General features: G+C 63.1%; 420 protein-coding genes, 4 tRNA genes, 3 pseudogenes and 1 riboswitch (2 of these 428 running past the window's edge). Of the genes and pseudogenes, 262 read left to right on the top strand and 165 right to left on the bottom strand.

Annotation, left to right across the window (positions count from 1 at the left end; translation table 11 throughout):
• From PP4_RS22320 to PP4_RS22230, 19 genes are all read left to right on the top strand, one after another.
• Positions 1-336, top strand: the 3' end of a protein-coding gene (locus PP4_RS22320) for an IscS subfamily cysteine desulfurase (protein WP_016501400.1). It extends 879 nt beyond the left edge of the window; the window shows 336 of its 1215 coding nt (coding positions 880-1215); the start codon falls outside the window, past its left edge; it ends in the stop codon at positions 334-336.
• A 46-nt stretch (positions 337-382) separates the two neighbouring features.
• Complete coding sequence (gene iscU / locus PP4_RS22315) at positions 383-769, top strand: Fe-S cluster assembly scaffold IscU (RefSeq protein ID WP_003248539.1); 387 nt, start codon at positions 383-385, stop codon at positions 767-769.
• Positions 770-801: 32 nt separating this feature from the next.
• Complete coding sequence (iscA, locus tag PP4_RS22310) at positions 802-1125, top strand: iron-sulfur cluster assembly protein IscA (protein ID WP_016501399.1); 324 nt, start codon at positions 802-804, stop codon at positions 1123-1125.
• Positions 1126-1133: 8 nt separating this feature from the next.
• Positions 1134-1655 (top strand): co-chaperone HscB, encoded by a 522-nt coding sequence (gene hscB / locus PP4_RS22305; RefSeq protein ID WP_016501398.1) that lies wholly within the window; start codon positions 1134-1136, stop codon positions 1653-1655.
• 42 nt (positions 1656-1697) lie between these two features.
• On the top strand, positions 1698-3560 hold the full coding sequence (gene hscA, locus PP4_RS22300; RefSeq protein ID WP_016501397.1) for a Fe-S protein assembly chaperone HscA: 1863 nt from the start codon (positions 1698-1700) through the stop codon (positions 3558-3560).
• A 3-nt stretch (positions 3561-3563) separates the two neighbouring features.
• Positions 3564-3905: an ISC system 2Fe-2S type ferredoxin gene (fdx, locus tag PP4_RS22295; protein ID WP_016501396.1), complete on the top strand. Its 342-nt coding sequence runs from the start codon at positions 3564-3566 to the stop codon at positions 3903-3905.
• 10 nt (positions 3906-3915) lie between these two features.
• Positions 3916-4116, top strand: coding sequence for a Fe-S cluster assembly protein IscX (gene iscX / locus PP4_RS22290; RefSeq protein ID WP_003248529.1), 201 nt, complete (start codon positions 3916-3918; stop codon positions 4114-4116).
• 88 nt (positions 4117-4204) lie between these two features.
• Complete coding sequence (gene ndk, locus PP4_RS22285) at positions 4205-4630, top strand: nucleoside-diphosphate kinase (protein ID WP_008092560.1); 426 nt, start codon at positions 4205-4207, stop codon at positions 4628-4630.
• A 28-nt stretch (positions 4631-4658) separates the two neighbouring features.
• A complete protein-coding gene (gene rlmN, locus PP4_RS22280) occupies positions 4659-5804 on the top strand; it encodes a 23S rRNA (adenine(2503)-C(2))-methyltransferase RlmN (RefSeq protein ID WP_016484976.1) in 1146 nt (381 codons plus the stop codon).
• Positions 5805-5818: 14 nt separating this feature from the next.
• Positions 5819-6580, top strand: coding sequence for a type IV pilus biogenesis/stability protein PilW (gene pilW, locus PP4_RS22275; RefSeq protein WP_016501395.1), 762 nt, complete (start codon positions 5819-5821; stop codon positions 6578-6580).
• Complete coding sequence (locus PP4_RS22270; protein ID WP_016501394.1) at positions 6577-7602, top strand: RodZ domain-containing protein; 1026 nt, start codon at positions 6577-6579, stop codon at positions 7600-7602. The genes pilW and PP4_RS22270 overlap by 4 nt, the downstream gene beginning before the upstream one ends.
• Before the next feature lie 3 nt (positions 7603-7605).
• The gene (gene ispG / locus PP4_RS22265) at positions 7606-8715 is read left to right on the top strand and encodes a flavodoxin-dependent (E)-4-hydroxy-3-methylbut-2-enyl-diphosphate synthase (protein WP_016501393.1); all 1110 of its coding nucleotides are present in this window, start codon (positions 7606-7608) and stop codon (positions 8713-8715) included.
• 25 nt (positions 8716-8740) lie between these two features.
• On the top strand, positions 8741-10030 hold the full coding sequence (gene hisS / locus PP4_RS22260) for a histidine--tRNA ligase (RefSeq protein ID WP_016501392.1): 1290 nt from the start codon (positions 8741-8743) through the stop codon (positions 10028-10030).
• A 39-nt stretch (positions 10031-10069) separates the two neighbouring features.
• On the top strand, positions 10070-10711 hold the full coding sequence (locus PP4_RS22255; RefSeq protein WP_016501391.1) for a tetratricopeptide repeat protein: 642 nt from the start codon (positions 10070-10072) through the stop codon (positions 10709-10711).
• Positions 10712-11854 (top strand): outer membrane protein assembly factor BamB, encoded by a 1143-nt coding sequence (bamB, locus tag PP4_RS22250; RefSeq protein ID WP_003248513.1) that lies wholly within the window; start codon positions 10712-10714, stop codon positions 11852-11854.
• Between the two features lie 116 nt (positions 11855-11970).
• Positions 11971-13434, top strand: a complete 1464-nt coding sequence (gene der / locus PP4_RS22245) for a ribosome biogenesis GTPase Der (protein ID WP_016501390.1) — start codon at positions 11971-11973, stop codon at positions 13432-13434.
• Between the two features lie 305 nt (positions 13435-13739).
• Positions 13740-14591, top strand: coding sequence for an RHS repeat-associated core domain-containing protein (locus PP4_RS27530; RefSeq protein ID WP_016501389.1), 852 nt, complete (start codon positions 13740-13742; stop codon positions 14589-14591).
• A gap of 238 nt (positions 14592-14829) precedes the next feature.
• A complete protein-coding gene (locus PP4_RS22235) occupies positions 14830-15978 on the top strand; it encodes a pyridoxal phosphate-dependent aminotransferase (protein ID WP_016501388.1) in 1149 nt (382 codons plus the stop codon).
• The gene (locus PP4_RS22230) at positions 15966-16757 is read left to right on the top strand and encodes an amidohydrolase (protein WP_016501387.1); all 792 of its coding nucleotides are present in this window, start codon (positions 15966-15968) and stop codon (positions 16755-16757) included. The genes PP4_RS22235 and PP4_RS22230 overlap by 13 nt, the downstream gene beginning before the upstream one ends.
• 129 nt (positions 16758-16886) lie before the next feature.
• On the opposite strand, the gene PP4_RS22225 is transcribed toward PP4_RS22230, so the two are convergent.
• On the bottom strand, positions 16887-19442 hold the full coding sequence (locus PP4_RS22225) for a PepSY domain-containing protein (RefSeq protein ID WP_016501386.1): 2556 nt from the start codon (positions 19440-19442) through the stop codon (positions 16887-16889).
• 253 nt (positions 19443-19695) lie between these two features.
• Positions 19696-21987, bottom strand: coding sequence for a TonB-dependent receptor (locus PP4_RS22220; RefSeq protein WP_016501385.1), 2292 nt, complete (start codon positions 21985-21987; stop codon positions 19696-19698).
• Between the two features lie 221 nt (positions 21988-22208).
• Here PP4_RS22220 and PP4_RS22215 point away from each other — a divergent pair, with 221 nt between their 5' ends.
• The 3 genes from PP4_RS22215 (at position 22209) to PP4_RS22205 (ending at position 25283) form a co-directional block, all read left to right on the top strand.
• On the top strand, positions 22209-22889 hold the full coding sequence (locus tag PP4_RS22215) for a Fe2+-dependent dioxygenase (RefSeq protein ID WP_016501384.1): 681 nt from the start codon (positions 22209-22211) through the stop codon (positions 22887-22889).
• Between the two features lie 3 nt (positions 22890-22892).
• Positions 22893-23642: a tetratricopeptide repeat protein gene (locus PP4_RS22210; RefSeq protein ID WP_016501383.1), complete on the top strand. Its 750-nt coding sequence runs from the start codon at positions 22893-22895 to the stop codon at positions 23640-23642.
• 222 nt (positions 23643-23864) lie between these two features.
• Positions 23865-25283: an IS1182 family transposase gene (locus tag PP4_RS22205; RefSeq protein WP_016498256.1), complete on the top strand. Its 1419-nt coding sequence runs from the start codon at positions 23865-23867 to the stop codon at positions 25281-25283.
• Positions 25284-25387: 104 nt separating this feature from the next.
• Here the strand turns inward: PP4_RS22205 and PP4_RS22200 are convergent, their stop codons facing one another.
• Positions 25388-26551 (bottom strand): type III PLP-dependent enzyme, encoded by a 1164-nt coding sequence (locus PP4_RS22200; RefSeq protein WP_016501382.1) that lies wholly within the window; start codon positions 26549-26551, stop codon positions 25388-25390.
• A gap of 494 nt (positions 26552-27045) precedes the next feature.
• Here PP4_RS22200 and PP4_RS22195 point away from each other — a divergent pair, with 494 nt between their 5' ends.
• The 3 genes from PP4_RS22195 to PP4_RS22185 all read left to right on the top strand — a co-directional run bounded on the left by PP4_RS22195 (position 27046) and on the right by PP4_RS22185 (position 31064).
• Positions 27046-27543, top strand: coding sequence for a sigma-70 family RNA polymerase sigma factor (locus PP4_RS22195; protein ID WP_016501381.1), 498 nt, complete (start codon positions 27046-27048; stop codon positions 27541-27543).
• A 20-nt stretch (positions 27544-27563) separates the two neighbouring features.
• Positions 27564-28526 carry a FecR family protein gene (locus PP4_RS22190; protein WP_041167862.1) on the top strand — a complete coding sequence of 321 codons (963 nt, stop codon included), beginning with the start codon at positions 27564-27566 and terminating at the stop codon, positions 28524-28526.
• 108 nt (positions 28527-28634) lie between these two features.
• Positions 28635-31064 (top strand): TonB-dependent siderophore receptor, encoded by a 2430-nt coding sequence (locus tag PP4_RS22185; protein WP_016501379.1) that lies wholly within the window; start codon positions 28635-28637, stop codon positions 31062-31064.
• 136 nt (positions 31065-31200) lie between these two features.
• Here PP4_RS22185 and PP4_RS22180 read toward each other — a convergent pair whose 3' ends face one another.
• From PP4_RS22180 to PP4_RS22165, 4 genes are read right to left on the bottom strand one after another with little or no spacing between them, the layout of a single operon-like run.
• Positions 31201-32358, bottom strand: a complete 1158-nt coding sequence (locus PP4_RS22180) for an osmoprotectant ABC transporter ATP-binding protein OsmV (RefSeq protein ID WP_016501378.1) — start codon at positions 32356-32358, stop codon at positions 31201-31203.
• Entirely contained in the window at positions 32355-33008 is a 654-nt protein-coding gene (locus PP4_RS22175) for an ABC transporter permease (protein ID WP_016501377.1), read from the bottom strand. The genes PP4_RS22180 and PP4_RS22175 overlap by 4 nt, the downstream gene beginning before the upstream one ends.
• Positions 33005-33919: a glycine betaine ABC transporter substrate-binding protein gene (locus PP4_RS22170; protein WP_016501376.1), complete on the bottom strand. Its 915-nt coding sequence runs from the start codon at positions 33917-33919 to the stop codon at positions 33005-33007. The genes PP4_RS22175 and PP4_RS22170 overlap by 4 nt, the downstream gene beginning before the upstream one ends.
• 13 nt (positions 33920-33932) lie before the next feature.
• Positions 33933-34646: an ABC transporter permease gene (locus PP4_RS22165; protein ID WP_016501375.1), complete on the bottom strand. Its 714-nt coding sequence runs from the start codon at positions 34644-34646 to the stop codon at positions 33933-33935.
• A 448-nt stretch (positions 34647-35094) separates the two neighbouring features.
• Between PP4_RS22165 and PP4_RS22160 the strand changes: the two genes are divergently transcribed.
• From PP4_RS22160 to PP4_RS22150, 3 genes are all read left to right on the top strand, one after another.
• The gene (locus tag PP4_RS22160; protein WP_016501374.1) at positions 35095-35394 is read left to right on the top strand and encodes a type II toxin-antitoxin system RelE/ParE family toxin; all 300 of its coding nucleotides are present in this window, start codon (positions 35095-35097) and stop codon (positions 35392-35394) included.
• Positions 35395-35724: an XRE family transcriptional regulator gene (locus PP4_RS22155; protein WP_016501373.1), complete on the top strand. Its 330-nt coding sequence runs from the start codon at positions 35395-35397 to the stop codon at positions 35722-35724.
• 91 nt (positions 35725-35815) lie between these two features.
• A complete protein-coding gene (locus PP4_RS22150) occupies positions 35816-37399 on the top strand; it encodes a peptide chain release factor 3 (RefSeq protein WP_016501372.1) in 1584 nt (527 codons plus the stop codon).
• A gap of 116 nt (positions 37400-37515) precedes the next feature.
• On the opposite strand, the gene PP4_RS22145 is transcribed toward PP4_RS22150, so the two are convergent.
• From PP4_RS22145 to PP4_RS22130, 4 genes are all read right to left on the bottom strand, one after another.
• A complete protein-coding gene (locus PP4_RS22145) occupies positions 37516-38595 on the bottom strand; it encodes a polyamine ABC transporter substrate-binding protein (RefSeq protein ID WP_016501371.1) in 1080 nt (359 codons plus the stop codon).
• 52 nt (positions 38596-38647) lie between these two features.
• Positions 38648-38989: a cupin domain-containing protein gene (locus PP4_RS22140; RefSeq protein ID WP_016501370.1), complete on the bottom strand. Its 342-nt coding sequence runs from the start codon at positions 38987-38989 to the stop codon at positions 38648-38650.
• A gap of 33 nt (positions 38990-39022) precedes the next feature.
• On the bottom strand, positions 39023-40429 hold the full coding sequence (locus PP4_RS22135) for an NAD(P)/FAD-dependent oxidoreductase (protein WP_041167861.1): 1407 nt from the start codon (positions 40427-40429) through the stop codon (positions 39023-39025).
• Positions 40430-40493: 64 nt separating this feature from the next.
• The gene (locus tag PP4_RS22130) at positions 40494-41294 is read right to left on the bottom strand and encodes an AraC family transcriptional regulator (RefSeq protein ID WP_016501368.1); all 801 of its coding nucleotides are present in this window, start codon (positions 41292-41294) and stop codon (positions 40494-40496) included.
• Positions 41295-41505: 211 nt separating this feature from the next.
• On the opposite strand from PP4_RS22130, the gene PP4_RS22125 reads away from it, so the two are divergent.
• Positions 41506-42405, top strand: a complete 900-nt coding sequence (locus tag PP4_RS22125; protein WP_016501367.1) for a hypothetical protein — start codon at positions 41506-41508, stop codon at positions 42403-42405.
• Positions 42406-42628: 223 nt separating this feature from the next.
• On the opposite strand, the gene PP4_RS22120 is transcribed toward PP4_RS22125, so the two are convergent.
• The 9 genes from PP4_RS22120 to PP4_RS22080 all read right to left on the bottom strand — a co-directional run bounded on the left by PP4_RS22120 (position 42629) and on the right by PP4_RS22080 (position 54343).
• The gene (locus tag PP4_RS22120) at positions 42629-43597 is read right to left on the bottom strand and encodes a peptide ABC transporter ATP-binding protein (protein WP_016501366.1); all 969 of its coding nucleotides are present in this window, start codon (positions 43595-43597) and stop codon (positions 42629-42631) included.
• Positions 43597-44565 (bottom strand): ABC transporter ATP-binding protein, encoded by a 969-nt coding sequence (locus PP4_RS22115; RefSeq protein WP_016501365.1) that lies wholly within the window; start codon positions 44563-44565, stop codon positions 43597-43599. The genes PP4_RS22120 and PP4_RS22115 overlap by 1 nt, the downstream gene beginning before the upstream one ends.
• A gap of 10 nt (positions 44566-44575) precedes the next feature.
• Complete coding sequence (locus PP4_RS22110; RefSeq protein WP_016501364.1) at positions 44576-45502, bottom strand: ABC transporter permease subunit; 927 nt, start codon at positions 45500-45502, stop codon at positions 44576-44578.
• Between the two features lie 10 nt (positions 45503-45512).
• Positions 45513-46523 (bottom strand): ABC transporter permease subunit, encoded by a 1011-nt coding sequence (locus tag PP4_RS22105; protein WP_016485006.1) that lies wholly within the window; start codon positions 46521-46523, stop codon positions 45513-45515.
• Between the two features lie 91 nt (positions 46524-46614).
• Positions 46615-48225, bottom strand: a complete 1611-nt coding sequence (locus tag PP4_RS22100) for an ABC transporter substrate-binding protein (RefSeq protein ID WP_016501363.1) — start codon at positions 48223-48225, stop codon at positions 46615-46617.
• Between the two features lie 79 nt (positions 48226-48304).
• Positions 48305-49684, bottom strand: coding sequence for an OprD family porin (locus PP4_RS22095; RefSeq protein WP_016501362.1), 1380 nt, complete (start codon positions 49682-49684; stop codon positions 48305-48307).
• Between the two features lie 228 nt (positions 49685-49912).
• Positions 49913-51505 (bottom strand): ABC transporter substrate-binding protein, encoded by a 1593-nt coding sequence (locus PP4_RS22090; RefSeq protein ID WP_016501361.1) that lies wholly within the window; start codon positions 51503-51505, stop codon positions 49913-49915.
• Positions 51506-51647: 142 nt separating this feature from the next.
• Positions 51648-53273: an ABC transporter substrate-binding protein gene (locus PP4_RS22085; RefSeq protein WP_016501360.1), complete on the bottom strand. Its 1626-nt coding sequence runs from the start codon at positions 53271-53273 to the stop codon at positions 51648-51650.
• Between the two features lie 353 nt (positions 53274-53626).
• On the bottom strand, positions 53627-54343 hold the full coding sequence (locus tag PP4_RS22080; RefSeq protein WP_016501359.1) for an SIMPL domain-containing protein: 717 nt from the start codon (positions 54341-54343) through the stop codon (positions 53627-53629).
• A 201-nt stretch (positions 54344-54544) separates the two neighbouring features.
• Here PP4_RS22080 and PP4_RS22075 point away from each other — a divergent pair, with 201 nt between their 5' ends.
• The 4 genes from PP4_RS22075 to PP4_RS22060 all read left to right on the top strand — a co-directional run bounded on the left by PP4_RS22075 (position 54545) and on the right by PP4_RS22060 (position 58932).
• Complete coding sequence (locus PP4_RS22075; RefSeq protein ID WP_016501358.1) at positions 54545-55801, top strand: ATP-binding protein; 1257 nt, start codon at positions 54545-54547, stop codon at positions 55799-55801.
• Positions 55801-56361 carry a response regulator transcription factor gene (locus tag PP4_RS22070; RefSeq protein ID WP_003255244.1) on the top strand — a complete coding sequence of 187 codons (561 nt, stop codon included), beginning with the start codon at positions 55801-55803 and terminating at the stop codon, positions 56359-56361. Before PP4_RS22075 ends, PP4_RS22070 begins: the two co-directional genes overlap by 1 nt.
• A gap of 214 nt (positions 56362-56575) precedes the next feature.
• Positions 56576-57517 carry an AEC family transporter gene (locus tag PP4_RS22065; protein ID WP_016501357.1) on the top strand — a complete coding sequence of 314 codons (942 nt, stop codon included), beginning with the start codon at positions 56576-56578 and terminating at the stop codon, positions 57515-57517.
• 56 nt (positions 57518-57573) lie between these two features.
• Positions 57574-58932, top strand: coding sequence for an amino acid permease (locus tag PP4_RS22060; RefSeq protein WP_016501356.1), 1359 nt, complete (start codon positions 57574-57576; stop codon positions 58930-58932).
• Positions 58933-59027: 95 nt separating this feature from the next.
• Here the strand turns inward: PP4_RS22060 and PP4_RS22055 are convergent, their stop codons facing one another.
• From PP4_RS22055 to gatC, 5 genes are all read right to left on the bottom strand, one after another.
• Positions 59028-60071 (bottom strand): calcium/sodium antiporter, encoded by a 1044-nt coding sequence (locus tag PP4_RS22055; RefSeq protein WP_016501355.1) that lies wholly within the window; start codon positions 60069-60071, stop codon positions 59028-59030.
• Positions 60072-60131: 60 nt separating this feature from the next.
• Positions 60132-60506, bottom strand: a complete 375-nt coding sequence (locus PP4_RS22050) for a septal ring lytic transglycosylase RlpA family protein (protein ID WP_016501354.1) — start codon at positions 60504-60506, stop codon at positions 60132-60134.
• Between the two features lie 135 nt (positions 60507-60641).
• Positions 60642-62087: an Asp-tRNA(Asn)/Glu-tRNA(Gln) amidotransferase subunit GatB gene (gene gatB, locus PP4_RS22045; RefSeq protein ID WP_016501353.1), complete on the bottom strand. Its 1446-nt coding sequence runs from the start codon at positions 62085-62087 to the stop codon at positions 60642-60644.
• A gap of 11 nt (positions 62088-62098) precedes the next feature.
• The gene (gene gatA, locus PP4_RS22040) at positions 62099-63550 is read right to left on the bottom strand and encodes an Asp-tRNA(Asn)/Glu-tRNA(Gln) amidotransferase subunit GatA (protein WP_016501352.1); all 1452 of its coding nucleotides are present in this window, start codon (positions 63548-63550) and stop codon (positions 62099-62101) included.
• A 15-nt stretch (positions 63551-63565) separates the two neighbouring features.
• The gene (gene gatC / locus PP4_RS22035; protein ID WP_003255165.1) at positions 63566-63853 is read right to left on the bottom strand and encodes an Asp-tRNA(Asn)/Glu-tRNA(Gln) amidotransferase subunit GatC; all 288 of its coding nucleotides are present in this window, start codon (positions 63851-63853) and stop codon (positions 63566-63568) included.
• A 205-nt stretch (positions 63854-64058) separates the two neighbouring features.
• Between gatC and mreB the strand changes: the two genes are divergently transcribed.
• From mreB to tldD, 8 genes are all read left to right on the top strand, one after another.
• Positions 64059-65096 (top strand): rod shape-determining protein MreB, encoded by a 1038-nt coding sequence (mreB, locus tag PP4_RS22030; protein WP_003255163.1) that lies wholly within the window; start codon positions 64059-64061, stop codon positions 65094-65096.
• 196 nt (positions 65097-65292) lie between these two features.
• Positions 65293-66327: a rod shape-determining protein MreC gene (gene mreC / locus PP4_RS22025; RefSeq protein ID WP_218178501.1), complete on the top strand. Its 1035-nt coding sequence runs from the start codon at positions 65293-65295 to the stop codon at positions 66325-66327.
• Positions 66327-66815: a rod shape-determining protein MreD gene (mreD, locus tag PP4_RS22020; RefSeq protein WP_016485021.1), complete on the top strand. Its 489-nt coding sequence runs from the start codon at positions 66327-66329 to the stop codon at positions 66813-66815. Before mreC ends, mreD begins: the two co-directional genes overlap by 1 nt.
• A gap of 33 nt (positions 66816-66848) precedes the next feature.
• Positions 66849-67460, top strand: a complete 612-nt coding sequence (locus tag PP4_RS22015; protein WP_016501350.1) for a Maf family protein — start codon at positions 66849-66851, stop codon at positions 67458-67460.
• 54 nt (positions 67461-67514) lie between these two features.
• Positions 67515-68972, top strand: a complete 1458-nt coding sequence (rng, locus tag PP4_RS22010) for a ribonuclease G (RefSeq protein ID WP_016501349.1) — start codon at positions 67515-67517, stop codon at positions 68970-68972.
• Between the two features lie 82 nt (positions 68973-69054).
• Positions 69055-72876: a YhdP family protein gene (locus tag PP4_RS22005; RefSeq protein WP_016501348.1), complete on the top strand. Its 3822-nt coding sequence runs from the start codon at positions 69055-69057 to the stop codon at positions 72874-72876.
• A gap of 8 nt (positions 72877-72884) precedes the next feature.
• Positions 72885-73736 (top strand): carbon-nitrogen hydrolase family protein, encoded by an 852-nt coding sequence (locus PP4_RS22000; RefSeq protein ID WP_016501347.1) that lies wholly within the window; start codon positions 72885-72887, stop codon positions 73734-73736.
• 2 nt (positions 73737-73738) lie between these two features.
• Positions 73739-75178 carry a metalloprotease TldD gene (tldD, locus tag PP4_RS21995; RefSeq protein ID WP_016501346.1) on the top strand — a complete coding sequence of 480 codons (1440 nt, stop codon included), beginning with the start codon at positions 73739-73741 and terminating at the stop codon, positions 75176-75178.
• A gap of 138 nt (positions 75179-75316) precedes the next feature.
• On the opposite strand, the gene yjgA is transcribed toward tldD, so the two are convergent.
• The gene (gene yjgA, locus PP4_RS21990) at positions 75317-75835 is read right to left on the bottom strand and encodes a ribosome biogenesis factor YjgA (protein ID WP_016501345.1); all 519 of its coding nucleotides are present in this window, start codon (positions 75833-75835) and stop codon (positions 75317-75319) included.
• Positions 75836-75944: 109 nt separating this feature from the next.
• Here yjgA and pmbA point away from each other — a divergent pair, with 109 nt between their 5' ends.
• The 6 genes from pmbA to PP4_RS21960 all read left to right on the top strand — a co-directional run bounded on the left by pmbA (position 75945) and on the right by PP4_RS21960 (position 81197).
• Positions 75945-77291 (top strand): metalloprotease PmbA, encoded by a 1347-nt coding sequence (gene pmbA, locus PP4_RS21985; protein WP_016501344.1) that lies wholly within the window; start codon positions 75945-75947, stop codon positions 77289-77291.
• Positions 77292-77418: 127 nt separating this feature from the next.
• Positions 77419-77820, top strand: a complete 402-nt coding sequence (locus PP4_RS21980) for a hypothetical protein (protein WP_016501343.1) — start codon at positions 77419-77421, stop codon at positions 77818-77820.
• On the top strand, positions 77813-79189 hold the full coding sequence (locus tag PP4_RS21975; protein WP_016501342.1) for a class II fumarate hydratase: 1377 nt from the start codon (positions 77813-77815) through the stop codon (positions 79187-79189). The genes PP4_RS21980 and PP4_RS21975 overlap by 8 nt, the downstream gene beginning before the upstream one ends.
• A 28-nt stretch (positions 79190-79217) precedes the next feature.
• The gene (locus tag PP4_RS21970) at positions 79218-79679 is read left to right on the top strand and encodes a hypothetical protein (RefSeq protein ID WP_016501341.1); all 462 of its coding nucleotides are present in this window, start codon (positions 79218-79220) and stop codon (positions 79677-79679) included.
• 1 nt (position 79680) lies between these two features.
• Positions 79681-80292, top strand: coding sequence for a superoxide dismutase (locus PP4_RS21965; RefSeq protein ID WP_016501340.1), 612 nt, complete (start codon positions 79681-79683; stop codon positions 80290-80292).
• An 11-nt stretch (positions 80293-80303) separates the two neighbouring features.
• The gene (locus PP4_RS21960) at positions 80304-81197 is read left to right on the top strand and encodes a ZIP family metal transporter (protein WP_016501339.1); all 894 of its coding nucleotides are present in this window, start codon (positions 80304-80306) and stop codon (positions 81195-81197) included.
• Positions 81198-81355: 158 nt separating this feature from the next.
• On the opposite strand, the gene PP4_RS21955 is transcribed toward PP4_RS21960, so the two are convergent.
• The 10 genes from PP4_RS21955 to PP4_RS21910 all read right to left on the bottom strand — a co-directional run bounded on the left by PP4_RS21955 (position 81356) and on the right by PP4_RS21910 (position 88367).
• Positions 81356-81628 carry an HPr family phosphocarrier protein gene (locus PP4_RS21955; RefSeq protein ID WP_003255140.1) on the bottom strand — a complete coding sequence of 91 codons (273 nt, stop codon included), beginning with the start codon at positions 81626-81628 and terminating at the stop codon, positions 81356-81358.
• A 19-nt stretch (positions 81629-81647) separates the two neighbouring features.
• A complete protein-coding gene (gene rapZ, locus PP4_RS21950; protein WP_016501338.1) occupies positions 81648-82502 on the bottom strand; it encodes an RNase adapter RapZ in 855 nt (284 codons plus the stop codon).
• Between the two features lie 2 nt (positions 82503-82504).
• Positions 82505-82969, bottom strand: coding sequence for a PTS IIA-like nitrogen regulatory protein PtsN (gene ptsN, locus PP4_RS21945; protein WP_016501337.1), 465 nt, complete (start codon positions 82967-82969; stop codon positions 82505-82507).
• A 12-nt stretch (positions 82970-82981) separates the two neighbouring features.
• A complete protein-coding gene (hpf, locus tag PP4_RS21940) occupies positions 82982-83290 on the bottom strand; it encodes a ribosome hibernation-promoting factor, HPF/YfiA family (RefSeq protein ID WP_016501336.1) in 309 nt (102 codons plus the stop codon).
• Positions 83291-83369: 79 nt separating this feature from the next.
• The gene (locus PP4_RS21935; RefSeq protein WP_041167860.1) at positions 83370-84863 is read right to left on the bottom strand and encodes an RNA polymerase factor sigma-54; all 1494 of its coding nucleotides are present in this window, start codon (positions 84861-84863) and stop codon (positions 83370-83372) included.
• 175 nt (positions 84864-85038) lie between these two features.
• Positions 85039-85764, bottom strand: a complete 726-nt coding sequence (gene lptB, locus PP4_RS21930; protein WP_016501334.1) for an LPS export ABC transporter ATP-binding protein — start codon at positions 85762-85764, stop codon at positions 85039-85041.
• The gene (gene lptA / locus PP4_RS21925; RefSeq protein WP_016501333.1) at positions 85765-86289 is read right to left on the bottom strand and encodes a lipopolysaccharide transport periplasmic protein LptA; all 525 of its coding nucleotides are present in this window, start codon (positions 86287-86289) and stop codon (positions 85765-85767) included.
• Entirely contained in the window at positions 86276-86848 is a 573-nt protein-coding gene (gene lptC / locus PP4_RS21920) for an LPS export ABC transporter periplasmic protein LptC (RefSeq protein WP_016501332.1), read from the bottom strand. The genes lptA and lptC overlap by 14 nt, the downstream gene beginning before the upstream one ends.
• 8 nt (positions 86849-86856) lie before the next feature.
• A complete protein-coding gene (locus tag PP4_RS21915) occupies positions 86857-87381 on the bottom strand; it encodes a KdsC family phosphatase (protein WP_016501331.1) in 525 nt (174 codons plus the stop codon).
• A gap of 11 nt (positions 87382-87392) precedes the next feature.
• Complete coding sequence (locus tag PP4_RS21910) at positions 87393-88367, bottom strand: KpsF/GutQ family sugar-phosphate isomerase (protein ID WP_016501330.1); 975 nt, start codon at positions 88365-88367, stop codon at positions 87393-87395.
• A gap of 248 nt (positions 88368-88615) precedes the next feature.
• Between PP4_RS21910 and PP4_RS21905 the strand changes: the two genes are divergently transcribed.
• From PP4_RS21905 to hisC, 10 genes are all read left to right on the top strand, one after another.
• Positions 88616-89425, top strand: a complete 810-nt coding sequence (locus PP4_RS21905; protein ID WP_016501329.1) for an ATP-binding cassette domain-containing protein — start codon at positions 88616-88618, stop codon at positions 89423-89425.
• Positions 89425-90222, top strand: coding sequence for a lipid asymmetry maintenance ABC transporter permease subunit MlaE (mlaE, locus tag PP4_RS21900; RefSeq protein ID WP_016501328.1), 798 nt, complete (start codon positions 89425-89427; stop codon positions 90220-90222). The genes PP4_RS21905 and mlaE overlap by 1 nt, the downstream gene beginning before the upstream one ends.
• Positions 90222-90707, top strand: coding sequence for an outer membrane lipid asymmetry maintenance protein MlaD (gene mlaD, locus PP4_RS21895; protein ID WP_016501327.1), 486 nt, complete (start codon positions 90222-90224; stop codon positions 90705-90707). Before mlaE ends, mlaD begins: the two co-directional genes overlap by 1 nt.
• A gap of 9 nt (positions 90708-90716) precedes the next feature.
• Complete coding sequence (locus tag PP4_RS21890; RefSeq protein WP_016501326.1) at positions 90717-91364, top strand: MlaC/ttg2D family ABC transporter substrate-binding protein; 648 nt, start codon at positions 90717-90719, stop codon at positions 91362-91364.
• Positions 91361-91663 (top strand): STAS domain-containing protein, encoded by a 303-nt coding sequence (locus PP4_RS21885; RefSeq protein WP_016501325.1) that lies wholly within the window; start codon positions 91361-91363, stop codon positions 91661-91663. Before PP4_RS21890 ends, PP4_RS21885 begins: the two co-directional genes overlap by 4 nt.
• A gap of 118 nt (positions 91664-91781) precedes the next feature.
• On the top strand, positions 91782-92021 hold the full coding sequence (locus PP4_RS21880) for a BolA family protein (RefSeq protein WP_016501324.1): 240 nt from the start codon (positions 91782-91784) through the stop codon (positions 92019-92021).
• A gap of 23 nt (positions 92022-92044) precedes the next feature.
• The gene (gene murA, locus PP4_RS21875; RefSeq protein ID WP_016501323.1) at positions 92045-93310 is read left to right on the top strand and encodes a UDP-N-acetylglucosamine 1-carboxyvinyltransferase; all 1266 of its coding nucleotides are present in this window, start codon (positions 92045-92047) and stop codon (positions 93308-93310) included.
• Positions 93311-93401: 91 nt separating this feature from the next.
• The gene (hisG, locus tag PP4_RS21870) at positions 93402-94037 is read left to right on the top strand and encodes an ATP phosphoribosyltransferase (RefSeq protein ID WP_016501322.1); all 636 of its coding nucleotides are present in this window, start codon (positions 93402-93404) and stop codon (positions 94035-94037) included.
• Positions 94038-94163: 126 nt separating this feature from the next.
• Positions 94164-95489: a histidinol dehydrogenase gene (hisD, locus tag PP4_RS21865; RefSeq protein WP_016501321.1), complete on the top strand. Its 1326-nt coding sequence runs from the start codon at positions 94164-94166 to the stop codon at positions 95487-95489.
• Positions 95490-95491: 2 nt separating this feature from the next.
• Positions 95492-96538, top strand: coding sequence for a histidinol-phosphate transaminase (hisC, locus tag PP4_RS21860; RefSeq protein ID WP_016501320.1), 1047 nt, complete (start codon positions 95492-95494; stop codon positions 96536-96538).
• Positions 96539-96577: 39 nt separating this feature from the next.
• Here the strand turns inward: hisC and PP4_RS21855 are convergent, their stop codons facing one another.
• Entirely contained in the window at positions 96578-97762 is a 1185-nt protein-coding gene (locus PP4_RS21855) for an alkaline phosphatase family protein (RefSeq protein WP_016501319.1), read from the bottom strand.
• 139 nt (positions 97763-97901) lie between these two features.
• Here PP4_RS21855 and PP4_RS21850 point away from each other — a divergent pair, with 139 nt between their 5' ends.
• The 4 genes from PP4_RS21850 to PP4_RS21835 all read left to right on the top strand — a co-directional run bounded on the left by PP4_RS21850 (position 97902) and on the right by PP4_RS21835 (position 100708).
• A complete protein-coding gene (locus PP4_RS21850) occupies positions 97902-98552 on the top strand; it encodes a FadR/GntR family transcriptional regulator (protein ID WP_016501318.1) in 651 nt (216 codons plus the stop codon).
• Positions 98553-98565: 13 nt separating this feature from the next.
• Positions 98566-99846, top strand: coding sequence for a CynX/NimT family MFS transporter (locus tag PP4_RS21845; protein WP_016501317.1), 1281 nt, complete (start codon positions 98566-98568; stop codon positions 99844-99846).
• Positions 99847-99909: 63 nt separating this feature from the next.
• On the top strand, positions 99910-100386 hold the full coding sequence (locus PP4_RS21840) for a nuclear transport factor 2 family protein (protein ID WP_016501316.1): 477 nt from the start codon (positions 99910-99912) through the stop codon (positions 100384-100386).
• On the top strand, positions 100379-100708 hold the full coding sequence (locus PP4_RS21835) for a GIY-YIG nuclease family protein (RefSeq protein WP_016501315.1): 330 nt from the start codon (positions 100379-100381) through the stop codon (positions 100706-100708). The genes PP4_RS21840 and PP4_RS21835 overlap by 8 nt, the downstream gene beginning before the upstream one ends.
• Here the strand turns inward: PP4_RS21835 and yejK are convergent.
• Entirely contained in the window at positions 100668-101675 is a 1008-nt protein-coding gene (yejK, locus tag PP4_RS21830; RefSeq protein WP_016501314.1) for a nucleoid-associated protein YejK, read from the bottom strand. The two genes, PP4_RS21835 and yejK, sit on opposite strands and share 41 nt — an antisense overlap.
• Positions 101676-102045: 370 nt before the next feature.
• On the opposite strand from yejK, the gene PP4_RS21825 reads away from it, so the two are divergent.
• Complete coding sequence (locus PP4_RS21825; RefSeq protein ID WP_003255106.1) at positions 102046-102327, top strand: HU family DNA-binding protein; 282 nt, start codon at positions 102046-102048, stop codon at positions 102325-102327.
• Positions 102328-102378: 51 nt separating this feature from the next.
• Here the strand turns inward: PP4_RS21825 and rlmF are convergent, their stop codons facing one another.
• The 5 genes from rlmF to PP4_RS21800 all read right to left on the bottom strand — a co-directional run bounded on the left by rlmF (position 102379) and on the right by PP4_RS21800 (position 108881).
• Positions 102379-103332, bottom strand: coding sequence for a 23S rRNA (adenine(1618)-N(6))-methyltransferase RlmF (gene rlmF / locus PP4_RS21820; protein ID WP_016501313.1), 954 nt, complete (start codon positions 103330-103332; stop codon positions 102379-102381).
• 173 nt (positions 103333-103505) lie between these two features.
• Positions 103506-106352 carry a valine--tRNA ligase gene (locus PP4_RS21815; RefSeq protein ID WP_016501312.1) on the bottom strand — a complete coding sequence of 949 codons (2847 nt, stop codon included), beginning with the start codon at positions 106350-106352 and terminating at the stop codon, positions 103506-103508.
• A gap of 185 nt (positions 106353-106537) precedes the next feature.
• On the bottom strand, positions 106538-106903 hold the full coding sequence (locus tag PP4_RS21810) for a hypothetical protein (protein ID WP_016501311.1): 366 nt from the start codon (positions 106901-106903) through the stop codon (positions 106538-106540).
• A 5-nt stretch (positions 106904-106908) separates the two neighbouring features.
• Positions 106909-107337 carry a DNA polymerase III subunit chi gene (locus PP4_RS21805; protein ID WP_016501310.1) on the bottom strand — a complete coding sequence of 143 codons (429 nt, stop codon included), beginning with the start codon at positions 107335-107337 and terminating at the stop codon, positions 106909-106911.
• A 50-nt stretch (positions 107338-107387) separates the two neighbouring features.
• Positions 107388-108881 (bottom strand): leucyl aminopeptidase, encoded by a 1494-nt coding sequence (locus PP4_RS21800; protein WP_016501309.1) that lies wholly within the window; start codon positions 108879-108881, stop codon positions 107388-107390.
• A 301-nt stretch (positions 108882-109182) separates the two neighbouring features.
• Here PP4_RS21800 and lptF point away from each other — a divergent pair, with 301 nt between their 5' ends.
• Both lptF and lptG read left to right on the top strand, forming a co-directional pair.
• Positions 109183-110298 (top strand): LPS export ABC transporter permease LptF, encoded by a 1116-nt coding sequence (gene lptF, locus PP4_RS21795; protein WP_016501308.1) that lies wholly within the window; start codon positions 109183-109185, stop codon positions 110296-110298.
• A complete protein-coding gene (lptG, locus tag PP4_RS21790; protein ID WP_016501307.1) occupies positions 110291-111352 on the top strand; it encodes an LPS export ABC transporter permease LptG in 1062 nt (353 codons plus the stop codon). Before lptF ends, lptG begins: the two co-directional genes overlap by 8 nt.
• 181 nt (positions 111353-111533) lie before the next feature.
• Here the strand turns inward: lptG and PP4_RS21785 are convergent, their stop codons facing one another.
• The 13 genes from PP4_RS21785 to arcD (PP4_RS21725) all read right to left on the bottom strand — a co-directional run bounded on the left by PP4_RS21785 (position 111534) and on the right by arcD (PP4_RS21725) (position 127209).
• Entirely contained in the window at positions 111534-112022 is a 489-nt protein-coding gene (locus PP4_RS21785; protein ID WP_016501306.1) for an RDD family protein, read from the bottom strand.
• Between the two features lie 94 nt (positions 112023-112116).
• Entirely contained in the window at positions 112117-112329 is a 213-nt protein-coding gene (locus PP4_RS21780) for a cold-shock protein (protein WP_016501305.1), read from the bottom strand.
• A 357-nt stretch (positions 112330-112686) separates the two neighbouring features.
• On the bottom strand, positions 112687-113808 hold the full coding sequence (gene gcvT / locus PP4_RS21775) for a glycine cleavage system aminomethyltransferase GcvT (RefSeq protein WP_016501304.1): 1122 nt from the start codon (positions 113806-113808) through the stop codon (positions 112687-112689).
• Positions 113809-113835: 27 nt separating this feature from the next.
• Entirely contained in the window at positions 113836-115212 is a 1377-nt protein-coding gene (locus PP4_RS21770; RefSeq protein WP_016501303.1) for an L-serine ammonia-lyase, read from the bottom strand.
• A gap of 154 nt (positions 115213-115366) precedes the next feature.
• Positions 115367-118222 (bottom strand): aminomethyl-transferring glycine dehydrogenase, encoded by a 2856-nt coding sequence (gcvP, locus tag PP4_RS21765; RefSeq protein ID WP_016501302.1) that lies wholly within the window; start codon positions 118220-118222, stop codon positions 115367-115369.
• An 11-nt stretch (positions 118223-118233) separates the two neighbouring features.
• The gene (gene gcvH / locus PP4_RS21760; protein ID WP_016501301.1) at positions 118234-118617 is read right to left on the bottom strand and encodes a glycine cleavage system protein GcvH; all 384 of its coding nucleotides are present in this window, start codon (positions 118615-118617) and stop codon (positions 118234-118236) included.
• 278 nt (positions 118618-118895) lie between these two features.
• The gene (gene gltS / locus PP4_RS21755) at positions 118896-120101 is read right to left on the bottom strand and encodes a sodium/glutamate symporter (protein WP_016501300.1); all 1206 of its coding nucleotides are present in this window, start codon (positions 120099-120101) and stop codon (positions 118896-118898) included.
• A gap of 127 nt (positions 120102-120228) precedes the next feature.
• The gene (locus tag PP4_RS21750) at positions 120229-121737 is read right to left on the bottom strand and encodes a sigma-54-dependent transcriptional regulator (RefSeq protein WP_016501299.1); all 1509 of its coding nucleotides are present in this window, start codon (positions 121735-121737) and stop codon (positions 120229-120231) included.
• Between the two features lie 170 nt (positions 121738-121907).
• Positions 121908-122276, bottom strand: coding sequence for a DUF5064 family protein (locus tag PP4_RS21745; protein WP_016501298.1), 369 nt, complete (start codon positions 122274-122276; stop codon positions 121908-121910).
• Between the two features lie 56 nt (positions 122277-122332).
• Positions 122333-123262, bottom strand: coding sequence for a carbamate kinase (gene arcC, locus PP4_RS21740; protein ID WP_016501297.1), 930 nt, complete (start codon positions 123260-123262; stop codon positions 122333-122335).
• Between the two features lie 143 nt (positions 123263-123405).
• Positions 123406-124416 carry an ornithine carbamoyltransferase gene (locus PP4_RS21735; protein WP_016501296.1) on the bottom strand — a complete coding sequence of 337 codons (1011 nt, stop codon included), beginning with the start codon at positions 124414-124416 and terminating at the stop codon, positions 123406-123408.
• Between the two features lie 69 nt (positions 124417-124485).
• Positions 124486-125748: an arginine deiminase gene (arcA, locus tag PP4_RS21730; RefSeq protein WP_016501295.1), complete on the bottom strand. Its 1263-nt coding sequence runs from the start codon at positions 125746-125748 to the stop codon at positions 124486-124488.
• A 33-nt stretch (positions 125749-125781) separates the two neighbouring features.
• Positions 125782-127209, bottom strand: a complete 1428-nt coding sequence (gene arcD, locus PP4_RS21725) for an arginine-ornithine antiporter (RefSeq protein ID WP_016501294.1) — start codon at positions 127207-127209, stop codon at positions 125782-125784.
• A 436-nt stretch (positions 127210-127645) separates the two neighbouring features.
• Between arcD (PP4_RS21725) and arcD (PP4_RS21720) the strand changes: the two genes are divergently transcribed.
• Entirely contained in the window at positions 127646-129073 is a 1428-nt protein-coding gene (arcD, locus tag PP4_RS21720) for an arginine-ornithine antiporter (protein ID WP_016501293.1), read from the top strand.
• On the opposite strand, the gene PP4_RS21715 is transcribed toward arcD (PP4_RS21720), so the two are convergent.
• The 6 genes from PP4_RS21715 to gap form a co-directional block, all read right to left on the bottom strand.
• Positions 129053-129466, bottom strand: a complete 414-nt coding sequence (locus tag PP4_RS21715) for a YbaN family protein (RefSeq protein WP_016501292.1) — start codon at positions 129464-129466, stop codon at positions 129053-129055. The two genes, arcD (PP4_RS21720) and PP4_RS21715, sit on opposite strands and share 21 nt — an antisense overlap.
• A 54-nt stretch (positions 129467-129520) precedes the next feature.
• Positions 129521-130114, bottom strand: a complete 594-nt coding sequence (locus PP4_RS21710) for a biliverdin-producing heme oxygenase (RefSeq protein ID WP_016501291.1) — start codon at positions 130112-130114, stop codon at positions 129521-129523.
• A gap of 201 nt (positions 130115-130315) precedes the next feature.
• Entirely contained in the window at positions 130316-132904 is a 2589-nt protein-coding gene (locus PP4_RS21705) for a TonB-dependent receptor (RefSeq protein ID WP_016501290.1), read from the bottom strand.
• A gap of 126 nt (positions 132905-133030) precedes the next feature.
• The gene (locus tag PP4_RS21700) at positions 133031-133993 is read right to left on the bottom strand and encodes a FecR family protein (RefSeq protein ID WP_016501289.1); all 963 of its coding nucleotides are present in this window, start codon (positions 133991-133993) and stop codon (positions 133031-133033) included.
• 88 nt (positions 133994-134081) lie between these two features.
• Entirely contained in the window at positions 134082-134594 is a 513-nt protein-coding gene (locus PP4_RS21695; protein WP_016501288.1) for an RNA polymerase sigma factor, read from the bottom strand.
• Between the two features lie 247 nt (positions 134595-134841).
• Positions 134842-135843 carry a type I glyceraldehyde-3-phosphate dehydrogenase gene (gene gap / locus PP4_RS21690; RefSeq protein ID WP_016501287.1) on the bottom strand — a complete coding sequence of 334 codons (1002 nt, stop codon included), beginning with the start codon at positions 135841-135843 and terminating at the stop codon, positions 134842-134844.
• Positions 135844-136107: 264 nt separating this feature from the next.
• Between gap and edd the strand changes: the two genes are divergently transcribed.
• The 10 genes from edd (at position 136108) to PP4_RS21640 (ending at position 148022) form a co-directional block, all read left to right on the top strand.
• Positions 136108-137934: a phosphogluconate dehydratase gene (gene edd / locus PP4_RS21685; RefSeq protein WP_016501286.1), complete on the top strand. Its 1827-nt coding sequence runs from the start codon at positions 136108-136110 to the stop codon at positions 137932-137934.
• The gene (locus tag PP4_RS21680; protein WP_016501285.1) at positions 137931-138893 is read left to right on the top strand and encodes a glucokinase; all 963 of its coding nucleotides are present in this window, start codon (positions 137931-137933) and stop codon (positions 138891-138893) included. Before edd ends, PP4_RS21680 begins: the two co-directional genes overlap by 4 nt.
• 129 nt (positions 138894-139022) lie before the next feature.
• Entirely contained in the window at positions 139023-139748 is a 726-nt protein-coding gene (gene gltR, locus PP4_RS21675; RefSeq protein ID WP_016501284.1) for a two-component system response regulator GltR, read from the top strand.
• Positions 139729-141183: an ATP-binding protein gene (locus PP4_RS21670; protein ID WP_016501283.1), complete on the top strand. Its 1455-nt coding sequence runs from the start codon at positions 139729-139731 to the stop codon at positions 141181-141183. The genes gltR and PP4_RS21670 overlap by 20 nt, the downstream gene beginning before the upstream one ends.
• A 145-nt stretch (positions 141184-141328) precedes the next feature.
• Positions 141329-142615 (top strand): ABC transporter substrate-binding protein, encoded by a 1287-nt coding sequence (locus tag PP4_RS21665; RefSeq protein WP_016501282.1) that lies wholly within the window; start codon positions 141329-141331, stop codon positions 142613-142615.
• Positions 142616-142760: 145 nt separating this feature from the next.
• Positions 142761-143669 (top strand): carbohydrate ABC transporter permease, encoded by a 909-nt coding sequence (locus PP4_RS21660; RefSeq protein WP_003255050.1) that lies wholly within the window; start codon positions 142761-142763, stop codon positions 143667-143669.
• Positions 143662-144507 (top strand): carbohydrate ABC transporter permease, encoded by an 846-nt coding sequence (locus tag PP4_RS21655; protein ID WP_016501281.1) that lies wholly within the window; start codon positions 143662-143664, stop codon positions 144505-144507. The genes PP4_RS21660 and PP4_RS21655 overlap by 8 nt, the downstream gene beginning before the upstream one ends.
• 3 nt (positions 144508-144510) lie before the next feature.
• Positions 144511-145665, top strand: a complete 1155-nt coding sequence (locus tag PP4_RS21650; protein WP_016501280.1) for an ABC transporter ATP-binding protein — start codon at positions 144511-144513, stop codon at positions 145663-145665.
• Between the two features lie 41 nt (positions 145666-145706).
• Positions 145707-147050: a carbohydrate porin gene (locus PP4_RS21645; protein WP_016501279.1), complete on the top strand. Its 1344-nt coding sequence runs from the start codon at positions 145707-145709 to the stop codon at positions 147048-147050.
• A gap of 117 nt (positions 147051-147167) precedes the next feature.
• Positions 147168-148022 carry a D-hexose-6-phosphate mutarotase gene (locus PP4_RS21640; protein ID WP_016501278.1) on the top strand — a complete coding sequence of 285 codons (855 nt, stop codon included), beginning with the start codon at positions 147168-147170 and terminating at the stop codon, positions 148020-148022.
• Here the strand turns inward: PP4_RS21640 and hexR are convergent.
• Positions 148015-148878 carry a DNA-binding transcriptional regulator HexR gene (gene hexR, locus PP4_RS21635; protein ID WP_169725179.1) on the bottom strand — a complete coding sequence of 288 codons (864 nt, stop codon included), beginning with the start codon at positions 148876-148878 and terminating at the stop codon, positions 148015-148017. The genes PP4_RS21640 and hexR overlap by 8 nt on opposite strands.
• A gap of 211 nt (positions 148879-149089) precedes the next feature.
• Between hexR and zwf the strand changes: the two genes are divergently transcribed.
• From zwf to PP4_RS21615, 4 genes are all read left to right on the top strand, one after another.
• Positions 149090-150559 (top strand): glucose-6-phosphate dehydrogenase, encoded by a 1470-nt coding sequence (gene zwf / locus PP4_RS21630; RefSeq protein ID WP_016501277.1) that lies wholly within the window; start codon positions 149090-149092, stop codon positions 150557-150559.
• A complete protein-coding gene (gene pgl / locus PP4_RS21625) occupies positions 150546-151259 on the top strand; it encodes a 6-phosphogluconolactonase (protein WP_016501276.1) in 714 nt (237 codons plus the stop codon). The genes zwf and pgl overlap by 14 nt, the downstream gene beginning before the upstream one ends.
• A 17-nt stretch (positions 151260-151276) precedes the next feature.
• Positions 151277-151957, top strand: coding sequence for a bifunctional 4-hydroxy-2-oxoglutarate aldolase/2-dehydro-3-deoxy-phosphogluconate aldolase (locus tag PP4_RS21620; RefSeq protein ID WP_016501275.1), 681 nt, complete (start codon positions 151277-151279; stop codon positions 151955-151957).
• A 160-nt stretch (positions 151958-152117) separates the two neighbouring features.
• Complete coding sequence (locus PP4_RS21615; protein WP_016501274.1) at positions 152118-152855, top strand: monalysin family beta-barrel pore-forming toxin; 738 nt, start codon at positions 152118-152120, stop codon at positions 152853-152855.
• 210 nt (positions 152856-153065) lie between these two features.
• On the opposite strand, the gene leuA is transcribed toward PP4_RS21615, so the two are convergent.
• The 4 genes from leuA to PP4_RS21595 all read right to left on the bottom strand — a co-directional run bounded on the left by leuA (position 153066) and on the right by PP4_RS21595 (position 158448).
• A complete protein-coding gene (gene leuA / locus PP4_RS21610) occupies positions 153066-154739 on the bottom strand; it encodes a 2-isopropylmalate synthase (RefSeq protein ID WP_016501273.1) in 1674 nt (557 codons plus the stop codon).
• 414 nt (positions 154740-155153) lie between these two features.
• Positions 155154-155981: a M23 family metallopeptidase gene (locus PP4_RS21605; RefSeq protein WP_016501272.1), complete on the bottom strand. Its 828-nt coding sequence runs from the start codon at positions 155979-155981 to the stop codon at positions 155154-155156.
• 3 nt (positions 155982-155984) lie between these two features.
• Positions 155985-157364 carry an exodeoxyribonuclease VII large subunit gene (gene xseA, locus PP4_RS21600; protein WP_016501271.1) on the bottom strand — a complete coding sequence of 460 codons (1380 nt, stop codon included), beginning with the start codon at positions 157362-157364 and terminating at the stop codon, positions 155985-155987.
• Between the two features lie 205 nt (positions 157365-157569).
• Positions 157570-158448, bottom strand: coding sequence for a LysR substrate-binding domain-containing protein (locus tag PP4_RS21595; protein ID WP_016501270.1), 879 nt, complete (start codon positions 158446-158448; stop codon positions 157570-157572).
• Between the two features lie 97 nt (positions 158449-158545).
• Between PP4_RS21595 and PP4_RS21590 the strand changes: the two genes are divergently transcribed.
• The 4 genes from PP4_RS21590 (at position 158546) to guaA (ending at position 163118) form a co-directional block, all read left to right on the top strand.
• Positions 158546-159301: a sulfite exporter TauE/SafE family protein gene (locus PP4_RS21590; protein WP_016501269.1), complete on the top strand. Its 756-nt coding sequence runs from the start codon at positions 158546-158548 to the stop codon at positions 159299-159301.
• Positions 159302-159348: 47 nt separating this feature from the next.
• Positions 159349-159906, top strand: a complete 558-nt coding sequence (locus PP4_RS21585; protein ID WP_016501268.1) for a hypothetical protein — start codon at positions 159349-159351, stop codon at positions 159904-159906.
• A gap of 86 nt (positions 159907-159992) precedes the next feature.
• Positions 159993-161462: an IMP dehydrogenase gene (gene guaB / locus PP4_RS21580; RefSeq protein ID WP_016501267.1), complete on the top strand. Its 1470-nt coding sequence runs from the start codon at positions 159993-159995 to the stop codon at positions 161460-161462.
• A 78-nt stretch (positions 161463-161540) separates the two neighbouring features.
• Positions 161541-163118, top strand: a complete 1578-nt coding sequence (guaA, locus tag PP4_RS21575; RefSeq protein WP_016501266.1) for a glutamine-hydrolyzing GMP synthase — start codon at positions 161541-161543, stop codon at positions 163116-163118.
• Positions 163119-163173: 55 nt separating this feature from the next.
• On the opposite strand, the gene PP4_RS21570 is transcribed toward guaA, so the two are convergent.
• Entirely contained in the window at positions 163174-166131 is a 2958-nt protein-coding gene (locus PP4_RS21570; protein WP_016501265.1) for a membrane-targeted effector domain-containing toxin, read from the bottom strand.
• 199 nt (positions 166132-166330) lie between these two features.
• Between PP4_RS21570 and PP4_RS21565 the strand changes: the two genes are divergently transcribed.
• Both PP4_RS21565 and tadA read left to right on the top strand, forming a co-directional pair.
• Positions 166331-167713, top strand: a complete 1383-nt coding sequence (locus tag PP4_RS21565) for a multicopper oxidase family protein (protein WP_016501264.1) — start codon at positions 166331-166333, stop codon at positions 167711-167713.
• Positions 167713-168192, top strand: a complete 480-nt coding sequence (tadA, locus tag PP4_RS21560) for a tRNA adenosine(34) deaminase TadA (protein WP_016501263.1) — start codon at positions 167713-167715, stop codon at positions 168190-168192. The genes PP4_RS21565 and tadA overlap by 1 nt, the downstream gene beginning before the upstream one ends.
• A 110-nt stretch (positions 168193-168302) precedes the next feature.
• Here tadA and mltF read toward each other — a convergent pair whose 3' ends face one another.
• Entirely contained in the window at positions 168303-169760 is a 1458-nt protein-coding gene (gene mltF / locus PP4_RS21555) for a membrane-bound lytic murein transglycosylase MltF (protein WP_041167859.1), read from the bottom strand.
• A 274-nt stretch (positions 169761-170034) separates the two neighbouring features.
• On the opposite strand from mltF, the gene purL reads away from it, so the two are divergent.
• Both purL and PP4_RS21545 read left to right on the top strand, forming a co-directional pair.
• A complete protein-coding gene (gene purL / locus PP4_RS21550) occupies positions 170035-173934 on the top strand; it encodes a phosphoribosylformylglycinamidine synthase (protein WP_016501261.1) in 3900 nt (1299 codons plus the stop codon).
• Positions 173935-173937: 3 nt separating this feature from the next.
• On the top strand, positions 173938-174249 hold the full coding sequence (locus PP4_RS21545; RefSeq protein WP_016501260.1) for a hypothetical protein: 312 nt from the start codon (positions 173938-173940) through the stop codon (positions 174247-174249).
• A 105-nt stretch (positions 174250-174354) separates the two neighbouring features.
• Here the strand turns inward: PP4_RS21545 and tatC are convergent, their stop codons facing one another.
• From tatC to tatA, 3 genes are read right to left on the bottom strand one after another with little or no spacing between them, the layout of a single operon-like run.
• The gene (gene tatC / locus PP4_RS21540) at positions 174355-175113 is read right to left on the bottom strand and encodes a twin-arginine translocase subunit TatC (protein ID WP_016501259.1); all 759 of its coding nucleotides are present in this window, start codon (positions 175111-175113) and stop codon (positions 174355-174357) included.
• Positions 175110-175400 carry a Sec-independent protein translocase protein TatB gene (tatB, locus tag PP4_RS21535; protein ID WP_016501258.1) on the bottom strand — a complete coding sequence of 97 codons (291 nt, stop codon included), beginning with the start codon at positions 175398-175400 and terminating at the stop codon, positions 175110-175112. The genes tatC and tatB overlap by 4 nt, the downstream gene beginning before the upstream one ends.
• Entirely contained in the window at positions 175400-175633 is a 234-nt protein-coding gene (gene tatA / locus PP4_RS21530; RefSeq protein ID WP_016501257.1) for a twin-arginine translocase TatA/TatE family subunit, read from the bottom strand. The genes tatB and tatA overlap by 1 nt, the downstream gene beginning before the upstream one ends.
• Positions 175634-175778: 145 nt before the next feature.
• Here tatA and gspK point away from each other — a divergent pair, with 145 nt between their 5' ends.
• Entirely contained in the window at positions 175779-176744 is a 966-nt protein-coding gene (gene gspK, locus PP4_RS21525) for a type II secretion system minor pseudopilin GspK (protein WP_016501256.1), read from the top strand.
• Between the two features lie 188 nt (positions 176745-176932).
• Here the strand turns inward: gspK and PP4_RS21520 are convergent, their stop codons facing one another.
• Positions 176933-179008: a PhoX family protein gene (locus PP4_RS21520; RefSeq protein WP_016501255.1), complete on the bottom strand. Its 2076-nt coding sequence runs from the start codon at positions 179006-179008 to the stop codon at positions 176933-176935.
• Positions 179009-179232: 224 nt separating this feature from the next.
• Here PP4_RS21520 and PP4_RS21515 point away from each other — a divergent pair, with 224 nt between their 5' ends.
• From PP4_RS21515 to gspN, 12 genes are all read left to right on the top strand, one after another.
• Positions 179233-180873, top strand: coding sequence for a bifunctional UDP-sugar hydrolase/5'-nucleotidase (locus PP4_RS21515; protein WP_016501254.1), 1641 nt, complete (start codon positions 179233-179235; stop codon positions 180871-180873).
• On the top strand, positions 180870-181295 hold the full coding sequence (locus tag PP4_RS21510) for a type II secretion system protein XcpP (RefSeq protein ID WP_016501253.1): 426 nt from the start codon (positions 180870-180872) through the stop codon (positions 181293-181295). The genes PP4_RS21515 and PP4_RS21510 overlap by 4 nt, the downstream gene beginning before the upstream one ends.
• Before the next feature lie 3 nt (positions 181296-181298).
• Positions 181299-183065: a type II secretion system secretin GspD gene (gspD, locus tag PP4_RS21505; protein ID WP_016501252.1), complete on the top strand. Its 1767-nt coding sequence runs from the start codon at positions 181299-181301 to the stop codon at positions 183063-183065.
• Positions 183065-184513 (top strand): GspE/PulE family protein, encoded by a 1449-nt coding sequence (locus PP4_RS21500; protein WP_016501251.1) that lies wholly within the window; start codon positions 183065-183067, stop codon positions 184511-184513. The genes gspD and PP4_RS21500 overlap by 1 nt, the downstream gene beginning before the upstream one ends.
• Before the next feature lie 3 nt (positions 184514-184516).
• Positions 184517-185719, top strand: a complete 1203-nt coding sequence (gene gspF, locus PP4_RS21495; protein ID WP_016501250.1) for a type II secretion system inner membrane protein GspF — start codon at positions 184517-184519, stop codon at positions 185717-185719.
• 17 nt (positions 185720-185736) lie between these two features.
• Positions 185737-186171: a type II secretion system major pseudopilin GspG gene (gene gspG / locus PP4_RS21490; protein ID WP_016501249.1), complete on the top strand. Its 435-nt coding sequence runs from the start codon at positions 185737-185739 to the stop codon at positions 186169-186171.
• A 2-nt stretch (positions 186172-186173) separates the two neighbouring features.
• A complete protein-coding gene (gene gspH / locus PP4_RS21485) occupies positions 186174-186611 on the top strand; it encodes a type II secretion system minor pseudopilin GspH (protein WP_016501248.1) in 438 nt (145 codons plus the stop codon).
• Positions 186608-186976 carry a type II secretion system protein GspI gene (locus PP4_RS21480; RefSeq protein ID WP_016501247.1) on the top strand — a complete coding sequence of 123 codons (369 nt, stop codon included), beginning with the start codon at positions 186608-186610 and terminating at the stop codon, positions 186974-186976. Before gspH ends, PP4_RS21480 begins: the two co-directional genes overlap by 4 nt.
• 74 nt (positions 186977-187050) lie before the next feature.
• Positions 187051-187722, top strand: a complete 672-nt coding sequence (locus PP4_RS21475) for a prepilin-type N-terminal cleavage/methylation domain-containing protein (protein WP_080642812.1) — start codon at positions 187051-187053, stop codon at positions 187720-187722.
• A complete protein-coding gene (gspL, locus tag PP4_RS21470) occupies positions 187719-188795 on the top strand; it encodes a type II secretion system protein GspL (protein WP_041168118.1) in 1077 nt (358 codons plus the stop codon). The genes PP4_RS21475 and gspL overlap by 4 nt, the downstream gene beginning before the upstream one ends.
• Positions 188792-189178 (top strand): type II secretion system protein GspM, encoded by a 387-nt coding sequence (gene gspM / locus PP4_RS21465; RefSeq protein ID WP_016501244.1) that lies wholly within the window; start codon positions 188792-188794, stop codon positions 189176-189178. Before gspL ends, gspM begins: the two co-directional genes overlap by 4 nt.
• Complete coding sequence (gene gspN, locus PP4_RS21460) at positions 189175-189834, top strand: type II secretion system protein N (protein ID WP_016501243.1); 660 nt, start codon at positions 189175-189177, stop codon at positions 189832-189834. Before gspM ends, gspN begins: the two co-directional genes overlap by 4 nt.
• A gap of 42 nt (positions 189835-189876) precedes the next feature.
• On the opposite strand, the gene PP4_RS21455 is transcribed toward gspN, so the two are convergent.
• Positions 189877-190431 carry a L,D-transpeptidase family protein gene (locus PP4_RS21455; protein WP_016501242.1) on the bottom strand — a complete coding sequence of 185 codons (555 nt, stop codon included), beginning with the start codon at positions 190429-190431 and terminating at the stop codon, positions 189877-189879.
• 25 nt (positions 190432-190456) lie between these two features.
• On the bottom strand, positions 190457-191014 hold the full coding sequence (locus PP4_RS21450) for an NUDIX hydrolase (RefSeq protein WP_016501241.1): 558 nt from the start codon (positions 191012-191014) through the stop codon (positions 190457-190459).
• Positions 191015-191138: 124 nt separating this feature from the next.
• Between PP4_RS21450 and PP4_RS21445 the strand changes: the two genes are divergently transcribed.
• The 5 genes from PP4_RS21445 to purT all read left to right on the top strand — a co-directional run bounded on the left by PP4_RS21445 (position 191139) and on the right by purT (position 194284).
• A complete protein-coding gene (locus tag PP4_RS21445) occupies positions 191139-191738 on the top strand; it encodes a CoA pyrophosphatase (protein ID WP_016501240.1) in 600 nt (199 codons plus the stop codon).
• Positions 191739-191782: 44 nt separating this feature from the next.
• Positions 191783-192307 (top strand): gamma carbonic anhydrase family protein, encoded by a 525-nt coding sequence (locus PP4_RS21440; protein WP_016501239.1) that lies wholly within the window; start codon positions 191783-191785, stop codon positions 192305-192307.
• The gene (locus PP4_RS21435) at positions 192297-192494 is read left to right on the top strand and encodes a DUF1289 domain-containing protein (RefSeq protein WP_016501238.1); all 198 of its coding nucleotides are present in this window, start codon (positions 192297-192299) and stop codon (positions 192492-192494) included. The genes PP4_RS21440 and PP4_RS21435 overlap by 11 nt, the downstream gene beginning before the upstream one ends.
• A gap of 64 nt (positions 192495-192558) precedes the next feature.
• Entirely contained in the window at positions 192559-193026 is a 468-nt protein-coding gene (locus PP4_RS21430) for a VUT family protein (RefSeq protein ID WP_010952556.1), read from the top strand.
• Positions 193027-193102: 76 nt separating this feature from the next.
• Positions 193103-194284, top strand: a complete 1182-nt coding sequence (gene purT, locus PP4_RS21425; RefSeq protein ID WP_016501237.1) for a formate-dependent phosphoribosylglycinamide formyltransferase — start codon at positions 193103-193105, stop codon at positions 194282-194284.
• Between the two features lie 38 nt (positions 194285-194322).
• Here the strand turns inward: purT and PP4_RS21420 are convergent, their stop codons facing one another.
• From PP4_RS21420 to PP4_RS21410, 3 genes are all read right to left on the bottom strand, one after another.
• Entirely contained in the window at positions 194323-195621 is a 1299-nt protein-coding gene (locus PP4_RS21420) for an MFS transporter (RefSeq protein ID WP_016501236.1), read from the bottom strand.
• A gap of 273 nt (positions 195622-195894) precedes the next feature.
• On the bottom strand, positions 195895-197100 hold the full coding sequence (locus PP4_RS21415; RefSeq protein ID WP_016501235.1) for a transporter associated domain-containing protein: 1206 nt from the start codon (positions 197098-197100) through the stop codon (positions 195895-195897).
• 9 nt (positions 197101-197109) lie between these two features.
• Complete coding sequence (locus PP4_RS21410; RefSeq protein WP_016501234.1) at positions 197110-197919, bottom strand: cytochrome C assembly family protein; 810 nt, start codon at positions 197917-197919, stop codon at positions 197110-197112.
• A 313-nt stretch (positions 197920-198232) separates the two neighbouring features.
• On the opposite strand from PP4_RS21410, the gene ffh reads away from it, so the two are divergent.
• From ffh to PP4_RS21380, 6 genes are all read left to right on the top strand, one after another.
• Complete coding sequence (ffh, locus tag PP4_RS21405; RefSeq protein WP_016501233.1) at positions 198233-199609, top strand: signal recognition particle protein; 1377 nt, start codon at positions 198233-198235, stop codon at positions 199607-199609.
• 235 nt (positions 199610-199844) lie between these two features.
• Positions 199845-200096 carry a 30S ribosomal protein S16 gene (rpsP, locus tag PP4_RS21400; RefSeq protein ID WP_016501232.1) on the top strand — a complete coding sequence of 84 codons (252 nt, stop codon included), beginning with the start codon at positions 199845-199847 and terminating at the stop codon, positions 200094-200096.
• Between the two features lie 5 nt (positions 200097-200101).
• Positions 200102-200638 carry a ribosome maturation factor RimM gene (gene rimM / locus PP4_RS21395; protein WP_016501231.1) on the top strand — a complete coding sequence of 179 codons (537 nt, stop codon included), beginning with the start codon at positions 200102-200104 and terminating at the stop codon, positions 200636-200638.
• Positions 200639-200641: 3 nt separating this feature from the next.
• Positions 200642-201394, top strand: coding sequence for a tRNA (guanosine(37)-N1)-methyltransferase TrmD (gene trmD / locus PP4_RS21390; protein ID WP_016501230.1), 753 nt, complete (start codon positions 200642-200644; stop codon positions 201392-201394).
• Between the two features lie 43 nt (positions 201395-201437).
• Positions 201438-201788 (top strand): 50S ribosomal protein L19, encoded by a 351-nt coding sequence (rplS, locus tag PP4_RS21385; RefSeq protein WP_003252148.1) that lies wholly within the window; start codon positions 201438-201440, stop codon positions 201786-201788.
• A gap of 93 nt (positions 201789-201881) precedes the next feature.
• Complete coding sequence (locus PP4_RS21380; protein ID WP_016501229.1) at positions 201882-202289, top strand: acyl-CoA thioesterase; 408 nt, start codon at positions 201882-201884, stop codon at positions 202287-202289.
• Positions 202290-202292: 3 nt separating this feature from the next.
• Here the strand turns inward: PP4_RS21380 and PP4_RS21375 are convergent, their stop codons facing one another.
• A complete protein-coding gene (locus PP4_RS21375; RefSeq protein ID WP_016501228.1) occupies positions 202293-204098 on the bottom strand; it encodes a cation:proton antiporter in 1806 nt (601 codons plus the stop codon).
• Between the two features lie 68 nt (positions 204099-204166).
• On the opposite strand from PP4_RS21375, the gene xerD reads away from it, so the two are divergent.
• From xerD to PP4_RS21345, 6 genes are all read left to right on the top strand, one after another.
• On the top strand, positions 204167-205063 hold the full coding sequence (xerD, locus tag PP4_RS21370) for a site-specific tyrosine recombinase XerD (RefSeq protein WP_016501227.1): 897 nt from the start codon (positions 204167-204169) through the stop codon (positions 205061-205063).
• 153 nt (positions 205064-205216) lie between these two features.
• Positions 205217-205960 (top strand): thioredoxin fold domain-containing protein, encoded by a 744-nt coding sequence (locus PP4_RS21365; protein WP_016501226.1) that lies wholly within the window; start codon positions 205217-205219, stop codon positions 205958-205960.
• An 83-nt stretch (positions 205961-206043) separates the two neighbouring features.
• Positions 206044-207348, top strand: coding sequence for a homoserine dehydrogenase (locus tag PP4_RS21360; protein WP_016501225.1), 1305 nt, complete (start codon positions 206044-206046; stop codon positions 207346-207348).
• Between the two features lie 61 nt (positions 207349-207409).
• Positions 207410-208819, top strand: a complete 1410-nt coding sequence (thrC, locus tag PP4_RS21355; protein WP_016501224.1) for a threonine synthase — start codon at positions 207410-207412, stop codon at positions 208817-208819.
• 129 nt (positions 208820-208948) lie between these two features.
• Positions 208949-209368 carry an ANTAR domain-containing protein gene (locus tag PP4_RS21350; protein WP_016501223.1) on the top strand — a complete coding sequence of 140 codons (420 nt, stop codon included), beginning with the start codon at positions 208949-208951 and terminating at the stop codon, positions 209366-209368.
• A 78-nt stretch (positions 209369-209446) separates the two neighbouring features.
• The gene (locus PP4_RS21345; RefSeq protein ID WP_016501222.1) at positions 209447-209728 is read left to right on the top strand and encodes a DUF3509 domain-containing protein; all 282 of its coding nucleotides are present in this window, start codon (positions 209447-209449) and stop codon (positions 209726-209728) included.
• A gap of 265 nt (positions 209729-209993) precedes the next feature.
• Here the strand turns inward: PP4_RS21345 and PP4_RS21335 are convergent, their stop codons facing one another.
• Positions 209994-210869, bottom strand: a complete 876-nt coding sequence (locus PP4_RS21335; protein WP_016501220.1) for a TIGR02285 family protein — start codon at positions 210867-210869, stop codon at positions 209994-209996.
• A 21-nt stretch (positions 210870-210890) separates the two neighbouring features.
• Positions 210891-212090, bottom strand: coding sequence for a CaiB/BaiF CoA transferase family protein (locus tag PP4_RS21330; RefSeq protein WP_016501219.1), 1200 nt, complete (start codon positions 212088-212090; stop codon positions 210891-210893).
• A 131-nt stretch (positions 212091-212221) separates the two neighbouring features.
• Here PP4_RS21330 and PP4_RS21325 point away from each other — a divergent pair, with 131 nt between their 5' ends.
• The 3 genes from PP4_RS21325 (at position 212222) to PP4_RS21315 (ending at position 215832) form a co-directional block, all read left to right on the top strand.
• The gene (locus PP4_RS21325; RefSeq protein ID WP_016485154.1) at positions 212222-212764 is read left to right on the top strand and encodes a YaeQ family protein; all 543 of its coding nucleotides are present in this window, start codon (positions 212222-212224) and stop codon (positions 212762-212764) included.
• Between the two features lie 8 nt (positions 212765-212772).
• Entirely contained in the window at positions 212773-214482 is a 1710-nt protein-coding gene (gene recJ, locus PP4_RS21320; RefSeq protein WP_016501218.1) for a single-stranded-DNA-specific exonuclease RecJ, read from the top strand.
• Positions 214483-214725: 243 nt separating this feature from the next.
• A complete protein-coding gene (locus PP4_RS21315) occupies positions 214726-215832 on the top strand; it encodes an NADH:flavin oxidoreductase/NADH oxidase (protein ID WP_016501217.1) in 1107 nt (368 codons plus the stop codon).
• Between the two features lie 64 nt (positions 215833-215896).
• Here PP4_RS21315 and PP4_RS21310 read toward each other — a convergent pair whose 3' ends face one another.
• The 5 genes from PP4_RS21310 to ydcS form a co-directional block, all read right to left on the bottom strand.
• Positions 215897-217321, bottom strand: a complete 1425-nt coding sequence (locus tag PP4_RS21310) for a gamma-aminobutyraldehyde dehydrogenase (RefSeq protein ID WP_041167856.1) — start codon at positions 217319-217321, stop codon at positions 215897-215899.
• Between the two features lie 17 nt (positions 217322-217338).
• Positions 217339-218145, bottom strand: coding sequence for an ABC transporter permease (locus PP4_RS21305; RefSeq protein WP_016501215.1), 807 nt, complete (start codon positions 218143-218145; stop codon positions 217339-217341).
• Positions 218135-219046 carry an ABC transporter permease gene (locus PP4_RS21300; RefSeq protein ID WP_016501214.1) on the bottom strand — a complete coding sequence of 304 codons (912 nt, stop codon included), beginning with the start codon at positions 219044-219046 and terminating at the stop codon, positions 218135-218137. The genes PP4_RS21305 and PP4_RS21300 overlap by 11 nt, the downstream gene beginning before the upstream one ends.
• Position 219047: 1 nt before the next feature.
• Entirely contained in the window at positions 219048-220079 is a 1032-nt protein-coding gene (locus PP4_RS21295; RefSeq protein ID WP_016501213.1) for an ABC transporter ATP-binding protein, read from the bottom strand.
• Between the two features lie 147 nt (positions 220080-220226).
• Positions 220227-221378 (bottom strand): putative ABC transporter substrate-binding protein YdcS, encoded by a 1152-nt coding sequence (gene ydcS, locus PP4_RS21290; RefSeq protein WP_016501212.1) that lies wholly within the window; start codon positions 221376-221378, stop codon positions 220227-220229.
• A gap of 216 nt (positions 221379-221594) precedes the next feature.
• On the opposite strand from ydcS, the gene PP4_RS21285 reads away from it, so the two are divergent.
• The 15 genes from PP4_RS21285 (at position 221595) to PP4_RS21215 (ending at position 237945) form a co-directional block, all read left to right on the top strand.
• Positions 221595-222278 (top strand): tellurite resistance TerB family protein, encoded by a 684-nt coding sequence (locus tag PP4_RS21285; RefSeq protein WP_016501211.1) that lies wholly within the window; start codon positions 221595-221597, stop codon positions 222276-222278.
• A gap of 247 nt (positions 222279-222525) precedes the next feature.
• A complete protein-coding gene (locus PP4_RS21280; RefSeq protein WP_016501210.1) occupies positions 222526-224148 on the top strand; it encodes a methyl-accepting chemotaxis protein in 1623 nt (540 codons plus the stop codon).
• A gap of 5 nt (positions 224149-224153) precedes the next feature.
• A complete protein-coding gene (locus PP4_RS21275; RefSeq protein ID WP_016501209.1) occupies positions 224154-224660 on the top strand; it encodes a chemotaxis protein CheW in 507 nt (168 codons plus the stop codon).
• Positions 224657-225931 carry a CheR family methyltransferase gene (locus PP4_RS21270; protein ID WP_016501208.1) on the top strand — a complete coding sequence of 425 codons (1275 nt, stop codon included), beginning with the start codon at positions 224657-224659 and terminating at the stop codon, positions 225929-225931. Before PP4_RS21275 ends, PP4_RS21270 begins: the two co-directional genes overlap by 4 nt.
• Positions 225928-226593: a chemotaxis protein CheW gene (locus tag PP4_RS21265; RefSeq protein WP_016501207.1), complete on the top strand. Its 666-nt coding sequence runs from the start codon at positions 225928-225930 to the stop codon at positions 226591-226593. Before PP4_RS21270 ends, PP4_RS21265 begins: the two co-directional genes overlap by 4 nt.
• Positions 226590-228887: a hybrid sensor histidine kinase/response regulator gene (locus tag PP4_RS21260; protein ID WP_016501206.1), complete on the top strand. Its 2298-nt coding sequence runs from the start codon at positions 226590-226592 to the stop codon at positions 228885-228887. The genes PP4_RS21265 and PP4_RS21260 overlap by 4 nt, the downstream gene beginning before the upstream one ends.
• Positions 228884-229897 (top strand): Wsp signal transduction system protein-glutamate methylesterase WspF, encoded by a 1014-nt coding sequence (gene wspF / locus PP4_RS21255; protein WP_016501205.1) that lies wholly within the window; start codon positions 228884-228886, stop codon positions 229895-229897. The genes PP4_RS21260 and wspF overlap by 4 nt, the downstream gene beginning before the upstream one ends.
• A gap of 51 nt (positions 229898-229948) precedes the next feature.
• Positions 229949-230953 carry a Wsp signal transduction system regulator diguanylate cyclase WspR gene (gene wspR / locus PP4_RS21250; protein WP_016501204.1) on the top strand — a complete coding sequence of 335 codons (1005 nt, stop codon included), beginning with the start codon at positions 229949-229951 and terminating at the stop codon, positions 230951-230953.
• A 179-nt stretch (positions 230954-231132) separates the two neighbouring features.
• A protein-coding gene (gene prfB / locus PP4_RS29075) for a peptide chain release factor 2 (RefSeq protein ID WP_114942480.1) occupies positions 231133-232228 on the top strand; the annotation gives its coding sequence in 2 pieces (ribosomal slippage) (positions 231133-231204 and positions 231206-232228; 1095 coding nt in all).
• Between the two features lie 71 nt (positions 232229-232299).
• Positions 232300-233802, top strand: coding sequence for a lysine--tRNA ligase (gene lysS / locus PP4_RS21240; protein WP_016501201.1), 1503 nt, complete (start codon positions 232300-232302; stop codon positions 233800-233802).
• A gap of 210 nt (positions 233803-234012) precedes the next feature.
• On the top strand, positions 234013-234717 hold the full coding sequence (locus tag PP4_RS21235) for a TetR/AcrR family transcriptional regulator (protein WP_041167855.1): 705 nt from the start codon (positions 234013-234015) through the stop codon (positions 234715-234717).
• Positions 234718-234746: 29 nt separating this feature from the next.
• Positions 234747-235295, top strand: a complete 549-nt coding sequence (locus PP4_RS21230; protein WP_016485172.1) for a hypothetical protein — start codon at positions 234747-234749, stop codon at positions 235293-235295.
• Between the two features lie 154 nt (positions 235296-235449).
• Complete coding sequence (locus PP4_RS21225) at positions 235450-236727, top strand: flavohemoglobin expression-modulating QEGLA motif protein (protein ID WP_016501199.1); 1278 nt, start codon at positions 235450-235452, stop codon at positions 236725-236727.
• Complete coding sequence (locus PP4_RS21220) at positions 236699-237622, top strand: alpha/beta hydrolase (RefSeq protein ID WP_041167854.1); 924 nt, start codon at positions 236699-236701, stop codon at positions 237620-237622. Before PP4_RS21225 ends, PP4_RS21220 begins: the two co-directional genes overlap by 29 nt.
• Entirely contained in the window at positions 237619-237945 is a 327-nt protein-coding gene (locus PP4_RS21215) for a hypothetical protein (protein ID WP_016501197.1), read from the top strand. Before PP4_RS21220 ends, PP4_RS21215 begins: the two co-directional genes overlap by 4 nt.
• Positions 237946-238120: 175 nt before the next feature.
• Here the strand turns inward: PP4_RS21215 and PP4_RS21210 are convergent, their stop codons facing one another.
• The 3 genes from PP4_RS21210 to PP4_RS21200 form a co-directional block, all read right to left on the bottom strand.
• On the bottom strand, positions 238121-238912 hold the full coding sequence (locus PP4_RS21210) for an OmpA family protein (RefSeq protein WP_016501196.1): 792 nt from the start codon (positions 238910-238912) through the stop codon (positions 238121-238123).
• A 50-nt stretch (positions 238913-238962) separates the two neighbouring features.
• Positions 238963-239376 carry a DUF4398 domain-containing protein gene (locus PP4_RS21205; RefSeq protein WP_014592166.1) on the bottom strand — a complete coding sequence of 138 codons (414 nt, stop codon included), beginning with the start codon at positions 239374-239376 and terminating at the stop codon, positions 238963-238965.
• 276 nt (positions 239377-239652) lie between these two features.
• Complete coding sequence (locus PP4_RS21200) at positions 239653-239997, bottom strand: hypothetical protein (protein ID WP_016501195.1); 345 nt, start codon at positions 239995-239997, stop codon at positions 239653-239655.
• Between the two features lie 261 nt (positions 239998-240258).
• Between PP4_RS21200 and ppc the strand changes: the two genes are divergently transcribed.
• The 7 genes from ppc to PP4_RS21165 all read left to right on the top strand — a co-directional run bounded on the left by ppc (position 240259) and on the right by PP4_RS21165 (position 247504).
• On the top strand, positions 240259-242886 hold the full coding sequence (gene ppc, locus PP4_RS21195) for a phosphoenolpyruvate carboxylase (RefSeq protein ID WP_016501193.1): 2628 nt from the start codon (positions 240259-240261) through the stop codon (positions 242884-242886).
• A 257-nt stretch (positions 242887-243143) separates the two neighbouring features.
• A complete protein-coding gene (adk, locus tag PP4_RS21190) occupies positions 243144-243794 on the top strand; it encodes an adenylate kinase (RefSeq protein ID WP_016501192.1) in 651 nt (216 codons plus the stop codon).
• Between the two features lie 192 nt (positions 243795-243986).
• Complete coding sequence (tsaB, locus tag PP4_RS21185; protein WP_016501191.1) at positions 243987-244661, top strand: tRNA (adenosine(37)-N6)-threonylcarbamoyltransferase complex dimerization subunit type 1 TsaB; 675 nt, start codon at positions 243987-243989, stop codon at positions 244659-244661.
• Between the two features lie 131 nt (positions 244662-244792).
• Entirely contained in the window at positions 244793-245083 is a 291-nt protein-coding gene (locus PP4_RS21180; protein WP_016501190.1) for a hypothetical protein, read from the top strand.
• 3 nt (positions 245084-245086) lie between these two features.
• On the top strand, positions 245087-245956 hold the full coding sequence (locus tag PP4_RS21175; RefSeq protein WP_016501189.1) for a DUF72 domain-containing protein: 870 nt from the start codon (positions 245087-245089) through the stop codon (positions 245954-245956).
• Positions 245957-245984: 28 nt separating this feature from the next.
• Positions 245985-246815 carry an isocitrate lyase/PEP mutase family protein gene (locus tag PP4_RS21170; protein ID WP_016485183.1) on the top strand — a complete coding sequence of 277 codons (831 nt, stop codon included), beginning with the start codon at positions 245985-245987 and terminating at the stop codon, positions 246813-246815.
• Entirely contained in the window at positions 246815-247504 is a 690-nt protein-coding gene (locus tag PP4_RS21165) for an extensin-like domain-containing protein (protein ID WP_041167853.1), read from the top strand. The genes PP4_RS21170 and PP4_RS21165 overlap by 1 nt, the downstream gene beginning before the upstream one ends.
• Before the next feature lie 2 nt (positions 247505-247506).
• Here the strand turns inward: PP4_RS21165 and PP4_RS21160 are convergent, their stop codons facing one another.
• Entirely contained in the window at positions 247507-248127 is a 621-nt protein-coding gene (locus PP4_RS21160) for a hypothetical protein (RefSeq protein WP_016501187.1), read from the bottom strand.
• A 103-nt stretch (positions 248128-248230) separates the two neighbouring features.
• On the opposite strand from PP4_RS21160, the gene PP4_RS21155 reads away from it, so the two are divergent.
• Positions 248231-249007, top strand: a complete 777-nt coding sequence (locus tag PP4_RS21155; RefSeq protein ID WP_016501186.1) for a class I SAM-dependent methyltransferase — start codon at positions 248231-248233, stop codon at positions 249005-249007.
• A gap of 129 nt (positions 249008-249136) precedes the next feature.
• Here PP4_RS21155 and PP4_RS21150 read toward each other — a convergent pair whose 3' ends face one another.
• On the bottom strand, positions 249137-249778 hold the full coding sequence (locus PP4_RS21150; RefSeq protein WP_041167852.1) for a TetR/AcrR family transcriptional regulator: 642 nt from the start codon (positions 249776-249778) through the stop codon (positions 249137-249139).
• Between the two features lie 547 nt (positions 249779-250325).
• On the opposite strand from PP4_RS21150, the gene PP4_RS21145 reads away from it, so the two are divergent.
• Both PP4_RS21145 and PP4_RS21140 read left to right on the top strand, forming a co-directional pair.
• Positions 250326-251426, top strand: coding sequence for an efflux RND transporter periplasmic adaptor subunit (locus tag PP4_RS21145; RefSeq protein ID WP_016501184.1), 1101 nt, complete (start codon positions 250326-250328; stop codon positions 251424-251426).
• A 6-nt stretch (positions 251427-251432) separates the two neighbouring features.
• A complete protein-coding gene (locus PP4_RS21140) occupies positions 251433-254498 on the top strand; it encodes an efflux RND transporter permease subunit (RefSeq protein WP_016501183.1) in 3066 nt (1021 codons plus the stop codon).
• Positions 254499-254632: 134 nt separating this feature from the next.
• Here the strand turns inward: PP4_RS21140 and PP4_RS21135 are convergent, their stop codons facing one another.
• The 3 genes from PP4_RS21135 to plsB all read right to left on the bottom strand — a co-directional run bounded on the left by PP4_RS21135 (position 254633) and on the right by plsB (position 258318).
• Positions 254633-255322: a DUF4197 domain-containing protein gene (locus PP4_RS21135; protein WP_016501182.1), complete on the bottom strand. Its 690-nt coding sequence runs from the start codon at positions 255320-255322 to the stop codon at positions 254633-254635.
• A 33-nt stretch (positions 255323-255355) separates the two neighbouring features.
• On the bottom strand, positions 255356-255754 hold the full coding sequence (locus PP4_RS21130; RefSeq protein WP_016501181.1) for a YbaY family lipoprotein: 399 nt from the start codon (positions 255752-255754) through the stop codon (positions 255356-255358).
• 77 nt (positions 255755-255831) lie between these two features.
• Positions 255832-258318 carry a glycerol-3-phosphate 1-O-acyltransferase PlsB gene (gene plsB / locus PP4_RS21125; protein ID WP_016501180.1) on the bottom strand — a complete coding sequence of 829 codons (2487 nt, stop codon included), beginning with the start codon at positions 258316-258318 and terminating at the stop codon, positions 255832-255834.
• 232 nt (positions 258319-258550) lie between these two features.
• Here plsB and PP4_RS21120 point away from each other — a divergent pair, with 232 nt between their 5' ends.
• Positions 258551-258760 carry a cold-shock protein gene (locus PP4_RS21120; protein WP_016501179.1) on the top strand — a complete coding sequence of 70 codons (210 nt, stop codon included), beginning with the start codon at positions 258551-258553 and terminating at the stop codon, positions 258758-258760.
• A 90-nt stretch (positions 258761-258850) separates the two neighbouring features.
• Here PP4_RS21120 and PP4_RS21115 read toward each other — a convergent pair whose 3' ends face one another.
• From PP4_RS21115 to PP4_RS21100, 4 genes are all read right to left on the bottom strand, one after another.
• A complete protein-coding gene (locus PP4_RS21115) occupies positions 258851-259228 on the bottom strand; it encodes a hypothetical protein (RefSeq protein ID WP_016501178.1) in 378 nt (125 codons plus the stop codon).
• 17 nt (positions 259229-259245) lie between these two features.
• Positions 259246-260058, bottom strand: a complete 813-nt coding sequence (locus tag PP4_RS21110; RefSeq protein ID WP_016501177.1) for a putative RNA methyltransferase — start codon at positions 260056-260058, stop codon at positions 259246-259248.
• On the bottom strand, positions 260058-261209 hold the full coding sequence (dapE, locus tag PP4_RS21105) for a succinyl-diaminopimelate desuccinylase (RefSeq protein ID WP_016501176.1): 1152 nt from the start codon (positions 261207-261209) through the stop codon (positions 260058-260060). Before dapE ends, PP4_RS21110 begins: the two co-directional genes overlap by 1 nt.
• 200 nt (positions 261210-261409) lie before the next feature.
• A complete protein-coding gene (locus tag PP4_RS21100; RefSeq protein ID WP_016501175.1) occupies positions 261410-264001 on the bottom strand; it encodes a glycosyltransferase in 2592 nt (863 codons plus the stop codon).
• A gap of 119 nt (positions 264002-264120) precedes the next feature.
• Here PP4_RS21100 and tcdA point away from each other — a divergent pair, with 119 nt between their 5' ends.
• Positions 264121-264930 carry a tRNA cyclic N6-threonylcarbamoyladenosine(37) synthase TcdA gene (tcdA, locus tag PP4_RS21095; RefSeq protein ID WP_162471774.1) on the top strand — a complete coding sequence of 270 codons (810 nt, stop codon included), beginning with the start codon at positions 264121-264123 and terminating at the stop codon, positions 264928-264930.
• Positions 264931-265039: 109 nt separating this feature from the next.
• Here tcdA and PP4_RS21090 read toward each other — a convergent pair whose 3' ends face one another.
• From PP4_RS21090 to PP4_RS28240, 6 genes are all read right to left on the bottom strand, one after another.
• Positions 265040-265450, bottom strand: coding sequence for a SufE family protein (locus PP4_RS21090; RefSeq protein WP_016501173.1), 411 nt, complete (start codon positions 265448-265450; stop codon positions 265040-265042).
• Positions 265447-266652 carry a cysteine desulfurase gene (locus PP4_RS21085; protein WP_016501172.1) on the bottom strand — a complete coding sequence of 402 codons (1206 nt, stop codon included), beginning with the start codon at positions 266650-266652 and terminating at the stop codon, positions 265447-265449. The genes PP4_RS21090 and PP4_RS21085 overlap by 4 nt, the downstream gene beginning before the upstream one ends.
• 77 nt (positions 266653-266729) lie before the next feature.
• A complete protein-coding gene (gene dapD, locus PP4_RS21080) occupies positions 266730-267764 on the bottom strand; it encodes a 2,3,4,5-tetrahydropyridine-2,6-dicarboxylate N-succinyltransferase (protein ID WP_016485200.1) in 1035 nt (344 codons plus the stop codon).
• Positions 267765-267795: 31 nt separating this feature from the next.
• A complete protein-coding gene (locus tag PP4_RS21075; RefSeq protein WP_003252272.1) occupies positions 267796-268143 on the bottom strand; it encodes an ArsC family reductase in 348 nt (115 codons plus the stop codon).
• Positions 268144-268267: 124 nt separating this feature from the next.
• On the bottom strand, positions 268268-268567 hold the full coding sequence (gene graA / locus PP4_RS21070) for a type II toxin-antitoxin system antitoxin GraA (protein WP_003252274.1): 300 nt from the start codon (positions 268565-268567) through the stop codon (positions 268268-268270).
• A gap of 8 nt (positions 268568-268575) precedes the next feature.
• The gene (locus PP4_RS28240) at positions 268576-268854 is read right to left on the bottom strand and encodes a type II toxin-antitoxin system RelE/ParE family toxin (protein WP_080642811.1); all 279 of its coding nucleotides are present in this window, start codon (positions 268852-268854) and stop codon (positions 268576-268578) included.
• A 252-nt stretch (positions 268855-269106) separates the two neighbouring features.
• On the opposite strand from PP4_RS28240, the gene PP4_RS21065 reads away from it, so the two are divergent.
• Positions 269107-270753 carry a Na+/H+ antiporter gene (locus PP4_RS21065; protein WP_016501171.1) on the top strand — a complete coding sequence of 549 codons (1647 nt, stop codon included), beginning with the start codon at positions 269107-269109 and terminating at the stop codon, positions 270751-270753.
• Positions 270754-270894: 141 nt separating this feature from the next.
• Here PP4_RS21065 and dapC read toward each other — a convergent pair whose 3' ends face one another.
• From dapC to map (PP4_RS21050), 3 genes are read right to left on the bottom strand one after another with little or no spacing between them, the layout of a single operon-like run.
• Positions 270895-272091, bottom strand: coding sequence for a succinyldiaminopimelate transaminase (gene dapC / locus PP4_RS21060; RefSeq protein WP_016501170.1), 1197 nt, complete (start codon positions 272089-272091; stop codon positions 270895-270897).
• A gap of 30 nt (positions 272092-272121) precedes the next feature.
• The gene (locus tag PP4_RS21055; protein WP_016501169.1) at positions 272122-274824 is read right to left on the bottom strand and encodes a [protein-PII] uridylyltransferase; all 2703 of its coding nucleotides are present in this window, start codon (positions 274822-274824) and stop codon (positions 272122-272124) included.
• Positions 274825-274865: 41 nt separating this feature from the next.
• Positions 274866-275648: a type I methionyl aminopeptidase gene (map, locus tag PP4_RS21050; RefSeq protein WP_016501168.1), complete on the bottom strand. Its 783-nt coding sequence runs from the start codon at positions 275646-275648 to the stop codon at positions 274866-274868.
• Positions 275649-275993: 345 nt separating this feature from the next.
• On the opposite strand from map (PP4_RS21050), the gene rpsB reads away from it, so the two are divergent.
• From rpsB to ispD, 23 genes are all read left to right on the top strand, one after another.
• Entirely contained in the window at positions 275994-276731 is a 738-nt protein-coding gene (gene rpsB, locus PP4_RS21045) for a 30S ribosomal protein S2 (protein WP_016501167.1), read from the top strand.
• A 185-nt stretch (positions 276732-276916) separates the two neighbouring features.
• On the top strand, positions 276917-277780 hold the full coding sequence (tsf, locus tag PP4_RS21040; RefSeq protein WP_016501166.1) for a translation elongation factor Ts: 864 nt from the start codon (positions 276917-276919) through the stop codon (positions 277778-277780).
• 179 nt (positions 277781-277959) lie between these two features.
• Positions 277960-278703, top strand: coding sequence for a UMP kinase (gene pyrH / locus PP4_RS21035; protein ID WP_009686950.1), 744 nt, complete (start codon positions 277960-277962; stop codon positions 278701-278703).
• Positions 278700-279257 carry a ribosome recycling factor gene (gene frr / locus PP4_RS21030; RefSeq protein WP_016501165.1) on the top strand — a complete coding sequence of 186 codons (558 nt, stop codon included), beginning with the start codon at positions 278700-278702 and terminating at the stop codon, positions 279255-279257. The genes pyrH and frr overlap by 4 nt, the downstream gene beginning before the upstream one ends.
• Positions 279258-279272: 15 nt before the next feature.
• The gene (gene uppS / locus PP4_RS21025; RefSeq protein WP_016485210.1) at positions 279273-280028 is read left to right on the top strand and encodes a polyprenyl diphosphate synthase; all 756 of its coding nucleotides are present in this window, start codon (positions 279273-279275) and stop codon (positions 280026-280028) included.
• Positions 280028-280843: a phosphatidate cytidylyltransferase gene (locus PP4_RS21020; protein WP_016501164.1), complete on the top strand. Its 816-nt coding sequence runs from the start codon at positions 280028-280030 to the stop codon at positions 280841-280843. Before uppS ends, PP4_RS21020 begins: the two co-directional genes overlap by 1 nt.
• Positions 280840-282030, top strand: a complete 1191-nt coding sequence (ispC, locus tag PP4_RS21015; protein WP_016501163.1) for a 1-deoxy-D-xylulose-5-phosphate reductoisomerase — start codon at positions 280840-280842, stop codon at positions 282028-282030. Before PP4_RS21020 ends, ispC begins: the two co-directional genes overlap by 4 nt.
• A 70-nt stretch (positions 282031-282100) precedes the next feature.
• On the top strand, positions 282101-283453 hold the full coding sequence (gene rseP, locus PP4_RS21010; protein WP_016501162.1) for an RIP metalloprotease RseP: 1353 nt from the start codon (positions 282101-282103) through the stop codon (positions 283451-283453).
• Positions 283454-283526: 73 nt separating this feature from the next.
• The gene (gene bamA / locus PP4_RS21005) at positions 283527-285890 is read left to right on the top strand and encodes an outer membrane protein assembly factor BamA (RefSeq protein WP_016501161.1); all 2364 of its coding nucleotides are present in this window, start codon (positions 283527-283529) and stop codon (positions 285888-285890) included.
• A 44-nt stretch (positions 285891-285934) separates the two neighbouring features.
• A complete protein-coding gene (locus PP4_RS21000) occupies positions 285935-286438 on the top strand; it encodes an OmpH family outer membrane protein (RefSeq protein ID WP_012270843.1) in 504 nt (167 codons plus the stop codon).
• A gap of 1 nt (position 286439) precedes the next feature.
• The gene (gene lpxD / locus PP4_RS20995; RefSeq protein WP_041167851.1) at positions 286440-287495 is read left to right on the top strand and encodes a UDP-3-O-(3-hydroxymyristoyl)glucosamine N-acyltransferase; all 1056 of its coding nucleotides are present in this window, start codon (positions 286440-286442) and stop codon (positions 287493-287495) included.
• A 114-nt stretch (positions 287496-287609) separates the two neighbouring features.
• Entirely contained in the window at positions 287610-288050 is a 441-nt protein-coding gene (gene fabZ, locus PP4_RS20990; protein ID WP_008094893.1) for a 3-hydroxyacyl-ACP dehydratase FabZ, read from the top strand.
• Entirely contained in the window at positions 288047-288823 is a 777-nt protein-coding gene (lpxA, locus tag PP4_RS20985; RefSeq protein ID WP_016501159.1) for an acyl-ACP--UDP-N-acetylglucosamine O-acyltransferase, read from the top strand. Before fabZ ends, lpxA begins: the two co-directional genes overlap by 4 nt.
• A 1-nt stretch (position 288824) precedes the next feature.
• On the top strand, positions 288825-289952 hold the full coding sequence (gene lpxB / locus PP4_RS20980) for a lipid-A-disaccharide synthase (RefSeq protein ID WP_041167850.1): 1128 nt from the start codon (positions 288825-288827) through the stop codon (positions 289950-289952).
• Position 289953: 1 nt separating this feature from the next.
• Positions 289954-290577 (top strand): ribonuclease HII, encoded by a 624-nt coding sequence (gene rnhB, locus PP4_RS20975; protein ID WP_016501157.1) that lies wholly within the window; start codon positions 289954-289956, stop codon positions 290575-290577.
• 210 nt (positions 290578-290787) lie between these two features.
• Positions 290788-294312 (top strand): DNA polymerase III subunit alpha, encoded by a 3525-nt coding sequence (gene dnaE / locus PP4_RS20970; protein WP_016501156.1) that lies wholly within the window; start codon positions 290788-290790, stop codon positions 294310-294312.
• A 107-nt stretch (positions 294313-294419) separates the two neighbouring features.
• Positions 294420-295367 (top strand): acetyl-CoA carboxylase carboxyl transferase subunit alpha, encoded by a 948-nt coding sequence (gene accA / locus PP4_RS20965; protein WP_016501155.1) that lies wholly within the window; start codon positions 294420-294422, stop codon positions 295365-295367.
• Between the two features lie 134 nt (positions 295368-295501).
• Positions 295502-296785 carry a tRNA lysidine(34) synthetase TilS gene (tilS, locus tag PP4_RS20960; RefSeq protein ID WP_016501154.1) on the top strand — a complete coding sequence of 428 codons (1284 nt, stop codon included), beginning with the start codon at positions 295502-295504 and terminating at the stop codon, positions 296783-296785.
• A gap of 269 nt (positions 296786-297054) precedes the next feature.
• Positions 297055-298683, top strand: coding sequence for a CTP synthase (locus PP4_RS20955; protein ID WP_016501153.1), 1629 nt, complete (start codon positions 297055-297057; stop codon positions 298681-298683).
• 3 nt (positions 298684-298686) lie between these two features.
• Positions 298687-299532 (top strand): 3-deoxy-8-phosphooctulonate synthase, encoded by an 846-nt coding sequence (gene kdsA, locus PP4_RS20950; RefSeq protein WP_016501152.1) that lies wholly within the window; start codon positions 298687-298689, stop codon positions 299530-299532.
• A gap of 154 nt (positions 299533-299686) precedes the next feature.
• Positions 299687-300976, top strand: a complete 1290-nt coding sequence (gene eno, locus PP4_RS20945) for a phosphopyruvate hydratase (protein ID WP_016501151.1) — start codon at positions 299687-299689, stop codon at positions 300974-300976.
• 167 nt (positions 300977-301143) lie between these two features.
• Positions 301144-301425 (top strand): cell division protein FtsB, encoded by a 282-nt coding sequence (gene ftsB / locus PP4_RS20940; protein ID WP_004375443.1) that lies wholly within the window; start codon positions 301144-301146, stop codon positions 301423-301425.
• Positions 301422-302129 (top strand): 2-C-methyl-D-erythritol 4-phosphate cytidylyltransferase, encoded by a 708-nt coding sequence (gene ispD / locus PP4_RS20935; protein WP_016501150.1) that lies wholly within the window; start codon positions 301422-301424, stop codon positions 302127-302129. Before ftsB ends, ispD begins: the two co-directional genes overlap by 4 nt.
• Positions 302130-302199: 70 nt before the next feature.
• On the opposite strand, the gene PP4_RS20930 is transcribed toward ispD, so the two are convergent.
• Complete coding sequence (locus tag PP4_RS20930) at positions 302200-303096, bottom strand: LysR substrate-binding domain-containing protein (RefSeq protein ID WP_016501149.1); 897 nt, start codon at positions 303094-303096, stop codon at positions 302200-302202.
• 107 nt (positions 303097-303203) lie between these two features.
• Between PP4_RS20930 and PP4_RS20925 the strand changes: the two genes are divergently transcribed.
• The 9 genes from PP4_RS20925 (at position 303204) to PP4_RS20885 (ending at position 312502) form a co-directional block, all read left to right on the top strand.
• Entirely contained in the window at positions 303204-304316 is a 1113-nt protein-coding gene (locus tag PP4_RS20925) for an S-(hydroxymethyl)glutathione dehydrogenase/class III alcohol dehydrogenase (RefSeq protein WP_016501148.1), read from the top strand.
• A gap of 10 nt (positions 304317-304326) precedes the next feature.
• Positions 304327-305181 carry an S-formylglutathione hydrolase gene (gene fghA / locus PP4_RS20920; RefSeq protein ID WP_016501147.1) on the top strand — a complete coding sequence of 285 codons (855 nt, stop codon included), beginning with the start codon at positions 304327-304329 and terminating at the stop codon, positions 305179-305181.
• A 166-nt stretch (positions 305182-305347) separates the two neighbouring features.
• Positions 305348-305821 carry a 2-C-methyl-D-erythritol 2,4-cyclodiphosphate synthase gene (ispF, locus tag PP4_RS20915; RefSeq protein WP_016501146.1) on the top strand — a complete coding sequence of 158 codons (474 nt, stop codon included), beginning with the start codon at positions 305348-305350 and terminating at the stop codon, positions 305819-305821.
• The gene (gene truD / locus PP4_RS20910; RefSeq protein WP_016501145.1) at positions 305818-306876 is read left to right on the top strand and encodes a tRNA pseudouridine(13) synthase TruD; all 1059 of its coding nucleotides are present in this window, start codon (positions 305818-305820) and stop codon (positions 306874-306876) included. The genes ispF and truD overlap by 4 nt, the downstream gene beginning before the upstream one ends.
• Complete coding sequence (gene surE, locus PP4_RS20905; RefSeq protein WP_016501144.1) at positions 306864-307613, top strand: 5'/3'-nucleotidase SurE; 750 nt, start codon at positions 306864-306866, stop codon at positions 307611-307613. The genes truD and surE overlap by 13 nt, the downstream gene beginning before the upstream one ends.
• Positions 307614-307648: 35 nt before the next feature.
• Positions 307649-308287: a protein-L-isoaspartate(D-aspartate) O-methyltransferase gene (locus PP4_RS20900; RefSeq protein ID WP_015269209.1), complete on the top strand. Its 639-nt coding sequence runs from the start codon at positions 307649-307651 to the stop codon at positions 308285-308287.
• Positions 308288-308526: 239 nt separating this feature from the next.
• Entirely contained in the window at positions 308527-309384 is an 858-nt protein-coding gene (locus tag PP4_RS20895; RefSeq protein WP_016501143.1) for a peptidoglycan DD-metalloendopeptidase family protein, read from the top strand.
• 108 nt (positions 309385-309492) lie between these two features.
• Positions 309493-310500 carry an RNA polymerase sigma factor RpoS gene (gene rpoS, locus PP4_RS20890; RefSeq protein WP_009686059.1) on the top strand — a complete coding sequence of 336 codons (1008 nt, stop codon included), beginning with the start codon at positions 309493-309495 and terminating at the stop codon, positions 310498-310500.
• A gap of 583 nt (positions 310501-311083) precedes the next feature.
• Complete coding sequence (locus tag PP4_RS20885; protein WP_016498256.1) at positions 311084-312502, top strand: IS1182 family transposase; 1419 nt, start codon at positions 311084-311086, stop codon at positions 312500-312502.
• Between the two features lie 115 nt (positions 312503-312617).
• Here the strand turns inward: PP4_RS20885 and fdxA are convergent, their stop codons facing one another.
• A complete protein-coding gene (gene fdxA, locus PP4_RS20880) occupies positions 312618-312941 on the bottom strand; it encodes a ferredoxin FdxA (RefSeq protein WP_012270863.1) in 324 nt (107 codons plus the stop codon).
• A gap of 140 nt (positions 312942-313081) precedes the next feature.
• Positions 313082-315655, bottom strand: coding sequence for a DNA mismatch repair protein MutS (mutS, locus tag PP4_RS20875; protein ID WP_016501142.1), 2574 nt, complete (start codon positions 315653-315655; stop codon positions 313082-313084).
• 187 nt (positions 315656-315842) lie between these two features.
• On the opposite strand from mutS, the gene PP4_RS20870 reads away from it, so the two are divergent.
• The 4 genes from PP4_RS20870 to recX all read left to right on the top strand — a co-directional run bounded on the left by PP4_RS20870 (position 315843) and on the right by recX (position 319109).
• Positions 315843-316910, top strand: coding sequence for a hypothetical protein (locus PP4_RS20870; RefSeq protein ID WP_016501141.1), 1068 nt, complete (start codon positions 315843-315845; stop codon positions 316908-316910).
• Between the two features lie 54 nt (positions 316911-316964).
• Positions 316965-317447, top strand: a complete 483-nt coding sequence (locus tag PP4_RS20865; protein WP_016501140.1) for a CinA family protein — start codon at positions 316965-316967, stop codon at positions 317445-317447.
• Between the two features lie 103 nt (positions 317448-317550).
• Positions 317551-318618: a recombinase RecA gene (gene recA / locus PP4_RS20860; RefSeq protein WP_016501139.1), complete on the top strand. Its 1068-nt coding sequence runs from the start codon at positions 317551-317553 to the stop codon at positions 318616-318618.
• Positions 318619-318638: 20 nt separating this feature from the next.
• Positions 318639-319109, top strand: a complete 471-nt coding sequence (gene recX / locus PP4_RS20855) for a recombination regulator RecX (RefSeq protein ID WP_016501138.1) — start codon at positions 318639-318641, stop codon at positions 319107-319109.
• A 134-nt stretch (positions 319110-319243) separates the two neighbouring features.
• Here recX and PP4_RS20850 read toward each other — a convergent pair whose 3' ends face one another.
• Positions 319244-320362 carry an LOG family protein gene (locus PP4_RS20850; protein ID WP_016501137.1) on the bottom strand — a complete coding sequence of 373 codons (1119 nt, stop codon included), beginning with the start codon at positions 320360-320362 and terminating at the stop codon, positions 319244-319246.
• A gap of 160 nt (positions 320363-320522) precedes the next feature.
• Here PP4_RS20850 and PP4_RS20845 point away from each other — a divergent pair, with 160 nt between their 5' ends.
• Positions 320523-320732, top strand: coding sequence for a hypothetical protein (locus tag PP4_RS20845; RefSeq protein WP_016501136.1), 210 nt, complete (start codon positions 320523-320525; stop codon positions 320730-320732).
• A 15-nt stretch (positions 320733-320747) separates the two neighbouring features.
• On the opposite strand, the gene PP4_RS20840 is transcribed toward PP4_RS20845, so the two are convergent.
• The gene (locus PP4_RS20840) at positions 320748-321167 is read right to left on the bottom strand and encodes a quorum-sensing-regulated virulence factor family protein (RefSeq protein ID WP_016501135.1); all 420 of its coding nucleotides are present in this window, start codon (positions 321165-321167) and stop codon (positions 320748-320750) included.
• Positions 321168-321385: 218 nt separating this feature from the next.
• On the opposite strand from PP4_RS20840, the gene PP4_RS20835 reads away from it, so the two are divergent.
• The 3 genes and pseudogenes from PP4_RS20835 (at position 321386) to PP4_RS20825 (ending at position 323361) form a co-directional block, all read left to right on the top strand.
• The gene (locus tag PP4_RS20835) at positions 321386-322096 is read left to right on the top strand and encodes a tRNA-uridine aminocarboxypropyltransferase (RefSeq protein ID WP_016501134.1); all 711 of its coding nucleotides are present in this window, start codon (positions 321386-321388) and stop codon (positions 322094-322096) included.
• A 176-nt stretch (positions 322097-322272) separates the two neighbouring features.
• Positions 322273-322922 (top strand): annotated as a pseudogene (erdR, locus tag PP4_RS20830) (response regulator transcription factor ErdR).
• Positions 322923-322995: 73 nt separating this feature from the next.
• Positions 322996-323361, top strand: coding sequence for a diacylglycerol kinase (locus PP4_RS20825; RefSeq protein ID WP_010952700.1), 366 nt, complete (start codon positions 322996-322998; stop codon positions 323359-323361).
• Here PP4_RS20825 and finR read toward each other — a convergent pair.
• Entirely contained in the window at positions 323358-324284 is a 927-nt protein-coding gene (gene finR, locus PP4_RS20820) for a LysR family transcriptional regulator FinR (protein WP_016501131.1), read from the bottom strand. The two genes, PP4_RS20825 and finR, sit on opposite strands and share 4 nt — an antisense overlap.
• A 118-nt stretch (positions 324285-324402) precedes the next feature.
• Here finR and fpr point away from each other — a divergent pair, with 118 nt between their 5' ends.
• Entirely contained in the window at positions 324403-325182 is a 780-nt protein-coding gene (gene fpr / locus PP4_RS20815) for a ferredoxin-NADP reductase (RefSeq protein WP_016501130.1), read from the top strand.
• 171 nt (positions 325183-325353) lie between these two features.
• On the opposite strand, the gene PP4_RS20810 is transcribed toward fpr, so the two are convergent.
• Complete coding sequence (locus tag PP4_RS20810; protein WP_016501129.1) at positions 325354-325848, bottom strand: SprT family zinc-dependent metalloprotease; 495 nt, start codon at positions 325846-325848, stop codon at positions 325354-325356.
• Between the two features lie 131 nt (positions 325849-325979).
• Complete coding sequence (locus PP4_RS20805) at positions 325980-326579, bottom strand: Yip1 family protein (RefSeq protein WP_016501128.1); 600 nt, start codon at positions 326577-326579, stop codon at positions 325980-325982.
• Between the two features lie 262 nt (positions 326580-326841).
• Between PP4_RS20805 and ttcA the strand changes: the two genes are divergently transcribed.
• Positions 326842-327666, top strand: a complete 825-nt coding sequence (gene ttcA / locus PP4_RS20800) for a tRNA 2-thiocytidine(32) synthetase TtcA (protein WP_016501127.1) — start codon at positions 326842-326844, stop codon at positions 327664-327666.
• Positions 327667-327670: 4 nt separating this feature from the next.
• Positions 327671-328342, top strand: coding sequence for a DNA-3-methyladenine glycosylase I (locus PP4_RS20795; protein WP_016501126.1), 672 nt, complete (start codon positions 327671-327673; stop codon positions 328340-328342).
• A gap of 102 nt (positions 328343-328444) precedes the next feature.
• Here PP4_RS20795 and PP4_RS20790 read toward each other — a convergent pair whose 3' ends face one another.
• Genes PP4_RS20790 through arsC form a run of 3 tightly spaced genes read right to left on the bottom strand, consistent with a single transcriptional unit; the run spans position 328445 to position 329806 of the window.
• Positions 328445-328858: a DUF2069 domain-containing protein gene (locus PP4_RS20790; RefSeq protein ID WP_016501125.1), complete on the bottom strand. Its 414-nt coding sequence runs from the start codon at positions 328856-328858 to the stop codon at positions 328445-328447.
• Complete coding sequence (gene wrbA, locus PP4_RS20785; protein ID WP_016501124.1) at positions 328851-329456, bottom strand: NAD(P)H:quinone oxidoreductase; 606 nt, start codon at positions 329454-329456, stop codon at positions 328851-328853. Before wrbA ends, PP4_RS20790 begins: the two co-directional genes overlap by 8 nt.
• Positions 329453-329806 carry an arsenate reductase (glutaredoxin) gene (gene arsC / locus PP4_RS20780; RefSeq protein ID WP_016501123.1) on the bottom strand — a complete coding sequence of 118 codons (354 nt, stop codon included), beginning with the start codon at positions 329804-329806 and terminating at the stop codon, positions 329453-329455. Before arsC ends, wrbA begins: the two co-directional genes overlap by 4 nt.
• An 85-nt stretch (positions 329807-329891) precedes the next feature.
• Between arsC and PP4_RS20775 the strand changes: the two genes are divergently transcribed.
• Positions 329892-330356: a TlpA disulfide reductase family protein gene (locus PP4_RS20775; RefSeq protein WP_016501122.1), complete on the top strand. Its 465-nt coding sequence runs from the start codon at positions 329892-329894 to the stop codon at positions 330354-330356.
• Positions 330357-330481: 125 nt separating this feature from the next.
• On the opposite strand, the gene PP4_RS20770 is transcribed toward PP4_RS20775, so the two are convergent.
• From PP4_RS20770 to PP4_RS20755, 4 genes are read right to left on the bottom strand one after another with little or no spacing between them, the layout of a single operon-like run.
• Positions 330482-330886, bottom strand: a complete 405-nt coding sequence (locus PP4_RS20770) for an META domain-containing protein (RefSeq protein ID WP_041167849.1) — start codon at positions 330884-330886, stop codon at positions 330482-330484.
• The gene (locus PP4_RS20765) at positions 330883-331320 is read right to left on the bottom strand and encodes a hypothetical protein (protein ID WP_016501120.1); all 438 of its coding nucleotides are present in this window, start codon (positions 331318-331320) and stop codon (positions 330883-330885) included. The genes PP4_RS20770 and PP4_RS20765 overlap by 4 nt, the downstream gene beginning before the upstream one ends.
• Before the next feature lie 31 nt (positions 331321-331351).
• Positions 331352-332341: a 2-hydroxyacid dehydrogenase gene (locus tag PP4_RS20760; protein WP_016501119.1), complete on the bottom strand. Its 990-nt coding sequence runs from the start codon at positions 332339-332341 to the stop codon at positions 331352-331354.
• A 13-nt stretch (positions 332342-332354) separates the two neighbouring features.
• Positions 332355-335138: a response regulator gene (locus PP4_RS20755; RefSeq protein ID WP_016501118.1), complete on the bottom strand. Its 2784-nt coding sequence runs from the start codon at positions 335136-335138 to the stop codon at positions 332355-332357.
• Between the two features lie 193 nt (positions 335139-335331).
• On the opposite strand from PP4_RS20755, the gene PP4_RS20750 reads away from it, so the two are divergent.
• From PP4_RS20750 to PP4_RS20720, 7 genes are all read left to right on the top strand, one after another.
• A complete protein-coding gene (locus PP4_RS20750) occupies positions 335332-336051 on the top strand; it encodes a response regulator transcription factor (protein WP_016501117.1) in 720 nt (239 codons plus the stop codon).
• A 3-nt stretch (positions 336052-336054) separates the two neighbouring features.
• Positions 336055-337446 (top strand): sensor histidine kinase, encoded by a 1392-nt coding sequence (locus PP4_RS20745; protein WP_016501116.1) that lies wholly within the window; start codon positions 336055-336057, stop codon positions 337444-337446.
• Positions 337447-337605: 159 nt separating this feature from the next.
• A complete protein-coding gene (gene cysM / locus PP4_RS20740) occupies positions 337606-338505 on the top strand; it encodes a cysteine synthase CysM (protein WP_041167848.1) in 900 nt (299 codons plus the stop codon).
• Complete coding sequence (rlmD, locus tag PP4_RS20735; RefSeq protein ID WP_016501114.1) at positions 338506-339864, top strand: 23S rRNA (uracil(1939)-C(5))-methyltransferase RlmD; 1359 nt, start codon at positions 338506-338508, stop codon at positions 339862-339864.
• 96 nt (positions 339865-339960) lie between these two features.
• Entirely contained in the window at positions 339961-342201 is a 2241-nt protein-coding gene (gene relA / locus PP4_RS20730; protein WP_016501113.1) for a GTP diphosphokinase, read from the top strand.
• Between the two features lie 124 nt (positions 342202-342325).
• A complete protein-coding gene (mazG, locus tag PP4_RS20725; protein ID WP_016501112.1) occupies positions 342326-343159 on the top strand; it encodes a nucleoside triphosphate pyrophosphohydrolase in 834 nt (277 codons plus the stop codon).
• A gap of 26 nt (positions 343160-343185) precedes the next feature.
• Complete coding sequence (locus tag PP4_RS20720) at positions 343186-343725, top strand: DUF2058 domain-containing protein (RefSeq protein WP_016501111.1); 540 nt, start codon at positions 343186-343188, stop codon at positions 343723-343725.
• A 45-nt stretch (positions 343726-343770) separates the two neighbouring features.
• On the opposite strand, the gene PP4_RS20715 is transcribed toward PP4_RS20720, so the two are convergent.
• The 4 genes from PP4_RS20715 to purM form a co-directional block, all read right to left on the bottom strand.
• Complete coding sequence (locus tag PP4_RS20715; RefSeq protein ID WP_016501110.1) at positions 343771-343953, bottom strand: hypothetical protein; 183 nt, start codon at positions 343951-343953, stop codon at positions 343771-343773.
• A 233-nt stretch (positions 343954-344186) separates the two neighbouring features.
• A complete protein-coding gene (locus tag PP4_RS20710) occupies positions 344187-344897 on the bottom strand; it encodes a DUF3108 domain-containing protein (protein WP_016501109.1) in 711 nt (236 codons plus the stop codon).
• A gap of 8 nt (positions 344898-344905) precedes the next feature.
• The gene (gene purN / locus PP4_RS20705; RefSeq protein ID WP_016501108.1) at positions 344906-345559 is read right to left on the bottom strand and encodes a phosphoribosylglycinamide formyltransferase; all 654 of its coding nucleotides are present in this window, start codon (positions 345557-345559) and stop codon (positions 344906-344908) included.
• On the bottom strand, positions 345559-346617 hold the full coding sequence (gene purM / locus PP4_RS20700; protein WP_016485267.1) for a phosphoribosylformylglycinamidine cyclo-ligase: 1059 nt from the start codon (positions 346615-346617) through the stop codon (positions 345559-345561). Before purM ends, purN begins: the two co-directional genes overlap by 1 nt.
• 255 nt (positions 346618-346872) lie before the next feature.
• Here purM and PP4_RS20695 point away from each other — a divergent pair, with 255 nt between their 5' ends.
• From PP4_RS20695 to PP4_RS20675, 5 genes are all read left to right on the top strand, one after another.
• The gene (locus PP4_RS20695; RefSeq protein ID WP_016501107.1) at positions 346873-347940 is read left to right on the top strand and encodes a DUF2066 domain-containing protein; all 1068 of its coding nucleotides are present in this window, start codon (positions 346873-346875) and stop codon (positions 347938-347940) included.
• A gap of 12 nt (positions 347941-347952) precedes the next feature.
• A complete protein-coding gene (locus tag PP4_RS20690; RefSeq protein WP_016501106.1) occupies positions 347953-349026 on the top strand; it encodes an AI-2E family transporter in 1074 nt (357 codons plus the stop codon).
• Positions 349027-349278: 252 nt separating this feature from the next.
• Complete coding sequence (hda, locus tag PP4_RS20685) at positions 349279-349986, top strand: DnaA regulatory inactivator Hda (protein ID WP_016485270.1); 708 nt, start codon at positions 349279-349281, stop codon at positions 349984-349986.
• Between the two features lie 126 nt (positions 349987-350112).
• Entirely contained in the window at positions 350113-350754 is a 642-nt protein-coding gene (locus tag PP4_RS20680; protein WP_041167847.1) for a C40 family peptidase, read from the top strand.
• A gap of 139 nt (positions 350755-350893) precedes the next feature.
• Positions 350894-351427 (top strand): C40 family peptidase, encoded by a 534-nt coding sequence (locus PP4_RS20675; RefSeq protein WP_016501104.1) that lies wholly within the window; start codon positions 350894-350896, stop codon positions 351425-351427.
• 56 nt (positions 351428-351483) lie between these two features.
• On the opposite strand, the gene PP4_RS20670 is transcribed toward PP4_RS20675, so the two are convergent.
• Positions 351484-352791, bottom strand: coding sequence for a PQQ-dependent sugar dehydrogenase (locus PP4_RS20670; RefSeq protein WP_016501103.1), 1308 nt, complete (start codon positions 352789-352791; stop codon positions 351484-351486).
• A 695-nt stretch (positions 352792-353486) separates the two neighbouring features.
• Here PP4_RS20670 and PP4_RS29045 point away from each other — a divergent pair.
• From PP4_RS29045 to PP4_RS29300, 16 genes are all read left to right on the top strand, one after another.
• The gene (locus PP4_RS29045; protein ID WP_041167846.1) at positions 353487-353681 is read left to right on the top strand and encodes a hypothetical protein; all 195 of its coding nucleotides are present in this window, start codon (positions 353487-353489) and stop codon (positions 353679-353681) included.
• A 21-nt stretch (positions 353682-353702) separates the two neighbouring features.
• A riboswitch (cobalamin riboswitch) is annotated at positions 353703-353923 on the top strand.
• 121 nt (positions 353924-354044) lie between these two features.
• Positions 354045-354656 (top strand): cob(I)yrinic acid a,c-diamide adenosyltransferase, encoded by a 612-nt coding sequence (gene cobO, locus PP4_RS20660; RefSeq protein ID WP_041167845.1) that lies wholly within the window; start codon positions 354045-354047, stop codon positions 354654-354656.
• Positions 354653-355948, top strand: a complete 1296-nt coding sequence (locus tag PP4_RS20655; protein ID WP_016501101.1) for a cobyrinate a,c-diamide synthase — start codon at positions 354653-354655, stop codon at positions 355946-355948. Before cobO ends, PP4_RS20655 begins: the two co-directional genes overlap by 4 nt.
• Complete coding sequence (gene bluB, locus PP4_RS20650; RefSeq protein WP_016501100.1) at positions 355945-356595, top strand: 5,6-dimethylbenzimidazole synthase; 651 nt, start codon at positions 355945-355947, stop codon at positions 356593-356595. The genes PP4_RS20655 and bluB overlap by 4 nt, the downstream gene beginning before the upstream one ends.
• Entirely contained in the window at positions 356592-357500 is a 909-nt protein-coding gene (gene cbiB / locus PP4_RS20645; protein WP_016501099.1) for an adenosylcobinamide-phosphate synthase CbiB, read from the top strand. The genes bluB and cbiB overlap by 4 nt, the downstream gene beginning before the upstream one ends.
• A complete protein-coding gene (gene cobD, locus PP4_RS20640) occupies positions 357493-358485 on the top strand; it encodes a threonine-phosphate decarboxylase CobD (protein WP_016501098.1) in 993 nt (330 codons plus the stop codon). Before cbiB ends, cobD begins: the two co-directional genes overlap by 8 nt.
• Positions 358482-359936 (top strand): cobyric acid synthase, encoded by a 1455-nt coding sequence (locus PP4_RS20635; protein WP_016501097.1) that lies wholly within the window; start codon positions 358482-358484, stop codon positions 359934-359936. The genes cobD and PP4_RS20635 overlap by 4 nt, the downstream gene beginning before the upstream one ends.
• A 1-nt stretch (position 359937) precedes the next feature.
• Positions 359938-360459, top strand: a complete 522-nt coding sequence (gene cobU, locus PP4_RS20630) for a bifunctional adenosylcobinamide kinase/adenosylcobinamide-phosphate guanylyltransferase (protein ID WP_016501096.1) — start codon at positions 359938-359940, stop codon at positions 360457-360459.
• Positions 360456-361511 carry a nicotinate-nucleotide--dimethylbenzimidazole phosphoribosyltransferase gene (gene cobT / locus PP4_RS20625; RefSeq protein WP_016501095.1) on the top strand — a complete coding sequence of 352 codons (1056 nt, stop codon included), beginning with the start codon at positions 360456-360458 and terminating at the stop codon, positions 361509-361511. Before cobU ends, cobT begins: the two co-directional genes overlap by 4 nt.
• The gene (cobC, locus tag PP4_RS20620) at positions 361508-362074 is read left to right on the top strand and encodes an alpha-ribazole phosphatase family protein (protein WP_016501094.1); all 567 of its coding nucleotides are present in this window, start codon (positions 361508-361510) and stop codon (positions 362072-362074) included. The genes cobT and cobC overlap by 4 nt, the downstream gene beginning before the upstream one ends.
• A gap of 1 nt (position 362075) precedes the next feature.
• Positions 362076-362798: an adenosylcobinamide-GDP ribazoletransferase gene (locus PP4_RS20615; protein WP_016501093.1), complete on the top strand. Its 723-nt coding sequence runs from the start codon at positions 362076-362078 to the stop codon at positions 362796-362798.
• 260 nt (positions 362799-363058) lie between these two features.
• Positions 363059-363463, top strand: coding sequence for a MarR family winged helix-turn-helix transcriptional regulator (locus PP4_RS20610; protein WP_016501092.1), 405 nt, complete (start codon positions 363059-363061; stop codon positions 363461-363463).
• Positions 363464-363527: 64 nt separating this feature from the next.
• Positions 363528-364730: an MFS transporter gene (locus tag PP4_RS20605; RefSeq protein WP_016501091.1), complete on the top strand. Its 1203-nt coding sequence runs from the start codon at positions 363528-363530 to the stop codon at positions 364728-364730.
• Positions 364727-364849: a hypothetical protein gene (locus PP4_RS29695; RefSeq protein ID WP_016501090.1), complete on the top strand. Its 123-nt coding sequence runs from the start codon at positions 364727-364729 to the stop codon at positions 364847-364849. Before PP4_RS20605 ends, PP4_RS29695 begins: the two co-directional genes overlap by 4 nt.
• Before the next feature lie 46 nt (positions 364850-364895).
• A complete protein-coding gene (locus PP4_RS20600) occupies positions 364896-365447 on the top strand; it encodes a glutathione peroxidase (protein WP_016501089.1) in 552 nt (183 codons plus the stop codon).
• A 1345-nt stretch (positions 365448-366792) separates the two neighbouring features.
• A complete protein-coding gene (locus PP4_RS29300) occupies positions 366793-367023 on the top strand; it encodes a hypothetical protein (protein ID WP_016501087.1) in 231 nt (76 codons plus the stop codon).
• On the opposite strand, the gene PP4_RS20585 is transcribed toward PP4_RS29300, so the two are convergent.
• Complete coding sequence (locus tag PP4_RS20585) at positions 367004-367264, bottom strand: DUF2798 domain-containing protein (protein ID WP_016485290.1); 261 nt, start codon at positions 367262-367264, stop codon at positions 367004-367006. The two genes, PP4_RS29300 and PP4_RS20585, sit on opposite strands and share 20 nt — an antisense overlap.
• A 115-nt stretch (positions 367265-367379) precedes the next feature.
• Here PP4_RS20585 and PP4_RS20580 point away from each other — a divergent pair, with 115 nt between their 5' ends.
• The gene (locus PP4_RS20580; protein WP_016501086.1) at positions 367380-368309 is read left to right on the top strand and encodes a LysR family transcriptional regulator; all 930 of its coding nucleotides are present in this window, start codon (positions 367380-367382) and stop codon (positions 368307-368309) included.
• A gap of 42 nt (positions 368310-368351) precedes the next feature.
• On the opposite strand, the gene PP4_RS20575 is transcribed toward PP4_RS20580, so the two are convergent.
• The 3 genes from PP4_RS20575 to PP4_RS20565 all read right to left on the bottom strand — a co-directional run bounded on the left by PP4_RS20575 (position 368352) and on the right by PP4_RS20565 (position 370721).
• The gene (locus PP4_RS20575) at positions 368352-369617 is read right to left on the bottom strand and encodes an OmpP1/FadL family transporter (protein ID WP_016501085.1); all 1266 of its coding nucleotides are present in this window, start codon (positions 369615-369617) and stop codon (positions 368352-368354) included.
• A 147-nt stretch (positions 369618-369764) separates the two neighbouring features.
• A complete protein-coding gene (locus tag PP4_RS20570; protein ID WP_016501084.1) occupies positions 369765-370247 on the bottom strand; it encodes a hypothetical protein in 483 nt (160 codons plus the stop codon).
• Positions 370248-370496: 249 nt separating this feature from the next.
• On the bottom strand, positions 370497-370721 hold the full coding sequence (locus tag PP4_RS20565; RefSeq protein WP_016501083.1) for a hypothetical protein: 225 nt from the start codon (positions 370719-370721) through the stop codon (positions 370497-370499).
• Between the two features lie 945 nt (positions 370722-371666).
• On the opposite strand from PP4_RS20565, the pseudogene PP4_RS20560 reads away from it, so the two are divergent.
• Together PP4_RS20560 and rmuC are read left to right on the top strand one after the other, a co-directional pair.
• Positions 371667-372005: pseudogene (locus PP4_RS20560) on the top strand (sel1 repeat family protein); the annotation flags it as partial.
• A gap of 180 nt (positions 372006-372185) precedes the next feature.
• A complete protein-coding gene (gene rmuC / locus PP4_RS20555) occupies positions 372186-373556 on the top strand; it encodes a DNA recombination protein RmuC (RefSeq protein WP_162471786.1) in 1371 nt (456 codons plus the stop codon).
• Here rmuC and PP4_RS20550 read toward each other — a convergent pair.
• Both PP4_RS20550 and PP4_RS20545 read right to left on the bottom strand, forming a co-directional pair.
• A complete protein-coding gene (locus PP4_RS20550; RefSeq protein ID WP_016501080.1) occupies positions 373528-377007 on the bottom strand; it encodes a hybrid sensor histidine kinase/response regulator in 3480 nt (1159 codons plus the stop codon). The two genes, rmuC and PP4_RS20550, sit on opposite strands and share 29 nt — an antisense overlap.
• Before the next feature lie 125 nt (positions 377008-377132).
• The gene (locus tag PP4_RS20545) at positions 377133-378311 is read right to left on the bottom strand and encodes an MFS transporter (RefSeq protein WP_016501079.1); all 1179 of its coding nucleotides are present in this window, start codon (positions 378309-378311) and stop codon (positions 377133-377135) included.
• Between the two features lie 184 nt (positions 378312-378495).
• On the opposite strand from PP4_RS20545, the gene PP4_RS20540 reads away from it, so the two are divergent.
• Positions 378496-380373, top strand: coding sequence for an MFS transporter (locus PP4_RS20540; RefSeq protein WP_016501078.1), 1878 nt, complete (start codon positions 378496-378498; stop codon positions 380371-380373).
• 9 nt (positions 380374-380382) lie between these two features.
• Here the strand turns inward: PP4_RS20540 and sugE are convergent, their stop codons facing one another.
• From sugE to rdgC, 3 genes are all read right to left on the bottom strand, one after another.
• On the bottom strand, positions 380383-380700 hold the full coding sequence (gene sugE, locus PP4_RS20535) for a quaternary ammonium compound efflux SMR transporter SugE (protein WP_016501077.1): 318 nt from the start codon (positions 380698-380700) through the stop codon (positions 380383-380385).
• 172 nt (positions 380701-380872) lie between these two features.
• The gene (locus PP4_RS20530) at positions 380873-381838 is read right to left on the bottom strand and encodes a bile acid:sodium symporter family protein (protein WP_016501076.1); all 966 of its coding nucleotides are present in this window, start codon (positions 381836-381838) and stop codon (positions 380873-380875) included.
• A 184-nt stretch (positions 381839-382022) separates the two neighbouring features.
• On the bottom strand, positions 382023-382943 hold the full coding sequence (gene rdgC / locus PP4_RS20525) for a recombination-associated protein RdgC (RefSeq protein WP_016501075.1): 921 nt from the start codon (positions 382941-382943) through the stop codon (positions 382023-382025).
• Positions 382944-383158: 215 nt separating this feature from the next.
• Here rdgC and PP4_RS20520 point away from each other — a divergent pair.
• The 4 genes from PP4_RS20520 to PP4_RS20505 all read left to right on the top strand — a co-directional run bounded on the left by PP4_RS20520 (position 383159) and on the right by PP4_RS20505 (position 383659).
• A tRNA-Val gene (locus PP4_RS20520) sits at positions 383159-383234 on the top strand.
• A 13-nt stretch (positions 383235-383247) separates the two neighbouring features.
• Positions 383248-383324: transfer RNA gene (locus PP4_RS20515), tRNA-Asp, on the top strand.
• A gap of 169 nt (positions 383325-383493) precedes the next feature.
• Positions 383494-383569: transfer RNA gene (locus tag PP4_RS20510), tRNA-Val, on the top strand.
• Between the two features lie 13 nt (positions 383570-383582).
• Positions 383583-383659 (top strand) — tRNA-Asp (locus PP4_RS20505).
• A gap of 140 nt (positions 383660-383799) precedes the next feature.
• Here the strand turns inward: PP4_RS20505 and PP4_RS20500 are convergent.
• Together PP4_RS20500 and map (PP4_RS20495) are read right to left on the bottom strand one after the other, a co-directional pair.
• On the bottom strand, positions 383800-385218 hold the full coding sequence (locus tag PP4_RS20500; protein WP_016498256.1) for an IS1182 family transposase: 1419 nt from the start codon (positions 385216-385218) through the stop codon (positions 383800-383802).
• A 116-nt stretch (positions 385219-385334) separates the two neighbouring features.
• Positions 385335-386126, bottom strand: coding sequence for a type I methionyl aminopeptidase (gene map / locus PP4_RS20495; protein ID WP_229610057.1), 792 nt, complete (start codon positions 386124-386126; stop codon positions 385335-385337).
• A 296-nt stretch (positions 386127-386422) separates the two neighbouring features.
• Here map (PP4_RS20495) and PP4_RS20490 point away from each other — a divergent pair, with 296 nt between their 5' ends.
• From PP4_RS20490 to nirD, 4 genes are all read left to right on the top strand, one after another.
• Complete coding sequence (locus PP4_RS20490; protein WP_016501073.1) at positions 386423-387376, top strand: IS110 family RNA-guided transposase; 954 nt, start codon at positions 386423-386425, stop codon at positions 387374-387376.
• A gap of 240 nt (positions 387377-387616) precedes the next feature.
• Positions 387617-391642, top strand: a complete 4026-nt coding sequence (locus PP4_RS20485) for a bifunctional nitrate reductase/sulfite reductase flavoprotein subunit alpha (protein WP_016501072.1) — start codon at positions 387617-387619, stop codon at positions 391640-391642.
• A 304-nt stretch (positions 391643-391946) separates the two neighbouring features.
• A complete protein-coding gene (gene nirB / locus PP4_RS20480; protein WP_016501071.1) occupies positions 391947-394499 on the top strand; it encodes a nitrite reductase large subunit NirB in 2553 nt (850 codons plus the stop codon).
• Positions 394499-394861 carry a nitrite reductase small subunit NirD gene (gene nirD, locus PP4_RS20475; protein ID WP_016501070.1) on the top strand — a complete coding sequence of 121 codons (363 nt, stop codon included), beginning with the start codon at positions 394499-394501 and terminating at the stop codon, positions 394859-394861. The genes nirB and nirD overlap by 1 nt, the downstream gene beginning before the upstream one ends.
• A 47-nt stretch (positions 394862-394908) precedes the next feature.
• Here nirD and PP4_RS29035 read toward each other — a convergent pair.
• Positions 394909-394992, bottom strand: a pseudogene (locus PP4_RS29035) (NAD(P)-dependent oxidoreductase); the annotation flags it as partial.
• Positions 394993-395011: 19 nt separating this feature from the next.
• On the bottom strand, positions 395012-396346 hold the full coding sequence (locus PP4_RS20470; protein WP_016501069.1) for a hypothetical protein: 1335 nt from the start codon (positions 396344-396346) through the stop codon (positions 395012-395014).
• A gap of 177 nt (positions 396347-396523) precedes the next feature.
• On the opposite strand from PP4_RS20470, the gene pcaQ reads away from it, so the two are divergent.
• From pcaQ to PP4_RS20445, 5 genes are all read left to right on the top strand, one after another.
• Entirely contained in the window at positions 396524-397456 is a 933-nt protein-coding gene (gene pcaQ, locus PP4_RS20465; RefSeq protein ID WP_016501068.1) for a pca operon transcription factor PcaQ, read from the top strand.
• A 228-nt stretch (positions 397457-397684) separates the two neighbouring features.
• On the top strand, positions 397685-398449 hold the full coding sequence (locus tag PP4_RS20460) for an FKBP-type peptidyl-prolyl cis-trans isomerase (RefSeq protein WP_016501067.1): 765 nt from the start codon (positions 397685-397687) through the stop codon (positions 398447-398449).
• A gap of 288 nt (positions 398450-398737) precedes the next feature.
• Complete coding sequence (locus PP4_RS20455; RefSeq protein ID WP_016501066.1) at positions 398738-399178, top strand: YkvA family protein; 441 nt, start codon at positions 398738-398740, stop codon at positions 399176-399178.
• A 110-nt stretch (positions 399179-399288) separates the two neighbouring features.
• Entirely contained in the window at positions 399289-399627 is a 339-nt protein-coding gene (locus PP4_RS20450) for a helix-turn-helix domain-containing protein (RefSeq protein ID WP_016501065.1), read from the top strand.
• On the top strand, positions 399624-399992 hold the full coding sequence (locus PP4_RS20445; RefSeq protein ID WP_016501064.1) for a hypothetical protein: 369 nt from the start codon (positions 399624-399626) through the stop codon (positions 399990-399992). Before PP4_RS20450 ends, PP4_RS20445 begins: the two co-directional genes overlap by 4 nt.
• 44 nt (positions 399993-400036) lie before the next feature.
• Here PP4_RS20445 and PP4_RS20440 read toward each other — a convergent pair whose 3' ends face one another.
• Together PP4_RS20440 and PP4_RS20435 are read right to left on the bottom strand one after the other, a co-directional pair.
• Entirely contained in the window at positions 400037-401005 is a 969-nt protein-coding gene (locus PP4_RS20440) for an EAL domain-containing protein (RefSeq protein ID WP_016501063.1), read from the bottom strand.
• Positions 401006-401123: 118 nt separating this feature from the next.
• The gene (locus PP4_RS20435; RefSeq protein WP_165605159.1) at positions 401124-403205 is read right to left on the bottom strand and encodes a carboxy terminal-processing peptidase; all 2082 of its coding nucleotides are present in this window, start codon (positions 403203-403205) and stop codon (positions 401124-401126) included.
• Positions 403206-403345: 140 nt separating this feature from the next.
• Between PP4_RS20435 and PP4_RS20430 the strand changes: the two genes are divergently transcribed.
• Positions 403346-404308 (top strand): NAD(P)H-quinone oxidoreductase, encoded by a 963-nt coding sequence (locus tag PP4_RS20430; protein WP_016501061.1) that lies wholly within the window; start codon positions 403346-403348, stop codon positions 404306-404308.
• A 120-nt stretch (positions 404309-404428) separates the two neighbouring features.
• Here the strand turns inward: PP4_RS20430 and PP4_RS20425 are convergent, their stop codons facing one another.
• The 6 genes from PP4_RS20425 to PP4_RS20400 form a co-directional block, all read right to left on the bottom strand.
• The gene (locus PP4_RS20425; RefSeq protein ID WP_016501060.1) at positions 404429-405082 is read right to left on the bottom strand and encodes an HAD family hydrolase; all 654 of its coding nucleotides are present in this window, start codon (positions 405080-405082) and stop codon (positions 404429-404431) included.
• 14 nt (positions 405083-405096) lie between these two features.
• On the bottom strand, positions 405097-406086 hold the full coding sequence (locus tag PP4_RS20420) for an ABC transporter ATP-binding protein (protein ID WP_016501059.1): 990 nt from the start codon (positions 406084-406086) through the stop codon (positions 405097-405099).
• Between the two features lies 1 nt (position 406087).
• A complete protein-coding gene (locus PP4_RS20415) occupies positions 406088-406882 on the bottom strand; it encodes an ABC transporter permease (RefSeq protein ID WP_016501058.1) in 795 nt (264 codons plus the stop codon).
• On the bottom strand, positions 406872-407723 hold the full coding sequence (locus PP4_RS20410; protein ID WP_016501057.1) for an ABC transporter permease: 852 nt from the start codon (positions 407721-407723) through the stop codon (positions 406872-406874). The genes PP4_RS20415 and PP4_RS20410 overlap by 11 nt, the downstream gene beginning before the upstream one ends.
• Positions 407720-408526, bottom strand: coding sequence for an alkaline phosphatase family protein (locus PP4_RS20405; protein WP_016501056.1), 807 nt, complete (start codon positions 408524-408526; stop codon positions 407720-407722). The genes PP4_RS20410 and PP4_RS20405 overlap by 4 nt, the downstream gene beginning before the upstream one ends.
• Before the next feature lie 129 nt (positions 408527-408655).
• The gene (locus tag PP4_RS20400) at positions 408656-409714 is read right to left on the bottom strand and encodes an ABC transporter substrate-binding protein (RefSeq protein WP_016501055.1); all 1059 of its coding nucleotides are present in this window, start codon (positions 409712-409714) and stop codon (positions 408656-408658) included.
• Positions 409715-410042: 328 nt separating this feature from the next.
• Here PP4_RS20400 and PP4_RS20395 point away from each other — a divergent pair, with 328 nt between their 5' ends.
• On the top strand, positions 410043-410756 hold the full coding sequence (locus PP4_RS20395) for a UTRA domain-containing protein (RefSeq protein WP_016501054.1): 714 nt from the start codon (positions 410043-410045) through the stop codon (positions 410754-410756).
• Between the two features lie 117 nt (positions 410757-410873).
• Here PP4_RS20395 and PP4_RS20390 read toward each other — a convergent pair whose 3' ends face one another.
• From PP4_RS20390 to minC, 7 genes are all read right to left on the bottom strand, one after another.
• On the bottom strand, positions 410874-413027 hold the full coding sequence (locus tag PP4_RS20390; protein ID WP_016501053.1) for a mechanosensitive ion channel family protein: 2154 nt from the start codon (positions 413025-413027) through the stop codon (positions 410874-410876).
• Between the two features lie 44 nt (positions 413028-413071).
• Positions 413072-413239, bottom strand: a complete 168-nt coding sequence (locus tag PP4_RS29400; RefSeq protein ID WP_016501052.1) for a hypothetical protein — start codon at positions 413237-413239, stop codon at positions 413072-413074.
• Between the two features lie 188 nt (positions 413240-413427).
• Positions 413428-414717 (bottom strand): M18 family aminopeptidase, encoded by a 1290-nt coding sequence (locus tag PP4_RS20385; protein WP_016501051.1) that lies wholly within the window; start codon positions 414715-414717, stop codon positions 413428-413430.
• A 169-nt stretch (positions 414718-414886) separates the two neighbouring features.
• Entirely contained in the window at positions 414887-415522 is a 636-nt protein-coding gene (locus PP4_RS20380; RefSeq protein WP_016501050.1) for an RluA family pseudouridine synthase, read from the bottom strand.
• A 151-nt stretch (positions 415523-415673) separates the two neighbouring features.
• Positions 415674-415928, bottom strand: a complete 255-nt coding sequence (gene minE / locus PP4_RS20375) for a cell division topological specificity factor MinE (protein WP_003252572.1) — start codon at positions 415926-415928, stop codon at positions 415674-415676.
• 3 nt (positions 415929-415931) lie between these two features.
• Positions 415932-416744: a septum site-determining protein MinD gene (minD, locus tag PP4_RS20370; RefSeq protein WP_016501049.1), complete on the bottom strand. Its 813-nt coding sequence runs from the start codon at positions 416742-416744 to the stop codon at positions 415932-415934.
• Between the two features lie 101 nt (positions 416745-416845).
• Positions 416846-417607, bottom strand: coding sequence for a septum site-determining protein MinC (gene minC, locus PP4_RS20365; RefSeq protein WP_016501048.1), 762 nt, complete (start codon positions 417605-417607; stop codon positions 416846-416848).
• A gap of 111 nt (positions 417608-417718) precedes the next feature.
• On the opposite strand from minC, the gene PP4_RS20360 reads away from it, so the two are divergent.
• The gene (locus PP4_RS20360) at positions 417719-418654 is read left to right on the top strand and encodes a lipid A biosynthesis lauroyl acyltransferase (RefSeq protein WP_016501047.1); all 936 of its coding nucleotides are present in this window, start codon (positions 417719-417721) and stop codon (positions 418652-418654) included.
• Positions 418655-418797: 143 nt separating this feature from the next.
• Positions 418798-419946, top strand: a complete 1149-nt coding sequence (locus PP4_RS20355) for a patatin-like phospholipase family protein (protein ID WP_016501046.1) — start codon at positions 418798-418800, stop codon at positions 419944-419946.
• A gap of 114 nt (positions 419947-420060) precedes the next feature.
• Here the strand turns inward: PP4_RS20355 and PP4_RS20350 are convergent, their stop codons facing one another.
• Together PP4_RS20350 and PP4_RS20345 are read right to left on the bottom strand one after the other, a co-directional pair.
• Positions 420061-420888, bottom strand: coding sequence for an MlaA family lipoprotein (locus PP4_RS20350; RefSeq protein WP_016501045.1), 828 nt, complete (start codon positions 420886-420888; stop codon positions 420061-420063).
• Positions 420881-422179: a serine/threonine protein kinase gene (locus PP4_RS20345; protein ID WP_041167839.1), complete on the bottom strand. Its 1299-nt coding sequence runs from the start codon at positions 422177-422179 to the stop codon at positions 420881-420883. Before PP4_RS20345 ends, PP4_RS20350 begins: the two co-directional genes overlap by 8 nt.
• Positions 422180-422369: 190 nt before the next feature.
• Here PP4_RS20345 and PP4_RS20340 point away from each other — a divergent pair, with 190 nt between their 5' ends.
• A complete protein-coding gene (locus tag PP4_RS20340) occupies positions 422370-422738 on the top strand; it encodes a hypothetical protein (RefSeq protein ID WP_016501043.1) in 369 nt (122 codons plus the stop codon).
• A gap of 126 nt (positions 422739-422864) precedes the next feature.
• Here the strand turns inward: PP4_RS20340 and PP4_RS20335 are convergent, their stop codons facing one another.
• A complete protein-coding gene (locus PP4_RS20335) occupies positions 422865-424430 on the bottom strand; it encodes a glycoside hydrolase family 17 protein (protein WP_041167838.1) in 1566 nt (521 codons plus the stop codon).
• Positions 424431-424627: 197 nt separating this feature from the next.
• Here PP4_RS20335 and PP4_RS20330 point away from each other — a divergent pair, with 197 nt between their 5' ends.
• From PP4_RS20330 to PP4_RS20285, 10 genes are all read left to right on the top strand, one after another.
• Positions 424628-425488 (top strand): glycine betaine ABC transporter substrate-binding protein, encoded by an 861-nt coding sequence (locus tag PP4_RS20330; RefSeq protein WP_016501041.1) that lies wholly within the window; start codon positions 424628-424630, stop codon positions 425486-425488.
• 241 nt (positions 425489-425729) lie between these two features.
• Entirely contained in the window at positions 425730-426041 is a 312-nt protein-coding gene (locus PP4_RS20325) for a DUF485 domain-containing protein (RefSeq protein WP_016501040.1), read from the top strand.
• Positions 426038-427702 (top strand): cation acetate symporter, encoded by a 1665-nt coding sequence (locus PP4_RS20320; RefSeq protein ID WP_016485333.1) that lies wholly within the window; start codon positions 426038-426040, stop codon positions 427700-427702. The genes PP4_RS20325 and PP4_RS20320 overlap by 4 nt, the downstream gene beginning before the upstream one ends.
• A gap of 221 nt (positions 427703-427923) precedes the next feature.
• A complete protein-coding gene (locus PP4_RS20315) occupies positions 427924-428403 on the top strand; it encodes a CS1 type fimbrial major subunit (protein ID WP_016501039.1) in 480 nt (159 codons plus the stop codon).
• Between the two features lie 91 nt (positions 428404-428494).
• Positions 428495-431005, top strand: coding sequence for a CS1-pili formation C-terminal domain-containing protein (locus tag PP4_RS20310; RefSeq protein ID WP_016501038.1), 2511 nt, complete (start codon positions 428495-428497; stop codon positions 431003-431005).
• A 116-nt stretch (positions 431006-431121) separates the two neighbouring features.
• Positions 431122-431856 carry a fimbrial biogenesis chaperone gene (locus tag PP4_RS20305; RefSeq protein WP_016501037.1) on the top strand — a complete coding sequence of 245 codons (735 nt, stop codon included), beginning with the start codon at positions 431122-431124 and terminating at the stop codon, positions 431854-431856.
• Complete coding sequence (locus tag PP4_RS20300) at positions 431853-433049, top strand: hypothetical protein (protein ID WP_016501036.1); 1197 nt, start codon at positions 431853-431855, stop codon at positions 433047-433049. Before PP4_RS20305 ends, PP4_RS20300 begins: the two co-directional genes overlap by 4 nt.
• Positions 433050-433078: 29 nt before the next feature.
• Positions 433079-433705, top strand: a complete 627-nt coding sequence (locus tag PP4_RS20295; RefSeq protein WP_016501035.1) for a response regulator transcription factor — start codon at positions 433079-433081, stop codon at positions 433703-433705.
• A gap of 9 nt (positions 433706-433714) precedes the next feature.
• Positions 433715-436984 carry a transporter substrate-binding domain-containing protein gene (locus tag PP4_RS20290; RefSeq protein ID WP_016501034.1) on the top strand — a complete coding sequence of 1090 codons (3270 nt, stop codon included), beginning with the start codon at positions 433715-433717 and terminating at the stop codon, positions 436982-436984.
• Between the two features lie 41 nt (positions 436985-437025).
• Entirely contained in the window at positions 437026-437835 is an 810-nt protein-coding gene (locus PP4_RS20285) for an SDR family oxidoreductase (RefSeq protein ID WP_016501033.1), read from the top strand.
• Between the two features lie 153 nt (positions 437836-437988).
• On the opposite strand, the gene PP4_RS27610 is transcribed toward PP4_RS20285, so the two are convergent.
• Positions 437989-438141 (bottom strand): DUF3309 family protein, encoded by a 153-nt coding sequence (locus PP4_RS27610; protein ID WP_003252624.1) that lies wholly within the window; start codon positions 438139-438141, stop codon positions 437989-437991.
• A 290-nt stretch (positions 438142-438431) separates the two neighbouring features.
• Between PP4_RS27610 and csrA the strand changes: the two genes are divergently transcribed.
• Positions 438432-438611, top strand: coding sequence for a carbon storage regulator CsrA (gene csrA / locus PP4_RS20275; RefSeq protein ID WP_016501032.1), 180 nt, complete (start codon positions 438432-438434; stop codon positions 438609-438611).
• 52 nt (positions 438612-438663) lie between these two features.
• On the opposite strand, the gene PP4_RS20270 is transcribed toward csrA, so the two are convergent.
• The 5 genes from PP4_RS20270 to mnmC form a co-directional block, all read right to left on the bottom strand.
• Positions 438664-438891, bottom strand: coding sequence for a YheU family protein (locus PP4_RS20270; RefSeq protein ID WP_016501031.1), 228 nt, complete (start codon positions 438889-438891; stop codon positions 438664-438666).
• Positions 438892-438975: 84 nt separating this feature from the next.
• Positions 438976-440160 carry an osmoprotectant NAGGN system M42 family peptidase gene (locus tag PP4_RS20265; RefSeq protein WP_003252630.1) on the bottom strand — a complete coding sequence of 395 codons (1185 nt, stop codon included), beginning with the start codon at positions 440158-440160 and terminating at the stop codon, positions 438976-438978.
• Between the two features lie 124 nt (positions 440161-440284).
• The gene (ngg, locus tag PP4_RS20260; RefSeq protein WP_016501030.1) at positions 440285-442030 is read right to left on the bottom strand and encodes an N-acetylglutaminylglutamine synthetase; all 1746 of its coding nucleotides are present in this window, start codon (positions 442028-442030) and stop codon (positions 440285-440287) included.
• Between the two features lie 3 nt (positions 442031-442033).
• Complete coding sequence (locus PP4_RS20255) at positions 442034-443821, bottom strand: N-acetylglutaminylglutamine amidotransferase (RefSeq protein ID WP_016501029.1); 1788 nt, start codon at positions 443819-443821, stop codon at positions 442034-442036.
• 228 nt (positions 443822-444049) lie between these two features.
• Positions 444050-446014, bottom strand: a complete 1965-nt coding sequence (gene mnmC, locus PP4_RS20250; protein ID WP_016501028.1) for a bifunctional tRNA (5-methylaminomethyl-2-thiouridine)(34)-methyltransferase MnmD/FAD-dependent 5-carboxymethylaminomethyl-2-thiouridine(34) oxidoreductase MnmC — start codon at positions 446012-446014, stop codon at positions 444050-444052.
• A 136-nt stretch (positions 446015-446150) separates the two neighbouring features.
• Here mnmC and pap point away from each other — a divergent pair, with 136 nt between their 5' ends.
• Together pap and PP4_RS20240 are read left to right on the top strand one after the other, a co-directional pair.
• Positions 446151-447644 carry a polyphosphate:AMP phosphotransferase gene (gene pap / locus PP4_RS20245; protein WP_016501027.1) on the top strand — a complete coding sequence of 498 codons (1494 nt, stop codon included), beginning with the start codon at positions 446151-446153 and terminating at the stop codon, positions 447642-447644.
• A 252-nt stretch (positions 447645-447896) separates the two neighbouring features.
• A complete protein-coding gene (locus PP4_RS20240) occupies positions 447897-448859 on the top strand; it encodes a DMT family transporter (RefSeq protein ID WP_016501026.1) in 963 nt (320 codons plus the stop codon).
• 177 nt (positions 448860-449036) lie between these two features.
• On the opposite strand, the gene PP4_RS20235 is transcribed toward PP4_RS20240, so the two are convergent.
• On the bottom strand, positions 449037-450431 hold the full coding sequence (locus PP4_RS20235) for a class II fumarate hydratase (RefSeq protein ID WP_016501025.1): 1395 nt from the start codon (positions 450429-450431) through the stop codon (positions 449037-449039).
• A gap of 154 nt (positions 450432-450585) precedes the next feature.
• Here PP4_RS20235 and PP4_RS20230 point away from each other — a divergent pair, with 154 nt between their 5' ends.
• The 7 genes from PP4_RS20230 to PP4_RS20200 form a co-directional block, all read left to right on the top strand.
• Complete coding sequence (locus tag PP4_RS20230; protein WP_016485344.1) at positions 450586-451110, top strand: DUF2059 domain-containing protein; 525 nt, start codon at positions 450586-450588, stop codon at positions 451108-451110.
• 10 nt (positions 451111-451120) lie between these two features.
• A complete protein-coding gene (locus PP4_RS20225) occupies positions 451121-451417 on the top strand; it encodes a BolA family protein (RefSeq protein ID WP_016501024.1) in 297 nt (98 codons plus the stop codon).
• A 220-nt stretch (positions 451418-451637) separates the two neighbouring features.
• Entirely contained in the window at positions 451638-452570 is a 933-nt protein-coding gene (trhO, locus tag PP4_RS20220) for an oxygen-dependent tRNA uridine(34) hydroxylase TrhO (protein ID WP_016501023.1), read from the top strand.
• A gap of 3 nt (positions 452571-452573) precedes the next feature.
• Positions 452574-453206, top strand: a complete 633-nt coding sequence (locus PP4_RS20215; RefSeq protein ID WP_016501022.1) for a DsbA family protein — start codon at positions 452574-452576, stop codon at positions 453204-453206.
• Positions 453199-455031 carry an ABC transporter ATP-binding protein gene (locus PP4_RS20210; protein WP_016501021.1) on the top strand — a complete coding sequence of 611 codons (1833 nt, stop codon included), beginning with the start codon at positions 453199-453201 and terminating at the stop codon, positions 455029-455031. Before PP4_RS20215 ends, PP4_RS20210 begins: the two co-directional genes overlap by 8 nt.
• Positions 455032-455228: 197 nt before the next feature.
• On the top strand, positions 455229-457685 hold the full coding sequence (locus tag PP4_RS20205) for an EAL domain-containing protein (protein ID WP_041167837.1): 2457 nt from the start codon (positions 455229-455231) through the stop codon (positions 457683-457685).
• Between the two features lie 30 nt (positions 457686-457715).
• Positions 457716-457908, top strand: the 5' portion of a protein-coding gene (locus PP4_RS20200) for a TenA family transcriptional regulator (RefSeq protein ID WP_016501019.1). 593 nt of this gene lie beyond the right edge of the window; 193 of the gene's 786 nt are visible here — the first part of the coding sequence; it begins with the start codon at positions 457716-457718; its stop codon lies beyond the right edge, outside the window.

The following is a 457908-nucleotide window of genomic DNA, read 5'->3' as shown; positions in this document are numbered from 1 at the left end:
ACCGCTCGCGTGCCGCACAACCTGAACCTGAGCTTCAACTACGTCGAAGGCGAGTCGCTGCTGATGTCGCTGAAAGACATCGCCGTATCGTCCGGTTCGGCCTGCACCTCCGCTTCGCTCGAGCCGTCGTACGTACTGCGCGCTCTGGGCCGTAACGACGAGCTGGCGCACAGCTCGATCCGCTTCTCCTTCGGCCGCTTCACCACCGAAGAAGAAGTCGACTACGCCGCGCAGAAAGTCTGCGAGGCCGTTAACAAACTGCGTGAGCTGTCGCCGCTGTGGGACATGTACAAAGACGGCGTTGACATCTCCAAGATCGAGTGGGCCGCCCACTAAGCAGTCGCCGGCAAGAGCGGCTCCCTGATGAGGAAGGAATTGCACCATGGCATACAGTGAAAAGGTCATCGACCACTACGAAAACCCACGCAACGTCGGCAAGATGAATGCCGAGGACCCGGATGTCGGTACCGGCATGGTCGGTGCTCCAGCGTGCGGTGACGTGATGCGCCTGCAGATCAAGGTCAACGAGCAGGGCGTCATTGAAGACGCCAAGTTCAAGACCTACGGCTGCGGTTCGGCCATCGCTTCCAGCTCCCTCGCCACCGAGTGGATGAAGGGCAAGACCCTGGACGAAGCCGAAACCATCAAGAACACCCAGCTGGCGGAAGAACTGGCGTTGCCGCCAGTGAAGATCCACTGCTCGGTACTCGCCGAGGATGCCATCAAGGCAGCCGTTCGCGATTACAAGCAGAAAAAAGGCTTGATCTAAGTCGCCTGCAAGGTAAGAGGTAAGGAGTTCTGATGGCTATCAGCATGACAGAAGCCGCCGCCAACCACGTGCGGCGTTCCCTCCAAGGGCGCGGCAAGGGCGAAGGCATTCGCCTGGCCGTGCGCACCACCGGCTGCTCGGGCCTGGCCTACGTGCTGGAGTTCGTCGACGAAGTGGCGGGCGAAGACCAGGTGTTCGAGAACCACGGCGTGAAGGTCATCATCGACCCTAAAAGCCTGGTGTACCTCGACGGCACCGAACTGGACTTCGTCAAGGAAGGGTTGAACGAAGGCTTCAAGTTCAACAACCCCAACGTGCGCGGTGAGTGTGGCTGCGGCGAAAGCTTCAACGTCTGAGGCTGGCTGTGGGTACTCCTTGTCATTACGCTCTGTTTGATCTCCAGCCGTGCTTTCGGCTGGACCTCGACAAGCTGGCCACTCGCTACCGCGAGCTGGCCCGCGAGGTCCATCCTGACCGCTTTGCCGACGCTTCCGAGCGTGAGCAGCGGGTAGCGCTGGAGAAGTCCGCGGCCCTCAACGACGCCTACCAGACCCTGCGCAGTGCGCCGCGCCGTGCCCGCTATCTGCTGGCCATCGGTGGCCACGAAGTGCCCCAGGAGGTCACGGTCCACGACCCCGACTTCCTGCTGCAGCAAATGCAGTGGCGCGAAGAGCTTGAAGAGCTGCAGGACGAAGCCGACCTCGATGGTGTTGCCGTGTTCAAGAAGCGCCTCAAAGGTGCCCAGGACACGCTGAACGAGGATTTCGCCGCCTGCTGGGATGTGCCTGCCGAGCGCGACAAGGCCGAGCGCCTGATGCGCCGCATGCAGTTCCTCGACAAGCTCGCCCAAGAAGTGCGCCAACTGGAAGAGCGCCTCGACGATTAACCCGGCGTTGCCCGTGATGACGCCTAAGGTATTCAGATAAGCATGGCCCTACTGCAGATCGCCGAACCCGGTCAAAGCCCTCAGCCGCACCAGCGCCGCCTGGCGGTGGGTATCGACCTGGGTACCACCAATTCTCTGGTCGCTGCCGTACGCAGCGGTCGCAGCGAACCCCTGCCCGATGTGCAGGGTAATGTCATTCTGCCCTCTGCGGTACGCTACCTGGCTGACCACACTGAAGTCGGCCAGGCTGCGCGCGACGCGGCCGCCAGTGACCCGCTGAACACCGTGTTGTCGGTCAAGCGCCTTATGGGGCGCGGCCTGGCCGACGTCAAGCAATTGGGTGAGCAGCTGCCGTACCGCTTCATTGGCGGTGAATCGCACATGCCGTTCATCGACACCGTCCAGGGGCCGAAGAGCCCGGTGGAAGTGTCCGCTGACATCCTCAAGGTGCTGCGTGAGCGTGCCGAAGCGACCCTGGGCGGTGACCTGGTGGGCGCGGTGATCACCGTGCCGGCTTATTTCGACGACGCTCAGCGCCAAGCGACCAAGGATGCGGCCAAGCTGGCCGGCCTGAACGTGCTGCGCTTGCTCAACGAGCCAACTGCCGCTGCCGTTGCCTACGGCCTGGACCAGAATGCCGAAGGCCTGGTGGCCATCTATGACCTGGGTGGCGGTACTTTCGATATTTCGATCCTGCGCCTGACTGCTGGTGTGTTCGAAGTGCTGGCCACCGGCGGTGATACCGCTTTGGGTGGTGACGACTTCGACCACGCCATTGCTGGCTGGATAATCGAGCAGGCCGGCCTGTCCTCCGACCTCGACCCGGGTACCCAGCGCCAGCTGTTGCAGGCTGCCTGCGCCGCCAAGGAAGCCCTGACCGACGCTGACGTGGTCAGCATCAGTCACGGTGCCTGGCAGGGCGAGCTCAGTCGGGCCGCCTTCGATGCCATGATCGAGCCGCTGATCGCCCGCAGCCTCAAGGCCTGCCGCCGCGCCGTGCGCGACAGCGGTGTCGAGCTTGAGGAGGTAGGTGCGGTGGTCATGGTCGGTGGTTCGACCCGCGTACCGCGTGTGCGTGAGGCTGTCGGTACACTGTTTGGCCGCACGCCGCTGACCTCGATCGACCCTGATCAGGTGGTCGCCATCGGTGCCGCCATCCAGGCCGATACCCTGGCCGGGAACCGCCGCGAAGGCGGTGAACTGCTGCTGCTTGACGTCATCCCGCTGTCCCTGGGCCTTGAGACCATGGGTGGGCTGATGGAAAAAGTGATCCCGCGCAACACCACCATTCCGGTGGCGCGTGCCCAGGAGTTCACTACGTATAAAGATGGCCAGTCGGCCATGATGATCCACGTGCTGCAGGGCGAGCGCGAGCTGATCAGCGACTGCCGCTCGTTGGCGCGCTTCGAGCTGCGCGGCATTCCGGCGATGGTTGCCGGGGCGGCAAAAATTCGCGTCACCTTCCAGGTGGATGCCGACGGCCTGCTCAGCGTTGCCGCCCGGGAACTGGGTTCGGGTGTGGAAGCCAGCATCCAGGTCAAGCCGTCCTACGGCCTGACCGACGGCGAAATCGCCCGCATGCTCAAGGACTCCTTCGAACACGCAGGTTCCGACAAGCAGGCCCGCCAGTTGCGTGAGCACCAGGTGGACGGCGAGCGCTTGCTCGAAGCGGTACAGGGCGCCCTGGACGCCGACGGTGAGCGCCTGCTTAGCAGCGACGAGCGCGACGCCATTGCATTCCAGATGCAAGAACTACGTGATTTGCTGGCCGGCACCGATGGCGCAGCCATCGAGCAACAGACCAAGCGTCTGTCGCAGGTGACCGACGCATTTGCCGCCCGTCGCCTTGATTCGACGGTCAAAGCCGCACTGGCCGGGCGCAACCTGAATGAGATCGAGGAGTAACCGATGCCGCTGGTGACATTCCTGCCGCATGAGAAGTTCTGCCCAGAAGGGCTGACCGTGGAGGTCGAGCCCGGGACCAACATCCTGGAGCTGGCCCACGACCATCACATCGAGATGGAAAGCGCCTGCGGCGGCGTCAAGGCCTGCACCACTTGCCACTGCATCGTGCGCAAGGGCTTCGATTCGCTCGAAGAAGCCGACGAGCTGGAAGAGGACATGCTGGACAAGGCATGGGGGCTGGAGGCGCAGTCGCGCCTTGGTTGCCAGGTGGTCGTGGGCGATACCGACCTGACTATCGAGATCCCCAAGTATTCGCTCAACCACGCTGCCGAAGCGCCGCACTGAGGTCCTGTACATGAGTCTGAAATGGGTTGATGTACTTGAGATCGCCATCCAGCTTGCAGAAAGCAAGCCTGAGGTCGATCCTCGTTATGTGAATTTCGTGGACCTGCACCGCTGGGTGCTGGCATTGCCAGAGTTCAGCGACGATCCGTCACGCGGCGGTGAGAAAGTGCTTGAGGCAATCCAGGCCGCCTGGATCGACGAAGCCGACTAAGCGTCATGTGCAGGTTAGGCAATCCCCTGAAACCCGCGTATAATTCGCGGGTTTAATTTTTCGTAACACTCATATTCTGGAGTTTTCCATGGCTGTTCAACGTACTTTCTCGATCATCAAGCCTGACGCAGTTGCCAAAAACGTCATCGGCAAGATCACCACTCGCTTTGAAGAAGCCGGCCTGAAAATCGTTGCCTCGAAAATCAAGCAACTGTCCAAAGCCGAAGCCGAAGGCTTCTACGCTGAGCACAGCGCTCGCGGCTTCTTCGGTGACCTGGTTGCCTTCATGACTTCCGGCCCGGTTGTTGTTCAGGTTCTGGAAGGCGAAAACGCCATCGCTCTGAACCGCGAGCTGATGGGCGCTACCAACCCTAAAGAAGCAGCTGCCGGCACCATCCGTGCTGACTTCGCCGAGTCGATCGACGCCAACGCCGTTCACGGTTCGGACTCCGAAGCTGCTGCTGCTCGCGAAATCGCTTACTTCTTCGCTGCTACCGAGGTAACCACTCGCTAAGCGAAAGCTTACGGGTGAGGGTGAATCCATGACGACATCTACTGGCAAAATCAACCTGTTGGGTCTGACCCAGCCGGAAATGGAACAATTCTTCGACTCAATCGGGGAGAAGCGCTTCCGTGCCGGCCAGGTGATGAAATGGATTCACCATTTTGGCGTGTCCGACTTTGCGGCCATGACCAACGTAGGCAAGGCCTTGCGCGAAAAGCTCGAGGCCGTTGCCGAGATTCGCCCACCGGAAGTGGTCAGTGAAGACATTTCCGCCGACGGCACCCGTAAGTGGGTGATCCGCGTTGCCTCCGGCAGCTGCGTCGAGACCGTCTACATTCCTACCGACGACCGCGGCACCCTGTGCGTATCGTCGCAAGCCGGCTGTGCCCTGGATTGCAGCTTCTGCTCCACCGGCAAGCAAGGCTTCAACAGCAACCTCACCGCCGCTGAAGTCATCGGCCAGGTGTGGCTTGCCAACAAATCCTTCGGGACCGTTCCTGCCAAAGTCGACCGCGCGATTACCAACGTGGTCATGATGGGCATGGGCGAGCCCTTGCTGAACTTCGACAACGTCATCGCTGCCATGAAAATCATGATGGATGACTTGGGCTATGGCATTTCCAAGCGTCGCGTCACCTTGTCCACCTCGGGCGTGGTGCCGATGATCGACGAACTGGCCAAGCACATCGACGTGTCGCTGGCCCTGTCGCTGCACGCACCGAACGACGAACTGCGCAACAAGCTGGTACCGATCAACAAGAAGTACCCGCTCAAAGTGCTGCTGGAGTCGTGCATGGGCTACATGTCCACCCTGGGTGGCAAGCGTGTGCTCACCGTCGAGTACACCCTGCTCAAGGACGTCAACGACCAGCCTGAGCATGCCGCGCAAATGATCGAGTTGCTGCGCGATGTGCCGTGCAAGATCAACCTGATCCCGTTCAACCCATTCCCGCATTCGGGCTACGAGCGGCCGAGCAACAACGCCATTCGTCGCTTCCAGGACCTTCTGCACCACGGTGGTTTCAACGTTACCACCCGTACCACCCGTGGTGAGGACATCGATGCCGCCTGTGGCCAGCTGGTCGGCCAGGTCAACGACCGCACCCGTCGCAGCGAGCGCTACATCGCCGTACGCCAGCTTTCTGCGGACGTCGAGCTGCAAGACAGCGCCGCCAGCCACTGACCGGGACTTAGCCCATGAGCCTGCGCGCTGCGCTGTCGATCCTTGCGCTTTTGCTGCTGGCCGGCTGCGTGTCGGGCGGCGCGGGCGACCCCCTGGCCAACCGCCAGGGCAGGGCGGATGCGGGGCGTGCTTATGTGCAGCTTGGCCTGGGTTATTTGCAACAGGGTTTGACCGAGCAGGCCAAGGCGCCGCTGGGCAAGGCCCTGGCCCTGGACAGCCGTGATGCCGACGCACATGCCGCCCTGGCGCTGGTGTTCCAGGCCGAGGGTGAGCCGACACTGGCGGAGGCGCACTTTCGCAAAGCCTTGCAGGCCCGCACGGGCGACACGCGAATTCGCAACAATTACGGCAGTTTCCTTTATGCTCAGGGGCGATTTGCCGAGGCCGAGCAGATGTTTCGCCTGGCCAGTAGCGATACCCTGTATCCTGAGCGCTCACGCGTGTACGAGAACCTGGGCCTGACCGCCCTCAAGCTCGATAGCCGCGAGGCGGCGCACGCGTATCTGCTCAAAGCGTTGCAACTCAACCAGCGGCAACCGAAAGCGTTGCTGGAAATGGCTGAGTTGTCCTACGAAAACAGGCATTATGTGCCGGCCCGGGACTACTACGATCGTTTCAGCCAGTTGAGCGACCACGATGCCCGTAGCCTGCTGCTGGGTAGCCGCCTTGCCAGGGTGTTCGACGAGCAGGGCACATTGGCCGAGCTGGGCCAGCAATTACAACGACTTTATCCCGGTACGCCGGAATATCAGCAATACCTGTCGGAGCAACGATGAACGCCGCGCATCCCGAAGTAGCAGTAGCGCCTGGCCAGAACCCCGGTGAGCTTTTGCGCCTGGCCCGTGAGAAACGGGACTGGTCTCAAGCCGAGGTGGCCCGCAAGCTCAACCTCACTGTCAGTTCGTTGAACCATGTGGAAACCGGCGCCTTCGACAAGCTGCCCGGGCATACCTTCGCCCGTGGCTATATCCGCGCCTATGCCAAGTTGATGGACCTTGACCAGGCCACCCTGGTAGAAGCCTTCGACCGCTACACCGGTACCCACGCCAAAGGCAGCGATGTGCACTCGCTGGGGCGCATCGAAGAGCCGGTACGCCTGTCGCACAACATCCTGCGCGGCGTCAGCCTGTTGTTGCTGGTGGCCGTGGTCGGCGGTGGCTTCGTCTGGTGGCAGGACCAGGGCAGCCTGCGTGGCAAGGACCTGGCCAAGATGGCCCTGGAGCACGTCGAAGTCGAAAGCGCCGACGGCACCACTCAGATTCACCCGCTTGACGAGCCTGAAGATCAGGCTGTTACCGCTGGCCAGCAGCCTGAGAGTGCGCCGCTGGCACTGGAGCAGGGCACTGCCGAACAGCCTGCCGCTACCGCCGAACAGGCCCCGGCAAGCCCGGCACCCACGGCTGCTGCACCCGCACCCGCCCAGCAGGTGCCTGCGCAGCCCGCAGCCAGCGTAGCGCCTGCTCCGGTCGCACCGGCCACCCCTGCACCGGCCGCCGTTGCGCCAGCAGCACCTGCAGCCGCCGTGGCCGCTGCCGAGCCCGCCGCAGTACCGGCAGGCAGCGCCAAGGTCGCCATCCAGTTCACCGCCGATTGCTGGACCCAGGTCTCCGATGGCAACGGCAAGGTGCTGTTCAGCGCCGTCAAGCGCAAGGGGGACAACCTCGAGCTGACCGGCAAGCCGCCGTTCGCGGTGCGCCTGGGCTTTGCCCGTGGCGCCCAGGTCAGCTACAACGGCCAGGCCGTCGATGTTGCCCCGTTCACCAGTGGCGAGACTGCTCGCCTGAAGTTGGGACAGTAAGTCATGCACGGCGAATCTCCGATCAAACGTCGCGAATCCCGCAAAATCTGGGTCGGCAATGTGCCGGTAGGTGGTGATGCACCTATCGCGGTGCAGAGCATGACCAACACCGACACCAACGATGTCGCCGCCACCGTGGCGCAAATCCAGCGCCTGGTCGATGCCGGCGTGGACATCGTGCGGGTTTCGGTGCCGGACATGGACGCGGCCGAGGCGTTTGGCAAGATCAAGCAACTGGTCAGCGTGCCGCTGGTCGCCGACATCCACTTCGACTACAAGATCGCCCTGCGCGTGGCCGAACTGGGCGTCGATTGCCTGCGTATCAACCCGGGTAACATCGGCCGCGAAGACCGTGTACGCGCCGTGGTTGATGCTGCCCGCGACCGTGGCATACCGATCCGCATCGGCGTCAACGCCGGGTCCCTGGAAAAGGACCTGCAGAAGAAGTACGGCGAACCGACCCCGGCGGCGCTGGTGGAGTCGGCCCTGCGCCACGTCGAGCACCTCGACCGCCTGGACTTCCAGGACTTCAAGGTCAGCGTCAAGGCATCCGATGTGTTCATGGCCGTCGAAGCCTACCGGCTGCTGGCCAAGCAGATCGTGCAGCCGCTGCACCTGGGCATCACCGAAGCGGGTGGCCTGCGTTCAGGGACGGTGAAATCCGCCGTCGGCCTCGGTATGCTGCTGGCCGAGGGCATTGGCGATACCATCCGTATCTCGCTTGCGGCCGACCCGGTCGAAGAAGTGAAAGTCGGCTACGACATCCTCAAGTCGCTGCACCTGCGTTCGCGTGGCATCAACTTCATCGCCTGCCCGAGCTGCTCGCGGCAGAACTTCGATGTGGTCAAGACCATGAACGAGCTGGAAGGGCGCCTGGAAGACCTGCTGGTGCCGCTGGACGTGGCGGTGATCGGTTGTGTGGTCAACGGCCCGGGTGAAGCCAAGGAAGCCCATGTAGGCTTGACCGGCGGCACGCCGAACCTGATCTACATCGACGGCAAGCCGGCGCAGAAACTGACCAATGACAACCTGGTCGATGAGCTGGAAAGGCTCATCCGTCAGAAAGCGGCCGAAAAGGTCGAAGCCGACGCGGCGCTGATCGCCCGTGGCTGACACACAGAATTCGTAAGGACTTTTCGTGAGCAAATCGCTGCAAGCCATCCGTGGCATGAACGACATCCTGCCAGAACAGTCGCCACTGTGGCGCTACTTCGAAGGCACCGTGGCCGGTCTGCTGGATACCTACGGGTACAGCCAGATCCGTACGCCGATCGTCGAGTTCACCGAGCTGTTCAAGCGCTCGATCGGTGAAGTGACCGACATCGTCGAAAAAGAGATGTACACCTTCGAGGACCGCAACGGCGATTCGCTGACCCTGCGCCCCGAAGGCACCGCCGCGTGCGTACGTGCCGTGCTGGAGCATGGCATCACCGGCAACGGCCAGGTGCAGAAACTGTGGTACATCGGCCAGATGTTCCGCCACGAGCGCCCGCAGAAGGGCCGCTACCGCCAGTTCCACCAGATTGGCGTGGAAGTGTTCAACCTGGATGGCCCGGACATCGATGCCGAGCTGATCATGCTGACCTGGCGCCTGTGGGGCCTGCTGGGCATCCAGGATGCGGTCAAGCTGGAGCTCAACAGCCTGGGTACCAGCGAAGCCCGTGCGCGCTACCGTGATGCGCTGGTCGAGTTCCTCTCGGCGCGCCTCGAGCAACTGGACGAAGACAGCCAGCGCCGCCTGAAGAGCAACCCGCTGCGCATCCTCGACAGCAAGGACCAGAACACCCAGGCGGTGCTGGTGGGGGCGCCCAAGCTGGAAGATTACCTGGACGAAGCCTCGCGCGTGCACTTCGAGGGCCTCAAGGCCCGCCTGGACGCCGCCGGCATTCCGTTCGTGATCAATACCAAGCTGGTGCGTGGCCTGGACTACTACAGCAAGACCGTATTCGAGTGGGTCACCGACAAGCTCGGTTCCCAGGGCACCGTGTGCGCCGGTGGCCGCTACGACGGCCTGGTCGAGCAGATGGGCGGCAAGCCGACCACGGGCGTCGGTTTCGCCATGGGTATCGAGCGCCTGATCCTGCTGCTGGAAACCCTGGGCCAGGTGCCGGAGTCCATCAACCGCCAGATCGACGTCTACCTGTGCGCCTTTGGCGAGCAGGCCGAGCTGGCTGGCCTGCGCCTGTCCGAAACCCTGCGCGACCGCTTGCCGGGCCTGCGCCTGGCGGTGAACGCGGGCGGTGGCAGCTTCAAGAGCCAGTTCAAGAAAGCCGACAAGAGCGGGGCGCTGTTCGCCCTGATCCTCGGTGACGAGGAACTGGCCAGGCAAGAAATCGGCTTCAAGCCCCTGCGTGGCCAGGGCGAACAACAGAACATTGCCTGGGATGCTCTGGCAGAGCACCTGGAAACCGCGATCGCGCAAGCGTAACGCGGTTCAACAAGCGAATAGGCGAAAAGGAGTATTGGGGTGTCGAGTACCGATGATGATGACCTGGCAGGGGTCAAGGACTGGTGGAACCGCAACGGCAAGCCGCTGCTGACTGGCGCATTGCTGGCAGGCGTGGTGGTGTTGGGCTGGAATACCTGGCACAAGTACCAGAACAACCAGTCGCAAGGTGCCTCGCAGCTGTATCAGGCGTTGCTTGAAACCAGCCTGACGCCGACTGGCCAGCCAGACGCCACCAAGGTCGCGGAACTGGCCGGCAAGCTCAAGAGCGAGTTTGGCGGTACCGCCTATGCCCAGTACGGCAGCCTGTTCGTGGCCAAGGTCGCGGTCGAGAGCGGCAAGCTCGACGACGCCGCTGCCGAGCTCAAAGGCGTGCTGGACAAGCCGGCCGACGTGACCCTGGGCGAGATTTCGCGCCAGCGTCTGGCCCGCGTGCTGGCCGCCCAGAACAAGGCCGAGGATGCCCTCAAGCTGCTCGACGGCGACGCCGACAAGGCCTTCCTGGCCAGTCGTGAAGAGTTGAAGGGTGACCTGCTGGTACAGCTGGGTCGCGCCGACGACGCGCACAGCGCTTACGAAAAAGCCAAGGCTGCGTTGTCCGATGAGGCGGCGGTCGGTGGCCTGCAATTGAAGCTGGATGACCTGGCTAAAGGGGACGCGTAAGTGATCGGTTGGAAACATGCAGCAGTGCTGACCCTGGCCGTACTGGCCGCCGGTTGCAGCAGCAACAGCAAGAAGGAACTGCCCCCGGCCGAGCTGACCAAGTTCACCGAGGAAGTGGTGCTGAAGAAGCAGTGGAGCCGTTCGATCGGTGACGGCCAGGGTGAGACCTACAACACCCTGGTACCGGCCATCGAAAACGACCGTATCTACGCCTCCGACGTCAATGGCGAAGTCTTCGCCCTCGACCGCATCACCGGTGACGTGGTGTGGAAGAAGGACCTGGAGCTGCAGGTTTCCGGCGCTGTCGGCGTGGGCTACGGCCTGGTCATGCTCGGCACCCTCAAGGGCGAAGTCATTGCCCTGGACTCCAGCACCGGTGAAGAGCGTTGGCGCTCGCGCGTGACCAGCGAAGTGCTGGCCCCGCCTGCCAACAACGGTGATGTGGTGGTGGTGCAGACCCAGGACGATCGCCTGATCGGCCTGGATGCCGCCACTGGCGACCGCCGCTGGATCTACGAGAACTCCCCGGCCGTACTGACCCTGCGTGGTACCGGTGCTCCGATCGCCACCAATCGCCTGGCCGTCGCCGGCCTGTCCACCGGCAAGGTGGTCGCGGTGGACATCAACAACGGTGTGCCGGTGTGGGAAAGCCGCGTGGCCATCCCGAAGGGCCGTTCCGAGCTGGACCGTGTGGTTGATATCGACGGCGGCTTGCTGCTGTCTGGTGGTACCCTGTACGTCAGCACCTACCAGGGCCGTGTAGCGGGCCTGGACCTGGAAAGCGGCCGCGAGCTGTGGCAGCGCGATGCTTCCAGCTATGTGGGCGTCGCCCAGGGCTTCGGTAACGTCTACGTCAGCGAAGCTTCGGGTACCGTGGAAGGCGTGGATGAGCGCTCTTCCAGCGCCCTGTGGAGCAACGACAGCATGGCTCGCCGCCAGCTGACCGCCCCTGAAGTGTTCAGCAGCTACGTGGCTGTGGGTGACTTTGAGGGTTACCTGCACCTGCTGAGCCAGGTGGATGGCCGCTTCGTCGGCCGTGAACGTATCGATAGCGATGGCCTGCGCGCCCGCCCACTTGTGGTCGGCGACACCATCTATGTCTTTGGCAACAGCGGTAAGCTCGAGGCACTGACCATCCGCTGAAGCTATGCTTGAAGCCTTGGCGGGCTTCAAGCCGCGGCGTAGGACACGCCGCCCAAACTCCGGCCGCTGCCTTGCAGCGGCCTTTGCATTTTCAAGAATTCGAGAGTGGAGAGCCGATGGTTCCCGTAATTGCCCTGGTGGGCCGCCCGAACGTCGGCAAATCCACCATGTTCAACCGCCTGACCAAAACCCGCGATGCCATCGTGGGTGACCTGTCGGGCCTGACCCGTGACCGCCAGTATGGTGATGCCAGCTGGCAGGGTCGTTCCTTCATCCTGATCGACACCGGCGGTATTACCGGTGACGAAGTGGGCATGGACGAAAAAATGGCCGAGCAGTCGCTCATGGCCATCGAAGAAGCCGACTATGTGCTGTTTCTGGTCGATGCCCGCGCCGGCATGACCGCCGCTGACCAGATGATTGCCGAGCACCTGCGCAAGCGCAACAAGTCGGCGATTCTGGTCGCCAACAAGATCGACAACATCGACCCCGATGTTGCCCGCGCCGAGTTCTCGCCGATGGGCATGGGCAACGCCATTCCGGTGGCGGGCTCCCAGGGCCGTGGTATCAGCGCCCTGATGGAAGCCGTGCTCGGCCACCTGCCACGTGATGCCGAGGAAGAAGCCCTCGACCAGAACGTCGCCGAAGGCGAGGAGGCCGTGCGCATTCCTGGCCCAAGCGAGAAGGATGGCATCAAGATCGCCATCATCGGCCGCCCGAACGTCGGCAAGTCGACCCTGGTCAACCGCATGCTCGGCGAAGAGCGTGTGGTGGTCTACGACGAGCCGGGTACTACCCGAGACAGTATCTACATCCCGTTCGAGCGTGATGGTGACAAGTACACCTTCATCGACACCGCCGGCGTGCGCAAGCGCGGCAAGATCCACGAGGAAGTCGAGAAGTTCTCGGTGGTCAAGACGCTGCAGGCGATCAAGGACGCCAACGTCGTCATCTTCGTCATGGACGCCCGTGAAGGGGTGGTCGACCACGACCTGAACCTGCTGGGCTTCGCCCTCGAAGCCGGCCGCGCCATCGTCATCGCGCTGAACAAGTGGGATGGCATGGAGCCGGGTGAGCGCGCCTACGTGAAGACCGAGCTGGAGCGCCGGCTGTTCTTCGTCGACTTCGCCGACATCCACTTCATCTCCGCCTTGCACGGCACCGGCGTGGGCAACCTGTACAAGTCGGTGCAGGCCGCATTCACCTCGGCTGTGACCCGCTGGCCAACCAGCCGCCTGACGCAGATCCTCGAAGATGCTGTCAGCGAGCACCAGCCACCGCTGGTCAACGGCCGTCGCATCAAGCTGCGCTATGCCCACCTTGGTGGTGCCAACCCGCCGCTGATCGTGATCCACGGCAACCAGACCGAGAGCATTCCCAAGTCGTACTCGCGTTACCTGGAAAACACCTACCGCCGGGTGCTGAAGCTGGTCGGTACGCCGATCCGCATCGAGTACAAGGGCGGTGAGAACCCGTTCGAGGGCAAGAAAAACACCCTTACCGACCGCCAGGTCAACAAGAAGCGCCGCTTGATGTCGCACCACAAGAAGGCCGAGAAGAAGCGCCGCGACAAGCGCTGATTCCGCGTCAGCTTCTTCGCGGGCTGCCCGCTCCCACAGGTCCTCCACAGATTTTGAATATTGTGCAGCACCTGTGGTGGCACCCGCGAAGAGGCCTTTGATCCAAAGCAATCCCTCTATTGTTTCAACCTTGTTTCTGACTGCTTGATCCGCTATGCACTGGCTCTGTCCTGTAGCGGATGTGTTTGATAGGTGCGTCAGTCCTCTCGGTTGCCTCGTCGACCTGTCATTTCTACCAGTTTTCATTTTCCGAAGGACGTGGGAAATTTCCTCGGAAACCACTCTGTTTCTGCGGGGTAATGAACATGGAAGCAAAATTCTTTTATAAAGAAAGTACATTGATCAGTGTTGTGGCGGGTGAGCGTGCGTCGCGCTATGTACGCACGAAAGACGTGATCATGTGCGAGCTTGCTAATAATATTGCGCCGGCATCACTGCTCGCCTGCGAGCTTAGCGGCACCGTAAACGTGGCTGCAAGCTTTAATAAGTGGATGAAGTTTGTATACGCACCTTACGGTCGCAGGTCTAATAATTTCTCCGAGGCCTCTCAGTTAGGTTTCAATGGTGAATACTTGCATCCGGGGATCGCGATGTATTTGCCAGGAAATGGTTATCGTGCCTACAATCCTGCCACGATGCGGTTCCTTTCGCCTGATAGCATTTCACCTTTTCAGGTTGTCAATGCTTATGGCTACTGCGGGAATGATCCGATTAACAAGGCAGATCCTAGTGGCCATTTCCCCGTTTTAGCGCAGGGTCATGCTATTAAGCTGAAAGCGAGGATTAAGCTTTTAAAAGCTAGTAGCATGGAAATGCAACTAAATTTAGATTCTGTAAAGAATCTTGGCCATACGGCCCGGCTGAAGGATGCAGAGGCTATAGCGTCGCTTGCCAAGCAAGGGATTCAAAAAGCCTATGTGGAGGCGAGTCCTGCCTTCAATTGGCTGTCCGGAAAGCTTCAAAACCCGAAATACGCAGGTGGCGGAAAGTTGATTAAAGAGACTTTGCTAGAATTTCATGCGGCCTATAGAAGGACTCAAGAACGAGTTGATGTGGCGGTCGAATCCAAAATAGGCGACTGGGCTAAAAATGAAGCGGAGCTCAATATTGAGGTTGAAAAGGCCATGTTGACTGTAAGGGGGGCACCTAATCTCTGAACATGGTGAATTCTGCGCAGGCCATGAATTGTGCAAGGGCGCCGGTATATAAGCTGTGAGGTTGATGGAATTTGTTAGCCGTTGGCCACAATGAACTCGGCAAGGGCCCCTGCTCTGCGTAGATTAAACTTTTTGGCCCAGCACAACGCCACCATCGCTTCAACCTTTTTCCTGACTGCTCGATCCGCTATGCTCGGACTCCACCCCGTGCCGGATACACCCCAGGAAAGAGGGCTCCATGATCCGCAGCAAACTGCCGAATGTCGGCACGACCATCTTCACCACCATGTCCCAGCTCGCCGTGCAGACCGGCGCGCTCAACCTGTCCCAGGGTTTCCCTGATTTCAACGGCCCGCAGGCCCTGCTCGATGCAGTGGGCCGGCATGTGGCTGCCGGGCACAACCAGTATTCGCCAATGACCGGCCTGCCGGCCTTGCGCCAGCAAGTGGCGGCGAAGGTGGCGCGGCTGTATGGCGCACAGGTGGATGCCGACCAGGAAGTGACCATCACCCCCGGTGCCACCGAGGCGATCTTCTGTGCCATCCAGGCGGTGGTCCATGCCGGTGACGAAGTGATTGTCTTCGACCCGTGCTACGACAGCTACGAGCCGTCCGTGGAACTGGCCGGTGGCCGCTGTGTGCATGTGCAACTGAGCGACGGCGACTTCCGTATCGACTGGCAGAAGTTCAGTGATGCCCTGAGCCCGCGCACCCGCATGGTCATCCTCAATTCGCCGCATAACCCCAGTGGCGCACTGATCACTCGCGAAGACCTTGAGCAGTTGGCAACGCTGATTGCCGACCGCGATATCTACCTGGTCAGCGATGAGGTCTACGAGCATCTGGTTTACGACGGCGTTCGCCACGCCAGCGTGTTGGCCCACGAGCAGTTGTATCAACGCGCCTTTGTGGTCAGTTCGTTCGGCAAGACCTACCACGTTACCGGCTGGAAGACCGGCTACGTGATCGCGCCCCCGGCGCTGAGCGCAGAGCTGCGCAAGGTGCACCAGTACGTCAACTTCTGTGGCGTGACGCCATTGCAATGCGCCCTGGCTGATTTCATGGCCGAGCACCCTGAGCATATCGATGAGCTGCCGGCCTTCTACCAGGCCAAGCGCGATCTGTTCTGCGGCTTGCTGGAAGGCTCACGCTTCGACTTTACCCGCACGGCAGGCACTTATTTCCAGTTGGTGGACTACTCGCAGATCCGCCCGGACCTGAACGATGTCGACATGTCGCTATGGCTCACCCGTGAGCACGGTGTGGCGACCATCCCGGTATCGGTGTTCTACCAGCAACCCATCCCCGAGCAACGCCTGGTACGCCTGTGCTTTGCCAAACGTGAGGAGACGCTGCGTCAGGCAGCGGAACGACTATGCGCGATCTGAGCACACTGCCCAACCTGAAAGTCGCCCTGGTGCAAACCACCCTGGCCTGGCACGACCGCGAGGCCAACTATGCACACTTCGAGGTGTTGCTGGAGCAGGTAGGGGAGGTGGACCTGGTAATCCTGCCAGAGATGTTCACCACCGGTTTTTCGATGGATTCCGAAAGCCTGGCCGAACCGGAGAATGGCCCGACCTACAAATGGCTGAAGGCCCAGGCGAAGAAGTACAACGCGGTGATCACCGGCAGCGTGATCATCCAGGCCGCCGATGGCAGCCACCGCAACCGCCTGCTATGGGCGCGGCCGGACGGCGAGATATTGCACTACGACAAGCGCCACCTGTTCCGCATGGCCGGTGAGCACAAGCACTACACCCCCGGTGAACGCCAGGTGCAGTTCGAGCTCAAGGGTTGGCGAATTCGCCCGCTGATTTGCTACGACCTGCGGTTCCCGGTGTGGAGCCGTGACGCCCAGGACACCGACCTGCTGCTTTACACCGCCAACTGGCCGGCTGCACGCCGCCAGCACTGGAACCGTCTGCTACCGGCGCGGGGCATCGAGAACCTGTGCTATGTGGCAGCGGTGAACCGGGTGGGCACGGACGGCAAGGGCTTTGCCTATTCGGGCGACAGCCAGGTGCTGGACTTCCAGGGCGAGAGCCTGCTCGGTGCAGGCGAGGCAGACGGGGTGTTTACCGCCGTGTTGAGCGCTGCGGAACTGGCGGCGTACCGGGCCAAGTTCCCGGCCAACCTGGATGCCGATACCTTCGATTTACACTGACAGCCTGTACCGGCCCTATCGCCGGCAAGCCAGCTCCCACAGGTAACCCACTGCCCTCGGGCCCGGTGCTGTACCTGTGGGAGCTGGCTTGCCGGCGATAGGGCCAGCACCGGCTACATCAATAGATGATCAGTACACATCCCGCCGATACCGCCCATCCTCGATCAACTGCTGCACAGCGGCTTCACCAAGCATGCCGTTGAGCGCCGCATCCACCCCCGCAGCCATCCCTTGCAGGCTGCCGCAGACATACACACAGGCGCCATCCGCCACCCAGCGCTTGAATTCCTCGGCTTGCTGCAGCAACACATCCTGCACATACACTTTCTCGGCCTGATCCCGCGAGAACGCCAGGTCCAGGCGTGCCAGGTCGCCGCTCTGCAGCCAGCCTTGAAGCTCGTCACCACACAGCAGGTCATGCGCCCGGTTACGCTCGCCAAACAGCAGCCAGTTGCGCTGTTCGCCAGCATTCACCCGTGCGCGGATCAGGCTGCGCAGGCCGGCCAGGCCGGTGCCGTTACCGATCAGGATCATCGGGGCTGCGGTCTCCGGCAGGTGGAAGCCGCTGTTGCGCCGCAGGCGCAAGCTCAGCGTGCCGTTCAGTGGCAGGTATTCGGTGAGCCACCCGGAGCCCAGGCCCAGGTTCCCATCGCTATGGCGCTCCTTGCGCACGATCAGCTCCAGCGCGCCATCACTGGCGATGGAGGCGATGGAGTATTCGCGGCTGCCGATTGGCACCAGAGCGTCGACCAGCGCCTGCGGCTGCAAGCCGATCAGGTGATCACGGCGCGCCGGCAACTGGCGGCCAGCGAGGGCTTGGGCAAGTGTTTCCCCCAGGCCATTCACCTGTACCCGGGCGCTGGCGTCCAGCGCCATGCCCTTGAGGAACGCGTCGATCCGTGGCTGCCCATTGAGCGGCAGTATCTCCACCAGGTCGCCGGCTTCCCAACTGGCAGGCTCTTCAGCCAGCAGGCCAAGCAAGTACACCGGCTGGCCCTGGCTGCCCGGGTTGAGCAGTTCGCGACGCACCAGTGACCAGTTGCCAAAGCTTGGCGGCTGCCAGGCGGCCACTGGCTGGGCGCCGGTCAGTTGCGCCAGCTCCTGCTGCCACTGCTGCAGGGCGGCCTGGTCGGCGTTGTCCACTTCCACCGGGCTGAACGCGCTGCTGGCACCGCGTTCTCCCAGCCACGCCTGCAGGCGACGGGCGAAGCCACAGAAGTGCGGGTACTGGCGGTCGCCGAGGGCGAGCAGGGCATAGTTGAGGTTGTTCAGGGGCCAAGGCTGGCCGAGCACCTTGCGCTCGAAACCGCGGGCGCTGTCGGGTGCTTCGCCGTCGCCGAAAGTACTGACCACGAACAACGCGCGGCGGGCCTGGCGCAGGTCGTCTTCACGCAGTTCGGCCAGTGCGCGTACCTGCACCGGCAGGCCGGCTGCCTGCAACTGGCCGGCACTTTGCCAGGCCAGTTGTTCGGCAAAGCCGCTTTGGCTGGCAAAGCCGATCAACCAGCTGTCGCCGCTGCCGTCGCCGGTGGCGACGTTGCCACGGGCTGCGCGGACCTGGCGCTTCTTGCGACGGCGGTCGAGGTACAGCAGCCAGCCCGTGACGAAAAACAGTGGCATGGTCAAGCTGGCGATGGTGACGATGATGCGCCCCGGCAGGCCGAAGTATTCGCCCACGTGCAGGGCGTAGACGCTCTGCAGCAGCTGGGCCTTGAAGGATTTTTCGGAGTAGCGGTCGTGTCTTTTCACCTGGCCGGTGGCCGGGTCCAGTTCCAGGGTGTTGAAGGCGCGCGGGTGATCGGCGTTGTCCAGCAGGTAGAACAGGTTGGCCGGCTGGCCGCCAACCGGTGGCAGGCGCAGGTTGTAGGCGGCAAGGCCTGGCCCTGCTGCGTCTTTGAGGTTGGCCCAGATGGCGTCGTAGTCGACCACCAGCGGCGGGGCGTTCTTGTCGACTTTCTGCGGCCCGTGGCGGCCACGGCCTTCGCCGCGTTTTTGTTGCTGGCCGGCTGCCGGCGCGTCGGCCAGCAGCTTGTTCAGGCCTTCGCGGTACCACTCATAGGACCAGAACAGGCCGGTCAGGGCGAACAGAAGATAGAACAGCAGGCACCAGGTACCGGCCACGGCGTGCAGGTCCCAGTTGAAGGCGCGGCCTTTCTTGGCCCAGTCGAAAGTAAGCCAGGTGCGCCAGTCCAGCGCCTTGCGCGGCCAGCGCAGGTACAGGCCGGACAGGCAGAAGAACACCAGCATCAGGGTGCAGGCGCCGGTGATCTGCCGGCCAGTGTCGCCAATGGCCAGGAAGCGGTGCAGGTTGAGCATGAGGTTGAAGAAGCCTTGCCCGGCCACTTCGCCTTTGAGTTCGCCCGTATAGGGGTCCGCATAGCGCAGCTCGCCACGGCGCTCGCCCGGTGCCGGCATGAAGAAGATGCGTGCGGCGTTGCCTTCACGTACGTCTACCCACAGCATCGATACCTTGTCGTGTTGCTGGGCCTCGACCCGTTGCACCAGCTCGGCCGGCGGCAGTACGCCTTCGGCGCGCACTTCTACCTTGAGCACATCGGCATTGAACGCGCGCAGCAGTTCTTCCTGGAACGAGTACAGGGCCCCGGTGATGCCCATCAAGGCCAGCACCAGGCCAGCGGTGATGCCAAAGAACCAGTGCAATTGGAACAGCGTCTTCTTCACCACATCGATCACCTTGTGTTGCTGCCGCAGACTGCGCGGCGTGCATTATGCCTTGATACGCAAAAGCCCCGCTCAATGAACGGGGCGGGGGTGGGCTTCTTTTGGTGGAAGCTTGTACCGGCCTCTTCGCGGGCTTGCCCGCTCCCACAGGTACACCACAGGGTTTGAAGGTTGTGGTGGACTTGTGGGAGCGGGCAAGCCCGCGAAGAGGCCGCCACAGGAGCAGCCCTTCTAGCGGATCAACCCAATCCCGACATCAGAAGTGGACGCTGGTGGTCAACAGTGCAGTCCGCCCGGCCGCCTGGTTGGCGAAGTGGGTGGAGAAGGCCTTGTCGTAGTACACCTCGTTGGTCAGGTTCTGCACGTTCAGCTGCAGGTCGACGTTCTTGGTCAGCTTGTAGGCGGCCATGGCGTCGTAGCGCACGTAGCTGTCGACCATGGTGGTGTTGGCCACGCTGCCGTACACGTCATCCACGTAGAACGCACCGCCACCGACGGTCAGCTTTGGCGTGATCGAGTAGGTCGTCCACAGGCTGGCGCTGTTGTTTGGGGTGTTTGGCAACTGGTTGCCATCGTTGGCCTTGCCCAGCGGGCCGCCGTCGATCTGGCGAGCCTGCATGTAGGTGTAGCCGGCAAACACCTGCCACTTGTCGGTGATCTTGCCGCTGGCCGACAGTTCGATGCCTTGTACGCGGGTTTCGCCGACGTTTTCGTAGGTGGTGGTGTCCACCTGGACGCGGGCGTTTTCCTTCTCTGTGCGGAACAGCGCAGCGGTCAGCGACAGGCGCTGGTCGAGCAGGTCCCACTTGGTGCCGATCTCGTAGTTGGTGGTTTCCTCTGGCTCCATGTCACTGGCCAACAGGTTGCCGTTACGGTCCGGGGTGCCACCCAGCGGGTTGCCTTCTGTACCTTCGCCGAGCATCGAGCCTGGTGGCGTTGCAGAAGTGGCGTAGGAAACGTAGATACTGCCGTTTTCGGCCGGTTTCCACACCAGGCCCAGCTGGCCGGTCACGAACTCGCTGACATCCTTGCCTTTGGCGGTGGTGGTGCCAGCGGCGTTGTAGGTCTTGTAGTCGGTGTCGAAGTGGTCGTAGCGCAGGCCCATGTTGACCAGCCACTCGGGGGTAAGCTCCAGAGTGTCGAACACGTAGATCGCCCGGGTCTTGCTGTTGGTGGTGGTGCCGGCGTAGTTGCGCGAGATGGTACCGTTCCACGGGTCATCCGGGTTCGGGTTGCTCAGTGAGGTGCAGTTGTAGCCACTGGTGGCGCCGATCATACCGGGGGTGCAGTTGCTGTTGGCGGCGCCGCCAGGCACGGTGTCGGTGTCGACGGTGTAGGACGAACGGTCGCTCTCTTCGCGGCTGAGCTCGATACCGGTGGAGAAGCTGTTTTTCATACCACCGACGTAGAACTCGCCGAACAGGTCGGTCTGGTTGGTGGTGGTGGCGGTGTTGCCGACACGGGTGTTTGCACGGCGCCAGACGCTGCCGTTGTTGACGTTGCCCTTGCTGTCGTCAGGCTGGGTCAGGATGTAGTCCTGCATGCTGTTGCCGTGACGCAGGGTGTTCTTGATGGTCAACGAGTCGGTCAGGTCGTGCTCGATCGCGAAGGTGGCGATGTCTACACGGCTCTTGCGGAAGTCACGGCCGGTCAGGCCATAGAAGTTGTCGCTGTCGCCGCCGTCATTCGGCTTGCTCGGGTGTGCCGAGGTGCGCCCGCCGCTGCCGTTGGTCGGGATGGTGTACGGGATGCCCGAATCCGGCAGGTCGTCACTTTCCAGGTGGTAGTAGTCGAGGTTGACGCGGGTCGGTGTGCCCAGGCCGAAGGCCAGCGACGGCGCGATCCCCCAACGGTCGTAGTTGACCTTGTCGCGGCCGGCAACGTTGCTTTCGTGGGTCATCAGGTTCAGACGGCCGGCAACGGTGTCGCTGAACTGGTAGTTGCCATCGAAGGTGTAGCGCTGGGTCTGGTCACTGCCCCAGGTCCAGGCGCCGTCCAGCGAGTTGCCCAGGTGCGCACGCTTGCTCACCAGGTTGATGGTACCGCCGGCAGCACCACGGCCACCGATGGCCGAGTTCGGGCCCTTGGCCACTTCTACCGACTCGATGGCGAAGATTTCGCGGGTTTGCGCGCCAGTGTCACGCACGCCGTCCAGGTAAGTATCGCCTTGGGCGTCGAAGCCGCGGATGAACGGGCGGTCGCCTTGCGGGTTGCCCCCTTCGCCGGCGCCGAAGGTGATTCCTGGCACGGTGCGCAGGGCGTCCTGCAGGGTCAGGGCGTTGGTGTCCTTGATCACCTGCTGCGGGATGACGGTGACCGAGCGCGGGGTGTCTACCAGCGGCGCGGTGTACTTCTGCGAGGCGGCCTTCTCGACTTTGTAATCGGTGCTGGCCTGTTCAGCCTTGCCGTTGACGCTGGTAGCGTCGAGGGTGATCGCGCTATTGGCGGCCGGGTCGGCGGCATACACCGATGTGGCGCTAAGCGCGACGCCGATGGCGGATACGATCAGGCGTGGCGAACTCACTGCAGATGGTACGTACTGGCGCATTGCTAAGGACCTTCCCCAAGGTGTTGAGGCGGCGGATCTTAATGTAAGCAATTGTGACTAACAATTGAGAGTCGTTACCATTCGTGAAGAATTTACAATCTTTACATTTGGCCTTTACGGTTTCATCAAGCTGAAACGTCTTAAGCGGCGAAAAGGCTTGTGCAGCGCAAAAGGGAATCAATATCATTGGCGCCTTTACATTTCCTAACGGTGCTGCCGCCATGCTGCTTCACATCCCAGGCCTGTTTGACGCTGACGAGCTGGCCCGTATCCGCGAGGCGCTGGAGCAGGCCGACTGGGCTGATGGCAAGGTGACTGCCGGATATCAGTCGGCCAAGGCCAAACACAACCTGCAGTTGCCGGAAGGGCACCCGTTGGCCAAGGAGATCGGCACTGCGCTGATCGACCGCCTGTGGAAAACCCCGCGCTTCATGTCTGCGGCCCTGCCGCACAAGGTGTTCCCGCCGTTGATCAACTGCTACCGCGAGGGTGGCAATTTCGGCTTTCACATCGATAACGCCTTGCGTCAGCCCAAGGGCAGTCCGGAGCGGGTGCGTACCGACCTGTCATCGACGTTGTTCCTCAGCGACCCGGACAGCTACGACGGCGGTGAACTGGTGATTCAGGACACCTATGGTGAGCGGCAGGTGAAGCTGGCGGCCGGGGACCTGGTGCTGTACCCCGGTACCAGCCTGCACAAGGTCAACCCGGTGACCCGAGGCCAGCGTTACGCCGCGTTCTTCTGGACCCAGAGCCTGGTGCGCGAGGACAGCCAGCGGGCGCTGCTGTTCGAGATGGACGATGCCATCCAGCAACTGACTGCCGATGTACCCGAGCACCCCTCGTTGCTGCAGCTGACCGGCACCTACCACAACCTGCTACGCCGCTGGGCCGAGGTCTGAACCGTGTCCTATCAGTTGCGACGTGAGGAAGTGGTGGATGTGGCTGGCTTGCAGTCCATGCTGGAGGAGAGCCCCGGCAAAGCTGCCCAGGCAATCCTGGCAGCGGCTGGGCAGGGCGCGGTCGAGGCGCAGTTGCTGCTGGGGCAGATCCTGCTGGATGGGCGCGGTATCGAAGAAGATGCCACCGTGGCCCGGCGTTGGTTCGGCATCGCCGCACAGGGCGGCAGTGCCATGGCGCATAACATGCTCGGGCGTTGCCTGGAGCATGGTTGGGGGGGGGAGCCGAGCCTGGAGCAGGCAGCCATTCATTATGCGCGTGCGGCTGACGCCGGGCTGGACTGGGGCCTTTACAATCTGGGCAACCTGCTGGCCACCGGGCGCGGGGTGCCGGCCAACCAGGCACAGGCACTGATGTGCTACGAGAAGGCTGCGCAGCTGGGGCACGCCAAGTCGATGAACCTGTATGGGCGTTACCTGGAGCAGGGCATTGCCACGGCGCCCAGCCCGGCGCGGGCGGTGCGCTGGTATCGGCGCTCGGCCGAGGCGGGGGATTTCCGTGGGATGTTCAGCCTGGGGCTGGTGCTGGTCGAGCGCGGGCAGCTGGCCGAAGCAGGGCAATGGCTGGAGCAGGCGCGGGTTGAGGGGAACATGAATTTCCTGCGTGCTGCGTTGGTAACCTTGCAGGGTGCAGGGCCGGTGTTGATGGCCTTTGCGGCGCGGTATGCCGAAGAGATCGAACGGCGCGGGGATTGAAGTTGCCTGTGCTGGCCTCTTCGCGCGCTTGCCGGCTCCCACAGGTACTGCGCTGGGCCTGAAGGAAGCACCGCACCTGTGGGAGCGGGCAAGCCCGCGAAGGGGCCGGTACAGCGGGGCACACATGAAAACGGGGCCTTGCCAGACTGTGTGAAAACCTAGCATTCTGCCCGGCCCTTTAAGAGAATGCTCCGTATCGGAAGATACGGAGCATTTTTCGTTATGGCCTACATACAAGGAGAGTCTCGCAGCCAGACCAGTCTGTTCCCGGTCTCGCTGGAGGAGCTGATCCCGGAAGATCACCTCGTACGGGTCATTGACCTGTATGTCGCCAGGCTCGACCTGGGCCAGCTCGGCTTCGAAAAAGCGCAATCCAAGGCCATAGGGCGCCCCGCCTACGACCCCGCCGATCAGCTCAAGCTCTACCTCTATGGCTATTTTCAGCGCATCCGTTCCTCGCGGCGTTTGGAAGCCGAGTGCCAGCGCAACATCGAGGTGATGTGGCTGATCAACCGGCTCAAACCTGACTTCAAGACCATCGCTGACTTTCGCAAGAACAACAAAGCCGCTTTCGTTGCGACGTGCCGGGCGTTTGTACAGTTCTGCCGAACCGCCGGTTTGATTGCTGGTGACTTGGTTGCCATCGACGGCAGCAAGTTTCAGGCGGTCGCTTCCCCCCGGCGCCATTTGAACCTGAGTCAACTCAAGCGTCAGGATGAGAAACTGGACAAGCGGATCGCCCAATATCTGGCTGATCTGGATGCCGCTGACAAGTCTGAGGGCGAGCAAGTGGTCGATCGCACTGCGATCAAAGCGGCCTTGGCGAAGCTTGAGGCCAAGCAGCAAGACAACCGCACTTGCCAGGCCTTGATGAAATCAATGGGGCTGGAGCAATTCAACACGCACGAAAGCGATGCCCGCATGATGCGCACTCCCAAAGGAGCGCGGGTTGCCTATAACGTGCAGACCGCCGTTGACGCAGAACACTGCCTGATTTTGCATCACGAGGTGACGCAAGAGGGCGATGATCGCAAGCAGCTTGAACCCATGGCTAAAGCGGCCAAGGCTGAGCTGAAACAGAAAGCGCTGACCGTTACAGCTGATATGGGTTACTCGAATGGCCAGCAGTTCCAGGCATGTGAGGAAGCCTCCATTACCGCGTACGTTCCGCCAAACCGAACCTCGAACCCAGGCGGTGAGGCATTATTCGAGCGCAAGGACTTTACCTACGACGCCGAACAGGATCGGTACCAGTGCCCGGCAGGGCAGTGGCTAACGCTGAAGCAGCGTCACAAGGGCGACCGGATCTACCAGGCGGCGATCAGTGATTGCGCCGGGTGCACGCTGAAATCCCAATGCACGACGGCCAAGCGCCGCTATGTCTCGCGCCACGCTCAAGAGGAAGCCTTTGAGCGTATGGCGCAGCGGATGCAGATGCATCCAGAGATGATGGAACGGCGCAGATCCATCGTGGAGCACCCGTTTGGCAATCTCAAACAATGGCTGTTTGGCAACGGGCGCTTCCTGCTGCGACAACTCGCAGGCACAAGAGCTGAAATGGCTCTCGCTGTGACCGCTTACAACCTCAAGCGGGCGATTAGTGTCCTGGGTGCCAAGCAAATCATGCAACTGATGGGCTGAAGGGCCTTTTTCAGCACAAAAACAAACGCCCCGAACAAGTCGGGGCGTTTGGTATAGGGCCTACCAGTGCGTTTTCACACAGTCTGTTGCGGCCCCGTTTTGCGTTACAGGTAGTAAGCCTTCAGCGGCGGGAAGCCGTTGAATTCGACTGCGCTGTAGCTGGTGGTGTAGGCACCGGTCGACAGCCAGTACAGGCGGTCACCGATGGCCAGGTTCAGCGGCAGGCCGTACTTGTAGTTTTCGTACATGATGTCGGCGCTGTCGCAGGTCGGGCCGGCGATGACGACTTCTTCGGTTTCGCCTTTCTTCTCGGTCCAGATCGGGAACTTGATGGCTTCGTCCATGGTTTCGATCAGGCCGGAGAATTTGCCCACGTCGGTGTAGATCCAGCGCTCGACGGCAGTGCGCGACTTGCGCGCCACCAGCACCACTTCGCTGACCAGGATGCCGGCGTTGGCAATCAGCGAACGGCCTGGCTCCAGGATGATTTCCGGCAGCTCGTCACCGAAGTCTTCCTTGAGGAAGCGGATGATTTCTTCGGCGTAGGTTTCCAGGCTGTTGGTACGGGTGATGTAGTTGGCCGGGAAGCCGCCACCCATGTTGATCAGCTTCAGCTCGATGCCGTCTTCTTCCTTCAGGCGCTCGAAGATCACCTTGACCTTGGCGATGGCGGCGTCCCACACGCTGATGTCGCGCTGCTGCGAGCCCACGTGGAAAGAGATGCCGTAAGGCACCAGGCCCAGGTCACGGGCGAGGATCAGCAGGTCCATGGCCATGTCGGTCTGGCAGCCGAATTTACGCGACAGCGGCCAGTCGGCAGTGGTGGAGCCCTCAGTCAGGATACGCACATACACTTTCGAACCCGGTGCGGCCTTGGCGATGTTGCGCAGGTCGGCTTCCGAGTCGGTGGCGAACAGGCGCACGCCCTTCTCGTAGAAGTAGCGGATGTCCTTGGACTTCTTGATGGTGTTGCCGTAGCTGATGCGGTCGGCGCTGACACCGCGGTCCATCACCTTGTCCAGTTCGTAGATCGAGGCGATGTCGAAGCTCGAACCTTTCTCTTTCAGCAGGTCGATGATTTCGACGGCAGGGTTGGCCTTGACCGCGTAGTAGACCTTGGCGAATTCGAAACCGGCGCGCAGGTCGTCATAGGCCTGGCTGATCATCTGGGTATCGATGAGTACGAACGGGGTTTCCTGCTTGTCGGCGAACGCCTTCATTTTCTGGAAGGTGTCACGCGCGAAATAGTCTTCGACCTGGATCGACATGCTCAGGGACTCCATGGGCAAACAAAAAGAATAAGTGGCTGCAAACTGAACGTCCTCCGTATCCCCACTTTGGTTCGCCTACTCAGTACTTGAGCCGGATGGATCGTTTCCAGCATGGACGTTCGGCGCGCACTTTAGGGCGTGAAGAATGCAGAATCAACAGGCAATCCGGGCGTGATCGGCGTGGATCGACGACCAGCCATTTGAATAACCGACTCGTGTGACCGGCTGATGTTCCCCGCGATGTTTCAAGCGTTAAATATTGTGGAATAGACCGTGTTGGCCCCTTTGTGGGTAAACCCGCTCCTATAGGCTTTTCGCAATTCTCGGGTTGGCGGGGTCACCCGGTAAGGGGCCAGAGGTGTTCATATTTATGGCCACATTTTCCTGGTACCCACGTACAGGAAATGGCCCATAAATTTTTTGTTACCGACTGGCGGATTTGCTGGTTTTGATGAGAAACATTACTATTCGCACCCTTATCCGCCTCCCTGATGACCCAGACCGTGTCCGGACACAAAGGCTTCCTCGACCATTACCATGAGCTGATCGGCACCTGGACGCGCAAACTGCGCAATCGCCAGCAGGCTGAAGACCTCACCCACGATGCCTTTGTCCGGGTACTGGAAAACCCGCGCGACCAGGTCGAGCAGCCCCGCGCCTACCTGCACCAGACCGCACGTAACATTGCCGTGGATGGCTTGCGCCGCGAAGACCGCCGCCAGGCCCTGGCGCTGGAAGCGTTAGACGAAGGCACTGGCGGCAGCGATGACCCGGAGGCCTACGTGCATGCGCTGGAATTGGCCGACAGCGTCGAGCGGGCGCTGGCCGAGTTGCCGCTCAACTGCCGGCAGGTGTTCATCTGGCAGAAGCTCGAAGGCCTGACCCAGGCCGAGATCGCCGAGCGGATGGGGTTGAGCAAGAACATGGTCGAAAAGTATATGATCCGCACGCTCCGGCATTTGCGTGAGCACCTGGATGTGTCGGCATGATGAGTCAGGAGACCTTTTCGATGAAACAGCACGGTTCCGATACCGTCCGCGAGCAGGCGGCCGTATGGTTTGCCCGCGTGCAGGATGCGCCTCGGGATGCCGGGCTGCAGAAACAGTTGCGCGCCTGGTTGGCCAGCGACGAGCGCCACCGGGAGGAGTACCAGCACCTGTGCCGCGTGTGGCAGGCCGCCGACTTCATTCCACGCCAGCGCCTTGAAGCGTTGTGCCAGCCGGACCCGGTGCAGCAACTGCCGCGTCGGCGTTTCGTGCGTCACGCCCTGGCTGCCAGTGTCGCGGTATTGGCCTTGGGCCTGGGTTGGGGCGGCTGGCACCACCAGCAACTGAATCACCAGGGTAGCTTGCAGACCGCCTTCAATGAACGCCGCCAGGTCGAACTGCCGGATGGCTCCTTGCTGGATCTCAATGGCAGCACACAGCTGCAGGTCGACTTCAGCGCCGGCCAGCGGCATATCCGCCTGAGTGCCGGCGAGGTGATGTTCAACGTCGCCCACGACAGTGCCCGGCCGTTTGTGGTCGACACCGCCCAGGGCAGCGTGACGGTAACCGGTACCCGCTTTGACGTGCGCCAGGACCCTGCCAGCACCCGGGTGGCGGTGGAGCAGGGTTCGGTGCGTGTGCAGGGCAAGGGCGACGCGCTGGCGCAGCTTACGGCCGGCCAGGGTTCGCATATAGATGCACATGGCGGGGTGGCCGCCCCCTACGCCGTCAATACCGCTGCCGTTACCGCCTGGCGCCAGGGCAAGCTGGTGTTCGACAACGCCACCCTCGCCGAGGTGGTGGCCGAAGCCTCGCGCTATCGTAGCCAACCCCTGCGGGTCGCCCCCGGTAAAGTCGCCCAGATGCGCCTTTCGAGCACCTTCAGCACCGACGACACCGACGCACTGTTGCGGGCCTTGCCGAGCATCCTGCCGGTGGCCATCAAGGCCCATGAAGACGGCTCTCGCGAAATAATTGCGAAATAGATTCAGGTTTTTTCTCGCTCGTTCGTCTTCCTCGCCAGCTGCAACTGCCAAGCATTTCCATTTGCACGCGGTTGGCGTTTATTCCGCATTCCAGGATGTTTCGACGACGTGAACAACAACAAACCCTTCCCACGCTTCCGCGCCCTGGCGCTGGCCCTGGCGGTCAGCGCCGTGACCGTCAACAGCCAGGCTGCTGAGGCGGGCAACACCATCCAGATCCAGGCCCAACCGCTGGCTTCGGCGCTGAATCAGCTGGGTCAGCAAACCAACCTGCAGCTGTTCTTCAGCCCCGAGCTGGTGGCCGGCAAACAGGCCCCGGCGGTGTCCGGCAACCTGGCGCCGGTGCAGGCGCTGCAGCAGTTGCTGCAAGGCAGCGGGCTGACCTTCGAGATGTCCCAGGACACCGTCGTGGTAAAGCCGCTGCCGACTACCCTCGACCTGGGCAGCGGCAGCCTGGAGCTGGCGCCCACCGACATCAAGGTGGTCGGTGACTGGTTGGGCGATGCCCAGCAGAGCGTGGTGCAGAACCACCCCGGGGCGCGCACCGTGGTGCGTCGCGAGGCGATGGTGGAGAAGGGCGCGATGAACGTGCGCGACGTACTGCGCGGCATCCCGGGAGTGCAGGTGCAGGACTCCAACGGCACCGGCGGTAGCGACCTGTCGCTGAACGTGGGCGTGCGCGGCCTGACCTCGCGCCTGTCGCCGCGCTCCACCGTATTGATCGACGGCATCCCGGCCGCCTTCGCGCCCTATGGCCAGCCACAGCTGTCGATGGCGCCGATCTCCTCGGGCAACCTCGACAGCATCGACGTGGTGCGTGGGGCCGGCTCGGTACGCTATGGCCCGCAGAACGTGGGAGGGGTGATCAACTTCGTCACCCGGGCGATTCCGGAAAAGGCTTCGGCGGAACTGTCCACCACCCTGGAAACCTCCCGGCAGGGCGGCTGGAAGCACACCGAGTCGGCCTTCGTCGGCGGCACGGCTGACAACGGCATGGGCGTGGCGCTGCTGTACACCGGGGTGAACGGCAACGGTTACCGTGAAAGCAACAATGGCAACGACATCGACGACGTCATCCTCAAGACCCACTGGGCGCCCACCGATGTCGATGAGTTCTGGCTCAACTTCCATTACTACGATGGCCGTGCCGACATGCCCGGCGGCCTGACCCAGGCCCAGTACGACAGCAACCCGTACCAGTCGCTGCGCGACTATGACTACTTCGCCGGTCGGCGCAAGGATGTGTCGTTCAAGTGGCAGCGCCAGCTTGACGATGCCACCCAGTTCGAAGTGCTGACCTACTACACCGACAGCTTCCGCGGCAGCGCCATCGCCTCGCGTGACATGAAGACCCTGTCATCGTACCCGCGCAACTATCACACCTTCGCCATCGAGCCACGGGTGTCGCGCATCTTCTTTGCCGGCCCGACTACCCAGGAAGTCAGCGTGGGTTATCGCTACCTGAAGGAAGCGATGCGCGAACAGTCGACCCGCCTGGCGCTGATCGACAACGTGCCGACCGTGACGCCGACCTCTGACGGCCACGTGTTCCAGGACCGCAGCGGCGGTACCGAGGCCAGCGCCTACTACATCGACGACAAGATCGATGTGGGCAACTGGACCATCACCCCGGGCGTGCGCTTCGAGCACATCAATACCGACTGGCGCGACCGCCCGGTGCTGGATGCCAACAACCGCCCGGTGGCGGAAAAGAAGCGCAGCATCACCAGCAACGAGCCGCTGCCGGCGCTGAGCGTGATGTACCACATCTCCGACGCATGGAAAGTGTTCGCCAACTACGAAACCTCGTTCGGCAGCCTGCAGTACTTCCAGCTGGGCCAGGGCGGTACCGGCAACAGCACGGCCAATGGCCTGGAGCCGGAAAAGGCCAAGACCTACGAAATAGGCACGCGCTATGACGATGGTGGCTTTGCCGGCGAGCTGACGGCGTTCTACATCGACTTCGATGACGAGCTGCAGTACATCAGCAACGATGTGGGCTGGACCAACCTCGGGGCGACCAAGCACCAGGGTATCGAGGCGTCGGTGCGCTACGACCTGGCCGGGCTGGACCCGCGCCTGGAAGGGCTTTCGGTGAGCGGTGGGTACACCTTTACCCGCGCCACATATGAAGGTGAGATCCCGGGTTTCAAGGGCCGTGACTTGCCGTTCTATTCACGTCAGGTGGCCACCGCCGGCGTGCGTTACGCGGTCAACCGCTGGACCTGGAACCTGGACGCCTACGCCCAATCCAAACAGCGCGCGCCGGGGACCGGGATCAACGCCGATGGCACCTTCAACGGCGACTACATCACCGAGCCAAGTGCGGATGGGCAGTATGGCGATATTCCGGGTTATGTGACCTGGCATGCCCGTGGCGGGTATGAATTCGGGCCCGAGATGTCCAACCTGAAGCTGGCGGCGGGGGTGAAGAACCTGTTCGACAAGCAGTACTTCACCCGCTCCAGCGACAACAACGCCGGCCTCTACGTGGGTGAGCCGCGGACCTTTTATGTGCAGGCCAGCGTAGGGTTCTGACTGGAGATTGCCGGGGCCGCTTTGCGGCCCATCGACGGCAAGCCAGCTCCCACAGGTACAGCGCATGTCTTGAGGTTCTCGCTGTACCTGTGGGAGCTGGCTTGCCGGCGATGGGGTGCGAAGCGCCCCTGGCTTTCTAGGACACCACCGCTTCGGCTGGCGAGACGATGCTGGTCTTGGCCCCGCGCGATCTGCCCGAACTCAGGTACGCCGCAATCGACTCCTGCGTCACCTCGCCCAAAAACACCTGCTCGGCGTCCAGCACCGGCAACCACGCCCGGTTGAACTCGTACATGCGCGACAGCAGGATGCGCAAATGCTCATCGTGCGAGGCCGTGGCATTGAACGGCCGCAGGAAGTCGCCACACGTCCCTTGCTGGCGGTGCATGTCACGTCGGCGTACATAGCCCAGTGCCTTGTTCTGTGCATCGGTCACCACCACGTAGCGGCGGTCGTGCTCATCCAGCAGCTCCAGTGCATCGCTCACGGGCGTCTCCGGGCTCACCGACGGCGCGTTGTCCGCTGCATCCTCGGCACGCACCAGCAGCAGGCGCTTGAGCGTGCTGTCCTGGCCAACGAAGTTGCTGACAAAGTCATCCGCCGGGTGCGCCAGCAGCGTGTCCGGGTGGTCCAGCTGCAACAGTTTGCCGGCACGGAAGATGGCAATCTTGTCGCCCAGCTTGATCGCTTCGTCGATGTCGTGGCTGACCATGATCACGGTCTTGTTCAGCGCCCGCTGCATCTCGAAGAACTCGTTCTGGATCATCTCGCGGTTGATCGGGTCGACTGCGCCGAATGGCTCGTCCATCAGCAATACCGGCGCGTCGGCCGCCAAGGCACGGATCACGCCGATGCGCTGCTGCTGGCCACCGGACAGCTCGCGCGGGTAGCGCTGCAGGTACTGCTTGGGTTCGAGCTTGATCATATGCATCAGCTCGCGAGCACGCTCGTGGCACTTTTGCTTGTCCCAGCCGAGCAGGCGCGGGACCACGGTGATGTTTTCTTCGATGGTCATGTTGGGGAACAGGCCGATCTGCTGGATCACATAGCCGATATGGCGGCGCAGGGTGACTTCGTCCAGCCCGGTGGTGTCCTCGCCATTGATGAACACCTGGCCCGACGTAGGCGTGATCAGCCGGTTGATCATTTTCAGCGTGGTGCTCTTGCCGCAGCCCGAGGGGCCGAGGAACACGCAGATTTCCCCTTCGTTGACAGTGAGGCTTACCGCGTCGACGGCTTTGACGTCCTTGCCGTTGACGTTGAAGGTTTTGCTGAGGTTCTTCAGTTCGATCATGGGCGCAGTCCTTCTGGAGTCAGGGCACGTTGCAGGGTTTGCAGCAGCAGGTCGGCAATGATGGCCAGCAAGCTGACCAGTACGGCACCGACCAGCAGCATCGACATGTCGCTGCGGCTGATGGAGGTAAGAATGAGCACGCCCAGGCCGCCGGCGCCGATGGTGGCGGCAATGGTCATGACGCCGATGTTCATGACCACGGCAGTGCGCACACCGGCGAGGATCACCGGCACGGCGATGGGCAGCTCGACCATGCGCAGGCGCTGGCCGAAGGTCATGCCGATGCCGCGCGCAGCTTCACGGATACCGGGCTCTACGTTGGTCAGGGCCAGGTAGGTGTTGCGCAGGATCGGCAGCAGCGAATAGAGGAACACCGCGGTGATCGCTGGCAATGGCCCCAGCCCCTGGCCGAACTTGGAATAGAACGGCAGCAGCAGGCCGAACAGGGCAATCGACGGGATGGTCAGCAGCACCGTGGCGCTGGCCTGCAGCGGCCCGGCAACGGCCGGGAAGCGGGTCATCAGGATGCCCAGCGGCACGCCGACGAGAATGGCCAGGCTCACCGCAACGCCCACCAGCATGATGTGCTGCCAGGTCAGTTGCAGCACCTGGGCCCAGTCCAGGTGGCTGAAGGTATCGATCAGGTTCATGGCTGGCCCTCGCTGTTCAGTGGGTGCTCGCGCAGGAAGGTGGCGGCCACGGCAGTCGGGTTCTGGTGCTCGACGTCGACCTTGGCGTTGAGCTGGCGCATGGTTTCGTCATCCAGCTGCTCGGCCAGTGGCTTGAGCAGTGCGGCCAGTTGCGGGTTGGCGTCGAGCACGGCTTTGCGCACCACGGGCGCTGCGGTGTAATCGGGGAAGTAGTGCTTGTCGTCTTCCAGCAGCTTGAGGTTGAACGCACTCAGGCGGCCGTCGGTGGTGTACACCAGCCCGGCGAATACCTGGTTGTTGCGCATGGCGGTGTACACCAGGCCACCGTCCATCTGGCGGATGTTGCGCCGGTCCAGCGGCAGGCCGTACATCTCGCGCAGGCCAACGAGGCCGTCGGGGCGGTTGGCGAACTCGGTGTCCAGCGCCACCAGGTGGTTGCGCTGGCTTTCGTCACGCAGTACCTGGTTGAGGTCACTGATGGTGTTGACCTGCGGGTAGGCCTCGGCCACTTGCTTGGGCAGGCCCAGCGCGTAGGTGTTACTGAACTTCGACGGGGTCAGCCAGATCAGGTCCTTCTTTGCATCCAGCTCCTTGACCCTGGCGAAGGTGGCTTCGGCACTGGGCATGCGCTCGTCGATGTGGTTGTACGACACCAGCGAAACCCCGGTGTATTCCCACATCAGGTCGAGCTGGCCGGTCTCCTGGGCCTGGCGCGCGATGTTGCTGCCAAGGCCGCTGGTGACACGCACGTCAAAGCCATTGGCGCGCAGGTATTGCGCAGTGATTTCGGCGAGCACGGTCTGCTCGGTGAACACCCGGGCGCCGATGCGCACCAGCGGTTTTTCCACTGCCTGGGCAAATCCTGCGAACAGCAGGGCCGCGCCCAGCAGCAAGGCGATTCTCTTGTTCATACGTTCCCTATCCTTATTGGGCCAGGCCACGTTCCAGCCAGCGCTTGCTGGAGAAACTCACCGCCGCGTCCAGCACCAGTGCCAGCAGTGCGGTGCAGGCGGCACCCAGCAGTAGCTGTGGCTGGTTGTTCAGGGCGATGCCGGGGAAGATCAGGCTGCCCAGGCTGTTGGCGCCGATCAGGAAGGCCAGCGGTGCGGTGCCCACGTTCAACGCCAGGGCCACGCGTACACCACCGACGATGATCGGCACGGCATTCGGTAGCTCCACCTGCCAGAGTTGCTGGCGCGGGGTCATGCCGATGCCGGTGGCGGCTTCCTTGAGCGAGGCGGGGACATTTTTCAGGCCCTCGTAGGTGTTGCGCACGATGGGCAGGAGGGAGGCGAGGAACAGCGCGAAGATCGCAGGCCCGGCGCCGATGCCCAGGATACTGAGCGCGATGGCCAGAACGGCCAAGGGAGGGATGGTGTTGCCAACGTTGAAAAACTGCATGAAGCGCTCTGCCTTGTCGACCCGGTGCGGTCGACTGAGGGCAATGCCAGCCGGGATGCCCACGGCCAACGCCGCCGCCATCGAAGCCAGCACCAGAACCAGGTGCGCTTGCAGGTAGAACCCAAGATCGTCGCGGTAACGCGCGATCGTGTCGATGCCGATCCAGTGGACCAGCAGGGCCAGGATGACGAGCACGGTGGCGCATCCCAACAGCCCTTTTCCGTAGCGTTTAGCCACAGGCGGACTCCTTGTGTTGTCGGCGAGCACACTTCTTTTTTGCCGGCCAGTCCTGGCGGCGGTTGGTGTGTTCGCGAGTAGCAGCGTGACGCACGCCGAAGGCTGCGATCAGGCCATGAGCCGAACCCCGTCGGGCCCGAAAATGCTGATGAAACCAGTCCCCAACCGAAGCGGGTTGCAGGGGAATGGACGTCTCCGTGGGCGCAAAGGTTCCCATCTGAGGCGGCATTTGGCCAGCGTTAATCACTGGCAACAAAGAAAACTCGCACGAAAAAACAGCGCTTTTTTTACGTGAAGGCGTTGAATTACCTGCTATCGAGCCATTTGTCCCGCCAAGCAACATCTCCTTTGAAATTCTCTCTGTATCTCCTTGAGGGGATATTCATTCAGAGGTATGTTTGTTGTGTGGTCCATAGGGATGTGCCCGGAATTTACAGTGGAGTTCGGAATGCTCGAAATGGAGGTCCAGGATGAACTGTTGGCTCAGCTACAGCTGCTGGCCTGCTGCGGCCCGGCTCTGGGTCGACCGCGTGTGGATACCTTGAAGGGCTCAAGGCATTCGAACATGAAAGAGTTGCGATTCAGCGTCGGGAATGGCGTGTGGCGCATAGCGTTCGCTTTTGACCCCTCTCGCTTTGCGGTGCTGTTGGTTGCCGGAGACAAGGCAGGAATCAGTGAACGTAGATTTTACCGGAGCCTGATCGAGCGTGCCGACGCACGTTTCGGACGGCACCTTTCCAGAGGTTGAATGATGAAAACACTCGATGAGGTTATGAACGCGCTGTCGCCTGAGCGCAGGGCGAGAGTAGAAGCACGCGGCCTTGAACTGATTCATGAAGAAATGACCTTGCAAGCCTTGCGCAGGCAGTTGCAAATCACCCAGGACGAGTTGGCGCAGCGCCTCGATATCCGTCAGGGCAATGTTTCGAAAGTGGAGAAGAGAAGTGACATGTTGATATCCACCCTTCGTAGCTATGTTGAGGCCTTGGGTGGAACATTGGAGCTCGTTGCACATGTGCCCGGCCGGGCCCCTGTCACGCTTCAAGGTTTTTGTGATGATCAGGCTCAACGTGCGTGATTGACCAACGGACGGGGATCAGATTTTGGTCCCAGCCCAACTTCAGGTATGATATCGCCCCTTTTTGAATCCCCCAGTCAGGCGATTTCCCATGACCAACCAGGCCGCCGAAGTCGCGAAGCGCCGCACTTTCGCAATCATTTCCCACCCCGACGCCGGTAAGACCACCATCACCGAGAAGCTGCTGCTGATGGGCAAGGCCATTGCCGTCGCCGGTACCGTGAAGTCGCGCAAGTCCGACCGCCACGCCACCTCCGACTGGATGGAAATGGAGAAGCAGCGCGGCATCTCCATCACCACCTCGGTGATGCAGTTCCCGTACCGCGAGCACATGATCAACCTGCTCGACACCCCCGGCCACGAGGACTTCTCGGAAGACACCTACCGCACCCTGACCGCGGTGGACTCGGCGCTGATGGTGCTCGACGGCGGTAAAGGTGTAGAGCCGCGTACCATCGCCCTGATGGACGTGTGCCGCCTGCGCGATACGCCAATCGTCAGCTTCATCAACAAACTCGACCGTGACATCCGCGACCCGATCGAACTGCTCGACGAGATCGAGGCCGTTCTGAAGATCAAGGCTGCGCCGATCACCTGGCCGATTGGCTGCTACCGTGACTTCAAGGGTGTGTACCACCTGCAAGGTGACTACATCATCGTCTACACCCCGGGCCACGGCCATGAGCGTACCGAGGTGAAGATCATCGAGAAGCTCGACTCCGATGAAGCCCGCGCGCACCTGGGTGACGAATATGATCGCTTCCTCGAACAGCTTGAGCTGGTACAGGGTGCATGCCACGAGTTCGATCAGGACGAGTTCATCAATGGCCAACTGACCCCGGTGTTCTTCGGTACGGCGCTGGGCAACTTCGGTGTCGACCATGTGCTCGATGCCGTTGTCGACTGGGCGCCGCGCCCGCTGGCCCGTGTCGCCCACGAGCGTACCGTGGAGCCGGTGGAAGAGAAGTTCACAGGCTTCGTGTTCAAGATCCAGGCGAACATGGACCCGAAACACCGCGACCGTATCGCCTTCATGCGCATCTGCTCGGGCAAGTACGAGAAGGGCATGAAGATGCGCCACGTGCGTACCGGCAAGGACTTGCGCATCGGTGACGCGCTGACCTTCTTCTCCTCCGAGCGCGAGCAACTGGACGAGGCATTTGCCGGCGACATCATCGGCCTGCACAACCACGGCACCATCCAGATTGGCGACACCTTCACCGAAGGTGAGGCGCTGGGCTTCACGGGTATTCCGCACTTCGCCCCGGAGCTGTTCCGCCGGGTGCGCCTGAAGGACCCGCTCAAGTCCAAGCAGCTGCGCCAGGGCCTGCAGCAGCTGGCCGAAGAGGGTGCAACCCAGGTGTTCTTCCCGGAGCGCAGCAACGACATCATCCTCGGTGCGGTCGGTGTGCTGCAGTTCGATGTGGTCGCCAGCCGCCTGAAGGAAGAGTACAAGGTCGAATGCGCCTACGAGCCGATCACCGTGTGGTCGGCGCGCTGGATCAGCTGCGATGACAAGAAGAAACTCGAGGAATTCCAGACCAAGGCCATGGAGAACCTGGCCATCGACGGTGGCGGGCACCTGACCTACCTGGCGCCGACCCGCGTCAACCTGGCACTGATGGAAGAGCGCTGGCCGGATGTGAAATTCCGCGCGACCCGCGAACATCACTGATTTCCAGTGCCGGCTGCTGACCCTGTGGGAGCGGGTTCACCCGCGAATGCGATGTTGAATTTACCGACGCATTCGCGGGTGAACCCGCTCCCACAGGGACCGCACTACGGCCGGGCTCAGTTCCCGGCTTTGATACTGGTCCAGATCCGGGTGCGAATGCGGTCGATCTTCGCCGGCATCGCTTCCAGCGCATACAATTTACCCATCATGTCTTCGCTCGGGTAAATCATCGTATTGCCCTTCATGGCCGGCTCCACAAGCCCGTCCGCCTTGAGGTTACCGTTGGCGTACTGCACATGGTTGCTGATGTTGGCCATCACCTCTGGCTGCAGCAGGTAGTTCATGTAGGCATACCCGGCTTTTTCGTCCGGTGCATCGGCCGGCATGGCCACCATGTCAAACCACATGGGCGCGCCTTCCTTGGGTATCGAATAGCCCACCTTCACCCCGTTCTTCGCTTCTTCGGCACGGTTTTTCGCTTGCAGCACATCCCCCGAGAAGCCCACCACCACACAGATATCGCCATTGGCCAGGTCGCCGGTGTACTTCGATGAATGGAAGTAGCTGATGTAAGGCCGCACCTGCATCAACAGCGCCTTGGCCTTGTCGTAGTCCGCCGGGTTCTGGCTGTGGTGCGGCAGGCCCAGGTAGTGCAGGGCAATCGGCAGCAGTTCGGGGCCGTTGTCCAGCACGGCGACGCCACAGCTTTTCAGCTTGCTCATGTACTCGGGCTTGAAGATCAGGTCCCACGAGTCCACCGGCGCGTTGTCGCCGAGCACCGCCTTGACCTTGTCGATGTTGTAGCCGATGCCGGTACTGCCCCACAGGTACGGGAAGCCGTACTGGTTGCCCGGGTCGTTCACCTCCAGCGCCTTGAGCAGCACCGGGTTGAGGTTTTGCCAGTTGGGCAGCTGCGACTTGTCCAGCTTCTTCAGGGCCTTGCCCTGGATCTGCCGGGCCATGAAGTGGTTGGAAGGGAACACTACATCGTAGCCGGAGTTGCCGGTCATCAGCTTGCCGTCGAGGGTTTCGTTGCTGTCGTACACGTCGTAGGTGGGCACGATGCCGCTGGCTTGCTGGAAGTTCTTCAGCGTGTCGGGGGCGACGTAGCTGGACCAGTTGTAGATTTTCACCGTTTCGGCGGCGCCGGCCACACTGGCGGCCAGCATCAGAGGGGCGAGAAGGAGTGTGCGCATGTCGGGTTTACCTTGCTTTGTCTGTTGTTATCGAAGGCAGGCGATCAGCGGATCAGAAGATGAGTACGTAGGTCTTGCGCACGGTCTCCTGGATGTCCCAGGTGCCGGTGCTGTTGGCCGGTAGCATCAATGCGTCTCCGGCTTCTATGACCAGGGGCTCGCCACCGTCGGGGGTGAAGGTGCAGCGGCCCTTGATGAAATGGCAGAACTCCTGTTGCACGATCTGCCGCCGCCAGCGCCCCGGGGTGCACTCCCAGATGCCGGTTTCGACGCCATCACTGCGTTCCACGCAGGTGACAGATGTCACCGCCACGGGTTCGCCAAGCGGCACCGCGACCGGGTTGGAGCTGTCGAGCACAGCGCTGTCGGTGTTCTTGAACTGGGTAATGCTCATGACCGGTGGATCCTGTGCAGTTGATAAGGGAAGTCAGTGCATGAAGCCTTCCATGAAGTCCGCAAGCGAGCTTGCCAGGCGCCGCCTCCACGGCGCGCTGGCGGGGTTGGCGAGGGTCCGGTCCTCGTGGACGAAGCTCTGGATGATCGCGTTGTAGCCCAGCCAGCGGCAGGGCTCTGGCGGCCAGCTGGCCAGACTCGATACCGGGCGGTTGTCCAGTACCCAAGGTTGCGCAGTCAGTTCGTTGTGCTGGTTAAGGATTAGCGCCGCCAGGGTGCGCCCGCCCAGGTTGGTGGCGCCAACGCCTTCGCCACCGTAACCACCGGCCAAGGCTATGCCGCGCTGGCGGTCGCAGAGCATGTGCGGGTGGAAGCGCCGGGCCATGCCCAGGTTGCCGCCCCAGGAGTGGGTGATGCGCACATGCTTGAGCTGCGGGAACAGCTCGCTGAACAGGTAGCGGCGCAGTTCGATTTCGTGCTCTTGGAGGTTGAAGTTTTCGCGCAGGCGGCCACCGAAGCGGTAACCACCGCGTGCGCCGAATACCAGACGGTTGTCGGCGGTGCGCTGGCCATAGGTGACCTGGCGGCTGCTCTCGCTGAAGGCCTGACCCTGGCTCAGGCCGATCTGCTCCCAGGTCGATTCCGGCAGCGGTTCGGTGGCTATCAGCAAACTCTGTACCGGCAACTGGTGCTTGCCCAGCGGCGGCAGGCTGGCGGCGTAGCCTTCGACGGCCGGCACCATCCACTGGCAGCGAATCCGCGCCAGCGGGGTGCGCACGTCGCCGGGTTGCCAGTCGATGGCCGGGGTATTTTCGTAGATTGGCACCCCCAGCGCTTCCACGGCCCGCGCCAGGCCACGCACCAGCTTGGCCGGCTGGATGGTCGCGGTGTGCGGGCTGTAGATGGCACCAAATGCATTACTGACCCGCAGCTGGTTTTCCAGTTGCTCGGGGCGTAGCCAGCGGTAGTCGTCCTCGGTCATGCCTTGGCGATACAAGTCATCGAGGTAGGCACGCAGGCTGCGTTCTTGCTCCGGGTAGCGCGCGGCGCAGTACAGCACGCCGCCCTTGCGGTAGTCGCAGTCGATGCCTTCGCGTTGCAACACACCCTGCACTTCATCGGGAATGCCGTGCAGCAGGTCGATGCTGGCGCGGCGCTGTTGTGGCGACAGGGTGGCGAGCAGGCGGTCTTCGCCCAGCAGGTTGCCCATCAGCCAGCCGCCATTGCGCCCGGACGCGCCGAAGCCGGCGATGTTGGCGTCGATCACGGCGATGCTCAGTTGTGGCGCCTGGCGCTTGAGGTAGTAGGCGGTCCACAGGCCGGTGTAGCCGGCACCGATGATGCACACATCCACTGCCAGGTCTTCGCGCAGGGCCGGGCGGGCGCACAATGGCTCTTCGAGCTGGTCCATCCACAGGCTGAGCGTGCGCAGGGGTTGCATCGGGTTCGGCTCCACATCGGTCAAGGTCTGTGGGCGATCCTAGTGCTGTCAGCCAGTGGCTGTCTTACGTGCGTGCACGCAGAGAAATTTGCTTGAGGTAGGCCTTGGGCGTGAGCCCGGTGTGTTCGCGGAAGCACTTGTAGAACGCCGACAGCGAGTTGAAACCGGCGCTGAACGCCAGCTCGTCGATCGTCGCCTCGACGCTGTCGTCGTCGAGGCTGGCCATCAGGTGCTGCAGGCGGGCCTGGTTGACGTAGCGGTAGAAGCTTTGCCCGAGCACCTGGTTCAGCAGGTAGGAAATCTGGTTGCGGCTGTAGCCGCTGGCGTCGGCCACCTGCTGCAGGTCCAGCTCCGGGTCCAGGTAGGGGCGCTGGCGCTGGAAGTAGTGCTCCAGGTCCTGGGCCATGGTCGACAGCTGCCGCGGCGACAGGCCCAGGCGACTGGTGGCCGGGCGCGGGCCGCTGCGGCCATGCCCGCTGCCGTTCTGGCGAACCAGCGTGGCGTATTCGTTGACCCGCCAGATCAGCCCGTCCTTGACGGTGATCGCCTCGCTGGACTGGAACGCCACCAAGCCGTCACCGCCCTGGACGGTGACCTGGTACTGGATGAACGCGGTGCAGCCATCGACGCGGATGCGGTCGCTGTGAACGATATCTTCGCCGGCTTCATGGGGCAGGCAGGCGCGCACGTAGTCGCGCAACTCAACGTAGCCAAGCACGCGGTTCTGGAAGAAGTCGTGGTACTGGATGTCGGGGTGGTAAAGCGCAATGACGCCGTCGAGGTCGCGATGCTTCCAGCACAGGTGGTAGCGCAGCACCGTGTCGGCGGTAATCGGGGTCTGGGCGGGGCCATCGGGGAGCGTCATGGGTGAATGATGCCTCGCCGCAAAGCTTGCTACAAGAATGCAGAACACCTGATGCACAGCGCCAAGTCGCGCAATTTGCACGATTCTGAACGAACCGCTATTTCTAACTCATTGTTTTATAAGGGTGTAATTTTTTGTCTCAAATGGCACAGCCGCTGCAATGGTTACTGCGCGAATGGACTTGTCGCTAACCACTTAAGGCGAAAACATCATGATCACCCCTGCCGACTATCCCGCTGTCGATTCACAAAGCCGCTCAGGTGTTTCCTGGGCTGCGATTTTCGCTGGCGCCGCTACCGCAGCTGCCTTGTCCCTGATCCTGGTGGTCCTTGGTGCAGGGCTGGGCTTCGCAGCCACGTCCCCTTGGGCAGACGAGGGGGCCAGTGCCAAGGCCCTGGGCATTTCCACCATCGTATGGCTGCTGCTGACGCAGATCATCGCTTCGGGCCTGGGCGGCTACATTGCCGGTCGGTTGCGGGTGAAATGGGCCAACTTGCATGGCGATGAAGTGTATTTCCGCGATACCGCGCATGGCTTCCTGTCCTGGGCTGTAGCCACCCTGGTTACGGCCATGCTGGTGCTGGGCGCTGCGGGCAACCTGGTGGGCGCTGGTGCCAGCGCGGCTTCGCAGGCGGCCACAGTATCGGCGGCTGCCGGTGGTGCGGCGGCGTCCGGTGACAACAACGATTCGATGGGCTATTTCGTCGATAGCCTGTTCCGTGGCGATGGCCCTGCACCCGTGAGCGAAGATGCAGCAAACGGCGTGGCCGCCCGCATCCTGGCCAAAGGCGTTGCCAGCGATGGTGCGCTGCCTGCCGAGGACCGCACGTACCTGGCGCAACTGGTGGCCCAGCGCACCCGTCTGACCCAAGCCGAGGCCGAAGCCCGTGTCGATCAGGTGATGGCCCAGGTGCAACAGCTGAAAGTGCAGGCCAAGCAAGCTGCTGATACCGCCGCCAAAGTAGCTGCCTGGACAGCATTGTGGACCTTCGTCGCGCTGCTGTGTGGCGCCTTCTTTGCCAGCCTTGCAGCGCTCTACGGTGGTCGCCGTCGTGACCAGGTGCAGTGGCTGGAAGGCGAATACGTCGCACATCGCACCATTCAACGTTAAGCAAGGAGAACTGACATGCGCTCGATACTGCTCTGGATGCTTGGGGTACCGATCCCGGTGATCATCCTCATCGCCATTTTCATGCATTGACCGAGAGGGCCGCTTTGCGGCCCTTTCGCAGCACAAGGCTGCTCCTGCAGACGACCGCGATATCCCCTGTTATCGCGATCTCTTGCAGGAGCAGCCTTGTGCTGCGAATGGGGCGCAAAGCGCCCCCGGTCATCTACAGGAACTGCTCGGCATAGTGGCAAGCCACCTGCCGGCTACTCACCTGCCGTAACGCCGGCACCTCCTTGGCACACCGCTCAGTCGCGTACGGGCAACGCTTGTGAAACGCGCACCCATCCGGTGGATTCAGCGGGTTGGGCAGCTCCCCGACAATGCGGATCTTCGGCTTCAGCGGGTCGGGATGAATGGCTGGCGTCGCCGACAGCAGCGCCTGGGTGTAGGGATGCAGCGGTTTCTCGTAGATATCATCCTTGGCCCCCATTTCCACCGGGCGCCCCAGGTACATCACCAGCACGTGATCGGCCACATGTCGCACCACCGCCAGGTTGTGCGAGATGAACACGTAGGCGGTGTCGAATTCCTTCTGCAAGTCCATGAACAGGTTTAGCACCTGTGCCTGGATCGACACGTCCAGCGCCGAGGTCGGCTCGTCCGCCACCAGCACTTTTGGCTGCAGCATCATCGCCCGTGCCAGGGCAATGCGCTGGCGCTGGCCCCCGGAGAACATGTGCGGGTAGCGCTGGTAATGCTCGGGGCGCAGGCCCACCTGCTCCATCATTTTTTGTACCTTCTCGCGCCGCTCGGCCTTGTTCAGCGAGGTATTGATCACCAGCGGTTCAGCCAGCTGGTCGCCAATCTTCTGCCGTGGGTTAAGCGAGGCGTAAGGGCTCTGGAACACCATTTGCACATCGCGGCGCAGTTGCTTGCGCTGCGCCTTGCTGGCGCCTGTCACCTCGGTACCGGCGATTTGCAGCGAACCGGACGACGGTTCTTCGATGAGGGTCAGGGCTCGGGCCAGGGTCGACTTGCCGCAGCCGGACTCGCCGACCACCGCCAGGGTCTTGCCGGCTTCCAGTTCGAACGACACGCCATTCAGTGCGCGGACCAGGGCGTGGCCTTTGAACAGCCCGCGGGAGACTTCGTAATGCCGAGTGAGGTCCCGGGCAGATAGAACGACGGCCATCACGCCACCTCCTGGTTCAGCGGATAGAAGCAACGCACCAGGCTGTGGGCCTGAGGATCGAGAGGCGGGCGCTGGCGCCGGCAGTTGTCCTGCACGTAGGGGCAGCGCGGCGACAACAGGCAGCCGACCGGGCGGTCGTAGCGGCCGGGGACAATGCCGGGCAGGGTGGCCAGGCGCTCGGCGCCGATGCTGTGCTCGGGGATCGCCGCCAGCAAGGCTTCGCTGTAAGGGTGGGCGGGCACGTCGAACAGCGTCGGCACCTGGCCCACTTCGACGGCTTCGCCTGCGTACATCACGCATACCCGCCTTGCCGTTTCGGCGACCACGGCAAGGTCGTGGGTGATCAGGATAAGCGCCATGTTGCGCTCCTTCTGCAGGTTGACCAGCAGCTCCATGATCTGCGCCTGGATGGTCACGTCCAGCGCGGTGGTCGGCTCGTCTGCGATCAGCAGCTTGGGCTCGCCGGCAATGGCCATGGCAATCGCCACGCGCTGGCTCATGCCGCCAGACAACTGGTGCGGGTAGGCGTCCAGGCGGCTTTCGGCTGCCGGGATCTCGACCTTTTTCAACAGCTCAAGGGCACGCTGGCGCGCGGCTTTGCCCTTGAGGCCCAGGTGCTGGCGCAGCACTTCTTCGATCTGGTAGCCCACGGTATAGCTGGGGTTGAGCGCGGTCATCGGGTCCTGGAAGACCATGGCGATGTCCTTGCCCACTACCTTGCGCCGCTGGCGGCCGCTGAGCTTGAGCATGTCGGTGCCGTCGAAGCTGAGGGTGTCGGCGGTGATGCGCCCGGGGGCGTCGATCAGGCCCATCAAGGCCATCATGGTCACGGATTTGCCCGAGCCGGATTCGCCGACGATGGCCAGGATTTCGCCGGCGTCCACCGACAGGTCCAGGCCATCGACCACGGGTACCGCATTGGCATCGCCGAAGCGCACATTCAGGTTTTTGATCTGCAACAGTGACATGGCGTTCTCCTCAGGCGGCGTTCTTGAGTTTCGGGTCCAGCGCATCGCGCAGGCCGTCGCCCATCAGGTTGATTGCCAGCACACTGAGCAGAATGGTCAGGCCGGGCAGGCTCACCACCCACCAGGCACGCTCGATGTAGTCACGGGCCGAAGCCAGCATGGTGCCCCACTCCGGGGTCGGCGGTTGCACGCCCAGGCCGAGGAAGCCCAGGGCGGCAGCGTCGAGGATCGCCGAGGAGAAGCTGAGGGTGGCCTGCACGATCAGCGGTGCCATGCAGTTGGGCAGCACGGTGACGAACATCAGCCGTGGCAGCCCGGCGCCGGCCAGGCGTGCGGCGGTGACGTAGTCGCGGTTCAGTTCGACCATCACCGCAGCCCGGGTAAGGCGCACGTAGGAGGGCAGGGAGACGATGGCGATGGCGATCACCGTATTGATCAGGCCTGGGCCGAGGATGGCGACGATGGCCACGGCCAGCAGCAGGGAGGGCAGGGCCAGCATCACGTCCATCAGGCGCATGATCGACGGGCCGAGGATTTGCGGGAAGAAGCCGGCCAGCAGGCCCAGCAGGATGCCCGGGATCAGCGACATCACCACCGACGACAGGCCGATCAGCAGCGACAGCCGCGCCCCCTGGATCAAGCGCGATAGCAGGTCGCGGCCCAGTTCGTCGGTGCCGAGGATGAACTGCCAGGTCCCGCCTTCGAGCCATACCGGCGGGGTCAGCAGGAAGTCGCGGTACTGCTCGCTCGGGTCATGGGGGGCAACCCATGGCGCGAACAGTGCGCAGAACACCACCAGGCACATGAAGGCCAGGCCCATCACTGCGCCTTTGTTGCGCGCAAAGGCTTGCCAGAATTCTTTGTACGGCGAGGGGTAGAGCAGGCTCTGGTCCACCGGGCTGGCCGGCGACACGGATTTTGCAATCGGGCTAGTCATGGCAAAGGCCTCAGCGCTGATGACGGATGCGTGGGTTGGCCAGGCCGTAGAGGATGTCCACGACGAAGTTGACCAGGATCACCAGGCAGGCAATCAACAGGATGCCGTTCTGGACCACGGGGTAGTCACGGGCACCGATGGCTTCGATCAGCCACTTGCCGATGCCCGGCCAGGAAAAGATGGTTTCGGTCAGCACCGCACCGGCCAGTAGTGTGCCGACCTGCAGGCCGAACACCGTGAGCACCGGAATCAGGGCGTTGCGCAGGCCATGCACGAACACCACCCGGGCGGGCGAAAGGCCCTTGGCGCGAGCGGTGCGGATGTAGTCTTCGCGTAGCACTTCAAGCATCGACGAACGGGTCATGCGGGCGATTACCGCCAGCGGGATGGTGCCGAGCACGATGGCTGGCAGTATCAGGTGCATCACCGCGTCCTTGAACGCGCCTTCTTCGTCGCTGAGCAGGGTATCGATGAGCATGAAGCCGGTCTTCGGCTCGATGTCGTAAAGCAGGTCGATACGCCCGGACACCGGGGTCCAGCCCAGGCTTACCGAGAAGAACATGATCAGGATCAGGCCCCACCAGAAGATCGGCATCGAGTAGCCGGCCAGGGATATGCCCATGACCCCGTGGTCGAACAGTGAACCGCGCTTGAGCGCGGCGATCACCCCGGCCAGCAGGCCGACGATGCCGGCGAACAGCAGGGCGGCGAAGGCCAGTTCGAGGGTGGCCGGGAACAGCGTGAGGAATTCGGTCCACACGCTTTCGCGGGTGCGCAGCGATTCCCCGAGGTCACCCTGGGCGAGCTTGCCGACGTAGTCCAGGTACTGGACCGGCAGCGGCTTGTTAAGGCCCAGGCGCTCCATGGCCTGGGCGTGCATTTCGGGGTCGACCCTGCGCTCGCCCATCATCACTTCCACCGGGTCCCCGGGGATCAGGCGTATGAGCGCAAAGGTGAGCAAGGTGATGCCGAAAAAGGTCGGTATCAACAGGCCAAGGCGCCGGGCAATAAAACTCAACATTGTCGGGGTTACCTCATCAGGCCGTGGGGCGATCAGCCCGCTACGGCAGTGCCGCCGGTTCCCGTATGGGTTGCCGGCGGTCGTTGTTGTTCTACTTCACCTTGGTGGTGGCGAAGTTATTGTTGGTCAGAGGGCTGATCACGTAGCCCTCCACGTTGTCACGCATGGCGGTGAACATCTTTGGATGGGCCATGCTGATCCAGGGTTGGTCGTCATCGTACACCTTCAATGCCTCGCTATAGAGCCTTGCAAGCTCCTCGTTGTCGACCACCTCGCGGGCGCGGGTGATCAGTTCCTGGAATTTCGAGTTGCACCAGCGGGCGTAGTTCTCGCCGGTCTTGGCCGCGTCGCAGCTAAGCAGTGGGGTGAGGAAGTTGTCTGGATCGCCGTTGTCGCCCGCCCAGCCGGTGGACACCATGTCGGCTTCGCCCTTCTTGGCGCGGCGCAGCATTTCGGCCCACTCCATCACGCGGATATCCAGCTTCAGGCCGATCTGTTTCAGGTCGGCCTGAAGCATTTCGGCAGATAAGCGAGGGTTGGGGTTGGTCATACCGCCGCCGTTGCGGGTGAATAGCGTCATCACCGTGCCGTCCGGCACGCCAGCTTCCTTGAGCAGGGCGCGTGCTTTTGCGAGGTCACGGGGCGGGTTCTGGTTGGCAGCGTTGTAGCCAGGCATGGTCGGCGGGTAAGGGTTCACACCCACCAGCGCGTTGCCATTGCCAAACAGCTGGTCAACATGGGTCTGGCGGTCGAAAGCCATATTGATGGCTTTGCGCACGCGTACATCGCTGAGGTATTTGTGCTCGGTATTCATGGCGATGTAGCCGGTGACCAGAGCTTCGATTTCGGCGACCTTGAGCTTCGGGTCGGTCTTGATCGATGGCACGTCATCCGGCTTGGGATACAGGGCGACCTGGCATTCATTGGCGCGCAGCTTTTGCAGGCGCACGTTGCTGTCGGTGGTAATGGCGAACACCAGGGCGTCGGCCGGCGGTTTGCCGCGGAAGTAGTCCGGGTTGGGTTTGAAGCGCACCTGCGCGTCCTTGTTGTAGCGCTGGAAAATGAACGCGCCGGTGCCGATCGGCTTGCTGTTCAGCTCAGCGGTTTTACCCGCCTTGAGCAACTGGTCGCCGTACTCGGCGGAGTAGATCGAGGTGAAACCCATGGCCATGTCATGCAGGAAGGGCGCTTCCGGGCGGGCAAGGGTGATCACCACGGTGCGCTCGTCGGCCTTCTTCACCGACTTGAGCAGCTCTTTGAAGGCCATGCTTTCAAAATACGGGTAACCGACACTGGTCTTGTCGTGCCACGGATGGTTCGGGTCCAGCTGGCGGTTGAGGCTCCACAACACGTCGTCGGCGTTGAAGTCGCGGGTTGGCTTGAAGTAGTCGGTGGTGTGGAACTTCACCCCTTGGCGCAGGTGAAAGGTGTAGGTCAGGCCGTCTGGCGAGATATCCCAGCGCTCGGCCAGGGCTGGCTGGATGTCAGTGGTGCCGGGCTTGAAGTCGACCAGGCGGTTGAAGAGCGTCTCGGCCGAAGCATCAAAGGTGACGGCGGTGGTGTACTGGACAACGTCGAACCCTTCCGGGCTGGCCTCGGTACACACCACCAGCGGTTTGGCTGCCAGCTGCGTGGCGCCGCCGAGCACCAGAGCGGCCAGGGCCAAGCGTAGTGGTAGCGATTTGATGAAAGCTCTCTGCATGGGTTGAAGACTCCCTGCTTTTGCATTGATTCCAGCGTAGCCGCCACGGCCCGTCACGAAGGGGCCGTGGCGCCAGCGGTCAAAGAATGTTGAATGGAATGGTGGTGACCACGCGGAACTCGTCCAGGCTGCCGTCACCCTGGGCCTTGCTGGCGCGGTGGGTGGTGTAGGTGGCGCGGACGCTGGTGTCTTTCAGCGGCCCGCTCTGCACCGCGTAGCTGGTGCCGATGCCCCACTCGTAGTGGGTTTCGCCGTTCAGGCCATTCACGTCGTAGGCGGTGCCGCGGTAGTGGGTGCCGTCGATGCCCCAGCCGCGGGCGTTGTACAGGTTGAACTTCAGGCCGGGCACGCCGTAGGGCGCCATGTTCAGTACGTAGGAGATCTTCAGCGATTTTTCGTTGGGGCCGTTGAAGTCCGACAGCAGCGAGTTGGCCAGGTAGATGCCGTTGGTTTCGTGCAGGTAGTCGAAGTACTCGTTGCCGTTCACCTGCTGCCAGGAGGCACCGAGGGTGTGCGCCTGGTGGGTAAGGTCGAGCGACAGGCTGTAGGTGTCGTTGTCGATCTTGCCCATTTTCTGGCTGCCGGCATCCACGGTCTTGTAGTAGTTCAGGCCGGTGCTCAGGCTGAGCACTGCGCTGTCGCCGAGCACGTGGTTGGCGCCGAAGTAGTACTGGTTCCAGAAGTCGTCGACCTGGGTGGCGTACAGGCTGGTGCTCAGGCTCCTGAACGGCTGGTAGTTGATGCCGGCGGTGCTGGCGCGGTCGGTTTCCACGCCCGTGGCGCTGTATTCGCTGCGGAACTTGCTCAGGCTCTGTTCGGTACGTGGCGACACGCGGTCGAAGGTGCCCAGGTCGAAGCTCAGGTTGTCGAACTCGGCGCTGTGCAGGAACGCGCCCTGGAAGCTCGATGGCAAGGCGCGGTTGCCGATGTAGGCGATCATCGGCGTGTCTACCGACTGGCGACCGAGGGTAAGGGTGGTGTTGGACACACGCGCCTTGATATTGCCCAGGCCCAGCTTGCTCCACTGGCCGATGGGATCGCCATCGCTGTGGGTAAGGGTGCGGTTGTTGGGGCCGGCGACGGCCTGGCGGTTCTGTTGCAGGGCAATGGCATTGTAGGCTGCGGCCTCGACGGCGATGCCCACGGTGCCTTGGGTGAAACCGGAGCTGTAGTTGAGGATGGTGCCTTGCAGCCAGTTTTCCCGGCTGTGGGTGGGGTGGCGGGTGCCGTCGCTCTTGTAGTAGCGCCACAGCGGCGCGCGTGCGGCGCGTTCACGGGCGTACCAGTTGCGGGTGGTGCCGGACAGGCTCTGGCCGTCGATGAAGCCGCTGGCTTGCGCCTGCTCGCTGCTGGCTTTGAGGGTGAGCGGGATGAAGGCCTGGCTTTGCGGATCGGCCTGGGCCACGGTGGAAAAGGCACTGATGGATAAGGCCAGTGCGGTCAGGGTGAATACTCTCAAGGTTGAAGCTCCCATTTTTTCTAGTCATTGCCGGCCTTGTGGGCCGGATGGTTGTTGCGGTGTTGCCAGGGTTGCCCGGGGTCGCCGGGCTAAATCGGGGGCGTTGGGCTACCTGTACCGGCCTTTTCGCGGGTAAACCCGCTCCCACAGGGACCTGTGCAGGCCCTGGCTGATGGGGGTACTTGTGGGAGCGGGTTTACCCGCGAAGAGGCCCTTGAAGGCTAAAAGTCAGTCAACACGCACGCCGGAGAAATCATTGCGCCCAAACGGGCTGACCTTGAACCCGGAAACCTTGACGCTGAGCGGCTGGTTCACGGTGGAGTGCGCCACCGGGGTAATCGGCACCTGCTGCTTGAGCCGCTGCTGGGCCTGCTGGTACAGGGCGCTGCGCTGCGCCTGGTCGGTGACCTGCTTGGCCTGCTTGACCAGGCTGTCGTACTGCGGGTCGCACCACAGCGAGTAGTTGTTGCTGCCGATGGCATCGCAGCTGTAGAGGGTGCCCAGCCAGTTGTCCGGGTCGCCGTTGTCGCCGGTCCAGCCAATCAAAGCGATGTCGTGTTCGCCGCTTTTCATGCGCTTGAGGTACTCGCCCCATTCGTAACTGACGATGCGCACCTTGAAACCAAGCTTGTTCCAGTCGGCCTGGAGCATTTCGGCCATCAGCTTGGCGTTGGGGTTGTACGGGCGTTGCACCGGCATGGCCCACAGGGTGACTTCGGTGCCCGGTTTGACGCCCGCCTGCAGAAGCAGCTGCCTGGCCTTTTCCGGGTCGTAGGGTGCGTCCTTGAGGCTTTCGTCATAGGACCACTGGGTGGGTGGCATGGCGTTGACCGCCAGTTGGCCGGAGTCCTGATAAACCGCCTGCAGGATGGCTTTCTTGTTCACAGCCATATCCATCGCCTGGCGCACCTCCAGCCGGTCAAAGGGTGGGTGCTGGGTGTTGTAGGCGATGTAGCCGAGGTTGAAGCCCGGTTGCTGCAGCACCTGCAGCGAACGGTCGGCCTTGAGCGCCGGCAGGTCGGCGGGGCGTGGGTGCAGGGTGACCTGGCATTCGTTGCGGCGCAGCTTCTGGATGCGTACCGAGGGGTCGATGTTGATCGAGAACACCAGGTTGTCGATCTTCACTTCATCCGGTGCCCAGTAATCCTTGTTGCCCTTGTAGCGGATCTGCGAATCCTTCTGGTAACGCTGGAACACGAACGGCCCGGTGCCAATGGGCTGCTGGTTGATGTCGCTCGGCCTTGCGCTGGCCATCAGGTGTTCGGCGTATTCGGCGGAGAGGATGGAAGCGAAGCTCATGGCCAGGTTCTGGATGAACGCGGCATCGACCGTGTTCAGGGTGAATACCACGGTGAGTGGGTCGATTTTCTCGACGTGGGCGATGTTCTTGTCCAGGCCCATGCTGATGAAGTAAGGGAACTCGGTGGGGTAGGCCTGGCGGAACGGGTGGCCCTTGTCGAGCATGCGGTTGAAAGTGAACAGCACGTCGTCGGCATTGAAGTCACGGCCAGGTTTGAAGGCCTTGTTGCTGTGGAACTTCACCCCTTCACGCAGGTGGAAGGTGTAGCGCAAGCCATCGTCGGAGACTTCCCAGCGGGTCGCCAGGGCAGGGTGCACGGCAGTACCGCCGCGCTCGAACTCGACCAGGCGGTTGTAGATCGGTTCGGCGGCGTCGTTGTCGGTGGCGCTGGTGTACTGTGCGGTGTCGAAACCGGCTGGGCTACCTTCAGAGCAGAACACCAGGTTGTTGGCCAGCAGGACCGGGGATTGGCTGACCAGGCCCAGGGCCAGCAGCGCGGAAAGGCGGGTAACGTGGCGCATGGCAAATCCTTTTTCATCTGTTCGCGCCGCCTCCGGGTACGAATGGCGGCAACAGTTCGCCGACCCCGCAGCGTATGGCCGCAGGACGACATGAAGAGGTGGGGGGGAGGGCACCCGCGATTCAGCGGGTGCCTCAGTCAGCCTATTTGTCCACGCTGACGCCATAGAAGGAGTTCAGCGCAAACGGGCTGATCTTGAAGTCCTTCACTTTGGCGCTCATGGGCTGGTACACGGTGGAGTGGGCGATCGGGGTGATCGGCACCTGCTCCTTGAGGATGTGCTGCGCCTTTTGGTACAGCTCGGTGCGCTTGGCCTGGTCGGCGGTGGCCTTGGCCTGCTTGATCAGGTCGTCGTAGGGCTTGTAGCACCACTTGGAGAAGTTGTTGCCGTCGACGGCATCGCAGCCGTAGAGCGTGCCCAGCCAGTTGTCCGGGTCACCGTTGTCGCCGCTCCAGCCAATCAGCATGGCGCCCTGTTCGCCACCCTTGGAGCGTTTGATGTACTCGCCCCATTCATAGCTGACGATCTTTGCCTTGATGCCGATCCTGGCCCAGTCGGATTGCAGCATTTCGGCCATCAGCTTGGCGTTGGGGTTGTACGGCCTTTGTACGGGCATGGCCCACAGGGTGATCTCGGTGCCTTCCTTGATGCCGGCTTCCTTCAGCAGTTGTTTGGCTTTTTCGGGGTCGAAGGCGGCGTCCTTGATGCTGTCGTCATAGGACCATTGCGTTGGCGGCATGCCATTGACTGCCAACTGGCCGGCACCCTGGTAGACCGACTCGATGATCTTCTTCTTGTCCACGGCCATGTCCAGCGCTTGGCGCACTTTCAGCTGGGCCATGGGGTTGGGCTCATTGCTGCCCTTGATCTTGTCCATCACGTTGTAGGCGATATAGCCGAGGTTGAACCCGGCTTGCTGCGGCATTTGCAGATTCTTGTCGGCCTTTAGCGGCTCGATGTCGGCCGGGCGCGGGAACAGGGTGACCTGGCACTCGTTCTTCTTCAGCTTCTGCATGCGCACCGAGGCATCGGTGGTGATGGCGAAGATCAGGTTATCGATCTTCACGTCATCGGGCTTCCAGTAGTCCTTGTTGCCCTTGAAGCGGATCTGCGCGTCCTTCTGGTACTTGCTGAACACGAACGGGCCGGTGCCGATCGGTTTCTGGTTGATGTCGGCAGCCTTGCCATTCTTGAGCAACTGGTCGGCGTATTCGGCCGACTGGATGGAAGCAAAGCTCATGGCCAGATTCTGGATGAACGCTGCGTCGACTTCGTTGAGGGTGAACTTCACCGTCTGCTCGTCGAGTTTCTCCACCTTGGCGATGTTCTTGTCCATGCCCATGTCGGTGAAGTACGGGAACTCGGTGGGGTAGGCCTTACGGAACGGGTTGTCCTTGTCGAGCATGCGGTTGAAGGTGAACAGCACGTCGTCGGCGTTGAAGGGGCGGCTGGGCTTGAAGTAGTCGGTGGTATGGAACTTGACCCCTTCGCGCAGGTGGAAGGTGTAGGTCTTGCCGTCGTCGGACACTTCCCATTTGGTCGCCAGGCCCGGGATGACCGCAGTGCCGCCCCGTTCAAACTGGGTCAGGCGGTTGAACACGGTCTCTGCCGAGGCGTCGAAGTCGGTCCCGGTGGTGTACTGCCCCGGATCGAAACCGGCCGGGCTGCCTTCGGAGCAGAACACCAGGTTGGACGCGGCCAGGGCCGACGGTGCACCGGTGAGTAAGCCTGCGCCAAGCAGGAACGGAATGACTGCGTGTTTGAGCATGGTGGCCTCATTGTTGTCATTTTTTGGATGAGGTGGCCTCGTGAGCCGACCTGAGGATACTTATGCAGGGGGTGTTCCCAATGCAACAGGTAGAAGGATAGTTGGCGCCGGAAAAGTGGTACGACCGTACATGGATGTCGCATCGGTATAACTTTCGACGAAGTTAAACGTTTGCGCAGGCAAAATGATGGCATTTTGCGGGATATTTCGAGGCGGGGGTATGTGTAGGATGCACCTGGGTGGTGCGTAGGAAACGTCTGAAAAGCAGATTCAAGCGGCAGGCTTCAAGCAACAAGACAAAGCAGACCGGGTTCACCGTCAACTTGAAACTTGCCGCTTGAAGCTTGTGGCTGTCAGGGCATCTGCACTTCGATCAGGCCATCGGCATTCATGCTCACTTCGCTGGTACCCGCCTCAATGTCCGGCGCTGGCGCGGCTTCATCAGCCCCCATGGCTTTCATTGCCATCGGCGCACTGCGCAGGTACGGGCGCGGGTAACCGCTGCTGTTGAGGTTCAGGTTGACCACTTTATAGCCCTTGCCGCCCAGCGCTTCGGTGGCCAGTTGCGCGCGTGCCTTGAAGGCATCGACCGCGTCCTTGAGCAGTGCATCCTCGCTTGCCTTGCGCGTGGCCGGGGCGATGGAGAAGTCCATGCCGCCCATTTTCAGCTCTTGCAGCAGGTCGGCGGTAAGCTGGGACAAGGCCGGGAAGTTGTCGCTTTCCAGGCGCAGCTCGGCACGCTCGCGCCAGCCGGTAATCTTCTGGCCCTTGCTGTCATACACCGGGTAGCTGTTGCGGCTGCCCTGGCTGATCTTCACGTCCTTGACCTGGCGCGACTGCTGCACGGCCTTGTTCATGGTTTCGGTGATCTGCTTGGCGAGCTTGCCCGGGTCGGTGTTCTGCGCTTCGCTGTACAGGGTCACGACCATCAGGTCGCGCGGCACTTCCTTGCTCACTTCGGCACGCAGCGATACCTGGTTGTAACGTGGCTCATCGGCAGCCAGCGCCGGCAGGCTGGCGAGCAAGCCGCAAGACAGGATCAGGGCGGCGCCGCGACGTGGGATTTGCATGTGGTACTCCTTGGCAATAAAAGGCGTGGGGTCTGGTCATCCATTCCACGCATGGCCCATCAGACCGGCAACAGTGTAGTGGGTTCAAAAGTGCCATCATCAACCTGTGACAAAGTGTGGCGCTTTGCCGCATCGCTGCAGTGAGGCGCCCGGCTTCGGTATACTCCAGCCGATTTTCTGGAGCACTCATCAGGAGAGCTCATGCTCGCTGCCGTACAACCGCTGTCCGCTACCCGCCAGAACCTGTGGCGCCTGACCGTCATTCGGGTCCTGGTCCTGGCTGCCCAGGCCGGCTCCGTGGGCGTCGCCTACTGGACCGAATTGCTGCCGTTGCCCTGGCTGTCGCTGGCTGGCACCTTGGCGTTGTCCTCGCTGCTGTGTGCCTTTACGGCGCTGCGCTTGCGCCTGTCGCTGCCAGTCACCGAAATGGAGTACGCCCTGCAGCTGGCCTGCGACCTGCTGATCCACAGTGCCTTGCTGTACTACTCCGGCGGCTCGACCAACCCGTTCGTGTCGTATTACCTGGTACCGCTGGCGATTGCCGCGGTGACCTTGCCGTGGCTGTATTCGCTGATTCTTTCGGGTATCGCCCTGACCGCCTACAGCCTGCTGCTGGTGCAGTTCTACCCGCTTGAAGGCCTGCCCATGGCGCGGGACAAGATGCAGGTCTACGGCATGTGGCTGAGCATTGCCCTGGCTGCGGCGGTGATTACCTTCTTTGCCGCGCGCATGGCCGAAGAGCTGCGCCGCCAGGAGCAGCTGCGCTCCGAACGGCGTGAAGAAAGCCTGCGTGACGAGCAATTGCTGGCCGTGGCCACCCAGGCCGCCGGTGCCGCCCATGAGCTGGGCACGCCGCTGGCGACCATGAGCGTGCTGATCAACGAAATGCGCCAGGACCATACCGACCCGCTGCTGCAGGAAGACCTTCAGATCCTCCAGGACCAGGTAAAGCTGTGCAAAGAGACCTTGCAACAGCTGGTGCGCGCTGCCGAAGCCAACCGCCGCCTGGCGATCGTGGAGCAGGATGTGACGGCGTGGCTGGACGAGGCGCTGAACCGTTGGCACCTGATGCGCCCCGAAGCCAGCTACCGCTTCCAGCGCCTGCGCGATGGCAAGGTGCCGCGGCTGACACCACCGCCAGACCTGACCCAGGCGTTGCTGAACCTGTTGAACAATGCCGCCGATGCCTGCCCCGATGACCTGGAGGTGCACCTGGACTGGGATGCCCAGGACATCGTCATCAGCATCCGCGACCATGGCCCTGGCGTGCCGCCGGCCATTGCCGAAGCCATCGGCAAACCCTTCATTACCACCAAAGGCAAAGGCTTCGGCCTGGGCCTGTTCTTGAGCAAGGCCAGCGTGACCCGTGCGGGCGGTTCGGTAAAACTCTATAGTCATGAACAGGGTGGCACCCTGACCGAATTGCGCCTGCCCTATGGCAAGCGAGGAGATGAATGATGAGCGAAGAAAACCAGGTCGAAAGCGAAGAGCTGCCGCACCTGCTGTTGGTGGATGACGATGCCACCTTCACCCGGGTCATGGCTCGGGCAATGAGCCGTCGCGGTTTCCGCGTGAGCACCGCCAGTTCTGCCGAAGAAGGGCTGATCCTGGCGCAGCAGGACTTGCCGGACTACGCCACGCTGGACCTGAAGATGGACGGTGATTCCGGCCTCGTGCTGCTGCCCAAGCTGCTGGAGCTGGACCCGGAAATGCGCGTGGTGATCCTGACCGGCTACTCGAGCATTGCCACTGCGGTGGAAGCGGTCAAGCGCGGCGCCTGCAACTACCTGTGCAAGCCGGCCGACGCCGATGATGTGCTGGCAGCGCTGCTGTCGGAGCACACCGACCTGGATACCCTTGTGCCGGAAAACCCCATGTCGGTCGACCGCCTGCAGTGGGAACACATCCAGCGCGTGCTGAACGAGCACGAGGGCAACATTTCGGCCACCGCACGGGCGCTGGGCATGCACCGGCGGACCTTGCAGCGCAAGCTGCAGAAGCGCCCGGTCCGGCGCTGATCCCTTTCGCCTGTACCGGCCTCATCGCCGGCAAGCCAGCTCCCACAGGCACCCCGCAGGTTCCGGTATAGATGCAATACCTGTGGGAGCTGGCTTGCCGGCGATAGGGCAGCACTGTCGGAAACGTCTCTTTATCGCACCTGATCCCCGCAACTAGCGGCCGTTGGCGTATCATTAGCCACCTAACGGCAACCCTCTCCAGGATCGCTTGCGCATGCTCGCCCTTCTCATCCAGACGCTGAACATCACGGCACCTGTCTTCGCCATGCTGTTCATGGGCGTGCTGCTCAAGCGCATCCACCTGATCGACGACAATTTCAACCGTGTCGCCTCGCAGTTGGTGTTCAACGTCTGCATGCCGGCGCTGCTGTTCCTCGGTATCTACCACGCCGACCTGGCAGCAGCGGTAAAGCCTGGCGTCATCCTCTACTTCATCGCCGCCACCCTGGTTGGCTTCGCCGTCGCCTGGGGCATGGCCATCTGGCGCAGCCCGCTGGCCGACCGGGGCATCTATACCCAGGGCGCGTTCCGTGGCAACAACGGCGTGATCGGCCTGGCCCTGGCTGCCAGCCTGTACGGCGACTACGGTATTTCGCTGGGGGCGGTGCTCGCCGGCCTGGTCATCCTCATGTACAACTCGCTGTCGGCCGTAGTGCTGGCGGTGTACAGCCCGGACCTGAAGTCCGACCCGTGGAGCATCTGCAAGAGCATCTTCAGCAACCCGCTGATCATCAGTGTGCTGGTCGCGACACCCATGGCTTACGGCCAGGTGCCGCTACCCAACTGGCTGCTGACTTCGGGGGATTACCTGGCGCAGATGACCCTGCCGTTGGCCTTGATGTGTATTGGCGGCACCCTGTCGCTGACGGCATTGCGCGACAGCGGCAGGCTGGCCATCGACGCCAGCCTGGTGAAGATGGTCTGGCTACCGCTGGCCGGCACCCTCGGCGCCTGGCTGTGTGGCTTTCGCGGGGCCGAACTGGGCATCCTGTTCCTGTACATCGGCAGCCCTACCGCAGCAGCCAGTTACGTCATGGCGCGAGCAGCCAACGGCAACCATGAGCTGGCTGCGTCGATCATCGTCATTACTACGCTAATGGCGGCAATCACCACCAATATCGGCATTTTCATCTTGCAGTGGGGCGGATGGATCTAGATCCTTGACTGCAAACAACACAAAAGACACAGCCTCACTGAGCTAAAGGACACTTCATGCAAGACCAGAGCACGCCCGAGCTACAGCGCGGGCTGAAGAATCGCCATATCCAGCTGATCGCGCTGGGCGGGGCCATCGGTACCGGCTTGTTCCTGGGCATCGCCCAGACCATTCAGCTGGCCGGCCCCTCCGTGTTGCTGGGGTATGCCATCGCGGGCCTGATGGCCTTCCTGATCATGCGCCAGTTGGGCGAAATGGTGGTGGAAGAGCCGGTAGCCGGTAGCTTCAGCCACTTTGCCCACCAGTACTGGAGCGAGTTTGCAGGCTTCGTGTCGGGATGGAACTATTGGGTGGTGTATGTGCTGGTGGGCATGGCCGAGTTGACGGCTGTGGGTATCTACGTGCAGTACTGGTGGCCTGATTTCCCCACCTGGGCCACGGCGGCGATCTTCTTCGTGGTGATCAACCTGATCAACCTGACCCAGGTGAAGGTCTACGGCGAAATGGAATTCTGGTTCGCCCTGATCAAGGTAGTGGCCATCGTCAGCATGATCGGCTTCGGCGCGTGGTTGCTGAGCAGTGGCCATGGCGGCCCGGATGCCAGCGTGGCCAACCTGTGGCAATACGGCGGCTTCTTCCCTAACGGTGTCAGCGGCCTGGTGATGGCGCTGGCGGTGATCATGTTCTCGTTCGGTGGCCTGGAGCTGGTGGGTATCACCGCTGCCGAGGCCGACAACCCGCGCGAAAGCATCCCCAAGGCCACCAACCAAGTGGTGTATCGCATCCTGATCTTCTACATCGGTGCCCTGGCGGTGCTGCTGTCGCTGTACCCGTGGCAGAAGGTGGTGCAGGGCGGTAGCCCGTTCGTGATGATCTTCCACGAACTGGACAGCGACCTGGTGGCCACCATTCTCAATATCGTGGTGCTGACGGCCGCGCTGTCGGTCTACAACAGCTGCGTATACGCCAACAGCCGCATGCTGTTTGGTCTGGCCAGTCAGGGCGATGCACCGCGCCAGTTGCTGAAAGTCAGCCGCAGCGGTGTGCCGCTGACTGCGCTGGGCGTGTCGGCCTTCGCTACCGGGCTGTGCGTGGTGATCAACTACCTGATGCCGGGTGAGGCCTTTGGCTTGCTGATGGCCCTGGCGGTGTCGGCGCTGGTGATCAACTGGGCGAGCATCAGCATTACCCACCTGAAGTTCCGCAAAGCCAAGCTGGCGGCCGGGATTACCCCGTTCTACAAGAGCCTGGGGCACCCGCTGACCAACTACCTGTGCCTGGCGTTCATTGTGCTGATTCTGGTGGTGATGTACCTGACCCCGCCGATTCGCATCTCGGTGATGCTGATCCCGGCATGGATAGCCGTGCTGTGGGTGGCCTTCAAGCTGAAGAAGGCTCGGCAGGTTCGCCGTTAGATTTGTATCGCCTGTGAGATCGAGCGCCGCCCGCGCGGCGCTCGATCTAAAGGGCGACACAAGGCTTAAGGCATGCGCCAGATGACATGGCCCGATCAATGCTGCCGGCGCCAGGCGCGCACGGTGGTATACAGCAGCACCACGGCGAGCACAGGCAGCACATAGAACAGCATCAACCGCTCCAGGCGCCCGGCCAGCGGCATGCCCATTGTGAATGCCGCCACGTGCAGCCCGTACGCCAGGTACAGGCAGAGGAACACCAGGCCTTCGGCGCGGGTGATCCGGTAACCGGAATAGAACACCGGCAGGCTCAGCACGGCAACCCCGAGCATTACTGGCAGGTCGAACGCCAGGGCGTTGGGCGAGATCGACAGCGGCTCAGGGGTGATCAGCGCGGTCAGGCCCAGCACGGCCAGCAGGTTGAACAGGTTGCTGCCAATGACCGTGCCCACGGCAATTTCCCGTTCACCGCGCAGGGCAGCGATCAATGCGGCGGCGAGCTCTGGCAGGGATGTGCAGATGGCGACGACGGTCAGGCCGATGATGCGCTCGGACAGCCCCAGGTCGGTGGCAACCTCCACGGCGGCCTCCAGCAGCAGGTGCCCCGCCAGGCTCAGCAGGGCAAGGCCGGCCAACACCAGCAGCAGCGTGCCTGACCAGAAGCGCCTGGCGCTGGATTTGGCCGTGTCCGGCGCGGGGTAGGTGCGTGCGTAGTGGCGCGACTGGTGCCAGAGCATTACCAGGTAGCCGACCAGGCCAAGCAGCAGCAGCCCCCCTTCAACCCGGCCCAGGTAACCGTTGGCGCACAGGGCATAGACCAGGCCGCTGGCGACGATCATCAGCGGAATGTCCAGGCGCACCAGCTGGCGCGATACGCGCAAGGGGATGATCAGCGCGGCCAGGCCGAGAATGACCAGTACGTTGAATATGTTGCTGCCGATCACGCTGCCGACCGCCACATCCGGCGCGCCCTGGTAGGCGGCCTGCAGGCTGACGGTGAGTTGTGGCGCGGTACTGCCGAAAGCCACCAGGCTCAGGCCGATGATCAACGGGCGAACATGAAGGCGTTGTGCCAGGCGCAGCGCTGCGCGCACCAGCAATTCGGCGCCGCCGACCAGCAGCAGCAGGGCAACGCCCAATTGCAGCAGGCTGAAGGTGTGAAGGGTGGCCAGGTCGAAAATGGTCGGACTCCTGTCGCGTCAGTCGCTAAGCCCTTGTACTCGCACGCGCGCTGTTCCGCTACGGAGCATGCCGATTTTTTCTGCTGCGGCGCGAGACAGGTCGATCAGGCGGCCGCGTGTGTGCGGGCCACGGTCGTTGATGCGCACCACCACACTGCGCTGGTTGGCCGTGTTGGTGACCAGTACGCGAGTGCCGAACGGCAGGCTGCGATGGGCGGCGGTAAGGCCGTGCTGGTTGAACGGTTCGCCGCTGGCGGTGCGTTTACCGTGGTGGCGCGAGCCGTAATAGGAAGCGGTGCCCGTCTGGTCGTAACCGCGCGGGTCGATGTCGTGGCTGGCGCAGCCGGCCAGCAGGGAGAAGAGGGCGAGAGTACCCAGGGATCTTTTCAGCAAGTGAGATGCGCTCCAGTGCGGCCATTCGCGGGCTTGCCCGCTCCCACAGGCATATCACCGCCTGTGAGAGCGGTGCAGTACTGTGGGAGCGGGCAAGCCCGCGAACGAGGGCAGAGCCCTCGCAGCATATTCAGGTCAGCCTTCGAGCTTGGCCTTGAGCAATTGGTTCACCTGCCCCGGGTTGGCCTTGCCTTTGGAAGCTTTCATCGCCTGGCCGACAAAGAAGCCGAACATCTTGCCACGCTTGGCCTCGTCGGCGGCGCGGTACTGTTCGACCTGCTCGGCGTTGGCCGCCAGCATTTCGTCGAGCATCTTGTCGATCGCACCGGTGTCGGTAACCTGCTTCAGGCCTTTGCTTTCGATGATGCTGTCGGCATCGCCTTCGCCGGCGGCCATGGCCTCGAACACGGTCTTGGCGATCTTGCCGCTGATGGTGTTGTCGCGGATGCGCAGCAGCATGCCACCCAGGTGCGCGGCGCTGACCGGTGCCTGGTCGATCTCGATGCCCAGCTTGTTAAGCAGGCTGCCCAGCTCGACCATGACCCAGTTGGCCGCCAGCTTGGCGTCGCCACCGATTTTCACCACTTCCTCGAAGTAGTCCGCCTGTTCGCGGCTGGATGCCAACACGTTGGCGTCGTAGGCCGACAGGCCGTACTGGCTCTGGAAGCGTTCGACCTTCTGCGGCGGCAGCTCCGGCAGGCCGGCGCGGATGGTTTCGAGGAAGCTGTCCTCGATCACCACCGGCAGCAGGTCCGGGTCGGGGAAGTAACGGTAGTCGTTGGCTTCTTCCTTGCTGCGCATGGAGCGGGTTTCGTCTTTGTTCGGGTCGTACAGGCGGGTTTCCTGCACGACCTTGCCGCCGTCTTCGATCAGGTCGATCTGGCGCTGGATTTCGCTGTTGATCGCGCGCTCGATGAAGCGGAACGAGTTGACGTTCTTGATCTCGCAGCGGGTGCCGAACTCGACCTGGCCTTTCGGGCGAATCGACACGTTGCAGTCGCAGCGTAGCGAGCCTTCGGCCATGTTGCCGTCGCAGATGCCCAGGTAGCGCACCAGCGCGTGGATCGCCTTGACGTAAGCCACGGCTTCCTTGGCACTGCGCATGTCAGGCTCGGAGACGATTTCCAGCAGCGGGGTACCGGCACGGTTGAGGTCGATGCCGGTGGAGCCGCTGAAGTCTTCGTGCAGGCTTTTGCCTGCGTCTTCTTCCAGGTGCGCGCGGGTTACCCCGATGCGCTTGATGGTGCCGTCTTCCAGGGCGATATCCAGGTGGCCCTTGCCGACGATCGGCAGGTCCATCTGGCTGATCTGGTAGCCCTTGGGCAGGTCCGGGTAGAAGTAGTTCTTGCGCGCGAACACGTTGCGCTTGCCGATTTCGGCATCGATGGCCAGGCCGAACATGCATGCCATGCGCACGGCTTCCTGGTTCAGCACCGGCAGTACGCCGGGCATCCCCAGGTCAACCAGGCTGGCCTGGGTGTTCGGCTCGGAACCGAAGGTGGTGGCGCTGCCGGAGAAGATCTTCGACTGGGTGGCGAGCTGGGTGTGGATTTCCAGCCCGATCACAACTTCCCATTGCATGTGTGAACTCCTCAGAAGCCGTTGGGGGCACGGGTGTGCCAGTCGGTCACTTGCTGGTAGCGGTGCGCGACGTTGAGCAGGCGGCCTTCCTGGAAGTACGGTGCCAGCAGCTGCACACCGACCGGCAGGCCGTCGACGAAGCCGGCCGGCATCGACAGGCCCGGCAGGCCCGCCAGGTTGGCGGTGATGGTGTAGACGTCTTCCAGGTAGGCGGCGACCGGGTCGCTGCTCTTGGCGCCAAGCTTCCAGGCCGGGTTCGGCGTGGTAGGGCCGAGGATCAGGTCGACATCGTTGAAGGCGGCCATGAAGTCGTTCTTGATCAGGCGGCGGATCTGCTGCGCCTTCACGTAGTACGCGTCGTAGTAGCCGGCCGACAGGGCGTAGGTGCCGACCATGATCCGGCGCTGCACTTCAACGCCGAAGCCTTCGCCACGGGAACGCTTGTACAGGTCGGTGAGGTCTTTCGGGTCCTCGCAGCGGTAGCCGAAGCGCACGCCGTCGAAGCGCGACAGGTTGGAAGAGGCTTCAGCCGGGGCGATCACGTAGTAGGCCGGGATGGCGTGCTGCATGTTCGGCAGGCTGATTTCCTTGACCACTGCGCCGAGCTTTTCCAGCTCTTTGACACTGGCCTGAACCAGGTCGGCGATACGCGGGTCGAGGCCTGCACCGAAGTACTCTTTCGGCAGGCCGATCCGCAGGCCCTGCAGCGAACCATTGAGGTTGGCGCTGTAGTCCGGCACCGGCTCTTCGATGCTGGTGGAATCCTTGGCGTCGAAACCGGCCATGCCTTGCAGCAGCAGGGCGCAGTCCTCGGCAGTGCGGGCCAGCGGGCCGCCCTGGTCGAGGCTGGAGGCGTAGGCGATCATGCCCCAGCGCGAAACACGACCGTACGTCGGTTTGAGGCCGGTGAGGTTGGTCAGTGCCGCCGGCTGGCGGATCGAACCGCCGGTGTCGGTGCCAGTGGTGGCCGGCAGCAGGCGCGCGGCCACGGCAGCGGCCGAACCGCCCGACGAACCGCCTGGGACGTGTTCGAGGTTCCACGGGTTCTTCACCGCGCCGTAGTGGCTGGATTCGTTGGCCGAACCCATGGCGAACTCGTCCATGTTGGTCTTGCCCAGGGTGACCATGCCGGCTTCAGCCAGCTTGGCGACCACGGTGGCGTCGTACGGCGCCTTGAAGTTGTCGAGCATCTTCGAGCCGCAACTGGTGCGTACGCCGTTGGTGCAGAACAGGTCCTTGTGGGCGATGGGGGCACCCAGCAGCGCGCCGGTTTCGCCTGCGGCGCGACGGGCGTCGGCGGCACGCGCCTGGCCCAGGGCCAGGTCTTCGGTGACGCTGATGAAGCTGTTGATTTGCGGGTCGAGTTGCTTGATGCGCGCCAACAGGGCGCCGGTCAGCTCTTCGGAGGAAAACGACTTGTCGGCGAGTCCGCGGGCGATCTCGGCCAGGGTCAATTGATGCATGGCAGGCTCTATCCCTTACTCGATGACTTTGGGAACCAGGTACAGACCGCTTTCGGTCGACGGCGCGATAGCCTGGTAGGCGTCGCGCTGGTTGCTTTCGGTGACCTGGTCGGGGCGCAGGCGCTGGCTGGCCTCCAGCGGGTGGGCCAGGGGCTCGATGCCAGTGGTATCGACCGCTTGCATCTGGTCGACCAGCCCGAGGATGCTGTTCAGGGCATCGGTAATGCGTGGCAGTTCGCCATCATTCAGCCCCAGACGGGCCAGATGGGCGATCTTTTCCACGTCGCAGCGTTCAAGCGCCATGAAGATCTCCAAGGGAAACAAAGAACGGAATTTGGGTCCGCGATGAGGAACATGTCAGCTTTCTGGCGGTCCAACGGCCGCGATCATCGGCTGGCATGCTCGGAAAAACAGCCAATTTAACATATTGGCTCCTTGCCCAAAATCCCTGCCATTGTTAGAGTTTGCCGCACTTTTTTACCCACGCTTTCCCCAGGGTCACTTTCCCATGTTCAAGAAACTGCGTGGCATGTTTTCCAGCGATCTCTCCATCGACCTGGGTACTGCCAACACCCTTATTTACGTGCGTGAGCGCGGTATCGTCCTGAATGAGCCCTCGGTTGTTGCCATCCGTACCCATGGCAATCAGAAAAGCGTCGTCGCCGTCGGTACCGAAGCCAAACGCATGCTGGGCCGTACGCCTGGCAACATTGCTGCCATTCGTCCGATGAAGGACGGCGTTATCGCCGACTTCAGCGTTTGCGAAAAAATGTTGCAATATTTTATCAACAAGGTTCACGAGAACAGCTTCCTGCAGCCAAGCCCGCGCGTGCTGATCTGCGTGCCGTGCAAGTCGACCCAGGTAGAGCGCCGCGCCATTCGCGAGTCGGCCCTGGGTGCCGGTGCCCGTGAAGTGTTCCTGATCGAAGAGCCAATGGCAGCTGCCATCGGTGCTGGCTTGCCGGTTGAAGAGGCTCGCGGTTCGATGGTCGTCGATATCGGTGGTGGTACCACTGAAATCGCACTGATTTCCCTGAACGGCGTGGTCTATGCCGAATCCGTACGTGTTGGCGGCGACCGCTTCGATGAAGCCATCGTCACCTACGTGCGCCGCAACTACGGCAGCCTGATCGGCGAGTCCACCGCCGAGCGCATCAAGCAGGAAATCGGTACCGCTTACCCGGGCGGCGAAGTGCGCGAAGTCGATGTGCGTGGCCGCAACCTGGCCGAAGGCGTACCGCGTGCCTTCACCCTGAACTCCAACGAAGTGCTCGAAGCGCTGCAGGAATCGCTGGCGACCATCGTCCAGGCCGTGAAGAGCGCCCTGGAGCAATCGCCGCCCGAGCTGGCTTCGGACATCGCCGAGCGTGGCCTGGTGCTGACCGGTGGTGGCGCGCTGCTGCGTGACCTCGACAAGCTGCTGGCCCAGGAAACCGGCCTGCCGGTGATCGTCGCCGAGGACCCGCTGACCTGTGTCGCCCGTGGCGGCGGTCGCGCCCTGGAGATGATGGACAAGCACGCGATGGACCTGCTCTCCAGCGAGTGATCCCACTCGCTGTTCACGAGCGCCCGGTTTACAGGTAGCACGCACAGTGCTACCTGTATGTGCTGGGCTGGCGCCCGTCAAGGGCGCCGTATCCGTCAACCCGCAACCAGGCTGGTGCGTTGTTCCATGTCCAATGACCTCCTGAGTCGTCCACGAGGAACGGCCCATTAAACCACTTTTCTCCAAGGGCCCTTCGCTGGGCGTTCGCCTGCTCGTTCTGGTGGTGATGTCGGTCGCGTTGATGGTTGTCGACGCGCGCTTTGACGTGCTCAAGCCCGTGCGCAGCCAGATGGGCATGGTGCTGATGGAGTCGTACTGGATCACCGACCTGCCGCAACGTGCGTGGCAAGGCGTGGCCGGCCAGTTCGGCAGCCGCACTGAACTGATCGCCGAAAACGAAAAGCTCAAGACCGAAGCCCTGCTGCTGCAGGGGCGTCTGCAGAAACTGGCAGCCCTGACCGAGCAGAACGTGCGTCTGCGCGAGTTGCTGAACTCTTCGGCGCTGGTCAACGAAAAGGTCGAAGTGGCCGAGCTGATCGGTGTCGACCCCAACCCGTTCACCCACCGCATCCTGATCAACAAGGGCGAGCGTGATGGTGTGTTCCTTGGTCAGCCGGTGCTCGATGCGCGCGGTCTGATGGGCCAGGTGGTCGAGCTGATGCCCTACACCTCACGGGTACTGTTGCTGACCGATACCACCCATAGCATTCCGGTGCAGGTCAACCGCAACGGCCTGCGCGCCATTGCCAGTGGCACCGGCAACCCGGAGCGCCTTGAACTGCGTCACGTGGCCGATACCGCCGACGTCAAGGAAGGCGACCTGCTGGTCAGCTCCGGCATGGGCCAGCGCTTCCCGGCTGGCTACCCGGTGGCGACGGTCAACGAGGTGATCCACGATTCCGGGCAGCCGTTCGCCATCGTACGCGCCATTCCCACCGCCGCGCTCAATCGCAGCCGTTACATGCTGCTGGTGTTCAGCGACCGGCGTACCCCGGAGCAGCGCGCCACTGATGCGGCCATCGCCCAGGAAGAGGCTGACCGCAAGGGCACCTCGGTCCCCGGTCAACCGGCGGGTACGGGCGAGCAGGGCACACCTGCCAGCACCACGCCTGTAACCCCAGCCACACCCGCAGCGCCGACAGCCCCGGCCGCACAGCCTGCAGCCCCGGCGGCTAACCCTGCCACGCCTGCCGCAGCGCCTGCCGCACCCGCTCACACCCGGAGACAATGATGGCTGCTTCGCGCCGCAACAACGGCTGGGTCATCTGGCTGACTTTCGCCATCGGCCTGCTGCTCAGCGTCTCGCCCATGCCGCAGTTCATGGAAGTGTTCCGGCCCATGTGGCTGGCTTTGCTGGTGTCGTTCTGGACCCTGGCGGTGCCGGGCAAGGTCGGCATGACCACGGCGTTCGTGCTGGGTCTGGCCGAGGACGTGTTGTACGGCACCCTTCTGGGCCAGAACGCGTTGATCCTCACCCTCATTACCTTCCTGGTGTTATCCCTGCAGCAGCGCTTGCGCATGTTCCCCATGTGGCAGCAGAGCCTGGTGATCCTGGTCATTTTCGGCATCGCCCAGCTCATCCAGCTATGGCTCAGCGCCCTGACCGGCAACCGGCTGCCTACCCTGGCGCTGGTCTGGTCGGCGGTCATCAGTGCCTTGCTCTGGCCATGGATCAGTTTCGCCCTGCGCGACCTGCGCCGACGCTTGCATATCAACTGACGGCGACGCCGCAACTGACAGGGAGATGTCTGCATGAACCCGTTATACCTGGCCTCTGGCTCGCCCCGCCGTCGTGAACTGCTGACCCAGATCGGTGTGCCTTTCACCGTTGTCAGTGCACCCATCGATGAGTCCCCGCTGCCTGACGAAAGCGCCCCGGCCTACGTTGAGCGCCTGGCTCGGGCCAAGGCTGCGGCTGGTCTGGCCCGTGTCGAGGGCCCGGCTGTGGTGCTGGGGGCGGACACTGCCGTGGTGCTCGATGGTCGTATTCTGGGCAAACCGGAAAACCGCGAAGATGCCATGGCCATGCTGGCTGACCTGTCGGGCCGCGAGCACCAGGTATTGACTGCGGTTGCCCTCAGCGACGGGCTGCATACGCAAAGCCTGTGCGTCACCAGCAAGGTGCGCTTCCGGGCGATCAGCGCCGATGAAGCACAACGCTACTGGGCCAGCGGCGAGCCTGTGGACAAGGCCGGTGGCTACGCCATCCAGGGCCTGGGCGCAGTGTTCGTCACCGGTCTGTCCGGCAGTTATTCGGCCGTGGTAGGCCTGCCCCTCAGTGAGACGGCCGAGTTGCTTGGCACGTTTGGTATCGCCTGTTGGCAATCGCCCGTGCATACGCCAGAGGTAACAAACCCGCAGTAGCCAGCACGGCATACGCCATCCATCATTACAAAAGACCTTTGACGAGAGCCGGCCATGAGTGAAGAGATCCTGATCAACATCACCCCGATGGAGTCACGCGTGGCGGTGGTGGAAAACGGGGTACTGCAGGAAGTGCACGTCGAGCGCACCCAGCGCCGTGGCATCGTCGGCAATATCTACAAGGGCAAGGTGGTGCGTGTGCTGCCAGGCATGCAGGCGGCCTTCGTCGACATCGGCCTGGAGCGCGCCGCGTTCATCCATGCGTCGGAAATTTCCCAGCGTGAAGGCTCGGCGGTCGAGACCATCACGGCGCTGGTGCACGAAGGCCAGTCCCTTGTGGTGCAGGTGACCAAGGACCCGATTGGCACCAAGGGCGCACGCCTGACCACCCAGCTGTCGATCCCTTCGCGCTACCTGGTGTACATGCCGCGCAGCAGCCATGTCGGCATTTCGCTGAAGATCGAAGACGAAGCCGAGCGAGACCGCCTCAAGCAGGTGGTCAGCAACTGCATGGAAAGCGAAAACATCAAGGATGCCGGTGGTTTCATCCTGCGCACCGCCGCCGAAGGCGCTCGTGCCGAAGAGATCTTGCAGGACATCCGCTACCTGCGCCGCCTGTGGGAGCAGATTGGCGCCCAGATCAAGACCTGCGGCGCGCCGATGGTCATCTACGAGGACCTGGGCCTGGCCCTGCGTACCCTGCGTGACCTGGTCAACCCGAAGATCGAGAAGATCCGCATCGACTCGCGTGAAACCTTCCAGAAGACCACGCAGTTCGTCGGTGAACTGATGCCGGAAATCGCTGACCGCCTCGAACACTACCCAGGCGAACGGCCAATCTTTGACCTGTACGGTGTCGAAGACGAAATCCAGCGCGCTCTCGAGCGCAAGGTGCCGCTCAAGTCCGGTGGCTACCTGGTGGTCGACCCGGCCGAAGCGATGACCACCATTGATGTGAACACCGGTGCATTCGTCGGCCATCGCAACCTTGAAGAGACCATCTTCAAGACCAACCTGGAGGCTGCCACCGCCATCGCCCGGCAACTGCGCCTGCGCAATATCGGCGGCATCATCATCATCGACTTCATCGACATGGAAGATGAAGAGCACCAGCGCCAGGTGCTGCGCACACTGGAAAAACAGCTGGAACGGGATCACGCCAAGACCAACATCATCGGCATCACCGAGCTGGGCCTGGTGCAGATGACCCGCAAGCGCACCCGTGAAAGCCTGGAGCAGGTGCTGTGCGAGCCGTGCCTGGCCTGTCAGGGCCGCGGCAAGCTGAAAACCCCCGAGACCATCTGCTACGAAATCTTCCGCGAGATCCTGCGCGAGGCACGTGCCTATCAGGCCGAGGGCTACCGTGTGCTGGCCAACCAGAAGGTGGTCGACCGCCTGCTGGATGAAGAATCGGGCAACGTGGCAGAGCTGGAGGCCTTTATCGGTCGAACCATTCGCTTCCAGGTCGAGTCGATGTATTCGCAGGAACAATACGACGTGGTGCTGCTCTGAGGTCTTCTCGAACGCGCCACTGGATGGTCGGGCTGGCAAAACCGCCACTACCGGCCATCATGGATAAACGACTTGGAGGGCCATGGCCATGGGACGTCTGACCCGCGTTCTTGTCGCCTTGACCCGCTGGGGGCTGGGCTTTTGCGCCCTGCTGGCGGTATTGGTGGCGTTGTATGTCAGCCTCGGCCGCGAGCTGGTACCGCTGGTGGCCGAATACCGTGCCGATGTGGAACGCAAAGCCGAGCAGGCGCTGGGCCTGCCGGTGCATGTCGGTGCCCTTGAGGGGCGCTGGAGCGGCCTGGCACCGGTGCTGCGGGTACGTGACCTGCAACTGGGTGAAGGCGCGACGGCGCTGCGCCTGGACGACGTCAAGGTTGTGCCCGATGTCTGGGCCAGCCTCAGTGCCCGCGAAGTGCGCCTGGCGCGTATACAGCTGGGTGGTCTGCAACTGATCCTGCGTGAGAACGAGCAGGGGGCCTGGGACCTGGAAGGCCTGCCGAAGAAGGACGATGCGCCGCTTGACCCCGGCGAACTGCTGGAGCGCCTGCGCCAGCTGGGCCGCATTGATGTGTTCGACAGCCAGGTCACCTTGCACCCGTGGCAGCGTGACCCGCTCACCCTGACGTATGTGAGCGCCGGCCTACAGGCGGGGGCTTCGCGCCAGGCCCTGGACTTGAGTGCAACCCTGCCCGATGGCCAGCCCCTTGCGCTGAACCTGCGTAGCCGTGCGTCGGCAAAGGCCTGGCGTGATGCCCAGCTAGATGCCTACCTGAGCCTGCCGCAGAGTGACTGGGCGCGATGGTTGCCCCCACGCCTGTTGGGCCAGTGGCATGCCGAGGCGCTGCGAGCAGGCGGCGAGTTGTGGGTCGACTGGCGCGAAGGGCAATTGCAGCAGGCAGTGGTGCGGCTCAACGCACCCGAGCTGCAGGGCGGTTACGCCGGGCGCAAGGCCGCGACACTGAACAATCTGGCTCTGGGCGCCTGGTTCCAGCGCCAGGCCCAAGGCTTTGATGTAGTGGTCGACTCCCTGGCCATGGACATCGGCAAGACCCGCTGGGAGTCGCACCTGCAGTTGCAGCAGCGCCCCGGCCAGAGCGCTGCCGATGAAAGCTGGAAGCTGCAGGCCGACCGGCTGCACCTTACGCCCCTTACCCCGCTGATCGAAGCCCTGGCACCGCTGCCTGACAATGTCATGGCAGTAGTCGATGGCCTGAAAGTAACCGGCGCGTTGCGCAATGTACGGCTGGAGGCCCGGCCCAAGGCCGAGGGTGACCAGCGCCTGCAATTCGACGCCAACCTGGAGAAGGTCGGCTTCGATGCCTATCACGGTGCCCCGGCTGCCGGTAACGTCAGCGGCAGCATCAGCGGCGACCTGGGGCATGGTGAACTGCGCCTGGATACCGATGCGTTCATGCTGCACCTGTACCCGATCTTCGCCAAACCCTGGCACTACCAGAAAGCCAATGCGCGCCTGACCTGGGCGCTGGACAAGGAAGGCTTCACCCTGGTTGCGCCTTACCTCAAGGTGTTGGGCGAGGAGGGCAAGATTGCGGGTGACTTCCTTATCCGCCTGTTGTTCGAGGAAGGCCGCGAGGACTACATGGACCTGCGTGTCGGCCTCACCGAGGGCGATGGCCGCTACACCGCCAAGTACCTGCCCGAGGTGCTCAGCCCGGCCCTCGACGAATGGCTGCGCAGCGCCATCGTCAAAGGCACGGTGGATGAGGGTTACTTCCAGTACCAGGGCTCGCTGAATCATGGCGCCGCACCGGAGGCTCGCAGCATCAGCCTGTTTTTCAAGGTGCGGGACGCGGCCCTGGACTTCCAGCCTGGCTGGCCGCAGGTGCAGCACGTAGATGGCGATGTGTTCATCGAGGACAGCGGTGTGCGCATCAAGGCCCAGCGTGGCCTGTTGCTCGACACCAGGGTGAGCGATGTCAGCGTTGATATCCCGCATGTCGAGGGTGAGCAGCACAGCCGCCTGTACCTGGATGGCGACTTCGACGGCAGCCTGGGCGATGGCCTGAAAATACTCAAGGAAGCGCCGATCGGCACGGGCGAGATCTTCGCCGGCTGGGAGGGCGAGGGGCCGTTGAAGGGCAAGGTCAAGCTCGACATCCCGCTGGCTCATGGGGAACGGCCGAAAGTGCAGGTGGATTTCGCCACCAGCGATGCGCGCCTGAAAGTTGCCCCGCCCAGCCTGGAGTTGAGCCGCTTGAAGGGTGATTTCAGCTTCGATTTTGACAAAGGCCTAAGTGGCAAGGGCATCAGCCTGCAGGCGTTCGGCAAGCCGGTGACGGCGCAAATTACTGCCGAAGGCCAGCCGGGGCAGATGCAGACGCGCATCGAAGCCAATGGCCAGGTATCGCTCAAGGCACTGACCGACTGGCTGCAGTTCAAACAGGCCTTGCCGGCGTCCGGTGACCTGCCTTACCAGTTGCAACTCAGCCTGGGTAGCCGGGACAACCGACTGAGCGTCAACTCGAACCTGAAGGGCTTGGCCATCGACCTGCCGGCGCCCTTCGGCAAAGCCGCAGCAGACACCCGCGACAGCCGTTTCAGCATGAGCCTGCAAGGCCAGGAGCGGCGGTTCGATGCCGCTTACACCGACCTTGCACGCTTTGCCTACGCCGCACCGGCCGACAAGCTCATGCAGGGGCGTGGTGAATTGCTGTTGGGCACTGGTGACGCCCAACTCCCAACTGGGCAGGGTTTGCGGGTACGCGGGCGCCTGGAGTCGCTGGACCTGGCGCCTTGGCAAGAACAGGCGGCCCGGCTTGCCGGTGACGACCCAGGTGGCAGCGCGCGACAGAACCTGCAAAGTGTCGACCTGAGCATCGGCCAGCTGAAAGCCTTCGGCATGGACCTGAACCAGGCCGTGGTGCGGATGGCCCGTGGCGGCCCGGCCTGGGACCTGCGCCTGGACAGCAAGGAAGTGATTGGCAACGCCCGCGTGCCGGATGCCAAGGGTGCGCCAATGGTCGTGCGTATGCAGACCCTGCGCCTGCCCGCTGCCGACCCTGCCCAGGCTCAGGCCGAAGAGGGCCCGGACCCGTTGGCCTCGTTCGACCCGCGCAAGGTACCGGCGCTGGATTTGAGCATCGACAAGCTTTACCGCGGCGACGACCTGTTCGGCAGCGCGGCGATCAAATTGAGACCGACAGCGCGGGGCGTGACCGCCAGCGATATCGACCTCGACTTCAAAGGGCTGCGCATCGACGGCGGTGGCGGCTGGGAGGGTGAGCAGGGCCGCACCAGCAGCTGGTACAAAGGGCGCCTGGACGGCAAGAACCTGGCCGATGTGCTCAAGGCCTGGGGCTTCGCTCCGACTGTGACCAGCCGTGACTTCCGCCTGGATGTGGACGGTCGCTGGCCGGGTTCGCCCGCTGCGGTGGGCCTGAAGCGCTTCTCTGGCAGCATGGACGCGGCGCTGCGCACCGGCCAGTTCGTCGAAGTCGAAGGCAGTGCACAGGCACTGCGCGTGTTCGGCCTGCTCAACTTCAACTCCATTGGCCGGCGCCTGCGCCTGGACTTCTCCGACCTGTTCGAAAAGGGCTTGGCCTACGACCGGGTCAAAGGCCTGCTGGTTGCCAGTGACGGTGTCTATGTGACCCGCGAGCCGATCAGTGTCACTGGCCCGTCGAGCAACTTTGAGCTGGAGGGCACCCTGGACATGGTGCGCGACCGGGTCGATGCCAACCTGCAGGTGAGCCTGCCGGTGACCAACAACCTGCCGCTGGCTGCACTGATTATCGGCGCGCCGGCCGTAGGCGGTGCGCTGTTCCTGGTCGACCGCTTGATCGGTGACCGCGTGTCGCGCTTTGCCAGCGTGCACTACCGTGTCGAAGGGCCGTGGAAAGAGCCTAGAATCACATTTGTGAAACCTTTCGAGAAATCCCGCTAGGAGTGCCCATGAAGGCAGCGGTAATCCAGATGGTCAGCCAGGATGATGTGCTGGCTAACCTGCAGCGTGCCGGTGCCCTGTTGGAGCAGGCCGCATCTGGCGGCGCACGGCTGGCGGTACTGCCGGAAAACTTCGCCGCCATGGGCCGCAAGGACGCCGCTGCCATCGGCCGCGCCGAAGCATTGGGCGAAGGGCCGATCCTGCCATGGTTGAAACGCACCGCCCGCGACCTCAAGTTATGGATTGTGGCCGGTACCTTGCCCTTGCCTCCGGTCGGCCAGCCCCAGGCCAAGGCGCATGCCTGCTCGCTACTGATCGACGAACACGGCGAGGTGGCGGCACGCTATGACAAGCTGCATCTGTTCGACGTGGACGTTGCCGACAATCGCGTTCGGTACCGTGAGTCGGATGACTACGCCCATGGCGCCCAGGTGGTGGTGGCTGACACGCCGGTTGGGCGGCTGGGGCTTAGCGTGTGCTACGACTTGCGCTTTCCTGAGCTGTACAGCGCACTGCGCGAGGCCGGCGCGGAACTGATCACTGCCCCAGCGGCCTTCACTGCCGTCACAGGCGCGGCACATTGGGAGGTGCTGGTACGCGCCCGCGCAATCGAAACCCAGTGCTACCTGCTGGCTGCGGCGCAGGGCGGCACCCATCCAGGGCCTCGGGAAACCCATGGCCATGCGTCGATCGTCGACCCTTGGGGGCGCATCGTCGCAGAACAGGCGCAAGGTGAAGCAGTACTGCTTGCCGAGCGCGACATTGAAGAACAAGCGTCCATCCGGGCGCGCATGCCGGTGGTATCGCACCGGCGCTTTTTCTCGCAGGGCGCGTTGCGGCCTGCGCACACCTCGGAGTGACTATGAGCCAGATGTTATCCACCGTCAGTGAGCAGCTCCTGGCCCCAGGCGGCTTGACCCTGGACAGCCTGCAGAGCGTACTGGGTGAGTTGGCCGGCCCCGGCATCGACGCCGCCGACCTGTATTTCCAGGGCCAGATCTCGGAAACCTGGGCGCTGGAAGACGGCATCGTCAAAGAGGGCAGCTTCAACCTGGACCAGGGCGTGGGCGTACGTGCCCAGTCCGGTGAAAAGACCGGCTTCGCCTACAGCAATGCGATCAACCACGAGGCATTGACCTCGGCGGCGCGTGCCGCCCGTTCGATTTCACGTGCCGGGCAGAATGGCACGGTCCAGGCTTTCCGCAGTCAGGAAGTGGCCGCCCTGTATGCCGCAGACAACCCGCTGGATGTACTCAGCCGTGCCGAAAAGGTCGAGCTGCTCAAGCGTGTCGATGTCGCCACCCGCGCCCTGGACCCGCGCATCCAGCAAGTCAGCGTGAGCATGGCCGGGGTCTGGGAGCGCATCCTGATCGCTGCGGCCGATGGCAGCCTGGCTGCCGACGTGCGCCCGCTGGTGCGCTTCAACGTCAGCGTCATCGTCGAACAGAATGGCCGTCGCGAGCGCGGCGGGCAGGGCGGTGGCGGGCGTACCGACTACCGTTTCTTCACCGAAGAACGGGTAATGGGCTATGCCCGCGAGGCATTGCGCCAGGCGCTGGTAAACCTTGAGGCGATCCCGGCACCTGCAGGCACCTTGCCGGTTGTACTGGGCTCGGGCTGGTCGGGCGTGTTGCTGCACGAGGCTGTAGGCCATGGCCTGGAGGGTGACTTCAACCGCAAAGGCAGTTCGGCGTTCAGCGGCCGCATTGGCGAGAAGGTGGCATCGAGCCTGTGCACCATCGTTGACGATGGCACGCTCGAAGGCCGCCGTGGCTCACTGAGCGTGGATGACGAAGGCACTCCGACCGAATGCACCACGCTGATCGAGAACGGTGTGCTCAAGGGGTACATGCAGGACAAGCTCAACGCACGCCTGATGGGCATGGCGTTGACCGGCAACGGTCGCCGTGAATCCTACGCGCACCTGCCGATGCCCCGCATGACCAACACCTACATGCGTGCAGGCGAAAGCGACCCGCAGGAAATCATCGCGTCGGTGAAGAAGGGCATCTATTGCGCCAACCTGGGCGGTGGCCAGGTGGACATCACCAGTGGCAAGTTCGTGTTCTCGACCAGTGAGGCCTACCTGATCGAAGACGGCAAGATTACCGCGCCGGTCAAGGGTGCGACCCTGATTGGCAATGGCCCGGAGGCGATGAGCCGGGTGTCGATGGTCGGTAACGACCTGGCGCTGGACAGCGGGGTAGGGACGTGCGGCAAGGACGGGCAGTCGGTACCCGTAGGAGTAGGGCAGCCGACTTTGAAGCTGGACGCGATTACCGTGGGCGGTACCGGGGCGTGATGGCCATCTTGGACCGCTTTGCGGTCCTTTCGCGACGCAAGGCCGCTCCCACAGGGGCTGCGCCATGCAGGAATGGCTGCGCGAATACTGTGGGAGCGGCCTTGTGTCGCGATTGGGCCGCACAGCGGCCCCAGGGGCTCAGCGCAAACCGCGCTGTAACTCGTCGAGGTCGCGGATGTACTTGAACACCTTGCGTGCAGCAGCAGGCGGCTTGTTACGCGCTTTTTCGTGCTGGGCATGCCGGATCAGCGAGCGTAGTTGCTGGCGATCGGTCTCGGGGTATTCGTTGACGAAACGCTCGAGGTCTTCGTCATTACCGTCGATGAGCCGGTCGCGCCAGCGCTCCAGACCGTGGAAGCGCTCGTTGTACTGGCGGGTCGAGCTGTCCATCTGCTCAAGCAAGGCGTGGATGGCATCCAGGTCCTGCACGCGCATCAGCTTGCCGACAAACGACATGTGGCGTTTGCGGGCACCGTGAGCGGTGTGCTTGGAAGCCTCGGCCAGGGCCTTGCGTAGCTCGTCGGTCAACGGCAGACGCGCCAGAGTGTCGGCCTTGAGCGTAGTGAGGCGCTCGCCGAGTTCAACCAGCTCATGCAGTTCGCGCTTGATCTGGGTTTTGCTTTTTTCGCCGTCGTAGGCGTCGTTTGAATCAACCATGGTGGCAGTCCGCTAGAAATCGTCGCCATGATAACCAGTCGGGGGCCGCTTGTCCGGCCCGGTCGTAGAATGACCCCAAGCCGTACGCAGAATTTTAGTGGAGAGAACCATGAGTGCAGTCCAGAGCGTAGGTCCGAAAGACCTGCCAGCATTGCAGGAGCAGGTCGAGGAGATCATTGCCGAGGCGCGCCGCCAGGGGGCCACCGCCTGCGAAGTGGCGGTGTCGCTGGAGCAAGGCCTGTCCACCACGGTACGCCAGCGTGAGGTCGAAACGGTCGAGTTCAACCGCGACCAGGGCTTTGGTATCACCCTTTATGTTGGCCAGCGCAAAGGCTCGGCCAGCACCTCGGCCAGTGGCCGGGACGCGATCCGCGAGACCGTCTCCGCAGCGTTGGCCATTGCCAAGCATACCTCCGAGGACGAATGCTCAGGCCTGGCCGACGCGGCGTTGATGGCCCGCGAAATCCCGGATCTGGACCTCTATCACGACTGGGCCATGGAGCCTGAAAAGGCCATCGAAATGGCCCTGGCCTGCGAGGCTGCGGCGTTCGATGAAGACCCGCGCATTCTCAACGCCGATGGCACCACACTCAATACCCACCAGGGCTGCCGGGTGTATGGCAACAGCCATGGCTTCATCGGCAGTTATGCTTCGACCCGGCACAGCCTGAGCTGCGTGATGATCGCTGAAGGCGACGGGCAGATGCAGCGTGACTACTGGTACGACGTGAACCGCCAGGGCAACCTGCTGGCCGACCCGCGCAGTATCGGCGCCCGCGCTGCCCAGCGCGCAGCCAGCCGTTTGGGCGCACGCCCGGTACCGACCTGCGAGGTACCGGTGCTGTTCTCCGCCGAGCTGGCCGGTGGCCTGTTCGGCAGTTTCCTCTCGGCCATTTCCGGCGGCAACCTTTACCGCAAGTCGTCGTTCCTTGAAGGCACCATTGGGCAACGCCTGTTCCCCTCCTGGCTTACCCTTGACGAGCGCCCCCATATCCCACGGGCACTGGGTAGCGCGGCATTCGACGGTGATGGCCTGGCTACCTATGCCAAGCCGTTCGTCGACAAAGGCGAGCTGGTGTCGTACCTGCTGGGCACCTATTCCGGGCGCAAGCTGGGCTTGCCTAGCACGGCCAACTCCGGTGGCGTGCATAACCTGTTTGTCACTCACGGTGTGGAAGACCAGGCCGCATTGATCCGCCGTATGGGGCGCGGGCTGCTGGTGACTGAGTTGATGGGGCATGGGCTGAATATGGTGACGGGGGATTACTCCCGTGGTGCGGCCGGCTTCTGGGTCGAAAATGGCGAGATTCAGCATGCTGTGCAGGAAGTGACCATTGCCGGCAATATGAAGGATATGTTCCAGCAGATTGTTGCGATTGGCAGCGATCTGGAAACCCGCAGCAACATCCATACAGGCTCGGTTCTGATCGAACGGATGACTGTTGCTGGTAGCTGATCATCAACCTGTACTGCTCAGATAAATGAAGACCCGGCCCCTGCGCCGGGTTTTTTTTCATCACCTTTTTCTTGAAGTGATTATGTTTATCACTTAATAATGAATATCATTATCCAGTACCCCGGCGATGATGTTCATGAAACCCGTCCTCCGCGAACTGCCCTACCTGGAAAACTGGCGCTGGCTCAGCCGGCGCATACGCTGTGCGCTCGAGCCCGACGAGCCGCGCCTGATCGAGCATTACCTTGCCGAAGGCCGCTATCTGGTGTGCTGCACCGAGACCTCGCCATGGACGGTGGCACTGACCTCTTTCCGCCTGCTGCTGGATACCGCCTGCGACCGCATGCTGCCCTGGCATTGGCGCTGCCTGTGCCTGGACCTGGCCTGGCGCCCGCTGCTGGACATGCGCAACCTCGACCGCCAGGAACAGAACCAGCGCTGGCAGCCCTATGCCCTGCAGTTGGCCAATTGCCGTCTGCTGCCGTCGATTTCTCCCGATGAACTGATGCAAGGATTTGATGATGAGTGATACCCGTATCGAGCGTGACAGCATGGGTGAGCTGCAGGTGCCGGCCCAGGCCCTGTACGGTGCCCAGACCCAGCGCGCGGTCGACAACTTCCCGGTCAGCGGTCTGCGCATGCCGGCCCAGTTCATTCGTGCCTTGTTGCTGGCCAAAGCTGCTGCCGCCAAGGCCAACGTGGAGCTGGAGCAACTGTCTGCAGCGCAGGGCCAGGCCATCGTCAAGGCTGTCGAGCAACTGCTGGCGGAAGACTTCATTCAGCACTTCCCGGTGGATGTGTTCCAGACCGGCTCCGGCACCAGCTCGAACATGAACGCCAACGAGGTGATTGCTACCTTGGCAAGCCGCGTGCTGGGTGACGCTGTCAACGCCAATGACCACGTCAACTGTGGCCAGAGCAGCAACGACATCATCCCCACCACCATTCATGTCAGTGCTGCGCTGGCCTTGCACGAACAGTTGCTGCCGGCCCTGAGCCACTTGGTACAGGTGATCGAGACCAAGTCGGCGCAAGTGCACCAGTATGTGAAAACGGGCCGTACGCACTTGATGGACGCCATGCCGGTGCGCATGAGCCAGGTGCTGGATGGCTGGGCGGCACAGATCAACGCTGCGAAGGGGCACATCGAAGCGACCCTACCCAGCCTGCAGGCGCTAGCCCAGGGCGGCACCGCCGTGGGTACGGGCATCAACGCCCACCCTCAGTTCGCTGCCGGTTTCGCCCGACAGCTCAGCGGCCTGACCCAGGTCGAGTTCACCCCAGGGCAGAACCTGTTCGCCCTGATCGGCTCGCAGGACACCGCCGTGGCGCTGTCTGGCCAGCTGAAGACCACCGCCGTGGCACTGATGAAGATCGCCAACGACCTGCGCTGGATGAACTCCGGCCCACTGGCCGGCCTGGGCGAAATCGAGCTGCAAGGCTTGCAGCCGGGGTCTTCGATCATGCCAGGCAAGGTCAACCCCGTGATCCCGGAGGCCACCGCCATGGTTGCCGCCCAGGTGATCGGTAATGACGCGACCATCGCTGTCGCTGGCCAGTCCGGCAACTTCGAGCTGAACGTGATGCTGCCGGTGATCGCCCGCAACTTGCTGGAGAGCATCGAGCTGATGGCCAACGTCAGCCGTTTGCTGGCCGACAAGGCCATCGCCACCTTCACGGTCAACGAGGCCAAGCTCAAGGAAGCCCTGGCGCGCAACCCGATCCTGGTCACTGCGCTGAACCCGATCATCGGTTACCTCAAGGCTGCCGAAATTGCCAAGACCGCCTACAAGCAGGGTCGCCCGGTCATCGATGTGGCGCTGGAGCACACCGACCTGTCACGTGACCAGCTTGAAGCGCTGCTGGACCCGGAAAAACTCACCGCCGGCGGTATCTGACCCTGCGTCACCGCCCAGGAGACAACCCATGCAGCACTGGAAACGCACCACGGAAACCGCCAACCGCCTGTTCGAACAAGGCGAGCTGGTCGACGCCCGGGAACACTACCTGCAAGCCCTGGCGCTGGCCCAGGTGCTGTTCGAGCGCTGGCATGACGTCGACGAAGCGGTGGCCGTGTTCGTCATCGCCCACCACAACCTGGCCGACCTGCACGTGCGCCTGAATCAGCCGCACGAGAGCGCCGACTACTTGTGCGCCGCCCACCAGCGGCTGCTGCACGCCAGTCAGGAGGCGCGATTGCCCCAGCCGCTGCGTGACGCAGCGCTGCGCCACAGTGGGCGAACCTACACCGAACTGCTGAATTTCATCGCCGAGTACGGCCAGTACCCGCGAACCGAGCGCCTGCTCAACCGCCACAATGCCGGGGCCAGCGAACTCGCTGCCCAGCCGGACGTGGCGCCTGGAACCCATGCCTACGGAATTCACTGACATGCCCCATACCTTGCCTGCTTTGCCTTACGCCTACGATGCGCTGGAGCCGCACATCGACGCCCAGACCATGGAGATCCACCACAGCAAGCACCATCAGACCTACGTCAACGGCCTCAATGCCGCCATCGAAGGCACTGAGTGGGCCGAATGGCCGGTGGAAAAACTGGTCGGTGCGGTCAAGCAGCTGCCAGAAAACCTGCGCGCTGCGGTCACCAACCATGGCGGCGGCCACGCCAACCACAGCCTGTTCTGGACTGTGATGTCGCCGCAGGGCGGCGGTGAGCCACAGGGCCAGCTGGTACAAGCCATCTCCTCGCAACTGGGCGGATTTGATGCCTTCAAGGATGCCTTCACCAAAGCGGCGCTGACCCGCTTCGGCAGCGGCTGGGCCTGGCTCAGCGTGACCCCGCAGAAAACCCTGGTGGTGGAAAGCAGCGGTAACCAGGACAGCCCGCTGATGCACGGCAATACGCCGATCCTCGGCCTGGACGTGTGGGAGCATGCCTACTACCTGAAGTACCAGAACCGTCGTCCGGAATACATCGGCGCTTTCTACAACGTCATTGACTGGGCGGAAGTGGAACGTCGCTACGTTGAAGCCCTGAAGTGAGTCGGACCGGTATGCGCTCTGAAGTGATGTCTGTCAGCAGTGTGCGCCTGTTTCGCCTGGCGCTTGGGACTTTGCTTTTGCTGGCGGGCACCGCGCTGTTGGTAGCGCGTGGCCTTGCCTGGCTGGACCTGGAACCACGGATGTTGCGCGCCCTGGAGGGCGGCGCATTGTGCGCACTGGGGACGGCGTTGGGGGCGGTACCGGTACTGGTCATTCGCAACATGCCAGTGGCGCTGGCCGACACGCTGCTGGGCTTCGGCGCTGGCGTTATGCTGGCAGCCACCGCGTTTTCCCTGATCATTCCGGGTCTGGGCGCGGCCCAGTCCATCGGTTTCAGCCCTTGGGGCGCGGGCGGCCTGATCAGCTTTGGCTTGTTGTTCGGTGCGCTCTGCCTGTTTCTGGTTGACCTAAAAGTGTCTGGCGCCTCACCAGAAGCGCTGGTCGGCACCGACAACCAGCCGGTGATTGCTGCGCGCATCTGGCTGTTTGTGATCGCCATCATCGCCCACAACATTCCCGAGGGCATGGCCATCGGTGTGTCCGCCGGTGGTGGCATGGCCGACGCCGACAGCCTGGCCATGGGCATTGCCTTGCAGGATGTGCCTGAGGGGCTGGTCATTGCGCTGGTGCTGGCCGGGGCGGGCATGTCGCGCTTCAAAGCCTTCTTGATAGGCGCAGCGTCAGGCCTGGTCGAGCCGGTGGCTGCGGTGATCTGCGCCTGGCTGGTGAACATCGCCGAACTGCTGCTGCCGTTGGGCCTGGCCTGCGCGGCGGGGGCAATGCTGCTGGTGGTGACCCAGGAGATCATCCCGGAATCGCGCAGTAACGGCCATCATCGTCTGGCCAGCCTGGGGCTGTGTATTGGCTTCTGCCTGATGATGGTGATGGATACAGCGATGTCCTGATTCATTATCAGGTTTGCGTGTTCCCTGTGGGAGCGGCCTTGTGTCGCGATAGGGCCGCAAAGCGGCCCCGGCAACTTGTGCCTTGTTGCTCAAATTCTGGGACTGCATTGCAGCCCTGTCGCGGCGCAAGGCCGCGCCTACAAGGATCGTGCTGGCTTTTATTCGCCTTCGTCGAAGAAGTTGTTGATCAGCTCGACCAGCGCATCCATGGCGTCGTTGTCCTGCTCGCCTTCGGTGTGCAGGTGCACCTGGGTGCCTTTGCCGGCCGCCAGCATCATCACCGCCATGATGCTCTTGCCGTCCACCAGCTTGTCCGGCGCGCGGCCAACCCGCACCTGGCAGGGGAAGCGGCCTGCCACGCCGACGAACTTGGCTGCCGCCCGGGCATGCAGGCCCAGCTTGTTGATGATGGTGATTTCGCGGGCGGGCATCGTGGGGCGGATCCTTGGGCTAGAGGTCGCGGTGGCGGACCTGGACGTTTTTCAGGGATTGCTGCAGCAACTGGCCAAGGCGCTCAGTGATGTACACCGAGCGGTGGTGGCCGCCGGTGCAGCCGATGGCAATGGTGACGTAGGCACGGTTGCTGGCGGCGAAGCGGGGCAGCCACTTGAGCAGATAGCTGGAAATGTCGCTGAACATGTCTTCGACATCCGGCTGTGCGGCCAGATAGTCGATTACCGGTTGGTCGAGGCCGGAGTGCTCGCGCAGCTCGGGCTTCCAGTAAGGGTTTGGCAGGCAGCGCACATCGAACACCAGGTCTGCATCGACCGGCATGCCACGCTTGAAACCGAACGACTCGACCAGGAATGCGGTGCCGGGCTCGGGTTGGTTGAGCAGGCGCAGCTTGATCGAATCACGCAACTGATACAGATTCAGGTTGGTGGTGTCGATCTTCAGGTCGGCCAGGTCGGCGATCGGGCCCAGAAGCTCACTCTCGACCCGAATCGCTTCGGCCAGCGAGCGGTTGGCATTGGTCAGTGGGTGGCGTCGGCGGGTTTCCGAGAAGCGCTTGAGCAGCATGTCTTCGTCGGCATCCAGGAACAGCACATCACACTGGATGTTTCGCGCACGGGCTTCTTCGAGCAATTCGGGGAAGCGCGTCAGGTGGCTGGGCAGGTTACGCGCGTCGATCGACACGGCAACCTTCGGTTGCAGCAGTTCGGTGTTGATCAGCGCTTCTTCTGCCAGTTCCGGCAGCAGCCCGGCGGGCAGGTTGTCAATGCAGTAGAAACCGTTGTCTTCCAGTACATCGAGGGCGGTGCTCTTGCCGGAGCCGGAGCGGCCGCTGACAATGATCAGGCGCATGTTCAGTGCTCGTTCTGTACGTCCAGGACAACCTGGAACAGGGCCTCGTTACTGCTGGCGGCACGCAAGCGATCACGAACCTCCTTGCGATCGAGCATGCTGGCAATCTGGCGCAGCAGTTCCAGATGGGCATCGGTAGCGGCTTCAGGCACCAGCAGGACGAACAGCAGGTCCACGGGCGCGCCATCGATGGCGTCGTAATCGATTGGAGCTTCCAGGTGCAGCAAGGCACTGACCGGTGCGGAACAGCCTTCAAGCCGGCAGTGGGGGATGGCGATGCCATTGCCGAAACCGGTCGAGCCGAGTTTTTCCCGGGCGACCAGTTTTTCGAAGACGTCTTGCATCTCCAGTTCTGGCACTTGGTCGGCGATGACGGTGGCGACCTTTTCCAGGGCGCGCTTCTTACTGCCGCCCGGCACGTTCACGAGTGAACGGCCGGGGGTCAGGATGGTTTCAAGTCGGATCATGGATGAGGGGGATCAGCGTGCAGCTGCACCTTGCAGCAGGCTTTGCTGTTTTTCCTTGTGTTTTTTCAGTTGGCGGTCGAGCTTGTCGGCCAAGGCGTCGATTGCTGCATACATGTCTTGGTCTTCGGCATTGGCAACCACTTCACCGCCGGGAATCTGCAGGGTCGCTTCGACCTTCTGCTGCAGCTTCTCGACTTTCATGATGACCTGCACGTTGGTGATCTTGTCGAAGTGACTCGCTACGCGTTTGAGCTTCTGCTCCACATAATCACGCAGCGGTGGGGTGACTTCTACATGCTGTCCACTGATATTGACTTGCATACAGCTTCTCCTTTGTTGCCCGTGCATAAAGAGGCAGGTCTCGCACCTGCCCCACAAACGCTGTGGCTCATCTCAGGGGCTACATCAGTCGCTTGCGCTCGCTCGACGGTGCGATGCCGAGGGACTCGCGGTACTTGGCGACGGTGCGACGGGCTACCTGGATGCCTTGTGCCTCCAGTAAACCAGCGATCTTGCTGTCACTCAATGGCTTTTTCTGATTTTCAGCCGCAACCAGTTTCTTGATGATCGCGCGAATCGCCGTGGACGAGCATTCTCCGCCTTCGGAGGTGCTGACGTGGCTGGAGAAAAAGTATTTCAGTTCGTAGATGCCACGCGGTGTGTGCATGTACTTTTGCGTGGTAACCCGCGAAATGGTCGACTCGTGCATCCCCACCGCTTCGGCAATGTCATGCAGCACCAGCGGCTTCATCGCTTCGTCGCCGTGGTCGAGGAAACCACGCTGGTGCTCGACGATCTGGGTGGCAACCTTCATCAGGGTTTCGTTACGGCTTTGCAGGCTCTTGATGAACCAGCGCGCTTCCTGCAACTGGTTGCGCATGAAGGTGTTGTCGGCGCTGGTGTCGGCGCGGCGCACGAAACCGGCGTATTGCGGGTTCACCCGCAGGCGCGGTATGGCTTCCTGGTTCAGCTCCACCAGCCAACGGTCGGTATCTTTGCGCACGATGACGTCGGGCACCACGTACTCGGGTTCGCTGGACTCGATCTGCGAACCAGGGCGCGGGTTGAGGCTTTGTACCAGTTCGATGACCTGGCGAAGCTCGTCTTCCTTGATTTTCATGCGCCGCATCAGCTGGCTGTAGTCGCGGCTGCCGAGCAGGTCGATGAAATCGGTGACCAGGCGCTTGGCTTCGGTCATCCACGGGGTATTGGCAGGTAGCTGGCGCAGTTGCAGCAGCAGGCATTCGCCCAGATTGCGGGCGCCGACACCTGCCGGTTCGAACTGTTGGATGCGGTGCAGTACCGCCTCGACTTCGTCCAGCTCGATGTCCAGCTCAGGGTCGAAACCGGCGCAGATTTCTTCGAGGGTGTCTTCCAGGTAGCCCTGGCCGTTGATGCTGTCGATCAGGGTAACGGCGATCAGGCGGTCGGTGTCGGACATCGGCGCCAGGTTCAGTTGCCACAGCAGGTGGCTTTGCAGGCTTTCGCCGGCCGATGTGCGGGTGGTGAAGTCCCACTCGTCGTCATCGTTGCTCGGCAGGCTGCTGGCGCTGGTCTGGTAGATGTCTTCCCATGCGGTATCGACTGGAAGCTCGTTGGGAATGCGCTCGCTCCATTCACCGTCTTCCAGGTTGTCGGCACTGATGGTGCTTTCCTGGAAGCTGTTGTCCTGGGCTTCGGCTGTCGGCTTGTTCTCGGCGTTGTCCGCCATCGGGTCGCTGTTGTCGAAGTCCTCGCCGTCTTCCTGACGTTCGAGCATCGGGTTCGACTCCAGCGCTTCCTGGATTTCCTGTTGCAGGTCCAGGGTGGAAAGCTGGAGCAGACGGATGGCCTGTTGCAACTGCGGTGTCATCGTCAGTTGCTGGCCCATTTTTAGGACGAGCGATGGTTTCATGGCAGGGGCTTGTACCTTGTTCGCCGGCGCGCATGCGCCATCCACTACACGAGGGCGCCGGGGCGCCAGATCAAGCAAGTTTTATGCCTTAAATTGTAGCGTTTGCCTAGAGCACCGTAACAACTTTACCCGCAGTTGTGCGGCTATTTTCCGGTGCTCCAGGCGCGTGCCGGGGTCAGAGACGGAACTCGTGGCCCAGGTAAACCTCTTTGACCAGGTCGTTGGCCAGGATGGTTTCGGCGTCGCCTTCGGCGATCAGTCGGCCATCATTGACGATATAGGCGGTTTCGCAGATATCCAGGGTCTCGCGCACGTTGTGGTCGGTGATCAGCACACCGATGCCCTTGGCCTTGAGATGGTGGATGATCTGCTTGATGTCGCCGACCGAGATCGGGTCGACACCGGCGAATGGTTCGTCCAGTAAGATGAACTTGGGTGCGGTCGCCAGGGCGCGGGCAATCTCGACGCGACGGCGTTCACCACCAGAGAGGCTCATGCCGAGGTTGTCGCGGATGTGGCTGATGTGGAACTCCTGCAGCAGGCTTTCCAGCTCCTTGCGCCGGCCGTCGCGGTCGATGTCCTTGCGGGTCTCGAGGATGGCCATGATGTTGTCGGCCACCGACAGCTTGCGGAAGATCGAGGCTTCCTGCGGCAGGTAGCCGATGCCAGCACGGGCGCGGCCGTGCATGGGCTGGTGGCTGACATCGAGGTTATCGATGAGCACGCGCCCCTGCTCGGCCTGGACCAGCCCGACAATCATGTAGAAGCAGGTGGTCTTGCCGGCGCCGTTGGGGCCGAGCAGGCCGACGATCTGGCCGCTGTCGATCGACAGGCTGACATCGCGTACGACCTGCCGCCCCTTGTAGCTCTTGGCCAGGTGCTGGGCTTTGAGGGTTGCCATTTACTCGGCCTTCTTCTTGGGCTGGATCACCATGTCGATGCGCTGACGCGGTGTAGTCACGTTGCCACCGCGACCGGCGGTCGCCACCTGGGTCTGGGTGTTGTAGACGATCTTCTCGCCTTCGGTGGTGTTGCCTTCGTTCTCGACCTTGGCGCGGTCGGTGAGGATCACCAGGTCTTTCAGCGCCTGATACTGGATGGTCACGCCCCAGCCTTTCATCTTGTCTGGCTTGGCCGCGCTCTGCTGCTGCTCGAAGTAGGCCAGGTTGCCCACCGAGGTCACCACATCGATGTCGCCGGAAGCGGAGCGGGTGATGGTCACGGTGTTGCCTTTGATCATCATCGAGCCCTGGGTAATGACCACGTCGCCGGTGTAGGTGGCTACGCCTTGCTTGTCATCCAGGTGGGCCTGGTCGGCCTGGATGCGGATCGGCTGATCACGGTCATTCGGCAGTGCGAAGGCGCTCGCGCTTCCCAGTGCTGCGCTCAGGCTGAGCAAAAGGGGGAGGGTTTTAACGAGCCTCATACTGTCCTCTTACGTTAGAGAGCAGGTCCATCCTGCTTTCTTTCAAATACGCTTTCATTCCTTTGCCCGTAGTTGTGCCACCGGCGCCGTCGATTCTAACGGCTTGCTCGGTCTGCGCATATTGCTTCTGCGGGAACACGGTCATGCGTGAGCTGGTAATGATGGTTTCACGCTGCTTTTCGTCGATGCGCGCAATCCGGACCTTGTCGATCAGTTCGACCTCGGTGCCGTCCGGATTGACCTCGGCGCGGGTGCTCTGCACGTGCCACGGGTATTCGGTGCCGCGGTACAGGTGCAGGTCCGGCGTGGTCAGCAACGTGATTTCGCTGGCCTTGAGGTGCTCGACCTTGTCGGCAGTCATTTCGTACTGCAGCTTGCCATCAGGCAGAAACTGCACGCTGTGGGCGTTGATCGCATAGTAGTCGATGGCGCTTTCGTCGACCTGGGCCACCGGCTTGTCGAGGAAGCTTTCCGGGCTGACGTTCCAGTAGCCGACCGCCGCCAGCAGGGCGGCGATCACTGCTAGCAGCGCAATATTGCGGGCTTTCTTGCTGAACATGGGCAGCCTTACAGGTAATTGGCGTTGGCAGCGTCCAGGGTGCCCTGGGCCTGCATGATCAGTTCGCAGAATTCACGGGCTGCGCCTTCGCCGCCGCGTGCCTGGGTCACGCCGTGGGCGTGCTGGCGAACAAACGGAGCGGCGTTGGCCACGGCCATGCCCAATGCTACCCGGCGAATGACCGGCAGGTCGGGCAGGTCGTCGCCCAGGTAGGCCACTTGATCATAGCTTAGGCCCAGTTCGGCGAGCAGGCCGTCAAGCACGACCAATTTGTCCTCGCGGCCCTGGTACAGGTGCGGGATGCCGAGGTTTTTCGCCCGCCGTTCGACCACAGGGGTTTTACGCCCGCTGATGATCGCGGTGGTCACGCCCGAGGCCATGAGCATCTTGATGCCCTGGCCGTCGAGGGTGTTGAAGGTCTTGAACTCGCTGCCGTCCTCGAGGAAGTACAGGCGCCCGTCGGTGAGCACGCCGTCCACATCGAACACTGCCAGCTTGATGGTTTTGCCGCGTTGCATGAGATCCTGGTTCATTCCATCGCTCCTTACATTACACCGGCGCGCAGCAGGTCGTGCATGTTCAGGGCGCCGGTCGGGCGGTCCTCGCGGTCCACCACCACCAGTGCGCCGATCTTGTGGTCTTCCATGATCTTCAAGGCTTCGGCAGCGAGCATTTCGGCGCGGGCCGTCTTGCCGTGCACGGTCATCACCTGGTCGATCAGGGTGGTGTGTACGTCGATGTTGCGGTCCAGGCTGCGGCGCAGGTCGCCGTCGGTGAAGATCCCGGCCAGCGTGCCGTCGGCTTCGACGATCACGGTCATGCCCAGACCTTTGCGGGACATTTCAAGCAGCGCATCCTTGAGCAGGGTGCCGCGGGCTACCTGGGGCAGCTCGTCGCCGCTGTGCATCACGTTCTCGACCTTGAGCAACAGGCGGCGGCCCAGTGCACCGCCCGGGTGCGAGAAGGCAAAGTCTTCTGCCGTGAAGCCGCGGGCTTCGAGCAGGGCGATGGCCAGGCAGTCGCCCAGCACCAGCGATGCGGTGGTGGAAGAGGTGGGTGCCAGGTTAAGTGGGCAGGCCTCTTGCTCTACGCGGGCGTCGAGGTTGACCTCGGCGGCCTGGGCCAGGGGCGAATCGGGGTTGCCGGTCAGGCTGACCAGCTTGATGCCCAGGCGTTTGATCAGTGGCAGCAGGGTGACGATTTCGGCAGTGCTACCGGAATTCGACAGGGCAAGGATGACATCATCGCGGGTGATCATGCCCATGTCGCCATGGCTGGCTTCAGCCGGGTGCACGAAAAACGCCGGCGTACCGGTGCTGGCCAGGGTGGCGGCGATCTTGTTGCCGATATGCCCGGACTTGCCCATGCCGACCACGACCACCCGGCCCTTGCTGGCCAGGATCAGTTCGCAGGCTTTGACGAAATTGTCGTCGATGCGCGCCAACAGGGCCTCTACGGCCTCGAGTTCCAGGCGCAGGGTGCGTTGGGCGGATTGGATCAGCTCGCTGGATTGGCTCATGTCGAGAAAGCAATGCCTGATGAAAAGGCCGCGATTATACGCGCAATGACGAAAACCCTCACCCCTTCGATTGCTGTAGCGAATGTCATCAAAGCCTGTCACAGGGCTGAACGACTGCTTGCCTGGCCTTGGGGCGGTGGCGTCAGCGGTGCTATAGTTCGCCGCTATTCGGCCTGGCAGGGGCGCTTGTGCCTTCCTGATGGAGGCTGGCGTCCACTAGGACGAGGCTGCACTAGCAAGGAGTCTAGATGAGTGTGGATAGCGCCTACGCGGTCGAGTTGAAGGGGGTTACCTTCAAACGCGGTTCGCGCAGCATTTTCAGCAACGTCGACATTCGCATCCCGCGCGGCAAGGTCACCGGCATCATGGGGCCATCGGGTTGCGGCAAGACCACGTTGCTCCGCCTGATGGGCGCGCAACTGCGCCCCTCCAGCGGTGAGGTATGGGTTGCCGGGCAGAACCTGCCGACCCTGTCGCGCAGCGACCTGTTCGATGCCCGCAAGCAAATGGGCGTGCTGTTCCAGAGTGGTGCACTGTTCACCGACCTTGATGTGTTCGAGAACGTCGCGTTCCCGCTGCGCGTGCACACCCAGTTGTCGGAAGAAATGATCCGCGACATCGTGCTGATGAAGCTGCAGGCCGTGGGCCTGCGCGGTGCCATCGACCTCATGCCCGACGAATTGTCCGGTGGCATGAAGCGCCGTGTGGCGCTGGCACGGGCAATTGCCCTGGACCCGCAGATCCTCATGTACGACGAACCGTTCGTCGGCCAGGACCCCATTGCCATGGGCGTACTGGTGCGCCTGATCCGCCTGCTCAACGATGCCTTGGGCATCACCAGCATCGTCGTCTCCCACGACCTGGCGGAAACCGCCAGCATCGCCGACTACATCTATGTGGTAGGCGACGGCCAGGTGCTGGGGCAGGGCACGCCTGACGAGCTGATGGGCTCCGACAACCCACGGATTCGCCAGTTCATGAAGGGCGACCCGGACGGCCCGGTTCCCTTCCACTTTCCTGCGCCTGACTACCGCGCCGACCTGCTGGGAGCGCGTTGATGCGCAAAAAATCCTTACTCGAACGTGTCCGTTTGCTGGGCCGTTCGGCCATCGACGTGCTGGCCGTGCTCGGGCGTTCGTGCCTTTTCCTGTTTCATGCGCTGGTCGGCCGTGGCGGCATCGGCGGTGGCTTCCAGTTGCTGACCAAGCAGCTGTACTCGGTAGGCGTGCTGTCGCTGGCAATCGTTGTCGTGTCCGGTGTGTTCATCGGCATGGTGCTGGCGCTGCAGGGCTACAGCATCCTGACCAAGTACGGTTCGGAGCAGGCGGTGGGGCAGATGGTCGCCCTGACCCTGCTGCGCGAGCTTGGCCCCGTGGTGACGGCGTTGCTGTTTGCCGGCCGTGCAGGTTCTGCGCTGACCGCCGAAATCGGCAACATGAAGTCCACCGAGCAGCTGTCGAGCCTGGAAATGATCGGCGTCGACCCGCTCAAGTACATCGTCGCGCCGCGCCTGTGGGCCGGCTTCATCTCGCTGCCGCTGCTGGCGCTGATCTTCAGCGTGGTAGGCATCTGGGGTGGCTCGTGGGTGGCCGTGGACTGGCTGGGCGTCTACGAGGGCTCGTTCTGGGCCAACATGCAGAACAGTGTTTCGTTCACTGACGACGTGCTCAACGGGCTGGTCAAGAGCCTGGTGTTCGCCTTCGTCACAACCTGGATCGCCGTATTCCAGGGGTACGACTGTGAGCCCACCTCAGAAGGGATCAGCCGTGCCACCACCAAGACCGTGGTCTATGCCTCGTTGGCAGTGCTGGGTCTGGACTTTATTCTGACCGCCTTGATGTTTGGAGATTTCTGATGCAAAACCGCACCCTGGAAATCGGTGTCGGCCTGTTCCTCCTGGCCGGGATCCTGGCGCTGCTGCTGCTGGCCCTGCGTGTCAGCGGGCTGTCGGCCAGCCCGAGCAGCGATACCTATAAAGTTTATGCCTACTTCGACAATATTGCCGGTTTGACGGTCAGAGCTAAAGTGACCATGGCCGGTGTGACCATCGGCAAGGTCACCGCCATCGATCTGGACCGCGATTCCTACACCGGTCGGGTAACGTTGCAGCTGGACAAGACGGTAGACAACCTGCCGACCGACTCCACTGCCTCGATCCTGACCGCCGGTTTGCTTGGCGAGAAGTACATCGGCATCAGCGTGGGCGGTGAAGACCAGGTGCTCAAGGATGGCGCGACCATCCACGACACCCAGTCGGCACTGGTGCTGGAAGATCTCATTGGCAAGTTCCTGCTCAACTCCGTTGGCAAGGAACCGAAAGAAGCGCAACCGGCTAATTAAGGAGTTTCCATGATTTCGATCCTGCGACGTGGCCTGCTGGTTTTGCTGGCGGCTTTCCCCCTGCTGGTCGTGGCCGCGCAGACGCCCCACGATGTGATTCAGGGCACCACCACCGAACTGTTGGGCGACCTCAAGGCCAACAAGGAACAGTACAAGTCCAACCCTGGCGCCTTCTACGATGCACTTAACCGCATCCTCGGCCCGGTGGTGGACGCCGACGGCATTTCCCGCAGCATCATGACCGTCAAGTACTCGCGCAAGGCCACGCCTGAGCAGATGCAGCGCTTCCAGGAAAACTTCAAGCGCAGCCTGATGCAGTTCTATGGCAACGCGCTGCTCGAATACAACAACCAGGGCATCATCGTCGATCCGGCCAAGGCCGATGACGGCAAGCGCGCCAGTGTCGGCATGAAGGTCACCGGCAACAACGGTGCCGTTTACCCGGTGCAGTACACCCTGGAAAACATCGCCGGCGAGTGGAAGGTGCGTAACGTCATCGTCAACGGCATCAACATCGGCAAGCTCTTCCGTGACCAGTTCGCCGATGCCATGCAGCGCAACGGCAACAATCTGGACAAGACCATCGACGGCTGGGCCGGCGAAGTGGCCAAGGCCAAGCAAACCGCGGACAGCTCGCCTGACAAGGAAGTGAAATGAGTGATGCCGGTGTGAGCATGGCCGAACCAGGCGTACTGCGCCTGGCTGGCGTGCTGGATTACCGCAGCGGCCCGGGCTTGCGCAAGCAAGGCAAGGCGTTGATCGAAGCGTCTCGCGAGCCACGCCTGGTGCTGGATTGCTCGGCTGTCGAGAAGTCGTCGAGTGTCGGCCTGTCGCTGTTGCTGGCGTTCATTCGCGATGGTCAAGCCGCCGGCAAGGCCTTCGAGGTGCGCGGCATGCCCGACGACATGCGGGAAATCGCCGAGGTTTATGACCTCGATGAAGTGCTGGCGAGCTGATGGCTCGCCACTGATTGAGGCCCCTCGGTCAGCGCACGCCCTCGGTGGGCTTCGCAGGCGAGGGGCTTTTTTGTATGATGGCCGACCCGTGCGCATCGGGCGCCGATTGAGGTTGAGCATGCAGGCCCTAGAAGTTAAGAGCTTCCTTGAAGAAAAATTGCCGGGATCCCTGGTTGAAGTTGAAGGCGAAGGCTGCAACTTCCAGTTGAACGTGATCAGCGACGAGTTGGCTGGCCTGAGCCCGGTCAAGCGCCAGCAGGCGATCTATGCTCACCTTAATCCTTGGATCGCCAATGGCAGCATCCACGCGGTAACCATGAAATTTTTCAGCAGCGCAGCCTGGGCTGAGCGCACCTGAGCCAACTTGGCGGCGAGACTCCAATGGACAAACTGATTATTACTGGCGGCGCTCGCCTTGACGGCGAGATCCGTATTTCGGGCGCGAAGAACGCAGCCCTGCCGATTCTGGCGGCGACCCTGCTGGCCGATGGCCCGGTCACCGTGGGCAACCTGCCGCACCTGCACGACATCACCACCATGATCGAGCTGTTCGGCCGCATGGGCATCGAGCCTGTGATCGACGAAAAGCTGTCGGTGGAGATTGACCCACGCACCATCAAGACCTTGGTTGCGCCTTACGAGCTGGTCAAGACCATGCGCGCCTCGATCCTGGTACTGGGCCCGATGGTTGCCCGTTTCGGCGAAGCCGAAGTGGCCCTGCCTGGCGGTTGCGCGATTGGTTCGCGCCCGGTCGACCTGCACATCCGCGGCCTCGAGGCCATGGGCGCGAAGATCGAAGTGGAAGGTGGCTACATCAAGGCCAAGGCGCCTGAGGGTGGCCTGCGCGGCGCGCACTTCTTCTTCGACACCGTCAGCGTCACTGGTACCGAGAACATCATGATGGCCGCTGCCCTGGCCAAGGGCCGCAGCGTGTTGCAGAACGCCGCACGTGAGCCTGAAGTGGTCGACCTGGCCAACTTCATCAATGCCATGGGCGGCAATGTCCAGGGCGCGGGTACCGACACCATCACCATCGATGGCGTCGAGCGCCTGCACTCGGCCACCTACCGCGTGATGCCGGACCGCATCGAGACAGGTACCTACCTGGTCGCTGCTGCCGTCACCGGTGGCCGCGTCAAGGTCAAGGACACCGACCCGACCATCCTTGAAGCCGTACTGGAAAAACTCAAGGAGTCCGGTGCCGACATCAACGTCGGCGAAGACTGGATCGAGCTGGACATGCACGGCAAGCGGCCGAAAGCCGTCAACCTGCGTACCGCCCCGTACCCGGCGTTCCCGACCGACATGCAGGCGCAGTTCATTTCGCTGAACGCCATTGCCGAAGGCACTGGCGCGGTGATCGAGACCATCTTCGAAAACCGCTTCATGCACGTTTACGAAATGCACCGCATGGGCGCGCAGATCCAGGTCGAAGGCAACACTGCCATCGTCACTGGCGTCAAGTCGCTCAAAGGCGCACCGGTCATGGCCACCGACCTGCGTGCTTCCGCCAGCCTGGTGCTGTCGGCGCTGGTTGCAGAAGGCGATACCCTGATCGACCGCATCTACCACATCGACCGTGGTTACGAGTGCATCGAAGAGAAACTGCAGATGCTCGGCGCAAAAATCCGCCGCGTACCGGGCTGATAGCCCGCAGGTGCAAGGATGCACCTTTCGAATTGAATGCGGCCAGGTCGATGACCTGGCCGGCAGCAGCCGCTTAAGGACCGACGTTCCAATGTTGACCATCGCGCTTTCCAAAGGCCGTATTCTCGACGACACCCTGCCGTTGCTGGCCGAGGCCGGTATCGTGCCGACCGAGAACCCGGACAAGAGCCGCAAACTGATCATCCCCACCACGCAGGACGATGTGCGCCTGCTGATCGTGCGTGCCACCGACGTGCCGACCTATGTCGAGCATGGTGCCGCCGACCTGGGTGTGGCCGGCAAGGACGTGCTGATGGAGTACGGCGGCCAGGGTATGTACGAACCCCTGGACCTGCAGATTGCCCAATGCAAGCTGATGACTGCCGGCGTGGTCGGCGCAGCCGAGCCCAAGGGCCGCCTGCGCGTGGCCACCAAGTTCGTCAACGTAGCCAAGCGCTACTACGCCGAACAGGGCCGCCAGGTCGACATCATCAAGCTGTACGGCTCGATGGAACTGGCACCGCTGATCAACCTCGCCGACAAGATCATCGACGTGGTCGACACCGGCAACACCCTGCGTGCCAACGGCCTGGAACCCCAGGACCTGATCGCCACGATCAGCTCGCGCCTGGTGGTCAACAAGGCCTCCATGAAAATGCAGCATGCCCGTATCCAGAGCCTGATCGACACACTGCGTAACGCGGTCGAATCGCGACACCGCGGCTGACTTCTGAGCGCGGCCTTCGCTGTCGCGCCCGTCTATCCGCGTCATAGCCACTTTTCTCGGGTGCCCGCGCGGATGGACTGGTAGCCTAGGGCGCCTGAGCATTCGCTAATAATCGAGGCCCTCGCCATGACCGTGTCCACTGCAATTGCCCGTCTCAACGCTGCTGATCCGGATTTCGCCCGACATCTGGATCATCTGCTGAGCTGGGAAAGTGTGTCCGATGACGCGGTCAACCAGCGCGTGCTCGACATCATCAAGGGCGTGCGCGAGCGCGGCGATGCGGCACTGGTGGAGTTCACCCAGCGTTTCGACGGCGTTGCCGCCAACAGCATCGATGACCTGATCCTTGGTCGCGAGCGCCTTGAACTGGCCCTGACCCGCATTACCCCGGTGCAGCGTGAAGCCCTGGAAAAGGCCGCCAACCGTGTGCGCATGTACCACGAGCGGCAGAAGCAGGACTCCTGGCAGTACACCGAGGCCGACGGCACGGTGCTGGGCCAGAAGGTCACCCCGCTGGACCGTGCAGGCCTGTACGTGCCGGGCGGCAAGGCGTCGTACCCGTCGTCGGTGCTGATGAACGCCATTCCGGCCAAGGTTGCCGGCGTGGCCGAAGTGGTGATGGTAGTGCCGACCCCACGTGGTGAGGTCAACGAACTGGTGCTAGCCGCCGCCTGCATCGCCGGCGTCGACCGCGTGTTCACCGTCGGTGGTGCGCAAGCTGTCGCAGCGCTGGCCTACGGCACCGAAAGCGTACCGCAGGTGGACAAGATTGTCGGCCCTGGCAACATCTACGTGGCCACTGCCAAGCGCCACGTGTTTGGCCAGGTAGGCATCGACATGATCGCCGGCCCGTCGGAAATCCTCGTGGTGTGTGACGGCCAGACCGACCCGGACTGGATCGCCATGGACCTGTTCTCCCAGGCCGAGCACGACGAGGATGCCCAGGCCATCCTGGTCAGCCCGGATGCCGCGTTCCTCGACCGCGTTGCCGCCAGCATCGACAAGCTGATGCCGACCATGGAGCGTGCCGATATCATCGAGAAATCGATCAACGGCCGCGGCGCGCTGATCCAGGTGCGGGACATGCAACAGGCCATGGATGTGGCCAACCGCATCGCCCCGGAACACCTGGAGCTGTCGGTGGCCGACCCGCAAGCCTGGTTGCCGCACATTCGCCACGCTGGCGCGATCTTCATGGGCCGGCACACCAGCGAAGCGCTGGGCGACTACTGCGCCGGCCCCAACCACGTGCTGCCTACCTCCGGCACCGCGCGTTTCTCGTCGCCGCTGGGGGTGTATGACTTCCAGAAGCGTTCGTCGATCATCTTCTGTTCCGAGCAGGGCGCGTCCGAGCTGGGCCACACCGCGTCTGTGCTGGCCCGCGGCGAGTCGCTGACCGCCCACGCCCGCAGCGCTGAATACCGTATCCTGACCCAAGAGAAGGGGAACTGAGCATGAGTCGATTCTGGAGCCCCTTCGTCAAGGATTTGGTGCCTTACGTGCCGGGCGAGCAACCCAAGCTGGCCCGTCTGGTCAAGCTCAACACCAACGAAAACCCCTACGGCCCGTCGCCCAAGGCGCTGGAGGCCATGCGTGGCGAGCTGAACGACAACCTGCGCCTGTACCCGGACCCTAACGGCGACCGGCTGAAGCAGGCGGTTGCCGAGTACTACGGCGTAACCCCGGGGCAGGTGTTTGTCGGCAACGGCTCGGACGAGGTGCTTGCGCACATTTTCCACGGCCTGTTCCAGCACGATGCACCGCTGCTGTTCCCGGACATCAGCTACAGCTTCTACCCGGTCTATTGCGGCCTGTACGGTATTGCCTTCGAGCAGGTGGCGCTGGATGAGAAGTTCCAGATCCGCATCGAGGACTACAACAAGCCCAACGCCGGCATCATCTTCCCCAACCCCAACGCGCCGACTGGCTGCCTGATGCCGCTGCAGGCGGTGGAGCAGTTGCTGCAGGCCAACCGTGACTCGGTGGTGGTGGTCGACGAGGCCTACATCGATTTCGGTGGCGAGACGGCCATCAGCCTGGTGGACCGCTATGACAACCTGCTGGTGACCCAGACCCTGTCGAAGTCGCGCTCCCTGGCCGGCCTGCGGGTTGGCCTGGCGGTCGGGCACCCGGACCTGATCGAGGCGCTGGAGCGGATCAAGAACAGCTTCAACTCCTACCCGCTGGACCGTGCGGCGATCGTTGGCGCGGCGGTGGCGTTTGAAGACCGCGAGTACTTCGAGCAAACCTGCCGCAAGGTGATCGACAGCCGCGAAGTGCTGGTCGGGCAGCTTGAGGCCAAGGGCTTCGAGGTACTGCCTTCGGCCGCCAACTTCATCTTCGCGCGCCACCCGCAGCAGGATGCCGGCGAGCTGGCTGCACGTCTGCGCGAGCAAGGTGTGATCGTGCGCCACTTCAAGCAACCACGCATTGCTCAGTTCCTGCGTATTACCATCGGTACGCCAGAGATGAACCAGGCGCTGCTCGATGCGTTGAACTGACGCATGGCCGGGCGCGGTTCTTACAGGAGCGCGCCTGGCTTAATAGCTGCTCTCTTCGATAACAATTGCCTTGGCCGCTGGCCGGTTGCGCACCGCCGTCGGCGTGCCATCAAGCACCAGCACGTAATCGTTCTGCCTTTCCATCCCCTGCGGATCAGTCCATTGCCCGTCCCTGGCCGGTACCTGTGCAACCACTTGCCCGTTCTTCAGAATCGTCAGGTAGCCAGTGGCATTGCTGTTCCAGCGCAACCGTCCCTTGTGTTCATCGGCTCGAGCCTTGCGCGCACCGGTTTTACCCAGCAAAGGCGTGCCATCCAGTAGCCATTCTGGCTGCAGCGTCAGGCCCATGTGGCGTAGCACAGTGGGTGCCACCGAAGTCTGCGCGGGAAGGCCGTACAGGTTGTTGGGCCCTGGCATTTCCGCAGGAATGCTCAACTCGGTCAGCTCCTGATTCAGCGGCTTGTTGCTGGCGATGAAGATGCTCTTTTCCTGCTCCGAAGCGCTGCCATGGCCTTTCCCCCAGTAATCGCGCCCATGGTCTGTGCTGACGATCACCAGCCAGTCTTCCTGCGGGTGCAGGCGGCGGCGTTCGTCGACCTTGTCCAGCAAATGCCCGATCTGGCTATCGAGTGTGCGCAACGCCTGCTGATAGTGATCGCCAAAGCCACTGTCGTGCCCGACCTGGTCTGCCGCATCCAGCTGAATGAATGTGAAGTCGGCGGGCGTGTTGGCAAGGATTTGCAGCGTTCGCTCAATTACCCGCGCATCTGACAAACCACTCTCGCGTACATCGGCACCATGGGCATCTTCCAGCAGGAATGCCGTGTTCAGCGGTGACCAACCCACCACACTGGACAGGTAAGCGTTGGGCATGGCCAGGCGCAGCCGTTTGAACAGGCTGGGAAACGCCGGATCTACCCGCAACGACTCGGTATCCGAGTCGACGCCATGCTTGTTGCTCCAGACGCCGGTAAGCAGCGTGACCCAGCCCGGGCCACTCAAGGTAGGCTGCTCACTGGCCCTGCCGTTGATTCCGCCAGCGTAGGCCTTGCCGTAATACAGCCGTTGATTCAGGTTGGTGGCGTCGCCCAACAGCAGGTATTGCTCCAACTGCACCCCGTCCAGCCCGATGAGCAAGGCTTTGGGGCGGCTGGGGTGTCTGGCCGGATCGCAACCCGGCAGCATTGCCAGAAACAGCATTAACAGCAGGCTCGCCAGTCGCATGTAAGTACACCCCTGAAAAAACACTGCGAGCGTTGCAACAAAGGGTTTTGTTCACAACTGGCAGAAATACCAGGTGGTTTGCGGCGTTACCCCGCATCCAGTAAGCTGTGCCAATTCATCGGATGATTGGTTGAGTAAGATGAGCACTGAGTTGACCAAGCGTTCCCTGGTCGAACTGGCCGTGGAGCGCATGCGCGAGCGCATCGTGTTGGGCGACTGGCAAGTCGGCCAGCGTTTGCCCACCGAGCCGGAACTGGCCCTTCAGCTGGGCATTAGCCGCAACACTGTGCGTGAGGCCATGCGCGTGCTGGCGTTCAGTGGCCTGGTGGAAATTCGTCAGGGCGACGGCAGCTACCTGCGTACGGCCCAGGACCCATTGCAGGCGGTGCAGGCAATGTCCCGCTGCACCCCCGAGCAGGCCCGTGAAACCCGCCATATCCTCGAAGCCGAGGCCATTGGCCTGGCGGCGTTGCGCCGCACGGATGCCGACCTGCAAGCGCTGCGCGAGGCCCTGGCCGGCAGTGCCGGGCACTTCCACGGGAATGTCGATGCCTATGTGGCGTGTGACCTGGTGTTTCACCAGCGGCTGGTCGATGCCGCCCACAATCCGGCATTGAGCGAGCTGTACCGGTACTTTTCCGGGGTGGTGGCTGCCGCTCTTCAGCACAACATGGCGACCGTGCCCCGTTGCCAGGCCACGTTCGATCTGCATGGGCAGATCCTCGATGCCATCGAACAACGTGATGCGGAGCGGGCCAAGCGCCTGAGCCGTACCCTCATCGAATCCTGACTCCGAGAAGGCCATGGCTGAATCCATCACCCGTAACAACCCGCGCAACGAGCGGGATCTCGATGAGCTGCTGATCGACGCTGAGGCGGACGACGAGCAGGTGCAGCAACAGCCTGTGGTATTGCGGCGGCCCTGGCTGTTGTTGCTTGGCCTGGTGCTGGTGGCATTGAACCTGCGCCCTGCATTGTCGAGCATGGCGCCGGTGCTGGGGCAGGTTGCCGAAGGCCTGGGGCTGAGTGCTTCGCAGGCCGGGTTGCTGACTACCTTGCCGGTGCTGTGCCTGGGGCTGTTCGCCCCACTGGCGCCGGTACTGGCGCGGCGTTTTGGCAGCGAGCGGGTGATCCTGGGCATCCTCGTCACCCTGGCGCTGGGCATCATGGTGCGAAGCGCCTTTGGGGCCATCGGGGTGTTTCTGGGCAGCCTGATGGCGGGGGCCAGCATCGGAATTATCGGCGTGCTGTTGCCGGGTATCGTCAAGCGCGACTTCCCGCAGCACGCTGGCACACTGACCGGTGTGTACACCATGGCGTTGTGCCTGGGCGCAGCGATGGCAGCCGGTGCCACCGTACCTTTGGCCCAACATTTTGACGGCAGCTGGGCGCTGGGGTTGGGCTTCTGGGTGCTACCGGCCCTGCTGGCCATGCTGGTGTGGCTGCCGCAGGCCCGCCAGGGGCACGGCCTGCACAAGGTGGCCTATCGCGTGCGTGGCCTGTGGCGTGACCCGCTGGCCTGGCAGGTGACCCTTTACATGGGCCTGCAGTCATCGCTGGCTTACATCGTGTTCGGCTGGTTGCCATCCATCCTCATCGGTCGCGGCCTGAGCCCGACCGAGGCGGGGCTGGTGTTGTCAGGGTCGGTGATCGTGCAGCTGGTCAGCTCCCTGAGTGCGCCTTGGCTGGCCACCCGCGGCAAGGACCAGCGGCTGGCGATCGTGCTGGTCATGCTGATTACCCTGGCTGGCCTGTTCGGTTGCCTGTATGCACCGGTGTCGGGGCTGTGGGGATGGGCCGTGGTGTTGGGCCTGGGGCAGGGCGGAACCTTTGCCCTGGCGCTGACCTTGATCGTGCTGCGCTCGAAAGATGCCCATGTGGCCGCGAACCTGTCGAGCATGGCCCAGGGAGTAGGTTATACCCTGGCGTCGATGGGGCCGTTCGCGGTGGGCCTGGTGCATGACCTGACAGGGGGCTGGGCGGCAGTAGGGTGGATTTTTGCTGTGCTGGGGGTAGGTGCAATCGTGTTCGGGCTGGGTGCCGGGCGCGCGTTGCATGTGCAGGTGACCAGCGAAAAAGTTTGAGACTGGCATAAGCCATCGGGGCAGATTATCGTGCTGCTTTCGACCCCAGGACGGACCTGCCCCATGAGTGACGCCAACCGCGACCTGATCACCCGCTTCTACCAGGCCTTCCAGCGCCTGGACGCCGAGGGCATGGTGGCTTGCTACAGCGACGATATCGTTTTCAGCGACCCGGTTTTCGGTACCCTGCGCGGCAAGGATGCGGGGGACATGTGGCGGATGCTCACCACCCGCGCCAAAGACTTCACGCTGGCATTCGACAGTGTGCGCGCCGACGAGCGCAGCGGCGGCGCGCACTGGGTGGCGACCTACCTGTTCAGCCAGACCGGCCGTATTGTGGTCAACGACATCCAGGCCCGCTTTGTGATCCGCGATGGGCTGATCTGCCAGCATGACGACACCTTCGACCTGTGGCGCTGGTCGCGGCAGGCGTTGGGTGTGCCGGGTATGTTGCTGGGCTGGTCGCCACTGGTGCAGAACAAAGTACGCCTGCAGGCATTCAAGGGATTGCGCGCTTTCCAGCAGGCCCAAGGTGAGTGATGCCGTTGAGACGGTTGTTGGCAAACCCTGGTATGTCTACCTGGTAAGGGCTGCCAACGGCTCGCTGTACTGTGGCATCAGTGATGACCCGCAGCGCCGGTTTACCGCGCATCAGAAAGGGCAGGGCGCGCGTTACTTCAAGACCAGCCCGGCCCAGGCGCTGGTGTATGTCGAGCAATGGCCGGACAAAGGCGAAGCGTTGCGCCAGGAGCGGTTGGTGAAGCGGCTGCGCAAGTCGGCGAAGGAGGCGCTGGTGGCCTCCTTCAGCGGCCTTGGAGGTATCAGTCCTTGCGCCGCTTCAGCTGATCCACCAGGGTTGTAGGCAAGCCCTTGATGATCAAGGTCCCCGCCTCTTCGTCATACTCCACCTTGTCGCCCAGCAAGTGCGCCTCGAAGCTGATCGACAGCCCCTCGGCACGCCCGGTGAAGCGGCGGAACTGGTTGAGGGTGCGCTTGTCTGCGGGAATTTCCGGCGACAGGCCGTAATCCTTGTTGCGGATATGGTCGTAGAACGCCTTTGGCCGGTCCTCGTCGATCAGGCTGGACAGTTCTTCCAGCGTTACCGGTTCGCCCATTTTGGTCTGGCTAGTCGCGTATTCGACCAGGGTCTGGGTCTTTTCGCGGGCGGACTCTTCGGGCAAGTCTTCGCTCTCGACGAAGTCACTGAAGGCCCTGAGCAGGGTGCGGGTTTCGCCCGGGCCGTCGACGCCTTCCTGGCAGCCGATGAAGTCGCGGAAATAGTCCGAGACCTTTTTGCCGTTCTTGCCTTTGATGAACGAAATGTACTGCTTGGAATTCTTGTTGTTCTTCCACTCCGACAGGTTGATGCGCGCTGCCAGGTGCAACTGGCCAAGGTCAAGGTGGCGCGAAGGGGTCACATCAAGCTCGGCGTTCACCGCCACGCCTTCACTGTGGTGCAGCAGGGCAATCGCCAGGTATTCGGTCATGCCTTGCTGGTAGTGAGCAAAAAGGGTGTGGCCGCCAGTAGACAGGTTGGACTCTTCCATCAGCTTTTGCAGGTGCTCCACTGCCACGCGGCTGAATGCGGTGAAGTCCTTTTCCTCGTCGAGGTACTGCTTCAGCCAGCCGCTCAGCGGATACGCCCCGGACTCACCGTGGAAGAACCCCCAGGCCTTGCCTTGCTTGGCGTTGTAACTGTCGTTGAGGTCAGCCAGCAGGTTTTCGATGGCGTCGGAAGCCGCCAGCTCGGCGTCGCGGGCGTGCAATACAGCAGGGCTGCCATCAGGCTTTTTGTCGATCAGGTGAACGATGCAATGACGGATTGGCATGGGATTCTCGGCGAGCTGCAAAAGGCGTCAAGTTTACCCTAGACACAAGGTGATGCAGTGGCCGTATGTTGGCGGATATGTCGGTTGTTCGTTTTTTGTTCAGTTTTGTGCGTTTTAGGCTAAAACCCCCGAAAAACCTGCATTAAATCGAAGTGCGCAGCGGATATTTATCCATTCCTGTGGTAGTTTTGCGCGGTCTTGCGCCCCTCGTGTGGCGCAGTGCTGGCAGCGTGCTGTCGTCGTGTCGAACCAAACGTCGATTTACGTATCTACATACGCGATTGGCGCGGCCCTCCACTGTAAGGGGCTGGCCCGATAACGTCGTAGTTCGCTGCATAACCATCGAATTTGATAGGGAAGGAACATCACCATGGCATTGACCAAAGACCAACTGATTGCCGACATCGCCGAATCGATCGCCGCGCCAAAAGCCACCGCTAAAAACGCTCTGGAGCAACTGGGCCAGATCGTTGCCGACCAACTGGAAAACGGCGCTGAAATCACTCTGCCAGGCATCGGCAAGCTGAAAGTCTCCGAGCGTCCTGCCCGTACCGGCCGCAACCCTTCGACTGGCGCTGCCATCGAAATCGCTGCCAAGAAAGTCGTCAAGTTCGTTCCAGCCAAAGTGCTGACCGATGCCATCAACAAGTAATTGTTGAAGCATTGACAAAAACCGCGCCTGGCTTGCCCAGGCGCGGTTTTTTCATGCCTGTGATTTACGCTGGGCGTGCCAGGCCTGGCGCGCGGCGTCGTCATGGAAGCTCCAGGCGACCATGCGGCTCTGTTTCTGCCCCTGGCCCATCTCGATGATGCGTACGGCCTTGGCACCGGCCTTTTTCAACGCAGCGTCTATCCCCGGCAGGTTGCTGGCCTTGGACACCAGGCTGGTAAACCACAGCACCCGTTTGGCGTACTGCACGCTTTCGCCAACCAGTTGGGTGACAAAGCGGATTTCGCCGCCTTCGCACCACAATTCATTGTTCTGGCCCCCGAAGTTCAGCACCGGCAGCTTGCGCTTGGGGTCCTGCTTGCCGAGGTTTTTCCACTTGCGCTGGCTGCCGCGGGTGGCTTCCTCGCGCGAGGCATGGAAGGGCGGGTTGCACAGGGTCAGGTCGAAGCGGTCGTCGTCCTGCAGCAAGCCGCTGAGGATATGCGCGCGGTTGGCCTGCTGGCGCAGGGTGATCGCCTTGCCCAGGCCATTGGCCTGGACGATGGCTTTGGCCGAGGCCAGGGCCACGGGGTCGATGTCCGAGCCGAGAAAACGCCAGCGGTAGTCGCTGTAGCCCAGCAGCGGGTAGATGCAGTTGGCGCCAACGCCGATATCCAGCGCACGCACCTGGGCGCCCTTGGGGATCTCACCCGCATTGTCGTCGGCCAACAGGTCGGCGGCCACGTGGATGTAGTCGGCGCGACCGGGAATGGGTGGGCACAGGTAATCGGCGGGGATGTCCCAGTGCTGGATGCCGTACTGGGCCTTGAGCAGGGCGCGGTTGAACACCCGCACGGCTTCGGGGTTGGCGAAGTCGATGCTGGGTTTGCCATGGGGGTTGGTGATGGTGAAGCGCGCCAGGTCAGGGTGGGCCTTGATCAGGCTGGGGAAGTCGTAACGGCCCTGGTGGCGGTTGCGCGGGTGCAGGGTGGGTTTGTCTTGGGTCATGCTCGGGTCCGGTGCTGCATGTGCTGGCCAGGCGGCCGCTGTGCGGCCCATTCGCGGCACAAGGCCGCTCCTGCAGGATAGCGGCGCCCTTGAAACCGGCGCCGTGCCTGTAGGAGCGGCCTTGTGCCGCGAACGAGGGCGAAGCCCTCGCTGGTCAGATCAGCAGTGTCAAGTTACAGCGCTGCAATCCGCGCATGCTGCTCGGTGAAGTTGGCCAGGGCCTGTTCGGACTCGGCCAGCTTGGCGCGTTCCTTCTCGATCACGGCAGGCGGTGCCTTGTCGACGAAGGCGGCGTTGGACAGCTTGCCGCCAACACGTTGCACTTCGCCTTGCAGACGCTGGATTTCCTTGTTCAGGCGCGCCAGCTCGGCATCCTTGTCGATCAGGCCGGCCATTGGCACCAGCACTTGCAGGTCACCGACCAGGGCGGTGGCCGACAGCGGCGCTTCGTCGGCATCGCCGAGGACGGTGAACGACTCGACCTTGGCCAGCTTCTTCAGCAGCGCTTCGTTTTCGTGCAGGCGGCGCTGGTCGTCGGCGTTGGCGTTTTTCAGGAACAGCGGCAGCGGCTTGCCCGGGCCGATGTTCATCTCGGCGCGGATATTGCGCAGGCCGACCATCAGTTCCTTCAGCCACTCGATGTCGCCTTCGGCAGCTGCGTCGATGCGCGCTTCATTGGCCACCGGCCACGGCTGCAGCATGATGGTCTTGCCTTCGATACCGGCCAGCGGCGCGATGCGCTGCCAGATTTCTTCAGTAATGAACGGCATGAACGGGTGCGCCAGGCGCAGCGCCACTTCCAGTACGCGCACCAGGGTGCGACGGGTGCCGCGGGCGCGCTCGACCGGGGCGTTTTCGTCCCACAGTACCGGCTTGGACAGCTCCAGGTACCAGTCGCAGTACTGGTTCCAGATGAACTCGTACAGCGCCTGGCTGGCCAGGTCGAAGCGGAACTGCTCCAGCTGGCGGGTCACTTCGGCTTCGGTGCGCTGCAGTTGCGAGATGATCCAGCGGTCAGCCAACGACAGTTCGTAGGCTTCGCCGTTCTGGCCGCAGTCTTCGCCTTTGTCCAGCACGTAGCGGGCGGCGTTCCAGATCTTGTTGCAGAAGTTGCGGTAGCCTTCGACGCGGCCCATGTCGAACTTGATGTCGCGGCCAGTGGAGGCCAGCGAGCAGAAGGTGAAGCGCAGGGCGTCGGTGCCGTAGCTGGCGATACCTTCGGGGAACTCGGCCTTGGTCTGCTTGGCGATCTTCTCGGCAAGCTTGGGCTGCATCATGCCGCTGGTGCGTTTTTCCAGCAGGGCGTCGAGGGTAATGCCGTCGACGATGTCCAGCGGGTCGAGGACGTTGCCCTTGGACTTGGACATCTTCTGGCCCTGGCCGTCACGCACCAGGCCGTGCACGTACACGGTCTTGAACGGGACTTGCGGGGTGCCGTCTTCGTTCTTGATCAGGTGCATGGTCAGCATGATCATGCGCGCAACCCAGAAGAAGATGATGTCGAAGCCGGTTACCAGCACATCGGTGGAGTGGAACTTCTTGAGGAACTCGGTCTGTTCCGGCCAGCCCAGGGTGGAGAAGGTCCACAGGCCCGAGCTGAACCAGGTGTCGAGTACGTCGTCGTCCTGGCGCAGGGCCACGTCGGCGCCGAGGTTGTGCTTGGCACGCACTTCGGCTTCGTCGCGGCCAACGTAGACCTGGCCGGCCTCGTCGTACCACGCCGGGATGCGGTGGCCCCACCAGAGCTGGCGGCTGATGCACCAGTCCTGGATGTCACGCATCCAGGAGAAGTACATGTTCTCGTACTGCTTGGGTACGAACTGGATGCGGCCATCTTCAACGGCAGCGATGGCAGGTTCTGCCAGCGGCTTGGTGGAAACGTACCACTGGTCGGTCAGCCACGGCTCGATGACGGTGCCCGAACGGTCGCCTTTCGGCACTTTCAGGGCGTGGTCGTCGATGCTCACCAGCAGGCCCTGGGCGTCCAGGTCGGCAACGATCTGCTTGCGCGCGACGAAGCGGTCGAGGTTGGCGTACTGGGCCGGCAGGCGGGTGTCGACCTGCTCGTTGATACTGCCGTCGAGGTTGAAGGCCTGGGCGCTGGCCAGCACGAAGGCATTCTTGTCGAAGATGTTCAGCAGCGGCAGGTTGTGGCGCTTGCCGACTTCGTAGTCGTTGAAGTCGTGAGCCGGGGTGATCTTCACGCAGCCGGTACCGAACTCGGGGTCGCAGTAGTCGTCGGCGATGATCGGGATGCGGCGGCCAACCAGCGGCAGTTCGACGAACTTGCCGATCAGCGCCTGGTAGCGTTCGTCGGTCGGGTTGACCGCAACGGCCGCGTCACCCAGCAGGGTTTCCGGACGGGTGGTGGCAACGACCAGGTAGTCCAGGCCCTCGGCGGTCTTGGCGCCGTCGGCCAGCGGGTAGCGCAGGTTCCACAGGTGGCCCTTTTCGTCGTGGTTTTCCACTTCGAGGTCGGAGATGGCCGTGTGCAGCTTGGTGTCCCAGTTGACCAGGCGCTTGCCGCGGTAGATCAGGCCGTCTTCGTGCAGGCGCACGAAAGCTTCCTTGACCGCGTCGGACAGGCCGTCATCCATGGTGAAACGCTCGCGGCTCCAGTCTACCGACGAGCCCAGACGGCGGATCTGGCGGCTGATGTTGCCACCGGACTGGTCCTTCCATTCCCAGACTTTTTCCAGGAACTTCTCGCGGCCCAGGTCATGCCGGTTCTGGCCCTTGGCTTCGAGCTGGCGCTCGACCAGCATCTGGGTGGCGATACCGGCGTGGTCGGTACCTGGCTGCCACAGGGTGTCGCGGCCTTGCATGCGGCGGAAACGGATCAGGGCGTCCATGATCGCGTTGTTGAACCCGTGGCCCATGTGCAGGCTGCCGGTCACATTCGGCGGCGGGATCATGATGGTGTAGGACTCGCCTGCACCTTGTGGGGCGAAATAGTTCTCGGACTCCCAGGTGTTGTACCAGGAAGTTTCGATGGCGTGCGGCTGGTAGGTCTTATCCATGCGCGGCGGGACCCTGTGCATTTATTCGGGAAAGCCGGGAAGTATAACCAAGCTGGGGTGTTGAGGCGACAGCCGCTGGGGCTGCTTTGCAGCCCATTCGCGGCACAAGGCCGCTCCTACAGGGACCGCGGTGCCTGCAGAAGCGGCATTGTGCCGCGAATGGGCCGCAAAGCGGCCCCGGAATATCACTCGGTACGCTTGATCAAGCGCTCGATCCGCGCATCCAGCCGGCGCTTGATCTCGTTTTCGATATGCGGGGTGAAGTCGTTGATCACGTCCTGCATGATCATCTGCGCCGCTGCGCGCAGCTCGCTTTCCAGGTGCAGCAGGGTGTCCTGCCGGCGTGTCTGCGGGTCTTCCTCGGGCTCGACAGCGATTGGCTCGCCATCAGGCGCAGGGTTACCGGCAGGTTCTTCCAGCAGTAACGGGATCTGTTCCACCGTCTCGGTCAGCAGCGGCGGTTGCAGGTCGGCGTCGCCAAGCAGCTGGCGGATCGACTCGAGGTCATCGAGCAGATGGGCGGAGTCGGGCAAAGGGGAGGGCTTGTCCATCGTCGTCAAAGTCGCTGTAAGCGGTGGTCTTGCAGAGCATAGCCCTGTTCGCGGTAGAAACGGAATCGCTCCCGGGCTGATTGGCGGATGCCAGGCTCTTCCACCACGATTTCGGCCACCCGCTCGAACTGGCCGACGAAGCCCGGCACGCCGGCCCCCAGGTTGATCAGCAGGTCGCGGTGATCGCCCGCATTGTCAGCCAGGCCAAGGGCCACGCCGGCATCGGCATGCAGCTCGGCCAGGTCGTGGGGCACGAAGGCCTCACCCTTGAAGCGCCACAAACGCAGGTCCAGCTCGCTGCGCTGTTCTTCATCCTGGCAATGCAGATAGACCCGGTGGCCGAGGCGCCAGGCCTTTTCGCACAGTTTGCAGGCGAAATCGAGCCGCGCCGACAGCGAGTCGGTGGGCAGGATGTAAAAGTCGACTTTGCTCATGGTGGTAATCGCCGGCCGGAGGTGCGCAAGGCACCACCGGCCTCACGGCGTCAGGCGCCAGCGCGGTCCAGCAGGTACTGGGTCAGCAGGGGCACCGGGCGGCCTGTGGCGCCTTTGTCCTTGCCACCACTGATCCATGCGGTACCGGCGATGTCCATGTGCGCCCAGTTGTAGGCCTTGGCGAAGCGCGACAGGAAGCAGCCTGCGGTGATGGTGCCGGCCTTCGGCCCACCGATGTTGCCCATGTCGGCGAACGGGCTGTCCAGCTGCTCCTGGTATTCATCGAACAGCGGCAACTGCCAGGCACGGTCGTCGGCGCGTTTGCCAGCGTCGAGCAACTGGCCAACCAGGTCGTCGTTGTTGCCCATCAGGCCGGTGGTGTGGCTGCCCAGGGCGACGATGCAGGCGCCGGTCAGGGTGGCGATGTCGATCACCGCCTGCGGCTTGAAGCGCTCGGCGTAGGTCAGGGTGTCGCACAGCACCAGGCGGCCTTCGGCGTCGGTGTTGAGGATTTCGACGGTCTGGCCGCTCATGGTGGTAACGATGTCACCCGGGCGGGTGGCACCGCCGCTTGGCATGTTCTCGGCACAGGCCAGCAGGCACACCAGGTTGACCGGCAGTTGCAGTTCGAGCACCGCGCGCAGGGTGCCGAACACGCTGGCAGCACCGCACATGTCGTACTTCATTTCGTCCATGCCGGCGCCTGGCTTGAGGCTGATGCCGCCGGTATCGAAGGTGATGCCCTTGCCCACCAGCACGAACGGCTTGTCTGCCTTCTTGCCGCCCTGGTAGTTGAGCACGATCAGGCGGGGTGGCTGGTCGCTGCCCTGGCCCACGGCGTAGAACGCGCCCATGCCCAGGTCCTTGATCTTCTTCTCGTCCAGCACCTCGACCTTCAGCGCCTTGTGCGCCTTGCCCAGCTCCTTGGCCTGTTCGGCGAGGAAGCTTGGGTGGCACAGGTTAGGCGGCAGGTTGCCCAGGTCGCGGGTGAAGGCCATGCCGGTGGCAATGGCGCTGGCGTGCTTGACGGCGCGCTCGACCTCGGCCTGGCCGGCCTTGTCGGCCAGCAGGGTGACTTTTTTCAGGGCGCGTGGCTCGACCTTCTGGCTCTTGAAGCGGTCGAACACGTACTCGCCGTCCAGCAGGGTTTCGGCCAGCAGGCGGTATTTGCCGTAGTGTGCATCGCGGTTGTTGACCGCGACATCGTCCAGGGCCAGCACTGCATCGGCGCCATTCAGGCCCTTGAGCACGCCGGCCACGCTGGCGACCAGTTTGCGCCAGGTGCGGTCGCCCAGGGCTTCGTCCTTGCCGCTGCCTACCAGCAGCACGCGCTCGGCTTTCAGGCCCTGCAGGTTCTGCAGCAGCAGGGTCTGGCCTGGCTTGCCAGCCAGGTCGCCGCGCTTGAGCACAGCGCTGATGGCACCTTCGCTGGCCAGGTCGACAGCCTTGGCAACAGCGCCGAGCTTGCGGTTTTCACCTACCGGAATGACCAGGGTGGCGGTTTTTACGGATGCAGCAGCTACGCTTTTTACAACCAGTTCCATGTCAGGGTCCCCGAATGATCGATACGAATGGCGCTGTGTGTTCCAGCGCTCTGGACGGGCCTGGCGGCGGAGTCGCGCGCCAGCGGAAAAGCTGCCAGTTTGAGCCTGCGGCAAGCGTGCTGACAACCCCGTTATGCGCCTTCATGCGCGGCCAAGTGACAGGCGCGGTCAATCACAGGATAATGCGCGCACTTTACATGGAGGTTCGCCTTTGGCGAACCGGCATTGGTCTTGGCTGTACTAAGTCATTGTTTGGCGCCATTGCATGGCAGTCCGCCCTGACAACCCAGGAGTGTCTGGTTTGATCGTCTTTCGTTATCTCTCCCGCGAGGTCCTGGTGACCTTGAGCGCCGTCAGCGCTGTGCTGCTGGTGATCATCATGAGCGGGCGCTTCATCAAGTATCTGGCCCAGGCGGCCCAGGGCGTGCTCGACCCGGGCGTGCTGTTCCTGATCATGGGCTTCCGGCTGCCGGGTTTCCTGCAACTGATCCTGCCTCTGGGGCTGTTCCTCGGCATTCTCCTGGCGTACGGGCGGCTGTACCTGGAAAGCGAGATGACCGTGCTGTCCGCAACCGGTATGAGCCAGCAGCGCCTGTTGGGGCTGACCATGGTACCGGCGGCGCTGGTCGCCCTGCTGGTGGCCTGGCTGAGCCTGAGCCTTGCGCCGTTGGGCGTTGCCCAGGTGCAGCAGATCATTGCCCAGCAGGACACGCTGACCGAGTTCGACACCTTGGTGCCGGGCCGCTTCCAGACCTTGCGTGACGGTTCGCGGGTGACCTACACCGAGCAGCTGTCGGACGACCGCGTCAACCTGGCCGGGGTGTTCATCTCCGAGAAGCGCTTCAACCAGGACAAGACCAAGGACCGCGCCCCATCGGTACTGGTCGCTGAAAAAGGTCACCAGGAGATCCAGGCCGACGGCAACCGCTACCTGGTGCTGGAAAACGGCTATCGCTATGACGGTAACCCGGGCCAGGCCGATTACCGCGCGATCAAGTACGACACTTATGGTGTGCTGCTGCCCAAACCGGAAGTCGCCGAGGAAGTCACCGAGCGCGAAGCCATCCCCACTTCCGAGCTGATCGGCAAGAAGGGCCTGCGAGAGCGTGCCGAGCTGCAATGGCGGCTGTCGCTGCCGATCCTGGTATTCGTCGTGACCCTGCTGGCGGTGCCGCTGTCACGGGTCAACCCCCGCCAGGGCCGCTTCCTCAAGCTGCTGCCGGCAATTCTCTTGTACATGGCCTACCTGACAATGCTGATTTCCGTACGCGGCGCCCTCGAGAAGGGCAAATTGCCGATTGGCCTGGGCATGTGGTGGGTCCACGGCCTGTTCCTGCTGATTGGCCTCGGCCTGTTGTACTGGGAACCGATGCGCCTCAAGCGCGCCGCCCGTCGTGCGGAGGTGGCCCATGGGTAAGCTGGACCGCTACATCGGCCAGAGCGTACTGCTGGCCATCCTGGCGGTGCTGGGCATCATCCTCGGCCTGGCCTCGCTGTTTGCCTTCATCGACGAGATGAGCGACCTGAGTGACACCTACACGGTGATGGAGGCTGGCAACTTCGTCATGCTCACCGCACCTCGGCGGCTGTACGACATGCTGCCGATGGCAGCCCTGATCGGCTGCCTGATCGGCCTGGGCAGCCTGGCAAGCAGCAGCGAACTGACCATCATGCGTGCGGCCGGGGTGTCCATCGGCCGCATCGTCTGGGCGGTGATGAAACCGATGCTGGTGCTGATGCTGGTTGGCCTGCTGATTGGCGAATACGTGGCTCCGGTGACCGAGAACAAGGCCCAGGCCGACCGTTCCCTGGCCCAGGGCGGTGGTGAGGCGCAAAGCTCCAAGCGCGGCATGTGGCACCGCCAGGGTGAAGAGTACGTGCACATCAACGCCGTGCAGCCCAACGGCCTGTTGCTGGGTGTGACCCGTTACCGCTTCGACAGCGAACGCAAGATCGTTACTTCGAGCTTCGCCCGCCGCGCGCAGTACCAGAGCGACCACTGGTTGCTCGCCGACGTGCGTACCACCCACTTCCGTGGCGACCACACTGAAGTCGTCAGCGTACCGCAGGAGCGCTGGGACGTTTCGCTCACGCCAGAACTGCTCAATACGGTGATCCTGGCGCCGGAGTCGCTGTCCATTACCGGGTTGTGGGATTACATCCACTACCTGTCCGACCAGGGCCTGAACAATGCCCGTTACTGGTTGGCGTTCTGGACCAAGGTGCTGCAGCCGATGGTCACCGCGGCGCTGGTGCTGATGGCGATTTCCTTCATCTTCGGCCCGCTGCGCTCGGTAACCCTTGGCCAGCGCGTGTTCACCGGTGTGCTGGTGGGCTTCGTGTTCCGCATCGCCCAGGACCTGCTGGGGCCATCCAGCCAGGTGTTCGGCTTCCCGCCGCTGCTGGCGGTGGTGATCCCTGCGGGGATCTGCGCCTTGGCCGGTGTCTGGCTGTTGCGTCGGGCAGGATAGTGGCCTGAGTTGTACAAAAAAGCCGACCTCAGTGTCGGCTTTTTCATGGGTGTTGCCTGTTCAGGCCTCTTCGCGGGTAAACCCGCTCCCACAGGGATCGCATGGGGTTCGAATCCTGTGCTGTACATGTGGGAGCGGGTTTACCCGCGAAGAGGCCAGCACAGGCAGCACAACGCTCGGATCATTTCTTTTGCTTCGGCACCCGCACCAGCTGGCTTTCCGAATAGATGTCATGCCAGCCACGCTTTCGCTTGTCGATCAACACCCAGAAGAACCCCAGCCCCAGGCACAGCCATGAGGCAATCGACACCACGAAGCGCAACAACGCCTGCCACAGGCTGATGGCTGAGCCATCGGCATTCTGCACGCGCACGCCCCACACCTGCATGCCCAGCGTCTGCCCGCCATGGGTCCAGAACTTGGCAAAGAAGCCGAACAAGGCGAACAGCAGTACCGTCGACAATAGCGGGTCGCCATCCAGTGCGCCGGCTTCGGTCAGCTCTCGCATGCGCGCTTCGCCGATGATTGCCATCTGGATCAGCTTGTAGGCACCGGCTGTCACGATGAGCAGCGCAGTACATAGCAGGAAGTCATAGAACATCGCGGCCAGTCGTCGGCCCAGGCCAGCAGCGGGGAAGTCGCCTTGAGGGATAAGGTGGGGCTTGGGCATCGCTCGGCAACTCCAGGGGGAAAAGCTCATTCTATGGAATCGCAAGCAAAAAAAAGCCCCTGCGCGTCAACGCAGGGGCTCTTTTTTAGAAGTATCAGGCTTCAGCCTGGACTTCGTCAGCCTGCATGCCTTTTTGGCCCTGCACAGCAACGAAGGTCACTTTCTGGCCTTCTTTCAGGCTCTTGAAGCCGTTGCCCTGGATGGCGCGGAAGTGCACGAACAGATCCGGACCGCTTTCTGGGGTGATGAAACCGTAACCTTTTTCGTCATTGAACCACTTGACGGTACCGTTCTGACGCTCAGCCATTGTCTTATTTCCTATGAAACTTAAATTTTGATGACAGTTTCTTCTGCATTGTTTGTAAGCAAAAGACTACTGGGCTGGGTTGCAGGAAAGTAAGAGACGTCGAACGGGTTGTAGCAGATTGCGGCTACTGGCCCAGGTCACGAACTGTTGCGACCCATGCAAACACAGTGCAGTGACTCTACGACAACTCCCGAGCGAAAAACAAGCCCTTGGTCGAATGGAAAATCGGCCGCTTGCCGATAACCGACCAATTTGTCGGAAACGGCGTGGCGCCTGGCCTGGCGCCATGTTCAAAAGTTATTGGGCAGGTTCGAAAACGAATATGTCGAACCTGGCCACAACCTTCACAAAGCCGTTTCAACCACGGTAGTAACGTTGCGCCACGAAAGGCATTTTGCTGACTTTCAAGGCAACCTTCTTGCCGCGCACCACGGCAAACAGTGCGGTGTCGAGTGCAGTATGTTCACTATCGATATAACCCATTGCAACAGGTGCGCCGAGTGTCGGGCCAAAGCCGCCGCTGCACACTTTGCCTACCGGCTTATCGTTTGCATCGACAATATCCGCGCCTTCACGTACTGGCGTACGCTCCTGCGGCAACAGGCCGACACGTTTGCGCGCCACACCGTCGCGCTGGTGGGCAAAGATCGCTTCAGCGCCGGGGAAGCCGGCCGCACGTGCACCGTCGGCACGGCGCACCTTGGAAATCGCCCACAGCAGGCTCGCTTCGATCGGGGTGGTCTCGGTATTCATGTCATGGCCGTACAGGCACAGGCCGGCTTCCAGGCGCAGCGAGTCGCGTGCGCCCAGGCCGATAGGCTGTACTTCGGGCGCGGCCAGCAGACGGCGGGCCAAGGCTTCGGCGGCCTGGACCGGTACCGAAATTTCGTAGCCGTCTTCGCCGGTGTAGCCTGAGCGGCTGACGAAGCAGTCTTCACCCAGCAGTTTTACCGGCCGGAACTGCATGAAGGTCATGCCGGCCACTTCCGGGGCCAGGCGCTCCAGCACCTTGACCGCTGCCGGCCCTTGCAGGGCAAGCAGGGCACGTTGTTCGAACAGCGGCTGCACCTCGCAACGGCTACCGATGTGCGTTTGCAGGTGGGCCAGGTCCTGGTCCTTGCAGGCGGCGTTGACCACCAGGAACAGGGTGTCGTCGCCCAGGTTGGCAACCATCAGGTCGTCAAGGATGCCGCCTTGTTCATTGGTGAACATGGCGTAGCGCTGCATGCCCACCGGCAGGTCGATGATATCCACCGGCACCAGGCTTTCCAGGGCCTTGGCGGCATCGGCTCCGCGCAGGATGATCTGGCCCATGTGCGAGACATCGAACAGGCCGGCCTGCTCGCGGGTGTGCAGGTGTTCCTTGAGCACGCCCAGCGGGTACTGCACCGGCATGTCGTAGCCGGCAAACGGCACCATACGCGCACCCAGTTCCAGGTGCAGGGCGTGCAGTGGGGTCTTGAGCAGTGTTTCGGACATCGGTGACTCCTTGGTTTTATTGTTGGGTCAACATTCGATGATGTTGACGGCAAGACCGCCGCGGGCGGTCTCCTTGTATTTGCTTTTCATGTCGGCGCCGGTCTGGCGCATGGTGCGGATGACCTTGTCGAGCGACACGAAGTGCTGACCGTCGCCGCGCAAGGCCATGCGTACCGCGTTGATCGCCTTCACCGAGCCCATGGCGTTGCGCTCGATGCAGGGGACCTGCACCAGCCCGCCTATCGGGTCGCAGGTCAGGCCAAGGTTGTGTTCCATGCCGATTTCGGCAGCGTTTTCCACCTGCTGCACGCTGCCGCCCATCACTTCGCACAGCGCGCCGGCGGCCATGGAGCAGGCCACGCCGACTTCACCCTGGCAGCCCACTTCGGCGCCGGAGATGGAGGCGTTCTCCTTGTACAGGATGCCGATCGCTGCGGCGGTGAGCAGAAAACGCACCACCCCGTCGTCGCTGGCGCCCGGCACGAAGCGCATGTAGTAGTGCAGCACCGCCGGGACGATGCCCGCGGCGCCATTGGTGGGTGCGGTAACCACACGCCCGCCATTGGCGTTTTCCTCGTTCACCGCCAGGGCATACAGGTTGACCCAGTCCAGCACCGACAGCGCATCGCGCAGGCTGGCTTCCGGGTGGCGGCTCAGCTGGCGGTACAGGGCCGGGGCCCGCCGCTTGACCTTGAGCCCGCCCGGCAGGATGCCTTCATGCTGGCAGCCGGCTTCAACACAATCCTGCATCACTTGCCAGATACGCAGCAGCCCGGCGCGGGTCTGCGCCTCCGGGCGCCAGGCGGCCTCGTTGGCCAGCATCACCTGGCTTACCGACAGGTTCTGCGTGGTGCAGTGGCCAAGCAGTTCCTTGGCGGTCTTGAACGGGTAGGGCAGCACGGTGCTGTCCTCGACTATACGGTCGTGGCCGGCGGCATCCTCGTCGACCACGAAACCACCGCCCACCGAATAGTATTCGCGGCTGCGGATTTGCAGGCCGGCGTCGTCGAAGGCGCGGAAGATCATGCCGTTGGGGTGGTAGTCCAGCGGCTTGCGGATCATTGCCAGGTGCTGCTTTTCGATGAACGCAATGCGCTGTTCGCCCAGCAGGTTGATGTGGCCGCTGTCGCGGATGGCCTGCAGGCGGCCTGGGATGGAGCCGGTGTCGACGGTGTCGGGGTGTTCACCTTCAAGGCCTAGCAGTACGGCCTTGTCACTGCCGTGGCCCTTGCCGGTGGCGCCCAGGGAGCCATACAGCTCGGCCTTGACGCTAATCGTGCTGGGCAGCAGGCCGTCGCGGCGCAGGCCTTCGGCGAAACGTGCGGCAGCACGCATCGGGCCGACCGTATGGGAGCTGGAGGGGCCGATGCCGATCTTGAACAGGTCGAAGACGCTCAGTGACATGGTGGTTCCTCCAGCCAGGAAAATTAGGCGGACGGTGAACCCGGTGGGAGCGGGCGTGCCCGCGAATGCGTCGGTGAAGTCATCATCGCATTCGCGGGCGCGCCCCCTCCCACAGAGGTCCACACCTCAAGTCAGGTAGCGGGCCTGAGCGCAATCAGGCGTCCTGATAGCTCTCGATCGACGGGCAAGCGCACACCAGGTTGCGGTCGCCGAACACGTTGTCGACCCGGCCGACCGGCGGCCAGTACTTGCTTTCCACCAGGCTTGGCAGCGGGTAGACCGCCTGCTCGCGGCTGTAGCCGTGGGCCCACTCGCCAACCAGCTCGGCCGCCGTGTGCGGGGCGTTCTTGAGCGGGTTGTCGTCCTTGTCCAGGCTACCGCTTTCGACCGCACGGATTTCTTCGCGGATCTGGATCATGGCGTCGCAGAAGCGGTCCAGTTCTTCCTTGGCCTCGCTTTCGGTCGGTTCGATCATCAGCGTGCCGGCCACCGGGAAGGACATGGTCGGGGCGTGGAAACCGAAGTCGATCAGGCGCTTGGCCACGTCGTCGACGCTGATGCCGCTGGTGTCTTTCAGTGGGCGCAGGTCGAGGATGCACTCGTGGGCCACCAGGCCATTGCCGCCGGTATACAGAACAGGATAGTGCTCTTCCAGGCGGCGGGCGATGTAGTTGGCGTTGAGGATCGCCATCTGCGAAGCACGCTTGAGGCCGGCGCCGCCCATCATGCGGATGTACATCCAGGTGATTGGCAGGATGCTGGCGCTGCCGAACGGTGCGGCGCACACCGCCCCTTCGGTGTTTTCCAGCTGCGCATGGCCGGGCAGGAACGGTGCCAGGTGCGACTTGACGCCAATCGGGCCCACGCCCGGGCCGCCACCACCGTGTGGGATGCAGAAGGTCTTGTGCAGGTTCAGGTGGGACACGTCGCCGCCGAACTTGCCTGGCGCGCACAGGCCGACCATGGCGTTCATGTTGGCGCCGTCGATGTACACCTGGCCACCGTTGTCGTGGATGATCGCGCAGATTTCGCCGATCGCTTCCTCGAACACACCGTGGGTCGACGGGTAGGTGATCATGATCGCGGCCAGGCGCTCGCGGTGCTCGATGGCCTTGGCGCGCAGGTCCTCGACATCGACGTTGCCGCGGGCGTCACAGGCGGTGACGACTACGCGCATGCCAGCCATGTGTGCGGTGGCCGGGTTGGTGCCGTGGGCCGACGACGGGATCAGGCAGATGTCGCGGTGGCTTTCGCCACGGCTGCGGTGGTAGGCGCGGATGGCCAGCAGGCCTGCGTACTCGCCTTGGGAGCCGGCGTTGGGCTGCAGCGACACGGCGTCATAGCCGGTGGCGGCGCACAGCATGGCTTCCAGCTCGGTGGTCATCTGCAGGTAGCCCTGGCTCTGCGCGGCCGGGGCGAACGGGTGCAGGTTGCCGAACTCGGCCCAGGTAACCGGGATCATTTCACTGGCCGCGTTCAGCTTCATGGTGCACGAGCCCAGCGGGATCATGCTGCGGTCCAGTGCCAGGTCCTTGTCGGCCAGGCGGCGCAGGTAGCGCATCAGCTCGGTTTCGCTGTGGTAACGGTTGAACACCGGGTGTTCGAGGATGGCCGACTGGCGCAGCAGGGCGGCAGGCAGCAGCGAACCGGTGCTGGCAGCCAGGGCGGCGAAGTCAGGCTGGGCCTTGTCGTCACCGAACAGCTGCCACAGGGATTCTACGTCTGCCTGGCTGCTGGTTTCGTCCAGCGACAGGCCCACGTGGGCGGCGTCGATCTGGCGCAGGTTGATGCCCTGGGCGCGTGCGTTGTCATGCAGGGTTGCGGTGGCAGTGCCAGTAGCCAGGGTCAGGGTGTCGAAGGCGCTGGCGCCCACTACCTGGACGCCCAGCGTCTTCAGGCCGGCGGCCAGGATCGCGGTCAGTGCATGGGTGCGTTCGGCAATGCGCTTGAGGCCGGCCGGGCCGTGGTAAACGGCGAACATGCTGGCGATGTTGGCCAGCAGCACCTGGGCGGTGCAGATGTTGCTGGTGGCCTTTTCGCGGCGGATGTGCTGCTCGCGGGTCTGCATGGCCAGGCGCAGGGCGGTCTTGCCGAAGCGGTCGATCGATACGCCGACCAGGCGGCCCGGCATGTCGCGCTTGAACGCGTCCCGGGTGGCGAAGTAAGCCGCGTGCGGGCCACCGAAGCCCAGTGGTACGCCAAAACGCTGGGCGCTGCCGATGGCCACGTCGGCGTCGAATTCGCCCGGTGGGGTCAGCAGGGTAAGGGCCAGCAGGTCGGCCGCGACGGCGACCAGCGCGTTGGCGGCGTGGAAGCGCTGTACCACTTCACGGTAGTCGAACACTTCACCGTTGCTGGCGGGGTATTGCAGCAGGGCGCCGAAGAAGGCGCTGACATCGCCCAGCTCGCGCTCGTCGCCGACCACCACCTCGATACCCAGCGGCTCGGCACGGGTGCGCAGCACGTCGAGGGTTTGCGGGTGGCAGTGCACGGAGGCGAAGAAGGCATGGCTGGCCTTGTTCTTCGACAGGCGCTTGCAGAAGGTCATGGCCTCGGCCGCAGCAGTGGCTTCGTCGAGCAGGGAGGCGTTGGCGATCGGCAGGCCGGTCAGGTCGCTGATCAGGGTCTGGAAGTTCAGTAGCGCTTCCAGGCGGCCTTGGGAAATTTCTGGCTGGTACGGGGTGTAGGCGGTGTACCAGGCAGGGTTTTCCAGCAGGTTGCGCAGGATCGGCGCCGGGGTGTGGGTGTTGTAGTAGCCCTGGCCGATGTAGCTTTTGAACAGCTGGTTCTTGCCGGCGATGGCCTTGAGCGCGGCGAGCGCGTCGGCTTCGCTCTGGCCGTCGTGCGAGCCCAGTACGCTGGTGCCCTTGATGCTGTCGGGGATGACTGCGGCCGTCATGGCGTCCAGCGAGTCGAAGCCCAGGGCGGCGAGCATGGCCTGCTCGTCAGCGGCGCGCGGGCCGATGTGACGGGCAATGAATTCGTTGGCGGTGCTGAGGTTGATGGTCATGGCGGGGTTCCTCAGGCGTCGTCGTTGGCTTTGATCAGGCGGTCGTAGGCGTCCTGGTCGAGCAGGGCGGTGACTTCGCTCATGTCGGCCGGGTTGAAGCGGAAGAACCAGCCTTCCCCCATCGGGTCTTCGTTGACCAGTTCAGGGCTGCTTTCGAGCTGGCCGTTGACCTCGACCACTTCGCCGGTCAGCGGCATGTACACGCCGCTGGCGGCCTTGACCGACTCGACGGTGGACGCTTCGCTGCCTTTCTCATACTGCTGCAACTCGGGCAGTTGCACGAAAACCACATCGCCAAGGGCGTTCTGGGCGTAGGCAGTGATGCCCACGGTGACACTGCCATCGGCTTCGACGCGCAGCCATTCGTGATCTTCAGTGAAACGCAACTCGCTCATGGGGAATCCTCGGGAAGCAGGGCGTTGGGCGCGGTGGCTCCGCGCTCTTGGGTTGGATTCCCTAAGCAATAATGCGGCCAACCACAATAAATCCTTTTAAATCAGCTATTTAGCTAATTCATGCAATGCATTTGTCATTTTTGTGGAATGAAAACGCTACAGATAGCAAGGAGGAGGAAAGGGTTTTGGGATCAAACCCTTGTGCAGGCGCGTTCGGATGCGTGTGTATCGATTTCAATCCGATGTATTGAAATCGATACAAGCAGAAGTGCCGGGATTCAACCTCCAGTAAGGAAGGGTAACGCCAGGTACAGCTTGATCACGATCACATTGATGATGTCGATGAAGAACGCGCCCACCATCGGCACTACCAGGAAGGCAATGTGCGAGGCCCCGTAGCGCTGGGTCACCGCCTGCATGTTGGCGATGGCCGTCGGCGTTGCCCCCAGGCCGAAGCCGCAGTGCCCGGCAGCCAGTACTGCCGCATCGTAGTTGCGGCCCATCACCCTGAACGTCACGAAGATCGCGAACAGTGCCATGACCAGTGTTTGCGTGGCCAGCAATATAAAGAAGGGTAAGGCCAGTGCGGCCAGGTCCCACAACTTCAGCGACATCAAGGCAATGGCCAGGAACAGGGACAGACTGACATTACCCAAGACCGAAACTTCCCGCTCGAATACACGGTAGAAGCCGAATGCGGAAAGACCGTTGCGCAACAACACGCCGACAAACAATACGCACACGAAGGTCGGTAATTCAAATGCAGTGCTTTTCAATAAACCGTGAAGCAGGGTGCCCGCCAGCAAACTGACGGCAATCAGGGCCAAGGTTTCGATGAATGAAGATGATGTAATCAGGCGCTCTTTATTCGGCTGCTCAAACCCTTTTGGCAGTTGGGGGGCCTCTTCTTCGCTGCCGTGCGTCTTTACCCGCTTGATCAGCAGCCTGGCAACCGGGCCGCCAATCAGGCCGCCCAATACCAGGCCGAAAGTGGCAGAGGCCATCGCCAGTTCGGAGGCCGAAGGCAGGCCAAATTTTTCAGTGAACGTCGCGCCCCAGGCGGCGCCTGTGCCGTGGCCACCGGAGAGACTGATCGAACCGGCCAGCAGGCCCATCAACGGGTCGAGCCCCAAGGCCGTTGCCAGGCCGATGCCCATGGCGTTCTGCACCAGGAGCAAGCCAGTCACCACCAGCAGGAACACGGCGACCACGCGCCCGCCTTTCTTCAGGCTGGCGAAGTCTGCACTCAAACCGATGGTGGCGAAGAACGCCAGCATCAACGGGGTTTGCAATGAGGTATCAAACTGGACCTGTATATCGAAGCTGCGTAATGCCAAGAGTGCCAAGGCAACGACCAATCCGCCTGCAACAGGTTCCGGGATATTGTAAACGCGCAGGAAACCAATACGCGCGACCAGCCCGCGCCCCAGTAGCAGTACTAAAGAGGCGGCTACAAGTGTCCCGTAAAAATCGAGTTCAAACATCAAGGTACTCTTCGTTCAAGGTGACATGCGAAATTACGATGTCACCATTCTACGGCGAGCACTCCAGTCAATTGCGGCTACACGGCGAGGAAAAGTCTGAATGAGCTGTCGGTTTTGACGACACGTATCAAAGTTTCCCGGGTATTCCATATTTACGTAGTCGCTGGGCAATAGCGGTATGCGAAGTTTGCAAGCGCCCGGCCAGTTGCCGCGTCGACGGGTAACTGGCATACAGGCGCTGTAACAGTTCCCGCTCGAAATCACCCACGGCCTGTTCCAGGCTGGCCACTTCGCCGTCCTGCCCGCGGGCCACCGAGGTGCCGGCAATGTCCAGGTCGCCGATATCCACCAGGTTGCCCTCGCAGATGGCAGCAGCGCGGAAAATCACGTTCTGTAGCTGGCGCACGTTGCCCGGCCAAGGGTTGGCCAGCAGTGCAGAGTGGGTGGCGGGGGTCAGCCGGCAGGCTGGGCGCTGGATCTGCGTGCAGGCTTGCTGCATGAAGAAGTGCGCCAGCATCAGGATGTCCTGGCCCCTGTCGCGCAGGGGCGGTACCTGCAGGTTGAGCACGTTGAGGCGGTAGAACAGGTCTTCGCGGAAGCTGCCTTCGGCGACCATGCGCTCCAGGTCGCGGTGGGTGGCGCTGATGATGCGCACATCCACCTTCACTTCGCGGTCGCCGCCTACCCGGCGGAAGCTGCCATCGCTTAGGAAACGCAGCAGCTTGGCCTGCAAATACGGTGACATTTCGCCAATTTCATCAAGGAACACCGTGCCCTGGTTGGCCAGCTCCATCAGCCCGGGCTTGCCACCGCGTTGCGCGCCGGTGAAGGCGCCAGGGGCGTAACCGAACAACTCGCTCTCGGCCAGGCTTTCGGGCAGTGCGGCACAGTTCAGGGCCAGGAACGGTGCCGCATGGCGGCTGCTGATGGCATGGCAGGCGCGGGCCACCAGCTCTTTACCGGTGCCGGTTTCGCCATGCACCAGCAGCGGTGCATCGAGCGCCGCCACGCGCAGGGCGCGGGCCTTGAGCGTGCGGATGGCGGGCGACTCGCCGAGCAGGGCATCGAAGCCTTCGGCATGGTCGTGGTGCAGGGCCGAGAGGCGTTCGCCCATGCGCGTCGGGGGGTACAGCGTCAGCAGTCCACCGGCGTTGGTGATCGGCATGGCGTCCAGCAGCAGGCTCTGGCCGTTGAGCTGCATCTCGCGCATGGGCAGGTGGAAGTTGTTGTCCAGCAGCGCTTGCAGCAGCGCGGGGTCGCCGAACAGTTCACCCACCGAGCGCCCCGCGGATTCGCGGCCGCACAGGGCGATCAGCGCCGGGTTGGCCAGCAGCACCAGGCCTGCGCTGTCCACTGCCAGCACCGGGTCGCTCATAGCTGCCAGCAGGGCATCGAGCTGCAGGTGGCGACGCTGGCCGGGGAGGATGTCGACCACGTCCACCGATTGCACGCCCTGCACCTCGAACAGTGCATCATGCAGTTCTTCTAGCACGGCGGGGCTGAGGGTGGGGGCGTCGATGTAGACGTTCGGCGGGACCATCTCCACGGCGTCCAGGTTGAGGTGGCGGGCACCGAGCAGGGCGAGGACTTCCTGGGTGATGCCGACGCGGTCGATGAAGCTGACGTGGATGCGCATGAGGAGGCGAAAGGTGGTGGCCGGGGAGGGCGGTAGTATGCCTTAACATCGCCGGGGCCGCTGTGCGGCCCCATCGCGACACAAGGCCGCTCCCACAAAGTCTATGCATTCTCCTGTAGGAGCGGCCTTGTGCCGCGAATGGGCTGCAAAGCAGCCCCGAGATCTTGAATTCACTCGAGATGTTCAGGCTTGATCGGGTCGCCCGATTTCACATCGAGCTTTTCGCGAATGTCCGCAAACATATAGTCGTAGAGTTTGTGCGGCGAGCTCAGGGTCTCGAATTTCTTCGGCGGCGCCAGATACGACTGCGCCTTGCGAGTCAGCAGCATGAGAAAGCTTGGCAGCACCTGGTCCTTGGCGAGGAAGAACTTTTCTTCCACAGGCTTGCCTTCGATGCTGCCATGCATGCGGAACTGAATGCCTCTGCCTTCCTTGGGGTCCGACACTGCCTCGTACTCGATGTTCAGGTCATAGCTGTGGTCGGCACTGTTCAGCGCAGAGCGCTCGATATGTACATGACCAGGGTGGTACTGGGCCATGGCTAGCTCCTTTGGAAGATCGAAAACGGCGGGCGCCAGGCACCCGCCAACTGCATTCAACGGTAGCTGATCCCAGGCTTCTCGGTGGAAACCCGTGTGCCGGCAGTACCTTTGACAATGTCTTCAATGTTTTCCAGTGAACTGATCACCGCCACCTTGCCGGTGTTACGGGCAAAGTCACTGGCTGCTTGCACCTTCGGCCCCATGGAGCCGGCGGCGAAGCCGAGGCGTTCGAGTTCGTCCGGGTGGGCCTGGGCAATGGCTTTTTGCGTCGGCTTGCCCCAGTCAATGTAGGCTGCATCGACGTCAGTGGCGATAATCAGAAGGTCGGCTTCCAATTGCTCGGCCAGCAGTGCCGAGCACAGGTCCTTGTCGATGACCGCTTCGATACCTTTGAGCTTGCGGTTTTCATCGTACATGGTGGGGATGCCGCCACCGCCTGCGCAAATCACGATGCTGTTCTTTTCCAGCAGCCACTTGATCGGGCGGATTTCGAAGATGCGCTTGGGTTTCGGGCTGGCCACCACACGGCGGTACTTGTCGCCATCGGCCTTGACCACCCAGCCTTTCTCTTTGGCCAGGCGCTCGGCCTCGTCCTTGCTGTAGACCGGGCCGATGAACTTGGTCGGGTCCTTGAAGGCGGGGTCGTTGGCGTCCACTTCCACTTGGGTCAGCAGGGTGGCGAACGGCACCTCGAAGGCCAGCAGGTTGCCCAGTTCCTGTTCGATCATGTAGCCGATCATGCCTTCGGTTTCGGCACCCAGCACGTCCAGTGGGTAAGCCTCGTCAGGCTTGTAGGACAGTGCCTGAAGCGACAGCAGCCCGACTTGCGGACCGTTGCCGTGGGCGATGACCAGTTCGTTGCCAGGGTGAATCTTGGCGATCTGTTCGGTGGCGGTGCGGATATTGGCGCGCTGGTTGTCAGCGGTCATGGGCTCGCCGCGACGCAGCAGGGCGTTGCCGCCCAATGCAACAACGATACGCATGGGGAATGTCCTTTACGCAGATGGGGTGAGCACCTCGATCCTTTGTGGGAGCTTGCTTGCCGGCGATCACCGGCGAAGCCGGTGCCATGCACCGGGTTGCCTGCATCGCCGGCAAGCCAGCTCCCACAGGAGCGGGGTGGGTGTCAGAGGTCAGCCAGGGTCGACACCAGGATCGCTTTGATGGTGTGCATGCGGTTTTCCGCCTGCTCGAAGGCGATGCAGGCCGGCGACTCGAACACGTCGTCAGTCACTTCGATGCCGTTGGCCAGGTCCGGGTACTGTTCGGCGATCTGCTTGCCTACCTTGGTGTCGGAGTTATGGAACGCCGGCAGGCAGTGCATGAACTTGGTCCGTGGGTTGCCAGTGGACTTCATCAGCTCGGCATTCACCTGGTAAGGCTTGAGCTGCTTGATGCGCTCACCCCAGGCTTCGATCGGCTCGCCCATCGAAACCCACACGTCGGTATGAACAAAGTCCACACCCTTGACCGCCGCTTTCGGGTCTTCGGTGAGGGTGATGCGGGCGCCGCTTTCCTCAGCGTACTTCTTGCAGCGCTCGACCAGGTCGTCATGCGGCCACAGTGCCTTTGGCGCGGCGATGCGCACATCCATGCCGAGCTTGGCGCCAATCAGCAGCAGCGAGTTGCCCATGTTGTTGCGGGCGTCGCCCAGGTAGGCGTAGCTGATGTCGTGCAGCGGCTTGTCGCTGTTCTCGCGCATGGTCAGCACGTCAGCGATCATCTGGGTGGGGTGGTACTCATCGGTCAGGCCGTTGAACACCGGTACGCCGGCAAACTTGGCCAGCTCTTCGACGATTTCCTGCTTGAAGCCACGGTACTCGATTGCGTCGTACATGCGCCCGAGCACGCGGGCGGTGTCCTTCATGCTCTCTTTGTGGCCGATCTGCGAAGAGTTGGGGTCGATGTAGGTAACGTTCGCGCCCTGGTCGTAAGCCGCCACTTCGAAGGCGCAGCGGGTACGGGTGGAGGTTTTTTCGAAGATCAGCGCGATGTTGTTGCCCTTCAGGTGCTGCTGCTCGGTGCCAGTGTACTTGGCACGCTTGAGGTCGCGGGACAGGTCCAGCAGGTAGCGCAGTTCGCGGTTGGTGTGGTGTTCCAGGCTGAGCAGGTTGCGGTTGTGAATGTTGAACGCCATGATTGCTTCTCCTTGAGTCCGGTAGTGTCCCGGCCGGCACTTTGTGGGCGCGGCCGGGTGCAATGGTCGTTAGTAGTCGATCGGGTCACGCACAATCGGGCAGGTCATGCAGTGGCCGCCGCCCCGGCCCCGGCCCAGTTCGCCGGCGCTGATGGTGATGACCTCGATGCCGGCCTTGCGCAGCAGGGTGTTGGTGTAGGTGTTGCGGTCATAGCCGATGACCACGCCCGGCTCGATGGCCACCACGTTGTTGCCGTCATCCCACTGTTCGCGCTCGGCGGCAAAGCTGTTGCCGCCGGTCTCGACCACGCGCAGCTTGTCTTTCTTGCCCAGCAACTGCTCGGATACCACCTCGAGGAACGAGGCATCCTGCGGCGCGATGTTCATGCCATAGGGCTTGCTGGAGTCTGGGGTGATGATGAATGGCTTGATCTCTTTCACCACCTCCGGGAATACCGTCACCAGGTCGCGGTCGCAGAAGCTGAACACGGTGTCCAGGTGCATCGCCGCGCGGGACTTCGGCAGCCCGGCGACGATGATTTTCTCGGCCGCGCCTTTCTCGAACAGGTTCTGAGCGAGTTGGCCGATGGCATGGCGCGAGGTGCGCTCACCCATGCCGATCAGCACGATGCCCTTGCCGACCGGCATCACGTCGCCGCCCTCTAGGGTGGCGTTGCCGTGATCCTTGTCCGGGTCGCCATACCAGACCTGGAAGTCAGCACCGGTGAATTCCTTGTGGAACTTGTAAATGGCTGTGGTCAGCAGGGTTTCCTGGCGTCGCGCAGGCCAGTACATCGGGTTGAGCGTCACGCCACCGTAGATCCAGCAGGTGGTGTCGCGGGTGAACTGGGTGTTAGGCAGTGGTGGCAGAATGAAGCTGGAGTGGCCGAGGTACTTGTTGTACATCTTGATCACTTCGGCGCCTTCGCTGACTGGAAGGTCCTGGCCTGCCACGCCGCCAATCAGGAACTCTGCCAGGTGGCGTGGTTCCAGCCCTTCGAGCCAGCTACGCACCTCGTTGGTCAGGCCGACACCCACGGTGTCAGAGGTAATCTTGCGGTCAAGGATCCACTTGAGGGCTTCGGGTTGCTGCACGATGTCTGTCAGCAGGTTGTGCATTTCCAGCACATCCACGCCGCGCTCGCGCATTTTGGTGACGAAGTCGAAATGGTCACGCTTGGCCTGGTCGACCCAGATCACATCGTCGAACAGCAGCTCGTCACAGTTGCTCGGCGTCAGGCGCTTGTGCGCCAGGCCCGGCGAGCAAACCATCACTTTGCGCAGTTTGCCGGCTTCGGAGTGGACACCGTACTTCTGTTTTTCAGCGGACATGGTTTCATTCCTCCAATTGAACGAAGACGTGGGTCAAAGGGTCAGGAAGCCGTCGTACAGGCCATAAGCTGCCACCAGGGCGCCAATGACCACGGCTGCGAAGATCAGTTTTTCCACGTTGGTGAAGATAGGTTGGCCAACTTCACGCTTGGCTTTGGCGAACAAAATCGCCCCAGGTGCGTAGAGCAGGGCCGAGAGCAGCAGGTATTTCACGCCGCCGGCGTACAGCAGCCAGATGGCGTACAGCAGGGCGATGCCGCCGATGATCAGGTCTTTCTTGCGTTCGGCCAGGGCCTGCTCGTAGGTTTCGCTGCGCAGTGCCAGCAGGAACGCATAGGCTGCCGACCACAGGTAGGGCACCAGGATCATCGAGGTGGCGAGGTAGATCAGCGACAGGTAGGTGCTGTTGGAGAACAGCGTGATCACCAGGAAGATCTGCACCATGGCGTTGGTAAGCCACAGGGCGTTGGCCGGTACCTGGTTGGCATTTTCGCGGCGCAGGAACTCCGGCATGGTGTGGTCTTTGGCGGCAGCGAACATGATCTCGGCGCACAGCAGTACCCACGAAAGCAAGGCCCCCAACAGCGAGATGATCAAGCCGACGCTGATCAGCACCGCGCCCCAGTGGCCGACCACATGCTCCAGTACGGCTGCCATCGACGGGTTCTGCAGCTTGGCCAGTTCCGGTTGGGTCATGATGCCCAGAGACAGCACGTTGACCAGCACCAGGAACAGCAGCACGGTGACAAAACCGATGACCGTGGCCTTGCCCACGTCGGAGCGCTTTTCCGCCCGGGACGAGAAGATGCTCGCGCCCTCGATGCCGATGAACACCCACACGGTGACCAGCATCATGTTGCGCACCTGGTTCATCACGCTGCCCAGCTCCGGTGTACCCAGGGCCCAGATGTCGGCGGTGAAGATGTCGAGCCTGAAGGCAAACAGGCAGATCAGCGCGAACAGCACCAGCGGCACCACTTTGGCCACGGTGGTGACCAGGTTGATGAACGCGGCTTCCTTGATGCCACGCAGCACCAGGAAGTGCACTGCCCACAACAGGATCGACGCGCCAATGATGGCGGCCGGCGTGTTGCCTTCTCCGAAGATCGGGAAGAAGTAGCCCAAGGTGCTGAACAACAGCACGAAGTAGCCGACGTTACCCAGCCAGGCGCTGATCCAGTAGCCCCAGGCCGAAGAGAAGCCCATGTAGTCGCCGAAACCGGCCTTGGCGTAGGCATACACCCCGCCATCCAGGTCAGGCTTGCGGTTGGCCAGGGTCTGGAACACGAACGCCAGGGTCAGCATGCCGACCGCGGTGATGCCCCAGCCGATCAGCACAGCGCCAACCCCTGCACTGGCGGCCATGTTTTGCGGCAGCGAGAAGATCCCGCCGCCAATCATCGAACCGACGACAAGTGCAACTAACGCGCCGAGCTTTAGTTTTCCGGATGAATCAGACATTTAACAACTCCTGCCAGGAGAAAGTTGACGTCAGCATAAATCCGACGCCGTTGCCGTAAGCTGACTTGTGTCAGTTTAAGGCGACGTGAAGGTAGGAAATTTCCTTCACGGGTGCTCCTGGAGAGTGCCGACAGCTTAAGCTGCAAGCCTTGCGCGCTGGCACCTCCATGTCTTTCTAGAGCAAACGCTCTGTTCAGCCTGCGATGCTTGAAGCTAGCCGTTTTTGAAGCTTTCGCAAATTTTTCACAATAATTTTGAGTTTTATCGGGAACTGTTCTAGTTGCTGTCCAGCTGCTAGCTTTTAAGGAAGGTTGCATAGACAAAGCAGTTATGAGTGCTATAGCTTGAGTGGCGGGTTCTCTTATAAGTAACCACATGTATATGGCCCGCAGGGCTGTTTCAAAGGCATGACAGCGCGTAAAAAAATGGGGGATGCATGAGCGAACCGGGACAGAAGTTGCGCCTGGGCGCGCTGATCGCACTGGTGGTCGGCTCGATGATTGGCGGCGGGATCTTCTCGCTGCCGCAGAACATGGCGGCGCGTGCCGATGTCGGGGCGGTGCTGATCGGCTGGGGCATCACCGCCGTCGGCATGCTGGCCCTGGCCTTCGTGTTCCAGACCCTGGCCAACCGCAAGCCAGAACTGGACTCGGGGGTGTACGCCTACGCCAAGGCGGGTTTCGGCGACTATATGGGCTTCTCTTCGGCCTGGGGCTACTGGATCAGCGCCTGGCTGGGCAACGTCGGTTATTTCGTACTGCTGTTCAGCACCTTGGGCTTCTACTTTCCGGTTTTCGGCGAAGGCAACACGCCGATCGCCATCGGCTGCGCCTCACTGCTGCTGTGGTCGGTGCATTTTCTGGTGCTGCGCGGCATCAAGGAAGCCGCGTTCATCAACCAGGTGACCACCGTGGCCAAGGTGGTGCCGTTGCTGATGTTCGTGGTGATTGCGGCGTTCGCCTTTCGTGCCGATATCTTCACCCGTGACATCTGGGGCTTGAGCAACCCGCAATTCGGCAGCGTGCTGGAGCAGGTGCGCAACATGATGCTGGTGACCGTGTTCGTGTTCATCGGCATCGAGGGCGCCAGCGTGTACTCCGGGCGCGCCGAGCGTCGTTCGGATGTGGGCAAGGCCACCGTCATCGGTTTTCTGGGTGTGCTGGCGCTGCTGGTGCTGGTCAACGTGCTTTCGCTGGGGGTGATGACCCAGCCTGAACTGGCCGGTTTGCAAAACCCGTCGCTGGCCTCGGTGCTGGAGCATATCGTCGGCCCTTGGGGGGCGTTGCTGATCAGCCTCGGCTTGGCGGTTTCGCTGCTGGGTGCGTTGCTGTCGTGGGCGCTGCTGTGTGCCGAGATCCTGTTCGCCACGGCGCGGGACAAGACCATGCCGCGCTTCCTGGCCAAGGAAAACGCCAACCATGTGCCCTCCAACGCCCTGTGGCTGACCAACTGCATGATCCAGGGCTTCCTGCTGATTACGCTGTTCTCGGCCGGTACCTACACCAGCCTCATCTACCTGGCTTCGTCGATGATCCTGGTGCCTTACCTGTGGTCGGCGGCGTATGCCGTGCTGCTGGCTGTGCGTGCAGAAACCTACGCCGGGCAACCGGGGCTGCGCCGCAAGGACTTGCTGGTGGCGCTGGTTGCCTTGCTGTACGCCGTATGGCTGTTGTATGCCGGCGGGCTCAAGTACCTGCTGTTGTCGGCGCTGCTGTATGCCCCCGGCGTGATCCTGTTTGCCAGGGCCAAGCATGAGCAGGGCCAGGCATTGTTCACCACATGGGAAAAGCTGATTTTCGCCGCCGTGCTGGCGGGCGCTGCACTGGCGGCCTACGCCCTGTACTCAGGGCTGTTGAGCTTGTGACGGGGCAGGGCAGGCGTGTTCCGGGCGTGACCAGATCCACAGGTTGCCCAAGGTCATGCCGGCGATTGCCAGGAACACGGGCCAGTGGTGCTCCAGAAACGTCAGCATCAGGCCCGCGCACAGCAGCATGCTGATGGTAGCGCTTACCTTGGCCCGGCGCTGGATCACCTTGCCGTTGCGCCAGTTGTAGAGAATCGGCCCGAACAGCCGGTGGTTCTCCAGCCAGGCAGACAGGCGCGGCGAGCTGCGGGTCGCCGCCCAGGCGGCCAGCAGGATGAATTCGGTGGTCGGCAAACCGGGTATGACGATCGCGACCAAGCCCACCCCAAGGCTCACGTAAGCCAGGATTCCATACAACAGGCGGGCGATCTTCGAGCGGGCAGGTCGGGTCATGGTCTCACTGCAAAAAGCGGTTCGGCCACCGGTAGGGTGGCCGGTTACGGCGTATCAGACCAGCGCGGCATCCGCAGCATAGGCATGTTTGAGCAGTTCGGTGAAACGCTCGAAGGCGGCAACTGCACCGCGTTCGGCAGCGGCTTCCTCTTCAGCCGACAGCTCAAGGCCATCGAGGATGCGGGTGAACTGCTTCCAGCCTTCGGCACGGCCACCGGCTGGCTCGCCCAGGTGGCGGGCACCGAAGGTGTCGGAAAGCTCCAGGGCCACGGCACGCTTGATCAGAAACGCAGCGCCCAGTTTGGAGCCTTCAGAGACGAAGATCCAGCCCATTGCCTCGCCCAGGCTCGGCTTGCCCACGGCGCCTGGCACGGCGGCTGGCACTTCGGTGTCGAGGTCGGCGAGGTCCAGGCGGGCCTGGTCGGCACGGCAACGCTCGGCCAGGTCGGGGACTATGGCGTTCAGCTGCGGATCGTTGTACAGGGCTTGCAGCTCGGACTGGAACAGGTACTGGGCAACGACGAAGCGGGCGAAGCTTTCGCGGCTGTCGAAGGGCGCGTGGGATTTGACCAGGGCATCCAGCTCGGCGTGCGGGGCGTGGGTGATCTGGTTCAGGCGCTGGGAGCGCAGGGCTGGGCGTTCGGTCATGGGGCAGTCCTTGGAAAGAGGGGCGTCTAGATACAAGACGAAACAGCGGCGGCGGGACAGTAAAAAAACTGGGTTGTAGTGTTGTCTGTACCGTCCTCTTCGCGGGCACGCCCGCTCCCACAGGTTCAACGCAGGCCGTGGACCTGTGATGTTTCTGTGGGAGCGGGCGTGCCCGCGAGAGGCCGGTACAGGCGGAAGGGATCAGATATCCCAAACCACATTGATACCGAAGTTGCGCCCCGGCATGGTCAGGCGGTCGATGTTGGCTGGCTGGGTCACAGCGGCTTCACCCTGGCCGTCGTAGCTGCGCACCGAGTCCCACTGCCAGTATTTCTTGTCGGTGAGGTTGTACAGGCCGGCGTTGATGGTCACGTCGTCGGTCACCTTGTAGAAGCCGGTCAGGTCCAGCACGCCGTAGCCCGGGGTGCGGAACTTCGAGCTCGAACCGTCTGGCGAGTAGAAGCTGGAGTCGTCGACACGGGTCTTGCGCTTGACCAGCGTCCAGCTCAGCAGGCCGCCGTAGTTCTGCTGCTCGTAACCGAGGCCGAACACGCCCTTCAGCGGGTTGACGCTGTTCAGCGGCTCACCGGTGTCATCGTTGCGACCATAGGTGTAGGCAATCGAACCCTGGGTATACACGCCTTGCGGCGCGCCGAAGTGATCCAGGTTCAGGCGGCCCTTGACCTCGGCACCCTTGATGGTGGCGTGCTTGATGTTGTTGGCCTGGAAGGTCTGTTCCAGATTGGCGCTTTGCACCGCATCTTCGTCGATGAAGTCGCGGTACTTGTTGTAGAACACCGCGACGTCGAAGTTACCCGCGTCGAAGTTGCCACGCAGGCCGGTTTCATAGCTCTTGCTCTTTTCCGGTTCCAGGCCTGGGTTGCCTTCTACGCGGTAACCTTCCTCGAGGTTCACGAACTTTCCGTACATGGCCTTGGCGGTCGGGGTACGGAACCCTTCGGCATACTGGCCATACCAGGTGTAATTGTCGTTGAAGGCGTAGGTCAGGCCGAACTTGGGCGAGACGCGGTGCCACTTCTTGTCCGAGTCGTCCTGGGAGGTGGGTGCCGTGCCGGTGGACTCCAGGCCACGCAGGAATTCGTCGGTGAACTTGGGTTCCATGCGCGTGTAGTCGTAGCGCGCACCGGGCATGAAGGTCCAGTTGTTCCAGCGGATTTCATCCTGCACGAACAGGCTGTAGGTGTTCACGGTCGGGTCCGGGAAGTCGCTGACCAGAACCTGGCCGTCTGCCGGGCGTTCGGCGCCTGCAGCGGAGCAACCGGAGCCCACGGCCAGGCAGGTGCCCGTGCCGCTGCGCGTACCGGTGATTTTCTCGTGCTTGATCGTGGTGCCATAGGTCAGCAGGTGGTCGGTGGCGCCGATGCTGAATGCCTTGTCCAGCTGGGCATCGAAGACCCACTGGCGGTCCTTGTAGGTCGTGTCACGCGTGCGCAGTACCTGGCGGCCAGGCGGTGCGTAGACTTCTTCGGTGTGCTGGTCGGTCTTGGCGATCTGGTAGTTGAGGCTCCACTTGACGTGGTCAGCGACCAGCGAATCCAGGCCGAACTCATGGTTGATGCCAAAGCGCTCGCGGGTGATGGTGTCGTTGCCACTGCGCGCCTTGTAGTAACCCATGCCGCCAAAGCCCGGAATGAACGGCCCGCCCACCGCGCTGAGGATGTTCTGGTCGCGGTCATCCTTGTAGCGCTCGTAGGTGAAGCCCAGGCGCGCGTCGTCGTCGTAGTTCCAGCCCAGCTTGGCCAGCACGTTGGTGGTGCGCACGTCCATCGGGTTGGCTTCGGTGCGCGACAGGCCGGCACCGCTGTGGCTGCCGTGGGTTTCGGTCCCGTGGCCGTTCCGCTGGCTCAGGTGCAGCAGGCCATCGAAATCACCCTCGCGGCCGGCCACGGTGGCGGAGGTCAGCCAGCTTTCGTCGGCCGAGCTGTAGCCGGTCTTCAGCCGCGCACCCACGTCCTTGCCGGGCTTGATGATGTCGTCGGGGTCGAGGGTGAAGTAGCTCACAGCGCCGCCGATGGCATTGCTGCCGTACAGCACCGAGGCCGGGCCGCGGAGGATTTCCACGCGCTTGACGATTTCCGGGTCGACGTAGTTGCGTTGGGTCTGGGCGTAGGGGCCGTAGAAGAAACTGTCCGGGATCGATACACCGTCGACCTGGGTGAGGATCCGCTCGCCGTCGATACCACGGATGTTGTAGCCGTTCAGGCCGCTGCGCTGGCCGGTACCGGCCACCGATACGCCCGGCTCGTAGCGCACCAGGTCCTGGATGTTGTTGACGTTCTGCCGGTCCAGCTGCTCTCGGGTCTGCACGCTGACGGTGCTTGGCACCTGGCTGACGTCCTGGGCACTCCGGGTGGCGCTGACGGTCACCTGCTGCAGGGCGATTACGTTGCCGCCAGCCTGGCGCTCAAGCACCACGTTGCCGTTGCTGATCTTGCGAAAACTCAGCCCGGTACCCTGCAGCAGGCGCTTGAGGGCGGCATCTGGCGGCAGCGAGCCTTGTACACCCGGCGAAGCCACGCCGTCGGCCAGCTCGGCGCTGAAGCCGACTTGCCAGCCGGTGACCTGGCTGAAGGCATTGATCGCCGACACCAGCGGCTGCTGGCCGATGCTGAAGCGGTAGTCACCCATGCGCGGGCTGCTGGCCTGGGCCGGTTCGGCGGCCAGCGCTGGCAGGCTGCAAGCGCCGCTGGCGAGCAGGGCCAGGGTCAACAGGGACAGTTGCCCGGTTCGGCGGGGAAGGGTGGACGTGCGGGTAGGACCAGTGGACATCGAAAGCGCTCCCTGATGCGCGGGCTGTTATAGGTGATTGCTGTTCTCGTTTTCAAACAAGAATCAGTTGCATTGGCTATAACGAGACGGGCGGGGCAGGGCGATCGCGTAAAAATAATTTCGGGGTCAGTTAAGAATCACCAGGGCAGGGTACTCATGCAGCTGTGCCGAGGTGATATGGGCCAGTGCGCGCAGGGTTTCCAAGGGCTGGTCCAGGCGGTAGTTGCCGGTGACTGCAACGTCTTCGAGCTGGGCATTGCGGTTGATGATCCAGCCGGGATAGTAGCGCCGCACTTCAGCCAGCACCTGGCTCAGCGGGCAATTCTCGAATACCAGGCGGCCGTCAACCCAGGCCAGGTCTTTTTGCATGTCGGCGCGTTGGCGCTGGCCGAAGCCCTTCGGGCCCACGCTGATGCTGTCGCCGGCACTCAGGCGGATGCGCTGGTCGCGTGCCCCTTGCAGGTCGACATCGCCGCGTTGCACCCGCACCTGAGCCTCGCCATCGAGGTAGCGCACGGCAAAGTCGGTATCGCGCACCTGTGCGCGCAACGGCCCGGCCTCTACCTCAAGCGGCAGCAGTGCGCCCTCGGGTATCTGGAAGTAGGCCTCACCCTGCAGCAGGCGAGCAACCTGGCGGCCGTCCCGGCGGTCGCTGGCAAATGCCGAGTTGGTGTTGAGCAGCACTTTTGCACCGTCTGCCAGTTGCAGGCGCTGGCGCTCGCCCACCACGGTCAGGTGGTCGGCCTGCAGGCGGGTAGGCAGGTTGCCGACGGTGAACAGCCCGACCAGCAACACTGCAGCGGTGGCCAGGGGTTTCCAGTGGCTGCGCAGGCGCCCGCGCCACGAGCGGCGTTGCTGCTGGTGCATCTGCGTGGCCGCCTGGTGCAACGGCATACCGTTCCACAGTGCTTCTGCCTCGACATAGGCCTCGGCGTTTTCTGGCGCGGCACTCAGCCAGGCTTCAAAGGCCTGTGTGTCTGCGGCATCGGCGCATTGCAGGCGCACCAGCCAGTCCAGCGCCTCGTCCATGGCACGAGCACGGGCACTAGGCCCGGCAGGTGACGGGCGAGGGGCAGGGCTGTCGGTCACGGTGAATCCTTGAATGGTTTTTTGCGAATGATCAAGGCTAAGACGGGGTGTGGCAAGGGCTTTGCGTCGCCGTTCGCCTGCGGTCAGCTTACTTGAGGCGTTCGGCAACACCCATGCAGATCGCCATGATCAGTTTCAGTTCCTTTTGCACCGTACTGGGCGAAACACTGAGTTGTTCGGCGATTTCCAGGTAGGTGGCGCCGTGCAGGCGGCTGAGGATGAAAATGCGCTGCTGGCGTTCACTCAGCTGGTTGAGGCTGACGCTCAGGTGCTTGAGCAGCTGCTCGGCGTGGGCGGCATCCTCGCTGCTGGAGGCGGGTGCGGCCACGCTGTGCAGCACTTCGTCGGGCACGTCGTCGACCAGCATGCGTGCCTGCACCCGGCGTGCGCGCAGGTGGTCCAGTGCCAGGTTGCGCGCGGTCTGGAACACGAACGGCTCGATGTGTTCGATGGGCCGCTCGCCCAGGGCGCGGGACACCCGCAGGTAGGTTTCCTGCAGCAGGTCTTCGGCCGTGCTGGGGTTGCCAACCATGCGCTGCAAGGTACGCAACAGGGTGAGGCGCTGGATGAGGAAGACGGAGTTGAACCGGGACTGACTCACGGGGGGACCTGGCCGACGAAAGGTTAATGATAATGCTTATCATCCGTCGCGTTGGTCAAGTGTGGAAATGTTAGGAAAAGGTAAAGATTGTGAGTTCCCGCCCTGTGCGGTCCCTTGTGGGAGCGGCCTTGTGTCGCGATGGGCTGCGTAGCAGCCCCGGAATCTCAGCTACGCAGCAAATATTGCAGGGGGCCGCTGCGCAGCCCATCGCGACACAAGGCCGCTCCCACAAGCAGCGTGCCAGGTCTTAGCGGGCCTGGCACAACGCCAGGCAGTTATCCAGCATGCGGTTGCTGAACGCCCACTCGTTGTCATACCACGCCAGCACCTTGAGCATGCGCCCGTTGGCCCGGGTATGGTTGGCATCGAAAATCGACGACAGCGGGTTGTGGTTGAAATCGCAGGAAACCAATGGCAACGCGTTGTAGCCCAATACCTTGGAATGCTGGCTGGCTTCGAGGAACAGTTGGTTGACCTGCTCAGCCGTGGCCTCGCGCTTGAGGTTGACGGTGAGGTCCACCAGCGACACGTTGATCACCGGCACCCGCACTGCCATGCCGGTCAGTTTGCCGGCCAGCTCCGGCAGCACCAGGCCCACGGCCTCGGCGGCGCCGGTCTTGCTGGGGATCATCGACTGGGTGGCCGAGCGCGCCCGGTACGGGTCGCTGTGGTACATGTCGGTCAACACCTGGTCATTGGTGTAGGCGTGAATGGTGGTCATCAGGCCTTGCTCGATGCCGAACTCGCGGTGCAGCACCTGGGCGATCGGTGCCAGGCAGTTGGTGGTGCAGGAGGCGTTGGAAATGACCTGGTGCGAGGCCCGCAGGATGTCATGGTTTACCCCGTACACCACGGTGGCATCGGCACCTTTGGCCGGCGCCGAGACAATTACCTTGCCCGCCCCTGCCGCAAGGTGTGCAGCGGCCTTGGTGCGGTCGGTGAACAGCCCTGTGCACTCGAACACCACGTCGATCGCCTCGGCCTTCCAGGGCAGTTCGGCCGGGTTGCGGATGGCACTGACCGCGATACGGTCACCATTGACCGTCAGGCTTTCGTGGTCGGCCTCGACCGTGGCTTCGAACGTGCCGTGCACGCTGTCGAACTTGAGCAGGTGAGCATTCATGGCGCTGTCGCCCAGGTCGTTGATGGCGACGACCTGCAGGTCCTGGCGGTAGCCTTGGGTATACAGTGCGCGCAGGACGTTGCGACCGATGCGGCCGAATCCATTGATGGCGATGCGTAGGGTCATGGCAGTACCTCTGGCAGTCCGAGTGAAACCTGTGGCAAAAAGGAGCTTCACTGAAACGGTTTTGTTGTTGGAATTACAAGATTATTCACTAGCCGATAGAAAACAAGCCTTTTTAGTGGCAGTATTTTGTTTAAACATACAACGAGTGGTTGGGCGATGCGCCTCCACCGATGCAGCAGGCTCCTTTGCTTGAGCCTAGGCCGCAATCGTTTGGAGGGGAAATGCCCGGTAAACCGCCCTTACAATTAGCCTGGAGTCCAGTACATGCATCCGCGCATCCTTGAGGTCACCCAGCGGCTGATCGAACGCAGCCGAGCCACCCGCGAACGCTACCTGCAGCTGATTCGCGGCGCGGCCAGTGAAGGCCCCATGCGTGCCAGCCTGCAATGCGCCAACTTCGCCCATGGCGTGGCCGGCTGTGGCAGCGAGGACAAGCAGACTCTGCGCCTGATGAACGCGGCCAACGTGGCTATCGTCTCGGCCTACAACGACATGTTGTCTGCCCACCAGCCGTACCTGCACTTCCCCGAGCAGATCAAGCAGGCACTGCGCGAGGTCGGTTCGGTCGGGCAGTTCGCGGGGGGCGTGCCGGCCATGTGCGACGGTGTGACCCAGGGTGAGCCTGGCATGGAGCTGGCCATCGCCAGCCGCGAAGTCATCGCCATGTCCACGGCGGTAGCGCTGTCGCACAACATGTTCGATGCCGCGCTGATGCTGGGCATCTGCGACAAGATCGTCCCAGGCCTGATGATGGGTGCGCTGCGCTTCGGCCACCTGCCGACCATATTTGTCCCGGGCGGGCCGATGGTGTCCGGCATTTCCAACAAGCAGAAGGCCGATGTGCGCCAGCGTTATGCGGAAGGCAAGGCCAGCCGTGAAGAGCTGCTGGAGTCGGAGATGAACTCCTATCACAGCCCGGGTACCTGCACCTTCTACGGCACCGCCAATACCAACCAGCTGGTGATGGAAGTGATGGGCCTGCACCTGCCGGGCGCCTCGTTCGTCAACCCGTACACGCCGCTGCGCGACGCCCTCACCGCCGAGGCCGCGCAGCAGGTCACGCGCATGACCAAGGCCAGCGGCAGTTTCATGCCATTGGGCGAAATCGTCGACGAGAAGGCACTGGTCAATTCGATTGTCGCCCTGCACGCCACGGGCGGCTCGACCAACCACACCCTGCATATCCCGGCGATCGCCCAGGCGGCAGGTATCCAGCTGACCTGGCAGGACATGGCCGACCTCTCCGAGGTGGTGCCAACCCTGTCCCACGTCTACCCCAACGGCAAGGCCGACATCAACCACTTCCAGGCCGCCGGTGGCATGGCCTTCCTGATTCGCGAACTGCTGGATGCCGGGCTGCTGCACGAAGATGTCAACACCGTGGCTGGCCACGGCCTGCGCCGCTATACCCAGGAGCCGTTCCTCGACAATGGCAAGCTGGTGTGGCGCGAGGGGCCGCAACAGAGCCTGGACGAAAGCATCCTGCGCCCGGTGGCGCGGCCGTTCTCGGCCGAAGGCGGCCTGCGAGTGATGGAAGGCAACCTGGGCCGTGGCGTGATGAAGGTGTCTGCTGTCGCCCCCGAGCACCAAGTGGTCGAAGCCCCGGCGCGCGTGTTCCAGGACCAGCAGTCGCTGGCCGATGCGTTCAAGGCCGGCGAGCTGGAACGCGACTTTGTCGCCGTGGTGCGCTTCCAGGGCCCGCGTTGCAACGGCATGCCCGAATTACACAAGCTCACACCCTTCCTCGGTGTGCTGCAGGACCGTGGCTACAAAGTGGCGCTGGTCACCGACGGGCGCATGTCCGGTGCCTCGGGCAAGATCCCGGCGGCCATCCACGTTTGCCCCGAGGCGTATGACGGCGGCCCGCTGGCGCGGGTGCGCGATGGTGATATCGTGCGGGTCGATGGCGTCGAAGGCACATTGCGGGTCATGGTGTCGGCCGAAGAACTGGCCAGCCGCGACCTGCCGCCGGCCCCCCAGGGCAATGACCTGGGCTGCGGGCGCGAGCTGTTCGGCTTCATGCGAATGGCGTTCAGCCCGGCAGAACAGGGCGCGAGTGCCTTCACCTCGGCCCTGGAGAACCTCAAATGAAGGACCTGCTGGTTGGTGACATTGGTGGCACCAATGCCCGTTTTGCGTTGTGGCGTGACAACCAGCTGCATGAGGTAAAAGTCTTCGCCACTGCGGACTACACCAGCCCGGAGCAGGCTATCGAGGCTTATCTCGAAGGCCAAGGTATCGCCCGCGGCGGGTTGGCGGCTGTATGCCTGGCGGTAGCAGGGCCGGTCGATGGCGATGAATTTCGCTTTACCAACAACCATTGGCGCCTTAGCCGTACGGCTTTCTGCAAGACCTTGCAGGTTGAACGGCTGTTGCTGATCAACGGTTTCACCGCCATGGCGCTGGGCATGACCCGCCTGCGCGAAGGGGAGTTTCGCGAGGTGTGCCCTGGTCAGGCCGACCCGTCGCGGCCAGCGTTGGTGATCGGGCCAGGCACTGGCCTTGGCGTGGGCTCGCTGCTGCGCCTGGGCGATCAGCACTGGCAGGCCTTGCCGGGGGAGGGCGGCCATGTCGACCTGCCGGTGGGCAATGCCCGCGAAGCGGCAATCCACCAACAGATCCACGGGCAGATCGGCCATGTCAGTGCCGAGACCGTGCTCAGTGGCGGTGGCCTGGTGCGGCTGTACCAGGCAATCTGTGCGCTGGATGGCGATACACCCAGGCACAAGACCCCGGCGCAGATTACTGACGCAGCGCTGGGCGGCGAGCCACGGGCGCTGGCGGTGGTCGAGCAGTTCTGCCGGTTCCTTGGGCGTGTGGCGGGTAACAATGTGCTGACCCTGGGCGCGCGAGGCGGGGTCTATATTGTCGGCGGCGTGATTCCGCGTTTTGCCGAACTGTTCCTGCGTAGCGGGTTTGCCGCGAGTTTTGCCGACAAGGGCTGCATGAGTGGTTACTTCGCCGGTGTGCCGGTGTGGCTGGTGACGGCGGAATTTTCCGGTTTGCTGGGGGCCGGTGTGGCCTTGCAGCAGGCCTTGGACCACAGATAAGTGTAAAGGGCCGCTGATAGTTCCGGCACAGCACGGTCCCTGTAGGAGCGGCCTTGTGCCGCGATGGGGCGCGAAGCGGCCCCAATAACAGGCAACCAAGACCTGTAACTAACAAGAGGAAGGACCACCTTGAGCACTGCCGGCAAATCGATCCTCATGGTCGACGACGACCAGGAAATCCGCGAACTGCTGCAAACCTACCTGAGCCGCTCCGGCTTCCAGGTGTATGCCGAAGCCGATGGAAAAGGCTTTCGTCACGCCCTGGAAACCACCCCCTGCGACCTGGTCATCCTCGACGTCATGCTGCCCGACGAAGACGGCTTCAGCCTGTGCCGCTGGGTGCGCCAGCACCCGCGCCGGGCACGGGTGCCGATCATCATGCTCACCGCCAGCTCCGACGAAGCCGACCGGGTCATTGGCCTTGAGCTGGGCGCCGACGACTACCTGGGCAAACCCTTCAGCCCTCGGGAACTGCAAGCAAGGATCAAGGCCCTGCTGCGCCGCGCCGAATTCGGCCAGTCGGCGCCGGGCAGTGCGGTGCTGGCTTTCGACGACTGGCGCCTGGACACGGTCAGCCACCGTCTGTTCCACCACGACGGCGAAGAGGTGATTCTGTCCGGCGCCGACTTCGCCCTGCTCAAACTGTTCCTCGACCATCCGCAGCAGATTCTCGACCGCGACACCATAGGCAACGCCACTCGTGGTCGCGAGCCGATGCCGCTGGACCGCATCGTCGACATGGCGGTCAGCCGCCTGCGCCAGCGCCTGCGCGATACCGACAAGCCCCCGCGGCTGATCCGTACGGTGCGTGGCAGCGGCTACCTGTTGGCGGCGCATGTCTGCAGTGCGCCCTGAGCGGCGCTGGCGCCTGCTGCCGCGCTCGCTGCTGGGGCGCATGCTGCTGCTCACCCTGTTGGTAGTGCTGCTGGCCCAAGGCTTGTCGAGCATCATCTGGGTGGCGCAGTTGCGTGCCAGCCAGCTGCAGGGCCTGCGCGCCAGCGCCAGCAGCCTGGCCCATTCCATGAGCGCCAGCGTCAGTTACTTCCGCTCGCTGCCGGTGGCCTATCGGCCGATGGTGCTCGACCAGTTGCGCAGCATGGGCGGCACGCGGTTTTTCGTCTCGCTCAACGCCAAGCCGCTCGACATGCCGGTGCTGCCCATCACCCCACGCAAGCAGGCTGTGATCGATGTATTCCAGCAGGTACTGCATGAGCGACTGGGCTCGCAGATGGATATTTCCGTTGAGTTCGTCGCGCCCGACGATCTGCGCATTTTCAACAGCGGCCTGAAACTCGACGAGCTGCCACGCTCCTGGGCGCATTACTCACTGACCCTGGAGCCGCTCAACCCGCCGGTGCTGGTGACGCAGATCCGCCTGGGTGAGGGCGAGTGGCTGTACATCGCCTCGTTGCTGCCCGAGCCCTATACCAGCCTTGAGGCCGAACGCCTGCCACGCCAGCAGATCGGTTTCATCGTGCTCACCACCGCCTTGCTGCTGTTGTTCATCGGTTTGCTGGTGCACTGGCAGAGCTGGCCGCTCAAGCGCCTGGCGCGCGCTGCGCGGGAGATGTCGCTGGGCGCCGATGTGGCCCCGGTGGCGGAAGGTGGTGGTAGCGAAGTGGTCGAAGTAAGCCGGGCGTTCAACAGCATGCGTGAGCGCATCAGCCGCTACCTGACCGAACGCAGCCAGCTGTTCAGCGCCATCTCCCACGACTTGCGCACGCCGATCACCCGCCTGCGCCTGCGTGTGGAACTGCTGGAGGACGAGCGCCTGCAGGCCAAGTTCAGCCAGGACCTGGACGAGCTGGAGCTGCTGGTGAAAGGTGCGCTGCAGTGCGTGAAGGACACCGATATCCACGAGAACATAGAGCCTGTCGACCTCAACCAGGTGCTGGAAATTCTGGCAGAGCCTTATCTGCGTGATGGCCGGATCACGGTCGAAGGCCGGGCGCATGCGCCTTACCCAGGCAAGCCGCTGGCGCTGCGGCGTTGCATCGGCAACCTGATCGACAACGCCATCAAGTACGGCGAGCAGGCGCGGCTGCGCATCATCGACAGTGCCGAGGGCTTTGTGCTGCAGGTGGACGACCAGGGGCCGGGCGTCCCGCAGCAGCAGCTGGAGCAAGTGTTCGAGCCGCATTTTCGGCTGGCCGGACAGCAGCAGGGCTATGGGCTGGGGTTGGGTATCGCGCGCAACATTGCCCATAGCCATGGGGGCGAGGTGAGCTTGCTGAACCTCAGGCAGGGTGGCTTGCGGGTGACTTTGCACCTGCCGCGGGGCATGGAGTGAAGCGTTGTGTTGCCTGCGCGGGCAATGTAACCAAACGATGACATTCACGCATCGCTTCGTTACCTGGCGGGGTGGGCACGCTGTTTAGACTCCATGCAACGCAAGCGACCGACTTGCACGGCATAACAACAAGAAAGGTGCTTCGATGAATCCCACGCTCCGTCTCGCTGCCGCAATTTCCCTGGCTTCCTTACTCCCGCTCAGTGCCCAGGCTGCCGAAGCCAAAGGCAGTGTCGAGGTGGTGCACTGGTGGACCTCCGGTGGTGAAAAAGCGGCTGTCGATGTGCTCAAGGCCCAGGTCGAGAAAGACGGCTTTACCTGGAAGGATGGCGCCGTCGCTGGCGGTGGCGGTGCCACGGCCATGACCGTGCTCAAGAGCCGCGCCGTAGCCGGCAACCCGCCGGGTGTCGCACAGATCAAAGGGCCAGACATTCAGGATTGGGCGGCCACCGGCCTGCTCGACGGCGATGTGCTCAAGGATGTGGCCAAGGAGGAAAAGTGGGACGCATTGCTCGACAAGAAGGTCGCCGACACCGTGAAGTACGACGGTGACTATGTCGCCGTGCCGGTAAACATCCACCGTACCAATTGGCTGTGGATCAACCCCGAGGTCTTCAAGAAAGCTGGCATCGACAAGGCGCCTGCCACCCTCGACGAATTTTACGCTGCTGCCGACAAGCTCAAGGCCGCCGGTTTCATCCCGCTCGCCCACGGCGGCCAGCCGTGGCAGGACAGCACCGTGTTCGAAAGCGTGGTGCTGTCGGTGATGGGCGCCGAGGGCTACAAGAAGGCCATGGTCGATCTCGACAACGCCGCCCTGACCGGCCCGGACATGGTCAAGGCGCTGACCGAACTGAAAAAGGTCGCCACCTACACGGACCCGGATGGCAAAGGCCAGGACTGGAACCTGGAAGCGGCCAAGGTCATCAACGGCAAGGCCGGCATGCAGATCATGGGCGACTGGGCCAAGAGCGAATGGACCTTGGCCAAGAAAACCGCCGGCAAGGATTACCAGTGCGTGCCGTTCCCTGGTACCGAAAACGCCTTCCTCTACAACATCGACTCGCTGGTGGTGTTCAAGCAGAACAACGCCGGCACGTCTGCCGGCCAGCAGGACATTGCCCGTAAAGTGCTGGGCCAGGACTTCCAGAAGGTCTTCAGCAGCAACAAGGGGTCGATCCCGGTGCGTAACGACATGCTTGCCGACATGGGCAAGTATGGTTTCGATGCCTGCGCGCAGGCGTCGGCCAGGGACTTCCTGGCCGACGCCAAGAATGGCGGCTTGCAGCCGAGCATGGCGCACAACATGGCTACCACGCTGGCCGTGCAGGGCGCGTTCTTCGATGTGGTGACCAACTACATCAACGACCCCAAGGCCGACCCGGCCGATGCGGCGAAGAAGCTGGCGGCGGCGATCAAGGCTGCCCAGTAAAGCTGACATTCATCCTGTAGGAGCAGCCTTGTGCTGCGAAAGGGCCGGGATGGCTTGAGGCATTGCTGTGCCTGCAATGGCCTCTTCGCAGCACAAGGCTGCTCCTACAGAAGTGCGTGCCGTTTCTGAAACGGGGATCTGAACCATGACCACGACTACCGCCCAACTGCGGGCCTCACCCCTGGACGCGCTTCAGCGCTGGCTGCCCAAGCTGGTGCTGGCCCCCAGCATGTTCATCGTCCTGGTGGGCTTCTACGGCTACATCCTCTGGACCTTCGTGCTGTCCTTCACCACCTCGACGTTCCTGCCCACCTACAAATGGGCCGGCCTTGCGCAATACGCGCGGCTGTTCGACAACGACCGCTGGTGGGTGGCAAGCAAGAACCTGCTGCTGTTCGGTGGCCTGTTCATCGCCATCAGCCTGGCCATCGGCGTGTTGCTGGCGGTGCTGCTGGACCAGCGCATCCGCCGTGAGGGCTTCATCCGCACCATTTACCTGTACCCCATGGCGTTGTCGATGATCGTTACCGGCACCGCCTGGAAGTGGCTGCTCAACCCCGGCATGGGCCTGGACAAGTTGTTGCGCGACTGGGGCTGGGAGGGCTTTCGCCTGGACTGGCTGATCGACCCCGACCGGGTAGTGTATTGCCTGGTGATCGCTGCCGTGTGGCAGGCGTCGGGCTTCATCATGGCAATGTTCCTGGCCGGCCTGCGCGGGGTCGACCCGTCGATCATCCGTGCGGCGCAGATGGATGGCGCCAGCCTGCCGCGCATCTACTGGACCGTGGTGCTGCCCAGCCTGCGCCCGGTGTTCTTCAGTGCACTGATGATCCTTTCGCACATTGCCATCAAGAGCTTCGACCTGGTGGCGGCGATGACCGCTGGCGGCCCGGGCTACTCGTCCGACCTGCCAGCAATGTTCATGTACTCGTTCACCTTCAGCCGCGGCCAGATGGGCATGGGCTCGGCCAGCGCCATCCTCATGCTCGGGGCGATCCTGGCGATCCTCGTGCCGTACCTGTACTCGGAGCTGCGGAGCAAGCGCCATGCATAGCCCTGTCGACAAACCCGCGCTCAGCCTGAGCCGTATCTCCATCCACGCGGTGTTGCTGAGCGCTGTGCTGCTGTACCTGGTGCCGCTGGTGGTGATGCTGCTGACCAGCTTCAAGACCCCTGAAGACATCAGCACCGGCAACCTGCTGAGCTGGCCGGCGGTGATTACCGGCATTGGCTGGGTCAAGGCCTGGGGCACGGTCAGCGGTTACTTCTGGAACTCGATCATGATCACCGTGCCAGCGGTGCTGATCTCCACCACCATTGGCGCGCTGAACGGCTATGTGCTGTCGATGTGGCGCTTCCGTGGTTCGCAGCTGTTCTTCGGCCTGCTGCTGTTCGGCTGCTTCCTGCCATTCCAGACCGTGCTGCTGCCGGCCTCGTTCACCCTCGGCAAGCTGGGCCTGGCCAGCACTACCGGCGGCCTGGTGCTGGTGCACGTGGTCTACGGCCTGGCCTTCACCACGCTGTTTTTCCGCAACTTCTACGTGAGCATCCCTGATGCGCTGGTCAAGGCCGCGCGCCTGGACGGGGCCGGGTTCTTCACCATCTTCCGGCGCATCATCCTGCCGATGTCCACGCCGATCATCATGGTCTGCCTGATCTGGCAGTTCACCCAGATCTGGAACGACTTCCTGTTCGGCGTGGTGTTTTCCAGCGGTGATTCGCAACCGATCACCGTGGCCTTGAACAACCTGGTCAACACCAGTACCGGGGCCAAGGAATACAACGTCGACATGGCGGCAGCGATGATCGCCGGCCTGCCAACCCTGCTGGTCTATGTGGTTGCAGGCAAATATTTCGTGCGCGGGCTGACGGCCGGCGCGGTCAAGGGGTAAGTCATGGCTACGCTCGAACTTCGCAATGTGAACAAGACCTACGGCAGCGGCCTGCCGGACACCCTCAAGGACATCCAGCTGTCGATCAAAGATGGTGAGTTCCTGATCCTGGTCGGCCCCTCTGGCTGTGGCAAATCCACCCTGATGAACTGCATCGCCGGCCTGGAGCAGATCACCGGCGGTGCGATCCTCATCGACGAGCAGGACGTCAGCGGCATGAGCCCCAAGGACCGTGACATCGCCATGGTGTTCCAGTCCTACGCGCTGTACCCGACCATGAGCGTGCGCGAGAACATCGAATTTGGCCTGAAGATCCGCAAGATGCCGCAGGCGGCCATCAATGAAGAAGTGACGCGGGTCGCCAAGCTGCTGCAGATCGAGCACCTGCTGGCGCGCAAGCCGGCACAGCTGTCCGGTGGCCAGCAACAACGGGTAGCCATGGGGCGCGCGCTGGCGCGGCGGCCAAAGATCTACCTGTTCGATGAGCCGCTGTCCAACCTCGATGCCAAGCTGCGGGTCGAGATGCGCACCGAAATGAAACTGATGCATCAGCGCCTGAAGACCACCACCGTTTACGTCACCCATGACCAGATTGAGGCCATGACCCTGGGTGACAAGGTGGCGGTGATGAAGGACGGCATCATCCAGCAGTTCGGCACCCCGCAGCAGATCTACAACGACCCGGCCAACCAGTTTGTCGCCAGCTTCATCGGTTCGCCGCCGATGAACTTCATTCCGGTGCGCCTGGCCAGGCAGGACGGCCGCTTGCTGGCGCTGCTCGACAGCGGCCAGGCGCGCTGCGAGTTGCCCCTGGGGCTGGCAGCTGACGAACTGGATGGCCGCGAGATCATCCTGGGCATCCGCCCTGAGCAGATCGCCCTGGGCGCTGCGCAGGGCAATGGCTTGCCGGGTATTCGCGCCGAGGTGCAGGTTACCGAACCTACCGGGCCCGACTTGCTGGTGTTTGTCACCCTCAACCAGACCAAGGTGTGCTGCCGCCTTGCGCCGGATGTGGCGTGCAGCGTGGGTGACACCCTCAACCTGCAATTCGACCCGGCCCGGGTGCTGCTGTTCGACGCCGACAGTGGCGAGCGCATACGCCTGGCCAGCACTGTCGCAACCGCAAAGGACAACGTGGCTCACTTGAAGGGCCGTTGACTCGTCTACACCATCAATAAGAAAAAAGAGGACGCAAAGGGATGGAACAGCGCAAACGTATCAGGACATTGGGCTCGCTGGCTTTGCTCGCCGTTGTCGGCAGCAGCGGCGTGCAGGCTGCCGAGGCTTTTTCCAGCGAATCGAAATGGATGACCGGGGATTGGGGCGGCACTCGTACCGAGTTGCTGGAGAAGGGCTACGACTTCACCCTCGACTACGTCGGAGAGGTGGCCGGCAACCTGCACGGTGGCTACAACGACGACAAGACTGCACGCTACAGCGACCAGTTTGCCCTTGGCGCACACCTGGACCTGCAGAAGATCTTCGGGTGGCACGATGCCGAGTTCAAGCTGGCGATCACCGAGCGCAGCGGCCGCAACCTGTCCAACGACCGCATCAGCGACCCGCGCGCCGGGCAGTTCAGCTCGGTGCAGGAGGTGTGGGGCCGCGGCCAGACCTGGCGCCTGACCCAGATGTGGATCAAGCAAAAGTACTTCGACGGCGCGCTGGACGTGAAATTCGGCCGCTTTGGCGAGGGCGAGGACTTCAACAGCTTCCCGTGCGACTTCCAGAACCTGGCCTTCTGCGGCTCGCAAGTAGGCAACTGGGTGGGCGGCATCTGGTACAACTGGCCGGTCAGCCAGTGGGCGCTGCGGGTGAAGTACAACATCACCCCGGAATTCTTCGTGCAGGTCGGCGCCTTCGAGCAGAACCCCTCCAACCTGGAAACCGGTAATGGCTTCAAGCTCAGCGGCAGCGGCACCAAGGGGGCAATCCTGCCGGTGGAGGCGGTGTGGTCGCCCAAGGTCAACGGCCTGCCGGGGGAGTACCGCCTGGGTTACTACTACAGCACGGCCAAGGCCGACGATGTGTTCGACGACGTCAACGGCAACCCGCAGGCGCTGACTGGCGGGGCATTCAAGTCGCATTCCAGCAAGCACGGTTGGTGGGTAGTGGCGCAGCAGCAGGTCACCGCCCAAGGTGGCGACGTCAACCGCGGCCTCAGCCTGTTCGCCAACTTCACCGTGCACGACAAGGCCACCAACGTGGTCGACAACTACCAGCAGGTGGGGCTGGTCTACAAAGGCGCCTTCGACGCCCGACCCAAGGATGACATCGGCTTCGGTGTGGCGCGTATTCATGTGAATGACGACGTGAAGAAACGCGCCGAACTGCTCAATGCCCAGAGTGGTATCAACGATTACGACAACCCGGGCTTCGTTCCGCTGCAACGCACCGAGTACAACGCCGAGCTCTACTACGGCTTCCACGTCACCAACTGGCTGACCGTACGGCCCAACCTGCAGTACATCAAGAGCCCGGGCGGGGTGGACGAAGTGGACAACGCGCTGGTCGCGGGCTTGAAGATTCAGTCGTCATTCTGAGGGCATTTGTTGTAAATTTACGCCAATCCCTTTTCGGTTCCCGGCACCCACTGGCCTGCAGTGGTTGTCGGGGATAGGCCGAGACAGCGCTATCTCAAACAACAAGAGCTCTGAACCATGCCCGAACATCCGCTCCATCGCTTCTTTTCCTCGCAGCGGCCAAGGCCGACATTCGAGTGGGAGCGTTACCAGCAGCGCGATGTGCTGATCATCGATCACCCCCGTTGCCAGGCGGTATTCAGCCGCCAGGGCGCGCAGCTGCTGCACTTTCAGCCGGCAGGTGAACGGCCTTGGCTGTGGTGCGCCGAGCAGTGGCCGCAGGTGGGGGCGATCCGTGGCGGTGTGCCGGTGTGCTGGCCGTGGTATGGCCGTCACCCCAGTGAGGACCTGTGGCCGGCCCATGGCTGGGCGCGCCTGCTGGATTGGAAGCTGGTGGACAGCCGCGAAGACGAGGAGGGCGTGACCTTGAAGTGGCGCCTGGACCTGTGCGACTGGCAGGTCGACCTGCACGCAAGGCTGGGCTGCCGTATGGAGCTGAGCCTGAGCACCGAGCACCAGGACAGCGAACCCTGCCAGCTGAGCCATGCGCTCCTGGCGTACTGGCGTATCAGCGACGTGTCCGAGATAGCGCTGTCCGGGTTGGAGGATATCGAAGGTTACGACCGCCTCAACCGCCAGGCCTGCCGTGAAGAGGGCGCGCTGAAGCTCAAGGGCGGCTGTCAGAAGGTTTACCCCGGCACGCCGAGGGTACAGCTGCAGGACCCGGCCTGGCAGCGCGAGCTGTGCATCGATACTGGCGACAGCGACGACACCGTAGTCTGGCACCCGGGTAACCGGCCGCTGATGGGCGTGACCGGCCGTGAAAGCCAGCGCTTTGTCTGCGTCGAGGCCGCCAGCGGCAGTGGTGAGGGCCTGAGCCTGGCGCCGGGGCAGCGTGCCCACCTGCGCCTGCAGGCGCACCGGCTCAGTTGAGTTCGTCGTCCTCGATCGGGTAGCGGCTGGCGTTCAGGCTTTCCTTGATCTTGCGCAGGTGCGGCTGGAAGTCGACGCCGCGGCGCAGGGTCATGCCAGTGGCCAGCACATCGAGCACGGTCAGCTGGATGATCCGCGAGGTCATCGGCATGTAGATGTCGGTGTCTTCCGGCAACGGGATGTGCAGGCTCAGGCTGCAGGCGTTGGCCAGCGGCGAGCCTGCGGCGGTCAGGCCCAGCACCGAAGCGCCGTTTTCACGGGCCAGGCGGGCCACTTCGACCAGTTCGCGGGTGCGCCCGGTGTAGGAAATGATCACGAACAGGTCGCCGGTGTGGGCTACCGAGGCCAGCATGCGCTGCATCAGTACATCGGCGTGGGCCGACACCGCCAGGTTGAAGCGGAAGAACTTGTGCTGGGCATCCAGGGCCACCGGGGCCGAGGCGCCCAGGCCGAAGAAGTGGATCTGCCGGGCCTGGATCATCATGTCCACGGCGCGGCTGACCTGCTGCGGGTCCAGTTGCTGGCAGGCGCCGTCGAGCGAGGCGATGGCACTGGCGAAGATCTTCTGGGTGTAGGCTGCCGGGTCATCGTCGGCCTCTACCGCGCGGCTGACGTAGGCGGCGCCGCTGGCCAGGCTCTGTGCCAGTTGCAGCTTGAGTTCGGGGTAGCCGCTGACACCAAATGAGCGGCAGAAGCGGTTGACGGTCGGTTCGCTGACCTTGGCCGCCTGGGCCAGCGCAGCAATGCTGAAGCGGGTGGCTTGTTGCGGGTTGAGGAGGATGACTTCGGCGACTTTGCGTTCGGCCTTGTTCAGCTCGTCGAGGCGTCCCTGGATCTGTTCCAGGAGGTTTCGCACGCGGTCCATGGGTGTGTCCTTGGGTCGGGAAGACAGCCGGCTGACGAAGCAGCAGGCTTTTTGCACGGTCGTCTATCGTACTGTCGGTGCGGGTGGCGCACCACTTGTCTGTAATACTTGCGTGTAATGTTGTGGTTTTTACTACATTATCCCTTGAAAACCGTATTCGAAAGCGGTATTCCTAGACCAACTTTAGGAAAGAACCTACATCATGGCTGCGATCAGTGTCGATCCTTGCACGTTTGCCCTGTTTGGCGCCCTTGGCGACCTGGCGTTGCGCAAGCTGTTTCCTGCGCTCTACCAGCTCGACCGGGCCAACCTGCTGCACCCGGACACCCGCCTGCTGGCGCTGGCCCGCGAGGCAGGCAGCGCGCAGGAGCACCTGAACAGCATCGAAGCCCACCTGCGCCGGCATGTGCCCGAGGCCGATATCGAGCCTGCTGCACTGGGCCGCTTCCTGGCCCGGTTGAGCTACCAGCACCTGGACTTCCTGCAACCTGAGGGTTACCAGGCCCTGGCGGAGCAGTTGCCGGGAGACCTGCCGCTGATCGCCTACTTCGCCACGGCGGCAGCGGTGTACGGGGCCATCTGCGAAAACCTCGACAACGCAGGGCTGGCCCCGCGTACCCGGGTGGTGCTGGAGAAGCCCATCGGCCACGACCTGGAGTCGTCGCGACGGGTCAACGATGCCGTGGCGCGGTTCTTCCCCGAAAACCGGGTGTACCGTATCGACCACTATCTGGGCAAGGAGACGGTGCAGAACCTGATTGCCCTTCGGTTCGCCAATAGCCTGTTCGAAACCCAGTGGAACCAGAATTCCATCTCCCACGTGGAGATCACCGTTGCCGAGAAAGTCGGTATCGAAGGCCGCTGGGGCTACTTCGACAAGGCCGGCCAACTGCGCGACATGATCCAGAACCATCTGCTGCAGTTGCTGTGCCTGATCGCCATGGACCCGCCCAGCGAGCTGTCCGCCGATGCCATTCGTGACGAGAAGGTGAAGGTGCTAAAGGCCCTGGCGCCGATCACGGGCGAGGGTTTGAGCACCCAAGTGGTGCGTGGTCAGTATATTGCCGGCTACAGCGAGGGCAAGCCGGTACCTGGCTACCTGGAAGAGGACAACGCCAACGCCCGCAGCGACACCGAAACCTTCGTCGCCCTGCGTGCCGATATCCGCAACTGGCGCTGGTCGGGCGTGCCGTTCTACCTGCGTACTGGCAAGCGCATGCCGCAGAAGCTGTCGCAGATCGTCATCCACTTCAAGGAAACGCCGCACTACATCTTCGCCCCGGAACAGCGTTTGCAAATCGGTAACAAGCTGATCATTCGCCTGCAACCGGACGAAGGCATTTCTTTACGGGTGATGACCAAGGAGCAGGGCCTGGACAAAGGCATGCAACTGCGCAGCGGCCCGTTGCAGCTTAATTTTTCCGACACCTGGCGCAGTACGCGGATTCCGGATGCCTACGAGCGCCTGTTGCTCGAAGTGATGCGTGGCAACCAGAACCTGTTCGTGCGCAAGGACGAAATCGAATATGCCTGGAAGTGGTGCGACCAGTTGATCGCCGGCTGGCGTAATGCGGGCGATGCGCCCAAGCCTTACGCGGCGGGCTCCTGGGGGCCGATGAGCTCGATTGCATTGATTACACGCGATGGGAGGGCGTGGTATGGGGATATCTGAACTGAAATTGCCGGCGGCCGTGAAGGTCCACGAGCTGGCCGACGCCAAGACGCTGGCTGCAACCCTGGCCCACGATGTGGCCGAGCGCCTTCGTGCAGCCATTGCTGCCAAGGGCCAGGCCTGCGTGGTGCTGTCTGGTGGCCGCAGCCCGGTGCCATTCCTTGAGAAGCTGGCCAGTGAGCCCCTGGACTGGGCCAAGGTTACCGTCAGCCTGGCCGATGAGCGCTGGGTGCCGGTGGAGCATGCTGACAGCAACGCTGGCCTGTTGGCCCGCCACCTGCTCACGGGTGCGGCGGCCAAGGCCCGCTTTGTTGGCCTGTACCAGCAGGCGGAAAACCTTGATGCCGCTGCGCTCAAGGCCGACCAGGCCTTGACCGGGCTGCCGCCGATCGACGTGCTGGTGCTGGGCATGGGTGACGATGGCCATACCGCCTCGCTGTTCCCCGCCAGCCCCAACCTGGAAGCAGGCCTGGACCTGGCCAGCACGCGTCGCTGCCTGCCGTTGCTGGCGCCGAGCGTGCCGCACCAGCGCCTGTCGATGACCCGCTCGCTGCTGGCCAGCGCCGCCTTCATCGCGCTGTCCGTGCAAGGGCCGGGCAAACTCGCTACCCTGCGCGCCGCGCTGGCTGGCAACGACCTTACTGAAATGCCGATTCGCGCTTTTCTTCACGACCCCCTGGACATCTACTGGTGCCCATGAGCCAAGGATCCACTGTCATGACCACCCTCGAACGCCCACAGCCAAAGCTCTCGATGGCCGACAAGGCCGCCCGGATCGATGCCATCTGCGAAAAGGCGCGCATCCTGCCGGTCATTACCATCGCCCGTGAGGAAGACATCCTGCCGCTGGCAGATGCCCTGGCCGCCGGCGGTATCCGTACCCTGGAAGTGACCCTGCGTTCCCAGCATGGGCTCAAGGCCATCCAGGTGCTGCGTGAGCAGCGCCCGGAGTTGTGCGTTGGCGCAGGCACTGTACTGGATCGCAGCATGTTCGCCGCCGTCGAGGCTGCCGGCGCGCAGTTCGTCGTCACCCCGGGCATTACCCAGGACATTCTCGAAGCGGGCGTGGACAGCGAAATCCCGCTGCTGCCAGGCATCAGTACGCCCTCTGAAATCATGATGGGCTATGCCCTGGGCTACCGCAGGTTCAAGTTGTTCCCGGCGGAAATCAGCGGCGGCGTGGCGGCGATCAAGGCCTTTGGCGGCCCGTTCGGCGATATTCGCTTTTGCCCAACCGGCGGCGTTAACCCGGCCAATGTACGTAACTACATGGCATTGCCCAACGTGATGTGCGTGGGCGGAACCTGGATGCTCGACAGCAGCTGGATCAAGAACGGCGACTGGGCGCGGATCGAAGCGTGCAGCGCGGAGGCGATCGCACTGTTGGACGCCAACTGAATCAGTTGTGTGCTTTACGGCTTGTGGGGCGCTTGGTCGGCGCCCCGTTCCGTGCGTGGGTAAGGCGAGCATAAGCCAGGAACTGCTTCAGGGTTCGCTGCAAAGTCTGTTGCTCCTAGAGTTGGCGATGTCCGCAAAACGCCAATGTCAGGAGTGTGCAGTGAGTATCATCGATAGTAAAAGTATTCAGCAGATCGGCTTTATGCCAGAGAAGCACGGTAGCTATGAAATTGATAACTATCTGTTAGGCGAAACCGGGAAAGTGCTTAATCCCGGTTGCTGGGTAAGAGGCCGGACCATCTATGGAGACATGTGGATCTGGAATCAGAACTGGGGTACCTACAGCGTACCGGTGTTTGCCTACCTTGAGCATGCGCAGACGGTTCGTATACCGAGCGCCACCAAATACACTCACGCCGTTGAGGTCACGGAAGGGTACAGCTCGTCTGTCACCCAAACCACAGAGGCCGAGATCTCCGTAGGCAGTGGGTTCGTGATGCTGGGGGCAGGAGGGGTGAAGCTTTCCAACAGTTATACCGAAGGCGTTCATGGATCGAACAAGCGTACGGAGTCATACGAGATTCAAGGGCCTGGGGTATACAATTTTTATCAAGTCCACATGGTGTTTGCGCACAAGGCGACATCTGCCGGCCATTTGAATGACTTGTTCCAGTACTCCAAAGTGGCCAAGGATGGAAGCGGGCGGGAAGATTTATGCTTCCTCACCTCTATAGCCACTGACACCGTCGTGACGGTTCCCACCGATTCTTCGATATCACCGCTAGGTTGGCACGAGATCCAGAGGGCTGTGCTCATGGAAAATTACGAGGCTTCGGATAATAGCGGCCGCTGGCTGTTCCATTCGAGCGCATACTATAAGCCCGGTGCGCGCTACTGAGTGTCGCCCGCTATCGAGACCAGTCCGAGTCGTTCCCATAGCTTCTTCGCCAGCGCCTGATTCTTATGTGGTGCCCGTGAGTTCACCCTCTCCAGGTGACCCGCTTGAGCACCACAGCCAATCGGGCTGCAATCATGCGCAACACGCCATGGCTGGCCCACCAATAAAAAACCCGCATCACAAGATGCGGGTTTTTTTGTGCAGTGCGACTCAGGCTGCTTGTGCTTCCTGCTGGCTCAGCGAGCGGTTCAGCGCGCTGAACAGGGCCTTGAAGCTGGCCGTGGTGATGTTCTCATCGATACCCACGCCATGTACCGGGCGGCCACCGGCCACGCGCAGTTCGATGTAGGCAGCTGCCTTGGCGTTGGTGCCAGCGCCAATCGCATGCTCGTTGTAGTCCATGATCTCCACGGCAATCGGCAGGCCGGCCACCAGTGCTTCCAGGGCGCCGTTGCCCTTGCCGCGCCAGTGCAGGGTGGTTTCGCCTTCACCGGCAACCTCCACTTCCACGGCGCTGTGGCCGTTTTCTTCCTGCAGGCGATGGCTGACCAGTGCGTATGGCGCGTTGGCCTGGAGGTATTCCTTGTGCAGCAGGCTGTAGATCTGCTGGGCGGTCATTTCCAGGCCCAGGCGGTCGGTTTCACCCTGTACCACCTGGCTGAATTCGATCTGCATGCGACGCGGCAGGCTGATGCCATATTCCTGCTCGAGCAGGTAGGTGATACCGCCTTTGCCCGACTGGCTGTTGACGCGGATTACCGCTTCGTAGCTGCGGCCGATGTCGGCCGGGTCGATCGGCAGGTATGGCACTTCCCACAGTTCGCCTTCCTGCTGCTTGGCGAAGCCCTTGCGGATGGCGTCCTGGTGCGAGCCGGAGAACGCGGTGTGAACCAGGTCGCCCACGTACGGGTGGCGTGGGTGCACCGGCAGCTGGTTGCACTCTTCGACCACTTTGCGCACGCCGTCGATGTCGGAGAAGTCCAGCAACGGGTCGATGCCTTGGGTGTAGAGGTTCAGTGCCAGGGTCACCAGGTCGACGTTACCGGTGCGCTCACCGTTGCCGAACAGGCAGCCTTCGGCACGGTCGGCGCCGGCCATCAGGCCCAGCTCGGTGGCGGCGATGCCGGTGCCACGGTCGTTGTGGCAGTGCAGGCTGATGATCACGCTGTCGCGGCGGCTGACATTGCGGCAGAACCATTCGATCTGGTCGGCGTAGATGTTCGGCGTGGACACTTCCACGGTGGCCGGCAGGTTGAGGATGATCTTGTGCTCAGGCGTCGGGTTCCATACCTCGATGACCGCGTCGCAGACTTCCTTGGCGAAGTCCATCTCGGTGGCACTGAAGGTTTCGGGCGAGTACTGGAAGGTCCACTGGGTTTCCGGCTGCTGGGCAGCGTACTTGACGAACAGCTTGGCCGCGTTCACCGCGATGTCCTTCACGCCTTGCTTGTCCTGGTTGAAGACAATGCGGCGGAACGACGGGCTGGTGGCGTTGTACAGGTGGACGATGGCCTTCTTCGCGCCGCGCAGCGATTCGAAGGTGCGTGCGATCAGGTCTTCACGGGCCTGGGTCAACACCTGGATGGTGGTGTCGTCCGGAATGTGGCCGTCCTCGATCAGGGTGCGCACGAAGTCGAAATCGGTCTGCGAGGCAGACGGGAACGACGCTTCGATTTCCTTCACGCCCACCTGCACCAGGGTCTTCCAGAAGCGCAGTTTCTTCTCCGAATCCATCGGCTCGATCAGCGACTGGTTGCCATCACGCAGGTCGGAGCTGCACCAGATCGGCGCGGCGGTGATGGTCTTCGACGGCCAGGTACGGTCGGGCAGGTCGATGGTCGGGAAAGCGCGGTACTTCTTCGAAGGGTCTTTGAGCATGGACATGGAAGCAATCCTTTTGTGTGCGGCCGAGATCGGGCCTGCCGAGCAATAACGAGATGAAGAGGCGAGGCGACGCGATTCAGCCTGGTAGTCGGGCGCTGACCAGGCAGAGGCTGCGATGTTGTCGGAGCAGGATGAGGGTGCTGAAGGTTTTCATGCCTTCAACCCTAACCAGAGAGGTGAGGGATGGCAAGTGTCCGCGAAAAATTGAGAGGAATGCTTAAAAAAAGCAATTGGGCGAGATTTTATGGCTGTAATTTGCTGAGTGTTTCTTGATTTTTGCGCGGTATTTTTCGATGGCGCAACCCAGTGGTATGGGTGCTGACAGTGCTGGCCTCTTCGCGGGTAAACCCGCTCCCACAGGTACGGCGCAGTGTCTGTGGGAGCGGGCATGCCCGCGAAGCAGGCGCCGCAGCTTCAGGGTTGGAACGCACCAATGAAAATCGCCGGGTCCACCCGCGCATCATTCAGGCTGACGTTCCAGTGCATGTGCGGCCCGGTCGCCCGCCCGGTCGACCCCACGCGCCCGACCACCTCGCCACGGCGCAGTGATTGCCCCACCTGCACATCGATCTTCGACATATGGCAGAACATGCTGATAAAGCCCTGCCCATGGTCGACGAACACCGTGCGGCCATTGAAGAAGTAATCCCCCACCAGGATCACCTTGCCATTGGCCGGGGTCTTGATCGGCGTGCCCGCAGGTACCGCGAAGTCCAGCCCTGCATGCGGGTTGCGCTCTTCACCGTTGAAGAAGCGGCGCACGCCGAACTTGCTCGACAGTGGCCCATTGACCGGTTTGTCGAGGATCAGGTTGCTCGGCAGGGCGGGGCTGAAGCTGCGGTAGGCCTTGATCTGCTCGGCCAGCTCGCGGTCGATGCGCTTGAGGTCGGCCGGGTTCGGGTTCACCTGGCGCGTGTTCTTCAGGGTGATGCGCTGCTCGGGGTACTTCTTGCTCCCGACGCTGAAGGGCAGGGTGCGGCCGTCCTGGTTCAGCACGGCAGTGCCCGGCTTTTGGGTCAGGGGGATGCCGACGATTGCCAGCCAGTTGTCCTGCTCCTTCACCACCAGCACCGGCTTGCCGTCGAAACGGGCGCTGGGCGCGCTGGTGGCGGGGCCCAGGTCAACCACCGCCACGCCACCCGGCACCGGCTTGTTCAGTGTGCGGGTGATATAGCTGGCCTGGGCACCGCTAGCCAGCAGCAGGAGGGAGAGGGCGAGCAGGGGCGCGAGCAGGCGGGGCATGTGTCAGTCCAGTAGTGAAAGAGTGACCGGGGTCAGGTGGTTGTCTTCGACCCGCACCTGCAGTTCGCCTTCGTTCAGGCGGGCGGTGAGGCGCTGGCCGTTGCGGGTCTGTTCGGCACTGCGAATGGCCTGGCCCTGGTCGTCCAGCAGGATGCTGTAGCCGCGGGCGAGGGTGGCCAGCGGGCTGACCACTTGCAGGGTTTGCAGCTGGGCCTGGAAGCGTTGGCGACGGTCTTTCAACACATCCCGCATTGCCCGGGGCAGGCGCTCGGCCAGGCTGTCGAGGCGCTGGCTCAGCAGTTTCAGGTTGCGCCCCGGGTGCTGCGCGGCCAGGCGGGTGTCCATGCGTGCCAGGCGCTCGCGGCGCTGGTTGAGGCTGAGCATGAAGGCGCGGCGCAGGCGCATGTCCAGGTCGTCCAGGCGCTGGGCTTGCTGACGCAGGCGCTCGCCCGGGTGACGCAGGCGCCGGGTCAGTGACTCCAGGCGCAGGCGGTCATGGGTCAGACGGTTCTGCATGCGCAGCAACAGGCGCCGTTGCAGGCCGTCCAGCCGTTGCTGCAAGCCACTGTTGTCGGGGGCCAGCAACTCGGCCGCGGCAGACGGCGTGGGGGCGCGTACGTCGGCGACGAAGTCGCTGATCGACACGTCGGTTTCATGGCCCACGGCGCTGACAATAGGGGTGACGCAAGCGGCCACGGCACGCGCCACGGCTTCTTCGTTGAAGCACCACAGGTCTTCCAGCGAACCGCCACCCCGGGCCAGGATCAGCGCATCGAAACCAAGGCCGTCGGCCAGGCGAATGGCGCGCACGATCTGCGCGATGGCTTCGCGCCCCTGAACCGCCGTAGGGATCAGGTTCAGTTCCACCTGTGGGGCACGGCGGCCAAACACGCTGATGATGTCGCGGATCACAGCGCCGGTAGGCGAGCTGATGATGCCGATCCGTTGAGGATGGGCCGGTAACGTTTTTTTGCGTTCGGTGCTGAACAGCCCCTCGGCACTGAGCTTTTCCTTCAGCGCCTCGAAGGCAAGGCGCAATGCGCCGTCCCCGGCTGGCTCGACGGTGTCGAGAATCAGCTGGTAGTCGCCACGCCCTTCGAACAGCGAAACCTTGCCGCGTACCCGCACCGCCAGGCCGTCGCGCAGGGCCTGGCGCACCCGCGTTGCGTTTTGCCGGAACAGCGCGCAACGCACCTGGGCGCCGCTGTCCTTGAGAGTGAAGTACATGTGGCCGGATGCCGGGCGGGCAAGGTTGGAGATTTCGCCTTCCACCCAGACGCTGCGGAACACGTCTTCCAGCAGCACGCGGGCGCGGCCGTTGAGTTGGCTGACGGTAAGGACCTCACGGTCCAGGCCGAGTCGTTCGAAGGGGTCTTTGATCATGGCAGGCATCATAAAGGACATCGGCCCCGGTTGTCTGTCTTGCCCCTACTGCCAGCCTTGACCTAACCCTTGTGGGAGCGGCCTTGCGTCGCGAAAGGGCTGCGAAGCGGCCCCAGGTTTTCAGCTTCGCCGCATGAAGTGCCGGGGCCGCGTTGCGGCCCTTTCGCGACGCAAGGCCGCTCCCACAAGACCGCAACCGGTGCCTTCAGCCCTGCATCGTCGCCACGAACTGCCGCACCATCTGCCCCGCATCACGACGACAGGCCAGTGCCACTGTGCTCTGGCAATCACCTTCCAGCGCTACGAAGCTGACTGAAGCCGGCGCAATCTCGCGCATGCACTGCGGCAACAGCGCTACCCCGAACTCCGCCTGAATAAGCTGCAACTGCGTGGTCTTGCGCGACAGCACCTGCGCGGCTTGCGGGAAAAAGCCCGCCTCCATGCACAGCGAAGCCGACAGGTAGCTCAGCCCGCCACGGTCCCGATGCGGGATGGAAATAAAGCGTTCGTCCCTCAACTGCTCCAGCTTCACCCGTGGCGCGCTGGCCAAGGGGTGCCCGGCAGCAACCGCCAGCAACAAGGGTTCGCTGAACAGTTCGTGCAGCGCCAGTCCTTCGTGCTGACGCAGCACTGGCAAGCGCAGCAGGCCGATGTCCAGCCGCCCGGCAGCAATATCCTCCAGCTGTGCCTCCGAAGACTGCTGGGCGATCTCCAGCGAAACCCCCGGGTTGTCTTTCAGGTAGTTGCCCAGGCGAGCCAGCAGCGTGCCGGTCAGCGGCACGGTACTGGAATGGTTCAGGCGCAGGCTGCCTTGCAGCCCCTGGCCAATGTCGCGGGTTACGCGCTCGGCCTGTGCCAGGTCGGCCAGCAAGCGCCGCGACCGTTCCAGAAAGGCCTGGCCGGCCAGTGTCAGGCGTGGCAGGCGCGCGGTGCGCTCGAACAGCGGCGTGCCCAGTTGCTGCTCCAGCTCCTTTATCTGCCTGCTAAGCGCCGACTGGGCGATGTACAGCCGTTCGGCGGCAGCGCTGAAACTGCCGCACTCGGCGATTTCCACGAAGTAACGCAACTGGCGGATCGACGTCATGTCATGCCTTTTCGAGATGGCTTTGGCGATAAAGGCATATTAGTCGGCATGGCTCATCGCTGGCTAACCTTGGCCTGTCTTCCCAGGAATTGCTGCCATGCTTGCCCAACCGTCTTTTTCCGGCCTTGACTGGTTACCCATCCTGCTGGGTGTTGGTGTTGCCTACATCGTCTTTGGTATTGCCGGTTTCGGTACCGCGCTGGTGGCCGGGCCGGTACTGATCCATTTCATGCCGTTGTCACGCATCATCCCGCTGCTGGTGCTGCTGGACTTTGTTGCCGCGTTCGGCAACCTGCTGCCGTCGCGCCGGGATGTGGTGCGCAGCGAGTTGTTACGGCTGTTGCCGTTCATGGCCCTGGGCTGCACATTGGGCGTGATGTTCCTGCTGCAACTGAAGTCCGACATTTTGCTGCTGTTGATGGGGGTGTTCGTGACCGCCTATGCGTTGTACGGGCTGGCAGTGAAAGTGCGGCCGGCCAGCCTGTCGGGGTTGTGGGCGGTGCCGATGGGTACGGCAGGCGGTTTGTTCGGGGCGCTGTTCGGCAGCGGCGGGTTTCTGTATGCCCTTTACCTGAGCGCACGGCTGGAAGTGAAAGAACAGGTACGCGCCACCCAGAGCGCGCTGATCAGTTGCAGCACGGTCGTACGCCTGACGCTGTTCCTGGTCGCCGGTGTGTATGCCGACCAAAGCCTGCTGCTGCTCGCCGCCTGCTTGCTGCCAGTCATGTTCGTCGGCCTCTGGGTGGGGCGGCGGCTGACCAACCGGCTGTCCCGTGAAGCCTTTGTTCGCCTGGTCACCTGGCTGGTGCTGGCCAGCGGCCTGGCGTTGATCGGTCGCTACCTGAGCGCCTGAGCGGTAGAATTGCGTCATTACCGGCGTTTTTCAGGCTTGCCCCGTTCATGAACACCCAGAGCATCATCGTTCCCAAGCTGTCCACCGTACCGGTGCATGAAGCCCGCGCCCGCGCCATCCTGCGCTGGCTGGTGCGCGAGAAGGTCGTTGAAGAACAGCTGACTACCTGTGGCCGCACCGGCAACCGTATGGGCCATGCCCTGGCCGCAGGGGCGCGCAAGGTGGCCCTCCAGCCGGACAAGCTGCCCTTCGACCAGCAGGTCAACGGCATGGAGGTGGTGCTCAAGCGCTGCATCTACACCCCCACCGATGGCTTTCTCGAAGAAGCCGGTTGCCCGGAGTGCCGGCGCGAGGTGGGCGAGCCGCTGTTCGAAAGCCTGGAAGAGTGGACGCCGGCGGTAACCGACAACTTCACCTGCCCGCTGTGCGGCTTTGAAGATGACATCAATGGCTTCATTTACCTGCAGCCATGTGCCTTTTCCAACCTGGGGTTCATCTTCAACAACTGGGGCGAGGCCGGGTTTACCCAGGCCTTTCTCGACAGCTTTGCCGACTGGCTCGACCAGCCGGTAGCCGTGGTGCAGGTAAAAGTGCCACAAGGCTGACCGAAGGCCCTTATTTTGCATTGAGCGGCGCGCCCTGCATGAGTATAATGGCGCGCTTCCATTTTTCCCGCCCGGGAGCCCCCGCGATGCTGCGTATCAGCCAAGAAGCCCTGACCTTCGACGATATCCTCCTTGTACCTGGCTACTCTGAGGTACTGCCTAATGAAGTCAGTCTCAAGACCCGTTTGACCCGTGGCATCGAGCTGAACATTCCGCTGGTTTCCGCCGCCATGGATACCGTGACCGAAGCGCGTCTGGCCATTGCCATGGCCCAGGAAGGCGGCATCGGCATCATCCACAAGAACATGACCATCGAACAGCAGGCCGGCGAAGTACGCAAGGTCAAGAAGTTCGAGGCTGGCGTGGTCAAGGACCCGATCACCATCGAAGCCGACGCCACCGTGCGTGACCTGTTCGACCTGACCCGCCTGAACAACATCTCCGGTGTTCCGGTGCTGGCGAACGGCGACCTGGTCGGTATCGTCACCTCCCGTGACGTGCGCTTTGAAACCCGCCTGGACGCCAAGGTCCGCGACGTGATGACCCCCAAAGAGCGTCTGGTCACGGTCCGCGAAGGCGCCGACAAGAACGAAGTCCGCGAGCTGCTGCACAAGCACCGTCTGGAAAAAGTCCTGATCGTCGACGACAAGTTCAGCCTCAAGGGCATGATGACCGTCAAGGACATCGAAAAAGCCAAGGCCTACCCGCTGGCCAGCAAGGACGACCAGGGTCGTCTGCGCGTCGGCGCTGCGGTCGGCACCGGCAAGGACACCGGCGAGCGCGTTGCCGCCCTGGTTGCCGCTGGCGTTGACGTGGTGGTTGTCGACACTGCCCACGGTCACTCCAAAGGCGTGATCGACCGCGTTCGCTGGGTTAAAGAAACCTACCCGCAAGTGCAGGTGATCGGCGGCAACATCGCCACCGGCGCCGCAGCCAAGGCTTTGGCCGAAGCTGGCGCTGACGCCGTCAAGGTCGGTATCGGCCCAGGCTCGATCTGCACCACCCGTATCGTTGCCGGTGTCGGCGTGCCGCAAATCAGCGCCATCGCCAACGTCGCCGCTGCACTGGAAGGCACTGGCGTGCCACTGATCGCCGACGGCGGTATCCGCTTCTCCGGTGACCTGTCCAAGGCCATCGTTGCCGGTGCGTCCTGCGTGATGATGGGTTCGATGTTCGCCGGTACCGAAGAGGCCCCGGGTGAAGTCGAACTGTTCCAGGGCCGTTCCTACAAGGCCTACCGCGGCATGGGCTCGCTGGGTGCCATGGCACAGGCGCAAGGTTCGTCCGACCGTTACTTCCAGGACTCCTCGGCCGGCGCCGAGAAGCTTGTTCCTGAGGGGATCGAAGGCCGCGTGCCTTACAAGGGCGCCCTGGCCGCGATCATCCACCAGCTGATGGGCGGCCTGCGTTCGTCCATGGGCTACACCGGCAGCGCAACCATCGAAGAGATGCGCACCAAGCCGGAATTTGTACGCATCACCGGTGCCGGCATGGCCGAGTCCCACGTGCATGATGTGCAAATCACCAAAGAAGCCCCTAACTACCGCGTAGGCTGAGGCTTCCAGCAATATAAGGATGCGGGGCTGTCACGACAGCCCCGCGTCGTTTCCGATTTCCACTGACGAGATTGAGTCATGGCCCTCGACATTCACGCTCACCGCATCCTGATCCTCGATTTCGGTTCCCAGTACACCCAGCTGATTGCCCGCCGCGTGCGCGAAATCGGCGTGTACTGCGAACTGCACCCGTTCGACATGGACGATGAAGCGATCCGCGAATTCAACCCGCGCGGCATCATCCTCGCTGGCGGCCCCGAGTCGGTCCACGAAGCCAACAGCCCGCGTGCCCCGCAGGCCGTGTTCGACCTGAACGTACCGGTGCTGGGCATCTGCTACGGCATGCAGACCATGGCCGAACAGATGGGCGGCAAGGTCGAAGGTTCCGAGCTGCGTGAGTTCGGTTATGCCCGCGTTGACGTGGTCGGCAAGAGCCGCCTGCTCGACGGCATCGAAGACCACGTTGACGCCGACGGCGTGCTGGGCCTGGATGTGTGGATGAGCCACGGTGACAAGGTCACCCAGATGCCGGGCAACTTCCATGTACTGGCCAGCACCCCGAGCTGCCCGATCGCCGGCATGTTCGACGATACTCGCGGCTACTATGGCGTGCAGTTCCACCCTGAGGTGACCCACACCAAGCAGGGCGGTCGCATCCTGTCCCGTTTCGTGCAGGACATCTGCGGCTGTGAGGCCCTGTGGACCGCCTCCAACATCGTTGAAGACGCCATCGCCCAGGTGCGTGCGCAAGTCGGTTCGGCCAACGTCCTGCTGGGCCTGTCTGGCGGCGTAGACAGCTCGGTGGTTGCCGCACTGCTGCACCGCGCCATCGGCGACCAGCTGACCTGCGTCTTCGTCGACAACGGCCTGCTGCGCCTGCATGAAGGCGACCAGGTGATGGCCATGTTCAAAGAGAACATGGGCGTCAAGGTGATCCGCGCCGACGCTGAAAAGCAGTTCCTCGACAACCTGGAAGGCGAAGCCGACCCGGAGAAGAAGCGCAAGATCATCGGCCGCACCTTCATCGACATCTTCGACGCCGAAGCCAGCAAGCTGGATAACATCCAGTTCCTCGCCCAGGGCACCATCTACCCGGACGTGATCGAGTCGGCTGGCGCCAAGAGCGGCAAGGCCCACGTGATCAAGTCGCACCACAACGTGGGTGGCCTGCCGGAGGAAATGAACCTCAAGCTGGTCGAGCCGCTGCGTGAACTGTTCAAGGACGAAGTCCGCAAGATCGGCCTGGAACTGGGCCTGCCGTACGACATGGTCTACCGCCACCCGTTCCCGGGCCCGGGCCTGGGCGTGCGCATCCTGGGTGAAGTGAAGAAGGAATACGCCGACATCCTGCGTCGCGCCGACCACATCTTCATCGAAGAACTGCGCAAGGCCGACTGGTACCACAAGACCAGCCAGGCCTTCGTGGTGTTCCAGCCGGTCAAGTCGGTTGGCGTCGTTGGCGACGGCCGTCGCTACGCTTGGGTTGTCGCGCTGCGTGCCGTCGAGACCGTGGACTTCATGACCGCGCGTTGGGCACACCTGCCATACGAGCTGCTGGAAACTGTCAGCGGCCGTATCATCAACGAAATCGAAGGCATCTCGCGCGTTACCTACGATGTGTCGAGCAAGCCGCCGGCCACTATCGAGTGGGAATAAGTTGAGCCACAAGGGCGCCGCAAGGCGCCCTTGTCGTATCTGCGCCTTGCCTGGCTCAAGGAGCAATGTGTTGCATGCCGCGTAATCTCAGCCGGGCATGAAGCTCGGCAAGGTTTTGAAAGCGACGTTCATGAATGGCCGGCCAGTCGGGGCGCTCCACGTAGTAAAACCGCCCATCGCGCTTGATCAGCGTGCGTCGCAAGGTCGAATCCCGGCTGCGGTTGATCAGGTATTCCTGGCCATTGGTACGTTCGATCGCGTAATCGCCAGGCCTTACCAGCAGGCTTTCAAAATCCGCTGATGGCGGGCGGGTGGTCAACACTCCGGCCCGTAGCCGCAGGTCGCTTTGCACATGCCTTAATGCGCCATCGTCGTCCAGGGCATCCACACCAGGGTCTGTGCTGTAAGCGTCAGGTTCGCCGATCGGGCGGTCTTCGACACGAAGGCCTAGCGCGCCTTCTGTTTCAGCCAGGCCGGTGACGCCATGGAAGGTGTTGGCGTGGGTACTGCCGACCAGCGCAATCCATTTTCCCGAGCCGCGCGCTGCCTGGTCTGCCTCGATAATCAAGTGTGCATGGAAGTTCATCATGCGCTGGCGTGCTACATCGGAAACGGGTGTCGCCCACGCCTGGCGGTAACTGGCCATGCAGTCGATGGGCTGTATGCGTACGCCGTTTTTCTGTGCGCTGACCAGTACCTGTCGAAAGGTGTAGCGGCCTTCGGCGTCGGTGCGGTGGCCGACATCCTGGCCTTCCACATAGCGATCCAGCTCCTGCGGCATCACGCCTGTGCGGTTGAAGGTATCGATGTCTGCTTGCTGAAAGTCGGTGGTGAAGTGCTCCATGTACAGCGTTTTCACCTTCAGCTTGCGTAGCAGGCGCATGTTGTCGATCAGCAATCGCTTGCTGCCAAGGCCACTGTGCGCTTCGCCAATCACCAAGCCGTTAGTGTTCTGGTACAGGGTTTTGAAAACGGTTTTGGATGAAGCGTTGGCGGGGATTTCGGGTATCTGTGGACGTGGCGGTGTTTGCACTGTGGCCATGAACGCATCGGCATCGGCCGCCAACTGATCACGCAGCTGGCGGAAGCGGGCTATGGCGGCCTGTCGATCCGGGGCGTCGAGGAACGCTCGCGCACCTGTAATCTCATCATCGGAAACATCCGTCAGTGAGGCGCGCAAGTCAGCTGGTATTTCGTAAGGGGTGCCGGGCAAGGGCGGCACGCTTGCGCTTGCTGACGGCCGACCCCAGATTTTCAGGCTCGAAAGCATGCCCCCGTTGAGGCCAAGGCGTTCTACCGGGCGCCACTGGCCTGCAGCATCCAGGCGGATCGGCAAGCTTTTGTAAAAAGAGAAAGGGTTATCAGGGGCTACGACGGTCCAGGATTGCAGTTCGGGTACAAAACGCACTTGGTACGGCATGTCGTCGATCAGTGCGTAAAACTGCCCATCCTGCATATGGATACCTTCAAGAAACCCTGTGCCAGGTCTGCTGCCAAGTACTACATTCGTCTCGAATGGGCGCAGTGCGTCCCAACTGCCGGTTGGCCGGAAGGGCTGGGGTACCCAGGTTTCAATTGCGTCTGCCACCTCTGAGGCACTTTCCTCCTCGGGCTCCCCGCTGTGTTCTTGCGCTGATTCTTCCGCCGGTGCCGGGGCTAACCCTTCCTCGGTCGCAGCGCTGGCTTGCGCCGCATCTGCGAAATCATTAAGGGGCTTGCCGGGTGCACTGAGTAGAAAGGTCGCATTGAACAGTGTCTCGATGGCGGCGAAAATCGCGCCGGTAATACCTGCCTTGCGTTCACGCGTCGTGTGCCCGTGAATCGCCTGGTAGATGTTCAAACCCATTTCAGCAATGCCAGCCCCCACCAGCGCCAAAGCTACCGGCCAACTCACTGCTGCCATAGGGCCGAACACCTGCAGGCCCGCCTTCAAGTAGCCGATCCACAATTGTCTGCGCAGGTCTGCGTTGGAGCGCAAAGAGAAATGCGCATCATCGATCATCCGCTGGCGAGCTTTGTTGCGCAGCCAGTCGAAACCGTCCTCTTCAATTGCCAGGTCGAGGGTGTTGAGACCGCTGTAATCATGGTTGCCCCAGCCATGAAAGAGCAGATCGATCAGGTTGTTCAGCCCGACTTTGCCGTCAGCTTCTTCGCGGTCGTCGAGGGAAAAATGTGCCAGGAAACGGGTTCGGTTTTCGACATGGGTGCAGTGAGAGAGTACCCACCAGAACAGTGCCTGGTTATTCGGGAAATAATGCAGACAGTCGACATCACCCGGCATGTAAATCAGCTGGCTGCCGTTGGCCAATTGCAGGCGAAGGATGTCCGTCGCCACATATCCGCCAATGTCGAGCGCGCAGACCCGCGTAGCTCCACCCGGTAATACCCTTTGTTGCAGGGCCTCCAGCGACGGCGGCCAGGTTGTTTTGCCCACCAGGTCGTCAGCGATATCCTGCGCGTGACGCGCTAGCGCTGATGAGGGCTCTTGTGCGCAAACTTCCAGTAATTTGCTCATGAAGTTGGCTTTGGCCAACGTGCGGAAGTTCTCTGAATGCTCGGCCCAGAAAGACGTCATCCGCGTTTTGAATGCCGTGGCAAAATCAATGCTCCAGAAATAATCCAGAACGTCCCTGGCTTCGAGTCGAACTTCATTGCGCTCGTCATACGCGTCCTTGCCTGGCCCATCGCTGTAGAAGCCAGCGAGATAACTGAGCACGTCAGCGTTGTCCTGGGCCTGGGCATCGAAGCGGTGCATCACCAGTTGTGGCAGGGTCAGGGATTCATACGGCTGATCCAGGTGTTGCCAACCGTTGAAGGTTCGAGGGCTGCTGACGGCGGTGTGAAAACGGTGCAGGTAGACATTGTCGGGCTCCAGCGCTTTCAGATCATGGCGCGCGAGGAGTTGTTGCGCGACTTCACGCGCCAGCTCGCGCATGTCAGGGCAGTCTGCAGTGAGGTGTGCGGCGAGGGTCATCAGCATTTGCTGGTCGTCAGGGAGGGTGTCGGTAAGCATCACGGTGGTCCGGTTGAAGTGAAAGGGTGCCAGCTTCGGACGGCCGTGAGCCAGGGCGGTGGTGCTTATTGCTTGTCAGGTTGCTTTGGGATGCCGGGTTTTCACTTAATATTTCCCATTTGCAGGTGTATCGTATTCGCCCTTCATCGCCAGCCACTGCTGGCAGCTTGATTGAGCAGAACACGAGGTACCCGCACCGATGTCCTTCACCCGTCGACAAATGCTCAAGGGCCTGACCGGCCTGGTTGTGGTTGGCCTGGGCGCCGGTGGCGCGGCGCGTTACTGGCTGGGCAAGGTCGAAGATGACAATGCCGGGCATGATTACGAGCTGATCGCCGCGCCGCTGGATGTCGAGTTGGTGCCAGGTTTCAAGACCGAGGCCTGGGCGTTCGGGCCGTCGGCACCGGGCACCGAGCTGCGCGTGCGCCAAGGCACCTGGTTGCGGGTGCGCTTCATCAACCACCTTCCGGTGGAGACCACCATTCACTGGCATGGCATTCGGCTGCCGCTGGAAATGGACGGCGTGCCTTATGTGTCGCAATTGCCGGTCAAGCCGGGCGAGTACTTCGACTACAAGTTCCGCGTGCCGGATGCTGGCAGCTACTGGTATCACCCGCATGTCAGTAGCTCCGAAGAGCTCGGCCGCGGCCTGGTCGGCCCGCTGATCGTCGAGGAGCGTGAGCCCACCGGGTTCCAGCATGAGCGCACGTTGAGCCTGAAAAACTGGCATGTGGACGAGCAGGGCGCCTGGCTGCCTTTCAGCATCCCTCGCGAGGCGGCGCGCAATGGCACCGCAGGACGCTTGATCACCATCAATGGTCAGGCCGGCTCGGTCACCGAGCTGCCGGCTGGCCAAGTGGTGCGGGTGCGCCTGCTGAACCTCGACAACACCTGGACGTACCGCCTGAACCTCAAGGGCAACTGCGAGGCGAAAATCTATGCCCTCGACGGCAATCCGGTGACCCCGCGACCACTGGAGGACGAGTACTGGCTCGGCCCCGGCATGCGCATTTGCCTCGCCATCCGTATTCCCCAGGCCGGCGAGGAGATCTCCCTGCGCGATGGTTTCGTGCGTCTGGGTACCCTGCGTTCGGTGGCCAGCAATGACGCGCCGAGTGACTGGCCGCCAGCGCTGCCGGCCAACCCGATCGCCGAGCCGGACCTGGAGAATGCCGAAAAGCTCAACTTCAATTTCGAGTGGGCGGCCGGCGTGTCGGTCACCCCAGACCCGGACAAGCCGTCGAGTATGTGGCAGATCAACGGACAGGCCTGGGATATCACCGACAAGACCTGCGCCGACCGCCCCATCGCCACGTTGAAAAAGGGCAAGAGCTACATCTTCGAGCTGAAGAACATGACCCAGTACCAGCACCCGATCCACCTGCATGGCATGAGCTTCAAGGTGATCGGCTCCAACCGTCACGACATCAAGGAGCCGTGGTTCACCGACACCTACCTGCTGGGCAAGAACGAGCGCGCACAGGTGGCACTGGTGGCGGATAACCCGGGCACCTGGATGTTCCATTGCCACGTCATCGACCACATGGAAACCGGCCTGATGGCCGCGATTGCGGTGGTCTGATGCGCCCGCAGATCATCGATCGCAGCCGCGATCAGGAATTCATGCGCCTGGCCCTGGCCCTGGCCGCCGAAGGTGCGGCGCTGGGCGAGGTGCCCGTGGGTGCGGTGCTGGTGCAGCATGGGCAGGTGATCGGCCAGGGCTTTAACCGGCCGATCATCGACAGCGACCCCAGTGCGCATGCCGAGATGGTGGCCATCCGTGCTGCGGCGAAATCGGCCAGCAATTACCGCCTGCCCGGCAGCACCCTGTACGTGACCCTGGAACCTTGCAGCATGTGCGCGGGGCTGATCGTGCATTCGCGGGTGATGCGCGTGGTATTTGGCGCGCTGGAGCCCAAGGCAGGCATTGTGCAGAGCCAGGGGCAATTCTTCGGCCAAGGGTTCCTCAACCATCGGGTGATGGTGGAGGGCGGGGTGCTGGCGCAGGAGTGTGGGCAGATCCTCAGCGATTTCTTCAAGGCCCGCCGGGCCAAGACTTGACCTGAACCGGCCTCTTCGCGGGCATGCCCGCTCCCACAGAAATATCTACTCCCTTGGGGCTCTGCTGTACCTGTGGGAGCGGGCGCGCCCGCGAAGAGGCCGGTGCAGGCCTACATCGGCGGCGACTGATCCGCTGGCTTGTCCTTGTTCACCCCAGGCACATGCAGGTTGCCCTCGGCCACCTGGCCTTCGAGCTGCGGCTGGGTCACCCAGGTGAGGATGTCGTAGTAACGACGGATGTTGGCCACGAAGTGCACCGGCTCGCCGCCACGGGCATAACCGTATTTGGTCTGGCGATACCACTGCTTCTGCGACAGGCGCGGCAGCATCTTCTTCACGTCCAGCCACTTGTTCGGGTTGAGCTTCTCGCGCTTGGCCAGGGTACGGGCGTCTTCCAGGTGGCCACTGCCGACGTTATAGGCAGCCAGGGCAAACCAGGTGCGGTCCGGCTCCTGGATACTGTCGTCCAGCTCGGCCTTGATCTTCATGAAATACTTGGCACCACCCTGGATGCTCTGTTTCGGGTCCAGCCGGTTGGACACACCCATGGCCTGGGCGGTGCGCTGGGTCAGCATCATCAGGCCGCGAACACCGGTCTTGGAGGTGACCTCCGGCTGCCACATCGATTCCTGATAGCCGATGGCGGCCAGCAGACGCCAGTCTACCTGCTCGACCTTGGCGTAGCTCTTGAAGTGCTTTTCGTACTTGGGCAGGCGCTGTTGCAGGTGCTGGGCGAAGGTGTAGGCACCCACATAACCCAATACGTCGACATGGCCGTAATAGCGGTCTTTCAGGCGTTGCAGGGTGCCGTTCTTCTGCGCCTTGTCGAGAAATTCGTTGATTTCGTTGAGCAGGCTGTTGTCTTCGCCCGCTGCCACTGCCCAGCGCTGGTCGCGGGTGTCGCCCACGTCGAAGGCCACGCGCACGTTGGGGAAGTACACCTGGTTCATCGCCAGCTCGTTGGAGTCGACCAGGGTCAGGTCGATCTGCCCTTCGTCGACCATGCGCAGCAGGTCGACCACCTCCACGGCATCCGACTCTTCATATTCCAGGCCGGGGTTCTGTTTTTTCAGCTCGGCCAGCAGGTCGGCATGGCTGCTGCCTTTGAGCACCATGATTTTCTTGCCGACCAGGCCCTTGGCATTGGTCGGGCGCGGGCGGCCGTTGCGGTAGATTACCTGCGGGGTCACTTCCAGGTACGGGTGCGAGAATTTCGCCTGGGCCGTGCGCCGCTCGCTGCTGACCAGGCCGGCGGCTGCCAGCACCGGGCCGGAGGGTTTGCCGAGGTCGTCGAACAGCTCATCGAGGTTGTCGGCAGTCTCGATCTCCAGCTTCACCCCGAGATCGTCGGCGAAATGCTTGACCAGCTCGTACTCGAAACCGGTTTCGCCGTTGCGATCCTGAAAGTAGGTGGCCGGGCTGTTGCGGGTGATCACGCGCAGCACGCCATCCTCCTTCACGCGCTCGAGGGTGCTGGGTTTTTCAACGCAGGCACCGAGCAGCAGAAAGAGTCCGGTTGCGAGAAGCCATTTGGCGCAACGCTGGCGCAAAGCAGTGTGGGCGAACATAGGTTGCAGTATACGCAAAGGACCGGTTCAACCATATCTCGACAACGGTTAGCTTGTCTGGTAGCGGGTTTTGTGGTTTGAGGAGCTTGCCTGGCGATGTGTGGCGCTCGATCTCCCAAGCGCTGAAGAACCCAAGGCGAACCCCTCGGAAATCTGACCCGAAAGTCCGGTTACGCCGCCCGGCAGCCGTGGCGTAGAGCGGGTGCCGAAAGCCATCGAATTAGGCTAGAATGCACGGCCTCTAAGCACACCCCTTCCTGAGGCTGTCCCGACGATGTTGATCCTGCGCGGCGCTCCTGCCCTTTCTGCCTTTCGCCACGGTAAATTACTCGAGCAACTGAGCCAGAAAGTCCCCGCTGTTACTGGTTTGTATGCCGAATTCGCCCACTTCGCCGATGTCGATGGCGAGCTGACCGCCGACCAGCAGCAGGTGCTGGGCCGTCTGCTCAAGTACGGCCCGAGCGTGCCGGTACAGGAGCCGACCGGCCGCCTGTTCCTGGTCGTGCCGCGGTTGGGCACCATTTCGCCGTGGGCCAGCAAGGCCAGCGACATCGCCCACAACTGCGGCCTGCAGTCGATCCAGCGCCTGGAGCGCGGTATCGCCTACTACGTGGCCGGCACCCTGAGCGACGCTGATGCCGCACTGATTGCCGCCGAATTGCACGACCGCATGACCCAGCGTGTGCTCGCCCAGCTGGAGCAGGCATCCGACCTGTTCAGCCACGCCCAGCCCAAGCCGATGACCTCGGTGGATATCCTGGGCGGTGGCCGTGAGGCCCTGGCCCAGGCCAACATCGACCTGGGCCTGGCCCTGGCCGAAGACGAGATCGATTACCTGGTCGCGGCCTTCCAGAACCTTGCGCGCAACCCGAACGACATCGAACTGATGATGTTCGCCCAGGCCAACTCCGAGCACTGCCGCCACAAGATCTTCAACGCCAGTTGGGACATTGACGGCCAGGCTCAGGAAAAAAGCCTGTTCGGCATGATCAAGAACACCTACCAGATGCACAGCGAAGGCGTGCTGTCTGCGTACAAGGACAACGCCTCGGTGATCGTCGGCAATGTTGCCGGCCGCTTCTTCCCGAACCCTGAAACCCGCCAGTACGGCGCGGTGCAGGAGCCGGTGCACATCCTGATGAAGGTCGAAACGCACAACCACCCGACCGCCATCGCCCCGTTCTCGGGCGCTTCCACCGGCTCTGGCGGCGAAATCCGTGACGAAGGTGCTACCGGCCGTGGCGCCAAGCCCAAGGCTGGCCTGACCGGCTTTACCGTTTCCAACCTGCGTATCCCGGGCTTTGAACAGCCGTGGGAACAGGCTTACGGCAAGCCAGAGCGTATCGTTGACGCCCTCGATATCATGATCGAAGGCCCGCTGGGCGGTGCTGCGTTCAACAACGAATTCGGTCGCCCGGCCCTGACCGGTTACTTCCGTACCTTCGAGCAGTCGATCAACACCCCGCACGGCGAAGAGGTGCGCGGCTACCACAAGCCGATCATGCTGGCCGGTGGCATGGGCAACATCCGTGAAGACCACGTGCAGAAGGGCGAGATCACCGTCGGCGCCAAGCTGATCGTGCTCGGCGGCCCGGCCATGCTGATCGGCCTGGGCGGCGGCGCCGCTTCGTCGGTGGCGACCGGTGCCAGCTCGGCTGACCTGGACTTCGCTTCGGTACAGCGCGAAAACCCTGAAATGGAGCGCCGTTGCCAGGAAGTCATCGACCGCTGCTGGCAGCTGGGCGACAACAACCCGATCGCCTTCATCCACGACGTCGGCGCGGGCGGTATCTCCAATGCCTTCCCGGAACTGGTCAACGACGGTGGCCGTGGTGGCCGCTTCGAGCTGCGTAACGTGCCCAATGACGAGCCGGGCATGGCCCCGCACGAAATCTGGAGCAACGAATCGCAAGAGCGTTACGTGCTGGCTGTCAGCGCGGTCGACTTCGAGCGTTTCCAGGCCATCTGCGAGCGTGAGCGTTGCCCGTTTGCCGTGGTCGGCGAAGCGACTGAAGAGCCGCACCTGACCGTAAGCGACAGCCACTTCGGCAACACGCCTGTGGACATGCCGCTGGACGTGCTGCTGGGCAAACCGCCGCGCATGCACCGTTCGGTTACCCGCGAAGCCGAGCTGGGCGATGACTTCGACCCGAGCGAGCTGGACCTGGACAACGCCGTCCAGCGCGTGTTGAACCATCCGGCGGTGGCCAGCAAGAGCTTCCTGATCACCATCGGCGACCGCACCATCACCGGCCTGGTTGCCCGCGACCAGATGGTCGGCCCGTGGCAGGTACCGGTCGCCGACTGCGCCGTCACCGCCACCAGCTTCGACGTCTACACCGGTGAAGCCATGGCCATGGGCGAGCGCACCCCGCTGGCGCTGCTGGATGCCCCGGCGTCCGGCCGCATGGCCATCGGTGAAACCCTGACCAACCTGGCGGCCTCGCGCATCGAGAAGCTGTCCGACATCAAACTGTCGGCCAACTGGATGTCCGCTGCCGGCCACCCGGGTGAAGACGCCCGCCTGTACGACACCGTCAAGGCTGTCGGCATGGAGCTGTGCCCGGAGCTGGGCATTACCATTCCGGTCGGCAAAGACTCGATGTCGATGAAGACCAAGTGGAGCGATGAGGGCGGCGAGAAGAGCGTCACCTCGCCAATGTCGCTGATCATCACCGGCTTTGCCCCGGTCACCGACATCCGCAAGACCCTGACCCCTGAGCTGCGCATGGACAAGGGCGAAACCGACCTGATCCTGATCGACCTGGGCCGTGGCAAAAACCGCATGGGCGCCTCGATCCTGGCCCAGACCTACGGCAAGATCGCTGCCCAGGCACCGGACGTCGACGACGCCGAAGACCTCAAGGCCTTCTTCGCCGTGATTCAGGGCCTGAACGCCGACGGCCACCTGCTGGCCTACCACGACCGCTCCGACGGCGGCCTGGTCACCACCGTGCTGGAAATGGCCTTCGCCGGCCACTGCGGCCTCGACCTGCAACTCGACCCACTGACCGACAACCGCAAGGACGTCCCGGCCATCCTCTTCAACGAAGAGCTGGGTGCGGTCATCCAGGTTCGCCAGGATGCCACCCCGGACGTGCTGGCACAGTTCAGCGCCGCTGGCCTGGGCGAAGAGTGCGTCGCAGTGATCGGCAAGCCGGTCAACAACGCCGAAGTGTCCATCAGCCTGAACGGCGAAGTGCTGTTCGACGACGACCGTCGCATGCTGCAGCGCCAGTGGGCCGAGACCAGCTACCAGATCCAGCGCCTGCGCGACAACGCTGATTGTGCCGACCAGGAATTCGACCTGCTGCTCGAGGAAGACAACCCGGGCCTGTCGGTCAAGCTGGGCTTCGACGTCAACGACGACATCGCCGCGCCGTACATCAAGAAGGGCGTGCGCCCGCAAGTGGCCATCCTGCGTGAGCAGGGCGTCAACGGCCAGGTCGAGATGGCAGCCGCCTTCGACCGCGCCGGTTTCGCCGCCATCGACGTGCACATGAGCGACATCCTCGCGGGCCGAGTCGACTTCGAGGCCTTCAAGGGCCTGGTCGCCTGCGGTGGCTTCTCCTACGGTGACGTGCTGGGTGCCGGTGAAGGCTGGGCCAAGTCGGCGCTGTTCAACGCCCGTGCCCGTGACGCCTTCCAGGCCTTCTTCGAGCGTACCGACAGCTTCGCCCTGGGCGTGTGCAACGGTTGCCAGATGATGTCCAACCTGCACGAGCTGATCCCGGGCACCGAGTACTGGCCGCACTTCGTGCGTAACCGCTCGGAGCAGTTCGAGGCACGCGTGGCCATGGTCGAGGTGCAGAAGTCCAACTCGATCTTCCTGCAGGGCATGGCCGGTTCGCGCATGCCAATCGCCATCGCCCACGGTGAAGGCCATGCCGAGTTCGCCAACGAAGCGGCACTGCTGGAAGCCGACCTGTCCGGTTGCGTGGCCCTGCGCTACGTCGACAACCACGGCAAGGTCACCGAAGCCTACCCGGCCAACCCGAACGGCTCGCCGCGTGGTATCACCGGCCTGACCAGCCGCGACGGCCGTGTGACCATCATGATGCCGCACCCGGAGCGTGTGTTCCGCGCCGTGCAGAACTCCTGGCGCCCGGATGAGTGGCAGGAAGATGCCGCGCTGATGCGTATGTTCCGCAACGCGCGGGTGTGGGTGAACTAAGGCGTGTACAAGCTCGCCTTCTTCGTCCCCGCCAGCCACGTCGAAGTGGTCAAGGCCGCTGTGTTCGCTGCGGGTGGCGGGCGCATCGGTGACTATGACCACTGTGCCTGGCAAACCCTGGGCCAGGGCCAGTTCCGCCCGTTGGACGGCAGCCAGCCGTACCTCGGGCAAACCGGCCAGGTCGAGGTGGTGGAGGAGTGGAAGGTGGAGCTGGTGGTGGCTGACGACCTGATTACCCAGGTCGTCGCAGCGCTCAGGCAAAGCCACCCGTACGAGACGCCAGCCTATGAGGTCTGGCGGCTCGCCGAGTTCTAGACCGCATCAAGGCCATCGCCGGCAAGCCAGCTCCCACAGGGATAACACCCATATCAGACACTGTGATATCCCTGTGGGAGCTGGCTTGCCGGCGATAGGGCACTGTCAGCCAGCCACAATCTCCTTGCCTTGCTCAGGCTGCTTCAACATTCCACAAGCCAGCAACCCCACCTCGAACAGCACCCACATCGGCACCGCCAGCATCGTCTGCGAAAACACATCCGGCGGCGTCAGGATCATCCCCACCACAAAGCACCCGACGATCACGTAGGGCCTGCTGCGCCTCAGTGTGGCTACATCTGCCAACCCCACCCAGACCACGATGAACGTCGCCACCGGGATCTCGAACGCCAGCCCGAACGCCAGGAACAGCGCCAGGATGAAGTCCAGGTACTGGCTGATATCGGTCATCATCGCCACGCCGTCCGGCGTTACGCTGGCAAAAAAGCCGAACATCATCGGGAACACCAGAAAGAACGCGAACGCCATGCCGGCATAGAACAACACGATGCTCGACACCAGCAGCGGCAAGGCAATGCGCCGCTCTCGGCGGTACAGCCCCGGCGCCAGAAAACCCCAGGCCTGGTGCAGCAGTAGCGGCATAGCCACGAACAGTGCGCACATTGCGGTCAGCTTGAAGGGTGTCAAGAACGGCGAGGTGACGCTGGTGGCGATCATGCTCGCGCCTTCCGGCAAAAAGCGCCGCAGCGGCTCGGATATGAGCGTGTACAGCGTCTGGGCGAAAGGGAACAGGCCGGCGAACACCACTGCTACCAGCGCCAGGCAACGCACCAGGCGTTTGCGCAGGTCGCGCAGGTGTTCGGTCAGCGGCATGCCGGCCGCCGGGTCCATCGCAATACTCATGAGGCGTTTTCCTTGGGCAGCGTGACGGTGGCCGCGTCATTGGCCGGCTCCGTGTTCAGGCTGATGCCTTGGCGGATCTCCTGTTCCAGGCGCTGCAAGGGGGCGCTGTCGAGGTCGGGCAACTCGATCTCGCGCTCTACCTGCGTGCGCAAGGCATGCATGGCCCGGCGCGCCTGGCCCAGGCCGCGGCCAAGGGTGCGCGCTGCCACCGGCAGGCGCTCCGGGCCCAACACCAGCAGCGCGACGACGCCAACCAGCAGCAGCTCGCTGAAGCCTACCTCGAACATCAGGCCTGACGGTCCGCTTGAGGCTGCTGCGTGGCCTGGCCGGTCAGTGGGGCCTGTTGCTGAACCTGCGCCTGGCCAGGTGCGTTGGCGTCAGCGTCGCCGCCCATGGACTTGCGAAAACCCTGGATCGCCTCGCCCACATCGCTACCAAGGCCCTTGAGGCGCTTGGTACCAAACAGCAGAAATACGATCAGCAGTACGATCACCAGTTGCCAGATTCCAATGCCACCCATTGCGACCACTCCTGTAAGGTCATGAAAAGGAACGGCAATCCTGCCTCGTGTAGATGACGTGCACATGACGAGCGGGCATTGCCATCTACCTGCAACACGCCGCGTGTTCACTGGCGTCTTTCTTCCACGAGCGAGGCACGCACGGATGGGTGGCAGGCAACAGCAGGGTGCGGCCCTGCTGATGGTGATGGTGGTGTTGGCAATGCTGGCGGCGGGCATGGCCTGGCTGGTGGAAGATGGCCGGCGCCAGGTGGATGAAGTGCGCCTGCTGCACCAGCGGGTGCAGGCGCGGGCCATGGAGCAGGCTGGCCTGGCCTATGCCGGGCAGGCCCTGCGCGACCCCGCCTGGCGGCTTAGCCCGCTGTTTTGGCAGGCCTTGCGTGGGCAGCCGCTGAACTACGATTTTGGCGCCGGTCACGCGCAACTGCGGGTGCGCGACCAGCACACCTGCTTCAACGTCAATGCGCTGCTGGGCGCCGATGGCGAGCGTGCCGAACGCCAGTTGCGCTACCTGCTGGGCGACGACATGGCTGCCGAGCGCCTGGTCGATGCGCTGGCCGACTGGCTCGACGCCGACAGCGACACCCGCCTGCAGGGCGCCGAAAGCGCCCAGTACCTGCGCCAACAACCGCCGCGCCTGGCGGCCAACCAGCCGATGCTCGACACCAGCGAGCTGAACCTGCTGCTGGAGTCGGACTCCGCTCGCCAGGCTCGTTACCCGATGCTCTGCGCCTTGCCCCAGGTCACCGGCTGGCGCCTGAACGCCAATGCGCTTGGGCTGGAGCATCTTCCGTTACTGGAGGCGCTGTACGAAGGGCGCTATTCGCGGTCGTTGCTCAGCCGCATCATCAGCGGGCGGCCGGCGTCGGGGTACGTGGATGCGGCCGCGTTGCGCCAGGCGCTGGGGGCGGTGGATGACGAAACGTTCGAACGGCTGAGCGAAGGGTTGCTGCTGAACAGCGGGTATTTCCTGTTGCAGTTGTCGTTCGAGGAAGAGGGGCGGGCGATACGCAGCGAATTCCAGGTGGAAGCGCTGGGGGTGGTGCAATGGCATGCCCGGGTGCCGGCGCAGCAAGTGCGGGTGCGTAGCCGGGAGCCCATGGCCTGGTAGGGCTTGAGATTGTCGGGGCTGCTGTGCAGCCCTTTCGCCGGCAAGCCAGCTCCCACAGGAAACCACGATATTCAGAGGCTGTGTATCCGCTGGCTCCCGCAGGAAAAGGCATTCATGGCCTGTGATATCCCTGTGGGAGCTGGCTTGCCGGCGAAAGGGCCGCAAAGCGGCCCCCGGAAACAGCTCGATCAGGCAGTCCCGATTTCCCCGCCATCATTGCGTTGAATCACCACCGTCGAAGCCCGCGGCCTTACCTTGGCCCCAGCTGGAGTAGCATCGGTCGCCTTGTCGGTATACGGCCAGTTCCCGGGGTGCTGAATGTTGACGAACAAGGTCTTGTTGTCCGGGGTAAAGGCAATCCCGGTCACTTCGCACTCATTCGGCCCAACAAAGAAGCGGCGCAGGTCCACCTGGTTCTGTGCGTTCACCGGCACTTGCTTGCCGGTAGCGTCCACAAGGTCGGTAGGGATCACTGCCAGCAACTGGTCGTTGGTGTAATCGGTGAGGGTACTCTCGCCGTTGTCGGTCTCGAACCACAGCACGCCACGGCTATCGAAGCTCATGCCGTCGGGGCCTGCGAACTGGTTCAGTTCGGTCAGGCCGGAACGGTTGATGTCGGCAGTACCGGCGGCGTTTGCGCCGAACACGAAGATGTCCCAGTTGAAGCTCAACTGGTCGTCGCTGTCGTGCCAGCGAATGATGTGGCCGTGGCGGTTCGGGCCGCGCGGGTTGGCCGCGTCGACCTTTTCCGGGGTGCGCGCGCTGTTGTTGGTCAGGGTCAGGTACACGTCGCCGTTCAGCGGGTTGACCGTCGTCCATTCCGGGCGGTCCATCGGCGTTGCGCCCACGGCATCGCCAGCCCCACGGGTGTTGAGGATGATGCCTGGCAGGTCACCATACAGCGCACCCAGGGTGCTGCCAGCTGTGGTGGCGGTGGCCATGTCCAGCAGCAGCCATACGCCGGTGCCATCGGCATTGAAGCGCGCCACATAGAGCTTGCCCTGGTCCAGGTACTTGGCGCCGGTGGCCAGGCGGTCGGCCGGGTTGGCATCGGCGGCATCCCACACAGCGGTGGACACCCACTTGTACAGGTACTCGTTGTTCGAGTCGTCACCCATGTACCACACCAGCGGCTTGCCGGGGACTGGCAGGCCTGGGGCGCAGCCCTCGTGGCGGAAGCGGCCCAGCGCGGTGCGCTTGGTGGCCAGGGTGCTGCTGTTGTACGGGTCGATCTCGACGATGTAACCGTAGGTGCTGGCTTCGTTGCGGTAGTCGTCGGTCGCGCTGGCGCCCTTGATGGTGACGTCGAAACGGGCGAACTCGTCGGCCACTTCGGTGCTGTCACCGGCAGCGCTTTCCCACTTGTACTGGCCGCTGGAGGTGCCCACGCCAATACGGCGCTGGTCTTCGGGGCGGGTGCCCTTGTTGACGAAGATGCCCGGCCAGTTCTCTTCACAGGTCAGGTAGGTGCCCCACGGGGTGTAACCGTTGCCGCAGTTGTTGTTGGTGCCACGGCAGTGGGTACCGGCGGTGGAGTATTTGGTCTTGACGTGGTCGGTGCCGCGCAGCGGGCCGGTGATTTCCATGCGCGACGCTGTGGTGAAGCGGCGGTTCAGCGGGTCGTTGTCGACCACCTGCCAGCGGCCGCTGACTTTCTTCAGGCGCACCACGCCAGCCCCGTGGGCGTTGATTTCCTTGCGCACTTCCTCGACCGGGCGCTTGCCGTTGACATCGGTGGTCGGGCCGGCCGGGTGCAGGGCGGCGGTGTCGATGTATTCGAAGTTGATCGCCAGCAGGCCGTCTTCCGAACTGCCGTTGATAGGGAAGAAGTGCATGCCGTCATGGTGCATGCCCATGGCGTTGGCCTGGTCGGTCGAGGTGTTGCTGCCGTCGGACTTCCATGGGTTGCCGTTGCTGTTCAGCGGCGTGCCCCACGGCGCCAGCACGTAGGCGCTGTAACCGGCGGCAACCACACAGGCGTCGGTGCGCGAGCCCGGGATGGACTGGAAGCCCAGTGCCAGTTTTGGCACCTCCGGCTCAGTCACAGGCGGTTCGGTCACCGGTGGCTCGGTGACCGGATCATCGTGATCGGAACCACCACCGTCGAAGCAGCCTGTCAGGCCAGTACCGGCAATCATGGCGATGGCGGCGCCCAGGCTGCCGCGCATCACGCTGCGGCGGCTGAGGTAGGCGTCCATGACGTTGGCCATCGGCATGTTGGCGCTGTGGTTCCGGTCCAGGTTGTCGCCGGTATCTCGACTCATCAGGGTGTCCTTGTAATGGCTGAGTTAGAGGAACCCGCGACTTTAGTGAGGAAATATGATGATTGATTGGCAGAAATGTTAAGGGGTTTTTAAAACGCCTCGCTCTTAGAAGGTCCTCTGACAGATCAATTTGGAATGTCTGTCGGATTTCTGCCATCAAACTGTAATGCCAACGCCGCAACATCCGGGGCCCTGAATGAATGTGGAAAAGGACGGCGGGTGCGATGGCGAGCAGTGTGCACAGGCGCGAAGTGATCGGCTGGATGGGTGTCGGGGCATTGGCACCGCTGCTCGGCGCCTGTTCTGCCTTCCCTGGGCAGCAGGGCGGCAACGCCCGGCTCGACCTGTTGTACGTGGCCGATACGCTCGATGCCCGCCAACCCGGCCAGGCCGTGGTGCCAGCGACCCGCCTGGGGCCGGTCAGCCACTTGGGCCGCGCGCCGTGGATGACCGGCAGCAGCGCCAGCCTTGCCTACCCGCAACTGGCACCGCTGCTCGATGCCAGCCAGGCAGCCGCCGCGCAGCTGGGCGGCTATGCGGTGCTGGCGGCGCTGCTGGAGCAACTGCGCGGCGAGGCCGGCGCAGGCAATAGCCTGACCCTGGAGAATGGCCAAGGCTGGAACGGCAGTGGCCTGGCCTACCTGACCCAAGGCGAAAGCGGGGTGCAGGGCAGCCAACTGCTGGGCACCGAAGCGCGGGTCAGCAGTGACGAGCGTGTGCTGTGGCCACAACGCAGTACCGGGCTGTATCGCCAGGCTGGCGCCGTTACCCTCGGCGCAGGCCTGGCGGACGCGCAACGCAAAGCCCTGGGCCTTGAAGCCTTGCACGTCTTCGAGCGCGGCGGCGCACGGATTGCCGTGGTCGGCGTGAGCGACCCCTATGCCCAGGACCAGAAAGCTTCCCTCAAACTGTGGTACCAGTCGCTGCAGCCGGTGTTCGAGCAGGCCCGGCGCGAGGCCGACCTGGTGGTGGCCATGGCCGATGTCGGCACCGGCCCCGGGCTGTGGCTTGCCGAGAGGGTTCCGCAAATCGATGTGCTGTTGTGCGCCCGTGGCCAGGACCTGTGGCCGGCGCCCGTCGAGGTAACCCAGGCCAATGGTCGGCGTGTGCCGGTGCTGTTTGCCGGTTGCCGGGGCAGCGGTGCCTTCCGCCTGCGCTGCCAGCGCGTGGCCGGGCTGTGGCAGTTCGACGGGCGTTTCTTCCCGGCCTTTGCACAGCAACTGGCGCCAGCCGCGCAGCTGCGTGTCGGGGCATTGCAGGCACAGCTGCACCAGCAACGTGCCGGCCACGCGGCGTGGCTCGACCAGCCGCTGGCCCGCGCGCCACAGGCCTTGTGGCGCCGTGATACCCGTGGCGGCAGCTGGGACCGCCTGCTGCATCAGGCCTTGGCCGATGACAACGGCATGCCCGTGCTGTTGCCGGGCCTGCGTTACGACTACCCGCTGCCCACAGGTGCTTCGATCACACGTGAACACCTGATCAGCCTCACCGGTGGCTACCCGGCACCGGTGGTCGAAGCGCCGGCCCGGCAGGTGGAACAAGTGCTGGAGAACGCTGCAGAGCAGCTGTTCGGCGATCCGCTGCTGCTCGACAACAGCCAGGACCTGCCGCGCTGGCAGGGCCAGGCCTGGGGTGTCAGCTACAGTCCGCAAGGCAAGCGCATCACTGGGCTGGAGCCGATGCAGGGCCTGTGCCGCACCTTCGGCCTGCAGTTTGAAAGCCAGGCTGGCGAACCCCTGTGGCAACGGGTCGAAGCCTGGCTCGCCCGCCAACCTGGCGACTGGCAACTGGCGCCGCTCCAACTGCCCGAAGTGCGTTACGTGCAGGGGCACCCGGGGTGGCACCCACGGCAGTTGGCCTCGTGACACTCGCCTCGCGCTTGTTCACCGGCGCTGGCCTGACGCTGGCCGGCTGGCTGGCCGCCCAGTGCGTGCTGCAACTGAGCCGCCAGCCGCAACCGGCCATGGTGCCGGCGACGGTCGCCAACCCGCTGCCGGGGCTGATGGTCGGCCACTGGCAAGCGCCCATCGACGACGGTGCCATCGCCATTACCCGCCTGCCATTGCACTACCTCGGCGGCCTCAGGGCGCAGCCGCTGTCTTCCAGTGTGGTGGTGCTGCGCTACGGCGAGCAGGTGCGCACCCTGGCCCGCGGTCAGCGCCTGGCGCCGGGGATCGTGCTGCAGGACATCGACACCGATGGCCTGATTTTCAACAACCAGGGGCGGCGTGAACGCCTGCCCTGGCCGCCACGCCCCGCCGTGACCGGCTTCAAGCGGCAAGGATGAACGATGCCTGTTAGATACTGCGTGGCCGCCGTGCTGAGCCTGGCCCTGGCCATAGGCCTACCTGAGGCCCGCGCCGAAGAGCCGGTGTTCGATGAAAATGGTACGCCGATGTACGAGGTGAACTTCGTCGACACCGAACTGGGCGAGTTCATCGACAGCGTGTCGCGCATCACCGGCACCACCTTCATCGTCGACCCCCGGGTCAAGGGCAAGGTCACCGTGCGCACCGTCGACCTGCACGACGCCGATGCCATCTACGACATCTTCCTGGCGCAGTTGCGCGCCCAGGGTTACGCCACTGTCGACCTGCCCAATGGCAGCGTGAAGATCGTCCCCGACCAGGCCGCGCGCCTGGAGCCGGTGCCGGTCGAGGCGGGTGGGCAGCAGGGCGAAGGCAGTGACAGCGTGGCGACGCGGGTATTCAACGTGCGCAACGCCGCCAGCGAGCAGGTGCTGGGCATCCTCAAACCGCTGATCGACCCACGGGTCGGGGTAATCACACCGTACCCGGCGGCGCACCAGTTGGTGGTGACCGACTGGCGCAGCAACCTGGACCGAATCGCCAGCCTGCTGCGCCAGCTCGACCGCCCCCAGGAAGCACCTGGCAACGGCAGTACCCAGGTCATCTACCTTAGGCACGCCAATGCAGGTGAAGTGGTCAAGGTGCTGCGCGGGCTGAGCCAGGAAGGCATGGCGCCGGCTGAAGGCACGGGCGAAGGCGAGGGCAAGGACAGGCCGGTAATGGCCGCCGCCGGTGGCCCGGGCATTCGCCTGGAGTACGAAGAAGGCACCAACGCCGTGGTCATGGTCGGCCCCGACAGCGAGCTGGCCGACTACCGCGCCATCGTCGAACAGCTGGACATCCGTCGTGCCCAGGTGGTGGTGGAAGCCATCATCGCCGAGGTGTCCGACAGCAGCGCCCAGGAGCTGGGTGTGCAATGGCTGTTTGCCGACGAAAAATTCGGCGCCGGCATCGTCAATTTTGGCAGCAACGGGGTGAACATCGCCAATATCGCCGGGGCTGCTGCCAGTGGTGACAACGAGGCGCTTGGCGACCTGTTGTCCGCGACTACCGGCGCCACGGCGGGCATCGGCCATTTCGGCGGCGGGTTCAACTTTGCCATGCTGGTCAATGCACTGAAGGGCAAGAGCGGCTTCAACTTGCTGTCCACGCCCACCCTGTTGACCCTGGACAACGCCGAAGCGTCGATCCTGGTCGGCCAGGAAGTGCCCTTCGTTACCGGCTCGGTCACGCAAAACAACGCCAACCCGTACCAGACCATCGAGCGCAAAGAGGTCGGGGTGAAGCTGCGTATCAAGCCGCAGATCAACATCGACAACAGCGTGCGCCTGGACATTGTCCAGGAGGTGTCGTCGATTGCCGAGTCCAGCGCGGCCAGCGACGTGATCACCAACAAGCGCGAGATCAAGACCAAGGTCATGGTCGAAGACAATGGCCTGGTCATTCTCGGCGGCCTGATCAGCGACGAGTTGAGCACCAGTAACCAGCGCGTGCCGCTGCTCGGTGATATCCCTTACCTGGGCCGGCTGTTCCGCTCCGATGCCACCAGGAACACCAAGCAGAACCTGATGGTGTTCATCCGCCCGCGCATCCTGCGGGACGGGCCGAGCCTGGCCGGGCTCAGCGAAGACAAATACCGCACCCTGCAGCAGACCACACCGCTGCAACTGCCGGACCTTGCAGAGGGCACGCCGTTGTTGCAGGTGTTCCCCTCCAGCCGCGCACGCCTCGAAGGCGGTGCCTGGTGATGTTGCCGTATCGCCAGGCACGCCAGAGCGGGGTGGCCATGACCACGACGGAACAGGGCTGGCAGCTGTGGCTGCGGCCCGACGCCGACAGTGCCCAGTTGCAGGAACTGCTGCGGGTACATGGCCAGCCCTGCATGCTCGAATACCTGGAGCCTGCCGTGTTCGACGAGCGCCTCGGCCAGCTGTACCAGGCCGGCGATGGCGCCAATCAAGCGCTGATCGAAGGCATCGGCGACCAGGTCGACCTGGACAGCCTGATGAGCGAGATGCCGCAGGTCGAAGACCTGCTGGAAAGCGATGACGAAGCCCCGGTAATTCGCCTGATCAACGGCCTGTTCGGCCAGGCGCTGCGCCTGCGCGCCTCGGACATCCATATCGAAACCTTCGAGCAAAGCCTGGTGGTGCGCCTGCGCGTCGATGGCCACCTGCGCGAAGTGCTACGCCCGCCGCGTGCGCTGTCGGCCATGCTGGTGTCGCGGATCAAGGTCATGGCACGGCTGGATATTGCCGAGAAGCGCCAGCCCCAGGACGGCCGTATTACCCTGCGCGCGGCAGGGCGCGAGGTGGATGTGCGGGTTTCGACCCTGCCCGGCATCCATGGCGAGCGCGTGGTCATGCGTGTGCTCGACAAGCAGGCCAGCTTGCTCGCGCTGGGCAACCTGGGCATGCCGCCCGCGGTGTTGCAGGGCCTGCGCAGTTGCCTGGCGCGGCCCAACGGTATCGTGCTGTCCACCGGCCCGACCGGTTCGGGCAAGACCACCACCCTGTACGCCAGCCTCAACAGCCTCAACGATGGCAGCCGCAACATTCTCACCGTCGAGGATCCGGTGGAATACGCCATCGCCGGCATCGGCCAGACCGCCATCAACCCGCGTGCGGGGCTGACGTTCGCCAGTGGCTTGCGCGCCATCCTGCGTCAGGACCCGGACGTGATCATGCTCGGCGAAATCCGTGACCAGGAAACCGCGCAAATAGCCGTGCAGGCCAGCCTGACCGGCCACCTGGTGCTGTCCACCCTGCACACCAACAGTGCCGTGGGTGCGGTGACCCGCCTGCGCGACATGGGTATCGAGCCGTTTCTGATTGCCTCGTGCCTGCGCGGTGTGCTGGCCCAGCGGCTGGTGCGGCGTCTGTGCAGTTGCGCCGTGGCGCACCCGCTGCAAGCTGCCGAGCGTGACCTGTGGCCAGAACTGACGTCGCTGGGCAGCAGCTACCACGCGGTGGGCTGCGAGCAGTGCCAGGGCAGCGGCTATGCCGGGCGCCTGGGCCTGTACGAATTCATCGAACTGGATGCCGGGCTGATCGGCCTGCTGTATGACGGCGCCAGTGAACTGGCCATGCAGGAGTACCTGGCCGGGCGCCGGCAGAGCCTGGTCGCAATGGCCAGCGACTGCCTGGCCCGTGGCGAGACCAGCCTGGCCGAAGTACTGCGTGTGGTGCAGGGCTAAACCATGCCGACCTATCGCTACTTGGCCGTCGACCTCGCCGGCAAGACCCGCAAGGCCAGCGTGCAGGCTGACAGTGAACGCCATGCGCGTCAGTTGCTGCGCGATCAGGGGCTTTTTGCCCGCCAGTTGCAGCGCCAGGACAGCAGTAATCGGCAACCCCGGCGCCAGCGTTTGAGCCGTGCCCAGCTGTGTGAACTGACCCGTCAGCTGGCCACATTGACCGGTGCCGGCATCCCCTTGGTCGATGCCTTGGGCACCCTTGAGCGTCAGTTGCGTCAACCTGCCCTGCACAGTGTGATGGTGGCCCTGCGTGGCTCCCTTGCCGAAGGCCTGGGCCTGGCCCGCAGCCTGGCGCGCCAGGGGGCGCCATTCACTGGCTTGTACTGCGCGCTGGTCGAGGCCGGCGAACGCTCCGGGCGCCTGGCACAGGTGCTGACCCGGCTGGCCGATCACCTTGAACAGGTGCAACGGCAACAGCACAAGGCGCGTACTGCGCTGATCTATCCCACCGTACTGATGGGCGTATCGCTTGCCGTGGTCGTAGGCCTGATGACTTTTGTCGTGCCCAAGCTCACCGAACAGTTTGCCCACGCGGGGCAAAGCCTGCCGCTGATCACCGCGTTGCTGATCGGCCTGAGCGAGGGGCTGGTGCAGGCCGGGCCCTGGTTGCTGGGCCTGGCGCTATTGATGGGCGTGCTCGGCACCTTGCTGTTGCGCAAGCCGCACTGGTGCCTGCGCCGCGACCAGATGCTGCTGTGCCTGCCTCGTATCGGCAGCCTGTTGCAGGTGCTGGAAAGCGCACGCCTGGCACGCAGCCTGGCGATTCTCAGCGGCAGTGGCGTAGCCCTGCTCGAAGCCTTGCAAGTAGCTACCGAAACGGTCGGCAACCGGCGCATCCGCCTGGCCATGGAGCAGGTCCGCCAGCAAGTGCAGGGCGGCACCAGCCTGCACCGTGCGCTGGATGCCAGCCAGCAATTCCCACCGCTGCTGGTGAACATGGTCGGCAGCGGCGAGGCCAGCGGCACCCTGGCCGACATGCTTGAGCGCGTGGCCGACGACCAGGAGCGTGGCTTTGCCCGCCAGGTGGATACCGCCATGGCGCTGTTCGAACCCCTGATGATCCTGGTGATGGGCGCTGTGGTGCTGTTCATCGTGCTGGCGGTGCTGCTGCCGATCATGCAACTCAACCAGGGCCTGCAACTGTGAATACAAGGAGTACTGCCATGCAGCATCAACGTAACCGCCAGCGCGGTTTCACCCTCATGGAAATCATGGTGGTGATCTTCATCATCGGCCTGCTGATCGCCGTGGTCGCGCCCAGCGTGCTGGGCAACCAGGACAAGGCCATGAAGCAGAAGGTGATGGCCGACCTGGCCACCCTGGAGCAGGCGCTGGACATGTACCGCCTGGACAACCTGCGCTTTCCCAGCACTGAACAGGGCCTGGCCGCGCTGGTGAAAAAGCCGAGCCAGGAACCGCTGCCGCGGGCCTGGCGCAGTGACGGCTATGTGCGCCGCCTGCCGGAAGACCCATGGGGCACCCCGTACCAGTACCGCATGCCCGGTGAGCATGGCCGGGTGGATGTGTATTCGCTGGGTGCCGATGGCCAGCCGGGCGGTGAAGGCCAGGATGCCGACCTGGGTAACTGGGCGCTGTAAGGGTGAGCCGTCAGCGGGGCTTCAGCCTGATCGAGTTGCTGGTGGTGCTGGCCATCGCCGGCCTGATGACGGGGCTGGCAGTGGCAGGGCTCGGCAGCGGCCAGGCGCCTGTCGATCAGGCCCTGCAACGCCTGGCCAGCGAAACCCGGGCCCAGGCGGCGCTGGCCCGGCATGCGGGGCAGCTGCGTGGGCTGCGCTGGAATGGGCAGCGCCCGGAGTTCGTGCGGCGTGAGGGGAATGCCTGGGTGGTCGAGGCGGCCGGGCTTGGCGACTGGCCCAAGGGCCTGCACCCGGACTGGCCCGCCAGCCCGCAGCCCCACTTGCTGTTCACCCCGCACGGCTGGGCACAGCCGGGCAGCGTGCGCTGGCGCTGGGCCGATGGCAGCCAGCAATGGGCGTGGGGCCGCGATGGGCGCTTGCAGGTGGCGGTCGCGCCATGAAGCAACGTCAGCGTGGCTTCACCTTGCTGGAGGTCACTGTGGCCTTGGCGATTGCCGCCGTGCTGGCGGTGATCACCAGCCAGGTGCTGCGTCAGCGCCTGGCCGTGCAGGACAACCTGCAACAACACCGCATTGGCCTGTTGTGTGCCCGTGAACTGCAAACACGTTTCGCCGTCGAGCAATTCTGGCCTTCTGCCAATCAGGTGAAGGGTGAACTGAGCCAGGGTGGCCAGCCGTGTCATTGGCAACTGCAATTGCGCCGCACCGGCGTGCGCGACCTGCGCCGTGGCGAACTGCAATTGTACGCCGACCGCGACCAGCGCCTGCCGCTGGGCCAGTACACCGTGTTTCTGGAACGCCCATGATCTGGCTCACACCACTGATGGCTTGCACGACCTCTGTGGGAGCGGGCGTGCCCGCGAATCAGGCGACGCAGTGTATGGCACCGGCTATGCCGGTGTTCGCGGGCACGCCCGCTCCCACAGGTTGCCCATACAGCGGCCAGTACCGGGTTCGGCCTGTAAGGCACCGTCAGGCAGGCCTTACCCTGATTGAACTTATGGTGGCCCTGGCCCTGACTGTCCTGCTCGGCATCATGCTCGCTGCGTTGGTCAATGGCTGGATGAAAGTGCGCGAACGCCTGCAAGTGACCACCCAGGAAACCTCGGTGCTGGATTTCTGCCTGGCCCTTGAGCGGCGTTTCGACAGCCCGGTGCTGCGCCGCGTCTACGACCAGCGCCTGCCCCTGGCCAGCCGCTGGCTGGACTGGCAACCGGCAAGCAACCAATTACAGTGGGTCGCCACCACCGGCCTGCCGGAAGCCGAAGGTGGCTCGCGGCTGCAACGCCAGCGGCTGCGCTTCGAGGCCCGTGAGCAGCGCCTGCTGCTGGAAAGCTCGGTCGACCTGTACGCCGCCGCCACGCCCCGCTGGGTCCAGCGCGAGCGGCTCGACCGGGTTGGCGCCATGAACGTCCTTTATTACCAGGGCGGCCAGTGGCTGGCCTGGCCTTCTGACCAACCTGCGCACCCCGGCCGTGGCGTGCGTCTGGAACTGCAGCGTGATGGAGCACCCTATGTCTGCACCTTCGCCCTCCCGTGGGGGCGTTCATGAAATTTGAATGGCGACGGGGCGCACCTGCTCAACCGTGGTTGTTGCTGCGCCCGGGTGTTGTCTGGCACTGGGCGCTGGCCGAGGGCGGCATCGTGCAACGCCAGGGGCAGGGTGAGCCACCGGCAAACCTGCAAGCCCGGGTTGCCCTTGTTCTGCCTGCCGAGGCCTGTAGCGTCTTCCACGTGCCTGCCCCACCCGGGCTCAAGCGTGAGGAGTGGCCGTTGTTGCTCGAAGACCGCTTGCTGCAACCGCCGGACGAGGTGACCTGCGCCTGCCTGGCCCGTCAGCCCGGCCACCTTCGCTTGCTGGTGGTGGCGCGTCAGCAACTGGACGACTGGCGCGCACAGTGTGGCGTATGGGGCTTGCAGGTAGAACGTTGCTGGGCGGAGTTGCAGTTGCTGCCCAGGCCTGAGGCAGGCAGTGCCTGGCATTGGCAGCGAACGCCCGGCATGTCCTTGTACAAAGGGCTGGCCGAGGACGAGCAGGAGCATTGGCTGGCATGGCCGCAAGCACTGGGTGAAGCGCCGCAGCAACCCTGGGCACACATGCAAAGCGTGCCACTGAGTGGCGACTGGCCAAGCACCCTGGCACCGCTCGACGCGATGCCCGGCCTGTTCGAGCGCGCTCGCAAGGTACCTTCGTTGCCCATCGCTTCACGCCCGCAGCAACGCCTGTTGGCCGCCTGCCTGGTACTGGCGGCAGTCTGGGGTGGGCTGTGGTTGAACCAGCAGTGGCGTCAGGCACAACTCTGGCGCGCCCAGGTGTTTGCCGTGACGGGTGAGCAGGCCAGCCCACGGCACGCCGCGCAGGCCCTAAAACGCCTGCGGGAAAGCGAGCTTCAGCAGCAGATACGCACCCGCCAGCTCGAAGACCTGCAGGCAGCCTTGCAGGCCTGGCTGCGCGATCACCCCGGCTGGCGCCTGCAGGCGGTGCGCTTCGATGGCCAGCGCTGGCACCTGCGGCTAGAGGGCGACGGCGCCACGCCACCCTGGCAAGACATGGCCAACGCTGCCGGTGCTGCCGTACAGGTACAAGGTGGCGAAGTGGTCTTCGACTTGGGAGCCGCCGCATGAACCAGGACTGGATGCAGCGTCATCGGCTGAAGTTCGCCTGGTTGCTGATTGCGTTGCTGCTGGCTGTTCTGGCCCTGCGCGAGGGCTTGGCGCAATGGCGCGAGGTCAGCCAGTGGCGGGGGCTGGCAGAACAAGCCGCAAGCCTGCATGGCGGCCCGGGCTTGAGCCTGGAGCGCCTGAAGCAGTCGGCCGAGGCGCGACGGGTCGTACTGGCCGAGGTCGATGTGCAAGGCAAAGCCTGGCAACTGCGTGGCCAGGTGGCCGATGAACGGGTGCTGCAAGGCTGGTTGCAGTCCCTGCATGAAGAGGGCGTAACGCCGCTGCAATGGGGGCTGGAACAGGATGGCAAGGCGTTGCGCTTCGACCTGGTGGTGCAGCCATGAGCCGTAAAGGTATGGCGTGGGTGCTGCTGGTTTTCGGCCTGACCCTGCTCGTTGAGTTACCCGCCGCCTGGGTGGCTCGCGGGGCAGGTGTGCCGCTGCGGGATGCCAGTGGCAGCCTGTGGCAGGGCCAGGCGCAACAGTTGGGGCCGGTGGGGCCTCTGCGCTGGTCGGTGCAGCCTTGGCGCTTGCAGGCAACTGCACATTTGGGGTTTCAGGGGCAGGCCTGGCAATTGCGCGCCGAAGGCTGGCCGTGGCGCTGGCGGCTGGAGGCAACGGCGATGGGCGCCCAGGCGACGATGGCCACGGATTACCGCCTGGCCGGGCTGTGGCAGGGCGCAGTCCGCATGCAGGGGGCAGGGCGCCAATGCCTGGGCAGCGAGGGCCGTGTAACGGTGAGCGACCTGGCGCTCAGCGAACCGTGGTCACTGGGCCTGGGGCAGGGCTGGCTGGAAATGGACTGCCGCAGTGGCTGGCGCCTGCGGGGGCAACTGGCGCAACAGGGGCAACATGAGCTGTTCGTGGATGCTGACCTGCAAGGGCGGCGGGCCCAGGTGGTGTTCGAGCTGCAACCGGAGGCGGCGTTGGTGCCCTTGTTACGAGGTGCGCAGTGGCTGGGGCCGCAGGCGTTGGCAGGGCAACGCGACCTGCGGTGGTAAGCTGTGGGAGCAACTGTCTTTCACCATCACTCCGGCTTCTCTTCAGGGCCGGATTTCGATCAGCGTGCCATCGCGCACCAGCTCCCACACTTCCTGCATGTCACGGTTACGCATGGCAATGCAGCCATCGGTCCAGTCCAGGGTGTGGAAATACCACTCTGGGTACTCGTCGTTGATCGGCGTGCCGTGAATCATGATCATGCTGCCGGCACTCACCCCTTCGCGGGTGGCGCGGGCGGCATCGCTCACGTTCGGATAGTTGATGTGCATGGCCAGGTTGAAGCGGTCGCTCTGCTTGCGCCAGTCCAGCCAGTACAGGCCTTCAGGGGTTTTCTTGTCGCCTTCGCGTTCCTTGGCGCCCTTTGGTTGCTTGCCCAGGGAAATACGGTAGGTTTTCAGCGGCTCGCCGCGGCTGATCAGCTGCAGGCGACGCTCGGACTTGATCACCAGCACCTTGTCGATCAGCGGTTGCATCGCCTGCTGTGAAGGCGATGGCGTTTGCGCTGCCGGCACGGGCTTGCGAATGATGGTCTCGGTGAAAGCCGCCTGGGACACCGAGGTAACGCAAAGGCAGAAAAGGGCAAGCAACCAGCGCATGTAACGGTATCCCTGAAGGCTTCTTCTAAGTAGAGGTCGAGGTCGAGACGTTCATCGGCGGCAGGTACTCATGGCCTATGGGGTAGTGCTGCCCGATGCGGTCGCGATAGTAGCATTCTAGTGTGCGTGTGACGGTGCGGAAAGCCAGCTCGCCCCACGGTATCTCATGTTGCTCGAACAACCGCACTTCCAGGCTTTCGACACCCACATCAAACGCCAGGTCTGCCAGCTCGGCGCGGAAGAACACATGCACCTGGTCGATGTGCGGCAAATCGAACAGCTGGTACAGGCTCATCGGCCCGACCCGGGCGCAGGCTTCCTCGACGGTTTCGCGACGGGCGGCCTGGTCGAGGGTTTCGCCGTTCTCCATGAAGCCGGCGGGCAGGGTCCAGAAGCCGCGGCGTGGTTCGATGGCACGCCGGCACAGCAGCACCTGGCTGCCCCAGGTCGGTAGCACGCCGGCGACGATGTTGGGGTTCTGGTAATGGATGGTCTGGCAAGACTCGCAGACATACCGCAGGCGGCTATCGCCCTCGGGAATCCGCTGAGTGACCGGCTGGCCGCACGCGCTGCAGAATTTCATGTGGGGTTCCCTTTTGTTCAAGGCTATCTTGGCGCGCCGGCAGGGCCGCCGCAAGCGCGGGGGCTTGGGTGCTTCGCGGCTTTGGTGCATCATGCAAGGCAGGCCTTGGATACGAGCGTGCGCAATGCTGGACGAGCTACTTCGCCGAATGAGCAATCACCAACCCGCATCACTGGAAACCGACCGGCGGTTCCCCGAAGCGGCGGTCCTTTTGCCCATTACCCGCAGCGAAGCGCCCGAACTGGTCCTGACCCTGCGCGCCAAGGGGCTGTCCACCCATGGTGGCGAAGTGGCCTTTCCCGGTGGCCGACGCGACCCGGAAGACCCGGACCTGGTGTTTACCGCCCTGCGTGAAGCCGAAGAAGAAATCGGCCTGCCCCCCGGGCTGGTGGAAGTGATAGGCCCGCTGAGCCCGCTGATTTCGCTGCATGGCCTTAAAGTGACGCCATTCGTCGGGCTTATTCCCGACTTCGTCGAATACCGCGCCAATGATGCCGAAATCGCGGCAGTATTCACCGTGCCGCTGGAATTCTTCCGCCAGGACCCGCGTGATCATACCCACCGTATCGATTATCAGGGGCGCAGCTGGTACGTGCCCAGCTACCGCTATGGCGAATACAAGATCTGGGGGTTGTCGGCGATCATGATCGTCGAGCTGGTCAACGTGCTGTTCGATGCTGGCATCAGCCTGCACCAGCCCCCTGAGCGTTACATCGAAAACTGAGCGGGGCCTACCCCGCCGTCTGCGTTCCAGCCTGAGGAGCATGCATGAAATACCGCCTGGGCGACCTGCGGGTCGAAAGCCACCCCACCAGTTGGGCCGCACCCAACGCCACGCTGATCGGCAACGTGCGCCTGCAGGCCAATGCCAGTGTGTGGTTTGGCGCGGTGCTGCGCGGGGATAACGAGCTGATCGATATCGGCGAAGGCAGCAACGTGCAGGATGGCACGGTGATGCACACCGACATGGGCTCGCCGCTGACCCTGGGCAAGGGCGTCACCGTTGGTCACAACGCCATGCTGCATGGCTGCACGGTGGGCGACTACAGCCTGGTCGGTATCAATGCCGTGATCCTCAACGGCGCGCGCATTGGCAAGCACTGCATCATCGGCGCCAATGCACTGATCGCCGAGGGCAAGGAAATCCCCGACGGTTCGCTGGTGGTCGGCTCGCCCGGCAAGGTCGTACGTGAACTGACCGAGCAGCAGAAGCGCATGCTTGAAGCCAGTGCCGCGCATTACGTGCACAATGCCCAGCGTTATGCCCAGGAGCTGGTGGTTGATGATGAGTAATGTGGTAGAGCGGCCGGTGGCCTCGCCGTGCGTAAGCATTTGTGCGCTGGACGAGCAGGATATCTGCACCGGCTGCCAGCGCACCGTGGCGGAGATTGGCCGCTGGGGGCGGATGGACAACGATGAGCGGCGGGCGGTGCTGAAGCTGTGCCATGAACGGGCAGTAGAGGCCGGCCTCATCCTGTAGGGACGGCGTTGCCTGTCGAAGGCACCAGCGGTAATCTGTACGGCTTGCCCACAGACTACCCGCCATGTTCTATCTGATTGCCTACATCAGCAGCGTAGTGCTGATCAACTACGCCTTTTCCAGCGCCCCGCACCTGGACATCATCTGGTCTGCCTGGGGCGGCCTGGTGTTCATCCTGCGCGACATGGTGCAGACCCGCTTCGGCCATGGCGCCCTGGTTGCCATGCTGGTCGCCCTGGTGCTGTCCTATGTCACCTCGGAACCGGCCATCGCCCTGGCCAGCGCCACCGCGTTCTTCATTTCCGAGCTGATCGACTGGCTGGTGTTCAGCATCACCCGCCGGCCGCTGCGCGACCGCCTGTGGCTGAGCTCGGCGCTGAGTATCCCGGTGGATACCTTCATCTTTTTCGGCATGATCGGCGCCCTGACCCCGGCAGTGATCGGCACCGCCATGGCGTCGAAGTTCGCCGGTGTCACTGCCGTGTGGCTGGCCATGGCATTTCGCGCCCGACGGGCTGCCGTCGCCGGTTGATGGTGTAGAATAGCGGTCCTTTTTCAGCGGGCGGCGCTCAGCCTGGCGCGGCCCCGGACGCCTTCGAGGACCTGAAATGACCCGTATCGGAACCCCCTTGTCGCCCACCGCGACCCGTGTACTGCTGTGCGGCTGTGGCGAGTTGGGCAAGGAAGTGGTGATCGAGCTGCAGCGCCTGGGCGTCGAAGTGATCGCCGTCGACCGCTACGCCAATGCCCCGGCCATGCAAGTGGCGCACCGCAGCCACGTGGTCAACATGCTCGATGGCGTTGCCCTGCGCGCGGTGATCGAGGCCGAGAAGCCGCATTATATCGTCCCGGAAATCGAAGCCATCGCCACCGCCACCCTGGTCGAGCTGGAAAACGAAGGGTTCAACGTGGTGCCGACCGCCCGCGCCACGCAGCTGACCATGAACCGTGAAGGCATTCGCCGTCTGGCCGCCGAAGAGCTGGACCTGCCGACCTCGCCGTATCACTTCGCCGACACCTATGAAGACTACGCCAAGGCCGTGGCCGATGTCGGTTACCCATGCGTGGTCAAGCCGGTGATGAGTTCGTCGGGCAAAGGCCAGAGCCTGCTGCGCAGCGACGCCGACCTGCAGAAGTCGTGGGACTACGCCCAGGAAGGCGGCCGCGCCGGCAAGGGCCGAGTAATCGTCGAGGGCTTTATCGACTTTGAATACGAAATCACCCTGCTGACCGTGCGCCACGTCGGCGGTACCACCTTCCTGGAGCCGGTTGGCCACCGTCAGGAAAAGGGCGACTATCAGGAGTCGTGGCAGCCGCAGGCCATGAGCCCGAAAGCGCTTGCCGAGTCGCAGCGCGTGGCCAAGGCTGTTACCGATGCCCTTGGCGGTCGTGGCCTGTTCGGCGTGGAACTGTTCGTGAAGGGCGACCAGGTGTGGTTCAGCGAAGTGTCGCCGCGCCCGCATGACACCGGCCTGGTCACCCTGATTTCCCAGGACCTGTCGCAGTTCGCCCTGCATGCCCGTGCGATTCTCGGCCTGCCGATTCCGGTGGTGCGCCAGTTTGGCCCGTCGGCCTCGGCGGTGATCCTGCCAGAAGGGCAGTCGCAGCAGACCAGCTTCGCCAACCTGGGCGCAGCGCTGAGCGAACCGGATACCGCCATTCGCCTGTTCGGCAAGCCGGAAATCAACGGCACCCGCCGCATGGGCGTGTGCCTGGCGCGTGATGAGTCGGTCGAGTTGGCGCGGGCCAAGGCGACCCGCGCTTCGCAGGCGGTAAAGGTCGAGTTCTGATTCGAAACCGCAGGGGGCCGCGTTGCGGCCCCCATTGCTTACAGCTCGGTATTACGGGTCTCTTTCAGGCACAGCACCGCAATCAGGCTGATCACCGCCGCAGCCGACACATAGCCCCCCACCCAGCTCAACCCGCCCATGCTGACCAGCTTCTGGGCAAAGAACGGTGCCGCCGAGGCCCCGACAATCCCGCCCAGGTTATACGCCGCCGAAGCCCCGGTATAACGCACGTGAGTCGGGAACAGCTCGGGCAGCAGTGCCCCCATCGGCGCAAAGGTCACACCCATCAGGAACAGCTCGATGGCCAGGAACAGCGCCACACCCGTCGTCGATCCCGAAGTCAGCAGTGGCTCCATGGCAAAGCCCGAAGCTACGGCCAGCAGGCCGCCGACGATCAGCACCGGCTTGCGCCCGTAACGGTCGCTGAGCCAGGCCGACAGCGGCGTGGCCAGGGCCATGAACACCACCGCGAAGCACAGCAGGCCCAGGAACGTCTCGCGGCTGTAGCCCAACGTGGTCACGCCGTAGCTCAGCGAGAACACCGTGGAGATATAGAACAGCGCGTAGCACACCACCATCGCCGCCGCGCCCAGCAGGGTGGGCAGCCAGTAGCTGGAAAACAGCTCGACCACTGGCATTTTCACCCGCTCGTGGCGGGCGACAGCCTTGGCGAAGACTGGGCTTTCTTCAAGTTTCAGGCGCACATACAGGCCCACCAGCACCAGCGCCGCACTGAGCAGGAACGGAATACGCCAGCCCCATTCACGGAACTGCTCGTCGCTGAGCGTCAGGGCCAGGGTCAGGAAAAGGCCGTTGGCGGCCAAAAAGCCGATCGAAGGGCCCAACTGGGGGAACATGCCGAACCAGGCGCGCTTGCCTTCGGGGGCGTTCTCGGTGGCCAGCAGCGCCGCGCCACCCCATTCACCGCCCAGGCCCAGGCCTTGGCCAAAGCGCAGCAGGCACAGGATGATCGGCGCCCACACGCCAATGCTGTCATAGCCCGGCAATACGCCGATGGCGGTGGTGGAGACACCCATCAGCAGCAGCGAGGCAACCAGGGTCGATTTGCGGCCGATACGGTCGCCAAAGTGGCCGAACAACGCCGAACCCAGCGGGCGAGCGAGGAAGGCGATGCCGAAGGTGAGGAAGGCAGCCAGCATTTGCGCGGTGCCCGACCCGGATGGGAAGAATACCGGGCCGATCACCAGGGCAGCAGCAGTGGCGTACACGTAGAAGTCGTAGAACTCGATGGCGGTGCCGATGAAGCTGGCAGTGGCTACCCGCGCGGGCGAGTTGACCGGCGCGGCAGGCGCTTCGGCGTAGGTGCTGCTTGTCATTAAGTAGGTCCCTAACAGTCTGGTCCGGCTCCATGGGCGGGGCCCGCGCGGTGTGCTGAGCGAAAGGGCAGGCACGGTTGCGCGGACGCCGGAGCGTTTGTTGTTGTGTGCGCTCGACTGACGATAGCCCAAGGGGGATAGGGGCGGGGCGGGCACTGTTCGGGGTGTTGAAGCAGGACCGCGGGGCGTGTCAGTGGAGCGGACTGGCCGTGGAACGCCGGGTGCGGGTAGCAGGCGTGACGGCGGGGCTGGGTAAGCGTGACCCGAGTATAGCTATCGGGTCACGGTCCACACCAGTACCTTACTGGCACAATTGTCCTCTGTTTCGAGGATTTCCAGGCGATAGCGGCCGATCTTCAGGCAAACGGCACTTTCCGGGATGCTTTCCAGTGCTTCGGTAACCAGCCCGTTGAGGGTTTTCGGCCCGCCGTCGCAGGGCAGGTGCCAGCCCAGGGTGCGGTTGATTTCGCGCAGCGAAGCGTTGCCGTCGATGACGAAGGTGCCATCGGGTTGCGGGTGTACGTGGGGGTTTTCCAGGCTCTGTTCGTCCTCGAACTCGCCAACGATCTCTTCGAGGATGTCTTCCAGGGTGACGATGCCCTGCACCTCGCCGTACTCGTCCACTACCACACCCAGCCGGCGCTGCTGCTTGTGGAAGTTCAGCAGCTGCATTTGCAGGGGCGTGCTTTCTGGTACGAAATAGGGTTCGTAGCAGGCGCTGTGCAGCGCCTCCAGGGTCAGGTCGGCCTTGGGCAGCAGGTGGCTGATCAGCTTGGTGTTGAGGATTGCTTCAACCTGGTTGATGTCGTTGTGGTAGACCGGCAGACGGGTGTGGCGGCTGATGATCAACTGCTCGATGATGCGCCCGATCGGCTCGTCGAGGTTGATGCCGTCCACTTCGTTGCGCGGTACCAGGATGTCGTTGACGGTGACCTTGTCCAGCGACTGCAGGCCGTCGAGCAGGCCGTGGCGGGGTGTTTCGTGCTCCTCGTCTTCGTCAAAGTCGTCGGCTTCCTGAGGGTGCAGGGCCACGGCCGTAGGTTGCACGCGGAACGGGCGCAGGAGCAGCTTGGCGAAACCGTCCAGCAGGCAGGCCAGCGGCTGCAGGAGGGCGAGGGGCACTTTAAGCAGGCTGCTACCGAGGCTGACGCAGGCCTGCGGGTTACGCCGGGCCAGGCGCCGCGGCACGTACTCGGCAAACACCAGCAAGGTGAGGGTGGCGGCCAGCCCTGCCAGCCAGAAGCCGTGCTCGCCGCTATGGCGCTGGCCTATCAGGCAGGCGAGGCCCAGCACCAGCAGCTTGCCCAAACTGGCGCACAGCACCAGTGCCTGGGCCGGGAGCAAGGGCTGGCCGTCATCAAAGGTGCGCAGCGAGCCATTGAGCAGCAGGCGGGCGGCATCCACCGTGGTGAACAGCGCCGACCACAGCAGCGCCAGTGCGAGGGTGCCGAGTAGCGGTGCGTACGGCAGTGTGTCCATGAGCGGCCGTCAGATATGCAGGATGAATTCGCGAACCAGCTTGCTGCCGAAATAGGCCAGCATCAGCAGGCAGAAACCGGCCAGCGTCCAGCGGATGGCCTTGTGACCACGCCAGCCCAGGCGGGTGCGGCCCCACAACAGTACGCTGAACACCACCCAGGCGACACAGGCCAGCAAGGTCTTGTGGACCAGGTGCTGGGCAAACAGGTTGTCGAGGAACAGCCAGCCGGAGATCAGCGACAGCGACAGCAGGCACCAGCCGGCCCAGAGGAAGCCGAACAGCAGGCTTTCCATGGTTTGCAGGGGCGGGAAGTTGCGAATCAGCCCGGAGGGGTGCTTGTTCTTCAGCTGGCGGTCTTGCAGCAGCAGCAGCAGCGACTGGAACACCGCGATGGTGAACAGCCCGTACGCCAGGATCGACAGCAGGATATGCGCGAGGATGCCCGGCTCTTCGTTGATCAGCGGCACGGTGCCAGGCGGCGCGAACTGCGCCAGCAGCGCCGTCACCGCGCCCAGCGGGAACAGCAGCACCAGCAGGTTTTCGACCGGTATGCGCAGGCAGGCCAGCAGGGTCAGGCCGATGACGGCCACGGCGATCAGGCTGGCGGCGCTGAAGAAGTCCAGGCTCAGGCCCAGCGGGGTGATCAGCTGGAAGTACAGCGCACCAGCCTGGGCGAGCACCGCGAAGGTACCCAGCAGGGCGAGCAGGCGCTTGTCGGACTTGCGGCCCTGGGCCAGGTGCGAGCCCTGGTAGATGGCCGCCGCTATATATAGGCCGGCAGCGATCAGGTTGGGGATGAGGCTGGGAGAGGAGACCATAAGTCCTGGTTGGCGAGCCTTAAAGAGACGGAGTTTGGCATAGATTCCGCCGCTCTAGGAAGACTGGCAGACCGCGTAACGGCATTCGCGGGTGAACCCGCTCCCACAGGTACCGTGCAAGCCTCCAGTGTAGTGAAGATCCTGTGGGAGCGGGCGTGCCCGCGAAGGGGGCAGTGCAGCCACCGAATATCTCCCAAGGTGTGCGCCGCCGCCGCACTTCGCTATAATCGCCGCCTTGCTGTGCCCGGCGGGTGTGTATTTCCCCCAGGGTGCCTGACAAACCTCGGCTTTTACTGGGCCTGAAAGGATCACCATGTTCGAAAACCTGACCGACCGCCTGTCACAGACGCTGCGCCATGTCACCGGCAAGGCCAAGCTGACCGAAGACAACATCAAGGACACGCTGCGCGAAGTGCGCATGGCCCTGCTCGAGGCCGACGTTGCCCTGCCGGTGGTCAAGGATTTCGTCAATAGCGTCAAGGAACGTGCGGTCGGCACCGAAGTGTCGCGCAGCCTGACCCCGGGCCAGGCGTTCGTGAAGATCGTCCAGGCCGAGCTGGAAAGCCTGATGGGCGCGGCCAACGAAGACCTCGCGCTCAATGCCGCACCGCCTGCCGTGGTACTGATGGCCGGCCTGCAGGGTGCGGGTAAGACCACCACCGCCGGCAAGCTGGCGCGCTTCCTTAAAGAGCGCAAGAAAAAGACCGTGATGGTGGTATCCGCCGACGTCTACCGCCCGGCGGCGATCAAGCAGCTGGAAACCCTGGCCAACGACATCGGCGTCACCTTCTTCCCGTCTGACATCAGCCAGAAGCCGGTGGCCATTGCCGAAGCGGCCATCCGCGAAGCCAAGCTGAAGTTCATCGATGTGGTGATCGTCGACACCGCCGGCCGTCTGCACATCGACGCCGACATGATGGACGAGATCAAGGCGCTGCACGCTGCGGTCAAGCCGATCGAGACCCTGTTCGTGGTCGACGCCATGACCGGCCAGGACGCCGCCAACACTGCCAAGGCCTTTGGCGAGGCCCTGCCGCTGACCGGCGTGGTGCTCACCAAGGTTGACGGTGACGCCCGTGGCGGTGCTGCACTGTCGGTACGTGCCATCACCGGCAAGCCTATCAAGTTCATCGGTATGGGTGAGAAGACCGAGGCCCTCGAGCCGTTCCACCCCGACCGTGTCGCTTCGCGCATCCTCGGCATGGGCGACGTGCTCAGCCTGATCGAGCAGGCCGAGCAGACCATCGACAAGGCCAAGGCCGACAAGCTGGCCAAGAAGCTGAAGAAGGGCAAGGGCTTCGACCTCGAAGACTTCCGCGACCAGCTGCAACAGATGAAGAACATGGGCGGCCTGGGCGGCCTGATGGACAAGCTGCCGAGCATCGGCGGGGTCAACCTGTCGCAGATGGGCAATGCCCAGGGCGCGGCCGAGAAGCAGTTCAAGCAGATGGAAGCGATCATCAACTCCATGACCCCGGCGGAGCGCCGCGACCCTGACCTAATCAGCGGTTCGCGCAAGCGCCGTATCGCCCTTGGCTCCGGCACCCAGGTGCAGGACATCGGCCGGCTGATCAAGCAGCACAAGCAAATGCAGAAGATGATGAAGAAATTTTCTGCCAAAGGCGGCATGGCCAAGATGATGCGCGGCCTTGGCGGCATGATGCCCGGCGGCGGCATGCCCAAGCTGTAAACAGATTCAGGCCAGTGGCGGCAACTCCGCCACTGACCGGAACCCGCTTCGGCGGGAACACCGCCGCCCCTATGATGAGGCGGCTTAATAGCAGATCAGCAGGCTGGCCGTTTTATTTGAAGTAAAAAGGCATTTGCAAATGTCCGTATATTCCTTGAGAATGTGCGGCCTTTCGGGCACCCGTGTGCCCGCTGTGCATCATGATTTGCAGCACCGACTACAGGAACGATGTTCAATGCTTACCATTCGTCTTGCCCGTGGCGGCTCCAAAAAGCGCCCGTTTTACCAACTGACCGTAACCGACTCGCGTAACCCGCGTGACGGCTCCCACATCGAACAGGTTGGCTTCTTCAACCCGATCGCTCGTGGTCAGGAAGTTCGTCTGTCCGTTAAACAAGACCGCGTTGCTCACTGGCTGAGCATCGGCGCACAGCCGTCTGAGCGTGTTGCTCAGCTGCTGAAGGAAGCGGCCAAGGCTGCTGCCTGAACCGTATGAACGCGACGCCAGAAAAGGCTGACGACCTCATCGTCGTTGGCAAGATTTTTTCGGTTCACGGCGTTCGCGGCGAGGTGAAGGTGTATTCCTTTACCGATCCGATTGAAAACCTGTTGGATTACCGTAACTGGACGCTTCGGCGCGAAGGGTCGGTCAAGCAGGTTGAGCTGGTCAGTGGCCGTTCCAATAAAAAGGAGCTGGTCGCCAAGCTCAAAGGGCTCGACGATCGTGACGAAGCGCGTCTTCTGAGCGGTTACGAGATTTGCATCTCGCGCAGCCTTTTGCCCAACCTGACGGACGACGAGTACTACTGGTACCAGTTGGTCGGTCTGAAAGTCATCAACCAGGACGAACAGCTGTTCGGCACGGTTGATCACCTGTTGGAGACCGGCGCGAACGATGTAATGGTGGTCAAGCCTTGCGCAGGCAGCCTGGATGACCGTGAGCGCTTGTTGCCCTATACGGCGCAATGTGTGCTGGCAGTCGACCTTGAAGCCGGTGTGATGCGGGTCGAATGGGACGCGGATTTCTAACTGATGGGTAACCTTCGCGTAGAAGTCATCACGTTGTTCCCCGAGATGTTCTCGGCCATTACGGAGTACGGCATTACCAGCCGCGCGGTGAAGCAGGGCTTGTTGCAAGTCACTTGCTGGAATCCGCGGGACTACACCAGTGATCGCCACCACACGGTGGATGATCGGCCTTTTGGCGGTGGTCCGGGGATGGTGATGAAGATCAAGCCTCTGGAAGATGCGCTGGCCAGTGCCAGGCAAGCGACCGGAGCATCGGCAAAGGTAATCTACCTTTCGCCACAAGGCCGCAAGCTGGATCAGCAAGCGGTCAAAGGCTTGGCCGAACAGGAATCTTTGATCCTGATCGCCGGCCGTTATGAAGGCATTGACGAGCGTTTTATTGATGCTTATGTCGATGAAGAGTGGTCGATTGGCGACTATGTGCTTTCCGGTGGTGAGCTACCGGCCATGGTACTGATCGATGCGGTTACGCGGCTGCTGCCCGGAGCTTTAGGGCATGTAGGCTCGGCGGAGGAAGATTCCTTCACCGATGGCTTGCTGGATTGCCCGCACTACACCCGACCTGAGGTGTATGCGGATCAGCGTGTTCCCGACGTGTTGCTAAGTGGCAACCATGCACATATCCGGCGATGGCGGATGAAGCAGTCCCTTGGTAGGACCTTCGAACGACGCGCCGATCTTCTGGAAAGTCGCTCACTTTCTGGAGAAGAGAAAAAGCTGCTCGAGGAATACCTCCGCGAGCGGAACGATAGTTAACGTATCGATGGTGGATCACGTTTGTCCACCTTAGGAGCACAGCATGACTAACAAAATCATCCAGCAGCTCGAAGCAGAGCAGATGAGCAAGGAAATCCCGACCTTCGCACCAGGCGACACCGTTGTCGTTCAGGTTAAAGTGAAGGAAGGTGAGCGTTCCCGTCTGCAGGCGTTCGAAGGCGTTGTTATCGCCAAGCGTAACCGTGGTCTGAACAGCGCCTTCACCGTGCGCAAGATCTCGAGCGGCGTTGGTGTTGAGCGTACCTTCCAGACCTACAGCCCGCAAATCGACAGCCTGGCCGTGAAACGTCGTGGTGACGTGCGTAAAGCCAAGCTGTACTACCTGCGCGACCTGTCCGGCAAAGCCGCTCGCATCAAGGAAAAACTGTCCTGAGGACAGTTTGCCCGGTGGCCAAGGCCGCCTAGCGAGAAAAAAGCAGCCTTCGGGCTGCTTTTTTGCGTTTTGAACCCCGAAGATGTGATTGCCATGACTACCCGAGACCAGGAAATCCAGCGCCGCACCGAGTTGTCGGTGACCCGCGTGACCAAGGCGGTGTTCCCCAACACCACCAACCACCACAACACCCTGTTCGGCGGCACCGCCCTGGCCTGGATGGACGAAGTGTCGTTCATTGCCGCCACGCGCTTCTGTCGCCTGCCGCTGGTGACCGTGTCCACTGACCGCATCGACTTCAAGCACCCGATCCCGGCGGGCTCGATCGTCGAATTGGTGGGCTCGGTAATCAAGGTCGGCAATACCAGCCTGCAGGTGCAGGTGGACGTGTTTGTCGAGAACATGTACCTGGACGGCCGCGAGCGGGCGATTCACGGTGTCTTCAGTTTCGTCGCCATTGATGAAGACAAGCGCCCGGTGCCGGTGCTGCCAGGCGCCTGAGTATCATGCTTGCGGCGCTGGTTCGATCAGTGCCACCAAGGTCCACCCCGGTTGCGGCTGCAACGGGTTGTCGGGGCTGGCTACATGCACCCAGCCATGCCCGTCGCGAGCAAATAGCAAGTGTGCACGCTCGCCGTGCAGGGCCTGGTAGGCGTCCCAATCAAAGCCTTCGGTCAGGTTGGTGCTGTACAGCTCGGCGCCCTGGTGCAAGCGGTTGGCCAGTTGCAGATACGTCATCGAGCTGGCCCCCAGCAAGTGCCCGCGGTGCTCCTCGGCCGCCCGATGCTTGTCGCTGCGTTGTTTCTCCAGGCCGCTTGCCAGCACGAACAGCCGGCCGTGGCCGAAATCATGGCGGAACCTGGCGCAGGCCAGGGCATTGATTTCGCCGGCGGGGGAGAGGCCAAGCAAGTGCCCGAGCCCGACCAGGTCCAGGTGGGCGTCGGCATGCTGCGAGGCGGGGTTGCCAAAATAAGTCGGTAGCCCGTCCATGCGCGCGGCGCGAATGTTTTCCCAGCTGGAATCCGTCAGTAAAACCCGGCAGCCCAATTGTTGCAGGGCTTTGGCGATGGCCCGGGCCGGCCCGTTGGCACCGACGATGAGAAACCCGCTGGGTGCCGGTTCGGCGACCTTCAGCAGGCGCGCCAGCGGCCTGGCCGTGGCGCTTTGCAGTACCACCGTGCCGATGATCACGGCGAAGGTGAGCGGTACCAGCAGCAAGGCGTCCTCGTGGCCAGCCTGGTGCAGGCGGATGGCGAAAATCGCCGAAACGGCTGCAGCAACGATACCGCGTGGCGCGATCCACGCCAGCAGCGTGCGCTCCCGCCAGCTGAGTGACGAGCCCAGTGTGGCCAGCCATACGTTGAGCGGGCGTGCCAGCAACTGGATCACCAGCAGCAATGCCAATACTGCCGGGCCGAGCCCCAGCAGGGCATGCAGGTTAAGGCGCGCAGCCAGCAGGATGAACAGACCGGAAATCAGCAGCACGCTGAGGTTTTCCTTGAAGTGCAGGATTTGCCGCACATCGACCCCGCGCATGTTGGCCAGCCACATCCCCATCACGGTCACCGCCAGCAACCCGGACTCGTGCATTATCTGGTTGGCGGCGATGAAAATACCCAGCACAGCCGCCAGCGAGGCCAAATTGTGCAGATACTCTGGTAGCCACTGCTCGCGCATGATCTGCCCCAGTAGCCACCCACCGGCCGCGCCCAGGGCACTGCCGCAAAAAATCACCCCGGCAAAGGTGGTCAGGCTCTGGCTCAGGCCGTTGCCGTCGGCGCTGGCGATGATGAAGCTGTACACCACCACGGCGAGCAGCGCGCCGATCGGGTCGATCATGATCCCTTCCCAGCGCAGGATATTGGCGATGGTCGACTTTGGCCGCACTACACGCAGCATGGGCACGATTACCGTGGGGCCGGTCACCAGGGTCAAGGTGCCGAACAGGATAGACAGCGGCCAGTCGAACCCGAGCAACCAGTGGGTCGCCAGGGCGATCACCAGCCAGGTGACCAATGCGCCGACGGTGACAAGGCGATGCACCACGCTGCCGATCTCGCGCCACTGCGACAGGTGCAGGGTCAGGCTGCCTTCGAACAGGATCAGCGCCACGGCCAGCGACACCAGCGGCATCAGCAATGGGCCGAACAGCGCCTCGGGGTCGAGCCAGCCCAGTGCCGGCCCTGCGATGATCCCGGCCAGCAGCAGAAATAGAATCGCCGGTAGTTTCAGGCGCCAGGCCAGCCATTGGCAGGCAAGCGCAGCGGCACCGATACCACCGACGCTGAGAAGAATCTGCTGTTCGTTCATACGGGCTCCCTATGCCTGCAGTGTTATGAAAGACTAAGCGCCAATTCGCCGTTTGCCACCGAGTCTTCATGCCCGCCCTCGACCACCCCCTGATCGACCAGTTTCTCGACGCCCTGTGGCTTGAAAAAGGCCTGTCCGACAACACCCGCGTGTCCTACCGCAGCGATCTGGCGCTGTTCAACGGCTGGTTGCAGGAACATTCGGTTTCCCTGCCCGACGCCGGCCGTGACCTGATCCTCGACCACCTGGCCTGGCGCCTCGATCAGGGCTACAAGCCACGCTCCACGGCGCGCTTCCTGTCCGGCCTGCGCGGTTTCTTCCGCTATCTGCTGCGGGAAAAGCTGGTGGCGGTAGACCCGACCCTGCAGGTCGACATGCCGCAACTAGGCAAGCCGCTGCCCAAGTCGTTGTCCGAAGCCGACGTTGAAGCCTTGCTGCAGGCCCCGGACCTGGGCGAAGCCATCGGCCAGCGCGACCGCGCCATGCTCGAAGTGCTCTATGCGTGCGGCCTGCGCGTCACCGAGCTGGTCAGCCTGACCCTCGACCAGGTCAACCTGCGCCAGGGTGTGCTGCGGGTGATGGGCAAGGGCAGCAAGGAGCGCCTGGTGCCCATGGGCGAGGAGGCAGTGGTGTGGCTGGAGCGCTACCAGCGCAATGGCCGTGCCGAGTTGCTCAATGGCCGCCCCAGCGATGTGCTGTTCCCCAGCCAGCGCGGCGAGCAGATGACCCGCCAGACTTTCTGGCACCGCATCAAGCACCATGCCCGGGTGGCAGGTATCGACAAATCGCTGTCGCCGCACACGCTGCGCCACGCGTTCGCCACCCACCTGCTCAACCATGGCGCCGACCTGCGCGTGGTGCAGATGCTGCTTGGTCACAGCGACCTTTCGACCACCCAGATCTACACCCACGTCGCCAAGGCCCGCCTGCAGCAGTTGCACGCGCAGCACCACCCGCGTGGATGAATGTTTTTCATGTTCCGCCGACTGGTCCTTGCAAGGCCCTTCACCGGTGGTGTGATGTGGTAGGCTTGGGCGGTTTGCACCAAGGGCCGCACAGCCACCGCGTCTTTTCCGCAGGTGGCGCCCTCCGGTCCCTGTCCGCCTTCAGGAGTTCCCATGCGCGTGACCCAGTTTTTCGCCGCCGCCGCGTTGGCGCTGGCCAGTACCTTCGCTGTTGCCGCGGCAACCGATAGCAACGCCGTCGCCGAGCAGGCCATCCGCAAATCGCTGCAAAACCTCGAGCTGGAAGTGCCCGTCGAAAGCGTGGCCAGCAGCCCGCTGAACGGCCTGTATGAAGTCAAGCTGCAGGGCGGCCGCGTGCTGTACGCCAGCGCCGACGGCCAGTTCGTGATGCAGGGCTACCTGTTCCAGATCCAGGACGGCAAGCCGGTCAACCTCACCGAGAAAACCGAGCGTATGGGCGTCGCCAAGCTCATCAACGGCATTCCAGCGGCCGAGATGGTGGTTTATCCTGCCAAGGGCGAGACCAAGTCGCACATCACCGTGTTCACCGACACCACCTGCCCGTATTGCCACAAGCTGCACGCCGAAGTGCCCGAGCTGAACCGTCGCGGTATCGAAGTGCGCTATGTCGCCTTCCCGCGCCAGGGGCTGGGCTCGCCGGGTGACCAGCAGTTGCAGGCTGTGTGGTGCTCCAGCGATCGCCGTGGGGCGATGGACAAGATGGTCGAAGGTGAAGAGATCAAGGCCGCCAAGTGCGCCAACCCGGTCGGCAAGCAGTTCCAGTTGGGGCAGTCGATCGGCGTAAATGGCACGCCGGCCATCGTCCTTGAAAGCGGCCAGGTCATTCCGGGCTACCAGCCGGCACCGCAAGTCGCCAAGCTGGCACTTGCCAAGTAATCCAATTCAGTACGCCGTCGTCATGGGGTGACGGCATGTTTCACGGTCGGCGAAGGTGTCGGCCGTTCAATGGGGAGTTCACAGTGAAACCGGTCAAAGTAGGCATCTGTGGGTTGGGGACCGTCGGTGGCGGAACCTTCAATGTACTTCAGCGCAACGCCGAGGAGATTGCCCGCCGTGCCGGGCGCGGTATTGAAGTGGCACAGATCGCCATGCGCTCGCAGAACCCGAACTGCCAGATTACCGGTACCCCCATTACCGCTGACGTGTTCGAAGTTGCGAGCAACCCGGAGATCGACATTGTCATCGAGCTGATCGGTGGCTACACCATCGCCCGCGACCTGGTGCTCAAGGCCATCGAAAACGGCAAGCACGTGGTCACCGCCAACAAGGCGCTGATTGCCGTGCACGGTAACGAAATCTTTGCCAAGGCCCGCGAGAAGGGCGTGATCGTCGCCTTCGAAGCGGCCGTGGCGGGCGGCATCCCGGTGATCAAGGCCATCCGCGAAGGCCTGTCGGCCAACCGCATCAACTGGCTGGCCGGCATCATCAACGGCACCGGCAACTTCATCCTCACCGAAATGCGTGAGAAGGGCCGTGCCTTCCCGGACGTGCTGGCCGAAGCCCAGGCGCTGGGTTACGCCGAAGCCGACCCGACCTTCGACGTCGAGGGCATCGACGCCGCGCACAAGCTGACCATCCTGGCGTCGATCGCTTTTGGCATTCCGCTGCAGTTCGACAAGGCCTACACCGAAGGCATTACCCAGCTGACCACTGCTGACGTGAACTATGCCGAGGCCCTGGGCTACCGCATCAAGCACCTGGGCGTGGCGCGTCGCACCGCCGAAGGCATCGAGCTGCGCGTGCACCCGACGCTGATACCGGCCGACCGCCTGATCGCCAACGTCAACGGCGTGATGAACGCTGTCATGGTCAACGGTGACGCCGCCGGTTCCACCCTGTACTACGGTGCGGGCGCCGGCATGGAGCCTACTGCTTCGTCGGTGGTGGGCGACCTGGTCGACGTGGTCCGTGCCATGACCTCCGACCCGGAAAACCGCGTACCGCACCTGGCCTTCCAGCCAGACTCGCTGTCGGCGCACCCGATTCTGCCGATCGAAGCCTGCGAAAGCGCCTACTACCTGCGCATCCAGGCCAAGGATCACCCGGGCGTACTGGCCCAGGTGGCCAGCATCCTGTCGGAGCGTGGCATCAACATCGAGTCGATCATGCAGAAGGAAGCCGAGGAGCAGGACGGCCTGGTGCCGATGATCCTCCTGACCCATGGTGTGGTCGAACAGAGCATCAACGACGCCATCGTCGCCCTGGAAGCCCTGCAGGACGTGATCGGCAAGGTCGTGCGTATCCGCGTCGAACAGCTCAACTGACAAAATTATTGCCGTCGGGCCGCCAGCGCGGCCCCGGCCCCAGCATCGAAGGTTTGCACCCATGCGCTATATCAGTACCCGCGGCCAGGCACCGGCCCTGAATTTCGAAGACGTGCTGCTGGCTGGCCTGGCCAGTGACGGCGGCCTGTACGTGCCAGAAAACCTGCCACGCTTCACCCAGGAAGAAATCGCTTCCTGGGCTGGCCTGCCATACCACGAGCTGGCTTTCCGCGTGATGCGCCCGTTCGTTGAAGGCAGCATCGCCGACGCCGATTTCAAGAAGATCCTCGAAGAAACCTACGGCGAGTTCGCCCACGCTGCGGTCGCACCGCTGCGTCAGCTGAACAGCAACGAGTGGGTGCTGGAGCTGTTCCACGGCCCGACCTTGGCGTTCAAGGACTTCGCCCTGCAACTGCTCGGCCGTCTGCTCGACCACGTGCTGGCAAAGCGCAACGAGCGCGTGGTGATCATTGGCGCCACCAGTGGTGACACCGGTTCCGCCGCCATCGAAGGCTGCCGCCGTTGCGACAACGTCGACATCTTCATCCTGCACCCGCACCAGCGCGTGTCGGAAGTGCAGCGCCGCCAGATGACCACCATCTTCGGGGACAACATCCACAACATCGCCATCGAAGGCAACTTCGACGACTGCCAGGAAATGGTCAAGGCCAGCTTCGCCGACCAGTCGTTCCTCAAGGGCACCCGCCTGGTGGCAGTCAACTCGATCAACTGGGCGCGCATCATGGCCCAGATCGTCTACTACTTCCACGCAGCCCTGCAGCTGGGCGGCCCGGCACGTTCGGTGGCGTTCTCGGTACCAACCGGCAACTTCGGCGACATCTTCGCCGGTTACCTGGCGCGCAACATGGGCCTGCCGATCAGCCAGCTGATCGTCGCCACCAACCGCAACGACATCCTGCACCGCTTCATGAGCGGCAACCAGTACGTCAAGGACACCCTGCACGCGACCCTGTCGCCGTCGATGGACATCATGGTCTCGTCCAACTTCGAGCGCCTGCTGTTCGACCTGCACGGCCGCAACGGCGCCTCCATTGCCGAGCTGATGGACAACTTCAAGCAAGGTGGCGGCTTCAGCGTCGAGCAAGGCCGCTGGACCGAAGCCCGCAAACTGTTCGACTCGCTGGCCGTCAGCGACGAGCAGACCTGCGAGACCATTGCCGAAGTCTTCGCTGCCACCGGTGAAGTGCTGGACCCGCACACCGCGATTGGCGTCAAGGCTGCCCGCGAGTGCCGTCGTAGCCTGGACACGCCAATGGTGGTGTTGGGTACCGCGCACCCGGTCAAGTTCCCGGAAGCGGTGGAAAAGGCGGGTGTAGGCAAGGCGCTGGAGCTGCCGGCGCACCTCAGTGACCTGTTCAGCCGTGAAGAGCGTTGCACGGTGCTGGCCAATGACCTGAAAGCAGTGCAGGGCTTTGTCAGCCAGCACGGCAACCGCGGCAAACCGTTGTAAGCGCGTTGCCATGTGGGGCCGCAAAGCGGCCCCACATGGCAACCTTTTCCTTTGATCCTTCAGAAATTTCCTCTTCGACCCGTCCAGCGCCAAGCCTAAATTAGCCGGTCCTCCCACCAGGAGCGGCATATGCACCAGCCCTACGTGTTGATCCACCAGGCTCGCCCGTCCCACCAGATCCTCCTGCACCAGGCCCTCAACGCCCAAGGCATGTTCAACGTGCGCATCAGCGCAAACGCCACCGACCTGGACGCTTGCCTGGCTGCTGAACGTCGCCCCGACCTGCTGATTCTCGACCACGCCATGCCAACCCGGGCCGGCCTTTCTTTGCTCGCACGGCAGCATCGATCACGAGCGTTGCTGTTCGTCGGCCAGGCTACCCCCAAGCACCAGAACCTTGCCCAGGAGGCAAGAAAGCGGGGCCTCTGGGTACTCGCCGAACTCCCTTGGCCGCTTTCGACGACACGCCTGCAGCGTGCCCTGCAAGCGCTGCAGGAGCGTCCGTGGCGGCGTATTCAAACTGTCATGTCTGCCCCGCATGCTCAATGAAACAGCTGCGGCATACGAACTTTGCGCTGCGCCTGTTGGTCAGTTCCTTTATATCCCACCACGCAGCGAGTGAACCGGATGGAAAGAATCTGCAAACTGCTCAACGAAGCCCTGACTCCCTATCAGGCCCAGCTTGGCATCGCCGACGCCAGCGGCAATCGTCAGTTGACCGTTCACGACCGCGTTGCCGGCATTACCTTGCGACGCATGGTCAGCGAGCGTCAGTTGCAGGAGCAACGCCTGTTGATCGATCTGGTGGATGGCCTGCACCGTGACTTGCAGATTGCCGAAGGGCGGTTGCAGCCTTGTGTGATCGCGGCGCTGCAGCAGCGTCAGCAACCCCAGGGAACCTTTGCCTGAGTGGTGTATCAGACAGTGTAAGGGTAGCCAGCCAGTGCTTTGCTCCGGTGCTGGCAAGGCTGCCTCGGTAAGTCCCCAAGGACTTTCGCTTGGCCCCGGGCGTCCTCCCCAGCGTCCGGGGTTTCTTTTTTCTGCGCAGGCTCATTTCCCTGTAGGAGCAGCCTTGTGCTGCGAAAGGGCCAGTGCAGCTTGAGAATGTCGTTTGTCATGAGGGCCTCTTCGCAGCACAAGGCTGCTCCTACAGCGACCGTGTATGTCGGTTGGCTTATTGGCCTTCAAAGAAGCGTTTGCTGTCTTCCAGATAGTCTTCCTGTAACGCCGGATCCAGCCAACGCGCATACAACGCCGGCAAAACATCCCGGCGCAGTGCAGGTAACAGCCGATCAATATGCGCGATCGCTTCGCGGCCCAGGGGGCTGTCCGTGCAACCCACATGCAGAAACTGGTAGCGCTCGACCCCCTGCACCGGATGAAACTGGTAATCCGCCAGTGCCCCCCCTTGCTGCTGAATCAGATAGCGAACTTCCGGCCAGTAGCCGAGCACCATGCGCAGGCGCCCCAGCTGTTGCATCTGTAGCAGGTTGGCGGTGGCATCGTTGCCGTAGTGGCGGCTGAGCACGCTGTCGGGCAACTGGCGCAGGATGGCGTCGATCTGGGTGCCGTAGCTGCGTTCTGCAACAATCCCCAGCTTCAGCGAGCCGTTGCTCAGCAGGCCATGCAGGTCTACCTGCTGACCGTCGAGGTAGGGAACCGCCAGCGCCTGGTTTTCCTTGCGCAGCACCAGGCCACCGCTGAGCACGCCCAGCGATGGCATGGAAAAGCGCACATATTCGGCCCGTTCCGGGGTCCATAGCAGGGTAGGGTCGCAGGTGAAGCTGTTGCGGTCTTGCAGCATCTGGATGCCACGGGCGCGGTTGACCCGCACAATGCTGTGGTCGTATTCGGGCATCTGCCCAATCAGCAGCGGCAACAACTGGTCGATCACCCCTTGGCCTTTTTCCGGGCCTGCAAAAATGGTGAACGGCGGCAGGTCACGCACCAGCCAGAAGATGCGTTCCTTGGCACTGACAGGCTGTAGCAGCAATGCGGGCAGTAGCCCGCACAGCAGGATCAGGTGGCGTAGCCCGCGGGTAGCGCGCATGGGCGAGGGCGGCGCCAGGCGTCAGACCGCGCCGGCTTCGCGCAGGCCGGCAATGGCCGCTGCGTCGTAGCCCAGGCGGGTGAGCAATGCCTCGGTGTGTTCGCCCAGCGCCGGGCCGACCCATTCGGTGGAGCCAGGCGTATCCGACAGCTTCGGCACGATGCCCGGCATGCGGAACGGCTTGCCGTCCGGCAGCTTGGCCTGCAGGAACATTTCCCGCGCCAGGTACTGCGGGTCATTGAACATGTCTTCGGCCGAATAGATACGGCTGGCCGGTACTTCGGCCGTGGTCAGCACCTGCATCAGTTGCTCAAGAGGCAGGCTGTTGGCCCAGCGGTCGATCACCCCGTACAGCTCGTCACGGCGCAGGTCGCGGCCATCGTTGCTGGCCAGGGTCGGGTCATCTGCCAGGTCGGCACGGCCGATGGCCTGCATGAAGCGCTTGAAGATCGCATCGCCGTTGGCGCCGATCTGCACGTGCTTGCCGTCGGCGCTGGTATGGATGGAGGAGGGGGTGATACCCGGCATGATGTTGCCGGTGCGCTCGCGGATAAAACCGAACACATCGAACTCCGGGACCATGCTTTCCATCATGGCGAAGATCGCCTCGTACAGCGCCACGTCCACCACCTGGCCCTGGCCGCCATTGACCTCGCGGTGGCGCAGCGCCATCAACGCACCGATCACCCCCCACAGGGCGGCGATCGAGTCGCCGATGGAAATGCCCGTGCGTACTGGCGGGCGGTCGTCGAAGCCGGTGATGTAGCGCAAACCGCCCATCGACTCGCCCACCGCGCCGAAGCCCGGTTGGTCTTTCATCGGCCCGGTCTGGCCAAAGCCCGAGAGGCGCACCATCACCAGGCGCGGGTTAAGGGCATGCAGCACATCCCAACCCAGGCCGAATTTTTCCAGCACGCCGGGGCGGAAGTTCTCGATCAGGATGTCGGCGTCGGCCAGCAGGCGCTTCAGAATCTCGATGCCTTCGGGGTGCTTGAGGTTGAGGGTGAGCGATTGCTTGTTGCGCGCCTGCACGAACCACCACAGCGAAGTGCCCTCGTACAGCTTGCGCCACTTGCGCAACGGGTCGCCGCCATCGGGGGATTCGACCTTGATCACCTCGGCGCCGAATTCGGCACAGATGCGCGAGGCGAACGGCCCGGCAATCAGGGTGCCAAGTTCGACAACTTTGAGGCCGGCGAGGGGTTTGCTGGGCGTCGACATGGGGCATCCGTGGCAGCTGGGCAGAGCCGTGGTTTTATCACACGTCGGTTTCGCCGGGTACTGCTGCGGCGCATGGAAGGTGCGGATGGGTTAGACTGTGCCACTTTTCTTTTGCACGAAGCCCGTCGACCATGGCCCAGCCGTCCACCACCTACAAGTTCGAATTGAATCTGACCGACCTTGATCGCAATGTCTACGAAAGCGTCAAGCAGACCATCGCTCGCCACCCTTCGGAAACCGAAGAGCGTATGGCGGTTCGTCTGTTGGCGTATGCGCTCTGGTACAACGAGAACTTGTCGTTTGGCCGCGGTCTGTCGGATGTCGATGAGCCGGCACTGTGGGAAAAGAGCCTGGACGATCGCGTGCTGCACTGGATCGAAGTGGGCCAGCCAGACGCCGACCGCCTGACCTGGTGCTCGCGCCGTACCGAACGCACCAGCCTGCTGGCCTATGGCAGCCTGCGTGTGTGGGAAGGCAAGGTGGTGGGCGCGGTCAAGAACCTGAAAAACCTGAACATCGCTGCCGTGCCTCAGGAGGTGCTGGAGACGCTGGCCACTGACATGCCGCGCAGCATCAAGTGGGACGTGATGATCAGCGAAGGCACGGTGTTCGTGACGGATGACCGTGGCCAGCACGAAGTGCAACTGCAGTGGCTGCTCGGTGAGCGTGGCTGAAGCGACCCATGCGCATCGAACCTCGCCCCCTGCCGCCGACCCTGCCATTTCTGGGTAACTTGCCACCCTTGCTGACCCGCCTGTACGCCGCGCGCGGCGTGCAGTCCGAGGCCGAACTGGACAAAAGCCTGGCGCGCCTGCTGCCGTACCAGCAGCTCAAGGGCATCGAGGCCGGTGTCGACCTGCTTGTCGAGGCGCTGGACCAGCGCCAGCGCATCCTTATCGTTGGCGACTTCGATGCCGATGGCGCCACCGCCAGCACCGTCGGGGTGCTGGGCCTGCGCCTGATGGGTGCAGCCCACGTCGATTACCTGGTGCCCAACCGCTTCGAATACGGCTATGGCCTCACCCCGGAAATCGTCGAGGTGGCGCTGCAGCGTCAGCCGCAACTGCTGATCACCGTGGACAACGGCATTTCCAGCGTCGAGGGTGTGGCGGCAGCCAAGGCCGCCGGGCTCAAGGTGCTGGTGACTGACCACCACCTGCCGGGCCAGCAACTGCCCGAGGCCGACGCCATCATCAACCCTAACCAGCCGGGCTGTACGTTCCCGAGCAAGGCGCTGGCCGGGGTAGGGGTGATCTTCTATGTGCTGATGGCCCTGCGCGCGCGCTTGCGCACCCTGGGGCGCTACGAGACGCAACCACAGCCGAACATCGGCGAACTGCTCGACCTGGTCGCGTTGGGCAGCGTCGCCGACGTGGTGCCGCTGGATGCCAACAACCGCATCCTGGTGCACCAGGGCCTCGAGCGCATCCGCGCCGGCCGCGCCCGGCCAGGGCTGAAGGCGATTCTCGAAGTGGCCCGCCGCGATCACCGGCGCATCACCTCGACTGACCTGGGTTTCATCCTCGGCCCACGGCTGAACGCCGCCGGTCGCCTGGACGACATGAGCCTGGGCATTGAATGCCTGCTGTGCGAAGACGCGGCACTGGCCCAGGACATGGCCCAGCAGCTGGACGACCTGAACCAGGACCGCAAGTCCATCGAGCAGGGCATGCAGCGCGAGGCCCTGGCCCAGCTCAAGGACCTGCCGGTCGAGTCGATGCCGTATGGACTGTGCCTGTTCGATGCCGACTGGCACCAGGGTGTGATCGGTATTCTGGCTTCGCGCCTTAAAGAGCGTTATCACCGGCCAACCATCGCGTTCGCGGATGCCGGCGAGGGCATGCTCAAAGGTTCGGCGCGCTCGGTACCAGGCTTCCACATCCGCGATGCACTGGATGCCGTGGCGGCGCGTCACCCGCAGCTGATCAGCAAGTTCGGTGGCCACGCCATGGCTGCGGGCTTATCGTTGCCTGAGGATAATTTCCCGGCCTTTGCCGAGGCGTTCGACGAAGAAGTGCGGCGCCAGCTGCGTGAGGAAGACCTGACAGGCCGGCTGTTGTCAGATGGCAGCCTGGCCGTGGAGGAATTTCACCTCGACCTGGCCAAGGCCCTGCGCCATGCCGGGCCTTGGGGCCAGCATTTCCCCGAGCCGCTGTTCCACGGCGTGTTCCAGCTGGTGGAGCAGCGCGTGGTGGGCGAGCGGCACCTGAAGGTGGTGCTCAAGAGCGAGTGTGGTTCGGTGCGCCTGGATGGTATTGCATTTGGCGTCGACCGAGAAGTGTGGCCGAACCCGACCGTGCGCTGGGTCGAACTGGCGTACAAGCTGGACGTGAACGAGTTTCGTGGCAACGAAAGTGTGCAGTTGATGATTGCCCACATGGAGCCGCGCTGACGGGTTCGCTGGGCTTGCCTTGAGTTGTTTGGTGTGGCGGAAATCGAGCGCCGCGCGGGCGGCGCTCGATCTCACCGGCGACATCACTTTCGAGCCTGACATTCCCGCACCCCACCCAAAATCCCATGGAACCTCCCCCCCACCCATTCTGGTCTAGTCTGAAGTTATGACCGGACCTGGGCCAGGGACGTGCAATTGAGTGTCCGGGCCGGATCACCATTGGAGTCCTTGGGAGGTGCCCTCATGAGCCTGCTGCTCGAGCCTTACACCCTGCGTCAGCTGACCCTGCCCAACCGCATCGCCGTATCGCCGATGTGCCAGTATTCCGCCGTCGATGGTCTGGCCAACGACTGGCACCTTGTCCATTTAGGCAGCCGTGCCGTTGGGGGCGCGGGCTTGGTGATCACGGAAGCCGTGGCGGTGACCGCCATCGGCCGCATCACCGCCGAAGACCTCGGCCTGTGGGACGACGCCCAGATCGCGCCGCTGCAACGCATCACCCGTTTCATCACCGCCCAGGGCGCCGTGCCGGGCATACAGTTGGCGCACGCCGGGCGCAAGGCCAGTACCTATCGCCCATGGCTGGGCAAACAGGGCAGTGTGAAGCTTGAAGAGGGAGGCTGGCAGCCAGTAGGCCCATCGAAGATCGCGTTCGACCCGCAACACACACCGCCACACGAGCTGACCCCGGATGAGATCCAGGGCGTGATCGCGGCCTTTGTCGCCGCGACCGAACGCGCCTTGAAGGCCGGTTTCAAGGTAGTCGAAATACACGCTGCCCATGGCTACCTGCTGCACCAGTTCCTGTCACCGCTGAGCAACCAGCGCCGCGACGAGTACGGCAGTTGTTTCGAAAACCGCATCCGCCTGACCCTGCAGGTGGTCGAGGCTGTGCGCACGGCCTGGCCTACCGAATTGCCGCTGTTGGTGCGGGTATCGGCAACCGATTGGGTGGAGGATGGCTGGAACCCGGATGAAACCGTCGAACTGGCCCGTCGACTGCGAGGGTTGGGTGTGGACCTGATCGATGTATCCTCTGGCGGTACCTCGGTAAACGCCGAGATCCCCACCGGCCCCGGCTACCAGACCCGCTTCGCCGAACGCGTGCGCAAGGAATCGGAAATTGCCACCGGCACCGTGGGCATGATCACCGAACCGGCCCAGGCCGAGCACATCCTGCGCACCGGCCAGGCCGACCTCATCTTCCTCGCCCGCGAACTGCTGCGCGACCCGTACTGGCCACTGCACGCCGACGACGACCTGGGCGGCAACAAGGCCACCTGGCCTGCGCAATACCAACGCGCGACCAGCCGCGCCAACCCGATTCACGAGTCCGACCTGCGCGATTAGGTTCTACCTGTGCCGGCCTCTTCGCGGGCGAGCCCGCGAAGAGGCCAGTGGCTAGAACCTCGGGCTAGTGCTTGATCATCACATGCCGCACACAGGTGTAGTCCTCCAGCCCATACATCGACATATCCTTCCCATACCCCGAATGCTTCTGCCCGCCATGAGGCATTTCGCTGACCAGCATGAAGTGGGTATTCACCCAGGTGCAGCCATACTGCAAGCGCGCCGCCAGGCGGTGGGCGCGGCCGGTGTCGCGGGTCCAGACCGATGAGGCCAGGCCGTAGTTGGAGTCGTTGGCCCATTCCAGCGCCTGGGCTTCGTCATTGAAGCGGGTGACGGATACCACCGGGCCGAACACTTCGTTGCGCACGATCTCGTCGTCCTGCAGGGCGTCGGCCAGCACGGTCGGTTCGAAGAAGAAGCCATCGCCATCAATCGCCTTGCCACCGGTCACCAGGCGAATGTGCGGTTGGTCGATGGCCCGCTGCACCAGCCCGGCGACCTTGTCGCGATGCTGGGCACTGATCAACGGCCCCAGCTCGGTGTCCTCGGCGTCCTGCAGGCCCGGTTTGAGGCTGGCTACTGCTTCACCCAGGCGCTCGACGAAGCGCTCGTAGATGCCGTCCTGCACGTACAGGCGGCAGGCTGCGGTGCAGTCCTGGCCGGCGTTGTAGAAGCCGAAAGTGCGGATGCCGTCGATGGCAGCGTCGATGTCGGCGTCGTCGAACACCAGCACCGGGGCCTTGCCACCCAGCTCCATGTGCATGCGTTTAACGCTGTCGGCGGTGGCGCTGATGATGTGCGCGCCAGTGGGTATGGAGCCTGTCAGCGACACCATGCGCACCTTGGGATGGTTGACCAGCGGGTTGCCGACGGTCTGGCCGCGGCCAAAGAGAATGTTGAGGACGCCCGGTGGCAGCAGATCCTGGGCCAGTTCACCCAGGCGCAAGGCGGTCAGCGGGGTCAGTTCGGAGGGTTTGATCACCACCGTGTTGCCGGCTGCCAGGGCCGGGGCGATCTTCCACGCCAACATCATCAACGGATAGTTCCACGGTGCGATGGAAGCAACTACGCCCAATGGGTCGCGGCGGATCATCGAGGTGTGGCCGGGCAGGTACTCGCCCGCCGCCAAACCGCCCAGGCAGCGTGCCGCGCCGGCAAAATAGCGGAACACGTCGGCAATCGCCGGGATTTCATCGTTCAACGCGGCGCTCAGGGGCTTGCCGCAGTTCTGCGATTCCAGCCGGGCCAGTTCATCGCCATGGGCTTCGATGGCATCCGCCAGCGCCAGCAAGGTTTGCGAGCGGTCCTTGGGGCTGGTTTGCGACCAGCTGTCGAAGGCCTGGTCGGCGGCGCGCACGGCGCTGTCCACTTGGGCCTCGGTGGCTTCGTTGATCTGTGCCAGCGCGGTTCCCAGCGCCGGGTTGAGCACGGTCCAGGCCGGGCCTTGGCCAGCGACCAGTTGGCCATTGATCAGCATCTGCGTTTGCATCGGGGACTCCTCCAGGGTCATTTGCCACTGCCCGCGACGCTCTCGCCGCCACGGGTCAGGTAGTAGGCGCCAAGGATTGGCAGCATGGTCACCAACATCACCAGCATGGCGACCACGTTGGTCACCGGCACGTCGCGCGGGCGGCTGAGCTGGTTCAACAGCCAGATCGGCAGGGTGCGTTCGTGGCCGGCGGTGAAGGTGGTGACGATGATTTCATCGAACGACAGGGCAAAAGCCAGCATGCCACCGGCCAGCAGTGCCGAGCCAAGGTTGGGCAGGATGATGTAGCGGAAGGTCTGCCAGCCATCGGCGCCCAAATCCATCGACGCTTCAATCAGGCTCTGCGAGGTGCGCCGCAGGCGGGCGATCACGTTGTTGTAGACGATCACCACGCAGAACGTGGCGTGACCGACCACGATGGTGAACACCCCGGGCTCTATCCCCAGGGACTTGAAGGCCGAGAGCAGGGCGATGCCGGTGATGATGCCGGGCAGGGCGATAGGCAGGATCAGCATCAGCGAAATGCTCTCTTTGCCGAAGAAGCTGCGCCGATACAACGCGACCGACGCCAGTGTGCCCAGCACCAGGGCAATCAGCGTGGCCAGGCAGGCCACCTGCAGCGACAGCTTGATCGCCTCCAGTACATCGGGCCGGGCGAAAGCCACACCGATCCACTTCAGGGTAAAGCCCTTGGGCGGGAAGCTGAACGCCGCGTCTTCGGTGTTGAAGGCGTACAGGAAGATGATCAGGATCGGGAAGTGCAGGAATAGCAGCCCGCCCCAAGCCGCCAGTCGCAGCCCTGTTGAAGCATTTTCAGAGTGCATCGAAGGCCCCCAGGCGCTTGACGATGGACAGGTACAAGGCAATAAGCACGATGGGCACCAGGGTGAACGCGGCGGCCATCGGCATGTTGCCGATCGCCCCTTGCTGGGCATAGACCATGCTGCCGATGAAGTAACCGGGTGGGCCGACCAGCTGCGGCACGATGAAGTCACCCAGGGTGAGCGAGAAGGTGAAGATCGAGCCGGCGGCGATGCCTGGGATCGAAAGCGGCAGGATCACTTGCACGAAGGTTTGCCCGGGCCGTGCGCCAAGGTCTGCCGAGGCTTGCAGCAGCGAAGGCGGCAGGCGCTCCAGCGAGGCCTGGATCGGCAGGATCATGAATGGCAGCCAGATGTACACGAACACCATGAAGCGCCCCAGGTGGGAAGTCGACAGCGTGCTGCCGCCCACGCCCGGCACGGCCAGCACCGCCTGCAGCAGGCCATCCAGGTGCAACTGCTGGACGAACCACTGAGCGACGCCGCCCTTTGCCAGCAGCAGGGTCCAGGCATAGGTCTTGACGATGTAACTGGCCCACATCGGCATCATCACCGCGATGTAGAAAAACGCCTTGGTCTTGCCGCTGGTGAAGCGCGCCATGTAGTAGGCGATGGGGAAGGCCAGTACCGCGCTGGCCAATGACACGGCCACCGCCATGCCCAAGGTGCGCAGGATGATGTCGAAGTTCGACGGGTTGAACAGCGCGGCGAAGTTGCCCAGGGTCAGGTCCGGGGTCACCGCCATGGTGAAGTCGTCGAAAGTGTAGAAACCTTGCCACAGCAGGTTCAGCAACGAGCCCAGGTAGATTGCGCCGAACCACGTCAGCGGGGGTGCCAGCAGCAGTGCCAGGTACAGGTTCGGGCGCCGGTACAGCAGGTTGGACAGGTTGCGCAGAGTGCTCATGTCAGCGGGCCTCGGTTTCCTGCAGCACCGTCATGGCCTCGCGGGGCCAATGTGCCAGCACCCGTTGCCCGGGCTGCCACACTTGGGGCTGCGCTTGCCAGCGGTCGTTGGCCTGGCTCACCGCCAACAGCTGGCCGCTTTCCAGTTGCAGCTCGAAGCGTGTGGCGCTGCCCTGATACTGGACATCGCGCAACAAGCCGCTGACCTGCACTTCATGGCTGGTCACCACCGGCTCGCCCAGGCGGATGTGCTCGGGGCGGATGGAGAAGGGCGCCGGGCTGCCGTTGAGCTGCATGGCCAGCTCGCCACGCACCACGTTGGAGGTGCCGACGAATTCGGCGACGAAGGTGGTAGCGGGCTTCATGTACAGGTTGCGCGGGGTGTCGACCTGTTCGATACGGCCGCGGTTGAACACCGCGACCCGGTCGGACATCGACAGGGCCTCGGTCTGGTCGTGGGTGACGAAGATGAAGGTGATGCCCAGTTGGCGCTGCAGTTTTTTCAGCTCGCCCTGCATCTGTTCGCGCAACTTCAGGTCCAGCGCGCCCAAGGGTTCATCCAGCAGCAATACCCGTGGCCGGTTGACCAAGGCGCGGGCCAGGGCCACGCGCTGGCGCTGGCCGCCGGACAGCTGCGCCGGCTTGCGCGCGCCATATCCGGCCAGGGCCACCATGGCCAGGGCTTCTTCGGCGCGGCCGTGGCGCTCGGCCTTGGCCACACCTTTCACTTTCAGGCCATAAGCGATGTTGTCCAGCACGTTCATGTGCGGGAACAGCGCGTAGTCCTGGAACACGGTGTTGACGTCGCGCTGGTAGGGCGGCACGCCAGTGGCTTCGATACCGTGGATACGGATTGAACCGCTGGTGGGTTGTTCGAAGCCGGCGATCAGGCGCAGGCAGGTGGTCTTGCCCGAGCCGGAAGGGCCGAGCATCGAGAAGAATTCGCCATCGATGATGTCGATGCTGACCTGATCGACAGCCTTGACCTCGCCGAAGGTGCGGGAAACCTGGGTGAACTGGACGGCTAGGGGCATAGGCTGTACTCAGTTGTCTATGTATTGCCTGCCCTGGCCCTGTCGCCGGCAAGCCAGCTCCCACCAGTCCTGCACAAGGCTGGGGCCTTTGCAGACACTGTGGGAGCTGGCTTGCCGGCGATAGGGCCAATGCAGGCCAAGTAACTTTTAGCGCCCACCCATGATCGCAATGTAGTCCTGGGTCCAGCGGCTATACGGCACGAACTTGCCCCCCTGGGCCTGCGGGGTTTTCCAGAAGGCGATCTTGTCGAAATTGTCGAACCCGTTGGTCTTGCAGCCCTCGGCGCCCAGCAGTTCGCTGCCGGTGCACGCTGCCGGCACCGCCGGCAACGAACCGAACCAGGCCGCTACGTCACCCTGCACCTTAGGTTGCAGCGACCAGTCCATCCACTTGTAGGCGCAGTTGGGGTGCTTGGCCTCGCTGTGCAGCATGGTGGTGTCGGCCCAGCCGGTTGCGCCTTCCTTGGGAATGGTCGAGGCCACCGGCTGGTTCTCGGCCTTCAGGCCATTGACCATGTAGCCCCAGGAACTGGAGGCGACCACGCCTTCGTTCTTCACGTCGCTCATCTGCACGGTGGCGTCATGCCAGTAACGGTGGATCAGCGGTTGCTGCTGGCGCAGCAGTTCCAGCACGGCCTGGTATTGCTCCTCGTTCAGCTCGTAAGGGTCCTTGATGCCCAGTTCTGGCTTGGTCGACTTCAGGTACAGCGCCGCGTCGGCGATGTAGATCGGCCCGTCGTAGGCCTGGACGCGGCCTTTGTTCGGCTTGCCGTCGGGCAGGTTCTGCGGCTCGAACACCACGCCCCAGCTGGTAGGGGCCTGCTTGAATGTGTTGGTGTTGTACAGCAGCACGTTCGGCCCCCACTGATAGGGGGTGCCGTACACCTGCTTGTCGACTACGTACCAGCCACCGTTCTGCAGGCGCGGGTCGATGTTCTTCCAGTTGGGGATCAGGGCGGTGTTGATCGGCTGCACGCGCTTGCCCACGATCAGCCGCAGCGAGGCATCGCCCGAGGCGGTGACCAGGTCATAACCGCCCTTGGTCATCAGGCTGACCATCTCGTCCGAGGTGGCGGCGGTCTTCACACTGACCTTGCAGCCGGTTTCCTTCTCGAAGCCGGTCACCCAGTCGTAGGCCTTGTCGCTTTCACCGCGCTCGATGTAGCCGGGCCAGGCAACGATATCCAGGCGCCCCTCGCCGGGCCCCAGGGCCTTGGGCGGTTCGGCAGCCTGCAGGCTGGCGCTGGCCAGCACGGCACCGGTCATGGCGCCGAGCAATGCGGTCTTGTGCACTGACATGGTGTTCCCTCTTTTTGGAGATCTTGTTCGGGGCAGTCATCAAGCAAGCCGTGAAGCAATTGTTATAAGCGTAGTGCGATCGCGCGAGGTATTGGCGATATCGAGTCTAGTTGGCTTTTTGCCAGCCAATGCAACATCCGGAAGCAAATCCGCGATGGCGTGCGTTCTGCCAAGCCTTACTCTGGCGGTTGAATCTTCTTGCGTGGAGACACATGAATGAACACTCGGGGCTTGCTTGATCAACTCCTCAAATCCGGCCAGCAGATGCTCGAAAAACAGGGGGGCGCCAACAAGTCCGGCAGCGCTGGCGGTGGGCTTGGCGGGCTGTTGTCCGGTGCCGGTGGCGGCCTGTTGGGTGGGGGCGCCCTGGGCCTGCTGCTCGGTAGCAAGAAAGCCCGCAAGTACGGCGGCAAGGCCCTGACCTACGGCGGCCTGGCTGCGCTGGGTGTGCTGGCCTACAAAGCCTACGGCAACTGGCAGGCCAATCAGCAGGGGGCCGCAGCCGAACCGCAAACCGTCGACCGCCTGCCGCCTGCCCAGGTCGAGCAGCACAGCCAGGCGGTGCTGCGGGCACTGGTAGCGGCGGCCAAGTCCGATGGCCATATCGACGAGCGCGAACGGGCGCTGATCGAGGGCGAATTTACCCGCCTGGACAGCGACCGTGAACTGCAGCACTGGCTGCATGCCGAGCTGAACAAACCGCTTGACCCGGCCGAAGTGGCCCGCGCCGCGCAAACACCAGAAATGGCCGCCGAGATGTACCTGGCCAGCGTGATGATGGTCGACCAGGAAAACTTCATGGAGCGTGCCTACCTGGACGAACTGGCCCGCCAGCTGCGTTTGGACCCAGCCCTGCGCCGAGAGCTGGAAAGCCAGGTACGGATAGCCGCAGACCAGTGATTGAGCGCAGTGGGGCCGCTGTGCGGCCCTTCGCGGGCACGCCCGCTCCCAAGGGTCAGCGCAACCTTCAGTCTTTTGGTGAAACCTGTGGGAGCGGGCGTGCCCGCGAAGGGCTGCAAGCAGCCCCAGTGGCATGTCCATCAGCAGGGATGCCTGTTTACCCCTCACTTCACCCGAAAATGTGTAAGGCCTCTGGGCTATACTTCAGCGATTTTTCCCGCTCGTTGAGAATTCCTGAGGGCTGAATGTGAAGAACTGGACCTTGCGCCAACGGATCCTGGCAAGTTTCGCCGTGATCATCGCCATCATGCTGCTGATGATCGTGGCCGCCTACTCGCGGTTGGTGGCCATCGAAACCGCCGAGGAGGCAGTGGGGACCGACAGCATTCCCGGGGTCTACTACAGCTCGATGATCCGCAGCGCCTGGGTCGACAGCTACGTCACCAGCCAGCAACTGGTGGGCCTGTCCAACCACCGTGAAATCACTTCGGCCGACATGGAGCTGTTCAAAAGCTTCGAAGACAGGCTGAAACAGCACATGGCCAGCTACCAGGCCACCATCCAGGACAAAGACGACCAGACCCGCTTCGAGAGCTTCGTGCAACTGGAGGAGAACTACCTCAGGATCGTCAATCAGGTGCTGGATGCGTACCGCCAGCGCAACTACGCCGAAGCCGAACGGCTGATCATGGAGGTGCTGACGCCGGCCTGGGTGGAAGGGCGCAAGCACCTGAATGAAGTGATCGAATTCAATCGGGCGTCTGCCGATTCCGCGACCAGCGAGATCGTCAGCGCCGTCAGCACGGCCAAAGGCAGCATGGTGGTTTCGCTGCTGCTGGCAATTGTCGCGGCCGCCATTTGTGGCCTGCTGCTGATGCGTGCCATCACCGCCCCCATGCAGCGTATCGTGCATGCCCTCGACAGGCTGCGCTCCGGCGACCTGAGCATGCGCCTGAGCCTGGACCGCAAGGACGAGTTCGGCGCCATCGAAAGTGGCTTCAACGAAATGGCCGAGGCGCTGGCCAACCTGGTGGCCCAGGCCCAGCGTTCGTCGGTGCAGGTCACCACGTCGGTGACCGAGATCGCCGCCACGTCCAAGCAACAGCAGGCCACCGCCACCGAAACCGCCGCCACCACCACGGAAATCGGCGCCACCTCACGGGAAATTGCCGCCACCTCGCGTGATCTGGTGCGCACCATGACCGAAGTCACCTCCGCCGCTGATCAGGCTTCCAGCCTCGCCGGCTCTGGCCAGCAGGGGCTGGCGCGGATGGAAGAGACCATGCACCAGGTGATGGGCGCTGCGGATCTGGTCAACGCCAAACTCGGCATCCTCAACGAAAAGGCCAGCAACATCACCCAGATGGTGGTGACCATCGTCAAGGTTGCCGACCAGACCAACCTGCTGTCGCTCAACGCCGCCATCGAAGCGGAAAAGGCCGGTGAGTACGGGCGTGGCTTTGCCGTGGTAGCCACCGAAGTGCGCCGCCTGGCTGACCAGACCGCCGTGGCCACCTACGACATCGAGCAGATGGTGCGTGAAATCCAGTCGGCGGTGTCTGCCGGGGTCATGGGCATGGACAAGTTTTCCGAAGAAGTGCGCCGCGGCATGTTCGAGGTGCAGCAGGTGGGCGAGCAGCTCAGCCAGATCATTCACCAGGTGCAGGCCCTGGCGCCGCGTGTGCTGATGGTCAACGAAGGCATGCAGGCCCAGGCCACCGGTGCCGAGCAGATCAACCAGGCGCTGGCGCAGCTCAGCGATGCCAGTACCCAGACCGTCGAGTCGCTGCGACAGGCCAGCTTTGCCATCGATGAATTGAGCCAGGTGGCCGCCGGCCTGCGTGGCGGCGTGTCGCGTTTCAAAGTCTGAACGCGATGAACGACTTGCCACCGCACGCCGCATCCGCGCACAACGCCAAGGGCGCGTTGTACCTGCAGTTTCGCCTCAGGGAACAGCGCTTTGCCCTGAGCGTGCACGAGGTGATCGAGGTGCTGCCGCGCCAGCCGCTCAAGCCGATTGCCCAGGCACCTGCCTGGGTCGCGGGCATCCTCGCCCATCGTGGCCATCTGGTTCCTGTGATCGACCTTGCCGCGCTGAGTTTCGGTCAGCCGGCGGCGCAGCGCACCAGTACGCGACTGGTGCTGGTGCATTATCGTGGCAGCCTGCAACTCGGCCTGATCCTGGAGCAGGCCACCGAGACCCTGCGTTGCCACCCGGACGAGTTCCAGCCTTATGGCGTGGACAGCGGCGAAGCCCCGTATCTGGGCCCGGTACGCCAGGATGAGCAGGGCCTGCTGCAGCGCATCGAAGTCAACGATCTGCTGCCTGATGCCGTGCACCACCTGCTGTACAGGGATGAGCCGACAGGGATGCCGACATGAACGAACAGCGTTTCTTCCGCTTCTTGCGCGAGCGCATCGGCCTGGACGTTGAGTCGGTAGGTGCGCCCATGGTCGAGCGCGCGCTGCGTCAGCGTTGCGTGGCCGTGGGCGCCGTCGACCTGGACCATTACTGGCTGCGCCTGCAGCAGTCGGCGGATGAGCAACAGGCGTTGATCGAGGCGGTGATCGTCCCGGAAACCTGGTTTTTCCGTTACCCGGAGTCTTTTACCGCCCTGGCCAGCCTGGCACACAAGCGCCTGGCCGAACTGGCCGGGGCCCGCCCACTGCGCCTGCTCAGCCTGCCATGCTCGACCGGCGAGGAACCCTATTCGCTGGCCATGGCCTTGCTCGACGCGGGCATTGCGCCTGGGACGTTTCTGATCGATGGCATGGATATCAGCCCCAGCTCGGTGACCAAGGCCGGGCAGGCCGTGTATGGGCGCAATGCGTTTCGCGGCAGCGACCTGGGCTTTCGCGAGCGCTACTTCGATGCCCTCGATGAAGGCCACCGCCTGCACGGTCGGGTGCAGCAGCAAGTCAGCCTGCAGGTGGGCAATGTGCTCGACCCCGCGCTGGCCAGCCGCGACGGCCTGTACGACTTCGTGTTCTGTCGCAACCTGTTGATCTATTTTGACGTGCCGACCCAGCAGCGTGTATTCGAGGTGCTCAAGCGCCTGCTGCATCCGCAGGGTGTGCTGTTCATCGGCCCGGCCGAAGGCAGCTTGCTGGCGCGGCTGGGCATGCGCCCGCTAGGGATCGCCCAGTCGTTTGCCTATGTGCGCCAGGAGGGTGGCAATGCCCCGTTGGCAGTGCCACCCGTGCAACCCGCGCGGCGCACCCTACCGCCGCTGGCCACGGCGAGTTATCCGCCACCCGGCGCGCCGCTGCCGCGCCCGCTGCGTGTATTGCCGATGGCGCCCAAGCCAGCGCCGGCCCGCGAGCATGCGCGTGAGGGCGCGAGCGAGCTGCTGGCCAGCATCGCCCGGCTTGCCAACGCTGGCGCCAGCGAGCAGGCGCGTGCCGAATGCCAGCGCTACCTGGGCCAGTTCGCGCCGTCGGCGCAGGTGTACTACTGGCTGGGGCTGCTCAGTGATACCGAAGGCGATGCGCAGCAGGCGCTGACCCATTATCGCAAAGCCCTGTACCTGGAGCCGCAGCACCCCGAGGCGCTGGTACACCTGGCGGCCTTGTTGGCGTCCCAAGGTGACCTGGCCGGTGCCCGGCGCCTGCAGGACCGCGCTGCACGGGTTGGCAGGGAGCCTGAACGATGAAGGGTGAAATGGCGATGCAGCTGCTGGCCGAAGATGACGCGCACATCGACGACTGCTGGAACCGCATTGGCGTGCACGGCGACAAGCAGTGCCCGCTGCTGGAGCGGCATGTCCACTGCCGAAACTGCGACGTGTATGCGGCTTCGGCCACCCGGCTGCTTGACCGCTACGCGCTGATGCAGGACCACCAGGCTGCCCCGGCGCAGCCAGTGGAGGAAAACACCGGCCGCTCCATGCTGCTGTTCCGCCTGGGCGAAGAGTGGCTGGCGCTGGCCACCGCCAGCCTGGCCGAGATCGCCCCGATGCAGGCCGTGCATTCGCTGCCGCATCAGCGCTCGCGGCTGCTGCAGGGGGTTGCCAATGTGCGCGGTGCGTTGGTGCCGTGCCTGTCACTGGCTGACTTGCTGGGTGTGCAGGCCGACACCGCCGAGCAACGCAGCGGTCGGGCCATGCCACGCATGCTGATTCTGGCGGCCGAGGGAGGGCCGGTAGTGATGGCCGTTGAGGAAATCGACGGTATTCACCGGCTAGACCCACTGCTGCTGGGCAGCGGCCAGGACGCCACGCGCTTTACCGCCGCAGTCCTGCAGTGGCGCGGCCGCAGCGTGCGGGTGCTGGACGATCAACACTTACTGTCTGCCGTGCAGCGGAGCCTGTCATGACCCCAGAGCAAATGCGCGACGCATCGTTGCTCGAACTGTTCAGCCTGGAGGCAGAGGCGCAGACCCAGGTCCTCAGCGCCGGCCTGATGGCGCTGGAACGCAACCCTACCCAGGCTGACCAGCTTGAGGCTTGCATGCGCGCCGCCCACTCGCTGAAGGGCGCGGCGCGCATCGTTGGGGTGGATGCCGGCGTCAGCGTCGCCCACGTCATGGAAGACTGCCTGGTGGCGGCACAGGAGGGCCGCTTGCGCCTGAGTGCCGAGCACATCGACGCGCTGTTGCAAGGCACCGACCTGCTGATGCGTATCGCCACACCGGGCGACGTCGGGGCGCAGGCGACCCTGCCCGTCTTCCTGGCGCAAATGGCCAGCCTGCTCGACCCAGGGGCTGTGGCCATGCCTGCCGTGCCGCCGCCAGTGCCCGTGCTGCCAGACTTGCCGCTGGCAACCTTGCCAGCCGAGCCTGTGGCGTTGCCACTTGATGCTTTGGAGTCCGACCCCGAACCTGCCCCGCGCCGCAAGGCCGGCAAACGCGGCGGCGAAGGTGCCGAGCGGGTGCTGCGGGTCACCGCCGACCGCCTCAACAGCCTGCTCGACCTGTCCAGCAAGTCGCTGGTGGAAACCCAGCGGCTCAAACCTTACCTGGCCACCTTGCAGCGGCTCAAGCGCATGCATGGCCAGGGTATGCAGGCGCTTGATGGCCTGCGCATGCAGTTGGAGGACAGTGGCCAGGGCAGCGAGGTGCTCGAAGCCCTGGCACAAACCCAGCGTCTGCTGGCCGAAACCCAGCAGATCCTGCAGCAGCAGGCCGCCGATCTGGACGAATTCGGCTGGCAGGCCAGCCAGCGTGCACAGTTGTTGTACGACACCGCGCTGGCCTGCCGAATGCGGCCGTTCGCCGATGTGCTGACCGGCCAGAGCCGTATGGTCCGAGACCTTGGCCGCTCGCTCGGCAAACCGGTACAGCTGGCGGTAGAGGGGGAAAAGACCCAGGTCGACCGCGATGTGCTGGAAAAGCTTGAAGCACCGTTGACCCACCTGCTGCGCAACGCGGTTGACCACGGCATCGAGCTGCCGGAGCGTCGCCTGCTGGCGGGCAAGCCAGAGGAAGGCGTGATTCGCCTGCGCGCCTCGCACCAGGCCGGCATGCTCAGCCTGGAACTGATCGACGATGGTGCCGGCATCGACCTGGAGCGCTTGCGCAGCAGCATCGTCGAGCGCGCCCTGTCGCCTGCCGACACGGTGGCGCGGATGAGTGATGCAGAACTGCTGACGTTCCTTTTCCTGCCCGGCTTTAGCCTGCGCGACAAGGTCACCGAGGTATCTGGGCGCGGCGTGGGGCTGGATGCGGTGCAACACATGATCCGCGAGCTACGCGGCTCCATCGAGCTGACCCAGGTGGCGGGTCAGGGCTGTCGCTTCCATCTGCAGGTGCCATTGACCCTGTCGGTGGTGCGCAGCCTGGTGATCGAGGTGGGTGGCGAGGCCTATGCCTTCCCGCTTGCCCACATCGAACGCACGCTGGAAGTGACCACCGAGCAGATCGTGCAGATCGAAGGGCGTCAGCATTTCTGGCACGAAGGCCGGCTTATCGGCCTGGTGGCGGCCAGCCAGTTGTTGAACCGGCCTGCCGGCCAGGCGCAAGACGGCAGCCTGCGGGTGGTGGTGATCCGTGAGCGCGAGCAACTGTACGGCGTGGCCGTGGAGCGGCTGATAGGTGAGCGGGTACTGGTGGTGATGCCGCTCGACCCACGGCTGGGCAAGGTGCAGGACATTTCTTCCGGCGCCTTGCTCGATGACGGCTCGGTGGTGTTGATCGTCGATGTCGAAGACCTGCTGCGTTCGGTGGAGAAACTGCTCAGTACCGGCAGCCTGGAGCGCGTCGAACGCGGGAGCAGCGGCGCCCGTGGTGTGGTGCGCAAGCGCATCCTGGTGGTCGACGATTCGCTGACCGTGCGCGAGCTGCAACGCAAGCTGCTGGGCAACCGTGGCTACGATGTGGCGGTGGCGGTAGATGGCATGGACGGCTGGAACGCCCTGCGCAGCGAGGACTTCGACCTGCTGATCACTGACATCGATATGCCGCGAATGGACGGCATCGAGCTGGTGACCCTGGTACGCCGCGATCAGCGCCTGCAGTCGCTGCCGGTGATGGTGGTGTCCTACAAGGACCGTGAGGAAGACCGACGGCGTGGCCTGGATGCAGGCGCCGACTACTATTTGGCAAAGGCCAGTTTCCACGACGATGCGTTGCTGGATGCTGTGGTGGAGCTGATCGGAGGTGCTCAGGGATGAAGATCGCCATCGTCAATGACATGCCTATGGCCGTCGAGGCGCTGCGTCGGGCGGTCGCCCTGGAGCCTGCGCACCAGGTGGTGTGGGTGGCCAGCAATGGCGCCGAGGCGGTGCAGCGTTGCGCCGAGCAACTGCCGGACCTGATCCTGATGGATCTGATCATGCCGGTCATGGACGGCGTGGAGGCCACGCGGCGGATCATGGCCGAAACCCCCTGCGCCATCGTCATCGTCACGGTCGACCGCAAGCAGAACGTGCACCGGGTGTTCGAAGCCATGGGCCATGGCGCCCTCGACGTGGTCGACACCCCGGCACTGGGCGCTGGCGATGCCCGCGAAGCGGCGGCGCCACTGCTGCGCAAAATCCTCAATATCGGCTGGCTGGTCGGCCAGCAGCGCACGCCAGCGGCAAGGCCGGTGGCTACACCGCTGCGTGAGGCCTCGCAGCGTCGCGGGCTGGTGGCGATCGGTTCGTCGGCGGGTGGCCCGGCAGCCCTCGAAGTGCTGCTCAAGGGCTTGCCTGCTGCGTTTCCGGCGGCCATCGTGCTGGTCCAGCATGTGGACCAGGTGTTTGCTGCCGGCATGGCGGAGTGGCTCAGCAGCGCAGCCGGCCTGCCGGTGCGTCTGGCCCGTGAAGGCGAGCCGCCGCAGCCGGGCCAGGTATTGCTGGCCGGCACCAACCACCATATTCGCCTGCTACAAAATGGCCAACTGGCCTACACTGCCGAACCTGTCAATGAAATCTACCGGCCCTCGATCGATGTGTTCTTCGAGAGCGTGGCACGTTACTGGAATGGCGATGCGGTGGGCGTGCTGCTCACCGGCATGGGGCGCGACGGCGCCCAGGGCCTGAAGCTGATGCGTCAGCAGGGGTTTCTGACCATTGCCCAGGACCAGGCCAGCAGCGCAGTGTACGGCATGCCCAAGGCCGCCGCGGCAATCGATGCCGCAGTGGAAATTCGCCCGCTGGAACGCATCGCCGGGCGCTTGATGGACTTTTTCGCAAAATGACGAAATGTATTGAATCACGCCGCCAGAACGGCAGTGATCGGGTGAACAGGTATGAATGACTTACCGATCGAAGGTTTTGCCACCACCAACGAAAACTCTGCGATGGTGCTGCTGGTCGACGACCAGGCCATGATCGGCGAGGCGGTGCGGCGTGGTCTGGCCAATGAAGACAACATCGACTTCCACTTCTGTGCCGACCCGCACCAGGCGGTGGTCCAGGCCATGCGCATCAAGCCCACGGTCATCCTCCAGGACCTGATCATGCCTGGCCTGGACGGCTTGACCCTGGTACGCGAATACCGCAACAACCCGGCCACCCAGGACATCCCGATCATCGTACTGTCGACCAAGGAGGACCCGCTGGTCAAAAGCGCGGCGTTTGCCGCCGGGGCCAACGATTACCTGGTCAAGCTGCCGGACACCATCGAACTGGTAGCGCGCATTCGCTACCATTCGCGCTCCTACCTTACCCTGCTGCAACGCGACGAGGCTTACCGCGCCCTGCGCGTCAGCCAGCAGCAGTTGCTCGACTCCAACCTGATGCTGCAGCGGCTGATGAACTCCGATGGCCTGACCGGGCTGTCCAACCGCCGCCACTTCGACGAGTACCTGGAGCTGGAATGGCGGCGCGCCATGCGTGAACAGCAGCAGTTGTCGTTGCTGATGATCGATGTGGACTATTTCAAGGCCTACAACGACAGCTTCGGCCACCTGGCCGGCGACGAGGCCTTGCGCCAGGTGGCCGAGGCGATTCGTGGCTCATGCTCGCGGCCGACCGACCTGCCGGCCCGCTATGGCGGCGAGGAGTTTGCCCTGGTGCTGCCCAACACCTCGCCAGGCGGGGCACGCCTGGTGGCTGAAAAGCTGCGTCAGACCGTTTTCGGCCTTGGCATCCCGCACAGCGCCCCGGTGGCCGACTCGCACCTGACCGTGAGCATCGGCCTGGCCACCCATACCCCGGCCGTGGGCAGCCACTGCCGGCAACTGATTTCGGCGGCGGACAAAGGCTTGTACCAGGCCAAGAACAGCGGGCGTAACCAAGTCGGCATCGCCTGAGAAACGGTGCACGGCCCCTTTTAGGAGCGGCCTTGTGTCGCGATGGACTGCGCAAGGCCGCTCTTGCAAGGGCGGTGATACGTTCTGCGAATGTGACCGCCCGGCGGGTCTGCCGCCGTGCCGCGGACTCGGTTATACTCGCGGGCTTTTCACCGAATTCGTACGAGAGCCGCGCGCCCATGGAAATCCAACCGATTCTGAACACCATCAAGGACCTCACCGAGCGTTCCCAGTCCATTCGGGGGTATCTTTGACTACGATCACAAGCATGACCGCCTGATCGAAGTCAATCGCGAGCTGGAAGACCCAAACGTCTGGAACAAGCCCGAATACGCCCAGGAACTGGGCCGCGAGCTCGCTGCCCTGAAGCAGATCGTCGAAACCCTGGATGAACTGTCCGGTGGCCTGAACGACTGCCGCGACTTGCTGGACATGGCCGTCGAAGAAAAAGACGAAGCCGCTGTCGAGGACGTGACCGCCGAGCTGCAGCGCCTGGAAGAAGCCCTGGCGAAGCTTGAGTTCCGCCGCATGTTCAGCGGCGAGATGGACATGAACAACGCCTACCTGGACATCCAGGCCGGTTCCGGCGGCACCGAAGCCCAGGACTGGGCCAACATTCTGTTGCGCATGTACCTGCGCTGGGCCGACAAGCGCGGTTTCGACGCCACCATCATCGAGCTTTCCGAAGGTGAAGTCGCCGGCATCAAAGGCGCTACCGTGCACATCAAGGGCGAGTACGCCTTTGGCTGGCTGCGCACCGAGATCGGCGTGCACCGCCTGGTGCGCAAGAGCCCGTTCGACTCCGGCGCCCGTCGTCACACCTCGTTCTCGGCGGTATTCGTGTCGCCCGAGATCGACGACAAGGTCGAGATCGACATCAACCCGTCCGACCTGCGTATCGACACCTACCGCTCCTCGGGCGCCGGTGGTCAGCACGTGAACACCACCGACTCCGCGGTACGTATCACCCACGTGCCGACCAACACCGTGGTGGCTTGCCAGAACGAACGCTCCCAGCACGCCAACAAGGACACCGCCATGAAAATGCTGCGGGCCAAGTTGTACGAGCTGGAAATGCAGAAGCGCAACGCCGCTTCGCAAGCGCTGGAAGACAGCAAGTCGGACATCGGCTGGGGTCACCAGATCCGCTCGTACGTGCTCGACGCGTCGCGGATCAAGGACCTGCGTACCAACGTTGAACGCAGCGACTGCAACAAGGTGCTCGACGGTGATATCGACGAATACCTGGAAGCCAGCCTGAAACAGGGCCTGTAAGCTTCACTCCTGCTGAAAGACCCTCGCCTGCGGGCGAGGGCAATGAATTCCCTGATGGAAGATGTGACGACATGAGCGACCTCAAGACCGACTCGCAAGACCTGCAACAGGAAGAAAATGCCCTGATCGCCCTGCGCAAGGAAAAACTTGCCGCCGAGCGCGCCAAAGGCAACGCCTTCCCCAACGACTTCCGTCGCGACAGCTACTGCAACGACCTGCAGAAACAGTACGCGGACAAGACCAAGGAAGAGCTGGAAGCAGCCGCGATTCCGGTCAAGGTTGCCGGCCGTATCATGCTCAACCGTGGCTCGTTCATGGTTATCCAGGACATGACCGGTCGCATCCAGGTCTACGTCAACCGCAAGACCCTGTCGGAAGAAACCCTGGCCGCAGTCAAGACCTGGGACCTGGGCGACATCATCAGCGCCGAAGGCACCCTGGCACGTTCCGGCAAGGGTGACCTGTACGTCGAAATGACCAACGTGCGCCTGCTGACCAAGTCGCTGCGCCCGCTGCCCGACAAGCACCACGGCCTGACCGACACCGAACAGCGCTACCGCCAGCGTTACGTCGACCTGATGGTCAACGAAGAAACCCGCCACACCTTCCGTGTGCGTTCGCAGGTGATCTCGCACATTCGCAAGTTCCTCACCGAGCGTGACTTCCTCGAAGTCGAGACGCCGATGCTGCAAACCATCCCGGGCGGCGCGGCGGCCAAGCCGTTCGAAACCCACCACAACGCCCTGGACATGGCCATGTTCCTGCGTATCGCGCCGGAGCTGTACCTCAAGCGCCTGGTGGTGGGCGGCTTTGAGAAAGTGTTCGAGATCAACCGCAACTTCCGTAACGAAGGTGTTTCGACGCGTCATAACCCCGAATTCACCATGCTCGAGTTTTACCAGGCCTACGCCGACTACAACGACAACATGGACCTCACCGAGGAACTGTTCCGCGAGCTGGCGCAGTTGGTACTGGGCAGCACCGACGTGCCTTACGGCGACAAGGTGTTCCATTTCGGCGAGCCGTTCGTGCGCCTGTCGGTGTTCGACTCGATCCTCAAGTACAACCCGGAACTGACCGCTGCCGACCTGCAGGACGTTGACCGCGCCCGCGACATCGCCAAGAAGGCCGGTGCCAAGGTGCTGGGCCACGAAGGCCTGGGCAAGCTGCAGGTGATGATTTTCGAAGAGCTGGTCGAGCACAAGCTGGAGCAGCCTCACTTCATCACCGAGTACCCGTTCGAAGTGTCGCCGCTGGCTCGTCGCAACGACGACAACCCGGCCGTTACCGACCGCTTCGAGCTGTTCATCGGTGGCCGCGAAATCGCCAACGCCTACTCCGAGCTCAACGATGCCGAAGACCAGGCCGAGCGCTTCCTGGCCCAGGTGGCCGAGAAGGACGCTGGTGACGACGAAGCCATGCACTACGACGCCGACTTCGTGCGTGCGCTGGAGTACGGCATGCCGCCGACCGCCGGTGAAGGCATCGGCATCGACCGCCTGGTCATGTTGCTGACCAACTCGCCGTCGATCCGCGACGTGATCCTGTTCCCGCACATGCGTCCACAGGCCTGAGTGAATTGAACAAGCCGCCTTTCGAGGCGGCTTTTTCTTGCCTGAAGCTTTATGTTGTCTGTACTGGCTCCATCGCTGGCAAGCCAGCTCCCACAGGTGCTGCATAGGTCCTGACTATGGTGCGGGCCCGTGGGAGCTGGCTTGCCGGCGATGAGGCCAGTGCAGGCCGCAGATGACTTGAACCGTGAGGTATGCCCTGTGACACCCGCCATGCCTGATCAAGGCGCCGCCGGCATCGCTACCGCCGTCGCCGAAAACGTGCAATACCAAGGCCGCAAGACTGCCCGCCAAGGCAGCGAACAGCGCCGCCAGCTGATCCTCGACGCCGCCATGCGTATCGTCGTGCGCGATGGCGTGCGCGGTGTGCGCCACCGTGCGGTGGCCGCCGAGGCCGCTGTGCCGCTGTCGGCCACCACCTACTACTTCAAGGACATCGAGGACCTGCTCACCGATACCTTCGCCCAGTATGTCGAGCGTAGTGCCGCCTACATGGCCAAGCTGTGGGCCAACACCGAAGTGGTACTGCGCCAGTTGCTGGCCCAGGGTGACGGCAGCCCGGCGGCACGGGCGCGGCTGGCTGACGAAGTGGCGCGCATGACTGCCGACTATGTTCAGCGGCAACTGCTGAACCGCCGCGACTTCCTGATGGCCGAACAGGCCTTCCGCCAAGAGGCGCTGCTGTGCCCACGCCTGGCTGAGCTGGTGCGTGCCCACGAGCAGATCCTGCTGCACGGCACCCGTCAATTGCTGCAGGTGGTGGGGTCGCGACAACCAGAACAGGACGCCCAGATGTTGACGGCGATTATCGAGCAGATGGAATATCAGGGCCTGCTCAAGGATGCGAACGCGCAAGCCGATGGGCAGATGCTCGCTATGCTTACCCGATACCTGCAGCTGGTGCTGGCATCGGCCTGAGCCGAGACCGATTTTTCAAGGAGAACCTGATGAAAGCCTGGCGTGTGGTGTTGTTGACTCTGTCATTCCTGCTGCTGGGCGGTTGTCTGGTGACCTTCCATGAGCCCTTGCCCAGCAACCAGGCGGCGCCCAAGGCGCTGCTCGGCAAGTGGAGCAGCAAGGACGCCTGGGGCGAGCCGTTGAAGCTGACCATCAGCCGCAGCGGCGGCGGTGCCTACAAGGCGGTGGCCACGGCCAAGGGCAAGGCCCCCGAGGAATACGTGTTCACCGTGTCGCGCCACGGCAACCGCTGGTACCTGTCGGCCGGCGTGCCCAAACGCCTGGGAGGCAACTTCCTGATCGGCGGTTTCGACATCGTCGAGGGCAAGGAGCTGGTGGTCTACAACCTGGATGTCGAGCAGGTGCAGCAGGCGGTGGACAAGAAGGAACTGACCGGGCGCAGCACCGAGGTGCCTGAAGACAACGGCGACGGCGTGCTGATCGATAGCCCCTCGGCGCGGGTGCTGGCGTACCTGGACGACCCGGCCAACTCCGACCTGTTCGTCGAAGTGGCGCGGTTCCAGCGGACTGGCAAGTAGTTACCTGTGCCGGCCTCTTCGCGGCTAAAGCCGCTCCCACAGGTACTGCACCAGGCTTGAGACCTGTGCGGTCCCTGTGGGAGCGGCTTTAGCCGCGAAGAGGCCAGCACAGGCAACACAAGGCTTGGCTCATTGTTGCAATAAGGAGTCCCCAGTGGACGAATACCAGCAAACCATCCGCGCCCTGTCAGACCGCATCGTTGCGGCGCAGACCCCGATCCGGGTCCTGGACGCGGTTAAATGGGACGAAAACATTCGTCAGGGCTTCCTCAAAGCCAAGGGCAAGGAGCCGCCGGCCGTCGACCGTGCCTATTACCAGTCGCGCCCGCTATCGTTCGACTCCGGCGCGGTGAAGGCCGAGTTCCAGGGCATCGAGCGTGACATCATCCGCCAGCTAGGTCAGTTCAACCCGGTCGGGCAGATCATGAAGCGCATGTGCCGTGAGTACCGCATGGTGGTGCGCATGCTCGAAGCGCGCGGTACCGAGGACTTCGGCCTGATCTCCCAGGAGCTGTATGGCGCTGCCTCCGACGCCTTCCATGCCGGTGACCCGACCCTGGCCGACCTCGGTCTGATGCTGTCGGATTACCTCAACAATATCGATGGCCGGGGCGACCTGAAGGACGAGCCGAAGAACCTCACCGCCAAAGAGGCGGTGGAGATCCTCCAGCGCCGGCTGAACAAGGTGTTCGGCGAGGCCGAGGAAACCATCCGCGTGTTCGAGTCCGACGGTATCGTCGCCGATGCCGCGGCCGGTGCCGACTACATCAAGGTGCGCGCCGATGCCATGTTCAATGCCCGCGACGTGCGCGCCCTGGAGGTGCACGAAGGGCTGGTGCATGTCGGTACCACGCTCAATGGCCTGAACCAGCCGATCTGCACCTTCCTGGCCAAGGGCCCGCCCTCGTCGACGGTGACCCAGGAAGGCCTGGCCATCCTCATGGAAGTGATTGCCTTCGCCTCCTACCCCAGCCGGCTGCGCAAGCTCACCAACCGCACTCGCGCCATCCACATGGTCGAGGAGGGCGCCGATTTCCTCCAGGTGTTCGATTTTTTCCGTGGGCAAGGCTTCGAGATGGCACAGAGCTACAGCAACGCCAGCCGGGTGTTCCGCGGTTCGGTGCCCAATGGCCTGCCATTCACCAAGGACTTGTCCTACCTCAAGGGCTTCATCATGGTTTACAACTACATTCAGTTGGCCGTGAAGAAGGGCAAGCTCGAACAGATCCCGTTGCTGTTCTGTGGCAAGACCACCCTGGAAGACATGCGTACCTTGCGCCAGCTGGTGGAGGAGGGCCTGGTTGCGCCGCCCAAGTACTTGCCCGAGCAGTTCCGCGACCTTAACGCGCTGTCGGCCTGGATGTGCTTCTCCAACTTCCTCAACCACCTGAGCCTGGACCGTATTGAAGCCGACTACGCGAACATTCTCTGAGTGCTGCCGCCTGCTGGCCCTGGGCTTGGTCCTGTTGGGCCTTGGCGGCTGCAGCAGCCTGCTGTTCTACCCCGAGCGTGGGCAGGCCTTTACGCCTGAGCGGGCCAAGCTGGCGTACCGCGATGTAACGTTGACCACAACTGATGGCATCCGCCTGCACGGTTGGTGGTTGCCGGCCAAGGCCGGGGTCGAGGTCAAAGGTACGGTACTGCACTTGCACGGCAACGGCGGCAACCTGCCGGGGCACCTGGGTGGCAGCTACTGGCTGCCGGAGCAGGGCTATCAGGTGCTGATGATCGATTACCGCGGTTATGGCCTGTCGCAGGGGGCGCCAAGCCTGCCAGAGGTGTACGAAGATATCGCCGCCGCCATGGCCTGGCTGGACCAGGCGCCCGAGGTAAAGGGCAAGCCCCTGGTGCTGCTGGGGCAAAGCCTTGGCGGCGCCATGGCCATTCATTACCTGGCGGCCCACCCCGAGCAGCGCGAGCGCTTCAGTGCCCTGGTGTTCGATGGCGTACCGGCCAGTTACCGTTCAGTCGGGCGCTTTGCCCTCAGCACGTCGTGGATGACCTGGCCGTTGCAGGTGCCGCTGTCGTGGCTGGTGCCGGACGGCGACAGTGCAATCCGTTCGATCGAGCAACTGAGCAGCCCGCCCAAGCTGTTCTTCCACAGCATCGACGACAACCTGGTGCCGATGGACAACGGTATTCGCCTGTACCAGCACGCGCCACCTCCGCGGGTGCTGCAACTGACCCGCGGTGGCCACGTGCAGACCTTCGCCGACCCCACATGGCGCCAGGTGATGCTGCGTTTCCTCGACGACCCTAGCCATTTCAACGGCCTGCGGCGGCTTGCCGAAGTGCCCAATTTCCCTGACGAGAAGAACAAGCAATGAGTGAAGAACGCAACGCCATCCCGCTGATCCTGACCGGCGTCGGCAGCATCATCGTGACGGTGGGGGCCTTGTGGTACTACGGTTACCTGCATTTCGCCAAACCCGAGGATGCCCTGTTGCTGCAGGACTTCACCATGCTCAAGACCATCCCGGGCGAGGACTACAAGGTTTCGCTGGACCCGGCGCCGCAAGTGGCCCAGTGCGTCGATGGCGTGCTGGTGTTGTTCGACACCGAGCAGAAAGGCCTGACCGGCGTGCTGGTGGACAACCGCAAGCGTGCGGTGCGCTGCATGGGCGAGGAAACCCCGCAGCAGGTGAAGTGAGCCAACCTTTTCAGCGCCTGTTCCGGCCCATTCGCGGCTAAAGCCGCTCCCACAGGGACCGCTTCAGTTTCGGGGGGGGCAATACCTGTGGGAGCGGCTTTAGCCGCGAAGAGGCCGGTACAGGCAAAAAAAAGCCCCACGTCGAGCGCGGGGCTTTTTTTTCAGCTAGCCAGCCTTACCGCTGAACCTGGCTCACCGAACGGGGTGCCACTGGCTGGTTGTCGTTGGAGATGGTCACCTCCACGCGACGGTTTTGCGCACGGCCCGAGTTGCTGCCGTTGTCCGCTACCGGGTACTCCTTGCCATAGCCCTGGGAGACGATGCGCGCCGGGTCTACGCCGGCACGTACCAGTGCCATGCGTACGCTGTTGGCGCGGCGCTCGGACAGGGTCTGGTTGTAGTTGGCCGAGCCGACGCTGTCGGTGTAGCCCTCGACAATCACCTTGCGCTCCGGGTTTTCCTGGAGGAACTGGGCCAGCTTGGTGACGTTCGGGTAGGCGTTGCTCTTGAGCTCGGCCTTGTTGAAGTCGAACAGCACATCGCCAAAGGTCACCAGCGTACCGCGGTCGGTCTGCTTGGCGTTGAGGCTGTCCTGCAGCTTGGCGATCTGCGCGTCGCGGGCATCCAGCTTGGCCTGTGCGCGTTGGGCCGAGGCGTTTTTCAGCTCGCCTTCGGCGGTGCGCAGGGCAATGGTCTGCTTGGCCACTTCAACACGCTGGTTGGTCAGGTAGGCGAGTTGGTCGACCTTCTTCTGGTCTTCACGGTCCATGTAGGCCTTGTCGGCCTTGTTCAGCCAGTCCTGGGCGTCCTTGGTCTCCAGTGCCGCGACCTTGCTCGATTGCGGATCGCTCTGCAGCGAGGAGAAGTTGGTGCGGGCCGATTCCAGGTTGGCGTTAGGGTCGTGCGAGCAGGCAGCAAGACCAACGCTGAGGGCCAGCAGGGCGGGAATCATGACGTAATTGCGCATAGTGTTCATCCTTTGATCGTGTGCGAAGGCTAAGGTTGGCGGTGCAGGGCTCACTGAGCGCTGCGCAGGCCTTCCTCACGTACGTCCTGAACGCCCTGGCGGGCATCCTGCACGGCCTTCTGGGCCTTGGCCGCCTGGGCCTTGCGTTCGGCGAGGCGGGCGTCCCACTCGGCCTGTTGGGCCAGGCGCTTGGCCTCGTCGTACTTCTTGTCGTGCATGGCGATTTCGGCTTGCTTGAACTTGTCCTGGGCCGCTTTCATTTCCACGGCGGCGAACTCAGTGCCACCCGCGCTCACGGCGGAGTTCACGGCGGACTGGGTGACAGCATACTGCTCGGTAGGCGGGTTGCCCGCACAGCCGGCCAGGACCAGGCTACTGCCCAGGGCCAGCGCGGCCAGCTTGAACCCGCGCACATGAGTGGATGACAGTTTGCTAGTGCGGGTCTTCATGGTGGTCAGTTCCATTGGATCACTCCTGATTACGACGATGTCCGTAGCAGTCCATCGCTTATTCCCTGACAAAACCGCGCGCTTCAGCTGAACGGTGCACGAGGGCAGTGTGCAGGGTTTTAGCGTGATGGCTATTGGCTCCGACTCGACCGTTTTTGGAATGGTTCAGAAAAAAGTGCACTGAACGAGGAATTATTTCTGACTGATCGGTCAGCGCGATTTGCCTGGAACTTTCGCAGGCAAAGGCGGTATTCCGGGCCTTGCCGAGGCCCGGAACGGTGGGGCGGGTGGTTATCTTTCGCTATCGTCGTCGGTGGTGCTCAGGCTGTGCAGGTGCTGTCGCGAGAGGGACAGAAAGCGCGGAGTAGAGCCGACATCCTCGTACAGCGGGTCACCTTCTTCATCGGTGGCGATGACCTGGTGACCCTGCACATAGGGGAAGCTGGCTTCCAGCTCTTCGAGGGCGGCCGCCACCAGTTCGCCGAGCAGTTCCTCGGCGGTCCGCTTGGGGTACATGTCGATCAGCGCGGCCAGGCGCGCCTCGGACTCCAGGTCCAGGTGCAATACATGGCCCGTGCGGCTGAGAGTGCCGGCGGCATTCTGTTCCCAGTGCTGGGCGAGTTCACGGATTTTCATGATGACCTCTGTTGACGCCTGCTAAGGCTGCATTGCATGGGAGTGCTTGCTTTCACTTTAGTTTGCTTTGGCTGATCACGGCTTGCCATTGGCGTTCGGCTGGGGGCACTCTTCAGTGCAGATGCAGTGCCTGTGGGAGCGGGCATGCCCGCGAAGAATCAAAACGCGGTGCCTGGCACCGGCTGCGCCGGTGTTCACGGGCATGCCCGCTCCCACAGGGATCGCGTGGAGCCTGAAAGGGATGCGACGGAGAGAGGGCCGATGACTGATATCGATGTGCGTTTGCGTGAAGATGTCCATGTGTTGGGTGAGCTGCTCGGCGAAACCATTCGCCAGCAGCATGGCGATGCGTTCTTGCAGAAAATTGAAGACATCCGCCACAGCGCCAAGGCCGACCGCCGCGGCCCCGGCGAGCAATTGACCTCGACCCTGGCCGACCTTGCCGAAGAAGACTTGCTACCCGTCGCCAGGGCCTTCAACCAGTTCCTCAACCTGGCCAACATGGCCGAGCAGTACCAGTTGATCCGCCGCCGCGACGCCGGCCAGGCCGAACCCTTCGAGGCCCGTGTGCTGCCCGAATTGCTGGCGCGCCTGAAGCAGGCCGGGCATAGCAACGATGCCCTGGCCCGGCAACTGGCCAAGCTCGACATCCAATTGGTGCTTACGGCGCACCCCACCGAGGTGGCCCGTCGCACCTTGATCCAGAAGTACGACGCCATCGCCGGCCAGCTGGCTGCCCAGGACCACCGTGACCTGACCCCGGACGAACGCCATCAGGTGCGTGAACGCTTGCGCCGGCTGATTGCCGAGGCCTGGCACACCGAAGAAATCCGCCGCACCCGGCCGACGCCGGTAGACGAAGCCAAGTGGGGCTTCGCGGTGATCGAGCATTCGCTGTGGCACGCCATCCCCAGCCACCTGCGCAAGGTCGACAAGGCCCTGCTGGATGCCACCGGCTTGCGCCTGCCGCTGGAGGCCGCGCCAATTCGCTTTGCCTCGTGGATGGGCGGTGACCGTGACGGCAACCCCAATGTGACTGCCGCCGTTACCCGGGAAGTGCTGTTGCTGGCGCGCTGGATGGCCGCCGACCTGTTCCTGCGCGACATCGATGCACTGGCCGCCGAGTTGTCCATGCAGCAGGCCAGTGACGCGTTGCGCGAACGGGTGGGCGACAGTGCCGAACCCTACCGCGCCGTGCTCAAGCAACTGCGCGACCGCCTGCGGGCGACGCGTGCATGGGCGCATACCGCTTTGACCAGCAGCCAGCCGGCCAGCGCCGAGGTGCTGGTGGATAACCGCGACCTGATTGCGCCACTGGAGCTGTGCTATCAGTCGCTGCACGAATGCGGCATGGGCGTTATCGCCGAAGGGCCGTTGCTCGATTGCCTGCGCCGCGCCGTCACTTTCGGCCTTTTCCTGGGCCGCCTGGACGTGCGCCAGGACGCTGCCCGCCACCGTGACGCGCTGACCGAAATCACCGACTACCTGGGCCTGGGCCGCTATGCCGACTGGGATGAAGATCGCCGCATCGAATTCCTTCAGGCCGAGCTGAAAAACCGCCGCCCGCTGTTGCCCGCACACTTCAGGCCGCAGGCAGACACCGCCGAGGTGCTGGCCACCTGCCGGGAAGTCGCCGCCGCGCCCGCTGCCTCGCTGGGCTCCTATGTCATTTCCATGGCCGGTGCCGCTTCGGATGTGCTGGCGGTGCAACTGTTGCTCAAGGAAGCCGGCCTGACCCGCCCCATGCGTGTGGTACCGCTGTTCGAGACCCTGGCTGACCTGGACAACGCCGGGCCGGTGATGCAGCGCCTGCTCGGCCTGCCGGGTTACCGGGCCGGGCTGCGCGGCCCGCAGGAAGTGATGATCGGCTACTCCGACTCGGCCAAGGATGCTGGCACCACGGCGGCGGCCTGGGCGCAGTACCGGGCCCAGGAAAACCTGGTGCGCATCTGCGCCGAACACCAGGTCGAACTGCTGCTGTTCCACGGCCGGGGCGGTACGGTAGGGCGCGGCGGTGGCCCGGCCCACGCAGCGATCCTGTCGCAGCCACCGGGTTCGGTGGCGGGGCGGTTCCGCACCACCGAGCAGGGCGAAATGATCCGCTTCAAGTTCGGTTTGCCGGGCATCGCCGAGCAAAACCTGAACCTGTACCTGGCCGCTGTGCTCGAAGCCACGCTGTTGCCCCCGCCGCCCCCGCAACCGGCCTGGCGCGAGGTGATGGACCAGTTGGCTGCTGATGGCGTCAAGGCGTACCGCAGTGTGGTGCGCGACAACCCCGATTTCGTCGAGTACTTCCGCCAGTCGACGCCAGAACAGGAACTGGGGCGCCTGCCGCTGGGCAGCCGCCCCGCCAAGCGCCGGGCAGGCGGGATCGAAAGCCTGCGGGCCATCCCATGGATCTTCGGCTGGACCCAGACCCGGCTGATGCTGCCGGCCTGGCTGGGCTGGGAAACCGCGCTGAGCAATGCCTTGGCCCGTGGCCAAGGTGAGTTGCTGGCACAGATGCGCGAGCAGTGGCCGTTTTTCCGTACCCGCATCGACATGCTGGAAATGGTGCTGGCCAAGGCCGATGCGCAAATAGCCGAGGCCTACGACGAACGTCTGGTGCAACCGGACTTGCTTCCTTTAGGTGCACACCTGCGCGACCTATTGTCGCAGTCTTGCCAGGTGGTACTGGGGCTGACCGGGCAGCAGGTGCTACTGGCGCACAGCCCCGAGACGCTGGAATTCATCAGCCTGCGCAACACCTACCTGGACCCGCTGCACCGCCTGCAGGCCGAGTTGCTGGCCCGCTCGCGCAGCCGCGAAGCCGCTCTGGACAGCCCGTTGGAGCAGGCCTTGCTGGTGACCGTGGCGGGTATTGCCGCCGGGCTGCGCAATACCGGCTGAAGGTGTGCCCAAGCCAGCAGGGGTGAGTGGCGTGCAGGCCATGCACGGGTGAGGGGAGGGTGGTTGCGCCGGGCGCAACCACCTGCCCGGTCGGGCACAAGTGGCGCATTCCTGCAACTTTGGGACGCTTGTATGGCTGCCGGGCGCTGTGTATCTTGAGCAGCCTTCTGACCGTTTTATGGTCATACCCGATTTTCCGGACTTGGCCCTGGTTGCCGAATCCATTGAATTTCATAAAAAAATTTGAGGAGCACAAGATGCGCGTAATTCTGCTGGGAGCTCCCGGGGCCGGTAAAGGTACTCAGGCAAAGTTCATCACCGAAAAGTTCGGTATTCCACAGATCTCCACCGGCGACATGCTGCGTGCCGCCGTCAAGGCCGGCACCCCGCTGGGCCTGGAACTGAAGAAAGTCATGGATGCCGGCCAGCTGGTCTCCGACGAGCTGATCATCAGCCTGGTCAAGGAGCGCATCGCCCAGCCTGATTGCGCCAACGGCTGCCTGTTCGACGGCTTCCCACGCACCATCCCGCAGGCCGAAGCCATGGTCTCTGCCGGTGTCGACATCGACGCCGTGGTCGAAATCGCCGTGGACGACGAAGAAATCGTCGGCCGCATGGCTGGCCGCCGCGTACACCTGGCCTCGGGCCGTACCTACCACATTCAGTACAACCCGCCGAAAGTGGAAGGCAAGGACGACGTCACTGGTGAAGACCTGATCCAGCGCGACGACGACAAGGAAGAAACCGTTCGTCATCGCCTGTCGGTCTACCACACCCAGACCAAGCCGCTGGTGGAGTTCTACCAGAAGCTGTCGGCCGCCAATGCCGGCAAGCCGAAGTACAGCCACATTGAAGGTGTCGGTTCGGTCGACGCCATCACTGCCAAGGTCCTGGCAGCCCTGAGCTGATCAGCGCCTGACGCCCCCCGACAACGGCCCGCTAGCGGGCCGTTGTCGTTTCCGGCCTGCGATCCACGGCCTGGCGCTCCTACAGGGACCGCGCCAGGCCACCTTCAAAGGCCGCACTGCGCCCCTTCGGGACACAACGCCGCTGCTGCTCTATACTGCCGCTCTTTTCATTCGCACCTGGATACCCGTTCGATGACCACCCTGCTGGCCCTGGATACCGCCACCGAAGCCTGTTCCGTCGCGCTGCTGCATGACGGCAAGGTAACCAGCCATTACGAGGTGATCCCGCGTCAGCACGCGCAGAAGCTGCTGCCGATGATCAAGCAGTTGCTGGCCGAATCCGGCGTTGCGCTGAATGCACTGGATGCCATCGCCTTTGGCCGTGGCCCGGGCGCTTTCACCGGCGTGCGCATTGCCATTGGTGTGGTCCAGGGCCTGGCCTTCGCGCTGGAGCGCCCGGTGCTGCCGGTGTCCAACCTGGCCGCGCTGGCCCAGGGTGCCTTGCGCGAGCAGGGCGTGCAGCAGGTGGCGGCTGCCATCGATGCGCGCATGGATGAAGTGTACTGGGGCTGCTACCAGGCCACGGCCGGCGAAATGCGCCTGGTCGGCCGCGAGGCGGTGTTGCCGCCCGAACAGGTAGCGCTGCCGGCGGGCAGCAGTGGCGAGTGGTTCGGTGCCGGTACCGGATGGGGCTATGCCGAGCGCCTGGCGGTACAGGTGGCGGCCAGCAACCCTGGCGCCTTGCCCAATGCGCTGGACATTCTCAGCCTGGCTACCTTCGCCTGGGCTCGTGATGAGGCAATCGTTGCCGAGCAGGCGCAACCGGTATATCTGCGCGATAATGTAGCTACGCCCAAGAAGCACTGAGTGCTGTTCGTCGGTTATCGCCGATCACTCTAAAACCTTTTGCGCGATCTGTGGTCCAGTTATCAGTCAAGCATTAGCGACGGAACCCTGATGCTGCTAAATTGCCATCATTGGTCCTGAGTGCTCATGCCATGCGTATCGACGGTTTCTCTTCGCAGTCCTACCCGGTCAAGCGCACCCCGCGCAAGGCACCGGCGCGTGACGAGGCCATCGATGATGCCGAGCTGATTGAAGACAGCCAGGGCGCCCCCGTGGAGGCCACCGCCCGCCGCCGCAGCGGTGGCCTGCCAGCCCGCCAGCAGGACATGGTCTTCCCCCGCGCCCGTGACCGGCGCACCGCCACTGCCTTGGCCAGCTACCTGAGCACCGCCGGTTTCACCGACTGGGACATGGAAGTACTGGGGCTCGACCTGTACATTTAGTGGATGAGTCCACCACCACTGCCTTATTTTCTCGGTTGCCCGTCCTGGAGCGAAAACGCCTGGCGCGACTACCTCTATCCCGCCGACGCCACCAGTAACGAAATGCTTGGCCTCTACAGCCAGGTGTTCAACGCCGTCGAGGGCAATACCACCTTCTATGCACGCCCCGCTCCCGGCACCATTGCCCGCTGGGCGCAGGTGATGCCCGGGCACTTCCGTTTCACCGCCAAGTTTCCCCGGGACATCAGCCACGAGGGTGACCTGCGTGATCAACTGGAGCCTGCCTTCGACTTCACACGGCTGATGGCCCCGCTGGGCAAGCGCGTTTCGCCGTACTGGCTGCAGTTGCCGGCCAAGTTCGGCCCGGCGCGCCTGGGCGAGCTTTGCCACTTCCTCGACGAGATCGGCCTGCCGGTGGCCGTGGAAGTGCGTAACCAGGCCTTCTTCGCCAAGGGTGAAGAAGAACGCCTGCTCAACCGCCTGCTGCACGAACGCGGCGTGGAGCGCATCTGCCTGGACCCGCGGGCGTTGTTCAGCTGCACCTCGCGCGACCCTGCCGTGCTGCATGCGCAGTCGAAGAAGCCCAAGGTACCACCACGCCCTGCGGCCTTCAGCCAGCACCCACAGGTGCGCTTCATCGGCCATCCGGAGCTGGAGGCCAATCACACCTTCCTCAGCCCTTGGGTAGAAAAAATCGCCGATTGGATCGAGGAAGGCCGCAACCCCTATATCTTCCTGCACACTTCGGACAATCGCCTGGCTGCGGCGTTGGCCCGGCATTTCCATCAACGCCTGATGGCACGCCTGCCAGGTCTTGCACCTTTGCCGGAATTGCCGCGCGCGCCCGAGGTCGAACAACTGGGCTTACTCTGACCTTTCCCTGACTGCCGGAGGTTGAACCATGGATGTGCAAACCCTGCGAGCCGAAGCCTTCAAGGCTTTACACGAGCGCGAAGGCGCGTTCGTCATCCCCAACCCGTGGGACGCCGGCTCCGCCAAGCTGCTTGCCAGCCTGGGTTTCGAGGCGCTGGCCACTACCAGTGCTGGCCTGGCGTTCAGCCTGGGCCGGCCAGACGCCGAAGGCGCCTTGAGCCTGGACGATACCCTGGACAATGCCGGCGAGATCGTCGACGCCACTGCGTTGCCGGTGGCCGCGGACCTTGAGAACGGTTTCGGCGACATGCCTGAAGATTGTGCCCAGACCATCTTGCGTGCTGCCGAAATCGGCCTGGTAGGTGGCTCCATCGAGGATGCCAGTGGCCGCAGTGATGCGCCCATCTATGACCTCGGGCTGGCCGTGGAGCGCGTGCGCGCCGCCGTGCAGGCTGCGCGTAGCCTGCCGTTCCCGTTTACGTTGTGCGCCCGGGCAGAAAACCTGCTGCATGGCCGCATGGACCTCGACGACACCATCCTGCGCCTGCAAGCCTATGCCGAGGCCGGCGCCGATGTGCTCTATGCCCCCGGGCTGCGCACCGTCGAGGAAGTACGTGCGGTGGTGCAGGCGGTCGCCCCGCGGCCGGTGAATGTATTGATGGGCATGGCGGGTGTGCCACTGAGCGTGAACCAGTTGCAGGACCTGGGCGTGCGCCGCATCAGCGTCGGCTCGTCGCTGGCCCGTGCCGCGCTGGGGGCCTTCCACCGTGCTGCGTTGGAGATTCGCAACGAGGGTACGTTCGGCTACGGTGAGCAGGCACTGCCGTTTGCCCAGCTCAACGACCTGTTCCGCCGCTGATGCGGGCAATGCTGGCGCTGCTGGCCGGCCTGTTGGTGCTGGCCGGCCTGGCCTGGCACTTCGGCTGGCGCCTGCCTGCCGTGTGGAACCCCTGGGCGCCGCTGGATGTGCGTCAGCCGCCCAACCTGCTGACGCCGTACAAGCTTTCACGCCTGCGCGATGACCCGGCCTTGTGCCGGCAGGCACTGGAAACCAGCCAGCTGCGCTACCGGGCGCAAGCCGACAGCCCGGCTGCGGCCAACTGCCCGTTGCAGAACGTGTGGCGCATCGAGGGCGGGCAGGCGCGGCTCAGCAGCAGCTTCCTGGCCAGTTGCCCGCTGGCGGTGGCCTACGCGCTGTTCGAGAACCATGGCTTGCAGCCGGTGGCGCAGCGGGTGCTGGGCCAACCGGTGACCCAGGTCGATCACCTGGGCAGCTTCGCCTGTCGCAATGTCTACCACCGCAAGCAGGGCCGCTTGAGCCAGCACGCTACCGCCAATGCGTTGGACATCAGCGGTTTTCGCCTGCAGGACGGCCGGCGCATCGTGCTGGCGCGTGACTGGCAGGCGGGCGGGCAGAAGGCAGAGTTCTTGCGGCAGGTGCAGCAGGCGGCTTGCGAGAGCTTCAGCACGGTACTGGGGCCGGATTACAACGCCGCGCACCACAATCACTTCCACCTGGACATGGGGCGCTGGCAGATCTGCCGTTAGCTTCAGGCGTGAACGCGCACGTTGTTCAGCACCACCGGGCGCGCCCAGTGGATGTCGAACTCCAGGTCGTTTTGCTGTTTGGCCAGGGTGGCCTCGTCGAACGGTTCGGGTGCCGGGTCCAGCAGGTTGGTCTCGAACTCGGCAATGGGCAGGAACAACGACCGCGGGGCGGGGCCCGGGCCGGGCTCGGCAATCGGATGGCCCTGGCTCATCACCACCGGGCGCATCCAGCTGTTGCTGGTGTCGAGCTGGCGCTGCTGTTCAATCAGTTCCATGGCACTGAACGGCTCAGGCGCAGGCGGCAGCAGGCTGGCTTCAAGCTCTGCCTTGGGCAAGAACAGCGGCTCGGGCGGTGTTACCTCGGTGTCCAGCACCGGGCAGGCGCGTTGGGCGTCGATCAGGGCCAGCGCACGGGCGCCGCCGATGGGTTCGCCGCTGTCGTGGTCGTACTGCACGAACGACTGGCTGACGCTGTCTACGGGCTCTTCCTGCTGCTCGGCCATGGCCCGGGCAAAGAAATCCTGCCACAGGTGGCTGACGCCCCCGAGTGCCTGGGTGTTGTGCTGACTGTAGTTGCCGACAGGCGACAAATAGGTCAAGCCGATAGGAAGAGTATCTGACATGGCAGTCGCGCGCGTTGTGCTCTGGCAGAATAGCGGGATATTGCCTGTATCGGCCGTGGCTGCTGATTCATTAAGGCTTGGTTTGATTTTTTAGGTGTGGACGATGGAAGAGCAAGGCACGGGTATCAGGGTCGAGGCGATGTCGGCTGAGTATGCGGAGCAGGCCAAGGTGTGGGCTGAACGCCTAAGCCTGCCGCTACAGGACGAGAGCGCCGGCTTCGCCGTGCAGGTGGGCGCCGAGGGTTTGCAGATCCAGCAGCTTGGGCCGCAGGCACCAGGGCCGGTGCGGGTGGACTTTGTCGAAGGCCAGGCCGCGCACCGGCGCCAGTTTGGTGGTGGCAACGGGCAGATGATTGCCAAGGCCGTGGGCATTGCCCAAGGCGTGCGGCCACAAGTGCTGGATGCCACGGCAGGCCTTGGCAAAGATGCGTTCGTGCTGGCCAGCCTGGGCTGCCAGATGACCCTGATCGAGCGCCAGCCGCTGATTGCCGCGCTGCTGGAAGATGGCCTGGCGCGGGCGCGCTCGGATGACGAGGTGGGCCCGATTGTCGGGCGCATGCGCCTGCTGACCGGCAACGCCATCGAGCGTATGCGCGCCTGGGAAGGGGAGGCGCCGCAAGTCATCTACCTCGACCCCATGTTCCCGCACCGCGACAAGAGCGCCCTGGTGAAAAAGGAAATGCGCGTGTTCCGGCCCTTGGTGGGTGACGACCTGGATGCCCCGGCCCTGCTCGAAGCAGCCCTGGCGCTGGCCAGCCACCGGGTGGTGGTGAAGCGCCCGCGCAAGGCGCCGATCATCGACGGGCCGAAGCCGAGCCATAGCCTGGAAGGCAAGTCGAGCCGGTATGACATTTACCCGAAGAGAGCCTTGAAGGCCTGAATTTCGTTATATCTGTGCTGGCCTCTTCGCGGGTAAACCCGCTCCCACAGGATCGACTTGGCGTTGAATCCTGTGCAGTACCAGTGGGAGCGGGTTTACCCGCGAAGAGGCCGCACAGGCATCCAGATATCAGGGTTTGAACGCCCGCAAGAACACCCTCACCACCTCGCGCACATGTGCCTCGGCCTCTTCGCCCTGGAGCGGCCCCGCGCACCCCAGCAGCAAGCGATAATCCGGTGCCCCCTTGACCAGGCAGAAGAAGTGCTCCGCCGCACGCAGCGGGTTGTCGATACGCAGCAGCCCGCGTTCATTGGCCCCGCGCAGCAGCGCTTCCATCCCTGCCAGCACGCGCTTGGGGCCGGCTTCGTAGAAGTACTCGCCAAAGCTTGGGTCCAGGCTCCCCTGGGCCATGATCAGGCGGCTGAGCTTGACCGCTTCGTCGCTGCTGATCAGTGCCTGGAAGCCACGGGCAATGGTCAACAATACCTCCTCCACCGGTGCCCCCTCGGGATACTCGAACAGCAGGTCAGGTAGCTGGATCTGGCAGGTGGCCATGACCGCTGAGCAGAACAGGGTCTGCTTGTCGGTGAAGTGGCTGTACACGGTAAGTTTTGAAACACCTGCCGCCGCAGCGACCGCATCCATGCTGGTGTTGGCGTAACCAAGGCTGAGGAACAGGGCCTTGGCTGCTTCGAGAATCGCCTCGCGCTTGACCAGGTCCTTTGGCCGGCCTGGGCCGATGGGTGCGTCGTTGGGCATTGTGGTCTGCATCTGGTTTAAGGATCACCATCTTAACGGGTCGGGCGCGATCCGGCTAAAACCAGGTCACATTGCCTGCTGTCTGCCAGCGGACAGTTGTCCGCCAGTGATGCCGTCGCTCAGGCGTCAGCGAGGTGTCGACACCACCCCCGACAAACCGAACACCACAGATATAGCGCTATCCTCGACACCGACGCAAATCCCTGTGGGAGCGGCGGTGCGGCGGTCCGATTTACCCGCGAAGAATACGACGCGGTGCATGGCACCGGCTTCGCCGGTGTTCGCGGGTGAACCCGCTCCCACAATGTACGCGCTGCGCTTGCGATCACTGTTTCATGACCACCCGCGCAGCCCTGGCCTCAGGACTGCTTGGCACCCCACCAATCTGCCACACGTATGGCGGATGCGCCGTGCGGGCGGCGCTCGATCTCCAAGGCGCCAAAAAGACTTCAGCCGTACCCCTGGAAAAACCACCGCAAACCCTTCCCGGCATCGCTAACCTGACTTAATATACTCGCCAGTACAAATATTCGAAGTGCCCTCCGCGAAAGGATTCATCATGTTGCGCCATGCCTTGTCCATCGCCTTGCCCGCCGTTGCCGCGTTGCTACTGACGGCATGCGGTCAGGAAGCCACCCCGCCTGCCGCGCCGCGCCCGGCGCTGGTGGTGCAGCCGCAGCCGGCCGAAGCGGCTGCCGACAGCTACCCCGGCGAAGTACGTGCGCGCTTCGAGCCGGACCTGGCCTTCCGCATTGGCGGCAAGGTCACCAAGCGTCTGGTTGAGGAGGGGCAGCGAGTCAAGGCCGACCAGCCGCTGGCTGAGCTGGACCCGCAGGACGTGCGCCTGCAACTGGAAGCCAACCGCGCCCAGATGGCGGCTGCCGAGGCCAACCTGGCGCTGGTGCGCGCCGAGCGTGACCGCTACCAGAAGCTGCTGGACCGGCAGATGGTCAGCCATTCCCAGTTCGACAATGCCGAGAATTTGTACCGCGCCGGCCTTGCCCGGCTGAAACAGGCCAAGGCCGAGTTCGACGTGGCTGGCAACCAGGCCGAATATGCCGTGCTGCGCGCGCCGCAGGCCGGGGTGGTTGCCAAGCGTCAGGTAGAAGTGGGCCAGGTGGTTGCCGCCGGGCAAACCGTGTTCACCCTGGCCGCCGATGGCGAGCGCGAAGTGGTGATCGGCCTGCCGGAGCAGCAGTTCGCCCGCTTTGCCGTGGGGCAACCGGTCAGTGTGGAGCTGTGGTCACACCCGCAAGCGCGCTTTCAGGGGCGTATCCGCGAGCTGTCACCGGCCGCCGACCCCCGCTCGCGCACCTTTGCTGCGCGCATCGCCTTTACTTCGGCCGCCACGCCGGCGGAGCTGGGCCAGAGTGCCCGGGTGTTCATCGCCCATGATGGGCTGATCCCGTTGGCAGTGCCGCTGTCAGCGGTTACAGCGGAAAACGGCCAGGCCTATGTGTGGCGCGTCAACAAGGACAGCCGCCTGGAGCGGGCCGAGGTGCGTCTGGGGGCTTATGGCAGCGACAGTGTGCCAGTGCTCGAAGGCCTCGCCGCCGGTGACTGGGTGGTCGCCGCCGGTGGCCATGTACTGCGTGAGGGCCAGGAAATACGCCCTGTGGACCGCAGCAACCGTGTAGTGAAGCTGACGGCCAAGGAGTAAGTCCCGATGGGTTTCAACCTTTCTGCCTGGGCGCTGCGCAACCGCCAGATCGTCCTGTTCCTGATGATCCTGCTGGCGGCCATTGGCGCCATGTCCTACACCAAGCTCGGCCAGAGCGAGGACCCGCCATTCACCTTCAAGGCCATGGTCATTCGTACCCTGTGGCCGGGCGCCAGCGCCGAGGAAGTGTCGCGCCAGGTCACCGAACGTATCGAGAAGAAGCTGATGGAAACCGGCGAGTACGAGAAGATTGTCTCGTTCTCGCGCCCCGGCGAGTCGCAAGTCACTTTCATGGCCCGCGACTCGCTGCATTCCAAGGACATCCCCGAGCTGTGGTACCAGATCCGCAAGAAGGTCGCGGACATTCGCCACACCCTGCCACCGGAGATCCAGGGCCCGTTCTTCAACGATGAGTTCGGCACCACCTTCGGCAATATCTATGCGCTGACCGGTAAGGGCTTCGACTACGCGGTGCTCAAGGACTACGCAGACCGCATCCAGATCCAGCTGCAGCGGGTCAAGGATGTGGGCAAGGTCGAGCTGGTGGGCCTGCAGGACGAGAAAATCTGGATCGAGCTGTCCAACCTCAAGCTGGCCACCCTCGGCGTACCCCTGGAGGCCGTGCAGCAGGCCCTGCAGGAACAGAACGCGGTGAGCACCGCCGGCTTCTTCGAGACGCCCAGCGAGCGGCTGCAACTGCGGGTGAGCGGGCGCTTCGACAGCGTGGAGCAGATTCGCCAGTTCCCCATCCGCGTAGGTGACCGCACGTTCCGCATCGGCGATGTGGCCGAAGTGCACCGTGGCTTCAATGACCCACCCGCGCCACGTATGCGCTTCATGGGCGAGGATGCCATTGGCCTGGCCGTGTCGATGAAGGACGGCGGCGACATCCTGGTACTGGGCAAGGCCCTGGAAGGCGAGTTCGAGCGCGTGGCGCGCAACCTGCCGGCTGGCATGGAGTTGCGCAAGGTCTCGGACCAACCTGCGGCGGTCAAGGCCGGTGTGGGCGAATTTGTCCAGGTGCTGGTCGAGGCACTGGTCATCGTGCTGCTGGTGAGCTTCTTCTCGCTGGGCCTGCGCACCGGCCTGGTGGTGGCGCTGGCCATCCCGCTGGTGCTGGCCATGACTTTCGCCGCCATGCACTATTTCGGCATCGGCCTGCACAAGATTTCCCTTGGTGCGCTGGTGCTGGCGCTGGGCCTGCTGGTGGACGACGCGATCATTGCCGTGGAAATGATGGCGATCAAGATGGAGCAGGGTTACGACCGGCTCAAGGCAGCCAGCTATGCCTGGAGCAGCACTGCCTTCCCGATGCTTACTGGTACCCTGATCACTGCAGCAGGCTTCTTGCCCATCGCCACTGCTGCTTCCAGCACTGGCGAATACACCCGCTCGATCTTCCAGGTGGTGACCATCGCCCTGTTGACCTCGTGGGTGGCGGCGGTGGTGTTCGTGCCCTACCTGGGCGAGCGCCTGCTGCCAGACCTGGCCAAGCTGCACGCTGCGCGTCATGGCAAGGACGGCCACGCGCCAGACCCTTACGCCACGCCCTTCTACCAGCGTGTGCGGCGGGTGGTGGAGTGGTGCGTGCGGCGGCGCAAGACGGTGATCCTGCTGACCATCGCGGCCTTTGTCGGCAGTATCCTGCTGTTCCGCTTCGTGCCCCAGCAGTTCTTCCCTGCCTCCGGGCGCCCGGAGTTGATGGTTGACCTGAAGCTGGCCGAAGGCGCCTCGCTGGCCAATACCGCCGAGCGGGTCAAGCAATTGGAGGCACTGCTCAAGCAGCAGGACGGTATCGATAACTACGTGGCCTACGTGGGCACCGGCTCGCCGCGCTTCTACCTGCCGCTGGACCAGCAGCTGCCTGCAGCCAGCTTTGCCCAGTTCGTGGTGCTGGCCAAGTCGATGGAGGACCGCGAGCGCCTGCGCAGCTGGCTGATCAGCACCGTGGACCAGCAATTCCCCGACTTGCGTGCCCGCGTCACGCGCCTGGAAAACGGCCCGCCCGTGGGTTACCCGGTGCAGTTCCGGGTCACCGGCGAGCACATCGAGAAGGCCCGTGCGCTGGCCCGCGAAGTGGCCGACAGGGTGCGCGAGAACCCGCATGTGGTGAACGTGCACCTGGACTGGGAAGAACCCAGCAAGGCTGTGTTCCTCGAAATCGACCAGGACCGCGCCCGCGCCCTGGGCGTGAGCACCGCGCACCTGGCCAGCTTCCTGCAAAGCTCGTTGACTGGTACCACGGTCAGCCAGTACCGCGAGGACAACGAGCTGATCGAGATCCTGTTGCGCGGCACCCAGCAGGAGCGCGGTGACCTGGGTAACCTCGGCAGCCTGGCGTTGCCGACCGACAATGGTCAGAGCGTGGCGCTGTCGCAGGTAGCGACCCTGGAGTACGGCTTCGAGGAAGGCATCATCTGGCACCGCAACCGCCTGCCCACGGTGACCGTGCGCGCCGATATCTACGACAAGGAGCAACCGGCCACGCTGGTGAAACAGATAGAGCCGACCCTGCAGTCGATACGCGCCAAGCTGCCGGACGGCTACCTGCTGGAAGTGGGCGGCACGGTTGAAGACTCCGAGCGTGGGCAGAAGTCGGTGAACGCTGGCATGCCGCTGTTCGTGGTAGTGGTGCTGAGCCTGCTGATGATCCAGCTGCGCAGCTTCTCGCGCACGGTGATGGTGTTCCTCACCGCACCGCTGGGGCTGATTGGCGTGACTCTGTTCCTGCTGGTGTTCCGCCAGCCGTTCGGTTTTGTCGCCATGCTGGGCACCATTGCCCTGGCGGGCATGATCATGCGCAACTCGGTGATCCTGGTGGACCAGATCGAGCAGGACATTGCGGCAGGGATGGAGCGTTGGCAGGCGATCATCGAAGCCACGGTGCGGCGCTTCCGGCCAATCGTGCTGACTGCACTGGCGGCGGTGCTGGCGATGATCCCGTTGTCGCGGAGCGTGTTCTACGGGCCGATGGCGGTGGCGATCATGGGTGGCTTGATCGTGGCCACGGCGTTGACCCTGTTGTTCCTGCCGGCATTGTATGCGGCGTGGTTCAGGGTGAAGAAAACCTGACTGACCTCACCGCCCTGCAGGAGCAGCCTTGCGCTGCGAAGAGGCCGGTGCAGCAAATGAAAATTCATCTTGCTGTCCCGGAATCTTCGCAGCACAAGGCTGCTCCTGCGAGGGTACTGCGGCCGCGTTGCGGATCAGAGGGCGCCGAAGACCTTCTTGGCCAGGCTGGTAGCGGCCTGCGCCGGGTTCTGGCGAATGCTCTGCTCCTGCTTGCCAATCATCTCGAACAGGCCGTCCAGCGCCTTCTCGGTCACGTAGTTCTCGATGCTGGCGCTCTTGGCGTCGACCACACCCAGTGCCACCGCCTGCCCGGCGAAGTTGTTGTACTGCTGGGCCAGGCCGACCTTGTCGGTGGCCTGCTTGACGATAGGCAGGAACTTGGCGCGGATCTGCTCGCGGCTGCTCTTGTTCAGGTACTGCGTGGCCGAGTCGTCACCGCCGCTGAGGATGCCTTTGGCATCGGTCACGCTCATGTTCTTCACGGCATCGACCAGAATCGCCTGGGCCTGCGGCACGGCGGCTTCGGCGGCCTTGTTCATGCTGGCTTCAAGGGCATCGACCTGTGCACCTTTGCCGAACATCTTCATGGCCTTGGCCGCTTTGCCCAGGTTGCCCGGCAATTCGATGCGCACGTCGGGGTTATTGCTGAAACCACCCGGGGTGCTCAACTGCTTGACGGCCAGCTGCGCACCCTGGGTCAGGGTATCTTTCAGGCCGCCAGTGGCGTCTTTCTGGCTCAGGTCGCCCAGCGACAGGGCCAGTGCGCTGGCCGACAGCAGCAGGCCGGCGCACAGGGTGGAAAAACGCAGGGAAGTGCGGATCATGAAGCTTTCCTTGTAAACAGATGAATACGGGTGTCAGCGAACCTGGTCGACCTTGATGCGTACAGTTTTCGGGTCACTGCCGTCGAGCATGACACCATGGTGTTCGGTATTGATGAACAGCAGCTTGCCATCCAGCTCGATGCGCGCACTCACCGCATAGCGGTGGCCGGGTTTGACCTGGGCTGGGTCGTAGCTGAGGTGGAACGGCAGCGGCACGTTGCCTTTGACCGGGCCGGCCTGGCGGGCGAGGGTCACGGCAGGGGCGTCCATCAGCGAAACATCCTGCAGCTCCACGCTCAAGGTAGCCGCAGGCGGCAGGGCGATACGCTGCAGGTAGAAGACTTCGCCGTCCAGGCTGGCCTGGGTGGATGGGCTTTGGCTGGAACAGGCTGCGAGCAGGGATGCGCAACACAGCATAAAGAGCTTTTTCATGGAATCTCCATAGGTCCTTGGAGCTGGCTTGTGGCCAACCCCAGGGACTTTAGCGGATTTTCCCGGTAGATGAACCGTCAGATGGTCGAAGTTTCCAGGCCATCGTCACGGTGCAGGGCCACCTGGCGGATCGACAGGCGCAGCTCGGCCGACAGCACACGCTTGGCCACGCCCTCGGCCAGCTCGGCGAGCTTGTCGTGATAACCCAGCTTGCCGTGCCCGTCTGCATGCACCACGCCTTGCTGGAGCAGGGTCTGGATGAAGTGGCGGAACAGCGTCTTGTCGAAGAACTCCGGGGCATTCAGGCCATGCAGGATCGACAGGCGCTGGGCCATCATCACGCAGAGGTCTTCCAGCGCTTCGGCGCTGAGTGTGTTTTGTCCGCTGTTGAGCAGCAGCGAGGTGGCCATGTAGAAGCGCTGCAGGGTCTGGGTGATGGTGCGGGCGAGCAGGGTGAGCAGCACGAACTGCCGCGAGCTGGGCGCCGGGCGTACGTACACGTCGTTCTCCTGGCGCAGCAGGCCTTGCTCGACCAGCGCGGCCAGCCATTGGTCGATCACCTCGTCCAGTTGCTCTGGCGTCCAGCGCAGGAACAGTTCGGCCTGCAGGTATGGGTACAACGCGTGCACATATTGGCCCAGCAGTTCGCGGCTCATGCGCGAGCTGCTGAGGAAGAAGCTGGCCAGCAGCGCCGGCAGGGCGAAGATGTGCAGCACGTTGTTGCGGTAATAGGTCATCAGTACCGCATTGCCTTCATCCAGGTAGAGGATGCGGCCCAGGGCGTCCTTCTGCTCGGCCACCAGGTTCATGCTACGCACGTGTTCGATCAGTGCCTGGCCGTCGCCGTCGGGCAGGGTGGTGTGCGGCGAGTAGGGCACCTGGCGCAACAAGGCCAGGTAAAGGTCGAGCACGCGGGTCAGGGCGCGTTCGTCAAGGGCCAGGCGGCTGGTGGACAGCAGCGCCAGGGCCACCAGGTTGACCGGGTTGATGGCGGCCGCCTCGTTGAGGTGACGGGCCACGGTTTCGCCCAGGCGGGTAGTGGCGGCGTTGAGCCAGGCCGGGCGGTACTGCGGGCCGTGATCCTGTTCACGCCAGCCGGGCTGTTGCTCATCGAGGAAACCGGCGAGACGGATCGGTTCACCGAAGTTGACGTAGACCTGGCCAAAGCGCTGCCTGAGCGCGCCAAACACCTTGAAGATGTCGAACACCGACTCCTTCTTTTTGCTGGCACCGCGCAACTCGCCCAGGTAGGTGCGGCCTTCGAGCACGCGCTCGTAGCCGATGTACACCGGCACGAACACGACCGGCGTGCGTGACGAGCGCAGGAAGCTGCGCAGGGTAATGGCCAGCATCCCGGTACGCGGCTGCAGCATGCGCCCGGTACGCGATCGGCCACCTTCGACGAAGTACTCGACCGGAAAACCCTTGGTGTACAGGGTATGCAGGTACTCGTTGAACACGGCGGTGTACAGCGGGTTACCCTTGAACGTACGGCGCATGAAGAAGGCGCCGCCCCGGCGCAGCAGGTTACCCACCACCGGCATGTTGAGGTTGATGCCAGCGGCCACGTGCGGTGGGGTAAGGCCGTTGCGGAACAGCAGGTACGACAGCAGCAGGTAATCGATGTGGCTGCGGTGGCACGGCACGTAGATCACTTCGTGGCCGGGGGCTATGCCCTGAACCTGTTCGATATGGTTGACCTTGATGCCGTCGTAGATCTTGTTCCAGAACCAGCTGAGCACCACTTCGAGAAAGCGGATGACCGTGTAGGTGTAGTCCGAGGCGATCTCGTTGCCATAACGCAGTGCCTGTGCTTCGGCCTTGGCCAGCGGCAGGTTCTCGCGTTGGGCCTCGTCGGCGATGGCCTGGCGCACCTGCGGGGCATGGATCAGGCCTTTGACCAGGTTGCGCCGGTGCGAGATGTCCGGGCCGATGACGGCGGTCTTGAGGTTGCGAAAATGCACGCGCATCAGGCGCTGGGCCATGCGCACGGTGCGCTCGTGGCCCTTGTTGTGCTGCACCAGTTCGCGCAGGTGGAGGGGCGCGGAGAACTGCACCCGGGTCTTGCGCCCCAGGATCAGCACGGTCAGCAGCCGGCGCAAACGCCCGGTCACCGCCCAGCTGTCGGCGAACAGCAGCTTCCATGGGCTGGACTCACTGGCCGGCGTCTGGCCCCAGAACACGCTGACCGGGATGATCTGCGCATCTTCTTCGGCATGCTGGCTGACGGCAGCCACCAGGCGCTCAAGCGTGGGCGGGGCGCCGCTTTTGTCCTGGCGGCCAAGCCAGTCCGGATCGGGAGTCAGGTAGAAGAACCCGGCCGGCTCCTGCAGCGGGCCGACAGCCACCGGCAGCACCGGGCGCGGCAGCCCCGCCTTGGTGCACTCGTGGTCGAGCACGGCCAGGTCGGTGAGCGCGGGCGAGGGCAGCGCATAGAACACCGGCCGACTGCGGTCGAGGTTGAGGGACATGGAAGACTGGTTGATGGTCTCGGAGCGCACCCACACGTACAACAGGCGACGCAGGGCGCCGAAGATCAGGCGGCGCAGGGGGGAACGGGTCATGGGGTGAGTGCCCTGGGTGTGATTTTCAGGTGAGTATCCAGCTATTTAGTCTGCCGTATCGGCGTAAGTTCAGCAAAAAACGGCCAACGGCGGGACCGTCATCAATTTTTTTTGTTCTGTGTCATATACTCGGCCTGCCACTTGCAGGATATTTCAGCAAGCGGCGTTGGCACGGGGCCGTGAGCTCATGCCTACAAGGCGATCTTCACAATAAAAATCCGGAGTAGTTCAGATGTCGTCTCGTGAGACTGGGAATGTAAAGTGGTTCAACGATGCCAAAGGCTTTGGCTTCATTCAGCGCGAAGGTGGTGCGGATGTGTTCGTCCATTATCGGGCGATCCGCGGTGAGGGGCATCGTTCCCTGGTCGAGGGGCAGCGGGTTGAGTACTCCTGCGTGCAGGGCCAGAAAGGCCTGCAAGCCGAGGACGTAGTAGGGCTCTGAGCCTCAAGCTGTAAGCCTCAAGCTGCAAGTGACCGTGTACTTGCAGCCTGATGCGATCCGTCTTGGCGCTTGCAGATCAAAGCTTGCAGCTCAAGAAGTGCGCCAGGTGATTTCCTCTTCACCGTCGGCGCTGATGCGGACCCAGCGGTCGGCATCTTCTTCCCCGTCTTCCTCGACCCAGCCACCCGGCGCGCAGCGCACTTCCACACCCAGTGCGGCGAATGCAGCGCGGGCGCAGGCGATATCATCGGCCCATGGCGTCTGATCGCTTTCCAGGTACAGGCTGTTCCATTTCCCTACAGCCTTGGGTAGCCAGGTGACCGGAATGTTACCGGCCTTGCATTTGAACGTCTGGCCTTTCTGCTGCCATTCGCTGCACGGGCCAATCGCCTGGGCGAGCCACTCGGCAATCTGCTTGTGGTCGACGTCGGCGTCCTTCAGGTAGATCTCGATATCGGGTTGGCGCATAAGGGCTCCGGGTTTGCTCAGTCTTGGCGCACGAAATAGTCATAACGCATTGAAACCGTGACCTCGAACGGCTCGGGCTGGTCGATCACCCTGGCGCGTTTTTCGGCGCTGGCGCGCCACCCGTGCGGGGTCATCGCCAGCAGGTCGGCGCGTGCCTTGGGCACGGCCAGGCTCAGGCGGAACTCGAGCGTTTCGCTGTGGGCGTGGGCCATGCCTTCAGGGACGAGGGCCAGGTGCTTGTCGTCGGCGTAAGGGCGTACCTCATCGTACAGCACCTCGCGCAACTCCATCAGGTGGCCGCTGGTCGGGCCCACCCGCATCAGGCCACCGCCGGGGCTGAGCAGGCGCTTGGCCTCGGCCCAGTCCAGCGGGCTGAACACGCTGGCGATGAACTGGCAGCTGGCGTCGGCCAGCGGCACGCGGGCCATGCTGGCGACCATCCAGGTAACCTGGGGCGCGCGGCGGCAGGCACGCTTGACCGCCTCGCGGGAGATGTCCAGGGCGTAACCGTCGGCAGCCGGCAGGGCCTGGGCGAGCAGTGCGGTGTAGTAACCCTCGCCGCAGCCGATGTCCAGCCAGGCGCCGGGCTGGCGCTCGGCGGCCAGCTCGGCCAGGCGGCGGGCCACCGGGGCGTAGTGGCCAGCGTCGAGGAAGTCGCGGCGGGCCTCGACCATGGCCTGGTTGTCACCTGGGTCGCGGCTGTTCTTGTGCTGCACCGGCAGCAGGTTCAGGTAACCCTGGCGGGCGCGGTCGAAGCGGTGGCCGGCCGGGCACACCACACTGTTGTCGAGCCGGCTCAGCGGCGCCTGGCAAAGGGGGCAGGTGAGCATCAGGCGAGCAACCGAACCAGAGTCTGGTAGTAGATTTCGGTCAGCAGGTCCAGGTCGCTGGCCAGGATCCGCTCGTCCACCTGGTGAATGGTGGCGTTGACCGGGCCAAGCTCCACCACCTGGGTGCCCATGGTGGCGATGAAACGGCCATCGGAAGTGCCGCCGCTGGTGGATGGCTGGGTATCGCGGCCGGTGACGCCCTTGATGCTGTGTGCCACGGCGTCGAGCAGTTCACCAGGTTCGGTGAGGAACGGCAGGCCAGACAGCGCCCAGTCGATCGACCAGTCCAGTTCATGCTTGTCGAGAATCGCCGACACTCGCGCCTGCAGGCCTTCGACAGTCGACTCGGTGGAGAAGCGGAAGTTGAACAGCGCGGTCAGCTCGCCCGGTACCACGTTGGTGGCGCCGGTGCCGGAATTGAGGTTGGAGATCTGGAAGCTGGTTGGCGGGAAGAACGCATTGCCTTCGTCCCAGTGCTCGGCTGCCAGTTCCGCCAAGGCCGGGGCGGCCAGGTGGATCGGGTTACGTGCCAGGTGCGGGTAGGCCACGTGGCCCTGCTTGCCGCGCACGGTCAGCTTGGCACCCAGCGAGCCACGGCGGCCGTTCTTGACCACGTCACCCAGGAGGGTGGTGCTGGAGGGTTCGCCTACGATGCACCAGTCCAGGCGTTCGTTGCGTGCTTTCAGGCGCTCGACCACTGCCTTGGTGCCGTGGTGCGCAGGGCCTTCCTCGTCGCTGGTGATCAGGAAGGCGACCTTGCCGCGGTGGTTCGGGTAGTCGTGCACGAAGCGCTCGCTGGCGATCACCATGGAGGCCAGGCTGCCTTTCATGTCGGCGGCGCCGCGGCCGCAGAGCATGCCGTCAGCGTCGATCAGTGCTTCGAACGGTTCGTGCTGCCATTGCTGCACCGGGCCGGTGGGCACCACGTCGGTGTGGCCGGCAAAGCACAGCACCGGGCCGTCCTGGCTGCCGTGGGTGGCCCAGAAGTTGTCTACGTCTTCAATGCGCATCGGCTCGAGCCTGAAGCCCACGGCGCCCAGGCGTTTCATCATCTGCGCCTGGCAGTCGGCGTCGACAGGGGTGACCGAGGGGCGACGGATCAGGTCGCAGGCCAGTTGAAGGGTAGGCGAGAGCTCGGCAGGGGCCGTCATGGGGGACTCCGGGGCAAGGCAAGGCGGGGAAATCTGAGGGGCGTTATCTTATATCAAACCGAAGGGCCAATGGGGCCGCTTTGCAGCCCTGTCGCGACGCAAGGCCGCTGCCACAAGCGATCGCGGGTTATCTGGCTGCCGCGGTCCCCTGTAGGAGCGGCCTTGTGCCGCGAAAGGGCTGCAAAGCAGCCCCGGCAATCTCAAGCCTGTTGCGGCTCGGCAGCCTTCTCCACTGGCTTGGGCAGCGAAGACAGCAACGCCATCACCAGCGCCGCCACGTAAGGCAACGACTGAACCAGCAGCATCGCCACCCAGAAGCGCATGTCCGAACTCGGCAGCCCCTGCACCAGGTAGATGCCCAGCGCCGCACCCCACAGCAGCAACATGATGAACAGCTCTTCCCGCGCTTCGGAAAGTGCCACCAGCAGCCCATGGCTGTCGGCATTCTTTGGCGTGCGGAAGAACGGCATGCTGCTGGTGAAGAAACCGTACAACACCGCCTTGGCAATGGTATGCGACAGCGCCAGCCCGGCCAGTGCTGCGGCAAAGGCGTCCTTGAGGTTGACCCCCACTGCGCGGCGGTAAAGGAAGATGATCTTGCCGACCTTGAAGAAGAACAACGCCAGCGGCGGGATGGCGAAGATCATCAGCGGCGGGTCGACCCGGTGCGGCACGATGATCATCGCCGCCGACCACAGCAGCGCGCCTATGGTGAAGAAGATGTTCATGCCGTCGGCGACCCACGGCAGCCAGCCGGCCAGGAAGTGGTAGCGCTGGCCACGGGTCAGCTCGCTGCCCTTGCCGCGCAGCAGGGCACTGGCGTGGTGCTTGATGATCTGGATGGCGCCGTAGGCCCAGCGGAAGCGCTGCTTCTTGAAGTCGATGAAGGTGTCGGGCATCAGGCCCTTGCCGTAGCTGTTGTGGGCGTAGGCGGCCGACAGGCCCTTCTCGAACACGCGCAGGCCCAGCTCGGCGTCCTCGCAGATGCACCATTCGGCCCAGCCCAGCTCTTCCAGTACCGTGCGCCGGGTCATGGTCATGGTGCCGTGCTGGATGATGGCGTCACGGTCGTTGCGGGTGACCATGCCGATGTGGAAGAAACCCTTGTACTCGCTGTAGCACAGCTTCTTGAAGGCGCTTTCGTGCTGGTCACGATAGTCCTGCGGCGACTGCACCACGGCAATTTTCGGGTCGGCGAAATGCGGCACCATGTGCTTGAGCCAGTTGCGGTCGACGCAGTAGTCCGAGTCGATCACTGCGATCACTTCGGCGTCCTTGGCCGTATGCGGGAGCAGGTAGTTCAGCGCGCCGCCCTTGAAGCCGGCCAGTGGCGCGACGTGGAAGAACTTGAAGCGCTCGCCGAGCTTCTCGCAGTGAGCCTTCAGCGGCTCCCATACGGCCGGGTCCTTGGTGTTGTTGTCGATCACCAGCACTTCGTAGTCGGGGTAGTCCAGCGCGGCCAGGGCGTCGAGGGTCTGCTTTACCATCTCGGGTGGCTCGTTGTAGCACGGCACATGCACCGACACCTTGGGCCGGTAGGCGCTGTCGGCCTGCACCGGCAGGAACTCGCGTCGGCGCTTGTGTATCCATACTGCCTCGGCCAGTTCATGGGCCTCGGTCAGCAGCACGATGAACACGCCCAGCGCGCCAAGGGCAAGCAGCACGCCCACGGTGAGGCTGAACCAGGTGCTGTATTGCTGGCTGTAGTCATAGGCAATCCACACCAGCACCGACCCGCACAGGAAGGTGATGAAGGTGAGGAATGTGCGGCCGCGCTGGCGCAGCGCCGAGCCGTCGATGAACAGCACCATCAGCGCAATCATCGCCAGCACCACCGAGGCTACCGCCAGGGCGCGCCACTGCGGGATCGCCACCACGGGGCCGTCGAAGTTGAATTTTTGCTGGCGCTCGGCGTTGTACACGCCCCAGTAGGCGCCTACCGAGCCTTCGTCGCTGGCCTTCCACGGCTGGTCATAGGCTTCGATGACGAAGTAGTTGTAGCCACGGCGGTTGAGGGTGTTGACCAAGGTGCGCAGGTAGATGGCCTGGTCGGCCTGGCTGGCATCGGCACCACCGCGCATGCGGCCGTTGCTCGGCCAGCCGACCTCCGACAGCAGCAGCGGTTTGCGCGGGAACTGGTGCTTCAGCTCACGGGCGCGGTCGAGCACGAACTCGACCGAATCCTTCATCGGCACGAATTCCCAGTAGGGCAGGATGTGCGCGGCAATCAGGTCGACGTGCTTGGCGATCTCCGGGTTTTCCTTCCAGATGTGCCATTGCTCACTGGTGGTCACCGGTACCTTGACGGCTGCGCGTACCCGGTCCAGGTATTTGATCAGGTTTTCCGGGGTGACTTCTTCACGGAACAGCGCCTCGTTGCCGACCACTACCCGCACCACGCTGCGCGAGGTATTGGCCAACTGGATGGCCGTGGCGATTTCGCGTTCGTTGCGCTCCAGGTCCGGGCTGATCCATATCCCCAGGGTCACGCGCAGGCCGAATTCCTCGGCCAGACGCGGGATGTCGGCCTGGGTGCCCTCCACCGTATAGATACGGATGCTGTCGGTCAGTTTGCTCAACTGCTCCAGGTCCTGGCGCATCTCGTCGTCAGTGGGGTACTGGCCCTTCTGCGGGCTTTCACCCAGGCGGAACGGCGAATACGAAAAGCCAGAGATCTGCTCTGGCCAGGCGGGGGCGGAGACCGGGCGGTTGATCAGTGCCCAGAACCCGGTGAACAGCGCGGCGATGGCCAGCACCACAACCAGGTTCAGGCCGAATTTACGTGAAGACATTGTCGTCCATTTGTGTCGAAGTGATAGGACATTAAAGCAGGGTTGGTAGTGTCTTTCCTAACGATGCAGGCCATGGGCCCGCTGGCATATAATGCGCGCCGGTTTTTTGGGGTATGAACATGAGCACAGAAGATCCACGCTTCGCCGGCGTTGCCCGGCTGTATGGCGACCAGGGGCTGCAACGCCTGGGCCAGGCCCATGTGGGCGTGGTCGGTATTGGCGGGGTTGGCTCGTGGGTGGCCGAAGCGCTGGCCCGCAGCGGCGTGGGTGAAATTTCCCTGTTTGATCTGGACGACGTCTGCGTCAGCAACACCAACCGCCAGGCCCATGCCCTGGAAGGGCAGGTGGGGCGGCCCAAGGTGGAGGTCATGGCTGAGCGCCTGCGGGCGATCAACCCGGCATGCACGGTGCATGCGGTGGCCGACTTCGTCACCCGTGAAACCATGGCCGAGCACATCCACGAGCAGCTGGACTGTGTAATTGACTGCATCGACAGCGTCATGGCCAAGGCTGCGTTGATTGCCTGGTGCCGGCGGCGCAAGATCGCCATCGTGACCACAGGTGGCGCTGGTGGTCAGATCGACCCGACACAGATCCAGATCGCCGACCTGAACAAGACCTTCAACGACCCGCTGGCCTCGCGGGTGCGCTCCACCCTGCGCCGCGATCACAACTTCTCGCGCAATGTCAGCCGCAACTATGGTGTGCCGTGCGTGTTCTCCAGCGAACAGCTGCGTTACCCCAAGGGAGATGGCAGCGTTTGTCTGCAGAAGAGCTTCGTGGGTGAGGGTGTAAGGCTGGACTGCTCGGGTGGCTTTGGCGCGGTGATGATGGTGACCGCGACCTTTGGCATGGTGGCGGCGAGCAAGGCGATCGAGAAGCTGGTGGCCGGTGCGCGGCGGCCTTCGGAACGTATCAAGCCTGAGTAAACTGTGAGGGCCTCTTCGCGGGCTCGCCCGCTCCCCCAGGTGCCTCACCTTTGCTGAGAGATGTAGTACCTGTGGGAGCGGGCAAGCCCGCGAAGAAGCCAGCACACATTCAGCAACTGGACGCCAACTGCGCCATCCGCTGTAACACTGCATGCAGCCCATTGCTGCGTGACGGCGAGAGCTGGCGCTCTAGCCCCAGTTGGGTGAACCACTCGCGCAGATCAAGCCTGGCCAGCTCTTGACTGGTCAAACCCTGCACTCGCACCAGCAACAACGCCAGCAGCCCGCGCAACAAGCGTGCATCGCTACTGGCCTTGAACCGCCACTGCCCATCGACAGGTTCGGCCACCAGCCAGACCAGGCTTTCGCACCCATGCACCCGGTTGGCTTCGGTCTTGTCAGTCTCGGCCAGTGGTTCCAGGTGGTCGCCCCACTGCATCAGCAGCCGGGCGCGCTGTTCCCAGCCCTTGCCTTGCTCAAACGCTTCCAGCGCCTGGCGCGCCTGTTCCGGCATGCTCATCGCAGCAACTCCAGGCCCTGATCAAGCGCAGCGAAGAAGCGCTGCAAGTCGTCGCTGTCGTTGTACAAGCCCAGCGATACGCGGATTGCGCCCTCCAGCCCCAGCCCTTGCAAGAGCGGCATGGCGCAGTGGTGTCCGGCACGCACGGCGATCCCTTGCTCGGTGAGCAGGTGGGCGATATCGGCGTTGTGCACGCCCTCGATGACGAAGCTGGCCAGCGCCGTCTGCGGTGCCCCCAATACCCGCACGCCCTCACGGTCAGCCAGGCCGCGCAGCAAATGCTGGTGCAGGCTGGTTTCGTGGGCTTCGACAGCCTGGGCGTCGAGGCTGGCCAAATAATCCAGGGTTGCCCCCAGGCCTATCACCCCGGCGATTGGCGGCGTACCTGCCTCGAACCCCAGCGGTGCGGGGCGAAAGCTGGCGCTCTGGTACTCGGCCAGTTGCACCATCTCGCCACCGAACTGCCAATGGCGCAGCAGCTCCAGTGCCCGAGTGTGGCCGTACAGCACGCCAACCCCATCCGGGCCGTACAACTTGTGGCTGGAGAACACATAGAAGTCGCAGCCCAGTTGCTGCACATCGTGGCGGCCATGCACCACGCCCTGGGCACCGTCTACCACGGTCAGCGCGCCTTGTGCGCGGGCATGGGAAAGCAGGGCCGGCAGCGGTTGCCAGGTACCCAGTACGTTGGACAGCTGGCTGACGGCGAGCACCCGGGTGCGCGGGCCTATCAGTTGCAGTGCCTGGTTCAGGTCGATGCGGCCAAAGGGATCCAGCGGCAGTATCACCAGGCGCAGGTTGCGCCGGCGTGCCAGCTGCTGCCAGGGCAGCAGGTTGGCATGGTGTTCCAGCGCGCTGATGGCAATTTCGTCACCGGCTTCGAAGCGGTGCTCAAGGCCGTAGGCCAGCAGATTCAAGGCCGAGGTGGCACCGTGAGTGAACACGATCTGCCGTGAGTCAGCGGCATTCAACCAGGCGGCGACCTTGTCGCGGCTGGTTTCGAAGGCCTGGGTCGCCAGTGCACCGGGCAGGTGCTGGGCACGGTGTACGTTGGCCGCGCCGTGGCCGTAGTAATGGCTCAAGGCATCGATCAGGGCTTGCGGCTTTTGGGTGGTAGCGGCGCTGTCCAGATAGGTCTGGTGCTGCCGTTGCAGGGCGGCGATGGCGGGGAAGTCGGCACGCCAGGGGGAGGGCTGGAACATGGTCACGGGGCCTGGAATGAAAATCGGGTCTGGCGTGGTGCCAGACCCGATCTTAACATTTCAAACGCCGAGCATGCTCAGTTGTGAGCGTGCAGGGCCTCGTTCAGCTCGATGGCCGACTTGTGGGTCTTGCACTCTACCGCGCCGTTCAGCGAGTTGCGGCGGAACAGCAGGTCGGTCTGGCCGGCCAGGTCGCGGGCCTTGACCACTTTGACCAGCTCGTTGTTTTCGTCCAGCAGGTTCACCTTGGTGCCAGCGGTGATGTACAGGCCGGCTTCAACGGTGTTGCGGTCGCCCAGCGGGATGCCGATACCAGCGTTGGCGCCGATCAGGCAGCCTTCACCCACCTTGATGACGATGTTGCCGCCACCGGACAGGGTACCCATGGTCGAGCAACCGCCGCCCAGGTCGGAACCTTTGCCAACGAATACGCCGGCGGACACGCGGCCTTCGATCATGCCCGGGCCTTCGGTGCCAGCGTTAAAGTTGACGAAGCCTTCGTGCATGATGGTGGTGCCTTCGCCGATGTAGGCGCCCAGGCGCACACGGGCGGTATCGGCGATGCGCACGCCGGCCGGGACCACGTAGTCGGTCATCTTCGGGAACTTGTCCACCGAGAACACTTCCAGCAGCTCGCCCTTCAGGCGCGCTTCCAGTTGCAGCTCGGCCAGTTCGGCCAGGTCGACCGCGCCCTGGTTGGTCCAGGCTACGTTCGGCAGCAGCGGGAAGATGCCAGCCAGGCTCAGGCCATGTGGCTTGACCAGGCGGTGCGACAGCAGGTGCAGCTTGAGGTAGGCCTCCGGGGTGGAGGTCAGGGCAGCGTCTTCGGCCAGCAGGGTGGCGACCAGCGGCTTGTGGCTTTCGGCCAGGCGGGTCAGCAGGGCGGCCTGGGCAGCATCCACGCCTTTCAGGGCTTCGGCCAGTTTCAAGGCCTGGCCGTTGCTGAAGGCGATGGCCTGGTTGCCACCTTCGTAACCGAGAACAGGGGCTACAGCGGCAACCAGCTCGGCGCTCGGGTTGAGCAGCGGTTGTGCGTAGAACACTTCCAGCCAGGCGCCCTGGCGGTTCTGGGAGCCGACACCGAAGGCCAGGCTGAACAGGGTATTGGACATGTGATTACCTCGTGCGAAATAGGGTGGGGGCTCAGGCCAGGGCAGCGGCGTACAGGTCCGGCTTGAAGCCGACCAGGGTGCGCGCGCCAAGGTCCAGCACCGGGCGTTTGATCATCGACGGCTGGGCCAGCATCAGCTCGACGGCCTTGGCCTGGTCGAGATCTGCCTTGCTGGCGTCGTCCAGCTTGCGGAAGGTGGTGCCGGCACGGTTGAGGATGACTTCCCAGCCGTGTTCGTCGCACCAGCGGTTCAGGCTGTCGCGGTCGATGCCTTGGGTTTTGTAGTCATGGAATTCGTAGGCGATGGCTTTGTCTTCGAGCCAGGTACGCGCCTTTTTCATGGTGTCACAGGCTTTGATGCCGTAGAGCGTGTAGGTCATTGTGTACATTGGGGTTACAAGTCGCCCCAATCTCTCCGTTTTTCGATGTCAGTCGCGGGATTATGCGGGAACGATCCTCGCGGCGCCACGCCCGTGGCGCCCCTGTTTATTGATCAGGATGTGTTCAAGCGACCAGGCGCTGGACCGATCCGATGATCTCATCGCCGTGTTGCTGTTCGGCGGTGCGCAGATCGAAGGCCGTCTGCAGGTTGAGCCAGAACTCAGGGGTGGTGTCCAGGCAGATGGACAGACGCAGTGCCATGTCGGCGGAAACACCGCCCCGTTCGCGCAGGATGTTGTTGACGGTTGGCGTTGCTACACCCAACGCCCTGGCCAGAGCTGCGGCGCTGAAGCCCATCTCCTTCTGGAAGTCCTCCCGCAGGATTTCACCCGGATGGATTGGACGCATACCGTTCTTGAGCATGATGCACCTCAGTGGTAATCGACAATTTCAACGTTAATTGGCCCGTGTTCTGTCCAGGTGAAGCACAGCCGCCATTGGTCATTTACACGGATACTGTGTTGGCCGGCGCGGTCGCCGCTCAGTGACTCGAGGCGGTTGCCAGGTGGCGACCTAAGGTCTCGCAACGCTGTTGCGGCATCGAGCATGGCCAGTTTGCGCTCCGCGACTGACTTGATATCTGAACAACGCCGTGTCTTTCCCGTTGTGAAGAGCGCTTCCGTGTCGGCACAGCTAAAGCTTTGAATTATGAGCTTGAACGCTTAACGTTATTCGTTAATATCGATTATACGACGGGATCGCTGTAGTTCAAGTCTTCATTAACGGGGCACGCGACTCGCAAGCCCCGGTCACATTAGCTGGGTATCATCATGTTACATATTCCCCCGTCACCTGCGACTATCGTGCAGCGGTCCCGAACCGTCGGTCGCCGCTAACATATTGTTCCAATGGCGATGTTTCGCCTTGCTATCGTTTCTGGTTCACAAAGGAAGCTTTCCCGGATGCAGTCCGCCTACACCGTCCTCATCCTGCTGACGCTGGTCAGCCTGTCGAAGCTGGTCGGCCGCATGATTCCGCTGCCCCTGCCGCTGGTACAGATCGCTGCCGGTGCCTTGCTGGCCCTGCCGACCCTGGGCCTGCACGTGGCCCTGGACCCCGAGTTGTTCCTGTTCCTGTTCTTGCCGCCGCTGCTGTTTGCCGATGGCTGGCGCATCCCCAAGCGTGAGTTGTGGCGCATTCGCGGGCCAGTGGTGGCGCTGGCCGTCGGTCTGGTGCTGTTCACCGTGGTCGGGGCCGGCTACTTCATTCACTGGCTGCTGCCGAGCATCCCCCTGCCGGTAGCGTTCGCCCTGGCGGCGGTACTCTCGCCGACCGATGCCGTGGCGGTTTCGGCCATCGCCCAGGATCGCCTGCCCACCCCGCTGATGCACATGCTGCAGGGAGAGGCCCTGATGAACGATGCATCGGGCCTTGTCACCTTCAAGTTCGCCCTGGCGGCGGCGATCACCGGGGTGTTCTCGCTGACTGATGCAAGCTTCAGTTTCGTCCTGGTGGCGCTTGGCGGCCTCGCGGTGGGTGTGGGCCTCAGCTGGCTGGTGGGCCGCCTGCGCGCCTGGATGATCGCCCGCGGTTGGGACGACCCGGCCACCCACGTGGTGTTCATGTTGCTGCTGCCATTCGCCGCCTACGTGCTGGCCGAGCGCCTGGGCGTGTCGGGCATCCTGTCGGCGGTGGCGGCCGGCATGATGCAAAGCTGGCTTGACCTGCTGCCGCGGCAGACCAGCACCCGCCTGCTCAACCGCAGCGTGTGGTCGCTGCTGGAGTTCGCCTTCAATGGCCTCATCTTCCTGCTATTGGGCCTGCAGTTGCCGGACATCATCAAGGCGGTGGTCAGCCACGAAGCCACCGTGTGGCCGACCCTGGCCTACCGATGCCTGGACGTGGTGGCGATCTTTGCTGCGCTGATCCTGCTGCGGTTCATCTGGGTGCAGAGCATCTGGCGCTCGATCGGCGTGGTGCGCCGCTGGCGCGGCAAACCGGCGCTGGTGCTGATGCCTACGGCGCGCTCCTGCTGGCTGCTGACCCTGGGCGGTGTGCGCGGTGCGGTGACCCTGGCGGGTGTGATGTCGGTGCCGTTGCTGATGGGCGCGGGCAAGGCCTTCCCTGAGCGTGACTTGCTGATCTTCATTGCCGCCGGGGTGATCCTGCTGTCGTTGATCAGCGCCTGCATCGCGCTGCCGATACTGCTGCGCGGGGTGACCAAAAGCCCGGACGAGCGCTTGCACCAGGAAGTGCAGGAAGCCTGGCGCCGCACGGCCGAGGCGGCGATCCATGCCCTGGAAGCAGAAGAAGTGATCGACGCCAATGCCCCGCAGGATGCTGCGCAGGCAACCTTGGCGACCGAGCTGAAGGCGCGGTTGATGGCTGAGTACCGGGATGAGCTGAACAGCTACAACGACAGTGCCGAAGCCAAGGCCCTGGCCGACCAGATGGACTTGCTGGAGCGGCGCTTGCGTTTGCGTGCGCTGAGGGCGCAGCGGCTGGAGCTGTATAACCTGCATCGCCAGCACCTGGTGGGGGATGAGGTGGTCCGGCAGGTGCTTGGGGAGCTGGATATGAGCGAGGCCAACCTGGGGCAGGTCAGGTAGACCCGCAGGGGGCCGCTTTGCGGCCCTGTGGGAGCGAGTTCACTCGCGAATCAGGCGATACGGTGTATGGCACCGGCTGCGCCGGTGTTCGCGGGTGAACCCGCTCCCACAGGTTCTGCACAAAATTAAAGCATTGCTGAATCAGCGGTTCTGCAGGAAGGCGCGAATCCGCTCCGCCGCCTCGATGCATTCGGCCAGCGGTGCCACCAGCGCCATGCGCACACGCCCTGCGCCCGGGTTCACGCCATCCACATCACGCGACAGGTACGACCCCGGTACCACCGTCACATGCTGGGCTTCGAACAGGTCGCGGGTGAACTCGGCATCACAGCCCGGCACCTTGGCCCAGAGGTAGAAGCTGCCGTCCGGGCGCTGCACGTCCAGCACCGGCTGCAGGATGTCCAGCACGGCATCGTACTTGGCGCGATACTGGTCGCGGTTCGCGCGTACATGCGCCTCATCCTGCCAGGCGGCGATGCTGGCCAGCTGGGTTTGTACCGGCATGGCGCAGCCGTGGTAGGTGCGGTACAGCAGGAACGGTTTGATGATCTCGGCATCGCCAGCCACGAAGCCCGAGCGCAGGCCCGGCAGGTTGGAGCGCTTGGACAGGCTGTGGAACACCACGCAGCGCTTGAAATCACTGCGGCCGAGCTCGGCGCAGGCGGTCAGCAGGCCCGGTGGTGGCGCGTCTTCATCGAAGTAAAGCTCGCTGTAGCACTCGTCGGCGGCGATCACGAAGTCGTGTTCGTCGGCCAGGGCGATCAGCTTCTTCAGGGTGTCCATCGGCACCAGCGCGCCGGTGGGGTTGCCCGGTGAGCACAGGAACAGGATCTGGCAGCGCTTCCACACCTCGGCCGGTACGGCGTCGAAGTCAGGGTTGAAACCGTTGTTTTCCAGGCACGGCAGGTAGTGCGGGGTAGCCCCGGCCAGCAGCGCTGCGCCTTCGTAGATCTGGTAGAACGGGTTCGGGCTGATCACCAGGCCGTCATCGGCACGGTTGACCACCGCCTGGGTGAAGGCGAACAGCGCTTCACGGGTGCCATTGACCGGCAGGATGTGACGGTCGGCATCCAGCCAGCCGGCTGGCACGCCAAAGCGACGCTCGCACCACTGGCCGATCGCCTGGCGCAGGCCCGGCAGGCCGATGGTGCTGGGGTATACCGCCAGTTTGTCGAGGTTGTCGGCCATGGCCTGGGCGACGAATGCCGGAGATTCGTGCTTTGGCTCACCGATTGACAGGGCGATGGCGCGTTTGTCTGCCGCAGGCTTCACGCTGCCCAGCAGGGCACGGAGTTTCTCGAACGGGTAGGGCTGAAGCTGGGTCAAGGCATGGTTCATCGGCGCAAGGTCTCGTCAATCGTCTAGTCGTTAAAAGGTCACGCGGGTAGGGCTGGCATCGCTGGCCTGGCCGGCCTGCAACTGCTGGACGATGGCCTCCTGCAGGCGGCTGCACAGCTGCGGGTCGGACAGCGGCTGGTTGTCGGCATCAGTGATGAAGAACACGTCTTCCACCCGTTCGCCGAGGGTGGCGATCTTGGCGTTCTGCAGCGACAGGTCGAACTCCAGGAAGATCCGCCCCAGCCGGGCCAGCAGGCCTGGGCGGTCTGGTGCGGTGATTTCGAGGATGGTCACCGGCCGCTGGGCATCGTTGAGGATGGTCACCTGCGGCGGGAAGTTGAAGTGTTTGAGCTGGCGCGGTACCCGGCGCTGGATGATGGTCGGGTAGTCCTCGGGGTTGCGCAGCGCTTCGGTCAGGCCGTCGCGAATCTGCTTGACCCGCTGCGGGTTGTCGCCGATAGACCCGCCGTCGTTGTCCAGCACAATGTAGGTGTCGAGGGTGAACTGGCTGCTCGACGTGATGATGCGTGCATCGTGGATGTTCAGGTTCAGCTGCGACATGGCCGCCACCGTCACGGCGAAGAAATCGTGCTGGTCAGGGGCGTAGATGAAGATCTGCGTGCCGCCTTCGAACTCGCGCTGGGTGGTTTCCTTGATCAGCACCAGCGGCCCGCCATCGGCCGGTTGCTGCAGGATCGCGTCCGTGTGCCAGGCCACATCGCCGGCGTTGTGCTTGAGAAAGTAGTCATCGCCCAGCTGCGACCACAGTTGCTCGACATCGTCCGGGTCGGTGCCCTCGCGTACAAGGATGTCCAAGGCTGCAGACTGGGTCTGGCGAATCTGTTCTTCGCGGTCCAGCGGGTTTTCCAGGCCGCGGCGCAGGGCGCGCTTGGTCTCGCTGTAGAGCTGGCGCAGCAGGCTGGCCCGCCACGAATTCCACAGGCTGGGGTTGGTGGCGTTGATATCGGCCACGGTCAGCACGTACAGGTAGTCCAGGCGCGTCTCGTCGCCCACGTGCAGGGCAAAGTCGTTGATCACCTGCGGGTCGGACAAGTCCTTGCGCTGGGCGGTGGTCGACATCACCAGGTGGTTAAGCACCAGCCAGACGATCAGCCGACTGTCCCAGGCCGGCAACTGGTGGCGCTCGCAGAACTTCTGCGCATCCACCGCGCCCAGCTCCGAATGGTCGCCCTGGCGACCTTTGCCGATGTCGTGGTAGAGGCCGGCCAGGTAGATCAGCTCGGGCTTGGGCAGGCGCCCCATCAGCTTGCTTGCCAGCGGGAATTTCTCGGACACCGGCGTGTACTGCAGCTTGCGCAGGTGCTTGATGAGGTTGAGCGTGTGCGCATCGACCGTATAGATGTGGAACAGGTCGTGCTGCATCTGCCCGACTATCAGGCCGAACTCCGGCAGGTAGCGGCCAAGGATGCCGTAGCGGTTCATCCGCCGCAGGTTGCGGTGGATGCCGATTTCGCACTTGAACAGCTCGATGAACAGGCTGGTGTTGCGGATATCGGTGCGGAAGGTGTCGTCGATCAGGTGGCGGTGCTCACGCAGCAGGCGCACCGTATCGGCACGCACACCCTTGATTTCGGGGTGCTGGGCCATCAGCACGAAGATTTCCAGCATGGCGAACGGTGTGCGCTTGAACACGTTCGGGTTGGTAGCCTCGATATAGCCGTCATGCAGGCGAAAGCGTGCATTCAGCGGCTGGGTGGTGCCGCTGTCTTCGTCGGCGAGGATGACCTCTTCGAAGTGTTGAATGATCAGGTCGCACAACTGGCTGATGCTCATCACCACCCGGTAGTACTGCTGCATGAACTGCTCGATTGCCCGCTTGGGGTTCTCGTCGCTGTAGCCCAGCAGTGCGGCGAGGCTGCGCTGGTGGTCGAACAGCAGGCGGTCCTCGGCGCGACCGGCCAGCATGTGCAGGGCGTAGCGCACCTTCCACAGAAAATCCTGGGACGAAGCCAGCAGCTCGTTCTCGCTTTCCAGCAAGAAACCTTCGCCGGCCAATGCGTGCAGGTTCAGGGTGCCGTACTGACGGCGGGCCACCCACAGCACTGTCTGGATGTCACGCAGGCCACCGGGCGAGCCCTTGACGTTGGGTTCGAGGTTGTACTCGGTGTCGTTGTACTTGTGGTGACGGGCCTTGAGTTCGGCGCGTTTGGCCAGGAAGAAGTCTTTGCTCGGCCACATGTGCGCGGTGCTGGTCACCTCCAGCATGCGCTGGCGCAGGGCTTCGGGCCCGGCAATGGTGCGGCTTTCCATCAGGTTGGTAATCACCGTCAGGTCGGCGCGGGCCTGTTCGGCGCACTCGTCGACGGTGCGCACGCTCTGGCCCACTTCCAGGCCGATGTCCCACAGCAGGGTGAGAAAACGCTCAATGGCGTTGCGGTACTGCTCGTGCTCGGCGGCGCCCAGTAAAATGAGCAGGTCGATGTCGGAATGCGGGTGCAGCTCACCACGCCCGTAGCCACCCACTGCGACCAGGGCGATACCGCTGTGGTCGCCCCAGTCGAACTGGTTCCAGGCCTGTTGCAGGATATTGTCGACGAGCCAGGCGCGGGCTTCGATCAGCGGGCGGATTTCGCCGCCACTGCGGAAACGCTTGTCGAGCACCTCGCCGGCCTGGCGGATGGCTTTCTTGAAGGCGGCGATGGGGCTCGCCTTGAGGGCCAGTTCCGCCTGGAACTGGCCGCGATCGAACAGCTCGGGGTCCACCTGGGGCATCGCGTCACGTTCCTGTCGTCGGGTGGCCTGTCTCGGTGCGGTCAGGCCGAGGTGCGCGGGATGGTGTCGTCCTTGCGCAGGGTGAAGATCTCGTAGCCGGTCGCAGTCACCACCAGGGTGTGTTCCCACTGAGCCGAGAGCTTGCGGTCCTTGGTGATGGCGGTCCAGCCGTCGCCCAGCACCTTGGTGTCGGCCTTGCCCTGGTTGATCATCGGTTCGATGGTGAAGGTCATGCCTTCTTTCAGTTCCATGCCGGTGCCGGCGCGGCCGTAGTGCAGGATCTGCGGCTCTTCGTGGAACACCTTGCCGATGCCGTGGCCGCAGAACTCGCGCACCACCGAGAAGCCGTTCTTTTCAGCGTGCTTCTGGATCACTTCGCCGATATCGCCCAGGCGGCAGCCCGGCTTGACCAGCTCGATGGCCTTGTACATGCACTCCTGGGTAACCCTGGACAGGCGCTCGGCCCACACCGGCACGGTACCGACGTGGAACATGCGGCTGGTATCGCCGTGGTAGCCGTCCTTGATCACGGTGACGTCGATGTTCAGCGTGTCACCGTCCTTGAGCGGCTTGTCGTTGGGGATGCCGTGGCAGACCACATGGTTGATCGAGGTGCAGATCGACTTCGGGTAGCCCTTGTAGTTGAGGGGCGCCGGGATGGCCTGCTGGACGTTGACGATATAGTCGTGGCACAGGCGGTCGAGCTCTTCGGTGGTAACACCGGGCTTGACGTGCTCCTCGATCATTTCCAGCACCTCGGCGGCCAGGCGGCCGGCGACGCGCATCTTCTCGATGTCTTCTGCGGTCTTGATGTTGACGGTCATTACAGGCTCTCTACGGCGCCGCACGCGGCGCGAACAAACGGGAAAGGCCGGATTCTAGCAGAGCAGGGCGGCATTCTGTCGGGATAAAGGCGGCCATGCTGCGGTCTACAGGAGGCATTCTGGCCTGTTTGGCGGGGCGCTGCAAAAACCGCTGACAGACGCAACCTTATTCGGGTTTCGTTCGTTCGCGGTCTGTGGTATAACATGCGCCGCTTTCGGGGACGACCCCGTGAGCTTAAACCCACACACGTGTCGACACGATGACCTGGGTGCCCCGGATTTTCGAATTTGCGGGTTGGTCATTGGGATGCGTGGAGGCCCAACCCGACTTATCAAGGAACTATCATGTCCCAAGTCAACATGCGCGATATGCTGAAGGCCGGTGTGCACTTCGGCCACCAGACCCGTTACTGGAACCCGAAAATGGGCAAGTACATTTTCGGCGCGCGTAACAAGATCCACATCATCAACCTGGAAAAAACCCTGCCAATGTTCAACGAAGCTCTGGCTTTCGTAGAGCGTCTGGCTCAGGGCAAGAACAAGATCATGTTCGTCGGCACCAAGCGTTCCGCCGGCAAGATCGTCGCCGAGCAAGCTGCTCGTGCCGGTTCGCCATACGTTGACCACCGCTGGTTGGGCGGCATGCTGACCAACTACAAAACCATCCGTGCTTCGATCAAGCGTCTGCGCGACCTGGAAACCCAGGCCGAAGATGGCACCTTCGCCAAGCTGACCAAGAAAGAAGCCCTGATGCGTTCGCGCGATCTGGAAAAGCTGGACCGCAGCCTGGGTGGTATCAAGGACATGGGCGGTCTGCCTGATGCCCTGTTCGTGATCGACGTTGATCACGAGCGCATTGCTATCACCGAAGCTAACAAGCTGGGCATCCCGGTTATCGGCGTTGTCGATACCAACAGCAGCCCGGAAGGTGTTGACTACATCATCCCAGGCAACGACGACGCCATCCGCGCCATCGAGCTGTACATGACTTCGATGGCCGACGCCATCATCCGCGGCCGCAACAACGTTGCTGGCGGCACCGAAGTCTATGTTGAAGAAGCGGCTGCACCTGCTGCTGAGTAATAGGCGCTAGCGTCTACTTGGCACGCAAAAAGGGGGCTTTGCCCCCTTTTTGCCACCTTGAAATCCTGCTGTCAGCAAGGGCCCCGCATTATGGGTTGGCTGAGATAACAACAGCGGATTCGCAGAATTTAACGCCCGTGTCGAGCGGGTGGAATGGTTGAAAAACTTTCCAAGAGGATTTTGAAATGGCAGCAATTACTGCAGCGCTGGTAAAAGAACTGCGCGAGCGTACTGGCGAAGGCATGATGGATTGCAAGAAAGCCCTGGAAAAGGCTGGCGGCGACATCGAAAAAGCCATTGACGACATGCGTGCCTCGGGCGCCATCAAGGCCGCCAAAAAGGCTGGCAACGTCGCTGCTGAAGGCGCTATCGCGGTCAAGACCGACGGTAAATCCGCCGTTCTGCTGGAAGTGAACTCGCAGACCGACTTCCTGGCCCTGCAAGACGACTTCAAGAACTTCGTTGCCGAAAGCCTTGAAGAAGCCTTCGCCCAGAAGCTGACCGACGCTGCTCCGCTGATCGCATCGCGTGAAGCTGCTCGTGAAGCCCTGGTTGCCAAGTGTGGCGAAAACGTCAACATTCGTCGCCTGGTGCGCGTTGAGGGTGACGTTGTTGGTGCCTACCTGCACGGCAACAAGATCGGCGCTGCCGTCGTTCTGAAAGGCGGTGACGTCGAGCTGGCCAAGAACATTGCCATGCACGTTGCAGCGTCGAACCCTGAGTTCCTGGATTCGTCGGAAATCTCCGCCGAGGCCATCGAGCGCGAGAAGAATGTCTTCCTGCAGCTGAACGCCGACAAGATCGCCGGCAAGCCGGAAAACATCGTAGAGAACATGATCAACGGCCGTATCACCAAGTTCAAGGCCGAAGCTTCGCTGAAAGAGCAGGCTTTCGTCATGAACCCGGAAGTCAAGGTTGGCGAGCTGGCCAAGAAAGCCGGCGCTGAAATCGTTTCGTTCACCTACTTCAAAGTCGGTGAAGGCATCGAGAAGCCAGTCGACGACTTCGCTGCTGAAGTTGCTGCTCAGGTAGCTGCTGCCAAGCAGTAAGACAGCCCCGTCTGTCGCCCCAAAGAGGCTGCCCGCTCACGCGCGCAGCCTCTTTGTCAAAGCGGGAGCGGTTTACGAGACCGTTGCTCGCTGACGCAGTCGCTGCGTCACGTTAGAGTTACATGCAGGCTCAAGCAGCCCGCCAGAATTTTTTACAAACGCCGCAGGAGAGATTCGCAATGGCTCAGCAGGGCAGTGGTCATCAGGCTCGCTATAAACGCATTCTACTCAAACTTAGCGGCGAGGCCCTGATGGGCTCGGAAGAGTTCGGGATCGACCCAAAAGTCCTGGATCGCATGGCGCTGGAAGTCGGCCAACTGGTCGGCATCGGTGTTCAGGTAGGTCTGGTGATCGGTGGTGGCAACCTGTTCCGTGGTGCGGCGCTCAGTGCAGCCGGCATGGACCGCGTCACCGGTGACCACATGGGCATGCTGGCGACCGTAATGAACGCCCTGGCCATGCGCGACGCGCTGGAGCGGGCGAACATTACCGCCATTGTCATGTCGGCTATTTCCATGGTTGGCGTGACCGATCACTATGATCGCCGCAAAGCCATGCGCCACCTGAACGCCAAAGAAGTCGTAATTTTCGCTGCCGGTACCGGCAACCCGTTCTTCACCACCGACTCTGCTGCCTGCCTGCGCGCCATCGAAATCGATGCCGACGTGGTATTGAAGGCAACCAAGGTCGATGGTGTATACACTGCTGATCCATTCAAGGACCCGCATGCCGAGAAGTTCGATCATCTGACCTACGATGAAGTGCTGGATCGCAAGCTGGGTGTGATGGATCTGACGGCAATCTGTCTCTGCCGCGACCACAAGATGCCGTTGCGCGTCTTCAATATGAACAAGCCCGGCGCCCTGCTGAACATCGTGCACGGCGGCGCGGAAGGAACCCTGATCGAGGAAGTTCAAAAATGATCAACGACATCAAGAAAGACGCCCAGGACCGCATGGGCAAGTCCATCGAGGCGCTGGGTCGTCACCTGGCGGCGATCCGTACCGGTCGTGCCCACCCAAGCATCCTGGACAGCGTCAAAGTCACTGCCTGGGGTAGCGAAATGCCGCTGAACCAGGTCGCTGCGATCAGCGTCGAAGATGCCCGCACCCTGAAGATTGTCGCTCACGACAAGAACCTCAGCGCTGCCATTGAGAAGGCCATTCTAACCTCCGACCTGGGCCTGAACCCGTCCAGCGCCGGCACCACCATTCGTGTGCCGATGCCAGCCCTGACCGAGGAAACCCGCAAGGGTTACACCAAGCAGGCCAGCGGCGTGTGCGAGGATGCCAAGGTAGCTGTGCGCAACGTGCGCCGCGACGCCCTGGCCGACCTGAAGAAGCTGACCAAGGACAAGGAAATCAGCGAGGACGAAGAACGTCGCGCCGCTGACGAGATCCAGAAGCTTACCGACAAGTTCGTTGCCGAAGTCGATGCCGCCTTCAAGGCCAAGGAAAAGGACCTGATGGCCGTCTAAGGCCGGGGTTTCTTAATGGAAAAGACCAAGCCAGTGGCGCCGTCCTCGGTGCCGCGTCATGTCGCGATCATCATGGATGGCAACAACCGCTGGGCGAAAAAACGCCTGCTGCCCGGCGTTGCCGGGCACAAGGCGGGTGTCGACGCCGTTCGCGCGGTCATCGAGGTGTGTGCCAAGTCCGGGGTCGAGGTATTGACCCTGTTCGCGTTCTCCAGCGAAAACTGGCAGCGCCCCGCCGAAGAGGTCGGTGCGCTGATGGAGCTGTTCTTCTCGGCCCTGCGCCGTGAAGCCAAGCGCCTCAACGAGAACAACATCAGCTTGCGCATCATCGGTGACCGTTCGCGCTTCCATCCCGAGTTGCAGGCTGCCATGCGCGAAGCCGAAGCGCTGACCGCCGGCAACAACCGCTTCATCCTGCAGATCGCGGCCAACTACGGTGGCCAGTGGGACATCGCCCAGGCCGCCCAGCGGCTGGCGCGGGAAGTGCAAGCCGGGCACCTGCGTCCGGAAGACATCACCCCGGGCCTGCTGCAGACCTGCCTGGCAACCGGCGAGTTACCTCTGCCGGACCTGTGTATTCGTACCGGTGGCGAGCACCGCATCAGCAATTTTCTGTTGTGGCAGCTGGCCTACGCCGAGTTGTACTTCTCCGACCTGTACTGGCCGGACTTCAAACACGAGGCCATGCGCAATGCCCTGGCCGATTTCGCTTCGCGCCAGCGCCGCTTTGGTAAGACCAGCGAGCAGGTCGAGGCTGGAGCTCGTGCTTAATGCTTAAACAACGCATCATTACCGCGCTGATCCTGCTGCCGATTGCGCTGGGTGGCTTCTTCCTGCTCAACGGCGGGGATTTCGCCCTGTTCATCGGCTTCGTGGTGACCCTTGGAGCCTGGGAGTGGGCGCGCCTGGCCGGGTTGATGACCCAGCCGCTGCGCATCGCCTATGCCGCGGTGGTCGCCGGAGCGCTGATGTTGCTGTACATCCTTCCGGAGCTGGCGCCCTGGGTGCTGGGTGCCGCGGTGATCTGGTGGGGGCTGGCCACCTGGCTGGTGCTTACCTACCCGCGCAGCAGCGAGCTGTGGGCCAGCGCGGCCTGCCGGTTGCTGATCGGCCTGCTGGTATTGCTGCCGGCCTGGCAGGGGCTGGTGCTGCTCAAGCACTGGCCGCTGGGCAACTGGCTGATCCTGTCGGTCATGGTGCTGGTGTGGGCTGCCGATATTGGCGCCTACTTCTCTGGCAGGGCTTTCGGCAAGCGCAAGCTGGCCCCGCAGGTCAGCCCGGGCAAGAGCTGGGAAGGCGTGTATGGCGGCCTGGCAGTCAGCCTGGCAATTACCTTGGCGGTCGGCATCAGCCGCGACTGGGGTTTCGGCCAGATCCTGCTGGGCCTGCTGGGTGCTGCGCTGCTGGTCATGTCCTCGGTGGTCGGTGACCTGACAGAGAGCATGTTCAAGCGCCGTTCCGGCATCAAGGACAGCAGCAACCTGCTGCCTGGCCATGGCGGCGTGCTCGACCGCATTGATAGCCTTACTGCGGCGATCCCGATTTTCGCCGTGCTGTTGTGGGCTGCCGAATGGGGTGTGATGTGAGCCGCCCGCAACGTATTACCGTACTCGGGGCGACCGGCTCCATCGGCCTGAGCACGCTGGATGTGATTGCGCGCCACCCTGATCGCTATCAGGTATTCGCCCTCAGCGGGTATTCGCGGATCGACGAGTTGCTGGCCCTGTGTGTACGCCATCGCCCTGCGTTCGCGGTAGTCCCGAGTGCCGAGGCGGCCGTGCGGCTGCGCGAAACCCTTGCAGCGGCCGGCTGCGCCACCGAGGTGCTGGAAGGCGAGGCCGGGCTTTGCCAGGTGGCTTCGGCAGCGGAAGTGGATGCAGTGATGGCAGCGATTGTCGGTGCCGCCGGCCTGCGCCCGACCTTGGCTGCCGTGGAGGCGGGCAAAAAGGTGTTGCTGGCCAACAAGGAAGCCCTGGTGATGTCAGGTGCGCTGTTCATCGAGGCAGTGCGGCGCAGCGGCGCCGTATTGTTGCCGATCGATAGCGAGCACAATGCGATCTTCCAGTGCATGCCTGGCGACTACGCTCGCGGCCTGAGCGCGGTTGGCGTACGCCGGATACTGCTGACAGCTTCCGGTGGCCCGTTCCGCGAGACACCGGTCGAGGCGTTGCTCGATGTGACGCCGGAGCAGGCCTGTGCGCACCCCAACTGGTCCATGGGGCGCAAGATTTCTGTGGATTCGGCCAGCATGATGAACAAGGGGCTCGAACTGATCGAGGCTTGCTGGTTGTTCGATGCCGCGCCGGCCAAGGTCGAGGTGGTGGTACACCCACAGAGTGTCATCCACTCCCTGGTCGATTACGTGGACGGCTCGGTATTGGCGCAGCTGGGTAACCCGGACATGCGCACGCCCATCGCCAATGCCCTGGCCTGGCCTGAGCGCATCGATTCCGGGGTGGCTCCGCTGGACCTGTTTGCCATTGCTCGCCTGGATTTCCAGGCGCCCGACGAACAGCGCTTCCCTTGCCTGCGCCTGGCGCGGCAGGCTGCCGAGGCCGGCAACAGCGCACCCGCCGTACTCAATGCGGCCAACGAAGTGGCGGTCGAGGCATTTCTTGAGCGGCGTATCCGCTTCCCGGAGATCGCGGGTATGATCGAACAGGTGCTCGATCAGGAGCCCGTTGTGCCGCTGCCGTCGCTGGACGCGGTGTTCGCCGCCGACCAGCGTGCCCGGGAGCTTTCCCGTGAGTGGCTGAGGCGTCACGGTCGCTGATGCAAGCCCGCCCAGGTTCGTGAGGGGGTTGGCATGATGCCGGCCCGCTGAACATCATTCGGAGATGGACATGACAGCGCTCTACATGATTATCGGCACCCTCGTGGCTTTGGGTGTGCTGGTCACTTTCCATGAATTCGGCCACTTCTGGGTGGCACGCCGCTGCGGCGTCAAGGTGCTGCGCTTCTCGGTGGGCTTCGGCACGCCGCTGCTGCGCTGGCATGACCGCCATGGCACCGAGTTTGTGGTCGCAGCAATTCCGCTGGGCGGCTACGTGAAGATGCTCGACGAGCGCGAGGGCGATGTGCCGCCTGCGCTGGCTGATCAGTCGTTCAACCGCAAGTCTGTGGGCCAGCGTATCGCGATTGTCGCGGCGGGCCCGATTGCCAACTTCCTGCTGGCCATCCTGTTCTTCTGGGTGCTGGCGATGCTGGGTACCCAGCAGGTCCGTCCCGTGATCGGTACGGTCGATGCTGGCAGCCTGGCAGCATCGGCCGGGCTGACCGCAGGTCAGGAAATCGTTTCTATCGACGGCAAGCCGACCAACGGTTGGTCGGCGGTCAACCTGCAGCTGGTTCGTCGCCTGGGCGAAAGCGGCACATTGCAGGTTGGCGTGCGCGACGAAGGCGCCACAGCCGAGCGCCAGCTGCAGGTCAAGCTGGACAGCTGGCTCAAGGGTGCTGACGAGCCGGACCCTATCCAGTCCTTGGGGCTGCACCCTTGGCGCCCGGCGATGGTGCCGGTGCTGGCCGAGATTGATCCGAAGGGGCCGGCTGCCGCTGCTGGCCTCAAGACAGGCGACAAGCTGCTGAGCGTCGATGGCGTGCCGGTGACGGAATGGCAGCAGGTCGTCGACAGCGTGCGTGCCCGCCCGGATGCCAAAGTGGTCGTGCGTGTGGAGCGCGACGGCGCTGCCCTGGAAGTGCCGGTGACCCTGGCGCGCAAGGGTGAGGGCAAGGCTGCCGGTGGCTATCTTGGCGCCGGGGTAAAAGGTGGCGAATGGCCTGCCAGCATGCTCCGCGAAATCAGCTACGGCCCGCTCGAGGCAGTGGGTGAGGGCTTGTCCCGTACCTGGAACATGAGCGTGCTGACCCTTGAATCGCTGAAGAAAATGCTGTTCGGGGAGCTCTCGGTAAAAAACTTGAGTGGACCGATAACCATTGCTAAAGTGGCGGGCGCTTCAGCCCAGTCCGGCGTGGGGGATTTCCTGAATTTCCTGGCCTACCTGAGCATAAGCCTGGGGGTTCTTAACTTGCTGCCCATCCCGGTACTGGATGGGGGGCATTTGCTGTTTTACCTGGTCGAGTTGGCGCGCGGTCGTCCGCTGTCAGATCGGGTGCAAGGTTGGGGGGTCCAGATCGGTATCAGTTTGGTCATAGGGGTGATGTTGCTCGCCCTGATCAACGATCTGGGTCGACTATAAAGCTTCGCTCAATTGCGAACCTGCCGCGTTGTCGCGGCAGGTTGTTTATTGCCAGTTGGAATAAAAGGACTTCATGAAACGTCTGCTGCTAACTGCGGTCATGTCCGCACTGATGATCGCTGAAGTTCACGCCGAGTCCTTCACCATCTCCGATATTCGCGTCAACGGCCTGCAGCGGGTTTCCGCTGGCAGTGTCTTCGGTGCCTTGCCGCTGAACGTCGGCGATCAGGCCGATGACCGCCGCCTGGTGGACTCGACCCGTTCCCTGTTCAAGACCGGGTTCTTCCAGGACATCCAGCTGAACCGCGATGGCAATGTGCTGATCATCAACGTGGTCGAGCGCCCGTCGGTGTCGAGCATCGAGATCGAAGGCAACAAGGCGATCAGCACCGAAGACCTGATGAAGGGCCTGAAACAATCGGGCCTGGCCGAAGGCGAGATCTTCCAGCGTGCCACCCTTGAAGGTGTGCGTAACGAGCTGCAGCGCCAGTACGTGGCCCAGGGCCGCTATTCGGCCGAGGTCGACGCCGAAGTCGTGCCGCAGCCGCGCAACCGCGTGGCGCTGAAGATCAAGATCAACGAAGGCACCGTCGCTGCCATCCAGCACATCAACATCGTTGGCAACAACGTGTTCGATGATGACACCCTGGGCCAGCTGTTCGAGCTGAAGACCACCAACTGGCTGTCGTTCTTCAAGAACGACGACAAGTATGCCCGCGAAAAACTGTCCGGTGACCTGGAGCGCCTGCGTTCCTACTACCTGGACCGCGGCTACATCAACATGGACATCGCCTCCACCCAGGTGTCCATCACGCCAGACAAGAAACACGTCTACATCACCGTCAACATCAACGAAGGCGAGAAGTACACCGTTCGCGACGTGAAGCTGTCCGGTGACCTGAAAGTGCCGGAAGACCAGGTCAAGTCGCTGCTGCTGGTGCAGCCGGGCCAGGTGTTCTCGCGCAAGGTGATGACCACCACCTCCGAGCTGATCACCCGTCGTCTGGGCAACGAAGGCTACACCTTCGCCAACGTCAACGGCGTGCCACAGCCGAACGACCAGGACCACACGGTCGACATCATGTTCGTGGTCGACCCGGGCAAGCGTGCCTACGTCAACCGCATCAACTACCGCGGCAACACCAAGACCGAAGACGAAGTGCTGCGTCGCGAAATGCGCCAGATGGAAGGCGGCTGGGCTTCGACCTACCTGATCGACCAGTCCAAGACCCGCCTGGAGCGCCTGGGCTTCTTCAAGGAAGTCAACGTCGAGACCCCGGCGGTGCCAGGTACTGACGACCAGGTCGACGTCAACTACAGCGTCGAAGAGCAAGCCTCCGGCTCGATCACCGCCAGCGTCGGTTTCGCCCAGAGCGCGGGCCTGATCCTCGGTGGTTCGATCAGCCAGAGCAACTTCCTGGGTACCGGTAACAAGGTGTCCATCGGCCTGACCCGTTCGGAATACCAGACCCGCTACAACTTCGGCTTCGTGGACCCCTACTTCACTGCCGATGGCGTCAGCCTGGGTTACAACGCCTTCTACCGCAGCACCGACTACGACGACCTCGACGTCGATGTGGCCAGCTATGCGGTGGACAGCCTGGGTGCCGGCGTCAGCCTTGGCTACCCGATCAGCGAAACCTCGCGCCTGACCTACGGCCTGAGCGTGCAGCAGGACAAGATCAAGACCGGTAAGTACACCGTTGACGAGATCTTCGATTTCCTTGACCAGGAAGGCGAGAACTTCCTGAACTTCAAGGCCTCGATCGGCTGGTCCGAGTCCACCCTCAACAAAGGCGTGCTGGCCACCCGTGGTCACTCGCAAAGCCTGACCCTGGAATCCACCATTCCGGGCAGCGACCTGTCGTTCTTCAAGCTCGACTACCGTGGTCAGCTGTTCCAGCCGATCAACAACGACTACACCCTGCGCCTGCACACCGAGCTGGGCTATGGTGATGGTTATGGCAGCACCTCGGGCCTGCCGTTCTACGAGAACTACTTCGCCGGTGGCTTCAACTCTGTCCGTGGCTTCAAGGACAGCAGCCTTGGCCCGCGCAGCACCCCGAGCCGTGGGGCAGACGATCCCAACGGTAAGCCGGGTACTATCCGTGACCCGGACCAGGATCCGTTGCCGTTCGGTGGCAACGTGCTGGTGCAGGGCGGTGTCGAGTTGCTGTTCCCGCTGCCGTTCGTCAAGGACCAGCGTTCGCTGCGCACCTCCGTGTTCTGGGACGTGGGTAACGTGTTCGACACCAATTGCGGCAACAAGCCTGATTGCGAGAAAGTCGGCTTCTCGGGCATGGCCAGTTCGGTCGGCTTGGGTGTGACCTGGATTACCGCACTGGGCCCGTTGAGCTTCAGCCTGGCAATGCCGGTCAAGAAGCCGGACGATGCCGATACCCAGGTGTTCCAATTCTCTCTGGGCCAGACCTTCTAAGGTCGGCCCTTGCTTAATGACAACGGTTTATCCAGGAGTGCATCGTGCGTAAATTGGCTCAACTGGCCGTAGTGGCCGCGGCGCTGGTCGCCACCCCGGCATTCGCCGAAATGAAGGTTGCCGTGCTGAACTATCAGATGGCCCTGCTCGAATCGGATGCCGCCAAGAAATACGCGGTCGATGCCGAGAAGAAGTTCGGTCCGCAACTGACCAAGCTGAAAAGCCTCGAAAGCAGCGCCAAGGGCATCCAGGACCGTCTGATCAAGGGCGGCGACAAGATGCAGCAGCAGGAGCGTGAGCGCCTGGAGCTCGAGTTCAAGCAAAAGGCCCGTGACTTCCAGTTCCAGTCCAAGGAACTGAACGAAGCCAAAGCCGTTGCTGACCGCGACATGCTCAAGCAACTGAAGCCGAAGCTGGATGGTGCTGTCGAGGAAGTGATCAAGAAGGGCGGTTTCGACCTGGTCCTCGAGCGTGGTGCGGTCATCGATGTCAAACCTCAGTACGACATCACCCGCCAGGTCATCGAGCGCATGAACCAAGCCCGTTGATATGAGTGTGACCATGACGCTAGGCCAGCTGGCCGAGGCCCTCGGTGCCACCCTCAAGGGGCCCGAGGCGTTGCAGATTACCGGGCTGGCCACCTTGCAGGAGGCAGGCCCCGGTCAATTGAGCTTCCTCGCCAACCCGCAGTACCGCAAGTACCTGGATAACTGCCAGGCGGGTGCGGTATTGCTCAAGGCTGCGGATGCCGAAAGTTTCGCTGGCAATGCCCTGATCGTGGCCGACCCGTACCAGGCGTATGCGCGTATTTCCCACTTGTTCGACCCCAAACCCAAGGCTGTGGCGGGAATCCATCCCAGCGCCGTGGTGGCTGAGGACGCGCAGGTGGACGCCAGCGCCAGCATCGGGCCGTTCGCGGTGATCGAAAGCGGTGCGCGCATCGAGGCTGACGTCTGCATCGGCGCGCATTGCTTCATCGGTGCCCGTTGCGTTGTAGGTGAAGGCGGCTGGCTGGCGCCGCGGGTGACGTTGTATCACGACGTCGTGATCGGCAAGCGCGTGGTCATCCAGTCGGGTGCTGTGATCGGCGGCGAAGGCTTCGGCTTTGCCAATGAGAAGGGTATCTGGCGCAAGATCGCCCAGATCGGCGGCGTCACCATTGGTGATGACGTGGAAATCGGCGTCAATACTGCCGTCGACCGTGGTGCGCTGTCCGACACGCGGATCGGCGACGGGGTCAAGCTCGACAACCAGATCCAGATCGCCCACAACGTGCAGATCGGTGACCACACGGCCATGGCCGCTTGTGTGGGCATTTCCGGCAGTACGCGCATCGGCAAGCATTGCATGCTGGCCGGGGGCGTGGGCCTGGTAGGGCACATTGATATTTGCGATAACGTATTTGTTTCAGGGATGACAATGGTAACCCGTTCGATCACTGAACCCGGTTCCTATTCATCCGGCACAGCCATGCAGCCTTTGGCTGACTGGCGCAAGAGCGCTGCGCGGATCCGCCAGCTGGATGACATGGCCAAGCGTCTTCAGCAGCTGGAAAAACGCGTCGATACCGTGACCTCAGGTGGCCTGCCGACATCAGAAGGCTGATACCATTCCCTGAGCAAGAGTGAACAGTCGCTAGCTGGCTCCTCTTTGGATTGCTAAAGGAGCGTGTGGTCAGCACCTGCGCTCCCTATTCTTATTACAGGCTTCCCCCCCGAAATGATGGACATCAACGAGATTCGCGAATACCTGCCTCACCGTTACCCGTTCCTGCTGGTGGACCGGGTGACGGATCTGGACTTCGAGGCCCAGAGCATTCGTGCCTACAAGAATGTCAGCATCAACGAGCCGTTCTTCAACGGCCATTTCCCGGCGCACCCGATCATGCCGGGCGTTTTGATCATTGAAGCCATGGCCCAGGCGGCCGGCATCCTCGGTTTCAAGATGCTCGATGCCAAACCCGCTGATGGCACCCTGTACTACTTCGTCGGTTCCGACAAGCTGCGCTTCCGTCAGCCGGTACTGCCGGGTGACCAGTTGGTGCTGGAAGCCAAGTTCCTCAGCCGCAAGAGCATGATCTGGAAGTTTGAATGCCGCGCCCTGGTCGACGGCAAACCGGTTTGCTCGGCACAGATCACATGCGCGGAACGCTCCCTATGAATTCGATTGATCCTCGGGCCATTATCGACCCGTCGGCCAAGCTGGCCGATGGTGTCGAGGTCGGCCCTTGGTCGATCGTTGGCCCCGATGTGGAAATCGGGGAGGGTACCGTTATCGGCCCGCATGTTGTGCTCAAAGGGCCGACTCGCATCGGCAAGCACAACCGTATCTTTCAGTTTTCCTCGATTGGCGAAGATACCCCGGACCTCAAGTACAAGGGTGAACCGACGCGCCTGGTGATCGGCGATCACAATGTGTTCCGCGAAGGGGTGACCATCCACCGCGGCACCGTCCAGGACCGTGCGGAAACCACCGTGGGCGACCACAACCTGATCATGGCCTATGCCCACATCGGCCACGACAGCGTCATTGGCAACCACTGCATCCTGGTCAACAACACGGCCCTGGCCGGCCATGTGCACGTAGGCGACTGGGCGATCCTGTCCGGCTATACCCTGGTGCATCAGTACTGCCATATCGGTGCCCACGCGTTTTCCGGCATGGGCACGGCTATCGGCAAGGACGTCCCGGCCTTCGTCACCGTGTTCGGCAGCCCGGCCGAAGCCCGCAGCATGAACTTCGAGGGCATGCGCCGCCGCGGTTTCAGCGACGAGGTGATCCACGTGCTGCGCCGTTGCTACAAGATTGTCTATCGTCAGGGCCTGACCGTCGAAGACGCGCTCAAGGAGCTGGCCGAAATGGCCGCGAAACACCCTGAGGTCGAACTGTTCCGTCAGTCGATCGTGAATTCCGCCCGCGGCATCACCCGCTGACATGGCCCCGCTTTGCGTAGCCTTGGTCGCAGGTGAGGCCAGCGGCGATATTCTTGGTTCAGGCTTGATGCGTGCCCTCAAGGCACGCCACCCCGACGTACGTTTCATTGGCGTTGGCGGCCCGTTGATGGAAGCCGAAGGCCTGCAATCATATTTCCCCATGGAGCGCCTGGCGGTCATGGGGCTGGTCGAAGTGCTGGGGCGCCTTCGCGAGCTGCTCAAACGCCGCAAGCTGCTGATCCAGACACTGATCGACGAAAAGCCGGATGTCTTCATCGGCATCGACGCCCCCGACTTCACCCTCAACATTGAACTCAAGCTGCGCCAGGTCGGAATCAAGACCGTGCACTACGTCAGCCCGTCGGTCTGGGCCTGGCGGCAGAAGCGCGTACTGAAGATTCGCGAAGGCTGCGACCTGATGCTGACGCTGCTGCCGTTCGAGGCGCGGTTCTATGAAGAGCAGGGGGTGCCGGTGCGCTTTGTCGGTCACCCGCTGGCCGACACCATTCCGCTTGAAACCGACCGCCCGGCAGCACGTGCTGCGCTGGGCCTGGGTGAGGGGCCGGTGGTTGCACTGATGCCTGGCAGCCGTGGTGGCGAGGTAGGGCGCCTGGGGGCGTTGTTCCTCGACGCCGCCGAGCGCCTGCAGCAGCAAGTGCCAGGCGTGCACTTCGTGCTGCCCTGCGCCAACGCCGCGCGGCGTGCCCAGGTCGAACAGATGCTTGAAGGGCGCCAACTGCCACTGACCCTGCTCGATGGCCAGTCGCACCAGGCCCTGGCGGCCTGTGATGCAGTACTGATCGCCTCGGGCACAGCCACCCTCGAAGCGCTGCTGTACAAGCGGCCAATGGTGGTGGCCTACCGCCTTGCGCCCTTGACCTACTGGATCCTCAAGCGCCTGGTGAAGAGCCCTTACGTGTCCCTGCCAAACCTGCTCGCCCAGCGTGAGCTGGTGCCCGAATTGTTGCAGGACGCCGCCACCAGCGAAGCCTTGGCCAACACCCTTGCGCCGCTGGTGCGCGATGGCAGCCAGCAGACCGAACGTTTCGACGAAATTCACCGCACCCTTCGCCGTGACGCCTCCAACCAGGCGGCCGAGGCGGTACTGGCCTTGCTCAAGGACCGCTGACATGCAAATTGGACTGGACTTCAACCTGGTCGAAGACCTGGTCGCCGGCGTCGACGAAGTGGGCCGCGGGCCACTGTGCGGTGCGGTGGTGACGGCGGCGGTGATCCTTGATCCGGCGCGCCCGATCCTCGGCCTGAACGATTCGAAGAAACTCACCGAAGCCAAGCGCGAGGCGTTGTTCGACGAGATCTGTGAAAAGGCCTTGAGCTTTTGCATCGCCCGCGCCGAGGTCGACGAAATCGACCGCCTGAACATCCTGCAGGCCACGATGCTGGCCATGCAGCGTGCGGTGGAGGGCCTGCACATTACGCCGAAGCTGGCCCTGATCGATGGCAACCGCTGCCCGAAGCTGGCCGTGCCGGCGTCGCCGGTGATCAAAGGCGATAGCCAGGTGCCGGCTATTGCAGCTGCCTCGATCCTGGCCAAGGTAACCCGTGACCGTGAGATGAGCGCGTTCGAGCTGATCTACCCAGGGTATGGCATGGGTGGGCACAAAGGTTACCCGACCCCGGTGCACCTTGAAGCGCTCGCGCGCCTGGGGCCTACGCCCATCCATCGGCGTTCCTTTGCCCCGGTGCGTGCGGCCTGGGAAGCACGCGATGGCGTTACCGATTCCCTTATCTGACCTGCCAGGGCCCTTCGCGGCCCTTTCGCTCTTGTAGGAGCAGCCTTGTGCTGCGAAAGCGCCAGTCAGGTAAATGAAGTTGCTGTGCCTGTACTGGCCCTTTCGCAGCACCAGGCTGCTCCTACAGGGAGGGTGCAAGCAGCCCCAAATCTCTTCCCCATTTAAGCTACAATCCCGCCCTTGTCGTTAAGCACTGCTACAGGATCTTCCATGTCGGTTCCCTTCGTTCACCTGCGCGTCCACTCCGAATTCTCGCTGGTAGACGGCCTGGTGCGGATCAAGCCGCTGGCCAAGGCGCTGGCCGGGATGAACATGCCGGCGGTGGCGATCACCGACCAGAGCAACATGTGCTCGCTGGTGAAGTTCTACAAGACTGCCATGGGTGCGGGCATCAAGCCGATCTGTGGTGCCGACCTGTGGCTGGCCGGTGCCGATCCGGAGGCGCCGCTGTCGCGCATCTGCTTCCTGGCCATGGACGCCAAGGGCTATCGCAACCTCACCGAGCTGATCTCGCGCGGCTGGACCGATGGCCAGCGTAACGGGTTGGTCATCCTCCAGCGTGAATGGATCGCCCCCGCCAGCGAGGGCCTGATTGCCCTGTCAGCGGGCAAGGAGGGCGATATCGGCATGGCCTTGTTGTCCGGCCGGGATGAAGAAGCCCAGGCCCTGCTGCAAGACTGGATGGGCATGTTCCCCGAGCGCTTCTACGTTGAAGTGCAGCGCACCAACCGCGCCCGCGATGAAGAATACGTGCACGCGGCGGTGGCCCTGGCCGACAAGCTTGGCGCCCCGCTGGTGGCCACCAACGACGTGCGTTTCATCAAGCAGGCGGACTTCGACGCCCACGAAACCCGCGTTTGCATTGGCGAGGGCTGGACCCTTGACGACCCGCGCCGCCCGCGTGGCTACAGTGACCAGCAGTACCTGAAGTCGTCCGAGGAAATGGCCGAGCTGTTCAGCGACCTGCCCGACGCCATCGCCAACACCGTCGAGATTGCCAAGCGCTGCAACATCCAGGTGCAGCTGGGCAAGCACTTCCTGCCCGACTTCCCCACGCCGAACGGCATGGGCATCGACGACTACCTGCGGCTTGTGTCCCACGAAGGCCTGGAAGAGCGCCTGGCGGTGTTGTGGCCGAAAGACACCACACCCAATTACGAAGAGAAGCGCCAGGTCTACCTGGACCGCCTGAAGTTCGAGCTGGATATCATCATCCAGATGGGCTTCCCCGGTTACTTCCTGATCGTGATGGACTTCATCAAGTGGGCCAAAAACAACGGCGTGCCGGTCGGACCTGGCCGTGGTTCGGGTGCGGGCTCGCTGGTGGCCTACGTGCTGAAGATTACCGACCTCGACCCGCTGGCCTACGACTTGCTGTTCGAGCGCTTCCTCAACCCTGAACGGGTTTCCATGCCCGACTTCGACGTCGACTTCTGCATGGATGGCCGGGATCGGGTGATCGAATACGTGGCCGATGCCTACGGGCGCAATGCGGTCAGCCAGATCATCACCTTTGGTACCATGGCCGCCAAGGCGGTAGTGCGAGACGTGGCGCGGGTGCAGGGCAAGTCCTACGGGCTGGCCGACCGCCTGTCGAAGATGATCCCGTTCGAAGTGGGCATGACCCTGGAGAAGGCCTACGAGCAGGAAGAAATCCTGCGCGACTTCCTCAAGGGCGACGAGGATGCCCGCGAAATCTGGGACATGGCGCTGAAGCTGGAAGGCGTCACCCGGGGTACCGGCAAGCACGCCGGTGGTGTGGTTATCGCGCCGACCAAGCTCACCGATTTTTCGCCGATCGCCTGTGACGAAGAGGGCGGCGGCCTGGTAACCCAGTTCGACAAGGACGACGTCGAGGCCGCCGGCCTGGTCAAGTTCGACTTCCTCGGCCTGCGGACCCTGACCATCATCAAGTGGGCGATGGAGATCATCAACCGCGAGCAGGCCAAGAAAAACCTGCCAGATCTCAACATCGACTTCATCCCGCTGGATGACCGCAAGACTTACGAGCTGCTGCAAAAAGCCGAAACCACTGCGGTGTTCCAGCTTGAATCCCGTGGCATGAAGGAGCTGATCAAGAAGCTCAAGCCCGACTGCCTCGAAGACCTTATCGCACTGGTAGCGCTGTTCCGCCCGGGCCCGCTGCAGTCGGGCATGGTGGACGACTTCATCAACCGCAAGCACGGCCGGGCCGAGCTGGCCTACCCGCACCCCGATTACCAGTATGACGGCCTGCAGCCGGTGCTGGCGCCTACCTATGGCATCATCCTGTACCAGGAACAGGTGATGCAGATCGCCCAGGTGATGGCAGGCTACACCCTCGGTGGTGCAGACATGCTGCGCCGTGCCATGGGTAAGAAAAAACCCGAGGAAATGGCCAAGCAGCGTGGTGGCTTCATCGAAGGTTGCGCCAACAACGGCATCGATGCCGACCTGGCCGGTAACATCTTTGACCTGGTGGAAAAGTTTGCGGGTTATGGCTTCAACAAATCCCACTCCGCCGCCTATGGCCTGGTGTCCTACCAGACCGCCTGGCTGAAAACCCACTTCCCGGCGCCGTTCATGGCTGCCGTGCTGTCGGCGGACATGCACAACACCGACAAGGTGGTGGTGCTGGTCGAGGAGGTGCGCAGCATGAAGCTGCGCCTCGACGCGCCGGATGTGAATTTCTCCGACTTCAAGTTCACCGTCAACAACGATGGCCGTATCGTCTATGGCCTGGGCGCCATCAAGGGTGTCGGCGAAGGCCCGGTGGAAGCGATCGTGGAGGCGCGTGCCCAGGGCGGGCCGTTCAAGGACCTGTTCGACTTCTGTGAGCGCATCGATCTCAAGCGGGTCAACAAGCGCACCCTGGATGCGCTGGTGCGCAGTGGCGCACTGGACCGTCTTGGCCCGCACTTCCATGATGAGATCAAGGCCTACCAGGCCAACATCGACATCAACCGTGCAACCTTGCTCTCGGCACTGGGTGAGGCCATCAAGGCTGCAGAGCAGGCGGCTCACACCGCTGACAGCGGCCATGTCGACCTGTTCGGCAGCATGTTCGACGAGGTGGAAGTCGACGTCTATGCCAACCACCGCAAGGTGCGCGAGCTGACCCTCAAGGAGCGCCTGAAGGGCGAGAAGGACACCCTTGGCCTGTACCTCACCGGTCACCCGATCGATGAGTACGAGGCCGAGATCCGCCGCTTCGCCCGCCAGCGCATCATCGACCTCAAGCCGTCGCGCGAAACCCAGACTATCGCCGGCATGATCATTGCCCTGCGGGTAATGAAGAACAAGAAGGGCGACAAGATGGGCTTCGTCACCCTGGATGACCGCTCCGGGCGCATCGAGGCTTCGCTGTTCGCCGATTCTTTCATGGCGGCACAGTCCTTGCTGCAGGCCGATGCGATGGTGGTCGTCGAAGGCGAGGTCAGCAACGACGACTTCTCCGGCGGCCTGCGCCTGCGGGTGAAGCAGGTGATGACCATGGAAGACGCGCGCACCAAGCTGGCCGAGAGCCTGCGCCTGAAGGTGGCACACGAGGCGCTCAAGGGCGACCGGTTGAAGTGGCTGGGCGAACTGATCACCCGCCATCGCGGTGCTTGCCCGATCACCCTGGAGTACACCGGCAGCGACGCCAAGGCCATGCTGCAGTTCGGTGAGCAGTGGTCGATCGACCCGGCCGATGGGCTGATTCAGGCGCTGCGTGACCAGTTCGGGCGTGAGAACGTCTTCCTGCAATATCGTTGAATCGACTAAAAATTTAATCTCGACCTGAATGCGCCTGATCCCTTAAGGTAGGGCGCCAAACGGATCAACCGGCCGGCCGCCTGGCCGTAGACCCAAGACGGATGACTATGAACCCGAATTTTCTCGATTTCGAACAGCCGATTGCCGACCTGCAAGCCAAGATCGAAGGCCTGCGCCTGGTAGGTAACGACAACTCGCTGAACATCAGCGATGAAATTGCCCGTCTGCAAGACAAGAGCAACACACTGACCGAAAGCATCTTCGGCAACCTGACCAGCTGGCAGATCGCCCGCCTGGCACGTCACCCGCGTCGTCCTTACACACTGGACTACCTGGAGCACATCTTCACCGAGTTCGAAGAGCTGCACGGTGACCGCCACTTCTCCGACGACGCCGCCATCGTCGGTGGTACCGCGCGCCTGGATGGCAAGCCGGTCATGGTCATCGGCCACCAGAAGGGCCGTGAAGTGCGCGAGAAGGTACGCCGCAATTTCGGTATGCCGCGCCCTGAAGGCTACCGCAAGGCTTGCCGCCTGATGGAAATGGCCGAGCGCTTCAAGATGCCGATCCTGACCTTCATCGACACCCCGGGTGCCTACCCGGGTATCGATGCCGAAGAGCGCAACCAGAGCGAGGCAATCGCCTGGAACCTGCGCGTGATGGCGCGCCTGAAAACCCCGATCATTGCTACCGTGATCGGTGAGGGTGGTTCTGGCGGTGCACTGGCCATCGGCGTGTGCGACCAGCTGAACATGCTGCAATACTCCACCTACTCGGTGATCTCGCCGGAAGGCTGCGCGTCGATCCTGTGGAAGACTGCCGACAAGGCGGCCGATGCCGCTGAGGCCATGGGCATCACTGCCGAGCGCCTGAAGAGCCTGAACATCGTCGACAAGGTCATCCAGGAACCGTTGGGCGGCGCCCATCGTGACCCGGTGAAAGTGTCGGAAAGCATCCGTGCTGACCTGATCGAACAGCTGGACATGCTCGGCAAGTTCGATAACGACGCGCTGCTGGCTCGCCGTTACGAGCGCCTGATGAGCTACGGCCTCTGACATACCACCGGGGCCGCTCTGCGGCCCATTCGCCCGGCAAGCCAGGCTCCCACCAGGCTCACTGTGGGAGCCTGGCTTGCCGGCGAAAGGGGGGGCAAAGCACCCCCGGCAATCTCAAGCCATGTGAGGCCCTCATGATCAACCTCACCCCCTGGCTGCAAGCCCCCACCTGGTGCATAGCCTTCTCCGGCGGCCTCGACTCCACCGTGCTCCTGCACCTGCTGGCCACTCACGCCCGCAACCACGCTTCCCCCCCGCTGCGTGCCATCCATATCCACCACGGCCTGCAAGCCGCGGCCGACGCCTGGCCTGCCCACTGCCAAGCCATCTGCGACAACCTTGGCATCGAACTTCAGGTCATTCACGTCCAGGTCACTCCCGGCGCCAGCCTCGAGCAGGGGGCCCGCGACGCTCGCTATGCCGCTTTCAAACAGTCCCTCGGCCCTGGCGACATTCTGTTCACCGGGCAGCACCGCGATGACCAGGCCGAAACCCTGTTGTTCCGCCTGTTGCGCGGCGCCGGGTTGCGTGGCCTGGCGGCGATGCCCGGGCAGCGGGCGCTAGGGCAGGGCACCCTGGTCAGGCCGTTGCTGGGTTGTTCACGCCAGCAACTGCATGACTATGCCAAGGCGAACGGGCTTGCCTGGATTGAAGACCCGTCGAACGCCGACACACAATTTGCCCGCAACTACCTGCGCGGCGAAGTGTTCCCGCAGTTGCAACAACGTTGGCCACAGGCCAGCCAGAATCTCGCGCGCGCCGCAGAGCACCTAGGTGAAGCCCTAGGCCTGCTGGATGAACTGGCCCGGGGCGACCTGGCGACTGCGCAGGAGGGGTCGTCCGTCGCCTGGTCGGGCCTGGACTCCCTTGACCTGGGCACGCTCATGGCGCTGTCGCCAGCCCGTCAGCGCAATGCCTTGCAATACTGGCTGAGCCGGCGCACCCGTTTGCCCGACACCCGGCATTGGGCCGGCTGGGCAGACCTGCGCGATGCTGCCGCCGATGCCCGGCCGGTCTGGCGGCTTGCCGATGGGCTGCTGCTGCGTAGCGATGGCCGAATCTGGTGGCTGAGCGGCGACTGGCTGCAACAGCCTGTCGGAGAAATGGCCTGGCCGAATTCAACGTTGCCCCTGGTACTGCCAGGTAACGGCAGGGTGCGTCTTGATGTCGCCGTGCCAATGGCTGGTCTGCGCATTGCCTACCGGCAGGGCGGCGAAATGCTGGAGGTTCCCGGCCGCGGCCGGCGCGATCTCAAGCGTCTGCTCAATGAGCAGCGGGTACCGTATTTCCTGCGTCCGCGCCTGCCGTTGCTGTACCAGGGCGAGCGCCTGCTGGCGGTGGCCAGCCTGCCCGGGCTGGTGCAGGCGGATTGCCAGCTGCATTGGCAGTTGCCGACGAGCGCGCAAGGTTTGAGATGAAGGGTACATTCCGGTAGACTACCCTCCCTTCTTGATACAACTTCTGTGGCTTCCGCGAAAACACAGGGGTTGCCGGTTACCAAGCAGTTTTTTGCTGGGCTGATTCTGAAAATGACGAGCGAGCTCCATGCCGGGGATACCCCTGGTCTGTACAGACGCGACAGTTTTTCGAGATGCACTGTGACTGACGCAGGTGATCGGGGGCTTCGGCCTTCCTTCGCTTTCTCCGGCGGCGCTGGCCGCCTTAACGCAGACTTCTAGGGTTTTTCATGACGCGCTACATATTCGTCACGGGCGGTGTTGTTTCTTCATTGGGGAAAGGCATTGCCTCGGCTTCCCTGGCGGCCATCCTGGAAGCGCGGGGCCTGAAGGTCACCATGCTCAAGCTGGATCCGTACATCAACGTCGATCCGGGCACCATGAGCCCGTTCCAGCACGGTGAAGTGTTCGTCACCCACGATGGCGCCGAGACTGACCTCGACCTGGGCCACTACGAGCGGTTCATCCGCACCACCATGACCCAGAACAACAACTTCACCACTGGTCGCATTTACGAGCATGTGCTGCGTAAAGAGCGTCGTGGTGACTACCTGGGCGCGACCATCCAGGTCATCCCGCACATCACCGACGAGATCAAGCGTCGCATCATCAAGGGCGCCGGCGATGCCGACGTGGCCCTGGTGGAAATCGGCGGTACCGTGGGTGACATCGAGTCGCAGCCGTTCCTCGAGGCCATTCGCCAGCTGCGCGTCGAAGTGGGCTCCAAGCGCGCCATGCTGATGCACCTGACCCTGGTCCCGTACATCGCCACCGCTGGCGAAACCAAGACCAAGCCGACCCAGCACTCGGTCAAGGAGCTGCGCTCCATCGGCCTGCAGCCTGACGTGCTGATCTGCCGCTCCGACCACCCGGTCGATGCTTCGTCGCGTCGCAAGATCGCGCTGTTCACCAACGTTGAAGAGCGTGCGGTGATTTCGCTGGAAGACGTCGACACCATCTACAAGATCCCGGGCGTGCTGCACGCACAGGGCCTGGACGACTTCGTCGTCGAGCGTTTCGGCCTGCAGTGCAATGGCGCCGACCTGTCCGAGTGGGACAAGGTGGTCGATGCCAAGCTCAACCCTGAGCACGAAGTGACCATCGCCATGGTCGGCAAGTACATGGAGCTGCTGGATGCGTACAAGTCGCTGATCGAAGCGATGAGCCACGCCGGCATCACCAACCGCACCAAGGTCAACCTGCGCTACATCGACTCGGAAGACATCGAGAACCAGGGCACCAGCCTGCTCGAAGGCGCCGACGCCATTCTGGTGCCGGGCGGTTTCGGCCTGCGCGGCGTGGAAGGCAAGATCACCGCGGTGCAATACGCCCGTGAGAACAAGGTACCGTACCTGGGCATCTGCCTGGGCATGCAGGTGGCCGTGATCGAGTTCGCCCGTAACGTGATGGGCTGGAAAGACGCCAACTCCACCGAGTTCGACCGCAACAGCGGCCACCCGGTCGTCGGCCTGATCACCGAGTGGGCTGATGCCACCGGTGCCGTCGAGACCCGTACCGAGGCTTCCGACCTGGGCGGCACCATGCGCCTGGGCGCACAGGACTGCCAGCTGGCTGCCGGTTCCAAGGTGCACGACTGCTACAACAAGGACGTGATCACCGAGCGTCACCGTCACCGCTACGAAGTGAACAACAACCTGCTGCCGCAACTGGTCGACGCCGGCCTGGTGGTTTCCGGCCGTTCCGAAGACGGCGCGCTGGTGGAAGTGGTCGAGTCCAAGGACCACCCATGGTTCGTCGCCTGCCAGTTCCACCCGGAATTCACCTCCACCCCGCGTGACGGCCACCCGCTGTTCAGTGGTTTCGTCAAGGCAGCCCTGGCTCAGAAGAACAAGGCCTGATCAATGACCCAGAAGATCATTCGCGTCGGTAACATCGAGATCGCCAACGACAAGCCGTTCGTCCTGTTCGGCGGCATGAACGTCCTGGAGTCCCGTGACCTGGCAATGAAGGTCTGCGAAGAGTACGTGCGGGTGACCGAGAAGCTCGGTATCCCGTACGTGTTCAAGGCCAGCTTCGACAAGGCCAACCGTTCGTCGGTGACGTCCTACCGTGGTCCGGGCATGGAAGAAGGGCTGAAGATCTTCGAAGAGATCAAACGCACCTTCAACGTGCCGGTGATCACCGACGTGCACGAGCCTTACCAGGCCGAGCCCGTCGCCAAGGTGTGCGACATCATCCAGCTGCCGGCCTTCCTGTCGCGGCAGACCGACCTGGTGGTGGCCATGGCCAAGACCGGCGCGGTGATCAACATCAAGAAGGCCCAGTTCCTCGCACCCCAGGAAATGAAACACATCCTGGCCAAGTGCGCTGAGGCCGGTAACGACCAGTTGATCCTCTGCGAGCGTGGTTCGAGCTTCGGCTACAACAACCTTGTAGTGGACATGCTCGGCTTCGGCATCATGAAGCAGTTCGAGTACCCGGTGTTCTTCGACGTGACCCACGCCCTGCAGATGCCGGGTGGTCGCAGCGATTCCGCCGGTGGCCGCCGCGCCCAGGTCACCGACCTGGCCAAGGCCGGTATGAGCCAGGGCCTGGCCGGCCTGTTCCTCGAAGCCCACCCCGACCCGGACAACGCCAAATGCGATGGCCCATGCGCCCTGCGCCTGGACAAACTGGAGCCATTCCTGGCCCAGCTCAAGCAACTGGACGACCTGGTGAAAAGTTTTCCGACGGTAGAAACCGCGTAAAGCTCATTTCTCGGGTAAAGTACCGCCCGATCCACCCCTGACCAATCGGTCAGGGGCTCCCTTCACCCGGCCTGCCCACTGCAAAGTCCGCCTGGTGAACGGCAAGAATTTCTTAAGCTAGGTTGTTTTCGTCAATTCTGGAGTGCTTACAACAATGGCAAAAATCGTCGACATCAAAGGTCGTGAAGTTCTCGATTCGCGTGGCAACCCCACCGTGGAAGCCGATGTACTGCTCGACAACGGCATCATCGGCAGCGCTTGCGCGCCGTCCGGTGCTTCCACCGGCTCGCGCGAAGCGCTGGAGCTGCGTGATGGCGACAAGAGCCGTTACCTGGGCAAGGGCGTGCTGAAAGCCGTCGGCAACATCAACGGCCCGATCCGTGAGCTGCTGCTGGGCAAGGACCCTTCCGACCAGAAGGCCCTGGACCGCGCCATGATCGAACTGGACGGTACCGAGAACAAGGCCAAGCTGGGCGCCAACGCCATCCTGGCTGTTTCCCTGGCTGCCGCCAAGGCCGCTGCCCAGGACCAGGACCTGCCGCTGTACGCGCACATCGCCAACCTGAACGGCACCCCGGGCCAGTACTCGATGCCGGTTCCGATGATGAACATCATCAACGGTGGCGAGCACGCCGACAACAACGTCGACATCCAGGAGTTCATGGTTCAGCCGGTTGGCGCCAAGACCTTCTCCGACGGCCTGCGCATGGGTACCGAAATCTTCCACCACCTCAAAGCCGTGCTGAAGGCCCGTGGCCTGAACACCGCCGTGGGTGACGAAGGTGGTTTCGCGCCTAACCTGGCTTCCAACGAAGACGCCCTGGCTGCCATCGCCGAAGCGGTCGAAAAAGCCGGCTACAAGCTGGGCACCGATGTGACCCTGGCACTGGACTGCGCGGCTTCCGAATTCTACGAAGACGGCAAGTACAACCTGTCCGGCGAAGGCAAGTCGTTCGACGCCGAAGGCTTCGCCGAGTACCTGAAAGGCCTGACCGAGCGCTTCCCGATCATCTCGATCGAAGACGGCCTGGACGAGTCCGACTGGGCTGGCTGGAAGATCCTCACCGACAAGATCGGCGAGAAGGTACAGCTGGTTGGCGACGACCTGTTCGTGACCAACACCAAGATCCTCAAGGAAGGCATCGAGAAGGGCATCGGTAACTCGATCCTGATCAAGTTCAACCAGATCGGCTCGCTGACCGAAACCCTGGAAGCCATCCAGATGGCCAAGGCTGCCGGCTACACCGCGGTGATCTCGCACCGCTCCGGTGAAACCGAAGACTCGACCATTGCCGACCTGGCCGTAGGTACTGCTGCCGGCCAGATCAAGACCGGTTCGCTGTGCCGTTCCGACCGCGTTTCCAAGTACAACCAACTGCTGCGCATCGAAGAGCAACTGGGTGCCAAAGCGGTTTACCGTGGTCGTGCCGAGTTTCGCGGCTAAGCAAGAGATGGTAAAAAGACAGCAGCCGGAGCTGTAGGACGTTCGTACTGAACGTTACTACGTTCCAACGGGTTTCTGTCTACGAAGCCTGGCCTCGGCCAGGCTTCGTGCTATTTGAGACCCCGAAATGCATAGTGTGCGGCGGTCTTTTTAACCTGGATACCTAGATGCGCAGTCCTTATTGGTTGTTCCTCGTCCTGCTCCTGCTGCTGGGTGGCCTGCAGTACCGCCTGTGGGTGGGTAATGGCAGCCTGGCGCAAGTGACCGAGCTGAAGCAGCAGATTGCCGAGCAGCATGCCGAAAACGAGCGGCTGCTGGAGCGTAACCGTGTGCTCGATGCCGAAGTGCTGGAGCTGAAAAAAGGCATGGAGACCGTTGAAGAGCGGGCTCGCCACGAATTGGGAATGGTCAAAGAGGGCGAAACCCTCTTCCAGTTGCCACAGAAATGATCGATACCTTGCCGGCCTTCTGGGCCGTGATTCCTGCTGCGGGCGTTGGTGCCCGCATGGCTGCCGACCGCCCCAAGCAATACCTGGAGCTGGCCGGGCAGACCCTCCTCGAGCACAGCCTCGACTGTTTTCTTGGCCATCCGGGGCTTAACGGCGTGGTGGTCAGCATTGCTGAAGATGACCCGTTCTGGCCCACCCTGCGTTGCGCCAGCGACTCGCGCATCCAGCGCGCAGCGGGCGGGCGTGAGCGCGCCGATTCGGTGCTTAATGCGTTGCTGTTGCTGCATGCCCAAGGGGCCTCGGACAGCGACTGGGTGCTGGTGCACGATGCCGCGCGGCCGAACCTTGCGCGCAGCGACCTGGACAAGTTGTTGTCGGAACTGGCAAACGACCCGGTGGGTGGCCTGCTGGCCGTGCCGGCCCGCGACACCCTCAAGCGTGCCGACAGTAATGGGCGGGTGAGCGCCACCGTGGACCGCAGCACTATCTGGCAGGCTTACACCCCGCAGATGTTCCGCCTTGGGGCGTTGCACCGGGCGCTGGCCGAGTGCCTGGTGTCGGACGTGGTGGTGACCGATGAGGCCTCTGCCATCGAATGGTCCGGCCAGGCGCCGCGGCTGGTGGAAGGGCGCAGTGACAACATCAAGGTCACCCGCCCCGAAGACCTGGAATGGTTGCGCCAGCGCTGGGCGGGCAGGCGCTGAACGTCGCTCTTCTGTACCGGCCTCTTCGCGGGTTCACCCGCGAAGGGGCCGGTACAGCAAATGTATCCCTTCAGCCAAGCTTATATTCCGGCAACCCCGCCAACCCTTCCTTCAGGTAATCCACCAGCCGCCGCACCTTCGGCGACAGGTGCCGCTGCTGCGGATACAGCGCCCACACTGCCGTATTTGGCGGCTGGTGCGCCTCCAGCAAGGACACCAGCGCACCACTGTTCAGGTGCTCCAGCACGTAGTAATCCGGCAACTGGCACAACCCTATCCCTTGCAGCGCCGCGTCCAGCACTGCCTGGCCACTGTTGCAGCGCCAGTTGCCCTGTATCCGCTGGCTGATCTCGCGGCCGTCCTGTTGCAGTGCCCACAAGTCCGAACTGCCCACCAGGCAGTTGTGCCGCGCAAGTTCCGACAGGCTGTGCGGCCGGCCATAACGTTCCAGGTAGGCCGGCGAGGCGCACAGGTACATGCGCCGCGGCGCCAGGCGCGTGGCCACCAGCCGGGAATCGGCCAGGCGGCCCAGGCGGATGGCCAGGTCCATGCCCTCATGCAGCAAGTCGAGGGTGTGGTTGCTCAGTTCCACATCCACCCGCAACTGCGGGTATAGCGCCATGAACCGTGTTACCAGCGGCACGATGAAGCGCTCGCCGTAGGCGACCGCGCAGGTCATGCGCAGCAACCCTTTGGGTTCGCTGGCCAGGTCACCCATGGCGCGCAGGGCTTCCTCGCGGCCATCCTGCAGGCGCTGGCAATGCTGCAGAAAAGTCTGCCCGGCCTCGCTCAGGGTGACCCGGCGGGTGCTGCGGTACAGCAGGCGCGTCTGCAGGCGCTCCTCCAGCCGCGCGATCTGGCGGCTGATGTGAGACGACGAAACCCCCAGGCGTTCGGCTGCTGCCGTGAACTGGCCCGATTCCGCCACGGCGACGAATTCGTCGATGCCTTCCCATCGGCTGCTCATGGATTGTCCCTGTGTGGCAATAATGTTTTGTCTTTGGCCGGATTATTCATCAAAAGGCGGTGAATTACACTGTTAGTCTGAATCGACCCTCTGTCTGGAGACCTTTGATGATCAAGTCCCGTGCTGCCGTAGCCTTCGAAGCCAAGAAACCCCTGGAAATCGTCGAAGTCGACGTGGCCATGCCCAAGGCCGGTGAAGTGCTGCTGCGTGTGGTCGCCAGTGGTGTCTGCCACACCGATGCCTACACCCTGTCCGGTGCCGACCCGGAAGGCATCTTCCCGTCGATCCTCGGCCATGAAGGCGGCGCGATCGTCGAAGCGGTAGGCGAGGGCGTGACCTCGGTGGCCGTGGGCGACCATGTGATCCCGCTGTACACCCCGGAATGCGGCAAGTGCAAGTTCTGCCTCTCGGGCAAGACCAACCTGTGCCAGGCCATCCGCGCTACCCAGGGCAAGGGCCTGATGCCGGACGGCACCACGCGCTTCTCGTACAAGGGCCAGCAGCTGTTCCACTACATGGGCACCTCGACCTTCTCCGAGTACACCGTGCTGCCGGAAATCTCCGTGGCCAAGATCCAGAAAGAAGCGCCCCTGGAAAAGGTCTGCCTGCTGGGCTGTGGCGTCACCACCGGTATCGGCGCGGTGCTCAACACCGCCAAGGTCAAACCCGGTGACACCGTGGCCATCTTCGGCCTGGGCGGCATCGGCCTGTCGGCAGTGATCGGTGCGGTCAAGGCCAAGGCCTCGCGCATCATTGCCGTCGACATCAACCCGGCCAAGTTCGAGATCGCCCGCCAACTGGGTGCCACCGACTGCATCAACCCGAAAGAATACGACCGCCCGATCCAGGAAGTGATCGTCGACCTCACCGACGGCGGCGTGGACTTCTCCTTCGAGTGCATTGGTAACGTGCAACTGATGCGCGCTGCCCTGGAATGCTGCCACAAGGGCTGGGGCGAGTCGGTCATCATCGGCGTGGCCGGTGCCGGGCAGGAAATCGCCACCCGTCCGTTCCAGCTGGTCACCGGCCGCGTCTGGCGTGGTTCGGCGTTTGGCGGCGTGCGTGGCCGCAGCGAGCTGCCAAGCTACGTGGAAATGTCTGAAAAAGGCGAGATTCCGCTGGATACCTTCATCACCCATACCATGGGCCTGGAGGACATCAACAAAGCCTTTGACCTGATGCATGAAGGCAAGAGCATCCGCAGCGTGATCCACTTCTGAGAGGCGTGCCATGAGCCTGGATAACATCTCCTGCCAGAAGAGCTTCGGCGGCTGGCACAAGCGTTACCGGCATCACTCCAAGGTGCTGGGCTGCGACATGGTGTTTGCCGTGTACCTGCCACCGCAGGCCGAGCAGGGCGAGAAGCTGCCGGTGCTGTACTGGCTTAGCGGCCTCACCTGCACCGACGAGAACTTCATGCAGAAGGCCGGCGCCCAGCGCATGGCTGCGGAGCTTGGGCTGATCATCGTGGCCCCCGACACCAGCCCGCGTGGCGAGCAGGTGCCGGGTGACCCGGACGGCGCCTGGGACTTCGGCCTGGGGGCCGGCTTCTACCTCAACGCCACCCAGCAACCCTGGGCCCAGCACTACCGCATGCACGATTATGTGGTGGAGGAGTTGCCGGCGCTGATCGAGGCGCACTTCCCGGCGTCGGGCGAGCGCAGCATCAGCGGCCACTCCATGGGTGGGCACGGCGCGCTGGTGTGCGCCTTGCGCAACCCGGGGCGCTACCGCTCGGTGTCGGCGTTCTCGCCGATCAGCAACCCGATGGACTGCCCGTGGGGCGAGAAGGCCTTCAGCCGCTACCTGGGTGAAGACCGGGCGCGCTGGCGCGAGTGGGATGCCAGCGTACTGCTGGCCGAAACCCCTGCTGGCCAATGCCCGCCGTTGCTGGTCGATCAGGGCGACCGTGACGACTTCCTTGAAAAGCAGCTCAAGCCCGAAGCGCTGGAGCAGGCTGCACGTAAAGGGGGGCATGAAATGACCCTGCGGTTGCAGCCGGGCTACGACCATAGCTACTACTTCATTGCCAGCTTCATCGAGGATCACCTGCGCCATCATGCGGTGGCACTGGGGCGGGTTTAACGCTTCGAAGGCTGAGTTGTTTTCTTCGCGGGCACGCCCGCTCCCACAGGCTTGCGGCTCCTGTGGGAGCGGGCGTGCCCGCGAAGGGCTGCACAGCAGCCCCAATCCCACAAATCCCCTGCAAAGCAGGTAGAATCACGCCCTGACTCATTCAGGGCGTTTTTCTATGCGTATTGGCCATGGCTACGATGTGCACCGTTTCTGCGACGGTGATTTCATTACCCTGGGCGGGGTGCGTATCCCCCACAAATACGGCCTGCTGGCCCATTCCGACGGCGACGTGCTGCTGCACGCCCTGAGCGATGCCCTGCTGGGCGCCGCAGCGCTGGGCGATATCGGCAAGCACTTCCCCGACACCGACCCACAATTCAAGGGTGCCGACAGCCGCGTGCTGCTGCGCCATGTAGTCGGCATCGTCAAGGCCAAGGGCTGGAAGGTCGGCAATGTCGACGCCACCATCGTCGCCCAGGCGCCGAAGATGGCCCCGCACATCGAGACCATGCGCCAACTCATCGCCGAAGACCTGCAGGTCGAACTCGACCAGGTCAACGTCAAGGCCACCACCACTGAAAAGCTGGGCTTCACCGGCCGTGAGGAGGGGATTGCCGTGCATTCGGTCGCCCTGCTGCTGCCGGCATGACCGAACTGGAACTGCTGGGCCCGCGCGCATCGGGCGAACCCTTGGGCACTGCTGTCCTCAAGGCGGTGGCTGAAGACTTCCAGGTCGATGAAGTGCTGGACATTCCGCTGTCCGGCCAAGGCGAGCACCTGTGGCTGTGGGTCGAAAAGCGTGACCTGAACACCGAAGAGGCTGCCCGCCGCCTGGCGCGCGCCGCAGGCGTGCCGGTGCGTTCGATCAGCTACGCCGGGCTCAAGGACCGTCAGGCCCTGACCCGGCAGTGGTTCAGCCTGCACCTGCCGGGCAAGGCCGACCCGGACCTGTCGCGCGCTGAAGATGCCAGCCTGCGCGTGCTCAAGCAGGTGCGCCACCAGCGCAAGCTGCAGCGTGGCGCGCATTCGGCCAACGGCTTCACCCTGCGCCTGACGGCCCTCGCTGCCGACCACCAGGCTGTGGATGCACGCCTGGCACAGCTCAAGCAGCACGGTGTGCCCAACTATTTCGGCACCCAGCGCTTCGGTCACGGCGGGGGCAACGTCCATGACGCCCTCGACTGGGCCGCGCGCGAGGCATTGCCCGAGCAGCGCAACGTGCGTTCGCGGCTGCTTTCGGCCGGGCGCAGCTACCTGTTCAACCAGGTGCTGGCGGCACGTGTCGCCGAAGGTAGCTGGGCGCAGGCCCAGGTCGGCGACCTGCTGGCGTTCACCGATAGCCGTAGCTTCTTCCCGGCTGGTGAGGCGGAATGCGCCGACCCACGCCTGGCGATTCTCGACCTGCACCCGACCGGCCCGATGTGGGGCGAGGGCGACTCGCCAGCAGGCGCCACCACCGCGCAGCTGGAAAATGCCGTCGGCGCACGGCAGCCGGCACTTTGCCAGTGGTTGGCCCAGGCGGGCATGGATCACGAACGGCGTATTTTGCGGCTCCCTATTGGCGGCCTGACATGGCATTATCCCGAGCCTGATATCCTGCAACTGGAATTCGTCCTGCCGGCCGGATGCTTCGCCACCGTAGTGGTGCGCGAAGTCTTGGATCTGGTGTCGGCAGGGCAGACGGACAGCCCATGCGTATTCTGATTTCGAACGACGACGGTGTTACCGCACCCGGCCTCGCCGCGCTGCACGCTGCGCTGGCGGATTATGCCGAGTGCGCGGTGATCGCCCCGGATCAAGACAAGAGCGGCGCCAGCAGTTCACTGACGCTGGACCGGCCACTGCACCCGCAGACCCTGGCCAACGGCTTCATCAGCCTCAACGGCACACCGACCGACTGTGTGCACCTGGGGCTCAATGGGCTGTTGCCGCAGGTGCCGGACATGGTCGTGTCGGGGATCAACCTCGGTGCCAACCTGGGTGATGACGTGTTGTACTCCGGTACGGTCGCCGCTGCGTTGGAAGGCCGTTTCCTGGGCACCACATCACTGGCGTTTTCGCTGTTGTCGCGTCAGCCGGACAACCTGCCGACGGCGGCCTACATCGCCCGTCGCCTGGTCGAGGCACAGTCGCGTCTGGTGCTGCCGCCACGCACCGTCCTCAACGTCAATATCCCCAACCTGCCGCTGGAGCACATCCGTGGCATCCAGCTCACCCGCCTCGGTCACCGGGCGCGGGCGGCGGCACCGACCAAGGTGGTCAACCCGCGCGGCAAGGAAGGCTACTGGATCGCCGTGGCCGGTGATGCCGAAGATGGCGGCCCTGGCACCGACTTCCATGCGGTGATGCAAGGCTTCGTCTCGATCACGCCGCTGCAGCTCGACCGTACCTTCAATGATGCCTTCGAGCAGCTCGACGGTTGGCTGGAGGGCGTGCTCTGATGCGCGAGGACGATATGCTGCGGCGTGGCATCGGCATGACCTCCCAGCGTACCCGGGAGCGTCTGATCCAGCGCCTGTGCGAAGAGGGTGTGTCGAACACCAAGGTGCTCGACGTGATCCGGCGTACCCCGCGTCATCTGTTCGTCGACGAGGCACTTGCGCATCGTGCATACGAAGACACCGCGTTGCCGATCGGCCACAACCAGACCATCTCGCAGCCCTTCATGGTTGCCCACATGAGCGAGCTTCTGCTCGAAGCCGGTCCGTTGGACAAAGTGCTGGAGATCGGCACTGGCTCGGGTTACCAGACGGCGATCCTTGCCCAGCTGGTGGAGCGGGTATTCTCGGTCGAGCGTATCAAGGTGCTGCAGGACCGGGCCAAAGAGCGCCTGGTGGAGCTGAACCTGCGCAATGTGGTATTCCGCTGGGGCGATGGTTGCGAAGGCTGGCCGGCGCTGGCGCCGTACAACGGCATTATCGTCACGGCAGTGGCGCCGGAAGTGCCGCAGGCACTGCTTGACCAACTGGCACCTGGTGGCCGCATGGTGATCCCGGTGGGGCCGGCCGGCGAAACCCAGCAACTGATGCTGATCGTGCGCGAGGAGCATGGATTCTCCCGCCGAGTGCTGGGGGCAGTGCGCTTCGTACCGCTGCTCAATGGCCCGCTGGCCTGAGCACTGCGTCGAGTCGGGCGCTGGCGGTGTGAGCTGCGCGGTATTTTTGCGCCGGCGGCGAATTCTTGCAGCTTCGCCCTGTCTATCTGGCGGAGCGAAGCGCTAGCACGCAGCGCGCACCGTGGCTTTGCTACAGCTTTTTGCATCAGCCTGCCATTACCGGCCGGCTTGGTTATAATTGCAACAATATTGCATTTCTTGTCTTCATATCGTATTTCGGCACCATGAGGGGAGCGCGGGTGGGTCACACAGTCATTCGGCAGCGCAAGGATGGGTCGGGTTTCAAGCTTCTGGTGATTGCACTGGCCATGGGCACGCTACTGGTGGGTTGTTCGAGCACCAGTAACACCAGCGCGCGGGTGGTCGACCGCAACAACAGCGTGCCCAAGCGCCCGGCGGTAACGTCCGGGCAGTACGTCGTCAAGCCGGGTGACACGCTGTTCTCCATCGCCTTCCGCTATGGCTGGGACTACAAGGAGCTGGCTGCGCGTAACGGTATCCCGGCGCCTTATACCATCCGCCCGGGCCAGGCGATTCGTTTCAGCAGTGGTTCGAGCAGCAGTACCACGGTGGTGACCAACCCGTCCTCGTCGAGCCGCACCACGGTCACGCGGCGGCCTGTGGGCAGCACTGCCACGGTGCCTGCCAGCACCGGCAAACCGGCCACGCCGACACCCTCCACCAGCTCGCCAGTGGTTGCCACCGTGCCCGCTGCGGAGCGCGCGGTAGGCGGCTGGACCTGGCCTGCCAACGGCGTGCTGATTGGAAAATTTGCTTCAAACGGTAGTTTGAATAAAGGCATTGATATCGCCGGTGATTTGGGACAGCCTGTTTTTGCTGCGTCTGATGGTGCGGTGGTTTACGCCGGGAGTGGTTTGAGGGGCTACGGCGAGCTGATCATCATCAAACACAGCGATACCTACGTCAGTGCCTACGGTCATAACCGCAGGCTGTTGGTTCGGGAGGGGCAGCAGGTCAAGGCAGGGCAGTCGATTGCTGAAATGGGGTCTACGGGCACAGATCGGGTGAAGCTGCATTTTGAGATTCGCCGCCAGGGCAAACCCGTCGATCCACTCCAGTTCCTGCCACGCCGTTGATCGTTGTACCCGGCCTGTTCCTGTGATGTAGAGGGGACAGGCTCCAGCGCTGCCAGGGATCAAGGTGCCGCTCGAGTCTGAGTTCGAACTCAGCAAAGGACTATAACAATGGCTCTCAGTAAAGAAGTGCCGGAGTTTGACATCGACGATGACGTCCTCCTGATGGAGACGGGCATCGTTTTGGAAACGGATGTGGTGTCAGACGAACCTGCTGTATCTTCGGTTCGGACGAGGGCCAAGTCGGGCTCTTCGCTCAAGCAGCACAAGTACATCGATTACACCCGGGCGCTAGATGCCACCCAGTTGTATCTCAACGAGATCGGCTTCTCGCCGCTGCTTTCGCCTGAAGAAGAAGTGCACTTTGCGCGCCTGTCGCAGAAGGGCGACCCCGCTGGCCGCAAGCGCATGATCGAAAGCAACCTGCGCCTGGTTGTAAAAATTGCCCGTCGTTACGTGAACCGCGGCCTGTCGCTGCTCGACCTGATCGAGGAGGGCAACCTGGGGTTGATCCGTGCGGTCGAGAAGTTCGACCCGGAGCGTGGTTTCCGTTTCTCGACCTATGCGACCTGGTGGATTCGCCAGACCATCGAACGGGCGATCATGAACCAGACCCGCACCATCCGCCTCCCCATCCACGTGGTCAAGGAACTGAACGTCTACTTGCGCGCCGCACGCGAGCTGACCCAGAAACTCGACCACGAACCCTCCCCGGAAGAAATCGCCACGCTGCTGGAGAAACCGGTCGCCGAGGTCAAGCGCATGCTGGGCCTGAACGAGCGGGTGTCTTCCGTGGACGTGTCGCTTGGCCCGGACTCGGACAAGACCCTGCTCGACACCTTGACCGACGACCGCCCCACCGACCCGTGCGAACTGCTGCAGGATGACGACCTGTCGCAGAGCATCGACCAGTGGCTGGGCGAGCTGACTGACAAACAGCGGGAAGTGGTAGTGCGTCGCTTTGGCCTGCGTGGGCATGAGAGCAGCACCCTGGAGGACGTAGGCCTGGAGATTGGCTTGACCCGGGAACGGGTACGGCAGATCCAGGTCGAGGGGCTCAAGCGCTTGCGAGAGATCCTTGAGAAGAACGGCCTGTCCAGCGAGTCGCTGTTCCAGTAGCGAAGGCCTGTCACACAAAACGCCCCGATGACCTCGGGGCGTTTTTGTGTGTGTCATTTGAGAATGTCGGGGGCGCTGCTTTGCAGCCCCAAAATCTGCCGGGTAAAACAGATATCCAATGTGTACTGCGCTACCCCAGTAACATTGCGTGTAAGCCTTTTCTTACTTGTTTTGTAAGCTATCTATGCAAGTCGCAGTAAATCATTGTCGTTTTCAGCCCCTGTATTTTTACAACCCATTGAAAAGCATGGCTTATTCGGTTGTGAGGAAATGTGTTCCCTGCAATACCTTGTGAGGTCTCGCGCTTGCCCGCCCGGCTGAACCCGCTAGTATTCGAACTGTGCACAGGGACATGCACAGGCATTCAGGACGAAGGCCAAGGACATCGCAAGAAGCGATTTCATCAGGAAGATGTTTGGGACAAGCAGGGACTACGGAAAAAAATGTGGGCGGGTCAAACCGCCCCTTTTTTTTGTCTGCAGAAAAACAAAAAAGGCCCCGAGCAGACTGTGTGAAAACCTAGCATTCTGCCCGGCCCTTTAAGAGAATGCTCCGTATCGGAAGATACGGAGCATTTTTCGTTATGGCCTACATACAAGGAGAGTCTCGCAGCCAGACCAGTCTGTTCCCGGTCTCGCTGGAGGAGCTGATCCCGGAAGATCACCTCGTACGGGTCATTGACCTGTATGTCGCCAGGCTCGACCTGGGCCAGCTCGGCTTCGAAAAAGCGCAATCCAAGGCCATAGGGCGCCCCGCCTACGACCCCGCCGATCAGCTCAAGCTCTACCTCTATGGCTATTTTCAGCGCATCCGTTCCTCGCGGCGTTTGGAAGCCGAGTGCCAGCGCAACATCGAGGTGATGTGGCTGATCAACCGGCTCAAACCTGACTTCAAGACCATCGCTGACTTTCGCAAGAACAACAAAGCCGCTTTCGTTGCGACGTGCCGGGCGTTTGTACAGTTCTGCCGAACCGCCGGTTTGATTGCTGGTGACTTGGTTGCCATCGACGGCAGCAAGTTTCAGGCGGTCGCTTCCCCCCGGCGCCATTTGAACCTGAGTCAACTCAAGCGTCAGGATGAGAAACTGGACAAGCGGATCGCCCAATATCTGGCTGATCTGGATGCCGCTGACAAGTCTGAGGGCGAGCAAGTGGTCGATCGCACTGCGATCAAAGCGGCCTTGGCGAAGCTTGAGGCCAAGCAGCAAGACAACCGCACTTGCCAGGCCTTGATGAAATCAATGGGGCTGGAGCAATTCAACACGCACGAAAGCGATGCCCGCATGATGCGCACTCCCAAAGGAGCGCGGGTTGCCTATAACGTGCAGACCGCCGTTGACGCAGAACACTGCCTGATTTTGCATCACGAGGTGACGCAAGAGGGCGATGATCGCAAGCAGCTTGAACCCATGGCTAAAGCGGCCAAGGCTGAGCTGAAACAGAAAGCGCTGACCGTTACAGCTGATATGGGTTACTCGAATGGCCAGCAGTTCCAGGCATGTGAGGAAGCCTCCATTACCGCGTACGTTCCGCCAAACCGAACCTCGAACCCAGGCGGTGAGGCATTATTCGAGCGCAAGGACTTTACCTACGACGCCGAACAGGATCGGTACCAGTGCCCGGCAGGGCAGTGGCTAACGCTGAAGCAGCGTCACAAGGGCGACCGGATCTACCAGGCGGCGATCAGTGATTGCGCCGGGTGCACGCTGAAATCCCAATGCACGACGGCCAAGCGCCGCTATGTCTCGCGCCACGCTCAAGAGGAAGCCTTTGAGCGTATGGCGCAGCGGATGCAGATGCATCCAGAGATGATGGAACGGCGCAGATCCATCGTGGAGCACCCGTTTGGCAATCTCAAACAATGGCTGTTTGGCAACGGGCGCTTCCTGCTGCGACAACTCGCAGGCACAAGAGCTGAAATGGCTCTCGCTGTGACCGCTTACAACCTCAAGCGGGCGATTAGTGTCCTGGGTGCCAAGCAAATCATGCAACTGATGGGCTGAAGGGCCTTTTTCAGCACAAAAACAAACGCCCCGAACAAGTCGGGGCGTTTGGTATAGGGCCTACCAGTGCGTTTTCACACAGTCTGCGAGGGGCCTTTTTCGTGTCCGGGGGCTATCAGCGCTCCAGGTCTGCAATCTTGCCAGTCTTGCCGTCCCACTCTTCAGCGTCAGGCAGGGCATCCTTGCGCTCGGTGATGTTTGGCCAGACTTCCGCCAGTTCGGCGTTCAGCTCGATGAAGTTCTCCATCCCGGCAGGGATTTCGTCTTCCGAGAAGATGGCTTGCGCCGGGCATTCCGGTTCGCACAGCGCGCAATCGATGCACTCGTCCGGGTGAATGACCAGGAAGTTCGGGCCTTCGTAGAAGCAGTCCACCGGACAGACTTCCACGCAGTCGGTGTATTTGCATTTGATGCAGTTGTCGGTGACGACGAAGGTCATTTCTAGTTCTCTCCTCAGGCGACGGCGGCGGCCCTTCCTCTCAGGGCCGCGCGGTTTACAGGTATGTGGCTGCAGGCCAGGCTAATAACCTGCAGCACCAGCAAACCGCGGCGGATTCTACCAGCTTGTAGTGGGCGCCGTTATAACAGGTTCTTTAGTTGATATAGCATTTCGATAGCTTGGCGCGGGGTCATGTCGTCCAGCTGCAGCTTGCCCAGCTTCTCGATGGCCGGGTGTGGCAGGCTGGCGAACAGATCGCTCTGGTGCGGTACTTGTGGCACATCCCTGGCCTTTTCGGCCGGGGCGTGTTCATGCGGCAGGCTGGTGGTTTCCAGGCGCGCCAGGTGTTCGCGAGCACGCTGGATCACGACCCCCGGCACCCCAGCCAGTTGTGCCACGGCCAGGCCGTAGCTCTGGCTGGCAGGGCCAGGCAGTACATGGTGCAGGAACACGATGCGCTCGTTGTGCTCGGTTGCATTCAGGTGCACGTTGGCCACCAGCGGCTCATTCTCCGGCAGCACGGTGAGCTCGAAGTAGTGGGTGGCGAACAGGGTATAGGCGCGCAACTGGGCCAGGCGCTCGGCGGCAGCCCACGCCAGCGACAGGCCGTCGAACGTACTGGTGCCGCGGCCCACTTCGTCCATCAGCACCAGGCTGCGGTCGGTCGCGTTGTGCAGGATGTTGGCGGTTTCGCTCATCTCGACCATGAAGGTCGAACGCCCGCCGGCCAGATCGTCGCTGGAGCCGATGCGGGTGAAGATGCGGTCGACCAGCGACAGTTCGCAGCTGGCCGCCGGCACGAAGCTGCCGATGTGCGCCAGCAGCACGATCAGGGCGGTCTGGCGCATGTAAGTGGACTTACCGCCCATGTTCGGGCCGGTGATGATCAGCATGCGCGTGCTGTTGTCCAGGCCCAGGTCGTTGGCCACGAACGGCGTGGTCAGTACCTGCTCCACGACCGGGTGGCGGCCTTGCTCGATACGCAGGCACGGCTCGTCGACGAAGCGCGGGCAGTTCAGGTCGAGGTTCAGCGCACGTTCGGCCAGGTTGCTGAGCACATCCAGTTCGGCCAGGGCGGCGGCGCTGTCTTGCAGCGGCGCCAGGTGGCTGATCAGGGTTTCCAGCAGGGCGTCGTAGAGCATCTTCTCACGGGCCAGGGCGCGGCTCTTGGCCGACAGCGCCTTGTCCTCGAACACTTTCAGCTCGGGGGTGATGAAGCGCTCGGCGCCCTTGAGGGTCTGACGGCGGATGTAGTCGCCCGGCGCCTGCTCGGCCTGCTTGGTCGGCAGCTCGATGAAGTAGCCGTGCACGCGGTTGTAGCCGACCTTGAGGTTGGCAAGGCCGGTGCGGGCCTTTTCACGGGTTTCCAGGTCGATCAGGAACTGGCCGGCGTTCTCGCTGATCGCCAGCAGCTCATCCAGCTCGTTGTCATAGCCGGTCTTGAGTACGCCGCCGTCGCGGATCACCGCTGGCGGGTTGTCGATGATCGCCCGCTCCAGCAGGCTGGCCAGCTCCGGATAGGTGCCGGTAATGGCCGCCAGGCGCGCAAGGTGCGGCGCCTCCAGCTCGCTCATGGCATTCTGCAGTTCGGGCAAGGCACCCAATGCATCGCGCAGGCGCGCCAGGTCGCGAGGGCGGGCATTGCGCAGGCCGATTCGGGCGAGGATCCGCTCGATGTCGCCAATTTCTTTCAGCTGCGGCTGCAGCTTCTCGAAGCTGTAGCTGTCGAGCAGGCAGCGGATCGAGTCCTGGCGTGCCTGCAATACCTTGAGGTCGCGCAACGGGCGGTTCAGCCACCGGCTCAGCAAGCGGCTGGCCATGGCAGTCTGGCAGCGGTCGACCACCGATTGCAGGGTGTTGTCACGCCCGCCCGCCAGGTTGACGTCCAGCTCCAGGTTGCGACGGCTGGCGCCATCGAGGATGACCGTGTCGTCCAGGCGTTCGTGGCGCAGGCTGCGCAGGTGCGGCAGGGCGGTGCGCTGGGTTTCCTTGGCGTAGGTCAGCAGGCAGCCGGCGGCGCCGATGGCCAGGGTCAGCTTGTCGCAGCCAAAGCCCTTGAGGTCCTTGGTCGCGAACTGCTGGCACAGGGCCTTGCGCGCCGAATCGCGGTCGAAGTCCCACGGCGCACGGCGGCGGGCGCCCGGGCGTTTTTCGGCGGGCAGGTCGCGTGGCCAGTCGTCAGGGATCAGCAGCTCGACCGGGTTGAGGCGCTCAAGCTCGGCCAGCAGGTTCTCCCAGCCTTTGATTTCCTGCACGCTGAAATTGCCGCTGGTGATGTCCAGCACGGCCAGGCCGAACAGGCGTTCGTCACCAAGCAGCGCGGCAATCAGGTTGTCGCGACGCTCGTCCAGCAGCGCCTCGTCGCTGACCGTGCCTGGGGTGATGATGCGCACCACCTGGCGCTCCACCGGGCCCTTGCTGGTGGCCGGGTCGCCAATCTGTTCGCAGATCACCACCGATTCGCCCAGCTTGACCAGCTTGGCCAGGTAGCCTTCCAGCGAATGGAACGGAATCCCGCACATGGGGATGGACTGGCCGGCCGACTGACCGCGCGCGGTCAAGGTGATGTCCAGCAGTTTCGCGGCCTTCTTCGCATCTTCGTAGAAGATTTCGTAGAAGTCGCCCATGCGGTAGAACATCAGCTGGTCCGGGTGCTGGTTCTTCAGCTTCCAGTACTGCTGCATCATCGGGGTGTGTGCGGAAAGATCTGACATTCAGGGCCTTACAGCGGGTGATCTGGTTGGCGATGGTAAACCCGCAATGGTACAGGCTTTTTTGTTGCGATGCAGGCGCAGGCTTCGGGGCGTGTGCGCGTAGCCTGGTGGGCAATGGTGGAGCTGCGCGGCGTTACCCTCTAGAATGCGCGCCCCTTGACGAACGCCTGTAGCCGTGACCTGCACGATGAATGTGTCCAGCCCTGTCCCTCATGTAAAGCAACAGCTGATCTACCTCCTGTACGGCGAGCGCCGTATCTATCAGCTGGAGGCCAAACTCAGCATCCTCACCGCCGTGGCGCGCTGCAAGCCGGCAGAGCTACCGGTGATCCGTGTGCTTACCGACCAGCCACAGGCCTTTGTCGGCTGGCCGGTGGAAGTGATCACCCTGGACGAGCAGACCCTGCAGGCCTGGACCGGTGACGGCGGCTACACCCACCGGCGCAAGGCCTGCGCCATTGCCCAGGCCGGGCAGTGGGCGGACAAGACCGTGTTCATCGATACCGATACGGTGTTCCTGCAATCGCCGCTGAAGCTGTTTAGCCAGGTCGATGCCGGGCAGTTTCTGGTCGATGAAGTGGAAAAGAGCTGGGCCGAAGCTTCGCGCCACAGCGACTACCTTCGCTTCAGCGCAGGGCTCGACGAGGCAGGAAATGCGCCGGCTGATGATTTGCGGCTGTGCAACAGCGGGGTCATGGGTTTCACCCGCTGCAATGTAGGCATTGCCGAACGCGCCATCCCGCGGATCGATGCCTGGACACCTTATACCGATGACCTGCACACCATCGAACAGATCGCCTTTTCTTTCGAGTTGCATGGGGCGCAGGTCAATGAAGCGCGTGGCGTGATCAGCCATTACTTCGCGATGAAGCAGTACGTACATGCCATCCTGGAAATTTTCTTCGCCAGGCACGGCGAGGGCTTCCATCCACAGATGCCAAGGCTGGCCCTCAAGGTGCCGGCACATCGCCCTGTTCCTTCGTGGCTGGCGCGGCTTTCGGTGAAGTGGAGCCTCAAGCGTGTGCCTCGGGAGCTGCGTGGCATCGGCCGCAAGCTGCTGTACGGCAGTGTGATGAGCGGCGACGACTACCAGCGTGCCTGCAAGGTGATCTGGTGGCGTTCGGCGATTGATGACATGCGCAAGCAAGGTGGTATCGACTGGAACCAGGAATGGCCGGCAGGGCTGCCGCGCCTGGGGCGGCGTGACCAGCGTGCGTTCAGCGAAATGGCCCGGGAGAGCCTGAAGGTTTCCTGAGCCAGGGGCCGCGACAGGGTGATAGGGTAGAGATTAGCCTTCCAGGAGCCCGACATGGACCCGATCACCACACTTGCCACCCGCCTGGGTGAACACCTGCGCCGTTTCAATGCACAGGTGGCTACCGCCGAATCCTGCACCGGCGGTGGCATTGCCGAAGCCATCACCCGTATACCTGGCAGCTCGGCCTGGTTCGAGGTTGGCTACGTGACATATTCCAACGCCCAGAAAACCCGCCTGTTGGGCGTGCCCGAGGCCTTGTTCGGCCAGGTGGGCGCAGTAAGCCAGGAAGTGGTCGAAGCCATGGTACGCGGTGCCCAGGCCGCCAGCGGCGCGCGCTTTGCCGTGGCGGTGAGCGGCGTGGCCGGGCCAGACGGTGGTTCGCCAGCCAAACCGGTAGGTACCGTATGGCTGGCCTGGGGTGACGGCAACCGGGTGTTCAGCGAGCGCCGCCAGTTCGAGGGTGACCGCGAAGCGGTGCGCCGACAGACGGTGAGCGCCGCGTTAGACGGCTTGTTACAGCTTGGTGCCGAGTAAATCGACGACAGGGGTTTGCGCGAGCGCCTGCCTGTGGAATAATACTGGCTACTTATACAGGTATTCCGGCCATCAGGGCCAAGTCGAACACGTGAGGATTTCAATGGACGACAACAAGAAACGCGCCTTGGCTGCGGCCCTGGGTCAGATCGAACGCCAATTCGGCAAAGGCGCAGTCATGCGCATGGGTGACCAGGAGCGCCAAGGCATTCCGGCCATCTCCACCGGCTCCCTTGGCCTGGATATTGCCCTCGGCATCGGCGGCCTGCCAAAAGGCCGTATCGTCGAGATCTATGGCCCGGAATCGTCGGGTAAGACCACGCTGACCCTGTCGGTCATCGCCGAAGCCCAGAAAAGCGGTGCCACCTGCGCCTTCGTCGATGCCGAACACGCCCTCGACCCTGAGTACGCCGGCAAGCTGGGCGTCAACGTCGACGACCTGCTGGTCTCGCAGCCGGACACCGGCGAACAGGCCCTGGAAATCACCGACATGCTGGTGCGCTCCAACGCCGTTGACGTGATCATCGTCGACTCCGTGGCCGCGCTGGTACCCAAGGCCGAGATCGAAGGCGAAATGGGTGACATGCACGTGGGCCTGCAGGCTCGCCTGATGTCCCAGGCCCTGCGCAAGATCACCGGTAACATCAAGAACGCCAACTGCCTGGTCATCTTCATCAACCAGATCCGTATGAAGATCGGCGTGATGTTCGGCAGCCCGGAAACCACCACCGGTGGTAACGCCCTGAAGTTCTACGCCTCGGTGCGTCTGGACATCCGCCGTACCGGTGCGGTCAAGGAAGGCGACGAGGTGGTCGGTAGCGAAACCCGCGTCAAGATCGTCAAGAACAAGGTTTCGCCGCCTTTCCGTCAGGCCGAGTTCCAGATTCTGTACGGCAAAGGTATTTACCGTAATGGCGAGATCATTGACCTGGGTGTGTCCCAAGGCCTGATTGAGAAGTCGGGTGCCTGGTACGCCTACCAGGGCAACAAGATCGGTCAGGGCAAAGCCAACGCTGCCAAATACCTGGCCGAGAACCCGGCTATTGGTACCGAGATCGAGAAGCAGATTCGTGAGAAGCTGCTGAAAGCCGGTGCTGCCGCTGAAGCCAACAAAGCTGCCGCCGTTGATGCCAGCGCCGACGATGTGGCTGACGCCGAAGCCGGTTATTGATTGCGCGGTAGATAGCCAATATGTCCGCCGTACTCGACACCCCCGTCGCCATTCGGCGGACAGCCATGGACCTGCTCGCGCGACGTGAGCACGGTCGCGTCGAGCTGACGCGCAAGTTGCGTCAGCGCGGCGCTTCGGATGAGCTGATCGAGCCTGAGCTCGACCGGCTCGCCGAAGAAGGGCTGCTTTGCGAAGCCCGCTACCTCGAAAGCTTCATCAGGTACCGTTCCAGCGCTGGCTATGGCCCTTCGCGTATTCGTGAGGAGCTGGGCCAGCGTGGCCTGGCGCGTGCTGATATCGAGCAGGCATTGCGCGAGAGCGAGGTGGACTGGCGCGAGCGCATGCGTGATGTGTGGCAGCGCAAGTTTGCCGGGCAGCACCCGCAGGATCCGCGCAGCCGTGCCCAGCAAACCCGTTTTCTGGCTTACCGGGGTTTCCCCATGGACATGATCGGCCGCCTGCTCAGTGGACGTGATCTCGACGATTACTGACCACCAGATCTGCAGTTGTAGGCGGTCTCGCATGGTTAAGGTCTGACTTGAAATCAGAAAGCTGACGCAATCCATGTGGGAGCGGGCTCGCCCGCTCCCACAGGTGCAGTGCAGCAAGCGAATCTCAAGCGGCATCAGCTCACCTTCAACGCCTCCCTGGCCCGCTGCGTGGTATGCATTGGCTGAGGCTTGGCCCAGTTTTCCGGCAAGTTGATGAAATCCACCAGCTCGCGCAGCCGGCCCTGGTCGCGGCCATTGAAGGCGAATGACAGCCGGGTCAAATGGTTGAAGTTGCCCACTTCATGTTCGGCACTGCTATCCGCTTGCTGGTGATACTTGCCACTCAGGCGCAAGTCGGCAAAGCCTTCCTGAATATCAAACAGCGCTGCTTCGCTGAGCGGGTGGTGCATGCGGATCACGAACTGGTTCTTCAGCCAGCGGCTGGAGTGGTAGTTGCTGTAGAACTGGTTGATTTCCTCCACGGCCTCATCGGCACTGTGCACCAGGCGCACCAGCTTCAGGTCGCTGGGCAGGATGTAGCGGTTTTCTTCCAGCTGGCGGCTGATGAAGTCCAGGCAGTCGCGCCAGAAGCTGCCGCCGGGCGAGTCCAGTAGCACCACCGGCACCAACGGGCTCTTGCCGGTCTGGATCAGCGTCAGCACTTCGAGCGCTTCGTCCAGGGTGCCGAAGCCGCCCGGGCACAGCACCAGGCCATCGGCCTCCTTGACGAAGAACAGCTTGCGGATAAAGAAGAAATGGAAGGGCAGCAGCTTGTCGGTGCCGCCCACGGTGGGGTTGGCGTGTTGCTCGAAGGGCAGGGTGATGTTGAAACCCAGGCTGTGGTCGCTGCCAGCGCCTTCGTGGGCGGCAGCCATGATGCCGCCGCCGGCACCGGTGATGACCATCAGGTCGGAGCGCGCCAGGGTAGCGCCCAACTCGCGGGCCAGGGCGTACATCGGGTGCTCCAGCGGGGTGCGTGCCGAGCCGAACACGGTCACCTTGCGCCGGCCCTTGTAGCGCTGCAGGGTGCGGAACGATTGGTCCAGTTCGCGCAGCGCCTGCAGGGTGATCTTGGCACTCCAGCGGTCGCTGTCGTCATGGGCCATGCGCAGGACGGTCAGCATCATGTCGCGGTACAGCGGCAGGTTGGGGCTGTCGGGGGCTACCAGTTGAAGTTGTGCGTCGATGTTGCTCAGGTCGATGTTGTTGTCACGGAAGTGGCTGAACAGCAGTTCATTCGCTTGGTAAGGCATGCAACGTCTCCTTCTGCACCAATACCTCTGACCTCAATCTAGACCCTTGCGCAGGATCGTGCCGGGCTGTTTGGCGCAGCCGCCCGTCGGTATGTGGCCACCGGCAGCAGGGGTTTGGTTAACTGGTAAAGCGAAACGTATCGATGCAGGAGGTGGCGGTATGCATCGCTTGATCATCGAGATTGACCGGCAGCTCTATCAGCAGCTGGAAAGTGCGGCTCAGGTGCATCACTTGAGCCTTGAGGACGAGTGCTGCCGCAGGTTGGCGGGGCTGGAGTGCCAGTCGCGCTACTTGCAGGCGTTATTGGCCGAGATGCGCGCCGATGCGGCCGAAGGGCGCTGGCGCGCCCGCGAGGACGAAAAGGTATAGCTTGAACGGCTGCTGTTACTTCTTCTTGTTGCCGGCCACGCAGCTGGCACTGTCGAATGCCTGGTCCATGATCGGCTGGTTGGTCTTGTACACCGTGAAGCGATAGACCATGACCGCGCCCTTGGACATCAGGTTGCGAAAGCCGCTGTTGCGGCACACGCTGTCGCCCAGCTGGCTGCGTACCTGCGCGGGATTGGCCTGCATGCGCTCGGCATGGCTCTGGCGTACGCTCAGGTGGTTGACCAGTGCCTTGCCTTCCACGGTGTAGCCTTGGTCGAGGATGTCCTCGTTGATCGCGCGCGGGGTACCGACGCTGCTTTCTTTGGCAACCTTCTGCAATGTCCTGTTCAGGTCGTAATCCTGCTTGGAGGCTGCCTGGGCTGCCAGGGGCAGAGCGAGTAGCAGGCTCAGGGCGGGGACGATAAGGCGCAGCATGAATCTCTCCTGGTTCGATGACTGGCGCTTTGACATGCGCCGGTCGACGGCGTTCCGTGAAAGTCGCGCGAGCGCGAGGTTCGGGCACGGTAAGCGTCGATTATAAGGGGCACCTCGCCAGCTGCACAGTAAATGGCCCCTGTTCTGCTAAACTGGGCGTCTTGTTTTTTCCGAGTCATCCTTGTGCCCATTTCCTACCTGTCCAGAGGCCTGCCGGCATGAGCCACGCGGTAGCGCGGCTGCGCGCCGAACGCCTGGCCCGCAGCAACAAGCCTTTCATCGCCCGTGGCTCGCGTGCCGAGCGCTGCGCGGATTGCCGGGTCATCGCCACCCATTGCCTGTGTGCCTGGAAGCCTCGGGTGCAGGCCGAGTCTGGTGTGTGCCTGCTGATGCATGACACCGAACCGTTGAAGCCCACCAACACCGGCTGGCTTATTGCCGACCTGATCGAAGACACCTGGGCCTTCGGCTGGCAGCGCACCTCGGTCGACGAGCGCTTGCTGGCCCTGCTGGACGACCCGCGCTGGCAGCCCTATATCGTCTTCCCCGGTGAGTTCGTGGCCGAGCAGCGGGTAGTCAGCGAGGTGGTGCGCGAGCCGGGCAAGCGCCCGCTGTTCATCCTGCTGGATGCCACCTGGACCGAAGCCCGCAAGATGTTCCGCAAAAGCCCGTACCTGGACCGCTTTCCGGTGTTGAGCCTGCAGGCCGAGCAGATGTCGCGCTATCGCCTGCGGCGCTCCAAGCGCGACGATCACTTCTGCACGGCAGAGGTCGCAGCCATGTGCCTGGACCTGGCCGGCGACAGCCAGGCCTCGCAGGCGCTGGATGCCTACCTGGATGTGTTCAGCCTGCATTACCTGAGCGGCAAGCGGCGCCTGCCGCTGGATGATCAGGACGACACCCATCAGCGTTTGCATACCTTCCTATAGTCCAAGGGGCACAACCCCTGCTTTGGTTCATAATGACGGGGCTGGCAGCCAGGGGGGCGAGACGGCAGGGCGAATGGCTTGACCACCCTTGACCGTGCTCGACATCCTTGGCGCCGATTCCCCGCCGGGCGCTTCTCTTCCCCGAGCGTCTGGCATAGAACAGGATCCTTAGATCGATGGCCACTTACGAAATCCTGATTGCCGATGACCACCCGTTGTTTCGTGGCGCCCTGCGCCAGGCCGTTACCCTCGGCCTGGGCCCGGATGTGCGCCTGGTCGAAGTCGCGAGCATTGCCGAACTGGAAACCCGCCTGAGCGAAAAAGCCGACTGGGACCTGGTGCTGCTGGACTTGAACATGCCGGGTGCTTATGGTTTTTCCGGGCTGGTACTGCTGCGCGGGCAATACCCGCAGATCCCTGTGGTGATGGTGTCGCACAGGAGGAGGCCGCGGTGGTGGTCAAGTCCCGCGAGTTTGGCGCCAGTGGCTTCATTCCCAAGTCCAGCACCCTCGAAGTGATCCAGGATGCCGTGCGCAAGGTGCTCGATGGCGAGGTCTGGTGGCCGCCGCAGGCGTTCGAAAAGGTCGATGTCTCGGCCGAGGCCAAGGCCGCAAGCGAGGGGCTGGCCAGCCTCACGCCGCAGCAGTTCCGCGTGCTGACCATGGTCTGTGAAGGCCTGCTGAACAAGCAGATCGCGTATGAACTGAGTGTCTCCGAGGCCACGATCAAGGCCCACGTGACCGCAATATTCCGCAAGCTGGGCGTGCGTACCCGCACCCAGGCCGCGCTGCTGCTGCAACAACTTGAATCGGTTGCCAGCAACTGACTGCGCGTGGCTTCACGCTTTTTTGACCCGAGCCGGTCTAGTCTGCTGGCCTTTCTGTTGTGAAGTGACTCACATGACATCGCCATTCAAGGGCCAGACCGGCCTGAAACGTATCTTCAACGCCGCCGGCTACTCGCTGGATGGCCTGCGTGCCGCCTTCAAGGGTGAGGCCGCATTCCGCCAGCTGGTGCTGCTTAACGTGCTGCTGATCCCGATTGCCTTCTGGCTGCCGGTCAGCCGTGCCGAGCGGGCGATCATGATTGCGGTGTGCCTGTTGGGGCTGATCGTCGAGCTGTTCAACTCGGCGGTGGAGGCGGCCATCGACCGTATCTCGCTGGAGCGCCACCCGCTGTCGAAAAACGCCAAGGACATGGGCAGCGCCGCGCAACTGGTGGCACTGACCATGGTGGCGTTGGTGTGGGGTGTGATCCTGCTTTAAGCGATCGGCGGCAGCACGATTTCATCACTGCGGGTATAGCCCGCAGTGAAGTTGCGGCACAGCTCCAGAAACTCGCGCATGGCCGAGGTCTGGTACTTCTGTTTGTGCCAGATGAAATAGAACTGGCGCATCAGGTCCAGTTCCGGGGTTTCCACCGGTACCAGGCTTCCCCGGCGGAAGGCGTCCCGCAGGGCCAGGCGCGAAATGCAGCCAATCCCCAGGCCCGACTCCACCGCGCGTTTGATTGCTTCAGTGTGTTCCAGCTCCAGGCGGATGTTGAGGTTGGCGCGGTGGTGGCGCATGGCCTGGTCGAAGGTCAGGCGCGTGCCTGAGCCTTGCTCGCGTAATATCCACGCCTCTTGCGACAGGCTTTCGATATCAGCCCGGCCCGGCTTGGCCAGTGGATGCTGCGGCGCGCAGAACACCACCAGTTCGTCCTCGACCCACGGCTGCACTTCCAGGTCGGGGTGGTTGCAGTCACCTTCGATTAGACCCAGATCAATTTCGTAGTGCGCGACCTGTTGCACGATATGCACTGTGTTCTGTACATGCAGCTTGACCTGGCTTTCCGGGTGGGTCTGCATGAAGCTGCCGATCAGCAGGGTGGCCAGGTAGTTGCCGATGGTCAATGTGGCGCCGACCGCCAGCGAACCGAAACCGGACTTGCCGTTAAGCAGGTCTTCGATTTCCTTGGCCTGGTCGAGCAGGGCCACCGCCTGTGGCAACAGTTGATGGCCCAGGGCGTTGAGCGCCAGGCGCTTGCCGGCACGGTCGAACAGCTGGCAGCTCGATTGCCGCTCCAGTTCGGTGATGGAAGTGCTGGCGGCCGACTGCGACAACGCCAGCAGGCTAGCGGCCCGGGAGACGCTTTGGTGCTGTGCGACGGCGACGAAGACTTGCAGTTGACGGAGTGTGAATCGCATATCGATATAACCGATAACACATATCTTGATAATCCAGTTAACAGATATTGTCGCTGCCCCTAAACTATCGCGCAACTGCGCGTTTTGCGCGCCGCGTTTTTCTTCAGGAGCCCCATCGATGAGCAACATGAACCACGAACGTGTCCTCAGTGTGCACCACTGGAACGACACCCTGTTCAGCTTCAAGTGCACCCGCGACCCGGGGCTGCGCTTCGAGAACGGTCAGTTCGTGATGATCGGCCTGCAGCAGGAAAGCGGCCGTCCGCTCATGCGTGCCTATTCCATCGCCTCGCCGAACTGGGAAGAGCACCTGGAGTTCTTCAGCATCAAGGTGCCTGACGGCCCGCTGACCTCGCAGCTGCAGCACCTGAAGGAAGGCGATGAGATCATCATCAGCAAGAAGCCTACTGGTACCTTGGTGCTCGACGACCTGAACCCGGGCAAGCACCTGTACCTGCTGAGCACCGGCACTGGCCTGGCGCCGTTCATGAGCGTCATCCAGGACCCGGAAACCTACGAGCGCTTCGAAAAAGTGATCCTGGTACACGGCGTGCGTTACGTGAACGAAGTGGCCTATCGCGAGTTCATCACCGAGCACCTGCCGCAGAACGAGTTCTTCGGTGAGTCGGTCCGCGACAAGCTGATCTACTACCCGACCGTGACCCGCGAGCCTTTCGAAAACCAGGGTCGCCTGACCGACCTGATGCGCAGCGGCAAGCTGTTCAGCGACATCGGCCTGCCACCGATCAACCCGCAGGACGACCGTGCGATGATCTGCGGCAGCCCGAGCATGCTCGACGAGACCAGCGAAGTGCTGGACAGCTTCGGCCTGAAAGTCTCCGCCCGCATGCGCGAGCCGGGTGACTACCTGATCGAGCGTGCCTTCGTCGAGAAGTAAGACGCAGGCTGGTACTAGAAGGCGACCCCCGGGTCGCCTTTCTTGTGCCGATGATTTTTGCATTGCTTGTGCCGGCCTTTTCGCGGGCTCGCCCGCTCCCACAGGTTCTGCACAGGGTTCAGGAACTGTGCAGTACCTGTGGGATCTGGCTGCCGGCGATGAGGCCGGCCCCTATTCGACGCGAGTCTCGCCGCTGTACACCAGAATCTCCCGGCAGCGTTTGCACAGGTACCGCCGCCCCTGGCGCACCAGCTTGTGCCGCTGTGCGGTAAACGGGAAATCACCCTGCGGGCAAGGGCAGCGGTAGATGTAGCGGGTTACCACGCGCCGTTGCACTTCATAGTTGTGGCAACGGTTGGGTGGCAGCTCATACACCCCGCGCATGATCAATTGCCACTCTTCGCCATGGGCCTGGATGCGGTCGCCAAACAACTGGTGGGCCACCAGGTGCGCCACTTCGTGGGCAACGGTCTGGCGCAGGAAGTCTTCCTGGTTTTCCCGGTAAAGCTGCAGGTTGAAGCGCAGCAGGTTCTCGTGCAGGTGGGCGACGCCGGCTTTTTGCCCGCGCAGCTTGAAGCTGACTTCCGGGCGCGGGAAGGGGCGTTTGAAAAAGGTTTCGGCTTGCTGGTAACAGGTTTCGACGCGTTGTTTGAGCAGCTCGGGCATGGTGGGGCGGTTCTCCTGACCGGGCATTATGCCGCAAGCATCGGCGGCCTGCCGTGCCACCGGTCTGCGCACAGCCAGAGGCCGCCTTGCGGCGGCCCCTGGTTGATGCCCCAGTGTTGGTTGAGTGTGTTCTAGTTGGTGTAGACGGGCCCCACGCCCAGTCCCCAGATAATTACCGTGGCAGCCATGATCGCCACCAGTACCACAAGGCCCACTGCCAGCACCGAGCTGGAGAACAGGAAGCCTTCGTCGGACGGTATATTCATGAACGTCGGCAAGCCGACGTACAGCAGGTACACCGTGTAGCAGATAGCAGCAGTGCCGATCAGCATGCCCAGCCAAAGGTGCGGGTACAGCGCCGCCAAGCCGCCGATGAACAACGGTGTGGCGGTGTAGGTGGCAAAGGCGATGCACTGCGCCATGGACGGATTGGCATCGTAGGTGCGGGCCATCCAGTGGATGAACGCGCCCATTACCGCCACACCGCCGAGCATGGCCAGGTACGACATGATGCTCATCCAGATGGCGCTTTCCATGGTGAGCATCACGGCTGGCCGGTCACCGATTACCCAGCCCACCTGGGTAGTGCCGATGAATGCGGAAACGGCAGGGATCGCCGCCAGGATCAAGGTGTGCGTCAGGTACATGTGGCTGATGGTTTCTTCTTCGCCACGAATTTCCCGCCATTCCTGATCGGGATGGGTAAACAGCCCCACAACGTGATGAATCATGCCGATCACTCCTCTCAATGTTGCCAAACGCCCCCCAGATGGAGCGCAAGCGGCCCGAGGCCCGAACACCGATGCAAGCGGTAATGTGGCCTTATGTCGCAGTATAGGAAGCGGTTACCGGCACGAACCGTGCTTTTTAGAGCAAATTGCGCTGTCAGGGGGCCTGTTGATTACATCGAAGTCTTTATCGGAATGCCTACAGCGATGCTGCGTTTGTGCGTAAAATAGCCGGCTTTTGTCACACCTCGCGGATCCAAGCGCTATGGGCACCCTCTCGGTCAACCAGAACAAACTGCAAAAACGCCTGCGTCGTCTCGCCGGCGAAGCCATCACCGACTTCAACATGATCGAGGATGGCGACAAGGTCATGGTCTGCCTGTCTGGCGGCAAGGACAGCTACACCATGCTCGACGTTCTGTTGCACCTGCAGAAGGTGGCACCGATCAAGTTCGAGATCGTCGCGGTGAACATGGACCAGAAGCAGCCAGGCTTCCCTGAGCACGTGCTGCCGGCCTACCTCAAAGAGCTGGGCGTCGAGTACCACATCGTCGAGAAGGACACCTACTCGGTGGTCAAGGAGCTGGTACCCGAGGGCAAGACCACGTGTTCCCTGTGCTCGCGCCTGCGCCGTGGCACCCTGTACACCTTCGCCGACGAAATCGGCGCGACCAAGATGGCGCTGGGGCACCACCGCGACGATATCGTCGAAACCTTCTTCCTCAACATGTTCTTCAACGGTGCGCTCAAGGGCATGCCGCCGAAGCTGCGGGCCGACGACGGCCGCAATGTGGTGATCCGCCCGCTGGCCTACTGCAGCGAGAAGGACATCCAGGCCTACTCGGACATGAAGGAATTCCCGATCATCCCGTGCAACCTGTGTGGCTCGCAGGAAAACCTGCAGCGCCAGGTGGTCAAGGACATGCTGGTGGAGTGGGAGCGCAAGCACCCGGGCCGTACCGAGAGCATCTTCCGTGCCCTGCAGAACGTGGCGCCGTCGCAACTGGCCGACCGCAACCTGTTCGACTTCATCGGCCTGAAGATCGACGAAAACGCCACGCCGCGTTTCCTCGACGTGCTGAACATCTGAGCCCATGCGCGATTACCAGTGGCTGCATGAGTACTGCCTGAACCGCTTTGGCTCGGCCCAGGCGCTGGAGGCCTTCCTGCCGCAACCGCGCACAGCTGTGCAACTGCGCGGTATCAGCGACGACCGCTACCTGTCGACCCTGGCCCTGCGCGTGTTCCGCGCGGGGCTCAAGCACAGCCTGGTGGATGCCAAGTGGCCGGCATTCGAGCAGGTGTTTTTCGGCTTCGACCCGGAGAAGGTCGTGCTGATGGGCGCCGAGCACCTGGAGCGGCTGATGCAGGACGAGCGCATCATCCGCCACCTGGGCAAGCTCAGGAGCGTACCGCGCAATGCGCAGATGATCCTCGACGTGACGAAGGAGAAGGGCAGCTTTGGCGCTTTCATCGCCGACTGGCCGGTGACCGACATTGTCGGCTTGTGGAAGTACCTGGCCAAGCACGGTAACCAGCTGGGCGGGCTGTCGGCGCCGCGCTTTTTGCGCATGGTTGGCAAGGATACCTTCATCCCTACCGATGACATGGCGGCGGCGTTGATTGCACAGAAGGTGATCGACAAGCAGCCGACCAGTCAACGCGACCTGGCCTTGGTGCAACAGGCGTTCAACCAGTGGCATGAAGAAAGTGGGCGGCCGCTGTGCCAGTTGTCGGTGATGCTGGCACATACCGTCAACCATTGAAATTTGTGTCGGCCTTTTCGCGGGCATGCCCGCTCCCACAGGTCCAGCACAGGCCTCAAGTGGGGCGCGATCCCTGTGGGAGCGGGCGAGCCCGCGAAAAATTCAACTCCCTTCGCCCGCCATGCGCCGCTCATGCTGGAACTTCCAGCGCACATACAGCAGCCCGGCAATGAACAACCCCAGGCTCGCCAGCACTTCAACCCAGCCAAACACCGCCCGCGCCGGGTCGAACGCCGCCAGCACGCCCTTGATGAAATAGATATTCACCACGAAACAGGCCCAGGCATGTGCCCGCGCGCTGCCTGTCAGCATGCCCGGCAACAACAGCAGCAGTGGCACCAGCTCTATTGCCAGAATCACCCCGACTCGCGCTCCATGCAGGTTGGCGAACCACAGGTTGTTCACCAGCAGCAGGCCGATCAGGCCGAAGAAAAACGCCAGGCTCAACGCCCGTGTCAGGCGCAGGCGCGGTGCCAGCCATTCCAGCGGCGGCAACACCTTGGGCTTTTTAGCCACGCGCGGCCTCCAGGGCCTTGGCCGTGGTCGCCAGGCGTTGTCCCAGAGCGCGGCACAGGGCAATTTCGTGCTGATCAAGCTCACGCTTGCCATCGGCCCCTGCATGGTGGCTGGCGCCGTAAGGGGTGCCGCCGCCGCGGGTTTCCAGCAAGGCCGACTCACTGTACGGCAGGCCCATCACCAGCATGCCGTGGTGCATCAACGGCAACATCATCGACAGCAGGGTGGTTTCCTGGCCACCGTGCAAACTGGCGGTAGAGGTGAACACGCCCGCCGGCTTGCCGACCAGTTCACCGCCCAGCCACAGGCTGCTGGTGCCATCCAGGAAGTACTTCAGCGGCGCTGCCATGTTGCCAAAGCGGGTCGGGCTGCCCAGTACCAGGCCTGCGCAGTGGCGAAGGTCGTCCAGGGTGGCGTACAGCGCACCACTGGCCGGAATGTCCGGTGCCACCGCTTCACATTCGGTAGAGATAGCAGGCACTGTGCGCAGGCGCGCCTCCATGCCGGCCAGTTCGATTCCGCGGGCGATGTGACGGGCCATTTCGCTGGTCGAGCCATGGCGGCTGTAGTAAAGCACCAGGATGTAGGGCGCGCTCACGGCAGGATCTCCAGCACTTTTTCCGGCGGGCGGCCGACCACGGCCTTGTCACCAGCGACCAGAATCGGCCGTTCGATCAGTTTAGGGTGCTGGGCCATGGCATCAATCAATTGTGCGTCGGTCAGCGCCGGGTCGGCGAGGTTCAGCGTTTTGTATTCGTCCTCGCCGGTACGCAACAGCTCCCGCGGGGCGATGCCCAGCTTGGCGAGCAGGGCCTTGAGCGTGGCGGCGTCGGGTGGGGTTTCCAGATAACGCACGATGGTCGGGGCGAGGCCACGGGCTTCGAGCAGTTCCAGCGCGCCGCGGGATTTCGAGCAGCGCGGGTTATGATAGAGCGTCAGGTCAGTCATGTCGGGTCGCATCCAGCTGGGTGTGGCGGCTATTCTAACCGCAGCGACTGACTCATTTGCTTTAAAACTCGAGAAGGATTGACCCATGGCAAGGCGTCTGGCAGCAGTACTGGCCATCACCGCGAGCCTGTTGCTCGGTGGTTGCGGTGCCGATTATGGCGTGGACCAGCACGGTAATACGGTTAAGGCCGAACAGATCGAAGGGCACTGGCTGGTGCTCAACTATTGGGCCGAATGGTGCGGGCCGTGCCGTACCGAAATCCCGGAGCTGAACACGGCGGCCAAGCAGTGGGCGGCCGATGGCATCAAGGTGGTGGGGGTGAACTTCGATGGCTTGCAGGGGCAGGACCTGAAACAGGCCTCTGAAACCCTGGGCATCGGTTTTACCGTGCTGGCCCAGGACCCGGCCGAGCGCTATGACTTGCCGCGTAGCGAGGCGCTGCCGGTGACCTACATCATCGATGACAAGGGCAAGGTGCGCGAACAGCTGCTGGGCGAGCAGACCCTGGAAGGGCTGCAGGCCAAGATCAAGGCCCTGAAAGGCGCCTGAAGTCAGCCTGTACCGACCCTATCGCCGGCAAGCCAGCTCCCACAGTTACTGCACAGCATATGAACCCTGTGCAGTACCTGTGGGAGCTGGCTTGCCGGCGATAGGGCCGGTACAGGTATAGTGATTCAGCCTTCTTCAGGCCAGAACCGCAGCGGCTTGCCTTCGGCCGGCCAGAAGCGCATCTGCTCCACCGGCGACACATCCCAGCGCTCTACCGTTTCCAGCGCCTGCAAAAAGCGCTTTTCCTGCTCCATCAACGCCGGTGCGCACAGCTTGCGGGTCTTGCCGACCTTGCCGAAGCTCAGGCGCTCGCCCTCCAGCGTATACGGCGCAAACCAGTGGTTGCAGCCGCCATTGCCGTAGGCGCGGCCGTCGCTGGCCAAGGTCAGGGTCAGGTGGCTGTAGTCGATCAGCGGGCGCTCGCCAATCCATTCCAGCACGTAGCTGCGCTCCTGCTGCAGCTTTGAAGGTTCTGCGGCGCAGCCGAGCAGGCCGGTGGCAATCAGCACGCCGGTCAGCAGATTCTTCACTCGGCGCTCTCCTGGCAACGCGGGCACAGGTGTTTTTCGCCACGGCTGGCCCAACCCAGTTCGGCAATGCGTGCGCTGGCGGCGGGCTGACGGGCTTTCTTGCCCAGCTTGGCGTCCACGGCAAATTCAAAATCCAGCACGGCGTCGCAGCTGTCGCACTCGACCTGCCAGGTGAGAATTTCCAGTTCGTTGAACACCGGTCCGCTGGCCACGGCGACCCACTGGCCGCGCGGATTGATCAAGTGGCGCACGCTGTCCACGGTCAAGCGCATGGACAAATCCTTGCTGCCCTTGAGGGTCACCAGCAGGGTGTCGCCTTTATGCATCGAACCACCGTTGCCGGTGACCTGATAGCGGCCCGGCACCAGTGCACGGCACTCGATCAGGGTGTGTTGCGGGTTGAAAAGGGTGTAGCGGAAATCGTGCTCGACCATGGGTCCTCCAGAAATGCCGCGTATCCTAGCACTAACCCATTACCAGATTCTGTGGATTGCCTGCCGCCCAGCGGTTGATGTTGTCGAGCGTGGTCGCGGCAATGGCGTCCAGCGCCTCGCGGGTAAGGAAGGCCTGGTGGGCAGTGATGATCACGTTGGGGAAAGTCAGCAGGCGGGCCAGCACATCGTCTTGCAGCGGCAGGTCGGAGCGGTCCTCGAAGAACAGCTGGGCTTCTTCTTCGTAGACGTCCAGGCCCAGGTAGCCAAGCTGGCCGCTTTTCAGCGCCTCGATCAGTGCCGGGGTGTCGACCAGTGCGCCACGGCCCGTATTGATCAGCATGGCGCCGGGCTGCAGCTGGGCCAGGCTTTGTGCATTGATCAGGTGCCGGGTGTGCTCGGTCAGCGGGCAGTGCAGGCTGATGATACGGGCTTCGCGCAACAATTCGGGCAAGGTCAGGTAGCGCGCGCCGAGGGCCAGCAGCTCCGGGTTGGGGTAAGGGTCGTAGGCCAGCAGTTGGCAGCCGAAGCCGGCCATGATGCGGCCGAAGGCAACGCCGATCTGGCCGGTGCCGACCACGCCGACGGTTTTGCCATGCAGGTCGAAACCGGTCAGCCCGTGCAGGGTGAAGTCGCCTTCGCGGGTGCGGTTGTAGGCCCGGTGCAGGCGCCGGTTGAGGGCCAGGATCAGTGCCACGGCGTGTTCGGCCACGGCGTGGGGCGAGTAGGCCGGCACGCGTACCACGGCAAGGCCCAGGCGCTTGGCAGCGGCCAGGTCGACGTGGTTGTAGCCGGCCGAACGCAGTGCGATCAGGCGTGTGCCGCCTTCGGCCAGGCGCTGGAGCACCGGGGCGTCGAGTTCGTCATTGATGAAGGCGCAAACAACTTCATGGCCACTGGCCAGGGCGGCGGTGTCGAGGGTCAGGCGAGCGGGCTGGAAATGCAGCTCCAGCGCGCTGCCGCGGGCGGCCTGGGTGAAGCTTTCCTGGTCGTAATGCTGGCTGCTGAACAACAGGGTGCGCATGGTGAGGCTCCTCCTACAAATGCTGTGTAGGCCACAGCAGCGGCCATGCACTTAGGCTGGCCTGCGCCGCCAGCCGGCTGATTGCGCCGTCCAGCTCATCCAGCGCTTGCTGCGCCTGTGGGTGTTCCTGCTTGAGCAAGGTCTCGCTGCGCTGGCACGCGGCGCGCAGCTGCGGCACGCCGCAATAGCGCGAGGCACCGTTCAGGCGGTGTACCTGTTCTATCAGGCGGTCGCGGTCGTCCGCCTCGCGAGCAGCGCGTATGGCATCGCGGTCCGCGTCCAGCGACGAAAGCAGCATGCTCAGCATGTCGGCCGCCAGGTCCGCCTTGCCCGCCGCCAGGCGCAGGCCTTCTTCGGGGTCGAGCACCTTCAGGTCATCACTGCTGGTCGCTTGCTCGGCCTGCGCCTGTTGCGGCACGCCCAGGCTCAGGCCGGTCCACTTCATCACCACCTGGGCCAGTTGCCGCTCGCTGATCGGCTTGGTCAGGTAATCGTCCATGCCGGCGTGCAGCAAGGCGCGTTTTTCGTTGGCCATGGCATGGGCGGTAAGGGCGACGATCGGCAACGGGTTGCCACTTTGGGTGTTTTCCCAGAGACGGATCTGCTCGGTGCAGACACGGCCGTCCATGCCGGGCATCTGCACGTCCATCAGCACCAGGTCGAACGGTTCATCCTGCACGGCCTGTACCGCTGCATAGCCGTTGTCGACGGCCAGCACCTCGGCGCCCAGGTCTTCGAGCAGGGTCTGCACCAGCAGCAGGTTGGCGGCATTGTCGTCGACGCAGAGGACCTTCGGCTGGCGCTGGCCGTTGAGGCTCTGAGCCTCGCTCTGCGGGCGGCGCGGTTGCACCAGTTCCATCAGCAGGCGGCGCAGTTTGCGGGTGCAGGTGGGCTTTGACAGCAACTGGCCATGGCCGTTGGGCAGGTACGGGTGGTACAGCGCCTGCTCGGTGGTCGGGCACAGCACCACGCACTGGCAGTGGTAACGTTCGAGTTGCTGGTGGTAGTGGCCCAGTTGCTCGGGCGAAAGGTTGCCCAGGTTGGCCCCGAGCACGGCGAACTCGAACGGCAGGCCGGCCTGGCTGGCAGCCTGAACCGCCTGCAGCAACTGGTCGTAGGAAGCAAACAGGCTAACGCTGAGGCCGCAGTCTTCCAGTTGGTGCTCCAGCGCCTGGCGTGCCAGCTCGTGGCCATCGACGATGGCTGCGCGACGGCCCAGCAGCGGCTGCATCGGCTGCTCCTCGAGGTCGTCGTGGGCTTTGGGCAGGTTAAGGCTGATCCAGAACTGCGAGCCCTCGCCCGGGGTGCTGTCGACGCCGATTTCGCCGCCCATCTGCTCGATCAGGCGCTTGGATATCACCAGCCCCAGCCCTGTACCGCCGGGTTGGCGTGCCAGCGAGTTGTCGGCCTGGCTGAAGGCCTGGAACAGCGTGCGCACCTCCTGCGGCGACAGGCCGATACCGGTGTCCTGCACGCTGATGCGCAGTTGCGCGCTGTCTTCGTGTTCGTCTTCGAGCATGGCGCGCACGACGATGGTGCCTTCGCGGGTGAACTTGATGGCGTTGCTGACCAGGTTGGTGAGGATCTGCTTGAGCCGCAGCGGGTCGCCGATCAGCGAAGACGGGGTGTCGCGGTAGATCAGGCTGAGCAATTCCAGCTGCTTGGCGTGGGCGGCCGGGGCGAGGATGGTCAGGGTGTCCTGGATCAGGTCGCGCAGGTTGAACGGAATGCTGTCGAGCACCAGCTTGCCGGCCTCGATCTTGGAGAAGTCGAGGATCTCGTTGATGATCCCCAACAGGTTGTCGGCGGACTTCTCGATGGTGTTCAGGTAGTCCAGCTGGCGTGGCGTCAGCTCGCTTTTCTGCAGCAGATGGGTAAAGCCGAGGATGCCGTTGAGCGGGGTGCGGATCTCGTGGCTCATGTTGGCCAGGAATTCCGACTTGATGCGGCTGGCCTCAAGGGCCTCCTTGCGCGCCATGTCCAGCTCGATGTTCTGGATTTCGATGGTTTCCAGGTTCTGGCGCACGTCTTCGGTGGCCTGGTCGATGCTGTGCTGCAGCTCTTCGTGGGCGTTCTGCAGGGTTTCGGCCATGCGGTTGATGCCGCGGGCGAGCTCGTCCAGCTCATGGCTGCCCATGGTCGGCAGGCGTTCTTCGAGGTGGCCGTCCTTGAGCTGGTTGACCGCGTGCTTGATGCGTTCGATGGGGTCGTTGATAGTGCGGCTCATGCGCAGCGCCAGCAGGCCGCTGAGCACCAGGCAGGCGAGGATCAGAAGCAGGCTGGTGAACAGGTTGCGGTAACCGCGCAGCAGGGTGCCGTCGTGCGACAGCTCGATCTCGACCCAGCCCAGCAGGCGCTCGGCTTCGGCCGGCACGGCATCGGTGGCGAGGTCGCGGTGGTGGCCGAATACGGGCATCAAATAGCGGGTGGCGTCATTGCCGCTGCGCTGCAGCAATTGCGTGCCGGTACCCCCGCTGGGAGGCTGGTTGAGCATGCTCGGGCCGGCGTGTGCCAGGCGCGTGCGGTCCGGGGCCAGGAAGGCAACGGCGCGTACGTCGGCCTGTTCCAGGGTTTGCGCGGCAATGCGCTCCAGCTGTGCGGGCGCAAGCCGGGCCATGGCAGGCGCAGCCAATGGCGCCAGTTGCTCGGCGATCATCTTGCCGCGTTGCAATAGCTGGGTGCGCAGGTCGTTCTGTTGCAGCCAGGTGAAGTAACTGCCCAGCACCAGGGCCATCAGGCCGGCAGGCAGCAGGGCCAGTAGCAGAACCCGGCTGCGGATTCCCAAGCGATCGAGCACACTCGCCTCCTGTGATGTGCCTGGAAGCCGTCAAGCGATGACGGCCAAGCCGGGAAGTTACTCCGCCTGCAGCGCTATTGCACCTCTTTAGTCGCTGTTTTGCGTTGTTGCCGGGGCATTGGTCGCAGGGCGGTTGCCTGACCGGTAGTGGATACTCAATAATTGCGCAATTGAGAATGCATGGCAGTTGCCAATGAATCCTGTAACTATTTACAACTCCAATATCCTCGCCATCGAGGATGACCCGGTCCTGGGTGCCTACCTGCACGAAGAGCTGCAACGTGGCGGCTTCCAGGTCACCTGGTGCCGTAATGGGCTGGAGGGACTGGAAACGGCTGGTCGCGAGGTTTTCGATGTGGTGCTCATGGATATTCTGCTGCCCGGGCTGAACGGCCTGGACGCCCTGGCGCAGCTGCGCAAGCGCAGCGCTACGCCGGTGATCCTGATGTCGGCGCTGGGTGCCGAGGCCGACCGCATCAGTGGCTTCCAGCGCGGGGCCGACGATTACCTGCCCAAGCCCTTCAGCATGGCCGAGCTGCAGGTGCGCATCGAGGCAATCCTGCGCCGGGTGGCCCTCGAACGCCGTCATCAAGCCCCGCAGGAGCAGGCTGCCTGCGGCGAGCTGCAGTTCGACGAGGGGCTGTGCGATGTACGCCTGAATGGCCGCCTGGCAGGCCTGACCCCCAGCGAGTACCGGCTGTTCGACATCCTCAACCGCAACTTCGATGATGTGCTGAGCAAGCCGTTCCTTTACCAGCAGGTGTTGCAGCGCGGCTATTCGCGGCACGACCGCAGCCTTGACATGCACGTCAGCCAGATCCGCCGCAAGCTCAAGGGGATCGGCTATCACGAGCGGCAGATCCGTACCGTGTGGGGCAAGGGGTATGTACTCAGCACCGGCGAGGCAGAGTGAGCCATGCTTGACCGCCATTCGCTGTTCTGGAAGCTGGCCATCCTGCTGGTGGGCTTTTGCCTGCTGATGATCGGCCTCAGTTACACGTGGGGCCGGCATATGGAAATCCAGAATGCCTTCCTCTCGGAACCGGCGCGGCAGACGCTGCGAGGCTACGCCAGTGAGGCTGAGCAGGCGTGGCGCAGTGGTGGGCGGGAAGGGCTGGACCAGTGGGTGACGGCGATGCACCAGCGCGAACGGGGCTGGGTTGGCGTGCTCGATATCAACCTGCGACCGCTCGACAGCGCTACTCTCGATCCGCAGATCATGCAGCGACTGACGCGTCTGCGCGGTGTCGACTGGCCGATGAGCCGGCGCAGCGTCGACCAGCCGTGGGTACGCATACCGTTCCCGGGGGCACCGGAGCAGGGCATGCTGGTGATCGAACTGCCGCAGCGGTTCAACCCGGACCAGTACCGGTTGCTGTGGCGCATCGTCACCAACGGCATTATCCCTGGCCTGTTCACCTTGCTGTTGTGCGTGGGCCTGTACCGTATGTTGATCGTGCCGCTGAACCAGCTGCGTGAGCAGGCCAATGCCTGGCGCGCTGATCAGCTATCGGCGCGCCTCGACTCGCGCACCATTGCCCGGCATGACGAACTGGGCGAGCTGGCCCGCGCTTTCGACCAGATGGCCGAGCGGCTACAGGGCACTGTGGCCATGCAGCAGCAGTTGCTGCGCGACCTGTCCCACGAAATGCGCACGCCATTGAGCCGGTTACGGGTGGCCTGCGACGGCGAAACCGACCTGCAGCGCCTGCGCGAGCGCCTGACCCGTGAAGTGGACTGCATGCAGCAGTTGGTGGAGGACACCCTGCAGCTGGCCTGGCAGGACGCCGAGCGTGCGCCGATGAACCTGGAACCCATCGAAGTCCACGCGCTTTGGGAATTGCTGGCCGAAAATGCCAGCTACGAGAGTGGTTGGTCGCCCGCGCGCCTGCGCTGCGAAGTACCGGCCGACTGCTGGGTGCAAGGCAACCTCAACCATCTGGCCCAGGCGCTGGAAAACATCTTGCGCAATGCCATTCGTCACTCGCCGCCTGAGGGTGTGGTGCGCCTGGGTGGGCAGCGCGAAGGCAGTTATTGGTGGCTGTGGCTGGAGGACGAGGGTGGCGGTGTGGCTGAAGAAGACCTGGAGCGGATCTTCGCACCCTTCTCGCGGCTGGACGGTTCTCGGCCGGGGGACGGTGGTTTTGGCCTGGGCTTGAGCATCGCCCGCAGTGCCATCCAGCGCCAAGGTGGCACCTTGTGGGCGCAGAATGGCAAGCATGGGCTGCGGCTGTGGATGCGATTGCCGTTACATGTACCGGCCTCTTCGCGGGCAAACCCCCTCCCACAGGGTTACCACTACTCTTGAGGCCAGTGGCGTACCTGTGGGAGCGGGTTTACCCGCGAAGAGGCCCGCACAGGTCATCGATATAGCTTGTAGCTATATGGACCACAGATTGCGTGATATGGCCGCGAGGGGTTTGCCGGTATGATAGGCGCCCCTGCCGTCCGGATTGTGAAATACACCATGACCTTGCAGTACCCAACCATCGCCGATTGCGTCGGCAATACGCCCCTGGTTCGCCTGCAGCGCATTGCTGGTGAAACCAGCAACACCCTCCTGCTCAAGCTCGAAGGTAACAATCCTGCCGGCTCGGTGAAGGACCGCCCGGCGCTGTCCATGATCACCCGCGCCGAATTGCGGGGCCAGATCAAGCCCGGCGACACCCTGATCGAAGCCACGTCCGGCAACACCGGTATCGCCCTGGCAATGGCGGCGGCGATCAAGGGCTACAAGATGATCCTGATCATGCCCGACAACTCCACCGCCGAGCGCAAGGCCGCCATGACCGCCTATGGCGCCGAGTTGATCCTGGTGACCAAGGAGGAGGGCATGGAAGGCGCCCGCGACCTGGCCGAGAAGCTGCAGGCCGAAGGCCGCGGCCTGGTGCTCGACCAGTTCGCCAACGGCGACAATCCGATTGCCCACTACAACAGCACCGGCCCTGAGATCTGGCAGCAGACCCAGGGCAACATTACCCATTTCGTCAGCTCCATGGGTACCACCGGCACCATCATGGGCTGCTCGCAATACCTCAAGGAGCAGAACCCGGCGGTACAGATCATCGGGCTGCAACCTATGGAAGGCTCGGCCATTCCGGGCATTCGCCGATGGCCCGAGGAATACCTGCCGAAAATCTTCGACGCCACCCGCGTCGACCGCGTGGTCGACATGTCGCAGCAGGAAGCCGAAGACACCACCCGCCGCCTTGCCCGTGAAGAGGGCATTTTTTGCGGCGTGTCCTCAGGTGGTGCGGTTGCAGCCATGCTGCGCCTCTCCCGCGAAGTGGAAAATGCCGTGATGGTCGCCATCATCTGCGACCGCGGCGACCGTTACCTGTCCACCGGCCTGTTTGATCCGAGCTAAATGTCCAAGAAAAAAAGCAACAGTGGCCTGCGCTTCCAGCCGGCCGGCGGCAACCGCACTCCCCAGGTCCCCGTGGGCAAGAAGCAGCGCCTGGACATCGAGCGCCTGGCCGGTGACGGCCGTGGCATCGCCTTCCTCGACGGGCGCACCTGGTTCGTCAGTGGTGCCCTGGCCGGTGAGGCCGTGGAGGCGCGGGTGCTCAACGCCCGTGGCAAAGTGGTCGAGGCCCGCCTGGAGCGTCTGCTGCAGGCCAGCCCTGAGCGCCGTGAGGCACCGTGCCGCCATTATGCGCGCTGTGGTGGCTGCAACCTGCAGCATCTGCCGCATGAAGCGCAGCTGGCGCTCAAGCAGCGCACCCTGGCCGAGCAACTGCAGCGGGTGGCCGGCGTGCAACCCGAGGAATGGGCCGCACCCCTGAGCGGGCCGGAATTCGGCTACCGGCGGAGGGCCCGTGTGGCCGTGCGCTGGGACGTCAAGGCGCGTCAGCTGGAGGTGGGCTTCCGTGCCGAAGCCAGCCAGGACATCATTGCCATCGACGATTGTGCAGTGCTGGTACAGCCCTTGCAGTCGATTCTGCGCCACTTGCCGACGGTGCTGCGCTCGTTGAGCAAACCGCAGGCGCTGGGCCACGTGGAACTGTTCAGTGGCACCGCCGAGGCGGTGTTGGTGCGCCACGTTGCGCCGCTGCCGGCAGAAGACCTGGCAAAGCTGCAGGCGTTCTGCGAACAGGCCAATGCCCAGCTGTGGCTGCAAGGTGAAGATGAGCCGGCGCCGGTGGACCCTGCCGCGCAACTGGGCTTTGCCCTGGCGCCGTGGCAGCTTGAGCTGGCCTGGCGCCCAGGTGACTTCGTGCAGGTGAATGCCCAGGTCAACACAGCGATGATCGAGCAGGCCCTGGGCTGGCTCGCGCCGCAGGCCGACGAGCGGGTGCTGGACCTGTTCTGCGGCCTGGGCAACTTTGCCCTGCCGCTGGCCCGCAAGGCCCGCGAGGTGGTGGCTGTCGAAGGTGTACAGGCCATGGTCGATCGGGCCGCGGCCAATGCCCGGAACAACAATGTGCATAACGCACGGTTTTTTCAGGCCGATTTATCGCAGCCTTTGGCAGGCACCGGATGGGCCGCCGAGGGCTTTTCTGCGGTACTCTTGGATCCACCGCGCGACGGTGCGTTCGAGGTGGTGCAAGGCATCGCACGCCTCCAGGCCAAACGGCTGGTTTACGTATCGTGCAACCCGGCCACGCTGGCGCGAGACGCGCAGGTGCTGGTCGGCCAGGGGTACCGGTTAAAAAGGGCCGGGATTCTCGACATGTTTCCTCAAACGGCGCATGTCGAGGCCATGGCGTTATTCGAAGCGGGCTAGCAGACTGGCCCCTTGGTGTGGCTTCCATGGAATGGCAGCCACACGGTGATCGCCAGCGCACCCGCGTGGTGCGCTGTATGGAAAGGTAAAACAAAGATGGTACAGGTGAGAGTGCACCAGCCGGTCAACACCGACGGCAGTATCAATCTCGAAGGATGGTTGGACCATGTGGTAAGCGTCGATTCGGCACTGGATCGCGCAGCGCTCAAAGAAGCCTGCGAGTTTGCCCATGAGATCGAGAAAAAGGGCAACCCGGCCAAGCATTCCTGGGCGGACGGTACGTCCAGCTTCCAGGCGGGCCTGGAAATTGCCGAAATCCTGGCTGACCTCAAGCTGGACCAGGATTCCCTGGTGGCCGCGGTCATCTACCGTTCGGTACGCGAGGGCAAGGTGACCCTGGCCGAGGTCAGCCAGCGGTTCGGCCCGGTGGTGTCCAAGCTGATCGACGGCGTGTTGCGCATGGCCGCCATCAGCGCCAGCCTCAGCCCGCGGCAGTCGCTGGTGCTGGGCTCGCAGGCGCAGGTCGAGAACCTGCGCAAGATGCTCGTGGCCATGGTCGATGATGTGCGTGTGGCACTGATCAAGCTGGCCGAGCGTACCTGCGCGATCCGTGCGGTCAAGGCCGCCGACGACGAGAAACGCCTGCGTGTCGCGCGTGAGGTATTCGACATCTATGCGCCGCTGGCGCACCGCCTGGGTATCGGCCACATCAAGTGGGAGCTGGAAGACCTGTCCTTCCGCTACCTCGAACCCGACCAGTACAAGCAGATCGCCAAACTGCTGCACGAGCGCAGGCTGGACCGCGAGCGCTTCATCAGCGACGTGATGAACCAGCTGCAGAACGAGCTGCTGGCCACGGGCGTCAATGCCGACATCAGCGGCCGGGCGAAACATATCTATTCGATCTGGCGCAAGATGCAGCGCAAAGGCCTGGAATTCAGCCAGATCTACGACGTGCGTGCAGTACGCGTGCTGGTGCCGGAAATTCGCGACTGCTACACCGCGCTGGGTATCGTGCACACGCTGTGGCGGCACATCCCCAAAGAGTTCGACGACTACATCGCCAACCCCAAGGAAAACGGCTACCGCTCGCTGCACACCGCAGTGATCGGCCCCGAGGGCAAGGTGCTGGAAGTGCAGATCCGCACCCACGGCATGCATGAAGAGGCCGAGCTGGGGGTTTGTGCCCACTGGCGCTACAAGGGCACCGACGTCAAGCCCAGCTCCAACCATTACGAAGAGAAGATCTCCTGGCTGCGCCAGGTGCTGGAATGGCACGAAGAGCTGGGCGACATCGGTGGCCTGGTCGAGCAGTTGCGGGTCGACATCGAGCCGGACCGGGTCTACGTGTTCACCCCTGACGGCCACGCCATCGACCTGCCCAAAGGGGCCACCCCGCTGGACTTCGCCTACCGTGTGCACACCGAGATCGGCCACAACTGCCGGGGTGCCAAGATCAACGGCCGTATCGTGCCGCTGAACTACAGCCTGCAGACCGGTGAGCAGGTGGAGATCATCACCAGCAAGCACGGCAACCCCAGCCGTGACTGGTTGAACTCCAACCTGGGCTACGTCACCACCTCGCGGGCGCGGGCCAAGATCGTGCACTGGTTCAAACTGCAGGCGCGTGACCAGAACGTCGCCGCCGGCAAGACCTTGCTCGAGCGCGAGCTCAGCCGCCTGGGCTTGCCGCAGGTGGACTTCGAACGGCTGGCCGAGAAGACCAACGTCAAGACCGCCGAGGACATGTTCGCCTCGCTCGGCGCGGGCGACCTGCGCCTGGCCCACCTGGTCAACGCCGCTCAGCAGTTGCTGGAGCCCGAGCGTATCGAGCAGATCGAGCTGGTGCCGCGCAAGCCTTCCGGGCCGCGTACCGGCAAGCGTGGTGACATCCAGATTCAGGGGGTCGGCAACCTGCTGACGCAGATGGCCGGGTGCTGCCAGCCACTGCCGGGCGATGCCATTGTCGGTTACATCACCCAGGGCCGAGGCGTGAGCATCCACCGCCAGGACTGCGCCTCGGTGCTGCAACTGGCGGGCAAGGAGCCGGAGCGCATGATCCAGGTGAGCTGGGGGCCGATCCCGGTGCAGACCTACCCGGTCGACATCGTCATCCGCGCCTACGACCGCCCAGGGCTGCTGCGCGATGTGTCGCAGGTGCTGCTGAACGAGAAGATCAACGTGCTGGCGGTGAACACCCGCTCGAACAAGGAAGACAATACGGCGCTGATGTCGCTGACCATCGAGATTCCGGGCCTGGACGCGCTGGGGCGCCTGCTGGGACGAATTTCGCAGTTGCCGAACATCATCGAGACGCGGCGTAATAGAACCCCTTGAGACCGGGGCGCCTGCTTCGCGGGTAAACCCGCTCCCACAGGTACGTTACAGGTACTCGATCCTGTAGCCATCCTGGGGGAGCGGGCAAGCCCGCGAAGAAGCCACCGCCGAAGGACCTGCCTAGATGACCTACACCCTCCAAGACCTGCTGCACCTCATGGCCCGTCTGCGCGACCCGCAGTACGGCTGCCCGTGGGACCTGAAGCAGAACTACGCGAGTATCGTTGCCCACACCATCGAGGAAGCCTACGAGGTCGCCGACACCATCGAGCGCGGCGACTTCGAGCACCTGCAGGGTGAGCTAGGCGACTTGCTGTTCCAGGTGGTCTACTACAGCCAACTGGCCCGGGAAGAGGGGCGTTTCGAGTTCGATGGCGTGGTGGACAGCATTACCCGCAAGCTGATTCGCCGCCATCCGCATGTATTCCCCACTGGCGAGCTCTATGCGCCGCTGGACACCCCCAGCCTGAACGAGGCCCAGGTCAAGTCACGCTGGGAAGAGATCAAGGCGCAGGAACGTGCCGAGAAAAGCACGCCCGAGCAATTGTCGCTGCTCGACGATGTACCGTCGGCCTTGCCGGCCCTGTCACGGGCAGCCAAACTGCAGAAACGTGCGGCCACGGTCGGTTTCGACTGGCCCGAAGCATTGCCGGTGCTGGACAAGGTGCGCGAAGAGCTGGATGAAGTACTGCAGGCCATGGCCGACGGTGATGCCGATGCGATCGAGGATGAGGTCGGCGACCTGTTGTTTGCCGCCGTCAACCTGGCTCGCCATCTCAAGCAAGACCCTGAAAATGCCCTGCGCCGTGCCAACCGCAAGTTCGAGCGACGTTTCCGTTTTATCGAGCAAGCATTGCGCGACAGTGGCCGCCCCATTGAAGATTGTAACCTTGACGAACTGGACGCCCTTTGGGGTGAAGCCAAACGTCAGGAAAAGAACCTGCCCAGCTGCGGCTGAGCTGTTGCATAAGTGAGTGAACATTCATGAGCCTTTCCCTTCGCGACCAATTGCTCAAAGCCGGTCTGGTCAACCAGAAACAGGTCTCGCAGACCAACAAAGCTGAAAAGAAACAGAAGCGCATGGAGCACAAAGGCCAGGTCGAAGTCGACGACAGCCAACAGCGCATCGCCAAGGAAGCCATGGCCGAAAAGGTCAAGCGCGACCAGGAACTGAACCGCCAGCAGCAGGAAAAGGCTGAGCAGAAAGCCCGTGCCGCACAGATCAAGCAGTTGATCGAAGCCACGCGCCTGCCCAAGCTGAACACCGAGGATTACTACAACTTCGTCGATGACAAGAAGGTCAAGCGCATTGCCGTCAACGCCCTGATGCGGACCCGGTTGAGTAACGGCGCACTGGCGGTCGTGGCCCATGCCGGCGGCTATGAGGTCATTCCCCGTGAGGCGGCGGTGAAGATCCAGGAGCGCGACCCCAACCGCATCCTGTTGCTCAACACCCATGTCGAGGAAGCGGACGAAGACGACCCGTACGCTGCCTACAAGATCCCGGACGACCTCATGTGGTAAACGCGAAAAACCCCGCCTTGGCGGGGTTTTTCATTTGAAGAGTGCTCACTGCGTGGTGCGCTGGCTTTCCAGGACTTCCAGCTCTGCGCGGTACTGGTGTGCTTCGTGTTCATTGTGGAACATGCCCACCAGTTGGCCTTGTTGGTGCACATCCCAGATCCGCACGCCAGCGGCCAGGCCTTCGTGGGACATTTTCGATTCGTCGCGTTCGGTTACTTGGACTGTCATCGGTAAACTCCACTTCTTCAGTTGGCTGCGACAGTGTGTCGCACACCTTCTTTATAGAGTTTGTTAGCAGGCTAAGTAAATAAAACAGCCATGAAACAAGTTTCATGTACGGCTCCCGGGCCTGGCTTTTAGCAGGAGCGGCCTTGTGTCGCGACAGGGCCGCAGAGCGGCCCCGGAAAGCATGAAAAAGCCCCGCACTGGGCGGGGCTTTGGGGGTAGCAGGCGGTGCTGGATCAGTTGCCTTTCACCGGCTTGCCATCGACCGTGCCATCCTGCAGCACGATCACGTACTCCTTGCCATCCGTCTCGACCTGGCGCAGTTGCACCAGCAGGTAGTCCCAATTTTTGGCGAACCACAGCTCGGTGATGCGCTTGCTCTGGCTCGGGTCGCGCACACGCTCGACCTTCACTGCATCAACCTGGCCGGTCTTGGTGGCGACCTTTTCAGTGCCCAGCACGCGGAAGTCGTAGGTGTCGATCTCGTCACCGTCAACGACCTGGTAGGTCATGCTTTTCTTGCCGGCGGCTACATCATGCTGCAGGGCCAGCTGGTAGGACGACTTGTCCAGCACGCCACGGTTCAGCGGCAGGCTGACTGCATCGCCACGGTCGCTGCCGGTGACCTTCTTGCCGGTCCAGTCGAAGTTCAAATCGACCTTCTTGGCTTTGCCCAGGCCGCCGCGCTCGAAGTGGTACTTCTGCGGCAGCAGGGTATCGTTTTCCAGGCGCAGGGTGCTTTGCTCGGTCAGGCTGGCGATCATCATGGAAGCCTTGAAGTTAAGGTCCCAGGTACCGTTGGCATTCTTGACCAGGCTGCGCTCGGCGGTGCCACTCATGGGCAGCTGCTTCCAGTCGGCGGTGTAGCTGGCCGAGAAAGGCTTGAGATCAGCTGCCTGGAGGGGCAGGGCAAGCACGGCGAGAGCCAAGAGCAGGGCGCGACGCATAAATTCTCCTAGGATCGAATCAAGTGACCGCTGGCCGCCAGCGGCTGGCCATCCAGTAATGCACCCTGTTCGCCAAGGCGCAAGCGCCCTTCAGCGAACCAGCGCACCGCCAGCGGGTAGATCAGGTGTTCCTGGTGGTGTACCCGCTGGGCCAGGCTTTCGACGGTGTCGTCAGACGCCACCGGTACCACAGCCTGTACGACCAGTGGGCCGCCATCGAGTTCCTCAGTCACGAAGTGTACGCTGCAGCCATGCTCGGCGTCGCCTGCCTCCAGCGCCCGGCGATGGGTATGCAGGCCCTTGTATCTGGGCAGCAGCGACGGGTGGATGTTGAGCAGGCGGCCCTGATAGTGGCGTACGAAGCCGCCACTGAGGATACGCATGAAACCGGCCAGCACCACCAGGTCCGGGGCAAAACCGTCGATGCGCGCAACCAGTGCGGCATCGAAGGCTTCACGGCCGTCGAACTGGGTGTGGTCGAGCACGACGGTGTCGATGCCGGCCGCCGCCGCACGTTGCAGGCCGTAGGCATCGGCGCGGTTGGAAACCACCGCACGGATGCGCACCGGGCTGTCCTGGCCTTGGCAGCTGTCGATCAGGGCTTGCAGGTTGCTGCCGGAACCCGACAGCAACACCACTACATTGCAGGTCTTGCTCGGCATCAGTGTGCCTTGAGGTTTTGCAGCTCGACCTGGGCGGCGCCTTCGGCGGCTTCGGCGATGTGGCCGATGACCCATGGCTGCTCACCGGCGGCGCGCAGTTCGTTCAGGGCAGCTTCGACCTGATCCTGGGCGACGCAGATGACCATGCCGACGCCGCAGTTCAGCACGCGGTGCATTTCATGCTCGTCGACGTTGCCTTTTTCCTGCAGGAAGTCGAATACCACCGGGCGCTGCCAGCTGGCGACGTCAACCACGGCCTGGGCGTTTTTCGGCAGTACGCGCGGGATGTTGTCCAGCAGGCCGCCACCGGTGATGTGGGCCATGGCCTTCACGGCACCGGTGTTCTTGATCAGCTGCAACAGCGGCTTGACGTAGATGCGGGTAGGCGCCATCAGCAGGTCGGTCAGCGGCTTGCCGTCCAGCTGGGTGTTCTCGATGTCGGTGGCGGACACTTCGAGGATCTTGCGGATCAGCGAGTAGCCGTTGGAGTGCGGGCCCGAGGACGGCAGGGCGATCAGCGCGTCGCCAGTGGCAACCTTGGAGCCGTCGATGATCTCGGCCTTTTCCACCACGCCGACGCAGAAGCCGGCCAGGTCGTAGTCTTCGCCTTCGTACATGCCAGGCATTTCGGCGGTTTCACCACCAACCAGCGAGCAACCGGCCAGTTCGCAACCGGCGCCAATGCCGGTGACGACGGTGGCAGCTACGTCAACGTTCAGTTTGCCGGTGGCGTAGTAGTCGAGGAAGAATAGCGGCTCGGCGCCGCACACCACCAGGTCGTTGACGCACATGGCGACCAGGTCCTGGCCGATGCTGTCGTGCTTGTTCAGGTTCAGCGCCAGGCGCAGCTTGGTGCCGACCCCGTCGGTGCCGGAGACCAGCACTGGCTGCTTGTAGCCGGCCGGGATCTCGCAGAGGGCGCCGAAGCCGCCCAGGCCACCCATGACTTCAGGGCGTGCAGTGCGCTTTGCCACGCCCTTGATGCGTTCGACCAGTGCTTCGCCGGCGTCGATGTCTACACCGGCGTCCTTGTAGCTCAGGGAGGGTTGCTTGCTCATTGATCCAGGCCTTTAGGAGGGAGGGATTCTTAAAAACGACCATGACGGCCAAGACCGGCGGGTAAGCGGCGGCTGCCTGAAACATCAGTGGTCTGTGAAGGCGCGCGATTTTATCAGGGTTGCCGGGCAGCGGCCATCCTCAGGCCGACGGGCAGGGCGGTAAATTGTTGAAAAAGGGCCGAGGGTGGTTGATGTGGTTGCATGTGTATAAGCTGCAAGTAGCGAGCTTCGTGCTCGACTGGACAGGAATCCTCCATGCGTTTTTTCAATATTCTGGCAGCCGGTTGCATGGCCCTGGTAGCGGCCACCGCTCAGGCTGAAAACGTCTCCGGCCTTTATCAGGTACGCGAGCCGGTCGCAGGGCAGGGCCCTGAAGCCCGGACCGCAGCTACCGCCAAAGCCCTCGACACGCTGGTGCTGCGCCTGACCGGCGACGCCAAGGCCGCGCAGAGCCCGGCGCTGGCCGAGCTGCGCAAGGACCCGCAGCAAATCATCAACCAGGTTGGCAGCGAAGCCGGCCCGCCCGAGTCGGTGCTGGTGGAGTTCGACCCCGGCAGTACCGAGCGTGCCCTGCGCAAGGCCGGCCTCGCGCTGTGGGGCAGCAATCGGCCTTCGATTCTCGGCTGGTGGCTGAATGACAGTGTCGACGGCAGCAGCCTGGTCGGTGACGGCCAGGCCAGCGCCCAGCCTCTGCGTCGTGCCGCCCAGCACCGTGGCTTGCCGCTGCGCCTGCCGCTGGCCGACCTGCAGGAGCAACTGGTGGCCAATGCCAAGCAGATCGAAGGCAGCGACCCGGCACCATTGCGTGAGGCCTCCGAGCGCTATGGCGCCGACGCCTTGCTGGCGGTACATGCCCAGGAAGCCGATGGCAAATGGCAGGGCAAGTGGCAACTGTGGCTGGGCGACCAGCGTGAGCAGGGTACTGCCGAAGGGGCCGACCCGGCAGCCTTGGCCGATGCGGTTATGCTGGCGGTAAGCAGCCGCCTGGCGCCGCGTTACGTCGCCCGACCGGGCGCCAGTAGCCAGATGCAGGTGCAGGTACAGGGGATGAGCCTGCAGCGCTATGCCGAGCTTGCCCGCGTACTTGAGCCCTACGGCCCGCGCCTGAAGATGGTTGAAGGCACCACCCTGACCTATGGCGTGACCGGCAACCGCGAGCAATTGCGTGCCCAGCTTGGCCTGGCCAAGTTGCAGGAGCTACCCGTCGAGCAGGCGCCTGCAGTGCCCGTTACGCCAGCCCCGGTCGCGAGTGCGACGGGTGAGCAACCCGCGCCGGCCTCGCCTGCGCCCAAGCCGTTCGACGGCCTGCGTTTTCGCTGGTAAAGGGAGCATACCTTGATCGATGTTCGTCGCTGGATCTGGCTGGGTGCAGCCCTGCTGATCGCTGTGCTGCTTTATAGCTTGCACAATATTCTTACACCGTTTCTGGTCGGCATCCTGCTGGCCTATCTGGCCGACCCGCTGGTTGACCGCCTGGAGCGCCTGGGGCTGTCGCGCACCTGGGGCGTGGTGGTGGTGTTCGGCTTGTTCACCTTGTTACTGATGGCCTTGCTGCTGGTGCTGGTGCCGATGCTGGCCAAGCAGCTGGTGCGCCTGTACGAGCTGGCGCCGCAGATGCTCGACTGGCTCGAACAGGTGGCGCTGCCATGGGTGCAGGGTCGTCTGGGCCTGGCCGATGGCTTCTGGAAGTTCGACAAGATCAAAGCCGCCATCGGCTCGCACATGGGGCAGACCACCGATATCGTGGGCATGCTGTTGTCCCATGCCACCGCCTCGAGCCTGGCGTTGATGGCCTGGTTGGCGAACATGGTGCTGATTCCTGTGGTGGGCTTCTATCTGCTGCGCGATTGGGACCTGATGATGGCCAAGCTGCGCGGCCTGCTACCGCGCCAGCGTGAGCCGCAGGTGATGGGCCTGGCTGGCGAATGCCATGAGGTACTGGGGGCATTCGTGCGCGGGCAACTCATGGTGATGGTGGCCTTGGGTATCATCTATTCGGCCGGGCTCATGCTGGTGGGGCTCGAACTGGGTCTGCTGATCGGCATGCTCGCGGGCCTTGCGGCCATCGTGCCGTACATGGGCTTTATCATTGGTATTGGTGCCGCGCTGGTGGCTGGCCTGTTCCAGTTCGGCGGCGACCTGTACCCCATGCTGGGCATCGTCGCGGTATTCATGGTCGGGCAGGCGCTGGAAGGCATGGTGCTGACCCCGCTACTGGTGGGCGATCGCATCGGTCTGCACCCGGTTGCGGTGATCTTTGCCATTCTTGCCGGTGGTGAGCTGTTCGGCTTTACCGGGGTGCTCCTGGCCCTGCCGGTTGCGGCGGTGATCATGGTGCTGCTGCGGCATATGCATGACTTGTACAAAGAATCGGACATGTATGCCGGGGATATTGACCCGGAGCTGTAACGTACAGGCTTGTGCTCAATCTGTGGGAGCGAGCATGCCCGCGAAGAATGTGACACGGTGAATGGCACCGGCTTTGTCGGTGTTCGCGGGTACGCCCGCTCCCACACGGATCGATGTCAGCCCTAAAATAGCGCAACTTGTTGATTTTGCTTGCGCTATCTATTGCCGTGATTGTGCGCCTCGCGCTGCGGGTATAGACTTTGCAGATTGTTCACCAAAGGCCCCCTGCGGTCCTGCTGACCGCCCGCGAGCATGAAACCACCGATCCAGTTGCCCCTGGGTGTGCGCCTGCGCGATGACGCCACCTTCATCAACTACTATCCGGGCGCCAATGCTGCGGCATTGGGTTACGTCGAGCGGCTATGCGAAGCCGACGCCGGCTGGACCGAGAGCCTTATCTACCTGTGGGGCAAGCAGGGTGTTGGCCGTAGCCATCTGCTGCAGGCCGCCACCCATCGTTTCCAGCAACGTGGTGAGCCCGCCGTCTACCTGCCGTTGGCGCAATTGCTCGACCGTGGCGTAGAGGTGCTCGACTACCTGGCCCAGTACGAACTGGTCTGCATCGACGACCTGCATGTGATTGCAGGCAAGGCAGACTGGGAAGAGGCCATGTTCCACCTGTTCAACCGCCTGCGCGACAGCGGCCGGCGCTTGCTGCTGGCCGCCTCGGCATCGCCACGGGAGCTGCCGATCAAGCTCCCCGACCTGAAGTCGCGCCTGACCCTGGCCCTGGTGTTCCAGATGCGTGGCCTGTCCGACGAAGACAAGCTGCGCGCCCTGCAATTGCGTGCTTCGCGCCGCGGCCTGCACCTTACCGACGAAGTCGGCCACTTCATCCTCACCCGCGGTGCGCGCAGCATGAGCGCGCTGTTCGACCTGCTCGAACGCCTCGACCAGGCCTCGCTCCAGGCACAACGCAAGCTCACCATCCCTTTCCTCAAGGAAACCCTCGGCTGGTAACCCCCTGAAAACGCTGGGCCAGAGCGGCAAAACAGAAAAGTCACATCTTTTTCGATAAAATTTGCAAATGGCCATGATAGAGGGCATAGTTTCCCCCTCTAAAGGATTACAGACACGGTCGTGCCCATGCTAAAGCGCTTCGCACCCCTCGTGCCACTCGCACTCGTGACCCTGCTGTTTGGCTGCGCGGCCCAAGGCCCAGCTTCTCAGGTTCAGGATCACACCCCGGTCGCCGCACAATCGGTGATCAAGGCCAAGGCCTCGTCCTCGTCGGTATTCGGCGAACCGGAAGAGCTGGCCACTGAAGATGACCTGGAGGCTTTCTCCAGCAACAGCAAGCCTTACCAGCTGCCAGTGCTGGCGGACAGCATTCTCGAGCGCGGCATGTCGTTGATCGGTACCCGCTACCGCTTCGGTGGTACCTCGGAAAAGTCTGGTTTCGATTGCAGTGGTTTCATCGGCTATCTGTTCCGCGAAGAGGCGGGCATGACCCTGCCGCGCTCCACGCGTGAAATGATCAACGTCGATGCCCCGAAAGTGGCACGCAACAAGCTCAAGCCAGGTGACCTGCTGTTCTTCAGCACCAATGGTCGCGGCCGCGTAAGCCATGCCGGCATCTACCTGGGTGACAACCAGTTCATCCATTCCAGCAGCCGCCGCAGCGGTGGCGTGCGCATCGACAGCCTCGGTGATCGCTACTGGAGCAAGACCTTCATCGAAGCCAAGCGTGCCTTGGCCATGGCGCCGACCAACATCGCGCGCAACTGATGGCAAAATGATATATCCTGCCGCGGCGGCGATGCTTTGAAAAAAGCTCGCCGCCGTGCGCATTTATAGAAAGCGTCTAATCTAAATTCTCAACTCTTTTCGGCTGCTGCGCAGCGGTCTCAGACAGGATGTTCTGGCCATGATAAAGATGGCGCGCTTCGCATTTCTCTCCTTGGCGGCATTGCTTGCTGCCTGCTCCAGCCGTGCGCCTGCGCCGGCCCCTGTGGTTCAGCCGCAGGTTAGCTATAGCCAGCCGAGCCCTTCGCCGATTGCCGATGACGTGCTGATCCGCGCCATTGGCCTGGTGGGTACGCCTTATCGCTGGGGTGGCAACACCCCGGACTCCGGCTTCGATTGCAGTGGTTTGATCAAATATGTCTATCGTGATGCGGCGGGCATCAGCTTGCCGCGTTCCACGCGGGAGATGATCGTCATGCGTGCGCCGACGGTGGATGCCAAGGCGCTGCAATCCGGTGATCTGGTGTTCTTTGCCACCAGTGGCGGCTCGCAGGTCAGCCATGCAGGCATTTATGTAGGGGAAGGGCGTTTCGTGCATGCGCCCTCAACGGGCGGGACGGTGCGATTGGACTACCTGTCCAACAGCTACTGGGCCAAGGCCTATCTGCAAGCCAAGCGTGTGATTCCGCCAGGGCATCTGGCACAGAACCCCTGATTCTCAATGCCTGAAGCGGCGGCCCCGTTCAGCGGGGCCGGTACAGGCCGTCGGGTTCAAGGTGCTTTGCTCACCCTCCAGATGACATTGCCCACATCGTCGGCCACTAGAATCCCGCCTTTCCCGTCGTTGATGACTCCCACTGGTCGCCCCATCGCCTTGCCATCGCTGTCGAGAAACCCGGTGAGCAGGTCGATGGGGTGGCCTGCAGGTTTGCCTGCACGGTCGAAGGGTACGAACAACACCTTGTAGCCACTGTGTGGTTTACGGTTCCACGACCCGTGCTGGCCAACCAAAGCGCCCTGTTCGAAAGGCGGCGGTAACATGCCAGGTTTGACAAATGCCAGCCCCAGGGATGCGGTATGCGGGCCCACCGCGTAGTCGGGCGCTAGCGCTTGCGCCACCTTCTGCGGGGCCTGCGGGTGTACCCGATGGTCTACGTGCTGCCCGTAGTAACTGTATGGCCAGCCATAGAAGCCGCCGTCTTTCACTGAGGTGATGTAGTCCGGCACCAGGTCGCTGCCGATTTCGTCACGTTCGTTGACTGCTGTCCACAAGGCGTTGCTGTGCGGCTCCCAGGCCAGTCCGTTGGGGTTGCGCAGGCCCGTGGCGAACAGCCGGTGCTTGCCGTTTGCCGGGTCCACTTCCCAGATCGCGGCGCGGCCTTGCTCTTTTTCCATGCCGTTTTCCCCGACGTTGCTGTTCGAGCCAACCGTCACATAGAGCTTCTTGCCGTCGGGGCTTGCGATCACGTTCTTGGTCCAGTGATGGTTCAGCGGCCCGCCTGGCAGCTCGGTCACCGGGTGGCCCTTGTCGGTCACCTGCATGGCGCCCGGTTCATAGTGAAAGCGCAGCAGCCTGTCGGTGTCGGCCACGTACAAGTCCTTGCCTACCAATGTCATGCCGAAGGGGGAGTTGAGCCCTTCGATGAAAGGGCTGCGGATTTCTGCCACGCCATCGTGGTCGGCATCGCGCAGCAGGGTGATGCGGTTGGCGCTGGGTACGGTCGCGCCGGCGCGTTTCATCGCCTTGCCCATGGCCCAGCCGCGGATGCCCTTGCCATCTTCGGGCTTGGGTGGGGCGTTGGTTTCGGCCACCAGCACATCGCCGTTGGGCAGCAAGTAGAGCCAGCGCGGGTGGTCGAGGCCGCTGGCGAAGGCTTCGACTTGCGTGCCTGGTGCTGCGGTCGGCTTGTTGCCTTTTGGCCAGCCGACGGCGGGGGCGATGTTTACGGTGGGGATCAGTGTCTTGACGGGGGCGGGGAGGCTAGGGGTTGGCCCGCTGCCCTCGTTTACGCTCAAAAGGGCTGTTTCGCCGCAGCCTGCCAGGCTGGCTGCGATTAACCAAGGCATCAGGCATTTCATGTGCGGCGTCCTCTCAAGAAGCCTGTTGAATTGAGAGGCCGGCCGTGTCCGCCAGGTTCCCCACCGTTTGCTCTGGCTCTGGCTCTTGCTGTTGCTGTTGCTGTTGCTGTTGCTGTTGCTCTTGCTTCGGCTTTTGCTTCTAAGCGCGCGGTAGTTCAAGCGACGCAGATTGCGACTTCAGGAGGCCGAGCGCAGGGCTTGCGAAGGGAGGTGACGGGCATGGATGCCCGTCAAGCGCTGGGCCCCAGGATGGGGCCTGCAGCGCGGTCCTCCCGGGAGCAAGCCCGGAGCGAGGGGACCCCGGAGCGAAGCGTAGGGGCCGGATGATGGGAGCGGACGGCTTTGGTTACTTTGGCCAAGACCAAAGTAACCCGCCGGAAGGGCGGAAAGGTGACTTGGCGCCACCTCCGCGAACGAATGTCTACACTGTGTTAAGGCCCACATCGCACGAAGCGAAAAGCGGATATGACTGTTTTGGTGCAGCGAACAGTCCGTTTGCGATGCCGACGCTGACTCACCTTTTCGCCCTTACGGCGAGTCACTTTTTGTCAAACGCGACAAAAAGTAACCAAAAAACGCTGCGCTCCGATCATCCGGCCCCTGCGCTGCGCTCCGGGGTTCCCTCACTCCGGCCTCGCTCCCGGGAGGACCGCGCTGCAGGCCCCATCCTGGGGCCCAGCGCTTGACGGGCATCCATGCCCGTCACCTCCCTTCGCAAGGCCTGCGTTCGGCCTCCTGAAGTCGCGAAGATCAAAAGCAAGATCAAAAGCAAGATCAAGAGCCAGATCAAAAGCAGGATCAAGAGCAGGATCAAGAGCAGGATCAACAGCCAGATCAACAGCCGGAGCAAGATCAAGCGCATACGTCGCGGCAACACCCGCTTCGATTGACGCTCAGGGTGCAACCCTCTAACCTTCGCGCGTGTTTCAGGTGCCCTGCCAGCCCCCACTGGGCAGGGTGAAACTGGGAAGCCGGTGGGCGCCAGCATGGCGCGATTCCGGCGCTGCCCCCGCAACGGTAGGTGAGTAGAAGGCCGCGCAGGGCCACTGGATGCCAGCATCCGGGAAGGCGCGCAGGCCTGGGCCAAGGCCCGCTCACAAGCCCGGAGACCGGCCTGGAACTGCCAACGGCATCACGGAGGGTGATGCGCGGTGCACCGTGGCGCCCTGCCATGGCCCCTGCGCGTTCTCCGTCTGCCTGCCTATTACCTGTCGCCACGCCTTGCCGTGGTGCCAGCCTGCGGAGAACCCTTGATGAGCGAACCCACCGAACGCGACGAACGCCACCTGGCGCGCATGCAGCGCAAGAAGGCGGTCATCGATGAACGCATCGCCAATTCCCCCAACGAATGCGGCCTGCTGCTGGTGCTGACCGGCAATGGCAAGGGCAAGAGCAGCTCGGCCTTCGGCATGCTCGCGCGCGCCCTGGGCCATGGCATGCAGTGCGGTGTGGTGCAGTTCATCAAGGGCCGCAACAGCACCGGTGAAGAGCTGTTTTTCCGCCGCTTCCCCGAGCAGGTACGCTACCACGTGATGGGCGAAGGCTTTACCTGGGAAACCCAGGACCGCCAGCGTGACATCGCCGCTGCCGAAGCCGCCTGGGCGGTGTCGCGCCAGTTGCTGCAGGACCCAAGTGTGCAATTCGTGGTGCTGGATGAGCTGAATATCGCCCTCAAGCACGGCTACCTCGACCTGGACCAGGTACTGTCCGACATCCAGTCCCGTCCGCCCATGCAGCACGTGATCGTCACTGGCCGCGCTGCAAAGCCGGAGATGATCGAACTGGCTGATACCGTGACCGAGATGGGTATGCTCAAGCACGCCTTCCAGGCCGGTATCCGCGCACAGAAGGGCGTCGAACTGTGAGTCAATCGCGCCACTGCCCCGCCGTGTTGATTGCGGCACCGGCCTCTGGCCAGGGCAAGACCACTGTCACTGCTGCCCTGGCCCGCCTGCACCGCAACCTCGGGCGCAAGGTGCGGGTGTTCAAGTGTGGGCCCGATTTTCTGGACCCGATGATTCTCGAGCGGGCCAGTGGCGCGCCGGTGTACCAGCTGGATTTATGGATGATCGGTGCCGAGGAAAGCCGCCGCCTGCTGTGGGAAGCGGCCGGCGAGGCCGACCTGATCTTGATCGAAGGGGTGATGGGGCTGTTTGATGGCACCCCGTCCAGCGCCGACCTGGCGCGCCACTTCGGCGTGCCGGTGCTGGCGGTGATCGACGGCACGGCCATGGCCCAGACCTTCGGCGCCCTGGCCCTGGGCCTGGCGCGTTACCAGGCCGACCTGCCGTTCGCCGGCGTACTGGCCAACCGGGTGGGCAGCCTGCGCCACGCGCAACTGCTCGAAGGCAGCCTGACCGAAGGGCTGCGCTGGTATGGCGGCTTGTCCCGCGAGCGTGGCATCGAGCTGCCCAGCCGCCACCTCGGGCTGGTGCAGGCCAGCGAGCTGAACGACCTGGATGCCCGCCTGGACGCCGCAGCCGAGGCGCTCGGCGCCAGCTGCGACGCAACCTTGCCACCGCCGGTGACTTTTGCCGAGCCCGAACCGCAAGCGTGTGCTGCCTCGCTGGCTGGCGTGCGCATTGGTGTGGCGCGGGACGAGGCGTTCGCCTTCATCTATGGCGCCAACCTGGAACTGCTGCGCAATCTGGGTGCACAGCTGGAATTCTTCTCGCCGCTGCATGACCGTGAACTGCCGGTTGTGGACAGCCTGTACCTTCCGGGTGGTTATCCCGAGCTGCATCACCACGCCCTGGCCGCCAATGCGCCGATGAGCGAGGCAATTCGTGCCCATCATGCCCAGGGCAAGCCGTTGCTGGCTGAATGTGGAGGCATGCTATACCTGCTCGATGCCCTGACTGACGTAGCCGGTGAGCGTGCCGAACTGCTCGGCCTGCTGCCCGGCGAGGCGACCATGCAGAAGCGCCTGGCGGCCTTGGCCTTGCAGGCGGTGGAGCTGCCGGAAGGTACCCTGCGCGGTCACACCTATCACCACTCGCTGACCAGCACGGCGCTGGACCCGATTGCCCGGGGCCTCAGCCCCAACGGTGGGCGTGGCAACGAAGCGGTGTATCGCTTGGGCCGGTTGACAGCCTCCTACGTGCACTTCTACTTCCCCTCCAACCCCGATGCGGCGGCGGCGCTGTTGCGACCATGAGCGAACACGCTTACAGCGACGCCGAACGCGCCGCGATCTATCGCGCCATCGGCGAGCGCCGTGACATGCGCCATTTCGCCGGTGGCCAGGTGGCGCCGGAGCTGCTTGGCCGCCTGCTGGCGGCCGCGCACCAGGCACCCAGCGTCGGCCTGATGCAGCCCTGGCGGTTCATCCGCATTACCCAGCGTGACTTGCGCACCCGCATCCAGGCCCTGGTGGAGGCGGAGCGGCTGCGCACCGCCGAAGCATTGGGCGAGCGGTCGGATGACTTCATGAAGCTGAAAGTAGAAGGCATCAACGACTGTGCCGAGTTGCTGGTAGCGGCCTTGATGGACAACCGCGAGCCGCACATCTTCGGCCGTCGCACGCTCCCGGAGATGGACCTGGCCTCGCTGGCCTGCGCCATCCAGAACCTGTGGCTGGCGGCCCGTGGCGAAGGGCTGGGCATGGGCTGGGTGTCGCTGTTTGATCCCCTGGCGCTGGCGGCACTGCTGGGCATGCCTGATGGAGCCAAGCCGGTGGCGGTGTTGTGCCTGGGGCCAGTGACCGAATTTTACCCGGCCCCCATGCTGGTGCTGGAAAACTGGGCCGAAGAACGGCCTTTGAGCGAGCTGCTGTACGAAAACCAATGGGGAGAGCGCCAATGAGCGTGGCCTTGCTGACCATGGCCGGGGTGGCCCTGGATGCCTTGCTGGGCGAACCGCAGCGGCGCCACCCGCTGGTGGCCTTCGGCAATATGGCCGGTAACCTGGAGCGCCGTCTGAATGCAGGTGGCCGCGGCTGGCGTAGCCACGGCGTCAGTGCGTGGTTTCTGGCAGTGGTGCCGCTCACCCTGGTGGCGCTGATCCTGTCCTGGCTGCCCTATATTGGCTGGCTGGTGGATGTGCTGGCGCTGTACTGCGCCCTGGGCCTGCGCAGCTTGGGTGAACATGTGCTGCCGGTGGCCAACGCCTTGCGCCAGGGCGACCTGGAAGAAGCGCGGCGCCGCGTCGGCTACCTGGTCAGCCGCGAAACCCGCGAGCTGGACGAGCCCGCCGTGGCCCGGGCGGCCACCGAGTCGGTGCTGGAAAACGGCAGTGACGCAGTGTTCGCCGCGCTGTTCTGGTTTGTGGTGGCCGGTGCGCCGGGCGTGGTGTTGTACCGCCTGAGCAACACACTGGACGCCATGTGGGGGTATCGCAACGAGCGCTTCGAGCGCTTCGGCTGGTGCGCGGCGCGCATTGATGACGTGCTCAACTATATTCCCGCAAGGCTTGTGGCGCTCACCTACGCACTGCTGGGCAAGACCCGCCTGGCTCTGGCCTGCTGGCGCAAGCAGGGCCCGTTGTGGGACAGCCCCAACGCCGGGCCTGTGATGGCCGCCGGTGCTGGTGCGCTGGGGGTAGAGCTGGGCGGCCCGGCGGTTTACCACGGCGAACTGCATGAGCGGCCACGCCTGGGTGAAGGGCCGATGGCTGACGCCGATGCCATCGAGCGTGGCTGGAGCCTGGTGCAGCGCGGCGTGTGGCTGTGGCTGTTGTTGATCTGCCTGGGGGCTTACGTCAATGCTTGAACACGGTGGCCGCCTGCTGCGTGCGGTGCAGCATTACGGTATCCCTCGCGAGCAGTGGCTGGACCTGTCCAGTGGCATCGCACCCTGGCCATTCCCGATTCCGCCGATACCCACTGATGCCTGGGCCCGCCTGCCAGAGACCGAGGACGGCCTGGAAGAGGCTGCCCGTGCGTATTACGGCGCCCGCCAGTTGCTGCCGGTGGCGGGCTCCCAGGCGGCGATCCAGGCGTTGCCGCTGCTGCGTGCGGCTGGCCGGGTAGGGGTGTTGACGCCGTGTTATGCCGAACACCCGTACGCCTGGCAACGGGCGGGGCATCAACTGGTTGAGCTGGATGAGGCGCAGGTCGAGGCAGCACTCGACAGCCTCGATGTACTGGTGCTGGTTAACCCCAACAACCCGACCGGGCGGCGGGTGCCGCGTGAGCGCCTGCTGGGCTGGCATGCCCGCCTGGCTGCCCGTGGTGGCTGGCTGTTGGTCGATGAGGCGTTCATGGACAACACCCCGGCGGATGGCGTGGTCGATTGCGCCGAGCGCCCGGGGCTGATCGTGCTGCGCTCGTTCGGCAAGTTCTTTGGCCTGGCCGGGGTGCGCCTGGGCTTCGTCGCCGCCGAGCGCAGCCTGTTGCTGCGCCTGGCCGAGCTGCTTGGCCCGTGGACGGTCAACGGGCCAACCCGGGTGCTGGCCCAGGCCAGCCTGGCCGACAAGCCTGTCCAGCGCATGCAGATAGAACGTTGCGCTGCCGCCAGCGAGCGCTTGGCCACATTGCTGTCCAGTAACGGCCTTGCGCCCAGCGGTGGCTGTGACCTGTTCCAGTACGTGCGCAGTGAGCGCGCCGTGCAGTTGCATGACTTTCTCGCCCGCCGCGGCATCCTGGTGCGCTTGTTCGAACACCCACCGGCCGTGCGCCTGGGGCTGCCCGAATGCGCGGCGGACGAACAGCGCCTGGCCCAGGCCCTGGCGGACTATCAAAAGGAATCGGCATGACCACCCTCATGGTGCAAGGCACCACCTCCGACGCCGGCAAGAGCACGCTGGTAACTGCCCTGTGCCGCTGGCTGTTGCGCCAGGGCGTTGGCGTGGTGCCGTTCAAACCACAGAACATGGCGCTGAACAGCGCGGTGACTGCCGACGGCGGCGAAATTGGCCGCGCCCAGGCGGTGCAAGCGCAGGCGTGCCGGCTGGCACCCCACACCGACATGAACCCCGTGTTGCTCAAACCCAACAGCGATACCGGCGCCCAGGTCATCATCCACGGCCGTGCGGTCACCAGCATGAACGCGGTCGCTTACCATGATTACAAGGCCATCGCCATGCAGGCGGTGCTGGCTTCGCACCAGCGCCTGAGTGCCGCCTGGCCGGTGGTCATGGTCGAAGGCGCGGGGTCGCCGGCGGAGATCAACCTGCGTGCTGGCGACATCGCCAACATGGGGTTTGCCGAAGCGGTGGACTGCCCGGTGATCCTGGTCGCCGACATCAACCGCGGCGGTGTGTTCGCGCACCTGGTGGGCACGCTGGAGTTGCTGTCGCCCAGTGAGCAGGCGCGGGTCAAAGGCTTTGTCATCAACCGCTTCCGTGGTGATATCGCCTTGTTGCAGCCGGGGCTCGACTGGCTGGAGCAACGCACCGGCAAGCCAGTGCTGGGGGTGCTGCCTTACGTCACTGACCTGCACCTGGAAGCCGAAGACGGCATCGATGTGCGCCAAGGCGCCAAGACCGAGCGCGTGCTCAAGGTGATCGTCCCGGTACTGCCGCGCATCAGCAACCACACCGACTTCGACCCGTTGCGGCTGCACCCGCAGGTCGACCTGCAGTTCATTGGCCCGGGCCAGCCGATCCCGGCTGCCGACCTGATCATCCTGCCGGGTTCCAAGAGCGTGCGCGGTGACCTGGCGCAGTTGCGCGAGCGCGGTTGGGACAAGGCCATCGAGCGGCACCTGCGCTACGGTGGCAAGCTGATCGGGATCTGCGGTGGCCTGCAAATGCTTGGCCGCGACGTGCATGACCCGCTGGGTCTCGAAGGGGCTGCAGGTTCAAGCCCGGGGCTGGGCCTGCTCGATTACGCCACGGTGCTGGAAGCCGAGAAGCAACTGCGCAACGTTGCCGGCACGCTGAACCTTGAAGCAGCACCGGTTGGCGGCTATGAAATTCACGCTGGCGTCACCACCGGCCCTGCCTTGGAGCAGCCCGCCGTGCAGTTGGCCGATGGCCGCTGTGATGGCGCTGTCAGTGCCGATGGCCAGATCCTCGCCACCTACCTGCACGGCCTGTTCGAGGGCAGCCAGTCGTGTGCTGCGCTGCTGCGCTGGGCTGGCCTGGAGGATGTGCAGAGCATCGATTACGAAGCCCTGCGCGAACGCGACATCGAGCGCCTGGCCGACCTGGTGGAAAAGCACCTGGACACCGCTCACCTGCGCCAACTGTGCGGGGTGGCCTGACATGCGCAGCCTGATCCTCGGTGGCGCCCGCTCCGGCAAGAGCCGCCTGGCCGAACAGCTGGCCAGCGCCAGCGGCCTGCCAGTGACCTACATCGCTACCAGCCAGCCGCTGGACGGTGAAATGAACGAACGCGTGTCGCTGCATCGCCAGCGCCGTCCGGCAGACTGGGGGCTGATCGAAGAGCCGCTGGCCCTGGCGGCAGTACTGCGCGCCGAAGCGGCCGAAGGGCGCTGCCTGCTGGTTGACTGCCTGACGTTGTGGTTGACCAACCTGCTGATGCTCGAAGACCACCAGCGCCTGGCCGAAGAGCGTGATGCCTTGCTGGCCTGCCTGGAACAATTGCCTGGCACCGTCATTCTGGTCAGCAACGAAACCGGCCTGGGCGTCGTGCCCATGGGCGAGCTGACCCGACGCTATGTCGACCTGGCTGGCTGGCTGCACCAGGCCGTGGCCGAGCGCTGTCAGCGCGTGGTGCTGACCGTGGCCGGCCTGCCCTTAATGCTCAAAGGAGCTGCACTATGACTCAAGCTTGGTGGCGCGACGCCTGCCAATCCCTCGACAACGCCGCCATGGACCAGGCCCGCTCCCGTCAGCAACAGCTGACCAAACCTGCCGGTTCACTCGGCCAGCTGGAGGGCCTGGCCATCCAGCTGGCGGGCCTGCAAGGGCGTGAACGGCCAACCCTGGACCAGGCTGCCATCAGCATTTTTGCCGGTGACCACGGTGTGGTCGAAGAGGGTATCTCGGCCTATCCGCAGGCGGTCACCGGGCAGATGCTGCGCAACTTCGTCGGCGGTGGTGCGGCGATCAGCGTGTTGGCCCGCCAGCTGGAGGCCAGCCTTGAGGTGGTCGATCTGGGTACCATCGACCCTCATCTGGAACTGCCTGGCGTACGCCACCTGCGCCTGGGGGCCGGTACGGCCAACTTCGCCCGTCAGCCAGCGATGACCGAGGGGCAGTTGCACGCTGCCTTGCAGGCCGGCCGCGACAGCGCCTTGCGTGCCGCCGAACAGGGCGCGCAGCTGTTCATCGGCGGCGAGATGGGTATTGGCAACACCACGGCCGCCGCTGCGTTGGCCAGCGTCCTGCTAGGCTGCCCGCCTGCTGAACTGAGCGGCCCGGGCACCGGCCTGGACGACGCTGGCGTGCGGCACAAGGCCGAGGTCATCGAGCGGGCGCTGAGTCTGCATGGCCTGCAGGCCGCAGATCCATTGCAGGCACTGGGTTGTGTCGGCGGTTTCGAGATCGCGGCCCTGGCCGGGGCCTATATCGGCTGCGCGCAGGCTGGCATCGCCGTGCTGGTGGACGGCTTCATTTGTAGTGTTGCCGCCCTGGTGGCGGTGCGCCTCAACCCGCAGTGCCGGGCGTGGTTGCTGTTTGCCCATCAGGGCGCAGAGCCTGGGCACAAGGCTTTGCTGGATGCGTTGCAGGCCGAACCGCTATTGGCATTGGGCCTGCGCCTGGGCGAGGGCAGTGGTGCTGCGTTGGCCGTGCCATTGTTGCGCCTGGCCTGTGCGCTGCACGGGCAGATGGCGACCTTTGCCGAGGCCGCCGTGGCGGACCGCCCGGCATGATCCTCGACCTGCTGCGCCACGGTGAAACGGAGCAGGGCGGGCTGCGTGGCAGCCTGGACGATGCGCTCACCGATAAGGGCTGGGCGCAGATGCGCAGCGCCGTGGCCGAAGCCGGCCCGTGGCAAGTGCTGGTCAGTTCGCCGCTGCAGCGTTGTGCGCGTTTTGCCGAAGAACTGGGTGGGCGGCTTGATTTGCCTGTGCAACGTGAACCAGGTTTGCAAGAGCTGCATTTTGGTGACTGGGAAGGCCGTAGCGCGGCGCAGATCATGGAAGACCAGGCGGATGCGCTGGGGCGCTTCTGGGCGGACCCGTACGCCTACACCCCGCCCAATGGCGAACCGGTGCAGGCATTCGCCGAGCGCGTGCTGGACGCTGTCGAGCGTTTGAGCCGCCAGCATGCAGGTAAGCGGGTGCTGCTGGTCACCCATGGCGGGGTGATGCGGTTGTTGCTGGCCCGGGCGCGAGGCTTGCCCAAGGAGCAGTTACTCCAGGTTGAAGTCAGGCATGGGGCGCTGGTGCGGTTGGTGATGGGTGGCGACGGTCAACTGGCCGAGGAACACTGAGATGCTGCCGTTCTGGATTGCCTTGCAGTTCCTCAGCAGCTTGCCCGTGAGCCTGCCGGGCATGCCGGAGCCGCGTGAGCTGGGGCGTTCGCTGCTGTTCTATCCGCTGGTCGGGGTGTTGTTCGGGCTGCTGCTGTGGCTGGCCAGCCTTCTGCTGCAGGGTACGCCAGTGCCGTTGCATGCGGCTTTGCTGCTGACGGTGTGGGTATTGCTCAGTGGCGCCCTGCACCTGGATGGCTTGGCCGACAGCGCCGATGCCTGGTTGGGTGGTTTCGGCGACCGTGAGCGCACCCTGCAGATCATGAAAGACCCGCGTAGCGGGCCGATTGCCGTGGTCACCCTGGTGCTGGTGCTGTTGCTGAAGTTCTGCGCCTTGTGGGTGCTGGTGGAGCAGGGGATCGGGGCGCAATTGCTGCTGGCTCCCTTGATTGGGCGCGCGGCGATGTTGGGCCTGTTCCTCTGTACCCCTTATGTGCGGCCTGGCGGGTTGGGCCAGGCGTTGGCCGAGCACTTGCCCCGGCGTGCAGCCGGGTGGGTGCTGCTGGGCAGTGGGCTGTTCTGCCTGGTCTTGGGCGGCTGGGTGGTAGTGCTGGCGCTGGCCATGTTTGCCTGGCTGCGGCACCTCATTTGCCGACGTCTGGGTGGCACTACCGGGGATACAGCGGGTGCGCTGCTTGAACTGCTCGAACTGGGCGTCGTGCTTGGGTTGGCGCTCGGCCTGTGATAACGCTCAAAATCTGAAAGCATGTACGCGCTTTATTGGAGCGACTGTCTTGTGCTGCCTGCCCTGGCCCCATCGCCGGCAAGCCAGCTCCCACAGGGATGGCGTATTGCTTGAAGCCGAGGCGGTCAATGCGGGAGCGGCTTTAGCGCCGCGAACACCGGCAACACCGGTGCCATGAACCGCGCAGCTTCCTTGCGGCTGGTAACCTTCAATTGTGAAACCTCTTGCAACACTCATGATGCGGGTATATACACGTATCCATGCTGACCAGTGAATGCATCTGTACCCATCTGCGTCGTGCCGCCCGCGGGGTGAGCCGGCATTACGACGAGGCCCTTGCCGGCTTCGGGGTCAATGTTGCGCAGTTTTCCCTGCTAAGGCACCTGCAGCGGCTTGATCGCCCCAGTATCACTACCTTGGCCGAGGCCATGGGCCTGGAGCGCAGTACCCTGGGCCGTAACGTGCGGGTGCTGGAGGCTGAAGGGCTGGTGGCCCTGGCTGATGGCGACGACCAGCGCAACCGCGTGGTGCTGCTGACCGAGGCCGGAACGCAGCTGCTGCGTGCTGCCCACCCGGCCTGGGAACAAGCCCAGATCGAGCTGGTGGAGCGGTTGGGCGCAGGGCAGCGGGATGAACTGGTGCGTTTGCTGGACCAACTGGCTTGAATTGATACGACTATAAGCGGGTATATACCCGCAAAAACCTTGCGATGTGCTGGAGATAACGACAATGACTTCGGTGTGGCGAACCAGCGGGTGGGTATTGGTAGGGGCGGCTTTGATTCTGGCGCTGTCTTTGGGTGTGCGGCACGGCTTTGGTCTGTTTCTGGCGCCGATGAGCGCCGATTTTGGCTGGGGCCGTGGGGTGTTCGCCTTTGCCATTGCCTTGCAAAACCTGATCTGGGGGCTGGCGCAACCGTTCGCCGGTGCCTTGGCCGACCGTATGGGGGCGGCGCGGGTGGTGATCATCGGCGGGATTCTTTACGCCGCCGGTTTGATCCTCATGGGCATGGCTGATTCTGCCTGGTCGTTGTCGCTCAGTGCCGGTTTGCTGATCGGCATCGGCCTGTCCGGCACATCGTTCTCGGTCATCCTCGGCGTGGTCGGGCGTGCGGTGCCGGCAGAGAAGCGCAGCATGGCCATGGGCATTGCCAGCGCCGCCGGTTCGTTTGGCCAGTTCGCCATGCTGCCGGGCACCCTTGGCCTGATCCAGTGGCTGGGGTGGTCCGCAGCGTTGCTGGTGCTGGGCCTGATGGTGGCGTTGATCGTGCCCTTCGTTGGCCTGCTGCGTGACCGCCCGCTGCCCAGCCATGGCGCCGAACAGACCTTGGGCCAGGCGCTGCGCGAGGCGTGCTCGCATTCCGGCTTCTGGTTGCTGGCGCTGGGTTTCTTCGTGTGTGGTTTCCAGGTGGTGTTCATTGGCGTGCATCTGCCGGCCTACCTGGTTGACCAGCACCTGGCCGCGACCACCGGTACTACGGTGCTGGCGCTGGTCGGCCTGTTCAATATCGTGGGTACGTTCACGGCTGGCTGGCTGGGTGGTCGCATGTCCAAGCCGCGCCTGCTGACCGGGCTGTACCTGCTGCGTGCGGTGGTGATCGTGTTGTTCCTCTGGGCGCCGGTGAGTGCGTTCAGTGCCTACCTGTTCGGCATCGCCATGGGCCTGTTGTGGTTGTCCACGGTGCCGTTGACCAATGGCACCGTGGCTACATTGTTCGGGGTGCGTAACCTGTCCATGCTCGGCGGTATCGTCTTCCTGTTCCACCAGCTGGGCGCCTTCCTCGGTGGCTGGTTGGGCGGGGTGGTCTATGACCGTACCGGCAGCTACGACCTGGTCTGGCAGATTTCCATCCTGCTCAGTCTGTTGGCCGCTGCCCTTAACTGGCCCGTGCGCGAGCGGCCGGTTGCGCGCCTGCAGGCACAGGCCGCATGAACCGCTACCTGGCCCGCGGGTTGCTGGCCTTAGGCGCGCTGGTGCTGCTGGCGCTGGTGTGGTGGGGATGGCACAAGGGTGGGATGGCATTGATGCAACTGGGCATGAGTGTTTGTTAGGCGCTACCCTGCAAGCTCAAGGGTTGTCTAGCAGGAGAAACGAATCATGCGTGCTCATTGGTTGACAGTGCCGTTGTTGGCCGTGCTTGCCAGCACTTCGAGCTGGGCTGCCGATTGCCCGGCGTTATTGCAGGGCAGCCTGCCGGAGTTGCGTGGCAAGGGGCAGGTCGACCTGTGCCAGCGCTTTGCCGGCAAGCCTTTGGTGGTGGTCAACACGGCCAGCTATTGTGGGTTTGCACCGCAGTTCGAGGGGCTTGAGGCGACGTACAAGGAGTATCACGAGCAAGGCCTGGAAATGCTTGGTGTGCCGTCCAATGACTTCAAGCAGGAAGATGCCGACAGCGAGAAGACTGCCAACGTTTGCTATGCCAACTATGGCGTAACCTTCACCATGACCAAGACGCAGGCCGTGCGGGGCAAGGATGCGATACCGCTGTTTGCTGAGTTGGCCAGCCAGAGCAGTGCGCCGAAGTGGAATTTCTACAAGTATGTTGTCGATCGCAAGGGCAAGGTGATCGGTGACTTCTCCAGCCTCACCAAACCGGATGATCCGGAATTCCGCGCAGCCATCGAGAAGGCCATCGCTTCGCAGCAGTAATCGGGCTGATCTTGATCTTGTCTTGATCTTGATCTTGCTTTGGCTTCTAAGCGCGCGGAAGTTCAGGCGACGCAGATTGCGACTTCAGGAGGCCGAGCGCAGGGCTTGCGAAGGGAGGTGACGGGCATGGATGCCCGTCAAGCGCTGGGCCCCAGGATGGGGCCTGCAGCGCGGTCCTCCCGGGAGCAAGCCCGGAGCGAGGGGACCCCGGAGCGCAGCGTAGGGGCCGGATGATGGGAGCGGACGGTTTTTGGTTCCTTTTTGCCACGACAAAAAGGGACCCGCCGTAAGGGCGGAAAGGTGACTACGCGCCACCTTTGAAATGAATGTTGACCTCATTGTTGATGCCCACACCTTCAAGCGAAAAGCGAAACAGTGGTGGTTTTTAGCTCGCGCAAAGGCCATTTGCGATGGCGACGCTGACTCACCTTTTCGCCCTTACGGCGAGTCACTTTTTGTCAAACGCGACAAAAAGTAACCAAAAAACGCTGCGCTCCGATCATCCGGCCCCTGCGCTGCGCTCCGGGGTTCCCTCACTCCGGCCTCGCTCCCGGGAGGACCGCGCTGCAGGCCCCATCCTGGGGCCCAGCGCTTGACGGGCATCCATGCCCGTCACCTCCCTTCGCAAGGCCTGCATTCGGCCTCCTGAAGTCGCGAAGATCAAAAGCAAGATCAAGGTCAAGATCACGATCAAGATCAACGGCCTCATTGCTCTTGCTCTTGCTCTTGCTCTTGCTCTTGCTCTTGCTCTTGCTCTTGCTCTTGCTCTTGCTTCGGCTTTTGCTTCTAAGCGCGCGGTAGTCCAGGCGACGCAGATTGCGACTTCAGGAGGCCGAGCGCAGGGCTTGCGGAGGGAGGTGACGGGCATGGATGCCCGTCAAGCGCTGGGCCCCAGGATGGGGCCTGCAGCGCGGTCCTCCCGGGAGCAAGCCCGGAGCGAGGGGACCCCGGAGCGCAGCGTAGGGGCCGGATGATGGGAGCGGACGGTTTTTGGTTCCTTTTTGCCACGACAAAAAGGGACCCGCCGTAAGGGCGGAAAGGTGACTACGCGCCACCTTTGAAATGAATGTTGACCTCATTGTTGATGCCCACGCCTTCAAGCGAAAAGCGAAACAGTGGTGGTTTTTAGCTCGCGCAAAGGCCATTTGCGATGGCGACGCTGACTCACCTTTTCGCCCTTACGGCGAGTCACTTTTTGTCAAACGCGACAAAAAGTAACCAAAAAACGCTGCGCTCCGATCATCCGGCCCCTGCGCTGCGCTCCGGGGTTCCCTCACTCCGGCCTCGCTCCCGGGAGGACCGCGCTGCAGGCCCCATCCTGGGGCCCAGCGCTTGACGGGCATCCATGCCCGTCACCTCCCTTCGCAAGGCCTGCGTTCGGCCTCCTGAAGTCGCGAAGATCAAGATCAAGATCAAGATCAAGATCAAGATCAAGATCAAGATCAAGATCAAGATCAAGATCAAGATCAAGATCAAGATCAAGATCAAGAGCCGGAGCCGGAGCCGGAGCCGGAGCCGGAGCCGGAGCCGATGGCGTGGCTCGGCATCGGATTATTTCATTTCGCATGCACCGTAATCGCCACCAACCGCACCACCACCGGCCTGACCATCAACACGCAAACGAACGCCACTGGCATCGCCAATTGATAGGCCTTCAGCACATTGCTCAGGTACTGCGCAGTAACCCCGGCATTCGCCGCGGTGATCACGAAGCACATTAGCAGCGCCATGATTGACGACATGAAAAAGGCAAAAACGTAGGGCGTAGCGCCCGGGTGCAATTTGCGTCGGCTGCGCGACTGGGACAGGTTGCTCATGTGAACTCCTGAAAGGTGAGTGGACGCGCAGGTTAACAATCCCCTCAGCCGCAGCTGTAGACCAGCCTCGCTGAGTTCTTTATAAAGAGATTCTTACGAATGCAAGAGCTCTCGCATGGACCTGCTCAACGCCATCCGCAGCTTCATCAAGGTGGTCGAGGCCGGCAGCATCGCCGGCGGCGCCCGTACCCTGGGCCTTAGCCCGGCAGCGGTCAGCCAGAACCTGGCACGCCTGGAGGGCCATCTGCAGGTGCGCCTGCTCAGCCGTACCACCCGCAGCATGGCGCTGACGCCGGCGGGTACGCACTACTACGAGCGTGTCAGGCATATCGAACGTGACCTGGCCCTGGCTGAGCAGGCCATCACTACGCCAGACAGTGAACCCCAAGGGCGGCTTTGCATCGCCTCTACATCCGCGTTTGGCCGCCACGTGCTAGCGCCACTGATACCCGCCTTCAATGCCCGCTATCCACTGCTTTCGATAGAGTTGGTAACGACTGATCGTCGGGTCAACCATGCACGTGAAGACGTCGACGTCAGCCTGCGTATTGCCCCGCAGCTGGAAGACCAGCTGTTGGCCAGGCATATCGCTCGGATCCCGTTCATTTGCTGTGCCTCGCCCGGGTACTTGCAAAGCGCTGGGGTGCCGGGTACGCCCGAGGCATTGCGCGATCACCGTTGCCTGGTGTTCCGTTACCCGGTGGATGGGCGGTTTCTGCGCTGGGGTTTCATGCGCGATGGGCTGCGTTTTGAGGCGGAGTTCGGCAGTGTACTGATCAGCGACGACATCGACGCCCTGACCCAGATGGCGCTGCACGATGGCGGTATCACCCGCCTGGCCGAGTTCATGGTGCGACCGCACCTCGCCAGCGGTGCGCTGGTGCCGTTGTTCGAGTACAGCGACAGTGGCCAGGCCTACGCCCAGACCGAACCAATGGACATCTACCTGTGCCTGGCCGACCGTTTCGCCATGACCGCGAAAGTGCGTGTGTTCATGGACTACCTGCGTGAGTGCCTGGGGGACAGTTGGCAGGTGCAGGCATGAAAAAACCGCCACGAGGGCGGTTTTTAATGGGGTACGTACGAATCAGAAGCGGTAGGTGAGGGATGCACCGATACCGTGAGCGCTGTTTTCGTACTTGGCCTGGTAGCTGCCCTTGGTCGCGCTCACCTGATTGACCTTGGTGTCTTCTTCCCACAGGTAGGAATAGGCCACGTCGATGGTCATATCGTCGGTCGGGCTCCAGCCGGCACCCAGGCTGAACACCTTGCGGTCGCCCGTCGGGATACGTGGTGAACGGTCATGGTTGTTGGTCGGCGACTGGTCGACGGTGAAACCGGTGCGCAGCACCCACTCCTTGTTGACCTTGTACGACGCACCAATGGCGTGGGCCCAGGTGTCATGCCAGTTCTGTTCTTCGGTGATGGTCTGGAACGCCGAACCTGCCAATGGCGCCGGGACATCGTTCTGCACGGTGATGTCTTTCAGGCGGCTCCAGCGGGTCCAGGTGCTGCCTGCATACAGGGTCCACTGGTCGTCGAGTTCGTGGGTAACCGAGAAGTCGACCGATTCCGGCGTCTTGATCTTCAGCGAGGCGTCGAATTTGTTGCCGTTGAACGGCCCGATCAGCGGGGTGCTGACGCGGGTCTTGCCCTCGAGCTTGTAGTCGACCATCGAGTGGTAGGTCAGACCGAGGCGGGTGCTGTCGGTAGCCTGTACCAGGATGCCGATGTTGTAACCAACGGCGGTATCGTCGCCCTTGATTTTCACTTCGCCATCGTTGCGGCCGGGGGTGAACGGGTTGATCAGGCTCGAACCCAGTTCACCCTTGATGCGGTTGATGGTAGGGCCGAAACCGATCGAGACCTTGTCATTGAAGGCGTAGCTGACGGTTGGCTGGAACGTGACTACCTCGACGTGGCTCTTCTTGCCCCAGTAGCGTGCGGCATCATCGCTGCCGTAGTCGGTTACCAGACCAAACGGTACATAGACACCGAAGCCGACGCTCCAGTGGTCGTCGATCGGCTTGACGTAGTAACCCATGGGGACACCAACGAGAGGCACCATGTCACCATCGGTTTCACCCCCGAGGTTGCTGCCCCGGCCCGAGATGTCGGACTTGGCGATGACGGCAGCGCCGCCCACGGTGAATTGTTCGCGTTTGAGGCGAGACATGCCGGCCGGGTTGCCAAACACGGTGCTGGCATCTTCGGCAGAAGAAGAACGTCCCGCGAAACCTGTCCCCATGCTGCTGATGCTTTGTTCGTTCAGGGCGAAGCCTGCAGCGAACACTTGGCTGGATGCCACGGCAACAGCGACGGCGAGGGAGGTTTTGAGCATTACTTTTTTCATTATTAGAAAACTCCTTGGGATCTCCGGGGCGAAAAGCTACCAACAAATCACGCACCGCGCCATAGCCTCAATCGCAGAAGATAGAGCGGTTTTGTAGGACAATCCGACCAAAATTCCCTTTTTTCCGGTAATGCTGTAGGACGATTCTTAAGATACCTGTCGCAATCTCTGATCTATGCAGGTCTGCCAGGCATGCGTGAAGTCCCGCAAGCGACCTTGGGGGTGGAAAATCTGACGCCATATCCGTGCCAATGCCAACAGGTCGTCAGCGGCAGGCAGTGGCGTGGCCTGCTCCTCAATGAGCATCCAGGCAATCGCTGTGGAATAGCGCAGGTTTACGGTGAGTTCCAGGTGCGGGCCGCCGAGGAAGGCGTGCTGGCTTGCCAGGCCGCGCACAAGGCTGGCCAGGTCGGGGTCGCGGGCCAGGTAATCATCCCAGAGCGCTTGGTGACGGTGTTCGCCAATGCGGTAAAGGCCGTGCCCGCGTCGGTCATGCAAGGCGGACCCGAGCGCCGACTGGCTGGCGGCAATGCCCAATAGCAGGGCTTCCGCGCTGGCACAGTGACGGTTCAGGTAGACCAGGGTGGGTCGGATCACATACTGACACAATTCATTCGCCGCAATACCCATGATGCCCTCGAGCAATTAAGGGCCGGACGGGCGCTGGAGCTTGGCAGCTGGTGAATGATCAGGCCCGCCGGAAGCGGCAAGCACCGCTCGAGTTGAAGTGTAGTGTGATAATCGTGGTGTAAAGAGCTGTTTTTAAATCGATTGCTGCCTGACGTACCGGGCTATATGCCCGTAGGCAATTACGCCAAGAACGTTCAGGCAGGCTTGCGATGGGATGATTCAGCGCTTGAATGCCCCGGTATTCGCCACTCACGCGGTGAGCGATTGGCGAGTCCGGGCGATGACCGCCTGCAGCGGTTCATTGCGGCTGTACTGTTCATGGTACAGGCGCTCGGTGTGGCAGGCGACGCCGTGTTCGTCTACCAGGGTGAAGCTGAAGCTGCCCTTGCGTGGGGCAACGATAAGGCACTTCAACGGCGAGAAGGCCTGGGAGAGGGTGCCAATGGCAGCCTGAATCTGATGATGAGTTTGCATATTGTTGGAGGTTCCTGCTTTAAACACGGGAGATATGATCCGTGCATGATAGAAACGTTCCAGTGACGCCTTTATTAAGGGACGAACGAACCTGACTGGAACAAAGCAGCCAGAGAGAGCGCAATCAAAAGTGGGCGCTTGGGCTGACTGGTAGGTACTTCGGAAGGCAGGCAGCACGTCGGGGCCAAGGTTCTAGGCCGTCGGGTGGAATCCTGATCAATCTGTCACGTGATTCGTGCTTGAGCAGCCTGAGGCTGGCGAGTGAATCATCGAATGGGCAATCCTGCTTCAGCAGCGCACTCTTGGGGAAGTGGGTCTGCAAGGATGTTGTGGCCCGAATTGACTTTCAGCTTGGTACTAACGAGGCGCACCTTACCGGAAATACCGGCGCTTGGCAAGCACTACGTTTGCTAAGGTGAGCCGAGCAGTATGGCGCGTATTTGTACCGCTGTGAAGAGGGGGCAAATAGCCCGCACACGGGCGGATGTGCCCATTTCGTGCACTCAAATGACGGATCATGGTGCACTTGTTCACATTCGGGGCAAGGGTTGTAACAGGCCGGCAACAGGCTGCAACGGCCTCGCCAATGCCTTGACTAGGCGGTTAAGTCAATGAAAAAAAACACTATTTTCAGCTGGTGAAAAAATCGTCAGTTTGAGACAAAGCCCCAATTCACGGGGCTTTGCGGGGTGTGCAAGGGGGTTGTCCACCGAGTTATCCACAGGAACTGTGGATTGTCCCGGGCGCTTGCTCTAGAACGGGCGTGCCAGCAGTGCGGTGAACTGTCCGACAATCGACATGCCCCGACAGACCGGTTGGTCATCCACTCGAAAACGTCAAGAAAAGATCATTGAAATATTTTTTCAATTCTCCATAAATCGACAGTTCACAGCGAAAAAAAAAGAGTAGAGTGGCGCGCCTTTCGAGTTGCCAAACCTGTTGCTCATGAAGTTTCGCGGTAAACACCTCGCCAGCCCTGCAGCATCGACGCCTCCTTCCGAGCGCTTTTCCTTGAAAGTGGCCTTGTGGCTGCTCGATAGCCCGCGCCTGGGCGACAAGCCCCAGGTCAAGCACCTGGCCGGGCGCCTGCTCAAGCAGCCGGCGCGTCAGGGCGTGGTGGTGGCACAGAGCCGCTTGGGGCAGATGCTGTGCCGCGATTGTGGCAACGCCCGTGACCGGCGTATTGGCCACGAACTGCTGCGCCAGGCAGCCCGCGCCGGTGACCGGCGGGCACAGCTGGAGTATGCGCGGCTGTGCCAGCAAAACGATCCGGACCAGGCGAAGTAATGCTCCGACAAGCCTCAGGCTGATAAGCTGCACTCAATTTGCATCAGCGTGATCGGGGTAAGCATGACAGTGGATCTGGCCAGCATTCTGCTGGGCTTGGTGGCAGGTGCTTTACCCTGTCTTTTTTGGGTCATGCAGGTGCAGCGCCGGCAGGGCGCACGGCAAGGCGAGCAGGCCTTGCTCGAAGAGCGCCTCAACGCAGCCCTGCTGGCCCAGGCCGGCCTGCAGGCGCAGCTTGAGGCCAGCCGCGACGAAGTCAGCGACCTCAGCGAAGCCAACACTGTCAAGCAGGCCCAACTGGCCGCCCAGGGCCGTGAACTGGAACTGCTGCAGATCGACCGCGACAACGCCCGTGACGCTGCCCACGCCTGGAGCCTGGAGCGCGCCAACCGTGAAGCCGAGCTGCGTCGTCTGGAGTCTCAGGGTGCGCGCCTGGAGGCTGAACTGCGTGAGCAGCAAGAAAGCCATCAGCAGCGCCTGGAAGACCTGCAGGAAGCCCGCGACACCCTGCGCGCCCAGTTCGCCGACATGGCCACCAAGATCTTCGACGAGCGCGAGCAACGCTTCGCCCAGACCAGCCAGCAGCACTTGGGCCAGTTGCTCGACCCGCTCAAGGAGCGTATCCAGTCCTTCGAAAAACGCGTCGAAGAAAGCTATCAGCAGGAAGCCCGCGAACGCTTTTCCCTGGGCAAAGAGCTTGAGCGCCTGCAACAGCTCAACCTGCGCCTGTCCGACGAAGCCACCAACCTGACCCAGGCCCTCAAAGGCCAAAAAACCCAGGGCAACTGGGGCGAGCTGATCCTCGAGCGGGTGTTGGAACATGCTGGCCTGGAAAAAGGCCGCGAATACCAGACCCAGGTCAGCCTCAAGAGCGCTGACGGCGAGCGTTTCCAGCCCGACGTGCTGATCATGCTGCCCGGCGACAAACAGGTGGTGGTGGACGCCAAGGTCAGCCTTACGGCGTACCAGCAGTTTGTCGCCAACAACGACGAGGCCGCGCTCAAACAGCACGTGCAGTCGCTGCGCAGCCACGTCAAAGGCTTGTCGAGCAAGGACTACAACCGCCTCGAAGGCCTGCACAGCCTGGATTTCGTGCTGCTGTTCGTGCCCATCGAAGCGGCCTTCTCGGCAGCCCTGCAGGCTGAGCCGAATCTGTTCCAGGAAGCCTTCGACCGGCATATCGTGATCGTCAGCCCTACCACCCTGCTGGCTACCCTGCGGGTGATCGACAGCCTGTGGAAACAGGAGCGCCAGGGCCAGAACGCCCGGGAAATTGCCGAGCGCGCCGGCTGGCTCTACGACAAGTTCGTGCTGTTCATCCAGGACCTGGACGAGCTGGGCAGCCGCCTGCAACAGGTGGACAAGGCTTATGCCGCTGCCCGTAACAAGCTGTGCGAAGGGCGCGGCAACCTGGTCAGCCGCAGCGAGCAGCTGAAGCTGCTGGGCGCCCGCGCCAGCAAGAGCCTGCCGGCAGACTTGCTGGAGCGGGCGCTGTCCGATGAGGTGCCGGACCCCGCAGTTACTGAACCTGGCTCAGATGGCGATTGAGCATGGCGCGCAAGGCTGCTGGCTTGACCGGTTTGGCCAGGTAATCCAGGCCTGCCGCATGCACCATGGCGATGGTTTCCTTGCTGCCGTCGGCGCTGATCACCACGCCTGGCACCGGTTCACCCAGGCGTGCACGTAGCCAGCCCATCAGCCCGGTGCCGGTCTCACCGTCATCCAGGTGGTAGTCGACCAGTGCCAGATGCGGGCGCATGCCCTTGGCCAGCAGGGCTTCGCATTCCGCCTGGTTGCGCGCGGTCCATACCTGGCAGCCCCAGCGGCTGAGCAGGCTGTTCATGCCAATCAGGATGCTGTCTTCGTTGTCCACGCACAGCACTTGCAGCCCGGCCAGCGGCTGGCCGCCCTGTTGTTCAGCGGGGGCGCTTGGCGCCGGGGCGGCCTGGCGGGCAATCGGCACGCTGACGCGGAACACCGTGCCTTTGCCCGGCCACGACCGCACTTCCAGCGGGTGCCCCAGCACCCGGCACAGGCCGTCGGCAATTGCCAGACCCAGGCCCAGGCCTTTCTCGGCGCGTGTCTGGTGACTGTCCAGGCGCTTGAACTCCTGGAAGATCACTTGCAGCTTGTCGTCGGCGATGCCCGGGCCACGGTCCCACACCTCCAGCCACAGGCGCTCGCCCTGGCGGCGCGCGCCCAGCAGGATCGGGCTCTTGCCGTAGCGCAGGGCATTGGTGAGGAAGTTCTGCAGTACCCGGCGCAACAGCTTCATGTCGCTGTCCACCCGCAGGCGGCTGCCACGCAGGCGGAACTCCAGGTTTTTCTCGGCCGCCAGCACCTTGAACTCGGCACCCAGCGTGTCGAACAGTTCGTTGAGGGCGAAGGGCTTGGCGTCTGGGGTGATCTTGCCGTTTTCCAGGCGCGAGATGTCCAGCAGGTCGCTGATCAGTTCTTCGGCCGAACGTAGCGAGCTGTCCATGTGCTGCACCAACTGCTGGGCCTCTTCGTTCATGCCCTCCGCTTGCTGCGACAGGGCGGCGGAGAACAGCCGGGCGGCGTTCAGGGGTTGCATCAGGTCGTGGCTGACCGCAGCCAGGAAGCGGGTCTTGGACTTGCTGACCGCTTCGGCCTGGCTCTTGGCTTCGGACAACGCCTGGTTCAGTTGCGACAGTTCGCGGGTGCGCTCGGCCACCCGTTGTTCCAGTCCTTCGTTGGCATCGCGCAGGGCCTGCTCGGCCTCGCGGAACGGGGTGATGTCGGTGAAACTCATGACGAAGCCGCCACCCGGCATCGGGTTGCCGATCAGCTCGATCACCCGGCCATTGGGGAATAGCCGTTCGGAAGAATGCGCGCGGCCTTGGCGCATCCAGTGCAGGCGCCGCGCCACATGCACCTGCGCTTCGCCCGGGCCGCACAGGCCGCGCTCGGCGTTGTAGCGGATGATGTCGGCAATCGGCCGGCCCACGCTGATCAGCCCGTCGGGGTAGTTGAACAGCTCCAGGTAGCGACGGTTCCAGGCCACCAGGTGCAGGTTCTGGTCGACCACGCTGATGCCCTGGTTGATGTTCTCGATGGCGCCTTGCAGCAGCGCGCGGTTGAACTGCAGCACCTCGCTGGCTTCGTCGGCAATGCGTACCACGTCTTCCAGCTGCATGTCGCGGCCTTCGATGGCGGCCTTGACCACGGCGCGGGTCGACGAGGTCCCGAGCACCCCGGCCAGCAGGCGTTCGGTGTGTTCGATCCAGTCGCCGTCGGCATTCTGGTTGGGGTTGAAGCCCTTGCCCTGGCGGTAGGCAAAGCGGATGAAGCTCTGCCGGGCGCGTTCCTCACCGACAAAACGCGAGGCCAGGGTCAGCAGGTCGTCGATCTGCACCGCCAGCAGTGGCTTGCTGCTGGGGCGGGCGCTGGTCTGCTGGCCGATGAAGCGGCCGGCCTGCCAGTGTTCGGAAACCCGTGTGCGCGACAATACCGAAACCCAGGCGAACAGGGTGAAGTTGCCTGCCAGCGACAGCACCACCCCTTGGGTCAGCGGGCTGATCGGCAGGCCCAGCGGGTTGCCATGCAGCCAAGCCAGCCCTGGGAACAGCTGCAGTGACCAGCCCAGGCTGTGCGCGGCAATCGGCAGGACCAAGGTGTAGAACCACAGGAAGATACCTGCCGCCAGGCCGGCGAACACGCCGCGGCGGTTGGCCTGCTTCCAGTACAGCGCGCCGAGCATGGCCGGGGTGAGCTGGGTGACGGCGGCGAAGGCGATCTGGCCGATGGTTGCCAGGCTGGCGGTGGAGCCCAGCAGGCGGTAGCTGACGTAGGCCAGCAGCAGGATCACCACGATGGTTACCCGGCGTACCGAGAGCATCCAGTGGCGGAACGCCTCGAACGGCCGCTCGGCGTTGTTGCGCCGCAGCAGCCAGGGCAGCAGCATGTCGTTGGACACCATGGTCGACAGCGCCACCGCTTCGACGATGACCATGCCGGTGGCTGCCGATGCGCCGCCAATGAATGCCAGCAGGGCCAGGCTCGGGTGCGCCTCGGCCAGTGGCAGGCTGATGACGAACGAGTCGGAGATCACCGTGCCCGGCAGCAGCATCTGCCCGGCCAGGGCAATCGGCACCACGAACAGCGCGGCCAGCGCCAGGTACATCGGGAACACCCAGCGCGCCAGGCGCATGTCCTGGGGCTCGATGTTCTCCACCACGGTGACGTGAAACTGTCGCGGCAGGCAGATGATCGCCATCATCGCCACAGCGGTTTGCACCACCATCGACGGCCAGTTGATGGTCTCTTGCCAATAGTCCTGCAAGTGGATCGACTGGCGAGCCTGGCTGAACAGGTCGTCAAAGCCGTCATACAGGTTGAATACGACGAAAATGCCCACGGCCAGGAAGGCCAGCAACTTGATCAGCGATTCGAAGGCAATCGCCAATACCATGCCCCGGTGGTGTTCGGTCACGTCCAGGCTGCGGGTGCCGAACACGATGGCAAACAGTGCCAGCACCAGTGACACCACCAGCGCGGTGTCCTGCACGCGGGTGCCAGTGGCGTCGGCGTTGGCCCCGATCAGCAGGTTGACGCCCAGCACGATGCCTTTGAGCTGCAGGGCGATGTACGGCAGCACACCGACCAGGCAAATCAGCGCCACCACCACCGCCAGGGTTTGCGACTTGCCGTAGCGTGCGGCGATGAAGTCGGCGATTGAGGTGATGTTCTGCTGTTTGCTGATCAGCACCATCTTCTGCAGCACCCAGGGCGCGAAGACCATCAGCAGCACCGGGCCCAGGTAGATCGGCAGGAATGCCCAGAGCTGTTCGGCGGCCTGGCCGACGGCGCCGAAGAAGGTCCAGCTGGTGCAGTAAACGGCCAGCGACAAACTGTACACCCAGGCGCGCAGTTTCGGCGGCAACGGCGTGCTGCGGCGGTCACCATAGAAGGCGATGGCGAACATGACGGCCATATAGGCCAGGGCGACCACGGCGATCAGCCCGCTGGACAACGACATGAAGACTCCGAAGCAAAAAATATAACGCGGTCCCGATCAACCAGTCTGGCACGCAGGCGCCGCTTCGTCAGCGCAGACGATGGTTGTAGGCGAGAGCTTGCTCGCGATTGATCTGAAACAAAACATCAATTTTTTCGGGTGCCCAACCCGTAAAACACCCCCGCCAGCAACACCGACAACACCAGCAGGTAGAAGATTGCCCCCGGCCACAGGTGCACCAGGGCAAACCCCACCATCACCGGCCCCAGCGCCGCCCCCAGGTTGGACAGGTTCTGCGCGCCGTAATACACCCCGCGCAAGTGCTCCGGGGCGATCAGGTCGATGAACATGTATTCGGCAGGGATCACGATGATCTCGCCCAGGGTGAACACCAGCATCGCCAGGCACCAGGCCAGCACCGAGCCTGCCAACGAAAAGCCCAGCAGCCCTGCGATGAACAGGGCCATGCCGGCCAGCAACCAGGGCATCAGGTGCTGACGACTGATGCGTCGGCCAATCAGGTACTGCAGGGCAATCACCGTCACCGCGTTGGTGGTGACCAGGTAGCCGACCAGCCGCGCCGCTTCCGTCGGGCTGCTGGTTACCACCAGGTACTGCGACAGGTAGGCGGTGAACTGGCCGAACACCACCGCGCTCAGCACCCCGCCCAGGGTGAAATACACCAGCCGGCGGTCACGCGCCAGCCCCAGCGCCACCTGGCCGAAGCCGGCCGCAGGCTTGTCCGGTGCGCTCGCCTGCAGGTCACGGTCGCCAAGGCGCCAGTAGGCCAGGCACATGCCCAGGCCAAGCAGGGCCGAGGCGATGAACGGCATGTGGTCGTCCAGTTCCAGCATGGCGACCCCCAGCAGCGGGCCTGCGGCGTAGCCGACGTTGCTGAGGGTGTACTTGATGGCGAACACCTCGGCCCGCTCTTCCACTGGCAGCAAGGCACAGAAGCCTGCCTTGGCGGCGATGTCGACCACTGCAAGCGCCAGGTTGATCAGCACCAGGCACAAAAAGAACAACAGCGCCGATTCACTGACGACCGCGGCGATGAAGGCCAGGGCGAACAGCAGGGTGCTGGCGCTGACCAGCGTGTGGTTGCGCAAGGTGTCGACCAGGTGGCCGCCATACAGGCTCAGCAGCGAAGCGATGATCAGCGCGCCACCTATCAGCAGGCCGATCTGGCTGATCGGCAGCTGGAAGTTGTCGGCCAGGTACACCACCAGGTAGGGCAGGGTAAGGGCGCGGGCGACCGTGAGGGTGAAGGTGGTCAGCAGTAGCAGGCGTACGGTGTGCGGGTAGCGTTTCAGGGCGGCGAGCATTACCACGTCCTTGTTGTTCTGGTTTGCCGAGCACAAGCATAAGCCACATAGGGCACCTGCAGGAGCGCCTCGGCTGCTTCTGCAAAAAGCGTGTAGGCTTGCCAGCCAAGGCATTTCCCATGCAGATTTGTGGCCTGACGTGCCCGGCGCGCCTCCAATTGAAAAGCCTTCAGGACCAAGGACGATGAGTCACTCCTCGCAATTCACATTGCTCGGCAAGCGGCGCTTCCTGCCGTTTTTCATCACCCAGTCGCTGGGTGCCTTCAACGACAACCTGTTCAAGCAATCGCTGATCCTGGCGATCCTGTTCAAGCTCAGCCTGGGCGACGGTGACCGTTCGATCTGGGTCAACCTGTGCGCCTTGCTGTTCATCCTGCCGTTCTTTCTGTTTTCGGCGCTGGGCGGGCAGTTTGGCGAGAAGTTCGCCAAGGACGCGCTGATCCGTGCGATCAAGCTGGCCGAGATCGTCATCATGGCAATCGGTGCGCTTGGCTTCATCACCAACCACCTGGCGCTGATGCTGGTGGCGCTGTTCGGCATGGGTACCCACTCGGCGCTGTTCGGCCCGGTGAAGTACTCGATCCTGCCGCAGGCCCTGCGCGAGGAGGAACTGGTCGGCGGTAACGGGCTGGTGGAAACCGGCACCTTCCTCGCCATCCTGGCCGGCACCATCGGCGCCGGCGTGATGATGTCGGCCGACAGCTATGCCACGGTGGTGGCCGGCGGCGTGGTCGGCACTGCTGTGCTCGGCTACCTGGCCAGCCGCTGGATCCCGCGGGCCGCGGCCGCCTCGCCGAGCATGCCGCTGGACTGGAACATTTTCAGGCAGTCGTGGGCGATCCTGCGCATGGGCCTGGGGCAGCCGCCCGCCGTATCGCGCTCGATCGTGGGTAACTCGTGGTTCTGGTTTGTCGGTGCCATCTACCTCACGCAGATCCCGGCCTACGCCAAGGACTGGCTGCACGGCGATGGCACGGTGGTCACCCTGGTGCTGACGCTGTTCTCGGTGGGCATTGCCCTGGGGTCGTTGCTGTGCGAGAGGCTTAGCGGGCGCAAGGTAGAGATCGGCCTGGTGCCGTTCGGCTCGTTCGGCCTGACCCTGTTCGGCCTGCTGTGGTGGTGGCACTCCGGCGATGTACCGGCTGCAGCTGCGCCGCACGACTGGCTGGCGCTGCTGGGCATAGGCCAGGCCTGGTGGATCCTGCTGTCGATCGTGGGCCTTGGCGTGTTCGGTGGCTTCTACATTGTGCCGCTGTATGCGCTGATTCAGGCACGCACGGCCGAAGACCAGCGCGCCCGGGTGATTGCGGCCAACAACATCCTCAATGCCTTGTTCATGGTGGTGTCGGCGGTGCTTACCATCATCCTCATGGGGCTTGCCGAGCTGAGCATCCCGCAGCTGTTCCTGGTGGTGTCGCTGCTAAATATCGCGGTCAACGCCTACATCTTCAGGATCGTGCCCGAATTCACCATGCGCTTCCTGATCTGGCTGCTCAGCCATTCGATGTACCGCGTGCAGCACCGCGACCTTGAGCGCATCCCCGACGAAGGCGCGGCGCTGCTGGTGTGCAACCACGTGTCGTTCGTTGATGCATTGCTGCTGGGAGGAGCAATCCGCCGGCCAATCCGCTTTGTGATGTATTACAAGATCTACAACCTGCCAGTGCTCAACTTCGTGTTCCGCACCGCAGGCGCCATCCCGATTGCCGGTCGCAACGAAGACCCCGCCACGTACGAACGTGCGTTCGCACGCATTGCCAAGTACCTGGCCGATGGAGAGCTGGTATGCATCTTCCCGGAGGGCAAGTTGACTGGCGATGGTGAGATCGATGTGTTCAAGGGTGGCGTCAACCGCATCCTCGAAGAAACACCGGTGCCGGTGATTCCGCTGGCTTTGCAAGGGCTGTGGGGCAGCTTCTTCAGCCGCGACCCGGCCAAGGGCTTCTTCAAGCGCCTGTGGTCGCGGGTAACCATCGTGGCGGGCGCCGCCATCCCGGTGGAGGCAGCGCAGCCTGAGCTGTTGCGCGAGCAGGTCAGCCGCCTGCGCGGTGACCTGCGATAGGGGAGTGGGTTAGCTGGCGCTGACTTTCAGGCCGACCAGGCCGCAGATGATCAGCGCCACACTGACCAGCCGCACCAGGGCCATGGACTCGCCGAACAGGATGATCCCGGCGATGACTGTGCCGACTGCGCCAACACCCGTCCAGATGGCATAGGCGGTGCCCAGCGGCAGTTCTTTCATGGCCAGGCCCAGCAGGCCCAGGCTTATGACCATGGCGCCGACCGTGAGTACGGTGGGGATCGGTTTGCTGAAGCCGTCGGTGTATTTAAGGCCTACGGCCCAGCCGACCTCGAACAGGCCGGCGAAGAACAGGATGATCCAGGACATGAGTGTGTCTCCATCGTTTGAATGATGGGGCCGTCCCCGGAATGGTCACGCGGTGCGTCGTGAGGCCGTCCTCACAGTGGGCAATATGGTGCCTATCTGCAGCCTTCAGGGCAAGTCTGTGCTGATCCCTGTGGGTGCGGGTTTACCCGCGAAGAGTCCAGCACAGGCACCATCAGTGCCCGGCCGGTTCCGCTTCTTCAGGTTCAACCGCAGGCTCATCCATCCGCCGGAACCAGGTCGACAGCAGTGCCCCGGAAATATTGTGCCAAACACTGAACAACGCACTGGGCACTGCCGCCAATGGCGAAAAGTGCGCCGCCGCCAGCGCCGCCCCCAGCCCGGAGTTCTGCATCCCCACCTCCAGCGCCAGCGACTTGCGTTGGGCCAGCGGCAACTTGCACAGCTTGCCGGTCAGGTACCCCAGCAAATAACCAAAGCTGTTGTGCAGCATCACCACCGCCATGATCAACAGCCCCGATTCGGCGATCTTCGCCTGGCTGGCCGCCACCACCGCGCACACGATCATCACGATGCTCACCACCGACACCAGCGGCAGTACCTGCACCGCCGCCTGCACCCGGGCACCGAGCAGGCGCTGGGCCAGCACGCCGAGCACGATCGGCAGCATCACCAGCTGCAGGATCGACCAGAACATATCCATGAAGGACACCGGCAACCAGGCCGACGCCAGGAACCAGATCAGCGCCGGGGTCAGCAGTGGTGCCAGCAGCGTGGTGACTGCAGCAATCGCCACGGCCAGCGCCAGGTCACCACGCGACAGCCAGACCATCACGTTCGAGGCGGTGCCGCTCGGGCAGCAGCCGACCAGGATCACGCCCACGGCAATTTCCGGCGGCAGGTGGAACAGCTGGCACAGCAGCCAGGCCATGCCCGGCATGATCACGAAGTGCGCGACCACCCCCAGCATCACCCGCCAGGGCTGGCGGGCGAGGGCGGCGAAGTCGTCGAGTTTGAGGGTGAGGCCCATGCCGAACATCACCAGCCCAAGCAGCGGCACGATGGCGACCTTCAGGGCGATGAACCATTGCGGTAGCAAAAAGGCCAGCACGGCAAACACCAGCACCCACAGGGCGAAGGTATTGCCGACGAAGCGGCTTAAGGCGGCGAGGGCACGCATGGGGCAATTCCTTTTCTACTTATAGCTTTGTGTATTTCCAGGGCCCTGTCGCCGGCAAGCCAGTTCACACAAGTACGCCACAGGTTCTGAAAACCGTGGCGTACCTTGTGGGAGCTGGCTTGCCGGCAGCAGGGCCGGTGCAGGCAAAATGGCCTTCAGGCCTGCACTGGCATCTCAAGACACATCAGACCCCTTGCGGAATCTCCTCCCCACCCAGCGCCTCGAACAACACCGGCAGGAACTCGGTAAAGGTCATCATCATCAGCAGGAAGCTGGCATCGAACTGCTGCGCAGCCTCATCGCCACCGTCCTGCTCGGCCTGCTCCTGCAGCAGCTCTTCGAACTTCAGGCGCTTGATCACCATCTTGTCGTCCAGAATGAACGACAGCTTGTCCTGCCAGGCCAGGGCAAGCTGGGTTACCACCTTGCCAGTGCTCAGGTGCAACTGGATTTCCTCGCCGGTCAGGTCCTGGCGCTTGCAGCGCACGATACCGCCGTCTTCGGCGGTGTCACGCAGTTCGCACTCGTCCAGTACATAGAAGCCTTCGGCGGTTTGCTGCGACTTGACCCAGTCGGTCATGGTGGCGGTTGGCGCAATCTTCACCGTGGCCGGGCGCACCGGCAGCGAGCCCATCACTTCACGCAGGGTCGACAGCAGGTCTTCGGCGCGCTTGGCGCTGGCCGAGTTGACCAGGATCACACCCAGGCGCGGGGCGATGGCGGCGAAGATCATCGAGCGGCGGATGAACGCACGCGGCAGGAAAGCCTGGATGATCTCGTCCTTGATCTGGTCGCGTTCTTTTTTATAGACCTTGCGCATCTGCTCGGTCTCGATCTCTTCGACCTTTTCCTTGACCGCGTCGTTGACCACGCTGCTCGGCAGGATGCGTTCTTCCTTGCGTGCGGCAATCAGCAGGAACTCGCCGCTGACATGCACCAGGGGAGCGTCTTCGCCTTTGCCGAACGGCGCGACGAAACCGTAGGTGGTCAGCTCCTGGCTGGCGCAGGGGCGGGCCGGCTTGCTGGCCAGTGCGGCTTCCAGCGCTTCAGGCTCGAACGGGACTTCCTGGGTCAGGCGGTAGGTCAGCAGGTTCTTGAACCACATGAGGGGTAACTCTCCTTAATGCATAAGGCGGGCATTATTCTCCGAGCGGAGCTCTGAGGCCAACCCTGTCAGAGGGCCAGCAGTGGCTTATGCGTGAAAGAAACACCCGGCAACGCTAGGCCTTTGAAAGGAATGAAGTTTTTTTTGAAAAAAGTTTAAAAAGTGCTTGCCAGGGTGCGGGGTCGTCCGTAGAATGCGCGCCACACCGAGACGAAGGGTGATTAGCTCAGCCGGGAGAGCATCTGCCTTACAAGCAGAGGGTCGGCGGTTCGATCCCGTCATCACCCACCACTCGATGTATAGCGCAGCGGTAGTTCAGTCGGTTAGAATACCGGCCTGTCACGCCGGGGGTCGCGGGTTCGAGTCCCGTCCGCTGCGCCATATTCCACTTCCAGGCCCACTGAACACCTGGGAGTAACAAAGAAAGCGACCTTAGGGTCGCTTTTTTTGTGCCTGAATTTTGGTGTTTGAACGAGTTTTGAAAAAACTTCGATAAGTGCTTGCCAGAGTGCAAAGTCGCCCGTAGAATGCGCGCCACACCGAGAGACATGGGTGATTAGCTCAGCCGGGAGAGCATCTGCCTTACAAGCAGAGGGTCGGCGGTTCGATCCCGTCATCACCCACCACTCGATGTATAGCGCAGCGGTAGTTCAGTCGGTTAGAATACCGGCCTGTCACGCCGGGGGTCGCGGGTTCGAGTCCCGTCCGCTGCGCCATATTCCGCTTCCAGGCCCACTGAACACCTGGAAGTAACAAAGAAAGCGACCTTACAGACTGTGTGAAAACGCACTGGTAGGCCCTATACCAAACGCCCCGACTTGTTCGGGGCGTTTGTTTTTGTGCTGAAAAAGGCCCTTCAGCCCATCAGTTGCATGATTTGCTTGGCACCCAGGACACTAATCGCCCGCTTGAGGTTGTAAGCGGTCACAGCGAGAGCCATTTCAGCTCTTGTGCCTGCGAGTTGTCGCAGCAGGAAGCGCCCGTTGCCAAACAGCCATTGTTTGAGATTGCCAAACGGGTGCTCCACGATGGATCTGCGCCGTTCCATCATCTCTGGATGCATCTGCATCCGCTGCGCCATACGCTCAAAGGCTTCCTCTTGAGCGTGGCGCGAGACATAGCGGCGCTTGGCCGTCGTGCATTGGGATTTCAGCGTGCACCCGGCGCAATCACTGATCGCCGCCTGGTAGATCCGGTCGCCCTTGTGACGCTGCTTCAGCGTTAGCCACTGCCCTGCCGGGCACTGGTACCGATCCTGTTCGGCGTCGTAGGTAAAGTCCTTGCGCTCGAATAATGCCTCACCGCCTGGGTTCGAGGTTCGGTTTGGCGGAACGTACGCGGTAATGGAGGCTTCCTCACATGCCTGGAACTGCTGGCCATTCGAGTAACCCATATCAGCTGTAACGGTCAGCGCTTTCTGTTTCAGCTCAGCCTTGGCCGCTTTAGCCATGGGTTCAAGCTGCTTGCGATCATCGCCCTCTTGCGTCACCTCGTGATGCAAAATCAGGCAGTGTTCTGCGTCAACGGCGGTCTGCACGTTATAGGCAACCCGCGCTCCTTTGGGAGTGCGCATCATGCGGGCATCGCTTTCGTGCGTGTTGAATTGCTCCAGCCCCATTGATTTCATCAAGGCCTGGCAAGTGCGGTTGTCTTGCTGCTTGGCCTCAAGCTTCGCCAAGGCCGCTTTGATCGCAGTGCGATCGACCACTTGCTCGCCCTCAGACTTGTCAGCGGCATCCAGATCAGCCAGATATTGGGCGATCCGCTTGTCCAGTTTCTCATCCTGACGCTTGAGTTGACTCAGGTTCAAATGGCGCCGGGGGGAAGCGACCGCCTGAAACTTGCTGCCGTCGATGGCAACCAAGTCACCAGCAATCAAACCGGCGGTTCGGCAGAACTGTACAAACGCCCGGCACGTCGCAACGAAAGCGGCTTTGTTGTTCTTGCGAAAGTCAGCGATGGTCTTGAAGTCAGGTTTGAGCCGGTTGATCAGCCACATCACCTCGATGTTGCGCTGGCACTCGGCTTCCAAACGCCGCGAGGAACGGATGCGCTGAAAATAGCCATAGAGGTAGAGCTTGAGCTGATCGGCGGGGTCGTAGGCGGGGCGCCCTATGGCCTTGGATTGCGCTTTTTCGAAGCCGAGCTGGCCCAGGTCGAGCCTGGCGACATACAGGTCAATGACCCGTACGAGGTGATCTTCCGGGATCAGCTCCTCCAGCGAGACCGGGAACAGACTGGTCTGGCTGCGAGACTCTCCTTGTATGTAGGCCATAACGAAAAATGCTCCGTATCTTCCGATACGGAGCATTCTCTTAAAGGGCCGGGCAGAATGCTAGGTTTTCACACAGTCTGCTTAGGGTCGCTTTTTTTGTGTCTGCAATTTTTGTATCAGCGCTCTTCTTCTCGCAACGTCAGCACCTCGAACCCGTCATCGGTCACCGCCACGGTATGCTCCCACTGCGCCGACAGGCTGTGGTCGCGGGTAATCACTGTCCAGCCATCCTTCAATGTGCGCGTACCGCGCCCACCCTGGTTGATCATCGGCTCGATGGTGAACACCATCCCCGGCTTCAGCTTCATGCCCATGCCGCGCTGGCCGATGTGCAGTACTTCAGGCCCTTCATGCATCTGCTGGCCAATGCCGTGCCCGCAATACTCGCGCACCACGCTATAGCCTGCCGCCTCGGCATGGGCCTGGACGGCATGGCCGATATCGCCCAACGTGGCCCCGGGGCGCACCTGCTCGATGCCCTTCCACAGCGCGTCGTAGGTGGTGTCGACGAGGCGTCGGGCTTCATCGCTGATGTGCCCGATGCTGTACATCTTCGACGAGTCGGCAATGTAGCCGCCCTGTTCCAGGGTGATGTCGACGTTGATGATCGAGCCTTCCTTCAGTACTTCATCGGCATTGGGCATGCCATGGCACACCACATGGTCCACCGAGGTATTGAGCGAATAAGGAAAGCCGTACTGGCCTTTGCTCGCCGGCCGGGCCTTGAGCGTGTCGACGATGAATGCTTCGGCACGGTCGTTGATCTGCATCGTGGTCACGCCGGGGCGGATGAAACCGTCGAGGTCGGCGAAAACCTGGGCCAGCAGTTGGCCTGCGCGGCGCATCAGGTCGAGTTGGGCGGGGGTCTTGAGAATCACCTGGGACATAGGGGGAGGGCAGTTGCTCATGCTGTAATTTGCCCCAGCATAGCGCCAGCGGGTACCGGGTTGCCACCGCATGGTGCGTAGCCTGTGCCGGCCTCTTCGCGGGCACGCCCGCTTGTATGGTTAGACTTGAAGGGGTGGTGGGACTAAATGCCCGATTCTGACTGTTCACAGCAGTACAGACCGTGGGAGACATCGCCCCACCCCTTCCACCAAAGCGCCGATAAAGAATGCATCGTTTGCAAACGACGATAGAAGCAAGCCAGCGCCTCTTGGTGAAACCCCTTCAAGCCAAAAAACCATAACGTGAGGAGGCTCCCGTGGCAATGCAGGTTGGCAAATTGATCGTGGGTGCGGATGTCGCGAAAGCAGAATTAGTGATTCATCACGATGATCGCGACGAGATCATCAAGGTGAAAAATACCAAACCGGAAATCAAGAAATGGCTGAAGCAACAGCCTCTCAACACGGCAATTGCTGTTGAGGCGACCAATGTTTACCACCTGGACTTGGTTGAGCTGGCCCATAGCCTGGGTTTCGAGGTCTATGTCATTGATGGATTCCAACTGAGCAACTACCGCAAAAGCGTGGGTGTGCGGGTAAAAACGGACCCCACTGATGCTCGGTTGTTGTCCCGATTTTTGAGAAACGAGGGGGAAGACCTCCGCCCTTGGACTCCCCCTCCCGCCGTCTACGGCAAGCTTCAGAGCCTTCTGCGACGCCGAGCGGCCTTGGTGACTGCCCGCACGGCGATGACCCAGAGCTGGGCTAATGAAGCCCTTTTGAAAGCCGCCTTCACAACCTTTGTAAAATCGATAGACCGGCTGGATTTGTTGATCCAAAAGAAAATTAAAGAAGTGCTGCGCGAAGCAGGGCTGCACGAGCAAGTTGCTCGCTGCCAGGCGGTAGAGGGTATTGGGTTTCTCACGGCCACTGCCTTGGTAATGGCTTTTATGCGGGGCGAGTTCAAGAGCAGTGATTCGTACATTGCATTCCTGGGAATGGATCTACGAGTGATTGATTCTGGGCAGAAGAATGGACGTCGTCGCCTTACCAAGCGAGGCTGCTCAGAAATCCGTCGCCTGCTGCATAACGCGGCGATGTCAGCCAGCCGGACGGCCACTTGGAAAGGGATCTACGAACATCATCGCAATGCGGGTAAAGCAACAACCCAGGCGTTGGTAATCCTGGCCAGGAAGCTTGCACGAGTGGCATTCGCCCTGATGAAGAATCAGGACGAATATGTCACCAAGGGTGGGAAAGCGCCTTGCTGAAAACCATAGAATCTCCCACAGGCACGGCACGCCCCTCAGGCCTTGCGATAGCCCTGTGGGAGCGGGCGTGCCCGCGAAAGGGCCGGTATAGCTGGCCCATAAATTGCTGATCTACCTTCATCCCGGGCTATCAACGTCGACAGCCCACAAAACTTCACGACAAAGGCGCCGTGTTGCCCCGCTTGCTTCAGCAAGCCGGGGCAGCCGGCGCCTTTTTGCGTTTCCCACAGGAGCCCGCCCATGGCCAACAGCGAAGTACGCAGCGTCTGCCCCTACTGCGGCGTTGGCTGCGGCATCGTCATGAGCGTTGCCGATGGCAAGGTCGTCAAGGTCAGCGGCGACAAGCAGCACCCCAGCAACTTCGGCCGGCTGTGCACCAAAGGCCTCACTGCGCACGTGCCGCTGACCGCCGTCGGCCGCCTGGAAGACGCCTATGTGCGCCAGCAGCGCAACCAGCAACCGGCGCGCACCGGCATGGACCAGGCGATCGCCGACGCCGGCAAACGCCTGCGCGGCATCATCGACCAGCACGGCCCCGACGCCGTGGCGCTGTACGTGTCGGGGCAGATGTCGCTGGAGGCGCAGTACCTGGCCAACAAGCTGGCCAAAGGCTTTATCCGCACCCGCCACATCGAGTCCAACTCGCGCCTGTGCATGGCCAGCGCCGGCAGCGGCTACAAGCTGTCGCTCGGCGCTGACGGCCCGCCTGGCAGCTACCAGGATTTCGAGCACGCCGACGTGTTCCTGGTGATCGGCGCCAACATGGCTGACTGCCACCCCATCCTGTTCCTGCGCCTGCTCGATCGGGTCAAGGCCGGCGCGAAGCTGATCGTCGTCGACCCACGGCGCAGTGCCACCGCCGACAAGGCCGACCTGTTTCTGCAAGTACGCCCCGGCAGTGACATGGCCTTGCTCAACGGCTTGTTGTATCTGCTACACCGCAATGGCCACACCAACCCCGACTTCATCGCCCTCCACACCGAAGGCTGGGACGAACTACCCGCCTTCCTCGATGACTACACCCCCGAGCGCGTAGCCGCCATCACCGGGCTGGCCGAGGCCGACATCCTCAAGGCCGCCGAATGGATCGGCACCGCCAACGACTGGATGAGCTGCTGGACCATGGGCCTGAACCAGAGCATTCACGGTACCTGGCACAGCAACGCCATCTGCAACCTGCACCTGGCCACGGGCGCCATCTGCCGCCCCGGTAGCGGGCCGTTTTCGCTGACCGGCCAGCCCAATGCCATGGGCGGCCGTGAGATGGGCTACATGGGCCCCGGCCTGCCAGGCCAGCGCTCGGCGTTGGTGGAAGGCGATCGCGCATTTGTCGAGCAGCAGTGGCAACTGCCACCCGGCAGCCTGCGCAGCGAAGGCGGCGAGGGTACGGTGGCACTGTTCGAGCAGATGAACGCGGGTGAAGTAAAAGCGTGCTGGATCATCTGCAGCAACCCGGTAGCCAGCGTTGCCAACCGCCAGCAGGTGATCGATGGACTGTGCCAGGCCGAATTGGTGATTACCCAGGATGCCTTCCTCGACACCGAAACCAACCGCTACGCCGACATCCTGCTGCCGGCCGCGCTGTGGGCCGAAGGCGAGGGCGTGATGATCAACAGCGAACGCAACCTCACCCTGATGCCGCGCGCCGTAGAGCCGCCAGGGCAGAGTCTGCCCGACTGGCAGATCATCGCCCGGGTGGCCTGCGCCATGGGCTACGCCGAAGCCTTCGACTACCCCGATGCCGAAGCGGTATATGAAGAAATCCGCCGCTTCCATAACCCCGCCACCGGCTACGACCTGCGCGGCATCGGTTACGCCGAGCTGCGTCAGCAACCACGCCAGTGGCCTTGTGCGCCAGGCCATGGCAGCGATCGCAGCCCATTACGCTACCTGAACGACGGCAGCAGCCAGGCGCTGCTGCACGATGCCCAGGGCGATTGCCCGGCGCTGGCGTTCCCCACCTCCAGCGGCAAGGCCCGCTTCTTCGCCCGGCCCTGGTTGCCGGCACCGGAGTTGCCGGATGACGACTACCCCATGGTGCTGAACACCGGCCGCGTGCAGCATCAGTGGCACACCCTGACCAAGACCGGCAAGGTGCCGGCGCTGAACAAGCTGGAGCCTGGCCCCTTCGTCGAGGTTCACCCAGACGACGCCGTACGGCTTGGCATCGCTGAAAAGGATCAGGTGGCCGTCCGCTCACGGCGCGGTCAAGCCGTACTGCCGGCGCGAATCAGCGACCGGGTCATGCCAGGCAACTGCTTTGCGCCGTTCCACTGGAACGACCTGGTCGGCGAGCAACTGGCAATCAATGCCGTGACCTGCGATGCCGTCGACCCGCTGTCGCTGCAACCCGCTTTCAAACACTGCGCCGTGGCCCTGCAACGGGTCGCAGGCGCGCGTATCCACGCCCTTGACCTGAACGCTGCCATTTCGGAGCCAGCCCGCATGCCCACTGCCACCCTGTCCCGTCTGCTTGGCCTGGACACCTTGCCAGCCCCGGTGCTGGCAGAAGAAGAGCGCCATTACCTGCAAGGTTTCCTGCTGGGCCTGAACCAGGCCCGCGCCGAGCGCGTGCCCAGCCTGCCGGCCAGTGCGCCATTGGCGGCCAACCACCGGCTGTTTATCGACGGCTTGCTGGCCGGGCTGTTCGCCCAGCCTGCGGCACTGCCCGTTGCGGCGTTGGCGGCGCCACGGCATCAGGTGCTGTGGGCCTCGCAGACCGGCAACGGCGAGCAGCTGGCCGAGCGCTGTGCCGAACGCCTGCGCGGTGCCGGCCTGGATGTGCAGCTCAGTTGCATGGAGGCGGTCAGCCCGAGCCAGCTGCAGGGCGCCGCCAGCGTGGTATTGATCGCCAGCACCTTTGGCGATGGCGATGCGCCCGACAGCGCAGCGGCGTTCTGGCACGCCTTGCAGGGCGAGGAGGGCGCCTGCTGCGCCGAACTGCCCTATGCAGTGCTGGCCTTGGGCGACTCCAGTTACGATCAGTTCTGCGGCTTTGGCCGCAAGCTGGACCAGCGTCTGACCGAACTGGGTGGCCGGCGCCTGTTGCAACGGGTGGACTGCGAGCCAGACTTTGACGAAGCGTTCGCAGGCTGGCTTGACGCGTTGCTGCCCTTGCTGGGCAGGGCCGCTGCGCCACCACCGGCGAATGAACCTGCACCCATGGCGGGCTGGAGCAAACAACAACCCTGGCCCGCCACCTTGCTGGAAAACCACCTGCTCAACGGCCCCGGTGCCAGCAAGGAAACACGGCAACTGGTGTTCGACCTGAGCGGTAGCGGCTTCAGCTATGCCGCCGGTGATGCCTTGGGCGTGTGGCCGCGCAATTGCCCGGCGCTGGTCGACGAACTGCTGGCGCTGATGCAGCTTGATGGCCAGGCCATGGTCGAGCTGAAGGGCCAACCTGCCATGCCACTGGCCGAAGCCCTGCACGCGCACCTGGAAATCGCCAAGGTCACCACGCAGCAACTGCAAGCCTTCGCGGGCAGCGCCCCGGGCCTGCAACGTCTACTGCAGCCCGAGTGCAAGGCCGAACTGCAGGACTGGCTGTGGGGCCGGCAACTGGTCGATGTGCTGCGGGCCTTTCCCCAGCAGCTACCGCTGGCCAGCTGGCTTGAACTGCTCAAGCCTTTGCAGCCGCGTCTGTACTCGATCAGCTCCAGCCCGTTAGCGCATCCCGGCCAGGTACACCTGACCGTCTCCACCGTGCGTTATGGCGAGCGCAAGGGCGTATGCTCGGCCTTCCTCGCCGACCGCGCCCAAGCGTTGAAGGTGGCAATTTTCCCGCAGGCGTCCAGGCACTTCCGGTTGCCTGCGGACGACAGCGTGCCGATGATCATGGTCGGCCCCGGTACCGGCATTGCGCCGTTCCGGGCGTTCCTCGAAGAGCGGGAGGCGCGGGGGGCGAAAGGGGGCAACTGGCTGTTCTTTGGCGAACAGTGCGCCGCTACCGACTTCTATTACCGGGAGCAGCTACAGGCCTGGCAGGCAAGCGGCCACCTGCGTCTGAATACAGCGTTTTCCCGCGACCAGGCCGAGAAGATCTATGTGCAGCAGCGGATGCTGGAGCAGGGCGCGCAGCTGTGGCAGTGGCTGGAAGCGGGGGCGTATTTCTATGTGTGTGGGGATGCGCAGCGCATGGCCAAGGATGTGGATGCGGCGTTGCGGGCGATTGTGGCTGAGCATGGCGGGATGGGTGCGGCGCAGGCGGCTGCCTATGTGGAAGGTTTGAGCAAGGGCAAACGTTATCTGCGGGATGTGTACTGAAGTGCACCGGGATGGGGAGTGATGCACTTGGAATGTGCAATTGCTGTGCTGGCCCTATCGCCGGCAAGCCAGCTCCCACAGGTATCTTACAAACCTCGAAACCTGTGGCGGCCCTTGTGGGAGCTGGCTTGCCGGCGATAGGGCCAGCACAGGAAAAAGGATTGGCACAGTCCCTGCTTTACCTCCAATACAACAAGCCCCACTGATCAACGGCGATCAACCCGGGGGCACACCGTGATGAATACAGGCAAAGGCGCCTGGAGCTTCGGCTCCAGGCGCTTTTTTTTTGATCGAGGATCGGCTTATGAAGGCAACAGCGAGCAGCGGGCAACGAGAGCGACTGGTCATCGTCGGCAACGGCATGGTCGGCCACCATTGCGTCGAACAACTGGTCAGCCGCGGTGCCCTGCAGCGCTTCGAGGTGCAGGTGTTCGGCGAAGAGCGCCAACGCGCCTACGACCGCGTGCACCTGTCCGAATACTTCGGCGGCAGCTGTGCCGAGACCCTGGCCCTGTGCGAGCACGATTTCTACAACGCCAACGGCGTGCACCTGCACCTCGGTGAGGCCGTGCTGGAAATCGACCGTGAGCGCTGCGAAGTAGTCACGGCCGAGGGGCGCTACGGCTACGACCAGCTGGTCCTGGCCACGGGCTCCTACCCCTTCGTGCCGCCGATCGAAGGTTCCAGCGGCAATGCCCGCCTGGTCTACCGTACCCTCGACGACCTCGATGCCATTCGCGCTGCCGCAGCCGGTGCCCGCCGTGGCGTGGTGGTCGGTGGTGGCCTGCTCGGCCTGGAGGCAGCCAACGCCCTCAAGTCGCTGGGCCTGGAAGCCCACGTGGTGGAGTTCGCCCCACGGCTGATGCCGGTTCAGCTGGACAGCGAGGGCGGTGCCGCGCTCAAGGCACAGATTGAAGCGCTCGGTGTGGGCGTGCACCTGTCGCGCGCCACCCAGTCGATCAGCGCCGGTGAAGCCTACCGCTACCGCATGAACTTCGACGGTGGCGAGCATCTGGAAACCGACCTGATCGTGTTCTCCGCCGGTATCCGCCCGCAGGATGCCTTGGGCCGTGGCTGCGGCCTGGACATCGCCGCCCGCGGTGGCGTGGTGATCGACAACCATTGCCGCAGCAGCGACCCGCGCATCTTTGCCATCGGCGAGTGCGCCTCGTGGAACGGTAGCGTGTTCGGCCTGGTCGCCCCAGGCTACAGCATGGCGCGCAACCTGGCGGCTTTGCTGATGGGGGAAGCGGCGGTAGCGTTTACCGGCGCCGACATGTCGACCAAGCTCAAGCTGCTGGGCGTGGATGTCGGCTCGATTGGTGATGCCCATGGCGCCACCCCCGGTTCACGCAGCTACCGCTTCATCGACGAAGCCAACAGCGCCTACCGCCGGCTGGTGGTGGACGCCAGCGGCAAGCACGTGCTGGGCGCAGTGCTGGTCGGCGACAACAGCTACTACGACACCCTGCTGCAATACGCCCAGAACGGCATCGCCCTGCCAGCCGACCCGGCAGCGCTGATCCTGCCGCAAGGCAATGGTGCACCGGCCTTGGGCGCCGATGCGCTGCCCGACAGCGCGACCATCTGCTCGTGTCACAACGTCAGCAAGGGCGCGGTGTGCGACGCCATCGACAGCGGTTGCAGCGACCTTGCTGCGGTCAAGGGCTGCACCAAGGCCGGCAGCGGCTGCGGCGGTTGTGCGGCCTTGCTCAAGCAGGTGTTCGAGCACGAACTGACCGCACGTGGCGTAGCGGTGGACAAGAGCCTGTGCGAGCACTTCGCCTACACCCGCCAGGAGCTCTACGGGCTAGTGCGGGTGGAGGGCATCCGCACCTACAGCGAGCTGCTCGCACGCCACGGCAAGGGCCACGTTGGCTGTGACATCTGCAAGCCGGCGGTGGGCAACATCCTCGCCTCCTGCTGGAACCAGCCGATCATGGACCCGGCGCTGGTGCCGCTGCAGGACACCAACGACACCTTCATGGCCAACATGCAGAAGAACGGCACCTACTCGGTGGTGCCGCGTATTCCGGGTGGTGAAATCACCCCCGACAAGCTCATCGTCATCGGCCAGGTGGCCAAGAAGTACGACCTGTACACCAAGATCACTGGCGGCCAGCGCATCGACCTGTTCGGGGCCCAGTTGCACGAGCTGCCGCTGATCTGGGGCGAGCTGATCGAGGCCGGCTTCGAAACCGGCCACGCCTACGGGAAGTCGACCCGCACGGTGAAATCGTGCGTGGGCAGCACCTGGTGCCGTTACGGCGTGCAGGACAGCGTCGCCATGGCCCTGCGCCTGGAAGACCGCTACAAGGGCCTGCGCAGCCCGCACAAGCTCAAGTTCGCGGTGTCTGGCTGCACCCGCGAGTGTGCCGAGGCGCAGAGCAAGGACATCGGCGTGATCGCCACCGACAAGGGCTGGAACCTCTACGTGTGCGGTAACGGCGGTATGCGCCCACGGCATGCCGATCTGTTCGCCACCGACCTGGACGACGAAACCCTGGTACGCCTGATCGACCGCGTACTGATGTTCTACATCCGTACGGCCGACAAGTTGCAGCGCACCTCGGTGTGGCGCGAGAACCTGGAAGGCGGCCTGGACTACCTGAAGCAGGTCGTGATCGACGATAGCCTGGGGCTCGCCAGCGAGTTGGAAAGCCAGATGCAGCATGTGGTCGACCAGTATGAATGCGAATGGGCCAACGCCCTCAACGACCCCGAGAAGCTCAAGCGCTTCCGTACCTTTGTCAACGATCGCCGCGCTGACCCGGACGTGCACTTCGTGCGTGAACGCGAACAACGCCGGCCAGCGGCGCCGCTGCACCTGATCCCTACTGTCGAGGAGGCTGTCTGATGAACCTGTCCAATGCTGCTGTGAAAACCTGTGAGAACTGGCAGGCGGTGTGCCAGGCGCAAGATCTGGTGGCCGATTCCGGGGTCGTGGTATGGCTCGACGGGGCTCAGGTGGCGCTGTTCTACCTGCCGGGGCAGGCGCAGCCGCTGTATGCGGTGGACAACCGCGACCCGCGTTCCGGCGCCAACATCATCGGTCGCGGGCTGGTGGGCAGTGTGCAAGGTGAGTTGGTGGTGGCAGCGCCGCTCTACAAACAGCACTTCAGCCTGCTGAGTGGGGAGTGCCTGGAGGATGCCGGGCAGAGGTTGCGAGTGTGGCCGGTGCGGTTGAAGGGGGAGGCAGTAGAGCTGGCTGTGGCCTGATAACCATTTGCTGCCTACCCAAGCCTCTTCGCTGTGGGAGCGGCTTCAGCCGCGATCAACGCCGGCTCATCCACCAGCTTGCCGCGTGCGATGTTGATCAGGTATCCCTCTGCACCTAACGCACGCAGCAATGCTTCAAGCCTGCCCGCTTCAGTCGTGACGCACTACAGAAGCGGTTTTCAGAGAGAGGGCGAGCAGGCAGGGAAGTCGGTAGCCCTGCTGTACGTCTTCTCCGCTCACCACCATGCGCTGATTCACGGTATCGACTACTACCGAATTCTCGGCGGTATAGAAACCATCCTCCTGCGAAAACGCGCCAAACTGACCGTAGCCGTGCGGGGAGACGAAGCGGGTATCGAGTTGGCCGTCTGATTGGTAGCGCACTGCCATGTTGAAGGTAAAGAAGCCACCGTACCCCATTAGCCCCCCCTCGGTTTCTTCAATATGGGCCCACCCGCCGTCGACGAGGAAACGCACTACCTGCCCTTGGTTGAACTCGCGGGCAGGTTCGCCAGCATAGTCCAGCCGGTAGATGGTCGGTTGGCTGCGATCGTCGTCGACCGAGTAGTGTTGGCCGTACAATGTGATGCGTTGGCTGCTGTCTTCTACCGTGAAGCCGCTATTGATGATCCCCTCGTCTGACCAGTGGTGGCCCACCTCGCCGAATTTGTCATCGAGACGCCCCGTCAGCGACAAGCCACTCGTTACTGAATACCAGCCCGAATCGCTTTCCACGTAAGTGCAGATCACGATGCGCTGCATCCCCGCAGTTGGGGAGATGACGGCAATGCCTTCAAGGCTGTGCTGTGAACCTTCGGGAATCAGATCGCTCAACGCCAGCAGCCCATTTTCACCGAATAGGGGGTCCCTTCTACCATTGCTGTCCAGGGCGACAACCACCGCGTTGGAATCCCCTGCTTCGTATCGAGCCGCGGTCGCCACCAGCCCTTCCTGGTGGCAGGCCACTTTGTCCAGCATAAGATCTGCACCGAACAAGGCACGTGTGTCGATATAACCCTTTCCTTGACCAAAGCCCGGATCGGGTTCGCCTTTCGCAATCAGCTTCCACAAATGAGAAGTGGTTTCCCCAAAAAGCTCCACAGTCACCAGCAGATTGCCCGTCACGTCCTCTACTACTCCAGTGGCGTTCAGGTAGCGGTCCGTGGTCTCTGTGGTGAACTTGAACATGCCGCTACCATTGAACGTGGTGTCAAGCTTTCCACTTGCGTCCAGGCAGGCGATGAAAACACTGTTTAGCCCATCGGGATCGGTTTGATACCCAGTCACATAGAACCGGGCCGGACGCACTTTGCTCCTCAGTACGCTGGTCGTACCCCCCAGGTTGCCGCGGCCGCTTTGGGTGAAGTGGGCATGGCCTTTGTCACCATAACTGAGATCGATGGGGGCTACGGGTTGCTGCTGAAGAGCCTGGAGAGAGGGCGGCACTGCTTGGGTAGAAGGGAAGTGCTTCTTGGGTCGGATCATGGCGTTGGGCTCCATTCACAATTAAACCGCTGAACGCCTATTGAGCGATGCTTGGCCTGGATCGGCTACTGGCAGAAGTGACAGGTGCGTCACCGGCCTGGGTATGCAAGGGCAGGGGTGAGTACGGTGCGGCAGACCTGGATACGCCGCAGGTAGCGATGCGGTAAGCTTGCTGCCATGAACCTCGACACCCGCATCAAATACCGCCACCTGCTGTGCTTCCTGGAGATTGCCCGGCAGGGCAGCCTGGCCAGGGCTGCCGACGTGCTCGCGATCAGCCAGCCGGCAATTTCCAAGACCCTCAAGGAACTCGAAGGCCTGCTGGAAGCGCGCCTGTTCGCGCGCAGCCGCCAGGGCGTCGAGCTGACCCCGGCCGGAGCGCGTTTCATGCGGTATGCCGGGCCCAGCGTGCAGGCCCTGCGCGATGGCGTCAGTAGCTTGCGTGGCGAAGCGCGGGCGCCGTCGCAGGTGCGCGTTGGCGTGCTGTCGACGGTCGAGGGCCTGCTCATGCCCGAGGTGCTGTGCCGCCTGCACCAGCGCCATGAAGCGCTGGTCATCAGTGTGGCCACGGGGGTCAGCGCGCAGCTGCTCGGCCAACTGCGTCTGGGTGAGCTGGAACTGGTGGTCGGGCGCATGACCGACAGCCCGCAGATCCAGGGCCTTTCGTTCGAGCACCTGTACAGCGAGTCGATGAGCCTGGTGGTACGCCCGGGCCACCCGCTGCTGGCCGCCACGCCGGTCGAGCGCGCCAAGGTCGGGCGTTACCCGTTGGTGTTGCCGCCGGCGGGCACCACCATCCGCCAGCATGCCGACAGCCTGTTTGTGCAATGCGGCATCCAGATGCCGGCGCAGCGCCTGGAAACCCTGTCGTTGGCCCTGAGCCGGCGCTACCTGCTGGGCAGCGATGCGTTGTGGGTAGCGCCGCGCGACGCGGTGCTGCTCGACCTGCGCCGTGGTGAGCTGGTCGAGCTCGACCTGGGCGTGCGCGAGCCGGGCGGCTCGGTGGGGATCTGCCGCAATGCCGCCTTGCCGCAGAGCCTGCCTGGGCAGTGGGTGTGCGAGGTGTTGCGCGAGGTGGCAGGGGAGTACCGGGACGGCAACTACCCCTGAGTGCAGGCCTTTCAGAGTCCAGCGAAATAAATCCCCTGTAGAACCGGGCAAAAATGGCACAACCGGTCAATACTGGCCAGTGGCTGCAAGCCCAGCATGAATTACCGTTTAACTACTGAACTTCCTTACCAAAACCCGCTCCTATGCCGGTAGCCATTGGTCATGGCCGCCTGCTAAGCTCGCGGCTTTACCCTGATTGCCCTTATGGCGCATGAACAAGGAAATAGCATGAAACAGCATCGTTTGGCGGCTGCGGTTGCCCTGGTAGGCCTGGTACTGGCTGGCTGTGATCAACAGGCCAGCAGCCCCGAGCTGAAGACTCCGGCGCAGAAAGCCTCCTACGGTATCGGCTTGAACATGGGCAAGAGCCTGGCTCAGGAAGGCATGGAAGACCTTGATTCGAAATCGGTCGCCCTCGGTATCGAAGACGCCGTTGGCAAGAAAGAACAACGCATCAAGGACGAAGAGCTGGTAGAGGCGTTCACCGCCCTGCAGAAACGCGCCGAGGAGCGCCTGGCCAAGGCCAGCGAAGAAGCCGCCTCCGCCGGCAAGAAGTTCCTCGAAGAAAACGCCAAGAAGCCAGGCGTGGTCACCACTGCCTCGGGCCTGCAGTACGAAGTGGTCAAGAAGGCTGATGGCCCGCAGCCAAAGCCGACCGACGTGGTCACTGTCCACTACGAAGGCAAGCTGATCGATGGCAAGGTGTTCGACAGCTCTGTCGAGCGTGGCAGCCCGATCGACCTGCCGGTCAGCGGTGTGATCCCGGGTTGGGTCGAAGGCCTGCAGCTGATGCACGTTGGCGAGAAGTACAAGCTGTTCATCCCGGCTGAACTGGCCTACGGCGCACAAAGCCCAAGCCCGCTGATCCCGGCGAACTCGGTACTGGTGTTCGACCTGGAACTGATCGCCATCAAGGATCCGGCCCAGCTGCAGGGCGGCGAGCCGGAAGCCGAGGCTCCAGCTGAAGCACCTGCTGAAGCACCTGCCAAGTAACACTGGTTGGTTCTTGCAAAACGCCCCGTCCTGACGGGGCGTTTTCGTTTGTGGCGATTGGACGAACCAGCAACAACTGATACTGTCCGAGGAAATGCAGCTAGTAGATGTAGGATGTTTCTGGCGCAAATCGTTTGCGACTAGGTACCCACGGCTTGAAACGGTTGTGTAAAAAACGCCCGATCTGACCGTGGGCCTTGCCTGGCAGGCACCTGGGCTCAGAAACGCGACCCTGTTCACAAGGTTATCCACAATAAATGTGGATAACCTGTTCCGCCTGGAGGCTCCATGAGCGCACCCTGGAATTTTGCCCGTTTCCTGCCCTTGGCCGAGCGCCTGCTCAGCCGTGGTCGGCTACCGGCCCTGCTGTTTGCAGTGGCCCGCAAAGGCCCACGCATCGGCCGGTTGCGTGAGGACGTGAAACTGCTGCAGTCGCTGTGCCTGGCGTGGTGGCGTGGCGAATACCGCGCCATCAGCCCCAAGGCCCTGGTCACCATCGTGGCCGGCCTGCTGTATTTCGTCAGCCCCATCGATGCCATACCCGACTGGTTGCTGGGCGTGGGTTTTCTCGATGACATCGCGGTGCTGGGCTGGGTGCTGAAGACCGTGGCCGACGAACTGGCGCGCTTCAAGGCTTGGCGCGACAGCCAGGCACCCGAGCGGCTGCGCGTGGTCGAGCGCCTGCCGGCTACCCCACAAGCGCTGGGGCTGGAGCGCAACACGCATTGAAAACAGCCTGAACTGCACTCAACCGGACAGACCCCGGAGTTGGTAATATAATTGGCATAAGGGTTATGCCTACGGATTACATGCTGTAATCCTTTTTTAAGGGGTTTGTAATGGGTATTCAGGTCATTAGCCGGGACGGTCAACCCGAGTACGCCGTCGTTCCCTGGGAGCAGTACCAGGCACTGCTCAAGGCGGCGGGGCAGGCGCCTGCCGAGGCGGTCGTCAGCGAAGAGCCTGGCTCAGCTGCCGTGGCGCCATTGCCGGCGTTCAGCGAAGTGGCGCAGATTCGCCAGGCCAAAGGGATTGCCCCTGAGCAACTGGCGCGCAATGTCGGGGTGAGCCCGGCGTATCTGGCCATGATCGAGTCGGGCGAACGCCAGCCGGATGCTGCCATCCGCCGCGCCTTGGCCTGGCATCTGGGGGTGGCTGGCTGGAGCGAGCCATCATGAGCCAGGTCAGGATCAGCCGTCAGCACTGGGATAACCTGCTGGGCGAGCTTGACCTGGCCCGTCGTCAACGTCACTTGCTGACCTACCGAGCGCTGATCGAGCGTTTGCAACTGCCTAGCCCTGCCATGCAGACGCTGACCGCTGCGCTGGAGTACCTGGCGGTACTGGATGCCCGTGCCGAGCAGCCGTTGCGCAGCTCCTTGGTGATCAGCCAGGGTGCCAGCCGTTTGCCGCGTACCGGCTTCTTTGAATGTGTCGAACGGCTGGGGCGCTTTGCCGGGCCGGTCGATGGCATGGAGGCGGCGTCGTGGCATGCTTCCGAGGTGGTTCGGGTGTTCGAGTACAGCTACCCGGAAACAGCCTGATTGTCAGCATCAGCGCGCTCCCTCCTACAGATACAGCGCGAGGCTCAAGGCCTGTGGTGAACCTGTGGGAGCTGGCTTGCCTGCGATAGGGCCAGGGCAGGCAAACCATGCCGGTGGATCAATCCACAACCGTTGCCATCAGCATCCACCAGCTCCAATGCCTCCAGGTGCTGATGCCGCTCGAACAGCTCCAGCAACTGCCCAAGCGTCGCATTGAGCCGCACCGTCGGCTGTCCAGCCAGAGGCGCGCTCATCGGCGTCGGTAAAGGCCAGCTTTCCCGCACCCCCAACTCCTGCGGCCGCCCCAGCAGGTAGCCCTGCACCAGGTCCACACCCATCTCCGTCAGCACCGCCAGCTCCTCCGCCAGCTCGATGCCTTCGGCAATCACCTGTGCCTTCGATGCCCTGGCAATCTGCAAGATCGAGCCAACGAACTCGCGCTTGAGCGGGTCGCGGTGGATGCCGTCGATGAAGTGGCGGTCGATCTTCACGTATTCGGGGCGCAGCTCCGACCACAGGCGCAAGCTCGAGTAACCCGCGCCCAGATCGTCGAGGGCAATCGAAAAGCCCATGTCGCGGTAGTGGTGCAGGGCATTGGACAGCAGCTGGAAATCGTCGGTCGGGGTGTGCTCGGTCAGCTCGATCACCACCCGGCTGGGCGGCAGGCCGACCTGCTCCAGCAGCTTCAGGGTAAGGCCGGACGGGTAGTGTGGCTCCAGCAACGATTCGGGCGAGATGTTGAGAAACAGCTTGCCCTGCAGCTGTTGCTCGCTGAAGCGCCGGCAGGCGCTTTCCCGGCAGGCGGCTTCCAGCTCGGTCAGGCGGCCGGCCTGGCGGGCGATACTGAACAGGTTCAGCGGTGCATGCAGCGGGCTGTTGGACGGCCCGCGGCTCAGCGCTTCATGGGCGAAAACCCGTTGTTCGCTCAGGCACATGATCGGCTGGAACAGACTGTGAATGCTGCGTTGAGCCAGGATGGCACTCAAGGCACTGAGCTGTTCGGCGACGGTCATGACGTATTCCTGAAAATGAAAGGGCCGGGCATCTGCATGCCCGGCCCCCGTATTTCACGACAGCGCGATGACTGTTTGATGACAGATCACATTATTCTGCCATCACCGCCGCTGCGCCTTACTTCTTGGCCACCTTGGTGCTGGCGCTGAGGTAGTCGATCAGGATACGACCGGTTTCTGACAGGTAGGCGTCGTCCTCCGGCTTGGTGTTTTCATCTTCGACCGGCAACGCGTCTTCGTCCTCTTTCTTCAGCTCTTTGAGCGGCTCTTCACCCTTGGCCTTGCGGCGGATGTTTTCCAGCGCCAGCTGCTTGGCTTCGATTTCGTCGTGGCGTGCACGGCGATCCTGCTCGTTGAGGCTGACGGTTTTTTCGGTCATCAGCTTCTGCGTCAGGGCCAGGCGGTCGCGAATGTAGGTGAACTCGGCATCCTTGTCGCTGCGCGCTTCATGTTGCGCCTTGAGCATGGCCAGGTAAGGCTTGAACGGGTCGGCCGCCGGCTTGACGACCGGGCGAATGGTGTCCCATGGCATGGCCTCGGGCAGGGCGCTCTCGCCAATTTCCTTGGTGTCGATGATCGACGGGTAGTCGATGTCCGGCAGCACGCCCTGATGTTGGGTGCTCTGCCCGGAAACCCTGTAGAACTTGGCCAGGGTCAGCTTCAGCTCGCCATGGTTGAGCGGCTGGATGGTCTGCACGGTGCCTTTGCCGAAGGTCTGGCCACCGATGATCAGCGCGCGGTGGTAGTCCTGCATGGCGCCGGCGAAGATCTCCGACGCCGAGGCCGACAGGCGGTTGACCAGCAGCGCCAGTGGGCCCTTGTAGAAGGCCCCCGGGTTTTCGTCTTCCAGCACGTCGACGCGGCCGTCGCTGTTGCGCACCAGTACGGTCGGGCCTTTCTCGATGAACAGGCTGGTCAGTTCGGTGGCTTCCTGCAGCGAGCCGCCGCCGTTGTTGCGCAGGTCGATGACCACGCCGTCGACTTTCTCCTTCTGCAGTTCGGTGAGCAGTTTCTTCACGTCACGCGTGGTGCTCTTGTACTCCGGGTCACCGGCGCGGTAGGCCTTGAAGTCGAGGTAGAAGGCCGGGATCTCGATGATGCCCAGCTTGTAGTCACGCCCGTCCTGCTTGAGCTTGAGCACCGACTTTTTCGCCGCCTGCTCTTCAAGTTTCACCGCTTCACGGGTGATCGACACGACCTTGCTGGTCTGGTCGCTCGGCGCATTGCTGGCCGGGATGACTTCCAGGCGTACCACCGAGCCTTTCGGGCCACGGATCAGCTTGACCACTTCGTCCAGGCGCCAGCCGACCACGTCGACCATTTCCTTGTTGCCCTGGGCCACGCCGATGATCTTGTCGGCCGGGGCTACCTGCTTGGTCTTGGCTGCCGGGCCTGCCGGCACCAGGCGCACGATCTTGACCTGGTCGTTGTCGCTTTGCAGCACAGCGCCGATGCCTTCGAGCGACAGGCTCATGTTGATGTCGAAGTTCTCGGCGTTGTCCGGTGACAGGTAGTTGGTGTGCGGGTCGTAGGACTGGGCGAAGGTATTGATGTAGGCCTGGAAGATATCCTCGGCACGGGTCTGGTCCAGGCGCGCCAGCTGGTTCTTGTAGCGCTTGGTCAGGGTTTCCTGGATCTGCTTGGGTTCCTTGCCGGCGATCTTCTGGCGCAGCACCTCGTCCTTGACGCGTTTGCGCCACAGGTCGTCGAGCTCGGCCTGGTCCTTCATCCACGGGGCGTCCTTGCGGTCGATCAGCAAGGTTTCCTTGGCGGTGAAGTCGATCTTGTCCACGCCTTTGTTCAGCTCGGCCAGGGCGAAGTCCAGGCGCTGCTTGACGCGGTCCAGATAGCGTTTGTAGATGGTGAAGCCCGGGTCCAGGTTACCGCTCTTGAGGAAATCGTCGAATTGCGTTTTCCACTTGTCGAATTCGGCAATGTCGGCAGCGGTGAAGTAGCTGCGCGCAGGGTCCAGCAGCTTGATGTAGCTGTCGTAGATGATGACCGAACGGGCATCGTCCAGGGGCGGCTTGCTGTAGTGGTGGCGCTTGAGCAATTCCACCACGTTGAGGCTGGCGACGATCTCGTCGCGGTCCGGCTGCAGGCCGTCCCACTTGTTGGCGGCCGCTGCATTGCCGCCGAGCGCGAGGCTGCCCAGGCCGATCATTACAGCGAGGGCGGTGCTTGGGAGGAAATGCTTCATGCTGATTCGACGTGGAGGCAATTGATCACGCATAGTAGGCCGTCTTTTCCGTTGCCGGTTCCATGGAACCGGGCAAATACTGCAAAAAGCCTGGGGTGTGCGTTCCCCAGGCCCAGTCATGATTCAACTATGGAGGCACTGTGAAGGCATTGCAAGGCGTTGACGGACATGTGGAGTGGGTCGAGGCCGAACGCCCGGCCTGTGACGCGGGCCAAGTGCGCATTCGCGTGGCTGCTGCGGGCCTGAACCGCGCCGATCTGCTGCAGATGAAAGGTTTGTACCCGCCACCGCCAGGCGCCAGCCCGTACATGGGCCTGGAATGCGCCGGTGTGGTCGAGGAAGTGGGCGCCGGCGCCGACTGGCGCGTGGGCGACCGTGTGTGCGCACTGCTGGCCAGCGGTGCCATGGCCGAGGAAGTGGTGGTCGATGCCCGTCATGTACTGCCGGTGCCCGAAGGGCTCAGCCTGCATGAAGCGGCAGCGTTGCCGGAGGTGTATGCCACCGCCTGGCTGAACATCTTCCAGCTGGGGGGTGTGAAGGCCGGTGAGAAGGTGCTGGTGCATGCTGGCGCCAGTGGCGTTGGTTCGGCTGCCATCCAGCTGTGCAAGGCATTCGGCAGCCCGGTGTGGGTCAGCGTCGGCTCGCCGGATCGCCTGGCCTATTGCGAAGCGCTGGGCGCTGCGGGGGGTGTGGTACGAAACGAGAACCTGGATGCACTGGAAGGTTTCGGGCCGTTCGACGTCATTCTCGACCCGGTGGGCGCCAGCTACGGTGAGCTCAACCTCAAGCTGCTGGCCCGTGACGGCCGTTGGGTGATCATCGGCCTGATGGGTGGGCGCAAGTTTGAGCTGGACCTGGCCCAGGTGCTGGGCAAGCGCCTGGAGATTACCGGCTCTACGCTGCGCAACCGTGACGACGGCTTCAAGGCCGAGCTGCTGCGCGAGCTGCAACAGCACGTGTGGCCGCTGTTCGCCGAAGGGCGTTTGTCGCCGCAGCTGGTCGATACTTATCCTGTGGAGTTCGCCCAGGCGGCGTATGCCGAGCTTGAGACCAACCAGGTCTCGGGCAAGCTGGTAATGGTGATCGACCCAAGCCTTTCATAAGCAGGCCCGGCCCTATCGCCGGCAAGCCAGCTCCCACAGGTTCACCACAGGATCGAAGGCCTGTTACGGACCTGTGGGAGCTGGCTTGCCGGCGATAGGGCCAGAACAGGCGCTACAAAGTCAGGTCCAGCTCAGGATCGGCCAGCCATTGGTCTGGGCATGCTCGCGCAACACCGCATCCGGGTTCACCACATGCGGGTGATCCACCTTCAGCAACAGCGGCAGGTCATTGCGTGAATCGGAATAGAAACTCGCCCCCTCAAGGTTCTCCTGCTCCTGATCCAGCCATTCCAGCAGCCGGGTGATCTTGCCTTCGCGGTAGGTCAGTACCCCGTGAGTCTTGCCCGTATACACCCCGTTCACCGCCTCCAGCTCGATCGCCAGGTATTCATCCACCCCCAGGCGCGCCGCAATGGGCCCGACCAGGTGCGTCCCCGAAGCGGATATGATCAGAATGCGGTCCCCACGCTGGCGGTGCTCGGCAATGCAGCGGCAGGCGTCGCCGTAGATGATGGGCTCGATCACGTCCTCGACCCATGGCTCAACCAGATGCTCGACCTCCTCCAGGGTACGCCCGGCGATCGGCTCCAGGCTGAAGGCCATGTAGTCCTCCATCTGCAGGTGGCCCTTGCCGTAGGCCTCCATCAGCTCACGGTCGCGGCGCAGGAAGTCCTTGCCGTCGACCCAGCCCAGCCGGGCCATCTGCTCGCTCCACAGCGACGCACAGTCCCCGTGGATCAGGGTTTCGTCCAGATCGAAAATTGCCAGTGCCATTGTGTTGAATCTCCTTAAGCCACTTCCCGCAGCGCTGTCGGGTCGATGGACAAGCTAACGCGTTTTCCGTCCGCGTGCAGGTCGGCTGGCGAGCGGTTGAGCACGTCGACCACCAGTTCCACCTCGCGCACGTTCACTCGGTAGCGAATTACATTGCCCAGCAGGCTGTGGCTGCGTACTTCTGCGTCCAGTTCGCCATTCACGCCCAGGGTGATCGACTCCGGGCGGATCGCCAGGCGGCTGGCCACCGGGCGTTGCAGCAGGCGGCTGGCGCTGTCGGCGTCGAGCAGGTTGTAGTTGCCGATAAAGCCGGCGGCAAACAGGTCCACAGGCGCTGTGTAGAGGGTTTCGGCATCGCCGCTCTGCACGATACGCCCCTGGTTCATCAGGAAGATGCGGTCGGACAGGGTCAGCGCTTCTTCCTGGTCGTGGGTGACGAAGATGGTGGTCAGCCCAAGTTCACGCTGGATGGCACGAATCTGCTCGCGCAGGTGTTTGCGAATACGCGCATCCAGTGCCGACAATGGCTCGTCGAGCAGCAGCAGGCGCGGACGGGTAACCAGCGAGCGGGCCAGGGCCACGCGCTGGCACTGGCCGCCAGACAGCTGGTGCGGGTAGCGCCCGGCAAAGTTGCCCAGCTCCACCAGCGCCAGCACCTCGCGCACCCGGGCCTGGCTTTCGTCGGCCTTGACCTTCTGCATGCGCAGGCCAAAGGCTACGTTCTGTTCCACGGTCATGTTGGGGAACAGCGCGTAGCTTTGGAACACCATGCCAATCCCTCGCTTTTGCGGGCTGAGCGGCACGATGTCGTGGCCGTCGAGCAGGATCTGCCCGCTGTCTACCGGAGTAAGCCCGGCGATGCAGCGCAGCAGGGTGGACTTGCCGCAGCCGGACGGGCCTAGCAGGGTAACGAACTCGCCGCGTTCGATGTGGCAGTCGATGTTCTCGAATACCGGGCTGCCGGCGTAGCTTTTCTGCAGTTTCTGTACGCTGACGAAGCTCATGTCAGGTCTTGTCCTTGTTCAGGCGGTTGGCGACCCAAGTCAGTACCAGCACGAAGGCGAAGTACGAGATCACCAGTGCGCTGTTGAAGTGGCCGCTGCTGTTGCGCATGTTGTTCAGGTACACCTGCAGGGTCTCGTAGCGGGTGCCGACCAGCAGGTTGGCGAACACGAACTCGCCGAACAGGAACGAGAACGACAGCAGCAGCGCCACCATCAGGCCCTTGCGCAGGTTTGGCAGCACCACCAGCAGCGCGGCCTGCCAGGTGCTGGCGCCGAGCAACTGGGCGGCGTCCATCAGGTCGCGCAGGTTGATCGCCTGCAGGTTGTTGCTAATGGCCCGGTACATGAACGGCAGGGCGATGGTGAAGTAGCAGCCGATCAGGATCCAGGGCGTGCCGACCATGGCCATCGGCCCGCTGCCATACAGCTGCAGCAGCCCCACCGACGACACCACCGGCGGTACCGCGAACGGCAGCAGGATGAGGATGTTCATCAGCGCGTCGAGCCGTGGGAAGTGGTAGTGCACCACGAACAGCAGCGGCAGTATCAGCACCACCGACAGCAGCAGCGCGCCCATGCACACCAGCAGCGACTGGCCGAAGGCGGCCAGGAAGCGCGGCTCGCTCCATAGCGCCACGTACCATTTCAGGGTCAGACCGCTGGGCAGCAGGCTGGCCGACCAGCTGGTGGCCAGCGAGTAGAGCAGGGTGCCGGCCAGTGGCAACAGCAGGATCAGGAACAGCAGGTAGACCACGATGCGGTGGTACCGGCCGCCGGAACGGGTGTCAGCGCGCATGGTAGCTCCGTTTCAGTAGCCATTGATGCACCACCGTGACCAGCGTCATCAGCCCCACCAGCACCATCGCCAGGGCGCTGGCCAGGTTGGGGTCGAGGCTGATGTCGCCGGCCACCAGGCCAGCGATGCGGATCGGCAGTACGTTGAAATTGCCGGTGGTCAACGCATACACGGTGGCGTAGGCGCCCAGGGCATTGGCCAGCAGGATGACGAACGTGCCCAGCAGTGCCGGGGTCAGCACCGGCAAGCCGATATGCCGCCAGTATTGCCAGTGATTGGCACCGAGCAGCGCGGCCGACTCGCGCCAGTCTTCACGCAGGGCGTCGAAGGCGGGGTAGAGCAGCAACACGCCCAGCGGGATCTGAAAGTAGGCATACACCAGGATCAGCCCGCTTTTGGAGTAGATGCTGAAGTCTTCCAGCAGGCCGATCTGCTTCAGCAGCAGCGTCAGCGCGCCGTTGAAACCGAGCAGGATGATGAAGGCGAAGGCCAGCGGCACCCCGGCAAAGTTGCTGGTCATGTTGGCGAAGGCGCTGACGAAGTCGCGCAGTTTCGAGTCCACCTGGCGCAGCGAATAAGCGCCAAGGGTGGCGATGACGATGCCGAACAGGCTCGACCAGAAGCTGATTTCCAGGCTGCGTTGCAGGGCCTGCAGGTAGAACTTCGAGCTGAATACCTTGCTGAAATTTTCGACGCCCCAGCCCGCTTCCGATTGCACGCTGTTGATCGCTACCCAGGCCAGCGGGGCAATCTGGAAGACGACAAAGAACACGGCAAACGGCAGCAGGCAGAGCAGGGCCAGGTAGCGGCCACGGGCGCCGCTGCGCTTGGGTGCCGTCACTTCAGCAGCTCCCGGCACACGGTCTTGTCGTGGGCAGCGCCAAGCAGCTCGCACATGGTGCCGCACAGCTCGGTCTGCAACGGCTTGGCCGCCGGGTCCAGGCTGAACGCGTCGCCAAAGACGAATAATGGCACTTCGCGCTCCTCGGCCAGCAAACCGTTGTGCGAGCGGTCGTTGTTCATGCCGTGGTCGGCGGTGACCAGCACCTGATAGCCCTCTTCGAGCCAACCGGGCAGGTAGTCGGCCAGCAGGATGTCGACGCTGCGGGCGGCGTTGCGGTACTGGCTGCTATCCAGGCCGTGGCGGTGGCCGATATCGTCGATGCTCATCGGGTGAACCAGCAGGAAGTTGGGGGCATGGCGGCGGCGCAGGTATTCGCCATCGGCCAGCAGGTGCGAATCGGGGTAACGGTCGTCCCAGTAGAACAGCCCGTGCTGGATCGGCAACTTCGGCGCGTGGGTGTGGCGGTCGCGCTGCGGGTCGAAAGGCGAGCGGTTGTACAGCTCGCTCATCCAGTGATAGGCCGCCGCTGCGGTGCCCAGGTTGGCTTCGCGGGCGTAGTGAAACACGCTGCGCTGGTTGGACAGGCGGTTGACGTTGTTGTGCACGATGCCGCTGTCGATCGGCGGCACGCCGGTGAGGATGCATTCGTACAGCGGCCGTGACAGCGACGGCAGCTCGCATTCCACGCGGTACAGCGCGGCGCGGTCGGCCTCGACATAGGCATGCAGGTGGCCCATGGCGTGGTGGGCGACCTGATAGTTCAGGCCGTCTAGCAGGACCAGGATGACGTTGTGTTGCATGGTGGCTCCAGTCATAAACCGCGGTGGCTTCTTCGCGGGCATGCCCGCTCCCACAGGGTTTTGCACGGTGGTTGTGGGAGCGGGCGTGCCCGCGAAGGGGCCGCGTCAGGCACTAGGCAAGCTAGCCCCTTACTCCATCTCGATGATCACCTGCTCCTGCCACATCTGCGGCAGTTTCTTCGAGGTGGCTTCCCAGGCTTCGGCATTCTTGATCGGCTGGGCGGCACCGTACTGCTCGTTAGGCAGCAACTTGGCCTGCACATCTGCCGGCAGCTTCAGGTGCTCGGCACGGATCGGCCGGGCATGCCCCTTGGCCAGGTTGATCTGTCCGGCATCGCTGAAGATGTATTCACGGGTCAGTTTGGCCGCGTTGGGGTGCTTGGCGTACTTGTTGATGACCGTGGTATAGCCGGAGATCACCGAGCCATCCGACGGGATCAGTACTTCAAAGCGCTTGGGGTCGATCTGTTCACGGTAGCTCAGGCCGTTGAAATCCCACACCACGCCGACTTCCACCTCGCCTTTCTCCAGGGTCTGGATGGTCGGGTTGGCCAGCGACAGGCGCTTATCCTTGGCCAGTTTGGTGAACAATTGCAGGCCGGGCGCCACGTTGCTTTCGTCGCCTTTGTAGGCGATGGCGGCGGCGAGCACCCCGTTGGCAGCCTGGGCGGCAGTGCCTACGTCACCGATGGCGACTTTGTATTTGCCTTTTTCCAGGTCATGCCAGGTTTTCGGCCGTTCTTCTTCCTTCACCAGGTCCTTGTTGATGATGAAGGCGATGGTACCGGTATAGGCCAGCGCCCAGTGGCCGTCCTTGTCCTTGGCCCACTCCGGCACCTGGTCCCAGGTGCTTGGTTTGTACGGCTGGCTCACGCCCTTGGTCACGGCGATGGGGCCGAAGGCGGCACCCACGTCACCGATGTCGGCGCTGGCGTTGTCCTTCTCGGCTTCGAACTTGGCGATTTCCTGGGCCGAGCTCATGTCGGTGTCGCTGTGCTTGAGGCCGTACTTGCTGGCCAGGTCTTCCCAGGTGCCTTTCCAGTTGGCCCAGGCATCGGGCATGCCCACGCTGTTGACGGTGCCTTCCTTGCGGGCGGCATCTTCCAGGGCCTTGAGGTCCTCGGCCATGGCCGAGGTACAGAACGCGATGGCCGAACCGAGCAGTGACGCCATGAACAACTTTTTCATCCGTAGCTCCTTGGGTGGGTGCCTTTAACCGATCGTTGTTATGAGTGAAGCCGTTGCCTGGAACCTTTGGTCTAGGTCAGCAAACCTTGAGCCAAGGTAGGCCGCTTGCGTGACAATTTGATGTAGGGAGGGGCCCGTGCAGGTGGCTATGGGCCCCTGGCAATACAGCGTAGACCATGGTTAACCCCCGGTTTTGCGGGGCTGGCCCGATTCTGGCAGTGCCTCCTCGGCAGCCTTGTCACAGGATGTTCATCAGCCCTGCCTAGGCTTGCACTAATCTCCAAGTGCCCTGTTCTGGGGCTGGACTAGTCCAGATAGGTAACCTTTGATGCAGCCGATGCCACCGCGTGCGGTAACAGCCATCTGCCATGCCTTGCAGGAGCAGATCGAGCACGGCCTGCTGGCGCCGGGCGGCAAGCTGCCGGCCGAGCGCAAGCTTAGCGAGGTGTTCGACACCACGCGCATCACCCTGCGCGAGGCGCTGGCGCAGCTGGAGGCCCAAGGCCTGATCTACCGCGAAGAGCGCCGCGGCTGGTTCGTCGCTCCCCAGCGGCTGACCTACGACCTGATCGAGCGCAGTCACTTCCATGCCATGGTGCGTGACCAGGGCCGTGTGGCCACTACCGAACTGCTCTCGGCACGGCTGCAACCGGCCTCGGCGGCCATCTGCGCGCGCTTGCTGTTACCGGCGTTGTCCAGTGTGGTGCGTATCTGCCGGTTACGGCGGATTGACGGGCGGGCGGTGCTGTATGCCGAGCATTACCTCAACCCCCGGTACTTTCCGGACATACTCGAACACGACCTGGCGCAGTCGCTGACCGAGATTTATGGACGGGTGTATGGCATCCGGTATGGGCAGGTGTGCTTCGAAATCCTGCCGACGGCGTTGCCGGTGGAGGCGGCGGCGGCATTGAAGGTGTCGGTGGGCAGTCCGGGGTTGCAAATCACCCGGGTCAACAGCGACCAGCATGGGCACCTGATCGACTGCGACCTGGAGTATTGGCGGCACGATGCAATCCGCATCCGTGCACAGGCCGGTTGATCCTGGATTCCGGGGCTGCTTTGCAGGCCATCGCCGGCAAGCCAGCGCCCACCTTGATTGCATTGGCTTCAGGCCCTGTGCAGTACCTGCGGGAGCTGGCTTGCCGTCGACAGGGACCTAACTGGAGGAACCGGATTCCGCTATCCCACCTCCACCAGCAGTCACCACCTGTACCGACAACCGCGGCGTCGCCAGGTCCAGGCCTGCTTCATCAAGTTGCCGCTTCAATGCCAGGTTGAACGCCCGCGACACTTCCCACTGCTTGATCGGCGCGGTCTTGAACCGGGCCCGCAAGATCGCCGACCCCGACTCGAAACTCTCCACCCCCTGCAGCTCCAGCGGTGACCAGATGTTGCGGCGCATCAATGGGTCATTACGCAGCTTCTGCCCCACCTCGCGAACCAGCGTGATCGCCTGGTCGATGTTCATGTTGTGCGGGACGGCCACACGGAAGATGGCGTAGCCGAACTCCCGCGAGTAGTTCTTGATGCTCTTGATCTCGCTGAACGGGATGGTGTGCACGATGCCGTCGATGTCCCGCAGGCGTACGGTACGGATGGTCAGCCCCTCCACCGTGCCCAGGTGCCCGCCCACATCCACGTAGTCGTCGATGGCCAGCGAGTCTTCGATGATGATGAACAACCCGGTGATCAGGTCGGCCACCAGCGATTGCGCGCCAAAGCCGATGGCCAGGCCGATCACACCGGCACCGGCCAGCAGCGGGGTGACGTTCATGCCCATGTTGGCCAGGGCGACGATCACCGCAATGATGAAGATCACCACGAACAGCACGTTGCGGATCAACGGCATCATGGTTTGTGCGCGGGCGTTGGCCAGGCCCCGGCGCGAGCGCACCAGGGCGTGGTGCACGGCGGTGTCGGCAAGGATCCACACCAGCCAGGCGACGATCAGCGTGCCGGCCAGGCCCATCAGGCGCAGGCTGACTTCGTGGCCGTCGCCCTCGGCGAAGCTGATCATCGACAGGCCCCACACCCGCAGGCCCAGTTCGATGAACACCAGCCAGATGAACAGGTGCACCAGCAGGTAGCCGAAGTTGCGCAGGCGTTCGGCGTACACGGCCTGCCGCTTGTTGGCGCGTTTGGGGTTGGCGGCGTGGCGGCGTACCAGCCCGTTGAGCACCATGCACACCACCACCAGCACGGTACACATCAGCGACTGACGCAGGGCGGTGCTGGTGTCGCCGGCCGAGACGAAGGTGGCGAACAGCGAAATGGCCACCAGGATCAACGCCGGGATGAACCAGAAGCTGCCGAGGATCTCGATGGTGTCGCTGAGGGTGCGGCGGGTCAGGCGTCGCGCCAGCGGCTGGTTGCGGATCAGGTGGGCGATCGGGCGGCGGAAGCGCAGAATGAACAGCCCGGTGCACAGCGCGGCGATGACGTTGGCCAGGGTCGCCAAGGCATGGGCCAGGTGGGTCCCCAGTGCGACCAGCATGCGCGGGTCGCTCATGGCCTCGCCAAACGCTGCGAAGCTGCCGATCAGCCACAGCGGGCGGAATGCCTGGTGCCGCAAAATGTGCAGGGCGCGGTGGCGGTGCGGGCCGTCGAGCAGCGAGAAGGCGATTACGCAGATGGCCGAGAAGCAGGTGCCGACGACCAGCGCGTAGGCCAGCACCATGGCCAGCGACTTACCCAGCGACGGCGGCAGCACAAAGCTCAGGTACACGGTGAACACCAGCGCCACCAACCACGGGCCGAGCTTGCGCAGGGCAAAGCGCACCAGGTCCCAGGTACGCGGGTGTTGGGGCAGTTCTTCGCTCAGGCCAAAGCGCAGGCGTATCCGGTGGCCGACCCAGTTGAAGGCGTAGGCCAGCACGCTCCACACGGCAATGACGGCGGCAAAGCCGAACAGGATCGCCGGCCACTGGTGCACCGGCACCACCAGTTCGGTCAGTTCGGCCTGGGCTTGTTCGATTTCCGTAGACCAGCGGTGGAAAGGGCTGGCCTCGCCGCTGAACTGTTTTTCGAGGTCGTGCAGGGCGCCGCCGATCAGGCCGAGCACACCCTGTTCCACGCTGGGTTGTGATTGCTTGGTGGCGTCGCGCAGCTTTTTCAGGTCGGCCAGCAGCTTGGCCCGCTGCTGGTCGTTTTCCAGGTTCTTGATCACTTCGTCCAGCGACTTGCCCAGTGGCTCGGTGGCCTCCGGTTGCGCGGGCGCACTGCCGCCCAGCAGGCCGGGCAGGCCCGCTGCCTGTACCGGAGTGATGAACAACAGCAAGAGAAGGAACAGGTAACGCAGGAGGGCAGGCACGGGTAAATCTACCTCAGGTCAAACGATTGACCGAGTGTAGAGGTTTATGTCGGCAGTTTCTCGAGGATCTTCCAGCAGGTGAGGCCGAAGATGCCCAAGGTGCCGATCCACATCATCAGCACACCGATATTGCGCTCGCGCATGCTGAAGCCGATGGTCAGCAGCATCAGGAACAGGAACACCGGCACGAACAGTGACAGAAACGGGGACATGGACAGCAATCCTTTTGCAGTGGGGCCATGTAACAAGCATAGCGCTTGGCAAGCGAAGCGGGATTGACCTTGAGCAGGCCCGGCCTCTTCGCGGGCTTGCCCGCTCCCACAGGGTCAGCGCAGTTCCCGAAGGTTGTGCGGTCCCTGTGGGAGCGGGCGAGCCCGCGAAGAGGCCGGGCCTGCTTACATCAAGGCAGCTCGCGGCTACGGTAGAAGGCAGTCAGCACCTTCACCAGGTGCGCCAGGTCGTGGCTGCCGCACAGCTCGCGAATGGAGTGCATGGCAAAGGTCGGCAAGCCGATATCCACCGTGCGCACCCCCAGGTGGCTGGCGGTAATCGGGCCGATGGTCGAGCCACAGCCCATGTCGCTGCGTACCACAAAGCTTTGCACCGGCACTTCCTCGGCCATGCACAGGTGGCGGAAGAAACCGGCGGTTTCGCTGTTGGTGGCGTAGCGCTGGTTGTTGTTCACCTTGATCACCGGCCCGGCGTTAAGCTTGGGCCCGTGGTTGCCGTCGTGCTTGTCGGCGTAGTTGGGGTGCACACCGTGGGCATTGTCGGCCGACACCATCAGCGAGCGCTGGATGGTGCGCACGTAAGCGTCGCCATTGGGCAGCAGGCGCTGCAGGGTCTGCTCCAGCATTGGGCCGTCGGCGCCGCAGGCGGAGCTGCTGCCGACTTCCTCGTGGTCGTTGCACACCAGCACGCTGGTTTCGTCGCTGTCGGCGGCCAGCAGGGCTTGCAGGCCGGCGTAGCACGACAGCAGGTTGTCCAGGCGGGCCCCGGCGATAAAGTCGCCGTTCAGGCCGACCAGCGCGGCGCCTTGGGTATCGTAGAAGCTCAGTTCGTAATCCAGCACCACGTCGGCGATCAGCTCATGCTCGCGGGCCAGCTGCTCGGTAAGCAGGGCGCGGAAGTCGATGCGATCGTCACCCGCGACTTGGGCCAGGATGGGCGGCAGCTCGTTCTGCGGGTTGATCGCCCAGCCTTCATTGGCGGTGCGGTTCAGGTGGATGGCCAGGTTGGGAATGATCGCGATCGGCAGTTTGAAGTCGATCAGCTGGCTTTCTACCTTGCCGTCACGGCGATAGGTAACGCGGCCGGCCAGGGACAGGTCGCGGTCGAACCAGGGCGCCAGCAGGGCGCCGCCATACACTTCCACACCCAGTTGCAGGAAGCCGTGGCGCTGCAGCTCGGGCTGCGGCTTGACCCGCAGGCACGGGCTGTCGGTATGGGCACCGACCATGCGGATACCGTTCAGCAACGGTTCCTGCTTGCCCAGTTTGATGGCGATGATCGACGAGTCGTTGCGGGTGACGTAGTAGCGGCCGCCCAGCGCAATGGTCCAGCTGTCACGCTCGTCCAGGCGCTGGTAGCCGGCAGCTTCCAGGCGCTGGGCCAGGCTGGCGGTGGCATGGAAGGGCGTGGGGGAGGCCTTGAGGAAATCGATAAGGCCAGAATTCAGTTCGTCGCGCATAGCTCACTCCAGACAGCAGTGGCGCGAGTTTAACGCACAATGTCGACAATTTGTGTCTGCCTCTTCGCGGGCTTGCCCGCTCCCACAGGTACCGCACACATTTCCAGTGCAGTGTCATCCCTGTGGGAGCGGGCGAGCCCGCGAAGAGGCCGGGGCTGCCAGCCGAAAATCAGAAGGGCGCAGGGCACTCGAACTTCAACCGCTCCCCGGACACCGGGTGGGTAAAGCTCAGCATGGATGCATGCAGGCAAAGCCGCTCGTGCGCCGCCAGCGCTTCGGGGTTGGCATACAGCCGGTCACCCAGCAGCGGGTGGCCGATCGACAGCATGTGCACGCGCAACTGGTGCGAGCGCCCGGTGATGGGCGTCAGTTCTACCCGGCAGTGGTCGCCGCAGCGCTCGACGATGCGCCAGAACGTCAGCGCATGCTTGCCCTGCTCGTGGTCCACCACATGGCGTGGCTTGGTTGGCGGGTCGTAGCGCAGCGGCAGGTCGATGCTGCCGCTGTCCAGTGCCGGTTGGCCCCAGCATAGTGCGGTGTATGCTTTTTCGGTTTCGCGGTCGTGGAACTGGCGCGACAGCTCGCGGTGGCTGTCGGCATCGCGGGCCAGCAGGATGATGCCGGAGGTTTCCCAGTCCAGACGGTGCACGATCAGCGCGTCAGGGTAGCCGTTTTCCTGCAGGCGGGTGATCAGGCAGTCCTTGTTGTCCTCGGCGCGGCCAGGCACCGACAGCAGCAGGGTCGGTTTGTTGATCACCAGGATGGCGGCGTCTTCGTGCAGGATCTGGATTTTGGACAGCGGCATTGCGTGTTCTCTGTTAAATCGGGAGAAAAAAGCGGGGCCGCTCTGCGGCCCATTCGCGGCACAAGGCCGCTCCTACAGGGGAACGCGATCCCTTGCAGGAGCGGCCTTGTGCCGCGAATGGGCTGCAAAGCAGCCCCGGCTTTCAGCCAGATCAGCGATCCGGCAGGGTAATGTTCAGCTCCAGAATCGAGCAGCTGCCCTGGTTTTCCAGCTCGATATGCACGTCATCGTTGCCGATGTTCACATACTTGCGGATCACTTCCAGCAGTTCTTTCTGCAGCGCCGGCAGGTAGTCCGGCTCGCTGCGTTGGCCGCGCTCGTGCGCCACGATGATCTGTAGACGCTCTTTCGCTACCGACGCGCTGGTCTGTTTCTGTCTGCCACGAAAGAAGTCAAAAAGGTTCATGGTTTACTTGCCTCCAAACAGGCGCGCGAAGAATCCTTGCTTCGGCACTTCAACAAAACGCAGGGGTTTGTCTTTCCCCAGCAGGCGGTCGACGGTGTCGCTGTACGCCTGGCCAGCATCGCTCTGGTCGTCGAGGATGACCGGGATACCCTGGTTGGAGGCCTTGAGCACAGCCTGGGACTCAGGGATTACGCCCTTGAGCTTGATCGCCAGGATGTCGGTGACGTCGTCGATGCTCAGCATCTCGCCGTTGACGACGCGCTCTGGGTTGTAGCGAGTGATCAGCAGGTGTTCCTTGATCGGCTCCTCGCCGTTTTCGGAGCGGCGCGATTTGCTCGACAGAATGCCCAGCATGCGGTCCGAGTCACGTACCGACGAAACCTCAGGGTTGGTTACCACGATGGCTTCGTCGGCGAAGTACATCGCCAGGTGCGCACCTTTCTCGATACCGGCCGGGGAGTCGCAGATGACGTACTCGAAATCTTCTTTCAACGCCATCAGCACCTTCTCGACGCCTTCCAGGGTCAGCGCATCTTTATCGCGGGTCTGGCTGGCGGCAAGTACATACAGGTTCTCGAGGCGCTTGTCCTTGATCAGGGCCTGCTGCAGGTTGGCTTCTTCGTTGACCACGTTGACGAAGTCGTACACCACGCGGCGCTCGCAGCCCATGATCAGGTCGAGGTTACGCAGGCCCACGTCGAAGTCGACGATGACGGTCTTGTGGCCACGCAGTGCGAGGCCGGTACCAATGGCGGCGCTGGTGGTGGTCTTGCCCACACCCCCCTTGCCGGAAGTAACCACGAGAATCTTGGCCAAGGTGTTTCACCCCTAAAATAAGTCGGGACACGTGTCCCGGCAAAAAGCAAATAAACGGCAACAGTTAAAAAAGTTGCTCTGAAAATGACGGCAAGTATCCGTTAAAGACGGGTGATGTTCAACACATCACCGGACAGGCTGACTTGCACACCTGTGCCCCACAGGGGGTCGCGGCGCAGGTCTTCGCAAACCTTGTACTGGCCGGCGATGGAGACCATTTCGGCGGTCATCTGCTGGCAGAAGATCCGCGCCTTGGTATTGCCTTTGATGCCGGCCAGGGCCCGGCCGCGCATGGCGCCGTACACATGGATGTTGCCATCGGCCAGAAGTTCCGCACCCGGGCTGACCGAGGCGGTAACGATCAGATCGCCACCCTGAGCATAGATCTGCTGGCCGCCGCGCACCGGCGCAGTAATGATCCGGGTCGGCCGCACCTCGGGCTCGGGCGCCGGTGGTGGGGCGGGCGCCGGCTCGGGCTTTCTGACTACCTCGGGCTCGGGTTCCAGCGGCCGCTCGCGGGCGCCGGACGGCGGTAGCACCGGCAGGTCGATGGCGATGGCGGCGGCGATGTCCTCGATGCGGTTGGCGCGGATGGCCAGGGTACGCAGGCCATGGTGGCGGCAGATGCGCATCAAGCCTGGCAGGTCGATTGCCCCTTCGCCGGCCGGTAGTTTGTCCAGCGCCAGCACCAGTGGCGTATTGCTGAAGAAGTTCGGTGCCTGGGCAACTTTGGCCGCCAGCTGGCGGTCGAGGGCTTCAAGGTCATTGCGCGCCAGCTCCAGCACGGTGATGGCGAGCATGCTGCCCTTGAGCTGGAACACGGAGGCGGTGTCGGATGTGTGGTTTGGGCTCATGGTCTGCATAGACGGCTTGTTGCGAAAAAAGTGCCCTGATTTATAACGAGAACACCGGTTGCCCGCAACATACGCTGATCCGTTGTAGAATGCGCAGCCTTTGTCTTTCCGGAAGCTTCAATGGAACGCCCGCGTTTTCGTCCCTATTTCCTTCACCCAAAGTTCTGGGGCCTGTGGCTGGGCCTGGGCCTGCTGTGGCTGGTGGTCCAGTTGCCGTACCGGGCCCTGTTGAAAACCGGTGCCGCGCTGGGGGCCGTGATGTATTGCTTTGCCGGCGAACGTCGGCGCATTGCCGCGCGCAACCTTGAGCTGTGCTTCCCGGAGCTGTCGGTCGACGAACGGCGGCGTTTGCTCAAGGCCAACTTCGCCTCCACCGGTATCGCCTTCTTCGAAATGGCCATGAGCTGGTGGTGGCCCAAGGCCAGGTTGGCGCGCCTGGCCCATATCGAGGGGCTGGAGCACCTGCAGGCCGCCCAGCAGGCGGGGCAGGGCGCCATCCTCATGGCTGTGCACTTTACCACCCTGGAAATCGGCGCCGCACTGCTGGGCCAGCAGCACACCATCGACGGCATGTACCGCGAGCACGGCAACGCGCTGTTCGACTTCATCCAGCGCAGCGGCCGCGAGCGGCATAACCTCGACTCGCTGGCGGTGGAGCGCGAGGATGTGCGTGGCATGCTCAAGCTGCTGCGTTCGGGCCGGGCGATCTGGTATGCACCGGACCAGGACTACGGCGCCAAGCAGAGCATTTTCGTGCCGCTGTTCGGCATCCCGGCCGCGACGGTAACCGCCACCACCAAGTTCGCCCGGCTGGGCAAGGCACAGGTGATTCCGTTCACCCAGAAGCGCCTGGAGGATGGCAGCGGCTATCGTCTGGTCATCCACCCGCCGTTGGCGGACTTCCCCGGCGAAAGCGAAGAGGCCGACTGCCTGCGCATCAACCAGTGGGTCGAGAGTGTGTTGCGCGAGTGCCCCGAGCAGTACCTGTGGGCGCACCGCCGGTTCAAGTCGCGGCCCGAGGGTGCGCCGCGGCTGTACGACAAGAAAAAGCGCTGAACTGACTTTACCTGTGCCGGCCCTTTCGCGGGCTTACCCGCGCCCACAGGCTCGCTACAGGCCTTGGCAAAGTGCGGACCTGTGGGAGCGGGCAAGCCCGCGAAGAGGCCGGGCCTGAAAACAGCTGATCCAGGAAGGAAGCGATGGCCCCACCCCCTGTAACCGGTCTTATCCTTTCTGGCGGCGGCGCCCGCGCCGCCTATCAGGTCGGCGTATTGGCCGGCATCGCCGAGCTGCTGCCCGCCGGCGCACACAATCCGTTCCCGGTCATCGTCGGCACCTCTGCCGGTGCCATCAACGCCGTCACCCTGGCCAGCGGCGCCACCCACTTCAACGATGCCGTTCAGCGGCTGACCGCCTTCTGGCAGAACTTTCGCAGCCACCTGGTCATCCGCAGTGACTGGCCCGGCGTCGTCCGCCAGGCCAGCCGTTTCGTCGGCCACAGCCTGTTGGGATTAGGCGGCCAGGCGCCGGTGGCGCTGCTGGACAGCAGCCCGTTGCGCAGCCTGCTGGAGGCACACCTGAACCTTGATGGCATCGGCCATTCCCTGGCAGCCGAGCAGTTGCGCGCGGTGGCAGTCACCGCCTTTGGCTACGAGTCCGGCCAGGCGGTCACCTTTTACCAGGGGCGCGGCACCATCGAAGCCTGGCTGCGCCACCGCCGCATCGGCGTGCCCACGCCATTGACCATCGACCATCTGCTGGCCAGTGCGGCCATCCCGCTGCTGTTTGCCCCGGTGCAGCTGGGCGACGAATTCTACGGCGATGGCGCGGTGCGCCAGTCGGCGCCGATCAGTCCTGCGTTGCACCTGGGTGCCAGCCGGGTGCTGGTGGTCGGGGTCAGCGGCAACCCGCAGCGGCCAGCGCCGCCGTTGCCCACTCAGCGTGTGTTCAGCGGGCAGCAGCCCAGCCTGGCGCAGATCGGTGGGCACATGCTCAACAGCACGTTCATTGATAGCCTGGAAGACGACATCGAACTGCTGCAGCGGCTCAACCACTTGAGCCGGCTGTTGCCGGCGCACCTGGATGCCCGCCGCCTGGGGTTGGCGCCGATCGAGGTACTGGTGGTAGCGCCCAGCCAGCCGTTGGACGAGATCGCCGCCCGGCACCGGCGCGAGCTGCCGGCGGCGTTGCGCCTGTTCCTGCGCGGGCCGGGGGCGACGCGCACCAGCGGGGCGGGGGTATTGAGCTATCTGCTGTTCGAGGCCAGTTATTGCAGTGAACTGATCGAACTGGGGCGCAAGGATGCCCTGGCCAAGAAGCGGGAGCTGTGCCAGTTCCTGGGAATTTGATGTTGCCTGTACCGGCCTCATCGCCGGCAAGCCAGCCCCCACAGGATCACCACAACCTTGGGCATTGTGCGGACCTGTGGGAGCCGGCTTGCCGGCGATTGGGCCGAAGCAGGTTTACTCAGCTATCTGCAGCTTGCGCGCCTGGGTATACACGTACCGCACCTTCTCGTACTCGAACGGTGAGTTCAGCTGGCCATAGCGGAAGTTGGTGGTATAGCGCTTGTCCACCACGCGCAGGGCGAAGATTTCCGGGTGGTCGGTGCTGGTTTCGGCCACGTTCAGGTAATTGATTGCCTGCTCGCCCGCATAGTCCACCACCAGCCCGGTGGTGTCGCGCAGGTTCGAAGGCCCCAACACCGGCAGCATCAGGTACGGCCCCTCCGGTACGCCATAGAAGCCCAGGGTCTGGCCAAAGTCTTCGCTCTGGCGCGGCAGGCCCATGCTGGTCGCCGGGTCCCATAGCCCACCCACCCCGATCAGGGTGTTGAACATCAGCCGCGCTGTGATCTCGGCCGAACGCTTGGCCTTGAGCTGCAGCACGCTGTTGAACAGGTTTGGCACATCGCCCAGGTTGTTGAAGAAGTTGCTTACCCCCGTGCGCACGAAGCGCGGGGTTACATACTGGTAACCACTCACCAGCGGCAGCAGCACCCATTGGTCCAGCCGGTAGTTGAAGTGATAGACGCGCCGGTTGATCGACTCCAGCGGGTCGTACACGTTCAGCGCCTCCAGGGTTGAGCGCTCGAACTCGCGCTGGTCCAGCCCCGGGTTGAATTTCAGCTCGCGCAGCGGGTCGATGAAGCCATCGGATTCAGGCACCAGCGGCGCGGTACCGATCACTTGCGGGTCGGCCTCGATCACGCTGGCCCGGGGGGCGGTTTCGGCGGCCATGGTGTGGCCGGCGGCAAGCAGGGCAGTGGCGAAGAGGAGTTTGTTAACCACGGAAGAACTCCAGCATGGCGTCACTGTTGACGCGGTAGTTGAGGTTGCCGCAATGGCCGCCATGGGGGTAGAGGGTCAGCCGGTCACCAAATACCTTGCGCAGGAAGCCGATGTCGCCCGGGCCGAGAATGACGTCGTCGGCGTTGTGCATCACCGCGATCTTGTCACTGCCGCGCAGGTAGTCTTCCAGGGCGTACAGGCTCACCTGGTTGACCAGCTGCAGAATGCTGTTGCCGTCGGTGCGGGCGCGCCACATCGGGATCACCTGTTCGGTCATGTAGCAGTCGAAATCACACTGCAGGGCACGCTTGAAGAACGGCGTGAGGCTGCTGCCCTCGGTAATCGGAAACTTCGGCGGGATGATCAGGCCGCGGCGGTTGATCAGGTCGGAAGTGAAGGCAATGTCGGCTGCCGAGAAACGGAACGAGGTGCCGATCAGCATGGCCATCTGTTCGTTGGACAGGTGCTGTTTAGACTGCTGGAAGTCATACAGAAGGGCGTCGTTGAGGTCGATGTAGCCCTTGTCCTGGAAGTAGCGGGTCAGCTTGGTCAGCATCAGCTCGTAGAACGTAGTGCTGCGGTCGATGCCCTTGACCTGGGTTTGCACCAGTTTGTCCAGGTTGTTGATCGAGGTGTACAGGTTGACCGGTGGGTTCAACAGCAGCACACGCTTGAAGTTGAAGCTGCGGCGGGTTTCGTCCAGATGGCTGACGAAAGCAGCGTCCAGCGCACCCAGGCTGTAGCCGGTGAGGTAGAACTCACTGACTGGCAGGCGAGGGTGCTGGGCACGCACGGCCTGCATCACCCGGTACATGTCTTCGGCGTCTTCCTGGCTGACGCCGGGGGTGGCAAAGCGCGAGGCGGCACTCATGAAGTCGTAGCTGGTGGGCGATGACAGTTGCACCACGTGGAAGCCGCCCTGGTAGAACAGTTTCTTCAGGTATTCATTGATGCTGCTGCTGTACGGTGCACCGGTGCCGGCGATGATGAAGATCAGCGGCGCTTCGTGATCCTGGCGGGCCAGGCGGTACTTGAGCTTTTTCACCGCCCAGAAATTGTCGGGCAAGGTGAACTCACGCTCCGGGCGCAGGTTGAGGCTGTAGTCCGATTGGTCGATGTCATCGTCGCTGGGCAGGGTCGGGCGCTGGTCCGGCGGCGTGGTGGCGATGGTCGCCTCGAACGGGTTGGTCAAGGGGTAGCCGTAGCTGGCAGCGTCGATATCCCGCGCTGAAGCGGCCACCGCCATGAGCAGGCTACCGAGCACGGCAGCGAGGCGCAAAGATCGAAGCATGTAATCCCCCAAAAGAACGCAAGGTCGAGCAGTGTGCAGGCTAGGACCACAGCCAACCGGGCAAAGTTGCCAGTCGCGGTGGCCTTTGGTGTGCTTGTTATCTGCAACATAGCTGCAGGGTTGGGATTTTGCCTTACAACCGGGCATAAGCGATCATGGATGCTTTCGATTACCGCTATTGGAGAACAGGATGTCTCGTTCGCTGCCGGCTGCGCTGCTGGTGCTGTTTCTGGGGCTGTGGCTCGCTGCCAGCTATGGCGTGCGCTATGGGCTGATGGAGGATGGCCAGTGGGTTGGGCTGTGCACGGTGCCTGCGGCGTATTGGCAGTGTGAGGTGCGGTCATTGCTGGGGCTGGGCATTCACCACCAGGTGCTGGCCTGGAGCGGGCTGGGCCTGGCGCTGCTGGCGCAGTTCGTGCCCGCGCGCGCGGGCTGGTGGCTGGCGGTGTTGGCATTGGTGTTCGCTGTGCCGGCGCTGGTGTTGTATACCGCCAGCATTGCCGTGTTTGCGCTGGTGCTGGCGGGGTTGCGCCTGGTCAGGAGACAGCGGCAAGGCTGACAGGGGCCGCTTCGCGCCCCATCGCCGGCAAGCCAGCTCCCACAAGTGTTGTGCACCCTTCGGAACCTGCGCGGTCCCTGTGGGAGCTGGCTTGCCGGCGATGGGGCGCGAAGCGGCCCCCGGGCATCAAGCCTGGCGCACCCGCAAGCTGCGCCACAATGCGGCTGTCATGAGCACACTCACCACCGCCCAACCCCAGGCCTGCTGGTTTTCCAGCCCTTCAACGAACAACTGCGGCGCCACCCCGGCCCCGACAATGAACGCCAGCAGCGCCACCTCCGCCCGCCGGGCCCGCACCGGCCACAGCACATACACCAGCGCCGGCAAGGCCAGCGCGGCGCTGGGGAAGCTGCGGTAGCGAGGGTCGAACACCATCGCCAGCATGCTCACCGCCGCGGCAAAGCCCGCCGCCAGCAACAGCCAGCCCGCCCGCGCTTGCAGCCAGGCGAACAAGCGCTCGCGCCAGCCGGCCCGCTGCGCCAACGCCAGCAGCGCATGGGCCAGCACCAGCAGGTTCAGCCCGGCCAGCGCAACGGCCCACAGCCACTCCCCGGCAAAGCGTGCATGAGTGCGCATCAGTTCGCCCCACAACCCCAGGCAACCTGCGCCAAACGCCGCCAGCAATGGCAACAGCAAGGCCGCCATCGGCGTAGCAGGGCGCCCAGCCAGCAACAACATGGCCGCCATCAGCAGTGCACTGGCCAGCAGCCATTGCGGCCAGTCATGCAGGTTGCTCACCGGCCCTTCCAGCACGCCCTTGTCCTGCCGGTCGGCATCGTAAAGCCCCCAGTAACCGCCTACTGCCCCTTCATTGGCGCGCTTCCACGGCTGGTCGAACGCTTCGATCAGGTTGTAGTGCCAGCCGTTGCTTTCGGCCATGGCCACGAAACCGCGAATAAAGCGTGCCTCGTTGACCCGGCTGGGTATTGCGGTTTCGCGTTGGCGGCCTTCGCTGGGCCAGCCGGTTTCGCCAATCAGGATGTCCTTGGGCGCAAAGCGTGTGCCGAACACCCGGCGCACATCGGCCACGTGGGCCAGCGCATCGTCGATGCCGCGCGGATCGTCTTCCCAATAGGGCAGCAGGTGGATGGTCAAAAAGTCCACCGCGGGTGCTACCTGCGGGTGCTGCAGCCAGAATTCCCACACATCCGCGTAGGTCACCGGCACCTTCACCTGGCTTTTCACCCGGGCGATCAGCTTGGCCAGCTGCGCGCCTGTGACTTCCTTGCGCAGCAACGTTTCGTTGCCCACGATCACCGCGCTGACCACATCGGGGTTGGCGTTGGCGGTGGCGATCAGCAGGTCGATTTCCTTGTCGGTGTCGGCCGCGTGAGCGTTGACCCAGGCGCCCAGCATCACTTTTAGCCCATGCTTGCGCGCCAGCGCCGGGATTGCCTCAAGGCCGGTCACGGAATAGGTGCGGATGCACTGGAAACGCTCAGCCAGCAAGGCCAGGTCGGCGTCCATGCGTGCCGGGCGCAGGCGAAATGGTTGGTCGTAGGGCGACTGGTCCTTGTCGAACGGCGTGTAGGACGCGCATTGCAACTTGTGCGTCGGGCTGGCCGCATCGGGCAGGTGCACCGGCTTGCCAAGCCCGTACCAGAGCCCGGCGAGCCCGAGCAGGGCCAACAGGCAGGCAAGCAGGTACAGCGGCAGCAACAGGCGGGCAGAACTGGGCATCGGGCGGTCCATCGTCAGGCGCAAAAGGGTAGATAGTAGCCCGGCGCCAAAGCTTTGGCATGCAAGGATCGCGCAGGCGGGTGTAGGCCGATGACGCTAATGGCACAGTGCTGTCGCATATGGGGCGGGTGCAGGTCGCAGCTGGATCAGGTCGACCTGTGTTGCAGGAAGATGATGCAATCTCCAAGACCTGACGAGGGGATGCTTTGATGGCAACTTTGAAAAAAATGCGACGTTTACTGGGTGTGGGCACCGCCCTGGTAATGGCCATGAGCGCTGCACAGGCAATGGCCAAAGAAGTAAGCATAGGTTACGTGGATGGTTGGGCCGACAGTGTGGCCACCACCAACGTGGCCGCCGAAGTGATCAAGCAAAAGCTCGGCTACGACGTGAAGTTGCAGGCTGTGGCCACGGGGATCATGTGGCAGGGTGTGGCAACCGGCAAGCTCGATGCCATGTTGTCGGCCTGGTTGCCGGTGACCCATGGTGAGTACTGGGCCAAGAACAAGGACAACGTGGTCGACTACGGTGCCAACTTCAAGGACGCCAAGATCGGCCTGATCGTCCCCGAGTACGTCAAGGCGGCGAGCATCGCCGACCTCAAGACCGATAGTAGCTTCAAGCAGAAGATTGTCGGCATCGACGCGGGCTCCGGCGTGATGCTCAAGACCGACCAGGCGATCAAGGACTACGACCTGACCGGTTACAAGCTGCAGGCCAGCTCGGGCGCGGCGATGACGGCGGAACTGGGCCGTGCCTATGCCAAGCAACAGTCGATTGCAGTGACTGGCTGGGTACCGCACTGGATGTTCGCCAAGTGGAAGCTGAAGTTCCTCGAAGACCCGAAAGGCGTGTATGGCGCGGCGGAAACCGTGAACAGCATCGGCAGCAAGGAGCTGGCCACCAAGGCACCGGAAGTGGCGGAGTTCCTGAAGAAATTCAGCTGGCAGTCCAAGGACGAGATTGGCGAGGTGATGCTGGCGATCCAGGAAGGGGCCAAGCCTGAAGCGGCGGCCAAGGATTGGGTAGCCAAGCACCCTGATCGCGTGAAGGAGTGGACTGGCAAGTAATCACTCTCAAGGGCCAGTTCAGCTTGTTCGCGGGCTCGCCCGCTCCCACACGGATATCACTGCCCTCAGGCCTTGTGATGCCCCTGTGGGAGCGGGCGAGCCCGCGAATGGGCCCTAACTTTGTTACGCAATCGGTAAAACACCGTTGCATCTAAGACTAAGGTCGTCTGGTTGCCGTCCAACAGCCGCATAAAGTAAGGGCGTGGGTTTCACCCCTACCTGTGCTGCTAGGACAAAAACAATGAACGACAGCATTTACCTCTCGATACAAAACAGCCCCCGCTTCAAGGAGCTGGTCACCAAACGCGAACGGTTCGCCTGGATTCTCTCGGCGATCATGCTCGGCCTGTACTGCGCTTTCATCCTCCTGATCGCCTACGGTCCTCATCTGCTGGGCGCCAAGCTCAGCCCTGAGTCGTCGATTACCTGGGGCATTCCCCTGGGCGTCGGCCTGATCGTTTCGGCATTCGTCCTGACCGCCATCTACGTACGCCGCGCCAACGGCGAATTCGATGAGCTGAACAAGGCCATCCTCAAGGAGGCGCAACAATGATTCGCCACGCCAAAGCCCTGGCTGTACTGGCCTGCGGAGCCTTCGCACCCGCCGTGTGGGCAGCCGATGCCCTGACCGGCGAGGTGCAGAAACAGCCGCTGAACGTTGCCGCGATCGCCATGTTCGTGGCTTTTGTCGCCTTCACCCTCGGTATCACCTACTGGGCCTCCAAACGCAACAAGTCGGCGGCGGACTACTACGCTGCCGGTGGCAAGATCACCGGCTTCCAGAATGGCCTGGCGATCGCTGGCGACTACATGTCGGCTGCATCCTTCCTGGGTATTTCCGCACTGGTGTTCACCTCTGGCTACGACGGCCTGATCTACTCGATCGGCTTTTTGGTCGGCTGGCCGATCATCCTCTTCCTGATCGCCGAACGCCTGCGCAACCTGGGCAAGTACACCTTTGCCGATGTGGCCTCGTACCGCCTCGGGCAGAAGGAAATCCGTACCCTGTCGGCCTCCGGCTCGCTGGTGGTGGTGGCGTTCTACCTGATCGCGCAGATGGTTGGTGCCGGCAAGCTGATCGAACTGCTGTTCGGCCTGGACTACCACGTTGCGGTGATCCTGGTGGGTATCCTGATGTGCCTGTATGTGCTGTTCGGCGGCATGTTGGCCACCACCTGGGTACAGATCATCAAGGCCGTGCTGCTGCTGTCCGGTGCCAGCTTCATGGCGCTGATGGTGATGAAGCACGTAGGCTTCGATTTCAACACCCTGTTCTCCGAAGCGATCAAGGTGCACAGCAAGGGCGAGGCGATCATGAGCCCGGGCGGCCTGGTCAAGGACCCGATCTCGGCCTTCTCGCTGGGCCTGGCACTGATGTTCGGTACCGCCGGCCTGCCACACATCCTGATGCGCTTCTTCACCGTCAGTGATGCCAAGGAAGCGCGCAAGAGCGTGCTCTACGCCACCGGCTTCATCGGTTACTTCTACATCCTGACTTTCATCATCGGCTTCGGCGCAATCCTGCTGGTCAGCACCAACCCGGACTTCAAGGACGCCGCCGGCGCCCTGTTGGGCGGCAACAACATGGCAGCGGTGCACCTGGCCGATGCCGTGGGTGGCAGCATCTTCCTCGGCTTCATTTCGGCAGTGGCATTCGCCACCATCCTGGCAGTGGTTGCCGGCCTGACCCTGGCCGGTGCCTCGGCGGTGTCCCACGACCTGTACGCCAGCGTATGGCGCAAGGGCAAGGCCAACGACAAGGACGAGATCCGCGTGTCGAAGATCACCACCATCGCCCTGGGCGTGCTGGCGATCGGCCTGGGTATCCTGTTCGAGAAGCAGAACATCGCCTTCATGGTCGGCCTGGCGTTCTCCATCGCTGCCAGCTGCAACTTCCCGGTGCTGCTGCTTTCCATGTACTGGAAGAAACTGACCACCCGGGGCGCCATGATTGGCGGCTGGCTGGGCCTGGTAAGTGCGGTAACGCTGATGATCCTCGGCCCGACCATCTGGGTGCAGATCCTCGGCCACGAGAAGCCGATCTACCCGTACGAGTACCCGGCGCTGTTCTCCATGGCCATCGCCTTCGTCAGCATCTGGTTCTTCTCGGTCACCGACAAGTCCAAGGCTGCCGACGACGAGCGTGCACTGTTCTACCCGCAGTTCGTGCGTTCGCAGACTGGCCTGGGTGCCAGCGGGGCGGTTTCCCACTGATGCAGTAGCAATAACGCGCTGAAATGCATAACGCCCCGCTAGCCGGGGCGTTATGCATTCTGGGGTTGCTCCCGGCAATACTGGCAAACTGCATCCCTTGGGAAATTTCCTAAATCCGCTCGGAACGGTCCTAACTTCCAATCGCCAGCGTTCACGAATAATCGCCACCACTGATCGGGCAGTCGCCCGTCAGCCAGTGATTCCCTCAAGGAGATTTGATCGTGAAACGTATGCTGCTTGCCCTCCCTCTGGCCATGCTGTTTGCCGGTGCCGCCCACGCCTTGGACCCGATCGAAAAGCAAGTGCAAGTCACTGCCCAAGTGCCGACCGATGCGTTCTTCGTCGAGCCGGTCGGCGGCAACTGGATGAACGACCCGCAAGAACTGGGCTGGAACCCCAATCAGGCCAAGCTCGACCCGGTCCGCAAGGAGCTGCAGGTCAAGAGCACCGTTGGCGCTATCAACGCTTACCTGGTTTCGCCCGCAGTCATTGCCAGCGGTTCCCACAACATTGGCCTGGATGTGAAGGTTGGCGGCACCGTGTTGCAGACCACCCCAGCCGAAGTGGTCAGCGCCACCCAAGCCGCACCGGGGGCGATCATCGGCTTCGAAATTGCAGCCCACCCAGCCCCCGCGGCGGGTTATGAGCCAGGCAACTACCAAGGCCTGGTGAGCATGATCTTCGAAACTGGCACGCCTTGATTCACCCCCCCCCATCGTTCATCCGCTGTTGCCTGTTCCTGCCCTCGGCGCTTGCCGCGGGGCGGGCAGGTATTGCCCGCAAGCGACGCCCATGACCCTACAATTTCCCCTTTCCGCGCTGTACCTGAGCTTGCCGTTGGCAGCCTGCCTGGCCGCAGTGCCAGTTACGGGCCACGCTGCGACCGCGGCGCTGGGTGGCATCGAAGGCCTGCCCAGTGAGTTCGAAGCGCACTTCTATGAAGTGCCGTTGGCCGTGAGGGTAGACCTGGACGGCCGCTATCTGGGTGATGCCATGGTCGTGCTCAGCCGGGATCAGCGCGTGCAACTGCTGGAATTCACCGAAACCGTCGACAGCCGTGAGCCAGAAAGCCTTAGGCGGCGCTGGCGCGAACGCCTGGTCGAAGGGCGCCCGCTGGGTGATTGCCAGGCTGACTGCCCAGATGGCCTGCGCGCAGTGCACTACAGCCTGGCCAATTCGCAGTTGTCACTGCTTACCGACCAGGTCGAAGCGTCAACGGCAGACGAGCGTTATCACCGGCTTCCCGAACAGGGCAGCTATGGCCTGCTGGTGCGTAACCAACTCAACCTGGTCAATGATGGCCGGGTCACCAGCGGCCGCTATGCATTGCAAGGGCAGGGCAGCCTGGGTAACTGGACGACCCTGGCCGATGGCCAGCTTGACCGTGGCAGCGACAGCCAACAGGGCACGCGCTACCGGGTTGATCAGTTGTACGGTGAGCGACTGGTGCAGGACCACTTTTATCGCCTGGGCTATTTCACCCCCAGTGCCCAAGGCCTGACCCGCCAACCACGGCTGATGGGTGCCAGCCCCGATACCACCCTGGGCCTGATGTTCGGCAGCAGCGACAGCCTGGCCACCGACAATGGCGCGCCCAGCGCGACGCCCATCTATGTCACGCCCAACCGCCCGGCCGTGGCAGAAATCTACCGCAACGGCGTACTGATCAATAGCCAGCCGGTGCAGCCCGGCCTGCAGACGCTGGACAGCAAAGTGTTGCCCGGTGGCATCTACGAAGTGGAAATCCGCCTGGTCGAGGACGGCCAGGTGACCTCGCGCAGCCAGGCATTCATCTACAAACCCGGCAACTGGCGCAGCACCGATGCCCCCTGGCGCTACAACCTGTACCTGGGGCGGCAGAGCAGCCTGTTGAGCAACTGGCAGCGTGACGCAGATGACAGCCTGGCGGCAGGCGTGCTGGCCAATTACCTGGTGCACCCACGGGCTATCCTCGGCGTCTCGGCGCAGCGCATCGACCAGACCCTGCAATACGGCACGTCGCTGGACTGGGATGTGCGCGACCGTTTCAAACTGTACGGCAACCTGTTCCAGGCCCAGGGCTACGGCAACGGCTACGACCTGCAAATGATCCACGCCGGTGAAAACAGCTCATTGGTGGCCAGCCAGAGCAGCACCTGGCTGACCCGCCCCGAGTCACTGCGTGATGACCGTCAGCCGAGCCGCTGGCAGGCGCGGCAAACCCAGACGTCGGTGTCTTACAACCATCGCCTCGACCCGCGCAATACCGCCAGCGTGCGTGTGTCGCACAGCAGTGGGGCCAGCGCCGGTACGGGGGTGGATTTGGGCTGGTCGTACTTCGGCCAGTTACTGGGGTCGCAGACCAACTGGCGCCTGTCGCTGTTCGACCGACCAGGCAACGCGGGTACCGGTGAGGCCCGCAGCCGCGGGGTCAACCTGAGCCTGAGCATGAGCCTGGGTGGCACGAGTGGGCGGCGCCTGTCGGCCAGCGTCGGCAGCCGTACAGCGCGCGATGGCGGGCGTGACCTCAATGCCGCGGTGGCCTATCAGCAGGACGTCGACCTGGGCCCGTTGCGCAGCGTTGGCCTGACCGCCAGCGCCGACCGCTATGGCGCCGGCCTGGGTGGCGACACGCAGTTCGAGAGCCAGCAGCTGCACGGTGATGCCTATTTCCAGCGGTCTTCCTACAACGGTGAGTTCAGCGGCGGCCTCAACCTGGAAAGCATGCTGGCTGTCGGGGCTGGCAAGGCGGCCGTGAGTGGCCAGTACCTGCCGCACCAGGCTGGGCTTATCGTCGATGTCGAAACCGATATCCAAGGTTTGAAACTACGCGCTGACGACCGCCATGGCGGTGCTGCCAATCTGCGGCCTGGGCGCAACCTGGTCCCGGTGGCCGCCTACAAGGCCGGCAATGTGCAATTCGACCTTGAAGGCGCGCAAGCCACCGCCGCGGTGATTCAGCCTTCCAGTGTGGACTACCACCTGAACCGTGGCGGCATTGGCTACCGGCAGCTGCGGGTATTGCGCACGCTGACTGTCATCGGCCGCCTGCTCGACAGCCAGGGTCGTCCGCTGCGGGGCGCGCAGGTGATCAACCACGCCAGTCGCAGTGTCAGTGAGGCCGATGGGTTCTTTGCGGTGGAAATGAGCGAGTCCACACCCAGCCTGGAAGTGCGTCAGCAAGGGCAGGTCGTATGCCTGCTGACGCTGAATCTTACGCAGCTGGTACGTGAAGACGATGTGCTGTTGGCCGGCGACCAGCGTTGCACGCCGGCAAGCCTGGCCAAAGCTGCTGATAACGGGGGTGAGCCTGTTGAGAGCTAGCTCAGGGTCAGTAACAGAGCCGCCTTACCGTCGTTGCAGACGGCTCCTACATATCCTGCGATTGCTCCCGGTTTACGGTATGCCAATCGCTGCACTTATCCAAGGAACCTTCAAACGTGAATATCCATCGTCTGCTTGCCCTGGCCTTTCTGGTTACCCCGCTGGCAGCCATTGGGGCGCCCGAGCTTAACGTCGGCGCGTTGTACGATTACCTGGATTCCGGCAAAAGCACCTTGCTCAAGCGGGTGCGCAATAGCGGTGATACCACGGCGTTCGTCAAGGTGAGTGTCGCTGAGCTGGTGTACGACAGCGATGGCAATGCCCGCGAGGTCGACACCGAAGGCCTGCCGTTGGAACAGCGCGGCCTGGTGGCCAGCCCGGCGCGGCTGATCGTGCCGGCGCAGGGCATGCAGGCGGTGCGCCTGGTGTACCGGGGGCAGCGCGATACAGAGCGCTATTTCCGCTTGCGCTTCGTCCCGGTACTGCCCGAGCTGGGTGATGGGTTCGCCGTGGACGAGGGAGAGGCCGAGCGTTACCGCAGTAGCCTGAAGGCTGGGGTCAACTTGCTGGCCGGTTACGGCACGTTGCTGTTCGTTCGGCCTGGCGAAACCCGGTTCCAGACGCCTGTGCAGCGCAAGGGCGGTAGCCTTACGGTCAGCAACCAGGGCAATGCCACTGTCGTGCTGGATCAGTTCCGGCAGTGCCAGGCGGCTGGCGTGGCCTGCGAGACTGCCACCAAACATCATGTGTTGCCGGGGCGGACACGGCAATTCGAAGGGCAGGCGGCCAAGGTTCATCAGTTTGAGTTGCATGAAGGCGAAGCGCGCAAGCGCATGGTGGTGGAAGGATGAGTAGCAGCACAGGGCGCTTGGCCCGCATCCGTCACTTGCGCGCCGGGCTGGTCGCAGGTTTGCTGGCATTCGCCCCCTTGGCCAGTGCGCTGGAGGTGACGCTTTCGGCGCAATACCGTGGCGGTGGGTCGGGGCGCTTCGAAAACACCACGCCGCCTGCTGAATTTTGCAGGGTCTGGGCTGGCCTGTGCGCCAGTACTGGCACCGTAAGCCTGCCAATTACCTACCAGAAGACAAGCATCAACCGTGCCCCTGACCTGCGTGATCGATATTTCGTGAAACTGCCGGGGCGTCGTGAAGTGGAGGTACGCCACCAACAGACGGGCGAGCCCAGGCAGATGACCTTCGAGGTGCGCTCCATCAGCCAGGAAGCTGTGCTGGGTAGCTCTTACAACCCCCTTAACGGCGGCGTCTCCGGCGGTTGTCGTGGTAAGAACTCCGTCGGCAACCAAAGCCGCTTCAGATACCACACCTCGTTGGTCAACCCGCAAAGTCCGACCCCATGTTTGATCAGCTACTCATGGGCGCCGGATGATCAGGTAGATACCACCACGGTACTGGATACGGGCATTTCCTTCGAGCTGGACATCCCCCCGCCGTATCGCCTGCGCGCCGGTATGTACCGCGGCAGCCTCACTTACACCATAGGCCCTGGGGGCGACTTTGATTTCGGCAACAACGTCACCGGCCTGAGCGGCGATACGTTGGTGATCAACTTCGAACTGGATGTGCAGCACGCTTTCATCTTCGAGTTCCCGCCTGGCTCGGAGCGCGCCGTGCTTGAGCCCAAGGGTGGCTGGCAGGCCTGGCTGGACGGTGGCCAGCCCCCCGGGCTCATCTACCGTGACCTGCCGTTCCGGCTATGGTCAACCGGCCCATTCAAAGCCTACAAGTTGTGCCAGCACTACACGGCAGGTACGTGCGGTATCCGTAACGACGCCAGCCATGAAGTGCCTGTGAACGTGGCCATCACCTTGCCCGGAGGTATCGAGCACCAGGGCCGGCCGGTTCAGCAACTGGCGTTGCCGAGCGGGCAGGCGGCTGCGTTAGCGTTCGAATCGGCGATGCCCACGCTCAATCGCCCTGGCCAGTTGCGTTTCCAGGTGGAGCGCAACGACGTGCAGGCCATGCTCCGATACCCTGGCGCCACCTATGCCGGCCAGGTCACCGTGGTTTTCGACGCTGAGCTTTAGCCCACCGCCATGATGCGCGAGGTTAACCTATGTACAAAGTCGTGGTGGTTGACGACCATCCGTTCATCCGGGCCACCGTGTGCATGCTGCTGCGCAAGGAACGGCTCGATGTCGTCGGCCAGGCAGACAATGGTATTGACGCGGTGCGGCTGGCGCGTGAGTTGGCGCCGGACCTGGTCATCCTCGATATCGCCATGCCCGGGCTCGATGGCCTTGAGGTAATCGCCCGCATCAAGGCCATGACGCAGCCGCCCAAGGTTCTGGTGCTGACGTCGCAATTGCCCCAGGCCTATTCGCTACGCTGCATGCAGGCCGGTGCAATGGGCTTCGTGGCCAAGACCGATGAGCTGGACGAACTTGGCAAGGCGGTGCGCGCAACGTTGTCGGGTTATACCTACTTCCCTGAAGTGGTGCTGAGTTCGGTGCACAAGCAGGACCTCAAGTTCACAGACGCGCAATGCATCGCCTCACTGACCGACCGTGAGCTGATGATCTTGCAGCAGCTCGCCCGCGGGCTGAGCAACAAGGCGATCGGCGAAGCCATGCTGCTGAGCAACAAGACCATCAGCACCTATAAAACCCGGCTCATGGAAAAACTTCGGGTCAACTCGTTGATCGACCTGGCGGACTTCGCCCGTCGCAATGCGCTCATCTAGTCGCTACCCGTGCCAATCCGCGTCCTGCTGCTGTGGCTGCTGTATTGCCTGAACCCGCTACCCGCTTTCTGCGCACCGCAGCTCTACACCCGGGGCGTGGAAACGGGCCCTGCGCTGGCGCTGGCCCCCGCCGACCTGCGCTGGTTGTGGGAGAAGCGCCATCTGAACCTGGGGGTAGTCGGCCGCGACAACCCGCCCTTCGACATGCTCGGCACCGGCCACGCCTACGAAGGCATCAGCGCCGAGTACGCCAGTGTGCTGGCCGAGAAGCTAGGCCTGGAGGTCCGTCTGCGGCTATTCGAGTCCTACGACGCTGCCTTCTCGGCCCTGCGCAAGGGTAGTGTCGACCTGGTCAGCTCGGTAACAGCACAGCAGGCGGAGGAAGCCAAGCTGCGGCTGTCCAGCCCGTACATCGTTGACCAGCCATTGCTGCTGGCCAGTGAGCGGTTCGTCAGTGGTAACAGCGCAAGCCCGCGGCTGCTGGCGGTTGAGGGGTATCGACCGTTGGCCCTGCTTCAGCACACCTATCCCAACGCACGGATCCAGCTGCACCCCACCCCCTACAGCGCCTTGGCGGCGTTACAGCTTGGCGAAGCCGAGTTGTTTCTAGGCAATGCCCTGAGCAGCCGCTATCTGTTGGCCCGAGGGCAACTGCCAGGCCTGGAATGGGTCGATCAGCCCGATTTTGCAGCCCAGCCCATGGGATTTGCCATGCTCGGGGACCGCGGCACATTACCCAGGTTGGTCGATGCCGTGCTGCAAGGCCTGACCGAACAGCAACATGCCCGCATTCGCGGACACTGGAGCCCACAGCCTGCCAGCCCGGTCAAACCCGGCCTGGTTGAACTCAGCGAAGCGCAGCAGCGCTGGATAGCGGAAAACCCCGTGGTCAAGGTGTTGCTCGGTGAGCACCAACTACCGTTGAGCTACCGCGATGAGCATGGCCAGTTGCGCGGCTTGAGCATGGACTTGCTGCAACGCATCAGCCGCCTCACTGGCTTGCACTTCGAAGTGCACGGGGGTACAGACACACAGCACATGATCGAGCAAGTGCGCCAGGGCCAGGCCGAACTGATTGCCGGGCTTGGGTACAGCCCGGCACACGCCAGGCAACTGCGTTTCAGCCGCAGTTTTCTAAGCTTGCCGCTGGTGCTGGTAACGCGTAACGAGACGGTGGCCCCCAGCAGCCTGGCGCAGCTCGGCAGGCGGTCGCTGGCGCTGGTACGTGGCAGCGCCCAGGCGCAGACGCTGGCCAAGTCATACCCGGGTATCCGTCAGCGGCTCGTGCCTCATCCATTGGCTGCGCTGCAGGCGCTGGAGCAAGGCAAGGCAGGCGCCGCCGTGCTGCCACTGGACCAGGCATGCTCGCTGGTTGCACGTCACTTCCCCGGCAGGCTGCGTATCGCTGCCAGCCTGGCGTTGCCACCGGTGCACTTCGCCTTTGCCAGTAGCCATGGCGACGAAGAGCTGCTGGGTATTCTCGACAAAGCCTTGCTCGCGCTGCCCCCGGCAGAAATGGAGAGCATGCTGCGACGCTGGCGTAACCCGATGATCGTTGGCGACGGGCTATGGCGCCGTTATGGCGGGCGCATGCTGGCGGGCATCGCCTTGGCATGCAGCCTTCTGTTGCTGGCCCTGCTGTGGGTTCGCTACCTGCGGCGGATGCAGGTGCAATTGCATCGTGCAAAGCGCGAGGCCGAGGCGGCCAACCAGGCCAAGACGCAGTTTCTCGCGGCCATGAGCCATGAAATCCGCACGCCTCTGCATGCCGTGCTGGGCATGCTGGAGCTTGCCCGACGCAAGGCAGGGCAGGGCGAACTGGACCATCTGGCCATCGAAGTAGCGGCGGATGCCGCTATCGGGCTGCAGGAGTTGATCGGCGATGTACTCGACATCACACGCATCGAAACCGGCCAGTTGCAGCTGGCACTGGTGCCGGTGAGCCTGCGCGAGCAAGTCGCCCGGGTGGTTCAGTTGTTCGAGCAACAGGCACGCGGCAAGGGGCTGGCCCTGGACATGGTGTGCAAGGGGGCAGTGGAAAACTGGGTGATGCTGGACCCGGTGCGTTTCAAGCAGGTCCTGGCCAACCTGGTCAGCAATGCAATCAAGTTCACCGCGCAGGGCAAGGTCCTGGTCAGCCTGAATATGCAGGCTGCAGCCGGGCGGGCAAGTGTATTGCTCGAAGTCGCAGACACTGGCATAGGCATTGCCCAGGCCGAGCTGGAAAGCCTCGGGCAGCCTTTTCGCCAGGCCAGCAATCAGCGCCAGTCGCCACGCAGCAGTGCCGGGCTGGGGCTGGGGATCAGCCGCAGCTTGTGTGAAATGCTTGGCGGGCAATTACGCTTGCACAGCGTGCTGGGCCAAGGGACGCGGATTGAAATCCGCCTGGACCTGGCGCTGGCAGCGCGGCCGGTGCAGGCCAGGCCGGCAACGCCGCAGGGCAACCCTGCCAGGCTGGCTGCCCTGCGCGTGCTGGTGGTCGATGACTACCCGGCCAACCGCTTGCTACTCGCGCACCAGTTGGCGTTTCTCGGTCACCAGGTACAGGTTGCCGAAGATGGCGATCAAGCCTTGCGCCTCTGGTTGCAGCAAACGTTCGACGTCGTCATCAGCGATTGCAACATGCCCAGGCTTGGCGGTTTTGCCCTGGCCCGGGCAATCCGCGAACACGAACGCCGCCGGGCCAGGCCGCGCTGTCGGGTGGTGGGGCTCACCGCCAGTGCCCTGCAAGAGGAGCGCCGTCGCGCGGGGCTTGCGGGTATGGACCACTGCCTGTTCAAGCCGCTGAACCTGGATACCCTCATGCAAACGTTGCAAGCTTTCCAGTACGTCACCTGCGAGCCAGACGAACATTTGCCTGCCGTTGATCTTGCCCATTTGCGTAAGCTGGTATGCGATGACCGGGCTGTGCTGGTGGCACTGCTAGCCGATCTGGCCAGCAGTAACCTGGCGGATCTGGCGCAGCTCAGATACTCGAGCGACAACCCCTCGGCGCTCGTTGAAGTGGCGCACAGGGTGAAAGGCGGCGCACGCATTGTGCGGGCACAAGCGTTGGTCGCGTCATGTGAGCGGCTTGAAGCCCAGTGTATGCGACGGCCGGCGGATGCGTCACAGGTTCGCCAGGCAGCCAGAGCGCTGGAGGAGACCATGCTGCGCCTGGACCGCTGGCTTGCCAGCTACCTCGCGGAGCATGCCCCGCAGCGCGAAGGGGTACCGACCACACAGTCATGTCTGCCCATTCACTACCCTGATGAACCCTGCCAGCCCCCCAGGCCTTGATTAGACTCGCTGCACTACCTGCCAGAACAAGGCCAGCCACCATGCATAACCGCATCATGATCACCGGCGCCGGGTCCGGCCTCGGTCGCGAGATCGCCCTGCGCTGGGCGCGCGAGGGCTGGCGCCTGGCGCTGGCCGATGTCAACGAAAACGGCCTGCGCGAAACCCTGGAACTGGCCCGTGCCGCCGGCGGCGAAGGCTTCATCCAGCGCTGCGATGTGCGTGATTACAGCCAGCTCACTGCCCTGGCCCAGGCATGCACCGAGCAGTTCGGGGGCATCGACGTGATCGTCAACAACGCTGGCGTTGCGTCTGGCGGATTTTTTGCTGAACTGTCCCTGGAAGACTGGGACTGGCAGATCGCGGTCAACCTGATGGGCGTGGTCAAGGGCTGCAAGGCCTTTTTGCCGCTGCTGGAGCGCAGCAAGGGCCGGATCATCAATGTTGCATCGATGGCCGCACTGATGCAGGGCCCTGGCATGAGCAACTACAACGTCGCCAAGGCTGGCGTGCTGGCGCTTTCGGAAAGCCTGCTGGTGGAGTTACGCCAGCTGGAGGTGTCGGTGCACGTGGTGTGCCCGTCGTTCTTCCAGACCAACCTGCTGGACTCGTTTCGCGGACCGAACCCGGCGATGAAGGCGCAGGTGGGCAAGCTGCTGGAGGGTTCGCCGATCAGCGCCGCCGACATTGCCGGGTACATTCACCAGCAGGTCGCCGCGGGCGAGTTCCTGATTCTGCCCCACGAGGCCGGGCGCCAGGCTTGGCAGCTGAAATGCCAGGCGCCTGAGCGGCTGTATGACGAGATGGCCGATATGGCGGTGAAGATGCGCGCAAAGGCCCCTTCGCGATGAAGGGGCTGTAGAAGCATTGACCGGGCAGGGTGGTGCAAGCCTGCGCCCGACAAGACCTAGGTCGCTGATGCGCTAAACCGCAGCACTCAAGAACGCCCCGACTGGCGGGGCGTTCTCATTTCAGCGGTCGCCTGAAGTGGCTGTCCGCATCGGTCATATCATCCCGAGCAACAGTAAGACCAGCAGAATCACCAATACCACGCCGATAATGCCGGACGGGCCATAGCCCCAGCTACGCGAGTGGGGGAAGACCGGTAAGCCACCGATCAGCAGCAGAATCAGGATGATGATAAGGATCGTGGTCATGGTGGAGTCCTTGCGTGGTTAAGGGGCAAGGGCCTCGAACTGCAGGCCTCTTGTTAAATCGGACCGGCGCCGCTTGCGAAAGATTCCATCGGTGTACCGCTTGTTCCGGCCGCTTCGCAGCACAATGCCGATAAGCCGGTGAAAGTGCGCGCCAAGCCTGTTCGCGAGGAATAGTCTGTAGGGGAAGTTACCCCGAAATGTAGGGCTCTTCTGAATTGCAGTGGAACTATTGAGTAGCCGAATGCCTGGCAGGCAGTCTCCGGTTTTCCCTTTGGCAAGAGGATCGGAACATGTTGGTAATCGGGCGTGAAGTGGGGGAAATCATCGTGATTGACGACAACATCCGCATCATGGTGGTGGATGTCCGGGAGGGCGTGGTGCGTTTTGGCGTGGACGCCCCGCGCTCGGTGCAGGTGCACCGGGCCGAGGTCTACAAGCGCATCAAGGAGGCCAAGCAAGGCGAGGCCTGATGTTGCCTTCAGCATCCCTGCGCAGTCTTGCCCGCGAAGGGGGCCGGGCCTGCTAGTCGAGCAGCTCGCGAGGCACATCATGCTTGGCCAGCAACTGGCACTGCTGGCTTTCCGGATCGAACAGGATGAATGCCTGGCCTTTGGCCAACGCCTGGCGCACCCGCAGTACGCGAGTCTCCAGCGGGGTATCGTCGCCATTGTCGGTGCCATCGCGGGTGACGAAGTCTTCGATCAGCAGGGTCAGGGTTTCGGCTTGCAGTTGGTCGTAGGGGATCAGCATGGTGGGTCGTTTCTGAAGTAAGTGTGGCAATGCTACGCGAAACGTTCGGGAATTGGGGGGCTGCCAGGCAGCCCCCCAAGGCCATCAGCCTTTATTGCCGACCAGGCTGTCCACCGCAGGCACCCGCGTGTCGCTTTCCATCTGTGCATCGTGCTCCAGCTGGTGGCTGAACCTTTCCAGCGAGGCATTGGCCGGCTGCGAGTCGCTGGCAAACACTGGCGGGCTCAACAAGTACGCCGACAGCAACCGGCTCAACGCCGCAAGGCTGTCGATGTGCGTGCGTTCGTAGCCATGGGTGGCGTCGCAACCAAATGCCACTAGTGCGGTGCGGATGTCATGCCCCGCGGTCACCGCCGAATGGGCATCGCTGAAGTAATAGCGGAACAGGTCACGGCGCACCGGCAAGTCGTGGTCGCCGGCCAGCTTCAGCAAATGCCGGGACAGGTGGTAGTCGTAAGGCCCGGACGAGTCCTGCATGGCCACGCTTACCGCATGCTCGCTGGACGCTTGGCCAGGTGCCACCGGGGCGATGTCGATGCCGACGAACTCGCTGACATCCCAAGGCAGGGCGCCGGCTGCGCCAGAGCCGGTTTCCTCGGTGATGGTGAACAGCGGGTGGCAGTCGATCAGTGGCTGGCGACCGCTTTCCACCACAGCCTTCAGTGCCGCCAGCAATGCCGCTACACCGGCCTTGTCGTCCAGGTGACGGGCGCTGATATGGCCGCTTTCGGTAAACTCTGGCAATGGGTCGAAGGCGACAAAGTCACCAATGCTGATCCCCAGTGCCTCACAGTCGGCGCGGGTGGCGCAGTAGGCATCCAGGCGCACTTCCACATGCTCCCAGCTTACCGGCATCTGATCGATGGCGGTATTGAAGGCATGCCCGCTGGCCATCAGCGGTAGCACGCTGCCACGGAACACGCCGGTATCGGTGAATACACTGACACGGCTACCTTCGGCAAAGCGGCTGGACCAGCAACCCACCGGTGCCAGCGCCAGGCGGCCGTTGTCCTGCAACTGGCGCACGCTGGCGCCGATCGTGTCCAGGTGGGCCGACACGGCGCGGTCGGGGGATGTCTGGCGGCCCTTGAGGGTGGCGCGAATGGTGCCGCGGCGGGTCAGCTCGAAGGGTATGCCCAGCTCGTCCAGGCGTTCGGCCACGTAGCGCACGATGGTGTCGGTGAAACCGGTGGGGCTGGGGATGGCCAGCATCTCCAGCAGCACACGTTTGAGGTAGTCGAGATCGGGTTCGGGGAGTCGTTCGGACATGAGTACTCCTTAGAGTTGCGTTGACTTCTTCGCGGGCACGCCCGCGCCCACAGGGACCCCACAAGCCTCAGGTACTGTGCCGGGCCTGTGGGAGCGGGCGCGCCCGCGAAGAGGCCATCAGCGGTTACGTCAACGGCCGGCTATGCGGAAACAGCAGGTCGATAAAGCGCTCGGCCGTTGGCTGGGGTTCATGGTTGGCCAGGCCGGCACGTTCGTTGGCTTCGATGATCACGTACTCCGGCTGCCCGGCATCGCGCACCATGAAGTCCAGCCCGACCACAGGAATTTCCAGCGCCCGTGCAGCGCGCACGGCAGCGTCCGCCAGCACCGGGTGCAGGCGTTCGGTCACATCCTCCAGAGTGCCACCGGTGTGCAGGTTGGCGGTGCGTCGCACGGCCAGGCGCTGGCTGGCAGGCAACACATCGTCATAGCCAAACCCCGCGGCGCGCAGGGTGCGCTCGGTTTCGTCGTCCAGCGGAATGCGGCTTTCGCCGCCGGTGGCAGCCTGGCGCCGACGGCTCTGGGCTTCGATCAACTGGCGCACGCTGTGTTTGCCATCGCCCAGCACCTGTGCCGGGTGGCGGATGGCTGCGGCCACCACTTCGTAGCCGATCACCACGATGCGCAGGTCCAGCCCGGCATGGAAGCTTTCCAGCAGCACGCGGCTGTCGAACTGGCGAGCGTGCGCCACGGCGCGGGTGATGTCATCGATGCAGGTCAGGTTAACCGCCACGCCCTGGCCTTGCTCGCCGTCGACCGGCTTGACCACCACCGCGCCATGTTCGTCGAGAAACGCCAAGTTGTCATCGGCATTACCCGCCAGCTGTTGCGCCGGCACCTGCAGCCCGGCATTGCCCAGGGCGTGTTGGGTCAGGCGCTTGTCCTGGCACAGGGTCATGGTCACGGCACTGGTCAGGTCGCTGAGCGATTCACGGCAGCGAATGCGTCGCCCGCCCAGGCTTAAGGTGAACAGACCGCCAGCGGCGTCATCCACCTGCACCTCGATGCCGCGGCGCCGGGCCTCATCGACAATGATGCGGGCGTAGGGGTTGAGGTCCGCCTGCGGCCCGGGGCCAAGAAACAACTGCTCGTTGATGCCGTTCTTGCGCTTGACCGCAAAGGTGGGCAGGTTGCGAAAACCCAGCTTTTCATACAGGCGCTTGGCCTGGCGGTTGTCGTGCAGCACCGACAGGTCGAGGTAAGCCAGGCCACGGCTCATGAAGTGCTCGATCAGGTGACGCACCAGCACCTCGCCCACGCCGGGGCGGGTGCAGTGCGGGTCCACCGCCAGGCACCACAGACTGCTGCCGTGTTCCGGGTCGTCGAACGCCTTGGCATGGTTCAGGCCCATGACGCTGCCGATCACCGCGCCGCTGTCTTCGTCCTCGGCCAGCCAATACACCGGTCCGCCCAAGTGCCGGGGCGTAAGCAGTTCGGCGTCGACCGGCAGCATGCCGCGGGCCTGGTACAGGGTGTTGATCGCCTGCCAGTCGGCGGGGTTCTGCGCCCGGCGCACGCGGAAACCGCGGAACACCCGCTGCGCTGGCCGGTAGTCGGTAAACCATAGACGCAGGGTGTCGGACGGGTCGAGGAACAGTTGCTGCGGGGCCTGGGCCAACAACTGCTGCGGCGCGGCCACGTACAGGGCGATGTCGCGCTCGCCGGGGCTTTCGTCCAGCAGCGCCTCGGCCAGGCTGGCCGGGTCGGGGTAGGTATGGCCGATCAGCAGCCGGCCCCAGCCGCAGTGCACGGCACGCGGCTGGTCGTGGGGCAGGCTGCCGTCGCCGGCCAGGCGCGCCTGCAGGCGCTCGTAGGACGGCGCCTGGCCGCGCAGCAGGCGCTGACCGTATGCGATTTCATGGGCTTTCATCGGTCAGATTCCCTGTTCGCTCAGCCACAGGTTCAGCGCCGCCAGCTGCCACAGCTTGGAGCCGCGCAGCGGGGTGAGCTGGCCGTGCGGGTTGCTCAGCAGGCGGTCGAGCATGGCCGGGTTGAACAGCCCACGGTCCTGGCTGGGGTCGGTCAGCAGCTCACGCACCCAGCCCAGGGTGGCGCCTTCAAGGTGCTTGAGGCCCGGCACCGGGAAGTAGCCCTTCTTGCGGTCGATCACCTCATGCGGGATCACCCGTCGCGCCGCCTGCTTGAGCACCTGCTTGCCGCCATCGGGCAGCTTGAAGCGCGCCGGAATACGCGCCGACAGCTCCACCAGGCGGTAATCGAGGAATGGCGTACGTGCCTCCAGGCCCCAGGCCATGGTCATGTTGTCCACTCGCTTGACCGGGTCATCAACCAACATCACCGTGCTGTCCAGGCGCAGGGCTTTGTCCACCGCATCGCGGGCACCGGGGCGGGCGAAGTGCTCGCGCACGAAGTCGCCGGCCGCGTCGGTTTCAAGCGCCCAGGGCGCCTGCACGGTGTCGCGGTATTCGGCGTGGCTGCGGTCGAAGAATGCATCGCGGTAAGCCGCAAAGGCGTCATCGGCGCCGTCCACCTGCGGGTACCAGTGATAACCGGCGAACAGCTCGTCGGCGCCCTGGCCGCTTTGCACGCCCTTGCAGTGCTTGGCCACTTCCCGCGACAACAGGTAGAAGGCGATGCAGTCGTGGCTGACCATTGGCTCGCTCATGGCGCGGAATGCCGCTGGCAGCTGGTCGATGATCTCGTGTTCGGCGATGCGCAGCTGGTGGTGGCGGGTGCCGTAGTGCTTGGCGATCAGGTCGGAATACTGGAACTCGTCGCCACGTTCGCCACCGGCATCTTCAAAACCGATGGAGAAGGTCGACAGGTCGTCCACGCCCGCTTCGCGCAGCAGACCGACCAGCAGGCTGGAGTCGACACCACCGGACAGCAGCACGCCGACGTCGACGGCCGCGCGTTGGCGGATGGCCACGGCGTCGCGGGTGGCGTCGAGCACGCGGGTGGTCCAGCCTTCCAGGTCCAGCTCACGCTCATCCGGGTTGGCACCGTATTTCAGCTGCCACCAGGTCTGGCGCTCGACCTCGCCATGGCGGTCGATGCGCATCCAGGTGCCGGGCTCCAGCTTTTGCACGTTGGCCAGCAGGGTACGTGGTGCCGGCACCACGGCATGGAAGTTCAGGTAATGGTTGAGCGCCACCGGGTCGAGCATCGGGTCGATGTCGCCGCCCTTGAGCAGCGCTGGCAGGGTCGAGGCAAAACGCAGGCGCTCGCTGTTGCGCGACAGGTACAGGGGCTTTACGCCCAGGCGGTCGCGGGCCAGGAACAGGCGCTGGTTGTCGCGCTCCCAGATGGCCAGGGCGAACATGCCGTTGAGCTTGGGCAGCAAGGCCGCGCCCCAGGCGTGGTAGCCCTTGAGCAGCACCTCGGTGTCGCCGTCGGACCAGAAGCTGTAGCCCAGGTCTTGCAGCTCTTGGCGCAGTTCGGGGAAGTTGTAGATGGCACCGTTGAACGCCAGTGACAGGCCCAAGGTGTTGTCGACCATCGGCTGCGCCGAGCCGTCGGACAAGTCCATGATTTTCAGGCGCCGGTGGCCGAGGGCAATAGGGCCTTGGCTATGGAAGCCCCACGCATCCGGGCCGCGAGGCGCGAGGTGATGCGTTATGCGCTCTACCGCAGCCAGGTCGGCTGGGCGAGGGGCCTGGTCGATGGGGGTGAAACGCAACTCTCCTGCTAATCCGCACATAAGTCCTTACCGGTTTTTCCGTTGGGGAGGGGGTGCCCAGGATTAGGGCACCTTAAGGAACTGACCGATGTGCTTTTTGAGAGTTTTAGAACGATTTGTTATATGCGGCCGCTGTGCGGCCAATCGCCGGCAAGCCAGCTCCCACGGGTCACCTCAGGCCTGATGCCTTGCGCGGTCCCTGTGGGAGCTGGCTTGCCGGCGATTGGCTGCGCAGCAGCCCCCGGCCGATTACTTCCCCCGAATCAGCTTACGCAAGGCAAACCGGTTCGGATGACACGCCTCTGCCACTGCCCGGGGCAACGGCAGCGGTTCACCACACACCCAGGCCGCCACCAGCTCGCCACTGAGCGGCGCCGTGATCAACCCGCGCGACCCATGTCCGCTGTTCACATACAACCCATCCAGCCAAGGGCAGGCTACATCCGGCACTTGCCGGGCATCCCTGCCCAACACCGCATACGCCTCGGCAAACGCCTGTGCATCAGCTACCGGCCCCACGATCGGCAGGTAATCCGGGCTGGTGCAACGGAACGCCGCGCGCCCCTGCAACTGCTCAGGGGCTAACTCGGCCGTGCCCAATCGCTGGGCCAGATCGACGGAAATCTCGTCCAGCAACGCCAGGTTGCCCTGGTGCTCGGCCAGCGTCGGCGCCAAGTCTTCGCTGTGGAAATCAAAGCTTGCGCCCAGGGTATGTTCATCACCGCGCGGCGGCGCCACGTAGCCCTCCGCACACACCACGGTGCGCAGCGCCCGACTGCCGGCGGTGGCGGGCAAGCGGGTAATCTGCCCCCGGATACGCTTGAGCGGCAGTTGCGCGCAAGGCTCGAAGCGCCTTACTTCGGCGGCACCGGCCAGAATCACCACGGGCGCGCTGGCAATCAGGCAGTCACCCGCCCAGGCCTGCCACTGCTGGTCGACCTTGCGCAGCTCCAGCACTTCCTGATGGGTGACCAGCCGAGTCCCTGGGTGCTGCAGCTGTTGCTGGCACAACGCAGGTGGGTGCACCCAGCCGCCTTCGGGGTAGAACAACCCGCCGGCCGGCAAGGCCACCCCGGCGATGGCTTCGGCGTCGGCGCGCTCCAGTGCGTGCAGCAAATCGTGGTCGAAGGCGGCGGCCAGCTTGCCTTGGCGCTCAGCTTCCTTGTTGTCGAAGGCCAGTTGCAGCACGCCGCAGGCATCCCAGTCGCGGCCACGCTGCAGGCGTTCAAGCTGGCGCCGGGTGTAGCCGAAACCGGACAGGATCATCTGTGAAAGTGCGGTGCCATGGGCGGACAGCTTGAGGTACAGCACCCCCTGCGGATTGCCCGAAGCTTCCTGGGCCGGCGCTTCGTGGCGCTCCAGCACGGTGACCTGCCAGCCCCGCCGGGCCAGGCTGGCAGCGGTTGTGCTGCCGGCCAGCCCGGCACCGATCACCAGTGCCTCGCGTGGCCCCTGTGAAGGGGCGGGGCGCGCGTACCAAGGTGCGCCTGGGGCTGGCAGGGGGCCGACGTAGGCGCCGCTCATCACCTCCCACTTCTTGCCGATGCCTGGCACCTTCTTCATGGCGAAACCGGCTTCGACCAGGCTGCGGCGCACCCAGCCGGTGGTGGTGAAGGTGCCCAGCACAGTGCCCGGGTGCGATAACCGCGCCAGCTGCGCGAACAGCTCTGGTGTCCACATGTCGGGGTTCTTGGCGGGGGCGAAGCCATCGAGGAACCACACATCGATCTGCGCATCGAGTTGTGGCAGCTGCTCGAGCACGTCGCCGATCAGCAGGGTCAGGGTGACCCGGCCATTGGCGAAGGTGAATTGCTGAAAGCCCGGGTGCACCGCCACATATTGTTCCAGCAGGGGCTCGGTGTAGGCTGCAAGTTCAGGCCACAGGCGCACGGCGCGGGCCATGTCGTCGTGGCCGAGGGGGTATTTCTCGACACTCACGAAGTGCAGGCGTGCGTCGCTGTGGGCGTGCTGGTCAAACAGTTGCCAGGCGCAGAAAAAATTCATGCCGGTGCCAAAACCGGTTTCGCCAATCACCATGCAGCTGTGCGGCGTCAGGTTGGCAAAGCGCTCGGCCAGGCGGGTCTGGCCGAGGAATACGTGTTTGGTTTCTTCGATGCCTTCGTTGACCGCGAAATAGACGTCGTCATATTGCCGCGAGTGGGGGCGGCCCTGGTCGTCCCAGTCGATCTGGGCGTGCTGGAGGAGGGTGGACATGGTTGGCTCGGTTGCAGCGGATGGCGGGATTTTATGCCATCCGGGTTACCTGTGGGAGCGCGTTCAAGCGCGAACAGGTCAGTACAGGCATAAATGAAATCCGCTAGTCTTGCTTATCCATTGAAGGAGCCAGTGCATGTTCGAATCCGCCGAAATCGGCCACAGCATCGACAAGGAGGCTTACGACGCCGAGGTGCCCGCTTTGCGCGAGGCCCTGCTCGAAGCCCAGTACGAACTCAAGCAGCAGGCGCGCTTCCCGGTGATCGTGCTGATCAACGGCATCGAAGGCGCTGGCAAGGGTGAGACGGTAAAGCTGCTCAACGAGTGGATGGACCCGCGCATGATCGATGTGCTCACCTTCGACCAGCAGACCGACGAAGAGCTGGCACGGCCGCCCGCCTGGCGTTACTGGCGGGCTTTGCCACCCAAGGGGCGAATGGGCGTGTTCTTTGGCAACTGGTACAGCCAGATGCTGCAGGGGCGGGTGCACGGGGTGTTCAAGGATGCCGTGCTCGATCAGGCCATCATGGGCGCCGAGCGCCTGGAGCAGATGCTGTGCGATGAAGGTGCGCTGATCATCAAGTTCTGGTTCCACCTGTCCAAGAAGCAGATGAAGGCACGGCTGAAATCGCTCAAGGACGACCCGCTGCACAGCTGGAAGATCAGCCCGCTGGACTGGCAGCAGTCGCAAACCTACGACCGCTTCGTGCGCTTTGGCGAGCGCGTGCTGCGCCGCACCAGCCGCGACTATGCGCCGTGGCATATCGTCGAAGGGGTAGACCCGAACTACCGTAGCCTGGCGGTGGGGCGCATCCTGCTGGACAGCCTGCAAGCCGCGCTGGCCAACAACCCCAAGGGCAAGCACCAGGGCAATGTCGCCCCGCTGGGCCGCAGCATCGACGACCGCAGCCTGCTCGGCGCCCTGGACATGACGTTGCGCCTGGACAAGGCTGACTATCAGGAGCAGTTGGTCACCGAACAGGCCCGCCTGGCCGGCCTGCTGCGCGACAAGCGCATGCGCCGGCACGCCTTGGTGGCGGTGTTCGAAGGCAACGATGCTGCCGGCAAGGGCAGTGCCATCCGCCGCGTGGCCGCAGCGCTGGACCCGCGCCAGTACCGCATCGTGCCGATTGCCGCGCCCACTGAAGAAGAGCGGGCGCAGCCCTACCTGTGGCGGTTCTGGCGGCATATTCCGGCACGCGGCAAGTTCACCATCTTCGACCGTTCCTGGTATGGCCGGGTGCTGGTGGAACGGGTTGAGGGCTTTTGCAGCCCGGCCGACTGGATGCGTGCCTACAGCGAGATCAACGACTTTGAGGAGCAGTTGGTGAACGCCGGCGTGGTGGTGGTGAAGTTCTGGCTGGCGATCGACCAGCAGACCCAGCTGGAGCGTTTTCAGGAGCGTGAGCAGATCCCGTTCAAGCGCTACAAGATCACCGAGGACGACTGGCGCAACCGCGACAAGTGGGACGAGTATGCCCAGGCGGTGGGCGACATGGTCGACCGCACCAGCAGCGAGATTGCACCCTGGACGCTGGTGGAGGCCAACGACAAGCGCTGGGCGCGGGTCAAGGTGCTGCGCACCATCAACCAGGCGCTTGAGGCGGCGTTTGCCAAGCACAAGAAATAGCTGAAGGTGATGTTGCCTGTGCTGGCCCTTTCGCGGGCACGCCCGCTCCCACAGGTTCGCCACAGGGCTGAATGTTGTGGGGTCCCTGTGGGAGCGGGCGTGCCCGCGAAAGGGCCAGAACAGCCAGCAAACCTGCCAGCCATGCCCTACAAGAATGACTTGATGAATTCTTTTCTCGGCACGCTTCCCCGTCACTGCCCTCCAAGCCCGTAGAATCCACCAACCCCCACCACGGGCTTGAACGAGGACGCTATGCACACCACTTCCGGCCGCTGGAGCTATGGCCTGTTCCTGGCACTTCTGACCGCATTGCTCTGGGGCATCTTGCCGATCAAGCTCAAGCAGGTACTGCAAGTGGTCGACCCGATCACCGTCACCTGGTACCGCCTGCTGGTTTCCGGTGGCCTGCTGTTCGCCTGGCTGGCAGCCAGGCGGCGCTTGCCGTCGTTCACCCGGCTGGCGCCGAAGGGCAAGGGCCTGGTCGTAGTGGCGGTGCTTGGCCTGATGGGCAACTACGTGCTGTACCTGATCGGCCTCAACCTGCTTAGCCCCGGCACGGCGCAACTGGTGGTGCAGGTCGGCCCGGTGCTGTTGCTGGTGGCCAGTGTGTTCGTGTTCCGCGAACGCTTCAGCCTGGGGCAGGGCGTGGGCCTGGTGATTCTGCTGGCGGGTTTTGGCCTGTTCTTCAACCAGCGCCTCGAAGAGCTGCTGACTTCATTGGGCACCTACACCACCGGCGTGCTGACCATTCTGCTGGCCACCAGCATCTGGGTGTTCTACGCCCTCAGCCAGAAGCAACTGCTGACCGTGTGGCATTCACAGCAGGTGATGATGGTGATCTACCTCAGTTGTGCTGCGCTGCTCACGCCTTGGGTACACCCGCTTGAGGCGTTGCAACTGACCCCGGTGCAGGGCTGGCTGCTGCTGGCCTGCTGCCTGAATACCCTGGTGGCTTACGGCGCATTTGCCGAGGCGCTGGCGCACTGGGAGGCGTCGCGGGTGAGTGCCACCCTGGCGTTGACACCGCTGGTGACCTTTGTTGCGGTGGCACTCGCGGCACTGGTGTGGCCGGAGTATGTGCACGCCGAGGACATCAATGCCCTGGGCTATGTAGGGGCGGTGACCGTGGTGTCCGGCTCGGCGCTGGTAGCGCTGGGGCCATCGCTGGTGGCCAGTTGGCGCGCGAGGCGTGCGCGGTTGGCCCAGGTTCAGTGATCGCTTGCTCCGGCCCTATCGCCGGCAAGCCAGCTCCCACAGGATCACCACAGGCCTGAAAGAGGTGGGGCCCCTGTGGAAGTTGGCTTCCCACAGGATCACCACAGGCCTGAATGTTGTGCGATCCCTGTGGGAGCTGGCTTGCCGGCGATAGGGCCGGGGCAGGCAATAAAGAGCTCAGCCCTTGCCACCCGGTGCCAGCATGTTCTCCGGCCGCACCCACTGGTCGAACTGCTCATTGGTCAGGTACTTCAACTCCAGCGCAGCCTCGCGCAAGGTCTTGCCTTCGCTGTAAGCCTTCTTGGCAATTTCCGCCGCCTTGTCATAGCCGATATGCGGGTTCAACGCCGTCACCAGCATCAAGCCCCGCTCCAGGTGCGCGGCCATTTGCTCGGCATCGGGCTCGATGCCCGCCACGCAGTGCAACTGGAAGTTGCGGCAGCCATCGGCCAGCAGTTCGATCGACTGCAACAGGTTGTGGATGATCACCGGCTTGAACACGTTCAGCTGCAGATGCCCCTGGCTAGCGGCAAAACCGATGGCGGCATCGTTGCCCAGCACCTGGCAAGCCAGCATCGACAGCGCCTCGCACTGGGTAGGGTTAACCTTGCCGGGCATGATCGAACTGCCCGGTTCGTTGGCCGGCAGGCGCACTTCGGCAAAGCCTGCGCGTGGGCCGGAGCCCAGCAGGCGCAAGTCGTTGGCGATTTTCATCAGCGCCACTGCCAGGGTTTTCAAGGCGCCTGCCAGGCTGGTCAGCGGTTCATGGCCGGCCAGCGCCGCGAACTTGTTTGGCGCCGTCACAAACGGCAGGCCGGACTCCGCCGCCAACTCGGCAGCGATGGCTTCGGCAAAACCATGCGGGGCATTCAGCCCGGTGCCAACCGCGGTGCCGCCCTGGGCCAGTTCGCATACCGCCGGCAGGGTGGCGCGGATGGCGCGCTGGGCATAGTCGAGCTGGGCGACGAAGGCGGACACCTCCTGGCCGAAAGTGATCGGCGTGGCGTCCATCATGTGCGTGCGGCCGGTCTTCACCAGCTTTTGGTGGCGGGCCGACAGCTCGGCAAGCCCCGACGACAGTTCGGCGACTGCCGGCAGCAGCTGCTCGTGCACCGCCTGCGCCGCAGCGATGTGCATGGCTGTGGGGAAGCAGTCGTTGGAGCTCTGCGAGCGGTTGACGTGGTCGTTGGGGTGTACTGGCGCTTTGCCGCCACGGCCTTTGCCGGCCAGTTCGTTGGCGCGCCCGGCGATCACTTCGTTGACGTTCATGTTGCTTTGCGTGCCGCTGCCGGTCTGCCACACGACCAACGGGAACTGGTCGTCGTGCTGGCCATCGAGCACTTCGTCGGCGGCTTGTTCGATCAGCCGGGCGATGTCGGCCGGCAGGTCGCCGTTGCGGTCGTTGACACGTGCCGCGGCTTTCTTGATCAGCGCCAGGGCGTGCAGCACCGCGAGAGGCATGCGTTCCTTGCCAATGGCGAAATTGATCAGCGAACGCTGGGTTTGCGCACCCCAGTAGGCGCCATCAGGAACTTCGACCGGGCCCAGGCTGTCTGTCTCGATACGGCTCATTCTGTACTCACTCCTGTGTAGTTCGAAATCGCAGTTTAGGCCTTGATTCGACCGAGCGGTTCCGTCGCTCGTCGTGCCACTTGAGCACATCGCCACCACGGCGCAGAATGCTCTACTCTGAGGTACCCGCCTCCCTCTTCTTGAAGGAAATGCAATGACCCGTCTCCGTGTCCTTTGTGCCGCCGTTGCCCTGGCTTGCGCCAGCGGCCAGGTGCTCGCTGCCACCGCCAGCCACAACGCTGCTGCCGAGAAATTCCTGACCCTGGCCAACGCCGACAAGCTGGGCACCCCGGTGTACATGCAGGTCCAACAGATGTTCGCCCAGCGCTTCGCTCAAACCAAGGCCCCGGCCGCCAAACAGCCAGTGCTGGAAAGCTACCAGGCCAAAGCCAACGCCGCGCTGGACAACGCCATCGGCTGGAACAAGCTGAAGCCGAAGATGGTCGACCTGTACACCCAGACCTTCACCGAGCAAGAGCTGAAAGACCTGGTCAAGTTCTATGAATCGCCGCTGGGCAAGAAAGTCCTGCGTGAAATGCCCAAGGTTACCCAGCAGTCGGCCCAGCTGACCCAGCAGAGCCTGGAGCCAGCAGTGCCGGTGGTGAACAAGCTGCTGGAAGACATGACCAAGGAACTGGACCCTAACGCTGGCAAGGCTGCCGTCCCTGCCAAGAAGTGAGCACGCCGCAATGACCATGCAACAGCGCATTGAACAACAGCTGGGCGCCCTGGCGCCGCAGCACCTGCAAGTGCTCGACGAAAGCCACATGCACAGTCGTGGTCAGGAGACCCACTACAAGGCAGTGATCGTCAGCGAGCAGTTTGCCGGGTTGAACAGCGTCAAGCGCCACCAGAAGGTGTACGCCACCATGGGTGAGCTGATGGGCCAGATCCATGCCCTGGCCATTCATACCTACACCGCCGAAGAGTGGGCCAAGGTCGGCGTGGCGCCGGCCTCGCCGGTGTGCGCCGGCGGCGGGCACTGAAACCTTTTTGTCGTTCTGGTAGAATCCGTACCATCCAAGGGGGCCGCTGTGCGGCCCATTCGCGGCACAAGGCCGCTCCTACAGGGATTGCACCGCCCGTTGGGTTGTGTATTTCCCTGTAGGAGCGGCCTTGTGCCGCGAATGGGGCGCAAAGCGCCCCCTGCTTTTTGTCAAACCCGGTCCGCCCCTTACGAGGGCAACCACCTGGAGAACCCGCTTCATGTCACAACCTATCGTCGTCGCGGCGCTGTACAAGTTCGTCACCCTGCAAGACTACGTCGAGCTGCGCGAGCCGCTGCTCAAGGCCATGCTCGACAATGACGTCAAAGGCACCCTGCTGCTGGCCCACGAAGGCATCAACGGCACCGTGTCGGCTACCCGCGAAGGCATCGACGGCCTGCTGGCCTGGCTGCGCAACGACCCGCGCCTGGCTGATGTCGACCATAAAGAGTCGTACTGCGACGAGCAGCCGTTCTACCGCACGAAGGTCAAGCTCAAGAAAGAGATCGTCACCCTCGGCGTGCCGGGCGTTGATCCGAACCAGGCGGTCGGCACCTATGTCGAGCCCAAGGACTGGAACGCGCTTATCAGCGACCCGGAAGTGCTGCTGATCGATACCCGCAACGACTACGAAGTGGCCATCGGCACCTTCAAGGGCGCGATGGACCCGAAGACCGAAACCTTCCGCGAGTTCCCGGAGTACATCAAGGCCAACTTCGACCCCAGCAAGCACAAGAAAGTGGCCATGTTCTGCACCGGCGGCATTCGTTGCGAAAAAGCCTCCAGCTACATGCTCGGTGAAGGCTTCGAGGCGGTCTATCATCTTAAGGGTGGCGTGCTGAAGTACTTCGAGGAAGTGCCTCAGGAAGAAAGCCTGTGGGACGGCGACTGCTTCGTCTTCGACAACCGCGTCACGGTGCGCCATGACCTGAGCGAAGGCGAGTACGACCAGTGCCACGCCTGCCGCCACCCGATCAATGCAGAGGAGCGCGCGTCCGAGCACTATTCGCCAGGTGTCAGCTGCCCGCATTGCTGGGACACCCTGAGCGAGAAAACCCGGCGCAGTGCCATCGACCGGCAGAAGCAGATCGAGCTGGCCAAGGCCCGCAACCTGCCGCACCCGATCGGTTACAACTACAAAGCCGAGGCCTGATGAATGTCTGCACGCCTGATTTATGTGATGGACCCGATGTGCTCCTGGTGCTGGGGTTTCGCGCCGGTAGCCGCCGCCCTGATCGCCCAGGCGCGTGAGGCGGGCGTTGTCACCCGCGTGGTGCCGGGCGGGCTGCGCACCGGCGGCAGCGCCCTGGACAGCTCCACCCGCAAGTACATCCTCGAACACTGGCAGGCGGTGGCCGACGCCACCGGCCAGCCATTTCGTTTCGAAGGGGCCATGCCTGAGGGCTTCGTCTACGACACCGAGCCGGCCTGCCGCGCCCTGGTCACTGCCCGTGAGCTGGACGCCGAACGCGTCTGGCCGCTGCTGGCGCTGATCCAGCGTTCGTTCTACGAGCAGGGCGTGGACGTGACCACGGCGCCGCAGCTGGTCGAGCTGGCCTCGCAGTGCGGCTTCGACCGCACCGTGTTTGCCGAAACCTTCGCCCGCGCCGATACCCGCGCCGCCACCGCAGCCGATTTCAGCTGGGCCCAGGACCTGGGTATTGCCGGCTTTCCGACCCTGCTTGCCGAGCGCAATGGCCAACTGGCCCTGCTGACCAACGGCTACCAGCCGCTGGATCGCCTGCAACCCTTGCTCGGCCGCTGGCTGCAGCAGGCCGCCTGTGCTTGATGTGCCTGGGTCACCCGACCCGGTGCCGGGCAAGCCTCACGCTGCGGGCGATCGACTGAGCTGGGCGGAAATCCGCCGCCTGGCCCTGCATCACAAGAAGAACCTCTGGTCTGCCAACTGCATCGCCGTGCTGGCGGCTTGCTGCAGTGTGCCCATTCCGTTGCTGCTGCCCCTGTTGGTGGACGAAGTACTGCTCGGTCATGGCGATGCTGCGCTGAAGTGGATGAACCACCTGCTGCCCTCCAACTGGCAGGTGGCAGCCGGCTATATCGGGCTGATGCTGGCGCTTACCCTGTGCCTGCGCCTGGCTGCCCTGGCGTTCAACGTGATCCAGGCCAAGCTGTTTGCCGGGTTGGCCAAGGATATCGTCTACCGCCTGCGTATCCGCCTGATCGAGCGGCTCAAGCGCATTTCGCTGAAGGAATACGAAAGCCTGGGCAGTGGCACGGTAACCACCCACCTGGTCACCGACCTGGACACCCTCGACAAGTTCGTGGGCGAAACCCTCAGCCGCTTCCTGGTGGCCATGCTGACCCTGACCGGCACAGCGGCGATCCTGATCTGGATGCACTGGCAGCTGGCCTTGCTGATCTTGCTGTTCAACCCGCTGGTGATCTATTTCACCGTGCAGCTGGGCAAACGCGTCAAACACCTGAAAAAGCTTGAGAACGACAGCACCGCGCGCTTTACCCAGGCGCTGACGGAAACCCTCGATGCCATCCAGGAAATCCGTGCCAGCAACCGCCAGGGCTACTTCCTTGGCCGTTTGGGGCTGCGCGCCCGCGAAGTGCGTGACTACGCCGTTGATTCGCAGTGGAAAAGCGATGCCAGTGGACGTGCCAGTGGCTTGTTGTTCCAGTTCGGCATCGATATCTTCCGCGCCGCAGCCATGCTGACCGTACTGTTCTCCGATTTGTCGATCGGCCAGATGCTGGCGGTGTTCAGCTACCTGTGGTTCATGATCGGGCCGGTGGAGCAACTGCTCAACCTGCAATATGCCTACTACGCCGCCGGCGGTGCGCTGAGCCGCCTCAACGAGCTGCTGGCGCGCGATGACGAACCGCAGTACCCGGCCGCCAGTGACCCGTTCGCCGGCCGTGAGACGGTGGGCATCGAAGTGCGCGACTTGCGCTTTGCCTATGCCGACGAGCCGGTGCTGGAAAACCTCGACCTGTCTATCGCTCCGGGCGAAAAGGTGGCGATTGTCGGCGCCAGTGGTGGCGGCAAGAGCACCCTGGTGCAACTGCTGCTGGGCCTTTACAGCGCCCAGGCCGGGACCATCCGCTTTGGCGGTGCCAGCCTGCAGGAAATCGGCCTGGAAACCCTGCGCGAAAACGTCGCGGTGGTGTTGCAGCACCCGTCGTTGTTCAATGACACCGTACGCGCCAACCTGACCATGGGCCGCGACAGCAGCGACGACGCCTGCTGGCAGGCGCTGCGCATCGCCCAGCTGGACGCCACCATCGCCGCCTTGCCGCAGGGCCTGGACAGTGTGGTGGGGCGCTCCGGCGTGCGCTTGTCTGGCGGGCAGCGGCAGCGCCTGGCCATCGCCCGCATGGTGCTGGCCGAGCCCAAGGTGGTCATCCTCGACGAAGCCACCTCGGCGTTGGACGCCGCCACCGAGTACAACCTGCACCTGGCCCTGGCGCGCTTCCTCAGCGGCCGCACCACGCTGATCATCGCCCACCGGCTGTCGGCGGTGAAGCAGGCCGACCGGGTGCTGGTGTTCGATGGCGGGCATGTAGCCGAAGATGGCGACCACCAGCAGCTGATTGCCGAGGGTGGGTTGTACGCCAAGCTTTATGGGCACTTGCAGCAAAGCTGAATTTCAGGTGCCTTGTGCCGTTGCTGTGGGAGCGGCCTTGCGTCGCGGCCCTTTCGCGACGCAAGGCCGCTCCCACGGCGTGCGTGCAAATCCTGCGATTCCCTGTCATAAAAAACCCCGTCACGTTGATGGCAGATGGCCTACGCTGTGCTTGTCTGGGTCGATTTGCGCCTTATCTGCTCTGTGACAGGGACTCCATGAAGGGACATCGCACACTCGAAGCGCCGAAGTTGATCGGCATCACCTGGCCCTTCATCGCCGTTGTGGTCTTTCAGGTGGCGCTGGGCAGCCTCAGCCTTTATACGCTCTCGGCCGTGCGCGCCTATGTCGCGGGCGAAAGCCTGTGGTCGAAGGCGCAGAAAGACGCCATCTATTACCTGAACCTGTACGCCGACACCCGCGACGAGAGTACCTATCAGCGCTATCGCCAGGCCATTACCGTGCCCCAGGGCGACCACCAGCTGCGCGAGGTGCTCGACCAGCCCAGCCCCGACCTGGCGGCTGCTCGCCAGGCCGTTCTGCAAGGCGGCAACCACCCCGACGATGTCGAGCGGATCATCTGGTTCTACCGTAACTTCCGCAACATCAGCTACATGCATACAGCCATCGACTACTGGGATATCGGCGACGACTACCTGGCCAAGCTGGATGTGCTCGCCGGCGAGATGCGCCAGAGCTTTGCCAGTGGCCCGGTCGACGCCCAGGCCGTCAATGCCTGGAAGGCGCGCATCGTCACCATCAACGAAGGGGTCACGCCCGCTGCCAAAGCGTTCAGCGATGCCTTGGGCGAAGGCTCGCGCATGTTGCTGCGGGTGCTGCTGATCACCAACCTGCTGACAGCGATGTTCCTCATTGCCATTGCCTGGCGCCGCTCCAGCAAGCTGCTGGTCCAGCGTCAGGCCTTCGCCACCGCCCTGCAGGCAGAGAAAGAGCGGGCACAGACCACCTTGCAGGCCATTGGCGATGCGGTCATTACTGCCGACGTGGATGGCTGCATCGGCTACATGAACCCGGCCGCCGAGCAACTCACCCACTGGCAGTCTGGCCAGGCCCAGGGCCTGCCGCTGTCGGCGTTGTTCAGCCTGGTGGACGAGCAGGCCGAGGAAGATGGCCGCAGCCTGGTCGAGCAGGTGCTTAGCGGCAGCCTCAAGGGCGGTGCCGAGCATGCCCGGCTGATCCAGCGGCTTGACGGCAGCACCGTGTCGATCAACCTGGTGGGCTCGCCGATCGTCAGTGACGGCCAGCTCAGTGGCATCGTGCTTGTGCTGCATGACATGACCCAGGAGCGTCAGTACATCGCCAACCTGTCCTGGCAGGCCACCCATGACGCCCTGACCGGCCTGGCCAACCGCCGTGAGTTCGAATACCGCCTGGAACAGGCGCTGAATGGCCTTGCGCGCCAGGCCGGGCGGCATTCGCTGATGTTCCTGGACCTCGACCAGTTCAAGCTGGTGAACGACACCTGCGGCCATGCCGCGGGTGACGAATTGCTGCGGCACATCTGCGCCGTGCTGCAATCTGGCCTGCGCGAAGGTGACACGCTGGCCCGGCTGGGTGGCGACGAGTTTGGCGTGCTGCTGGAAAGCTGCCCGCCAGACCAGGCCGAGCGCATCGCCGAGCAGTTGCGCCAGATGGTGCAGAGCCTGCACTTCGTGTGGAAGGGGCGGCCGTTCGTCACCACGGTCAGTATCGGCCTGGTGCACATCGCCCAAACCCCGGGCACCCTGGAAACCTCGCTGCGTGCTGCCGACATGGCCTGCTACATGGCCAAGGAGAAGGGGCGCAACCGCGTGCAGGTGTACCACGCCGACGACAGCGAGCTGTCCATGCGTTTTGGCGAAATGGCCTGGATCCAGCGCTTGCATGTGGCGCTGGAAGAAAACCGCTTCTGCCTGTACGCACAGGAAATTGCCCCGCTGAAAACCTTCGAAGGCCCAGGCCACATCGAAATCCTGCTGCGCCTGCACGACGAAAGTGGCCGCACCATCCTGCCCAGCAGCTTCATCCCCGCAGCCGAGCGCTACGGCCTGATGACTGCGCTGGACCGCTGGGTGGTGCGCAATGTGTTCCAGGTTGTGCGCCAATGCCTGGACGAAGGCCGCGAAGGGCCGCTGTCGATCTGCGCGATCAACCTGTCGGGGTCGAGCATCGGCGATGACAAGTTCCTCGATTACCTGCAGCGGTTGTTTGTCGAGTACGCCATTCCGCCGCGGATGATCTGTTTCGAAATTACCGAAACCAGCGCGATTGCCAACCTGGGCAGTGCCATTCGCTTCATCAACGAGCTGAAGGGGCTGGGCTGTCGCTTCTCGCTCGATGATTTCTGCGCCGGCATGTCGTCGTTCGCCTACCTCAAGCATTTACCCGTGGATTACCTGAAGATCGACGGCAGTTTCGTCAAGGACATGCTCGATGACCCGGTCAACCGGGCCATGGTAGAGGTCATCAACCACATCGGCCATGTCATGGGCAAACGCACCATAGCCGAGTTCGTCGAAACACCCTTGATCGAGCAGGCCCTGCAGGAAATCGGCGTGGATTACGCCCAGGGTTACCTGATCGAACGCCCCCAGGTGTTCACCTGTGACAGTCTGCAGCGCCAACGGATCGCCACCCGGCCTCTGTTGCAGCGGGCACCTGGCACGTTTCGCTAGCGAGAAATCACAAGGATCAAGGAGCTGAAAGTGATTGATGCATTCGTTCGTATCGGGCCTTTGATGGACCCCGCCAGCTATCCCCAATGGGCCCAGCAACTGATTGAAGACTGCCGTGAGAGCAAGCGCCGGGTGGTGGAGCATGAGTTCTACGAGCGCCTGCGCGACGGCCAGCTCAAGCAGTCGACCATTCGTCAGTACCTGATCGGTGGCTGGCCGGTGG

The organism is Pseudomonas putida NBRC 14164 (assembly GCF_000412675.1).
Lineage (GTDB): Bacteria > Pseudomonadota > Gammaproteobacteria > Pseudomonadales > Pseudomonadaceae > Aquipseudomonas > Aquipseudomonas putida.
The sequence above is the reverse complement of the archived record's forward strand: the minus strand, read 5'-3'. Positions and strand labels throughout refer to the sequence as shown.

Coding starts and splice junctions, on each gene's coding strand:
- gspN (WP_016501243.1), top strand. CDS start 189,175: ATGAGCCGTAAAGGTATGGCGTGGGTGCTGCTGGTTTTCGGCCTGACC.
- PP4_RS21960 (WP_016501339.1), top strand. CDS start 80,304: ATGCGCTCTGAAGTGATGTCTGTCAGCAGTGTGCGCCTGTTTCGCCTG.
- gspG (WP_016501249.1), top strand. CDS start 185,737: ATGCAGCATCAACGTAACCGCCAGCGCGGTTTCACCCTCATGGAAATC.
- iscA (WP_016501399.1), top strand. CDS start 802: ATGGCTATCAGCATGACAGAAGCCGCCGCCAACCACGTGCGGCGTTCC.
- rapZ (WP_016501338.1), bottom strand. CDS start 82,502: ATGCGCCTGATCATTGTCAGCGGCCGCTCCGGCTCCGGCAAGAGCACC.
- PP4_RS22085 (WP_016501360.1), bottom strand. CDS start 53,273: ATGCTCAAACACGCAGTCATTCCGTTCCTGCTTGGCGCAGGCTTACTC.
- surE (WP_016501144.1), top strand. CDS start 306,864: ATGCGTATTCTGATTTCGAACGACGACGGTGTTACCGCACCCGGCCTC.
- PP4_RS20835 (WP_016501134.1), top strand. CDS start 321,386: ATGAGCCACGCGGTAGCGCGGCTGCGCGCCGAACGCCTGGCCCGCAGC.
- PP4_RS20695 (WP_016501107.1), top strand. CDS start 346,873: ATGCGTTTTTTCAATATTCTGGCAGCCGGTTGCATGGCCCTGGTAGCG.
- hpf (WP_016501336.1), bottom strand. CDS start 83,290: ATGCAAGTCAATATCAGTGGACAGCATGTAGAAGTCACCCCACCGCTG.
- PP4_RS22080 (WP_016501359.1), bottom strand. CDS start 54,343: ATGCAAATCCCACGTCGCGGCGCCGCCCTGATCCTGTCTTGCGGCTTG.
- PP4_RS20900 (WP_015269209.1), top strand. CDS start 307,649: ATGACCTCCCAGCGTACCCGGGAGCGTCTGATCCAGCGCCTGTGCGAA.
- PP4_RS21640 (WP_016501278.1), top strand. CDS start 147,168: ATGCCCGAACATCCGCTCCATCGCTTCTTTTCCTCGCAGCGGCCAAGG.
- PP4_RS20285 (WP_016501033.1), top strand. CDS start 437,026: ATGCATAACCGCATCATGATCACCGGCGCCGGGTCCGGCCTCGGTCGC.
- PP4_RS20530 (WP_016501076.1), bottom strand. CDS start 381,838: ATGCGTGCCCTCGCCGCCTTAAGCCGCTTCGTCGGCAATACCTTCGCC.
- fdx (WP_016501396.1), top strand. CDS start 3,564: ATGCCGCTGGTGACATTCCTGCCGCATGAGAAGTTCTGCCCAGAAGGG.
- mazG (WP_016501112.1), top strand. CDS start 342,326: ATGACCTACACCCTCCAAGACCTGCTGCACCTCATGGCCCGTCTGCGC.
- PP4_RS21420 (WP_016501236.1), bottom strand. CDS start 195,621: ATGACAAGCAGCACCTACGCCGAAGCGCCTGCCGCGCCGGTCAACTCG.
- PP4_RS22190 (WP_041167862.1), top strand. CDS start 27,564: ATGAAACAGCACGGTTCCGATACCGTCCGCGAGCAGGCGGCCGTATGG.
- PP4_RS21650 (WP_016501280.1), top strand. CDS start 144,511: ATGGCTACGCTCGAACTTCGCAATGTGAACAAGACCTACGGCAGCGGC.
- PP4_RS20840 (WP_016501135.1), bottom strand. CDS start 321,167: ATGCTGCGCCTTATCGTCCCCGCCCTGAGCCTGCTACTCGCTCTGCCC.
- PP4_RS21515 (WP_016501254.1), top strand. CDS start 179,233: ATGGCGAGCAGTGTGCACAGGCGCGAAGTGATCGGCTGGATGGGTGTC.
- PP4_RS20565 (WP_016501083.1), bottom strand. CDS start 370,721: ATGCAAACTCATCATCAGATTCAGGCTGCCATTGGCACCCTCTCCCAG.
- PP4_RS20325 (WP_016501040.1), top strand. CDS start 425,730: ATGAACGACAGCATTTACCTCTCGATACAAAACAGCCCCCGCTTCAAG.
- PP4_RS21445 (WP_016501240.1), top strand. CDS start 191,139: ATGCTGGACGAGCTACTTCGCCGAATGAGCAATCACCAACCCGCATCA.
- wspF (WP_016501205.1), top strand. CDS start 228,884: ATGAAGATCGCCATCGTCAATGACATGCCTATGGCCGTCGAGGCGCTG.
- PP4_RS21200 (WP_016501195.1), bottom strand. CDS start 239,997: ATGAAAATCCGTGAACTCGCCCAGCACTGGGAACAGAATGCCGCCGGC.
- PP4_RS21965 (WP_016501340.1), top strand. CDS start 79,681: ATGCCCCATACCTTGCCTGCTTTGCCTTACGCCTACGATGCGCTGGAG.
- rlmD (WP_016501114.1), top strand. CDS start 338,506: ATGTCCAAGAAAAAAAGCAACAGTGGCCTGCGCTTCCAGCCGGCCGGC.
- PP4_RS21905 (WP_016501329.1), top strand. CDS start 88,616: ATGAGTGTGGATAGCGCCTACGCGGTCGAGTTGAAGGGGGTTACCTTC.
- PP4_RS20500 (WP_016498256.1), bottom strand. CDS start 385,218: ATGGCCTACATACAAGGAGAGTCTCGCAGCCAGACCAGTCTGTTCCCG.
- mutS (WP_016501142.1), bottom strand. CDS start 315,655: ATGTCAGATCTTTCCGCACACACCCCGATGATGCAGCAGTACTGGAAG.
- tatA (WP_016501257.1), bottom strand. CDS start 175,633: ATGGGTGGCATTGGAATCTGGCAACTGGTGATCGTACTGCTGATCGTA.
- xerD (WP_016501227.1), top strand. CDS start 204,167: ATGCCCGCCCTCGACCACCCCCTGATCGACCAGTTTCTCGACGCCCTG.
- PP4_RS21975 (WP_016501342.1), top strand. CDS start 77,813: ATGAGTGATACCCGTATCGAGCGTGACAGCATGGGTGAGCTGCAGGTG.
- PP4_RS21935 (WP_041167860.1), bottom strand. CDS start 84,863: ATGAAACCATCGCTCGTCCTAAAAATGGGCCAGCAACTGACGATGACA.
- rplS (WP_003252148.1), top strand. CDS start 201,438: ATGACTAACAAAATCATCCAGCAGCTCGAAGCAGAGCAGATGAGCAAG.
- fdxA (WP_012270863.1), bottom strand. CDS start 312,941: ATGACCTTCGTCGTCACCGACAACTGCATCAAATGCAAATACACCGAC.
- PP4_RS21670 (WP_016501283.1), top strand. CDS start 139,729: ATGTCTGCAGTGCGCCCTGAGCGGCGCTGGCGCCTGCTGCCGCGCTCG.
- PP4_RS22200 (WP_016501382.1), bottom strand. CDS start 26,551: ATGTCGATCCAGGTCGAAGACTATTTCGCGCGTGACACCTTCCAGAAA.
- PP4_RS21910 (WP_016501330.1), bottom strand. CDS start 88,367: ATGAGCCAATCCAGCGAGCTGATCCAATCCGCCCAACGCACCCTGCGC.
- hisG (WP_016501322.1), top strand. CDS start 93,402: ATGTTGACCATCGCGCTTTCCAAAGGCCGTATTCTCGACGACACCCTG.
- PP4_RS21735 (WP_016501296.1), bottom strand. CDS start 124,416: ATGGCGTTCAACATTCACAACCGCAACCTGCTCAGCCTGGAACACCAC.
- PP4_RS22270 (WP_016501394.1), top strand. CDS start 6,577: ATGAACGCCGCGCATCCCGAAGTAGCAGTAGCGCCTGGCCAGAACCCC.
- yjgA (WP_016501345.1), bottom strand. CDS start 75,835: ATGGTTGATTCAAACGACGCCTACGACGGCGAAAAAAGCAAAACCCAG.
- PP4_RS22195 (WP_016501381.1), top strand. CDS start 27,046: ATGACCCAGACCGTGTCCGGACACAAAGGCTTCCTCGACCATTACCAT.
- PP4_RS29300 (WP_016501087.1), top strand. CDS start 366,793: ATGCCCGTCACCTCCCTTCGCAAGGCCTGCGTTCGGCCTCCTGAAGTC.
- PP4_RS21665 (WP_016501282.1), top strand. CDS start 141,329: ATGAATCCCACGCTCCGTCTCGCTGCCGCAATTTCCCTGGCTTCCTTA.
- PP4_RS20460 (WP_016501067.1), top strand. CDS start 397,685: ATGAAACAGCATCGTTTGGCGGCTGCGGTTGCCCTGGTAGGCCTGGTA.
- dapD (WP_016485200.1), bottom strand. CDS start 267,764: ATGTCCAATACCCTGTTCAGCCTGGCCTTCGGTGTCGGCTCCCAGAAC.
- PP4_RS20270 (WP_016501031.1), bottom strand. CDS start 438,891: ATGCTGATCCCCTACGACCAACTGCAAGCCGAAACCCTGACCCTGCTG.
- iscU (WP_003248539.1), top strand. CDS start 383: ATGGCATACAGTGAAAAGGTCATCGACCACTACGAAAACCCACGCAAC.
- PP4_RS20240 (WP_016501026.1), top strand. CDS start 447,897: ATGCACACCACTTCCGGCCGCTGGAGCTATGGCCTGTTCCTGGCACTT.
- PP4_RS21710 (WP_016501291.1), bottom strand. CDS start 130,114: ATGACCGAACGCCCAGCCCTGCGCTCCCAGCGCCTGAACCAGATCACC.
- trmD (WP_016501230.1), top strand. CDS start 200,642: ATGGGTAACCTTCGCGTAGAAGTCATCACGTTGTTCCCCGAGATGTTC.
- map (WP_229610057.1), bottom strand. CDS start 386,126: ATGAGCAACTGCCCTCCCCCTATGTCCCAGGTGATTCTCAAGACCCCC.
- PP4_RS21210 (WP_016501196.1), bottom strand. CDS start 238,912: ATGCGCAATTACGTCATGATTCCCGCCCTGCTGGCCCTCAGCGTTGGT.
- PP4_RS20575 (WP_016501085.1), bottom strand. CDS start 369,617: ATGAAAAAAGTAATGCTCAAAACCTCCCTCGCCGTCGCTGTTGCCGTG.
- PP4_RS21410 (WP_016501234.1), bottom strand. CDS start 197,919: ATGGTCTCCTCTCCCAGCCTCATCCCCAACCTGATCGCTGCCGGCCTA.
- recA (WP_016501139.1), top strand. CDS start 317,551: ATGGACGACAACAAGAAACGCGCCTTGGCTGCGGCCCTGGGTCAGATC.
- hda (WP_016485270.1), top strand. CDS start 349,279: ATGAAACCACCGATCCAGTTGCCCCTGGGTGTGCGCCTGCGCGATGAC.
- gspL (WP_041168118.1), top strand. CDS start 187,719: ATGAAATTTGAATGGCGACGGGGCGCACCTGCTCAACCGTGGTTGTTG.
- fabZ (WP_008094893.1), top strand. CDS start 287,610: ATGATGGACATCAACGAGATTCGCGAATACCTGCCTCACCGTTACCCG.
- PP4_RS21815 (WP_016501312.1), bottom strand. CDS start 106,352: ATGGATAAGACCTACCAGCCGCACGCCATCGAAACTTCCTGGTACAAC.
- PP4_RS21265 (WP_016501207.1), top strand. CDS start 225,928: ATGAAGGGTGAAATGGCGATGCAGCTGCTGGCCGAAGATGACGCGCAC.
- PP4_RS22090 (WP_016501361.1), bottom strand. CDS start 51,505: ATGCGCCACGTTACCCGCCTTTCCGCGCTGCTGGCCCTGGGCCTGGTC.
- PP4_RS21595 (WP_016501270.1), bottom strand. CDS start 158,448: ATGACGTCGATCCGCCAGTTGCGTTACTTCGTGGAAATCGCCGAGTGC.
- mlaE (WP_016501328.1), top strand. CDS start 89,425: ATGCGCAAAAAATCCTTACTCGAACGTGTCCGTTTGCTGGGCCGTTCG.
- PP4_RS20215 (WP_016501022.1), top strand. CDS start 452,574: ATGTCTGCACGCCTGATTTATGTGATGGACCCGATGTGCTCCTGGTGC.
- PP4_RS22060 (WP_016501356.1), top strand. CDS start 57,574: ATGCAAGACCAGAGCACGCCCGAGCTACAGCGCGGGCTGAAGAATCGC.
- PP4_RS21715 (WP_016501292.1), bottom strand. CDS start 129,466: ATGACCCGACCTGCCCGCTCGAAGATCGCCCGCCTGTTGTATGGAATC.
- PP4_RS20550 (WP_016501080.1), bottom strand. CDS start 377,007: ATGTCGTTGTCCAGCGGGCTGATCGCCGTGGTCGCCCTGGCCTATATG.
- PP4_RS21590 (WP_016501269.1), top strand. CDS start 158,546: ATGCTTGCCCAACCGTCTTTTTCCGGCCTTGACTGGTTACCCATCCTG.
- dapC (WP_016501170.1), bottom strand. CDS start 272,091: ATGAACCATGCCTTGACCCAGCTTCAGCCCTACCCGTTCGAGAAACTC.
- edd (WP_016501286.1), top strand. CDS start 136,108: ATGCATCCGCGCATCCTTGAGGTCACCCAGCGGCTGATCGAACGCAGC.
- PP4_RS22130 (WP_016501368.1), bottom strand. CDS start 41,294: ATGACGCTCCCCGATGGCCCCGCCCAGACCCCGATTACCGCCGACACG.
- rdgC (WP_016501075.1), bottom strand. CDS start 382,943: ATGTGGTTCAAGAACCTGCTGACCTACCGCCTGACCCAGGAAGTCCCG.
- PP4_RS20455 (WP_016501066.1), top strand. CDS start 398,738: ATGAGCGCACCCTGGAATTTTGCCCGTTTCCTGCCCTTGGCCGAGCGC.
- PP4_RS21330 (WP_016501219.1), bottom strand. CDS start 212,090: ATGTCGACGCCCAGCAAACCCCTCGCCGGCCTCAAAGTTGTCGAACTT.
- gatB (WP_016501353.1), bottom strand. CDS start 62,087: ATGCAATGGGAAGTTGTGATCGGGCTGGAAATCCACACCCAGCTCGCC.
- PP4_RS20925 (WP_016501148.1), top strand. CDS start 303,204: ATGATCAAGTCCCGTGCTGCCGTAGCCTTCGAAGCCAAGAAACCCCTG.
- rnhB (WP_016501157.1), top strand. CDS start 289,954: ATGCAAATTGGACTGGACTTCAACCTGGTCGAAGACCTGGTCGCCGGC.
- PP4_RS21970 (WP_016501341.1), top strand. CDS start 79,218: ATGCAGCACTGGAAACGCACCACGGAAACCGCCAACCGCCTGTTCGAA.
- PP4_RS20300 (WP_016501036.1), top strand. CDS start 431,853: ATGAGTAGCAGCACAGGGCGCTTGGCCCGCATCCGTCACTTGCGCGCC.
- PP4_RS20615 (WP_016501093.1), top strand. CDS start 362,076: ATGCTGCCGTTCTGGATTGCCTTGCAGTTCCTCAGCAGCTTGCCCGTG.
- accA (WP_016501155.1), top strand. CDS start 294,420: ATGAACCCGAATTTTCTCGATTTCGAACAGCCGATTGCCGACCTGCAA.
- ftsB (WP_004375443.1), top strand. CDS start 301,144: ATGCGCAGTCCTTATTGGTTGTTCCTCGTCCTGCTCCTGCTGCTGGGT.
- hscA (WP_016501397.1), top strand. CDS start 1,698: ATGGCCCTACTGCAGATCGCCGAACCCGGTCAAAGCCCTCAGCCGCAC.
- PP4_RS21335 (WP_016501220.1), bottom strand. CDS start 210,869: ATGCGCGCTACCCGCGGGCTACGCCACCTGATCCTGCTGTGCGGGCTA.
- PP4_RS21435 (WP_016501238.1), top strand. CDS start 192,297: ATGATGAGTAATGTGGTAGAGCGGCCGGTGGCCTCGCCGTGCGTAAGC.
- PP4_RS21450 (WP_016501241.1), bottom strand. CDS start 191,014: ATGAAATTCTGCAGCGCGTGCGGCCAGCCGGTCACTCAGCGGATTCCC.
- adk (WP_016501192.1), top strand. CDS start 243,144: ATGCGCGTAATTCTGCTGGGAGCTCCCGGGGCCGGTAAAGGTACTCAG.
- PP4_RS20255 (WP_016501029.1), bottom strand. CDS start 443,821: ATGTGCGGATTAGCAGGAGAGTTGCGTTTCACCCCCATCGACCAGGCC.
- rseP (WP_016501162.1), top strand. CDS start 282,101: ATGACAGCGCTCTACATGATTATCGGCACCCTCGTGGCTTTGGGTGTG.
- PP4_RS20470 (WP_016501069.1), bottom strand. CDS start 396,346: ATGATCCGACCCAAGAAGCACTTCCCTTCTACCCAAGCAGTGCCGCCC.
- leuA (WP_016501273.1), bottom strand. CDS start 154,739: ATGTCCATGCTCAAAGACCCTTCGAAGAAGTACCGCGCTTTCCCGACC.
- PP4_RS21440 (WP_016501239.1), top strand. CDS start 191,783: ATGAAATACCGCCTGGGCGACCTGCGGGTCGAAAGCCACCCCACCAGT.
- hisD (WP_016501321.1), top strand. CDS start 94,164: ATGACCGTGTCCACTGCAATTGCCCGTCTCAACGCTGCTGATCCGGAT.
- PP4_RS20425 (WP_016501060.1), bottom strand. CDS start 405,082: ATGGCACTGGCAATTTTCGATCTGGACGAAACCCTGATCCACGGGGAC.
- PP4_RS22150 (WP_016501372.1), top strand. CDS start 35,816: ATGACCAACCAGGCCGCCGAAGTCGCGAAGCGCCGCACTTTCGCAATC.
- PP4_RS21480 (WP_016501247.1), top strand. CDS start 186,608: ATGAAGCAACGTCAGCGTGGCTTCACCTTGCTGGAGGTCACTGTGGCC.
- ispF (WP_016501146.1), top strand. CDS start 305,348: ATGCGTATTGGCCATGGCTACGATGTGCACCGTTTCTGCGACGGTGAT.
- PP4_RS20680 (WP_041167847.1), top strand. CDS start 350,113: ATGCTAAAGCGCTTCGCACCCCTCGTGCCACTCGCACTCGTGACCCTG.
- cobO (WP_041167845.1), top strand. CDS start 354,045: ATGAGCGAACCCACCGAACGCGACGAACGCCACCTGGCGCGCATGCAG.
- guaB (WP_016501267.1), top strand. CDS start 159,993: ATGCTGCGTATCAGCCAAGAAGCCCTGACCTTCGACGATATCCTCCTT.
- PP4_RS20265 (WP_003252630.1), bottom strand. CDS start 440,160: ATGTCCGAACGACTCCCCGAACCCGATCTCGACTACCTCAAACGTGTG.
- PP4_RS21660 (WP_003255050.1), top strand. CDS start 142,761: ATGACCACGACTACCGCCCAACTGCGGGCCTCACCCCTGGACGCGCTT.
- PP4_RS21175 (WP_016501189.1), top strand. CDS start 245,087: ATGAGTCCACCACCACTGCCTTATTTTCTCGGTTGCCCGTCCTGGAGC.
- PP4_RS21705 (WP_016501290.1), bottom strand. CDS start 132,904: ATGTCCACTGGTCCTACCCGCACGTCCACCCTTCCCCGCCGAACCGGG.
- PP4_RS21585 (WP_016501268.1), top strand. CDS start 159,349: ATGAACACCCAGAGCATCATCGTTCCCAAGCTGTCCACCGTACCGGTG.
- cobC (WP_016501094.1), top strand. CDS start 361,508: ATGATCCTCGACCTGCTGCGCCACGGTGAAACGGAGCAGGGCGGGCTG.
- PP4_RS21235 (WP_041167855.1), top strand. CDS start 234,013: ATGCCTGATCAAGGCGCCGCCGGCATCGCTACCGCCGTCGCCGAAAAC.
- purL (WP_016501261.1), top strand. CDS start 170,035: ATGTTGATCCTGCGCGGCGCTCCTGCCCTTTCTGCCTTTCGCCACGGT.
- PP4_RS21295 (WP_016501213.1), bottom strand. CDS start 220,079: ATGCCCCTAGCCGTCCAGTTCACCCAGGTTTCCCGCACCTTCGGCGAG.
- PP4_RS21770 (WP_016501303.1), bottom strand. CDS start 115,212: ATGTCACTGAGCGTCTTCGACCTGTTCAAGATCGGCATCGGCCCCTCC.
- lptG (WP_016501307.1), top strand. CDS start 110,291: ATGGGTAAGCTGGACCGCTACATCGGCCAGAGCGTACTGCTGGCCATC.
- iscX (WP_003248529.1), top strand. CDS start 3,916: ATGAGTCTGAAATGGGTTGATGTACTTGAGATCGCCATCCAGCTTGCA.
- PP4_RS20235 (WP_016501025.1), bottom strand. CDS start 450,431: ATGAGCCGTATCGAGACAGACAGCCTGGGCCCGGTCGAAGTTCCTGAT.
- ffh (WP_016501233.1), top strand. CDS start 198,233: ATGTTCGAAAACCTGACCGACCGCCTGTCACAGACGCTGCGCCATGTC.
- recJ (WP_016501218.1), top strand. CDS start 212,773: ATGCGCATCGAACCTCGCCCCCTGCCGCCGACCCTGCCATTTCTGGGT.
- purM (WP_016485267.1), bottom strand. CDS start 346,617: ATGAGCAAGCAACCCTCCCTGAGCTACAAGGACGCCGGTGTAGACATC.
- PP4_RS29045 (WP_041167846.1), top strand. CDS start 353,487: ATGCCCGTCACCTCCCTTCGCAAGGCCTGCGTTCGGCCTCCTGAAGTC.
- PP4_RS21915 (WP_016501331.1), bottom strand. CDS start 87,381: ATGAACCAGGATCTCATGCAACGCGGCAAAACCATCAAGCTGGCAGTG.
- PP4_RS21850 (WP_016501318.1), top strand. CDS start 97,902: ATGAGCACTGAGTTGACCAAGCGTTCCCTGGTCGAACTGGCCGTGGAG.
- tsaB (WP_016501191.1), top strand. CDS start 243,987: ATGACCACCCTGCTGGCCCTGGATACCGCCACCGAAGCCTGTTCCGTC.
- PP4_RS21415 (WP_016501235.1), bottom strand. CDS start 197,100: ATGGACACACTGCCGTACGCACCGCTACTCGGCACCCTCGCACTGGCG.
- pyrH (WP_009686950.1), top strand. CDS start 277,960: ATGGCTCAGCAGGGCAGTGGTCATCAGGCTCGCTATAAACGCATTCTA.
- lysS (WP_016501201.1), top strand. CDS start 232,300: ATGAGCGACCTCAAGACCGACTCGCAAGACCTGCAACAGGAAGAAAAT.
- fpr (WP_016501130.1), top strand. CDS start 324,403: ATGAGCAACATGAACCACGAACGTGTCCTCAGTGTGCACCACTGGAAC.
- PP4_RS21315 (WP_016501217.1), top strand. CDS start 214,726: ATGAGCCTGCTGCTCGAGCCTTACACCCTGCGTCAGCTGACCCTGCCC.
- trhO (WP_016501023.1), top strand. CDS start 451,638: ATGTCACAACCTATCGTCGTCGCGGCGCTGTACAAGTTCGTCACCCTG.
- cysM (WP_041167848.1), top strand. CDS start 337,606: ATGACCTTGCAGTACCCAACCATCGCCGATTGCGTCGGCAATACGCCC.
- murA (WP_016501323.1), top strand. CDS start 92,045: ATGGACAAACTGATTATTACTGGCGGCGCTCGCCTTGACGGCGAGATC.
- PP4_RS21090 (WP_016501173.1), bottom strand. CDS start 265,450: ATGAGCATGCCGGAACAGGCGCGCCAGGCGCTGGAAGCGTTTGAGCAA.
- PP4_RS20885 (WP_016498256.1), top strand. CDS start 311,084: ATGGCCTACATACAAGGAGAGTCTCGCAGCCAGACCAGTCTGTTCCCG.
- PP4_RS21810 (WP_016501311.1), bottom strand. CDS start 106,903: ATGGACAAGCCCTCCCCTTTGCCCGACTCCGCCCATCTGCTCGATGAC.
- PP4_RS22100 (WP_016501363.1), bottom strand. CDS start 48,225: ATGCAGAGAGCTTTCATCAAATCGCTACCACTACGCTTGGCCCTGGCC.
- PP4_RS21130 (WP_016501181.1), bottom strand. CDS start 255,754: ATGAAAAAGCTCTTTATGCTGTGTTGCGCATCCCTGCTCGCAGCCTGT.
- PP4_RS20395 (WP_016501054.1), top strand. CDS start 410,043: ATGCAGCCGATGCCACCGCGTGCGGTAACAGCCATCTGCCATGCCTTG.
- recX (WP_016501138.1), top strand. CDS start 318,639: ATGTCCGCCGTACTCGACACCCCCGTCGCCATTCGGCGGACAGCCATG.
- PP4_RS22110 (WP_016501364.1), bottom strand. CDS start 45,502: ATGACTAGCCCGATTGCAAAATCCGTGTCGCCGGCCAGCCCGGTGGAC.
- PP4_RS21500 (WP_016501251.1), top strand. CDS start 183,065: ATGTTGCCGTATCGCCAGGCACGCCAGAGCGGGGTGGCCATGACCACG.
- dnaE (WP_016501156.1), top strand. CDS start 290,788: ATGTCGGTTCCCTTCGTTCACCTGCGCGTCCACTCCGAATTCTCGCTG.
- PP4_RS21165 (WP_041167853.1), top strand. CDS start 246,815: ATGCGGGCAATGCTGGCGCTGCTGGCCGGCCTGTTGGTGCTGGCCGGC.
- ydcS (WP_016501212.1), bottom strand. CDS start 221,378: ATGTCAGTGCACAAGACCGCATTGCTCGGCGCCATGACCGGTGCCGTG.
- PP4_RS21565 (WP_016501264.1), top strand. CDS start 166,331: ATGTCCTTCACCCGTCGACAAATGCTCAAGGGCCTGACCGGCCTGGTT.
- kdsA (WP_016501152.1), top strand. CDS start 298,687: ATGACCCAGAAGATCATTCGCGTCGGTAACATCGAGATCGCCAACGAC.
- PP4_RS21605 (WP_016501272.1), bottom strand. CDS start 155,981: ATGCCCCGCCTGCTCGCGCCCCTGCTCGCCCTCTCCCTCCTGCTGCTG.
- PP4_RS21215 (WP_016501197.1), top strand. CDS start 237,619: ATGAGTGAAGAACGCAACGCCATCCCGCTGATCCTGACCGGCGTCGGC.
- PP4_RS20870 (WP_016501141.1), top strand. CDS start 315,843: ATGAATGTGTCCAGCCCTGTCCCTCATGTAAAGCAACAGCTGATCTAC.
- PP4_RS21570 (WP_016501265.1), bottom strand. CDS start 166,131: ATGCTTACCGACACCCTCCCTGACGACCAGCAAATGCTGATGACCCTC.
- PP4_RS22115 (WP_016501365.1), bottom strand. CDS start 44,565: ATGTCACTGTTGCAGATCAAAAACCTGAATGTGCGCTTCGGCGATGCC.
- gatC (WP_003255165.1), bottom strand. CDS start 63,853: ATGGCGCTTGAACGCTGCGACGTGGAAAAGATCGCCCATCTGGCCCGT.
- PP4_RS21800 (WP_016501309.1), bottom strand. CDS start 108,881: ATGGAACTGGTTGTAAAAAGCGTAGCTGCTGCATCCGTAAAAACCGCC.
- PP4_RS20955 (WP_016501153.1), top strand. CDS start 297,055: ATGACGCGCTACATATTCGTCACGGGCGGTGTTGTTTCTTCATTGGGG.
- PP4_RS20600 (WP_016501089.1), top strand. CDS start 364,896: ATGCGTGCTCATTGGTTGACAGTGCCGTTGTTGGCCGTGCTTGCCAGC.
- PP4_RS22000 (WP_016501347.1), top strand. CDS start 72,885: ATGAAGGCAGCGGTAATCCAGATGGTCAGCCAGGATGATGTGCTGGCT.
- PP4_RS21145 (WP_016501184.1), top strand. CDS start 250,326: ATGTTGCGCCATGCCTTGTCCATCGCCTTGCCCGCCGTTGCCGCGTTG.
- PP4_RS20225 (WP_016501024.1), top strand. CDS start 451,121: ATGACCATGCAACAGCGCATTGAACAACAGCTGGGCGCCCTGGCGCCG.
- PP4_RS20795 (WP_016501126.1), top strand. CDS start 327,671: ATGCGCGATTACCAGTGGCTGCATGAGTACTGCCTGAACCGCTTTGGC.
- PP4_RS20710 (WP_016501109.1), bottom strand. CDS start 344,897: ATGCGTCGCGCCCTGCTCTTGGCTCTCGCCGTGCTTGCCCTGCCCCTC.
- PP4_RS22140 (WP_016501370.1), bottom strand. CDS start 38,989: ATGAGCATTACCCAGTTCAAGAACACCGACAGCGCTGTGCTCGACAGC.
- PP4_RS20380 (WP_016501050.1), bottom strand. CDS start 415,522: ATGCCGCTGTCCAAAATCCAGATCCTGCACGAAGACGCCGCCATCCTG.
- der (WP_016501390.1), top strand. CDS start 11,971: ATGGTTCCCGTAATTGCCCTGGTGGGCCGCCCGAACGTCGGCAAATCC.
- PP4_RS20610 (WP_016501092.1), top strand. CDS start 363,059: ATGCTGACCAGTGAATGCATCTGTACCCATCTGCGTCGTGCCGCCCGC.
- PP4_RS20355 (WP_016501046.1), top strand. CDS start 418,798: ATGGCCCCACCCCCTGTAACCGGTCTTATCCTTTCTGGCGGCGGCGCC.
- PP4_RS22215 (WP_016501384.1), top strand. CDS start 22,209: ATGCTGCTTCACATCCCAGGCCTGTTTGACGCTGACGAGCTGGCCCGT.
- tcdA (WP_162471774.1), top strand. CDS start 264,121: ATGAGCACAGAAGATCCACGCTTCGCCGGCGTTGCCCGGCTGTATGGC.
- gap (WP_016501287.1), bottom strand. CDS start 135,843: ATGACCCTACGCATCGCCATCAATGGATTCGGCCGCATCGGTCGCAAC.
- PP4_RS20675 (WP_016501104.1), top strand. CDS start 350,894: ATGATAAAGATGGCGCGCTTCGCATTTCTCTCCTTGGCGGCATTGCTT.
- PP4_RS21160 (WP_016501187.1), bottom strand. CDS start 248,127: ATGTCAGATACTCTTCCTATCGGCTTGACCTATTTGTCGCCTGTCGGC.
- PP4_RS20825 (WP_010952700.1), top strand. CDS start 322,996: ATGACATCGCCATTCAAGGGCCAGACCGGCCTGAAACGTATCTTCAAC.
- PP4_RS21855 (WP_016501319.1), bottom strand. CDS start 97,762: ATGCGACTGGCGAGCCTGCTGTTAATGCTGTTTCTGGCAATGCTGCCG.
- csrA (WP_016501032.1), top strand. CDS start 438,432: ATGTTGGTAATCGGGCGTGAAGTGGGGGAAATCATCGTGATTGACGAC.
- ppc (WP_016501193.1), top strand. CDS start 240,259: ATGACTGATATCGATGTGCGTTTGCGTGAAGATGTCCATGTGTTGGGT.
- PP4_RS20360 (WP_016501047.1), top strand. CDS start 417,719: ATGGAACGCCCGCGTTTTCGTCCCTATTTCCTTCACCCAAAGTTCTGG.
- PP4_RS22105 (WP_016485006.1), bottom strand. CDS start 46,523: ATGTTGAGTTTTATTGCCCGGCGCCTTGGCCTGTTGATACCGACCTTT.
- PP4_RS21825 (WP_003255106.1), top strand. CDS start 102,046: ATGGCATTGACCAAAGACCAACTGATTGCCGACATCGCCGAATCGATC.
- PP4_RS21155 (WP_016501186.1), top strand. CDS start 248,231: ATGGAAGAGCAAGGCACGGGTATCAGGGTCGAGGCGATGTCGGCTGAG.
- mltF (WP_041167859.1), bottom strand. CDS start 169,760: ATGTTCGCCCACACTGCTTTGCGCCAGCGTTGCGCCAAATGGCTTCTC.
- PP4_RS20485 (WP_016501072.1), top strand. CDS start 387,617: ATGGCCAACAGCGAAGTACGCAGCGTCTGCCCCTACTGCGGCGTTGGC.
- PP4_RS27610 (WP_003252624.1), bottom strand. CDS start 438,141: ATGACCACGATCCTTATCATCATCCTGATTCTGCTGCTGATCGGTGGC.
- PP4_RS20330 (WP_016501041.1), top strand. CDS start 424,628: ATGGCAACTTTGAAAAAAATGCGACGTTTACTGGGTGTGGGCACCGCC.
- rpoS (WP_009686059.1), top strand. CDS start 309,493: ATGGCTCTCAGTAAAGAAGTGCCGGAGTTTGACATCGACGATGACGTC.
- gatA (WP_016501352.1), bottom strand. CDS start 63,550: ATGCATCAATTGACCCTGGCCGAGATCGCCCGCGGACTCGCCGACAAG.
- PP4_RS21270 (WP_016501208.1), top strand. CDS start 224,657: ATGAACGAACAGCGTTTCTTCCGCTTCTTGCGCGAGCGCATCGGCCTG.
- arcD (WP_016501293.1), top strand. CDS start 127,646: ATGAGCGAACCGGGACAGAAGTTGCGCCTGGGCGCGCTGATCGCACTG.
- pmbA (WP_016501344.1), top strand. CDS start 75,945: ATGAGTGCAGTCCAGAGCGTAGGTCCGAAAGACCTGCCAGCATTGCAG.
- PP4_RS20450 (WP_016501065.1), top strand. CDS start 399,289: ATGGGTATTCAGGTCATTAGCCGGGACGGTCAACCCGAGTACGCCGTC.
- PP4_RS20205 (WP_041167837.1), top strand. CDS start 455,229: ATGAAGGGACATCGCACACTCGAAGCGCCGAAGTTGATCGGCATCACC.
- PP4_RS21170 (WP_016485183.1), top strand. CDS start 245,985: ATGGATGTGCAAACCCTGCGAGCCGAAGCCTTCAAGGCTTTACACGAG.
- pap (WP_016501027.1), top strand. CDS start 446,151: ATGTTCGAATCCGCCGAAATCGGCCACAGCATCGACAAGGAGGCTTAC.
- gltS (WP_016501300.1), bottom strand. CDS start 120,101: ATGTTTGAACTCGATTTTTACGGGACACTTGTAGCCGCCTCTTTAGTA.
- PP4_RS20385 (WP_016501051.1), bottom strand. CDS start 414,717: ATGCGCGACGAACTGAATTCTGGCCTTATCGATTTCCTCAAGGCCTCC.
- PP4_RS20760 (WP_016501119.1), bottom strand. CDS start 332,341: ATGCGCACCCTGTTGTTCAGCAGCCAGCATTACGACCAGGAAAGCTTC.
- PP4_RS21110 (WP_016501177.1), bottom strand. CDS start 260,058: ATGCTCACCTGCCCCCTTTGCCAGGCGCCGCTGAGCCGGCTCGACAAC.
- PP4_RS21880 (WP_016501324.1), top strand. CDS start 91,782: ATGCAGGCCCTAGAAGTTAAGAGCTTCCTTGAAGAAAAATTGCCGGGA.
- rng (WP_016501349.1), top strand. CDS start 67,515: ATGAGTGAAGAGATCCTGATCAACATCACCCCGATGGAGTCACGCGTG.
- bamA (WP_016501161.1), top strand. CDS start 283,527: ATGAAACGTCTGCTGCTAACTGCGGTCATGTCCGCACTGATGATCGCT.
- PP4_RS20750 (WP_016501117.1), top strand. CDS start 335,332: ATGAATCCTGTAACTATTTACAACTCCAATATCCTCGCCATCGAGGAT.
- rpsP (WP_016501232.1), top strand. CDS start 199,845: ATGCTTACCATTCGTCTTGCCCGTGGCGGCTCCAAAAAGCGCCCGTTT.
- gspF (WP_016501250.1), top strand. CDS start 184,517: ATGCCGACCTATCGCTACTTGGCCGTCGACCTCGCCGGCAAGACCCGC.
- PP4_RS20345 (WP_041167839.1), bottom strand. CDS start 422,179: ATGCTTCGATCTTTGCGCCTCGCTGCCGTGCTCGGTAGCCTGCTCATG.
- PP4_RS21430 (WP_010952556.1), top strand. CDS start 192,559: ATGTTCTATCTGATTGCCTACATCAGCAGCGTAGTGCTGATCAACTAC.
- rpsB (WP_016501167.1), top strand. CDS start 275,994: ATGTCCCAAGTCAACATGCGCGATATGCTGAAGGCCGGTGTGCACTTC.
- ttcA (WP_016501127.1), top strand. CDS start 326,842: ATGGGCACCCTCTCGGTCAACCAGAACAAACTGCAAAAACGCCTGCGT.
- eno (WP_016501151.1), top strand. CDS start 299,687: ATGGCAAAAATCGTCGACATCAAAGGTCGTGAAGTTCTCGATTCGCGT.
- PP4_RS21365 (WP_016501226.1), top strand. CDS start 205,217: ATGCGCGTGACCCAGTTTTTCGCCGCCGCCGCGTTGGCGCTGGCCAGT.
- zwf (WP_016501277.1), top strand. CDS start 149,090: ATGGCTGCGATCAGTGTCGATCCTTGCACGTTTGCCCTGTTTGGCGCC.
- uppS (WP_016485210.1), top strand. CDS start 279,273: ATGGAAAAGACCAAGCCAGTGGCGCCGTCCTCGGTGCCGCGTCATGTC.
- PP4_RS20340 (WP_016501043.1), top strand. CDS start 422,370: ATGTCTCGTTCGCTGCCGGCTGCGCTGCTGGTGCTGTTTCTGGGGCTG.
- PP4_RS21310 (WP_041167856.1), bottom strand. CDS start 217,321: ATGCAAACGCAGATGCTGATCAATGGCCAACTGGTCGCTGGCCAAGGC.
- PP4_RS22220 (WP_016501385.1), bottom strand. CDS start 21,987: ATGCGCCAGTACGTACCATCTGCAGTGAGTTCGCCACGCCTGATCGTA.
- bluB (WP_016501100.1), top strand. CDS start 355,945: ATGAGCGAACACGCTTACAGCGACGCCGAACGCGCCGCGATCTATCGC.
- PP4_RS22205 (WP_016498256.1), top strand. CDS start 23,865: ATGGCCTACATACAAGGAGAGTCTCGCAGCCAGACCAGTCTGTTCCCG.
- PP4_RS21055 (WP_016501169.1), bottom strand. CDS start 274,824: ATGCCCCAGGTGGACCCCGAGCTGTTCGATCGCGGCCAGTTCCAGGCG.
- rlmF (WP_016501313.1), bottom strand. CDS start 103,332: ATGACCCAAGACAAACCCACCCTGCACCCGCGCAACCGCCACCAGGGC.
- PP4_RS21745 (WP_016501298.1), bottom strand. CDS start 122,276: ATGGCCCAGTACCACCCTGGTCATGTACATATCGAGCGCTCTGCGCTG.
- PP4_RS22235 (WP_016501388.1), top strand. CDS start 14,830: ATGATCCGCAGCAAACTGCCGAATGTCGGCACGACCATCTTCACCACC.
- PP4_RS22005 (WP_016501348.1), top strand. CDS start 69,055: ATGGCCATGGGACGTCTGACCCGCGTTCTTGTCGCCTTGACCCGCTGG.
- PP4_RS20635 (WP_016501097.1), top strand. CDS start 358,482: ATGACCACCCTCATGGTGCAAGGCACCACCTCCGACGCCGGCAAGAGC.
- cobU (WP_016501096.1), top strand. CDS start 359,938: ATGCGCAGCCTGATCCTCGGTGGCGCCCGCTCCGGCAAGAGCCGCCTG.
- PP4_RS20545 (WP_016501079.1), bottom strand. CDS start 378,311: ATGCTCGCCGCCCTGAAACGCTACCCGCACACCGTACGCCTGCTACTG.
- PP4_RS21375 (WP_016501228.1), bottom strand. CDS start 204,098: ATGAACGAACAGCAGATTCTTCTCAGCGTCGGTGGTATCGGTGCCGCT.
- gspD (WP_016501252.1), top strand. CDS start 181,299: ATGCCTGTTAGATACTGCGTGGCCGCCGTGCTGAGCCTGGCCCTGGCC.
- PP4_RS20320 (WP_016485333.1), top strand. CDS start 426,038: ATGATTCGCCACGCCAAAGCCCTGGCTGTACTGGCCTGCGGAGCCTTC.
- minC (WP_016501048.1), bottom strand. CDS start 417,607: ATGCAGACCATGAGCCCAAACCACACATCCGACACCGCCTCCGTGTTC.
- pgl (WP_016501276.1), top strand. CDS start 150,546: ATGGGGATATCTGAACTGAAATTGCCGGCGGCCGTGAAGGTCCACGAG.
- wspR (WP_016501204.1), top strand. CDS start 229,949: ATGAATGACTTACCGATCGAAGGTTTTGCCACCACCAACGAAAACTCT.
- PP4_RS21645 (WP_016501279.1), top strand. CDS start 145,707: ATGGAACAGCGCAAACGTATCAGGACATTGGGCTCGCTGGCTTTGCTC.
- pilW (WP_016501395.1), top strand. CDS start 5,819: ATGAGCCTGCGCGCTGCGCTGTCGATCCTTGCGCTTTTGCTGCTGGCC.
- PP4_RS21750 (WP_016501299.1), bottom strand. CDS start 121,737: ATGCGCATCCACGTCAGCTTCATCGACCGCGTCGGCATCACCCAGGAA.
- PP4_RS21455 (WP_016501242.1), bottom strand. CDS start 190,431: ATGCGCTGGTTGCTTGCCCTTTTCTGCCTTTGCGTTACCTCGGTGTCC.
- PP4_RS29695 (WP_016501090.1), top strand. CDS start 364,727: ATGAACCGCTACCTGGCCCGCGGGTTGCTGGCCTTAGGCGCGCTGGTG.
- map (WP_016501168.1), bottom strand. CDS start 275,648: ATGACCGTCAACATCAAGACCGCAGAAGACATCGAGAAGATGCGCGTC.
- PP4_RS20570 (WP_016501084.1), bottom strand. CDS start 370,247: ATGGGTATTGCGGCGAATGAATTGTGTCAGTATGTGATCCGACCCACC.
- lpxB (WP_041167850.1), top strand. CDS start 288,825: ATGGCCCCGCTTTGCGTAGCCTTGGTCGCAGGTGAGGCCAGCGGCGAT.
- tadA (WP_016501263.1), top strand. CDS start 167,713: ATGCGCCCGCAGATCATCGATCGCAGCCGCGATCAGGAATTCATGCGC.
- PP4_RS22180 (WP_016501378.1), bottom strand. CDS start 32,358: ATGATCGAACTGAAGAACCTCAGCAAAACCTTCAACGTCAACGGCAAG.
- PP4_RS21845 (WP_016501317.1), top strand. CDS start 98,566: ATGGCTGAATCCATCACCCGTAACAACCCGCGCAACGAGCGGGATCTC.
- gcvT (WP_016501304.1), bottom strand. CDS start 113,808: ATGTCCGAAACACTGCTCAAGACCCCACTGCACGCCCTGCACCTGGAA.
- cbiB (WP_016501099.1), top strand. CDS start 356,592: ATGAGCGTGGCCTTGCTGACCATGGCCGGGGTGGCCCTGGATGCCTTG.
- PP4_RS20415 (WP_016501058.1), bottom strand. CDS start 406,882: ATGCGCGCTGACACCCGTTCCGGCGGCCGGTACCACCGCATCGTGGTC.
- PP4_RS21100 (WP_016501175.1), bottom strand. CDS start 264,001: ATGTCTTCACGTAAATTCGGCCTGAACCTGGTTGTGGTGCTGGCCATC.
- PP4_RS21345 (WP_016501222.1), top strand. CDS start 209,447: ATGGAAAGAATCTGCAAACTGCTCAACGAAGCCCTGACTCCCTATCAG.
- PP4_RS20335 (WP_041167838.1), bottom strand. CDS start 424,430: ATGGACCGCCCGATGCCCAGTTCTGCCCGCCTGTTGCTGCCGCTGTAC.
- mlaD (WP_016501327.1), top strand. CDS start 90,222: ATGCAAAACCGCACCCTGGAAATCGGTGTCGGCCTGTTCCTCCTGGCC.
- PP4_RS22160 (WP_016501374.1), top strand. CDS start 35,095: ATGCTCGAAATGGAGGTCCAGGATGAACTGTTGGCTCAGCTACAGCTG.
- PP4_RS22145 (WP_016501371.1), bottom strand. CDS start 38,595: ATGCGCACACTCCTTCTCGCCCCTCTGATGCTGGCCGCCAGTGTGGCC.
- PP4_RS21520 (WP_016501255.1), bottom strand. CDS start 179,008: ATGAGTCGAGATACCGGCGACAACCTGGACCGGAACCACAGCGCCAAC.
- plsB (WP_016501180.1), bottom strand. CDS start 258,318: ATGACCCGTTCCCCCCTGCGCCGCCTGATCTTCGGCGCCCTGCGTCGC.
- PP4_RS20765 (WP_016501120.1), bottom strand. CDS start 331,320: ATGGTCGAGCACGATTTCCGCTACACCCTTTTCAACCCGCAACACACC.
- PP4_RS20435 (WP_165605159.1), bottom strand. CDS start 403,205: ATGAAGCATTTCCTCCCAAGCACCGCCCTCGCTGTAATGATCGGCCTG.
- PP4_RS21305 (WP_016501215.1), bottom strand. CDS start 218,145: ATGCACTCTGAAAATGCTTCAACAGGGCTGCGACTGGCGGCTTGGGGC.
- PP4_RS21065 (WP_016501171.1), top strand. CDS start 269,107: ATGCAGTCCGCCTACACCGTCCTCATCCTGCTGACGCTGGTCAGCCTG.
- PP4_RS21205 (WP_014592166.1), bottom strand. CDS start 239,376: ATGGAACTGACCACCATGAAGACCCGCACTAGCAAACTGTCATCCACT.
- PP4_RS22230 (WP_016501387.1), top strand. CDS start 15,966: ATGCGCGATCTGAGCACACTGCCCAACCTGAAAGTCGCCCTGGTGCAA.
- PP4_RS21230 (WP_016485172.1), top strand. CDS start 234,747: ATGAAAGCCTGGCGTGTGGTGTTGTTGACTCTGTCATTCCTGCTGCTG.
- PP4_RS20310 (WP_016501038.1), top strand. CDS start 428,495: ATGACCCTACAATTTCCCCTTTCCGCGCTGTACCTGAGCTTGCCGTTG.
- PP4_RS21475 (WP_080642812.1), top strand. CDS start 187,051: ATGGCACCGGCTATGCCGGTGTTCGCGGGCACGCCCGCTCCCACAGGT.
- PP4_RS20420 (WP_016501059.1), bottom strand. CDS start 406,086: ATGAGCTTCGTCAGCGTACAGAAACTGCAGAAAAGCTACGCCGGCAGC.
- dapE (WP_016501176.1), bottom strand. CDS start 261,209: ATGACGGCCCCTGCCGAGCTCTCGCCTACCCTTCAACTGGCCTGCGAC.
- PP4_RS20670 (WP_016501103.1), bottom strand. CDS start 352,791: ATGAAATGCCTGATGCCTTGGTTAATCGCAGCCAGCCTGGCAGGCTGC.
- gspK (WP_016501256.1), top strand. CDS start 175,779: ATGGGTGGCAGGCAACAGCAGGGTGCGGCCCTGCTGATGGTGATGGTG.
- mreB (WP_003255163.1), top strand. CDS start 64,059: ATGTTCAAGAAACTGCGTGGCATGTTTTCCAGCGATCTCTCCATCGAC.
- PP4_RS22015 (WP_016501350.1), top strand. CDS start 66,849: ATGAACCCGTTATACCTGGCCTCTGGCTCGCCCCGCCGTCGTGAACTG.
- lptB (WP_016501334.1), bottom strand. CDS start 85,764: ATGGCAACCCTCAAAGCCCAGCACCTGGCCAAGAGCTACAAGGGGCGG.
- PP4_RS20845 (WP_016501136.1), top strand. CDS start 320,523: ATGCATCGCTTGATCATCGAGATTGACCGGCAGCTCTATCAGCAGCTG.
- hisC (WP_016501320.1), top strand. CDS start 95,492: ATGAGTCGATTCTGGAGCCCCTTCGTCAAGGATTTGGTGCCTTACGTG.
- PP4_RS20715 (WP_016501110.1), bottom strand. CDS start 343,953: ATGACAGTCCAAGTAACCGAACGCGACGAATCGAAAATGTCCCACGAA.
- lptC (WP_016501332.1), bottom strand. CDS start 86,848: ATGTTCAGCAAGAAAGCCCGCAATATTGCGCTGCTAGCAGTGATCGCC.
- tilS (WP_016501154.1), top strand. CDS start 295,502: ATGATCAACCTCACCCCCTGGCTGCAAGCCCCCACCTGGTGCATAGCC.
- PP4_RS21275 (WP_016501209.1), top strand. CDS start 224,154: ATGAACGACTTGCCACCGCACGCCGCATCCGCGCACAACGCCAAGGGC.
- PP4_RS22135 (WP_041167861.1), bottom strand. CDS start 40,429: ATGCAACCCCTGCGCACGCTCAGCCTGTGGATGGACCAGCTCGAAGAG.
- PP4_RS21075 (WP_003252272.1), bottom strand. CDS start 268,143: ATGACCTACACGCTCTACGGCATCAAAGCCTGTGACACCATGAAAAAG.
- PP4_RS21840 (WP_016501316.1), top strand. CDS start 99,910: ATGAGTGACGCCAACCGCGACCTGATCACCCGCTTCTACCAGGCCTTC.
- PP4_RS21980 (WP_016501343.1), top strand. CDS start 77,419: ATGATGTTCATGAAACCCGTCCTCCGCGAACTGCCCTACCTGGAAAAC.
- PP4_RS21300 (WP_016501214.1), bottom strand. CDS start 219,046: ATGAGCACTCTGCGCAACCTGTCCAACCTGCTGTACCGGCGCCCGAAC.
- ptsN (WP_016501337.1), bottom strand. CDS start 82,969: ATGATCCGACTTGAAACCATCCTGACCCCCGGCCGTTCACTCGTGAAC.
- PP4_RS21780 (WP_016501305.1), bottom strand. CDS start 112,329: ATGGCTGAGCGTCAGAACGGTACCGTCAAGTGGTTCAATGACGAAAAA.
- cobT (WP_016501095.1), top strand. CDS start 360,456: ATGACTCAAGCTTGGTGGCGCGACGCCTGCCAATCCCTCGACAACGCC.
- PP4_RS20540 (WP_016501078.1), top strand. CDS start 378,496: ATGAGTCACTCCTCGCAATTCACATTGCTCGGCAAGCGGCGCTTCCTG.
- ispD (WP_016501150.1), top strand. CDS start 301,422: ATGATCGATACCTTGCCGGCCTTCTGGGCCGTGATTCCTGCTGCGGGC.
- PP4_RS22120 (WP_016501366.1), bottom strand. CDS start 43,597: ATGGCCGTCGTTCTATCTGCCCGGGACCTCACTCGGCATTACGAAGTC.
- lptA (WP_016501333.1), bottom strand. CDS start 86,289: ATGAGGCTCGTTAAAACCCTCCCCCTTTTGCTCAGCCTGAGCGCAGCA.
- PP4_RS21680 (WP_016501285.1), top strand. CDS start 137,931: ATGAAGGACCTGCTGGTTGGTGACATTGGTGGCACCAATGCCCGTTTT.
- finR (WP_016501131.1), bottom strand. CDS start 324,284: ATGCGATTCACACTCCGTCAACTGCAAGTCTTCGTCGCCGTCGCACAG.
- PP4_RS22175 (WP_016501377.1), bottom strand. CDS start 33,008: ATGAACCTGATCGATACCTTCAGCCACCTGGACTGGGCCCAGGTGCTG.
- gspM (WP_016501244.1), top strand. CDS start 188,792: ATGAACCAGGACTGGATGCAGCGTCATCGGCTGAAGTTCGCCTGGTTG.
- PP4_RS21955 (WP_003255140.1), bottom strand. CDS start 81,628: ATGCCCGCCCGCGAAATCACCATCATCAACAAGCTGGGCCTGCATGCC.
- PP4_RS21655 (WP_016501281.1), top strand. CDS start 143,662: ATGCATAGCCCTGTCGACAAACCCGCGCTCAGCCTGAGCCGTATCTCC.
- PP4_RS27530 (WP_016501389.1), top strand. CDS start 13,740: ATGGAAGCAAAATTCTTTTATAAAGAAAGTACATTGATCAGTGTTGTG.
- PP4_RS21085 (WP_016501172.1), bottom strand. CDS start 266,652: ATGTTCCAGCCCTCCCCCTGGCGTGCCGACTTCCCCGCCATCGCCGCC.
- gcvP (WP_016501302.1), bottom strand. CDS start 118,222: ATGACCATCAACCTCAGCACCGCCAACGAATTCATTGCCCGTCACATC.
- PP4_RS21785 (WP_016501306.1), bottom strand. CDS start 112,022: ATGCCCAAGCCCCACCTTATCCCTCAAGGCGACTTCCCCGCTGCTGGC.
- arcD (WP_016501294.1), bottom strand. CDS start 127,209: ATGTCTGATTCATCCGGAAAACTAAAGCTCGGCGCGTTAGTTGCACTT.
- PP4_RS20585 (WP_016485290.1), bottom strand. CDS start 367,264: ATGAGCAACCTGTCCCAGTCGCGCAGCCGACGCAAATTGCACCCGGGC.
- PP4_RS20720 (WP_016501111.1), top strand. CDS start 343,186: ATGAGCCTTTCCCTTCGCGACCAATTGCTCAAAGCCGGTCTGGTCAAC.
- frr (WP_016501165.1), top strand. CDS start 278,700: ATGATCAACGACATCAAGAAAGACGCCCAGGACCGCATGGGCAAGTCC.
- lpxD (WP_041167851.1), top strand. CDS start 286,440: ATGAGTGTGACCATGACGCTAGGCCAGCTGGCCGAGGCCCTCGGTGCC.
- tatB (WP_016501258.1), bottom strand. CDS start 175,400: ATGTTCGAGGTAGGCTTCAGCGAGCTGCTGCTGGTTGGCGTCGTCGCG.
- PP4_RS20850 (WP_016501137.1), bottom strand. CDS start 320,362: ATGCCTTACCAAGCGAATGAACTGCTGTTCAGCCACTTCCGTGACAAC.
- rlmN (WP_016484976.1), top strand. CDS start 4,659: ATGACGACATCTACTGGCAAAATCAACCTGTTGGGTCTGACCCAGCCG.
- PP4_RS22125 (WP_016501367.1), top strand. CDS start 41,506: ATGATCACCCCTGCCGACTATCCCGCTGTCGATTCACAAAGCCGCTCA.
- PP4_RS21885 (WP_016501325.1), top strand. CDS start 91,361: ATGAGTGATGCCGGTGTGAGCATGGCCGAACCAGGCGTACTGCGCCTG.
- thrC (WP_016501224.1), top strand. CDS start 207,410: ATGCGCTATATCAGTACCCGCGGCCAGGCACCGGCCCTGAATTTCGAA.
- PP4_RS21325 (WP_016485154.1), top strand. CDS start 212,222: ATGGCCCAGCCGTCCACCACCTACAAGTTCGAATTGAATCTGACCGAC.
- mnmC (WP_016501028.1), bottom strand. CDS start 446,014: ATGTCCACCCTCCTCCAGCACGCCCAGATCGACTGGGACGACCAGGGC.
- PP4_RS22070 (WP_003255244.1), top strand. CDS start 55,801: ATGAGCGAAGAAAACCAGGTCGAAAGCGAAGAGCTGCCGCACCTGCTG.
- PP4_RS21805 (WP_016501310.1), bottom strand. CDS start 107,337: ATGAGCAAAGTCGACTTTTACATCCTGCCCACCGACTCGCTGTCGGCG.
- PP4_RS20745 (WP_016501116.1), top strand. CDS start 336,055: ATGCTTGACCGCCATTCGCTGTTCTGGAAGCTGGCCATCCTGCTGGTG.
- PP4_RS21135 (WP_016501182.1), bottom strand. CDS start 255,322: ATGATCCGCACTTCCCTGCGTTTTTCCACCCTGTGCGCCGGCCTGCTG.
- PP4_RS20930 (WP_016501149.1), bottom strand. CDS start 303,096: ATGAGCAGCCGATGGGAAGGCATCGACGAATTCGTCGCCGTGGCGGAA.
- arcA (WP_016501295.1), bottom strand. CDS start 125,748: ATGTCCGCTGAAAAACAGAAGTACGGTGTCCACTCCGAAGCCGGCAAA.
- PP4_RS20775 (WP_016501122.1), top strand. CDS start 329,892: ATGGCAAGGCGTCTGGCAGCAGTACTGGCCATCACCGCGAGCCTGTTG.
- arcC (WP_016501297.1), bottom strand. CDS start 123,262: ATGCGTATCGTTGTTGCATTGGGCGGCAACGCCCTGCTGCGTCGCGGC.
- PP4_RS21115 (WP_016501178.1), bottom strand. CDS start 259,228: ATGCGCCAACCCGATATCGAGATCTACCTGAAGGACGCCGACGTCGAC.
- pcaQ (WP_016501068.1), top strand. CDS start 396,524: ATGAACCTCGACACCCGCATCAAATACCGCCACCTGCTGTGCTTCCTG.
- relA (WP_016501113.1), top strand. CDS start 339,961: ATGGTACAGGTGAGAGTGCACCAGCCGGTCAACACCGACGGCAGTATC.
- PP4_RS20805 (WP_016501128.1), bottom strand. CDS start 326,579: ATGATTCATCACGTTGTGGGGCTGTTTACCCATCCCGATCAGGAATGG.
- PP4_RS21260 (WP_016501206.1), top strand. CDS start 226,590: ATGACCCCAGAGCAAATGCGCGACGCATCGTTGCTCGAACTGTTCAGC.
- PP4_RS20405 (WP_016501056.1), bottom strand. CDS start 408,526: ATGCAACACAACGTCATCCTGGTCCTGCTAGACGGCCTGAACTATCAG.
- PP4_RS20865 (WP_016501140.1), top strand. CDS start 316,965: ATGGACCCGATCACCACACTTGCCACCCGCCTGGGTGAACACCTGCGC.
- sugE (WP_016501077.1), bottom strand. CDS start 380,700: ATGTCCTGGATCATCCTGTTCTTCGCCGGCCTGTTCGAGGTCGGCTGG.
- fghA (WP_016501147.1), top strand. CDS start 304,327: ATGAGCCTGGATAACATCTCCTGCCAGAAGAGCTTCGGCGGCTGGCAC.
- PP4_RS21180 (WP_016501190.1), top strand. CDS start 244,793: ATGCGTATCGACGGTTTCTCTTCGCAGTCCTACCCGGTCAAGCGCACC.
- tsf (WP_016501166.1), top strand. CDS start 276,917: ATGGCAGCAATTACTGCAGCGCTGGTAAAAGAACTGCGCGAGCGTACT.
- nirD (WP_016501070.1), top strand. CDS start 394,499: ATGAACCTGTCCAATGCTGCTGTGAAAACCTGTGAGAACTGGCAGGCG.
- PP4_RS21380 (WP_016501229.1), top strand. CDS start 201,882: ATGACTACCCGAGACCAGGAAATCCAGCGCCGCACCGAGTTGTCGGTG.
- PP4_RS22170 (WP_016501376.1), bottom strand. CDS start 33,919: ATGAACAAGAGAATCGCCTTGCTGCTGGGCGCGGCCCTGCTGTTCGCA.
- PP4_RS20605 (WP_016501091.1), top strand. CDS start 363,528: ATGACTTCGGTGTGGCGAACCAGCGGGTGGGTATTGGTAGGGGCGGCT.
- PP4_RS21620 (WP_016501275.1), top strand. CDS start 151,277: ATGACCACCCTCGAACGCCCACAGCCAAAGCTCTCGATGGCCGACAAG.
- ispG (WP_016501393.1), top strand. CDS start 7,606: ATGCACGGCGAATCTCCGATCAAACGTCGCGAATCCCGCAAAATCTGG.
- PP4_RS22155 (WP_016501373.1), top strand. CDS start 35,395: ATGATGAAAACACTCGATGAGGTTATGAACGCGCTGTCGCCTGAGCGC.
- PP4_RS20445 (WP_016501064.1), top strand. CDS start 399,624: ATGAGCCAGGTCAGGATCAGCCGTCAGCACTGGGATAACCTGCTGGGC.
- yejK (WP_016501314.1), bottom strand. CDS start 101,675: ATGCCAATCCGTCATTGCATCGTTCACCTGATCGACAAAAAGCCTGAT.
- PP4_RS22065 (WP_016501357.1), top strand. CDS start 56,576: ATGCTCGCCCTTCTCATCCAGACGCTGAACATCACGGCACCTGTCTTC.
- PP4_RS21140 (WP_016501183.1), top strand. CDS start 251,433: ATGGGTTTCAACCTTTCTGCCTGGGCGCTGCGCAACCGCCAGATCGTC.
- tatC (WP_016501259.1), bottom strand. CDS start 175,113: ATGAGTATTGCGATGGACCCGGCGGCCGGCATGCCGCTGACCGAACAC.
- minE (WP_003252572.1), bottom strand. CDS start 415,928: ATGAACCTTTTTGACTTCTTTCGTGGCAGACAGAAACAGACCAGCGCG.
- arsC (WP_016501123.1), bottom strand. CDS start 329,806: ATGACTGACCTGACGCTCTATCATAACCCGCGCTGCTCGAAATCCCGC.
- PP4_RS20440 (WP_016501063.1), bottom strand. CDS start 401,005: ATGACCGTCGCCGAACAGCTCAGTGCCTTGAGTGCCATCCTGGCTCAA.
- lpxA (WP_016501159.1), top strand. CDS start 288,047: ATGAATTCGATTGATCCTCGGGCCATTATCGACCCGTCGGCCAAGCTG.
- PP4_RS21890 (WP_016501326.1), top strand. CDS start 90,717: ATGATTTCGATCCTGCGACGTGGCCTGCTGGTTTTGCTGGCGGCTTTC.
- PP4_RS29400 (WP_016501052.1), bottom strand. CDS start 413,239: ATGTCCCCGTTTCTGTCACTGTTCGTGCCGGTGTTCCTGTTCCTGATG.
- rimM (WP_016501231.1), top strand. CDS start 200,102: ATGAACGCGACGCCAGAAAAGGCTGACGACCTCATCGTCGTTGGCAAG.
- PP4_RS20230 (WP_016485344.1), top strand. CDS start 450,586: ATGACCCGTCTCCGTGTCCTTTGTGCCGCCGTTGCCCTGGCTTGCGCC.
- graA (WP_003252274.1), bottom strand. CDS start 268,567: ATGCTCAAGAACGGTATGCGTCCAATCCATCCGGGTGAAATCCTGCGG.
- cobD (WP_016501098.1), top strand. CDS start 357,493: ATGCTTGAACACGGTGGCCGCCTGCTGCGTGCGGTGCAGCATTACGGT.
- PP4_RS21150 (WP_041167852.1), bottom strand. CDS start 249,778: ATGCAGACCACAATGCCCAACGACGCACCCATCGGCCCAGGCCGGCCA.
- PP4_RS22075 (WP_016501358.1), top strand. CDS start 54,545: ATGCTCGCTGCCGTACAACCGCTGTCCGCTACCCGCCAGAACCTGTGG.
- PP4_RS21350 (WP_016501223.1), top strand. CDS start 208,949: ATGCACCAGCCCTACGTGTTGATCCACCAGGCTCGCCCGTCCCACCAG.
- PP4_RS21020 (WP_016501164.1), top strand. CDS start 280,028: ATGCTTAAACAACGCATCATTACCGCGCTGATCCTGCTGCCGATTGCG.
- tldD (WP_016501346.1), top strand. CDS start 73,739: ATGAGCCAGATGTTATCCACCGTCAGTGAGCAGCTCCTGGCCCCAGGC.
- PP4_RS21285 (WP_016501211.1), top strand. CDS start 221,595: ATGAACACTCGGGGCTTGCTTGATCAACTCCTCAAATCCGGCCAGCAG.
- ndk (WP_008092560.1), top strand. CDS start 4,205: ATGGCTGTTCAACGTACTTTCTCGATCATCAAGCCTGACGCAGTTGCC.
- truD (WP_016501145.1), top strand. CDS start 305,818: ATGACCGAACTGGAACTGCTGGGCCCGCGCGCATCGGGCGAACCCTTG.
- PP4_RS21120 (WP_016501179.1), top strand. CDS start 258,551: ATGTCGTCTCGTGAGACTGGGAATGTAAAGTGGTTCAACGATGCCAAA.
- ngg (WP_016501030.1), bottom strand. CDS start 442,030: ATGAAAGCCCATGAAATCGCATACGGTCAGCGCCTGCTGCGCGGCCAG.
- PP4_RS20810 (WP_016501129.1), bottom strand. CDS start 325,848: ATGCCCGAGCTGCTCAAACAACGCGTCGAAACCTGTTACCAGCAAGCC.
- PP4_RS20400 (WP_016501055.1), bottom strand. CDS start 409,714: ATGAAAAAGTTGTTCATGGCGTCACTGCTCGGTTCGGCCATCGCGTTC.
- PP4_RS20580 (WP_016501086.1), top strand. CDS start 367,380: ATGGACCTGCTCAACGCCATCCGCAGCTTCATCAAGGTGGTCGAGGCC.
- gcvH (WP_016501301.1), bottom strand. CDS start 118,617: ATGAGCGAGTTGCGTTTCACTGAAGATCACGAATGGCTGCGCGTCGAA.
- guaA (WP_016501266.1), top strand. CDS start 161,541: ATGGCCCTCGACATTCACGCTCACCGCATCCTGATCCTCGATTTCGGT.
- xseA (WP_016501271.1), bottom strand. CDS start 157,364: ATGATCAAAGACCCCTTCGAACGACTCGGCCTGGACCGTGAGGTCCTT.
- PP4_RS20295 (WP_016501035.1), top strand. CDS start 433,079: ATGTACAAAGTCGTGGTGGTTGACGACCATCCGTTCATCCGGGCCACC.
- purT (WP_016501237.1), top strand. CDS start 193,103: ATGACCCGTATCGGAACCCCCTTGTCGCCCACCGCGACCCGTGTACTG.
- purN (WP_016501108.1), bottom strand. CDS start 345,559: ATGCCGAGCAAGACCTGCAATGTAGTGGTGTTGCTGTCGGGTTCCGGC.
- nirB (WP_016501071.1), top strand. CDS start 391,947: ATGAAGGCAACAGCGAGCAGCGGGCAACGAGAGCGACTGGTCATCGTC.
- mreD (WP_016485021.1), top strand. CDS start 66,327: ATGGCTGCTTCGCGCCGCAACAACGGCTGGGTCATCTGGCTGACTTTC.